This window comes from Halomonas sp. GD1P12, assembly GCF_025725645.1.
In the GTDB taxonomy this organism is placed as follows: domain Bacteria; phylum Pseudomonadota; class Gammaproteobacteria; order Pseudomonadales; family Halomonadaceae; genus Vreelandella.
Map to the genome: position 1 here is coordinate 2,267,594 of NZ_CP107007.1, position 461,373 is coordinate 2,728,966.

375 protein-coding genes and 5 tRNA genes (2 of these 380 only partly in view) are annotated in these 461,373 nt (G+C 61.2%); 134 read left to right on the forward strand and 246 right to left on the reverse strand.

The window, feature by feature from the left end; all coding sequences use genetic code 11:
- From OCT39_RS10585 to OCT39_RS10600, 4 genes are all read right to left on the reverse strand, one after another.
- Window positions 1–287: the start of an HlyD family type I secretion periplasmic adaptor subunit gene (locus OCT39_RS10585; RefSeq protein ID WP_263584438.1), read on the reverse strand. It extends 892 nt beyond the left edge of the window; 287 of the gene's 1,179 nt are visible here — the first part of the coding sequence; it begins with the start codon at window positions 285–287; its stop codon lies beyond the left edge, outside the window.
- The gene (locus OCT39_RS10590) at window positions 277–2,583 is read right to left on the reverse strand and encodes a type I secretion system permease/ATPase (RefSeq protein WP_263584439.1); all 2,307 of its coding nucleotides are present in this window, start codon (window positions 2,581–2,583) and stop codon (window positions 277–279) included. The genes OCT39_RS10585 and OCT39_RS10590 overlap by 11 nt, the downstream gene beginning before the upstream one ends.
- Complete coding sequence (locus OCT39_RS10595) at window positions 2,570–3,877, reverse strand: TolC family protein (protein WP_263584440.1); 1,308 nt, start codon at window positions 3,875–3,877, stop codon at window positions 2,570–2,572. The genes OCT39_RS10590 and OCT39_RS10595 overlap by 14 nt, the downstream gene beginning before the upstream one ends.
- A gap of 89 nt (window positions 3,878–3,966) precedes the next feature.
- Complete coding sequence (locus OCT39_RS10600) at window positions 3,967–15,540, reverse strand: Ig-like domain-containing protein (protein ID WP_412031117.1); 11,574 nt, start codon at window positions 15,538–15,540, stop codon at window positions 3,967–3,969.
- A 457-nt stretch (window positions 15,541–15,997) separates the two neighbouring features.
- Between OCT39_RS10600 and OCT39_RS10605 the strand changes: the two genes are divergently transcribed.
- A complete protein-coding gene (locus OCT39_RS10605; RefSeq protein WP_263584442.1) occupies window positions 15,998–16,483 on the forward strand; it encodes a pyridoxamine 5'-phosphate oxidase family protein in 486 nt (161 codons plus the stop codon).
- 102 nt (window positions 16,484–16,585) lie between these two features.
- On the opposite strand, the gene OCT39_RS10610 is transcribed toward OCT39_RS10605, so the two are convergent.
- The 3 genes from OCT39_RS10610 to OCT39_RS10620 form a co-directional block, all read right to left on the reverse strand.
- Window positions 16,586–16,822: a DUF333 domain-containing protein gene (locus OCT39_RS10610; protein WP_263584443.1), complete on the reverse strand. Its 237-nt coding sequence runs from the start codon at window positions 16,820–16,822 to the stop codon at window positions 16,586–16,588.
- Window positions 16,823–16,905: 83 nt separating this feature from the next.
- Window positions 16,906–17,595, reverse strand: a complete 690-nt coding sequence (locus OCT39_RS10615; protein WP_263584444.1) for a GntR family transcriptional regulator — start codon at window positions 17,593–17,595, stop codon at window positions 16,906–16,908.
- A gap of 58 nt (window positions 17,596–17,653) precedes the next feature.
- Complete coding sequence (locus OCT39_RS10620) at window positions 17,654–19,438, reverse strand: IlvD/Edd family dehydratase (RefSeq protein ID WP_263584445.1); 1,785 nt, start codon at window positions 19,436–19,438, stop codon at window positions 17,654–17,656.
- A gap of 276 nt (window positions 19,439–19,714) precedes the next feature.
- On the opposite strand from OCT39_RS10620, the gene OCT39_RS10625 reads away from it, so the two are divergent.
- The 7 genes from OCT39_RS10625 (at window position 19,715) to OCT39_RS10655 (ending at window position 27,198) form a co-directional block, all read left to right on the forward strand.
- Complete coding sequence (locus tag OCT39_RS10625) at window positions 19,715–20,686, forward strand: tripartite tricarboxylate transporter substrate binding protein (RefSeq protein ID WP_263584446.1); 972 nt, start codon at window positions 19,715–19,717, stop codon at window positions 20,684–20,686.
- 47 nt (window positions 20,687–20,733) lie between these two features.
- Window positions 20,734–21,234 (forward strand): tripartite tricarboxylate transporter TctB family protein, encoded by a 501-nt coding sequence (locus tag OCT39_RS10630; RefSeq protein WP_263584447.1) that lies wholly within the window; start codon window positions 20,734–20,736, stop codon window positions 21,232–21,234.
- A gap of 135 nt (window positions 21,235–21,369) precedes the next feature.
- Entirely contained in the window at window positions 21,370–22,872 is a 1,503-nt protein-coding gene (locus OCT39_RS10635) for a tripartite tricarboxylate transporter permease (RefSeq protein WP_263584448.1), read from the forward strand.
- Window positions 22,873–22,900: 28 nt separating this feature from the next.
- Window positions 22,901–24,022, forward strand: a complete 1,122-nt coding sequence (locus OCT39_RS10640; RefSeq protein ID WP_263584449.1) for a mandelate racemase/muconate lactonizing enzyme family protein — start codon at window positions 22,901–22,903, stop codon at window positions 24,020–24,022.
- A 62-nt stretch (window positions 24,023–24,084) separates the two neighbouring features.
- Window positions 24,085–25,014, forward strand: a complete 930-nt coding sequence (locus tag OCT39_RS10645; protein WP_263584450.1) for a dihydrodipicolinate synthase family protein — start codon at window positions 24,085–24,087, stop codon at window positions 25,012–25,014.
- Complete coding sequence (locus OCT39_RS10650; protein ID WP_263584451.1) at window positions 25,007–26,023, forward strand: 2-hydroxyacid dehydrogenase; 1,017 nt, start codon at window positions 25,007–25,009, stop codon at window positions 26,021–26,023. Before OCT39_RS10645 ends, OCT39_RS10650 begins: the two co-directional genes overlap by 8 nt.
- Window positions 26,023–27,198 carry an alpha-hydroxy acid oxidase gene (locus OCT39_RS10655; RefSeq protein ID WP_263584452.1) on the forward strand — a complete coding sequence of 392 codons (1,176 nt, stop codon included), beginning with the start codon at window positions 26,023–26,025 and terminating at the stop codon, window positions 27,196–27,198. The genes OCT39_RS10650 and OCT39_RS10655 overlap by 1 nt, the downstream gene beginning before the upstream one ends.
- A gap of 84 nt (window positions 27,199–27,282) precedes the next feature.
- Here OCT39_RS10655 and OCT39_RS10660 read toward each other — a convergent pair.
- The 12 genes from OCT39_RS10660 to OCT39_RS10715 form a co-directional block, all read right to left on the reverse strand.
- Window positions 27,283–27,359: transfer RNA gene (locus tag OCT39_RS10660), tRNA-Arg, on the reverse strand.
- 60 nt (window positions 27,360–27,419) lie between these two features.
- Window positions 27,420–28,367 carry an AEC family transporter gene (locus OCT39_RS10665; protein ID WP_263584453.1) on the reverse strand — a complete coding sequence of 316 codons (948 nt, stop codon included), beginning with the start codon at window positions 28,365–28,367 and terminating at the stop codon, window positions 27,420–27,422.
- A gap of 72 nt (window positions 28,368–28,439) precedes the next feature.
- Window positions 28,440–30,425: a diguanylate cyclase domain-containing protein gene (locus OCT39_RS10670; RefSeq protein WP_263587327.1), complete on the reverse strand. Its 1,986-nt coding sequence runs from the start codon at window positions 30,423–30,425 to the stop codon at window positions 28,440–28,442.
- A gap of 587 nt (window positions 30,426–31,012) precedes the next feature.
- Window positions 31,013–31,867 carry a UTP--glucose-1-phosphate uridylyltransferase gene (locus tag OCT39_RS10675; protein WP_263584454.1) on the reverse strand — a complete coding sequence of 285 codons (855 nt, stop codon included), beginning with the start codon at window positions 31,865–31,867 and terminating at the stop codon, window positions 31,013–31,015.
- 109 nt (window positions 31,868–31,976) lie between these two features.
- Window positions 31,977–33,584, reverse strand: a complete 1,608-nt coding sequence (gene pgm / locus OCT39_RS10680) for a phosphoglucomutase (alpha-D-glucose-1,6-bisphosphate-dependent) (RefSeq protein WP_412031118.1) — start codon at window positions 33,582–33,584, stop codon at window positions 31,977–31,979.
- A 216-nt stretch (window positions 33,585–33,800) separates the two neighbouring features.
- A complete protein-coding gene (locus OCT39_RS10685) occupies window positions 33,801–34,826 on the reverse strand; it encodes a porin (protein WP_263584455.1) in 1,026 nt (341 codons plus the stop codon).
- A 218-nt stretch (window positions 34,827–35,044) separates the two neighbouring features.
- A complete protein-coding gene (locus OCT39_RS10690; protein ID WP_263584456.1) occupies window positions 35,045–36,166 on the reverse strand; it encodes a porin in 1,122 nt (373 codons plus the stop codon).
- 261 nt (window positions 36,167–36,427) lie between these two features.
- Window positions 36,428–37,258 (reverse strand): ProQ/FINO family protein, encoded by an 831-nt coding sequence (locus OCT39_RS10695; protein WP_263584457.1) that lies wholly within the window; start codon window positions 37,256–37,258, stop codon window positions 36,428–36,430.
- Window positions 37,259–37,278: 20 nt separating this feature from the next.
- Entirely contained in the window at window positions 37,279–37,815 is a 537-nt protein-coding gene (locus OCT39_RS10700) for a dihydrofolate reductase (protein WP_263584458.1), read from the reverse strand.
- Window positions 37,812–38,588 carry a thymidylate synthase gene (locus OCT39_RS10705; protein ID WP_263587329.1) on the reverse strand — a complete coding sequence of 259 codons (777 nt, stop codon included), beginning with the start codon at window positions 38,586–38,588 and terminating at the stop codon, window positions 37,812–37,814. The genes OCT39_RS10700 and OCT39_RS10705 overlap by 4 nt, the downstream gene beginning before the upstream one ends.
- A gap of 468 nt (window positions 38,589–39,056) precedes the next feature.
- Entirely contained in the window at window positions 39,057–39,848 is a 792-nt protein-coding gene (gene lgt / locus OCT39_RS10710) for a prolipoprotein diacylglyceryl transferase (RefSeq protein ID WP_263584459.1), read from the reverse strand.
- Window positions 39,849–39,899: 51 nt separating this feature from the next.
- Window positions 39,900–40,697, reverse strand: coding sequence for a sulfite exporter TauE/SafE family protein (locus OCT39_RS10715; RefSeq protein WP_263584460.1), 798 nt, complete (start codon window positions 40,695–40,697; stop codon window positions 39,900–39,902).
- Window positions 40,698–40,927: 230 nt separating this feature from the next.
- Between OCT39_RS10715 and OCT39_RS10720 the strand changes: the two genes are divergently transcribed.
- The gene (locus tag OCT39_RS10720) at window positions 40,928–41,698 is read left to right on the forward strand and encodes an NRDE family protein (protein ID WP_263584461.1); all 771 of its coding nucleotides are present in this window, start codon (window positions 40,928–40,930) and stop codon (window positions 41,696–41,698) included.
- 8 nt (window positions 41,699–41,706) lie between these two features.
- Here OCT39_RS10720 and ptsP read toward each other — a convergent pair whose 3' ends face one another.
- Together ptsP and OCT39_RS10730 are read right to left on the reverse strand one after the other, a co-directional pair.
- Window positions 41,707–43,968, reverse strand: a complete 2,262-nt coding sequence (ptsP, locus tag OCT39_RS10725) for a phosphoenolpyruvate--protein phosphotransferase (RefSeq protein WP_263587330.1) — start codon at window positions 43,966–43,968, stop codon at window positions 41,707–41,709.
- A 100-nt stretch (window positions 43,969–44,068) separates the two neighbouring features.
- Window positions 44,069–44,560, reverse strand: coding sequence for an RNA pyrophosphohydrolase (locus OCT39_RS10730; RefSeq protein ID WP_263584462.1), 492 nt, complete (start codon window positions 44,558–44,560; stop codon window positions 44,069–44,071).
- 200 nt (window positions 44,561–44,760) lie between these two features.
- On the opposite strand from OCT39_RS10730, the gene OCT39_RS10735 reads away from it, so the two are divergent.
- The gene (locus OCT39_RS10735; protein WP_263584463.1) at window positions 44,761–45,417 is read left to right on the forward strand and encodes an HAD family hydrolase; all 657 of its coding nucleotides are present in this window, start codon (window positions 44,761–44,763) and stop codon (window positions 45,415–45,417) included.
- Window positions 45,418–45,729: 312 nt separating this feature from the next.
- Here the strand turns inward: OCT39_RS10735 and OCT39_RS10740 are convergent, their stop codons facing one another.
- A complete protein-coding gene (locus tag OCT39_RS10740) occupies window positions 45,730–46,704 on the reverse strand; it encodes a malate dehydrogenase (RefSeq protein ID WP_263584464.1) in 975 nt (324 codons plus the stop codon).
- A 201-nt stretch (window positions 46,705–46,905) separates the two neighbouring features.
- Between OCT39_RS10740 and OCT39_RS10745 the strand changes: the two genes are divergently transcribed.
- Window positions 46,906–48,021 carry an efflux RND transporter periplasmic adaptor subunit gene (locus tag OCT39_RS10745; protein ID WP_263584465.1) on the forward strand — a complete coding sequence of 372 codons (1,116 nt, stop codon included), beginning with the start codon at window positions 46,906–46,908 and terminating at the stop codon, window positions 48,019–48,021.
- Window positions 48,022–51,102, forward strand: coding sequence for an efflux RND transporter permease subunit (locus OCT39_RS10750; RefSeq protein ID WP_263584466.1), 3,081 nt, complete (start codon window positions 48,022–48,024; stop codon window positions 51,100–51,102). It abuts the gene before it with no gap.
- A gap of 92 nt (window positions 51,103–51,194) precedes the next feature.
- Here OCT39_RS10750 and rsd read toward each other — a convergent pair whose 3' ends face one another.
- The 8 genes from rsd to yrfG form a co-directional block, all read right to left on the reverse strand.
- Window positions 51,195–51,671, reverse strand: coding sequence for a sigma D regulator (gene rsd, locus OCT39_RS10755; RefSeq protein ID WP_263584467.1), 477 nt, complete (start codon window positions 51,669–51,671; stop codon window positions 51,195–51,197).
- 129 nt (window positions 51,672–51,800) lie between these two features.
- Window positions 51,801–52,301, reverse strand: a complete 501-nt coding sequence (locus OCT39_RS10760) for a disulfide bond formation protein B (RefSeq protein WP_263584468.1) — start codon at window positions 52,299–52,301, stop codon at window positions 51,801–51,803.
- Window positions 52,298–53,938 carry a glutamate--cysteine ligase gene (gene gshA / locus OCT39_RS10765; protein WP_263584469.1) on the reverse strand — a complete coding sequence of 547 codons (1,641 nt, stop codon included), beginning with the start codon at window positions 53,936–53,938 and terminating at the stop codon, window positions 52,298–52,300. The genes OCT39_RS10760 and gshA overlap by 4 nt, the downstream gene beginning before the upstream one ends.
- A gap of 126 nt (window positions 53,939–54,064) precedes the next feature.
- Window positions 54,065–56,404 (reverse strand): Tex family protein, encoded by a 2,340-nt coding sequence (locus tag OCT39_RS10770; RefSeq protein ID WP_263584470.1) that lies wholly within the window; start codon window positions 56,402–56,404, stop codon window positions 54,065–54,067.
- 168 nt (window positions 56,405–56,572) lie between these two features.
- Entirely contained in the window at window positions 56,573–58,129 is a 1,557-nt protein-coding gene (locus OCT39_RS10775; RefSeq protein ID WP_263584471.1) for a phosphoenolpyruvate carboxykinase, read from the reverse strand.
- A gap of 342 nt (window positions 58,130–58,471) precedes the next feature.
- Window positions 58,472–59,347: an Hsp33 family molecular chaperone HslO gene (hslO, locus tag OCT39_RS10780; RefSeq protein ID WP_263584472.1), complete on the reverse strand. Its 876-nt coding sequence runs from the start codon at window positions 59,345–59,347 to the stop codon at window positions 58,472–58,474.
- Between the two features lie 74 nt (window positions 59,348–59,421).
- Complete coding sequence (locus tag OCT39_RS10785; RefSeq protein WP_263584473.1) at window positions 59,422–59,811, reverse strand: RNA-binding S4 domain-containing protein; 390 nt, start codon at window positions 59,809–59,811, stop codon at window positions 59,422–59,424.
- Window positions 59,811–60,488 carry a GMP/IMP nucleotidase gene (gene yrfG, locus OCT39_RS10790; protein ID WP_263584474.1) on the reverse strand — a complete coding sequence of 226 codons (678 nt, stop codon included), beginning with the start codon at window positions 60,486–60,488 and terminating at the stop codon, window positions 59,811–59,813. Before yrfG ends, OCT39_RS10785 begins: the two co-directional genes overlap by 1 nt.
- An 83-nt stretch (window positions 60,489–60,571) precedes the next feature.
- Between yrfG and nudE the strand changes: the two genes are divergently transcribed.
- Window positions 60,572–61,156, forward strand: coding sequence for an ADP compounds hydrolase NudE (nudE, locus tag OCT39_RS10795; RefSeq protein ID WP_263584475.1), 585 nt, complete (start codon window positions 60,572–60,574; stop codon window positions 61,154–61,156).
- Between the two features lie 603 nt (window positions 61,157–61,759).
- Here nudE and OCT39_RS10800 read toward each other — a convergent pair.
- From OCT39_RS10800 to nrdR, 10 genes are all read right to left on the reverse strand, one after another.
- The gene (locus OCT39_RS10800; RefSeq protein ID WP_263584476.1) at window positions 61,760–63,865 is read right to left on the reverse strand and encodes a PAS domain-containing methyl-accepting chemotaxis protein; all 2,106 of its coding nucleotides are present in this window, start codon (window positions 63,863–63,865) and stop codon (window positions 61,760–61,762) included.
- Between the two features lie 149 nt (window positions 63,866–64,014).
- On the reverse strand, window positions 64,015–66,483 hold the full coding sequence (gene lon / locus OCT39_RS10805; protein ID WP_263584477.1) for an endopeptidase La: 2,469 nt from the start codon (window positions 66,481–66,483) through the stop codon (window positions 64,015–64,017).
- Between the two features lie 139 nt (window positions 66,484–66,622).
- Window positions 66,623–67,879, reverse strand: a complete 1,257-nt coding sequence (locus tag OCT39_RS10810; RefSeq protein ID WP_263584478.1) for a YdgA family protein — start codon at window positions 67,877–67,879, stop codon at window positions 66,623–66,625.
- 245 nt (window positions 67,880–68,124) lie between these two features.
- On the reverse strand, window positions 68,125–68,598 hold the full coding sequence (locus tag OCT39_RS10815) for a phosphatidylglycerophosphatase A (protein WP_263584479.1): 474 nt from the start codon (window positions 68,596–68,598) through the stop codon (window positions 68,125–68,127).
- Window positions 68,595–69,569: a thiamine-phosphate kinase gene (thiL, locus tag OCT39_RS10820; RefSeq protein WP_263584480.1), complete on the reverse strand. Its 975-nt coding sequence runs from the start codon at window positions 69,567–69,569 to the stop codon at window positions 68,595–68,597. The genes OCT39_RS10815 and thiL overlap by 4 nt, the downstream gene beginning before the upstream one ends.
- 33 nt (window positions 69,570–69,602) lie before the next feature.
- The gene (gene nusB / locus OCT39_RS10825) at window positions 69,603–70,106 is read right to left on the reverse strand and encodes a transcription antitermination factor NusB (protein WP_263584481.1); all 504 of its coding nucleotides are present in this window, start codon (window positions 70,104–70,106) and stop codon (window positions 69,603–69,605) included.
- Complete coding sequence (gene ribE / locus OCT39_RS10830) at window positions 70,103–70,588, reverse strand: 6,7-dimethyl-8-ribityllumazine synthase (RefSeq protein WP_252107316.1); 486 nt, start codon at window positions 70,586–70,588, stop codon at window positions 70,103–70,105. Before ribE ends, nusB begins: the two co-directional genes overlap by 4 nt.
- Before the next feature lie 36 nt (window positions 70,589–70,624).
- Window positions 70,625–71,782 carry a bifunctional 3,4-dihydroxy-2-butanone-4-phosphate synthase/GTP cyclohydrolase II gene (ribBA, locus tag OCT39_RS10835; RefSeq protein ID WP_263584482.1) on the reverse strand — a complete coding sequence of 386 codons (1,158 nt, stop codon included), beginning with the start codon at window positions 71,780–71,782 and terminating at the stop codon, window positions 70,625–70,627.
- Window positions 71,783–71,912: 130 nt separating this feature from the next.
- On the reverse strand, window positions 71,913–73,076 hold the full coding sequence (ribD, locus tag OCT39_RS10840; RefSeq protein WP_263584483.1) for a bifunctional diaminohydroxyphosphoribosylaminopyrimidine deaminase/5-amino-6-(5-phosphoribosylamino)uracil reductase RibD: 1,164 nt from the start codon (window positions 73,074–73,076) through the stop codon (window positions 71,913–71,915).
- Window positions 73,076–73,567, reverse strand: coding sequence for a transcriptional regulator NrdR (nrdR, locus tag OCT39_RS10845; protein ID WP_263584484.1), 492 nt, complete (start codon window positions 73,565–73,567; stop codon window positions 73,076–73,078). The genes ribD and nrdR overlap by 1 nt, the downstream gene beginning before the upstream one ends.
- A 273-nt stretch (window positions 73,568–73,840) precedes the next feature.
- Here nrdR and OCT39_RS10850 point away from each other — a divergent pair, with 273 nt between their 5' ends.
- The 3 genes from OCT39_RS10850 to OCT39_RS10860 all read left to right on the forward strand — a co-directional run bounded on the left by OCT39_RS10850 (window position 73,841) and on the right by OCT39_RS10860 (window position 78,205).
- Entirely contained in the window at window positions 73,841–75,649 is a 1,809-nt protein-coding gene (locus tag OCT39_RS10850; protein WP_263584485.1) for a sugar phosphorylase, read from the forward strand.
- Between the two features lie 59 nt (window positions 75,650–75,708).
- Window positions 75,709–76,482: a thiol:disulfide interchange protein DsbG gene (gene dsbG / locus OCT39_RS10855; protein WP_263584486.1), complete on the forward strand. Its 774-nt coding sequence runs from the start codon at window positions 75,709–75,711 to the stop codon at window positions 76,480–76,482.
- Between the two features lie 124 nt (window positions 76,483–76,606).
- The gene (locus tag OCT39_RS10860) at window positions 76,607–78,205 is read left to right on the forward strand and encodes a methyl-accepting chemotaxis protein (protein ID WP_318152964.1); all 1,599 of its coding nucleotides are present in this window, start codon (window positions 76,607–76,609) and stop codon (window positions 78,203–78,205) included.
- Between the two features lie 50 nt (window positions 78,206–78,255).
- Here the strand turns inward: OCT39_RS10860 and OCT39_RS10865 are convergent, their stop codons facing one another.
- The 3 genes from OCT39_RS10865 to OCT39_RS10875 form a co-directional block, all read right to left on the reverse strand.
- A complete protein-coding gene (locus OCT39_RS10865) occupies window positions 78,256–79,476 on the reverse strand; it encodes a glycosyl transferase (protein WP_263584487.1) in 1,221 nt (406 codons plus the stop codon).
- 47 nt (window positions 79,477–79,523) lie between these two features.
- Complete coding sequence (locus tag OCT39_RS10870; protein ID WP_263584488.1) at window positions 79,524–80,459, reverse strand: HAD-IIB family hydrolase; 936 nt, start codon at window positions 80,457–80,459, stop codon at window positions 79,524–79,526.
- Window positions 80,460–81,022: 563 nt separating this feature from the next.
- Window positions 81,023–82,060 carry an OmpA family protein gene (locus OCT39_RS10875; RefSeq protein WP_263584489.1) on the reverse strand — a complete coding sequence of 346 codons (1,038 nt, stop codon included), beginning with the start codon at window positions 82,058–82,060 and terminating at the stop codon, window positions 81,023–81,025.
- 136 nt (window positions 82,061–82,196) lie between these two features.
- Between OCT39_RS10875 and OCT39_RS10880 the strand changes: the two genes are divergently transcribed.
- Both OCT39_RS10880 and OCT39_RS10885 read left to right on the forward strand, forming a co-directional pair.
- The gene (locus tag OCT39_RS10880) at window positions 82,197–82,892 is read left to right on the forward strand and encodes a hypothetical protein (protein ID WP_263584490.1); all 696 of its coding nucleotides are present in this window, start codon (window positions 82,197–82,199) and stop codon (window positions 82,890–82,892) included.
- Between the two features lie 4 nt (window positions 82,893–82,896).
- Window positions 82,897–83,472 carry a FlgO family outer membrane protein gene (locus OCT39_RS10885; protein ID WP_263584491.1) on the forward strand — a complete coding sequence of 192 codons (576 nt, stop codon included), beginning with the start codon at window positions 82,897–82,899 and terminating at the stop codon, window positions 83,470–83,472.
- Window positions 83,473–83,583: 111 nt separating this feature from the next.
- Here OCT39_RS10885 and OCT39_RS10890 read toward each other — a convergent pair whose 3' ends face one another.
- The 8 genes from OCT39_RS10890 to OCT39_RS10925 form a co-directional block, all read right to left on the reverse strand.
- The gene (locus OCT39_RS10890; protein WP_263584492.1) at window positions 83,584–85,092 is read right to left on the reverse strand and encodes a DUF4214 domain-containing protein; all 1,509 of its coding nucleotides are present in this window, start codon (window positions 85,090–85,092) and stop codon (window positions 83,584–83,586) included.
- A 185-nt stretch (window positions 85,093–85,277) separates the two neighbouring features.
- Window positions 85,278–86,558: an O-antigen ligase family protein gene (locus tag OCT39_RS10895; RefSeq protein WP_263584493.1), complete on the reverse strand. Its 1,281-nt coding sequence runs from the start codon at window positions 86,556–86,558 to the stop codon at window positions 85,278–85,280.
- A gap of 125 nt (window positions 86,559–86,683) precedes the next feature.
- Complete coding sequence (locus tag OCT39_RS10900; RefSeq protein WP_263584494.1) at window positions 86,684–88,123, reverse strand: MBL fold metallo-hydrolase; 1,440 nt, start codon at window positions 88,121–88,123, stop codon at window positions 86,684–86,686.
- A 142-nt stretch (window positions 88,124–88,265) separates the two neighbouring features.
- A complete protein-coding gene (gene rfbC, locus OCT39_RS10905; protein WP_263584495.1) occupies window positions 88,266–88,817 on the reverse strand; it encodes a dTDP-4-dehydrorhamnose 3,5-epimerase in 552 nt (183 codons plus the stop codon).
- Window positions 88,817–89,701: a glucose-1-phosphate thymidylyltransferase RfbA gene (gene rfbA / locus OCT39_RS10910; RefSeq protein WP_263584496.1), complete on the reverse strand. Its 885-nt coding sequence runs from the start codon at window positions 89,699–89,701 to the stop codon at window positions 88,817–88,819. Before rfbA ends, rfbC begins: the two co-directional genes overlap by 1 nt.
- A 27-nt stretch (window positions 89,702–89,728) precedes the next feature.
- A complete protein-coding gene (gene rfbD / locus OCT39_RS10915) occupies window positions 89,729–90,625 on the reverse strand; it encodes a dTDP-4-dehydrorhamnose reductase (protein ID WP_263584497.1) in 897 nt (298 codons plus the stop codon).
- A gap of 46 nt (window positions 90,626–90,671) precedes the next feature.
- Window positions 90,672–91,730: a dTDP-glucose 4,6-dehydratase gene (rfbB, locus tag OCT39_RS10920; RefSeq protein ID WP_263584498.1), complete on the reverse strand. Its 1,059-nt coding sequence runs from the start codon at window positions 91,728–91,730 to the stop codon at window positions 90,672–90,674.
- A 135-nt stretch (window positions 91,731–91,865) separates the two neighbouring features.
- Window positions 91,866–93,584: an LTA synthase family protein gene (locus OCT39_RS10925; protein ID WP_263584499.1), complete on the reverse strand. Its 1,719-nt coding sequence runs from the start codon at window positions 93,582–93,584 to the stop codon at window positions 91,866–91,868.
- A gap of 253 nt (window positions 93,585–93,837) precedes the next feature.
- Between OCT39_RS10925 and OCT39_RS10930 the strand changes: the two genes are divergently transcribed.
- Together OCT39_RS10930 and OCT39_RS10935 are read left to right on the forward strand one after the other, a co-directional pair.
- Entirely contained in the window at window positions 93,838–94,593 is a 756-nt protein-coding gene (locus tag OCT39_RS10930; protein ID WP_263584500.1) for a hypothetical protein, read from the forward strand.
- A 220-nt stretch (window positions 94,594–94,813) separates the two neighbouring features.
- Window positions 94,814–95,857 carry an acyltransferase gene (locus tag OCT39_RS10935; RefSeq protein WP_263584501.1) on the forward strand — a complete coding sequence of 348 codons (1,044 nt, stop codon included), beginning with the start codon at window positions 94,814–94,816 and terminating at the stop codon, window positions 95,855–95,857.
- A gap of 19 nt (window positions 95,858–95,876) precedes the next feature.
- Here the strand turns inward: OCT39_RS10935 and OCT39_RS10940 are convergent, their stop codons facing one another.
- Entirely contained in the window at window positions 95,877–96,869 is a 993-nt protein-coding gene (locus OCT39_RS10940; protein WP_263584502.1) for an acyltransferase family protein, read from the reverse strand.
- Window positions 96,870–96,999: 130 nt separating this feature from the next.
- Here OCT39_RS10940 and OCT39_RS10945 point away from each other — a divergent pair, with 130 nt between their 5' ends.
- Window positions 97,000–97,632, forward strand: coding sequence for a hypothetical protein (locus tag OCT39_RS10945; RefSeq protein WP_263584503.1), 633 nt, complete (start codon window positions 97,000–97,002; stop codon window positions 97,630–97,632).
- Between the two features lie 14 nt (window positions 97,633–97,646).
- On the opposite strand, the gene OCT39_RS10950 is transcribed toward OCT39_RS10945, so the two are convergent.
- The 3 genes from OCT39_RS10950 to OCT39_RS10960 form a co-directional block, all read right to left on the reverse strand.
- Window positions 97,647–98,414: a SapC family protein gene (locus OCT39_RS10950; RefSeq protein WP_263584504.1), complete on the reverse strand. Its 768-nt coding sequence runs from the start codon at window positions 98,412–98,414 to the stop codon at window positions 97,647–97,649.
- Between the two features lie 289 nt (window positions 98,415–98,703).
- Window positions 98,704–101,853 carry a cadherin-like domain-containing protein gene (locus OCT39_RS10955; protein WP_263584505.1) on the reverse strand — a complete coding sequence of 1,050 codons (3,150 nt, stop codon included), beginning with the start codon at window positions 101,851–101,853 and terminating at the stop codon, window positions 98,704–98,706.
- 408 nt (window positions 101,854–102,261) lie between these two features.
- Window positions 102,262–104,022, reverse strand: a complete 1,761-nt coding sequence (locus OCT39_RS10960; protein ID WP_263584506.1) for a hypothetical protein — start codon at window positions 104,020–104,022, stop codon at window positions 102,262–102,264.
- 534 nt (window positions 104,023–104,556) lie between these two features.
- On the opposite strand from OCT39_RS10960, the gene OCT39_RS10965 reads away from it, so the two are divergent.
- From OCT39_RS10965 to OCT39_RS10990, 6 genes are all read left to right on the forward strand, one after another.
- Entirely contained in the window at window positions 104,557–105,351 is a 795-nt protein-coding gene (locus OCT39_RS10965; protein WP_263584507.1) for an ABC transporter permease, read from the forward strand.
- Window positions 105,341–106,615 carry an ABC transporter ATP-binding protein gene (locus tag OCT39_RS10970; protein ID WP_263584508.1) on the forward strand — a complete coding sequence of 425 codons (1,275 nt, stop codon included), beginning with the start codon at window positions 105,341–105,343 and terminating at the stop codon, window positions 106,613–106,615. Before OCT39_RS10965 ends, OCT39_RS10970 begins: the two co-directional genes overlap by 11 nt.
- Window positions 106,608–107,579: a GNAT family N-acetyltransferase gene (locus OCT39_RS10975; protein ID WP_263584509.1), complete on the forward strand. Its 972-nt coding sequence runs from the start codon at window positions 106,608–106,610 to the stop codon at window positions 107,577–107,579. Before OCT39_RS10970 ends, OCT39_RS10975 begins: the two co-directional genes overlap by 8 nt.
- A 113-nt stretch (window positions 107,580–107,692) precedes the next feature.
- Complete coding sequence (locus OCT39_RS10980) at window positions 107,693–108,658, forward strand: PIG-L deacetylase family protein (protein WP_263584510.1); 966 nt, start codon at window positions 107,693–107,695, stop codon at window positions 108,656–108,658.
- 23 nt (window positions 108,659–108,681) lie between these two features.
- Window positions 108,682–112,173, forward strand: coding sequence for a glycosyltransferase (locus OCT39_RS10985; RefSeq protein WP_263584511.1), 3,492 nt, complete (start codon window positions 108,682–108,684; stop codon window positions 112,171–112,173).
- A gap of 5 nt (window positions 112,174–112,178) precedes the next feature.
- Window positions 112,179–113,102 (forward strand): glycosyltransferase, encoded by a 924-nt coding sequence (locus tag OCT39_RS10990; protein ID WP_263584512.1) that lies wholly within the window; start codon window positions 112,179–112,181, stop codon window positions 113,100–113,102.
- A 29-nt stretch (window positions 113,103–113,131) separates the two neighbouring features.
- On the opposite strand, the gene OCT39_RS10995 is transcribed toward OCT39_RS10990, so the two are convergent.
- The 5 genes from OCT39_RS10995 to OCT39_RS11015 form a co-directional block, all read right to left on the reverse strand.
- Window positions 113,132–114,052 (reverse strand): NAD-dependent epimerase/dehydratase family protein, encoded by a 921-nt coding sequence (locus tag OCT39_RS10995; protein ID WP_263584513.1) that lies wholly within the window; start codon window positions 114,050–114,052, stop codon window positions 113,132–113,134.
- Between the two features lie 32 nt (window positions 114,053–114,084).
- Window positions 114,085–115,146: a GDP-mannose 4,6-dehydratase gene (gene gmd / locus OCT39_RS11000; protein WP_263584514.1), complete on the reverse strand. Its 1,062-nt coding sequence runs from the start codon at window positions 115,144–115,146 to the stop codon at window positions 114,085–114,087.
- A gap of 73 nt (window positions 115,147–115,219) precedes the next feature.
- Window positions 115,220–118,630, reverse strand: coding sequence for a glycosyltransferase (locus OCT39_RS11005; RefSeq protein ID WP_263584515.1), 3,411 nt, complete (start codon window positions 118,628–118,630; stop codon window positions 115,220–115,222).
- Window positions 118,630–119,883 (reverse strand): ABC transporter ATP-binding protein, encoded by a 1,254-nt coding sequence (locus OCT39_RS11010; RefSeq protein ID WP_263584516.1) that lies wholly within the window; start codon window positions 119,881–119,883, stop codon window positions 118,630–118,632. Before OCT39_RS11010 ends, OCT39_RS11005 begins: the two co-directional genes overlap by 1 nt.
- Window positions 119,880–120,674, reverse strand: coding sequence for an ABC transporter permease (locus tag OCT39_RS11015; protein ID WP_263584517.1), 795 nt, complete (start codon window positions 120,672–120,674; stop codon window positions 119,880–119,882). Before OCT39_RS11015 ends, OCT39_RS11010 begins: the two co-directional genes overlap by 4 nt.
- 184 nt (window positions 120,675–120,858) lie before the next feature.
- On the opposite strand from OCT39_RS11015, the gene OCT39_RS11020 reads away from it, so the two are divergent.
- Complete coding sequence (locus OCT39_RS11020) at window positions 120,859–122,271, forward strand: MBOAT family O-acyltransferase (RefSeq protein ID WP_263584518.1); 1,413 nt, start codon at window positions 120,859–120,861, stop codon at window positions 122,269–122,271.
- A gap of 78 nt (window positions 122,272–122,349) precedes the next feature.
- Entirely contained in the window at window positions 122,350–123,342 is a 993-nt protein-coding gene (locus OCT39_RS11025; RefSeq protein ID WP_263584519.1) for a hypothetical protein, read from the forward strand.
- A 6-nt stretch (window positions 123,343–123,348) separates the two neighbouring features.
- Here the strand turns inward: OCT39_RS11025 and OCT39_RS11030 are convergent, their stop codons facing one another.
- From OCT39_RS11030 to OCT39_RS11060, 7 genes are all read right to left on the reverse strand, one after another.
- Window positions 123,349–124,464 (reverse strand): glycosyltransferase family 4 protein, encoded by a 1,116-nt coding sequence (locus OCT39_RS11030; protein WP_263584520.1) that lies wholly within the window; start codon window positions 124,462–124,464, stop codon window positions 123,349–123,351.
- A gap of 6 nt (window positions 124,465–124,470) precedes the next feature.
- Window positions 124,471–125,919, reverse strand: a complete 1,449-nt coding sequence (locus OCT39_RS11035) for a mannose-1-phosphate guanylyltransferase/mannose-6-phosphate isomerase (protein ID WP_412031119.1) — start codon at window positions 125,917–125,919, stop codon at window positions 124,471–124,473.
- A 52-nt stretch (window positions 125,920–125,971) separates the two neighbouring features.
- Window positions 125,972–127,303 carry an undecaprenyl-phosphate glucose phosphotransferase gene (locus OCT39_RS11040; protein ID WP_263584522.1) on the reverse strand — a complete coding sequence of 444 codons (1,332 nt, stop codon included), beginning with the start codon at window positions 127,301–127,303 and terminating at the stop codon, window positions 125,972–125,974.
- Between the two features lie 57 nt (window positions 127,304–127,360).
- Window positions 127,361–128,878, reverse strand: coding sequence for a TolC family outer membrane protein (locus OCT39_RS11045; RefSeq protein ID WP_263584523.1), 1,518 nt, complete (start codon window positions 128,876–128,878; stop codon window positions 127,361–127,363).
- The gene (locus OCT39_RS11050) at window positions 128,878–130,257 is read right to left on the reverse strand and encodes an HlyD family type I secretion periplasmic adaptor subunit (RefSeq protein ID WP_263584524.1); all 1,380 of its coding nucleotides are present in this window, start codon (window positions 130,255–130,257) and stop codon (window positions 128,878–128,880) included. Before OCT39_RS11050 ends, OCT39_RS11045 begins: the two co-directional genes overlap by 1 nt.
- Window positions 130,258–132,012 carry a type I secretion system permease/ATPase gene (locus OCT39_RS11055; protein ID WP_263584525.1) on the reverse strand — a complete coding sequence of 585 codons (1,755 nt, stop codon included), beginning with the start codon at window positions 132,010–132,012 and terminating at the stop codon, window positions 130,258–130,260. It abuts the gene before it with no gap.
- Window positions 132,013–132,132: 120 nt separating this feature from the next.
- Window positions 132,133–134,469: a DUF4214 domain-containing protein gene (locus tag OCT39_RS11060; protein ID WP_263584526.1), complete on the reverse strand. Its 2,337-nt coding sequence runs from the start codon at window positions 134,467–134,469 to the stop codon at window positions 132,133–132,135.
- 320 nt (window positions 134,470–134,789) lie between these two features.
- Between OCT39_RS11060 and OCT39_RS11065 the strand changes: the two genes are divergently transcribed.
- From OCT39_RS11065 to OCT39_RS11075, 3 genes are all read left to right on the forward strand, one after another.
- Window positions 134,790–139,541 (forward strand): ExeM/NucH family extracellular endonuclease, encoded by a 4,752-nt coding sequence (locus OCT39_RS11065; RefSeq protein ID WP_263584527.1) that lies wholly within the window; start codon window positions 134,790–134,792, stop codon window positions 139,539–139,541.
- Window positions 139,542–139,680: 139 nt separating this feature from the next.
- On the forward strand, window positions 139,681–141,111 hold the full coding sequence (locus tag OCT39_RS11070; protein WP_263584528.1) for a phosphomannomutase: 1,431 nt from the start codon (window positions 139,681–139,683) through the stop codon (window positions 141,109–141,111).
- Window positions 141,112–141,185: 74 nt separating this feature from the next.
- A complete protein-coding gene (locus OCT39_RS11075) occupies window positions 141,186–142,355 on the forward strand; it encodes a nucleotide sugar dehydrogenase (RefSeq protein WP_263584529.1) in 1,170 nt (389 codons plus the stop codon).
- Between the two features lie 89 nt (window positions 142,356–142,444).
- Here the strand turns inward: OCT39_RS11075 and glyA are convergent, their stop codons facing one another.
- From glyA to OCT39_RS11090, 3 genes are all read right to left on the reverse strand, one after another.
- The gene (glyA, locus tag OCT39_RS11080; RefSeq protein WP_263584530.1) at window positions 142,445–143,710 is read right to left on the reverse strand and encodes a serine hydroxymethyltransferase; all 1,266 of its coding nucleotides are present in this window, start codon (window positions 143,708–143,710) and stop codon (window positions 142,445–142,447) included.
- Between the two features lie 118 nt (window positions 143,711–143,828).
- The gene (locus OCT39_RS11085) at window positions 143,829–146,405 is read right to left on the reverse strand and encodes an ABC transporter permease (protein WP_263584531.1); all 2,577 of its coding nucleotides are present in this window, start codon (window positions 146,403–146,405) and stop codon (window positions 143,829–143,831) included.
- Window positions 146,398–147,213: an ABC transporter ATP-binding protein gene (locus tag OCT39_RS11090; RefSeq protein WP_263584532.1), complete on the reverse strand. Its 816-nt coding sequence runs from the start codon at window positions 147,211–147,213 to the stop codon at window positions 146,398–146,400. The genes OCT39_RS11085 and OCT39_RS11090 overlap by 8 nt, the downstream gene beginning before the upstream one ends.
- Here OCT39_RS11090 and OCT39_RS11095 point away from each other — a divergent pair.
- The 3 genes from OCT39_RS11095 (at window position 147,212) to OCT39_RS11105 (ending at window position 150,710) form a co-directional block, all read left to right on the forward strand.
- Entirely contained in the window at window positions 147,212–147,868 is a 657-nt protein-coding gene (locus OCT39_RS11095) for an arylesterase (RefSeq protein ID WP_263584533.1), read from the forward strand. The two genes, OCT39_RS11090 and OCT39_RS11095, sit on opposite strands and share 2 nt — an antisense overlap.
- Window positions 147,869–148,009: 141 nt before the next feature.
- Window positions 148,010–148,714 (forward strand): transglutaminase-like cysteine peptidase, encoded by a 705-nt coding sequence (locus tag OCT39_RS11100; protein ID WP_263584534.1) that lies wholly within the window; start codon window positions 148,010–148,012, stop codon window positions 148,712–148,714.
- Between the two features lie 94 nt (window positions 148,715–148,808).
- Entirely contained in the window at window positions 148,809–150,710 is a 1,902-nt protein-coding gene (locus OCT39_RS11105; RefSeq protein WP_263584535.1) for an EAL domain-containing protein, read from the forward strand.
- Window positions 150,711–150,735: 25 nt separating this feature from the next.
- On the opposite strand, the gene OCT39_RS11110 is transcribed toward OCT39_RS11105, so the two are convergent.
- The 8 genes from OCT39_RS11110 to OCT39_RS11155 form a co-directional block, all read right to left on the reverse strand.
- Window positions 150,736–151,059, reverse strand: a complete 324-nt coding sequence (locus tag OCT39_RS11110; protein ID WP_263584536.1) for a tryptophan synthase subunit beta like protein — start codon at window positions 151,057–151,059, stop codon at window positions 150,736–150,738.
- A 91-nt stretch (window positions 151,060–151,150) separates the two neighbouring features.
- Entirely contained in the window at window positions 151,151–161,038 is a 9,888-nt protein-coding gene (locus tag OCT39_RS17445; protein WP_412031120.1) for a retention module-containing protein, read from the reverse strand.
- Between the two features lie 189 nt (window positions 161,039–161,227).
- Window positions 161,228–161,857 carry a response regulator transcription factor gene (locus tag OCT39_RS11130; RefSeq protein ID WP_263584537.1) on the reverse strand — a complete coding sequence of 210 codons (630 nt, stop codon included), beginning with the start codon at window positions 161,855–161,857 and terminating at the stop codon, window positions 161,228–161,230.
- On the reverse strand, window positions 161,857–163,284 hold the full coding sequence (locus tag OCT39_RS11135; protein WP_263584538.1) for an HlyD family type I secretion periplasmic adaptor subunit: 1,428 nt from the start codon (window positions 163,282–163,284) through the stop codon (window positions 161,857–161,859). The genes OCT39_RS11130 and OCT39_RS11135 overlap by 1 nt, the downstream gene beginning before the upstream one ends.
- Entirely contained in the window at window positions 163,284–165,452 is a 2,169-nt protein-coding gene (locus tag OCT39_RS11140) for a type I secretion system permease/ATPase (protein ID WP_263584539.1), read from the reverse strand. The genes OCT39_RS11135 and OCT39_RS11140 overlap by 1 nt, the downstream gene beginning before the upstream one ends.
- A gap of 326 nt (window positions 165,453–165,778) precedes the next feature.
- On the reverse strand, window positions 165,779–167,335 hold the full coding sequence (locus OCT39_RS11145) for a TolC family outer membrane protein (RefSeq protein ID WP_263584540.1): 1,557 nt from the start codon (window positions 167,333–167,335) through the stop codon (window positions 165,779–165,781).
- A gap of 228 nt (window positions 167,336–167,563) precedes the next feature.
- Complete coding sequence (locus OCT39_RS11150) at window positions 167,564–168,439, reverse strand: DMT family transporter (RefSeq protein ID WP_263584541.1); 876 nt, start codon at window positions 168,437–168,439, stop codon at window positions 167,564–167,566.
- The gene (locus OCT39_RS11155; protein WP_263584542.1) at window positions 168,436–168,705 is read right to left on the reverse strand and encodes a SelT/SelW/SelH family protein; all 270 of its coding nucleotides are present in this window, start codon (window positions 168,703–168,705) and stop codon (window positions 168,436–168,438) included. Before OCT39_RS11155 ends, OCT39_RS11150 begins: the two co-directional genes overlap by 4 nt.
- 81 nt (window positions 168,706–168,786) lie before the next feature.
- Here OCT39_RS11155 and OCT39_RS11160 point away from each other — a divergent pair, with 81 nt between their 5' ends.
- The 4 genes from OCT39_RS11160 (at window position 168,787) to ettA (ending at window position 172,877) form a co-directional block, all read left to right on the forward strand.
- On the forward strand, window positions 168,787–170,100 hold the full coding sequence (locus OCT39_RS11160) for an MFS transporter (protein ID WP_263584543.1): 1,314 nt from the start codon (window positions 168,787–168,789) through the stop codon (window positions 170,098–170,100).
- Between the two features lie 156 nt (window positions 170,101–170,256).
- The gene (locus OCT39_RS11165; RefSeq protein ID WP_263584544.1) at window positions 170,257–170,691 is read left to right on the forward strand and encodes a PAS domain-containing protein; all 435 of its coding nucleotides are present in this window, start codon (window positions 170,257–170,259) and stop codon (window positions 170,689–170,691) included.
- A gap of 148 nt (window positions 170,692–170,839) precedes the next feature.
- Window positions 170,840–171,052: a PA3496 family putative envelope integrity protein gene (locus tag OCT39_RS11170; protein WP_263584545.1), complete on the forward strand. Its 213-nt coding sequence runs from the start codon at window positions 170,840–170,842 to the stop codon at window positions 171,050–171,052.
- A gap of 163 nt (window positions 171,053–171,215) precedes the next feature.
- On the forward strand, window positions 171,216–172,877 hold the full coding sequence (ettA, locus tag OCT39_RS11175) for an energy-dependent translational throttle protein EttA (RefSeq protein WP_263584546.1): 1,662 nt from the start codon (window positions 171,216–171,218) through the stop codon (window positions 172,875–172,877).
- Window positions 172,878–173,005: 128 nt separating this feature from the next.
- On the opposite strand, the gene OCT39_RS11180 is transcribed toward ettA, so the two are convergent.
- From OCT39_RS11180 to phaR, 6 genes are all read right to left on the reverse strand, one after another.
- A complete protein-coding gene (locus OCT39_RS11180) occupies window positions 173,006–173,650 on the reverse strand; it encodes a 3-demethoxyubiquinol 3-hydroxylase (protein WP_263584547.1) in 645 nt (214 codons plus the stop codon).
- 31 nt (window positions 173,651–173,681) lie between these two features.
- Complete coding sequence (locus OCT39_RS11185) at window positions 173,682–174,023, reverse strand: histidine triad nucleotide-binding protein (protein ID WP_263584548.1); 342 nt, start codon at window positions 174,021–174,023, stop codon at window positions 173,682–173,684.
- Between the two features lie 76 nt (window positions 174,024–174,099).
- Window positions 174,100–174,972: a phosphoribulokinase gene (locus tag OCT39_RS11190; RefSeq protein ID WP_263584549.1), complete on the reverse strand. Its 873-nt coding sequence runs from the start codon at window positions 174,970–174,972 to the stop codon at window positions 174,100–174,102.
- Window positions 174,972–175,409 (reverse strand): acyl-CoA thioesterase, encoded by a 438-nt coding sequence (locus OCT39_RS11195; protein WP_263584550.1) that lies wholly within the window; start codon window positions 175,407–175,409, stop codon window positions 174,972–174,974. The genes OCT39_RS11190 and OCT39_RS11195 overlap by 1 nt, the downstream gene beginning before the upstream one ends.
- Window positions 175,410–175,465: 56 nt before the next feature.
- Window positions 175,466–176,758 carry a phosphoribosylamine--glycine ligase gene (purD, locus tag OCT39_RS11200; protein ID WP_263584551.1) on the reverse strand — a complete coding sequence of 431 codons (1,293 nt, stop codon included), beginning with the start codon at window positions 176,756–176,758 and terminating at the stop codon, window positions 175,466–175,468.
- An 85-nt stretch (window positions 176,759–176,843) separates the two neighbouring features.
- Window positions 176,844–177,314 carry a polyhydroxyalkanoate synthesis repressor PhaR gene (gene phaR / locus OCT39_RS11205; RefSeq protein WP_263584552.1) on the reverse strand — a complete coding sequence of 157 codons (471 nt, stop codon included), beginning with the start codon at window positions 177,312–177,314 and terminating at the stop codon, window positions 176,844–176,846.
- Between the two features lie 131 nt (window positions 177,315–177,445).
- Between phaR and OCT39_RS11210 the strand changes: the two genes are divergently transcribed.
- Window positions 177,446–178,159, forward strand: a complete 714-nt coding sequence (locus OCT39_RS11210) for a 16S rRNA (uracil(1498)-N(3))-methyltransferase (RefSeq protein WP_263584553.1) — start codon at window positions 177,446–177,448, stop codon at window positions 178,157–178,159.
- A gap of 57 nt (window positions 178,160–178,216) precedes the next feature.
- Here OCT39_RS11210 and OCT39_RS11215 read toward each other — a convergent pair whose 3' ends face one another.
- The 11 genes from OCT39_RS11215 to hemH form a co-directional block, all read right to left on the reverse strand.
- On the reverse strand, window positions 178,217–178,774 hold the full coding sequence (locus OCT39_RS11215) for an ATP-dependent zinc protease (RefSeq protein ID WP_263584554.1): 558 nt from the start codon (window positions 178,772–178,774) through the stop codon (window positions 178,217–178,219).
- Between the two features lie 52 nt (window positions 178,775–178,826).
- The gene (locus tag OCT39_RS11220; RefSeq protein WP_263584555.1) at window positions 178,827–180,080 is read right to left on the reverse strand and encodes a lytic murein transglycosylase; all 1,254 of its coding nucleotides are present in this window, start codon (window positions 180,078–180,080) and stop codon (window positions 178,827–178,829) included.
- Window positions 180,081–180,180: 100 nt separating this feature from the next.
- A complete protein-coding gene (locus OCT39_RS11225; RefSeq protein WP_263584556.1) occupies window positions 180,181–181,752 on the reverse strand; it encodes a DASH family cryptochrome in 1,572 nt (523 codons plus the stop codon).
- Window positions 181,753–182,126: 374 nt separating this feature from the next.
- Window positions 182,127–182,531 carry a monovalent cation/H(+) antiporter subunit G gene (gene mnhG, locus OCT39_RS11230; protein ID WP_263584557.1) on the reverse strand — a complete coding sequence of 135 codons (405 nt, stop codon included), beginning with the start codon at window positions 182,529–182,531 and terminating at the stop codon, window positions 182,127–182,129.
- A complete protein-coding gene (locus OCT39_RS11235; protein ID WP_263584558.1) occupies window positions 182,524–182,793 on the reverse strand; it encodes a cation:proton antiporter in 270 nt (89 codons plus the stop codon). The genes mnhG and OCT39_RS11235 overlap by 8 nt, the downstream gene beginning before the upstream one ends.
- On the reverse strand, window positions 182,793–183,266 hold the full coding sequence (locus OCT39_RS11240) for a Na+/H+ antiporter subunit E (protein ID WP_263584559.1): 474 nt from the start codon (window positions 183,264–183,266) through the stop codon (window positions 182,793–182,795). Before OCT39_RS11240 ends, OCT39_RS11235 begins: the two co-directional genes overlap by 1 nt.
- The gene (locus OCT39_RS11245; protein WP_263584560.1) at window positions 183,263–184,864 is read right to left on the reverse strand and encodes a Na+/H+ antiporter subunit D; all 1,602 of its coding nucleotides are present in this window, start codon (window positions 184,862–184,864) and stop codon (window positions 183,263–183,265) included. Before OCT39_RS11245 ends, OCT39_RS11240 begins: the two co-directional genes overlap by 4 nt.
- Window positions 184,861–185,208 carry a Na+/H+ antiporter subunit C gene (locus OCT39_RS11250; protein WP_263584561.1) on the reverse strand — a complete coding sequence of 116 codons (348 nt, stop codon included), beginning with the start codon at window positions 185,206–185,208 and terminating at the stop codon, window positions 184,861–184,863. The genes OCT39_RS11245 and OCT39_RS11250 overlap by 4 nt, the downstream gene beginning before the upstream one ends.
- Before the next feature lie 18 nt (window positions 185,209–185,226).
- On the reverse strand, window positions 185,227–185,658 hold the full coding sequence (locus OCT39_RS11255) for a Na+/H+ antiporter subunit B (protein WP_263584562.1): 432 nt from the start codon (window positions 185,656–185,658) through the stop codon (window positions 185,227–185,229).
- Window positions 185,651–187,987: a putative monovalent cation/H+ antiporter subunit A gene (locus OCT39_RS11260; RefSeq protein ID WP_263584563.1), complete on the reverse strand. Its 2,337-nt coding sequence runs from the start codon at window positions 187,985–187,987 to the stop codon at window positions 185,651–185,653. Before OCT39_RS11260 ends, OCT39_RS11255 begins: the two co-directional genes overlap by 8 nt.
- Window positions 187,988–188,193: 206 nt before the next feature.
- On the reverse strand, window positions 188,194–189,276 hold the full coding sequence (gene hemH / locus OCT39_RS11265; protein WP_263584564.1) for a ferrochelatase: 1,083 nt from the start codon (window positions 189,274–189,276) through the stop codon (window positions 188,194–188,196).
- A 103-nt stretch (window positions 189,277–189,379) separates the two neighbouring features.
- Here hemH and OCT39_RS11270 point away from each other — a divergent pair, with 103 nt between their 5' ends.
- On the forward strand, window positions 189,380–190,951 hold the full coding sequence (locus OCT39_RS11270) for a cryptochrome/photolyase family protein (protein WP_263584565.1): 1,572 nt from the start codon (window positions 189,380–189,382) through the stop codon (window positions 190,949–190,951).
- A gap of 1 nt (window position 190,952) precedes the next feature.
- Window positions 190,953–191,360, forward strand: a complete 408-nt coding sequence (locus tag OCT39_RS11275) for a thiol-disulfide oxidoreductase DCC family protein (protein ID WP_263584566.1) — start codon at window positions 190,953–190,955, stop codon at window positions 191,358–191,360.
- 15 nt (window positions 191,361–191,375) lie between these two features.
- Here the strand turns inward: OCT39_RS11275 and OCT39_RS11280 are convergent, their stop codons facing one another.
- The 9 genes from OCT39_RS11280 to rnr all read right to left on the reverse strand — a co-directional run bounded on the left by OCT39_RS11280 (window position 191,376) and on the right by rnr (window position 199,555).
- Window positions 191,376–191,678, reverse strand: coding sequence for a DUF6482 family protein (locus OCT39_RS11280; protein WP_263584567.1), 303 nt, complete (start codon window positions 191,676–191,678; stop codon window positions 191,376–191,378).
- Between the two features lie 180 nt (window positions 191,679–191,858).
- Window positions 191,859–192,155: a hypothetical protein gene (locus OCT39_RS11285; RefSeq protein ID WP_252107667.1), complete on the reverse strand. Its 297-nt coding sequence runs from the start codon at window positions 192,153–192,155 to the stop codon at window positions 191,859–191,861.
- Window positions 192,156–192,308: 153 nt separating this feature from the next.
- Window positions 192,309–193,694: a replicative DNA helicase gene (dnaB, locus tag OCT39_RS11290; RefSeq protein WP_263584568.1), complete on the reverse strand. Its 1,386-nt coding sequence runs from the start codon at window positions 193,692–193,694 to the stop codon at window positions 192,309–192,311.
- Window positions 193,695–194,004: 310 nt separating this feature from the next.
- On the reverse strand, window positions 194,005–194,451 hold the full coding sequence (gene rplI, locus OCT39_RS11295; protein ID WP_263584569.1) for a 50S ribosomal protein L9: 447 nt from the start codon (window positions 194,449–194,451) through the stop codon (window positions 194,005–194,007).
- A gap of 15 nt (window positions 194,452–194,466) precedes the next feature.
- Window positions 194,467–195,318 carry a hypothetical protein gene (locus tag OCT39_RS11300; protein ID WP_263584570.1) on the reverse strand — a complete coding sequence of 284 codons (852 nt, stop codon included), beginning with the start codon at window positions 195,316–195,318 and terminating at the stop codon, window positions 194,467–194,469.
- A 12-nt stretch (window positions 195,319–195,330) separates the two neighbouring features.
- Window positions 195,331–195,558, reverse strand: a complete 228-nt coding sequence (gene rpsR, locus OCT39_RS11305) for a 30S ribosomal protein S18 (RefSeq protein ID WP_009097135.1) — start codon at window positions 195,556–195,558, stop codon at window positions 195,331–195,333.
- 34 nt (window positions 195,559–195,592) lie between these two features.
- The gene (rpsF, locus tag OCT39_RS11310) at window positions 195,593–196,000 is read right to left on the reverse strand and encodes a 30S ribosomal protein S6 (protein WP_263584571.1); all 408 of its coding nucleotides are present in this window, start codon (window positions 195,998–196,000) and stop codon (window positions 195,593–195,595) included.
- A gap of 229 nt (window positions 196,001–196,229) precedes the next feature.
- A complete protein-coding gene (gene rlmB, locus OCT39_RS11315; RefSeq protein ID WP_263584572.1) occupies window positions 196,230–197,042 on the reverse strand; it encodes a 23S rRNA (guanosine(2251)-2'-O)-methyltransferase RlmB in 813 nt (270 codons plus the stop codon).
- Between the two features lie 2 nt (window positions 197,043–197,044).
- On the reverse strand, window positions 197,045–199,555 hold the full coding sequence (gene rnr, locus OCT39_RS11320; RefSeq protein WP_263584573.1) for a ribonuclease R: 2,511 nt from the start codon (window positions 199,553–199,555) through the stop codon (window positions 197,045–197,047).
- A gap of 257 nt (window positions 199,556–199,812) precedes the next feature.
- On the opposite strand from rnr, the gene OCT39_RS11325 reads away from it, so the two are divergent.
- From OCT39_RS11325 to OCT39_RS11335, 3 genes are all read left to right on the forward strand, one after another.
- A tRNA-Leu gene (locus OCT39_RS11325) sits at window positions 199,813–199,899 on the forward strand.
- Between the two features lie 62 nt (window positions 199,900–199,961).
- Window positions 199,962–200,048, forward strand: a tRNA-Leu gene (locus OCT39_RS11330).
- A 22-nt stretch (window positions 200,049–200,070) separates the two neighbouring features.
- Window positions 200,071–200,157, forward strand: a tRNA-Leu gene (locus OCT39_RS11335).
- A gap of 166 nt (window positions 200,158–200,323) precedes the next feature.
- On the opposite strand, the gene OCT39_RS11340 is transcribed toward OCT39_RS11335, so the two are convergent.
- Window positions 200,324–201,187, reverse strand: coding sequence for a DNA/RNA non-specific endonuclease (locus OCT39_RS11340; RefSeq protein ID WP_263584574.1), 864 nt, complete (start codon window positions 201,185–201,187; stop codon window positions 200,324–200,326).
- 100 nt (window positions 201,188–201,287) lie between these two features.
- Window positions 201,288–201,563, reverse strand: a complete 276-nt coding sequence (locus tag OCT39_RS11345) for an Lrp/AsnC family transcriptional regulator (RefSeq protein ID WP_252107234.1) — start codon at window positions 201,561–201,563, stop codon at window positions 201,288–201,290.
- A 273-nt stretch (window positions 201,564–201,836) separates the two neighbouring features.
- Here OCT39_RS11345 and OCT39_RS11350 point away from each other — a divergent pair, with 273 nt between their 5' ends.
- A complete protein-coding gene (locus OCT39_RS11350; protein WP_252107233.1) occupies window positions 201,837–202,151 on the forward strand; it encodes a high-potential iron-sulfur protein in 315 nt (104 codons plus the stop codon).
- 25 nt (window positions 202,152–202,176) lie between these two features.
- On the opposite strand, the gene OCT39_RS11355 is transcribed toward OCT39_RS11350, so the two are convergent.
- Genes OCT39_RS11355 through OCT39_RS11365 form a run of 3 tightly spaced genes read right to left on the reverse strand, consistent with a single transcriptional unit; the run spans window position 202,177 to window position 207,048 of the window.
- The gene (locus OCT39_RS11355) at window positions 202,177–203,757 is read right to left on the reverse strand and encodes a SpoVR family protein (RefSeq protein ID WP_263584575.1); all 1,581 of its coding nucleotides are present in this window, start codon (window positions 203,755–203,757) and stop codon (window positions 202,177–202,179) included.
- Between the two features lie 28 nt (window positions 203,758–203,785).
- Window positions 203,786–205,075, reverse strand: coding sequence for a YeaH/YhbH family protein (locus OCT39_RS11360; RefSeq protein ID WP_263584576.1), 1,290 nt, complete (start codon window positions 205,073–205,075; stop codon window positions 203,786–203,788).
- A 50-nt stretch (window positions 205,076–205,125) separates the two neighbouring features.
- Window positions 205,126–207,048: a PrkA family serine protein kinase gene (locus tag OCT39_RS11365; RefSeq protein ID WP_263584577.1), complete on the reverse strand. Its 1,923-nt coding sequence runs from the start codon at window positions 207,046–207,048 to the stop codon at window positions 205,126–205,128.
- Between the two features lie 357 nt (window positions 207,049–207,405).
- Between OCT39_RS11365 and OCT39_RS11370 the strand changes: the two genes are divergently transcribed.
- Window positions 207,406–207,924 carry an invasion associated locus B family protein gene (locus OCT39_RS11370; protein ID WP_263584578.1) on the forward strand — a complete coding sequence of 173 codons (519 nt, stop codon included), beginning with the start codon at window positions 207,406–207,408 and terminating at the stop codon, window positions 207,922–207,924.
- Between the two features lie 52 nt (window positions 207,925–207,976).
- On the opposite strand, the gene OCT39_RS11375 is transcribed toward OCT39_RS11370, so the two are convergent.
- Together OCT39_RS11375 and OCT39_RS11380 are read right to left on the reverse strand one after the other, a co-directional pair.
- Window positions 207,977–209,026 carry a threonine aldolase family protein gene (locus tag OCT39_RS11375; protein WP_263584579.1) on the reverse strand — a complete coding sequence of 350 codons (1,050 nt, stop codon included), beginning with the start codon at window positions 209,024–209,026 and terminating at the stop codon, window positions 207,977–207,979.
- Window positions 209,027–209,192: 166 nt separating this feature from the next.
- The gene (locus tag OCT39_RS11380) at window positions 209,193–211,214 is read right to left on the reverse strand and encodes an NADPH-dependent 2,4-dienoyl-CoA reductase (RefSeq protein WP_263584580.1); all 2,022 of its coding nucleotides are present in this window, start codon (window positions 211,212–211,214) and stop codon (window positions 209,193–209,195) included.
- A 236-nt stretch (window positions 211,215–211,450) separates the two neighbouring features.
- On the opposite strand from OCT39_RS11380, the gene OCT39_RS11385 reads away from it, so the two are divergent.
- Window positions 211,451–212,365 carry a DMT family transporter gene (locus tag OCT39_RS11385; protein WP_263584581.1) on the forward strand — a complete coding sequence of 305 codons (915 nt, stop codon included), beginning with the start codon at window positions 211,451–211,453 and terminating at the stop codon, window positions 212,363–212,365.
- A 53-nt stretch (window positions 212,366–212,418) separates the two neighbouring features.
- Window positions 212,419–213,987 (forward strand): bifunctional GNAT family N-acetyltransferase/carbon-nitrogen hydrolase family protein, encoded by a 1,569-nt coding sequence (locus OCT39_RS11390; RefSeq protein ID WP_252107225.1) that lies wholly within the window; start codon window positions 212,419–212,421, stop codon window positions 213,985–213,987.
- Between the two features lie 87 nt (window positions 213,988–214,074).
- Here OCT39_RS11390 and OCT39_RS11395 read toward each other — a convergent pair whose 3' ends face one another.
- The 3 genes from OCT39_RS11395 to OCT39_RS11405 form a co-directional block, all read right to left on the reverse strand.
- The gene (locus tag OCT39_RS11395; protein ID WP_263584582.1) at window positions 214,075–214,377 is read right to left on the reverse strand and encodes an MGMT family protein; all 303 of its coding nucleotides are present in this window, start codon (window positions 214,375–214,377) and stop codon (window positions 214,075–214,077) included.
- 27 nt (window positions 214,378–214,404) lie between these two features.
- A complete protein-coding gene (locus OCT39_RS11400) occupies window positions 214,405–215,013 on the reverse strand; it encodes an FMN-dependent NADH-azoreductase (protein WP_263584583.1) in 609 nt (202 codons plus the stop codon).
- Between the two features lie 155 nt (window positions 215,014–215,168).
- Entirely contained in the window at window positions 215,169–216,620 is a 1,452-nt protein-coding gene (locus tag OCT39_RS11405; RefSeq protein ID WP_263584584.1) for an alanine/glycine:cation symporter family protein, read from the reverse strand.
- 258 nt (window positions 216,621–216,878) lie between these two features.
- On the opposite strand from OCT39_RS11405, the gene OCT39_RS11410 reads away from it, so the two are divergent.
- Together OCT39_RS11410 and OCT39_RS11415 are read left to right on the forward strand one after the other, a co-directional pair.
- Window positions 216,879–217,826 carry an ABC transporter substrate-binding protein gene (locus OCT39_RS11410; protein WP_263584585.1) on the forward strand — a complete coding sequence of 316 codons (948 nt, stop codon included), beginning with the start codon at window positions 216,879–216,881 and terminating at the stop codon, window positions 217,824–217,826.
- Between the two features lie 68 nt (window positions 217,827–217,894).
- Window positions 217,895–218,656 (forward strand): TVP38/TMEM64 family protein, encoded by a 762-nt coding sequence (locus OCT39_RS11415; protein ID WP_263584586.1) that lies wholly within the window; start codon window positions 217,895–217,897, stop codon window positions 218,654–218,656.
- Here the strand turns inward: OCT39_RS11415 and OCT39_RS11420 are convergent.
- Window positions 218,638–220,881 carry a glycosyltransferase gene (locus OCT39_RS11420; protein ID WP_263584587.1) on the reverse strand — a complete coding sequence of 748 codons (2,244 nt, stop codon included), beginning with the start codon at window positions 220,879–220,881 and terminating at the stop codon, window positions 218,638–218,640. The genes OCT39_RS11415 and OCT39_RS11420 overlap by 19 nt on opposite strands.
- Window positions 220,882–221,005: 124 nt before the next feature.
- Window positions 221,006–221,425, reverse strand: coding sequence for a secondary thiamine-phosphate synthase enzyme YjbQ (locus OCT39_RS11425; RefSeq protein WP_263584588.1), 420 nt, complete (start codon window positions 221,423–221,425; stop codon window positions 221,006–221,008).
- A 93-nt stretch (window positions 221,426–221,518) separates the two neighbouring features.
- Between OCT39_RS11425 and OCT39_RS11430 the strand changes: the two genes are divergently transcribed.
- On the forward strand, window positions 221,519–222,298 hold the full coding sequence (locus OCT39_RS11430) for a zinc-dependent peptidase (protein ID WP_263584589.1): 780 nt from the start codon (window positions 221,519–221,521) through the stop codon (window positions 222,296–222,298).
- An 11-nt stretch (window positions 222,299–222,309) separates the two neighbouring features.
- On the opposite strand, the gene OCT39_RS11435 is transcribed toward OCT39_RS11430, so the two are convergent.
- Window positions 222,310–223,227 (reverse strand): LysR family transcriptional regulator, encoded by a 918-nt coding sequence (locus OCT39_RS11435; RefSeq protein ID WP_263584590.1) that lies wholly within the window; start codon window positions 223,225–223,227, stop codon window positions 222,310–222,312.
- Between the two features lie 105 nt (window positions 223,228–223,332).
- Here OCT39_RS11435 and OCT39_RS11440 point away from each other — a divergent pair, with 105 nt between their 5' ends.
- Complete coding sequence (locus OCT39_RS11440) at window positions 223,333–224,406, forward strand: tartrate dehydrogenase (protein ID WP_263584591.1); 1,074 nt, start codon at window positions 223,333–223,335, stop codon at window positions 224,404–224,406.
- Here OCT39_RS11440 and OCT39_RS11445 read toward each other — a convergent pair.
- Both OCT39_RS11445 and wrbA read right to left on the reverse strand, forming a co-directional pair.
- Complete coding sequence (locus OCT39_RS11445; protein WP_263584592.1) at window positions 224,403–225,581, reverse strand: alpha-hydroxy acid oxidase; 1,179 nt, start codon at window positions 225,579–225,581, stop codon at window positions 224,403–224,405. The genes OCT39_RS11440 and OCT39_RS11445 overlap by 4 nt on opposite strands.
- 135 nt (window positions 225,582–225,716) lie before the next feature.
- Window positions 225,717–226,316 carry an NAD(P)H:quinone oxidoreductase gene (gene wrbA / locus OCT39_RS11450; RefSeq protein WP_263584593.1) on the reverse strand — a complete coding sequence of 200 codons (600 nt, stop codon included), beginning with the start codon at window positions 226,314–226,316 and terminating at the stop codon, window positions 225,717–225,719.
- Window positions 226,317–226,486: 170 nt separating this feature from the next.
- On the opposite strand from wrbA, the gene OCT39_RS11455 reads away from it, so the two are divergent.
- The 7 genes from OCT39_RS11455 to OCT39_RS11485 all read left to right on the forward strand — a co-directional run bounded on the left by OCT39_RS11455 (window position 226,487) and on the right by OCT39_RS11485 (window position 232,551).
- Entirely contained in the window at window positions 226,487–226,927 is a 441-nt protein-coding gene (locus OCT39_RS11455) for a hemerythrin domain-containing protein (RefSeq protein WP_263584594.1), read from the forward strand.
- A 242-nt stretch (window positions 226,928–227,169) separates the two neighbouring features.
- Window positions 227,170–228,162, forward strand: coding sequence for a succinylglutamate desuccinylase (locus OCT39_RS11460; RefSeq protein ID WP_263584595.1), 993 nt, complete (start codon window positions 227,170–227,172; stop codon window positions 228,160–228,162).
- Between the two features lie 200 nt (window positions 228,163–228,362).
- On the forward strand, window positions 228,363–229,133 hold the full coding sequence (locus OCT39_RS11465; protein WP_263584596.1) for an ABC transporter ATP-binding protein: 771 nt from the start codon (window positions 228,363–228,365) through the stop codon (window positions 229,131–229,133).
- Window positions 229,134–229,147: 14 nt separating this feature from the next.
- Entirely contained in the window at window positions 229,148–229,849 is a 702-nt protein-coding gene (locus OCT39_RS11470) for an ABC transporter permease (protein WP_263584597.1), read from the forward strand.
- A 1-nt stretch (window position 229,850) separates the two neighbouring features.
- Window positions 229,851–230,582, forward strand: a complete 732-nt coding sequence (locus OCT39_RS11475) for an ABC transporter permease (protein WP_263584598.1) — start codon at window positions 229,851–229,853, stop codon at window positions 230,580–230,582.
- 121 nt (window positions 230,583–230,703) lie between these two features.
- Window positions 230,704–231,474 carry a transporter substrate-binding domain-containing protein gene (locus OCT39_RS11480; protein WP_263584599.1) on the forward strand — a complete coding sequence of 257 codons (771 nt, stop codon included), beginning with the start codon at window positions 230,704–230,706 and terminating at the stop codon, window positions 231,472–231,474.
- Between the two features lie 243 nt (window positions 231,475–231,717).
- Window positions 231,718–232,551, forward strand: a complete 834-nt coding sequence (locus OCT39_RS11485; protein ID WP_263584600.1) for a conjugal transfer protein TraX — start codon at window positions 231,718–231,720, stop codon at window positions 232,549–232,551.
- Here OCT39_RS11485 and OCT39_RS11490 read toward each other — a convergent pair.
- The 3 genes from OCT39_RS11490 to purE form a co-directional block, all read right to left on the reverse strand.
- Entirely contained in the window at window positions 232,529–234,139 is a 1,611-nt protein-coding gene (locus tag OCT39_RS11490) for a diguanylate cyclase domain-containing protein (RefSeq protein ID WP_263584601.1), read from the reverse strand. The genes OCT39_RS11485 and OCT39_RS11490 overlap by 23 nt on opposite strands.
- Window positions 234,140–234,306: 167 nt before the next feature.
- Window positions 234,307–235,422: a 5-(carboxyamino)imidazole ribonucleotide synthase gene (locus OCT39_RS11495; RefSeq protein ID WP_263584602.1), complete on the reverse strand. Its 1,116-nt coding sequence runs from the start codon at window positions 235,420–235,422 to the stop codon at window positions 234,307–234,309.
- A gap of 10 nt (window positions 235,423–235,432) precedes the next feature.
- Window positions 235,433–235,945, reverse strand: a complete 513-nt coding sequence (gene purE, locus OCT39_RS11500; protein ID WP_263584603.1) for a 5-(carboxyamino)imidazole ribonucleotide mutase — start codon at window positions 235,943–235,945, stop codon at window positions 235,433–235,435.
- A gap of 204 nt (window positions 235,946–236,149) precedes the next feature.
- Here purE and OCT39_RS17425 point away from each other — a divergent pair, with 204 nt between their 5' ends.
- Entirely contained in the window at window positions 236,150–236,428 is a 279-nt protein-coding gene (locus OCT39_RS17425) for an XRE family transcriptional regulator (RefSeq protein WP_311960455.1), read from the forward strand.
- 111 nt (window positions 236,429–236,539) lie between these two features.
- Here the strand turns inward: OCT39_RS17425 and chrA are convergent, their stop codons facing one another.
- Together chrA and ilvD are read right to left on the reverse strand one after the other, a co-directional pair.
- A complete protein-coding gene (chrA, locus tag OCT39_RS11510; protein ID WP_263584605.1) occupies window positions 236,540–237,721 on the reverse strand; it encodes a chromate efflux transporter in 1,182 nt (393 codons plus the stop codon).
- A gap of 107 nt (window positions 237,722–237,828) precedes the next feature.
- Window positions 237,829–239,562, reverse strand: coding sequence for a dihydroxy-acid dehydratase (gene ilvD / locus OCT39_RS11515; protein ID WP_263584606.1), 1,734 nt, complete (start codon window positions 239,560–239,562; stop codon window positions 237,829–237,831).
- A gap of 195 nt (window positions 239,563–239,757) precedes the next feature.
- Between ilvD and OCT39_RS11520 the strand changes: the two genes are divergently transcribed.
- On the forward strand, window positions 239,758–240,120 hold the full coding sequence (locus tag OCT39_RS11520; protein WP_263584607.1) for a DUF5362 domain-containing protein: 363 nt from the start codon (window positions 239,758–239,760) through the stop codon (window positions 240,118–240,120).
- 29 nt (window positions 240,121–240,149) lie between these two features.
- The gene (gene recC, locus OCT39_RS11525; RefSeq protein WP_263584608.1) at window positions 240,150–243,728 is read left to right on the forward strand and encodes an exodeoxyribonuclease V subunit gamma; all 3,579 of its coding nucleotides are present in this window, start codon (window positions 240,150–240,152) and stop codon (window positions 243,726–243,728) included.
- A gap of 46 nt (window positions 243,729–243,774) precedes the next feature.
- Here recC and pncB read toward each other — a convergent pair whose 3' ends face one another.
- Complete coding sequence (pncB, locus tag OCT39_RS11530; protein ID WP_263584609.1) at window positions 243,775–244,968, reverse strand: nicotinate phosphoribosyltransferase; 1,194 nt, start codon at window positions 244,966–244,968, stop codon at window positions 243,775–243,777.
- Window positions 244,969–245,171: 203 nt separating this feature from the next.
- On the opposite strand from pncB, the gene recB reads away from it, so the two are divergent.
- The 3 genes from recB (at window position 245,172) to OCT39_RS11545 (ending at window position 251,962) form a co-directional block, all read left to right on the forward strand.
- Window positions 245,172–248,828, forward strand: coding sequence for an exodeoxyribonuclease V subunit beta (recB, locus tag OCT39_RS11535; RefSeq protein ID WP_263584610.1), 3,657 nt, complete (start codon window positions 245,172–245,174; stop codon window positions 248,826–248,828).
- Window positions 248,825–251,089 (forward strand): exodeoxyribonuclease V subunit alpha, encoded by a 2,265-nt coding sequence (gene recD, locus OCT39_RS11540; protein WP_263584611.1) that lies wholly within the window; start codon window positions 248,825–248,827, stop codon window positions 251,087–251,089. Before recB ends, recD begins: the two co-directional genes overlap by 4 nt.
- Window positions 251,090–251,206: 117 nt before the next feature.
- A complete protein-coding gene (locus tag OCT39_RS11545; RefSeq protein ID WP_263584612.1) occupies window positions 251,207–251,962 on the forward strand; it encodes a phosphatase PAP2 family protein in 756 nt (251 codons plus the stop codon).
- Window positions 251,963–252,060: 98 nt separating this feature from the next.
- Here the strand turns inward: OCT39_RS11545 and OCT39_RS11550 are convergent, their stop codons facing one another.
- A complete protein-coding gene (locus tag OCT39_RS11550; RefSeq protein WP_263584613.1) occupies window positions 252,061–252,627 on the reverse strand; it encodes a DUF1993 family protein in 567 nt (188 codons plus the stop codon).
- 106 nt (window positions 252,628–252,733) lie between these two features.
- Here OCT39_RS11550 and OCT39_RS11555 point away from each other — a divergent pair, with 106 nt between their 5' ends.
- Window positions 252,734–253,051 carry a phosphatase PAP2 family protein gene (locus OCT39_RS11555; RefSeq protein WP_263587332.1) on the forward strand — a complete coding sequence of 106 codons (318 nt, stop codon included), beginning with the start codon at window positions 252,734–252,736 and terminating at the stop codon, window positions 253,049–253,051.
- A gap of 191 nt (window positions 253,052–253,242) precedes the next feature.
- Here the strand turns inward: OCT39_RS11555 and OCT39_RS11560 are convergent, their stop codons facing one another.
- Together OCT39_RS11560 and OCT39_RS11565 are read right to left on the reverse strand one after the other, a co-directional pair.
- A complete protein-coding gene (locus tag OCT39_RS11560; RefSeq protein ID WP_263584614.1) occupies window positions 253,243–254,601 on the reverse strand; it encodes a biosynthetic peptidoglycan transglycosylase in 1,359 nt (452 codons plus the stop codon).
- Between the two features lie 120 nt (window positions 254,602–254,721).
- A complete protein-coding gene (locus OCT39_RS11565; RefSeq protein WP_263584615.1) occupies window positions 254,722–255,594 on the reverse strand; it encodes a hypothetical protein in 873 nt (290 codons plus the stop codon).
- A gap of 615 nt (window positions 255,595–256,209) precedes the next feature.
- On the opposite strand from OCT39_RS11565, the gene OCT39_RS11570 reads away from it, so the two are divergent.
- Complete coding sequence (locus OCT39_RS11570; protein ID WP_263584616.1) at window positions 256,210–256,704, forward strand: hypothetical protein; 495 nt, start codon at window positions 256,210–256,212, stop codon at window positions 256,702–256,704.
- 63 nt (window positions 256,705–256,767) lie between these two features.
- On the opposite strand, the gene OCT39_RS11575 is transcribed toward OCT39_RS11570, so the two are convergent.
- Window positions 256,768–257,463 (reverse strand): haloacid dehalogenase type II, encoded by a 696-nt coding sequence (locus tag OCT39_RS11575; RefSeq protein WP_263584617.1) that lies wholly within the window; start codon window positions 257,461–257,463, stop codon window positions 256,768–256,770.
- A 428-nt stretch (window positions 257,464–257,891) separates the two neighbouring features.
- On the opposite strand from OCT39_RS11575, the gene OCT39_RS11580 reads away from it, so the two are divergent.
- Entirely contained in the window at window positions 257,892–258,389 is a 498-nt protein-coding gene (locus tag OCT39_RS11580; protein WP_263584618.1) for a hypothetical protein, read from the forward strand.
- A gap of 342 nt (window positions 258,390–258,731) precedes the next feature.
- Here the strand turns inward: OCT39_RS11580 and OCT39_RS11585 are convergent, their stop codons facing one another.
- Together OCT39_RS11585 and OCT39_RS11590 are read right to left on the reverse strand one after the other, a co-directional pair.
- Entirely contained in the window at window positions 258,732–259,256 is a 525-nt protein-coding gene (locus OCT39_RS11585; RefSeq protein WP_263584619.1) for a hypothetical protein, read from the reverse strand.
- A gap of 79 nt (window positions 259,257–259,335) precedes the next feature.
- Complete coding sequence (locus OCT39_RS11590) at window positions 259,336–260,682, reverse strand: carboxylesterase family protein (protein ID WP_263584620.1); 1,347 nt, start codon at window positions 260,680–260,682, stop codon at window positions 259,336–259,338.
- 174 nt (window positions 260,683–260,856) lie between these two features.
- On the opposite strand from OCT39_RS11590, the gene OCT39_RS11595 reads away from it, so the two are divergent.
- A complete protein-coding gene (locus tag OCT39_RS11595) occupies window positions 260,857–261,825 on the forward strand; it encodes a putative zinc-binding metallopeptidase (protein ID WP_263587333.1) in 969 nt (322 codons plus the stop codon).
- A gap of 18 nt (window positions 261,826–261,843) precedes the next feature.
- Here the strand turns inward: OCT39_RS11595 and OCT39_RS11600 are convergent, their stop codons facing one another.
- Genes OCT39_RS11600 through OCT39_RS11610 form a run of 3 tightly spaced genes read right to left on the reverse strand, consistent with a single transcriptional unit; the run spans window position 261,844 to window position 263,011 of the window.
- Window positions 261,844–262,275 carry a GNAT family N-acetyltransferase gene (locus OCT39_RS11600; protein WP_263584621.1) on the reverse strand — a complete coding sequence of 144 codons (432 nt, stop codon included), beginning with the start codon at window positions 262,273–262,275 and terminating at the stop codon, window positions 261,844–261,846.
- Window positions 262,276–262,291: 16 nt separating this feature from the next.
- Entirely contained in the window at window positions 262,292–262,675 is a 384-nt protein-coding gene (locus OCT39_RS11605; RefSeq protein WP_263584622.1) for an NUDIX hydrolase, read from the reverse strand.
- A 21-nt stretch (window positions 262,676–262,696) separates the two neighbouring features.
- A complete protein-coding gene (locus OCT39_RS11610) occupies window positions 262,697–263,011 on the reverse strand; it encodes a hypothetical protein (protein WP_263584623.1) in 315 nt (104 codons plus the stop codon).
- A gap of 147 nt (window positions 263,012–263,158) precedes the next feature.
- Between OCT39_RS11610 and OCT39_RS11615 the strand changes: the two genes are divergently transcribed.
- The 3 genes from OCT39_RS11615 to OCT39_RS11625 all read left to right on the forward strand — a co-directional run bounded on the left by OCT39_RS11615 (window position 263,159) and on the right by OCT39_RS11625 (window position 265,205).
- Window positions 263,159–263,650: a GNAT family N-acetyltransferase gene (locus OCT39_RS11615; RefSeq protein ID WP_263584624.1), complete on the forward strand. Its 492-nt coding sequence runs from the start codon at window positions 263,159–263,161 to the stop codon at window positions 263,648–263,650.
- 88 nt (window positions 263,651–263,738) lie between these two features.
- The gene (locus OCT39_RS11620; protein WP_263584625.1) at window positions 263,739–264,569 is read left to right on the forward strand and encodes an AraC family transcriptional regulator; all 831 of its coding nucleotides are present in this window, start codon (window positions 263,739–263,741) and stop codon (window positions 264,567–264,569) included.
- A gap of 21 nt (window positions 264,570–264,590) precedes the next feature.
- A complete protein-coding gene (locus OCT39_RS11625; protein ID WP_263584626.1) occupies window positions 264,591–265,205 on the forward strand; it encodes a LysE family translocator in 615 nt (204 codons plus the stop codon).
- 10 nt (window positions 265,206–265,215) lie between these two features.
- Here OCT39_RS11625 and OCT39_RS11630 read toward each other — a convergent pair whose 3' ends face one another.
- The 3 genes from OCT39_RS11630 to OCT39_RS11640 form a co-directional block, all read right to left on the reverse strand.
- On the reverse strand, window positions 265,216–265,683 hold the full coding sequence (locus tag OCT39_RS11630) for a 2TM domain-containing protein (protein ID WP_412031121.1): 468 nt from the start codon (window positions 265,681–265,683) through the stop codon (window positions 265,216–265,218).
- Window positions 265,684–265,870: 187 nt separating this feature from the next.
- Window positions 265,871–266,335, reverse strand: coding sequence for a putative molybdenum carrier protein (locus OCT39_RS11635; protein WP_263584627.1), 465 nt, complete (start codon window positions 266,333–266,335; stop codon window positions 265,871–265,873).
- Between the two features lie 120 nt (window positions 266,336–266,455).
- A complete protein-coding gene (locus OCT39_RS11640; protein WP_263584628.1) occupies window positions 266,456–267,349 on the reverse strand; it encodes a LysR family transcriptional regulator in 894 nt (297 codons plus the stop codon).
- Window positions 267,350–267,485: 136 nt separating this feature from the next.
- On the opposite strand from OCT39_RS11640, the gene OCT39_RS11645 reads away from it, so the two are divergent.
- From OCT39_RS11645 to OCT39_RS11660, 4 genes are all read left to right on the forward strand, one after another.
- Window positions 267,486–268,682 (forward strand): M20 aminoacylase family protein, encoded by a 1,197-nt coding sequence (locus OCT39_RS11645; RefSeq protein ID WP_263584629.1) that lies wholly within the window; start codon window positions 267,486–267,488, stop codon window positions 268,680–268,682.
- A 40-nt stretch (window positions 268,683–268,722) separates the two neighbouring features.
- Window positions 268,723–268,947 carry a DUF3311 domain-containing protein gene (locus tag OCT39_RS11650; protein ID WP_263584630.1) on the forward strand — a complete coding sequence of 75 codons (225 nt, stop codon included), beginning with the start codon at window positions 268,723–268,725 and terminating at the stop codon, window positions 268,945–268,947.
- Window positions 268,940–270,412: a sodium:solute symporter family protein gene (locus OCT39_RS11655; protein ID WP_263584631.1), complete on the forward strand. Its 1,473-nt coding sequence runs from the start codon at window positions 268,940–268,942 to the stop codon at window positions 270,410–270,412. The genes OCT39_RS11650 and OCT39_RS11655 overlap by 8 nt, the downstream gene beginning before the upstream one ends.
- A gap of 229 nt (window positions 270,413–270,641) precedes the next feature.
- Window positions 270,642–271,376: an SDR family oxidoreductase gene (locus OCT39_RS11660; RefSeq protein ID WP_263584632.1), complete on the forward strand. Its 735-nt coding sequence runs from the start codon at window positions 270,642–270,644 to the stop codon at window positions 271,374–271,376.
- On the opposite strand, the gene trpA is transcribed toward OCT39_RS11660, so the two are convergent.
- Window positions 271,373–272,224, reverse strand: coding sequence for a tryptophan synthase subunit alpha (trpA, locus tag OCT39_RS11665; protein ID WP_263584633.1), 852 nt, complete (start codon window positions 272,222–272,224; stop codon window positions 271,373–271,375). The genes OCT39_RS11660 and trpA overlap by 4 nt on opposite strands.
- Window positions 272,224–273,450 (reverse strand): tryptophan synthase subunit beta, encoded by a 1,227-nt coding sequence (gene trpB / locus OCT39_RS11670; protein ID WP_263584634.1) that lies wholly within the window; start codon window positions 273,448–273,450, stop codon window positions 272,224–272,226. Before trpB ends, trpA begins: the two co-directional genes overlap by 1 nt.
- Window positions 273,451–273,590: 140 nt before the next feature.
- On the opposite strand from trpB, the gene OCT39_RS11675 reads away from it, so the two are divergent.
- Window positions 273,591–274,490 carry a LysR family transcriptional regulator gene (locus tag OCT39_RS11675; RefSeq protein WP_263584635.1) on the forward strand — a complete coding sequence of 300 codons (900 nt, stop codon included), beginning with the start codon at window positions 273,591–273,593 and terminating at the stop codon, window positions 274,488–274,490.
- On the opposite strand, the gene mmuM is transcribed toward OCT39_RS11675, so the two are convergent.
- From mmuM to OCT39_RS11700, 5 genes are all read right to left on the reverse strand, one after another.
- The gene (gene mmuM, locus OCT39_RS11680; RefSeq protein WP_263584636.1) at window positions 274,482–275,441 is read right to left on the reverse strand and encodes a homocysteine S-methyltransferase; all 960 of its coding nucleotides are present in this window, start codon (window positions 275,439–275,441) and stop codon (window positions 274,482–274,484) included. The two genes, OCT39_RS11675 and mmuM, sit on opposite strands and share 9 nt — an antisense overlap.
- Window positions 275,438–276,883 carry an amino acid permease gene (locus OCT39_RS11685; RefSeq protein ID WP_263584637.1) on the reverse strand — a complete coding sequence of 482 codons (1,446 nt, stop codon included), beginning with the start codon at window positions 276,881–276,883 and terminating at the stop codon, window positions 275,438–275,440. The genes mmuM and OCT39_RS11685 overlap by 4 nt, the downstream gene beginning before the upstream one ends.
- A gap of 199 nt (window positions 276,884–277,082) precedes the next feature.
- Window positions 277,083–278,837, reverse strand: coding sequence for a methyl-accepting chemotaxis protein (locus OCT39_RS11690; RefSeq protein ID WP_263584638.1), 1,755 nt, complete (start codon window positions 278,835–278,837; stop codon window positions 277,083–277,085).
- A gap of 215 nt (window positions 278,838–279,052) precedes the next feature.
- The gene (locus tag OCT39_RS11695; RefSeq protein ID WP_263584639.1) at window positions 279,053–279,682 is read right to left on the reverse strand and encodes a LysE family translocator; all 630 of its coding nucleotides are present in this window, start codon (window positions 279,680–279,682) and stop codon (window positions 279,053–279,055) included.
- Between the two features lie 144 nt (window positions 279,683–279,826).
- Window positions 279,827–280,900, reverse strand: a complete 1,074-nt coding sequence (locus OCT39_RS11700; protein WP_263584640.1) for a zinc-binding dehydrogenase — start codon at window positions 280,898–280,900, stop codon at window positions 279,827–279,829.
- Between the two features lie 174 nt (window positions 280,901–281,074).
- On the opposite strand from OCT39_RS11700, the gene soxR reads away from it, so the two are divergent.
- On the forward strand, window positions 281,075–281,518 hold the full coding sequence (gene soxR / locus OCT39_RS11705) for a redox-sensitive transcriptional activator SoxR (protein WP_263584641.1): 444 nt from the start codon (window positions 281,075–281,077) through the stop codon (window positions 281,516–281,518).
- 101 nt (window positions 281,519–281,619) lie between these two features.
- Window positions 281,620–282,552, forward strand: coding sequence for a glycerophosphodiester phosphodiesterase (locus OCT39_RS11710; RefSeq protein ID WP_263584642.1), 933 nt, complete (start codon window positions 281,620–281,622; stop codon window positions 282,550–282,552).
- A gap of 46 nt (window positions 282,553–282,598) precedes the next feature.
- On the opposite strand, the gene OCT39_RS11715 is transcribed toward OCT39_RS11710, so the two are convergent.
- The 8 genes from OCT39_RS11715 to OCT39_RS11750 form a co-directional block, all read right to left on the reverse strand.
- Window positions 282,599–283,483 carry a dihydrodipicolinate synthase family protein gene (locus OCT39_RS11715; RefSeq protein WP_263584643.1) on the reverse strand — a complete coding sequence of 295 codons (885 nt, stop codon included), beginning with the start codon at window positions 283,481–283,483 and terminating at the stop codon, window positions 282,599–282,601.
- A gap of 96 nt (window positions 283,484–283,579) precedes the next feature.
- A complete protein-coding gene (locus OCT39_RS11720; protein WP_263584644.1) occupies window positions 283,580–284,434 on the reverse strand; it encodes a hypothetical protein in 855 nt (284 codons plus the stop codon).
- 45 nt (window positions 284,435–284,479) lie between these two features.
- Window positions 284,480–285,052: a hypothetical protein gene (locus OCT39_RS11725; RefSeq protein ID WP_263584645.1), complete on the reverse strand. Its 573-nt coding sequence runs from the start codon at window positions 285,050–285,052 to the stop codon at window positions 284,480–284,482.
- Window positions 285,053–285,077: 25 nt separating this feature from the next.
- Window positions 285,078–285,932: a hypothetical protein gene (locus OCT39_RS11730; protein WP_263584646.1), complete on the reverse strand. Its 855-nt coding sequence runs from the start codon at window positions 285,930–285,932 to the stop codon at window positions 285,078–285,080.
- 60 nt (window positions 285,933–285,992) lie between these two features.
- The gene (locus OCT39_RS11735; RefSeq protein ID WP_263584647.1) at window positions 285,993–286,397 is read right to left on the reverse strand and encodes a hypothetical protein; all 405 of its coding nucleotides are present in this window, start codon (window positions 286,395–286,397) and stop codon (window positions 285,993–285,995) included.
- A gap of 71 nt (window positions 286,398–286,468) precedes the next feature.
- Complete coding sequence (locus OCT39_RS11740; RefSeq protein WP_318152965.1) at window positions 286,469–287,524, reverse strand: SDR family oxidoreductase; 1,056 nt, start codon at window positions 287,522–287,524, stop codon at window positions 286,469–286,471.
- A gap of 104 nt (window positions 287,525–287,628) precedes the next feature.
- On the reverse strand, window positions 287,629–289,242 hold the full coding sequence (locus OCT39_RS11745) for a PQQ-dependent sugar dehydrogenase (protein WP_263584648.1): 1,614 nt from the start codon (window positions 289,240–289,242) through the stop codon (window positions 287,629–287,631).
- A 69-nt stretch (window positions 289,243–289,311) separates the two neighbouring features.
- Window positions 289,312–289,578 (reverse strand): DksA/TraR family C4-type zinc finger protein, encoded by a 267-nt coding sequence (locus tag OCT39_RS11750; RefSeq protein ID WP_263584649.1) that lies wholly within the window; start codon window positions 289,576–289,578, stop codon window positions 289,312–289,314.
- 385 nt (window positions 289,579–289,963) lie between these two features.
- Here OCT39_RS11750 and OCT39_RS11755 point away from each other — a divergent pair, with 385 nt between their 5' ends.
- A complete protein-coding gene (locus tag OCT39_RS11755) occupies window positions 289,964–292,834 on the forward strand; it encodes an EAL domain-containing protein (RefSeq protein WP_263584650.1) in 2,871 nt (956 codons plus the stop codon).
- Between the two features lie 10 nt (window positions 292,835–292,844).
- Here OCT39_RS11755 and nfsA read toward each other — a convergent pair whose 3' ends face one another.
- Window positions 292,845–293,582: an oxygen-insensitive NADPH nitroreductase gene (gene nfsA / locus OCT39_RS11760; RefSeq protein WP_263584651.1), complete on the reverse strand. Its 738-nt coding sequence runs from the start codon at window positions 293,580–293,582 to the stop codon at window positions 292,845–292,847.
- Between the two features lie 166 nt (window positions 293,583–293,748).
- On the opposite strand from nfsA, the gene OCT39_RS11765 reads away from it, so the two are divergent.
- Window positions 293,749–294,537: a class I SAM-dependent methyltransferase gene (locus OCT39_RS11765; RefSeq protein WP_263584652.1), complete on the forward strand. Its 789-nt coding sequence runs from the start codon at window positions 293,749–293,751 to the stop codon at window positions 294,535–294,537.
- Window positions 294,538–294,601: 64 nt separating this feature from the next.
- On the opposite strand, the gene OCT39_RS11770 is transcribed toward OCT39_RS11765, so the two are convergent.
- Window positions 294,602–295,663 carry an NAD(P)-dependent alcohol dehydrogenase gene (locus OCT39_RS11770; RefSeq protein ID WP_263584653.1) on the reverse strand — a complete coding sequence of 354 codons (1,062 nt, stop codon included), beginning with the start codon at window positions 295,661–295,663 and terminating at the stop codon, window positions 294,602–294,604.
- Window positions 295,664–295,837: 174 nt separating this feature from the next.
- Here OCT39_RS11770 and OCT39_RS11775 point away from each other — a divergent pair, with 174 nt between their 5' ends.
- Window positions 295,838–296,725 carry an AraC family transcriptional regulator gene (locus tag OCT39_RS11775; protein ID WP_263584654.1) on the forward strand — a complete coding sequence of 296 codons (888 nt, stop codon included), beginning with the start codon at window positions 295,838–295,840 and terminating at the stop codon, window positions 296,723–296,725.
- Between the two features lie 8 nt (window positions 296,726–296,733).
- Here the strand turns inward: OCT39_RS11775 and OCT39_RS11780 are convergent, their stop codons facing one another.
- Window positions 296,734–297,159 (reverse strand): VOC family protein, encoded by a 426-nt coding sequence (locus tag OCT39_RS11780; RefSeq protein WP_263584655.1) that lies wholly within the window; start codon window positions 297,157–297,159, stop codon window positions 296,734–296,736.
- 117 nt (window positions 297,160–297,276) lie between these two features.
- Between OCT39_RS11780 and OCT39_RS11785 the strand changes: the two genes are divergently transcribed.
- On the forward strand, window positions 297,277–298,146 hold the full coding sequence (locus OCT39_RS11785; RefSeq protein ID WP_263584656.1) for a LysR family transcriptional regulator: 870 nt from the start codon (window positions 297,277–297,279) through the stop codon (window positions 298,144–298,146).
- Window positions 298,147–298,200: 54 nt separating this feature from the next.
- Window positions 298,201–298,434 carry a DUF3820 family protein gene (locus OCT39_RS11790; protein ID WP_263584657.1) on the forward strand — a complete coding sequence of 78 codons (234 nt, stop codon included), beginning with the start codon at window positions 298,201–298,203 and terminating at the stop codon, window positions 298,432–298,434.
- On the opposite strand, the gene OCT39_RS11795 is transcribed toward OCT39_RS11790, so the two are convergent.
- From OCT39_RS11795 to OCT39_RS11810, 4 genes are all read right to left on the reverse strand, one after another.
- Entirely contained in the window at window positions 298,431–298,769 is a 339-nt protein-coding gene (locus tag OCT39_RS11795; protein WP_263584658.1) for a hypothetical protein, read from the reverse strand. The two genes, OCT39_RS11790 and OCT39_RS11795, sit on opposite strands and share 4 nt — an antisense overlap.
- A 16-nt stretch (window positions 298,770–298,785) precedes the next feature.
- A complete protein-coding gene (locus tag OCT39_RS11800) occupies window positions 298,786–299,259 on the reverse strand; it encodes a metallophosphoesterase family protein (protein WP_263584659.1) in 474 nt (157 codons plus the stop codon).
- A 6-nt stretch (window positions 299,260–299,265) separates the two neighbouring features.
- Window positions 299,266–299,895 carry an SDR family oxidoreductase gene (locus OCT39_RS11805; protein WP_263584660.1) on the reverse strand — a complete coding sequence of 210 codons (630 nt, stop codon included), beginning with the start codon at window positions 299,893–299,895 and terminating at the stop codon, window positions 299,266–299,268.
- Between the two features lie 88 nt (window positions 299,896–299,983).
- Window positions 299,984–300,598: a flavin reductase family protein gene (locus tag OCT39_RS11810; protein WP_263584661.1), complete on the reverse strand. Its 615-nt coding sequence runs from the start codon at window positions 300,596–300,598 to the stop codon at window positions 299,984–299,986.
- Between the two features lie 193 nt (window positions 300,599–300,791).
- Between OCT39_RS11810 and arfB the strand changes: the two genes are divergently transcribed.
- Complete coding sequence (arfB, locus tag OCT39_RS11815) at window positions 300,792–301,205, forward strand: alternative ribosome rescue aminoacyl-tRNA hydrolase ArfB (protein WP_263584662.1); 414 nt, start codon at window positions 300,792–300,794, stop codon at window positions 301,203–301,205.
- 182 nt (window positions 301,206–301,387) lie between these two features.
- On the opposite strand, the gene OCT39_RS11820 is transcribed toward arfB, so the two are convergent.
- The 3 genes from OCT39_RS11820 to corA all read right to left on the reverse strand — a co-directional run bounded on the left by OCT39_RS11820 (window position 301,388) and on the right by corA (window position 304,762).
- Entirely contained in the window at window positions 301,388–302,434 is a 1,047-nt protein-coding gene (locus tag OCT39_RS11820) for a proline racemase family protein (RefSeq protein ID WP_263584663.1), read from the reverse strand.
- Between the two features lie 92 nt (window positions 302,435–302,526).
- On the reverse strand, window positions 302,527–303,696 hold the full coding sequence (locus OCT39_RS11825; RefSeq protein WP_263584664.1) for an alcohol dehydrogenase catalytic domain-containing protein: 1,170 nt from the start codon (window positions 303,694–303,696) through the stop codon (window positions 302,527–302,529).
- Between the two features lie 97 nt (window positions 303,697–303,793).
- Window positions 303,794–304,762 (reverse strand): magnesium/cobalt transporter CorA, encoded by a 969-nt coding sequence (gene corA / locus OCT39_RS11830; RefSeq protein WP_263584665.1) that lies wholly within the window; start codon window positions 304,760–304,762, stop codon window positions 303,794–303,796.
- Between the two features lie 165 nt (window positions 304,763–304,927).
- On the opposite strand from corA, the gene OCT39_RS11835 reads away from it, so the two are divergent.
- Window positions 304,928–305,608 (forward strand): hypothetical protein, encoded by a 681-nt coding sequence (locus OCT39_RS11835; protein WP_263584666.1) that lies wholly within the window; start codon window positions 304,928–304,930, stop codon window positions 305,606–305,608.
- Between the two features lie 21 nt (window positions 305,609–305,629).
- Here OCT39_RS11835 and OCT39_RS11840 read toward each other — a convergent pair whose 3' ends face one another.
- Window positions 305,630–307,129, reverse strand: a complete 1,500-nt coding sequence (locus OCT39_RS11840; protein WP_263584667.1) for a CoA-acylating methylmalonate-semialdehyde dehydrogenase — start codon at window positions 307,127–307,129, stop codon at window positions 305,630–305,632.
- A 283-nt stretch (window positions 307,130–307,412) separates the two neighbouring features.
- On the opposite strand from OCT39_RS11840, the gene OCT39_RS11845 reads away from it, so the two are divergent.
- Window positions 307,413–308,567, forward strand: coding sequence for a putative zinc-binding metallopeptidase (locus OCT39_RS11845; protein WP_263584668.1), 1,155 nt, complete (start codon window positions 307,413–307,415; stop codon window positions 308,565–308,567).
- Here OCT39_RS11845 and OCT39_RS11850 read toward each other — a convergent pair.
- Window positions 308,564–309,565, reverse strand: coding sequence for an alpha-E domain-containing protein (locus OCT39_RS11850; protein WP_263584669.1), 1,002 nt, complete (start codon window positions 309,563–309,565; stop codon window positions 308,564–308,566). The two genes, OCT39_RS11845 and OCT39_RS11850, sit on opposite strands and share 4 nt — an antisense overlap.
- A 3-nt stretch (window positions 309,566–309,568) precedes the next feature.
- A complete protein-coding gene (locus tag OCT39_RS11855) occupies window positions 309,569–311,053 on the reverse strand; it encodes a circularly permuted type 2 ATP-grasp protein (RefSeq protein ID WP_263584670.1) in 1,485 nt (494 codons plus the stop codon).
- Between the two features lie 258 nt (window positions 311,054–311,311).
- On the opposite strand from OCT39_RS11855, the gene OCT39_RS11860 reads away from it, so the two are divergent.
- Genes OCT39_RS11860 through OCT39_RS11870 form a run of 3 tightly spaced genes read left to right on the forward strand, consistent with a single transcriptional unit; the run spans window position 311,312 to window position 317,969 of the window.
- Window positions 311,312–314,665, forward strand: a complete 3,354-nt coding sequence (locus OCT39_RS11860; RefSeq protein WP_263584671.1) for a DUF2126 domain-containing protein — start codon at window positions 311,312–311,314, stop codon at window positions 314,663–314,665.
- 41 nt (window positions 314,666–314,706) lie between these two features.
- A complete protein-coding gene (locus OCT39_RS11865) occupies window positions 314,707–317,097 on the forward strand; it encodes a circularly permuted type 2 ATP-grasp protein (protein ID WP_263584672.1) in 2,391 nt (796 codons plus the stop codon).
- Entirely contained in the window at window positions 317,094–317,969 is an 876-nt protein-coding gene (locus tag OCT39_RS11870; RefSeq protein WP_263584673.1) for a transglutaminase family protein, read from the forward strand. The genes OCT39_RS11865 and OCT39_RS11870 overlap by 4 nt, the downstream gene beginning before the upstream one ends.
- A gap of 54 nt (window positions 317,970–318,023) precedes the next feature.
- On the opposite strand, the gene OCT39_RS11875 is transcribed toward OCT39_RS11870, so the two are convergent.
- Window positions 318,024–318,731, reverse strand: coding sequence for a DUF3581 domain-containing protein (locus OCT39_RS11875; RefSeq protein WP_263584674.1), 708 nt, complete (start codon window positions 318,729–318,731; stop codon window positions 318,024–318,026).
- 104 nt (window positions 318,732–318,835) lie between these two features.
- On the opposite strand from OCT39_RS11875, the gene OCT39_RS11880 reads away from it, so the two are divergent.
- Window positions 318,836–321,763, forward strand: coding sequence for a hypothetical protein (locus OCT39_RS11880; RefSeq protein ID WP_263584675.1), 2,928 nt, complete (start codon window positions 318,836–318,838; stop codon window positions 321,761–321,763).
- 6 nt (window positions 321,764–321,769) lie between these two features.
- On the opposite strand, the gene OCT39_RS11885 is transcribed toward OCT39_RS11880, so the two are convergent.
- Window positions 321,770–322,480, reverse strand: a complete 711-nt coding sequence (locus OCT39_RS11885; protein ID WP_263584676.1) for a trimeric intracellular cation channel family protein — start codon at window positions 322,478–322,480, stop codon at window positions 321,770–321,772.
- Window positions 322,481–322,621: 141 nt separating this feature from the next.
- On the opposite strand from OCT39_RS11885, the gene OCT39_RS11890 reads away from it, so the two are divergent.
- The 3 genes from OCT39_RS11890 to OCT39_RS11900 all read left to right on the forward strand — a co-directional run bounded on the left by OCT39_RS11890 (window position 322,622) and on the right by OCT39_RS11900 (window position 326,206).
- Window positions 322,622–323,113 (forward strand): NfeD family protein, encoded by a 492-nt coding sequence (locus OCT39_RS11890; RefSeq protein ID WP_263584677.1) that lies wholly within the window; start codon window positions 322,622–322,624, stop codon window positions 323,111–323,113.
- A 2-nt stretch (window positions 323,114–323,115) separates the two neighbouring features.
- Window positions 323,116–324,177, forward strand: coding sequence for an SPFH domain-containing protein (locus tag OCT39_RS11895; protein WP_263584678.1), 1,062 nt, complete (start codon window positions 323,116–323,118; stop codon window positions 324,175–324,177).
- Window positions 324,178–324,418: 241 nt separating this feature from the next.
- Entirely contained in the window at window positions 324,419–326,206 is a 1,788-nt protein-coding gene (locus OCT39_RS11900) for a GGDEF domain-containing protein (protein ID WP_263584679.1), read from the forward strand.
- Window positions 326,207–326,220: 14 nt separating this feature from the next.
- Here the strand turns inward: OCT39_RS11900 and OCT39_RS11905 are convergent, their stop codons facing one another.
- Window positions 326,221–327,525: a DUF2252 domain-containing protein gene (locus tag OCT39_RS11905; RefSeq protein ID WP_263584680.1), complete on the reverse strand. Its 1,305-nt coding sequence runs from the start codon at window positions 327,523–327,525 to the stop codon at window positions 326,221–326,223.
- 411 nt (window positions 327,526–327,936) lie between these two features.
- On the opposite strand from OCT39_RS11905, the gene OCT39_RS11910 reads away from it, so the two are divergent.
- A complete protein-coding gene (locus tag OCT39_RS11910) occupies window positions 327,937–328,872 on the forward strand; it encodes a glycine betaine ABC transporter substrate-binding protein (RefSeq protein WP_263584681.1) in 936 nt (311 codons plus the stop codon).
- Window positions 328,869–329,597, forward strand: coding sequence for a class II aldolase/adducin family protein (locus tag OCT39_RS11915; RefSeq protein ID WP_263584682.1), 729 nt, complete (start codon window positions 328,869–328,871; stop codon window positions 329,595–329,597). The genes OCT39_RS11910 and OCT39_RS11915 overlap by 4 nt, the downstream gene beginning before the upstream one ends.
- Here the strand turns inward: OCT39_RS11915 and OCT39_RS11920 are convergent.
- From OCT39_RS11920 to OCT39_RS11945, 6 genes are all read right to left on the reverse strand, one after another.
- Complete coding sequence (locus OCT39_RS11920) at window positions 329,594–331,093, reverse strand: sodium:solute symporter family protein (RefSeq protein ID WP_263584683.1); 1,500 nt, start codon at window positions 331,091–331,093, stop codon at window positions 329,594–329,596. The genes OCT39_RS11915 and OCT39_RS11920 overlap by 4 nt on opposite strands.
- Complete coding sequence (locus OCT39_RS11925; RefSeq protein ID WP_263584684.1) at window positions 331,086–331,313, reverse strand: hypothetical protein; 228 nt, start codon at window positions 331,311–331,313, stop codon at window positions 331,086–331,088. Before OCT39_RS11925 ends, OCT39_RS11920 begins: the two co-directional genes overlap by 8 nt.
- A 45-nt stretch (window positions 331,314–331,358) precedes the next feature.
- On the reverse strand, window positions 331,359–332,759 hold the full coding sequence (locus OCT39_RS11930) for an amidase (protein ID WP_263584685.1): 1,401 nt from the start codon (window positions 332,757–332,759) through the stop codon (window positions 331,359–331,361).
- A 104-nt stretch (window positions 332,760–332,863) separates the two neighbouring features.
- Complete coding sequence (locus tag OCT39_RS11935; RefSeq protein WP_263584686.1) at window positions 332,864–333,775, reverse strand: LysR family transcriptional regulator; 912 nt, start codon at window positions 333,773–333,775, stop codon at window positions 332,864–332,866.
- Window positions 333,772–334,257, reverse strand: coding sequence for a GNAT family N-acetyltransferase (locus tag OCT39_RS11940; protein ID WP_263584687.1), 486 nt, complete (start codon window positions 334,255–334,257; stop codon window positions 333,772–333,774). Before OCT39_RS11940 ends, OCT39_RS11935 begins: the two co-directional genes overlap by 4 nt.
- 37 nt (window positions 334,258–334,294) lie before the next feature.
- On the reverse strand, window positions 334,295–335,023 hold the full coding sequence (locus OCT39_RS11945) for a YwqG family protein (RefSeq protein ID WP_263584688.1): 729 nt from the start codon (window positions 335,021–335,023) through the stop codon (window positions 334,295–334,297).
- 147 nt (window positions 335,024–335,170) lie between these two features.
- On the opposite strand from OCT39_RS11945, the gene OCT39_RS11950 reads away from it, so the two are divergent.
- Window positions 335,171–336,727 carry a GGDEF domain-containing protein gene (locus OCT39_RS11950; RefSeq protein ID WP_263584689.1) on the forward strand — a complete coding sequence of 519 codons (1,557 nt, stop codon included), beginning with the start codon at window positions 335,171–335,173 and terminating at the stop codon, window positions 336,725–336,727.
- Window positions 336,728–336,787: 60 nt separating this feature from the next.
- On the opposite strand, the gene bluB is transcribed toward OCT39_RS11950, so the two are convergent.
- Entirely contained in the window at window positions 336,788–337,486 is a 699-nt protein-coding gene (gene bluB / locus OCT39_RS11955) for a 5,6-dimethylbenzimidazole synthase (RefSeq protein ID WP_263584690.1), read from the reverse strand.
- On the reverse strand, window positions 337,483–337,935 hold the full coding sequence (locus OCT39_RS11960; protein ID WP_263584691.1) for a GNAT family N-acetyltransferase: 453 nt from the start codon (window positions 337,933–337,935) through the stop codon (window positions 337,483–337,485). Before OCT39_RS11960 ends, bluB begins: the two co-directional genes overlap by 4 nt.
- A gap of 194 nt (window positions 337,936–338,129) precedes the next feature.
- Here OCT39_RS11960 and OCT39_RS11965 point away from each other — a divergent pair, with 194 nt between their 5' ends.
- Window positions 338,130–339,110 (forward strand): alpha/beta hydrolase, encoded by a 981-nt coding sequence (locus OCT39_RS11965; RefSeq protein ID WP_263584692.1) that lies wholly within the window; start codon window positions 338,130–338,132, stop codon window positions 339,108–339,110.
- Window positions 339,111–339,126: 16 nt separating this feature from the next.
- Here the strand turns inward: OCT39_RS11965 and OCT39_RS11970 are convergent, their stop codons facing one another.
- Window positions 339,127–339,468 (reverse strand): GlpM family protein, encoded by a 342-nt coding sequence (locus OCT39_RS11970; protein WP_263584693.1) that lies wholly within the window; start codon window positions 339,466–339,468, stop codon window positions 339,127–339,129.
- Between the two features lie 6 nt (window positions 339,469–339,474).
- On the reverse strand, window positions 339,475–339,981 hold the full coding sequence (locus tag OCT39_RS11975; RefSeq protein WP_263584694.1) for a MarR family winged helix-turn-helix transcriptional regulator: 507 nt from the start codon (window positions 339,979–339,981) through the stop codon (window positions 339,475–339,477).
- A gap of 85 nt (window positions 339,982–340,066) precedes the next feature.
- On the opposite strand from OCT39_RS11975, the gene OCT39_RS11980 reads away from it, so the two are divergent.
- Window positions 340,067–340,996: an EamA family transporter gene (locus OCT39_RS11980; RefSeq protein ID WP_263584695.1), complete on the forward strand. Its 930-nt coding sequence runs from the start codon at window positions 340,067–340,069 to the stop codon at window positions 340,994–340,996.
- 22 nt (window positions 340,997–341,018) lie between these two features.
- Here OCT39_RS11980 and OCT39_RS11985 read toward each other — a convergent pair whose 3' ends face one another.
- Entirely contained in the window at window positions 341,019–341,453 is a 435-nt protein-coding gene (locus OCT39_RS11985) for a GNAT family N-acetyltransferase (RefSeq protein ID WP_263584696.1), read from the reverse strand.
- 126 nt (window positions 341,454–341,579) lie between these two features.
- On the opposite strand from OCT39_RS11985, the gene OCT39_RS11990 reads away from it, so the two are divergent.
- Window positions 341,580–341,744, forward strand: coding sequence for a YhfG family protein (locus OCT39_RS11990; RefSeq protein WP_263584697.1), 165 nt, complete (start codon window positions 341,580–341,582; stop codon window positions 341,742–341,744).
- Window positions 341,744–342,340 (forward strand): putative adenosine monophosphate-protein transferase Fic, encoded by a 597-nt coding sequence (locus OCT39_RS11995; protein ID WP_263584698.1) that lies wholly within the window; start codon window positions 341,744–341,746, stop codon window positions 342,338–342,340. The genes OCT39_RS11990 and OCT39_RS11995 overlap by 1 nt, the downstream gene beginning before the upstream one ends.
- 26 nt (window positions 342,341–342,366) lie before the next feature.
- Here OCT39_RS11995 and astB read toward each other — a convergent pair whose 3' ends face one another.
- From astB to OCT39_RS12020, 5 genes are read right to left on the reverse strand one after another with little or no spacing between them, the layout of a single operon-like run.
- The gene (astB, locus tag OCT39_RS12000; RefSeq protein ID WP_263584699.1) at window positions 342,367–343,719 is read right to left on the reverse strand and encodes an N-succinylarginine dihydrolase; all 1,353 of its coding nucleotides are present in this window, start codon (window positions 343,717–343,719) and stop codon (window positions 342,367–342,369) included.
- A complete protein-coding gene (gene astD / locus OCT39_RS12005) occupies window positions 343,716–345,203 on the reverse strand; it encodes a succinylglutamate-semialdehyde dehydrogenase (RefSeq protein WP_263584700.1) in 1,488 nt (495 codons plus the stop codon). The genes astB and astD overlap by 4 nt, the downstream gene beginning before the upstream one ends.
- Window positions 345,200–346,243: an arginine N-succinyltransferase gene (gene astA / locus OCT39_RS12010; protein WP_263584701.1), complete on the reverse strand. Its 1,044-nt coding sequence runs from the start codon at window positions 346,241–346,243 to the stop codon at window positions 345,200–345,202. The genes astD and astA overlap by 4 nt, the downstream gene beginning before the upstream one ends.
- Window positions 346,243–347,316, reverse strand: coding sequence for an arginine N-succinyltransferase (locus tag OCT39_RS12015; RefSeq protein WP_263584702.1), 1,074 nt, complete (start codon window positions 347,314–347,316; stop codon window positions 346,243–346,245). The genes astA and OCT39_RS12015 overlap by 1 nt, the downstream gene beginning before the upstream one ends.
- 38 nt (window positions 347,317–347,354) lie before the next feature.
- Window positions 347,355–348,569 carry an aspartate aminotransferase family protein gene (locus OCT39_RS12020; RefSeq protein WP_263584703.1) on the reverse strand — a complete coding sequence of 405 codons (1,215 nt, stop codon included), beginning with the start codon at window positions 348,567–348,569 and terminating at the stop codon, window positions 347,355–347,357.
- Between the two features lie 281 nt (window positions 348,570–348,850).
- On the opposite strand from OCT39_RS12020, the gene OCT39_RS12025 reads away from it, so the two are divergent.
- Window positions 348,851–349,645, forward strand: a complete 795-nt coding sequence (locus OCT39_RS12025) for an SDR family NAD(P)-dependent oxidoreductase (RefSeq protein WP_263584704.1) — start codon at window positions 348,851–348,853, stop codon at window positions 349,643–349,645.
- 29 nt (window positions 349,646–349,674) lie between these two features.
- Here the strand turns inward: OCT39_RS12025 and OCT39_RS12030 are convergent, their stop codons facing one another.
- The 4 genes from OCT39_RS12030 to fabV form a co-directional block, all read right to left on the reverse strand.
- A complete protein-coding gene (locus OCT39_RS12030; RefSeq protein WP_263584705.1) occupies window positions 349,675–350,649 on the reverse strand; it encodes a GlxA family transcriptional regulator in 975 nt (324 codons plus the stop codon).
- 159 nt (window positions 350,650–350,808) lie between these two features.
- Window positions 350,809–351,795 carry a PRC-barrel domain-containing protein gene (locus OCT39_RS12035; protein WP_263584706.1) on the reverse strand — a complete coding sequence of 329 codons (987 nt, stop codon included), beginning with the start codon at window positions 351,793–351,795 and terminating at the stop codon, window positions 350,809–350,811.
- 157 nt (window positions 351,796–351,952) lie between these two features.
- Window positions 351,953–352,165 (reverse strand): hypothetical protein, encoded by a 213-nt coding sequence (locus OCT39_RS12040; protein WP_263584707.1) that lies wholly within the window; start codon window positions 352,163–352,165, stop codon window positions 351,953–351,955.
- 74 nt (window positions 352,166–352,239) lie between these two features.
- Window positions 352,240–353,445, reverse strand: a complete 1,206-nt coding sequence (gene fabV / locus OCT39_RS12045; protein ID WP_263584708.1) for an enoyl-ACP reductase FabV — start codon at window positions 353,443–353,445, stop codon at window positions 352,240–352,242.
- Between the two features lie 188 nt (window positions 353,446–353,633).
- Between fabV and OCT39_RS12050 the strand changes: the two genes are divergently transcribed.
- Window positions 353,634–354,026, forward strand: a complete 393-nt coding sequence (locus OCT39_RS12050) for a hypothetical protein (protein ID WP_263584709.1) — start codon at window positions 353,634–353,636, stop codon at window positions 354,024–354,026.
- Here OCT39_RS12050 and OCT39_RS12055 read toward each other — a convergent pair.
- Window positions 354,014–354,502 (reverse strand): glutathione peroxidase, encoded by a 489-nt coding sequence (locus OCT39_RS12055; protein WP_263584710.1) that lies wholly within the window; start codon window positions 354,500–354,502, stop codon window positions 354,014–354,016. The genes OCT39_RS12050 and OCT39_RS12055 overlap by 13 nt on opposite strands.
- A 51-nt stretch (window positions 354,503–354,553) precedes the next feature.
- Window positions 354,554–355,177: a LysE family translocator gene (locus OCT39_RS12060; protein ID WP_263584711.1), complete on the reverse strand. Its 624-nt coding sequence runs from the start codon at window positions 355,175–355,177 to the stop codon at window positions 354,554–354,556.
- Between the two features lie 243 nt (window positions 355,178–355,420).
- Here OCT39_RS12060 and OCT39_RS12065 point away from each other — a divergent pair, with 243 nt between their 5' ends.
- Complete coding sequence (locus OCT39_RS12065; RefSeq protein ID WP_263584712.1) at window positions 355,421–356,152, forward strand: YebC/PmpR family DNA-binding transcriptional regulator; 732 nt, start codon at window positions 355,421–355,423, stop codon at window positions 356,150–356,152.
- A 7-nt stretch (window positions 356,153–356,159) separates the two neighbouring features.
- On the opposite strand, the gene OCT39_RS12070 is transcribed toward OCT39_RS12065, so the two are convergent.
- Together OCT39_RS12070 and OCT39_RS12075 are read right to left on the reverse strand one after the other, a co-directional pair.
- A complete protein-coding gene (locus OCT39_RS12070) occupies window positions 356,160–357,008 on the reverse strand; it encodes a mechanosensitive ion channel family protein (RefSeq protein WP_263584713.1) in 849 nt (282 codons plus the stop codon).
- Window positions 357,009–357,016: 8 nt separating this feature from the next.
- Window positions 357,017–358,165, reverse strand: coding sequence for a hypothetical protein (locus tag OCT39_RS12075; protein ID WP_263584714.1), 1,149 nt, complete (start codon window positions 358,163–358,165; stop codon window positions 357,017–357,019).
- Window positions 358,166–358,375: 210 nt separating this feature from the next.
- Between OCT39_RS12075 and OCT39_RS12080 the strand changes: the two genes are divergently transcribed.
- Window positions 358,376–358,660 carry a hypothetical protein gene (locus OCT39_RS12080; RefSeq protein ID WP_263584715.1) on the forward strand — a complete coding sequence of 95 codons (285 nt, stop codon included), beginning with the start codon at window positions 358,376–358,378 and terminating at the stop codon, window positions 358,658–358,660.
- A gap of 87 nt (window positions 358,661–358,747) precedes the next feature.
- Here the strand turns inward: OCT39_RS12080 and OCT39_RS12085 are convergent, their stop codons facing one another.
- From OCT39_RS12085 to ybaK, 6 genes are all read right to left on the reverse strand, one after another.
- Entirely contained in the window at window positions 358,748–359,761 is a 1,014-nt protein-coding gene (locus OCT39_RS12085) for a zinc-dependent alcohol dehydrogenase family protein (RefSeq protein WP_263584716.1), read from the reverse strand.
- 43 nt (window positions 359,762–359,804) lie between these two features.
- Window positions 359,805–361,703, reverse strand: a complete 1,899-nt coding sequence (locus OCT39_RS12090) for an ABC transporter ATP-binding protein (protein ID WP_263584717.1) — start codon at window positions 361,701–361,703, stop codon at window positions 359,805–359,807.
- A 132-nt stretch (window positions 361,704–361,835) separates the two neighbouring features.
- Window positions 361,836–362,867: an AbrB family transcriptional regulator gene (locus tag OCT39_RS12095; RefSeq protein ID WP_263584718.1), complete on the reverse strand. Its 1,032-nt coding sequence runs from the start codon at window positions 362,865–362,867 to the stop codon at window positions 361,836–361,838.
- 85 nt (window positions 362,868–362,952) lie between these two features.
- The gene (locus OCT39_RS12100) at window positions 362,953–363,822 is read right to left on the reverse strand and encodes a PA4780 family RIO1-like protein kinase (RefSeq protein WP_263584719.1); all 870 of its coding nucleotides are present in this window, start codon (window positions 363,820–363,822) and stop codon (window positions 362,953–362,955) included.
- Window positions 363,823–363,890: 68 nt separating this feature from the next.
- On the reverse strand, window positions 363,891–365,282 hold the full coding sequence (gene dbpA / locus OCT39_RS12105) for an ATP-dependent RNA helicase DbpA (protein WP_263584720.1): 1,392 nt from the start codon (window positions 365,280–365,282) through the stop codon (window positions 363,891–363,893).
- 105 nt (window positions 365,283–365,387) lie between these two features.
- A complete protein-coding gene (gene ybaK, locus OCT39_RS12110; RefSeq protein ID WP_263584721.1) occupies window positions 365,388–365,855 on the reverse strand; it encodes a Cys-tRNA(Pro) deacylase in 468 nt (155 codons plus the stop codon).
- Between the two features lie 131 nt (window positions 365,856–365,986).
- Between ybaK and OCT39_RS12115 the strand changes: the two genes are divergently transcribed.
- A complete protein-coding gene (locus OCT39_RS12115) occupies window positions 365,987–366,172 on the forward strand; it encodes a DUF3008 family protein (protein WP_263584722.1) in 186 nt (61 codons plus the stop codon).
- Between the two features lie 271 nt (window positions 366,173–366,443).
- Here the strand turns inward: OCT39_RS12115 and OCT39_RS12120 are convergent.
- Window positions 366,444–367,564, reverse strand: a protein-coding gene (locus OCT39_RS12120; protein ID WP_263584723.1) for an IS3 family transposase whose coding sequence is annotated in 2 segments (ribosomal slippage) — window positions 366,444–367,306 and window positions 367,306–367,564 — 1,122 coding nt in all. Because the reading frame shifts where the segments join, the coding sequence is not laid out codon by codon here.
- 80 nt (window positions 367,565–367,644) lie between these two features.
- Here OCT39_RS12120 and OCT39_RS12125 point away from each other — a divergent pair.
- The gene (locus tag OCT39_RS12125; protein ID WP_263584724.1) at window positions 367,645–369,330 is read left to right on the forward strand and encodes an AIPR family protein; all 1,686 of its coding nucleotides are present in this window, start codon (window positions 367,645–367,647) and stop codon (window positions 369,328–369,330) included.
- Between the two features lie 550 nt (window positions 369,331–369,880).
- On the opposite strand, the gene OCT39_RS12130 is transcribed toward OCT39_RS12125, so the two are convergent.
- Window positions 369,881–370,150 carry a hypothetical protein gene (locus tag OCT39_RS12130; protein ID WP_263584725.1) on the reverse strand — a complete coding sequence of 90 codons (270 nt, stop codon included), beginning with the start codon at window positions 370,148–370,150 and terminating at the stop codon, window positions 369,881–369,883.
- Between the two features lie 126 nt (window positions 370,151–370,276).
- Window positions 370,277–371,140, reverse strand: a complete 864-nt coding sequence (locus OCT39_RS12135; RefSeq protein ID WP_263584726.1) for a cation diffusion facilitator family transporter — start codon at window positions 371,138–371,140, stop codon at window positions 370,277–370,279.
- A gap of 101 nt (window positions 371,141–371,241) precedes the next feature.
- On the opposite strand from OCT39_RS12135, the gene OCT39_RS12140 reads away from it, so the two are divergent.
- Window positions 371,242–372,111 carry a LysR family transcriptional regulator gene (locus OCT39_RS12140; RefSeq protein WP_263584727.1) on the forward strand — a complete coding sequence of 290 codons (870 nt, stop codon included), beginning with the start codon at window positions 371,242–371,244 and terminating at the stop codon, window positions 372,109–372,111.
- A 174-nt stretch (window positions 372,112–372,285) separates the two neighbouring features.
- Window positions 372,286–373,695, forward strand: a complete 1,410-nt coding sequence (locus OCT39_RS12145; protein ID WP_263584728.1) for a PhoH family protein — start codon at window positions 372,286–372,288, stop codon at window positions 373,693–373,695.
- A 56-nt stretch (window positions 373,696–373,751) separates the two neighbouring features.
- On the opposite strand, the gene OCT39_RS12150 is transcribed toward OCT39_RS12145, so the two are convergent.
- The 7 genes from OCT39_RS12150 to OCT39_RS12180 form a co-directional block, all read right to left on the reverse strand.
- Window positions 373,752–374,759: a YihY/virulence factor BrkB family protein gene (locus OCT39_RS12150; RefSeq protein ID WP_263584729.1), complete on the reverse strand. Its 1,008-nt coding sequence runs from the start codon at window positions 374,757–374,759 to the stop codon at window positions 373,752–373,754.
- Window positions 374,756–376,522, reverse strand: a complete 1,767-nt coding sequence (locus OCT39_RS12155; protein ID WP_263584730.1) for a proton-conducting transporter membrane subunit — start codon at window positions 376,520–376,522, stop codon at window positions 374,756–374,758. Before OCT39_RS12155 ends, OCT39_RS12150 begins: the two co-directional genes overlap by 4 nt.
- Window positions 376,519–378,036, reverse strand: a complete 1,518-nt coding sequence (locus OCT39_RS12160; RefSeq protein ID WP_263584731.1) for a complex I subunit 5 family protein — start codon at window positions 378,034–378,036, stop codon at window positions 376,519–376,521. The genes OCT39_RS12155 and OCT39_RS12160 overlap by 4 nt, the downstream gene beginning before the upstream one ends.
- Window positions 378,033–379,523, reverse strand: coding sequence for a complex I subunit 5 family protein (locus OCT39_RS12165; protein WP_263584732.1), 1,491 nt, complete (start codon window positions 379,521–379,523; stop codon window positions 378,033–378,035). The genes OCT39_RS12160 and OCT39_RS12165 overlap by 4 nt, the downstream gene beginning before the upstream one ends.
- Entirely contained in the window at window positions 379,520–380,215 is a 696-nt protein-coding gene (locus OCT39_RS12170) for a hypothetical protein (RefSeq protein WP_263584733.1), read from the reverse strand. Before OCT39_RS12170 ends, OCT39_RS12165 begins: the two co-directional genes overlap by 4 nt.
- Window positions 380,216–380,333: 118 nt before the next feature.
- Window positions 380,334–380,999: an alpha/beta hydrolase gene (locus OCT39_RS12175; protein ID WP_263584734.1), complete on the reverse strand. Its 666-nt coding sequence runs from the start codon at window positions 380,997–380,999 to the stop codon at window positions 380,334–380,336.
- Window positions 381,000–381,060: 61 nt separating this feature from the next.
- Entirely contained in the window at window positions 381,061–382,830 is a 1,770-nt protein-coding gene (locus OCT39_RS12180) for an SLC13 family permease (RefSeq protein ID WP_263584735.1), read from the reverse strand.
- A 329-nt stretch (window positions 382,831–383,159) separates the two neighbouring features.
- On the opposite strand from OCT39_RS12180, the gene OCT39_RS12185 reads away from it, so the two are divergent.
- Both OCT39_RS12185 and OCT39_RS12190 read left to right on the forward strand, forming a co-directional pair.
- Window positions 383,160–384,461 (forward strand): ATP-grasp domain-containing protein, encoded by a 1,302-nt coding sequence (locus OCT39_RS12185; RefSeq protein ID WP_263584736.1) that lies wholly within the window; start codon window positions 383,160–383,162, stop codon window positions 384,459–384,461.
- Window positions 384,462–384,509: 48 nt separating this feature from the next.
- Complete coding sequence (locus OCT39_RS12190; RefSeq protein ID WP_263584737.1) at window positions 384,510–386,555, forward strand: CocE/NonD family hydrolase; 2,046 nt, start codon at window positions 384,510–384,512, stop codon at window positions 386,553–386,555.
- A 93-nt stretch (window positions 386,556–386,648) separates the two neighbouring features.
- Here OCT39_RS12190 and OCT39_RS12195 read toward each other — a convergent pair whose 3' ends face one another.
- The 3 genes from OCT39_RS12195 to OCT39_RS12205 all read right to left on the reverse strand — a co-directional run bounded on the left by OCT39_RS12195 (window position 386,649) and on the right by OCT39_RS12205 (window position 390,250).
- Entirely contained in the window at window positions 386,649–386,852 is a 204-nt protein-coding gene (locus OCT39_RS12195; RefSeq protein ID WP_009101184.1) for a cold-shock protein, read from the reverse strand.
- A 191-nt stretch (window positions 386,853–387,043) separates the two neighbouring features.
- Window positions 387,044–388,729, reverse strand: a complete 1,686-nt coding sequence (locus OCT39_RS12200) for a GMC family oxidoreductase (protein WP_263584738.1) — start codon at window positions 388,727–388,729, stop codon at window positions 387,044–387,046.
- Window positions 388,730–388,741: 12 nt separating this feature from the next.
- A complete protein-coding gene (locus tag OCT39_RS12205) occupies window positions 388,742–390,250 on the reverse strand; it encodes a CoA-acylating methylmalonate-semialdehyde dehydrogenase (RefSeq protein WP_263584739.1) in 1,509 nt (502 codons plus the stop codon).
- A gap of 170 nt (window positions 390,251–390,420) precedes the next feature.
- On the opposite strand from OCT39_RS12205, the gene OCT39_RS12210 reads away from it, so the two are divergent.
- Entirely contained in the window at window positions 390,421–391,320 is a 900-nt protein-coding gene (locus tag OCT39_RS12210; protein ID WP_263584740.1) for a LysR family transcriptional regulator, read from the forward strand.
- A gap of 266 nt (window positions 391,321–391,586) precedes the next feature.
- Entirely contained in the window at window positions 391,587–392,969 is a 1,383-nt protein-coding gene (locus tag OCT39_RS12215; protein ID WP_263584741.1) for an NAD-dependent succinate-semialdehyde dehydrogenase, read from the forward strand.
- An 82-nt stretch (window positions 392,970–393,051) separates the two neighbouring features.
- Here OCT39_RS12215 and OCT39_RS12220 read toward each other — a convergent pair whose 3' ends face one another.
- The 7 genes from OCT39_RS12220 to OCT39_RS12250 all read right to left on the reverse strand — a co-directional run bounded on the left by OCT39_RS12220 (window position 393,052) and on the right by OCT39_RS12250 (window position 402,090).
- Window positions 393,052–393,534, reverse strand: coding sequence for a phosphatidylglycerophosphatase A (locus OCT39_RS12220; protein WP_263584742.1), 483 nt, complete (start codon window positions 393,532–393,534; stop codon window positions 393,052–393,054).
- Entirely contained in the window at window positions 393,534–394,274 is a 741-nt protein-coding gene (locus OCT39_RS12225) for a tellurite resistance TerB family protein (RefSeq protein WP_263584743.1), read from the reverse strand. The genes OCT39_RS12220 and OCT39_RS12225 overlap by 1 nt, the downstream gene beginning before the upstream one ends.
- A 100-nt stretch (window positions 394,275–394,374) precedes the next feature.
- Complete coding sequence (locus OCT39_RS12230; RefSeq protein WP_263584744.1) at window positions 394,375–395,097, reverse strand: tellurite resistance TerB family protein; 723 nt, start codon at window positions 395,095–395,097, stop codon at window positions 394,375–394,377.
- A gap of 31 nt (window positions 395,098–395,128) precedes the next feature.
- Window positions 395,129–398,194, reverse strand: a complete 3,066-nt coding sequence (locus OCT39_RS12235) for an AAA family ATPase (RefSeq protein ID WP_263584745.1) — start codon at window positions 398,192–398,194, stop codon at window positions 395,129–395,131.
- Entirely contained in the window at window positions 398,191–399,342 is a 1,152-nt protein-coding gene (locus tag OCT39_RS12240) for an exonuclease SbcCD subunit D (protein WP_263584746.1), read from the reverse strand. Before OCT39_RS12240 ends, OCT39_RS12235 begins: the two co-directional genes overlap by 4 nt.
- 81 nt (window positions 399,343–399,423) lie before the next feature.
- On the reverse strand, window positions 399,424–400,248 hold the full coding sequence (gene nadE / locus OCT39_RS12245; protein ID WP_263584747.1) for an ammonia-dependent NAD(+) synthetase: 825 nt from the start codon (window positions 400,246–400,248) through the stop codon (window positions 399,424–399,426).
- Between the two features lie 174 nt (window positions 400,249–400,422).
- On the reverse strand, window positions 400,423–402,090 hold the full coding sequence (locus OCT39_RS12250; protein WP_263584748.1) for an SLC13 family permease: 1,668 nt from the start codon (window positions 402,088–402,090) through the stop codon (window positions 400,423–400,425).
- A 453-nt stretch (window positions 402,091–402,543) separates the two neighbouring features.
- Between OCT39_RS12250 and OCT39_RS12255 the strand changes: the two genes are divergently transcribed.
- The 6 genes from OCT39_RS12255 to OCT39_RS12280 all read left to right on the forward strand — a co-directional run bounded on the left by OCT39_RS12255 (window position 402,544) and on the right by OCT39_RS12280 (window position 406,495).
- Window positions 402,544–402,723, forward strand: coding sequence for a hypothetical protein (locus OCT39_RS12255; RefSeq protein WP_263584749.1), 180 nt, complete (start codon window positions 402,544–402,546; stop codon window positions 402,721–402,723).
- A gap of 183 nt (window positions 402,724–402,906) precedes the next feature.
- Complete coding sequence (locus OCT39_RS12260) at window positions 402,907–403,224, forward strand: hypothetical protein (RefSeq protein WP_263584750.1); 318 nt, start codon at window positions 402,907–402,909, stop codon at window positions 403,222–403,224.
- Window positions 403,225–403,440: 216 nt separating this feature from the next.
- Entirely contained in the window at window positions 403,441–404,661 is a 1,221-nt protein-coding gene (gene sstT / locus OCT39_RS12265) for a serine/threonine transporter SstT (RefSeq protein WP_263584751.1), read from the forward strand.
- Window positions 404,662–404,823: 162 nt separating this feature from the next.
- A complete protein-coding gene (locus OCT39_RS12270; RefSeq protein ID WP_263584752.1) occupies window positions 404,824–405,336 on the forward strand; it encodes a helix-turn-helix domain-containing protein in 513 nt (170 codons plus the stop codon).
- Between the two features lie 83 nt (window positions 405,337–405,419).
- Window positions 405,420–406,154 carry an AzlC family ABC transporter permease gene (locus OCT39_RS12275; protein ID WP_263584753.1) on the forward strand — a complete coding sequence of 245 codons (735 nt, stop codon included), beginning with the start codon at window positions 405,420–405,422 and terminating at the stop codon, window positions 406,152–406,154.
- Window positions 406,151–406,495, forward strand: a complete 345-nt coding sequence (locus OCT39_RS12280) for an AzlD domain-containing protein (RefSeq protein WP_263584754.1) — start codon at window positions 406,151–406,153, stop codon at window positions 406,493–406,495. Before OCT39_RS12275 ends, OCT39_RS12280 begins: the two co-directional genes overlap by 4 nt.
- 44 nt (window positions 406,496–406,539) lie before the next feature.
- On the opposite strand, the gene OCT39_RS12285 is transcribed toward OCT39_RS12280, so the two are convergent.
- Complete coding sequence (locus OCT39_RS12285) at window positions 406,540–407,553, reverse strand: diguanylate cyclase domain-containing protein (protein WP_263584755.1); 1,014 nt, start codon at window positions 407,551–407,553, stop codon at window positions 406,540–406,542.
- Between the two features lie 534 nt (window positions 407,554–408,087).
- Between OCT39_RS12285 and OCT39_RS12290 the strand changes: the two genes are divergently transcribed.
- On the forward strand, window positions 408,088–408,807 hold the full coding sequence (locus OCT39_RS12290) for a Crp/Fnr family transcriptional regulator (RefSeq protein WP_263584756.1): 720 nt from the start codon (window positions 408,088–408,090) through the stop codon (window positions 408,805–408,807).
- A gap of 189 nt (window positions 408,808–408,996) precedes the next feature.
- Window positions 408,997–409,713 carry a Crp/Fnr family transcriptional regulator gene (locus tag OCT39_RS12295; RefSeq protein ID WP_263584757.1) on the forward strand — a complete coding sequence of 239 codons (717 nt, stop codon included), beginning with the start codon at window positions 408,997–408,999 and terminating at the stop codon, window positions 409,711–409,713.
- Here the strand turns inward: OCT39_RS12295 and OCT39_RS12300 are convergent.
- Window positions 409,710–418,310 carry a GH36-type glycosyl hydrolase domain-containing protein gene (locus tag OCT39_RS12300; RefSeq protein ID WP_263584758.1) on the reverse strand — a complete coding sequence of 2,867 codons (8,601 nt, stop codon included), beginning with the start codon at window positions 418,308–418,310 and terminating at the stop codon, window positions 409,710–409,712. The two genes, OCT39_RS12295 and OCT39_RS12300, sit on opposite strands and share 4 nt — an antisense overlap.
- 237 nt (window positions 418,311–418,547) lie before the next feature.
- Between OCT39_RS12300 and OCT39_RS12305 the strand changes: the two genes are divergently transcribed.
- From OCT39_RS12305 to OCT39_RS12315, 3 genes are read left to right on the forward strand one after another with little or no spacing between them, the layout of a single operon-like run.
- Entirely contained in the window at window positions 418,548–419,531 is a 984-nt protein-coding gene (locus OCT39_RS12305) for an ABC transporter substrate-binding protein (protein ID WP_263584759.1), read from the forward strand.
- Window positions 419,525–420,529, forward strand: a complete 1,005-nt coding sequence (locus tag OCT39_RS12310) for a FecCD family ABC transporter permease (protein WP_263584760.1) — start codon at window positions 419,525–419,527, stop codon at window positions 420,527–420,529. Before OCT39_RS12305 ends, OCT39_RS12310 begins: the two co-directional genes overlap by 7 nt.
- Window positions 420,526–421,545: a FecCD family ABC transporter permease gene (locus tag OCT39_RS12315; protein ID WP_263584761.1), complete on the forward strand. Its 1,020-nt coding sequence runs from the start codon at window positions 420,526–420,528 to the stop codon at window positions 421,543–421,545. Before OCT39_RS12310 ends, OCT39_RS12315 begins: the two co-directional genes overlap by 4 nt.
- Window positions 421,546–421,590: 45 nt before the next feature.
- On the opposite strand, the gene OCT39_RS12320 is transcribed toward OCT39_RS12315, so the two are convergent.
- The gene (locus OCT39_RS12320; protein ID WP_263584762.1) at window positions 421,591–423,729 is read right to left on the reverse strand and encodes a TonB-dependent receptor; all 2,139 of its coding nucleotides are present in this window, start codon (window positions 423,727–423,729) and stop codon (window positions 421,591–421,593) included.
- A gap of 305 nt (window positions 423,730–424,034) precedes the next feature.
- Here OCT39_RS12320 and OCT39_RS12325 point away from each other — a divergent pair, with 305 nt between their 5' ends.
- Window positions 424,035–424,880, forward strand: coding sequence for an ABC transporter ATP-binding protein (locus OCT39_RS12325; RefSeq protein ID WP_263584763.1), 846 nt, complete (start codon window positions 424,035–424,037; stop codon window positions 424,878–424,880).
- On the forward strand, window positions 424,877–425,788 hold the full coding sequence (locus tag OCT39_RS12330; RefSeq protein WP_263584764.1) for a sucrase ferredoxin: 912 nt from the start codon (window positions 424,877–424,879) through the stop codon (window positions 425,786–425,788). The genes OCT39_RS12325 and OCT39_RS12330 overlap by 4 nt, the downstream gene beginning before the upstream one ends.
- A 113-nt stretch (window positions 425,789–425,901) precedes the next feature.
- Here OCT39_RS12330 and OCT39_RS12335 read toward each other — a convergent pair whose 3' ends face one another.
- The 4 genes from OCT39_RS12335 to OCT39_RS12350 form a co-directional block, all read right to left on the reverse strand.
- Window positions 425,902–426,582, reverse strand: coding sequence for a GntR family transcriptional regulator (locus OCT39_RS12335; protein ID WP_263584765.1), 681 nt, complete (start codon window positions 426,580–426,582; stop codon window positions 425,902–425,904).
- A gap of 86 nt (window positions 426,583–426,668) precedes the next feature.
- Window positions 426,669–427,985 carry a short-chain fatty acid transporter gene (locus OCT39_RS12340; protein ID WP_263584766.1) on the reverse strand — a complete coding sequence of 439 codons (1,317 nt, stop codon included), beginning with the start codon at window positions 427,983–427,985 and terminating at the stop codon, window positions 426,669–426,671.
- A 106-nt stretch (window positions 427,986–428,091) separates the two neighbouring features.
- Window positions 428,092–429,915, reverse strand: a complete 1,824-nt coding sequence (locus OCT39_RS12345; RefSeq protein WP_263584767.1) for a CocE/NonD family hydrolase — start codon at window positions 429,913–429,915, stop codon at window positions 428,092–428,094.
- A gap of 296 nt (window positions 429,916–430,211) precedes the next feature.
- A complete protein-coding gene (locus tag OCT39_RS12350) occupies window positions 430,212–432,350 on the reverse strand; it encodes a TonB-dependent siderophore receptor (protein ID WP_263584768.1) in 2,139 nt (712 codons plus the stop codon).
- 208 nt (window positions 432,351–432,558) lie between these two features.
- Between OCT39_RS12350 and OCT39_RS12355 the strand changes: the two genes are divergently transcribed.
- Both OCT39_RS12355 and OCT39_RS12360 read left to right on the forward strand, forming a co-directional pair.
- Entirely contained in the window at window positions 432,559–434,016 is a 1,458-nt protein-coding gene (locus tag OCT39_RS12355) for a Na+/H+ antiporter family protein (protein ID WP_318152966.1), read from the forward strand.
- Window positions 434,017–434,050: 34 nt separating this feature from the next.
- Window positions 434,051–434,572 (forward strand): hypothetical protein, encoded by a 522-nt coding sequence (locus OCT39_RS12360; protein WP_263584769.1) that lies wholly within the window; start codon window positions 434,051–434,053, stop codon window positions 434,570–434,572.
- Here OCT39_RS12360 and OCT39_RS12365 read toward each other — a convergent pair.
- Window positions 434,569–435,867, reverse strand: coding sequence for an MFS transporter (locus OCT39_RS12365; protein WP_263584770.1), 1,299 nt, complete (start codon window positions 435,865–435,867; stop codon window positions 434,569–434,571). The genes OCT39_RS12360 and OCT39_RS12365 overlap by 4 nt on opposite strands.
- 186 nt (window positions 435,868–436,053) lie before the next feature.
- Between OCT39_RS12365 and OCT39_RS12370 the strand changes: the two genes are divergently transcribed.
- The 3 genes from OCT39_RS12370 to OCT39_RS12380 all read left to right on the forward strand — a co-directional run bounded on the left by OCT39_RS12370 (window position 436,054) and on the right by OCT39_RS12380 (window position 441,409).
- The gene (locus OCT39_RS12370) at window positions 436,054–437,907 is read left to right on the forward strand and encodes a 3'-5' exonuclease (RefSeq protein ID WP_263584771.1); all 1,854 of its coding nucleotides are present in this window, start codon (window positions 436,054–436,056) and stop codon (window positions 437,905–437,907) included.
- 41 nt (window positions 437,908–437,948) lie between these two features.
- On the forward strand, window positions 437,949–439,058 hold the full coding sequence (locus OCT39_RS12375; protein ID WP_263584772.1) for an endonuclease NucS domain-containing protein: 1,110 nt from the start codon (window positions 437,949–437,951) through the stop codon (window positions 439,056–439,058).
- Between the two features lie 635 nt (window positions 439,059–439,693).
- Complete coding sequence (locus tag OCT39_RS12380) at window positions 439,694–441,409, forward strand: Eco57I restriction-modification methylase domain-containing protein (RefSeq protein WP_263584773.1); 1,716 nt, start codon at window positions 439,694–439,696, stop codon at window positions 441,407–441,409.
- Here OCT39_RS12380 and OCT39_RS12385 read toward each other — a convergent pair.
- The 15 genes from OCT39_RS12385 to OCT39_RS12455 form a co-directional block, all read right to left on the reverse strand.
- A complete protein-coding gene (locus OCT39_RS12385) occupies window positions 441,399–442,511 on the reverse strand; it encodes a hypothetical protein (RefSeq protein WP_263584774.1) in 1,113 nt (370 codons plus the stop codon). The genes OCT39_RS12380 and OCT39_RS12385 overlap by 11 nt on opposite strands.
- Before the next feature lie 7 nt (window positions 442,512–442,518).
- Window positions 442,519–442,749, reverse strand: coding sequence for a helix-turn-helix domain-containing protein (locus OCT39_RS12390; RefSeq protein ID WP_263584775.1), 231 nt, complete (start codon window positions 442,747–442,749; stop codon window positions 442,519–442,521).
- Between the two features lie 229 nt (window positions 442,750–442,978).
- Window positions 442,979–443,197, reverse strand: coding sequence for a hypothetical protein (locus OCT39_RS12395; protein ID WP_263584776.1), 219 nt, complete (start codon window positions 443,195–443,197; stop codon window positions 442,979–442,981).
- 151 nt (window positions 443,198–443,348) lie between these two features.
- Window positions 443,349–443,549 (reverse strand): hypothetical protein, encoded by a 201-nt coding sequence (locus OCT39_RS12400; protein WP_263584777.1) that lies wholly within the window; start codon window positions 443,547–443,549, stop codon window positions 443,349–443,351.
- Between the two features lie 68 nt (window positions 443,550–443,617).
- Complete coding sequence (locus OCT39_RS12405; protein ID WP_263584778.1) at window positions 443,618–443,884, reverse strand: hypothetical protein; 267 nt, start codon at window positions 443,882–443,884, stop codon at window positions 443,618–443,620.
- Window positions 443,885–443,896: 12 nt separating this feature from the next.
- The gene (trbL, locus tag OCT39_RS12410; protein WP_263584779.1) at window positions 443,897–445,393 is read right to left on the reverse strand and encodes a P-type conjugative transfer protein TrbL; all 1,497 of its coding nucleotides are present in this window, start codon (window positions 445,391–445,393) and stop codon (window positions 443,897–443,899) included.
- 13 nt (window positions 445,394–445,406) lie between these two features.
- Window positions 445,407–445,637, reverse strand: coding sequence for an entry exclusion lipoprotein TrbK (gene trbK / locus OCT39_RS12415; protein WP_263584780.1), 231 nt, complete (start codon window positions 445,635–445,637; stop codon window positions 445,407–445,409).
- Window positions 445,638–445,692: 55 nt separating this feature from the next.
- Window positions 445,693–446,415, reverse strand: a complete 723-nt coding sequence (gene trbJ / locus OCT39_RS12420) for a P-type conjugative transfer protein TrbJ (protein ID WP_263584781.1) — start codon at window positions 446,413–446,415, stop codon at window positions 445,693–445,695.
- Window positions 446,416–446,701: 286 nt separating this feature from the next.
- Entirely contained in the window at window positions 446,702–448,483 is a 1,782-nt protein-coding gene (traI, locus tag OCT39_RS12425) for a TraI/MobA(P) family conjugative relaxase (protein ID WP_263584782.1), read from the reverse strand.
- A 33-nt stretch (window positions 448,484–448,516) separates the two neighbouring features.
- The gene (gene traJ, locus OCT39_RS12430; RefSeq protein WP_263584783.1) at window positions 448,517–448,888 is read right to left on the reverse strand and encodes a conjugal transfer transcriptional regulator TraJ; all 372 of its coding nucleotides are present in this window, start codon (window positions 448,886–448,888) and stop codon (window positions 448,517–448,519) included.
- 995 nt (window positions 448,889–449,883) lie between these two features.
- Entirely contained in the window at window positions 449,884–450,096 is a 213-nt protein-coding gene (locus OCT39_RS12435) for a DNA-binding protein (protein WP_263584784.1), read from the reverse strand.
- Between the two features lie 608 nt (window positions 450,097–450,704).
- A complete protein-coding gene (locus tag OCT39_RS12440; RefSeq protein ID WP_263584785.1) occupies window positions 450,705–451,295 on the reverse strand; it encodes a hypothetical protein in 591 nt (196 codons plus the stop codon).
- 166 nt (window positions 451,296–451,461) lie between these two features.
- Window positions 451,462–452,280: an abortive infection family protein gene (locus OCT39_RS12445; protein ID WP_263584786.1), complete on the reverse strand. Its 819-nt coding sequence runs from the start codon at window positions 452,278–452,280 to the stop codon at window positions 451,462–451,464.
- Between the two features lie 143 nt (window positions 452,281–452,423).
- The gene (locus OCT39_RS12450; protein ID WP_263584787.1) at window positions 452,424–453,485 is read right to left on the reverse strand and encodes a site-specific integrase; all 1,062 of its coding nucleotides are present in this window, start codon (window positions 453,483–453,485) and stop codon (window positions 452,424–452,426) included.
- 97 nt (window positions 453,486–453,582) lie between these two features.
- Window positions 453,583–453,659 (reverse strand) — tRNA-Ile (locus OCT39_RS12455).
- A 127-nt stretch (window positions 453,660–453,786) separates the two neighbouring features.
- Between OCT39_RS12455 and OCT39_RS12460 the strand changes: the two genes are divergently transcribed.
- Window positions 453,787–454,362, forward strand: a complete 576-nt coding sequence (locus OCT39_RS12460) for a hypothetical protein (RefSeq protein ID WP_263584788.1) — start codon at window positions 453,787–453,789, stop codon at window positions 454,360–454,362.
- 3 nt (window positions 454,363–454,365) lie between these two features.
- On the opposite strand, the gene OCT39_RS12465 is transcribed toward OCT39_RS12460, so the two are convergent.
- The 4 genes from OCT39_RS12465 to OCT39_RS12480 all read right to left on the reverse strand — a co-directional run bounded on the left by OCT39_RS12465 (window position 454,366) and on the right by OCT39_RS12480 (window position 458,402).
- Window positions 454,366–455,178: an ABC transporter ATP-binding protein gene (locus OCT39_RS12465; RefSeq protein WP_263584789.1), complete on the reverse strand. Its 813-nt coding sequence runs from the start codon at window positions 455,176–455,178 to the stop codon at window positions 454,366–454,368.
- The gene (locus tag OCT39_RS12470) at window positions 455,175–456,290 is read right to left on the reverse strand and encodes a FecCD family ABC transporter permease (protein ID WP_263584790.1); all 1,116 of its coding nucleotides are present in this window, start codon (window positions 456,288–456,290) and stop codon (window positions 455,175–455,177) included. The genes OCT39_RS12465 and OCT39_RS12470 overlap by 4 nt, the downstream gene beginning before the upstream one ends.
- Before the next feature lie 112 nt (window positions 456,291–456,402).
- On the reverse strand, window positions 456,403–457,371 hold the full coding sequence (locus OCT39_RS12475) for a FecCD family ABC transporter permease (protein ID WP_263587337.1): 969 nt from the start codon (window positions 457,369–457,371) through the stop codon (window positions 456,403–456,405).
- A gap of 56 nt (window positions 457,372–457,427) precedes the next feature.
- Entirely contained in the window at window positions 457,428–458,402 is a 975-nt protein-coding gene (locus OCT39_RS12480) for an ABC transporter substrate-binding protein (RefSeq protein WP_412031122.1), read from the reverse strand.
- Between the two features lie 315 nt (window positions 458,403–458,717).
- Between OCT39_RS12480 and OCT39_RS12485 the strand changes: the two genes are divergently transcribed.
- The gene (locus OCT39_RS12485; RefSeq protein ID WP_263584791.1) at window positions 458,718–460,931 is read left to right on the forward strand and encodes a TonB-dependent receptor domain-containing protein; all 2,214 of its coding nucleotides are present in this window, start codon (window positions 458,718–458,720) and stop codon (window positions 460,929–460,931) included.
- 169 nt (window positions 460,932–461,100) lie between these two features.
- On the opposite strand, the gene OCT39_RS12490 is transcribed toward OCT39_RS12485, so the two are convergent.
- Window positions 461,101–461,373, reverse strand: the end of a protein-coding gene (locus OCT39_RS12490) for a ligand-gated channel protein (RefSeq protein ID WP_263584792.1). The gene runs 1,686 nt beyond the window's last position; the window shows 273 of its 1,959 coding nt (coding positions 1,687–1,959); the start codon falls outside the window, past its right edge — the gene reads right to left on this strand; it ends in the stop codon at window positions 461,101–461,103.

Genomic DNA, 461,373 nt, shown 5'->3' on the forward strand with positions numbered 1-461,373 from the left:
GTATCGTCGAGGCGCACCAGAGGTTGGCCGAGCTCCACCCGATCCCCGCGGCCGACCAACAGCTCGGAGACGATACCGCCTTCCAGGCTTTGAATGGTCTGCAGGCGAGTAAAGGGCACGACCTTGCCTTCACCGCGGGTGACTTCGTCGATCGTCGCCCAGCTGGCCCAGCCGATAAAAGCGGCGATGATCAGTACGCTCAGCCACAGGATGGCATGAGCGCGGCGCGGGGCCAGCGACAGACGCGGGTCGTCGAGCTCGCGCCGCGTGGCTTCACTAGGCGTCATGGCGGCGCACTCCCTGAGGCTTTTGAGCAGTGTTGACCTGGTTGCCGCTGACCACGCTCTCGACCGGCCCATCCATGACAAGGCGCCCTTCACGCAGCACCAGCGCGCGCTCGGTCAAGGTGAGAAGCGCCGATTTGTGGGTGGCGAGAATCAGCGTACGCTTTTCAAGCCAGGCGTTCAGCGTTTGGATGACGTGGCGCTCGCTTGACTGGTCAAACGCCGCCGTAGGTTCGTCGAGCAGCACGATACGCGGGTCCTGAAGCAGCAGCCGCGCCAGCCCCACGGCCTGGCGCTGCCCGCCGGAAAGTGCGCGACTGCCCTGCAGCGGCATATCAAGCCCATGCGGGTGACGACCCACGAAGCTTCCAAGCCCTACCGATGCAAGTGCTTCCATCAGCGTCTCGTCGGTGTGGGCCTGGCCGTCCAGCAGCAAATTTTCGCGCAGCGTGCCGTAAAACAGCGCAATGTCCTGGGGCAGATAGCCGATCGCGCGGCGCTTGTCCGCCGGCTCCAGCTGGCTGATCGCCACGCCGTCGAGCAACATCTGCCCGTCGCTGGCATCGCCAAGCCCGGCCAACAGGCGCAGTAGGGTCGATTTCCCCGAGCCGTTGCCGCCCAGCAACGCGACCCGCTCACCGGCGGCGATCTCCAGACGTTCGATGTTCAGCGCCGGCGGCCCTTCCGGCTGATAGGCCAGCTTGACGCCTTCGAGCTCGAAGTGACCGGCAAGCGCTGATTTGTGAATGAAGCTGCGCCCTTCCGGGCGCTCCACCGGCGCTTTCATCACGTCGTCGAGCCCTTCGAGCGCCACCTTGACGTGCTGCCAGCGGGTCAACAGCCCGGCGACCTGGCTCATGGGCGCCACGGTGCGCGAGGCCAGAAGGGTACAGGCGATCAGCGCCCCGACGGTCAGCGCCCCGGCGCTGATCTGATAGACCCCCACGATCACCACGCCGATATAGCAAAGCTGCTGTACGAAAGCTGCGGCAAAACCGAGCGTGGCGCCGAGCGAGCGCATGCGCACCCCGGCATCGGCCAAACTGGCCGATAATGAGTCCCACATGCGCAGGTGGCGCCCTTCGGCGCGGGTGGTCTTGACCGTTTCCAGGTTTTCGAGAGTTTCCAACAGCACGCACTGGCGCACCGCGCCCTCCCTAAGGTTCTGACGCGCAAGCGAGGCGAGCCGTGGCTGGGCGATCAGCCCCGGCAACAGCATCAGCACCACCGCGGCCAGCACCACCCAGGCAACCGGCCCACCGATATAAGCGATCACGCCGATGAACAGCGCCACGAATGGCAGATCGCTAATGGCGCCGATCGTCGAGGAGGTAAAGAACTCGCGCACCGATTCAAACTCGCGCAGCTGGCTGCTGAAGGCGCCGGTGGTGCCGGGCTTGGCCGAGAGACGAAGCTGCATCACCTGCTCGAACAGCCGGGAAGAGAGTCCCAGATCAAGCCGCTTGCCGGTGGCGTCGATGAGCCGGGCGCGCAACACCCGCAGCAAAAACTCGAAGGCGGCGGCCAGCGCCACCCCGCTTGACAGAATCCAGAGTGTATCGAGCGCGTTATTGGGCACCACGCGGTCGTACACCTGCATGGCGAAAATGGCGGTGGCAATCGCCAGCAGGTTGGCCATCAGCGCGGCCACGCCCACTTCGACGTAGGTTTTCCACTGCCGGCGCACCGGACCTTTCAGCCAGTGCTCGGGGCGCTTACGCGCAAAGCGCCCGGCGCGGTCGTCCGCCCGGTACGTTTGGCGCGCCACCACTGCCACGCCGGCGTAGCGCTTGGCCAGGGTCGATAGCGCCAGCCGCTCCTGGCCGCCGCCGCTTTCCGGCACGAGAATCACGGCCTCGTCCCCCTGACACTCGACCAGCACACACACTGCGTCGTTATCGAGCAGTATCAGCGCCGGCAGCAGGCCATCGCACAGGTGCGATAGCGTAAGCTCCACCACCCGGCCGGTCACGCCGATCCGGTTCAAGGCGCGAGGCACCAGCGCCAGCGGCAAACGCTCGTCGGCGAGCGCAAAACCGTCGGTCAGCTCGATGGCGACGGTTGGCCGGCCGAGCTGCCGGCATAACAGCGCCAGCCCTTCGTTGAACTGTGTTTGACGAGACGGTGTTTGGGGAGGCGGTACTTGTTGAGAATGCGCCTGGTAAGACGATGCCTGTTGAGACACTGTTTGATGAAGCTGCGTGTGATCGGGCTGCTCGTGATCGAGGTTTTCCCGATCCGGCGCCTTTCGTTGGAGGCGCTCGTCGTTGGCTCTCGAATCGGCGCTAGGGCGCTGCATGACGGGTCCTTAAGAGATGCGCCATCTCGCGTTCGGTGTGGGTCATCATGGGAGACAAAAGGCCGAGCTGAGCCGCGGCGCGGTACTGCAACCGGCGCTGCTCGGTGGCAAGCTCCACCAGCTGCCGCTCGGCTTCGAAGGCGTCGCGCTGCAGGTTCAAAAGCTCGAACACGTCACGATAGCCCACAGAAAACTGCTCGTCGTAGGCCTCAGCGACGCGCTGGGCGCTGTCGAGCTGGGCTTCGAGCGCCTGGCGGCGCCAAGTCAGCGCCTCGTGGTGCTCGATCAGCGATGTGACCGTGCGCTCGACATCGCGACGGGCGACTTCCACACCCCAGCGCGCCGCTTCAAGGCGCTGGTCGGCGGAGGTGGTACGACGCACGTTGGAAAGTCCCTGAAACGGCTCCATGCGCAGGCGCAGCGCCACCACGATATCGTCCTCCATGGTGCCGCCGATTTCACGGCGTAGCGCTGACCCTTCCAGATTGACGCGCGGCATGAGCGCGGCGCGGGCCTCTTCGCTGCCGGCGCGTGCCTCGGCCACGCGCTCCTCGTTTTGGCGAAACTGCGGCGCGCTGACAACGGCGCTGTCCAGCATGGCCGGGGATTCGCTTAAAAGCTCAGTTAGCGCCAGCGGCTCGGGCAGCGTGACCTGGTCGGGGCTTTCGCCGACCAGTTGGCGAAACTGGCGCACGGCATCGTTCAAGGCGCCCGCCTCCAGCGCGGCCTGTTCGCGCGCCCGCGCTAGTTCGAGCGCGGCACGCTCGGATTCGCTGCGGTCGGTATAACCCACCTCGCTTCGCGAACGGGCAAGCGCTGCTACTCGCTCGAGCGCCTCGATATGTCGGGCCACCGCCGCCTGGCGTTCGCGCGCGCCAATGACGTCCAGATATACCTCAACGATATCCAGCGCCGCCTCTTCGGTCACCAGCGCGCGCTCCTGTTCGACCTGACGCAGTCCGGCCGAGGCCCCCTCTATCTGGTAGTGCACACGGCCCCAATCATAAAGCGTTTGGCTGGCGGTCAGGTCGTAGCCGAAATTGCTCGTGGAAAAGCCTTCCGGCCCGGCGGAGAGCCCGACCTGGGGCCAGTAACCGTCGCGGGCGATATCGACGTTCGTGGCGGCCTCACCGATCTCTTGCTCGACTTGGGCCACCTGCGGGTTGATCTCGAGCCCGCGGCGCACGGCCTGCTCCAGGGTCATGCCCGCCGCCGGTAGCGGCGCCAGGCAAAGAAGCCAGCTCACGGCGTACCCCGCGCGCCGGCTTTTGGCGTTCAAGGCTCTGGCGCTCATGACCTGGCGCCGGTGTTCGAAAAAATGCGAAAGCGCCTGATCAACGCACCCCGCTCGACGATATCCTGCACTTACCGCTACGTTGGAAATCAAGTCACCTCCACCACGTTGATGAACTGCTCGATGTATAAAACGGCGTCCTGGGTGACGTATTCGTTGAACACTACGCCGTCGAGAGTTTGAGCGGCGCCGACACGGTTCCAGCCTCCGCCGGCCAGTGTCACCTGATCCTGGCTGTCACCCGTGATCTGTAGCACGTTCGTCTCGTCGGTCAGCTCGAAGAGCGCGTCACGATCCAGTGTGAGTCGGTTGGTCCCGTTACCGCGGCCCAGCGAAATACGCTCGACGTTGCTGATCGTTCCCTGGTTGGGGTCGGTCAGATTCAGATTGATACCGCTGCCCAGCAAAATCACGTCGAAGCCCTCGCCTCCTTCGATGCTCTTAAACTGCGGAGTGCGCAGTATGACGACATCGTCACCGGAACCGAGGTCGATCGTGTCACGACCGCTGGTGCCGGTGACAACGACATCGTTGCCATCCCCCATGGTAAAGGTCTGATCACGATTGCTGCCTTCAACGATGTCTGCACCTTCACCGCCTTCATAAATGGAGTTGGTCACCGGCAAGGACTTGGTACTTCCAAAAGTGCCTCCCAACACACCCCCCAATGTATTCGTGATAGCGCCTATGGGATCTGCGAAAACCGATTCCGCCGCACCAAAATTGACTATTTCCGTCGTGCTGTGAGTGCCGTTGGCTCTTATAGAGGTGAACCCAACGTTAACCCCCTGGTTGCCTACCAACAGACTAGTAGCATCGTTGAGCAGAGTGCTAAGAACCGTTGTGCCGACAGAGAATGCACCGCTGGTATTAACGTTGATGGTCGTGCTGCGAAGCGAGGTGAAAAGATCATTCTGATAGACATCCAGCCGCACCGACTGGGCTCCCGGGGCGCTCCCCTCGAGATAAGACTTCAACAGTCCGGCCAGCGGCGGTGTGCGAATCTGCAGCCCTGTTGGCGCGAGAACGGCATTGGGCACAGCGACCGTCTCGGTGGCATCACCGCCCACCACCGCTCGTAGCAGGCTGCCTGCTTGCGCAGGCTGATTGAGCACCACGCGCCACTCGCCCTGCTCGTTGACCTGGGTGTTGTAGGTAGCCGCCCCCGCCGTGACGACCACCGTCGCCCCGGCTTCGCCGCCGCCGCTGATGATGTAGCCGGCGCTTTGATTGATGGTGGGCACGAAATCCAGCGTCACGCCCTGATTGATCAAAAGCGTGGTGTCGCCAAGCGTCAACGCCTGATAGCTCACCCCGTCGATGATCTCGACATCGCCGCGCGCCACCGCGCCGCTGATCGTCACGCGGCTTGCGCCCTCGCCCACGATCTGAAGCGCTTGAGCGTCGCCGGCCAGCGCGCTCGCCGCTTGCGCATCCAGGGTAATAGCACTGCCGGTATCGCCCAGGTTGACACGTGAAACGTTGCTCATTCGGGCAAAGTCGTCCGGCGTCAGGGTCAAACGGCTATCCAGCAACAGGGTATTGGTACCCGCGCCACCGTCGATGCGGGTGAACGCGTTCGAGCGCAGGACGATCAGATCATCCCCGCCGCCGGCTTCAACCGACTGATTGGCCCCCACGATCAGCACGTCTGCCTCATCGGTGCCCTTGATAATGCTGTTTTGCACGGGGCCGAAGGTGAGTCCCACCAGCGTACTGCCGTTAAGCGCCACGTCGACCGTGCCGATCTCGCGCTCGAGCACGCCGGTCACGCCATCGGCGGAGGTGTAAGTCAGCGCCAGGGTGACGCCGCTTTCATTCAAAAGCGCCGTTACTCCCGCCGCAAGATTGCCGACACCGCTTAAAAGCCCGGAATTTCTTACGAGATCATTAAGCGCCGTTGCCAGATCGAGCGTTAATGCGCCGCTGCTATTGTTGGATACCCCCACCGTTATATCGCCGAGTCGACCGGCGTCGAGCTTCGCGGTCAGCCTGCCGCCTTCGGGCAATACGATGTTGGTCAGCGCGCTGACCACGCCGGGGCTTCCGGTGACGAGATCGGTCACCGGGGCGAGATCCAGAATCGAAATCGGCGTGGGTAGAAGATCGGCCAGGCTCACCGTGGCCGGTGCAAGGCTCTGGTTACCGCGGGCGTCAGTGGCCACCGCCGTGATCGAGGCGTTTAAAAGCTCGCTTAGATTGAAGTCGAAGCGCGGGTCGGCGAGCAGATCCAGCGAAAAAGCGCCACGTTCGTCGGCGCTTACCGTCACGGTTTGGGTGACGCCGCCCAAGCGCACGCTCAGCGCAATCGAGGCGCCGGGGTCGGTGGTCCCCACCAACGCGCCGGCAAACGACTCGATGGCGACCAGCGGACCCAGTACGTTGAAGTCACTTAGCGTGACGACGTCGCCTTCGTTGCCGGCCGGGTCATACGTGACAAGCTCCAAATTCAGGCTTCGAAGATCGAGCAGCGCGCCAGGGTCGTTTCGAATCAGCTCCTGCAGATCGAGCGCCAGCACGGAAAGATCGATTTCGTACTGGCCGCTGGCGTCTTGCACCAAAAGTCCGGGCGTGGCGCGCCCGTCCAGCACGCGCAGCGTCTCCTGGCCGTTGCCGATACGCAGTAAAAGCCCTTCGCCCTGATTCAAAAGCGTATCAAGCACAATACCGTTGCCCGCGACCTCGACACCCTCTTCGACCGCGCGGCCCGGCGGTACGGTGTCGATGACAAAATCCACGTCTTGCGATATAGCGCTGCCACCGATCTGCACTCGGGCGCTCGCCGGCTGAAACGCATAGGCCTGGCCAACGGCGAGCGGGAACAGCGCGTAGCCTCTGGCCACATCTTGTGCCGTTAGTTGATAGCTCTGGGTAACGATGGCCGCGCCCGCGGTGAGATCACCCCCCTCACGGGCGATTAGCGTCAGCGTGACCAGGTCGTTTTCCGCCACGGGCAGCCCGCCAAAGCCGACCTCGACCTCGGCGCCCTGGCTCTCGAGCCCGGACTCGACTCCGTTGATCCAGCCGTCCGCCGCCGCATCGATGGTCAGCACCGGCTGGAGGATCTCAATGGATAGCGCCGGACTTTTGCCGCCCGTTCCGGCGTTGCCGGCCAGATCGGTGTAGGTGTTGTCAGAAAGCTCGATGGTCGCCTGGAGGGCGCTGCCATCCGGGCGGAAAGTCGCCGTCCAGATGGCGCTGTTGGCACTGGCGGAGAGGTTCAAAAGCCGCCCGCCGATGACACTGAAGTCCTCGATGGAAAGCCCGGTAATCGCCTCGCTAAAGGTGAAAATGACCTCGGTGGTTTGCGCCGAGGTGATCGCCTCGCCAGCGGCGAATTGGATCGACTCGAGCGTGGGAGGGTCGATATCGACCGCAATGTTGTCAAAGCGTGCCGCGGCGCCAGGGTTGCCCGCCGCGTCGGTGTACGCGCCCTGGGCCAGCACGATGCTCGCGCCCCCGGACGTAGCGCCGGGCGTGAGGTCAGCGGTCCAAACGACGCCATCGGCGCTTTGCAGATTGCCAAGCGTGGCGCCGGTCACTTGAAGATCGCCGAGATCAAAATTCTCCACTGCTTCGCTGAAGGTGATCGTCACCTGCGCGCTGTCGCCGACGCCCAGAAGGGGTTGAGAAATCGCGATGCTGGCCGTAGGCGGGGCGATATCGATCGACACCGTGGCTGGTTCGGAGGCGCCGGGGTTGCCAGAGGCGCTTACCGTGCGTGCGATCATCTCGAAAGAGGTGCCGCCGGCATCATTAGTGGCGATCTCCTGCAGGAAACCGCCGGGCACGACCACGCGCCAGGCGCCCTCTTCTACTCGGCCATCAAACGTGGCACCCGCCAGGCTCAACGCCACTGTTGTTCCGTTGGGTACGCCCTCGGCCGTGCCGGTCACGATCAGCCCATCCCCCACGGTTTGCCCATTGAGCACGCCGTCGGTATCGATCGTCACGACCGGAGCGGCCAGGTCGACCGTGAAAGCGTATTCAGTGCTCACTGTGCCCGTATTTCCGGCGGGGTCGGTGGCGAAAAGGCGCAGCGTGACGCTCGGCGGCTCGGCGCTGGCCAGCAAACTACCCAGCACTTCCACGCTGAACACGCCGTTGGCGTCGACGAACGTACGATACTCGCCGCCATTGACCGAGAGCTCCAGAGCGTCGCCCGGGGTGAATTCGCCTACCACGTTACCACTTAGCGTGACCAGGCCCTGGGCCGACGCCTGATTGACAATGCCGCTGCCGTTGATCGGGTCGATACGAAACTGGGTCGTGTCTTCGTTCGGAGCGGTGGTATCCAGTACGAAGCCAATGGCGTTGGAAGGCGCCGACGTGTTGCCGGCGTCATCGCTAATGGCGGCGGTCAAGACGTAGCTGCCGTCTCCTCGCGTGCCTGCCACGGGCAGTTCGATCAGCACCGAACCGGTCTGTATATCCTCTGCGGTAATGGGGTAATCAAACGATAGAGTGCCGCTAGCGTCACGCAACGACACAGTCAGAGTATCGCCGACCTGGGTATCCTCGGTGAGCACGATAACGACATCGATAGCATCGTTGCCCGCCTCGATGGTGGCCTTATTGATAAAACCATTGGTCAGCGCCGGAAGCTCCACGAACGGCGCTTCGAGCCCGCTTTCGCCACCGGGGCTCGTCGTATCGATGGTGACCGGACCAAGACCGCCTACCGCACTTTCGTTACCCGCCGCATCGAACTGGCGGGCCAGCACCTGGCCGTCCACGTAGACGCCGTCCGGCAGCACAAAGCTCGCGCCTGTACCGTTGAGCCATGTACTTCCGCCGTTGATGCTGTACTGCCACCTGGCGCCTTCTTCCAGACCCTCGACGCTGACCGCTCCCTCGTTGACCACATCGCCGTCAAGGACGAGCGAGAGCGCGGGCGCGGCCGGTGCCTGGGTATCGATGGTAATGGGTGCAAGCGCTCCTTCCGGGCTTGGGTTGCCCGCCGCATCAAACTGGCGTACTCGTACGTCGTCTTGTGCGTAAACGCCATCCTCCAGCTCGAAGCTGTCGCCCGCTCCCGGCAACCAGTTCTCACCGCCATCGATGCTGTACTCCCAGGTCGCGCCCGCTTCCAGCCCACGCACATTGATCGTGGCATCGCTGGTGATCGATCGGGGGTCGAACGCTTCGAGAGTCGGCGCCTTTGGCGGCGTGGTGTCGATCGTTACCGGGCCGACCAACGCGTTGGGGCTGACATTACCCGCGCCGTCGGTTTGGCGCACCTGCACTACCTCAGCGCCGTAGCTGCCTTCTGGCAGCGTGAATGTATCGCCCGTGCCCGGCTGCCAGGTTTGGCCGTCATCCAAACTGTACTCCCACGTCGCACCTGGCTGAAGATTGCCGACGGTGGCCGTAGCATCGTTGGTCACTGGAGCGCCCTCCAGCGTAACGCTGGGCGCTTCGGGCCGCGTGGTAACGACGGTAAGGGTGCCATCGCCAGCGCCGACGTTGCCCACAGTGCCCGAAGGACTGACGTTGCCGGCGCCATCGGTCTGGCGCACTTCAATGATGCCCTGCGCGTAGCTTCCCGGCGGTAGCACGAAGCGGTCTCCGCTACCCGTTTGCCAATCCGCTCCGCCGTTAAGCGAAATTTCCCAAAAAGCGCCGGGTTCGAGGTCCGCGATCAAAAGCGTGCCGTTGGCGGTCACACCCGGCTGGCTTCCGGTGTCGGTTTCGAGCGCGACGCTGGGCTCAGTAGGCGCCTTCGTGTCCACAGTTACCGGTCCAAGGGCTCGCGTGGCACCGAGCACATTGTCAGCGCTCGTTTGGCGTGCCAGCACCTGGCCTGCAGTGTAAACGCCTTCAGACAGCGTGAAGCTCGTTCCCGAGCCCGTTTCCCAGTTGGCGCCGGCGTCCACGCTGTACTCCCAAACCGCACCCTCGACGATGTTGTCGACGTTGACCGTGCCGTTTTGCGTGATACCGGGAACCCTGCCAGTGTCCTCGGAAAGTGTCAGCACGAGCGCTGGCGGCGCATCCGGATCACTGGGCAGCTCGATCGTTAGATCGACCGTGACCGGGCCGAACTCACCGCCGCCAATAGCGCTTTCGTTACCCGCCGCATCGAACTGGCGTACCAGCACCTGGCCCTGGGCGTACTTAGCTTCTGGAAGTACGAAGGTGGCACCGCTACCGGGCTGCCAGTTTTCACCGCCATTGAGGCTGTACTCCCAGCGCCCGCCCGATTCCAGCTCGTCTACCCTTACCGTGCCGTCGTCGGTCACCGAACCCGCACTGGCCCCGTTATCAAGCGCAAGCGTGGGGGTTTCAGGCGGCGTGGTATCGACGGTGACAGCACCGATTCGCGCAGCCGGGCTGGTATTGCCCGCCGTATCGGTCTGGCGCACCAGCACGTCGTTGGGTTTGTAGGCACCTTCGCCCAGCACGAAGCCATCGCCGCTACCCACTAGCCAACTCGCGCCACCATCGAGGCTGTACGACCAGGTAGCGCCCTCTTCCAAACCACTTACCTGGACGGTGCCATCGTTGGTGATGAGGCGATCATCGACCAGCGTCGCGATCGGCGCGGCAGGCAGCGTCAGGTCGACCTCCACCTCGCCGAGCACGCCCGGTGCGCTGGTAGTTCCTACCCGGTTGATCTGGCGCACCTGAACCTCGCCTTCAAGATAGCGCCCTTCACCGAGTATGAAGCTGTCGTCCTTGCCTGGCGTCCAGTTAACGCCGCCGTCGAGACTGTACTCCCACCGAGCAAACGCCTCGAGGCCGCCAACGCGTACCACGCCACTGTCGGACAGGGGGGCGCCCACCAGCATGACCTGGGGTGTCGGCGGGATCGATGAGTCGACCGTGATCGCCCCTAACACGCCGTGCTGGCTAACATTGCCTGCGGCGTCCATCTGGCGCAGGTGAATAGTACCGGCGTTGAAATGCCCCTCGGGAAGAATGAAGCGGTCCCCCTCGCCCTGAATCCATTTCATTCCGCCGTCAAGGCTGATCTCCCAGCGGGCTCCGGTTTCCAGGCCGGTAATCTGCAGCGTTCCATCGGCGGTGATGTCGTCGAGAGTGCCGGTATCGTTGAGCAGTGCCGCTCCCGGCGCGGGCGGGGCGGTGGTGTCTACGGTGACCGTTCCAAGCGTCGAGGCCGCGCTGGTCTGACCGCTGGCGTTACTTTGGCGCCCCAGCACCTGCCCGGCGGGGTAGAAGCCTTCAGGCAGCGTAAAGGTATCGCCACTGCCCGGAAACCAGCTCGCGCCGCCGTTCAGGCTGTACTGCCACGTGCCGCCGTCGACCAGCCCAAGCACCTGTACCTGGCCGTTGCTGGTAATACCGTCCACCTCGCCGGTATCGGCGATTAGCGTCAGCGTCGGCACCGCAGGCGCGTCCGGGTCAGGGGAAGGTTCAAGCGTTAAATCCACCGTGACCGGCGTAAGGCTTGCGGCCTGGCTTGGAGTACCGGTGACGCTTAGCTGACGTACCTGAACCTGGCCTTCGGTATAGACCCCCTCTGCCAGCACGAAGGATGCGCCGCCGCCGGGCTGCCAGTTGACACCGCCATCGAAACTGACTTCCCAACGCGCGTTGGGCGCGAGATTGCCCACCAAAACGGTGCCGTCCACGATGACGCCTTCGGCGTTCGGGGTTTCGACAAGCGTGAGCGTGGGGGTGGGAGGAATCGCTGTATCCACGATCAGCGCACCCAGCGCTGCCGGGTCGCCTACGTTGCCTGCCGCATCGATCTGGCGCACCTGCACCTGCTCGGCGCTATATTCGCCCGGCTCGAGCGTGAAAGCGCCGCCTTCACCCTCCTCCCAACGTGTCCCGCCATCGAAGCTAACCTCCCAGCGCGCTCCGGGCTCGAGATCAGTGACCGTGACCTCGCTGTCGCTGGTAATCGAGGAATCACCCGAGAGCGTCAGCGTTGGCGTCGAGGGGGGCGTCAGATCGATCTCGAGGGCATCGAGTTTTGCCGGCGAACCGATATTACCCGCGCCATCGATCTGGCGTACCTGAATCTGCTCCGCGACGTAACGACCCTCGGGGATCTCGAAGCGACCGTTTTCACCGCTTTGCCAGGTAACCCCACCGTTCAGCGAGTATTCCCACGTAGCGTTCGGGGCCAGTCCACCGACCGTTGCAACTGGGTTGTTGGTCAGCGCCCCGCCCACGCTAACGGTGGGAGCTTCCAGTAGCGCCGTGACAATCGTAACGGCGCCCAGTTCGACGCTTTCACTGACATTCCCGGCGGGGTCGGTTTGACGTACGCGTACGGCCCCCAAGCCATATTCCCCTTCGGGCAGAATGAATCGGTCCCCCGCGCCGTTTTGCCAGCTAGCGCCGCCGTCGACCGAGTATTCCCATGTGGCCGTCTCTTCGATATCCAGAACGCGTACCGTACCGTCTGAGGTGATGCCGTCGATCTCGCCGGTATCGTTGTCGAGCAGCGCCCGGGGTGGAACCGGCGCGATCGTATCGATGGTCACGGCGCCTAATGAAAAAACGGGGCTGATGATCCCTTCCTGATTCGTTTGGCGCACCGCAACCATCCCCGCCGCGTAAACCCCTTCTGCCAGAATGAAGGTTTGCTCACCGCCGGGCTGCCAACTTGCGCCACCATTCAGAGTGATTTCCCAGGTCGCGTTCGCCGCCAGGTTATCGATACGCAGCGTGCCATCACGGGTAATGCCATCGACCGCACCGGTATCGTTGACCAGCGTCAGCGTTGGCGCCTCTGGCGCCCCCGGTAAGGGCGGCTGAGATAGCTCGACGGTCAACGGTCCTAATGGTGTCGAGTCGCTAGTATTGCCAGCGCGATCGATCTGACGCGCCAGGATTTGCTCTTGAGCATAGCTACCCGCCGGTACCACGAAGCGGTCGCCGCTACCATCACGCCAACTTTGGCCGCCATCAAGGCTGTACTGCCACCGCGCCTGGGGTTCGAGACCGCCGAGCAGCACGGTACCGTCGAGCGTCACGCCATCGAGCTCGCCGGTGTCGTTGGCCAGTGTCAAAAGCGGCGCCAAAGGCGGCGTGGTATCCACGATCATCGCACCCGGGCTTGCCTCGGCGCCCAGGTTACCGGCGGCGTCGGTTTGGCGTACCCGTATCTGATCAAAGGCGTACTCGCCTTCGTTCAGAGTAAAACGTGTGCCCACACCCAGCGTCCAGGAGGCGCCGCCGTTGAGGGTGTACGCCCAGGTGGCACCCTCTTCGATGCCGGCGACCTCCACGAAAGCCACGTTGGTAATGGCGCCACCGGGCAGCGTCAGCGTTGGCGCCAGGGGCGGGGTCGTATCGATGGTTACCGCACGAAGCGGCGCTTCACCGCTTTGATTGCCGGCGCCGTCGGTTTGGCGAACCAGTACCTGGCCGAGCTCAAAATATCCGTCGGGCAGCACGAACTGCGCTCCGCTACCCGTCGTCCAATTCAAGCCGCTGTCCAGGCTGTACTCCCAAAACGCGCCGGCCTCGAGCCCCCCCACCGTGACCGTGGGGTTATTGATGATGGCGTTCGAACGAGCCAGCGACAGCGTCGGTATCGTGGGGGCGCTCAGGTCGACCACGATCGATAGCGTTGCCGATTCGCTCGTGTTACCGGCCTGATCGATCGAGCGCACCTGAAAAAGAGTCGAGGTGTAATCACCCTCGGCCAGAATCAGCCGATCACCGCTGCCCGTCTGCCAGCGTTGACCGCCATCGAAGCTCACCTGCCAGACGGCATCGGCGGCTATATTGCCGATCAGCACCGTACCGTCGGCCGTTATCCCATCACGGCTTCCGGTATCGTTGGCCAAAGATAGTGTCGGTTGATCCGGGGCGGTGACGTCGACGATCACCCGGCCCATCGTGCCCACCGCGCCCAGCTCGCCATCGGCGGTCGTTTGACGCACCTGCACTTGCCCGGCAGCGTAATCATTTTCAGGCAGAACGAAGCGCTCGCCGATTCCTTGTTGCCACGTCACCCCGCCATTCAAGCTGAACTCCCAGCTCGCCCCCGCAAGGAGACCGTCGACCTGGATCGTCCCATCGAACGTAATGCCGTCGAGTTCTGCCGTGTCGTTGACAAGCGTGAGAAGTGGCGCCAGGTCGGGATTGCCCGGCGACTCGGGCTCGCTACCCACCACGCTCAGCGCGTTCAGGGCTTCTAACTCGCCGACATTACCGGCCCGGTCAATCTGACGGACCTGCACTTGATCCGCCGAATAGGAGCCTTCTGCGAGGATAAAAAAGCGGCCTATCCCCGACTGCCATGTACGCCCGCTATCCAGACTGAATTGCCAGGACGCGTTCTCCTCGAGGTTTCCCACCGTGATGGTGCCATCGGTCGTCTCCCCGGTGACGATATTTCCGGCAATCGATAGGGTGGGTTTTTCCGGCGGAGTCTGATCCACGATGACCGCGCCCAGGTTGCCCTCGGCACTGACGTTTCGCGCTAGATCGATTTGGCGAACCAGCACCTGACGCGTGGCATAAATACCCTCATCCAGCGAGAAAGAGGCGCTATCGCCTCCCTGCTGCCAGGTAGCACCGCCGTTGATGCTGTACCACCAGGTCGCGCCTGTTTCGATATCGCCCACGGTAATGTTGCCGTCGCTCGTGACACCAGCGACGACGCCGGTGTTATTGGCGAGTATCGCACCAGGCGCCGACGGTGGCGTCATATCGACCACAACAGCCGCCATTTGGCCCGCGGGGCCGGTTATCCCCTCGGGGCTGGTTTGGCGTGCCAGTACCTGACCGGCGGCGTATTCGCCTTCGGGCAGGACCAAACGCGTGCCCTGGCCGGTGAGCCATGTCGTGCCGCCATCCAGAGAGTAGGACCAGCGAGCGCCCGCTTGCACGTTACTGATCCGAAGGCTGCCGTCGCTGGTCGTCATGGCCCCTTCGCTGGTGTCATTAACGAGAAACAACCGCAGCGCCAGCGGTACCGCCGGCACGCCGGGATTGATGGGTGGCTCTGGCTGGGGCGCCGGTTCGGGCGCAGGGTTCGGCTCTGGCTCTGGCTCTGGCTCTGGAACAGGTTCTGGCGTCGGTTGTGGCTCGGGTACGGGCGCAGGATCTGGCTCAGGCGCAGGGGTGGGCCCTGGCGTCGGACCGGGCTCGGGCGTGGGTTGTGGCTCTGGCTCCGGTTGAGGATCCTCGTCATTACCCGGTAGGGTCGGCTCTTCGGGGGCACCGGGGATCGCAGGGTCGTCGATATCGCTGCCTGCTCCAGAATCCGAGGACGATGACAGCGCTGAACTGGCGGCTAAACCGGTCGCGCCCAAACCAATGCCGCCGGCCGCGGTAGTAACGGCGCTATTACCTGTAAAGAATGCAAAACCTTCACGCGCCGTTTCGAAGCCCGAGTACTCCCCCGCCGGATACTGCGGAGCGAAGGATACCTCGCCATTGGACAGCACCGTTTTGTCGATCGGCAGGAACTGATCTTCTTCGCCGGTAAGATAGAGCTTGCTTGACACCTCTTCGGCCAGGCTCGAATAGAAATCGGCAATGCGCAGAGTTTCTCCGTTGGTCAACTCGATGACAAGATCGTTGCCGCTTCGCACCATGGAAGCAACTTCATCCGGCGATACCTGCAAAAGTACGCGGCTGGGCTCAGACAACGCCATATCGTTGGCAAACTCGAACGCTTGCGAAGCCTGTACATTGCCATCCAATGGAGAAACTTTTGCTAAAAAGGGCATGGAACCCACCTTTTATTTTAAGCCAAACGGCTTGTAGTAAATCGGCACGAATCCTTGTAGTGATTAACCACCGGCCTGAATGCATCCAACAAACCTGCCTTGTATACAAAGCCCGATAATCAAACGCGCTCGAGCACGTTGCTTTACTGCTCTACTTATTAGAGAAACGCGATTTAAATGAGTAGCTGCCTATTTATTATGACTAGCGTAATGTTTTTGACCTTATTTTCATCACACTATTAGAGGCAATTTATAGCGTCAATTTAAGAGCCGATAGAAACAAAATTATGTTTAATAAGCTTTCTGAATATTTCGAACGATGGCTTTATGTGTATGAATGTAACCCGGTTAACCTCTTTTAAGAGGACGACCGTGCACGACTCTTCTACACTCATTGGAAGCGAAGCGTGATATGACCTTCGCTGGATCGAGAGCCATTCATAAGGAGTATGAAGCGATGTCGAGCCCCGAGCACAAGCAAAAAATCTGGTCAATGATCAAGGATATCAAAGTGGGTATGCTGGTCACTATCGACCACGATATGCCACGCGCACGGCCCATGCACCTGGTACAGGAAGAGTACGATGGCACCCTGTGGTTCTTCACGCGGCGCAGTGCTGAAAAGGTTTTCGAGGCGGAAAAGGATCACGACGTCTGCTTGAGCTTTTCCGACCAGGAGCACGGCACCTACGTATCCCTGTCCGGTACGGCCACTCTGTCCGATGACCGCGACCTGATGGCCAAGTACTGGAGCCCCTTCATCGCCGCCTGGTTCCCGGAAGGCAAGGACGACCCGGATGTAGCGTTACTCGAAATCAAGATTCACATGGGCGAGCACTGGAAGGCCAACGAAAGTAAGGTGTATCAGCTTTACGAAATCGCCAAGGCCAACATCAAAAAGAATGAAACGCCGGATATGGGCGAGAATGAGAAGTTCGGCTAATAAGCGGACATTCACTTCGCGCTGATACCTGTTTTTTACGACCTTTCTTCAAAACGACAACGCCAGCGAATGCTGGCGTTGTCGTTTATACACGTAATTCGATTAATCGATGGTCAGCCCTTCGGCGCGGTAAAGCCGGTTCACCTCGATCACCCGCCCTTCCATCAAGTGGCAGTACTGGCGCATAGTGTCGCTTTCCTGGCGGGTTGCCACTTCCCCGCCCTCGCGTTCGCAGAAATCAACGGCGATTTGCTGTGACTGATCGTCTCCTTCCAAGCCTGGCGAAGTGCAGCCAGACAGCATGATCAGGGAAGCGAGCAATAAGCTGTAGCGAATCATGACTACCTCCCAGGGTTTCACGGCTGACGGTTAATCTGGATAAGCAAAATCGTCTCATGCGTGCGTACGATATTACTCAACGATCAGGCATAAAGTTCCAGATACCGTTTTTTGGAAGGCAGTAAATGTTGACGACATAGATTAGCGAGACGTTCGCGATCTTCATCGCGAATGGCATCGATGATCAATTGATGCTCTTGGCGAGCTTGGGCTAGCGCATCGCGATCGGTGATGGCAATAAAGCGAATACCATGCGCCTTCTGAGCAAACTCGTTGATTGTCGCGTAAAGATAGGCATTTCCGCAGACACCAAATAGCGTGCGGTGAAAAGCGATATTCAGATGAAAAACCTGGCGAAGATCGTGAGCTTGAACGGCTTCGCTATGACGCTTATGAACGTCCTCTAATGCGGCAAGCCATTCAGATGAGCCAGGTAGAGGCAGAGCGTTTACGGCAGCCAGTTCGAGAATTTCACGCATGGCGTAAATCTCCTCGACCTCCTGAGGAGGGAAGCTTCGGACAAAGGCGCCTCTATTCTTGATGCGCTCGGTTAACCCGATGCTGTCGAGCCGAAAAAGCGCCTGACGAACAACGTGCCGCTTGCAGTCAAAACGCTCCATCATGGTTTCTTCGACCAGCCTCTCGCGCGGGTGCAAACGACCGAGCACGATATCCTCTTCTATAGCGGCCACGATGATATCGACAGCGTTTGTGGGAGTAGAGGTCAATGTATCGGCGTCACAAAACGTGAGGGGCTGAACGGTTCGCGTCATGGTCGCTTTCTCAGCATTCATTTAGGTGCACAGGGAAGCGAGTATATCAAAATCGACTTTAGCCTTCATGGCGTCCTGGAATTCGACACGTAGGTTCGGGTCGACAAGCGCGGAAATCGCAGCCTTCTTCAGCTTGAAGAATCTGCTCCATGAACAGGCGACGATAGCCCAATAACGGCGTTTCGCTCTCTTTTGCGTTGAAGGCCTGCTTACGGGCATCGAGCTCAGCCGCATCTACTTCCAGGCTCAACTGATTATTAGCCACATCCAGCGAGATCGTATCGCCATCGCGTACCAGACCCAATGGGCCACCCTCGGCGGATTCCGGAGAGACGTGAAGCACGATGGTACCTGCAGCGGTGCCGCTCATACGCCCATCGGATATACGCACCATATCTTTGACGCCTTGAGCGGCAAGCTTTTTGGGAATTGGAATGTACCCCGCTTCAGGCATGCCCGGCGCGCCCTTGGGTCCGATATTTTGCAGCACGAGCACGTCATCAGCTTGTACATCCAGATCCGGGTCATCAATGCGGTTAGCCAAATCCTCTAACCCGGTAAAAACGACGGCGCGGCCGCGATGGGTCATCAAGTCCGCCGAGGCGGCGGACTGCTTGATAATAGCGCCGGAGGGCGCCAGGTTGCCGCGCAACACGGCTATCCCCCCTTGGGCATAAACCGGGCTGTCCTTGGGCCGAACGACCTTTTGATCAATGATATGGACGGCGGCATCGATATTCTCGCCCAGGGTGTGGCCGTTGATCGTCATGGCATCGAGATGCAATAGTGGTTTTAGTTCACGCAGCAACGTGGGCAGGCCACCCGCCCGGTGTAGATCTTCCATGTAGCCTTCCCCGGAGGGCTTGAGATCCATCAGCACTGGGGTTTCCTGGCTCATGCGATCGAACTGCTCGAGATCGATGTCGATGCCAAGCCGTCCTGCAATGGCGGTCAAATGAATCAAGGCATTGGTAGAGCCTCCCAAGGAGAGCAGTACGCGCAGCGCATTCTCGAAGGCGTCAGGCGTAAGAATTTGCTCTGGCGTAACGCCGGCGCGGGCAAGTGCCACGGCCTGAGCGCCGGACTGTTCAGCAATGCGCTGCCGGTCAGCATAAACGGCTGGCGCGGTGGCGCTATTGGGCAGCATGATGCCAAGCGTCTCAGCCAAACACGCCATGGTGCTTGCGGTGCCCATTACCGAGCAGGTCCCCACGGTGGGAACGAGCTTGTCATTGACTTCGTTAATCTCCGCTTCATCGATATCGTTTCCGCGATATGCGGCCCAATAGCGTCGACAGTCGGTGCAGGCGCCAACACGGGTACCACGGTGCGAGCCCGCAAGCATCGGGCCGGTAACGACTTGCACCGTGGGGACACCCGCGCTTGCGGCCGCCATTAGCTGGGCGGGAACAGTCTTGTCACAACCGCCAATGAGTACCACGGCATCCATCGGCTGAGCGCGAATCATCTCTTCGGTATCCAGCGCCATGAGGTTGCGTAAGTACATGCTGGTGGGGTTGGCGAAGGATTCATGCAGGGTAATGGTGGGAAAATCCACCGGCAGCCCCCCCGCCAGCATAACTCCGCGTTTTACGCTCTCTACTAGCCCCGGCACATTGCCGTGACAGGCATTGTACCCGCTATAGGTATTGGCAATACCCACCACCGGACGCGAAAGCGCATCATCGGTGTAACCCATGCCCTTGATGAACGCCTTGCGCAAAAAAAGTGAAAAATCAGCATCGCCGTAGTTGGTCAAACGGTTAGACATTCCCCGAGGCGAGCCTGACGTGCCGGATTCTTGCTCGCTTGCTTTACCGTTGTTTTTGAAGTTTTGGCTCATCGAGATGTCCTCTATTCATTGACGACTTATTTATTCATGGCTCGTTATTCGCGACCCGATATTCGAGCGTTGTCACAAGGCCTGTCTTGGCGATTTGAGCACTACAAAGCTCAGAAACGCCGGGTTCTTAAACGCAGGCTAGGTGGAATAAATCTGCTTGGCAAGATTATTGATAATATTATTGACAATAATGGAGGTCAGAAACTACGTTTGAACGTGTGTGGTATTTAATGACCCTGTGCAACACAACGACAAACAGCACTTGAGGAATTAGCAATGAAGATATGTAACCTGTACGCCGCTCCCCTTCTGTCAGCGCTGATGCTTTCTGGCGCTGCACAGGCACAATACTCAGCAGCCGACGAAATCAAGGTACTGCAAGGGTTCAAGGCAGGTGGCGGTAGCGACACCCTGGCTCAGCTGACGCAGCCATTTTTACGCGAAACGCTGGGGGTGGAGTTCATTAACGAGTACATGCCAGGCGCCACGGGTGCGATAGCCTGGACCCGGCTGACCCACCAATCACCCAACGATGGTAGCGTTATCAGCATCACCAACACGCCCATGCTAATGACGAACTACATCATGAATGACGCCATCAACTACTCGATCGAGCAGTTGACGCCCATCGCCAACGTCGTCACCGACCCAGGCATTATTGTGGTGCCGGCAAATAGCCCTTATCAAACAGTCGAGGATTTATTCGCCGCGGCCGAAGAACGCCCGGGGCAGATCACCGTGGCGAACTCAGGGGTGGGGGGCGATGACTTTTTCTCCACCATCATGATCGAAAAAGCGACCGGGCTTTCTTTCCAGAAAGTCCCTTTCCAGGGTGACGGTCCCTCGGCCACAGCGGCGCTGGGCAGCAAGGTCGACGCCAGCTTCAACAACCTGGGCAACGTTTTTGGCCACATTCAGTCGGGTAGCTTACGCCCGCTGGCCATATTCACCGAGGAGCGTTTGGATATCCTGCCGGATGTGCCCACGTTGATGGAAAAAGACATCGATGTCGTGGCGGGCTCTTCACGTGGCTATAGTGCCCCGGCGGACATTCCTGATGAGGCGCGTGATGAGCTGATCGCTGCCTTCGAAGCCCTCCGCGATAATGAAGAGTTCCAGGCAACTGCTGAAGAACGTGCCATGGTTCTCGATATCCGCACCGGGGATGACTACGGCCAAATGATCCAGAACATGGAAGCCGAGTTTGAAGAGATCTGGGCAGAGGTCAAGGATGAGGTCAATCAGTAAGCTGTTAAAGGGGCACGGGTATTCGACGATCGTTAATGGGGTGTGAAATGAACATAAGTCGTTTGGTCTTGGGCGTATTTGCCATTGGAGTAGCCGCGGCCTTTTTCATCACTGCGCTGGGCTATCCGGCTAAAGCGGCGAACATGCCCCTTATTTATTCGGTTGTCGTGGCCCTGTTGGGCGCGGCGATGGTAGGCCAAGAGGTGCTGGGTATTCTGCGCCGCCGTCAGGCACCCATTGACGGGGCAGCAACGCCCGGAAGCGATGCCTTTGCGGAAGAAGCAGTCAGCGACGAGGTCACACACCGCAAGCCATGGAAGGCGATGTTGGTTTTCCTGCTGGCCGCGGTTTACCTCTACAGCATTTCGATTATGGGGTACCTGATCGCGACAGTGAGCTTCATGGTCCTGGCATTAACGATGATAGGCCATGTCTCCTGGCGTTTTGCAGCAATAGGTATCGTGCTGCTGGTCGCGGTGGTGTGTGCGGTGTTCATCGGCTTTTTGGGCCTGCCCGTATCGCTACTGCCGCCCCCGTTCTCCTCATAACGACGAAGCTCCTTATAACTACAACGCTTCTCATCATGACAATTAAATAACTTTGATCCCCGCTCTTACTGCCTGGTAACCCATTGCAGCGAGCCGGGGGCAAGTGTCTGACGCAGGCTTTTGGAGTCTAGTCATATGGATAATCTCGTTCTGGTGGGCCTGAGTAATGTCCTCTCGTTCGCCAATATTGGCCTCATACTGGGCGGTACCCTTTTAGGGTTATTCGTCGGGGCCATGCCTGGGCTTTCAGCCACCATGGCGTTGGCGCTGCTGTTACCGCTAACTTTTGGTATGAATCCAGCATCAGGTCTTAGCATGCTGGCCTCACTTTATGTGGGTGCTTCCTACGGTGGCTCTATCGCCGCCATTTTGTTGAAGACCCCCGGCACCCCCTCTGCCGCCGCGACGGTACTCGATGGTTTTCCGCTTTCCCAACAGGGCCAGGCCGGTAAAGCGTTGGGCGTTTCGTTATTTGCATCGTTTATCGGAGGACTGCTAAGCGGCATCGCCCTGCTCACCGCAGCGCCGCTGCTCGGCGTATTGGTGCTCAAATTCGGCCCTATCGAGCTGTTTGCCATTGCCGTATTGGGTATCACCATTATTGGGTCGCTCTCCCAAGGTTCGGTGATCAGTGGCCTGCTTTCAGGTGCGCTGGGGCTTTTGTTGAGCACGGTCGGCATGGACTTGATCACCGGTACGCCAAGAATGACGTTCGATGTGATCAACCTGTTCTCGGGTATCGAGTTCACCGTTGCGCTGATCGGACTTTTCTCGATTCCCCAAGCCTTGATATTGATCGAGAATGCTCATGGTACCCAGAAGACGGCCAGCAAGATCACCGACCGGTTGATTCCGCCGCTCGCCGAAATTCGTCGCTTACTTCCCAATATCTTCCGCTCCAGCGGCATCGGTATCGTTACGGGCCTCATTCCAGGCACCGGGGGCGATACCGCCAGCTGGTTTGCCTACAACGAGGCCAAGCGCTTCGCTAAAGACAAGAGCCGCTTCGGCAAAGGGGATATCTCAGGGGTCGCGGCCCCTGAAGCCGCAAACAATGCGGTGGTTGGTGGCGCCTTGATACCCACCATTGCGCTGGGCATACCCGGCAGTTCCTCGACCGCGATTCTTTTGGGCGCGCTAATGGTACAGGGCATTCTGCCCGGGCCGAACCTGCTAACCGATTACGGGGATGTTACCTACACCCTAATTTGGGCAGTGATTTTCGCCAATATCGGCCTGCTGCTGGTGGGGCTGTTGTTCACTCGGCTTTGCGTCAGCGTAACGCGCGTACCCGATAGTTTTGTCGCCTGCTCCATCATTACGCTTTGCGTGATTGGTGCCTTTGCCATCAATAACAGCTTGTTTGAGGTGGGGTTGATGCTGGGCTTCGGGCTATTTGGTTACTGGATGAATAAGGCCGGCGTATCGCCCGCACCCATGGTCATCGGCCTAATTCTTGGCCCGGTCATGGAAACCAGCTACCAGCAATCGATGCTGATAGGACAAGGCAACATTAGCATATTCTTGACAAGCCCTATCGCCGTGGTGCTGCTCTGTATTGCCTTGCTGTCGGTACTCCAAGCCACCCCTTTCTTTCGTTGGATACGGGCACCGTTTCGCAAGCGTGCTCAGGCTTAAAAAACTAATTTAAATTCGAGGCTTCATTATGACAACGATAACGGACGTGCGTACTCGAACAGTCAGTATACCGCTGGATAACCCCACCAGTTTTTCCAATCGACAGGTCCTCAAGCGCGACTACGTGTTGGTCGAAGTGGTGGGCGATGATGGCTATAAGGGTATTGGCTTTTGCTACGGCGGTAACAATGCGGGCTCTCTCGTCGCCAATGCCGTTAGAGAGCTGCTCGCGCCAGTACTCCTGGGCAAGGACGCCCATGCGACCGAAGCCCTGTGGCAAGCCATGTACCAGGAATCGCTGCTGCATGGTCGCAGCGGTTCGGTCATGCGCGCCATTAGTATTCTGGATACCGCCCTTTGGGATCGTAACGCTCGCGCCGCGAACCTTCCGCTCTATAAGTACCTGGGCGCAAGCGACTCGGTCAGCGTGCCGGCCTACGCCAGCGGTGGCTACTACTTGGAGGGCAAGACACCCGACATGCTCGGCCAGGAAATGGCCGGTTACGTGGCACAAGGTTTTAAAGCCGTGAAGATGAAAGTAGGCCGAGAAGATTTGGCTGGAGAAGAAGCGAGACTGGCGGCCGTACGCGAGGCAGTAGGCCCGGATGTACAGGTGATGATGGATGCCAACAATGCCTGGCAGGACCTACCTTCAGCATTGAACTTCATGCGCATGGCCGAACCCTATACCCCTTTCTGGATCGAGGAGCCGTTCAGCCCGGACGACACCGACAACCATCGCCGCTTGGCAGAGCGTACCCCCGTACCAGTAGCCACAGGTGAAATCGAAGCGGGACGTTGGCGCTTCAAGGAGTTGCTGGAAAAAGAAGCCGCCATGATTTTACAAACCGATGCAGCCGTATGTGGAGGCATTACCGAGTTTCGACGCATTGCCGCCACCGCCGCCAGTTTCGGCGTCGATGTCTATCCCCACTGGTTCCACGACCTGCATGTCCATTTGGTTGCCTCAGCGCCTAACGTCAAAATGGTCGAGTTCTTTGCTGATGACCAGGTTCTTAACTTCAGGCGTTTAGTGGATACGCAGCTGGAATTCGCCGACGGCCAGTTACTGCTACCCACGGCGCCAGGTCTTGGCTTCGACTTCGATCAATCGGCGCTTGAACGCTACGCCATTGAGCCCTGGCGCTAAGTTTTTTATTAAAGATCGCGTTCTATTAAAACGAGCGTTCTACCAATAACAAGGAAAACATCATGCCCCAAGCAAATGGCGACGTTTGGTCACCGGTCATCACCCCTTTCAACGCCGACCTGGCACCGCACACCAAGCGCTTTGTCTCGCATTGCCAGTGGCTTCACTCGAATGGTGTTGGGCTGGCCATTTTCGGCACCAACTCCGAAGCCAACTCCATGTCCGTCGTTGAAAAACAGGCGCTGTTAAAAGCATTGGTGGATGGCGGCGTCGACCCTGCCCGAGTCATGCCGGGCACGGGGGCCTGTTCGATCGATGACTGTGTGGCGCTCACCCAGGATGCTGTTACCCTGGGCTGTGCGGGTGTACTGATGTTACCGCCCTTCTACTATAAAGGCGTCAGCGACGAAGGCTTGTTTCGCTACTTTAGCCAGGTCATCAATCGCATCGATGATTCACGCCTTCGTATCTACCTTTACCATATTCCCCCGGTCACCCAGGTACCGCTCTCTTTTGACCTGATCGAGCGCTTGCGTGAGGCGTTCCCAGGTATCATTGCCGGCATCAAGGATAGCGGTGGCGATTGGGCCCATACCCAGGCGTTAGTCGAGCGCTTTGCTAGCGACGATTTTGCCGTGTATGCGGGCAGCGAACGTTTTCTGTTGGATACGCTACGGGCAGGTGGCGCTGGCTGTATCAGCGCGACGGCAAATGTTAACCCGTCAGCCATCATCGACGTAGCCCAGCACTGGCAACAAGACGATCCCGACGAGCGTCAGCGGCGTCTAAACGTGATCCGCGATTTATTCGAAAAGTATCCGTTGATTCCAGCGATGAAAGCCGCGACTGCGCACTTCTCGGGCATTACCGATTGGCAGCGCGTGCGCCCCCCTTTAGTAGAGCTCGATGATCAAAAAGCCTCTGAGCTCATCACGTTGCTTCATGAAGCAGGGTTTAATATGGAAGGGCTGGATGAGGCGAAACATGGCTGAGAAACCCCAAAAATGGCGTGTCGTTGCCCTGCGGCGACTTAGCGATGCCCAGCTTGCAGCGCTTTCCCAGGTCGCCGAGGTGACCTATTTCGAAGACTTGAACAGCTCAAACCAGGCCGATTTTTTATTGGCGCTTTCAAAGGCTCACGCTTTGATTGGCGGCAAGCTCGAACTCGATGAAGCCATGCTCGAGCAAGCGCCGCAGCTACAAGTAGTTGCTACCATTTCGGTAGGTTATGACCACCTGCCTCTCCACGCACTGAACCAGCGCGGCATTTTAGTATGCAATACGCCCGATGTATTGACCGAAACCACCGCCGACACGGCGTTTGCACTCATTATGGCGGTTCAGCGGCGGCTGGTGGAACTGGCGAACCTGGTTCGCGAGGGTGACTGGCGTGCCCATATCGGTATCGAGCATTTCGGCATTGATGTGCATGGTAAAACCTTAGGCATTGTGGGGGCAGGCCGCATTGGTGCAGCGATTGCCAAGCGCGGGGCGCTGGGTTTTGGTATGCCCATTCTCTATACCTCCGCATCATCCAAACCTGAGCTCGAGCAGCGCCTGGGCGCACAGCGGCGCACCCTCGATGAACTGCTGGCAGAGGCAGATATCGTCTGCCTCTGCGTGCCCTATAACACTGATACACACCATTTTATCGACGCCGACGCCTTGGCGCGCATGAAACCAACGGCCGCTCTCGTCAACGTGGCGAGAGGCAAGGTGGTCGATGAATCGGCGCTGATCGATGCCCTTCGCTACAGCAAAATTCGTGCAGCGGGGCTCGATGTTTTCGCCCAGGAGCCGCTATCCGCCGACTCCCCCTTGAGTACCATGCACAATGTGGTGGCAACGCCCCACATCGGTTCTGCCACCCATGAAACGCGTACCGCTATGGCGCAATTGGCCGTCGATAACCTGTTGAGCGTGCTCACCGGCCACGGCTCACGCAATGGTGTTAATGAAGATACCTGCCAACGCGTTGCCAATGCTGCCAAGGAGACATGATGCCCCGACATCTGGAACGCATCCTGAGCCTCGATGATTTCGAGCGTGAAGCACGGCGCTATTTACCGCGTCCCCTTTTTGGCTATGTGGCAAGCGTGGCCGAAGACGGTCATACGGCCCGCGCGAGCCGTGAAGCCTTCGATGCCTACGCGTTTCTACCTCGGTCGCTGATCAACGTCTCGGGCGTTTCGACGCACACAGAGCTTTTTGGCCATCGCTATGCCTACCCGTTCGGTATAGCCCCCATGGGCATTAGCGCCCTCACCGCTTATAGGGGCGATCAGGTATTGGCCCGAGCGGCATCCAAAGCGAGCATTCCCATGGTTGTCAGCGGCACCTCGCTGATACCCATGGAAGATTTGGCGGGGCCGAACGGCTCGGATTGGTTTCAAGCCTATCTTCCCGGCACGCTGGAGGAAATCGATGCGCTGCTTGCGCGTGTTGAGCACGCCGGGTTCAGCAAACTGGTGATCACTGTCGATTATGCCGTGCCGCCCAATCCCGAGAACCACCGCCGTGCTGGCTTTTCATCGCCATTACGTCCTGGTCCCAGGCTTGCCTGGGACGGGCTGATGCGCCCCCGCTGGCTATTCGGAACGTTTCTGAAAACCTTGTGGCATCACGGCGTACCACACTTCGAGAACAACGCCGCCGTGCGCGGCGTGCCGGTACTGGCTAAAAACGCTAACCGGGATTTCTCGGGCCGTCGACACCTGGATTGGTCGACTCTGGATCAGGTTCGCTCGCGCTGGAAGGGAGCACTTGTGGTCAAAGGGATTTTGCACCCCGAAGACGCACGGCGGGCGGTCAGTGCCGGCGCCGATGGCTTGATTGTTTCCAACCACGGCGGCCGCCAGCTCGATGGTACGGTCGCACCGCTCACCATGTTACCCGAGGTACTGAACGCAGTTCAGGGTGCCGTGCCTGTCATGATCGACGGTAGTTTCCGGCGGGGCAGCCAGGTACTCAAGGCACTGTCATTAGGTGCCCATTTCGTATTCCTCGGCCGCCCTTTTAATTACGCCGCCAGCATCGCTGGTGAAGCCGGAGTAGAGAAAGCTATTACGCTACTGGGAAGTGAACTAGAGCGGAATATGGCACTGCTGGGTGTAAGAGGGATGGATGAATTATCGACGGGGTTGTTACGCTATCATCGGTGTACGGAAAGTGAGTGATAGCCATCAGCGAGGAAACAATGCCCGCGCGTTTTAGAGGACGGTGGCTTCGAGTGCTGTTTAGAAAGCTAGGTCTACGGGATATGGCGTCCCTGGCAGGAGTCGAACCTGCGACCTGCCGCTTAGGAGGCGGCTGCTCTATCCTACTGAGCTACAGGGACGTGGGCGGGTAAAGCGGCGCGTAGTATAGCGCGCCGGTGAAGTGAGGCCAACCAGCCTGCTTAAATCCAGCCTAATAGACGCAGGGCGAAGATGCCGAGTGTGATGGTGAGGCTCGCCATGATGGTAGTGAGCGCGATGATGTTCGCGGCCAAAGTCACATTGCCGCCCATGGCCTTGGCCATGACGAAGCTGGCGGCGGCGGTGGGGCTTGCAAAGAACAGGAATAGAAGGCCCAGCTGCTCGTCTGTAAACCCGCACAGCCAAGCCGCGAACGTCGATACCGCGGGCAGTACGATCATTTTCATTACGCTCGAACTCAGCGCAACGGCCCGACCGTCGCGCAGGCTGGCCGCCGACAGCGTGGCACCGATACAGATCAGCGCCAGCGGCAGTGTCAACGAGGCGAAGTAGTTGCCCGAGGTCATGACCCAGCGGGGAAGCTCGACAGACAGCGCTGTAAATGGAATTGCCAGCAGCACAGAGATGATCAAGGGATTGGTGGCAATTTTTTTGAGCAGGCTGGACCAACGTGTGGTTTGGCCGGACTGATAGGCCGAGAGTACCCACACCGACAGTACGTTATAGAGCACGATGACCAGCCCCAGTAAAAGGCTGCCCGCCGAGAGACCGTAGTTACCGTACATGCCGGCGGCCAATGCCAGCCCCACTACGCCGCCATTGCCTCTAAACGCCCCCTGCACGTAGATGCCTCGCTCTTCATAGGGCACGCGGTAGTATGCCCACAGCCAGCTGGCGAAAAATTGGGCGAGCGTGGCCAGAGCAAAGAACAGCAGCAGCGGTATATCCAGCGCCACGCCCATATCCGCTTTTATGAGGCTTAAAAAAATCAGCGTGGGGAGCGTGGCACGAAACACGAGTGTGGACGCGGTCGACACGAAGGCGCGGTCGATCAACCGGAGGCGTTTCAGCACGATGCCTAAAAACACCATGGCGAAAACCGGCAGGGTTATATCCAGCGTACGTGCGAATAGCTCTATCAGGTTCACGGATTTACTCTAATCCAACGGCGTAGCGGCCCGGTTTTCCTTGGTGCCTGCCGGGCCAGCACGCCAAGGCGATCAAAAAAGCGTCATGGGGTCGAATTCGCTTGGGTTACTGACAACCACGTCGTTGCGCCCACGGCTTTTGGCCTCATAACTGGCGGCATCGGCACGGTTCAGCGCATCCTCGACGGAGTCATCCTCATCGTTGAAGCGTGTCACGCCCATGCTGAGCGTCACAGTGTAGACCTTATCGGCGTGGGTGACCGAGACCTCGCTTACTGCCTGGCGTAGCGACTCGGCAATGCGCTGAGCCTGCGTCAACGTACAGCTGGGCAAGAGGACGCCGAACTCGTCACCGCCCTGGCGCGCCACGTGGTCGCTGCGGCGAACTTCCCAGGCAATGACCTGGGCGATTCGCCGAAGCATTTCATCGCCCAGCGCGTGGCCGCCTTCATCGTTGATCGGCTTGAAGTGGTCGAGGTCGAACAGCAGCAGCGCCGAGGGCGTGCTGGTTTTCTGGAAGTCGGCATAGGCTTCATCCAGGCGGCGTAAAAATCCGCGCCGGTTGAGCAAGCCCGTCAGCGGGTCGTGCTCTGCTTCCCAACGCTGCAGCGCCTCCTGCTGGCGACGTTCGGTGATGTCCTTGACCACGCCAACCAGCCCCAGCGAGTGGCCGCTTTGCGAGAGCATGACCACCCGGGCATGAATATCGAGCCAAAGGATTTCGCTGTCACTTTTGATGAACCGTAGCTGGCGGATGTAATCCTTGCCGCTTTTGAGGCTATGCTGCCAAAGATCGACGGCGCCCTGATAATCGTCCGGGTGAATCTGTTTGAGCCACGCCTCCATGAGCGTCTCTTTGGGGATGTCGAGCATCATCAAGAGCGCGGGGTTCATGTACGTGATCACGCCATCGAAATTGGCCACGAACATGCCTTCCGGGCTCGAGTTGAGCACCGAGTCCAAAAACGCCTCGCGCTCATGGAGGTTGTTCAACAGCTGCTGGCGTTCGTCCTCGACGCGATTAAAGGTGTTCGCCACTTCCTGCAGCTCGTGCATGCTCGTGGCGAGATTCACGTGGGAGCGCTCGGCGCGCCCGACTTCATCGATCTGCGCTTCCAGCCGATTCAACGGCGATAAAATACGCGCCAACAGCCACCAGAGCAGCGGCATCAACAAAAGCGCCAGCGCCAACCAGATCCACCACAGCCGATAGATGAAATCGGAAAGCGGCGCCTGCGCCTGCTCGACCGGCAAATAGAGTCCTACGACCCAGTTCGCGGGCCATACCTGAGAATAGGACTGATAAGCGCTCTGGCCATTGAGAAGATTACCGAGACCGTCGCCCTCCCAGCCATCCAGTGCCGAATCGAGCCACGGGTGATCGTCCAGAGAACTCACGGCGGTGTTCACAAGGGTTTTATCCGGATGAAAAAGAATGCGCCCCGAAGCGGTGAAAATGGCTGAATAGCCATCATCACCCAATCGAATCTTGGCAAGCCGGTTAAACAGCCCGCCGGAATTCAGCCGTACGATACCGCCGACCGTTCCGCGAAATTCACCGTCGCCGTTCAGGCGCGGCACACCGATCACCACCAGCGGTTCATTGCTGACCCGCCCCAGAAAAGGTTCGCTGACGTAAGGGGTGCGTGTACCCCGTAGCATTTTAAAGTTTTCGCTGTCGCCGGTTTCGAGCCCCACCCGGCCAATCACGCTCGGCCAATCGGCGATGATCGTGCCGGCTTCATTGCTGACCACGACGCCATCGAACCAGGAGAGCAGCGAGTCATTTTTGGCCAACTCATACTGAACCCAAGCAGCATCATCAGCGGCACCAATGGCACTGCTGAACCGCTGAAGCGCATCGATGCGGTTTTCGACCTGCTGGGTCAGCTCATCGGCCAGAATGTTGGCCTCGTAGCGCAAGTGAGTCACGTTGGACGCCTGAAGCATGTTCTTGCCCACCTGCCAGGTAAGCCCCAGCATAACGGCAGCCAGTACCAACAGTAAGATGGAAAGCCCCAGCAGCAGGCGGCTTTTTAGTGAGCGAAAGCGGATCATTCTTGTTCGTAACGGGGCTGGCAGCACCGGGAATTCCTGCTCATTGATGTATTTTTTGAACGCCGCCGAGAGAGTTGCTTTACCCATATAAAACGGCGTATTGACACTCACGACCGACATTCGTCAGCACGGCTGACTCTAGTCCCTTCTGACGTCTACCTTAATCACTTACATAGGAAAGGTCACTATCCGAGCAACCGCTCAAGGGATTGTCCTCTCATTGTCATGTATTTTCAGACATTCAAAGAGCCAAACTGCGCAACATTACACCGTTACCGGTGCTTTTCATATTCGGCTGGTACCATTTTATGGCACAACTATAGAGATGACGCGCAAGCCTGAAATATGAAAAAGTGAGCCACATTCTCCTGATAGTCGGTCGCTATTTCTGATATAAAATCAGCGAAGTCGCGCCCAATACTCAGTCAATAAGAGTGAGTTTCCGGGCCGAGTCGCTCACTCGGCCCTTTCAGATACTCGACGCAGATCATTCATGAAGATGTGATGACCTTCATCTTCGCGAAAATTGATGGCTTTTAAAACTGGCCATACCTGTAAAACGCTCGGCACGCCTGTTTCTGAGCGCTTTAGATATCGAAGCCGGCTTCGCGAGCAAGTGTCGTGTTGGCTTGCAGCCAGCCTTCGATATGGCCGCAGTCGAACGTACGTCCATGCATACGAAATGCCTGAACGGTTTGGCCCTCCTGCATGAGCCGGTCGATGGCGTCGGTGAGCTGAATCTCGTTGCCGGCACCTGGGGGTTGGTCGGCCAAAAGCTCCATGATACGGTACGGCAGAACGTAGCGGCCAATGACCGATAGCCGTGACGGCGCTTCCTCCGGCTTGGGCTTTTCGACTACACCACGCATGTTGGCACTCTCCCCCGCATTGGGCTCGTCGCAATCGACGATACCGTAGCGATAGACCTCTTCCTGAGCCACGGCTTCAACCATGATTTGCGAGGCGCTCTGAGCGTTCCAGCGCTCGATCATGCTACCCAAATCGCACTCCTGGCTGCCCACCTGAGGCTTCACTAGAACGTCGGGCAAAATCACCGAGAAGGGCTCGCCTTCATCCAGTAAGTGGGCAGCGCAATGAATGGCATGGCCCAGCCCCTTGGCATTGGCTTGGCGTACGCTGGTAATTCTGAGTTTGGGCGGCGCGATGGCCGAAAGCGTTTCGAGTATCGCGTCCTTGCCTTTACTGGAAAGCGAGTACTCGAGCTCGAAGTGGGCATCGAAGTGGTCTTCGATGGCCGATTTTCCCGTGCGTGTCACCAGAATAATTTCATTGATGCCCGCCGCCAGTGCCTCCTCGACCACATGCTGAATCAACGGGCGGTCGACGACCGGTACCATCTCCTTGGGAATCGCCTTACTGATAGGCAATAGACGCGTCCCGAATCCTGCTACTGGAATGATGGCCTTACGCACCTGAGTCATCTAATCGTCCTTTTGAATACGGTTTTCGAAACGTTAAACCTTCTTTGAGTTGCCAACCTGTACCATGGACGCGCTTTTAATACCAATTGGCATCAATGGACCTGCTGGCTCAACCCTTCAGTACACTTGAGAGTAATGCTTGGACGCTTTGAATCAACTCATCCAGATGCGCTGCGCTTTTGAAGCTTTCAGCGTAAATCTTGTAAAGCGACTCGGTGCCGCTGGGTCGTGCGGCGAACCAGCCGCTTTGCGTGGTCACCTTGATACCACCGATGGTAGCGCCATTACCCGGCGCCTCGAACAGCACCGCCGTAATCGCATCCCCGGCAAGGGTGTCGGCGGTCACGCTGCCCTTGGTCAGCTGCTTGAACGCGGCCTTCTCTTCCGCACTACAGGCGGTATCGAGGCGCTTATAGTGCGGGGTGCCCAAACGCTCGGTAAGTTCCGCATAATAAGCGCTCGGCGTTTTACCCGTCACCGCCAGGATTTCCGCAGCCAGCAGGCAAAGCGCGATGCCATCCTTGTCCGTCGACCAGGGCCGCCCCTCTCGGGTCAACAGGCTCGCACCCGCGCTCTCTTCGCCACCAAACCCCAGATAGCCCTTGTGTAGGCCATCGACGAACCATTTGAATCCCACCGGCACCTCAAAAAGCTCTCGCCCGTGAGACGCCACGACCCGGTCAATCATCGAAGACGACACCAGGGTTTTGCCAATTTTGAGCGCGCCCTCCCCATGACTCGGCCACTGCGGACGATAGCTCAGCAGATAGTCCACACAGACGGCCAAAAAGTGGTTGGGGTTCATCAGCCCGTTGGCATCGACGATACCGTGACGGTCGGCGTCCGGGTCGTTACCAAACGCGATATCGAAGCGGTCCTTGATCTCCAAAAGCTTCGCCATGGCCGCCGTGCTCGAACAGTCCATGCGGATCTTTCCATCATGGTCCGGCGGCATGAAGGAAAAGCTTTCATCCACGGTGGTATTCACTATCTCGAGATCGATAGCGAAGCGCTCGGCAATGACCTGCCACACCGGCAAGGCCGCGCCGCCCATGGGATCGGCACCCAGCTTGAGCCCCGCCTGCTCGATCGCGTCGATGTCGATCACCAGGGGCAGGTTGTCGACGTAAAGCTTTGTGAAATCGTACTCCGTAGCATGATCGAGCGCTTCTTCGAGCGAAACACGGGGTACATCGTCAAGGCGTGTCAGATAGTCGTTGGCACGCGCCTCGATCCAGCCGGTCGCGTCGGTGTCCGCTGGGCCACCGTGGTAGGGGTTGTACTTGATACCGCCATCTTCCGGCGGGTTGTGCGACGGCGTGATGATCAATCCATCCGCCCGGGGCGCATTGGTATCGGCGTTATGGTGCAAAATGGCATGGCTAACCAAGGGTGTAGCCGTGTAGCCCTTCTCTTTTTCTATATAAACAGTGACCTGATTGGCTGCCAACACCTGTAGCACACACTCCCAAGCCGGACGCGATAGCGCGTGAGTGTCGAGACCCAAAAAAAGCGGTCCCTGGTAGCCGGCATCACGCCGATAATCCACCACTGCCTGGGTGATCGCCCAGATATGCGCAGCGTTGAAGGTGCGATCCAAAGCGCGACCACGATGGCCGGAGGTGCCAAACGCTACGCGCTCGGCGGCCACTTTCGCGTCAGGAGTGTGGTTATAAAATGCCTCGACGATGACGTTTATCTGCGCCTTCCCGTTCATTTACTTGTCCATCCCTGAAAATAAAATGGCTCAAGATATTACTATAGAAACAGGCGTAGCTCTTCAAACGCTACACAAAATTCATTGAGGTAGCGTTCAAGACAAGTGATACGGAAGTCCGGAAAGTTAGCATTCAAAGCTACGGCACATGCCGTCTTTAATCGAATACAATTCCGGCCTTGAATCGTAGCTGACGAAAAGCGTTTAAACCGTCATCTAAAAGAGGTAGCGCGCACCGGTGATCCAGTACACGTTGTCGCTCGAGCTTCGAATGGCCGGCGAGTCCGCCTCAGAGACCTCGAGGAAGACATCGAAATTACTCGATAACGTGTAGTAGCTTGCCAGAGTCCAGGCGTTACTATCGTCCTGATTATCGCGCTCGACACGATAGACATCAGCGTTGAAAGCCCAGGCACCGGTAGTGAAGGTACCACCAAGGCCATAGGAGTCGAAGCCACCTCCATACTCACTGCTATCGCTTTGCGTTTCGACGCCCGCACGCGCGGTGAAGTTATCGCGCACGTCGTAAGAGCCGATCAATCCGTAAAGCGTTTCACCGTTGCCCCCCCCACGCACTTCATTTTCAACAGCGCCTAATCCAATAGAGAGCGGGCCTTGGCGAAAGCGTATACCTCCCTGAAAGGCAGTTTCGCTACCTGAAGGATTCTGCTCGGCAACTGTCATACCCCGGTCACCATAGTGTTTCACCTGAACGAAGCTGGTAAAGCCGTTGGTTTCGGGCGTGAAGTAGCCAATGGAATCGCCGCGGGATTGAAGCCCCGATGAGTTGAACAATAGACCTCGGTCGAGATAAACATCGAACGGCACTGAAACGAACTGGTAATAGAGGCTATTAAAATTACCGGCCAGCACCGTGCCAAAACGCTCGCTTTCCAGTCCGATATAGCTTTGACGTGTTTCTCTAAAAGCCTGCCCACGTATGCGCTCGTCACCGGCGAAGCGCCATTCCAGATGGCCAAATGCGGCCAGATCGGGATTAATCTGTTGGCGCATGCGAAAACCAAGGCGGGAATAAATATCCACGAATTCGGGATCGTTGTCGATGAAACGGCCTTGGCTGTCCTGGTCCGGCCCTCCGCCTGCTACCCCGATAGAGATACGTCCATAAACACTTAGCTGAGTGCCCTCTTCGTCATAAATAGTCGTTGTCGCCTGAGCCGCCCCTGCCAGCATAACGCCTGCGCCCATAAGCGCCGCCCTAAATACTGCTTTCACCTTCATTGCCCGCCCTTGCTCTTTTAATTAATAAAGCTCAAATAATGAAATAGCTACCAAAAGATATGTTACAACATAACAATAAAAAAGTAAATAAGATAATGATAACCATTACTAATAAATTCTGCTAAACAAATTAGTACAACCCATAAAAAAACCGGCTCCAAAAGGAGCCGGTTCTATTTGCTGCAGTATTACGTTCTAAATCGAATCTAAACCCGAGCTTAGAAGAAGTAACGTGCGCCTGTCAGCCAGTATACGTCGTCGGTCAGGTCGCCCAGATCGTCAACGAAGTTGTTGCGGTTAACGCGCGGCGCGTCTTCGTTAGCCACTTCAAGGAATACGTCGAAGTTGCTGGAAACGTTGTAGTAAGCGCCAGTCGCCCAGGAACGGCTGGTTTCAGCATCGTCACGATCGATGTTGTAGTAATCGACGTTGAATGCCCAAGGACCGGTAGTGAAAGTACCGCCGATACCAACGCTATCGTAGCCGCCACGGCCGATTGCCGCGTTGACATCTTCGTCACCGTTTTCACGGCCTTCATAACCAAGACGTGCAGAGAAGTTATCGGTAAAGTCGTAGGAACCTACCAGACCGTAAAGCATTTCGTCGTTGCCGCCGTCGCCTTCTACGACGTCATCAACAAAACCAAGACCGATAGTGACCGGGCCCTGAGCGTAGCGAACACCACCTTGAGTGGCGAATTCACTGCTATCACTGCTGGTTTCACGGCCAGCCGGTGCGCCGGTGATCGGGTCAAAGAAGTAATCTTCGTCGATCAGGCCGCGCTCGCTGTAATGCTTGGCTTGCAAGAAAGCAGTGAAGCCTTCGAGATCAGGCGTGTAGTAACCAATGGAGTCGCCACGCGACTGCTTCGGGTGACCAGCGAAGCGGAAACCGCGGTCGATATAAACATCGAACGGCAGTGAAACGAACTGGTTATAGAAGCTGTCGAAGTTACCAGCTTGGAACGTACCGTACTGGTTGCTGGTCACACCCAGGTAAGCTTGACGGGTTTCAGAGAACGCGTCGAAGTCGTTGCCGTTACGTGTACCGGACTCGTCGGCACGGAAACGCCACTCGAGGCGACCGAAAGCAGTCAAGTCACGAGTAATTTCCTGGCTCAGACGGAAACCAAGACGTGAGAATACGTCAACGAATTCAGGATCGTTGTCGATTTTCAGACCAGCACCGTTGTACTCAGGGCCGCCGCCTGCAACGCCAAGCGCGATACGGCCGTACAGATCAACTTTGGTGCCGTCTTCGTCGTACACGGTAGCGGCTTGAGCGGCAGCAGAGGCGCTCAGAGCACCGATGACAGCAGTCGCTAAAAGTGTCTTTTTCATGAGGTAGGTTCCTTTACTAGCTTACTGTTTCGATCGTATCTGCCGGGCTTTTATAAGCCTGCAGGTTGGCCGATGGGTCATGCTCTTTTCTCATACACCGTGTAATTCGGTGGTATGCGGCATGTCCTCACTTGGGCCTTGTTATAGTCCAATGCTCGCAAATCAAACTCTATACCGGGATTCGAGGGAACGCAATAGAAAAAAACAGTGTTCTTTTACTATTTACGCTTTTTTATGGAACCCATGCAGCGTAAGCAGGTCTCAGCGGCCTTCGAATTTCTGCAGCAACCCTTTTATCTTCTCTTCCATGCTGAGCGGTTTCATATCTTCATGTTTTTGAGGCGCATTGTTTGAAGAAGGTGTCTCTTTGTGAGGTTCTTCCGCGCGCTTTACCGACTTTCGCTGTGTCTGATTCGGCCTACTGACGGCTTTATCACGCTCCTCACGGTTTTCCCTTTTTAAGGGCTTTTCACTGACGGGCTCCCGGCGCCGCTCACTTGCGTGTTGCGAGGCTTCCTTGTCCACCAGGCCGGCCGGCCGGCCATCCAGATCGACCCGCTCGGCGCCTTCGCGCATGGACTTCACATAGCGCGGCAGGTTGACGTAGTTGGCCAGCGCCCGGCGAATCAGCTTGCCTGACCAGCGCTCGCGCTCGGCCAAATCGTGATGAATACCTACCTTGAGCGGCTTTGTGTGACCGGTGAAGAAAGCGTTGGGGTAGCGCTCGTACCACTGTTTCAAGAGCGCATGCGGAGAGGGAGGCGTAGGTGCTGCGGCAACCTCTTCGCTCTTTTGATCTCCGAGGTTGGCCGGACTGGTCTGTGCCTGAGCCTTAGCTACCGAAGAGTGAACACCTTCTTCACTTGAATCAGCGCCCAGTGCCGTCGAAGGACGTGGCGCTTGAGCCTCGACCGGCGGGTCTTCAGCGTTTTGCGCTAATGGCTCACTTTGAGAGCTTTCGAGTGACAAGCGCTGTTCACTAATCGTTTGTCTCAGCCGATCGTTCTCCTCGCGCAGCTGCTGGAGTTCGTGTTGGGTACGCGCCAAATGCGCTTCCAGTGATTCGATGAGTTCTTGTACGCTGGCGGCCATGGCGCCCTCCCTGGAGCTAATCAGTCGGCGGTGCGATCAAACACGACGAAATCGTAGTGAGGCTGCCCCTCGTGAGGCGTCCCCGCGACACGCTGTACCTCTTCGAACGTATTGGGCGGAAGCGCTGGAAAGTGGGTGTCACCTTCTACCTCTATATCCACCTCGGTAATATAAAGCCTTTGGGCGTAAGCCATGGCCTGACGATAGATCTCGCCGCCGCCCATCACCATGATCTCTTCTGCCGCCTCGATCGTGGCATGCTGATCGGCCAGCGCCAGCGCGCTTTCAAGATCATGACAAACGCGTACGCCTTCGGCCTCGAAACTTTCGTCCCGGGTCACCACGATATTGAGCCGATTGGGCAATGGCTTTCCAATCGAGGCGAACGTCTTGCGCCCCATGACCAATGGCTTTGCCTGGGTCTTACGTTTAAAGAATTTCAGATCTTCAGGCAAGTACCAGGGTAAATTGCCTTCAACGCCAATGACGCGGTTTTTGGCCATGGCGACGATCATGGCGACGGGTACCAAAGGTTCAACGTCGGTCGACTGGCTCATACGGCTACCTTCGCCTTGATGTGAGGATGGCTGGTGTAATCGTCGATACGGATATCGTCGAAGGTGAAATCAAAAAGGTCGGTGACGCTTGGGTTCAGCCAAAGTGCGGGCGGCGCGTAAGGCGCGCGCGCCAACTGCTCCTGCGCCTGCTCGAAGTGATTACTGTAAAGGTGGGCATCGCCCAGGGTGTGAATGAACTCCCCCGGCACCAACCCCGTTACCTGCGCGACCATACAGGTCAGCAGCGCGTAGCTTGCGATATTGAACGGCACGCCCAAGAAGATATCGGCGCTGCGCTGGTAAAGCTGACACGATAGCCGTCCGTTTGCCACGTAGAACTGAAACAGGCAGTGGCATGGCGGAAGCTTCATCTCATCCACCTGGGCCGGATTCCAGGCCGACACCACCAGCCGGCGAGACTGCGGGTTAGTGCGAATCTGCTCGAGCACATTGGCGATTTGATCGACACTTTCCCGGCCCTTGGGGTCGGGCCAGCTTCGCCACTGGTAGCCGTATACCGGCCCCAGATCGCCGTTTTCGTCGGCCCACTCGTCCCAGATACGTACACCGTGCTCTTTCAAATAGCCAATGTTGGTATCGCCCTTGAGAAACCACAAAAGCTCATGAACGATGGAGCGCAAATGCAGCTTCTTGGTGGTCAGCAGCGGAAATCCCCGCGCCAGATCGAAGCGCATTTGGTGGCCGAACAGCGAACGGGTGCCCACGCCGGTGCGATCGCTTCGATCGCTCCCCTGCTCCAGCACGGTACGCATCAATTTCAGATAGGGCTGTTCCAGCGCGCTAGAAGTGGCTTTCGGGTCGGTCGTTGCAGGCGTTGAAACGGTCACGGCGCATCCAGAGTTGCGGATTAAAAGTGCAGGTCAGTAAAGGCTGTATTCTAGGGCTGCAGCATGCACCTGGCAACGCCGTTACTTTTGCAACACGTTTTAACCCGCTACTGGCCAAAGAGGGGCCGGCCGGTTTTGACTCAAACTCGCTTGTGGTGGCTTAAGCCGGGCGCCTTGTCAGGCGCCTTCGCCCACTGAAGTGGGCTCCTACGGGGGCGACACACTGCCCTCGTTATGCACGGCATTCGGTATTCAAAACCGTAAGAGCAAGCGTTAGCTAGCGACCTATCGATAGAGGCACGTAGTCAGCGTCGCCGAGTTTGGTTCATCGCCCACTGAAATGGGCTCCTACCAGGGGGAAGGTGCCGCTCTCGGCTTTACGCGGTGCAAAAGTCACGCTGCTTTGGTATCTACCGGCTGGGTACGCGACCACGCCATGAACGCCAGGCCCAGCGCAATCATCGGTAGCGTCAAGAGCATGCCCATGGTCACCCAGCCAAAGGCAATGAAGCCGATGTGGGCGTCCGGCATGCGTACGAACTCGACCAGAAAGCGGAACACCCCGTAGCCCAGCAGAAAAAGCCCCGACACGAACCCGCGAGCGCGCGGCTTAGCCGACACCCACCAGAGAATCACGAACAGCACCAACCCTTCCAGCAACGCCTCGTAAAGCGCCGATGGGTGCCGGGGCTCGGGCCCCATGCCGGGAAACGGCATGCCCCAGGGCAGTGAGGTCAGCCGACCGGGCAGCTCGTGGTTGATGAAATTACCGATACGCCCGGCACCCAGCCCGATCGGCACGAGAGGGGCGATAAAATCGGTCAGGGTGAAAAAAGCCAACTGCTTGCGACGGGCGAACAGCCACGCCGCCAGCAGTACGCCGATCAGCCCACCGTGGAAACTCATCCCGCCATCCCAGACGCGAAACACCCACAAGGGGTCGGCGAGCCACTGATCGAGGCCGTAGAACAGCGCGTAACCCAAGCGCCCGCCGGCCACCACACCCACGGCGCAGTAAAACAGCAGATCGCTGATATCATCGTTGGTCAAACCAATACGCGCGGCGCGTTTGCAGCCCAGCCACCAGGCTGCGACAAAGCCCACCACGTACATCAAGCCGTACCAGTGAACCTGCAAGGGCCCAAGTGAAATCGCTACCGGGTCAATCGTGGGATAGTTGATCATCAAACGTCTCTAAGTAAGCAAACCGGAATCACCGAGGTATCGCCTGGTTCGTTACATCAACACGAAACGAAGCCCCACCACGGCCAACAGCAGCGCAAAGGATAACCGTAATACGCGCGCTGACAAGACGTGCGCCAGCTTAACGCCTACGCGGGCAAAAGGAACGCTGGCCACGATAATCCCGAAAAAGGCCGGCCACAGCACAAAGCCGGTGGACCAGGCCGGCAGCAGCGGGTTGCCCCACCCCACCACGATGAACGTGAGCGCTCCCACCAGCGCAATCGGCAGCCCGCAGGCCGCCGAGGTGCCCACAGCCTGGGTCATGGTCGCGCCGCAGCGCGAAAGCCAGGGCACGGTCATCGCCCCACCACCGATCCCGAACAGCGCCGATATTCCACCAACCACGCCGCCCGCAACGACCATGGCGCCTTTACCGGGCGCCACCGATCCGGGTTTGGGTTTGAGCCCAAGCGTCATTTTGGCGGCCAGCATCAGCACGAACACCCCGAACAGCGTGCCCAACACGGTGCCGGAAAGATTGCCGGCAATGAACACGCCACCGATAGCACCGAGCATCAATCCCGGCAGTAGCGTCATGAACCAGGGCCGATGAATGCTGCCCTTGCGGTAGTGGCCCAGCGCCGAGGAAGCGCCGGTCACGACGATCGTGGCAAGCGATGTCCCCACGGCCAGGTGCATGGCGATCTCCTGCGAGACGCCCTGCAGGTTGAACGCAAACACCAGCACGGGAACGATGATGATGCCTCCGCCCACACCGAAAAGCCCGGCCATCGTTCCGGCGGCGGCGCCAAGAGAGAGATACCCCAGTAGCGTGATCGCGATAGTCATATGAAGCGTTCTCAGCGATGGTTAAACGTGCAAACGTGCAAACGTGCAAACGTGCATGAGCGAAAGACGAGGCCCCGGAAACGCTCTGGAGCGCGGCCTCATTGAGGTATCACAGCGCGTCGCCCACGCCCGCCTAATGGTAACATCAAGGATCGTTTTGCGCGGGCGCGGTCAGGCGATGGGCCGGTTGACGAACGCGTCGTTTCTGATTCACACAAGGTATCGACCCCATGTGCCTACTCACCTTCGCCTGGTTTCCGGGCAGCGCTACGCCGTTGAAACTGGCCGGCAACCGCGACGAGTTTCACGCCCGCCCTACGGCACCGCTTCATTACTGGGAAGAGGTGCCCGGCCTTCTGGGCGGGCGCGACCTGAAAGCCGGCGGCACTTGGCTTGCGGCCAATGATCGGGGCGTGGTGGCCGCCCTGACCAACGTGCGCGAACCCGGAGCACCCCTGACTGCACCGGCCCCCAGCCGCGGCGAGCTTATCGCGCGCGCGTTACGTGAAGATGATATCGAGGCCTGGCTTGAACGCCTGGTCAAGAAAGAGGCCACCCGCTTTGCCGGCTTCAACCTGCTGGTCGCCCAAAACCACTCGCTTTGGCATCTGCACCGAAGCGCATCAAGGGTTTACCTCGAGCGCGTGGCCCCGGGCGTACACGGTCTCTCCAACGCAAGCCTCGATACCCCTTGGCCCAAGCTTTGTGCGGCGCGCAAGGCGCTAAAAGAGGCAAATGACGATTGGCAGAGCGCTACGAAACGGGCGCTGCACGACCCAACGCTTGCCCCGGACAGCGCCCTGCCGGATACCGGCATTGCGCTTGAACTGGAGCGCCGGCTTTCGGCGGCGTTCATCGTTGGCGAGGAGTACGGCACGCGCGCCACGAGCTGGCTAAGCCTGGAGGCTTCCGGGCGCGTTCAGATCACCGAGCAGCGCTTTGGCCCGATGGGTCGCTTTGAAGGCGAAACCACGCTCGCTCAGCCTCGCGCGCTAGCCTGACGTTTCGCTCAATCCCGGGGCGGCAGCAGATGACTCAACTGCCACTCGTCCATACGCAGGTTCAGGTGCTGATGCACCTGAGAGGGCGTATCCAGCGCCATGATTTCGCCGAGCAGCGTTTGCGCATCGCTAAACGGCACCCGGCGGATCGCCGCGCGCACTTTCGGCAGGCTCGGGGCGTTCATGGATAAACTCGAAAACCCCATGGCCATGAGCAAAAGCGCGCCGGCCGGGTCGCCTGCAAGCTCTCCACACAGCGAAATCGGCTTGTTCAAGCGCTTCGCGTCCTGGGAGATCTCCTGAAGCGCCCCCAATAGCGCCGGGTGCAGCGCATCGTAAAGGCTCGATACCCGCGGATTGTTGCGATCCACCGCCAACAGGTACTGGGTCAGGTCGTTACTGCCTACCGAAAAGAAATCAACCCGCTTGGCCAGCGCATCCATCTGATAGATGGTCGCGGGTACTTCGATCATTACGCCCACCTTGGGCCGGGTCACCGCGATATCCTCTTCACCGAGCTCGAGGATGGCGCGGTCAAGAATCTTCAGCGCCTCATCGACTTCGTCGACATTGGTGATCATCGGGAACAGCACGTACAGGTTATCGATGCCCTGTGAAGCCTTGAGCATGGCGCGAAGCTGCACCATCAGCACTTCCGGGTGGTCCAGCGTCACCCGCATGCCGCGCCAGCCCAGAAATGGGTTGGCTTCGTCGATAGGGAAATAGGGAAGATCCTTGTCGCCGCCGATATCGAGGGTACGCATGACCACCGGCAGCGGCGCGAAGCCTTCGAGCTGCTCGCGGTACATGCGCATCTGCTCTTTCTCGCCGGGAAAGCGCTCGGCGATCATGAATGGCACTTCGGTGCGGTAAAGCCCGACCCCGCCGATCCGGCTTTTGAGCAGCCCGCTTGCGTCCACCGCCAGCCCCGTATTTACCATCAGCGGCACGTGATGACCGTCCGGTGTTTCGCTGGGCAAATCCTGCTCGTGCTCGAGCAGCTCACTTAGCGCTTGCTCTTCGGCGATCAAATTCGCGTAGCGCGTCTTGAGCTCCGCAGATGGGCGCACGAACATCCGCCCACGATGACCGTCCAGCACCACCGGCGCGCCGTTGAGCCGTGGCAGCGGTAAATCGACCATGCCCAGCACCGTGGGAATTCCCATGGCACGGGCCACGATCGCCACGTGCGACGTGCTCGAACCGCGCACCGATACCAGCCCCTTGAGCTTGCCCCGGGGCACCTCGCCGAGCATCGCCACGCTGATTTCGTCACCGACCAGAATGGCGTTGTCCGGGTAGGTTTCCGGGGTCGAAGGCGTATCCTGCTGTAGGTGAGAAAGCACCCGGCGCCCCAAATCGCGAATGTCAGCAGCCCGCTCGCGCAGATAATCATCGTCGACGCGCTCGAGATACTGCACGTGGCGGCGCACGACATCCGCCAGTGCCCCGGGGGCCCACTGGCCTTCGCGTATGCGCTTCTCGACCTCTTCGGAAAGTGCCGTTTCGCCCAGCATTTGCTGATAAACGTCAAAGAGCGCCAGCTCCTGGGCGGAAATGCGGCTCGCCAAACGCTCGGCGGCGGCGCGAATCTCACGGCGGGTTTGGGCGATCGCCTCCTTTAACCGGGCCACCTCGAAATCCTGGTCGCTGGGGATCAGATCCGGCACGCTGTTCAAGTCCGCCGGCGGACTAATGACCACCGCCTCGCCCATGGAAATGCCGGGCGATGCCGCCACGCCCTTGAACATCGCCTGCCCGCCGGGCAGCGCCGGGCGCGTCAGGTTGCCGGTGGCCAACGCGTGCGCCAGCACCCCCGCCAACTGCGCGGCCATGGTGACCAAAAAGGCTTCGTCTTCGTCGTCGTAACGGCGCTTTTCCGCCTGCTGCACCACCAGCACGCCCAGCATCAAGCGCTGATGGATGATGGGCACCCCCAAAAAGCTCGAGTAGCGCTCCTCGCCGGTGGCCTCGAAATAGCGAAACTGGGCGTGGGCGCGGGCGTCTTCCAGGTTCAGCGGCTCGCTGCGTTTAGCCACCAGCCCCACCAGCCCCTCGCCCAGCGGCAGCACGACCCGCCCCACTGCCTGGGTGCGCAGGCCGATGGTTTCCATCAACACAAGAGACTCAAGATCACGATCGAAAAGATAGAACGAGCAGACATCGGTCTGCATCGCCTTGCGAATACGGCGCACCATGGTAGACAGGGCCGCATCCAGCGTTCGCGCGCCATTCACCTCCTGAATGACGCGCCTCAATACCTCCAGCATGGATGCTTTAGAGTTCACTGTTGTTATCCTCGCTGAGAAGTGGGCAACACGGCGGCTCAGATTTTAAAGCGGGGCGCGATCAATGGCGCCCCAACTCTCGCTAATCGTCGCCCAGGGCCAGGCGCTGAACGCGTGGGGAAAGCTCGCGCAGCGCTCGCCGGTAGACTTCGCGCTTGAACGGCACTACCTGCCCCAAGGGGTACCAGTAGCTGACCCAGCGCCAGCCGTCGAATTCGGGTTTTGGCGTTGCCGTCATACAGATCCGGTTCTCCTGACACCGAATCCTGAGCAAAAACCACTTCTGCTTTTGACCGATACAGACCGGTCGCGAGTGGGTACGAATCATGCGTCGTGGCAGGCGGTAGCGCAGCCACCCCCGGGTGCAGGCGACAATGTCAACATCGTCGGCGGTCAGGCCGATCTCCTCAAACAGTTCACGATAGAGCGCTTGTTGTGGAGTTTCGCTTGCTTTAATGCCTCCCTGAGGGAACTGCCACGCATTTTGTCCTACCCGACGCGCCCAAAGCAGCTGCCCCTGGCCGTTGACAATGATGATGCCAACGTTGGGGCGAAAGCCGTCAGCGTCGATCACGGACTTCACCTTCTTGAATTTTCAGTTGTCCCCATTTTTCCACAAGGCAGACAAGCGTATCAATACAATATAACGCTCGCTGCCAATAACGCCTGCAATCCCGCCCGGGACGGTGGGCAAGGGAGAGGGTCTCTGACATAATTCGCCGCGCTTTACCCAGCCAACACTATTAGCACCACATAAATCACAAGGGGAACGCGGTGAGCCTGGCCATTTTCGATTTGGACAACACATTACTGTCGATTGACAGCGATCATGCCTGGGGCGAGTTCCTGCTGGAACAGGGCGCCGTGGACCCGGTCGCGTACCGCGAGGCCAACGACCGCTTCATGGCCGACTACGAAGCGGGCACACTCGATATGGCGGCATTTCTGGAAGTGGCGCTCAAGCCCTTAGCCGAACACTCCCCGGAGCAGCTAGCGACCTGGCACCAGCAGTTCATGGCCAGCAAGATCGAACCACACATTCTGGCCAAGGGCGAGGAGCTGCTGGCCCGCCACCGCACCCAGGGCGATACGCTGTTGATCATCACCGCCACCAACCGCTTCATCACCGGCCCAATCGCCGAGCGTTTGGGCGTGGATGCGCTGATCGCCGTCGAGCCCGAGAAGATCGACGGGCGCTACACCGGCAAGGTGACCGGCACCCCAAGCTACCGCGAAGGCAAGATCACCCGCCTGGAAGAGTGGTTAGAGACGCAGGATCACACCATGGAAGGCAGCTGGTTCTACAGCGACTCCCACAACGACCTGCCGCTGCTCGAACGCGTCGACAACCCGGTCGCCGTCGACCCGGACGCAACGCTTCGCCGGGTCGCTAGAGAGCGCCAGTGGCGCATCATGAGCCTGCGAGACTAACGCCGGCAGCAAATGCAGGGCACTCACCGCAAAAGCAGGCTTCAGCTAGTAACTTTTAATGTATTGCTGAAATTTGGAAGGGCTGACGCCCTCCTTTCGCCCAATGAATTGGGCTCCTACGAAACGTATCCACCAATCCCGTAGGAGCAGGCGCTAGCCAGCGATCTCTTAACGTTGGCACCACACTCTCGGAAAGGCTCATACCCCTCTTCAATGAAATATCAGAACGCTACTGGAGTGGGCTCCTACGGAGAAATCTAAAAAAAACCCCGCAACCATGTGCGGGGTTTTGCTTAAAGCCGGGCGGTCCGATTAGCCGAGCAGGTGCTCGACGGCGGCGCGCTCTTCGCGCAGCTCTTTTTCGGTCGCCTGGATTTTCTCCTTGCTGAACTCGTCGAGTTCAAAGCCCTGGACGATTTCGTAGTTGCCACCCTTGCAGCGAACCGGGTAGGAGAAGATGATGCCTTCGTCGATGCCGTAGCTGCCGTCAGACGGAATCGCCATGCTGACGATGCCGTCAGTACCCAGCGCCCAGTCGCGCATGTGGTCGATGGCAGAAGACGCCGCAGACGCCGCAGAAGAGGCACCACGCGCCTTGATGATCGCCGCGCCGCGCTGTTGAACGGTCGGGATGAAGTCGTTTTCGTACCAGTCGCGCTCGACCAGATCACTGGCGGCCTTGCCGTCGACGGTGCACTGGGCGATATCCGGGTACTGGGTCGCGCTGTGGTTGCCCCAGATGACCATGTTTTCGATATCGGTCACGTGTTTACCGGTTTTCTGGGCCAGCTGCGTCAGCGCGCGGTTGTGATCCAAACGGGTCATGGCAGTGAACTGACCCTTGTCGAGATTCGGCGCGTTGCAGGAGGCGATCAGCGCGTTGGTGTTGGCCGGGTTACCGACGACCAGCACTTTCACGTTACGGCTGGCGTGGTCATTCAGCGCCTTTCCCTGAACCGAGAAGATCGCGGCGTTGGCTTCGAGCAGGTCCTTACGCTCCATGCCCGGGCCGCGCGGGCGGGCGCCGACGAGCAGGGCGAAGTCCGCGTCCTTGAACGCCACGTTCGGATCGTCAGAGGCGACGATGTCCTGCACCAGCGGGAAAGCGCAGTCGTTGACTTCCATCACCACGCCGTTGAGCGCGTCCATGGCCTGGGGAATTTCCAGTAGCTGGAGAATGACGGGTTGATCCGGTCCCAGCATGTCGCCGGCGGCGATACGGAAAATGAGTGAGTAGCTGATCTGGCCGGCACCGCCGGTAATCGCAATACGTACGGGATCTTTCATCACTGCTCCTTGGTTGATTCGCCTTGGGGTGGGTCGACAGAACTCAAGACGCCAAGATGGTATGCCCAGCGAGACAAAAACTCAATTAGACATGCGCCGCTCGCCCGCCTCTCCGCCTGCCAGCACTCGCTGCCGCGCCGCGAGTACGCTATGGTAAGAGCCAATTCCAACGCCTGTTTGATATCGAGACCGACCCTACCCATGCGACGAATTCCCTTCTCCTACGCGCTGGCGCTTTTATTCGTGCTGGCGCTGACCGTTTGGTTGGCGTTTGGCGATTTTCAGCGCTTTCAAAGTGCCCCGCCGGACGCCGCCGCCGAGCAAGACGTACAGGCGCCGCGGGTGGAAGTCACCCGCCAGCAAAGCACGCCTTACGTTCCGCAGGAAGTATTCCAGGGCCAGCTCGAAGCGCGTCAGGAGGCGCTTTTGCGCGCCAACGTCGCGGGCTACGTGGTGGAGAAACCCGTCGCTCAGGGCGACGCGGTCAGATCGGGTGAGACGCTTTTAGTGTTGGACAACCAGGCCCTGCCGGAGCGCTTGCGCCAGGCCCGCGCCGAGCTCGCCGTGGCCGAGGCCGAGTACGCCGGCGCCCAGGATCTGCGCCAGCGCAATTTCATCTCCCAGCCGGACCTTCTGCGCCTGCAAAGCGGGGTCAGCGCCAATACCGCGCAGGTGGCCCAGCTCGAACGTGAACTGGCCGACACCCGCCCCACCGCACCTTTTGCAGGCGTACTCGATCGCGTACAGGTCGAACTAGGCGATTTGCTCCAGCCGGGCGAAGAGTGGGGCCGGCTGATCGACGACCGCACGCTGACCGGAACGGCCTGGGTCTCCCAGCAGCAGATCAATCGGCTAAGCGTGGGGCTGCCGGTCACTGCGCGGCTATTGAGCGGTGAGTCGCTCGAGGGCGAGGTGGCCTTTATCAGCAGCCGCGCCGAAGAGCAGACCCGTTCGTTCTACATGGAAGTGACGCTGGACAACCCCGAGCGCAAGCGCCTGGCCGGCAGCAGCGCCGAGTTCACCCTGACCCTGCCGCCGCGCCAGGCCCACGCACTGTCGCCGGCTCTTTTGAGCCTGGACGACAACGGCGAACTCTCGGTCAAGCATCTGGGGGAAAACGACACCGTCGTACAGACGCCGGTGACACTGCTCAGTGCCACGCTACAAAGCGCTTTTGTGGCGGGGCTACCCGAGACGCTGGAGCTGATCACGCTGGGCGCCGGGCTGGTCGAGCCGGGCGAAACGGTCACGCCAGTGCGCGTGGAGGATACCGACCAGCGCGCGCCGGCCACCGGCACCATCGCGGCGGGTTCCTGAATGCGCACGCTGATTCATGCCGCGCTCACCCATACCCGCACCACGCTGCTACTGCTGATGGGGCTGCTCCTTGCGGGCGTCACGGCCTGGCAGGTGATTCCCAAGGAAGCGAACCCGGACGTTACCATTCCGCTGATCTACGTCTCGCTGACGCTGGAAGGCGTCAGCCCCGAGGACGGCGAGCGGCTGCTGGTACGCCCCATGGAGCAGGAACTTCGAGGCATCGAAGGGCTGCGCAAGTTCACCGCGCAGTCCAGCGAAGGCCACGCCTCGGTGACGCTGGAGTTCGACCCGGGCTTCGACCCGAATACGGCGCTTTCGGACGTGCGCGAGCGGGTCGATATCGCCCGGGCGGAAATACCGGAGGAAGCTGACGAGCCGCGCGTCATGGAGGTCAACGTTTCCGAGTTTCCGGTGCTCAGCATCGGGCTTTCCGGTCAGCTCGACACCCGTGAGCGTATTGCCATTGCAAGGCGTTTGAAAGAAGAGATCGAAGGTGTGGCCAACGTGCTCGAAGTCGAGATCGCCGGCGAGCAGGAGGATCTACTGGAGATCGTGGTCGACCCGCTGGTGCTGGAGAGCTACGGCATCGATTTCGACGCGCTGTTCAACCAGGTCTCGCGCAATAACCGGCTGGTGGCGGCGGGCAGCCTCGATACAGGCGCCGGACGGCTGGCGCTCAAGGTGCCCGGCGTGATCACCTGGCTCGAAGACGTCATGAACATGCCCGTCAAGATCGACGGCGACCGAGTCGTGACCTTTGGCGACGTCTCCTGGATTCACCCCACGTTCAAGGACCCGACGGGCTTTGCACGCATCGACGGCGAGCCCGCGGTGGTGTTGGAAATTTCCAAGCGCGCCGGCGCCAACATCATCGAAACCATCGATGCGGTGCGCGAGCGCTTCGACCAGGCGAGTGAGTTCTTACCCGAGCAGCTCCACGTGACCACCATTCTGGACGAGTCGGCCACCGTCGCCGACATGCTCTCGGAGCTTTTGAACAACGTCCTGACCGCCGTGGTGCTGGTGTTGATCGTGGTGGTCGCCGTTATGGGGCTGCGCATGGCGCTGCTGGTGGGGCTAACCATTCCCGGGGCGTTTTTGACCGGCATCATGCTGGTGTGGGCGTTCGGGTTCACGCTCAACATCGTGGTGCTGTTTGCGCTGATTCTGGTGGCGGGCATGCTGGTGGATGGCGCCATCGTGGTCAGCGAGCTGGCGGATCGCTACCTGCGCGAAGGCAAGGCGCCGTTCGATGCCTGGCTCGATGCCGCCTCCAGAATGAGCTGGCCGGTCATCGCCTCGACGGCCACCACGCTTGCGGTCTTTCTGCCGCTGCTGTTCTGGCCAGGCGTAGTGGGCCAGTTCATGAAATACTTGCCCGCCACGGTGATCCTTTGCCTGCTGGCATCGCTTGCCATGGCGCTCATCTTTCTCCCCACGCTTGGCCGCCTTTTTACCCGGCAGGTGAGCGACCCGGCCAGCCAAACCGCCGCGCTTGGGCAAACGACCGCGCTTGGCCGCGGCTACCGGCGCGTGCTGTCGAGGCTTCTCGCGCGCCCGGGCTGGGTGCTGGCGCTGGCGCTACTCGTCATCGCGCTTTTATACACCGGCTATGCTCGCTTCAATCATGGCGTCGACTTCTTCCCCAACGTCGAGCCGGACAGCGCTCAGGTACTGGTGCACGCGCGGGGCGACTTCTCGGTGCATGAAGCGGATGCGATTCTTCAGCGCGTGGAAGCGCGCCTTGGCACCATGAGCGAAGTCGAAGCGCTCTACGCGCGCTCGTTCGTGGCCGATGATCAGATGGGCGACGACGTGGTCGGCGTGCTGCAGTTCCAGTTCATCGACTGGTACGCGCGCCGCCCGGCGCGCACCATTTTGAACGAAATGGCCGAGCGCACCCGCGACCTCCCCGGCATTACGCTGGAGTTCCAGGAGCAGGAACAGGGCCCCGGCGGCGGCAAGCCTATCGTGCTCGAGATCAGCGCCGCCGACCCGGATATCGCCGATGCGGGGGTGGACCAGCTACGTGAGCTGATGCAGCGCCTGGGCGGCTTCACCAATATTCAGGATAACCGCAGCCTGCCAGGCGTGGAGTGGCAGATCGACGTGGACCGCGAAGCCGCCGCGCGTATGGGCACCGACATCACCACCATCGGCAGCGCCGTACAGCTATTGACGACCGGCCTTCAGGTCGCAAGCTACCGCCCACCGACGGTCAGCGACGAGGTGGACATTCGCCTGCGCATGCCGGAGCGCTACCGCACACTGGACCAGCTCGGTCGCCTGAGTATCAACACCCAGCGCGGTCAGGTGCCCATCTCGAATTTCGTGACGATTTCCCCGGCGCCGAAGGTCGGCACGCTCAACCGTATCGACGGCCGCCGCGCCATCACGCTGGAGGCGGACCTGGCGCCGGGCTATCTCGCCGACGAGCGCCTGGGCGCGCTGATGAACGAGGCCCAGAATGAGCTGCCGGAGGGCTTGATGGTCAATGTGGCCGGGGAGCAGGAAGACCAGCAGGAGTCGATGCAGTTTCTCGTGAGCGCGTTTCTCGTGGCCATCGGCCTGATGGCGCTGATCATGGTCACCCAGTTCAACAGCTACTACCAGGCCGCGCTGGTGCTCTCCGCGATCGTCTTCTCCACCGCGGGCGTACTGATGGGACTTCTGATCACCGGCCAGGCCTTCGGCATCGTCATGGTCGGCATGGGCGTGATCGCCCTCGCCGGCATCGTGGTGAACAACAATATCGTGTTGATCGATACCTATAACGAGCTGCGCGGTCAGGGCATGGCCCCCGGAGAGGCGGCGCTGGAAGCGGGCTGCTTGCGTCTGCGCCCGGTACTGCTCACGGCGATCACCACGGTACTCGGGCTTTTACCGATGGTGCTGGGCATCAACGTCAACCTTTTCGCCCCGGCACTTGGGTTCAACGCGCCCTCGGCGCAGTGGTGGACACAGATGTCGAGCGCGATCGCCGGCGGGCTCACCTTCGCCACCCTGCTCACCCTGCTCTTGACCCCCTGCATGCTGGTCATCGGCGGCCGGCTGCGCAAGCGGGATCAAAGGGCGTAAGCGGTCAGTGTGATGCGCTTGGACAAAGACTAGAGAGAGCAGGCACTACGGGGCAGCGCCTGTAAACAGAAGGGTCGGGCCGTTAACGGCCCTCAGGCATTTTGCGGGCTGTGGGCGGCGTGCATGCGCGCGATGAGCTGGTCTTCCAGCGCAAAGCGCTCTGCCAGCCCCTTGGCCAAGCGGTCGAGCCAGGCGGGTAGCCGGTTGAGATTCGTCTGGCAGTGCTCGACGGTGGTGAAGTCTTCATCGAATTCCAGCACCATGGCAGTCGACATTTCCAGACGCTCCAGCAGCTTGCTGGCGATCTCCAGGGCGCTATCGTCCTCGAAAGCCTTGGCTTCGCGGGCAAGCTCCGGGTAAATCTCAAAATGCCCGGCACTGATGTAATCCATCAATAGCTCGCTGAACGTGTCGATGCGCGGCTTGCTGACCGCCTCGAGTTCCGAGTCGCACGCTTCCTTTAGCTCGATGAAACTGATCAAAAAGGTTCTGCGCTGCTCCAGCCAACGATCGATCAGGCTGTGCACTCCGCCCCATCGCTCCTGGGCATTCTTGCAATTCTCCAGCATGGCGTTCTCCTTGCCCGTAGCCATTGAGTCAGATCTAGAGACTCACCTTTCCTACAAGGCAAGTCAATCACGCTGCGTAGTAATTTCATCCCCCAGCACCCATCAATAAAATGGTGCTCAAAAGCCATTTTAACGCTTATAGGCCAGCCACAGCATGCGCAGCGGCGCGATAGCGAGGATCAGAAAGCCGATGAGCGTCCAAGCAGGTAGCGATAGCCCCAAAAAGGTGAAGTCGATATTGGCACACTCGCCAGAGCCGGTGAGCACCATGGAGACGACCTCCTGCATTGGCAGAATGTCCATCATGTAGTCGAGCCCCGGCCCGCAGGAGGGCACTTCACTGGGCGGAAGCGTTTGAAGCCAAACGTGGCGCCCGGCGATGAACGCCCCGGTACCCACGGCGGCAAGCCCCAGCACGCCGTACACGCTTTTGCCTACCGCGCCTTTCGGGTTGTGTAGCGCCGCCAGCAGCAGCACTAGCCCCGCGGCGATCACCGCCACCCGCTGAAAAATGCACAGTGGGCAGGGCTCAAGCCCCGCCACGTGCTCCAGCATCAGCGCCACGGTCATCATGAGCACGCAAAAAGCCACACCGGCCCAGGCAGTGGGCCGAATGAAGGTGGGGGTCATTCCAGTTCCTCGGACGTAATGGACGAAAAGCTTCGCATTTCACGGGCTTTGGTGAAGTAGTGATCGATGAAGTCGCTAAAGGGTTCGGTGTCAGCGGCTTCGATATCGCGCTGCTGCTGGTGCGAGGTCTCGATCAACTGATCCAGCAGCGCCTCGCGCGAACGCAGCATGCGGCTCGAATCCAGCGCCTGTTTCTGCTCTTTTGCAAGTGCCAGCAGCGTATCGCTGAGAGAGCCGCTACCCTCTTTCAAGCGCGCTAAAAGCTGGCCTGACGGCGTGAGCTCGGGGTTTTGCAGCCGGGGTGCCAGCGCATCCAGCGCGGCCTGATGCGGGGCGTTTTCCTCCACCGCGTCGAGCAGGCGGGCTACCTCGCCCATCTCGGCGAAAATCTGCTCGCCCCAGGCGGGTAAAGAAATCGCTTCCCCATCGCGCGTCAGCGTTAGCGCCGGGTCGCGGCCGCGCTCGACCACCAGCCGGCGGTTATCGTCAAGGCGGTCGCACTCCTCGTCGGAAATCCAAGGGCTGTCGCTGAGCAAACACCACAGCAGGAACACGTCGACGAAGCGCATCTGGTCTTCGGTCACGCCGAGGGCATCGAAGGGGTTCAAATCCAGACAGCGTACCTCGATGTACTCGACGCCGCGCGCCTCGAGCGCCTGGCTCGGCGTTTCGTTGTGTTTGGCGACCCGCTTGGGGCGGATGTCGCTGTAGTACTCGTTCTCGATCTGCAGGATATTGGCATTGAGCTGGCGCCACTCGCCATCGACGTTCACGCCAAGCTTTTCGTAGTCTGGCCAGGGCGAGGAGATCGCGTGGCGCAGCGTATTGACGTAGTTCGACAGCGAGTTGAAGCAGATCTTGAGTTGCTCCTGCACCTTGTTCTGGTAGCCGAGATCCGACATTCGAAGCGTCGTGGCGTACTCGGCGAAATAGGTATCGTCACCGAGCGGGGCCAGCTTCTCCGGCACCTTGCCCTCCGGCAAAAAGCTCTTGTCGATCGCAGGTGACGCGCCGAACAGGTACAAGAGCAGCCAGCTATGACGGCGGAAGTGGCGGATCATGCCGAAGTAGCGCGTCGAGCGGTAGTCGTTGAACGGAATGTTCGTCGCTTTCTCGAGCTCGCGCAGCGCGTGCCACATGTCCTCGGGCAGCGATACGTTGTAGTGCACACCGGCAATGGCCTGCATGATACGCCCGTAGCGCACGTCCAGCCCCTTGCGATAGACATGCTTCATCGTGCCGACGTTCGAGGTGCCGTAATCGGCAATGGGAACGCTGTCGTTACCCGAGAGCCTGGACGGCATGCTGCCCGGCCAGATCCATTCGTCGTCCAGATGCTGGTAGGTAAAGGTATGCAGATCGGATAAAAACGCCAGCGCCTCACGCGGCTCGGTATAAACCGGCGTGATGTACTCCAGAAGCGATTCGGAGTAGTCGGTGGTGATGTGCGGGTGGGTCAGCTTCGAGCCAAGCCCGGCCGGGTGCGGCGTCTGGGCGATATGACCCGCTTTGTCGACCCGCAGCCCTTCTTTTTCCAGTCCACGCCGCAGCCGCCCCAACCGGCCCAAACGTGCGCTTGGCAGCAGGCGCTCGATCTGGGCGGTCAGCGAGGTAGGCACAGTGAGTGGCTCAGCCAAAACGAACACTCCTTGTCGAAAGGGCCTTGGATCGGGCCCTGGTAAAGTCTACGGGTATTGCCATCAGGCTAGCCCTCAATAGCACCAAGAATATGGCGCGATGCGCGAATTATTCAAGGCGCGCGACTATTTGCCCTGCTTCGCTTTCAAAAGCGCCGCCCCCAGCGCGCCCATCGAGCTCTCAGCGGCGGGCTTATCGCGTTGATTGCGCCCGCCTTTTGGCGCCCTCGAAGCTTTTTTATCGCGCGTCTCGCTCCCAACCCCTTCGCTTTCGATTTCATCGCTTAGCCGCATGGAGAGGCCCACGCGCTTGCGCGGTATATCCACGCTCATCACTTTCACCGTGACGATATCGCCGGCCTTCACGACGGTTCTGGGGTCTTCGACGTACTTATCCGACAGCGCCGAGATATGCACCAGCCCATCCTGGTGCACGCCGATATCCACGAACGCGCCGAAGTGGGTGACGTTGGTGACCGTGCCTTCGAGCACCATGGCAAGGCGCAGGTCGCTGAGTTTCTCGACGCCTTCACGGAACTCCGCGGCCTTGAACTCCGGGCGCGGGTCGCGGCCGGGCTTGTCCAGCTCCTTGAAGATGTCGCTGATCGTCGGCACGCCGAAGCGCTCGTCGGCGAACGTCGCCGGGTTCAGCCCCTTGAGCGTCTGGCTATCGCCGATCAGGCCCTTCACCTCTCGCCCGCTTTCGCGCGCGATGCGCTCGACCACCGGGTAGGCTTCCGGGTGAACGCCGCTTGCATCCAGCGGGTTCTCGGCGTCGTGAATACGCAGAAAGCCGGCGCACTGCTCGAAGGTTTTCGGCCCCAGCCGGCTGACGTCCAGAAGCGCCTTGCGGCTCTTGAACGCCCCGTGCTGATTACGCTGGGCGACGATGTTCTCGGCGATCACCGCCGAGAGCCCCGCCACGCGCGATAAAAGCGCGCTGGAGGCGGTATTGAGATCCACCCCGACCGCGTTCACGCAGTCCTCGATCACGGCCTCCAGGCTTCTGGAAAGCTGAACCTGAGACACGTCGTGCTGGTACTGGCCCACGCCGATCGACTTCGGCTCGATCTTCACCAGCTCCGCGAGCGGGTCCTGCAGGCGCCGGGCGATGGAGACCGCGCCGCGCACGGTGACGTCGAGATCCGGAAGCTCGCGGGAGGCGTACTCGGAGGCCGAATAGACCGAAGCGCCCGCCTCGGACACCATCACCTTGCTCAGGCGCTGCTCCGGGGCCAGGGCTTTCACCAACTCGCCGGCGAGCTTGTCGGTTTCGCGGCTGGCGGTGCCGTTACCCACGGCGATCAGCTCGACGTTATGGCGCTTGATCAGTTTAGTGAGTTCGGAAAGCGACTCATCCCAGCGGTTTTGCGGCGCGTGAGGATAGACGGTGGCCTGGTCGACGAACTGGCCCGTGGCGTCCACCACCGCGACCTTGCAGCCGGTGCGCAGGCCCGGGTCCAGCGCCAGCGTGACCTTCTGGCCCGCCGGGGCGGCCAACAGCAAGTCCTTGAGGTTGGCGGCGAACACGTCGATGGCGGTCTGCTCGGCCTGCTCGCGAAGCCGGCCCAGAAGCTCGGTCTCCAGCGCCGTGTAGAGCTTCACCCGCCAGGTCCAGCGGACTACTTCCATCAGCCACTTGTCCGCCGCGCGCCCTTCGTCACGAACGCCGACCTGTTTGGCGATGGCGACCTGGGCCGGGTGCACCGGCGCCTCCTCCTCACCCGGCAGGCGAATGGCCAGGCTCAGCACGCCTTCGTTGCGCCCGCGAAACATCGCCAGCGCCCGGTGTGAAGGCACTTTTGCCAGTTTTTCGTCGTGCTCGAAGTAATCCGAGAACTTGGCACCTTCGTTGGCCTTGCCGTCCAACATTCGCGCGCTCAGCTCGCCCTCGTCCCAGAGCCGCTCACGCAGCCGGCCGATCAGCTCCGGGTCCTCGGCGAAGCGCTCCATGAGAATCTGCTTGGCGCCGTCGAGTGCGGCCTTGGCGTCTTCGATGGCCGGCGTGTCGCCCTCGGCGGCGCGCAGATAGCCCTGCGCCTCTCGCTCGGGATCGAGGGTCGGGTCGGCCAGCAGCGCGTTTGCCAGCGGCTCGAGCCCGGCTTCGCGGGCGATCTGCGCCTTGGTGCGCCGCTTTTTCTTGAACGGCAGGTACAAGTCTTCCAAGCGCTGCTTGGTGTCAGCGGCGTCGATGCGCGCTTTCAGCGGGCCATCGAGCTTACCCTGCTCATCGATGGCACTGATCACCGCGGCTCGGCGCTCCTCAAGCTCGCGCAGGTAGCGAAGCCGCTCGTCGAGATTTCGAAGCTGGCTGTCGTCCAGCGCCCCGGTGACTTCCTTGCGGTAGCGGGCGATAAAGGGAACCGTCGCGCCTTCGTCCAACAGCGCCACCGTGGCGCTGACCTGCTGCGTTTTCACGCCGAGCTCGTCGGCCAGGCGCGAAATAATCCGTTGATTCACATCCATACGTGCCACTAACTCATGCCGGCTTTTAAATGCCGACACGGTATCACAAAGCCATGGCGCTGGCATGAAATGTCGCGCCGCTGAGCAAGGCTTCTCAAGCGCCCAACGAGAAGGGGCAGCGCCTGCGCGCTGCCCCTTTTCTACCTCAACACCGCTACCTCACATCGATCAGGTCAGCTGCGGGCCGGCCTTGATGATCGCCTCGTCCACGCCTTCGAACTTCTTGAAGTTTTCGACGAACTTGGTGGCGAGTTCCTGCTGGTGGCGATCGAAGGCGCTCTGATCTTCCCAGGTGTCGCGCGGGTTCAGAAGGCTCGAGTCGACGCCGGGAACGGCGGTAGGCACGGCGAGATTCAAGCCGTCGATGTGGCGGGTTTCGATATCGCGCAGCACACCGGACTGAATCGCACTGATGATCGCGCGGGTGGTCGGGATCGAGAAGCGCGAACCGCCCTCGCCATAGGCACCGCCGGTCCAACCGGTGTTGACCAGATAGACCTGAGCGTCCTTCTTCTCGACGCGCTTGATCAGAAGATCGGCGTATTCACGCGCCGGACGCGGGAAGAACGGTGCACCGAAGCAAGTGGAGAACGTCGCGGCCAGGCCCTCAGAGGACCCCATCTCGGTCGAGCCGACCTTGGCGGTGTAGCCGGAAAGGAAGTGGTACGCCGCGGCTTCCTTGGAGAGGACTGATACCGGCGGCAGCACCCCGGACATGTCGCAAGTCAGAAACACGATGGCGCTCGGCTCACCGGCCAGATTCTCCGGCACGCGCTTCTCAACGTGCTCCAGCGGGTAGGCGGCGCGGGAGTTCTGGGTCAGGCTGTCGTCGGCATAGTCAGGCGTGCGGCGGTCATCGAGCACCACGTTTTCGAGCACGGTGCCGAACTTGATGGCGTTCCAGATCACCGGCTCGTTCTTCTCGGAGAGATCGATGCACTTGGCGTAGCAGCCGCCTTCCATGTTGAAGACGATGTCGTCGCCCCAGGCGTGCTCGTCGTCGCCGATCAGGTAGCGGCCCTGGTCGGCGGAGAGCGTGGTCTTGCCGGTACCGGAAAGGCCGAAGAACAGGCACGTCTCGCCATCCTCGCCCACGTTGGCCGAGCAGTGCATCGGCAGCACGTCGGAGGCCGGCAGCAGGAAGTTCTGCACCGAGAACATCGCCTTTTTCATTTCACCGGCGTAGCGCATGCCGGCGATCAGCACCTTCTTCTGGGCGAAATTGATGATCACGGTGCCGTCGGAGTTGGTACCGTCGCGGCTCGGGTCGCACTCGAAGCCTGCGGCGTTGAGAATCGTCCAGGCCTCCTTGCCCGCCGGGTTGTAGGCGGTGGGGCGAACGAACATGGTGCGGCCAAACAGGTTCTGCCAGGCGGTTTCGGTGGTAATGCGTACCGGCAGATAGTGGGTGGTGTCGCTGCCCACGTGAAGCTCGGCGACGAAGTGCTCGTCACCGCCCAGGTACTCTTCCACCCGCGCCCAGAGCGCGTCGAACTTGTCGGCATCGAAGGGACGGTTGACGCTGCCCCAGTCGATGTCATCACGGGTGGTCGGCTCATCGACGATGAAGCGGTCCTTGGGCGAGCGGCCGGTGCGCTCGCCGGTGTTGACGACCAGGGCGCCGTCCGCCGAGAGGCGGCCTTCGCCCCGGGCCACGGCGCGCTCGATCAGTTCGGCGCTGCCAAGGTTGATGTGGGCGTTGGGAGCGGCTTGAGTCGTGGTCATGTCAGTTCCTGGGCCAGGGGCCGATTCTCGGTATGAATGCTCGGCGCGAGTGCTCGATACACAGCCGACGAGGGCTGGGTCGTGCGCTTGGGGAGTCGCGTAGCCGCTCAACGAGCGGGCCGAGCGCTGAAGACCGGCGCATTATGGCAAAAAGAAAGCCCCCGTCAAACGGGGGCTTGGCGCGCCTTTTTTGTAGTTAAACTACTACAATTCGGGCATTTTTCGTGCTGCGCTGCAGTAACTTTTCAAACGCGCGTTCGTCTTTAGTCGTGGATGCCGCTTGTTAGCTGGGCCGCCACCGATCAACCGAGCCAACGCGTTTAAAGCGCGGCGACTACACGATCAGTGAATGACCGGCGCCGAGCTTCCGGGATCGTCGATTAACGCCTCGATTTCTGCCGCAGTGTAGTGATATTTCGTGTGGCAGAAGTGGCACTGCGTCTCGATCGAGCCCTGCTCTTCGAGAATATCCTTGAGCTCCGCCTCGCCCAAGGAGTAAAGCGCATGGCTCATGCGCTCACGCGAGCAGGTGCAGCCAAAGCGCAGAGCCTTGGGGTCGAACACACGCACCGTCTCTTCGTGATAGAGCCGGTAGAGCACCTCGCGCTGCTCGAGCCCTAGAAGCTCTTCTCGCTTGATCGTGTCGGCCAAATATACGCTGCGCTCCCAGGCATCGATATCCTGATTCTGCGAAGCGTCCGGCAGACGCTGGAGTAAAAGCCCGCCTGCGCGTTCGCCGTCGGCGGCGAGCCATAGCCTCGTGGGCAGCTGCTCGGACTGGCTGAAGTAGGCTTCCAGGCACTTTGCCAGCGTGTCGAACTCCAGCGCCACGATGCCCTGGTAACGCTTGCCCTCTTTCGGGTCCAGCGTGATGACGATCTGGCCTTCGCCAACCAGATCACGAAAGCCGGCCGAGTCATCGGGCAGCGCGCCCTCTTCGTTCAAGCGCGCAATGGCGCGCAGCTCGCCGCCGGGGTTGGATTCTGCCATCAAAAGCGACAGATCGCCCTGGCCGCGCACTTCGATACTGAGCGTACCGTCGAGTTTGACCGTATCGGTCAATAGCGCCACGGCGGCCAGAAGCTCGCCGAGCAGCGCGTTGACCGCGTCCGGGTAGGCGTGGCGGCTCAGCACTTCGTGGTAGGTGTCGGCGAGGGTCACGATTTCGCCGCGCACGTTGGTTTGGTCGAACATGAAACGCTGGATCTGATCAGACATATAAGGCCATCGAACGAGTGGAAATGAAGTTAAAGAATAAGGAGGTGAAGCGGGAGGAAAAACGCGGACTCAGGCTACTCGCCCTGGTTACGCTGAAAACGCTGAATCTCGCGGCGCTGTTTCTTGTCCGGACGCTTCAGGGGGTGCTGCATGACCTCGTTGTTGAGGCGGCGCGCTTCGGTCTCCTTGGCGCGTCTGGCCTGGCTCTGCTCGGTTTCGGCGTAAAGCGTTTGCGCCTCTGGGGCGCCGCGGCGCTGATCCGAGAGTTTTACCACCTCGACCTCGTAAATGTCCCAGCCCTGGGGTACGCGAATCAGCGCGCCGACTTCCACGTTCTTGCTGGTTTTCACGCGGTCGCCGTCGTAGTGAACCTTGCCACCTTCGATGGCTTTTTTAGCCAGTGCCCGGGTCTTGAAAAACCGCGCGGCCCAGAGCCACTTGTCCAGGCGAACGCTATCACTCATTAAGGCTCTCCTTGCTGTGCCGGTAAGTCATCGGGAAGCAGTTGGGCGAATCGGTCCAAAGCAACGAACTCCTGAAGCGCTTTTTCGGGGCGCTGGCTGTCGGGCTGTTTGATCCCCATCAGGTACTTGATGCCGAACTCCCGGGCGCTTTCGAGCACGCTCGGGTTGTCGTCGATGAACAGCGTCCGCTGCGGGTCGAACGGCTCGCGCTCTTGAAGCGCGAACCAGAACGCCTGCTCCTCCTTGGCCGCGCCCACGTCTTCCGATGAGATGATGGCGTCGAGGTACTTTTCCAACCCCGTCAGCGGCAGTTTCAGGCTTAAACTGGCCCGGTCGGCATTGGTGGCCAGCACGACCCTGGGGTGCGCGTTCTTGAGCCAGGTCAAAAAATCCAGCGCGTCGCTGCGAAAACCGATCAGATGCTGAATCTCGCGCTTGAGCGCCACGACATCGACATCGAGCTCCCGGCTCCAGTAAGCGAGACTGTACCAGTTGAGCGTGCCCTGCTCGCCGATGATGCGCGCCTTGAGCGTGTCTTGAGTGGCCTGGTCGAGCTTGTGTAGCTCGCCGTAGCGCTTGGGCAGATGCTCGAGCCAGAAGTGGCTGTCAAAGTGCAAGTCCAGCAGCGTGCCGTCCATATCGAGCAGGACGGTGTCGATCTCGCGCCAATCAATCATGGCCACTCCGGTGTTGAAGAGACAGTCGAAACGGTAAGCGTGCTATTGTAGCGCACGGCGTTTTGTCCAGCCATGGAGGCCTCATGTCCCGTCAAGATCCCATCAAACCGCACATTCTGGGCCGCGAAAGCGTGGCAAAAAGCCAGCTCTTTCACGTCGAGGCGCTGGATTTGCGCTTCTCCAACGGTGAACAGCGCCGCTTCGAGCGCCTGAGCGGCAGCGACCGCCCTGCCGTGATGATCGTCGCGATGCCGGACCCGGATCACGTGCTGCTGATTCGCGAATACGCCGCCGGTTTCGAGGAGTACGTGCTGACGCTGCCCAAGGGACTGGTCGACCCGGGCGAGGACATCCTCACCGCCGCCAACCGCGAGCTGATGGAAGAGTGTGGCGTCGGGGCACACCAGCTGGAGCCGCTGGTCGAGCTCTCTTTAGCGCCGAACTACATGCGCCACCGTATCCAGGTGGTGCTGGCCACCGACTTGTATGAAAAGCGCCTGCCCGGCGACGAGCCCGAGCCGCTGATTGTGGAAACGCACGCCCTCGAAGAGCTGCCCGCGCTTTTGCTGCGCGAGGATTTCCACGAAGCCCGCGCCATCGCCGCGCTCTACATCGCCCGCGATAAACTGCGTGACGAAAAGCGCTTTGACAGCACGGAACTGATTTAAACCCCACATTACAATTTTTGCAGGCGGGTTTTGAACATGAGTATGGGTGGAACAGCCACAGTTCGCGCTCTCTCGAACCGAGCATTCGCCCTTAGGCACCCGCTTTACCCAAGGCGCCTGTTGGCGCCATTCGCTCGCTAAAGCGGGCTCCTACAGGGGACGGCAAGCCTTCAAATGTCCCAAAGCACAGTGTTACGAACCTGGTAGGAGCAAGCGCCAGCTAGCGACCTCTCGCATCGGGCACCCAGGCGCTTGCTTCCTGTCTAACCCAAGGCGCCTGTTGGCGCCATTCGCCCGCTGAAGCGGGCTCCTACACGGGACGGCAAGCTTTCAAATGTCCCAAAGCACAGGGTTACGAACCTGGCAGGAGCAAGCGCCAGCTAGCGACCTCTCGCATCGGGCACCCAGGCGCTTGCTTCCTGCCTAACCCAAGGCGCCTGTTGGCGCCATTCGCCCGCTGAAGCGGGCTCCTACACGGGACGGCAAGCCTTCAAAATGTCCCAAAGCACGGGGTTACGAAACCTGGTAGGAGCAAGCGCCAGCTAGCGATCTCTCGAACCGGGCACACACCCTTACTGCCCGGCTCAAACCGGGCACGCCCGTCTAGTAAGCGGGAAGCGCGGGGCTCGATCTTTTCAGCGACTGGTTGACCCGCGCAAGTTTCTCGAGCGAGGCCTGGATGTTCTCCTCCTGAGCGCCCTTCAAACGGAACGCATCGACCACGTTGGCAAGCTCGAATACTTCGACGGTGAGGTTGTCAGCGGAGTCGGCGATCATCTGCACCTTGTGGGCGTTTTGCTGGGTCGTGCTGTCCATTTCCGCGATCGCGCCGTTGATCTGGCTGATCCCGCTACTCTGCTCATCGGAGGCGCTGGTGATGGACGCCATCAGCTCGCTGACCTGACTCACCTGGCGCATGACATTTTCGATCGATTTTTCCGCCTGCTGCACCGCGGTGCGACCACCGTCGACTTCCTCGGTGGCGCTGTCGATCATGCGACGGATTTCCTGGGCGGCGTCGGCGGAGCGTCCGGCAAGACTTCGCACCTCGCTTGCCACCACCGCGAAGCCGCGACCGTGTTCGCCGGCGCGCGCCGCCTCGACGGAGGCGTTGAGCGCGAGAATGTTGGTCTGGAAGGCAATACCGTCGATTACGCCGATCATTTCGGTCATTTTATCGGCGCTGTCGGCGATACGCTGCATGCGCTCGACGAGCTGCTCCATCTGTTTACGCGTGTCGCGGGTGCTGGCGGCGTTCTGCTCGGCAAGGTCGCTTGCCTGACGCGCGTTTTCGGTATTTTGCGCCACGGTCGCCGTCATCTGCACCATGCTGGAGGCAGTCTCCGCCAGCGAACTCGCCTGCTGGCCGGTGCGTTGGGAAAGCACGTCGTTCTCTTCGGCAATCTGCTCGACCGCCGGCGTCACTACAGAAACGCGGCTTTCGACCTCGCCTACCACCGCCGCCAGGCTAAAGCGCATCGTATCCAGCGAGTAGAGCAGATTGCCAAGCTCGTCGCTTCCCTGCTTTTGGGCGCGCGCGGCCAGGTTGCCGGCCGCCACCTGAAAGGTCATGTGGCGGGCGCCTTCCAGCCCCTTGAAGATCGAGCGTAGAATCACGATGCTGAGCCCCACCAGGGCCAAAAGCCCCACGACGATCAGTACCAGCTGGGCAACGAGCATCTGCTCACGGTCGCGGTGCGCCTCCTGGACCAGCGCCTGGGCGTCGGCACGTTCCTGCTCGACGAGCTGATCCGAAAGCTCTCGAAGCGTGCCGGTAGCCGGCAAGGCGGTATCGTTGAACGCCTCAAAAGCGGCAAAATTGCTGCCGGCGCCAAGTGCTGCCATCGTCTGATTCAGCGCGGCGCTCCACTGTCTCAGCGTGCCATCGAAGGCTTGTATGACCGTGTCCGCGGCGTCCTCGGCGGCCAGGTACGCGCTCCACCGGGTGTCGATTTCAACCAGCTGCTGCTGGGCGCTCGCCGTGATGGCCGCAATGTCCGCTCCTCGGGGGTTGCGCACGGCAGGCTCCACCTGCTGCACGGTTTCACTTACCCGCCGCTCGATGCTTTGTAGATTAGCGATCGACTGAAGTCCGCCGTCGTCGAGCCGTGCCAAACGATCGCCGGCGTTGACCAGCCCGTATACCCCAAGCGCCCCGGCAAGCCCCAGCAGCACCATCGCCACGACCACCATGCCGGTCAGTCGCGCTCTAAGGCTTCCAAGCTGAAAGCGGCCAAGCAGGCCCATGATACCCTTGCGCTGTATGGCACCCCCGCTCACGCGGTAGCGTCTCGAGGCGCCCTTTTCGCGAAGCTCCGAATAGACGTTTTCCGCCAGCGCGATGGCCTCAGGCTGCGCCTTGCGCCGCACCGAGGTGTAGCCAACGATACGGTCGCCATCGCGAAGCGCGGCGACCGTGGCGTTCACCCAGTAGTGGTCGCCATTCTTGCGCCGGTTCTTGACGTGGCCCTGCCAGGTGTTGCCTGCCTTGATGGTGTGCCAGAAATCCTTGAACGCCGCCTCGGGCATGTCCGGGTGACGAATCATGTTATGGGGCGAGCCCATCAGCTCGTCACGGGAATAGCCGCTGACCTCGACGAACGCGGCACTGGCGTAGGTGACGTTTCCCTCCAGATCCGAACGGGAAATCAAAACGGTCTCGTCGCCGAGCACGTACTCTTTTTGAGTCACAGGTTGATTGTTTCGCACCTTGGATTCCCGTCAACAATTATTAAAGTTGGGTTTGAGGCATTATCCTGATCCTCCCAAGGTTTAATTCGCCGAATAGGCATAAAAAAAGCCACTCTTTTTAATGAGAGTGGCGTATTAAAGTTATCAGTCTAACGTTTTAGCGCTATTTACTTGAACACGATATTGGCCACGTCCTTGTAGCGGTTGGCGAAGTGAACGGTCATGCCCTCTTTCAGGTAATCCGGCAGCTCATCGTAATCGCGCCGGTTGGGCTCGGGCAGAATCACCTCGAAGATATCGCTGCGCCGCGCGGCGATGACCTTCTCGCGAATGCCGCCCACCGGCAGCACCTGACCGGTCAGCGTGAGCTCGCCGGTCATCGCCAAAGGCCGGTCGATCGCCTTGTTGATCGCCAGCGATAACAGCGCCGTGGTCATGGTCACGCCGGCAGAAGGCCCATCCTTGGGTGTGGCGCCTTCCGGTACGTGCAGGTGCACGAACGCCTTGTCGAAGAACTCGGGGTCGGCGCCGTACTCCTTCAAGTGCCCCAGCGTGTAGCTGTAAGCGATGTTGGCGGACTCCTGCATTACATCGCCAAGCTTTCCGGTCAGCTTGAAGCCGCGGTCCAGCGAATGCACCTTGCCCGCCTCGATCGGAAGCGTCGCCCCGCCCATCGAGGTCCAGGCAAGGCCCGTCACCACGCCCTGGCCCTTGAGCACCTTCTCCTTACGGAACAGCGGCGCGCCGAGGAACTCCTCGAGGTTTTTGACCGAAATTTTCACCGTCTCTTCCGGCGACTCCAGAAGCTTTACCGTCGACTTACGCACGATGCGGTGAAGCTGCTTTTCGAGCTGACGCACCCCGGCTTCGCGGGCGTAACCTTCGATGACCTGCTTGAGCGCGGCGTCGGTCAGGTTGATGCGCTTTTTCGGCAGTTTGTTGCGCTCGAGAAGCTTCGGCCACAGGTGATGCTTGGCAATGTCCATCTTCTCTTCGGCGATATAGCCGGACAGGCGAATCTGCTCCATGCGATCCAGCAGCGGCCCCGGAATCGAGTCCAGCGTATTGGCGGTGCAGACGAACAGCACTTTCGAGAGATCCATACGCACGTCGAGGTAGTGATCGAGAAAATCGACGTTCTGCTCCGGATCGAGCACTTCCAGAAGCGCCGAGGCCGGGTCACCCTGGAAGGACTGGCCGAGCTTGTCGATCTCGTCGAGCATGATCACCGGGTTTTCGACCTCGACCTCCTTGAAGGCTTGGACGAGCTTGCCCGGCATCGCGCCGACGTAGGTGCGCCGGTGGCCCTTGATCTCGGCCTCGTCGCGCATGCCGCCCACCGAGAAGCGGTAGAACTTGCGCCCCAAAGCCTCGGCGATCGAGCGGCCCACGGAGGTCTTGCCCACCCCGGGCGGGCCGACCAGCAGCACGATCGAACCACCGACATCGCCCTTGAAGGTACCTTCGGCGAGAAATTCGACGATGCGCTCCTTCACGTCCCCAAGCCCGTCGTGGTCGCGATCGAGCACCTGGCGGGCGTGGTTCAAGTCCAGCTTGTCTTCACTGGTGATGCCCCAGGGCAGCGACGTCAGCCAGTCGAGGTAGTTACGGGTGGTGCCGTACTCCGGCGAGCCGGTTTCCAGCACGCTGAGCTTTTCGAGCTCGTCATCGATGCGGCCCTGAACGCGCTCGGGCACCTTGAGCGCTTTCAAGCGTTCGCGGAAGGTGTCGACATCGTTTTCCCGGTCGCCCTTGGAAATCCCCAGCTCGCGCTGGATGACCTTGAGCTGCTCACGCAAGAAGAACTCGCGCTGGCGCTCCTGCATCTGCGCGTTGACCTGCTCGCTGATCTCGCTTTGCAGCCTGGCGACATCGATCTCCTTGCGCAAAAGCGGCAGCACCTTGTGCATGCGATCCGCCACTGGCAGGGTCGCCAACGCGTCCTGTAGCTCCGGGCCCTTGGCCGAGGTGATCGCTGCGGCGAAGTCGGTCAGCGGGCCGGGCTGATTGGGGCTAAAGCGGTTGAGATAGTGCTTGAGCTCCTCGCCGTAAAGCGGGTTGATCGGCAACAGCTCCTTGATGCCGTTGATGATCGCCATGGCATACGCGCGGGTCTCTTCGTCCTCGGCGTCGACCGGCTCCTTGGGGTAGCTCACTTCGACCAGATACGGCGGCTCTTTCGAGAGCCAGCGCTGAATCTTGAAGCGGCGCACGCCCTGGGCGATGAACTGAATCTGCTGGTCTTCGCTTTTGAGCTTATGGACCTTGACCGCAGTGCCGATGGCGGGAAAGTCGCCCTCATGAAGTGAATCGATGCCCTGCTCGCCCACGAAGGCGACACCCAACGTGTGGTGCGGGGTATTGCCGACCCGGCGCATGGTCTCTTCCCAGCGATCCTTGTTGATGACCAGCGGCTGTACCTGGGCGGGAAAGAAGGGGCGATTGTGGATCGGGAGCAGGTAGATGCGCTCCGGGAGCATATCGCTGGCCGAGACGAGTGAGTGAACCCGCTCGCCATCGGAGCGATGTTCGTCGGCGCGATGCTCGTCGTCCTGAGCGGTATCGTCATCGCCGACGTCTTCGTCGGTCAACCAAACGGGTGAATCGTTATCGTGTTCATGATCCTGGTCGCTCATGCGCCCTCCATCGACTGAGACTGACGGCCACGCCGTCTGGCATGTTCAATGGAATGTGGGCAGCGCGATGAAACTTCAACCCTTGGGCAGATAACCGTATCGCGCCAGGGGTGCCCCGCACCGGTCAGCGAACAGCGAGTTACTGGGGCAATAGCTCGGGCAGCGGCCGTCCGTTGACCCGCCAGCTGCCGCGAATGACGTCGAACTGCAGCTCCTGGGTGCCCAACGGCAGGCCCAGCCAGAGCGCGGCGACCGTGGGCGCGTCGTACCAGACGAAGTCCCCGTCGAGCCGGTCGCGCCAGCGCCAGCGCGTTTTGGCGTCGTTCAGATCCTCGAGACGGAGCGCATCGAGGCGGCGGCCGTCGAAAAAAAGCGCGCCGTCGGCGGCGACATCGATACCCAGCAGCGGGCTCTCGAGCTGGATGCGGGTCACGTCAAGGCGTGGAGAGTCGCTTAAAAGCTGCAGCACCTCCGGCTCGATGCGCGCCATGACGCCTTCGGCCATCGGCCGCTCCGGGTCGCCCCAGGCGGCTTCCTGGCGCAGGCGGCGAATGATTTGACGCACCGCGTCGGCGTTGAGCCTTGAAAGCTCCGCCTCGATCTCGCCGCTCACAAGCGGCGTATCCGGCGCTTCGCTGGGTACATGCACATCCCCCAGCGCCAGCCGCCCTTTCAGACGCAGCTCGCTTTCATCCAGGACCATCTGGCTTTGCACTTCCGTCGGGGCAACGGTGATCTCGTATCCCGGATAAAAGAGCGTGGTGGATTCGACGGTAAGATGGTCGCGCTGGGCGAAGTGGTAGGCGTCTTCGATATAGGTGTAGCGGCTTTCCAGTACCGTCGGGCCAAAGCGCAGGTAGGCCGGCCCATCGCTCAGCGTGAGCTGGTCGAACAGCGCGCGAAGGCGCCAGTCGCCGAATACGCCCTCCAGGCGCAGGCGCGCGCCGCGCACATCGAGCTCGCGCCCGCTTTGCTGAATGACGAACGGCGCCAGCGCCAGGCGCAGCTCGCTCTTGCCGCTCAGCGTATGGTAGCGCCCCTGCCAGCGCGGCAGCGACAGCGCCGACACCTCGCCCACTGCCTTTTGCAAAGCGCTTCCCAGCCGCGGCACCAGCGTGCCCTGCACGTCGGTACTCAAAAGCCCGTGGCGGGCATCGTAGGTGACTTCCAACTGCCAGGGCCTGCCCAGCAGCGGCGATAGCAAAAGCCGTCCCTGAGACGAGAGCCAGCCGGGGCGACTCTCCGGGCGGCTGACGCGCCACTCGCCGCGCGCTTCCAGATCCTCCAGCGCCTGGCTCAGGCTGCGCTCGAACAGAACGCTCGAGATCAACTGCGCGACGGCCCAAACGAGCGACGCCACGACGATGATCGGGACTATAAGACGTTCCTTGCGCATGCCATCTCCCTGGATAGCCGAAATCAGGCGCCCTCTTCCAACGTGCCGGGCCGCTGCGTGACCGTGCTGCTTTTGTTGCGTATTGCTTGTGTTGCGTATTGCCTGGGTTACGCGCTGCTTTAGCCACGTCTATGGATAATCACCTTATTGCTTTTACACGCTAAGGCCAAACGCATCACCCTGAACACGACGCTTTAAAGCGTAATACCGCCCCGTGACACCGGCATGAAAGACCCGGTTCTGGCCTAGTGCAGCCAGAACCACAGGTGCATGGTGCTCCAGGCATAGATGCCCGCCATGACATCGTCGATCATGATGCCAAAGCCGCCGGCGACCCGCCGGTCGGCCCAGCGGATCGGCCAGGGTTTGAAAACATCGAAGATGCGAAACACGATGAACCCCCAAAGCGCCGCCTCCCAGGAGAACGGTACCGCCGCCATGGTGATCCAGTAGCCGACGAACTCGTCCCAGACGATGCCCGAATGGTCGTGAACGCCCAGATCGTGGGAGGTCTTGTCGCACAGCCACACGCCCACGATGAAGGCGACCAGCACCACGCTCAAATACCAGCCCAGCGGCAGATCCGCCATGATCCAGTAAAACGGAATGGCCGCCAGCGTGCCAAAGGTACCCGGCGCCCAGGGCACCATGCCGCTACCCAGGCCGAAGGCGAAAAAGTGCGTGGGGCGTCGCCAGACGCTTGATGGAGCCTTGATCATGGCCGCCCCCGATGAAAATGCTGCCAGCCTGGCGCCGCGTCCGCCGGCACGCCATAAACGCCCGGCGCCTCGCAGCAGCGCCCGATCACAGAAAGCGCGAGCCCCACAGCCGCCAGCGCCTTTTGGGCCTTTTCAAGCTCACCGGGTGCCAGCGTCACCAGCAGCTCGTAGTCGTCGCCGCCGCCGAGCATGGCGGCCTGCGCCTGCTCCTCGCCCAGCGCCTCGATCAGGCCCTCGGCGGCAGGCAGCGCATCCATATCGAGCTCGGCGCCCACGTTCGACGCCTGGCGCACATGGCCGAGATCGGCCAGCAGCCCATCGGAGATATCAAGCGCGGCACTGGCGATGCCGCGCAGCGCAATGCCCGCCTCGAGCCGGGGCTCGGGCAGCAGGTAGCGCTTTAACAGCGGGTGCGCCAGATCGCGCTCGCCGCGCTGCCAAAGCGCAAGCCCTCCGGCGCCGCCGCCAAGCGCCCCGGTCACGGCGATCAAATCGCTCGGGCGGGCGCCAGCGCGGGTGAGCGCTTGTCCTTTGGGCACCTCGCCCATCACGGTCACGCTGATGCCAAGCGGCCCGCGGGTCACGTCCCCGCCTGCCAGCACCATTTGGTGGCGATCGCAAAGCGCGTGGAACCCCCGGCCAAAGCCTTCGAGCCAGCACGCGGCGGCGGCTTCGTCTTCAAACGCACCGCCAGGCGTTGTCAGCGCCATCAAACACCAGCGCGAACGCGCGCCCATCGCCGCCAGATCGCTCAAGGCCACCGCCAGCGCGCGATGGCCGATGGCCTTTGCGGGGGCATCGGATGGAAAATGAACGTCCGCGTTCGAGGTGTCCACACTTACCGCGAGTTCAAAGCCCGCCTGCGGGATCAAAAGCGCCGCATCGTCGCCGCCGCCCAGCGCCACGCCGCGATCGAGCGCGGCGGGCGCGGGCTTTAGAAACCGTTCAATGAGTTCGAATTCGCCAAACACAATGGCCCCTTAACGCAATTCAAGCGCTGCGCCTTACAGGCGGCGAGCGCTGACCTCGGCACTGCGTAAGCGATTCGCCAGCTTATCGAGGATGCCGTTGACGTACTTGTGGCCATCGGTCGCGCCGAAGGATTTGGCCAGCTCCACGCCTTCGTTGATCGCCACGCGGTAAGGCACTTCCGGGCGCTTGGCAAGCTCATAAGCGCCCAGGCGCAAAATGGCCAGCTCCACCGCGTCGAGATCCTCGAGGCGACGATCCAGAAGCGGCGCGATTTCGCGGTCGAGCTCACTCTTGTGGCGCACGGTTTCGTGCAACAGCGTATGGAACAGTGCCTTGTCGGCAATCTCCATCACCTTGACCCAGTTTTCGTGGTCTTCCAGGTCATCGTCGGCGAGCTGGCTTCTAAATTCCGCCTCGACGGTGGTGGCGGACTTGCCGGTCATGTCCCACTGATAGAGCGCTTGAACGGTCAGTTCGCGCGCGGCGCGACGAGCCTGTTGGGCGGCGCTTTGCTTACGCTCCGGACGCTCGCTCATGAGTCGTCTCCGGGCAGGGCACGCAAGAGCGAGACCATTTCCATGGCGGCCATCGCGGCCTCGGTGCCCTTGTTGCCCGCCTTGGTGCCGGCGCGCTCGATCGCCTGCTCGATGGACTCCACGGTCAATACCCCGTTGGCCACCGGCGTATCGAATTCGAGCTGCAGGTGGTTGATGGCCGTATTGCAGCCGCCGGCCACGTACTCGAAGTGCGGCGTGCCGCCGCGAATCACCGCGCCCAGCGCAATGACCGCCTCGGGCTTCATGGTCTTGAGCACGCGCTTGACCGCCAGCGGAAGCTCCCAAGCGCCGGGCACGTGGACGATATGAATATTGTCGGCATCGACGCCGTGACGCGTCAGGCTATCGACCGCGCCTTCGACGAGGCTATCGACCACGTGATGGTTGAACCGCCCAACGACGATTACGTAGCGCCCGTCGACATCGACGAAGCTGCCTTCAACTTGCATAAGGGATTGCATCTCTTTCATCCTACTCAATAAGCGTATCAGAACGTCTCACACGGACGCTGAATCGGTGCCGTTGTCGGGGCTTACCAGCTCGACCACTTCCAGGTCGAACCCCGACAGCGCTGAAAACTTCCACGGCGAGCTCAAAAGGCGCATTTTGCCCACGCCCAGATGGCGCAGAATCTGCGATCCGGTGCCGATGGTCAAATAGTGGCCGGAGCCGTCGGAGTCGCTGGTGCGCGGCGGCTGCACGCGTCCCAAAAAGATATCCAGCTGATCCTTCAAATCTTGGGCCGGGTGACCCTCATCGATCAGCACCAGCACGCCGGCCTCTGCCGCTGCGATCTCCTCGAGCGCCCGATGGGCGTGCCAGCGCGATGACGCCTCGTGCTTGAGCCCCAGCACGTCTCTGAGCGTGTCCTCCAGGTGAACACGCACCGTCGTCGTGGTGTCCGGCGACGGCCGCCCCTTCACCAGCGCCAGGTGGTGGCCGCCCTGCAGCCGGTCGCGAAACACGTGCAGCGCAAGCGGGCCGTGTGCGGTCGCCACCTGAGTGGTTTCGATCAGATCGACGGTCTGCTCGTTGACCATACGGTAATGAATGAGCTCGGCGATGGTGCCCATCTTGATCCCGTGCGCCCTGGCGAACACCTCGAGTTCCGGGCGGCGCGCCATGCTGCCGTCATCGTTCATGATCTCGCAGATCACCCCGCTCGGGTCGCACCCGGCAAGGGCGGCCAGATCGCAAGCGGCTTCGGTGTGGCCCGCTCGGCGCAGCACGCCGCCGGGCTCGGCCATCAGCGGAAAGATGTGGCCAGGCTGAACGATATCCGCCGCGCGGGCGTTGGGTGCGGCGGCGGCCTGCACGGTGCGCGCGCGGTCGGCGGCCGAGATCCCGGTGGTGACCCCTTCGCGCGCCTCGATCGAGAGCGTGAACTTGGTGCCAAAGCCCGAGCCATTGTTGCCCACCATCAGCGGCAGGTTCAGCCGCTCGCAGCGCTCGCGCGTCATCGGCATGCAGATCAAACCACAGGCGTGGCGTGCCATGAAGTTGATATGCTCGGCCTGAACCTTCTCGGCCGCCATGATGATATCGCCTTCGTTTTCGCGATCCTCATCGTCCATGAGGATCACCATCTTGCCCTGGCGGATATCCTCGACCAGCTCGCTGATCGGGGACAAACCATCAAAAGAGGGTTGCACCATGGAAACTCCCGTAAAGTAGCCGCACCGTCGTGCGATGTTGCGCGCAGGGTACCGTGGCTGGCCCCGCCGCGCCAGATTTAGCGCGCGCAAGGCCTGGCCTGCGCGTGTCACGATCATCGAAAACGTTCTTTCAAGGCGCCACCGCGCGGGGCGTGGCGATAATGCGCCAATCGTTGCCGACGGCACGAATATCCTGAATATCGAGGCGCTTTTGGTCCGCCATTTCGCTCAACCCCTGGAGGGCGAAAAGCGGTCGCGCCTCGCCTCCCAAAAGTGTCGGCGCGACAAATAGCTGCAGCTCGTCGATGAGCCCTGCATCGAGCAGGGAGCCTGCCAGGGTCGCGCCGGTTTCGACCAGCACTTCGTTGACATCATACTCGCTCGATAAAAAGCCGAGCATATCAGAAAGCGACACCCGCCCCGCCTTCACGGCGGGCATGACGTGAATGCGCGCCCCCGCCGCTTCGAGTTTTTGGCGCTTCTCTTCACTATGCGCCTCGGTCGTGATCACCAGCGTCTGGCCCGGCTCCTGCAGGCAGGCCGCGGCCAGCGGCAGGCGAAGCGTGGAGTCCATGATCACGCGAAGCGGCTGGCGGGTCACGACCGTCTCGGCGTTCTCCAGGCCCAGCTGCTCGGCGCGAACCGTCAAGCGAGCGTCGTCCAGAATGATCGACTCGACGCCGCTCAAAATGGCGCTCGAACGCGCGCGCAGTCGCTGTACCTGGCGCCGGGCCTCGGGCCCGGTGATCCACTGCGACTCGCCGGAGCCCATGGCGGTGCGCCCATCCAGGCTCATCGCCATTTTCAGGCGCACGAAGGGCACACCGCGCTGCATGCGTGAGACGAACCCCGGGTTGAGCGCGCGGGCGTCCGCCTCCAAAAGCCCCACATCGACTCGAATGCCCGCGGCTTTCAAGCGCTCGATACCGCGCCCGGCCACTTTCGGGTTGGGGTCGACCATGGCCACGACCACGCGCGCCACGCCGGCCTCGACCAGCGCCTCGGCGCAAGGCCCGGTGCGCCCGGTATGCGAACAGGGCTCGAGCGATACGAACGCCGTTGCGCCGCGCGCGTTGTCGCCGGCGGCGTTAAGCGCGTGCACCTCGGCGTGGGGTTCGCCGGCGCGCTCGTGAAAGCCCTCGCCGACGACGAGGCCGTGCCCGCCCCCTTCACCGTTTTGAACAATCACGCAGCCGACCCGCGGGTTGGGGTCGGTGGTGTAAAGCCCCTTTTTGGCCAGCGTAATGGCGCGGGCCATGTGCACGTGGTCGGCGTTGGAAAACGGCGCGTCCATCAGCTCTCCTCGCGGGGCTTGCCGGCGTCGCTCTTGGGCCCCTGAGGCGCCAGGCGGTCGATCTCGGCGCGAAACTCGTCGAGATCCTGAAATTTGCGATAGACCGAGGCGAAGCGGATATAGGCCACCTGGTCGAGCCCGCTGAGCGCGTTCATGACCGCCTCGCCGATATCGCGGGCGTTGACTTCACGATCACCCCGGGCGCGCAGCTGCTGGCGAATGCGCTCGACCGCCGCCTCGATCGCCTCGGCGCTGACCGGGCGCTTTTCGAGCGCACGCAGCATGCCGGCGCGCAGCTTGACCTCGTCGAAGCTCTCCCGCGAGCCGTCGGACTTCACCACCCGCGGCATGATCAGCTCGGCGGTTTCGTAGGTCGTGAAGCGCTCCTGGCAGCTGGCACACTGGCGGCGCCGGCGCACCTGGTCGCCGTCGGCCACCAGGCGCGAATCGGACACCCGCGTATCGTGAGCACCACAAAAAGGGCAATGCATGGCCGTTCACCTATGGTTGAAGCAGCGGTCGAAGCAGCAGCTATGGTTAAAACAGTAACGGTTAAAGCAGTAAAGAACGCACCTATTAAGGTCAACGCGCATCGAAGCCGGCGCGTCGACACCGATACGTGATTAAAAAAGCGCGCTGCCTGACGCGTTTTTTTAATCACGGGCGCCCTGAAGCCGCGCTGACAGGTGCGGGCATAACCTAGCATTGTAACGATTTGGCACACAAGCTGCAGCGTTTGTGACAGTTTACCCGGAGGAGGCGCCATGACGCTTTTCGAACAGACACTTCACCGCTACCTGACCCACCTGTACGGCCACCGCGCCGGCGAAGTCACGCGGCGCGTCAAGCAGCACCTGGAATACTATCGAAACGCACGTGAGCGCGGCGAAAGCCAGGACGGCACGCCGGTTGCTCGCGTGACCAGCACGCCCGCCGACGCACCACTTTGGAGCGAAAAGGATCAGTGGGTGATCAGCTACGGCGACTCGATCGTTCAAGGCGATACGGCGCCGCTGACCGTGCTGAGCGATTTTCTGCGCGCACGGTTAGGCGACTGCATCAGCGGCGTTCACGTGCTGCCATTTTTTCCCTGGAGTAGCGACGACGGCTTTTCGGTCATCCATTATCGTGAGGTCAACCCGGCGCTAGGCGATTGGTCGCACATTCGCGAGCTTGCCAGCCACTTCGACCTGATGGGGGACCTGGTGCTCAACCATGTCTCTCGCGAGTCGCTCTGGTTCGTCGACTACCTGACCGGCAGCCTTCCCGGGCGCGACTTTTTCATCGAGGTCGACCCGGAAACCGATGTCTCCCAGGTGACCCGCCCGCGTAGCAGTCCGCTGTTGGTGCCCGTGGCCACCCGCCGGGGTACGCGCCATCTATGGGCCACGTTTTCGGATGACCAGATCGACCTTAATTTTGAGAACCCGGACGTGCTGCTCGAATTCGTCGGCATTCTGCTTTTTTACCTGCTGCAGGGCATCCGCATCATTCGCCTCGACGCGGTGGCCTTTTTGTGGAAACGCCTGGGCACGAACTGCATTCACCTTCCCGAAACCCATACGGTCGTGCGGCTATTGCGTGCGATCGTCGACGAAATTGCGCCGGGAACGCTACTCATCACCGAAACCAACGTACCTCACGCCGAAAACATCAGCTACTTCGGCCTCGACCGGCTGGCGCCGGGCGCCCCGGAGCGCGCAAGCGCCGCAGACGAGGCGCACATGGTCTACCAGTTCGCCCTGCCGCCGCTTCTACTTCACACCCTGACCCGCGGCGAAACCGTGACCATGCAGGCCTGGCTTGCGAGTCTGCCGCCGCTGCCCGATAACTGCACCTACCTGAACTTCACCGCCAGCCACGACGGCATCGGCGTGCGACCGCTGGAGGGTTTGCTGCCGGATCACGAGCGCGACGCGCTGTTGGAGCTGATGCACCGCTTTGGCGGCTTCGTCAGTATGCGCAGCAACCCGGACGGCACCGACACCGCCTACGAAATCAACATCACCTGGTTCGAGGCGATGCGCGGCACCCGGCGCGGACCAGACCCCTGGCAGATCGCTCGCTTTCTTTGCAGCCAGGCGATCATGCTCACGCTCCAGGGTATTCCCGCGCTTTACATTCACACGCTGACCGGCTCGCTCAACGATCATGAGGGCGTCGAGCGAAGCGGGCGGCTGCGCTCGATCAACCGCCACCGCTGGTCGCTCGATGAGCTCGATTTGCTGCTCGAAAGCCCGACCACGCCAACCCATGATATATTCTTCGCGCTGCAGGAGTTTCTGCGCCAGCGCCGTGCCGAGCCCTGTTTTAACCCGGCGGCGGCCCAGCAGGTGCTGGCCACCAGCGACAACCTGCTGGCGATCACACGCGGCCCGCTCGAGGATGGCCGCACGCTGCTGGCGCTGTTCAACGTGACCGACCAGCCCGCCCCGCCGGGTGACGGCGGTGCAGAGCTCACGCAAGCGCTCGACGCGAATCAGTGGCGCTTACTGGCCGATGCCACGCCCTGGACGCCGGAAAACGCCCTGCCGCCCTACGCCGTTCGCTGGCTGGTGAGCGACGGCGGTTGAGGTGATATGGATCGAGACGATGAACCCGCCCGCTTTTCCACTCACACAAGAGACTCACCATGGCGACTTTTAGCAAGACCGCCTCAACTGCCGCGCTGATGCTTGCCGTTCTCGCCACCGCCGCCAGCGCCGCGCCGCTGCCTGCCCCGATCGAGGCGCTCAAGGCGCAAGGCATCGCCATTCACGAGCGTATCGACGCCCCTGGCGGACTGACGGGCTTTGGCGCGAGCCGCCAGGGCCAGGAGATGATCGTCTACCTGACGCCGGATGGCGAGCACGCCGTGGTCGGCACGCTTTTCGACTCAAGCGGCGAGAACCTGACCGAGGCGCAGCTCGAGGCCGCGGTTCGGGTGCCGCTGGAGGCGCAGACCTGGCAGCGCCTGGCGCAGAGCCACTGGATTCAGGACGGCGATGTCGACGCGCCGCGCACGCTCTACATGTTCACCGATGCCAACTGCACCTACTGCAAGCGGCTGTGGCGCCAAACGCGCCCCTGGGTCGAGGCCGGTCAGGTGCAGATTCGTCATATTATGGTCGGCATTCTGGCACCCACGAGCCCGGCGCTTGCGGCCACGATACTGGCCGCCGAGGACCCCACCGCCGCACTGACGGCCCACAGCGAAGGCGAGCCGCTCGAACCCGGCGCCCAGGCCATCGAGATCGAGGAGCAGGTCTACGCCAACAACCAGCTCTTCGAAGGGCTGGGCTTGGTCGCCACGCCCACGACCGCCCTTCAGCGCCAAACCGAAGAGGGGCATACACGCCTGGATCGTATCGAGGGCTTGCCGAGCGAGCAGCGTCTGATCGAGATGATGGGTGGTGAGGCGCCCTAAGCCGCCCGATACACTTTCAGGCGCACCGAAGCCGATTCCACTACGACTAAAGAGTACCCACTCGCTTCTAATGCGCCCCTCAAGGAGGCCGATAAAAGACATATCAATAATAAAAGGATCTTCCATGAAGCGTTTAACAACGACACAAAAGCTTTGGGGCACACTGGCGGTGATTTGGGTATCGATGCTGCTTCTCGTGGGGTGGCTGGCCTGGGATAACCGCCAAACGCTCACCGACGAACGACAAGCCAGCATCCGCTATATCGTGATTGGCGTTCAAAGCCAGGTAGAAGCGCTGCAGGCGAGGGCAAGCCAGGGCGAATTCGATCAGCAGGAGGCGCAGCGACGCGCCGTCGAGCTCATCTCGAATCTCCGTTACAACGACGGCGAATACCTGTTCGCCTTCGACGATCAGCTTCGCGTCATTTCACACCCGACGCGAGACACCGGCACCGATATGAGTGGCTACGAAGACGCCAACGGCGTGCGGCTCTACGCGGATCTGCTCGAGGCCGCCCAGAACGGCGGCGGGCACGTTTACTACGCCACCACCCGCCTCGGTGAAGACGAGCAGATTCCCAAGATGAGCTACGTCGCCTACGTCCCCGAATGGGGCTGGGGCATCGCCACCGGCGTCTATATCGATGACATCAACGCGGCGTTCATCGATAGCCTGATCAAGGCCGCGCTGGCACTGCTGCTACTGGGGCTACCCATGACGCTGCTCATGGGCTGGGTGATTCGCGATATCGCCAAACGCTTGGGCGGCGATCCTCGCTACGCCGCCGGCGTCGTTCGCCACATCGCCGATGGTGATCTGACCGTCAGTACCCGGCTTGCCCATACGGACCAGCAAAGCTTGCTATTCGACATCAACCGGATGCGAGAAAGCCTGGCCAACACCATCGGCGAGATTCATCAGGGCGCCGATGAGGTCAACGGCAGCGTCGTGCAAATTGCGGGGGTCAACGAAGAGCTTTCCACGCGCACCGAGCAGCAGGCGGCGTCGCTTGCCGAAACCGCCTCCAGCATGGAAGAGCTGACCGCCACGGTGAAACAAAACGCCGAACACGCCGATCATGCGCGCAAGCTCGCCTCCTCGACCGCGGAAAACGCCCAGCGCGGCAGCAGCGCCATGCTCAGCGTCGTCAGCATGATGGAAGCCATTAGCCAAAGCTCGAGCCAGATGAGCAGCATCGTCAACACCATCGATACCATCGCGTTTCAAACCAATATTCTCGCGCTCAATGCCTCCGTCGAGGCGGCGCGGGCCGGCGAGCAGGGCCGCGGGTTTGCCGTGGTGGCAAGCGAGGTGCGCCAGCTGGCCAGTCGCTCCGCCGCCGCCGCCCAGGAGATCAAACAGCTGATCGAGGACTCCGGCACGAAGGTCGCCGACGGCAGCCAGCAGGTGCGCAGTACAGGCGAGGTCATTGATCGCGTGGTTGGCGACATTCGCGAGCTCAGCACGCTCGTACAGGAGATCGCCGCCGCGACCATCGAGCAGAGTAGCGGGATCGAGCAGGTCAATGACGCCGTGACCCAGATGGATCAAATGACCCAGCAAAACGCCGGGCTGGTGCAGCAGAGTAACCACACCGCCCAGCAGCTTTCCGAGCTCAGCCATCAGCTGCGCCAGGCGGTCGCCAACTTTCGTATCAACGCCAGTGAGCCTTCGCCCACGCCTGCGTCCTTGAGCTCCACCCCCGCCCTCGCCGCTTTCTAACCCGCCGCCCGGTCGATTCGTCGACCGGGCGCGGCGTTTTCAACGCCCGTTCATACCTTGCCCTGGTTATCAAGCTCCACGGCCTCGTGCATGCGCGGGAGCAGATCGGGAATGGCGGCCTGTACGCGGCTCCAGCTGGGAATGAAGGGGCGCTCGCGCGGGTTGTCCAGAAACAGGTTGCCCGCCTCCAGCAGGTTACTGGCGAAAAGCTCGACGGCCTGCTCTTCGCTGTGGCGATCCAAGCTCAGGCCATTCATGGTGGCGTCGTGGTCGTAGGCTTCGATCAGATCCAGCGCCAGCCGGTAGTAGGTCGCCTTCAGGGTGCGAAAATCCTCGCTGCTGAAACTCACGCCCTGGGTGGCGAGCTTGCGATAAAGCGCCTTGGCGATGTCGAGGCTCATGCGGTTGAGCCCGCCGGAGGCGTCCTCTTCGCTGACCGGCTGGTGCTTGTGATCGTAGGTGTCGGCGATATCGACCTGGCAAATCTGGCGCATCGAGTAGTTGCGCTGAAGCTCTGACAACACGCCAATTTCAAGGCCCCAGTCCGCCGGAATACGAATGCCTTCCAGCACTTCGCTGCGCATGGCGAACTCGCCGGAAAGCGGATAGCGAAAGCTGTCCAGATAATCCAGATACGGCAGTGGCCCGCAGACGGTTTTCAGCGCGCGCAAAAGCGGCGTCACCATCAGCCGCGAGACGCGCCCGTTGAGCTTGCCCTCGGCAATACGCGGGTAGTAGCCCTTGCAGAAGCTGTAGTTGAAGCGCGGGTGGGCCAGCGGGTACATCAGGCGCGCCAGAAGCCCCCGATCGTAGGTCAGAATATCGCAGTCGTGCAGCCCCACCACTTTCGAGCGGTTCGACGCCAGCAGGTAGCCCGAACAGTACCAGACGTTACGCCCCTTGCCCGGCTCCACCGCCCCCAGGCCGTGGTCTTCGAGCTCGTCGTGTAGCGCGGTCAAGCGCGGGCCGTCGTTCCAGAGAATGCGGGTATGCTGGGGCAGGCGTGAAAAGAACTCCCGGGCATAGAGAAACTGCTCGCGGTCGGCGCGATCCAGGCCAATCACGATTTCGCCCAAATAAGGTACGTCCTTGAGCTCATCGATGATCGCCGACAGCGCCGGCCCCTCGAGCTCGGAAAACAGCGACGGCAGAATCAATCCCATGGGGCGGCGCTCGGCGAACCGGCAAAGATCCGCCTCCAGCTCCGCGACGGGGCGGCGGGTCAGGTTATGAAAGTCCGTGATCAATCCATTCTGATGAAAATCGCTCATATGCCCTCTCTGGCGTAGCGCCTGCGTTTTAGTTTGTTCGCGTTCGGTCAGGGCGTGTCGGTATCAAGGCTTGGCCGTTCATCCTGGCCGCCCCACCAGTGCGTAAGACCTTCGACCCAACCAGCGGGGCCAAAGGCGTCGGTGCGATAAAGCGCGGCGCTTTGAGGCTCGACCGCCAAGTCGTGGCGCCCCTTGATGACCACCGCCTGATCCACCGCTTCGAGCATGGCGATGTCGTTGGGGCCGTCGCCCAGCCCCAGGGTCAGTGGGCGGCTGCCTCTCAGGGCGCTAAAGCGCTTGACCAGCCACTCCACGGCGCTCCCCTTGTTCGAAGACGCCCCCATCACGTGATAAAACCGTCCGCCCTGGGTCAACGTCAGCCCGTCGCTTTCCAGCGCCAGGCGAAAGGCGTCGAGGGCGATGTCGTTGTCCTCCCACACGAGCGGCTCGCTGCCTTCGCGTTGGCGCGCGGCGAGCGCGCGCGGCTCATCGAGCCCGGTCAGCGCCATCAGCTCCTCGACGGACATCTCCCCCATTCGGATAAAACGAACGCCCAGACGCTCGCGCCACACGTTCAAGCGCGCGCGAATGAAGCGGCTATCCACACCGGTATGTTTGATGACGAGGCTGTCGCGGGCGCTACCGGGGCGGTCAAGGCTCGGGTGACACCAGCCCGGGGGTAAACCGATGACCGCGCCGTTTTCGGCGACGAAGGGCGTTGCGGTGAGATCCAGCGCCTGGCGAAGCGCGATGAGCTCGGCGCGGGTTTTGCTGGTCACAGGGATGACCGGCACGCCGAGCACGCGAAGCCTTGTCAGCGTGGCGCGGGCAGGCGAGAAATCGTAGCTGTCGTGATCGAGCAACGAGCCGTCCAGGTCGGTGACCACCAGGCGCGGCGTTAAAGCGAGCTCCAGCGCCGGCGTGTCTGCCGTTGACGTTTCACGGGAGTGCGTTGGCTTGCTCGAAGAGGCATGTTCCGTCATGGCATTACCTACTTTAGGTCAAACGCTGCTTTAGGTTGAACGGCGCGCAAGCCAACGAGGCGATGGCCTTCAAAAAGCCTTGATCCATCCCGGCGCATTGGCTTGTCTCTCATCCAAGCAGATTGTGTGCCACTCGATAAAACACTTTTTCAATCAGTGCATTGCAAAGTGAATGAACCATATAAAGGCAGAAAGCACTAGAAGAGCGCACCCCCAAAGCTCTATTTTGGTGCAGAAAATGTGCGTTTTTTTGAGCGTGGCGAACGCCACGAAAAGGCAAAGTTGGACAAGCCTTGAATCGGCGTATAAAAAAATTTGAAAAAAACTCTTGGCAGAAGCACGAAAATGTCTATACTCAAATTGTACCTGCTGGCGGCCTTGTACACCCCTCACCTGACGCCAGCAGACTACACCGAGCCAAGCCCTAGCTGACCCGCCCCCCCCCCGGCGGGTCTTTTTTTGGCCATCATTTTATAAACTGCGTTGTACACCGTTTTATAAACTGCTTTATAAACCGTTTCGCAGGCCTTATCGCGACATCCCCACTCTGTTCGACGTGATCACTATTCAATGTGAATCACTACTTCGACGCGGCGATTGCGCGCGCGCCCTTCGACGGTCGAGTTATCCGCCAGCGGGCGCGTCGCGGCGAGCCCCACCGCGCGCAGCCGCGACGCATCGACGCCCGCGGCCTGCAGCGCCTCGACGATGGCGATCGCCCGGGCGCTGGATAGCGCCCAGTTCGAGGAGTACTCCGGCGTGTTGATCGACTGGCTATCCGAGTGACCTTCGACCGACACCTCACCATCGAAGCGCTGAATGGTCTCCAAAAGGCTTCCCACCAGCGAGGCGCCGTCATCGGTCAGCTCTGCCGTGGCGGAAGGAAACAGCAGCCGGTCCTGCACGCGCAGGCTGATGCCTTCGGCCACGCGCGCGACTTCCACCCCGTCAAGACTCGGCAAATAGAGCGACTCGTTCAAACGCTCGGCCACGCTGACCGCGCCGCGTACCGCTTCTTCACTGATGGGCACCGCGTTGACCGGCGGCTCATCGGTCAGAATCACCATGTAGTCGGCAAGCGGCGCCGCGCCTACAGGCCTAAGCGCTTGGCTTGCGCGTTCGGCGAATAGCGGCGCGGGCAGCAGCCACTCGAAGGCGGGCGCCGCGGGCACCTCCTCAAGTTCCACGGGCGCAGGCGTATGAGCCAAAAGCGCAGGCGGCGCCATAGTGGCCGGAGCCGGCGGCACGATCCGGCTACCCGGCAGCCCCACCACGCCCAGCGCGGCGCTGATCGCCATCGGGCTTAGCTCACCCGCGTTCGGGATGGGAAGCGCCGTGGCGGCGCGGGTCAGCGGTGCGGGCAGCGGCACATCGAGGATTGATTCCAGCACGATAGGCCCGTCGAAACTGGAAAGCTCGAGCGGCTCGTCGCTCGAGAAGCCCGGGCGTATATTGGCCGCCGCGATGATGACGACGAACAGCGCGACCAGCAGCGTCATGATATCGAGATAGCTGATCATCCAGCCGCTGTTGCCGTCCTCAGCCGGATACGCGGACAAAAGCGTGTCGTGGCGCGAGCCGCCGCGGTGATCTTCAAGCATGGGCGTGATTACTCATTCAAGTGTTCGAGCGATTGGCCGATAAGTACTCGTATGGAAAGCCAGTTTATCAAAAACCCCTTTTGCGAAGAGAAGGAACTAGCCGTTGTATACCCGTCTTTTAGCTGGAACGACGCGCGTGGCAGGCGCACTCGGCGTGGGGCTTTTGAGTCTTGCTCTGAGCGGCTGCTTCTACGCCAACACCTCCCAGGCCCCGATTGCGACGACCTATCCCTACTCGGAGCAGCAGCGCATGCAGGCTGCGCACCACTGGGAGATACTCGCCCGCCACGAGGCCAGCCAGATCCTCCAGCGCGAGCGGGTGCGCTTTCGCGACCTGCACATCAAAAATCCGCACCCGGACGGCTACGTTCCCTATAGCGGCGGCGAGTTCGACCGCGGCTTTCGCACCTTCTTGACCAGCGAGCTGGTGACCCGTGGCGCCAACGTGACCACCGCCGCCGGGGCCAACAGCGTCGACGTGATCGTGGACGTCGAAATCGTCGAGCACCGCGACCGTGGGTTCATTCGCCCGCCGACCGGCGCGTTCACCGCGCTGACCGCGGGCATCGCCGTGGCGACCATACCCATCAATCATTGGGCCGAGCCGGCGTTGGGACTAATTCCTGCCGGTATCGCCGCGGACGTCTTCAGCGGTAGCTGGACATATACCGGCAACGAAGAGATCATCATCACCACGCAGGTCGTCGATGGCGACCGCATTCTCTACTCGTCGTCGAACATCTACTACATCAACGGCGGCGACCGGCGCCAGTACGCGCCGCAGCGGGTGCACTACCCGGACCCCGCCATTCCGCTCACCGATACCTGGTAAGGCCATGCCCGTACTCACTTCGACCTCACTGCTCATTCATCTGCGTCGCGCCCTGCTCATTCTCGGCGTGTTGATGCTTGCCGGGTGCGCGGGCCTGAACCAGCGCGGCCCTAAACCCGCCCCGCCAGAGCCGGATCTTTCCGAACTCGCCCACGAAGCGGCGGCGCGCATGGTCGCCCACAACCCGGACATGACCCGCTACAGCCCGATGATCGCCGCCACGTTCGTGAGCATCGATAATCTGACCCAGTCCTCCACGTTTGGGCGCATCAGCTCGGAGATCATGGCATCCGCCTTGGCCCAGCAGGGCATGCAGGTGCGCGAGGTCAAGATGCGCGACAGCATGTTCGTCGAGGAGAACGTCGGCGAGCTGATCCTTTCACGCCAGGTACAGCGCCTTGGCGCCCAAAGCAACGCCCGCTCGATTCTGATGGGCACCTATGCCCAGGGGCAGAACTATATCTATGTCAGCACTCGCGTGGTGCGCGCCGGCGACGCCATGGTGCTGGCCACCGCCGACTTCAAACTGCCGATCAATAACAACACGCTGAGTTTGTTGGAAGCCCAGGGCGGCTGGTAGCGTAGCCGGGGTTTAATACCGGCTTTTCTGGGGCCAAAAAAAGCGGCGCGCTACCGGGTAGCGCGCCGCTTTTTCATTGATGTGACAGACCATTCAACCTGATAAAACGTTTCAGGCTACCTGATAATCCGCCATTGAAGTGTCCGCCACGCCGGTCAGCATCAGCGGCGTCACCGGCTCGTTCATTGCCGCCATTGCGGGTGCATCCATACTCGCCACGTCAAACGCCCACTCGATCTCTTCGCCGTAAAGTTCCTCGAACGGCGTGCGTTCGCCGCGCTCGGGAATCTGGAGCGCCAGCGCCGGGTCGAGGCCGGCAAAGCCATCCAGGCCAAGCGCCCGGGCGATACCCAACATGCCCAATACGCCTTCAAGGGTCAGAGCGCTTGCCACCGCGTCGAAATCCAGCGTCAGCCCTTCCAGCGCTTTCAGTTCGAACTCCTCGAGCCCGCGCTGCTCGACCAGCAACACCGGCGTGCCGTCGAGACCGATGCCGTTACGGCCGATATCCGCCGCGTCGCCGCCGGGGAAAAGCGACAGATAGCCATAGTCGAATGCCTCGAGCCCCTGGGCAAGTGCCAGAGCCGCCTGCTGCGCAGTAGCGGTGATACCCGGCGCGACGTTTTCATTGGTCGGCCATAGCACCGACTGGGTTTCCAGCTCGCCGGCAGCATTCAAATAATTATTCTGATTGTGATAATCGAGCAGCATATCGGGCTGGAAGGCGGCCAGCACGGCGCGAATCGCCGCGGTTTCCGGTGCCTGGGTGGCATCCAGCGGCTGGGAGGAGTCCCAGGTACGGTTCAAATCGATATCGGCGGCGTTGCGGCGCGGGTCCAGCGTCGTTTCCGGGTCGAGTTCACCGGCCACCAACTGTTCCCAGCGCGCGAAACCGTCCGGATTGACCCGCGGCATCACGGTCACACTCACCTGCTCACGAAGCGCGATAGCCCCTTCGCTATCGCCACTCAGCCACTCGAGAAAATGCATGGCGGCTTCGGTACCCACCGGCTCGTCGCCGTGCTGCTGGGTAACGATCATCAGCTTGCGCGGCCCGTCACCGACGCTTGCAGCAAAGAGCGGGCGCCCTTCGATCGACTCGCCGGCCTGAGTCAGCGACAGCGTGTCAAAACGCGCATCGAGGGCCTGCAGGTCGTCATAAAGCTCTTCGTTGCTGCGAAAACCGTCCTGCACCAGCGGCTGGTCGGCGTCGTAGTTCTCATTGCTCACGTTTTGGGAATAGAACTGGGCCACCGACGTATAGGCATCGAGCGCCTCCAGATCCGTTTTGCTGGCCGAAGCCAAGATGGATTCGATCAATACCTGATCCGAAACGCCACTATCGGCCTGCGCTCCCCAGTAATCGACCGCCGCCTGCTCGGCATCGCGCGCGAACAGGCGCTGGTAGATCTCGTTGACCCAGCCGTTACCAGGAAGCGCTGAAAGCGCCTGGCGGCCGGCCACGAACTCATCGGACTGCAGCATGTAAAACAGCACATCCTGCGACTCAAGGGCACCGGCGTCCATCTGTTCCTGCCAGTACGCAAGCCCCGCCGGGTCGGCGGCGCGGCCAAAAAGCGCCAGATAGTAGGATTGTATGTATTGAGTCGGTGTCAGCATCGGTCTTGCCTCTCAGCATTATTGTTGCAGCTCGTTTTCCCTGCTTCTTGTCGCGCTCGAGCGGCCAATACGGGCTCTTTGGCCCGCTTTGCGATAACAACGACTCCCTCGCCCGGCCGCCGCCTTTTAGCTATAACGCATCCCGCCACGTTAAGCCAGGCCCGGCTTTTTGATGAGAGCAGCGCTCAGCGTGTGAACGATGCGGCAACGGCGGCTGATTGGCACCGATAAGCGCTATACGCCCCCCACCATACCGCCAGCCAGAAGGCGTAGAACATGGCGCCGCTGTTGTGTGCCATGAACGTTTGCGAGAGACCGAAATCGATATAGGCTACGGGTAGTAGCGTGCCCGCCACCGCCAGCGAACGAACGCGCAAGTCGGCATGCGAAAACCCCGAGACAAACAACCGCATCGGCACGAGATAAAGCGCCAGCAAAATAGCGAGCCCTACCACGCCGCGCTTGGCGGTGGCATCGATGAACTCATTATGGGCGTGGTCGAATCCGGCCGCTGCCGGGTTGATGACCCCGCGCTCGGCCAGGGCCTGCATGGCGTCGACGTAGCCCTGCTCGCCCCACCCCAGCACCGGACGCTCGGCAATCAAAAGCCCGGCGCCGCGCCACATCTGAAAACGAAGCCCGAGCGACGTATCGCGCTCGCCCCCACCGATATACTGAGCTACATCATTGATCCCGGCGTGAACGCGCTGCTGCACCCCGGTTTGCGGCGTGGCGTACATGATCACGACAACGGCCAGCATTAGCGCCACCGCCGCTGCTTTGACCTTTAACGAAAGCCCGCGACCGTAGCCGCGATACAGCACGAACGCGATGAACGGAAGGCCAATCCATCCGCCGCGGCTGCCCGATAACAGCGAGCCCAGCATACCCAGAAACGCCCCCAGCAGCAGAAGCAAAAGCCAAAACGCCCTGCGCCGTTGAGCGAACGCCCAGCCAAGCCCGGCCAAACACAAAACGCCCATCAGCATGCTCAGGTTGCCAAACTGAATCACGTACACGAAGCCGTCGGCGCGCGCCCTATCCAGCGCCAGGTTTTGCCAGAGCGCCCAGCTCCCGGAGCCAATGGCACCAAGCGCCAGCCCGCTCCAGAGCCATGAAAGCCGCGGCGGGCAGCGCAGCACCAGCAAAAGCACCGGTACGGCCAACAGAAACCGTGATGGTCGGTCAAAGCCGCGCGCGCCCAACTCGATGGTCGAAAGTACACCGACCGCCAGGCCATAAAGGCACAGTGCCGCGATGAGCCATCGATCCTGACGCGTAAGCGTTGCCATTCCCACGCGGCGAGAAAGCAGGCAAACGCTTGCCAGAAGCAACAGCGCGGCGCCAATGGAGTAGCCCGAAGGCACCACCAGCGCCAGCGCCCCCATTAGAAATACGCACACGCTCACATAACGCGCTAACGGGCCCGCAGGCAGTGTGGCTTCCCTTGTCGTGCTATTGTCCATGATGCGCCATGCTCCGGCCCTGGTGCCTTTACTCATTGCTACTTTTAAGTGGTTACTTGTAGATGGTTACGTGTAACGCGTAAAAAGCTCGGATAGTAGCACAGCTCGCGCGCAGGCTCGCGGCCTCAATCACACGGCTGATTATCGGGGAGCGTAACCGTCAGCGCTTTGCCCTTTTTTTGCGCCAACGCTTCCAGCGCCGATTTCAGCGCCAGGCGCGCCGTTGAGTCGCCGTGCACCAGGCGCACTTCGCGCGGCCAGCGGCGCATGCCGGCCACGAAGCGCAACAGCCCGCCTTCATCGGCGTGGGCGGAGTAGCCGCTGATCGACGTCACGCCGGCGCGAATGGTGAAACGCTCGCCCTCAAGCTCAACCCAGCCGCCCGCCGGCCCATAGCGCTGAATATCGCGGCCCGGCGTGCCCTCACCCTGATATCCCACGAACAGCACCTGATGGCGGGTATCTTCGAGCATCGCCTTCAAATAGTTGACCACGCGCCCGCCCGCGCACATGCCGCTGGCGGCAATGACGACGGCAGGCCGCCCACTTTGGGCCAAATACGTCACCGTACGCAGATGCGCCTCGTGACTATCCACGGTATAGAGCGATTCAAAATCGAGCGGGTGGCGGCCGGCGCGCACGCGCGTTTGGGCCTCGGCGTCCCAGTAGGGTTTGAGTGTGCGATATACCCGGGTAAAGCGCGCCGCCAGGGGAGAGTCGACGATAATCTCGAGCGCTCCCCACCGCCCTCGGCCCGCCGCCCGGTGAACGATGCCCTCCAGCGCATACAAAAGCTCCTGGGTGCGGCCAATGCTGAACGCGGGAATAATCACGGTCCCCTGGTGGTCGAGCGCAGCGTCGATCGCTTTTTTGAGTGCTTGGGTTCGGCCTTCGCGTCGTTCGTGGCGGCGACCGCCATAGGTGGCCTCCAGCACCAGCACATCGGCCTTGGCCGGCGATGTGGGCGCCGGCAGCAGCGGTGAGTTGGCCGCGCCCAGATCGCCGGAGAACACCACACGCTCGCGCTGGCCGGTTTCAGGCTCGCGTAAACCAACCTCGACGAAGCTCGAGCCCAGAATATGCCCCGCCCGGCGCAGCTTGACGCGCATGACCAGATCCTGGTTATTGACGACCGAGTGCCAGCGGTCGTACTCAAGCGCCACCACCTGCTGCTCCAGCCGCTCCAGAAAGCGCTCGATCAGCGCGCGGTCGCGGGTAAAGCCGATCTTGAGCGCGTCTTCGATCACCAGAGGCAATAGCCGAGCGGAAGGAATCGAGCAGATGACCGGGCCATCGAAGCCCGCCGCCAGCAGGTAGGGCAAGCGGCCCACGTGGTCGATATGCACGTGAGTAATGACCACGGCCTTGATCGAGTCGACGTCGAAATCGACCGTCATTTGATCGAAACGCGCCGGGTCGGCGTCCTGGCCCTGAAACAAGCCGCAGTCGATCAGCAGTGACGGCCCGGCACGAGCATAAAGCTGATGGCAGCTCCCGGTCACCCCATTAGCCCCGCCCCGGTGAACGAGCGTGGAAAGCGCTGGTTTTCCCCCGTGATTTACCATTTCGCCCCCTTTGGATCATCAAGCGGTCGTGGCCACTACCCTACCCCCACTCGCAACCAAAAGTAAAATTAGGCTTCTGCATAAAAAAACGCCCACCTCAGCGTGGCTGCGGTGGGCGCTCATGGCTTTCGATGGGCGGCGCTTAGCGCTCGAACACGTCGGCGGCGGCGAAGTTGCTACCGGCCTGGTCCTTCTCGGAAAGCGCGAACTCGACGGGAAGCGTGGGCCACTCGATACCAAGCTCGGGGTCATCGAAGCGAATGCTGCGCTCGGAGGCCGGGTGATAGTAGTCGGTGGTCTTGTAGAGAAAGTCCGCGGTATCCGACATCACCACAAAACCGTGGCCGAAGCCTTCCGGCACCCAGAGCTGGCGGTTGTTCTCAGCGGAAAGCTCGACGCCCACCCACTGGCCGAAGTGGCTGGAATCGCGGCGAAGGTCGACCGCCACATCGAAGACGCTTCCCTGGGTGACGCGAACGAGTTTGCCCTGGGGCTGCTCGAGCTGGTAGTGAATGCCGCGAAGCACCCCCTGACGCGAGCGCGAGTGGTTGTCCTGCACGAATTCACGTGTACAGCCGGTGGCCTCTTCGAACGCCTTTTGATTGAAGCTTTCCATGAAAAAGCCGCGCTCGTCGCCGAATACTTTGGGTGTCAGAATCACGACGCCCGGCAATGACGTTTGTTCGACCTGCATTAGTGACCTCCCTTGCTATCGAGCCGCGCAAGCAGATACTGGCCGTAACCGGTCTTGGATAGCGCGCTGGCGCTTTCGCGAAGCGCTTCATCGCTCAGCCAGCCCTGGTGCCAGGCGATCTCCTCGAGACACGCCACCTTCAGCCCCTGGCGATGCTCGATGGTTTGCACGTACTGGCTGGCTTCCAACAGGCTGTCATGAGTACCGGTATCCAGCCATGCAAAGCCGCGGCCCAGGCGTTCGACACGCAGGTCGCCGCGCTCCAGGTAAGCATTGTTGATGCTGGTGATCTCGAGCTCACCGCGCTCGGAAGGCTCAACCTTTCTGGCGATCTCGACCACGTCGTTGTCGTAGAAGTAGAGCCCGGTCACTGCGTAGGGCGACTTCGGCTTGGCCGGCTTCTCCTCGATGGAAACGGCGGTGCCGCTTTCGTCGAACGCCACCACGCCAAAGCGCTCCGGGTCCTTCACCAGGTACCCAAACACGGTAGCGCCGCTTGGCTGCTCGCTTGCGCGCTTGAGCTGCTCGGAGAAGTGCTGGCCGTGGAAGATGTTGTCGCCCAGCACCAGGCACACCGGGGATTCGCCGATGAACTCTTCACCGATGATGAACGCCTGGGCCAGACCGTCCGGGCTAGGCTGCACGGCATACTCGAAGCGCACGCCGAAGGCGCTACCATCGCCTAACAGGTTTTCGTACTGCGGCAAATCTTCCGGGGTCGAGATGATCAGAATCTCGCGGATGCCGGCCAGCATCAGCACCGAGATCGGGTAATAGATCATCGGCTTGTCGTAAATGGGCAGCAGCTGCTTGGAGACGCCGCGGGTGATGGGATGCAGGCGCGTGCCGCTGCCCCCGGCCAGAATAATACCTTTACGTTGCATGGTGTCCTTCCTTGCTCAAGGCTCGCTTTAACGCGAGCTTGCGATTTCTTGCACGGTCAACGCGACCTGGCTTTGCCAATCCGGCAGCGTGATTCCCAATGCTTTCTCGAGTTTACCCACATTCAGGCGGGAATTCAGCGGCCGGGTAGCGGGCGTGGGGTAGTCGCTGGTGGGAATGGCGCCCACGCCCTGCTCGGTGATCGAAAGTGGCAGGCCGGCCTTTTTCGCGTGCTCGAAGATTTCGCAGGCAAAGCCGTGCCAGCTGGTGTGCCCGCGCGGTGCCAGGTGATACACCCCGCTTTTGAGATCGCTGCCGTCCGGGCTCAGCCATCTGGTCAGCGCCTGCTGAGTGACCAGCGCGATCAAGCGAGCGGGGGTCGGCGCGCCCACCTGATCGTCGATGATGTTGAGGCTTTCGCGCTCGGCGCCCAAACGCAACATGGTGGCCAAAAAGCTCTTGCCGAAGGCGCTATAAACCCAGCTGGTACGAAAGATCAGATGCCGGCAGCCGCTGTCACACACCGCCTCGTCGCCGGCAAGCTTGGTGTCGCCGTAGACATTACGCGGCCCGACCGGGTCGCTCTCGCGCCAGGGCGTATCGCCGTCACCGGTATAAACGTAGTCCGACGAGTAGTGCACCAGCAGCGCGTTGTTCACCGCGCAGTGAGCGGCAAGCTGAGCGGGCAGCGACGCGTTCAGGCGCGTGGCCGCCGCCTCGTCGGATTCCGCCTGGTCCACCGCCGTATAGGCCGCCGCGTTGACGATGACATCCGGCTGATGCGTGGCAAGATATGCATCCACCGCCTCGCCATCGGCCAAATCCAGCACCTGGCGCGAAGGAGCCAGCAGTTCCCCCAGGGTCGCCAGCTGGCGTTTGAGCTCGAAGCCCACCTGCCCATTACCACCGGTAATCAGGATCTTCATGGTCAAATCCTTTTAAATCAGAATGATCGATGATCGCTTTGCCAAATCATAAGCTCCCTAGCCGCTCGCCCTGGTAGCTGCCGTCCTGCACGCGCTGCCACCACTGCCGATTGTCCAGGTACCACTGCACGGTTTTACGCAGGCCGGTCTCGAAGGTCTCTTCCGGGCGCCAGCCCAGCTCGCGCTCGATCTTGTCGGCGTCGATCGCGTAGCGCACGTCGTGGCCCGGCCGGTCGGCCACGAACGTGATCAGCTCGCGGTAGCTTTTCTCGGCGGGCACCAGCTCCTGAAGCAGATCGCAAAGCGTCTCGACTACTTCCAGATTCGCCTTCTCGTTGTGGCCACCGATATTGTAGGTCTCACCGACCTTGCCCTCGGTCACTACGTTCACCAGCGCCCGGGCGTGGTCTTCGACAAAGAGCCAGTCGCGCACCTGCTGGCCATCGCCGTATACCGGCAGCGCCTTGCCCGCCAGAGCGTTTAAAATCATCAGCGGAATGAGCTTTTCCGGGAAATGATACGGCCCATAGTTGTTCGAGCAGTTGGTCAGCAGCACCGGCAAGCCATAGGTGCGATACCAGGCGCGCACCAGGTGATCGGAACTTGCCTTGCTGGCGGAGTACGGCGAGCTCGGCGCGTAGGGAGTCTCTTCGGTGAACAGATCCTCCGGGCCTTCCAGATCGCCGTACACTTCATCGGTGGAGACGTGATGAAAGCGAAACGCGGCGGCTTTCTCGGGGCGACTCTCTTTGAGACCGTTCCAATACTGGCGGGCGGCTTCCAAAAGCGTGTAGGTCCCGACGATATTGGTCTCAATGAACGCCGCCGGGCCGTCGATCGAGCGGTCCACGTGAGACTCCGCCGCCAGATGCATCACCGCATCCGGCTGGTGGCGCTCGAAAAGCCGGGCCATGTGCGCGGCGTCATTGATGTTGGCGTGCTCGAAGACGTAGCGCTCGTTGCCCTCGACGTCAGCCAGCGACTCCAGGTTACCGGCGTAGGTCAGGGCATCGACGTTGACGACCTCATGGTCGGTGTTGGCGATGAGGTGCCTGACGACTGCCGAGCCGATGAATCCTGCTCCACCCGTGACTAGAAGCTTCATAATGACTGCCTTGTGCATGACCTTGAGATTGTGCAACTGCCGTTTTGAAGGGCCCGAACGTCAGGCCATTGAAAGCAGCGATCCAGCGCACAAGGATAACATGCAAACACCGGCGGGCACCCCCCAACGCACCGGCTACTGGCGCTCGCGAGCCAACCGCTGCAACAGGTCGCGCTTGAGCGGTCTGGAAAGCATCGATGCACGTACAAAGCGGCTATCGTCGCCGTCAACTCGAATCACGCCCTGACCTTGCGGGCAGAAAACATTCACGAGATCGCGCTGATCACCCCGTGCATGAAAGACACATGCAGGCCAGGTGTCGTCCGGGTTCAGCAGGCTACGCGGTGGGCTTTGATGACAGTACGGGGGCTCGCTAACATGCGCCAAAAGCGTTGGCATCAAATCGGCCTGATGATAGAGCCCACTGACCTCGCCCACGCCCTTTTCGCCGGTGAGAATGAACCCGGGAACGTTCGAGGCCGCCGCACGCCCTAAAAGCGCGTGCTCCTCGCGACTCATCATGGTCATCGCACGATGATCACTGACCACCACCAACAGGCCATTGCCGAAAAATCCGTCGCGCTTCAGGGCCTCGATAAAGTCGGCGGCGGTGTCATCCATATAGCGAAAAACCTGTTCTTCGCTTCGCTCGTGCGTATCAGGATGAACGAAAGGATGATGCGTGCTGACGTTCTCGATCACCACGAACTGAGGATGAGGCGAGCGCTGGCGCTGGCGCAGGAACGACAAGGCATGCTCATAAAGTGCGGCGTCCTCCACGGCGTTGAAGTGATGGCGCGCCAAGCCATCGAAGGCGGGGGTGTCGTGACCCTGCAGCGTGTCGAAACCGATATGCGAAAGCCACTCTCCCTTATGGGTAAAAGAGAGGTCGCCCGAGGTAAGAAAGCTACGTTCATAGCCACGCGCAGCTAGCGCGTGCGGCAGCGCCTGCTCTGCACGCCGCCAGGCACCCTCGAAAGCCTCGGTTTGCGTGGGCGGCGTAAACGGCAGTACCAGCTGCCGGCCGGTCAGCAGCGACACTAGCCCATCGTTGGTGGTGGAACCCCCAGCGTGCAAGCGAGAGAACCAGGTGCCCTCACCCGCCAAGCGGTCCAGCCGCGGTGTCCAATCATTGAGCCCTGACCAGCGCTGACTGTGATAAGGCGACCAGGACTCCAGCACCAAAACGACCACATTATCGCGGTGCGCAGGCGTCGATGTGCAGTAATACGGCGCAGGGTCCGTCTGAAGATGCCCAAGGTTTTGCGCACCGTAACGCTCGTCGATGCCGGTTGGCCAGTTGGCGGCCAGAACGTTTTCAAGCGCCCATTGGTGTACGTACCCAGGTGTGGGCAATAAAAGGGCCAACCCGGCGACGCTCAGCATCAGCGCCGCACCGGTCAGTCCGAACCGGCGACTCAACGCGTGCTGGGGTGATATCCGTATCCACCACCACCCGCTGAGCGCGACCAATAACGTACACGCTATCGCGACCGACAAGGGCGCCTGATCCAACACGCTTACCGCCAGCTCGGCGTCGGCCAGGTAGATACGGGCATCGGCAATCATGAAACGAGAGTTGAACTGCACCATGGTGGCGATATCCAGCACATACAGCCAAAACCCCATCACCGCAGGCACCCGCCAAAGCAGCGCCCACCACCGCACAGGCCTCAACGTAGATACCGCAAACAGCAGCGCCAGCGCCACAAGATAAGGCACATCGGCTTTAATGACGGCAGGCGTCGCGCACCAGCGACAGCTCAATACCGCGCTCGACATGTCCTGCAACACCGCCACGCGCACCACCAACGCAGCCACCAGGCAAAGTCCGAAAACCCCCAGTGGCGTCATCCAAAACCGCCACGCGGCGGGCGAGGTCAACGGGTAACACTTTGCATTCATACAGCATACTCAAAAGAAGCCGTTCGCCCGCCAGTGGGGGGCTCGTTTAAAACCATTGACCTATAAAATCAGGTGCTATCCGGGCAAGACGCTACCGGGGCGTGATAGCATTTCGCCGTATTGGCAGAGCAAAGCGTCAGTCACGTAATGCCCTTCCCCACACGGTGCGCTGTTGCGGCACGGATACTACAAGAGATTCGCCATGCTTGCTTTTCGCATCGTACTTTTGGCTGGACTGGCGGCGCTCGCCGGCTGTGGCGACACGGCGACCGATTTGCCGCGAGTCGCCCACGCCGGCGGTGGCGTCAACAACTGGGCCTACACAAACACGTTCGAGGCGCTCGATTTCAACCGCGACCACTTCGAGCTTTTCGAGATCGACCTCTCCTGGACCGCCGACGATCAGCTGGTATGCGTACACGACTGGCAGTACAACGCCGAATATATTTTTCAGCGCCGCTTCGATACCCGCCCCACCCTTGCCGAGTTCGAGCAGCTCGTTAGCGAGAACCCCTACGTTAAAAACTGCACGCTCGATACCCTCGTTGAGTGGCTCAAGGCGCACCCGGGAAAGCGCCTGGTACCGGATATCAAGGAGCGTGAACTGGAAGGGCTTGCGCGCATTGCCGAGCGGTTTGATCAGGTGGACGATCATGTGATAGCGCAGATGTATGACCCCGCTCAGTACGAGCAGATTCGCGCGCTGGGCTATCGCGATATCATTTGGGGGCTCTACAAGGTTTACCTCATGCCGTTGGATGAGGTTATCGATCACGCCAACGACATGGAGCTATTCGCGGTCTCCATGCCGCGCCGAATGGCCGAGCGCGGCGATGGAAAAGCCCTGGGTGAGGCCGGTATTGCGACCTACGTGCATACGGTGAACACCCAGCGCGAACTGGAGTACTACCGGTCGCGGGGCGTGGACGATATTTATACCGACTGGCTGGCGCCTTGAGCATCCATCAGATCAGTGCGCCCACTCAAACCGGTTTACGAATCGACTTACCCATCACCGCGAAGCTCTTTGCTGGTGATACCTTATGGCCCTAACATTCGATTAGCTTTTAAGTACATGATAAAATTTAACTCCTATTTATCCCCCTGACATTGATGACAACTCAATAGTGAACATAAAGGGGGAACGCCGCGACGAGAAAATTAAAAGGCTGGTTTGAATGTCAAAAATCACGAATGGAATGGAATCCAACATATACTGGATCGATCTTTGCCGTGTGATAGCCACCCTGGGGGTCATTGCAATTCACGCCAGTGCTGACAGCTTTTATCAGTTTTCCACGCTTGATACGGGTAACTGGTTATCAGCAAATGCGATCGACTCGATATCTCGCATTTCGGTACCATTGTTCTTTCTTCTGTCCGGATTTCTCATTATTACGCCTCACCGTTCTGCTCCTTCGTTAAAAGGGCTGCTTAGGCGCATACAAAGAATTGCACTACCTCTGATCATATGGAGTACTCTCTTTCTTTTTTATACCTCCTATTATACAAGAGAAAGTATCGACTTTTTTAGCATTCTACAAAGCCCTGCGATGTATCACCTGTGGTTTGTCTATGCGCTATTGGGTGTTTATCTGTTGATCCCCATTTTACAGAAAATAACCGACCTGCTAGTGGAACGAGTCGACTACGCCATATATTTTCTGGTGCTCTTTTTTATCGTCAACTGCCTACCTTTTTATTGGCAAGGAGGTTTGTATGGCCTTGTATTTGACAAAGGGTTGCCAAGCTATGCGGGTTACTTCGTATTTGGAGCATATTTCAAGTCATACCTTGCCACGAAAGGCGTCTCCCGATTTCAGGTCTTTATCGCTTTGGTTGCGTTCATCACGTCATCGCTCATAACTTTTTTATACACGTGGATGTTGTCAGATCGATATGACATGGCCATTCAAACGGCTTACGAGTACTTATCGCCTAACGTGTTTATCGCCTCAATTTCATTCATGGTGCTAATTAGCCAGATCAAAACGCCAAGCTTTTCTACTCAAAAAGCCGTAAGCTTCGTTTCGGAAAAAACGTTCGTTATATATTTCGTCCATGTCGTGGTGTTGGACAAAATATCGAATGCCTTGGCTAGTAATACTGAATTGCCTACAGGGCTTTTTATTATTCTTGCCCTAATAGTCACTTTTTTCATTAGTTTAATTTTGGCTATTGGTGTGCGAATGCTACCGAAATCAAGGCTCGTGTTCGGCTAATGCTAGAAGGCCAAGACCGCTAATAAGGCGCGCTCATCCAGCGCGCAAGGCGTGGCTTGCAAAAGCGAAGCAGCGGCGCCTCGACCAAAACCCAGGACCCCCAAGCCAGCAAAATCGAAAGTATCAGCGCAGCCGCCATCCCCCCTACGCCAGAGACCACGGGGTCAAGCCACATCGGCGGCAGGTTGTGAAAGAGATACACCCCAAAACTGATCGTGCCGAGAAACGCCAAGGGCCGAGACGAGCGGACAGTCAGGTGGCTGTGTAGCACCACCCAGAACAGCAGCCCGAACAGCAGTACCATCACGCCGCGAAAATAAAACCCCGAAAACTCAGAAGTCAGTTCGAGAAATGTCTGGTAAAAGAAGCCGCAGGCAATGATCACGCCCATCAGGGCCAGCGTCAGCCAGCTATAGGTTTTGGAAGGCTTGATCTCACGACGATGGGCCACATGGCCGATTAGCCCCCCCAGCCAAAACGCAAACAGGTGCAACGGAAATACCCATAGTTCGATGTATCCATCGTGCCATTCGATCAGCGGTGTTTTTAACGTCGCCACGGCTACCAGCAACAGCGCCCCTACCTGCCAAGCGCGCGGCGTTACCCGAGGCAAAAATGCCACGAGCGTAAAAAAGGTAAAAAAGACCGGCATCGACCAGAACGGCGGGTTCAGCGCAAAGACCGTGGCCTTATCGGGTACGGTCAAAAGAAACGTTAGGTGGTGAAAAAGCAACGCCGGCCAGCTCGAAACTGGCGGCCACTGTGTGAGCAGGTATGCGACCACGGCCACCAGGTACGCTGGGTATAAACGAAGCAGCCGCTTGACCAGATAATGAAGCCCTCGACTGTGCTCCCAATTCAGCGCGTAATATCCCGCCACAATGAAAAAGCAGCCCGTGCCGTTGCTGTAAAACGAAAACTGATAATAGTGACCGGCATAGTGACAGGCCACTACCAGCAGCGCTCCGAACACCTTGGTCAGGTGCAATGCGTTGAAAAGTGAGGGCGACATGGGGGCAGCACCGCTAGCCATAAAGGGGCAAAACCATACACTATTTGGCCGTTTTTATAAAAAGCGATCAATTTAACATACGGTACGCCGTTGAACGTAATACTTCACTTTGCCAAAAAAGAGCCTGCTCATGCCCCTACAAAACCGCATCGACCCCTACGGCCAGCTTTGCAGCGTCAGTGCTCGCGGCGCGCTAATGGGCAATCGCGGCCTACTGCACGATGACGATAAAACCATCACGCGGCCCTGGGCGCACAAGCAGTGGGTCACCTGCGTGACGCACTTTCCAGGCCATGAACGCCCGGTATTCGAACCCGGGCGCTATTCCCAGCTCTTTTTTCTGGACGAGGCCACCGCGTTTGCCGCCGGGCATCGCCCGTGCGGGTCCTGTCGCCAGCAGCGCTTCAAGGCGTTCAAGCACGCCTGGCTTGCGGCCAACCCGCGGGCGGGCATCGAAAAGCCAAGCCTTGCGGACATCGACAAAACCCTGCATGCCGAGCGCGCCCGGCGTGGCGGCCACAAGGTAACCTTTCAGGCAGCTCTTGAGGGGCTGCCCTTTGGCACCCTGATCGATCTGGGTGGCCAGGCGTATCTGGTCACGCAAGATCACCTGTTCCCTTGGAGTTTCGAGGGTTATGGGCCGGCCACTCCCCTGCCCGCCTCAGGCACGCAAGTGACCGTGCTGACCCCGGCCTCCATCGTGGAGCTGTTTCGGAGTGGCTTTCGCCTGCAGGTGCACGAAAGCGCCGAAGATCAGCGCTAAGCCGCTTCGAGCGATTAGCTGTCGAAATCGAAGCTGAACTCGTCATCGTCGCCGTCGAACAGAGCATCCAGATTTTCCGGGGCGTTGGTATGGCCTGGGTTGATACGTGCAAGGCGCGTCAGCAGGTGCGTTTGGGTCAGCGAGAGATTGAGCGCGAAAGCGATCGGCAGCGCCTGGGCGGCGCGCAGCGCCAAAAACGCCTCGTCCGAAAGATTCGCCAGCGCCCGCTCGTCGATCATGCAAAGACCTTCCAGGCGTACACCCGCTTGCTCTCTGAGCGAATCCGGCCAGGGCGTGACGACCTTTGCGTCGACCAGTGCCTGCACCGCTTTTAGCGTGACCTGGTGGCGCGGAAAGCCCGCTTTCAAGGTATCGACGCGTTTGGAAACCTCGTCGAGCATCTGGTTCTGGTCATCGAAAAAAGGCTCGCCTGCCCCCGCTTCAGCCTCCAGACCGCTATCGCGCTCGAAGGTCACATAGCCCTTGTCGCCCTGGGTGAGCACCTTGAACGGCCAGGTCGAGAGCCACTCGGGGCGGTAGTTCCCCAGCCACCTGCCTTCACGCACGAACAGGTTGTGGCCCTCAGCCAAACCACACACTCCCATCAGTTGCCAAGTGCCGCTCAGATTCACCAGCGCCAACGGCATGGAGGCCGCCGCGCGGGCGAGTTCACGGCCGTGTAGCGGCATCAATGTGGTCGAGGCGGCGAAATCAACGGTGTGGGGCGGATGCCAGGCTTTGCCTTCGCACTCGGTGGGGGTTAGCGTTAGCGGATTGGACATGATGCATCCTTACTCGGTTTGAAGAACACCCGTTTGCCGGGTAAAAGCCCACGAATGACGATGATTATACCATTCAACGCGGAAAACGATCGCGGCCTCGGTGGGACAGACGCGGCGGGGTAAAGTGCCAAAAAGAGTCTCCGGGCGTATCGTGTCGGTGGGCATGACCATCATCACTTCAATGACCGCCCGCGGCGTTAAGCGACGGTTGAATGCATTGATCGGCGCCAAACAAAAACCCCGCCGGTGGGCGGGGTTGCACGTTGATTTATAGCGTTGGCGCCGTGAATCAGCCCCAGAAGCCATCGTCGATCGCGCTGATCAAACGCCCTTCCGCCCGGCCGTACTCGAAGTAGTGACTCAGCACGCCCACGTTGGCGGCGACCACGTCGGCGTTGGCCTCCTTGTAAGCCGCCAGGTCGAACCAGCTCGACGGCGTGCGGCCTTCGCTTTCACCGGCCAGGCGGTAGTGCATGTAGGCACTCTCGAAAAGGCCCTGTTCGATCGCCGCGTCCACATCGACATTCGCCGCCCGGTAGGCGCGCTCGTCGAACAACACGTTCGGGTTGCGCCCCTCCTGCTCGCCAAAGCGCGCGTAGTGCTCGAAGGCGCTGGTGAATACGCCCTGAGCCACCGCCGCCGCCACGTCCAGGTTGTGGGCAAGGTAGAACGCCTCGTCGAAGGCCATGTTGGCGGTGTCGGCATCACTTGCGCTCGAACGCCCTTCGAAAACGCCGAAACGATCGAAGTGCTCGCGCCCGCTGGCGTACTCGCCCCGCACCACGGCCTGGGCGACATCGTCGTTGCGCGAAAGATAGAGCGCCTCGTCGAACAACACGATGTCCGCATCCGCAAGCGTCGGGTCATCGACGAGCACGACCTGATCGTCGAAACGCAACAGCTCAACGTTCACCAGCGTGTTGCGCCCCGCGCCATCCGCGGTGACCACCAGCCGGCCGTCTTCGTCACGCGCAAGCGCCGCGGCCTCGAACGAGCTATCAAAGCGCGCCGTGTCCACGCCGCTGCCACCCACCAACGTGTCGTTGCCGCCCTTGGTGTAGAAGCGGTTGTTGCCTTCGCCACCTTCCAGGTAGTTGGCCGCACTGCCCCCGATCAACACGTCGTCACCGGCGCCGCCGACCACGATGCCCCGGCCCTCGCCCAGCGTGACCTGCACCGGGGCATCGTCGGCAATGATGACGCTGTCGCCGGCGCCGGCAGTAATACGGGCGCCGCCTTTCAGACTGACGAATTCGATGTTCTCAAGATCGATCCGGGCGCCGCCGGGAAGGCCCGTGGTATCGATCACGAACGCCTTGGCGGCGTTCAAAAGCGGGCTGGGTTCACCTGTGAGCTTGATCGACGAGCCAAGCTCAGAGGCCGCGCTGAAGCTCAGCGTGCGCAGATCGATCATCGACGCATCCGCGCGCGACGACAGCCAAAGCGTGGCAAGTTCGGCCTGCAGGCCCTGGTTGGCCGGCGCTTTCTGGCTCAACGCTGCCACCAGATCCACCTGGGCCGCGCCCAGGGTGATGGCGCTGCGCGCGCCTTCGTGTGTCAGCGTCGCGCCGCCGGGAAGCGTGGCGGTCACCACGTTCGCGCTGCCGGAGTTCTCGACCAGCCTGAGCGCCCCGTCCTGCCCCGCACGGTTGACGATCACCTCGCGAAGCGCCGACTCACCCGAGGCGGTATCCGAAAGCGGCTGGCGCGTGATCGGCTCGAGCCAGTTCGAGGCCGGCGGTGTGACCGGCACGGGCGCGGGGGCCGGCCCCGGCGTTACCGGGGCGGCGGCCACGGTGAACGCGAAGGTTTGCCCGGTAATCGGCAGTACGCCATCCTCGCCGCCATCGGCCAGGCTGAACGTCATGGCGTGAACGCCGGGCTTGCTGCCCGCTTCAAAACGCACCTTGCCCGCGTTGATATCGGCCTGGGTAAAGGTGTCGCCCTCTTTCAATACCAGCGCGTCAAGCATCAAGGTGCCATCGAGCGGTGCCAGTTTCAGGGTGTAGGTCAAGCCCTCTGGCGCGTCGTCGACATCGACCGCGCCGAGCATTTTCTCATCGAGCACTACGCTTGTGCCCGCCGCGACACTGGCGCCGGTATTGATGGCCAGCTTGGGCGCATCATTGACCGCCTGCACGCTCAATGATTGGGTCACGGTTTGGCTGACGTTCTGGCCGTCACTGACGCTGAACTCGAAAACCCGCTTGCCGCTGACGAGGCTATGGCTGAGGTTGGAGTACGCCACCGCGCGAAGTGCTTCCTGCCACTGCACCACCGTGGTGGTCACCTCTAACGAGGTCAGCGTCAGTACGCCGGTCTGGGCGTTGAAAGCGGCCTGAATTGTGCCGAACGGAGCCAGCGGGAAGGGCTGCATAAGCAGCATATCGCCTGGCGTAAAACCATTGATGATTTTTATGGTGGCGCTGGCAAGCGTGGGGCTGTCGGTATCGATCAGCATCAGGAAGGGGTCGATGAGCTGAGGGAGACCTTTTTCGATGAACGTGAAGTGCTCGATGCCTGGTAGCAGCACGGGGGGCTGAGCCACACCCTGTACGGCGAAGCTCGTGGTGATATCGAGCGGCGTGAAATTGTGATCCGCCCCATTGTCGGTGATCGATACCAGCGTGATCTCGCGGTTGCCACCGGTCGGGGCATCTCCCGTGTGCTGATAACGAGCACCGGCGACCAGGTTGGAAAGCGCAGATTCATCCATGGTCTGATGATTGAGCTGCACGCTTATCCCGTCTATATCATTCAAAACCTGGTAGTGCCCGGTACCAAATACCCCAAGCGCACCCGGGGTCAAGGGAATGTCGACGCCGGATAGCGTAAGCACTTCCAGGGCCCCATCCTTGACGCCTGCCACGTGAAATTCCAGCTGGGTAAAATACTGGTTGGGGTCGTTGGTCTTTGCCGTCACATCAGAAAACAGAAAGGCGTTATTGTGGGCATCGACATGATGGCGGGGGTTTGCATCGAGCGTCGGCGCGGTATTCATTTGGGTACTGACCACGTTCAAATTGAGCTCGTAATCCAGCACCAGCGTGCCGTTGCCCATCATCAGGCTGTACTGGCCCGGCTTCAACAGCAAAGGGTCATTGAACGAGGTCAGCGGACGCTCGGTCCACCACTGCCCGTCCAGCGTGGAAAGAAAGAAGGTCGAGCCACTGTTGATTTGCACGTTACTGATGCTCAGTGAAATACCCTGAACCTCACGCCCCTGGGGCACTTCGAACACGAAGGCATCGCTGCTGTCGTTTGGCCCGCCGGAGGCAAGCGAGCCGGTCCAGCTGTTGGAGCCCGCGTGGTCGAGGCGCCAGGCCGCCAGCGTGGGCTGGCCGAACGCATCGGTGCGCGCGGCGTAGGCATCGACGTCGCCGCTAGAGGTTTCGTTATAGTGAAAGGCTTGGGGTTGGGTAATGATGAGATCGTTCATTTCTTCTTCTACCTCTACCCGACGCATGTGCGGGCAAAAGACTTATTGTGAGAACCCTTGATGGCCGCTGCGCCCCGCGCTGATCGGCTCGGCCATCATACGACCAAGCATCAAAAAACGCCTTTTTATTTTTCAAAAAAGGGTGAATAAATTAGTCATAAAAGCGGCGAATATAGCGGTATACGTGATTATTCAAGAAAAAGCGCTTGCATCACCGGTGCACGTCGCACCGACTGGTCGAAAGGGCCAACAGCGGGCAATAAAAAACCCCCGACCAAAAGGTCGGGGGTTGGGGTACTGCATCGTTCGGGCAAGCAAACTCTTGTTTGCTGCACCCGGCGGCCTGGGCCGCCGGGTGTCTCACAGCGCGGGCAGGTTACACCACCCTACCCGGTTGCCAGGTCAACCTTAGGCAGCGCTGTTAACGGACAGGAAGCCGTTGGAGAAGTCGACGTCTTGAACGTTCACACCGGTCAGAGTGATTTCGGTGATGTCAGCGGTGGCGGTAGAGTTACCGGCAGTCGCGTCAGCTTCTACATACAGTACCAGGTTGTCACCGTCCTGCTGCCAGAAGATTTCCAGCGCGGAAGAAGAACCAACGCGGTCAGTGATTGCACCGTCACCCAGCGCTACAGCGGTGTAGCCTTCGCCGAAGAAGATGTAATCAGTACCTTCGTCGCCGAAGTTATCGATATCGGTGTCAGTACCGAAGTTGCCAGTAGCATCTTCGAAGATGTACAGGTCATTATCGTTAGTTGCATCACCAAGACCTTCAACAATGTTGAAGTCATAATCTTCGGTGATGACATCTTCAGCGTTGTCGCGAGCTTCAGTCAGAGAAATCAGCTGAGTGTTCAGATCGCGAGCTTCTTGGAAATCGGCGACGGCATCGTTGAGCACTTGACGATCAGTAAGAGCATCGAGATAAGCACTCACGCCGGCGTATGCTTCGATCGCATCACCAGCAGTGTCGTCGAAAGTTACAGAATATGTGCCGTCAGTTGCATCGACGTCTACATAATCACCGTCGTTGTATTCAGAATCTTCCAGCAGTTCAGCTACGTTGGCGACAGCGGCGTTCAAACTGTCTTCTGCTGAAGTAACAGCAACTTCGGCACGACCCTGAACGTTGGCCGCAGACAGAAGGGCATCAAAACCCTGAAGACTATTAATATCTACTGTAGCTTGATTAACAAGGTTAAACGTTCCATCCGGTCCTTGAGTTGCAACAGTAGTGCTGTCGATTTGCAAATCGGTGCCGGTGATGATGGCAGTAGTATATGTGTCGTTAGCTGCAAGGAAAGTGGTAGCTTGTGCGTCAAAAGCAGTTTGAGCATTGCCCAGCGCTTCAACAGCATTATTAGCTGCCGCAACACGTGCCTGTACGTTATTAACAGCAGTAACAACGTTGTCTTCGAGGTCTTCAGCAGCGTCGGCCACTGCAGTGTTCGCTTCTTCTTGCTCTTCAGCGATCAAAGTGTCCTGCGTTGAAGCAGAACGGGTTGCAAACTGTCCATCGCCAGTAGCAGTAGAGAGTACGCCAGCGGTCTCAGTGTAATAGGTATCGATTGCAGTAGCAGTTGCTTCAGCATCGAACTCAGCACCAACCAATCCAAGTGCTTGTACTTCAGAAGCATCTTCCAAGAATTCAACGCGCGCTTCGATGGTAGCCTGCAGCTGCTCGATAGCATCAGCCAGCAGAGCAGTGGTTAGGCCATCAGCCAGCAGCAGTGGCTGGTTGCCTTCATTGCCAGCTTCCAGGTACGCATTAGAGCGCTCGATAGCATCCTGAAGGTTCAGAGAGGCTTGCTCCAGACCACGCGGAATGGTGTCGCCCAGCAGTTTCTCACCGATTTCGGCAACGACCTGGCCAGCCGGAACGCCGGCTTCCAGACGAGCGTTAATGAAATCGTTAGCGCGGTCGTAGCCAACGGTGTCTTCTTCCAGACCCAGACGGCCCAGGATCAGGTCGATCTTGTCTTGAGTGCTGGCGCCGTCTTCGAACTGGCTGTTGAACGCGTCGGTCGCGGCCAGGTTGTTGGCCAGGTCGTAGATGCTGGGGTTGGTCGCCAGAATCTCACGGAAGTTAGCGGCGGAAGCAGTACCTACTGCCTGGCCGAACATCAGAGCGGCGAGGCCCTGTACTGCTTGAGTCTTGGTAATAGCCATCTTGGTGAAACTCCTTGCGTTCTTGACAACGTTGTCAGGCTCATTAAAAGCCGCGCTAGCTACGCTAGCACAGGCTTAAAATTCTAACCAGTTTTTACTACGTGCAAGTTGCTGTTTACACAGTTCTTGCGATATTGCGTTATGGAAATGGCAACGGGTATGCGCGCTACGCGCCGCCATTGCTGCCGAGAAGGCTCCACGCCACTCTTTATAGCCGCGCCAGGGTGGCTTGGCAAGTAACTTCCGGTAACGCATTACTATGCCTTTGTGCCGCGTTGATCGCAAGCCTACTTAAGTTTTCAAGCGCGGCTCGAACGTTTATCACCTTTCAGTGACGGCGGGATGACAGGACCACGTGTCTCGGGCATTTCGGGGTTTTGAAACATCGTTCGCTAAAGCGCTGTTCTCAAACGCGTTGTGACGCTTACGGAAAAAAAAGTGTTTAAAAACGCCACACTGTTCATTTTTCCCCCGGTTGGCACCATGGGAGCGCACGGGTAAGATAGCGGCCTTTCTGTTTACCGGGAGCGCGCCTTGGCTGCTTTACACTTACACCGCCACCTGCATCTATTGTGGCAGTTCACCTGCCGCGATATTACCGGGCGCTACCGGGGGTCGCTGTTGGGCCTTGGCTGGACCCTGCTCTCGCCACTTTTAATGCTGGGTGCCTTTACCCTGGTGTTCTACGGCTTTTTCGATTTGAAGTGGCCGGTCGAGGCCACCGGCACCCCACAGATGGATTTCGCGCTGCAGGTGTTCGTCGGGCTTTTATCCTTTAACTGGTTCGCCGAGGTGGTCAATCGCGGCCCAATACTGGTGACCAGCCAACCCAACCTGGTCACGAAGGTGGTGTTTCCGTTGCCGCTGCTGGCGTTCTCGTCGGTGCTGGCGGCCAGTTTTCAAGCGCTGGTGAGTCTGGTGCTTTTAATGCTGATTACCGCGGTGCTGGTGGGCGTTAACGTCACCTGGCTTGCGCTTCCGCTGGTCATCCTGCCGTTTGCCGGCGTGCTGGTGGGCATTTCGCTGTGGCTTTCGGCGCTGGGGGTTTATCTTCGCGATATCGGCCCGTTCATGGCGCTGTGTACGTCGGTTTTGATGTTTCTCTCGCCGGTGTTCTACCCGCTTTCCAACGTGCCGGAGCAGTGGCAAGGGGTATATTTGATGAATCCGCTGGCGCTGTTGATCACCCAGCTTCGCGACGTAATTTTCATGGGCGCTTGGCCGAGCGTGAAGGTCGTGGTGGGGCTAACCGTGGTGGCCGCCCTGCTGCTTGCAAGCGGTAGCTGGGCCTTCAACAAGCTGCGCGGGGGGTTTGCCGATGTGCTCTGATACGACCGTTACCCGCAGCGACCAGCCCGCTATTGCGCTGACCAACGTCAGCAAGACGTTCTACCGCTACGAGCGCCCGCTCGACCGGCTGCTGCTGCAGTTCAAGGCGCTTAGCAAGCGCGCCCGTTTTGACACCATCAGCGGCCTGAAGGCGATGGACTTGACCGTCAAGCGCGGCGAAGTCGTGGGCCTCGTTGGCCGTAACGGCGCGGGTAAATCGACGCTTTTGCAGCTGGTGTGCAATACGCTCTCCCCCACCACGGGCGAGGTAGTAGTGAACGGCAAGATCGCGGCGCTTTTAGAGCTGGGCTCGGGTTTCAACCCGGAGTTCACCGGGCGTGAGAACGTGTACATGTCGGCGGCGATCGCCGGGCTCAGCCGCGCTCAGGTGAACGAGAAGTTCGACGAGATCCACGCGTTCTCCGGTATTGGCGATTTCATCGACCAGCCGGTGAAAACCTACTCCAGCGGCATGTACGTGCGCCTGGCCTTTGCGGTGGCCACCAGCGTGGAGCCGGACATTCTGGTGGTCGACGAGGCGCTTTCCGTCGGCGACGGCGCCTTTGCGCGCAAGTCGTTCGATCGCATCATGGCGCTTCGCGAACGCGGCGCGACGATTCTGTTCTGCTCGCACTCGCTCTACCAGGTGGAAAACCTGTGCGACCGGGCGCTGTGGGTGGAAGGCGGCGAAGTGCTGGCCGATGACATTCCCTCGATCGTGATCCCGCGCTACGAGCAGTTTTTGCTGGGCGACACCGTGGAAAGCCGGGGGGTGCGCGAAAGCGCGGCCGACGAGCAGCGCCACGTAGCGCCATCGGGCAGCGCGCGGCTGTTGTCGACCACCGTGCTGGTAGACGGCAAAACGCCGGATGCTCGCTACCCGGCGGTCAGCGGTGAAAGTACGCTCGAGATCGAGATTCACTTTGCCAGCGACCCGGCGCTTGCCTGCCCGGGCGTGGCGGTAACGATCTCGACGCCTTCCGGGCAGATCGTCACCAGCTCGGGCAGCTGGGAGGAAGGCGTGGCGCTCACCAGAAGCGAGCGCGGCGAGGGGCGGCTTTCGATTTGCTTTCCTGAACTGGCGCTGCTCAAGGGCGAATACCACGTGGGGGCGTACCTGTTCTGCGAGCGCGGGCTTCACAGCTACGAGTGGGTCGACCCGATCAGCGGCTTCCACGTGACCCAAACGAGCGTGGCCCGCGGCGTGGTGCGCCTGCCCCACCAGTGGCAGCCGCGCACCCCCGGGGGCGCCAGCCATGGCTGACACCGCGCTCAAAAGCGACCAGTGGCAGATTCGCTGGGCCACCGTTGATGACACCCCCGCCCTGCTGCGCCTTTTCGAGCGCAGTTTCGGCGCGACCATGTCCCTGGACGAGTGGCGCTGGAAATACCGCTTTGCCGACAGCCCCGGCGTGGTGTGCGTGGATAACGGTGAGCTCGTGGCGTTCAACGGCGGCATGCCGCGCCCGGTGTTCGTCGACGGCCAGCGCCACAGGGCGGTGCAGATGGGCGATGTGATGGTCGACCCGGCGTATCGGGGCATTCTCACCCGCAAGGGGCCGTTTTATCGCGTGGTGCAGGCCTTCTTTAGCGACAAGGTGGGCGAAACGCTCGACTACCGCTACGCCTTCGGCTTTCCCCACGCCCGCCACGCCCGCCTGGGCCGGGCGCTGTCGCTCTACTGCGAAACCGATGTGATTCGGGCCGCCGAGTGGTCGCCCCAACCCAAACGCCGCCTGCTCACCACCGCCCGGCCACTTACGCCCCAGGACGCCGCCACCGTGGATGCGCTCTGGCAAACCATGCGCGAGGCGCTGCCTGAGGTGGCGATCGGCGAGCGCGACAGCCGCTGGCTCGATCACCGCTACCGCCAGGTGCCGGGGCGCAACTACCTGCAGTGGCTGGTCGTGGAGCGTTTGACCAAGCGCCCGGTGGGCATTTGCGTGCTGCGCCAGCACGAGCGCCAGGTCGAGCTTCTGGACCTGGTCGCCCCGCCGAAGGCGCTGCCCCGGGTCGTCGAAAGCGCTCGCCATCTGACCGCCCGGCTTGGGTGCGATACGCTCACCGCCTGGCTTTCACCGAGCGTGGCAAGTGCGCTTGCGGCGTCCGGCGCGCAGCTGACCGATACCGACGTAGTGGTGCCGGGCAGCCAGGTGAATGGCAAAGCGCTGGGCCTGGAGGTGGAAAACCGCTGGTGGCTGATGGGCGGCGACACGGATTTCCGCTAAGCCGACCTTGCACCTGCGCCCCGGCTGGTGAAGGATAAAACCACCATTATAAAAAGCCGCGGACACAAGCAGCGCCGCGCCGCTTACAAGACCATGGAAAAGGCCGTCATTGCATGAGAGAAGCCTGGTACGTTCCTTACACCCCCACGCCGCTGGAAGGCTCGCGCGTGCTGGTGCTGGCCCCCCACCCGGACGACGAAGTGTTCGGCTGTGGAGGCGCGCTGGCCCAGCTTGCCGCCAGGGGCGCCGAGATTCGCGTGGTGATCGCCACCCAGGGGCCCCAGGCAACCCTGCGTTTGGCGGAATCGACCCGCGCCGCTGCGGTGCTGGGCTACCCCGCTCCGATCAACTGGGCCTTTCCCGACCGGGGGCTGGAGCAGGCCATTGATGCGCTGGCCGACACGCTTTTGGAAGCGCTCGAGGCGTTCACCCCGGATTTACTGCTGGCGCCTTCGAGCTTCGAGATGCACCCGGACCACCGCGCTGCCTGCGACGCCGCGCTCAAGGCCGGCGAGCGCTTCGTTGCCAAGCATAACGCGTCGCTTTCCATCGCGCTTTACGAGATCGGCGTGCCGCTGAGCGCCAACCAGCTCGTGGATATATCCCAAGAGGGCGAGCTAAAAGCCAGGGCCATGCAGTGCTTTGCCTCGCAGCTTGCCGAGCAGCGCTACGCTGATCAGATCGACGGGCTCAATCGCTATAGAAGCTATACGCTGGGGCTTTCGGTCACTCGGGCCGAGGCGTTTCACGTACTGGCGGCCGGCGAGCGCGTTGATATCGAACTGCCTTCGGTGCAGGACCAGGCGCTTTGGCGCTGCGAAGCCGCGCTGGCTCAAACGCAAGCCCAGCTTCAATCGCAGGCCCAAGCCCTGGGTCAAATGCAGGCCGAGCACGTTCACGCGATCGAGGCGTTGAAAAGGGAAAACGCGGCGCTTGTCGATCAAGCCCACGAGGACCGCCAGGCGCTGGCGCAGAGCGAGCAGGCCAAACGCGGCGCCGAACAGGAGCTTCAGGCCATTTACGCCACCCGAGGCTGGCGCTGGCTTTCGCGTCTAAAATCGTTACTAGGGCGCGGTTAAGCGCATTATTCATCAGGAAGTTTATGTCATCGTCTAATTCGAACGTTTTGGTCAACACCGGCTCGAGCACCGCGCGCGTGAGCCTGCTGATCCGCAGCATGGACCGCCCTCATCTTCAGGACGCCCTGGCCGGTATCGCGGCACAGCGTTTTGCGGGCCTGGAAGTTCTGGTCGTCAACGCCAAGGGCGAGCCGCATAGCGCGCTGCCCGCGCTCGACGTGCCCTGCCGGCTGGTCGACTCCGACACGCCCCTTCCCCGCGCCAAGGCGGCCAACAAGGCGCTCGAAGCGGTGCAGACGCCCTACGCGATGTTTCTGGACGACGACGACACGATCGACCCCGATCACATCGCACGCCTGGTCGAAGCGCTGGACGCCCATGATGAGGCGCCGGCAGCCTACGCCGGGGTGCGGCTGGAGAAAACCACCGGTGAGGTGGTTTCTACCATGGACACGCCCTGGGTGGCCGGCGAGCTTTTGCTTCACAATACGCTGCCGATTCACGCGGTGCTGTTTCGCGTAAGCGCTGTGAAAGCGCACGACTGTCGTTTCGATACGCAGTTCGAGCAGCTCGAGGATTGGGATTTCTGGCTCACGCTGGCGCAAACCGGTGCGTTCGTTCACGTACCGGGGCCGAGTGCGACTTACCGGCTGGGGCTGGGCGAGTCTGGCCTTTCGCAGCAGCGCGATATCGACGCCTTCCAAGCGGCCCGCCGCGCGGTATGGCAAAAGTGGCTCCCCCGGGTGGACGAGGCGTTGCTGCAAAACGGCATGGCCGTACTGGTCGACCGGCTGGAGCAGCTGGAGTGGGACACCCGTCAGCTTCACGCAAGCGAGGCGGCGCTTCACCAGCGCGATCATGAGCGCGAAGGCAAGCTTTTGGAGCTTCGTGAGCATTACGAGAAGCTTCAGAGCCTTCACAGCGAGCTTCACCAGGCCCACGGTGGGGTGTGGGAAAAGCTCGATGCGCTGGGCAAGGAGCACGAGCAGGCGCTTTCGCGTATCGACACCCTGCAGCAGGACGCCAACGCGCTCGTAGCGCTGCGCGAGCGCCACGCGGCGCTCGAAGAGCAAAGCACCCACCTGCATGAGCGCCTGGCCGGGGCCGATCACGCGCGTCTCGCGCTCGAGCAAGCCCGTGCCGATGCCGAGCACCGCGCCCATGTGCTCGGTGAAGAGCTTCACGCGCTGCGCCATTCGCGCTCGATGCGCCTGACCGCGCCGCTTCGCTGGCTGACCGAGCAACTCAGAGCGTTGAAAAACGGCTCGTTCAAGGAGCGTTTCGCCTCACCGGACGACGACCTGCCGATCGCCCGCGCCAAACAGAAAACCCCCGTGGGCGCGGTGGATGTCATCGTGCCGGTCTACAAGGGCCTGGACGAGACCCGCGACTGCCTGGAGAGCGTGTGGGCCTCCAACTCGAAGCACGCCTACCGGCTGGTGGTGATCAACGACGCAAGCCCGGAGCCGGCGCTGACCGAGTGGCTTCGCGAGGTGGCGAAGACCCGCCCGATGCTGCTGCTGGAAAACGAGGAGAACCTGGGGTTCGTGGGCACGGTGAACCGCGGCATGGCCCACTCGGAAAGTGCTGACGTGGTGCTGCTCAACAGCGACGCCGAAGTGGTCAACGACTGGCTGGACCGCCTTATAGACGCCGCCTACCGCCCCACGACCCGGCCGGTGGCGAGCGTCACGCCGTTTTCCAACAACGCGACCATCTGCAGCTACCCGCGCTTTTGCGAGGACAACCACCTGCCGGAAGGCTTCACGCTTTCCGAGCTCGACCGGCTGGTAGCGGACACCAACAAAGGCCAGGCGGTGGAAATCCCCACGGGTATTGGCTTTTGCATGTACATTCGCCGCGAAGCGCTCAATGACGTGGGTCTGTTCGATGTCGAGAATTTCGGCAAGGGCTACGGCGAAGAGAACGACTTCTGTATGCGCACGCTAAAAGCCGGCTGGTGCCACCTGCACGCCCTCGACGTCTTCGCCTGGCACAAGGGCAGCGTGAGCTTTGGCGAAAGCCAGCCGGAGCGCGTGACCAAGGCGCTGCAGGTGCTGCACGAGCTGCACCCGGACTACGAATCTCGCGTACACACGTTCATCGGGGTGGACCCGGCCCGCCAGGCGCGGCTGAACATCGACGTGGCGCGGCTTCGAAAAAGCGCCAAACCGCGCGTTTTGATGGTCAATCATCAGCGTGGCGGCGGCACCGAGCGCCACTGCCAAGAGCTGGCGGCCACGCTGAAAGGCGAAGTGGAGTGGTTGATGCTGCGGCCAAGCCCGGTGGGTGGGGCGCGGCTGACCATGCTCGATGAGGCCGAATCCATGGCGCTGGATTACGTGCTGCCGGACGCCTTTGACGAACTGGTCGACATGCTCAAGGCGCTGGGCGTGACTCACGTGCATTTTCATCACGTGCTGGGCTTCGATAAGCGCATTCTCGACCTCGCCGGCGCCCTGGGCGCCACCCAGGACGTGACGCTTCACGACTACTACGCCGTGTGCCCGCAAATTTCACTGACGCCGATCGATCATCGCTACTGCGGTGAGAAAGGCGTCGAGCAGTGCCGGCAGTGCCTTTCCGAGCAGCCGGCGCCGGACGGCAGCACCATTACCCAGTGGCGCGAGCGCCACGCGGCCTGGCTGCTCAAAAGCGACCGGGTAATTTCGCCAAGCCAGGACGCCGCCGAGCGCTTCAAGGGCTACATTCCCGAACTCGAGGTTCAGGTAGCGGTTCACCCGGACCAGGAAGGCGTTCGCTACCCGGCGCCTGCCTGGCAGGCGCCCGTGGAGGGCGAGCCGCTTCGCGTGGCGGTGATCGGCGCGCTTTCGATCATCAAGGGCGCGGACGTGCTCGAAAGTGTGGCCGCGCTTGCCAGCAAAAAAGGGCTGAACATCGAGTTCAAACTGTTTGGATTCGCCTACCGCTCGCTCAAGCCGCTACCCAACCTGAGCGTCACCGGTGCCTACCGCGACGACGAGCTGGCCGCCCTTGTCAGCGCGTGGCAGCCCCATGTTGCCTGGTTCCCGCCGATCTGGCCGGAAACCTACAGCTATACGCTGAGCACCTGTTTACAGCTGGGCCTGCCGGTGGTGGCAAGCAACCTGGGCGCCCTGCCGGAACGCCTTCAGGCGCGGCCCTGTTCCTGGCTGCTGGCCTGGGACAGCACCGCCGAACAGTGGTGTGAATGGTTCGAAGGGCTGCCTGCGCGGGCGGCCAACACCATCGAAACGGCGGCCCCTGGCGATTGGGACAACGGTCAGGCGGATTTCTACGCCAAACGCTACGTGACGCCCATTGCCCCGGCGCGGCCCGAGGCCGAGCTTGCCGCACTCCCCTCGCACTGGCAGGTACACGCGGCACAAAAAGACACCACGACCATGCGCGTGCGCAAGGCGATGGTGTCGACACTTTACTGGCTACGCGCAAGGCCGCTGCTGCGCGGGCTATCGCGGCACGTGCCGGCGGGCTGGCAGCGCAAGGTGAAAAGCCGCTTGCTGCGGGAGTCGTAGCGGGTATGGGGTTGCATACGCCACGTTTCGGAGTTTGCGTGCCGACGCTCAACGCGGGCCCAAGCTGGCTTGAATGGCTGAACCGGGCCGAGCCGGCGCTGGCCGCAGCCCACCGCCGGCTGGTGATCGACTCGAGCTCCAGTGACGCCACCGCTTCGCTGGCCGCGGAGCGCGGTTGGGAAGTACAGCACATTGCGCGCGACGCGTTCGATCACGGCGGCACCCGCCAGCGTGCGCTCGAGCTACTGGCCGACTGCGACGTGGTGGTGTTTCTGACCCAGGACGCGCTGGTGGCCGATGAAAACGCGCTGACAGCGCTGAATGAGGCTTTCAAGGCGCCCCACGTGGGCGCGGTTTTTGGTCGCCAGCTGCCGCACGACGACGCCACGCCCATTGCCGCCCACGCAAGGCTTTTTAACTACCCGGAAGAATCGAGAGTGGTGAACGAAGCCGACATTCCAACGCTTGGCCTCAAAACGGCGTTTTTATCCAACTCGTTTGCCGCTTACCGGCGCGAGGCGCTTTTGGCGGCGGGCGGGTTTCCCACCGGCACCATCCTGAGCGAGGACATGATTGCCGGTGCGCGGCTTTTACAAAACGGCTGGCAGCTCGCCTACTGCGCCAAGGCGTGCGTTCACCATTCGCACAACTACTCGCTGGGCCAGGAGTTCAAGCGCTACTTCGATATCGGCGTGCTGCACCACCGCGAGGGCTGGCTGTTGGCGTGGTTGGGCAAGGCGGAAGGCGAAGGCGGGCGCTTCGTGCGCTCGGAAATCCGCTATTTACTGCGTCACGCCCCCTGGCGCCTGCCCGAGGCCGGGCTCAGAACTTGCCTCAAGTACCTGGGCTACCGGCTGGGCAAGGCGGAAAACCGCCTTCCCGTGAGCCTGAAGCGCCGCCTTTCCATGCACCGCCGGTTTTGGGGCTAGATGTTGGGGCCAATGCGCTACCCTGGCGTTCACTGCTTGCCTCGGGCATCGTTTATCATCTGACTTTCCAGCATCGCCGTCAGGGTTTGCTCGATCGGGGTTCGCTCGAGTCCCGGTACCCAGGCGTTCAAACGCTGGGTACACGCCTTGAGCTTGGGAATCTCGTTGGCGCGCACGAACGCCGGATTGACGCGAATCTCGATGGCGTGACCTGCCAGCCGCTCGAGCGTTTGAATCAGCGCTTTCAGCGATACCGCTTGGCCGCTGCCCACGTTGACCACGCTGGCGCTCCTTGCGCCTTGCGGCCAGTGCGCCAAAAGCCGCGCGTAAATCGCCACGACGTCGCGCACATCCGAGAAGTCGCGGCTGACGTGAGTGTTGCCAAGCTCGATGACCGCCTCGCGGCGCTGAAAGTGAGCGACGATTTTCGGGACCAGAAAGTGCCCCGCCTGGCCGGGGCCGGTGTAGTTGAACGGCCGGGCGATCAACAAGGGGAGCTTTTGGGCGTAGGTAAGCGCAACGTGCTCCATGGCGAGCTTGGAGTGGGCGTAGTGGTTGACCGGCAAGGGGGCCACGCTTTCATCGATAACCGCCTGGCCGTTGGCACCGTAGACGTTGGCGCTGCTGGCGAGCAGCACCCTGGGCGGCGCGGCCAGCCCGCTCAGCGCGGCCAGCAGGTTCTCGGTGCCCAGCACGTTGACGCGATAGAAATCGAGCGGTGTCGGGTGGCCCACAAACGACAGCGCCGCCAAGTGAAACACCTGGTCCGGTGCGCTTTGCTGCACGAGACGAGAAAGGTTCGCGGCATCGCTTAGATCAATGTGATGCGTTTCATCGGCGCCGCAGGGCGTGCTTGCCAAGGCCACTACACGGTGGCCCTGGCGCTTCAAATGGGCGACGAGGTAGCGGCCAGTAAAGCCGCTGGCGCCGGTGACCAGGCTCGTGGTCATGGTGGCTCCCTTACCAAAAGGTGATCGGCGACTCAGACGCTGACGCCTTGTTGCACGCGCAGCAGATCCGCCTCGACCATCATTTTGCACAGCGTCTCCAGCGGGACCACGGGCTTCCAGCCAAGCTCGCGGTGGGCCTTGGCCGGGTCGCCGATCAGAAGCTCGACCTCGGCGGGACGATAAAACTCGGGGTTGATCACCACCCGCGTTTCGCCCGTCGCCGCGTCCTGGGCGATCTCGTTTTCGCCCTCGCCTTCCCAGCGAAGCTCGATGTTCGCTGCCTTGAAGGCGAGCGTCACGAAATCGCGCACGGTTTCGGTGCGGTGGGTGGCCAGCACGAACGTGTCCGGCTCATCGGCCTGCAGCATACGCCACATGCCCTCGACGTACTCGCGGGCAAAGCCCCAATCGCGCTTGGCGTCCAGGTTGCCCAGCGCCAAGTGGGGTTGCAGGCCAAGCTTGATACGCGCCACACCGTCGGTGATCTTGCGCGTGACGAACTCGCGCCCTCGCAGCGGCGATTCATGGTTGAACAGAATGCCGCAGGCGGCAAACAGGCCATAGGATTCGCGGTAGTTGATCGTCATCCAGTGGGCATAGAGCTTGGCCACGCCGTAGGGGCTTCGGGGGTAGAACGGCGTCGATTCGGTTTGCGGCACCTCCTGCACCTTACCAAACATCTCGGAGGTGGAGGCCTGGTAAAAGCGAATGGCGGGGTCGACGATGCGAATGGCTTCCAGCAGATTGACCACGCCAAGCCCGGTGATTTCGGCGGTGGTGATGGGCTGGTCGAACGAGACCCCGACGAAGCTCTGGGCCGCGAGGTTGTAGACTTCCTGCGGCCGGCAGCGCTGCAGCAGGCGAATGCTGGCGGACAGGTCGGTCAGGTCGAACTCGACCAGGTGCAGGTTGGGATGCCCCTGGAGTCCGAGTTCTTCGATACGCCAGAAATTCACCGAGCTGGTGCGCCGAAACGTGCCGTACACGGTGTAGCCCTTCTCCAGCAAAAGCTCGGCCAGATAAGCGCCGTCCTGCCCCGTTATCCCCGTGACGATCGCGGTCAACGCGCCGCTCTTTTTATGCTCGCCCATCATTTTATGCTCGCCTCACTCAAACCGTTGCGCCCGCTGCTGGCGCTTAAAGGTAACAGAGTGTAATCACCGCGTGTTACAGTTTTTGGTCAACGAGCGCGGCGTTCATCAGCGCTTGATAACGCCGGGCAAGCGTGGCCCAACGGCGCTGTTCGAGCCAGTCAGCGCGCGCCTGGCGGTAAACCGCCCGCTCCTGCTCGTTGGCGCTGAGCACGTGAACAACCGCCGAGGCGATCGCCTCGGGCTCGAAGCCGTCAGATTGCCACACCACGCCCGCCACTTCGTCGAAAATGGGCGCTGGGGTGGTCAAAATCATCGGGCACGCCGCCACGGCGGTGCGCACCGCAGCGCTGCTCGACTCCTGGGTGTACTGGTACGGCAGCACCACAAGGCTACATTCGGCCAAGCGGCGCTGCACCTCGTCCAGAGGCATGAAATCGGTGTACCACTCGAGGTAGCGCTCGACACCGAGCCGTTTGGCGGTGCGCTGGCAGCGCGCAAGCTCTTCCTGGGAGGCGGGCTCGTCGCGTACCGAGGTTACCAGGCGTAGCCTGGCGCCTTCGGGCAGCGCTTGGCGTTTTATCAGCGCGGCGAAGGCCTCGATCAACGTATTGACGCCCTTATGGGGCAGCAAAAAGCCGAAACAGCCGATGATCGGCGCGCCGTTGGAGGGAGTGGCTTCAACGGTGGCCTCACAACTCTGGGCCACGCCCTGAGGCATGCGAGTTACGTTGTCGGTCAGGCCGATGCGCTTCAAGTGATTAAGATCGTCCAGGGTGTGGACGAACACGCGGTCGAACTCGGCCAGCGTGGCAGCCGCCGCGCGGCGGCGGGCGGTGTCGAAATCGATCAACGGGCGCGTGGTGTGAAGGGTGATGTAAACCCGCTTGCCCTGCTCGCGACAGCGCACCACTTCCCTCGCCAGGGCGGTGTCGAGCTCGAAAAAGGCAAAGTGGTGCTGCAACCAGACGACGTTGCCCGAGGCCCCAGAAAGCGCGGGACTTGCGCCCTTTTGCCAGCTCTTTTCGGCAACGCGAACGGGATAAGCGGCGCCATCCAGCGGCGCGGTCGGGGCGTGCACGGTGAGCGCGATGGCGTCGTCGTGCGAAAGCGCCTCGAGCAGGTGGTCGCTGTACTGAGCGATGCCGCAGGCTTCGCGCCAGGTGGAAAACAGGCTGACGGAAAGCGCAGGGGCTGCGGTGTTCGTCAGCGCCTTGAGCCGGGCCAGCGCTGCCAGAATCGACGCCACCGCGCCGGGGGCGAAAAAGCGCGCGCGAATGGCCTCGTTCAGCGCCACTGGGGCCGCGTAGGCATGTTTACCGCCCAAACGAAGTGCCTGCACCTGGCGCGTGATTTCGGCCACGGTGCTGTCGACGCCGGGTTCGACCCACAGTGCCTGGTCGTTTTGAAAGTGCGACTGGGCGTGATCGAAGCAGTAGTCGATGAAGCCGGTCGTGTCGGCGCTCAGGAAGTCGGTGTGCGCGCCAAAGCCGGTGACGACCAGCCCGCGGGAGAACTCGCCGGCCTCGATCGCGGGCATGTTAAGGCCCTCGCCACGGGTGGGCAGCACCACGATATCGGCCTTTTGATACAGCGCGGCCATCTGCTCGGCGCTGTAGTCTTCCATGATGAGCGTGAGCCGCGGGCGGTAGGCGCTGCTCACGTACGTTTCGATCAGCGCCTCGACCTGGTTGTGCGGGTTGGGAAAGCTCTTGAGCGTGAGGGTAAGCGCCGAGTCTTCGCCTGCCAGACGCTCGAAGGCCTGCAGCAATACGTCTACACCCTTGCGCGGAAAGGCCGAGGAGACGTGCAGCAGGTGTACCGGGCGCCCCTGGCTTGCCCGCTCCAGATCCAGCGCCTGGCTCTCGGCGGCCAACGGGTTTTCCACCAGCGGCAGAGTAACGACGTGAATGGGCAACCTACAGCCGCTATCCATCAGCACTTTCTTGACGAACCAGGCGGTTACGATCACGCCGTGATAGTGGCGGTTGAGCGTGTCGATCATGTCCGCCGGCACCGCGGACTCCTCCCAGAAAAACAGCGCCACGGCCGTTCCAAAGGCAGGGTCGGGTGTTATGAGCGGGTAGCGGTGATAAAGCGCTATGCGCTCATTGGGGGCTAACGCCTGCCAGGGGTTGGGGTCGAGCAGGCCGTTGAGACGGGCGGCTTCCGCCTCGCCGCCAGGCGTTGAGTTGACGCGCTTTTCCGGCAAGGCCTCGTGGGGGGCAAGCCACAGCGCCGGGGGGTTGTCGCTCTGGGCGAGCCGTGTGAGCAGGTGGCGGTTGACCGCGGCCAGGCTGTAGCTTCCGTTGACGTGCCCTTCCAGGCGCAGGCCGCGAAGGGCCGATACGCTGGCGGTGGTATCGCGCAGTGTCAGCGCCTCAACGCGCACCCGAGCGCGCACGGGCGTGTCCAGATCGACGAAATCCTCCGGGCGAAACTGCCCCTTACGACTAAAAAGCTCGCTGCTCCCGGCCATCTGCTTAAGCACGCGCATTTTCAACGCCGGAAAGCGGTTGAGAACGGCCAGCGCCGGCCGCTTGAGCCAGGGCACTTGCGCGGTTTTGCGTATCAGTCGGCCCTGAGCGCCAGCGAGTTGACGCCGGGTGTGCATGACGCCGCGCAGCGGCTTTGTCAGCCGCCAGGAGCGGCTTCGATAAACGCCCTCCAGCTCCTCACCGAGCTGTTCGACCCGCGCCTGGTAACGCTGGCGCCTGTCGGTTTCATCCGCCAGCGCCTCGGCCTGAGCCTCGATTTTGGCCGCTAGCGTGTCGAGACTGCCCTGCTGCGTTTGGGCTTGGGTTTCCAAGTACTCGAACCAGGGCGCGCTTTCGTCATCGGTGTGTTTATGGGCGATCAGCGCGTAGTCCGGGTAGGCGGAAACGACCCAGTCCAGATAGTCGCGCACCGGGGCGCTATCCTTTGGCGGCGTGGGGCCGTTGAGTCGCCAAATGCGGGCATTGGCAAAGCCCGTATCGGTGGCGAGAAAGTGCAGAAGCGGCGGTGGCAGTGGGCGCTGGTGGGTCGGGTCGAGATGAAAGCTCCAAAGCCCCACGGTGAGGTTTTCCGGGTTGGGCGTTTCCAGTATCAACACGCCACCGGGCAGTAGCACCCGGTGCGCCTGCTGCACCAGCGCCACCAGATCGTCGAACGGCAGATGCTCGGCGATGTGAAAGCCGGTTACCGCCGAGAGGCTGTCGTCCTCCAGGGCCTGAAGCCCGGTCAGGGCGTCACGTGTATCGACTCTCAGCCCGCGTGCGTTGCACTCGCCGGCCATGCTTTCGTTGGTATCGATCCCGCTGGCGGGCCAGCCGTTGTCGCGCATCAGCTCGAGCCACTCACCCCGCCCGGCGCCCAGGTCGACCACCGGCGCGGTGGGATAGCGCGCCAGAACCGGCGCTAGCACGGGCAGGTAAACCTCCAGCCGGGCCTTGATGACGCTTTCATCGCCGCGAAAGTGGTGGGTAAAACGGGTATAGAAATCCATTACGCTGACTCGTTGGAGGCTGGATAGGGCGCGCCGTGACGCTGACACTGGATCACCGGCATGACCCAGCTGCTGCCGAGGAAAAAGTCCTTTTCGGCGTTGATCATTTGAAACACCAGCGCGTGGTCGACCCACTGGTAGTTGTGGCTCAAATGGGTGTCGCCACTGTGAAGTGACAGCGACACCGAGTAGCTGCCTGGGCCAAGGTTGGCGTCAAAACGCAGCCGGTAGATCAAGCGCTCGCCCGCTGCCACGTCTCGCTCGACCTGGTGGGTGTGCCAGGTGTTGGTGCCGAACACGTCCTGGCCGACCCGGTCCTTGAGCTTGTACCCCAGCACAAGCTCGGCAAGCGGTGCGTGAATGCTGACCGCTACCTGCAGCTCGACCGGCTGGCCGACATCGGCCACGTCGATGGCCGCTCCGTTTTCACCGTGCAGGCTGACGCGTTCGATGCGGGCTTCGCCGCTGCCAGAGCGGGTCTGGATCTGGCCGGTCTCGAGCGGTTTGATCTCGACGTTATCGTTTTCTTTTTGCGCGATCAGCGCGTTGTAGTAATCCATGACGTCCTGGGGCGGGCCGTCCTGGAGCACCCGCCCCTTTTCCAGCAGGATGGCACGGTCGCAAAGGCTCTGAATCGCGGCCTTGTCGTGGGAGACGATCAGAAGCGACGTGCCCAACCGCTGGAACTCGCGAATGCGGTCGAAACTTTTGTGCTGAAAGTAGGCGTCGCCGACCGAAAGCGCTTCATCGACGATCAAAATGTCGGGGCGAAAGGCGGTGGCCACCGAAAAGGCGACGCGCATCTGCATACCGCTGGAGTAAACGCGCATGGGCTTGTCGAAATAGTCGCCGATTTCGGCAAAGGCTTCGATGTCGTCCATTGCCGCGCTGATATCGGCTCGGCCAAAGCCCATCAGCCCCGCCGAGTGCAGCACGTTCTGGCGCCCGGTCAGCTCGCCGTTGAAGCCCATGCCGAGCTCCAGAATCGCCGCGATGCGCCCGCGGGTGCGCACATAGCCTTCACTGGGGACGAGCGTGCCGGTGATCATCTTGAGCAGCGTGCTTTTGCCCGCGCCGTTTTGCCCGACGATCCCCACCGCTTCGCCGGCGGCGATGTCGAAGCCGATATCGCGTAGCACCCAGGTTTCGGCGGCGGGCGCGACCGAACTAAACCAGCTCACGATGCGCCACAGCTCGTTGGGAAACCGGCGGTACACCTTGCCAAGCTCGCGTACTTCCAAAAGCGCGCTCATAGGGCGTCCACCATTTCCGGGCTCGCCCGCTCGAATAGCAGCGCGCTAAAGAGCACAAGGCCCAAGCCCAGCGCCGTCAAAGTCGCCAGGGCCACAAGCGAGGGTGCCTGCCCGTAGGCGAGCACGTCGTGGTAGGCGCCTACCAGGTGGTACAAGGGGTTGAAGGCGATCAGCGTTTGCAGCGCCTGGGGGACGATCTCGGCGGGATAGACCACCGGCGTGAACCAGAACAGAAACTGCAGCACGATGGGCATGAGCTGGCCGATATCGCGAAGAAACACGTTGAGTATGCCCAGCGTCATGCCAAGCCCCAGGCCCAGAAGCACCGTGATACCGGTGAGCACCATCACCCAGGCCAGGGTGGCAGCGTTGAAATGGCCAAGCGCTGCGAACACCACCAGCGTGACCAGAAACAGCGCCAGGTTATTGATCAAACACGAACCGGTCACGATCAGCGGCAGCGCCACCTTGGGAAAGACCAGTTTTTTCATCAGATTGGCGTTGTCGATGAAAATCCCCAGACAGCGAGTGAGCAGTTCACTGAAAAGACTCCACCCCAGCATGCCCGCGGTGAGGTAAATGGCGTAGGCGTACTGGCTTTCGATACCGGGCAGTTTCGCCGACAGCACCTTTGATAGCACCAGCGCGTAGATGAGCACCATGGCCAGCGGGTGGATAATCATCCAGGCACCGCCGATGCGGCTTCGGGCAAAGCGCGTCACCAACTCATGGCGAATCGAGGTGGCGATGAACTGGCGATAACGCCAGGCTCCCTTGAGGGATGCAAGCATGGTTTTCCCTTTTTTCCCGTGCTGGTCAGGCGGCATCTGCGCGCAATGTTAAGCCAAGTGCTGTGGTCACACCACTGCTGGCCTAATCACACCGCGCTGTCATATTCGCCGCACATCGCTATGGTATGCTCACGCTCGCGCTGTGCTCTAGCGCTTTGGCCGGTCAACGTTTTGGCGCTCGCGCATGGTTTTTAGCACACCTTCGTTTCTACTGCTGTATCTGCCCACCGTTTGGCTGATCTATCTGCTACTGGCGCGCTGTGCGCTGCCGAGGCTGCTGCTGGCCTGGCTCGGCGTGGCGTCGCTTCTCTTCTACGCGGTGTGGGACATCCGCTTGCTGCCACTTTTGCTGGCAAGCATTGGCGTCAATTACTGGCTGGCCGGGCGAGTCAGGCAGCGTGGGTGGCTTTGGGTAGGGGTCGCTTTCAATCTGGGCCTGCTTGGCTGGTTCAAGTACTCGGTGTTTCTGTTGTCGGCGCTGCATATAGCGCCCCACTCGCTGAGCCCGCTGGTGCTTCCCCTGGGCATTTCGTTTTTTACCTTTCAGCAGATCGCGTACCTGGTGGACGTTCGCCGGGGCCACGCCCGGCGAGAAACCGGCTCGCTGCACGAGGCCTCGCTGTACGGAGTATTCGTGAGTTTTTATCCACAGCTGATCGCCGGGCCGATCGTTCACTATCGTGCCCTGGCGCCGCAGCTTTCCCGCCTTGGCTGCCCTTCGTCTGCTCAGGTGCGCGTGGGCCTGGTACTCCTGGCTTTCGGGCTTTGCAAAAAGCTGATGCTGGCCGACAACCTGGCACCGCTGGTCGAGAGGCTTTTTTCGCTGCCTGCGCAGACCATCGTGGCCGGCGATACGCTGGTGGCGGGCTGGGCCTTTGGGCTGCAGCTCTATTTCGATTTTTCCGGCTATGCGGACATGGCGATGGGGCTTGCGCTCTTGTTTGGCGTTCGACTGCCGCAAAACTTCGCCTCGCCTTACCGCGCCGGTGATATCCAGGCGTTCTGGCGGCGCTGGCACATCACGCTTTCGCGCTTTCTGCGCGACTATCTTTATATTCCTCTGGGCGGCAGCCGGCATGGCCTGCCCCGCCACATTGCGGCGCTGATGGTGACGATGCTGCTGGGCGGGCTTTGGCACGGTGCCGGCTGGCAGTTTTTACTCTGGGGCGGGCTGCACGGGCTAATGCTGACCGCGCTACTGCTGTGGCAACGCTTTACCTGCCTGCGCCTGCCGCGCCCCTTGGGTTGGCTCTTGACGCTTTCACTGGTCATGCTGGCCTGGGTGCCCTTTCGCGCCGAGAGCCTTTCGCATACCGTCGCGCTCTACGCAGGCCTTGGGCAGTGGCAGTGGGGGGCGCTTGGCGATCTTTACCGCGACCTGACCCAGCGCGTTATGGCGCTGGGCACCAGCAGTGCGCTTTTGCTGCTCGGCTCGTTCATCGCCTTTTTCACGCCGCGAAGCGCGGTGTGGGCAAGGTGGCTGGCCAAGCCCACACGTGCCTGGTGGCAAGGCGCGGTAGCCGGCGCTTTTTTCATGGCCGCGGCGAAGGCGATGGTCGATCTGCCAGGCCAGGCCTTTTTGTATTTCAACTTTTGAATGCTGATGACACGACGTTTAGCGATACGCACACAACCAACCACAAAGCGCTTTTGGGCCGGGCTTTTGGCGGGTGCTTTGGGCGCACTGTGCCTTTGGCTTTTGTTGTGGGCGGGCCAGCTGGGGCGCGCTCACCCCAATAACGCGTGGATCGAAGGCGCGCTGAGTTACAAACTGGCCAGGGCCGAGGCACTGCCCTCACCCAAAATCCTGATCGTGGCCGGATCGTCGGCGATGTTCGGTATCGACAGCGGCGCTCTGGAAACCGCCTTCGGGCGCCCCGCCGTCAACCTGGGCGTCAACGCAGGGCTGTCACTACCGGTGATACTGGCAAGCGCCGAGCCGGTCATCGAGGCAGGTGACCTTGTGCTTTTACCGCTCGAGTATTCGCTTTATAACCGCAACGAGGCCGTCTCGGCGTCGCTGGTGCACTGGGCGAACAGCCACCCCGAGGCCCTTTGGGCGCTACCGCTAAAGCGCGCGCTCGGGGTCATTGCGCAGACCTCGCTGCGCCGCCTTCTGGAAGGCTACCGAGGCGTGCCCGAAGGCTTTACGGTCAACGGCGACTACGGTGCACATCATCTGGACCTGCGCGGCGACCAGACCGGCACCGCCCGCGCACAACGCGAGCCGCGCCACTGGCGTTTTTTAAATTCGCTGAACGCCGAAACCTACGGTGAAACGGCGCGCCGCGGCCGCTTCGATGGCCAGACGCTGCGCGCCTTTCGCGACAACGTACTGGCCAGAGGCGCCTGCCCGATATTCCTGCCGGCGCCTTTACTGTACAAGCCGTACTACGCCGACTCCCCTATCGAGGCGAACTTCTATACCAATCTTCCGGCTCAGATACGCCGTGCAGGGCTCAAGTGGGTAGGCAAGCCGGAAGCCGCGATGTACGGGGCGGACGACTTTTTCGATACCAACTATCACCTGGTCGATGAAGCGCGCACGCGACACACGCAGCGCTTGATCGAGTGGCTTGACGACCAGCCCTTCGAGCAGTGTCGGCACTATTACCCAACTGCCGTGCCGCCAGGCGCTGGCGACGTTGGGGAGCACCTGGGGGAGTAATCGGCGCTAGCGGTTCAGATGCTGCTCCACCAGCGAGAAAATCGCGCGGCGAAAGTTGGCCGTGGCGAAGCGCTCGGCGCTTTGCCGGCACGCGGCGGGTGAGAAAGCGTCCGGCTCGGATCGGCGGCGCTGTTCGAACTGATGAATCCGCTCGATCAAGGCAGCGCTGGTTTGCTCGGCGACCCAAAGCCCGGTGGTGTCATCAAGCATGGTCTCGGAAAGCCCTCCTACCCCGTAGCCAATGACCGGTGCGCCGGCGGCCTGGGCTTCCACGGGCAGAATGCCGAAATCCTCCTCGGCCATGAACAAAAACGCACGGGCGCGCTCCAGATAATCCACCAGTACGTCGTCCGGCTGGTAGCCCAGCACGGTCACGTTGGGCCCGGCCATGGCGCTCAGTCGGGCGCGATCCGGGCCGTCGCCAATGACGACCAGGCGTTTATCCGGCAGGCGGTTGAAGGCCTCGATGATCAGGTCGATACGCTTGTACGGCACCATGCGCGAGGCGGTGAGATAAAACTCGTCGCGAGGCTGGTCGTGGCGAAACCGCTCGACCTGTACCGGCGGATAGATCACCTCGGCATCGCGGCGATAACAGCGGGCGATACGCCGCTTGATATAGTGCGAGATCGCAACGAAGTGATCGACTCGCTGCGCGCTGATGAAATCCCATTGCCGAAGTCGGTGAAGCTGCCAGCGCATCAGCCAGCTCGCCACGCCGCGCTCCTTACCGGTTTGTCGAAGATACTGGTGCTGCATGTCCCAGGCGTAGCGCATCGGGCTGTAGCAGTAGCAGATATGTACGGCGCCCGGGTCGCAGAGCACCCCCTTGGCCACGGCGTGGCTGCTCGACAGAATTAGATCGAAGCCTTTTAAATCGAACTGCTCGATGGCCAGCGGCATCAGCGGCAGATAGCGCCGATAGTGCTTTCGCGCGAAGGGAAGGCGCTGAATGACGCTGGTATGGATGGCTCGCCCTTTGAGCACGGGCATATCATCAGAGGCCAGGAAATTGACGGTGGTAAAAATTTCCGCCTGGGGAAAGCAGCTTGCAAGCTCGGCCAACGCTTTCTCGGCGCCGGCCCAGGTGGTCAGCCAGTCGTGGACGATCGCGACCTTCATGGCGCGTCAGGGCTCCTGGTCACGACCGTACTTGTCATCAAAGCGCACGATGTCGTCTTCGCCCAGGTAAGACCCGGTTTGCACTTCGATCAGCTTGAGCGCGATGACGCCGGGGTTTTCCAGCCGGTGTACGGTGCCCAACGGTATGTAGGTGGACTGGTCTTCCGAGAGCAGAAAGCTTCTCAATGTGGCGTCGATGCCGGGCGTTTCACCCTGGGTCACCTTCGCAGTACCTTCGACCACGACCCAGTGCTCGGCACGGTGGTGGTGCATTTGAAGCGACAGCGCCGCCTCGGGTTTAACCACGATCTCCTTGACCTGAAAGCTTTCGGTAATCTCCATGCTACGGTAATGCCCCCAGGGGCGATAGACCGTTCGGTGGAGCTGGCATTCTGGCCGGCCGGCCTCTTTGAGCGCGCTGACGATCTGCTTGGTGTCCTGAGCGTGGTCGCGGTGGGCGACCAGCACGGCGTCGTCGGTTTCCACGACCACTAAATCGCTAACGCCCAGGGTGGCGACCAGCCGCGATTCGCTGTAGACCAGGCTGTTGCGAGTATCGCGAAGCAAAACGTCGCCGCGCACGGCGTTGTGGTGCTCGGGGTCTTTTTCACCACGTAGCGCGTGAAGCGCATCCCAGGCGCCGATATCACTCCAGCCCGGCGACATGGGCACCACCGCCGCCTGACGGGTATGCTCCATTACCGCGTAGTCGATCGATTCGCTGCGACACTGGCCGAAAACGGCCTCGTCGATGCGCAGAAAATCCATATCCTGGGTGCGCGTCTGAAACGCGGCCTGGCAGCTTTCGAGAATATCCGACGCGTGCTGCGCCAGCGCCTGTAAAAAACGCTCGGCCTTGCCCAGGAAGATGCCGCTGTTCCAGACGTAATCGCCGCTTTCCAGATACTGCTGGGCGATCTGCTGGGATGGCTTTTCGACGAAAGCCTCCACGGCAAAGCCCTGCAAAAGCGCCTGGCCGCGCTTGATATAGCCGTAGCCCGTGTGCGCGCTCGAAGGCGTGATGCCAAAGGTCACCAGCTGCCCCTGGTGGCTAAGCTCCAGCCCTTTTTCGATGGCGTCGGCGAACGCTTGGTTATCCTGAATGACGTGATCCGCCGGCATTACCAGAAGGTCGGCGTCAGGATTCTGTTCGCTTGCCAGCAGCGCCGCCAGGGCAAGCGCTGGTGCGGTATTACGCCCACAGGGCTCGAGAAGGATACGGCTTTGTTTGAAGCCCAGCGCCTGCATCTGCTCGGCGACCAGAAAACGATGCTCCTCGTTGCACACGATCAGCGGCGCCTCGCTTGAGGCGAGGCCTTGCGCACGCAGCGCCGTCTCCTGCAGCAGGCTGACATCGTCCTGGTGGAGGTTCAAAAACTGTTTGGGGTAATGCTCGCGGGAAACCGGCCACAGCCTCGAGCCGCTCCCACCAGACAAAATAACCGGTAAAATCATCATTTATCCCGAAAAGCTGTTGGATCTGTTGGCGTTGCAGCGATCCGCCGTATCACGGCTGGCTGTTGGCAAAGCCCCGGGTTAGCGTCATGATCAAGATCTTCAAATCGAGCCCCAGCGACCAGTTATCGATGTAGTAAAGGTCGAACTCGACACGCTTTTGCATCTGCTCCAGGGTATCGGTAGTGCCCCGGTGACCATTGACCTGGGCCCATCCGGTCATGCCGGGCTTGACCCGGTGGCGCTGCATGTAGTTTTGAATGACGCCCTGGTAGTACTGGTTGTGATCCAGCGCATGGGGGCGCGGCCCGACCAGCGACATGCGCCCCTGGAGCACGTTATAAAGCTGTGGCAACTCATCCAGGCTCGTGCGGCGTAAAAACGCGCCGAGCGGTGTGATGCGGGGGTCTTCCCTGGTGGCCGCCACGGTGGTGCGCGCCTGATGCACACTCATGCTGCGAAACTTGTAGATGCGAAAGCGCTTGCCGTCGATGCCGTGGCGGTGCTGCTTGAACAGCACCGGCCCGCCCATTTTCCATTTGACCAGCGCGGCGATCACCAGCATGACGGGTAAAAAGGCGATGAACAGCACACCGCCTATCAAGCGGTCCTCGATATTTTTGACCAGCCGCAGCGGCGTGCTGTCCAGCGGACTGTAGTTGAGTTCGAGCGAGTAGAGCCCAACGACCTGCACCATACGATGATTGAGCAGGCGAATGTCGGAAAGATCGGGAAAGTAGCGAACGCTAATGGGAATGTCGATCAAACTGGTCGAAACCAGCCGCACCTTGTCGCCGTCGCTTAGCGGGTAGCTCAACCAGATTTCGTCGAAATCGCGGTTGAAGGCGCTGTCATCGACCAGCTCCTTGAGCGTTTGATGAAAGCGGTCCGAGTCGTCGTCGACCTTGGCGCTATGCAGCATATAGCCCGCATTGAGCATCGCCAGCAGATGATCCTTGAGGCGCAGCAGGTTCTCTTCGCGGCCGATGATGACGATACGCTTGCAGTTCTTGCCTTGAGCGCGCAGACGCCGCAGATAAATATAGAGCGCGCCTCGCATGACGCTGCCAAACCCCAGCACCGTCAACGACGACACGCCCATCCAAAGCCGGGAGAAGTTTTGGGTCGTTTGAGTGGCGACCAGCAGAAGGCTGATCAATACGATCGTGATGCACCAGCTCAGCGCGTAGGCGCCCAGCATCGAGTAAAGGCTACGGCCGCGCCAGGGCTGATAAAGCCCCAAAAGCTCACCTACGGCAGGCAGCAGCAGGCTGCCGATCACCATGATGAACATATACTCTTCGCCGTGATAGGTGATATTGGGCATCACCCACAGCGCGATCCACGACACGACCAGCGCAATGCCTGCATCGAAGCAGCGCATGGCGCGTCTTAGCCAATCGTTATGCGGAGCTCCCTTCAACCCACTCATGCAACGGCGTTATCCCTGACTGGTGACCGTTAGATCCGTGAAAGACAGCAAGAGCGTCATGATATCGCTCAAATCCTGGCTCGAGAGATCACCGACTGCGGACTGCAGTGCCAAGCTATCGAGCGCGTATTCACCGATGGTGTCGACGTACTGAATGCGCTGATCGTACAAGCTTGCCCGGGCGTCCAGCACGTCGACCAGATCGCGAAGGCCCAACTGCTCGCCGCGCTCGGCGGCGTCGAGAAACAGCTGGCTGGATTCGATGGCTTGGCTGAGGGCCTGAACGCGGCGTACGTGGCCGTTCAATGAGCGAAGGCGTTGGCGAACTTCCTGAACCGCCAGGTTGAGCTGGTTGTCCAGATCGGCCTGGCTTGCATCGATGCGTCGCTCCCCCTGGCGCACGTTGGCCGTGGTATAGCCGCCGCGATAGATGGGCACGCTGACCTCGACGCTTGCCCGGTAGTCCTCGCTTTCGCGCAGCGCGTCGTCGCTTTGGCGATCCGAATAGGAGAGGTTCAGGTTGAGTTCCGGGAAATAGCCCGCTCGCCGGGTGCTGGCATCGGCGGTCGCGATGCGCGCCTGCTCAGCGGCCAGCTGCACATCCAGATTTTGCCCTGCGCGCGCGATCCACGCCTGCGGGTCGCCCCACTCCTGGTTGAGGGTGGCGCTTGAAAGCTCACCCACGCCCAGCGAGCTGAACTCGGGGAAAGTGCCGGTCAAACGTTCGAGCGTACTGAGTGCGTTGTTCAGCTCGTTTTCGGCCTGAACCGCGTCAGAGACGGCCTGGTCGAGGCGCGACTGCGCCTCATAAAGATTGATGCGATCACCAATGCCCAGGTCATAAGCGCGCTGCGCCTGGCGCACCTGAAGCTCGAGAGACTCCTGCTGCGATTTCAAAAGCCCCAGGCGCTGGGTGGCAAGGTACGCCTGAATGTAGGCCTCGGCTACCTGCAGCGCTAAATCGCGCTCGACCACCGCAAGCTGAAGCTCGGCGGCGCTGACCTGTGCCTGAGCGACATTCACGCCGCGCCAGCGTTCGAGGCTGAAAAGCGGCTGCTGGAGCTGAACCCCCCAGACGTTCTCCTCGATTTCACCGGGGCGCTGGGCGGGCTGGTCGAGGCCGAAGTCGTCCGGCGAGGTTTGAATGTTGGTGGAATCCTGCCAAAGATAAGAACCCGACGCCGATACCTGGGGCAGCAGCTGCGAGCGCGCCATGGGCACTTCTTCCTGCGTGGCCGCAAGCTCGAAACGCTGACGGGAAAGATCCGCATCGTGCTCCAAAGCGCTTGCGAACAGCCCCGGCAGCGAAGGCAGCGTCGGGGCCTGACGTGCATCGGTCTGGCCCGGGCGCGCGTCCAGCGCCGCCAGCTCGTCCAGCGCGCTTTGCTCGGCCAAGGGGGCGGCCATCGAATCGCCCGCTGGCCCGCCCTGCTGGGCGTAGACCGACACGCTGGTCATGCCCAACATCAATCCCACCAGTACGCCTTGCCTGCGGGTAATGCTCTTTCGAATCGGCGAAAAACGCATTAGTCCTCCTGCATGGCGCGAGCCAGCATGTCGGTGACAGGCTTGGCGATATAGCTTGCGAACGTGCGCTCGCCGGTGCGCAGCATGACTTCTGCCGGCATGCCGGAAAGAAGCTGCATCTGTTCACTCATCTGTTCGTGGCCGGCTTCGGTGACGCGAACGCGGGCGCGGTAGTAGCGCTGACCGGTCGCCTCGTCTTCGAAGCTGTCGGCGCTGACGTAGATGACCTCACCGTCGATTTCATCGGTCAGGCGCTGGTTGAAGGCGCTAAAGCGGATTTCGGCAAACTGGCCGATGTAGATATTGTCGATATCGCGCGTGGGAATACGTGCTTCCACAACGAAGCCGTCATTGTTGGGCACGATATCCATGATTGCATCGCCCGGGCGAATGACCGCGCCGACGGTGTGAATTTGACGACCTACCACGGTGCCGGAGACAGGCGCCGTGACGACGGTGCGCTCGACCTGATCGCCGAGCGAAATGATCTGCTCTTCGGCCTGGGCGATTTGCGCCTGGGCCTGACGCAGCTGCTCGCCGACTTCCTTTTGAAACTCCTGCTGCTGAATTTCGCGCTGCATGCGATTTTCGCTGATCTGCGAGCGCAGCTGGGCGATATTGGCCTGGAACTCGGCGTTTTCGCCTTCGTATTGAAGAACCTGGCGCTCGAGCTCACGCAAGCGCTGGTTGTCGCCCAACCCTTCCCGGTAGAGCGAGCGGAAATCGTCCGCCTCAGAGCGCAGCGACGAAATACGGCGTGTATTGACACTGGAGCGCTCTCGCAAACCCTCGATCTGCTCCTGCATCTGCACGATCTGCTCATCGAGCGACTGTAGCGTACTTTCCAACGACTGTTTGCGCGCGGCGAACAGGCTCTGCTGAACGGCAATCACTTGCTGAACGCGAGGATTATCTGCATCCTGGATATCTTCAGGAATTTGCATCGTATCGGCGCCTTCCTGCTCGGCGAGCAGACGCGCTTCCATGGCGCGGTTGATCAAAAACTGCGAACGCGCGATTTCGAGCTGCGAACGGGCCTGGGTGTCGCTTAACACCACCAGCGTATCGCCGGCTTCGACGGTATCGCCATCGTCGACGAGAATCTCGCGCACGATGCCACCTTCGAGATGCTGAACGGTGCGCTTGAACGATTCGATCGATACGCTGCCCGGTGCGACCACGGCAATCGCCAGCGACGCCGTGACCGACCATAAAATGAAGCCGCCGAGAGCAAAAATCAAAATGGCATAGCCAAGCTTGCGGTAGCCCTTGTCGCTGGTGGGCAGCTTCTCGGTAGCCTCGCCATCGATGGTAGCGGGGCCCTTGGGGGTGACGTCGATCTCGCCCTGAGAGGTGAGATCGCGCTTATCGTTACTCATTTACGACTCCTCGCCCTGACGCCCGCCGGAAATGGCGGACAAGCGGGCTGAACTCTGCTGACCGACCTGCTTGTTCGGTTTTTTGGCGAATTGCGCCAGCACCTGATCGCGCGGGCCGAACATGCTGACCTGCCCTTCTTTCATCACCAGAAGCTTGTCCATGTTCTTGAGGACGTTGGTGCGGTGGCTGATGACGAACAGCGTCACGCCTTCGCTTTTGAGCAGCGCAATAGTCTGGCCGAGCGCCCGCTCACCGGCGTCGTCCAGGTTGGCGTTGGGTTCGTCCAGCACGACGAAGACCGGGTCGCCATACAGCGCTCGGGCCAGCCCCACGCGCTGGCGCTGGCCGCCGGAGAGCGCGCCGCTGGTAGATGAAATGACGGTATCGTAACCGTTGGGCAGCTCGAGAATCATTTCGTGCACGCCGGCCTTGCGCGCAGCCTCGACGACCTTTTTGGAATCGATGTCGCCAAAGCGGGCGATGTTTTCGCTGATGGTGCCGTCGAAAAGCTCGATGTCCTGGGGCAGATAGCCAATGTAGGGGCCGATCTCGTCGCGGTTGTACTGGGTGATGACCCCGCCATCCAAACGAACGTCGCCCACCTGGGAGGGCCAGATGCCTAACAGCACACGGGCCAGCGTCGATTTACCCGCGGCACTCGGGCCGATGATGCCGATATGCTCGCCGCTGGGCACGCTGAAATTGATCCCACGAATGGTGGCCATGCGCACGCCAGGCGGCGCCGCTGCAACGTTTTCCAGCGCGATATCGCCCTTGGGTGCAGGCAGCGACATCTTGCGCTGCTCGCTGGGAATTTGCGTTAGCAGCTCATTCAAACGCCCGTAGGCGCCGCGGGCGCTGACGAAGCTTTTCCAGCCGCCGATCATTTGGTCGATCGGTGCCAGTGCACGTCCCATCAAAATGGAGCCGGCAATCATCATGCCCGGGCTCATTTCGCCTTCCAGCACCAAAAGTGCCCCTAGCCCCAGAATGAGCGACTGAAACATCAGCCGCATCACTTTCGACACGTTGGTCAAGGCACCGGCGCGGTCGCTGGCCTTGGACTGCTTTGCCAAAAATTCGTGGTGGCGCTTCGACCAGCGACCCATGATACCGGGCAGCATGCCCATGGCGTGAAGCACTTCGGCGTTGCGCAGGTTGGAGTTGGCGAGATTCTGCGCTTGGATATGTTCGCTGTTGGCATCCGCCATCAGCGTTTTGGTGGACTTTTCGTTCGCCACCGCCAGTGCGAGCAAAATGATGCCCGCGCAGGTGGCGAAAATGCCAAGCCACGGGTGAAACAGAAACAGTACGCCCAGGTACACCGGCACCCAGGGAGCATCGAAAAAGGCAAACAGCCCGTTGCCGGTCAGAAACTGGCGCAGGCTGGTCAAGTCGTTCAAGGGCTGCGCGCTTTGGCTGCCCTGGGCAAACAGGCTTCTGCGGAACATGGCGCTGTAGAGGCGCTCGTTGATCGACGTATCCAGCCGGTTACCTACGCGTACCAGCATCCGCGAGCGTACGAGTTCGAGCCCGCCCATGACCATGAAAAGAAACACGACCACCAGGGTGAGCATCAAAAGGGTATCGAAGCTTTGAGTAGTCAAAACACGATCGTATACCTGAAGCATGTACATCGGCGGTACGAGCATCAGCAGGTTGACGAACATGCTGAAAAAACCGACCGACATGAACGAACCCTTGCAGGCTTTCAACGCCCGCTGCAGGTCCGTTGCTTCCTGTTGCTTTGACATGGAAGGATCACCGTAATTTCGAGAAAATCGTGCGAGGCAGAATCGCGAAAGCATAACAGAAGCGCCCCTGCCAGGGGTAGGGGCGCGGGTTCAGCCTGCTGCCTTACTCTGAAGAACACATCATGCCAACAGCATGCTTTCCTGAGACTCCACGAAGCCCAGCATTACAGTTGCCTGATCGACGCCACCGGCCATTTCATCGAGCCAGTACTGCTTGCCCGCCGCATCGGCCTCTCGCTCGAATACGTTGGCGTACATCAAATCGATGAAAGCATCGTTCTGGAGGCTGCCGTTTTGCTGCTGAAACTCTTCTGATGCGAGGAAGCCGTGGGCGATATCGATCAGCTCGAACTCTTCGCTGATATCCAGCCAATAGCCAAGCCCCTGGCCATCGGCATCGCGATCGAAAGCGGCATCGTAAAGACGCAGCAGCGGATCGACGGCGTCAGACAATACGGCGTCGTCGCGCACCGCCAGATTCTGAATGCGCATGTCCTCACTTGCCGGCGTTTCGACCTCGCTAAAGGGCGTTTCGCTGTACGTGGCACCCATGTATTCGGCGAAGGCGTCCTGCTCGGTGCCGTTATCGGCGAAATCGAACTTGCCCTCCAACGTGTAGGCATCCACCAGGTCGACGCGGTCGATATAGACCCCCTCGCCCAGCGGATAGCCGTCGCCGCCGTCGGCCATGAAACCCAGCGTCACGACCTTGATGGTGTCCTCGGCGTTCCCTACCAAACGGCCGTTAGCTACCAGTACATCGTGAATTTCGCCATTTTCCTTGAGAACCGCAGCGCTCTGGATACGCTCGCCGGCAGGCTGGTCCCAATCGAAGCTGTATTGAATACCGCCGACCTGGGCAAACTGGCCCGCCGTGACGTTGGGCGCCGAGGCCGCCACGGCGTGCTCGAGCACCTCCACCAGCGTGCTGCGCGAAACGGTCAAAATAGTCAGATCGTTGTTAAAGCGAAGCGATGACGCGGCGTCGAGCTGCGATACCCCGCCTTCGGGCTTACCGATAACCGGGTTGGCGCCGGGCGGCTGGTAGCTTTGCTCGCTGTCGCCGCCCTGAACGACGACTTCTCCAATCGGCTCGCGAATGCCGCCGCCGTTTTTGAACGAGACCATGACGTCGCTATCGAGCTTTCGCGCATACCAAAGGTTGGCATCGGCGGTAAGATTTCCCAGGTTCGTCTCTTCGGTGCGCACCGAGCCTCGCTCGCCTACCAGATACACATCGGTCAGGCCCAGAATATTGCCATCCTGTTCAGCGACGAATTCACCAACGGCGCCTACCAGTTCCTGAGCGACCTGGCCCTTGGTGCCGTCAGCGAATGCGGCTTCCAGGCTCCCCCACAGCGCTTCGACCTGTGCATCGGTCGAGGCAAAAATGCCGGAAGTCGCCGGGTTGATCGATTCGGGAAGAAGATGGCCGTTCTCGTCGAATTCGACCACGAGCTGCGCCACGTAGCGCCAGCCAGCATCGGTGTTGACGATGGCCACATCACGACCCGAGGCGTCCTTGGTCAAGATGGGGTAGGACTTGTAGGGCTCGGCCGCGCCGGGGAAAAGGCCGCGGTCGATGTCTTCCTGGTCGGCAAGCAGTGAATCCGAGCCGCCGGCGATGACGATATCGACACCGTCGAGCAGCGTGGCAAGCTCTTCCTCGAACTGAATCTGCTGCAGGTGCGAGCTCAGAATGATCTTGTTAACGCCACGGCCTTCGAGTTCGTCGATTACGGGCTGAATGACACCCGCCAGCGCCTGCATATCGTTGCTACCGCCGGTAATGACATCGACATCGCCGGTAGAAGAGATGCTTTCGAGAATCTGGGTGGTGATACCGATAATGCCGATTTGCTCGCCGCCAGCCTCAGCGATGACTGCCGGCGCCAGCTTGGGCTTGTCGGCACCTGCCAGCACGTCCTGCAAGGTGGATTGAAACGCTTCGTTAGAGAAGATTTCCCTGGTGGCCAGACCGCTGAGATTCGAATCGTTCGAGAAATCCAGGTTCGCCGAAAGGTAGGGGAACTGGGCGCCTAGCCATTCAACGTCTGCGGCAGTGTCACCGTTGACCGACGGGGCGATCATGCCGGCGATCAAGCCGGTGCCAAGATCGAACTCATGGTTGCCAAGCGTTATTGCAGCGGCATCAAGCAAATCCATTAGCAGCACTTCAACACGCCCTGAGGCCGCCGTAATGCCGCTCATGGAACCGGCCTCTAAACCGTAGACGTTTTCGACCGCCGCTTGAAAAGCGGATTGTAAACTCGCCTCCGCCGCGGCGTTCAGATACGGACCCGGCAGCACCAAATCGCCAGAGCTTACGAACAGGCTGTTGGCGTACTGATCTTCAAGATAATCGACGATTGAAACGAAGTTTGGCGCGTTGAGCAGGTCGCCTCCGCCCCCTTCCATATCCGAGGCGTGCAGAAGCTGTAGCTGAAAGTTGCTCATGTTCGATCCCTTCAATTTTTAGTAGCGGTTGGCCAAGCGAGCTTACAAAGCGAAGAGATACTAGCGAGCTAACAATGACGAAAAGATGACACTTTCGATAAATCTCACTCGATACGGATCTGACCAATCGAGGAAAAAGACGCCGAAATTCATTTATTTGAAATAAAAGCCCAACCATCACGTCACGGTAACGACACATTTAACCGATACGTTGTTTCACTCATTCGTAACAACCAGAAACCTTAAGCAACAAAAAATGAAATTGTTATTTTCTCTCTATTTTTTATAACTATTGCGTAACTGCTCTTGGGGCTTTCTCGATGGACTACCAAACGATCGTCACTTCGCTTTATCAAACACTTCTGCTACGCCAACCCGATGAAGACGGGTTGAGTTATTGGGTCGAGCAGCTGGAGAACGGCACGCTCGATACCGGCGGTGTCGCGCAGAATTTTATGATGGGCAACGAATTCGATACCGCTATTCAGCCAATCGTCGATCTTTACCAAACGTACTTGCTACGCCCGGCCGATATCGACGGCCTCGCTTACTGGGTCGAAATGCATCGCCAAGGGTTGAGCATCGACGACATTACAGCCAGCCTGCAAAGCTCGGCAGAGTTTGAAGCGATCGCCAATCAGGAGTCGGCGGTCTGGTTGAACCAGGCCTACTCGGCCTTTTTAGGGCGCTCGCCGGATCCCGAAAGCACCGACTTTTGGCTTGCCCAGCTCGCCTCGGGCGTTTCAAGAGCGGACGTTGCGCAGACCTTGGCTCAAAGCTATGAAAGCCAGCAGTTAAAGTCTGTCCAAACGCTTTCTACCTTGAGCAACACCGGCGCCTCTAGCGCTGACTTCGAAGCAGTATTGGGCGATATCACTCGCCGTATCGAAGATGAAGCCACAACGCCCATCGAACAGCCTGACCAACCGGTCGAAGAGCCCGAAGCGCCGGTCGAAGAGCCTGATGAACCAATCGAGGAACCCGAGGAGCCGGTCGAGGAGCCTGAAGCACCGATCGAAGAACCCGATGAGCCTGTTGAAGAACCAGAAGAGCCCATCGAGGAGCCCGAGGAGCCGGTCGAAGAACCAGAAGAGCCCATCGAGGAGCCTGAGGAGCCTGTCGAAGAACCAGAAGAGCCGGTCGAGGAGCCCGAGGAGCCGATCGAAGAACCCGAGCAGACGCCACAGCCCGATTTTCAATTCGGCGAACGCTACTTCAAGGGCGCGTCCGACGCTTCCGCCGCCGTTGCCATTAGCGAGACGCTCATGCTGGTCGCCGACGATGAAGACCAGACGCTGCGCCTTTATGACCGCGAGGACGGCGGCGAGCCGGTCAAATCCTTCGATCTCAACCAGGCACTGGGGCTAAGCGAGGGTCAGGAAGCGGACCTCGAAGCCGTGGCGACTCATGAAGGGGTTCAATACTGGCTGGGCTCGCACCAGAGCGGTCAGCGCTCGATGGTGTTCGCAACAGAGGTCACCGGTAGCGGCGACGATCTCGAGATCAATGTGGTCGGTCAGTTCACGGATCTCAATGAGCAGCTCTTGAGCTGGGACAGAGGTAATGGCCATGGGCTTGGCGAAAGCGCGCTGAAGCTCGAGCTGGGTATCAACGTCGAAGGCGCGGTGTTCATCGACGATGCGCTCTATCTTGGGCTGCGCGCGCCGCTGGATGATGGCTTTGCGCAGCTCATCCCGGTCGAAAACGCCGTCGATCTCGTGAACGGTTCGGCGCGTGAAGCCGACTTCGGCACCCCGCTTCGCCTGGACCTGGACGGCCGCGCGGTGCGTGCCATCGAGCCCGCCGGCGATCAGGGCTACCTGATTCTGGCCGGCCCTGAAGACGACAGTCTGGAAACGGGGTTTGGCCTCTATTTCTGGGACGGCGATCACGCGGTGCGTGAAATCGAAGGCGTCGATCTCAACACCATACCCCAAGCGATTGGCGCCAAGCCCGAATCGATTTTTGATATCGCGATCAGCGATGACGGCGTATCGGCAAGCGTGCTGTTCGATAGCGGCACCGTGGACTGGTTCGAGGACGGCCGCGAATCCAAGGATCTACCGGACGCTCAGCAGCAGTTCATCGGTCTCGACATCGCTTTTGAGGCGCTGCCGGACACAACTCCTCGCCCCGGCGATATCGCTGTGATCGCGGTCAGCGGCAGCGACAAGGAGTTCCAGTTCGTGGCGCTCAAGGGCATCTCGGAAGGCGCCGAGATCACTTTCACCGACTCCGGCTGGCAGGAAGACGGCTTTCGCGCCAACGAAGGCGCCGTGAAATGGACCGCTCCGGAAGGCGGCGTAGCGCCGGGCACGGTAATCTCTTCGGTCAACAACGCCGATCAGTTTATCAATGCCAATAGCCCCGCCGTGGGCAATAACGGCTTTAACCTATCGACCGGTGGTGATCAAGTCATCGCTTTCGTCGGCGAGGATACTGCCCCATCGTTTATCTACGCGGTACAAACCAATAGTGGAGAGTGGCAAGCGACGGCGTCGAGCTCCAACGATTCAGCCCTGCCGCCGGGGCTTGAGGAAGGATTGACGGCGGTTGCGGTAGGTAGCGCCAAAAATGCTGCATTCACCGGTGAAGGTTATGGCACCGTCGATGCACTGTTAAGCGTCATCGCTAACCCCGATAACTGGGAATTCGCCAGTAGCGCCATGCCCGACGGGCTGACCCAGGCTTTTCGCATCGGCACCATGGAGGCGCCCTACGTTCCGGGCGAGGCCGATATCGGGCTTGCGATCACCGAAATCTGGCCCGGCCAGTCTGGCTCGGACATCACCGAAGACTGGTTCGAGATTACCAACCGCTCCGATGAGACGCTGGATTTCACCAGCTCGCCGCTTTACTACGACGACGATAGCGCCTCGCCTCAGGATGCCGTGCGCATCGAAGGGCTGACCACGCTCGCCCCGGGCGAATCTGCCATCGTCATCGTTGACGGTGGTGTCGACGCGGTTGGCGAGTTCCGTGCCGCCTGGAGCAACCTGAGCGGTATCGAGTCGCTCAAGATCGGTTTCGCCGATGACGCCGCAGGCCTTGGCAGCGGTGGCGATGCGGTTACGCTTTGGCAGGGCGACCCGTTGGTGGACGGTAACCGCATCGGGTTCGAAGCCTATCCGGATACCTCTGACCACGACGCGGCGTCTTGGAACGTGGACCGTCAGGCCTTTACGCAGCCGGATGAAGAAGGCGCGCTCGCCTCCAGCGCATTAGGAGGTGACGGCAGCGATGTGCCCGCCCTCGCCTCGCCGGGCGTGGCGGTCGAGCCCGAGGTCGCGCTGACCCTGATCTCGACGGTACAAGGCGAAGGCGGCACCAGCGCGCTGGATGGCGAAAGCGTTACGCTGGAAGCGATCGTCACCATGGTGACACCCGGTCTTGACGGCTTCTTCCTTCAGGAAGAAGACGCAGACAACGACGATAACCCGAATACCTCGGAGGGTATCTTCGTCTACGCCGGTAGCGGCAGTGCCGAGTGGCTGGCCACGCTTTCGGCCGGCGATCAAATTCGTATCGGTGGCACGGTGTCGGAGTATTACGATAAAACCCAGCTGACCGCCGAGCGTTCGAGCCTGAAGATTCTCCAACACGATCAGCCGCTGCCGCAAAGCAAGGTCATCAAGCTGCCGTTCGCCAACAAGCAAGGCTTGGAAGCGTTTGAAGGCATGCGAGTTGCCATCGAAGCGATGGACGGCCAGCCGCTGGTCGTCACCGAGCTTTACGAACTGGGTCGTTATGGCGAGGTAACGCTTTCCGCAGGTGGGCGCCTGGAGCAGTTCACCGAGGTCAATGCGCCGAGTGTCGAGGGCTACCAGGCGTGGCTTGAAGACGCCGAGGCGCGCACCATCAAGCTCGATGACGCCAACTCGTCCCAGAATCCGGACCCGATCATTCATGGGCGTGGCGGAGAAGAGCTTTCCGCCTCCAACCCGCTGCGTGGGGGCGATACGCTCGAGACGCTGGACGGGGTGCTGGACTTCAACTTTGGCGAGTGGAAAGTTCAAAATGTCGAAGGCCTGGACTTCCAGGGTTCTGATCGCCCGACCGCGCCGGACGTTGAGGCTCTGGGCGATGCGACCATCAAGGTAGCCTCGTTCAACGTACTCAACTACTTCAATACGCTGGGCGATAGCGGCCAACCCACACGCACGCTGGATGGCACTACGCATTCACCGCGTGGCGCTGACAACGCCGAAGAGTTCGCCCGCCAGGAAGCCAAGATCGTCGAAGCCATCAATACCAGCGGCGCTGATGTGCTGGGACTGATGGAGATCGAGAACAACGGTTATGGCGAGGACAGCGCGCTGGCAAGCCTGGTCAACGCGCTCAATGCCGACATCGCCGCCAAAGGCATCGAAGGGATCACCTGGGCGTACAGCATTCCGCGTGACGGCGACGGTAATATCGTCAGCGCCGGCGATGATGCCATCACCGTGGGCGTCATTTATAACAGCCAAGCGGTCACCCCCGAAGGCGCCGCCGCGACCACGACCGAGGGCGCGTTTGGTTATGGCAACCGCCCGCCGGTGATGCAGACGTTCAGCGATGAAAACGGTGAACAGTTCTCGGTGGTGGTGAACCACTTCAAATCCAAGGGCAGCGTGATCAACGGCGAGGACGCCATTGGCGACGGCCAGGGCAACAACAACCCGACGCGGGTCGAGGCGGCGAAGGAGCTCATGGCGTGGCTTGAAACCAACCCCACCGGCAGCAGCGATCAGGACGTGCTGATTCTGGGCGACTTGAACGCTTATGCGATGGAAGATCCCATCATGGTGCTGGTCGAGGGCGGGTTCGAGCTGCTCGACGATGACTACAGCTACGTGTTCGATGGTTTCTGGGGCTCGCTCGATCACGCTCTGGCAAGCGAATCTCTCGCCGGCCAGGTCACGGGCACCACTACCTGGCACATCAACGCGGATGAAGCGAGTGCACTGGATTACAACACCGATTTCACCAGCGAGCGCCAGGATGAAAACCTGTACGCGCCGGATGCGTTTAGAAGCTCCGACCACGACCCCATTTTGGTCGGCCTGAATCTGGGCGGCGGCGAGTTCTAACCCCTCATTGACTCCACCATTAGCCCCCGCACCCGCGGGGGCTTTTTCGTGGGTATCCTCTAGCGGTAACCGGTCAAGGTAATGCTAAACTCGCTCGCACACGCAAGGCACCATCCTCTACCTTCCCGGGAGTCCTACATTGACCACGCGCCCCCTCACATCGGACATCATCGCGCAAAGCGGCATTGGCTTCGGTACGAGCGGCGCCCGGGGGCCAGCCGAGCAGTTCACCGATGACGTCTGTGCCGCGTTTACGACGGCCTTCGTTTTCGCCATGCGCCAGTCGTTCACGTTCGAGCGTATCGCCATCGGCATGGACCGCCGACCCAGTAGCCCGGCCATGGCCGCCGCCTGTACGAGTGCGGCCAGGGCAATGGGCCTTGGCGTCGACGACTACGGCATACTGCCAACCCCGGCGTTGGCGCTGCAGGCGATGAAACACGGCGTGCCTTGCCTCATGATTTCCGGCAGCCATATTCCGTTTGATCGCAACGGCATCAAGTTCTATCGCCCGGACGGCGAAATCACCAAGGCCGACGAGGCCGCTATTTTATCGGCGAAGGCTGAACTGCCCTTTTTTTCGGCGCCTGCCCGCGAAGCGTTTTCTGACGCGGCGAACGAAGCCTACGCCGAGCGCTATACCCGCTGGTTCGTCGATCAGCCGCTCAAGGGGTGGCGGGTGGGGCTTTATCAACACTCCGCTGCCGGGCGCGATTTGAGCGCCTATATTCTCGATGCCCTGGGCGCCGATGTGGTCGTACTGGGTCGCACCGATGCGTTCGTGCCGGTCGATACCGAAGCCGTCAGTGCCGATGACCAGGCCAGGGGGCGCGCCTGGACGCAGCGGCACGGCCTCAACGCGCTGCTATCCACCGACGGTGACGCCGACCGCCCGCTTTTGGGCGATGAAACCGGCACCTGGCTTCGAGGCGATATCGTGGGGCTTTTGTGCGCAAGAGCGTTGGGTATCGAGGCGCTGGCGGTACCGATCAGTTGCAATACCGCCATCGAGGCGTGTGGGGCGTTCAAAAAAGTGGTGCGCACGCGCATTGGCTCGCCGTTTGTGCTCGAAGGCATGGCATCGCTTTCGAGCACGTTTTCAAGCGTTGCCGGGTTCGAGGCCAACGGCGGCTTTTTGCTTCACACCCCGCTGCAAAAAGAGGGCCGCACGCTGGCCGCCCTATCCACTCGCGACGCGCTGCTACCGGCGCTTACGCTGATGGTGGAAGCCGCCCGGAAAGGCCAAACACTGTCGGCGCTCAATAAAGCGCTACCCGAGCGCTATACCGCCAGCGACCGGCTCAAGGCGTTTCCCGTGGAAAAAAGCCGGGCGCTATTGGAGCAGTGGTCTGACTCGCCGCAAAAGCTTCAAAGCGCGCTCGGGCTTATAGAGGACATTGCCGCTATAGATACGACCGATGGCTTGAGGGTGACGTTTACAAACGACGAGATCGTCCATTTGCGCCCTTCCGGCAACGCACCGGAGCTTCGCTGCTACGGTGAGGCGGGCTCGGCCGCCCGGGCCGAGCAGTTGGTTCAGCAGAGTTTAAAAGCGCTGGGCACGCTGTAGCGCTCATTAATGGCTTTGCAAGAAACGGCTGTTAAAGTAGCCCCTACCATGGGCAGGGTTCGGGGAGTTTGGGTATGAAAATCGCGGTGGCGGGAACGGGGTATGTCGGGCTATCCAACGCGATGCTGTTGGCTCAGCATCACGCTGTCACGGCGCTCGATATTCGACCCGATAAAGTCGAGCTGTTGAACCAGCGCATCTCCCCGATCGAGGACGCTGATATTACGGCGTTTCTCGCCCGCGATGACCTTCAGTTCAGCGCGACACTGGCGCCGGAAGTCGCCTATCAAGACGCCGACTATGTCATTATCGCCACGCCGACCGACTATGACCCTCACACCAACACCTTCGATACGACGAGCGTCGAGTCCGTGATTCGACAGGTGATCAAGATCAACCCGCACGCGGTGATGGTGATCAAATCGACGGTTCCCGTGGGCTATACCGCCAACGCGCGCGAACGTTTCAACACCGACAACCTGATTTTTTCACCGGAATTTCTGCGTGAAGGCAAGGCGCTTTACGACAACCTTCACCCCTCGCGCATCGTGGTCGGTGAGCGCACCCCCCGCGCCCACGCGTTTGCCGAGCTGCTATCGCAAGGGGCCATCAAGCGGGATATTCCCACGCTTTTCACCAACAGCACCGAAGCCGAAGCGATCAAGCTCTTCGCCAATACCTACCTGGCCATGCGCGTTGCCTATTTCAACGAGCTGGATACCTACGCCGAAACCCACGAGCTCGACACGCGCCAAATCATCGAGGGTGTGGGGCTGGACCCGCGTATCGGCAAGCACTACAACAACCCGAGTTTCGGCTACGGCGGCTACTGCCTGCCCAAGGATACCCAGCAGCTGCTGGCGAACTATCAAAACGTGCCCAGCAACATGATGCAGGCGATCGTGGATGCCAACCGTACCCGCAAGGACTTCATCGCCGAGTGCATCTTCAAGCGAAAGCCCCAGGTCGTGGGCATCTACCGGCTGATCATGAAAGCCGGCTCCGACAACTTTCGCGCCAGCGCCATGCAGGGTGTGATGAAGCGGATCAAGGCCCGAGGCATCAAGGTGGTGGTGTACGAGCCGATTCTGGAGGAAAGCGCCTTTTTCAACTCGGCGGTCATTCGCGACCTGGCGGCCTTTAAATCGCTGTGCGATGTGGTGGTCGCCAACCGCATGACCGAGGAGCTGCGCGACATCGAAGAGAAGGTGTTTACGCGCGACCTTTTCGGCAGCGATTCATGAACGCTTCCTTCCTGTAGGTCTTTTACACTTCACAACAAAATGGGCGCCCGAAGGCGCCCACTGTTTGACCGGTCTGGTGTTGCAGGCGCTTATTTATAAACCGGAAGCTTCGCGCAGACCTTCGCCACTTTCCCGGCGATCTCTTGCTCGACGGCGGTAGTGTCGTCGCCGCTAGCGAGCACGTCGAGCAGATCACAGATCCAGCCGGCAAGCTCGGTGCACTCCTCTTCGCCGAAGCCGCGGGTAGTCACCGCGGGAGTGCCGATGCGCAGGCCCGAGGTAACGAACGGGCTTTGCGGGTCGTTGGGCACGGCGTTCTTGTTGACGGTAATGTGCGCGCGGCCCAGCGCGGCGTCGGCATCCTTGCCGGTCACGCCCTGCTTGACCAGCGAGAGCAGGAACAGGTGATCTTCGGTGCCGCCGGAGACGATATCGAAGCCACGGTCGATGAACACCTTGGCCATGGCCTGGGCGTTCTTGACCACCTGCTGCTGGTAGGTCTTGAACTCCGGCGCCATCGCTTCCTTGAAGCAGATCGCCTTGGCGGCGATGACGTGCATGAGCGGGCCACCCTGACCGCCGGGGAAGACGGCGGACTGCAGCTTCTTCTCGATCTCGGCGTCGTTTTCAGCGGATAGAATCACGCCGCTGCGCGGGCCGCGCAGGGTCTTGTGCGTGGTGGACGTCACCACGTGGGCGTGGGGCAGCGGGCTTGGGTAGACGCCCGCGGCGACCAGGCCAGCCACATGGGCCATATCGACCAGCAAATAGGCGCCCACTTCGTCGGCGATTTCACGGAATTTCGCCCAGTCGATGATCTGCGAGTAGGCGGAGAAACCGGCGATGATCATTTTCGGCTGGTGCTCACGGGCAAGCTCGGCGACCTGATCATAGTCGATCAGGCCTTGGTCGTTCAGGCCGTACTGAACGGCGTTGTAGTGCTTGCCGGAGAAGCTGGGCTTGGCGCCGTGGGTCAGGTGGCCCCCGGCATCCAGGCTCATGCCGAGGATGGTGTCGCCGGGGGTGACCAGCGCCTGAAAGACGGCGCTGTTGGCCTGGGAGCCGGAGTGAGGCTGTACGTTAACGTAGGTGGCGCCGAACAGCTCCTTGGCGTAGTCGATCGCCATGTTTTCCGCGATATCCACGAACTCGCAGCCGCCGTAGTAGCGCTTGCCCGGGTAGCCTTCCGCGTACTTGTTGGTCAACTGGCTGCCCTGGGCCTCGAGCACGCGCGGGCTGGCGTAATTTTCGGAGGCGATCAGTTCGATGTGATCTTCCTGACGCGCCACTTCCTTTTGCATGGCATCAAATAGCGCATCATCGAATCCGGCAATGGTCATATCGCGGCTGAACATGGGGCAAACCTCGTAGGCTAGGGCATCGAAAAAAGCAAGGCGGCCATGATACCTCAGCCGGAGGCGACTTTCATCGCATCCGGCTCAGCCGCACCATGAGCCGGATTCATCAAGCGTGCTAGGCCTCCCCGATCAGCCCCAGACTTGCCGCCGGCGCCTGACGACGCAGGCTGTGCGACAGCGCGTGGCCGATCAGGCCAATCAGGGCGGCACCGCCCAGCGGCAGAACCAGCCACAGCGTCAGGTGCAGCCGCGGGGTCAAATCGAGCCAGAAAAGATAGAGCGCCGCGCTGGCTATCTCGGCCAAAAAGGCGCCCATGAGCCCGCTTGCCAGCCCCAGCAGCGCGTACTCGGCGCCCTGTACGCGGGAAATCATCGCGTTGCCCGCGCCGAACACGCGCAAAAGCCCGCTTTCGTGGGCCCGCACCGGGCGGCTGGCGGTGAGCGCGGCGTACAGCACGCTGACGCCGGCCAGCAGCACCAATAGAAGAATCAGCTCGACCGCGCGGGTGACCTGCCCCAACACTTCGCGCACCTGCCCCAGAATCGCATCGACGTTTAGAAGCGAGACGCCGGGGAAGCCACGCACCAGCTGCGTGATCAGATCCTGCTCGCGCTCAGGAAGATAAAACGCGGTGATGTAGCTGTGGCCAAAGCTCTCCAGCACGCCGGGCGGAAAGATGACGAAGAAGTTGGGCTTGAAGCTATCCCAGTTGAGGCTTCGAAGGCTTTCGATGCGGGTGTCGATCGTCTCGCCGCCAATGGAGAAGGCCAGCGTATCGCCAAGCGTAAGCCCTAGCCGCTCGGCCAAGCCCTGCTCGACGGAAATCGGCACGGCGGTGCCCGGCACGGCGGCGCTGGCTGGCCTGGCGTCCACTTCGTTCATGAATCCCTGGGGTTCGCTTGTTTGGCCGTCGAACCACTGGCCGGCGACTACCTCGTTGCCTTCGGGAAGCGTTGCCTGCCAGGTCAAATTGAGTTCGCGGCGCAGCGCGCCATCGCCGCGGGCCTCGACGGGCACAAACTCCCGTGGGGGAGCGCCGTTGATCGCCGTGATACGCCCGCGCACCATGGGGTAAAGCGCGCTTTGGGTATCCACCCGGGGCGTGATGGCGGCGTCGAAGGCGTCTCGCTCGCTCGGTTGAATGTTGATCGCAAAGTAGTTGGGCGTTTCATCCGGCAGCTGATCCTGCCAGGTCGTGAGCAGGTCGCCACGCACCAGGGCGATCATCGCCATGGCAAAAAACGTGACGGAAAACGCCAGCAGCTGGCCCATGCCCGCCTGTTTACGCCGAGCGAGCTGGCGGCCGCCGAGTCGAAATGCCTGGCTCCAGGGCGTGGCGCCGGAGAGCTTCGCAACTGCTTTCAACACCAGGCTGAGCACCAGGGCGCTGGCCGCCCACAGCGCGCCCAGCAGCGCCCCACCGCCGAGCAGCAACCCGGCCGCCAGCGGCAGACTTCCGGAATAAAGCCACAAAAGCCCGCCAAACACCGCACCGGCCACACCCACCACGAGCCAGGCCGCTGGCGGCAGCGGGTCGAGCTCGCGGCGCAGCACTTTCAGGGCGCTGACCTGCTTGATGCGTAAAAGCGCTGGCCCGGCAAATCCGACCAGCACGGCCAGCGCGGTCAGCACGCCAAGGCCCAGCGGCATCACCCCGGGCGCGGGCAGCGTCAGTGGGAGAAACTGCGCCAGTAGCCACAGAAGCACCGCCTGCCCCAACAGGCCGAGCAGCGCACCGAGCAGTGAGGCGATCAGCGCAAGGCCCACGAGCTGGAGGGCGAAAATGGTGACCAGCTGTGCCTGGCTTGCGCCGAAGCAGCGCAGAAGCGCAGCGGTATCCAGGTGACGCTCGACGTAGCGCCGGGTCGACATGGCGACCGCGACCCCGGCCAACAGCACGGCGACCAGCCCTGCCAGCCCCAGATAGCTTTCTGCCCGAGAGAGCGCGTTGCCCAGCTGCGGGCGGTCGACTCGCACATCGCGTACTTCGACCCCCGCTTCTCGAAGCTCGTCCAGCAGCGGCTGAACGCGTTCGAGCGCGGCGGGCGGGCCTGCGGCCAGCAGTTCGAACTCGATGCGCGAGCCCGGCTGGAGCAGGTTGGTCGCCTCAAGATCCTGGGTGTTGAGCATCAGCCGCGGGTTGAAGCTGCTAAAGCCGGCGGACTGGTCAGCCTCGCGCTCGACGATACCGGTCACGGCAAGCGAAAGCTCACCGACCTGAACACGATCGCCCAATTCAAGCGCGAGCAGCTCAAAGAGCCGCGGGTCGACCCAGGCCTCGCCGGCGGCGGGGCCGGCCGGTACTTCTTCGGTGCCGTTGCCGCGGTCCACCCGCGTGGCGCCGTAGTGCGGGTAGATGTCGTCGACCGCCTTGAGGCTGGCGGGCTGAAACCGCTCCCCCTGGCTGATCATCGATACCAGATCGACCTGATCGCTGAGCGAAAAGCCCGCTCGTTCGAGGGTTTCGCGCAGCGCATCATCGAAGGGTTCGCGCTGCTCGAGCACCAGATCACCGCCCATCATCTGGCCCGCCTGGCGCTCCAGGCCGCGCTCCAGTCGATCCAGGAAAAACGCGATCATGGTGGACGCCGCGACGGCCAGTACCAGCGCGATAAAGAGCGCGCGCACGTCCGAGGCGCGCAGATCGCGTTTGAGACTGCGCGCGGCCAGACGCCAGTTAACGCTACTCATCGCCACCGCCTGACAAGGCCTGCTCGGGCTCGAAAGCCGTCAGCCGCCCGCTTTCCAGGCGCAGGCAGCGGTCGCAGCGCCGCGCCAGGGCGTAATCGTGAGTAACGAGAATCAGCGTGGTATGCGCCTGGCGGTTCAAGCTGAACAGCAGATCGATCACCTGGGCGCCGGTTTCCGGGTCCAGGTTGCCGGTGGGCTCGTCGGCGAAGACCAGCTCCGGGTCGGTGACGAACGCGCGCGCGATGGCCACGCGCTGCTGCTCGCCGCCGGAGAGCTGCTTGGGCAGGTGCGCGACGCGCTCGGTCAGCCCTACCCGCTCAAGCCAAGCGTGCGCTGCCTGGGTTTCTCCGGCGCGAATCGATAGCTCCAGCGGCAGCAGCACGTTTTCAAGGGCGCTGAGCGTGGGCAGAAGCTGAAAGTTTTGAAATACGAAGCCCACGCGCCCGGCGCGAAGCGATGCACGGCCATCCTCGTCCAAACGGCTCAAGGGGTGGCCGAACAGATTCAGTTCGCCGTCGCTGGGCGTGTCGAGCCCGGCCAGGATGCCCAGAAGCGTCGATTTTCCGGCACCGCTTTTACCCAGAATCGCCACCGTTTCGCCCTGTGCCACGCACAGCGAGAGATCCTTTAGAATGGTCAGCGCCCGCTCGCCGCTTTTCACCTGTTTGCAAAGGTTCTCGGCGAGCAGCACCGGCGGCCCCTGATGCGTATCGCGGGCGTGTGCCTTGGCCGTCTCATCGGTTAAGCTTGAACGCTCGACGTCCGGTTGAGCGGCGTTAGTCGAATCCTTGTCAGAGGAGTAGGACATGAAGCGTGGCATCCCTTTTATGTGGCATCGGCTTGCCTGCATGGTAACCGCCGGGCTGGTCGCACTGATAGTGCTCTTTCAATCAGGCCTTGCCAATGCCGAGTCGCGCCCGACGCTGCTGGTGATGGGAGATAGCCTGAGCGCGGCCTACGGCATCGAGCAGGACCAGGGCTGGGTGCGCCTCCTCGAGCGCCGCCTTGACGATCAGGCGCAGGTCGTGAACGCCAGTATTAGCGGTGAGACCACCGGTGGAGGCCTTGAGCGTTTCGAAAGCGTTCTTGATCAGCATGCCCCGGATATCGTGCTGCTGGAACTGGGCGGCAACGACGGCCTGCGCGGGCTTCCCCCGGCGCAGATGCGCGAAAACCTGGCCGGCATGATCGAGCAAAGCCAGTCCGCTGATGCCGAGGTGCTGCTACTGGGCATCGATATTCCGCCCAATTACGGCCAAGCCTATCGCGATGCCTTCACCGGCGTGTATCGCACGCTTGCCGACGAGTACGACGTGGCGCTACTCCCCTTCTTGCTGGAGGGCATTGCGCTGGATCGCGCGTTGATGCAAAGCGACGGCATTCACCCGACCGCCGAGGCCCAGCCGCTCATTCTGGAGAACGTATGGCCAATGGTCGAGCCGCTGCTGGAGCAGGCGCATTAGCAAGCGCCCTAGCGCTTTGGATGTAACCCACCATTCCCTATTAAAAACCTGCCGCTTTTCGTCATTTTTATGATGAGTTATATAGCACTGACGCACGCCAGCTTGTAGTCTTAAGCTTCATTTGGCCATGGCTGGACGTCTATGCCTCGGTGCTCTTCCTCTACCCCTGCGGGTCTCACCCGGCGAACGTTTCTCGCGTCCGCCGGGCTTCTGGCGCTGGGCGCGGGGCTTGGTCTGTACCCCTTTCAGGCATCGGCGTTCGACCCGACGCGGCTGCGTGAGCGCATGAGCTCGATGTACGGCCAGGCAGGGCTCAACGTGCTCGAGGGGTGGTTCGCGCTTTTACAGCGCGCTGCGGGGCAGGATATTCAAACCCAGCTTCGTGAGGTGAACGACTTCTTCAACCGCAACGTTCGCTGGGTCGACGATATCGTCGTGTGGGGGCAGGAGGATTACTGGGCCACGCCGCTCGAGGCCATGGGCAAGGGCCAGGGCGACTGCGAGGACTACGCGATCGCCAAGTACATCACGCTCAAGCAGCTCGGAGTTCCCGGCGAGCGCCTGCGCATGATTTACGTACGCGCCCGCATTGGCCGCAGCAGTATTACCCAAGCGCACATGGTGCTGGGTTACTATGATACCCCGAGCGCCGTGCCGCTGGTGCTCGACAACATGGCGCCCTCGATTTCGCCCGCCTCGCAGCGTACCGATCTCGATCCGGTGTTCAGTTTCAATAGCGAAGGGCTTTGGGCCGGCGGCTCATCGCAGTCGCGCGCGGATCCATTGGCGCGCCTGTCGCGCTGGCGCAGCGTACTGGAACGTATGCAATCTCAAGGCTTTCTCTAGAGACCTCGAAGAAAGGTTTTTACAAGCGCTTTTAATAAAGAGCTTTTAATAAAGAGCTTTTAACAAAAAGTTTTCAACAAAAGGACGTGCCGTTATGTCGCTTATCAAACAGCTTTGGCTGGCCATCATCGGGCTGTTGCTGCTCTCCTTTGTTGGAAGCCTTGTGATCAGCATCACCACCAGTCGCGCTTACATCGAGCAGGAAATCAGCATCAAGAACGAGGATAACGCCACGGCGCTGGCGCTCTCCATGACGCAGCTCGACAAGGACCTGGTCATTCTCGAGCTTTTGATCTCGGCGCAGTTCGACACCGGCTACTATCAGCAGATCGTACTGCGCGACACCGATGGCAGCGTACTGGTCGAGCGCGTGGCGAGTGAGTACCAGGGCCACGTGCCCGGCTGGTTTCGCCACCTGATCGACTTCGACATTCCGCCGGGCACGGCCACCATTCAGGAAGGCTGGCAGCAGTTCGGTACGCTGACCCTTCAGAGTCAGTACAGCTTTGCTTACCGGGCCCTGTGGCGAAGCTTCATGGAGCTGACGGCCTGGTTCATCGCGGCAGGGATCGCAAGCCTCGCGCTGGCAGCGGTGATCGTCAGTACCATCAAGCGCCCGCTCAATCGCGTGGTGGAGCAAGCGCGTAATATCAGCGCGCGGCGCTTTACCACCATCAAGGAGCCGCGCACCCGGGAGCTTCGCGAGGTAGCCCGGGCCATGAACGTGCTCTCTCACAACGTGCGCCAGATGTTGACCCACGAAAGTCAGAAACTCGATGAGCTGCGCCGCGACCTGCAGCATGACGCGTTGACCGGCGCGCTCAATCGCGGTGCCTTCATGACCCGACTGGCGGCGCTTCTGGACAGCGACGATGCACGGGCGACGGGGCTCATGGCGATCGTTCGCGTGGAGGATCTGGTGGGGCTGAACGACCGCCTCGGCCACGACGCCACGGATAACCTGCTGAAGGGGTTGGTGGAGCAGCTGACTACACTCGATACCACCTCGGAAGAGACGCTGATCGGCCGGCTCAACGGCAGCGATTTCATGCTGGTGGTACCGCTTGAAACCGACATCGAGGAGTTCAGCGCTCGCTTGAAACATGCGCTTGCAACGCTCGCCCCGGCGAGCGAGCTGCGACTGCCAACGGCGATTACCAGCTACGCGCCGGGAGATGAGCGCAGCGACCTGATGGCCACGCTCGACACGGCCCTGGCAGAGGCAGAAAGCGCTCAGGGCAGCTTGCCAGTTGTGGTGCGCGAACGCGAGCGTCAGCCGCTTTTTGCCACGCACGCGGCGTGGCGTACGGCGCTGGATACGGCGCTATTGCAGGGCCCGGAGCTTGGGCGTTTCCCGGTACTGAACGCCCAGCAGCACGTTCTACATTACGAAAGCCCGGCCCGGCTGCAGCTGGCCGAGCAGTGGCAAAGCGCGGGAGTTTTCATTCCCTGGCTTGCGCGTTTTAACCTGGAGCCGTCGCTGGATATGGCCGTCATCAAACAGGCGCTGGAGCAGCTTCGCCAAAACCCGAAGCAGTGGCTGGGCATCAACCTGTCGATCGCGGCCATCAGCGACGCCCGTTTCGTCACCGGGCTGCGCACCCTGCTGGAGAAAAACGCCACGCTGGCGTCCAGGCTTTGCTTCGAAATTCCGGCGACCCTCGATTCCCGGGCGCTGGCGAGTATGCGCGGTTTCTGCGCCGCGCTCAGACATCTCGACTGTCAGTTCGGTATCGAGCACGTGGGGGCCGAGTTCAACAAGCTTGCCGAGCTACACGACGTGGGGCTTACCTACCTGAAGGTGGATGCCAGCCTGGTGCGCGACATTCACGCCTCCGCCGAGCAGCAAAGCATACTGCGCGGGCTGACCACGCTCTGCCACTCGCTGGGGCTGTTGGTCATCGCCGAAGGCGTAAAATCCGAAGAGGAGCTGGCCCAGCTGTTCCGCATGGGCATCGACGGCGTGACCGGCCCGGCGATACGCACGCCAAACTGACCCGGCCGCCGCCATGGCGGCGGTATCAGATGATACCGCCGTCCTCGCCAATCAAATTGACGTTGTTCTTGGCGCGCAGCGATTTACGCTGCATCACCTTGTTCTGCGCCGCCTGGGGCAGGTCGGTGAACGAAATCACCCCCTTGTCCAGCAGCACCTCCATCAAGTCTTCCACTACCCGCACGAAAGCCAGATCCGAAGCAAGAAAGTTCGCTTTCGAGCCCGGCTCATTGGCCAGAAACGCCAGCACCTGCGGGTCGTCTGCGCTCACCTGCTCGGAAGATTCGCTGGTCGCCTCCTTACTTAGCGTCACGATGTCGCCGTCGGCATTGCGTTTGATATAGAACATGGCAACCCCCTTCTCTCGTTAAACAGGGTTCAAGGTTAAAAAAGGCCGCCCGGAGGCGGCCTTGGTGTTACACGATGCGTAACGTGATGTCTTACTGGTCGATCTTCAGCTGATGATCCTGCAGCATGCTTTGCAGGAAGTCCGACGAGCTTTCGCCCTGGGGCATGGTGACGTCTTTCAGTACAACCCGCTGATCCGCGTTACTGTTATCTGCCGACAAGCCACCTTCTGACTTGATGTGCAGAATGGTATCGCTGCCTTTCTGTTCGGCGCGGATGTATTGATCGATGGCCTCATCGCTTTCGCCCTTCAAGAGATCGGAGAGATCCAGGCGATCCGCTTGAGCATCCTTGCCATACACCCCCTTGTTGAAGTCCATGACGGTATCCACGGCCGCCTTGGTGCTTGTTCCCTGGTCACCGAACTCCCACTTGAACGTATCGGCACCGCCGCCGCCGTAAAGCGTATCGTTACCCGGACCGCCTATCAGCGTATCGCTACCGGATCCGCCATAGAGAACATCGTCGCCTTTTCCACCGATCAGCACGTCGTCACTGGCACCGCCGATCAGGATATCGTTACCAGCACCGCCGTAAAGGATATCGTTGCCTTCGGTACCGGTGAGCATGTTACTGCCCTTGTCGCCCAGCTCGAAGTGCTTGATATCCGTCGAGACGTTGCCATTGGCATCAACCGCGGTGGCCTTGAGCTCGCCGGTGGAGCTTTCGATACGCTTCAGGGACGTGATCCATTCGCCGTTGGCATCTGCCTTGACGGTATCGACTACCTTACCGCTTGCATCGGTAATGCTCACCTCTGCGTCCGGACCGGCCGAGCCAGCTACCTTCATTTCACGGAAGCCGACGGTGGTCTCAGAGAATTGGTCATTCACGAGATAGTTGGCATTACTGATTCCCTTGCTATCGAGCACCAGAGTCTGCGCCTTACCGTCTACATGACCACTGAAAACCACTATGTCAGTTTCGGTACCGTTAACGCCCGACTTATCCGAACGAGTAACCGTACCCTCCATGGCTTTTTCTTCATACGTAGTGTGCAGGTATTTTCCGATGGGGATGCCATACCACGTTTTCACATAGTATTGGGTCACCGACTCCGTCCAGCTCAGCTTGTACGTATCACCTACCTGGAAGTATGCCGTTTCGTTGCTACCCGCTTGTGAACGAACCGAGAGATTACTCGTGTTACCCACGTTCAGGTGGCTACTCGACACGGTCTGGTTCGTGTCGCTGGTATCGACTCGATTACCGGAGACACCAAAGTTATGACCTCCCAGACTTCCCCATACCTTGGCAAGTACATCCACACCTGCTTCCTGAGCAGTCTCGACGCTATCGATGCTCACAGAGGAAGACTCAGGTTTGACGTCTTCATTATCTGGTGAAGCCGGTGTAGGTACGGTGACCTCAACCGTGCTGGCAAACGCACTGTCTTGCCTATCAGCCTCATCCGTCGCGTTCAGCTCTGTGGCAATGGCTTCCGCCGTTAGTTGGATGCCTTGGCCGGCCAACGAAGCAGGCACTGTCAACGTTAAACCGTCGCTTGCGAACGTATCGCCGGACGCTTCGATCAACCAGCTTCCGTCGCTTTGCAATGCGCCCTGGCTCAAGGTTGCGCCTTCCGGCACCCCGGTCACGCGGATACTGAGCGTCTCGTCACCATCGGTATCGTTGAGTGCGGCGTTTAAATCGACTTCATAGCGATACGCGTCTACTTCGGTAATTTCGATCGCGCCAACGGTGGCCGTTGCGCCATTGACCTTAACGATTTCACTCGTCTCGGTTGTCGATGCACTGAAGTCCAATCTCAGCTTACCGTCATTATCGAGAGTAGTGGTAATCGTTGCCGTATAGTTTTCGTTCAGGTAGTAGTTCGCGGGAGAACCGTAGTCCTTGAACACGAACTCCTTCCCATCGTTGACTTTGACTACCCAGTTATCGTTGTAAACACCATTGCCCGAATTCCAGGTGCCCTGAATCGTGTGAGGCAAGGTAATAGTGACTTCCTGCCCGGCGTGTACCTTACCGAAATCGAACGTTTTGGGGTCAGATTCTGAGTAGTCATACCACCACGAGCCCGAGATATTGCCATCGCCGCGCTTATCGCCCAGCGTAAGCTCAAATGACTTCGTCTGTGCCTCGATCGTTCCCGTCTTGTCGATCGCGGTGGCGTCACCCAGCGAGATACTCACCGTGGGCGTTTGGGCCACGGCGTCGTCGACCGTGGTGCTTTCCAGTGTCAGGCTGACCGGCACCTCGACTTTCTCGAAGTTGCCGTTGACTTCGATTACCTTGGCGTTCAGGTCGCCGCTGCCATCGACATTGACCGTTACAGCTCCTTTTCCGTCGCGGTCTAGAGTGACGGTATGGCGCTCACCATCGATCTCAACAATCGCCGTTGGGAAGTCATCCCCCTGGAAGGTGTATTGAGTAACATCGGGCGGGTTGGACGTTTCGACCACGAACGTGACCTCTGACTCACCGCTGATGGTAGTGGCCCCACCCTTGACCACCTCCTTATAAGCGATGGAGTGGATGAGGTAGTCGTCGTCATTATCTACCGCGGTAAATTCAGCGCTGGTAAACGTCTTGCCAATTTCAGGTTTAAACGTATAGGCCAGATCTACACGATCAGAGCCGCCCTGCACGCTTTCTTGTCGCACTTCTTCATCATTGGCGTTGAAATACGTCACCCGTGCGTTTGAGCCACCGCCTCCCGATATGATGGCATGCCCCACAGGATTGTTATCGGCATCCTTAAAATCGACCCGGGCTTTTTCGCGGTTGTTTCGCCATGCGAACTGGACGTCGAAGCTTTCGATCTCGTTATTAAAGTCGATAACGATTTTTTCGCTGGTACCGTTAGTGCCATAGCCCAACTCGCTGTTTGCCGCGCTACCAGAGGTCTTGCCTACCACACCGAAGCCATCGTGATTGGTACCGGTGACCCGAGAAATCTCTCCGCGCTCACCATCAGTGCCGTACGCCGTTACCGTAAAGCTATCGGATTTATCGACGTTGGTGACGTCTATCATCGACGTCTTGATGACAGAGGCACTCAGGTTGACCGTCGTTACATCGATGGAATCCTCGATGTAATAGGATTCAGCCTCATTCAACAGACTCCAGTTCCAGCTGCCATTATCGCCAATCACTTGCAAGTCAGACGGCGCGCTAATGGTATCGTCATCGACATAGACATCAGAATCGCTGTAGTAATAGCTGCTCGATGCCGTGGTAGCCCCTGCTTCGACCGTGATGCTTTGCACCTCTTCATTCACATCGAATGTAAATGTTGTATCGGTCTCAAGTGCTGAACTCAGCGTGATCGTATAAGTGACCGTCGCACCATCTTCATCGGCCTCCGGCTGGAGCTTGGAAGTCAGCGTAGCGCTGGCGTCAAGATAAACGCTGTAATCCTGGTTAGCCTCTGCGCTGTAATCGTTACCTGCCTCGTCCTTACCAACTACCTCCGCTTTAACGCTGTCGTGGTTGGCCAATACCGAGCCCGGCACATTGATGGCGTAGGTCAGAGCGCCGTTATCGCCCTCGAGCACATCGCCCGAATAGGTTTCGCCACCCACGCTCAGCGTGACGGTGTCACCCGCCTTCGCGTCGCCGCCGACGGTGCCGGTAATGGTCACGTCGCCCTTCGCTTCGTCACCGTTGACCACGCCGTCCCCGGCGATCTCGTCGATGGTGATCGTGGCGCTGGCGTCCAGGTTCACGCCGTAATCGCGGTCGGCGTCGGCGCTGTAGGCGTTGCCGTCCGCGTCGGTGCCGGTCACTTTTGCGGTAATCGCGGTGTGCTCGGCCAGCTCCGATCCGGGCACGTCGATGGCGTAGGTCAGATCCTCACCGACGGTGCCGGTGTGGGTGTTGTCACCCACCGTCAGGGTGACGGTGTCGCCGGCCTTGGCGTCGCCGCCCACGGTACCGGTGATGGTCACGTCGCCCTTCGCTTCCTCGCCGTTGATCACGTCGTCACCGGCGATCTGGTCGATGGTGATCGTGGCGCTGGCGTCCAGGTTCACGCTGTAGTCGCGCTCGGCGTCGGCGCTGTAGCCGTTGCCGTCCGTGTCGGTGCCGGTCACTTTTGCGGTAATCGCGGTGTGCTCGGCCAGCTCCGATCCGGGCACGTCGATGGCGTAGGTCAGATCCTCACCGACGGTGCCGGTGTGAGTGTTGTCGCCCACGCTCAGCGTGACGGTGTCGCCTGCCTTGGCGTCGCCGCCGACGGTACCGGTGATGGTCACGTCGCCCTTCGCTTCCTCGCCGTTGACCACGCCGTCACCGGCGATCACATCGATGGTGATCGTGGCGCTGGCGTCCAGGTTGACCTCGTAACCGCGCTCGGCGTCCTGACGGTAGCTGTTGCCCGCGTCGTCGGTGCCGGTGACTTCGGCCGTGATGCTGTCGTTGTCGGCCAGCATCGCTCCCGGCACGTCGATGGCGTAGGTGAGGTTGCCTTCACCATCGGCCACGACCTCGCCGCCGTAGGTATTCTCGCCCACGGTCAGGGTGACGGTGTCGCCCGCTTTCGCGTCGCCGCCCACGGTGCCGGTCACGGTCACGTCGCCCTTCGCTTCCTCGCCGTTGACCACGTCGTCACCGGCAATGGTGTCGATGGTGATCGTGGCGCTGGCGTCGAGATTGACGGTGTAGGTCTTGTCCGTTTCGCCCGTATAGGCGTTGCCGTCCGCGTCGGTGCCGGTCACGTCGGCACGAATCGTGTCGTTGTCGGCCAGAACCGATCCGGGTACGTCGATGGCGTAGGTGAGGTTGCCTTCACCGTCGGCCACGACCTCGCCGCCGTAGGTATTCTCGCCCACGGTCAGGGTGACTGCGTCGCCGGCCTTGGCGTCGCCGCCCACGGTACCGGTGATGGTCACGTCGCCCTTCGCTTCCTCGCCGTTGACCACGTCGTCACCGGCAATGGTGTCGATGGTGATCGTGGCGCTGGCGTCCAGGTTCACGCTGTAGTCGCGCTCGGCGTCGGCGCTGTAGGCGTTGCCGTCCGTGTCGGTGCCGGTCACTTTTGCGGTAATCGCGGTGTGCTCGGCCAGCTCCGATCCGGGCACGTCGATGGCGTAGGTGAGGTTGCCTTCACCGTCGGCCACGACCTCGCCGCCGTAGGTATTCTCGCCCACGGTCAGGGTGACCGTGTCGCCGGCCTTGGCGTCGCCGCCCACGGTGCCGGTAATTTTGACAGGCCCCTTCGCCTCTTCCCCATTAACAACATTGTCCTTGGTTACGTTATCAATGGTGATCGTGGCTTTTATCTCTTCCTCCTCTTCCTCCTCCTCGGGACCATCGGACTCGTTATCCGAGTCCGGATCGTGATCACCGTCCGAGTCCGAGTCGCTGTCGGAATCAGAGTCACTGTCCGAGTCTGAATCGCTGTCGGAGTCTGAATCGCTGTCGGAATCGGAGTCACTGTCAGAATCTGAATCGCTGTCAGAGTCGGAGTCGCTGTCGGAATCGGAGTCACTGTCGGAGTCGCTATCGGAATCCGAGTCGCTGTCGGAATCTGAATCGCTATCGGAGTCCGAATCGCTATCCGAATCGGAGTCGCTGTCGGAGTCTGAATCCGAATCGCTGTCAGAGTCCGAGTCGCTATCGGAGTCTGAATCACTGTCGGAGTCCGAGTCACTATCGGAATCAGAGTCGCTGTCAGAGTCCGAGTCGCTGTCGGAGTCTGAATCGCTGTCGGAATCGGAGTCACTGTCAGAATCTGAATCGCTGTCAGAGTCGGAGTCGCTGTCGGAATCCGAGTCGCTGTCGGAATCCGAGTCGCTGTCGGAGTCCGAGTCACTATCAGAGTCCGAATCGCTATCAGAGTCCGAATCGCTATCCGAATCGGAGTCGCTGTCGGAATCGGAGTCACTGTCAGAATCCGAATCACTGTCGGAATCGGAGTCGGAGTCCGAGTCACTATCAGAGTCCGAATCGCTGTCAGAGTCGGAGTCGCTATCCGAGTCCGAGTCACTATCGGAATCAGAGTCGCTGTCTGAGTCCGAATCGCTGTCAGAGTCGGAATCACTGTCGGAGTCCGAATCGCTGTCGGAATCGGAGTCACTGTCAGAATCCGAGTCGCTGTCGGAATCTGAATCGCTATCGGAATCCGAGTCGCTGTCGGAATCTGAATCGCTATCGGAGTCTGAATCACTGTCGGAATCCGAATCGCTGTCGGAATCCGAATCGCTGTCAGAGTCCGAATCGCTGTCAGAGTCAGAGTCGCTGTCGGAGTCCGAGTCGCTGTCGGAGTCGCTATCTGAATCCGAGTCGCTGTCGGAATCGGAGTCACTGTCGGAGTCGCTATCTGAATCCGAGTCGCTGTCGGAGTCGGAGTCGCTGTCGGAATCCGAGTCGCTATCGGAATCCGAATCGCTATCAGAGTCGGAGTCGCTATCGGAGTCACTGTCCGAATCGCTATCCGAATCGGAGTCGCTGTCGGAATCGGAGTCACTGTCCGAATCTGAATCGCTATCGGAGTCCGAATCGCTATCAGAGTCTGAATCGCTGTCGGAATCAGAGTCGCTGTCAGAGTCCGAGTCACTATCGGAATCCGAGTCACTATCGGAATCCGAGTCGCTGTCGGAATCCGAGTCGCTATCGGAATCCGAGTCGCTATCGGAATCCGAATCGCTGTCAGAGTCAGAGTCGCTGTCGGAGTCTGAATCGCTGTCGGAATCCGAGTCGCTGTCAGAGTCAGAGTCGCTGTCGGAGTCTGAATCGCTGTCGGAATCTGAGTCGCTATCGGAGTCGGAGTCACTGTCGGAATCCGAATCACTGTCCGAATCGGAGTCGCTGTCTGAGTCAGAGTCGCTGTCAGAGTCCGAATCGCTGTCAGAGTCAGAGTCGCTGTCGGAGTCCGAGTCGCTGTCGGAGTCGCTATCTGAATCCGAGTCGCTGTCGGAATCGGAGTCACTGTCGGAGTCGCTATCTGAATCCGAGTCGCTGTCGGAGTCGGAGTCGCTGTCGGAATCCGAGTCGCTATCGGAATCCGAATCGCTATCAGAGTCGGAGTCGCTATCGGAATCCGAATCACTGTCCGAATCGGAGTCGCTGTCTGAGTCAGAGTCGCTGTCGGAATCCGAATCACTGTCAGAGTCGGAATCACTGTCGGAATCCGAATCGCTATCGGAGTCCGAATCGCTATCAGAGTCGGAGTCGCTATCGGAATCCGAATCACTGTCCGAATCGGAGTCGCTGTCTGAGTCAGAGTCGCTGTCGGAATCCGAATCACTGTCAGAGTCGGAATCACTGTCGGAATCCGAATCGCTATCGGAGTCCGAATCGCTGTCAGAGTCGGAGTCGCTGTCGGAATCGGAGTCACTGTCGGAGTCACTGTCGGAGTCGCTATCGGAGTCGCTATCGGAATCCGAGTCGCTGTCGGAATCTGAATCGCTATCGGAGTCCGAATCGCTATCCGAATCGGAGTCGCTGTCGGAGTCGGAGTCGGAATCCGAATCGCTGTCAGAGTCCGAGTCGCTATCGGAATCTGAATCGCTATCGGAGTCTGAATCACTGTCGGAGTCCGAGTCACTATCGGAATCAGAGTCGCTGTCAGAGTCGGAATCACTGTCCGAATCGCTATCAGAGTCCGAATCGCTGTCGGAGTCGGAGTCGCTATCCGAGTCCGAGTCGCTGTCGGAGTCTGAATCGCTATCGGAGTCCGAGTCACTATCGGAATCCGAATCGCTATCGGAGTCCGAGTCACTATCGGAATCAGAATCGCTGTCAGAGTCGGAATCACTGTCCGAATCGCTATCAGAGTCCGAATCGCTGTCGGAGTCGGAGTCGCTATCCGAGTCCGAGTCGCTATCCGAGTCCGAGTCGCTGTCGGAGTCTGAATCGCTATCGGAGTCCGAGTCACTATCGGAATCCGAATCGCTATCGGAGTCCGAGTCACTATCGGAATCGGAGTCACTATCGGAATCCGAGTCGCTATCAGAGTCCGAATCGCTATCCGAATCGGAGTCGCTGTCGGAATCGGAGTCACTGTCAGAATCCGAGTCACTGTCGGAGTCCGAATCACTGTCGGAGTCCGAATCACTGTCGGAATCGGAGTCACTGTCAGAATCCGAGTCGCTGTCGGAATCCGAATCGCTGTCAGAATCCGAGTCGCTGTCGGAATCCGAATCGCTGTCAGAGTCCGAGTCGCTGTCGGAATCCGAATCGCTGTCAGAGTCGGAATCACTGTCGGAGTCCGAATCGCTGTCGGAATCCGAATCACTGTCGGAATCAGAGTCGCTGTCGGAGTCAGAATCACTGTCAGAGTCGGAGTCACTGTCGGCATCCGAGTCACTGTCAGAGTCAGAGTCGGAATCGCTGTCGGAGTCCGAATCGCTATCCGAATCAGAGTCGCTGTCGGAATCCGAATCACTATCCGAATCAGAGTCACTATCGGAATCAGAGTCGCTGTCAGAGTCGGAATCACTGTCGGAGTCTGAATCGCTGTCGGAATCGGAGTCACTGTCAGAGTCCGAGTCGCTATCGGAATCCGAATCGCTGTCAGAGTCGGAATCACTGTCGGAGTCCGAATCGCTGTCGGAATCCGAATCGCTGTCAGAGTCGGAATCACTGTCGGAATCTGAATCGCTATCGGAGTCCGAGTCACTGTCGGAGTCCGAATCACTGTCCGAATCGGAGTCGCTATCGGAGTCCGAGTCGCTATCGGAGTCCGAATCGCTGTCGGAGTCCGAATCGCTGTCGGAGTCCGAATCGCTGTCGGCGTCTGAATCACTGTCGGAATCGGAGTCGCTATCGGAATCCGAGTCACTGTCCGAGTCTGAATCGCTATCGGAATCCGAGTCGCTGTCGGAATCTGAATCGCTATCGGAGTCTGAATCACTGTCGGAATCCGAATCACTGTCGGAATCCGAATCGCTGTCAGAGTCGGAGTCGCTATCCGAGTCGGAGTCGCTATCGGAATCAGAGTCGCTGTCGGAATCCGAGTCGCTATCGGAATCTGAATCGCTATCGGAGTCCGAATCGCTGTCTGAATCCGAATCGCTGTCGGAGTCCGAATCGCTGTCAGAGTCCGAGTCGCTATCGGAATCCGAGTCACTGTCGGCGTCTGAATCGCTGTCGGAATCGGAGTCACTGTCAGAGTCCGAATCGCTATCCGAATCGGAATCCGAGTCACTATCGGAGTCCGAATCGCTATCGGAATCCGAATCGCTATCAGAGTCCGAATCACTGTCGGCATCCGCATCTGCGTCAGCGTCAGCGTCAGCGTCAGCGTCAGCGTCAGTATCGGCGTCAGCATCTGCATCCGCATCTGCGTCAGCGTCCGTATCGGCGTCAGCATCTGCATCTGCATCTGCATCTGCATCAGCGTCTGCGTCCGCATCGGCGTCAGCATCCGCATCTGCATCTGCATCAGCGTCTGCATCGGCATCACCGTCATCATCGCCGGGGATCAGGGGGTCGTCCGGGCTTAGCGGGATATCGGTATCGGGGGCTGTGTCATCGGGGCCGGGGGGATTTAGCGTAAAAAAGACGGGCGGTGTACCTGCCGTGGGGCCAGCGGTAGTAAAGCTTAGGGGGCTTACCTCTTCGGAGATACGCGCCACGCGAACGAAGCTATTGCCCCCGCCGCCGCCGCCACCGGCACCGCCGGCAGCGGTGGGGTCGAGAAGATCAAGAAGATCGATATCGTCGTCTTCAAGAGCGGCCAACAAGGCATCGATATCGTCATCCAGCACGCTGGCTTCATCGGAAGAGACAACGGTTTCACGATCAAGGTCCGGAGTCAGCTCCATGGACTGCCCGCCTTCCACCACGTCTGCCCCTGCGCCATCGCCAAAATCGAGTTCGACTCGTCCACCGTCCGAGGTAATCAGTGTTTCGCCTTCGATAAGCGTATCGCCGATTTTGACCTCGTGCCGGTTACCCTTTCCATCCGTGACCCAAGCGTCCCCGGTGATAGCGATGACCGTTGCTGTTGCCATTTAGGTAAATCCCCGATGAGTATTAGTGGCCGCCCGCTCACCCGTCGTGCGAGTGAAAAAAACGGCTTATAGCGCAATAGTAAGGGATTCGGCGCCCCCTCCCTATTGTACTGAAGGACAGTAAAGTAATGTAACTTGCTGCCCGCAGAGGGGCATCCATGCTCTGCGGGTAGGCGCTTGGGCGTTAGCTCAAGAAATGCGTTTTTCGGCGTCCGAAGAAAGCTTCAAAATGAGCTGCAGGCGATCGCGTACCGCCAGTTTCTTGAAGATGGCGCTCAAGTGGGCCTTTACCGTGCGCTCGGTAATCGCAAGCTCTCGAGCGACTTCCTTGTTAGCGCCCCCGCGGGCAACGGCTAGCGCTACCGCTCGTTCACGCTCTGTCAGCGTGGCAAGAAACTGCTGGCCCTGATGGGTGATATCGTCACCGGTTCGCTGCTGCAGCGCCTGGACAGAGCCTGTGAGCACACGCGATAAAAGCGACTGGCCCACCCAGACACCCTGATGGGTAACGACCAGCGCGACCTGTTTGAGCACTTCGGGTGCAGAAAGCGTATGGGTATAGCCACGAGCCCCCAGCTCAAGCGCCAGCAGCGCCTCGCGGTCGTTAGGGGCGTAGCTCATGACCACCACGCTTGCGCCCTGGCGGCTAATCGCCGTGGTTTGCGCGCGCCAGTCCTCGACGGTCGTGGTGATCCAAACCACATCCCCAGACTCTGAACGTGTGATCGCCTGGTCAGAGGTAACGGCTATCGCGTCGGGTAGAGCGCCTTGCCAACGCGCCTTGAGACTTCCATCACGTGTGATAAAAACATGTTTCATTAGCGCTCTCCCATTGAGTCACGCCACGCTCTTAAAACGGGCTTCAGCAAAAACTGCATCACCGTTCGTTTACCTGTCACGATATCGACCTGCGCTGTCATGCCTGGAATGACCTGAAGCCCTTCAGTAGCGTTCTCGTCCTGCAGGCTGCGTACGCGTACCAGGTAAAAGGTATTGCCGTCGTCGTCGGTAATCGTATCGGCGCTGATATGCTCAAGCTCCGCCTGCAGGCCACCGTAAATAGCGTAATCGTAGGCGGTGAGCTTGATAGTAGAGGCCTGCCCCGGATGCAGAAAAGCGATGTCCTGGGGCGCAATACGGGCCTCGACCAACAGCTGGTCGTCGCTCGGGATGATCTCGATGACCTCCTGGCCGGGCTGCGCTACCCCGCCGATGGTATTGATATGGATGCGCTGGATGACGCCATCGACCGGCGAGCGAATCTCGGTCAAACGCACCCGATCCTGTAGCCCGGTGCCGGACTGCTGAAGTGCGTTCAAATCACCCACCGCTTGAGCCAGGTCACTGCGCCACTGGCTGCGCCGCTCGGCGCTTTGCTCGCGCAGCTGAGTCTGCGACTCTTCAACGGCGGCTTGCAGACGGGATACCGAGGCATCGGCCTGGTTGCGCTCGCCAGTCGCACGGGACACTTCGCGCTGAAGGCGCAGCACCTCGACCTCGGATACGGCGCCGGACGCCAGCAGCGGTCGAGTCAGATTCAACTCCTGGCTGGCCATACTGGCTTCACGCCCCGCCGTATCGCGACGCGCCTGAGCTTCTCTGAGCTCTTCCTGACGCTGGCGAACGCGATCCTCGAGCACGTTCTCCTGCTCGCGAAGCTCCACAAGACTGCTCTCGTAGGCCTCGCGCTCCTGCATGACGATATGCGGAACTTCCTGGCGAAGCTCTTCCGAGGGTTCGAACTCGGTGCCGGTCGCCAGCGCCCGCAGCCGCTCGGCACGCGCTTCCAGCGCGTAGCGCTGAGCACGGTTTTCGCGGAAATCGGAGACGAAACGCGTGGGGTCGATCTGCATCAGCACTTCGCCCTGGCTTACGACCTGACCCTCGCGCACATTGATCTCTTCGATCACGCCGCCATCGAAGGACTGAATGCGCTGAAGGTGGCTTGCTGGAATCACGCGCCCACTACCGCGAGTCACCTCATCGATGGGTGCGAAATAGGCCCAGACGAGGACGGCAATGAAGGCCAGCAATGTCACGTACAAAAACAGCCGTGCGCGGATGGGCTCCTGCTGCATGCGCGCCCAGTCGGTGTCGCTTGCCCAGTCGCGGTTGAGGTGAGCCGAACTTACCCGGCGCGCAAACAGTCGGTCCATGAACGGGCGAAACGGCTTTTGCCCTTTTTCGGAGAAACGACCAATCGCCTCGAACCCTTTTTGTTCACTGGTGGAGGAGTTCTTCGCCATTACGATGCCCTCCCGATCTGGCCGTTACGCAGCGCTTCAACCACGCTATCACGCGGGCCATCAGCGACAACCTTGCCCGCATCCATAACGATGATGCGATCGACGAGCGACAGAAGTGACGTGCGGTGAGTGACGATCAGCATGGTTTTACCTTCACCAATACGAGTCAGGTTCGCCTTGAATGCCTCTTCGCTGGCGTTATCCATCGCGCTGGTCGGCTCATCGAGCAGCAGTACCTGCGGGTCCTGTACCACCGCCCGAGCAATGGCGACCGCCTGCTTCTGACCACCGGATAGCGCCTGCCCGCGCTCACCTACCTGCAGATCGACTCCCTTGGGATGACTATTCACCAGCGCTTCCAGCCCGGCGATCTTGATCGCTCGCAGCAGCGCGTGGTCATCGACATGGTCGCTTCCACCGCCGGCCACGATATTGTCGCGAAGCGAGCCGGAAAACAGGCTGACCTCCTGAGGCACGTAACCCAAATGGCGTCGCAGTTGAAGCGGATCCAACTGACGAATATCCACGCCGTCGAGCATCACAGCGCCGGCGCTGGGCTGATAAAAACCCAATAGCAGCTTGTTGAGCGAGGATTTGCCACAGCCGACGCGCCCCAATAGCGCGACTTTCTCGCCTTCCTTGATGGCAATGGAGACGTCGCGCAGCGCATCACGCTCCTCATTGGGGTAGCGAAGCGTGACTTTGTCGAGTTCCAAACGGCCGGTCACGCTGGGCTTCTCCACGTAGGCCTTGCCTTCGTGGCGCTCCTCTTTTTTCTCCATGACGCGATTGAGCCCCTCGAGCGCCGTAGAAGACTGGTGATACTGCGCCAGCAGGGCCGCTGCCTGGCTGACCGGCGCCATCGCGCGTGACGAAAGCATATAGCAGGCGATCAGCCCGCCCTGGGTCAGATTGCCCTGAACGATTTGGTAAACGCCCACGATGATGACGCAGACCGCCACGCTGTTTTGCGCCCAGAGTGCAACGCTCGACACCGATGAGCTCACTAACTTGAGCTGTGCGCTGGTACGCGAAAGAAACGCCGTGGCTTTTTCCCAATGGCGCTGAATACGACTCTCCGCACGCAGCGCCTTGACGTTTTCGAGTTGAGAAACCGACTCGACCAGCAGCGCATTACGCTGAGCGCCAACCTCCCAGGTGGTTTCGGAAAGCTCATGCAGCTTGCCCTGGGCGGCGAGTGCGTAGAGCAATACGAAAAGAATCCCCACGATGACCGGCAAAACCAGCCACGGATTGATCAGCGCAATGATACCCGCGAACAGCAGCACGAACGGCAGATCGACGATCCCGATGATGGTGGCCGACCCAATGAAGGCACGCACCGACTCGAAGGATTGCAGCGTCGAGGTGAACGACCCCGTGGAGGCCGGACGCTCTTCCATCCGCATGCCCAGCACCTTGCTCATGATGGAGGACGACAGCTTGACGTCCGCACGGCTGGCGGCGAGGTCCACGAAGCCACTGCGCATCAAACGAAGAACCAGATCGAAACAGAGTACGATGAAAACCCCGGTCGCCATGACCCAGAGCGTTTCGGTCGCCTGGTTGGGCACGACGCGGTCATAAACGTTGAGCACGAACAGTGGCATGGCCAGCGCAAAGATGTTGATCGCAATCGACCCGCTGATGATATCGCGGTAAAGCCGGCGATTCTCCTTGATGACGCCCCAGAACCAGTGCTGACCGCGCTTTTTCTCGACGCCGGGTTCGGAGGTGTTGTCGGCCTGAAACCGGGGGCGAACGTAGATCGCTTCACCGCTATAGCCTCCGTTGAGCTCATCGAGCGCTACGTCGACGGCGGACTCGGAAAGCTCGGGAAAAATGACGCGCGCTTTTTGCTGCCTGGTATCCAGCGCCAGCAGCACGCAGGCTCGCCCCGGTTCCAGTAACAGTACCGCCGGAAAGAGCGACGGATTGAGGCCCAACAGCGGGCTTTTGACGATACGCGCGGTGAGACCTGCACGATGCGCCGCACGGCCAAACACCGACGGGGTCAAGTTGCCCTTTTCAAGCGGCAACCCCGCCTTGAGCGCCTCGGACGACACCTCATGCTGGTGGTAAGAAGCAATCGCTTTTAGGCATTCGAGAAGCTCGTCGTCCGAGCGTTCGCGGGTAGGGGTAGAGACGACCTGTTTATCTTGAGCCACTAAAACCTGATCTCCTGTCCGTCGGCTGCCGCAAGCATCGAAAGCGTTGAATCGTTCGGTGCCGATGGACCCAACCGACCGTTGCAAAACCTTCGCCGCGACGCATTCAAGCCGAAAATTTCGGTATATTTGATACCATCGGCCGCTGGGCAATAAGCTTAATACAGCGGTATAAGATACGTATTTGATTAAACGAAAGGCTGGCCCTCGTAAGCATCGCGCCTGTAAGCGCCGGACCTTTTACCCACGCCCCGCCACCAACAACGGCAGGCGGAGCGAAAGGCACGTACGGGCACTCGAAAAGAGCGCCTAATCCGAGTCCGGGCTCAATACTCGGGAGTGGTCATTGGGTCGTCAGAGATAGCCGGGTCGGGGTAGGCGGCTGCGTCAAGAGAAGCCTCGGGCGCCGGGGGTATCGAGATACCGCGGGTAAAGTCCTCCAGCGTAAATCCACGAGGGCCGTCAAGGGCGCAGGTATCGGCGGAACTCAAGGTAGCACCGTCATAACCCAGCTCGTCCAGACTCGGGATATCTTCTCGCGTTACGTTGAGCGCTGGCATCAGTTGGCCCATGGACGCCAGGGTACGCGCCTGTGCGAGCGTCAGGTCGAACTCGGCATTGGCATAGGCACGGCTCGCCTCGAAGTACTCGTTTTCACTGTCAAGCACGTCCAGCAGGGTGCGCTGACCAATATCGAACTGCTGCTGATAGGCACCGCGTACGCGATCGATGGACTGGCGGTGCTCGTTGAGATAGTTGAGCTGCTCGCGAATGCGCTGGGTATCGTTATAGGCGATTTGGGTGGTCTGGCGCACGTTGGTACAGGCCAGCTCGCGCTGGCTTTGCGCCTGCTCGATACGCGAAGCGGCCGCGTTGAAGCTTGCCAGATCAGAGCCTCCGCGGTACAGATTCATGCTCGCTACAAGCTGAATACTGTGTTCGTCGGTACGTCCGCGTACGACACTATCCTCGTTGTTGGTGCCCGTACGGCCCTGAATATCCAGACGCGGCATGAAACCGGCGCGGGCGCTCTCCTGCTCGGCACGGGCCACGGCGATGTTTTCGATCGCGGCCTGGAAATCCGGGTTGCCTTCGAACGCCATTCTCACGGCCTGAGCAACGTCAGCGGGCACGTTGGCTTCGAGCGACGGCGCAGGCGCCATGTTTTGCGCAGGCAACTGGCCCACGATGCGCTGATAGCGCGCCGTCACATCGTGAAGATTCGATGCCTCGGTCATCAGGTTCGATTCAGCCAAAGCCAGGCGGCCGCTGATTTGTTCGAGATCGACCCCGCGACCGGCGCCGGAAAGCGTGCGCTCTTCGATTTGGCTGAATACGCGCTGATGCTGGGCGTAATTGTCCTGGGCCAAGCGCACCATTTCACGGTAGCGAAGCACGTCGAGGTAGGTACGAAACGCTTCCAGCGCGACTTCTTCACTCGCCCCTAAAAGCTGAAAATAGGCAACCAGACGAGCGCGATCCAAACGCTCGACGTCGCTGCGGGTTGCGAAACCATCGAACACCATTTGACTCAGCGTTAGCTCGGCAAAGTCGGAATCATAGCTTCCCCGACCGTCGTTGCTTTGATCCTGAATCCCCACGCCGGCGCGCACGTCGATGGTGGGCAAATAACCGCCCTGCGCGGCGCGGATGTCGCTTCCCGAGGCCTCGAAATTTGCCCATGCAGCATTGACTTCAGGGTTGGTAATGATGGTTTGCTGAATGGCGCTTGGCAGGTCGGTCGAGCCCGGCGAGTAGAGAGTGGCCGGTAGAGACTGCGCCAAAGCGGAGAGCGGCAGACAGGCCATGGTCGTCATGGTCAAGGGGCGAATCGCCCGCGCAGAGAAGAAATGCTTAAGCTTGTTTGTAACGTTATCTTTCATATCCATGAATCCCCAATGAGCGTTCCACTCGAACGTTGAAACCACGACACCCCTTGCCGCTTGCTTCCCGCACCGGCCGAAACGCTGAGCGCGCTTTTCAAAAGCCAAGTGTCAAGGATTATTTCCCCCACACTACTTAATTTAAGTAAATAAGCGTCAGGCACAAGCCATCAAAACAAAAGTCACAAATATTTACAATTAAGAACTACAAAACCTCTGCAGCTTTTTTCATGCTTTTTTGTGGCTGGTTAGTTGCTGCAGCACCAACCCCGTTAAAATCAACGCGAGCCCAGCGAAGGTAGACACCAAAAGCGGCTCACCCACCACCACATGCAGTAGAAAAAGCGAGACCGGCGGCGATAGAAAAATCAGGTTGGTGACGCGCGCAGTGCGCGATACACGATGGATCGCCAGCTGCCACAAGATGAATGCGATGCCCATCTCGAAGAGTCCGACGTAAACGCCAGCGCCTAGCGCAGCAAGGCCGTGCCCTGTGATCCCCGGCCCTAAAAGTAGTAGTAATGTCAGTATTGGCAAGCCGATGGAGAAATTTTGCCACTGCCCGACCAGCGGCTCGCGCGCATCGCGCGTGTTGAGCAGCCAATAGAGTGCCCAGATAAGCGTCGACCCCAGCGCCAGCGCCACGCCCACTGGATCCTCGAAGGCGACATCGAACACCTGCCCTCGCGTGGCGATCACCCACACGCCAGCGTAGGCGACGCACCCGGCGGCAAAATCAGACATGGACAATCGCTGACCCAGAAGGGGAACGGCAAGCAGCGCCATGGTCAGCCCCCAGGTATAGTTGAGCGCCATGGCTTCCTGACCCGGCAGGCGATCATACGCGGCGAACAGCACGAGATAATACGCCACCGGGTTCATCAGCCCCGCCCAGGCCGCCGTTTTCCACCCGCTTGCCGCCTGACGCAAAAGCCCGCGTTTGATGACCAGCGCGCCCATCAATAGCCAGGAGACCAGCGAGGCGATCCACATAAGCTCCAGCGGGCTCATGAACGAAAGCGCCACCTTGAACGCCGTCGCGACGGTAGACCAGAGCGCCACCGCCCCCAGCCCGCACGTTATGGCCAACCGATCCTGACTCATCGGTCGATATGCCCAAGGTTCTGATCCGGGCTTACGATGTCGCGCACGCGCTTTTTGAGCTCCTTGCTGTCCGGAAAGCCGCCGTCGCGCTTTCGCTCCCAAAGCAGCGTATCGTTGCACCAGATTTCGAACGTGCCGCCGTGCGAAGGCGAAAGCGCGACTTCATCCAGCTGCTCGCCGAAGGTCGACAGCAGCTCCTGGGCATACCAGGCGCTGCGTAAAAGCCACTGACACTGGGTGCAATAACGAATGTGGATGCGAGACATGAAGCTATCCTTTTGAGCTTTGACAAAATGCGATTAACCGCCATTCTGTCACCCTGATTCAACAACTTCCAAGGAATCGAGATGGCCGAGCCGCCCATTTCCCAGACCCGCTTGTTCGAACGGCTGACCGGCGATGACGACAGCCGGATGTGCGAGGACATTCCGGAGCAGGCGTGCAAGGAGCAGCCGCGTAACTTCTTCTTGCATCTGTTTGCCGCGCTGGGCAATAAGCTCGCCGACGAGCTTTCCAGCGCTCGCCTGGTGCTGCCCTGGCTGATGGGGCTGATCGGTGCGCCGGTCTGGATGGTAGGTTTGCTGGTACCGATTCGCGAAGCCGGCGCCCTGCTGCCCCAGATTTTCGTGGCCGGTTTCATTCGCCCCAAACCCCAGCGCAAATGGGTGTGGGTCGCCGGCGCCCTGCTGCAAGCAGTCTGTGCCGGCTGTTTGGCATTGCTCGCACTTTGGGGTGAAAGCACGTTTGGCGGTGCGTTGGTACTGGCGGCCCTTGTGCTGCTTTCGCTTTCGCGGGGCGTCTCTTCCATCGCCACCAAGGACGTGATGGGCAAGACCATCGCCAAGCGCCGCCGCGGAACGCTAATGGGCTACAGCGGCAGCATCGCCGGCGCGGCCACGCTGGTGGCGGGCGGCGTGCTCGTACTGATGGGGAATCGCCCGGGCGAGTGGGCACTGGCGGCGCTTTTAGGCGTGGCCGCGCTCGGCTGGCTGCTCAACGCGTTTTGCGTGGCACGCATCAAGGAAGAACCCGGCGCGGTCGAAGGCGGGGAAAACGCCTGGAGCAGCATCAAGACGGGTGTATCGCTTCTCAAAAGCGATCGCGCCTTTTTACACTTCAACGTGTCGCGCGCACTCCTTCTATCGAGCGCCCTGGCGCTTCCCTACCTTGCGCTACTTGGCCAGCAGCAAAGTGGCGATGATCTGAGCAATCTTGGGCTATTGGTGGTGGTGTCGGGGCTTGCCGCCATGGTCGCAAGCCCGATTTGGGGTAAACTGGCCGACCAGTCCAGCCGCCGCGTCATGTGCTACGCCGCGCTGGGCACCACGGCTTGCTGTGTATTGGGCGCAAGTTTGATCCAGCTTCCCGACCAATGGGCGCAAAGCGTCGTGCCCTACGCTCTGGTGTACGCCCTGTTGACGATCGTTCACCACGGCGTGCGACTTGGTCGCAAGACCTACCTGGTCGATATCGCCACTCAGGACAACCGGGCGCTTTATGTCGCGCTTTCCAACACGCTGACGGGTATCCTGATGCTGGCCGTGGGCGGCGTGGTGGGAGCATTATCGCAGTGGCTGGGCAGCGCCTGGCTTTTGCTGATACTGGCGGTGACGGCATTTTTTGCGCTACTCAGCGCCTATCGGCTGCCTGAAGTAGAGTGACGAGGCGTGCAAGTACGTGGATCGAGCGAGATAATTTGCCAGCGCGTACGTAGCTGCCTATGTTAATGCTGGTTGAAGTGTTTATACACCGTTGTTGTCCGTGCTGATGCACAGCGCCATGGCAACGGATGAGCGACAAGCAACAGGAACCCTTTTATGAAACGATCTCCTCTCATCAACCCCGAGCTCCTCGAACGGATCGTCGACGCCTCGGACGACGGTATCGTCGTCTCCGAACAGGAAGGCGATGAAAACATTCTCATCTACGTCAACAAAGGGTTTGAACGCTTGACCGGCTACACCGCCGACGAAATTCTTTATCGCGACTGCCGTTTTCTCCAAAACGATGATCGCGACCAGGACGCCCTCGATAACATTCGCGAAGCGATCAGTAGCGGCCGCCCCTCCCGCGAAGTGCTCCGCAACTATCGCAAGGACGGCACCATGTTCTGGAACGAGCTCTCCATCACACCGGTCTATGATGAAAGCGATAACCTGATGTACTGCGTTGGCGTACAAAAGGACGTGACCGAACGCGTCGAGGCACAGATCGCCCTTTCTGATCTTCAAAAAAAGCACGAAAGCGCCTGATCGATGTTACCGACATTTAAAGCTTGAACTTCGACCCAAGCGGCGCTATATAGCGCCTAAGCGCAAACGTCGCGCTTGGGCGCTTGGCCGAATGACCAGGCCAAGCCGTTACAATGCCGGTGCGCCGGCTTGGGTTGGAGGGCCTCTCATGAGCCGTGACCCCCTGAATCGCGATTCCTTCGCCGCCTCGACGCTCGAAGTCGATGAGTTCGAAAGCCTCGACGCGGTCAATGACGACGCCTATAGCAAGCAAAAAGCGAGCAAGTCCGACACCCTGCGTGCCCGCCGTCAGGTGGAAGCGTGGCTCGAGGAGCGTAGCCTCAAACGCGCCATCGAGGACGATTGGGACGAAGAAGAGTAACGCTCGACGACGCCTCTCTTGACGCGCCTTGTCACCAGGCTCGGCCCTGGCGGTTCTGCCGCCTCCACTCATCGCCTCGCTTTCTGGCCTTTGCGCGTTCTGGGCACTATCATCTAGGCCCACGTCGCTTCTGACACCACTCTCAACAACCTAACGGATTTCCATGGCGCAATACGTATTCACCATGAATCGGGTTGGCAAGGTCGTGCCGCCCAAAAAGCAAATTCTCAAGGATATTTCCCTGTCGTTCTTCCCCGGCGCCAAGATTGGCGTACTGGGTCTCAACGGCGCGGGTAAATCCACACTGCTGCGCATCATGGCCGGTGTCGATACGGAGTTTGAAGGTGAAGCTCGCCCGATGCCCGGCATCAACGTGGGCTACTTGCCCCAGGAACCGCAGCTGGACGATGAGAAAAACGTTCGCGAGACCGTCGAAGAGGCGCTGGGCGAGCTAAAAGCCGCCCAGGAGAAGCTCGACGCGGTCTACGCCGCCTACGCCGAGCCCGATGCGGATTTCGACGCGCTGGCAAGCGAGCAGGCGCGCCTTGAGAACATCATCGAGGCCGCCGATGCCCACAATATCGAGCGCAAGCTCGAGGTCGCCGCCGACGCGCTGCGCCTGCCGCCCTGGGACGCCCGGGTCGGGCATCTTTCCGGGGGCGAGCGTCGCCGCGTCGCGCTTTGCCGGCTGCTGCTCTCCAACCCGGACATGCTGCTGCTCGACGAACCGACCAACCACCTGGACGCCGAGTCCGTGGCGTGGCTCGAGCGCTTTTTGCACGACTACAGCGGCACCGTGGTGGCGATCACCCACGACCGCTACTTCCTCGACAACGTCGCCGGCTGGATTCTCGAGCTCGACCGCGGCCAGGGAATCCCCTTCGAGGGCAACTACTCGCAGTGGCTCGAGCAAAAAGAGCAGCGCCTGACCCAGGAAGCCAAGCAGGAAGCCTCGCGTCAAAAGGCGATCAAGCAGGAACTCGAGTGGGTACGCAGCAACACCAAGGGCCGCCAGGCCAAGAGCAAGGCGCGCCTCAATCGCTTCGAGGAGATGCAGTCCGGCGATTTCCAAAAGCGCAACGAGACCAACGAGATCTACATTCCGCCGGGGCCGCGCCTGGGCGACAAGGTCATCGAATTCCACAACGTGACCAAGCGCTTCGACGACAAGCTGCTTTATCAGGATCTCTCCTTTAGCGTACCGCCCGGCGCCATCATCGGCATCGTGGGCGGCAACGGTGCGGGTAAGTCGACGCTGTTCAAGCTGATCACAGGCCAGGAGCAGCCGGACGAGGGCGAAGTCGTCACTGGCGACACCGTCGATATCGCCTACGTCGAGCAGCTGCGTGACGCCCTGGACGACAAGCAGACCGTCTGGGAAGCGGTGTCCGGCGGTCAGGACATTCTCAACATCAACGGCTACGAAGTGTCGTCGCGCGCCTACGTGGGCCGCTTCAACTTCAAGGGCAACGACCAGCAGAAACGCCTGGATGAGCTGTCTGGTGGTGAGCGCGGTCGCCTGCAGCTGGCGCAAACGCTCAAACAGGGTGCCAACGTGCTGCTGCTCGATGAGCCGTCGAACGACCTGGATATCGAGACCCTGCGCGCGCTGGAAGAAGCGCTCCTTGCGTTTCCGGGCTGCGCGATCGTGATCTCTCACGACCGCTGGTTTTTGGACCGGATCGCCACCCACATTCTCGCGTTCGAAGGCGAGTCGGAAGTGGTCTTCTTCGATGGTAACTACACCGACTACGAGGAAGATCACAAAAAACGGGTGGGCAACGACACGCCCAAGCGCATGAAGTACAAGCGCATCGACGCTTAAGGCTGAAAATACAAAAGCCCGACGCAAAAAAGCCCCTCGCGAGGGGCTTTTTTATGCGCGGTCGAACAAGATTACCGACCACACCTTTTCATGGTGCGGGCGCAGGCACGAACGCCCAGTAATCGGGTTCAGGTATAGCGCGCCTTTTTCAACGACGCCCCGCCCAGCAGCCCCATCCCCCACTTGATCGGCGCGGGAAAGCGCATGCCGCCCGCTTCCAGCGCCAGCTGCGCGTGGTGCGTATTATCCGATACGACCTGGCGCAGCAGCGTGCGCGAACGCTGGTCATCCGCGGGTAGATAGTTCATCTGCTCACTCACCTGACGCCCGATGAGCTCCTTGGTCGCCGCGACCACGCCCAGCCCGAAGCGGTCGTTGATCAGCCCGGTCACGATGCCAAGCCCTACCCCGGCCCCGTAATAAACCGGCGTGAAGTAGCTGGTGCGGCTTTCGAGCTGCTCCAGGCGCTGCTGGCACCAGGCCAGATGATCGGTGGCTTCGCGCTGGGAGTGGTCGATCTGCTGACGCGCACGGGGCAGCATGACCAGCCCCACCTGCCCCTGGCAAAGCCCCTGCACGCCGGCGGTGGCCACATGCAGCACGCGCAGGGTGCTCGCCGCGTGACGGCGCTCGAGCTCACCGAGCTCGGACTCCGCCATGCTCGCGCTGGGATTGACCCGCTGCGCACCCCGGGTATTGGGGATCAGCGTGCGCAAAGCGCTATCGATGTGCGAAATAAAGCGATCCGAGCGGCTCAAGTGGCGTTCGCGCATCACGGTAACCTCGATTGTCCGACAGTCAGACTCAGCCGGCCGGCCAGGTGAACTGGCGACCGCCCATCAAATGCATGTGGATATGATAGACCGTTTGTCCGCCCATGCCGTTACAGTTCATCACCACGCGATAGCCGTCCTCGGCAAAGCCCTGCTCTTTGGCCAGGCGCGCGGCGGTGTACTGCAGACGGCCGACGACGGCCAGGTGCTCGGGCTCGATATCGTTGAGCGTAGCGATGTGCTGCTTGGGAATGATGAGCTGGTGCGTCGGCGCCTTGGGGTCGATATCGTTGAACGCCAGTACGTGCTCGTCCTCATAAACGATATCGGCGGGAATCTCGCGGTTGATGATCTTGCAGAAAAGACACTCCATGGCAGGCTCCTGTCGGTGAAACGGCGACTCTAAACGGTCAGTGAAAGGCCACGGCGAGCGGCGCTTGGCCTCTACCCTAGCGAAAGCGGCGCTGGGCGAGCAAATGGCGCACCAGCGGCGCCAGAATCAGCTCCATGGCCAGCGAAAGCCTCGCCCCGGGAACGACCAGCGTGTGCGGACGCGTCATGAACGCATCCTTGATCATGGCCAGAAGCCAGGGAAAATCCACCGTGGAGGGGTCGCGAAAGCGAATCACCACGAAAGACTCCGCGTCCGTCGGAATGTCCTGCACCTCGAAGGGGTTGGAGGTATCCACGGTGGGCACGCGCTGAAAGTTGATGTGCGTACGTGAGAACTGCGGCTGAATATAGCGCACGTAGTCGTCCATGCGCCCGAGAATCGTATCGATCACCGCTTCCTGGGAGTAGCCTCGAAGCTTGGTGTCGCGGTCGATCTTTTGAATCCACTCAAGATTCATGGTGGGGGCCACGCCGATCAAAAGATCCGCGTGGCGGGCGATGTCGTACTCCGGCGTTACCAGTCCGCCGTGCAGGCCCTCATAAAAGAGCAGATCCGTGCCGCAGGGCAGCGATTGCCACTCGGTGAAGGTACCCACGCGGTAGCCGGCTTCGATCTTCTGCTTGTCCTCGGCGTGGATATAGTGGCGAAACGTGCCCGAACCGTGCTCGCCGTACTCGGCAAAAAGCCCTTCGAGCCGGTCGAGCAGGTTGGCCTCGACGGCGAAGTGGGAAAGCTCATCCTTGCGCTCCGGTTCTTCACGAAAGATGCGCTGCAGATCCTCGCGGGTATAGCGGTGAAAGGCGTCGCCATCCACGACCGCGGCGTGCACGTCCTCGCGCAGAAACATGCGCTCGAAGCTTCGCCGCACCGTGGTAGTGCCCGCCCCGGAAGAGCCGGTCACGGCAATGATGGGATATTCACGCGACATCAATCACCTCGAGCGGCGTCAAGCGCGCGGGTAAGCTCGGAAGGGATGGCCACGGGCTTGCGCGCCGTCGTATCGATCAATAGCAGCGTGACCCGCGCCGTCGCCACCGGTTCCTGACGGTGGTTCAGTATTCGATGATAAACGACCAGCGCCTTGCCCTCGGGGTCGGGCACCGCGGTCTCGATGACGAGCGCGTCGGGAAAGCGGGCTTCACGCTGAAACGTCACGCTCAAATCCGCGACCACGCTTGGGTAGCCGCCCATGTCCCACTCCGGGCAGGAGAGCGCGACGAAGGCCTGCGCCCGCGCTTCCGCCAGCAGCGTCACCACGGCGTCATGGGCCAGGTGGCGCCCATAGTTCATGTCCGTGATGCGCACCGACAGGGGGTGGCGATGAACGATCATCGCCTCAGGGAATTCCAGCGTTACGCGCTCCATACCCGCCTCCCGGCCAAGCCTTTAATGAACAAACCTGTAATGGAAAAAGCCTTTGGTTAAAGTGACTGCTCGCGCGCAATCGCCCGGTGCGCAATATCGCGCCGGTACTCTGCGCCGGCCCAGCGTATTTTCTCTACGCCCAGATACGCCTGGGCCTGGGCCTCCAACACGCTGTCGCCAAGCGCGGTCACGCACAGCACGCGCCCACCGGCGGTCACGGCATTCCCCTCATCGTCTTGCGCGGTACCGGCGTGAAACACCTTACAGCGCTGCGCTTCGGCTGCCGTCAGGCCCTCGATGGTATCGCCCTTTGCATAGCTACCGGGATAGCCGCCGGCGGCCATGACCACACCGACCGCAGCGCGGGAATCCCACTCGCAGGTAAGGCCGGCAAGCTCGCCCTGGGCGCCGGCCAGGCAGAGCGCGGCGAAATCGGAGGTCAGGCGCATCATGATCGGCTGGGTTTCCGGGTCACCAAAACGACAGTTGTACTCGATCACTTTGGGGTTGCCCGCCTCGTCGATCATCAGCCCCGCGTACAAAAAGCCGGTATAGGCGTTGCCTTCGTCACGCATGCCGCGCACCGTGGGCAGTATCACCTGCTCCATGATCCTGGCATCGACCTCTGGGGTCACTACCGGCGCCGGCGAGTAGGCGCCCATACCGCCGGTATTGGGGCCGGTGTCGCCATCAAAAGCGCGCTTGTGATCCTGGCTGGTCGCCATGGGCACGACATTGTCGCCGTCGACCATGACGATGAAGCTCGCCTCCTCGCCTTCGAGGAACTCCTCGATGACCACCCGCGCCCCGGCATCGCCAAAGGCGTTGGCTTCGAGCATATCGCGAATGGCGGCCTCGGCCTCGGCCTCGCTCATCGCAACGATCACGCCCTTGCCCGCAGCCAGGCCGTCGGCCTTGATCACGATGGGCGCGCCGACCTCGTCCAAATACTCAAGCGCTGCGTTTACCCGAGTGAAGGTCTGATAGGCCGCCGTGGGAATCTGATGGCGGGCAAGAAAATCCTTGGTAAAGGATTTGGAGCCCTCGAGCTGAGCCGCCGCCTGGGTGGGCCCAAAGATGGCAAGCCCCGCCGCCTGAAAGCGGTCGACCACGCCCAGCACCAGCGGCGCCTCGGGGCCAACGACGGTCAGCCCGATGCGCTCGCGCTGGGCAAAGGCTACAAGCGCGTCGATATCGGTGGCATCGATGGCCACGTTTTCAAGCGAAGGCTCAATGGCGGTGCCTGCATTGCCCGGCGCGACGAACACCTTCTCGACCAGACTCGACTGCGCCAACTTCCACGCCAGGGCGTGCTCGCGCCCGCCGCCACCTATCATCAAAACGTTCATGTCTTTCCTTCTCAAACGGGTGCGTTACCTGGGCGCATTATGCCACACCTGTTCACCCGGTGGGCGGACCCGGCAGCGCCTTTGCTCACGAGGGCTTGCTATCGTCGTCTTCTTTTGAGGGCTCGGTCGGGTGGGGCTTGTTGAGCGCGCTTTGCCAAAAACGCATGTTCTCTTCGGCCAGCTCGCGCATCAGCTCCATGGGCGAGTTCTTGAGCGCCTGCTGCCACTGGTTCTGCATACGCTTTTGCTGTTGCAGCATCAGCTGCGTGCCCTGCTCCAGGTAGCGCGCCAGCGGCAGCGGCGACGACATATCGTAGACACGAATGAGCTGAGCCAACAGATCGTTGGAGAACACTTCGGCATCGCTGTCGGCCTGCTCCTGCTCGATGATGATCGACAGCAGGATCGTACGCGTTAAGTCCTCACCGCTTTTGGCATCCTCGACGCGAAAAGGCGCTTCGTCGATAATCAACCGCCGCAGGTCTTCAAGCGTTACATAGCGGCTTTGCTGCGTATCGTACAGCCGCCGGTTGGCATATTTGCGAATCACGCGCACAGCGCATCTCCTTAAACGCGGTAAAGGCTTTGTCGCCGTTGCCCGTATTGTGCCTGCAACGCGCACGCATGCAAGCCGAGTCGGTCAACTCCGCCTCTAGACCTTTCATTGACGAGTATTTAGCGAACCACATGAACCTGATACTACTGGCCCCCGACGAGCTCGACGCCGACCGCCGCGCCACCCTGACCGACGCCAGGCGCCTCGAGCACCTGATCCGCGTTCACCGGGCGAAAGTCGACGATACCTTTACCGTGGGCGTGCTGGGTGAGGGCGTGGGCAGGGCACGCCTGGCCGCGCTGGATGATCAGCGCGCGGTGTTCGAGGTGCCCGTACTGAACCAGCCACCGCCCCCGGCACTTCCCGTGCACCTGGTGCTGGCATTGCCACGCCCGCGTATGCTCGCGCGCACTCTCGAGCACGTGACCGCGCTGGGGGTCAAAGCGCTGACGCTGCTGCATACCAGCCGCGTCGAGAAAAGCTACTGGCAGTCGCCGGAGCTTCACCCGGATAAAATACGCCAACATTTCATTTTGGGGCTGGAGCAAACCCAGGACACGATCCTGCCCGAGATCACTCTCTGCCGGGGGTTCAGGCCCTTTCTGGAAGATCAGCTTCCTGCACTGCTAAAAGACCGGCGCGGGCTGTTGGCCCACCCGGGCATGCCTAACGCCTGCCCGCGCGAGGTCGACGAGCCCACACTTTTACTGGTCGGCCCCGAAGGCGGATTCATTCCCTGGGAAGTGGAAAAGCTGCTGGAGGCGGGCTGCGAGGGCATTCATCTGGGCCCTCGCATTTTACGGGTCGAAACCGCGGTGACGGCGCTGCTATCGAAACTATTTTAACTTCTTCAAGCTATTCTGATCTGCTCAAAGCGCTTTTGATGCGCCGCTACGCGGTTGTTAGTCCTGATCGTCTTCGGGGTCGAAGGCAACGTAGTTGGAATCGTCCGAGCACTCGGGTTCTTGTAAGAAGGTGTTTTCCACGTCGAGCAGGCCCAAATGACTGATGGTGCGCCGACCCAAGAGCATCGGGTAGATCATCTCTTCGCGGTCGCGAAGGCTAAACTGCTCTTCGTAGACCGTGTCGCCCATGCAGACGTCGAGCAGCACGACCGGGCGCTCGTCGCGGCCGCCGGCGCCGCGAACGGTCTGCTCGCGGTGCAACGGGCGCTCGATTTCATCGCTGAAGGTGTCGCCGCTGCCCTGGTCTTCGAGCTGCAGGCGAAAGCGCACCCACTCCTCGCCCTCTTTTTCGAAGGTTTCGATATCGCGGGCGTCGAGCGATGAGGTGAGCGCACCGCTATCGAGCTTCGCCTTCACCATGATATCCCAGTGATCGATCACCGCGTTCTCGACCCAGCCGTAGACCTTGCGCTCGTCAGCCGAAACGGCGCTACTCGCAATGAGTGCCCCGGAAAGCGCGCATAGCCCCAGTACGTGTGAAAAAGCCTTGCTCATTGACAGTCATCCCTGATGAAAAAAACAGTGGCGTTCGTTGATGGATCGAGCGCTAACGAAGGCGCTCGAGCAGCGACTGCGTGGCGAAGCCGTCCGGCGTCAGCCCCTGGTCGCGCTGGAAGGCGCGCAGCCCGCTTTGCGTGTTGGGCCCCATGATACCGTCCGGCGTGCCCACGGCGTAGCCGGCAGCGTTGAGCCGCTGCTGAAGGCTTCTGACATCGTCGCGCGTCAATGGTGCCTCGTCGCGCGGCCAGGCCTGTGAAATGCCCGGTCGTCCGGCGATGGCGTCGCCTAGTGTGCCCACCGCGAGGGCGTAGCTGGTGGCGTTGTTATAACGAAGAATGGAGCGAAAGTTGGGGCCGACCAGAAAGGCGGGCCCCTGGGCGCCGGCGGGCACGATGATCGCTGCGCTATCAAAGTCGGGAAGCTCCCCGCTGACCGCGCGCACGCCCTGGCTTGCCCACTCGCGGGTCGACCGGCGCTCGGTCTGGGCGTAGTCGAAATCATTGGGCAGCATGACTTCACGACCCCAGGGCTGGCCCGGCTGCCAGTTGGCCTTCGCAAGATAGTTGGCGGTAGAGGCCATGACGTCGGGAATACTGCCCCAGATATCGCGGTGGCCGTCGTTGTCGCCATCGACGGCGTAGGCTTCGAAGCTCGAAGGAATGAACTGGGTGTGGCCCATGGCCCCGGCCCAAGAGCCTTTCATACGCTCGGCGGTGATGTCACCTTCATCGATGATTCGAAGCGCGGCCAGAAGCTCGCCTCGGGCGAAATCGCGGCGCCGCCCGTCGAAGGCCAGCGTGGCGAGCGACTCGAGCGTCGAGAAATCGCCGAAGTTACTGCCGTAGTTACTCTCGATCCCCCAGATCGCCACAATGATTTCGGCCGGAACGCCGAAGCGGCTCTGCATCTCGGCGGCGGTTTGACGGTGCGCTGAAAGCTTTTCGCGGCCATTGCTGACACGCGTATCGGATACGGCAGAGTCGAGATACTGCCAGATCGGGCGCACGAACTCCGGCTGATAGCGGTCGAGCTCGATGACGCGCTCGCGATAGCGAACGTTGTCGAACGCCGAGGCCAGCGTCGCTTCGCTGATCCCCTGGCTTCGCGCGTATCGGCGAAACTCATCGCGCCACTGCTCGAAGTTGGCATAGCGAAGCTCTTCGGCGCCGCGGGCGTCCACTTCGCTCATTAGCTCGAGATTGGCGTAGGCGGGGCTGGCGAGCGCCAAGCCCGCCGCAAGACTCAAGGCACCGAGCTGAACGCCCCGATAGCCTGCAAACATACTGGTTTTCAACGACATGGTTTCAATCTCTTGGCTATCCCTGGCAGAGACTGATAATGGCTTGGAAACGCACGGCTTGCCAGCGTGGCCGCTAGATTCCATCAACGCCACTCCGCCGCTACTCTTCGGCCTCTTCGATCTCCTCGATCGATAGACTGGAAGCCTGGCGCGCACTCTCGGATGCCGACACTTTCGAATCGTTGCGCGCAATTTGGCGCTCCAGCGGACTTTTAACCCGAATGGAAGTATCACCCTTATCGGAAGTATCACCCTTATCGGCGCTGCTCGATAATGGCCTATCCATAAGCCAGCGATCCCACTCTTCCGGCTCGACACAAGGCGGGTCGAAGCTTTGCGGATCGCTACGCCAAGGCTGATGACGATCGACACCAAAATCGAGGTTATCGAGCTCGGGAAGCCAGTGAGCTACGTAGAGGCCTTTCGGATCGTACTGTTTGGCCTGCTTCAAAACGTTGAAATAACGGTCCTTTCGCCCATCGCGACCAGTACCGGCAATATGACTCCAGTTACCCCAGTTGTTGGCAGCGTCATAATCGATCAGGCAGTGTTCGAACCACTGAGCCCCGAGGCGCCAGTCGACCCCCAGATCTCTGACCAAAAAACTTGCCACGTTCTGACGCGACCGGCTCGAAATCCAGCCAGTATGGCTAAGCTCGTGCATGGCAGCGTCGACGAACGGCACACCGGTTCTGGCTTCGCGCCAGCGGTCAAAATTTTCACACGGCCTCGATAGCGCTTGTTCCCCGAACAGCTTGGGACCTTCCACTTGGGCATTGCGGTGAAAATAGTCGCGCCACATCAGCTCGAACACGATCCACTTGCTCGACTCACAGGCACCGTTGACCGCCTCCCAGGCCTTGACCTCTTCATAGACCTGTCGCGCGGAAAGACAGCCACAGGCAAGCCAGGGCGAAAACCGCGTTGAAAAGGTGTCACCCAAAAGACCATTGCGGGTCTTTTTGTAGGACCCGGCACCGTTGATATGCCAGAAGTAGTCATGAAGGCGATCACGCGCGGCGGCCTCGCCGCCAATGAAGTTGAACCCCTGGCGGTCATCGGGCTGCCAGAAGGCGCTCTCTTCGCTCACTTTTTTAAGCGGTGGAAAACCACGCGAGGCGTTTTCCGGCCAGCCAGGCAACGTATAGGGAGCGGCGAGCGCTTCGCCAAACGACCACTGCTTTTCGATCCGCTGGCGAAACGCCGAGAAACTACCGGGCATGTCGTCGAGCTCGAATGGAAGCTCCTCACGATTAAAAAGATAGCCGCTTTCGATGCGCTCGAGCGCTGTCTCGTCGGGCAGCGTGTTATCGATTTGGTCGAGCAAGCGAGACTCTTCGACGCCCGCGTGTTCCATCGTCCGCACGCGACGCGCTCTGTATTGATTAGCAAGCTGTACAACTATTTGTGCGGGCTCGCCGATGCGCACCAGCAAATCGCTACCGCGCTGTAGAAGCTCACCACGAAGCGCCATCAGGCTTTGCCATAAAAACCGCAGCCTCGCAGGCCCCAGTCGCGGCGTCGCTTCTCCGGGTAAAGCAGGCTCGAGTAGGCGCTGGTCGAGTACGAAAAGGCAAATAAGCTGATCGGGACGGGAGTCGAATCTCAATAACGGATTGTCTGATACCCTTAGGCTATTGTTTATCAAGACAATATCGGTAGTCGCTTGCATCAAGAGTCTCCTGGCGTACCTTGCTGGCTGGGTGTGCATGGGCGGAGTAACCGCTTTAGCGCTCCACATCAGCTGTGCGTCCATCCTCGATACGATATGAACGCGAGTATAGAACGCGGTCCTCGTAGGCTTTTCACCAACTCCAGGGCGCAGCAGTAACGGGTTTCAAAACGTTTACAGCGTAATTACTGAACAGATTATCTTATACAATACAATTATTGTACATTAAACAACCACCTTTTTTGCAAGCCATTTCAGCTATAAACAAAAAAGCCGCCCTGTTGAAGGCGGCTTATTTAATAACATAGGTTATTAAAATACTGTTTTAAAACCGTTAAAAATCGAGTGGTACAATTTTTGATGGTTGACCCTGACTACTCGGAATCCCCACTCTTTGCCGGTCGTTTGGCGTTCTCTTCGGTTTCAAGGCCGCTTTTGAGCTCGTGAGTCAGCGGGTCGTAATTGGGCTTTAACTCATCCTTGACCGTACCGCTCCAAAGTCTGGACCCAACGAAGTACCCTGCCCGCCCAATGACGTGAGCTGCGACAGGCGCGGTCATGAGAATGAACAGGATGATGGCAAAGGAGCGCGCTACCACGCCCACCTCGGCAAAGTGCATGGCCGAGGCCAGCATGATCAGTATGACGCCAAGCGCGGCGGCCTTGGTGGTAGCGTGCATGCGCGTCAGCAAATCCGGCAGGCGCAAAAGGCCAATGGCGGCCAGCAAAATGAACAGCGAGCCGCTGAGCAGTAGCGCCCCCTTGATGAACTCAATCATCCCGCGGCCCTCCTCGTTCCAAAAACCGGGCAAAGCCGATCGCGGCCAGAAACCCCATCAGTGCGATGACGATGGCAGCGTCCAGAAAGCTGGCGACACCCGACTGCACGGCGTACACCCCGACGAGCCCGACGACGGTGGTGGAAAAAAGCTCCAGCGCCACCACGCGGTCGGGAAGGCTTGGGCCTCTCACCACCCGCACGAACGTCAGCATCAGCGCCAGGCCCATGATGATCTGGCAAATTAAAATGACGGTACTCATTAGCGAAACAGCTCCAGTGCGCGATGCTCCATTTCCTTGAGGTTGCGCCGCAGCTCGTCCTCGTCATCCAGAAACATGGCGTGAATGTAGAGCACCCGGCGATCGTCAGAGACGTCCAGACTCAGCGTCCCCGGCGTCAGCGAGATCAGATTGGCCACCAGTGTGATCTCCATTTCGGTACGCGCCGACAGCGGCATGGCGATGACGCCGGGTTTCATGTGCCAGGGCGGCGTCAGGATGTCGAAAGCAACGCGGAGATTCGCCTGAATCAGCTCCTTGATGAAAAAGCCAAGAAAGCGAAGGATACGCGGAATGCGCGCCGGGTAGCCCTTGAGCGCGTCCACCTGGTGCTCGATCAGTACCAGCGCGATATAGCCAAAGATCATCCCCACCAACAGGTTCAGCCCGGTAAAATCGCCGCTCAATAGCACCCAGGCAAGACCCAGCAGCAGGTTCCAGATAGCACCGGTCATGGCAGCTCCTCCCTGAGGGTGCCGGAAGGCTCGGCGTCAGACTCCAGCGGCTCATTGATGCTCGCCTCGGCGCCGTCAGGACTTCCCAGCACTGCTTCTACGTAGCCCGCCGGGTTGAAAAGCTGCTCGCCAATCAGCGTCATTACGCGCATGATCGGCTCGGCGAACACGCCAATCAAAAGGGTCACCGCCGCCAGCGCCACCACGGGCAGATACATCAGCCAAAGGCCTGGCTTCAAGAGGCGCCCGTCATCGCCCACCGGTGTAGGCGCTTCGGGCACCCGATTGTCCTCGGGCAGCGCCTTCCAGAACACCTCGTTCCAGATTTTCACCATCGAGTAGAGCGTCATCAGCCCGACCGCCAGCGCAATGCCCGTGGCCACGTAGGCCTCGGCCTCGAAACCCGCGCGAATGAGCACGAACTTGGCGAAAAACCCGGACAGCGGCGGCACTCCGGCCAGCGAAAACGCCGAGACGAAAAACGCAATGGCAAGCCCCGGCGACTGGCGATAAAGACCGCCCATCTTCTTGAGCTGATAGGTGCCCTGCAGCCGATGGGTAATACCGCTGATCAAAAAGAGATTCGTCTTCACCACGATGTTATGCACGATCGCCAACACCCCGCCGGCAATCGCCAGCGGAGTGAAGATCGCCAACCCCAGAATCATGTAGCCGATCTGGCTGACGATATGAAACGACAGAATACGGCGAAACTCGTACTGCGCCGCCGCGCCGAGTACGCCGGTTACCATGGTGAACACCGCGCCCCACATCAGGATATCCTGCAGATACCCCATGGTTTGATCGAAAATCAGCGTGAACACGCGGAAAAGCGAATACACCCCCACCTTGGTCAGAAGGCCGGCAAACAGCGCCGAGACCGCCACCGGCGGCGTATGGTAGGAGGCGGGCAGCCAGAAAAAGAGCGGAAACGCGGCGGCCTTGATACCGAAAGCAACCATGAACATCACCGCCAGCACCTCGACCATGCCGGTGTGCTCCATCTGCTCCATACGTACGGCGATATCCGCCATGTTGAGCGTGCCGACGCTGCCGTATAAAAGCCCGATCGCGGTGAGGAAAATTACCGACGCCAGCAGGTTAAGGGTGACGTACTTGATCGCCCCTTCCATCTGCGCGCGTTCGCCGCCCAGAATTAACAGCGCAAAAGAGGCCACCAGCATGACCTCGAACCAGACATACAGATTGAAGATATCGCCGGTCAGAAACGCCCCGGCCACCCCTGCCAGCAGCAGGTGCATGAGCGGGTAGTAGCCGAACTTCTCGTGGCCGTGGCCGGTGGCGGCCAGCGAGTAGATTCCCATAGCCAAACCGATGAGTCCGGTCATGAGGATCATGACCGCGCTCAGCATATCCGCAATCAATGTAATGCCAAACGGCGCCGGCCAGCTGCCCATCTGAATGGTGACGTAGCCATCTTCCAGTACGGACACGAACAGCCACAGGCTGACGAGCAAAAGCGCGGCGTTACCGGCCACGGCCAAAAAGCGCTGCATCGGCCGCGAGCGCCAGAACAGCAGCGAAAGCGCCCCACAGAGCAGCGGCAGCAGAACGGGCAGAGCGACTTCGGGCCTCACGTATCGGTATCCTTCATCTTGTCCAGATCGTCTGCCTTGACGATCTCATAGGCGCGGCGGATCAGCACCACGGCGAAGGCCAGCACGCCAAACGCAATGACGATGGCGGTCAACACCACCGCCTGAGGCAGCGGGTCGGCCACTTCGCCAAGCGGCTGGGACATGCCCTCGGGAATCAGCGGCGGCGCACCGCGGGTCATCCCGGCCGCGGTGAAGATCAAAAGATTTGCGGCATTGGAAAGCAGCAGCAAACCGATGACGAGCTTGACGATCGAGCGTCTAAGCATCATGAAAATGGCGGTGGCGTACAAAAGCCCGATCGCCAGGGCCATTATCGGCTCCATGGGTAACCTCCCTGTCCTTTAGGGTTCATCCTTGTCCACCTCCATCAGCGCCATGACCATACCGATCACCGAGCCCAGCACCGCCAGATACACGCCGATATCGAAGATCAAGGGAGTCGACGCCTTGAACTCGATCACCGGAATGGTCCACCACTGGGCGGTCAAAAAGGGCTGATCCATGAACCAGGCGGGCACCACCGAGATCATGCCGAGCAGAAGTCCAATGCCGATCAGGTCTCGCGGGTCGAGCATGCGCAGCACTTCGCGCGTGGCGCTGACCCCGAAGGCGAAGAGATAAAGCGTAAAGCCGCCCGCCGCCACGAGCCCAGCGATGAAGCCACCACCGGGCTCGTCGTGGCCGCGCAGCAGCAAGAACACCGAGAACATCAGCTGCAGTGGCATCAAAAAGCGCGCCGCGGTATTGAGGATGATCGTGCCGGATTTAACCATCGTAAGGCTCCCTTGGCGCGTCCTTGCGCTTTGCACTGGCGGCGGCGTGGTTGAACTTGAGCATGGCGATCACACCGATCGCGGCCAGCGCCAGCACGAACATTTCGCCCAGCGTATCCAGCGCCCGATAATCGACCAGAATGACGTTGACGATGTTGCGCCCAAACGCCAGCGGCGCGCTGTTTTCCACCATGTAGGCGGAAATCGGTTCGAACTGGTCGATACTCCAGGCCGTCATCACCAGCAAAAAGATCAAAACGCCCATGGCCGCGGCGACGACGCCGTCGCGAAAGCGCTCGAGGCTAGTGGAGAGATTGGAAAAGCGCGGCAGACGAAACAGCACCAAAACGAGCAAAATGACCGTCAGTGTTTCGACCAACAGCTGGGTGATGCCCAAGTCCGGCGCGCTAAAGAGAATGAAGATCAGCGCGATCGAAAACCCCATGATGCCCACTGACACCACCGCCCCCAGCCGCGAGCGCGAGATGGTAGCGAACAGCGCCCCCATCGCCATGGTGGTGACCACGATGATCTCGTGAAAACGCGCATCGAGCTCCAAACGCAACACCGGCGCGTGGCGCACCAAAAGCGAATAGCCCACCAGCGCGATGAGTACCACCAGCATGACGAGAATGTAGTTGCGCATGTAGCCGTTTTGCAAAAGCCGGGTTTGCCACTCTGCGACGCGCACAATGACATTCAGGGCCCCATCGTAGCCCGCTTCCGGCCCGCGGCGCTGAATCGGCGCCAGCACGGAGAGCTTGCCGCGCACGCTGTCCCAGCGTTTGAAGAGTAAAAATCCGAGCGCCAGACTCACAATTGATAAAATCAGCGCGGCGTTGACGCCGTACCAAAGCGACAGCGTCACCTCCAGCGTCTGACCGACGATGGCGCTGGCCGCCGCCGTGAGTAGCGCATCGATGCCGAAAAACGCCGGCGCCAGACCAAAAAACAGCGAGCCAAACGCCAGAAGTCCGGGGCCCACGAGCATGCTGAACGGCGCCTCGTGAGCCTCGGTGGGCGTTTGCCGGCGCTTGCCAAAAAACGGGCGTATGGCCACGATGGCCGCCACCGCAATCGTCAGAATCGCCGAGGCGAAGGCAAGCCCCAATAGCACCGCCTGGAAACCCTCGGCGCCGAGTACCGCCTCGAGCATTAGCTCCTTGCCGATGAAGCCAAACAGCGGCGGCACGCCGGAAAGCGACAGCGCCGTGACGAAAGCGATGACCGCGGTGACCGGCATGACCCGGCGCAGCCCGCCCATTTCGGTCACGTCCTGGGTACCGGTTTCGTGATCGAGAATGCCCGCCACCATGAACAGCGCCCCCTTGTAGAGCGAGTGGGCCAGCATGAAGGTAACGAAGGCGGTCATGGCGTAGTCACTGCCGATGCCCAGCAGCATGGTCAAGGTGCCCAGCGCCATGATGGTGGAGTACGCAAGAAGCTTTTTGATATTGGTGTGATGAATGGCCAAAAAGGCGCCGGTGAACATGGTGGTCGCGCCCACCAGCGACAGTGTCCAGACCCAAAGCTCGGTGCCGCCCAGCTCCGGCTGTAGCCTGGCCATCAGGTAGATGCCCGCCTTGACCATGGTGGCGGAGTGCAGGTAGGCCGACACCGGTGACGGTGCGGCCATGGCGTTGGGGAGCCAGAAGTGAAACGGAAACTGCGCCGACTTGGTGAAGGCGCCGAGCAGCAGGCAGATCACCATCGGTGTGTAGAGCGGATGCTCGCGAAGGTCCTCGCCCCCGGCCAACACCTCGGAAAACGACCAACTACCGCTTGTGATGCCCAGCAGCACCAGCCCCCCCATTAGCGCAAGTCCGCCGGCCACGGTAACGAACAACCCCTGGCGGGCGGAGTTACGCGCTTTTAGATCGGTATGGTTGAAGCCGATGAGCAGATACGAAGTAACGCTGGTGAGCTCCCAAAACACGAACAGCGTCAAAAGCCCATCGGCCATGACCAACCCAAGCATCGACATCATGAAGCCGAGCATGGCGACGTGAAAGCGGGCGATATCCGGGCTGCCTCTCAAATAGCCCCCGGCATAGACCAGTACGAAGGTGCCGATGATGGTGATCAAGAGGCCAAAAAGCAGCGATAGCCCGTCGATCATGAAGCTAAGACTAATGCCAAGGGAGGGAACCCAAGCCCATTCGAGCAGCAAGGGCTCGCCGGCCACCACGGTACCGGCCTGGCTCAGAAGCCAGGCGGCGATAGTGGCGGGAAATAGCGCCAGTATGAAACTCGCCTGCTCACCGAACCAGCGATTGATCAACGGCGCCGAGGCCGCTAGTAGAAAACCCAACAGGATGGCGAGCTGCATCTGACACGATCTCCCTGACTGATAACCGCCCAAGTAATGGGCTCGACGCGGCGACACATCCATGTTCACTGCGTTGAATAACTGTGATTGAGTATGCCTCACCTTATAGCAGCCGCGGCGCCGTTTCCACAAAACCCGCCTGCGAACAGGACCGCTATTTTACTTAGCCTGCTATTTTAGCGATTGAAATCATTCACATTATTTCGTTACTCACGCGTTGAAAGCCAGCCACCCAGCTCGTTTTTGATAATCTCGACCAGCGCCTCCATGTGATCCTCGCGGTCGTTCAAACACGGGATATAGCTAAAGGTTTCACCACCGGCGTGGAGGAAGCTTTCGCGAATCTCCTCCTGAATCTCCTCCAGCGTTTCGACGCAGTCTGCCGAGAACGCCGGCGACATCACGGCGATATGGGTGTGTCCCTGCCGGGCGAGTTCTGCCACGTGGTCGACGGTCGCAGGCCCGACCCACTTCTCCGGACCGAACTGGGATTGAAAGGCGGTATCGATATCGCTTGCATCGAACCCCAGGGTCTCGCGCAGAAGCCGCGTGGTTTTCTGGCAGTGGCAGTGATAGGGGTCGCCTTCGAGCAGATAGCGCTCGGGCACACCGTGATAGCTTGCGACCAGCTTGCTGGGGCGCGTTTCGAACCCGGCGTAAGCCTCCTCGACGGAGTTGGCCAGCGCCCTCAAGTAGCTCGGGTGGTCGAAATAGGCCGGCACGGTGCGAATCGCCGGCTGCCACTTCATCTTCATCAGGCTGCGAAACGCCTGGTCGTTGGCGGTCGCCGTGGTGGGCGAGCCGTACTGCGGGTAGAGCGGAAAAAAGACGATCCGCTCGCAGCCCTTTTGCTGCATCCGCTCGAGCACGCTGGACGTGGAGGGGTTACCGTAGCGCATGCAGTAATCCACTTCCACGTCATCGCCGAACAGCGCTTTCAAGCGGTCAGTGACTTTCTCGGTCTGGGCGCGGGTGATGGTGCGAAGCGGGCTTTCGTCACGCTCGGTGTTCCAGATGCTTTTATACGCCTTGCCCGACGAGAACGGCCGTTTGGTCAGGATGATGGTTTGTAAAAGCGGCTGCCACTTCCAGTCAGCGTAGTCCACGACCCGCTTGTCCGAGAGAAACTCATTGAGATAGCGCCGCATGGACCAGTAGTCGGTATTGTCCGGCGTCCCCAGGTTGGCCAGCACTACGCCGACCCGCTTACGGGCCACCGGCGGGTGCGAGGCCGGCGCGTGGGTCAAGCGTCCTTCGCCGGGTGCATCTTTCGAAACGGTGTCGCTCATGGCCATCTCCTGCAGATTGAGTCGCCAAAGCTTATCACTTTTCAGCAAAGTCGCGGCATGAAGTTATACTATGAACACTATTCGTATAACTATGGATCAATTTATGTCCAAGCCGATGCTGCTGGTCTTTGGCGACCAGCTGTCGCTATCGCTTCCGCTATTGCAAAACGCCCCGGAAAACGCCGTCGTGGCGCTTTGCGAGGTCAAGGAAGAAGCGCGCTACGTCCCCCATCATATTCATAAGATCGGCCTGTTTCTGGCGGCGATGCGCCACTTCGCCAAAGCGCTCGAGGAGAAAGGCTTTCAAGTCGCCTACAGCCATCTCGACGATGAGCAGAATACCCACTCGCTGCTCGAGGAAGCCGAGCGGCTCGCGCGCGCTCACGGCTGCGACGAGATCCACGCCACGCGCCCCGGCGAGTGGCGTCTATGGGAGGCGATGCAGGATCGCCAGAGCGCTAAAATCCCATGGCTTCTCGGTGAGGACACGCGCTTTTTCACCACGCCGGACGAATTCGCCGAGTGGATCCGCGGGCGCAAGCAGCCGCGCATGGAGTACTTCTACCGCGAGCAGCGAAAACTCACCGGGCTTTTGATGAAAGACGGCGAGCCCGCCGGGGGCCAGTGGAATTTCGATCACGACAACCGTGAGCCGTTGAAGGGGCAGAAAAGCTTTCCCACCCTGCCCCATCACCGCCAGGATGAGATCACCCAGGCGGCGCTTGCCGACGCCGAGCGTCACTTCGGTGATCACATGGGCAGCATCGATAACTTCAACCTGCCGGTCACGCGCCGCCAGGCACTGGCGGATCTCAAACACTTCATCGACGAGGCGCTGCCGGATTTCGGCCGCTATCAGGACGCGATCAGCGACAGCGACCCGCTGCTCTACCACTCACGGCTCTCTGCGGCCATGAACATCGGCCTGCTCTCGCCTCTGGAAGTGTGCGAGGCTGCTGAAAAAAGCTACCTCGAGGGCGAGGCGCCAATCAACGCCGTGGAAGGGTTCATCCGCCAGATACTGGGCTGGCGAGAGTACGTGCGCGGGCTCTACTGGACGCAGATGCCAGGCTACAAGCGCGAGAACCGGCTCAACTTTCGCCGCGAGCTGCCGGATTTCTACTGGGATGCGCAAACGGATATGCGCTGCATGAACCGCGCCATTCAAATGACCATCGACAACGCCTATGCCCACCACATTCAGCGGCTAATGGTGACGGGCAACTTCGCGCTTCTGTGCGGGGTCAAACCGGAGGCGCTGTGTGACTGGTACCTGGCGGTTTACGCCGATGCCAGCGAATGGGTGGAGCTTCCCAATACGCTTGGTATGGTGTTGCACGCCGACGGCGGCCTGATGGGCTCCAAACCCTACTGCGCGTCGGGCAAGTATATTGACCGCATGTCGGATCACTGCGCCAACTGCCGCTACTCGCCCAAACAGGTGACCGGCACCCACGCCTGCCCGTTCAACAGCCTCTACTGGCACTTTCTCGAGCAGAACGAGAAACGCCTGAGCCAGAACCCGCGCATGAAGCTGATTTACGGCTCTCTCAATAAAATGGGCGACGACAAGCGCGATGCGATTCGCCAGCAGGCCGAAAGCTTTCTGCGCAAGCTCTCGACCCGCCAGGGCTACGGCCAGAAACATCACACTCAAGGATACAAGAGCCATTAACGTGAACAGCCAACGCTTTGAAAGCCTCGACGCCCGCGCCCCGGTGACGCTCTACTACGACGGCCACTGCCCGTTTTGCTTGAAGGAGGTGGCCTGGCTTGAAAAGCACCCGCGCCGAGCGCGTATCGAACTGGTGGACATTCAGGCCAGCACGTTCGACGCCGTCGCCCTGGGGCGCCCTTTCGAGGATCTGATGGGGAAACTGCACGTCAGGGATCAAAACGGGAAGTGGTACATCGGCATGGAAGCGAGCCGGGCCCTGTATGCGGTGCTGGGCTACCGGCGCATGGTGTGGGTTTCCTGCTTACCGGGCCTGCGCGGGGTGATGAATGCAGGCTACCGTTTGTTTGCCCGCTACCGTGTACGGCTGGGGCGGTGGGTTGAAAGACGTAAGACGCGCTCGCGGTGAAAGACCAGCGCCGCGTTAGAAAACGAGCGGCATGCGCGAGGTCAAGGGTTCGCTGTAGTGCGCGTCGCGGCCGATCATCTCGTCGTGGGGCACGTGCTGGACCAGATACGCCCGGTGGATGTCGGCCCGCTTGAGTTCGAGATAGACGTCGTCGAGCGAGCGAAACAGCATCGGCTTGCCCCGTTGGGTCAGCATATGGCGGCTGCCCTCGACATCCTCGAGCTCGACCTGATAAAAACGGCTGCCCGAGTGGGTAATCACCCGTATTTCGAAATTGCTGGAGCCTTCGACAAAGGTTTTCAGTTCGTTCAAATCCATGAATCTCTCCTGTTATTAGTGGTCATGGGGCACAGCCTGACGCTTCCCCATGACATTTTTATTACCCTATCAGGATAACAGTAGCGCAAATCGTGACGCTTCACTAAGGCGCTCGAGCGCTAACGTAACAAAAGAGTGTTTTATCAGGAACCTGGCTTGCTGAAGAGCCCCAGGGCCTGCTTACTGATACTGGGAGGGGTCGATCGCCTTGCCCAGAGAGTTGCGGTCGATCCAGTTGCCGCCCTTGGTCTCCTTGTAGCGAAACACCACCTTGTCGCCGATTTCCACGGGCAGCTCGCCGTCTTCGGTTTGATAGCTAAAGGCCTCGCCGTTGACCACCAGGTGGTAGCGGTAAAGATCCGGCATGCCCAGCCACTCCTTGAACGGCCCTTCGCGCTCGAGCGATTCGAGTTCACCCCGGCCTTCGAGCTTGGGAAGACGCTTCTTGTTGCCTCGCTTAAAACCACCACCAGCCATGCGCTGCTCCTGTCGATTGAACGTTTGATCGAACGTGGCCACACCGGGATCAATGGATGCCCTGGGTCGTGCTGGCCACGCCGACGTCACTTTACAAAGTCGGTTTTCACTTTAAAGGGGCGGCATTATACGGGCTGCGCCCCGCGGCTCAAGTCATTCGCCAAAGGCCTGGCCGTAGCTGTCCGGGGCCAGATCCTCGAAGCGGGTATATTTGCCGATGAACGCCATGTGGACCGTACCGATCGGACCGTTACGCTGCTTGCCGATGATCAGCTCGGCGAGCCCCTGATTATCAGGGTTGTCCGGATTGTAGACCTCGTCGCGGTAGACGAAGGCGATGACGTCGGCGTCCTGCTCGATGGCGCCGGACTCACGCAGATCCGACATCACCGGGCGCTTGTTGGGGCGCTGCTCCAGCGAGCGGTTGAGCTGGGAAAGCGCGACCACCGGGCAGCCGAACTCTTTTGCCAATCCCTTGAGCGAGCGCGAGATTTCGGAGATCTCGCCGGTGCGGTTTTCCGAAAAGCCGGGGATCTGCATCAGCTGAAGGTAATCGATCATGATCAGCGCCATGTTGCCGTGTTCGCGCACGACGCGACGAATCCGCGAGCGCATCTCGTTGGGCGAAAGCGCGGCAGTGTCATCGATGAAAAGCTGCTTGTCCTTTAGAAGATTCACCGCCGAGGTCAGCCGCGGCCAGTCTTCGTCCTCGAGCTGCCCCGAGCGCACGCGGGTCTGATCGATGCGCCCAAGCGACGACAGCATCCTGAGCATCAGCGACTCCGCGGGCATCTCCATGGAGAACACCATCACCGGCTTGTCGCTCGAGATCACCGCGTGCTCGACCAGGTTCATGGCGAAGGTGGTCTTGCCCATCGACGGGCGCCCGGCGATGATCACAAGGTCCGAAGGCTGCCAGCCCGAGGTCATCTCGTCGAGATCACGAAACCCGGATGAGAGCCCGGTCATCTCGCCTTTCATGTTGAAGAGCTCGTCGATACGGTCGACGGCCTTGGTCAAAAGCTCGCTCATGCCGATCGGACCGCCGGTCTTGGGGCGCTCCTCGGCAATCTGAAATACCAGCCGCTCGGCTTCGTTCAACAGCTCGTCGGCGGGCCGGCCCTGGGGCGAGAAAGCGCCATCGGCGATCTGGTTGGCCGCGCGAATCAGCTTTCTGAGCGTCGCCCGCTCGCGCACGATATCGGCGTAGGCGCGAATATTGCTCGCTGACGGCGTGTTGCGCGCAAGCTCGGCCAGAAACCCGAGCCCGCCAACGCTATCGAGCTGGTCGCGCGCTTCCAGCGCCTCGGAGAGCGTCACCACGTCCAGTGGCTGGCCAGACTCGGCCAGATGAATCATGACGTTGAACACCAGCCGGTGCTCGTAGCGGTAGAAGTCATCCGCAGCCAGGCGCTCGGCGACGTTGTCCCAGGCCTGATTGTCGAGCATCAGCCCGCCAAGCACCGACTGCTCGGCCTCGAGCGAGTGCGGCGGAAGCTTCAGCGCCGCCGTTTCCTGATCCGCTGGGGACTCATCCATCCCGGGCTCCTTTCAATAGCGTCTTACGCGGGCAATCGTACTACGCGTGCAATCGTACTACGCGGAGCCACTGATACGTGGCCCCATGTGACTCATGAGCCCGCCTGAGCGCTTACGCCCGGCGGTGCTGAAAACGATTTTGCAAGGCAAGGCCTTGCAAAATCGACTCCCTTGCGTGCCTTAAGCGGCACAAACACGAGGCTCAATACGAGTCAAAAACACGAATCAAAAACGTTATTCAAAAACAAAGGGCGCGGGATAACCCGCGCCCTTTTCGGCGTCACCGGAGGTGGCAAAGCATCCGTCGGGATTACTCTGCAACCACCACTACGCGTACGGTTGCATCCACTTCGGCATGCAGGTGCAGGGCAATGTCGTATTCGCCGGTTTGACGAATCGGGCCCTCGGGCATGCGAACTTCGCTCTTGGCCACTTCGATGCCGGCAGAGGAGATCGCATCGGCCAGATCGCGCGGACCGATCGAGCCAAACAGCTTGCCTTCGTCGCCCGCTTTGGAGACCAGCGACAGTTCGATGTCGTTGAGCTGCTCGGCGCGCGCTTCGGCTTCTGATTTACGCTCGGCGGCTTGAGCTTCGAGCTCGGCACGCTGCGCTTCGAACGCTTCAACGTTCTCTTTGGTCGCCGGTACGGCCAGGCCGTACGGTACCAGGTAGTTACGACCGTAACCGGGCTTCACAGTGACCTTGTCACCCAGGCCGCCCAGCTTACCAATCTTGTCGAGCAGAATGACTTCCATCTCGTAAACCTCTAGTCAATTGCTGCGGGTAAGGCGTGCGCGAACGTTCGCGAAAGTATCAATCAGCCCCAACAGCAGCACAATGAGAATCGTGGGCAAGGTTGTGATCAGCAGCACATAAAATACCGCCAGCCACAGCCCGTTCATCCCCTTTAGTCCAATAAATCCGTGCACTAACGCAATGCCAGCCACCAACAGCGGCACCCAGCCAACGATCAAAAGCGCCTCGCCGCCCAGCAAAAGCCCCACCACGCCAAGAATCGCCAACAGCGCGAACTCTTTAGGGCTCAAGCGCAGCGCGTGAAACTCTTCACGAAAGCCGCCCGGGTTATAGAGCCCGGCCTGCCAGCTGCGCCCCAGGGCCAGACAGGCGATCGATGCCAGCAGCACGATCAGACCGGTGACCCCACCGACGACCAATGCGGCCAGCGCCTCGGTGTCGTAGCCCTGGCGGGCGAACTCGGTGAGCATGTTGTCCACCTCTACCGAGCTCTGCCTGAGCTGCTCGAGCATCAGCTCCGACCCACCGGGCAGGCTGAAAATCCCGAGCTGGATCATGAAGGCCGACGCCAGCGTGCCGACGATCAGCGCTTCGCTCCAACGCATCCGCTCGCGCAGAATGACGGCCATGAGCGTGACCAGCAACACACTTGCCAGCGGAATCACGTCGCCCTGCACCCACCAAAAACCGGCGGGGATGGCGGCGGCGAGAATCACCGGCAGCGCCGGGGCGAACCCGCGACGCAGTGTCACTAAGGCGGCAATGGCGGCTCCCAACCAAAAAAGCCAAGGCACGAGCGTTGCAAGCGACGCCACGCCAACGGCGTAGGGCGTTTTTTGCATCAGCCATCGTGCTAGTGCCAGCATCACGTCAAGTGCTTACTGGTGGCTATCGGAATAGGGCAGTAGTGCCAGGTAGCGCGAACGCTTGATCGCGGTCGCCAGCTGGCGCTGGTAGCGTGCTTTAGTACCGGTGATACGGCTTGGAACGATCTTGCCGGTTTCGGTGATGTAAGCCTTCAGCGTGTCCAGATCCTTGTAGTCGATCTGCTTGACGCCTTCAGCGGTGAAGCGGCAAAACTTACGGCGACGGAAAAAACGTGCCATGGAGTAGCTCCTTTAATACGTGCGGTGAATAAACTTAGGCAGTTTCTTCGGTTTCTGCTTCGGAGTCGGCATCGACGTCAGAATCGTTGCGCGGCTTGTCTTCGCGACGCGGACGCTTCTCTTCTGCCGGCTTCATCATCGGCGAGGCTTCGGTGACCGCTTCCTTGCAGCGGACCACGAGGCTACGGATGATGGCATCGTTGAAACGGAAGATGTTTTCGATCTCTTCCAGAGTTTCACCGGTGCACTCGACGTTCATCAGCACGTAGTGAGCCTTGTGGATCTTGTTGATCGGGTAAGCCAGGTGACGACGGCCCCAATCTTCAAGGCGATGCACGGTGCCCGAATTTTCGGTCACGATGCTGGTGTAGCGCTCGACCATAGCCGGCACTTGCTCGCTCTGATCCGGGTGGACCATAAACACGATTTCATAATGACGCATGGAATCTCCTTGCGGTTTGACAGCTTCCGGTGCGCGCCGCTCGGGCTTGGCAGGGAAGCAAGGAGTTAACTGAATGCCTTTCGCCAACGCGCTTCTAATATCGTGGGGGCCACGATGAAGCGCCGATTAGTCGCCTGGGCATCAAGCAGAACTTTCATTGGTGTGAGGGAAAAACCCTCAAGGCGCCCGCAACGAATAAACGGGCGAGCGCATTTTAGAAGCGTTGAGGTCAACTTGCAAGCTGGCGCTGGCGAACCGCCTCGAACAGACAAATCCCTGCGGCGACCGAGACGTTCAGGCTGGACACCTGGCCGGCCATGGGCAGTTTCGCCAGATGATCGCAGCCTTCGCGAGTCAGCCTTCGCATGCCCTTGCCTTCGGCGCCCATGACCAGCGCCGTGGGGCCCTTGAAGTCGAGCTCATAAAGCGAAGCGTCGGCCTCCCCGGCGGTGCCGGTGATCCAGACGTTGAACTCCTTGAGCTTTTCAAGCGTGCGGGAAAGATTGGTGACCTGATAGACCGGCACGACCTCCGCCGCGCCGCAGGCAACCTTGCGTACCGTGGCGTTCAGCGGTGCGGCGTTGTCTTTCGCCACGATCACGCCGTGGGCGCCAGCGGCATCGGCGCTACGCAGGCACGCGCCGAAGTTGTGCACGTCAGTCACGCCATCGAGCACGAGCAGAAGCGGTGGCGCGGCCTGATTCCAGGCGCGCAGCTTGAGCCAGAGCGACTCCTCCCCTTCCGCCGTCAGCGGCGCGCAAAACGCCACCACGCCCTGATGAGCGGCGCCGGCAGTGAGCTGGTCGAGAAGCTCTCGCGGCTGCTCCTTGAGCCGAGCGCCCTGGGTACGGGCGCGCTCGATCAAAAGGTTCAAGCGCTTACCCGCGCCCTGCTGAATCCAAAGCTCGCGAGGCGCCTCGCCCCGCTCCAGCAGACTTTCGAGGGCGTGAACACCGTACACCTGGTCGAGGCCTTCCGGCACTGGCACCGGCGGCGCGCTGCGCTGGCCGCCGCGCGTACCGCGCCTAGACGATGACTTCATCCTTATCCCTTATTTAGCGGTGGTTTTTTAGGGGCGCGGCGACTGCGCTGCGGGCCGCTTTTCGTGGCCGTGGTCTCGCCCACCGGCTCAGGCTTGGCATCGGCGTTACTCGAAGAGGCTTGCGAGCGCTCACCGCCTTTAGGCTCGGCCTTTGCTTCCGCGGTCTTACCTTCTGATGCCTTGCCACCGCCGCGTTTGGACGGCGAGCGGCGCGGCTTCTCGGACGCATCACCGCCACCGGGGCGTTTGCGCGGCTGGCGGCGCGGACGCGGCTTTTCGTCGCCGAGCTCGAAGTCGATCTTGCGATCGTCCATGTCGACTCGTGCCACCTGTACCGTCAGGCCATCGCCCAAGCGGTAGGTGGTGCCGGTACGCTCGCCCTTCAAGCGATGCTTCTCGGCCTCGTAATGGTAGTAGTCCGAGGGTAGCGAGGTCACATGCACGAGGCCTTCGACGAAGAAGGTGTCCAGGCGCACGAACAGACCGAACTGCGTGACCGAGGCGATGGTGCCCTCAAACGTTTCGCCGAGCTTATCGGACATGAACTCGCACTTGAGCCAGCTTTCGACGTCGCGGGTCGCTTCGTCGGCGCGGCGCTCGGTCATCGAGCAGTGCTCGCCAAGCTCGACCATCTGCTCGAAGGTGTAGGGGCACCACTTACTCGGCGGCTCGACCGGCGCACCCTCGACGCGCACCACGGTATTGGTCTGGCGCGGCCCGCGAATCACCGAGCGAATCGCGCGATGCACGAGCAAATCCGGATAGCGGCGAATCGGCGAGGTGAAGTGGGCATAGGCCTGGTAGGCCAAGCCGAAGTGACCTTCGTTTTGCGGCGAATAGACCGCCTGGTTCATCGAGCGCAGCATGACCGTTTGGATGATGTCCGCATCCGGGCGGTCGCTGATCGCTTCCCTGAGCGCCTGATAGTCCTGGGGCGTGGGCTCGTCGCCGCCGCCAACGGACAGACCCAGCTCGCTCAAAAACAGACGTAGCTTGTCCAGACGCTCCGGCGTCGGGCGCTCGTGGATGCGGTAAAGCGCCGGCAGGTCGTGTTTGTCCAGAAAGCGTGCGGTCGCCACGTTCGCCGCCAGCATGCACTCTTCGATCATCTTGTGCGCATCGTTGCGACTTCTAGGCACGATCTCCTGGATCTTGCGCTCTTCGTTGAACACGATCGCGGTTTCGGTCGTATCGAAGTCGATCGCCCCGCGCTCCTCACGCGCCTCGCGCAGAAGCTTGTAAAGCGCGTGCAGGTCCTCGATCGGCTTGACGAGCTCCTTGTGCTCTTCGCGAAGCTTTTGTCCCTGCTCACTTTCCGGCTCCAGCATCGCGGCGACCTTGTTGTAGGTCAGTCGCGCGTGGGAGTTCATCACCGCCTCGTAGAACGAGTAACGGCTAATCGCACCGGTTTTGGAGATATTCATCTCGCAGACCATTACGAGGCGGTCGACGTGCGGGTTCAGCGAGCAGAGCCCGTTGGAGAGAAGCTCCGGCAGCATGGGGACGACCTGGCCGGGGAAATAGACCGAGTTGCCGCGGGTGCGCGCCTCGTCGTCGAGCGCAGTGCCCGGACGCACGTAGTGGGACACGTCGGCGATCGCAACGATCAGCTTCCAGCTGCCGGACTTGGTCTTCCAGGCATACACCGCGTCGTCGAAATCCTTGGCGGACTCATCGTCGATGGTGACCAGCGGCATGTCGCGCAGATCCACCCGGTGATTCTTGTCCTCTTCCAGTACTTCGGCGGAAATACCGCTGGTCTGGTCGAGCACTTCCGGCGGAAACTCGGCGGGAATCTCGTAGCTGCGAATGGCGATGTCGATTTCCATGCCCGGGTCCATGCGCTCGCCCAGCACCTCGATCACCTCGCCCATCGGCTGCACGCGGGTCGCAGGTTGCTGAGTGATGCGGGCCGAGATCACCTGGCCATCCTTCGCACCTTCGTTGGCGGTATGCGGAATCAACACTTCCTGGGTGATACGCGGGTTTTCCGGGATCAGAATGCCGAACTCCGGCGTATTGCTGCGATAAACGCCCACCAGGGTTTGGGTGTTGCGCCCGATCACCTCGGCGATGGTGCCCTCGTCGCGCCCGCGCCGGTCGCGCCCGCTGACGCGCACCAGCACGTGATCGCCGTGGAAGACGCGGCGCATCTGTCGCGCGGGCAGCACGATATCCGGCTTTTTGCCGTCGTCGCGCAGCAAGAAGCCGAAGCCGTCGCGGTGGCCCTGCACCTTGCCCTTGATCAAATCGAGCTTGTCGATCAGCGCGTAGGCGCCGCGGCGGTCGCGCAGCACCTGGCCGTCGCGCTCCATGGCCGCCATGCGCCGGCGCACGGCTTCGAGATGATCCTCGTCCTCGATGCCCAGCATCCGGCTCATGTTTTCGTGAGTGATTGGCTTACCGTAGCTTTCGAGCGCGGCCAGCAGATACTCACGGCTGGGCGCGGGGTTGTCGTATTTGTGCGCCTCACGCTCAGCGTGCGGGTCATCACTTAACGTCCAGTACTTCATGCGTTCGTCGTCCCTGATGGCGTGTGCGAAAGGCAGGAAAAAAAGGCCGTGCGAAAGCACGCCTTCGATAAGGAGGCAGGCGCTTTGACTAGGCAAAACGCGCCAAAAATAGTCATGGTGTCTTTGGTCATCGGTGCAGTATAGCGCCGCCGCTTCAATCACCCAACCGTCCGCGCCCGCATTCGATCGATTTTTGATTCAAAAATGCGCCTGAACACTTGCATTTAGGTTTGGGCCTGGTATCATACGCGCCACTTGCCCAGATGGCGGAATTGGTAGACGCGCTAGCTTCAGGTGCTAGTGTCCGTATGGACGTGGAGGTTCAAGTCCTCTTCTGGGCACCAATCGACATCGTGTTATCCCCTTTTCACGATATTGAGCGGTGTAAAACAAGCGGTTCGTATTCGCCCGGGTGGCGGAATTGGTAGACGCGCTAGCTTCAGGTGCTAGTGACTGTATGGTCGTGGAGGTTCAAGTCCTCTCCCGGGCACCAATCGAATACGAGCATATGATGCGCCCAGGTGGCGGAATTGGTAGACGCGCTAGCTTCAGGTGCTAGTGTCCGTATGGACGTGGAGGTTCAAGTCCTCTCCTGGGCACCATCAAGGTGTCGTCCGCATCATGCACTGGCCTTCCCGCTTTTTTGATTCCCCGTATACTTTTTAAAAACTCTCTTCAACTCGCCTGGTCGGTCGCGCTTTTCAAGCCGTATTCGAACCGACGCCGTGTTCTGACGCCCATCGATTCCCACTATTACCTGTCATCCCCCTACTGAAACCGCCCCGGACGTTTCGAAACATCCTCGAGCGCCCAGCCCTGGGTGTTGACCTCGCCTTCCAGTACCGATTCCACCGCTGGCGACAGCCGCGGGAAGAAATTAAGCCCGGTGCGCGCCTCTATTTCGTCGATGGTGACCAGGTAGTCCGCGAGCGGCTCGTTGCCGCGCACGTCCTGGGGCATGATGAAGGCCAGCGCCAGCGGCGCGTCGGCGTGGGGGGCGACGATGATCTTGTAAAACGCCTCCGGCACCTCGACCAGACCCACACGGTTCATGACGTTGTCTGTAAAGCGCTCGGGAAAGATAGGGCCGGTAATCACTTGCAGGACGTCAAAGCGCGGGGCGAAGTGATCCATCACCGACTCCTCGAGCCGCTGCCAGAGCTGGCGGTTCAGGTTGGGCTTCTGAGGGCTCATGTTGCTCATCAGGAAGGTATCGAGCTGGGCGCTTTTGCCGTGAACCGCGGCGATCGCGTAGTTGGGTGCCATGTGGCCGCGGTCATAGCCGCTGCCGGAGTAGCTGTCGGTGCCGATTGGCCAAAGCGTTCGCCAGTCCGGGCGAAAGCCTGGCCGCGAGCCAATGCGGGTATCGTCGGCGACCGCGGCGACCTGGTAGCTGACCCAGAGCGGGTTGACGCGTACGTCCGACCAGCCAACGACGAAGCCATCGTTTCGCAGCACGCGATGAAAGTTGGTGAAGCCAAGCTCGTCCCAGGTCGGCGCGCCCATCCAGACGACGTTTTGCAGCGCGTGGCGCTCCTGATACTCCCAAAGCCCGCCTCCCACCACCACGAACAGCAGCGCAATGCCAAAGCGCCGCCCCTGACGACGCCAGCGCACAAGCGATTTACCCAACGACTCTCTCCCCACGTTCCCTTGTAGCCGCTGCCCGCGCGACGCTGATGGTTCTTTAATTATTCAGTTCTGTCGTTATCCAGTTGTCTACGCGGTGCGGTTACCAGCCCAGCGAAAACATGGTTTCCAGATCGTGGCGCGAGTGCACCTGCATGGCGTTCAGCGTTTCGGTGTCGCTGATGCCTTCCACCGCGTTCAAGCGCTCGGTGACGAGCTCGGCAAGGCTTTCGAAATCCCGAGTGCGAGCGATGGCGACCAGATCGTAGCGCCCACAGGTCGAGTACACCTCACTGATACCCTCGACCTCCGCCAACCGCTCGGCCACGCCTTTTACCTGGCCCTTTTCGGTATTAATCAAAATGACAGCGTTTTGCATGGCGCCCTCGTAGGTCAACGTAATGAAAGTCTGCGTCTTCAAGTCTGCGAGTATACCAGCCCCACTCGGCGGGCCAAACGCCGCGATTGACGCGGTCTATTGCCGCGCAGCCCAAAACCCATTAGAGGCGCCTGTCCTCATGGGTTAAGATGCCTGGTCGGTGAATGTTTTATCATGAGGCGATACTTAGAGCGCTCGAGCGCCTCGCCCGCTACCTACTCGTGACAGCTCGCCCGGATGACGGGCGCTTCGTTTGCAAGATCAGGAGATACCATGGCCGATCAAAGCCGCCGCACGTTCATGCGCAACAGTGTTCTGGGCCTGGCTGCCCTACCGCTGGGCGCCGGCGTTTTATCGAAAACCGCGTTCGCTCAGTCGCTGCCCCGGCTCGACCCGAGCGCCCCCGCCGCCCAGGCACTCAACTACGTGGAAGAGGCGCAAAGCGCCAGCGACCACCCCGCCTTTAGCGAAGGCGAGCTCTGCTCCAACTGCATGTTCTTCACCGAGTCCAACGAAGGCTGCCAGCTTTTCCCGGAAAACAGCGTCGCCCCGAACGGCTGGTGCCAGTCCTGGACTTCGAAGGGGTAAGGCCAGGCCCTACCCCCTTCAAGCGTTACGACGCGCCTTCAGCACTGCCCTCCTCTACCGGCCAGCGATAGCGGTGCGTGACACGCCCCTCGTCCATCGATACCAGATGCACCGGGAAGCCCCACAGCTTTTGCAGGTGGCGCATGACCGGATAGACGCTGCGCTCCAACGGCCGACGACTCTCCTGCACGTGGTGCAGCGTTAGCGACCGGTCGCCGCGAATGGCCGCCTCGAACACCTGGATGTTGGGTTCGCGAAGCGATAGCGCGTACTGGGCGGAGAGCGCGTTGCGCACCCGGCGGTAGCCTTGCTCGTTGTGGATCGCGCCCACGGCCAGGGTATCGCTCTGATCGTCGTCCACCATCACGAACAGCTTGAGATCGCGAATCACCTTCGGCGAAAGAAACTGTTGGATGAACGACTCGTCCTTGAAGTTGCGCATGGCGAACTCGAGTGTCTCCCGCCAGGGCGAGCCCGCGATATCCGGAAACCAGGCGCGGTCCTCGTCCGTCGGCGCAATACAGATGCGCTCGATGTCGCGAAAGATCGCAAAGCCCAGCGCGTAGGGGTTGATACCGCTGTAGTAGGGGCTGTCAAAATCCGGCTGATTGATGACCGCCGCGTGGGATTGCAAGAACTCGAGCATCAGCCCTTCATCCACGTGGCCATCGTCATAGAGCCGGTTCATCAGCGTGTAGTGCCAGAAACAGGCCCACCCCTCGTTCATCACTTGAGTCTGGCGCTGAGGGTAGAAGTACTGGGCGAGCTTGCGCACGATACGCACGATTTCGCGCTGCCAGGGCGCGAGCAGCGGCGCGTTTTTCTCGATGAAGTAGAGCAGGTTCTCCTGAGACTCCGACGGGTAGCGCCCGCCTTCGTGCAGGCCCAGCGGGTCGTCCTCGTCATGAAGCCCGCCCGGTAGCGCCTCGCTCTTCTCGAAAGGTTTTGGGATGGTGCGCCAGAGCATGTTGACCTGGGTTTGCAGGTAGGCCTCACGCTCCTGCTGACGGGCGGCCTCCTGGGCGGCGGAGATTTTCGAGGGGCGTTTGTAGCGGTCCACGCCGTAGTTTTGCAGCGCATGGCAGGCGTCGAGCAGCTGCTCGACGGCGTGGGTACCGTGGCGTTCCTCGCACCGGGCAATGTATTTTCGCGCAAACACCAGGTAATCGACGATGGAGTCGGCCTCGGTCCAGGTACGAAACAGGTAGTTACCCTTGAAAAAGGAGTTATGGCCGTAGCAGGCGTGGGCCATGACCAGCACCTGCATCATCAGCGTATTCTCCTCCATCAGGTACGCGATGCAGGGATCGGAGTTGATGACAAGCTCATAAGCCAGCCCCATCTGGCCGCGCTTGTAGGCCTGCTGTACGGCGAGAAACTGCTTGCCGAACGACCAGTGGTGATAGCCTACCGGCATCCCGACGCTGGCGTAGGCATCCATCATCTGTTCGGTGGTGATCACTTCGATCTGATTGGGGTAGGTATCGAGCCGGTACTCGTCGGCGAGCACCGCCAACACCTCGTCGAAGCGCTCGAGTATGGCGAAATTCCAATCAGAGCCCGTGGCAATGGGGCCCTGAGCGGTAGCATCGGAAGAGACTCGCATCGCGTACTCCTCGAAAAACAGGATCGGGTCAGGGCGACGTGGTCAGCCGGCGTTTAAACAGTTCACGAAACACCGGGTAGATATCGCCGGCTTCGAAAATCTGGCGCATCGCGAAACGCTCGGAAAACCGTTTGGCCACGGTTTCATACTCGTGCCAGAGCGACTGGTGCTCGTGCGGGGTAATCTCCACGTAGGCGAAGTATTGAAGATTCGGCATCAGCTCCTTGATCAAGAGATCGCGGCAGATCGAGGAGTCGTCGTCCCAGTTGTCGCCGTCAGAGGCCTGGGCGACGTAGAGATTCCATTGACTCGCCGGGTAGCGCTTCTCGACGATACCGTGAACGAGTTTCAACGCGCTCGAAACGATCGTACCGCCGGTTTCCCTGGAGTAAAAGAACTCCTCCTCACTGACCTCGCGGGCGGCGGTGTGGTGGCGCACGAAAACGAGCTCCACTTTCTCGTAGTGCTTCTCCAAAAACAGGTACAACAGCAAAAAAAAGCGCTTGGCGATATCCTTGTGGTTCTGGGTCATCGAGCCGGAGACGTCCATGACACAGAAAATCACCGCCTGACTCGAGGGCTGGGGCTCCGGGGCGAGCTGATGATAGCGAAGATCCACGGTATCGATGAACGGCACCGACTCGATGCGCTTTTCGAGACGCTTGATTTCCGCCTCGAGCTCAGCGATGCGCGCCGGGTTTCGCAAAATCGAATCCTTGCCGAGCTCCTCGGCCAGCGCCAGCTGCGCCTCCATCAGCGCGCGCTTGATCGGCGCGCGCATGGCAATGCGCCGGGCGTAAGCCTCACGCATCGAGCGGGTAACGCTCATGCGCGACGGCACGCCGTCACGGGCAAGCCCGGCGCGCACCATTTTAATTTCCTCCATGGTCTTGAGCGGTTTGCGCTGCAGGTGCGGAAGCTCCAGCCCGTCGAACACGAACTCCAGAAACTCCTCGCGGCTCAGGGTAAAGGCGAACTCATCGTCGCCCTGGCCCTGATTGCTCGCCTTGCCTTCACCCGCCCCACCGCCTCCACCGCCGCCGGGCGGACGGCGGATTCGGTCGCCTTCGAGAAACTCCTTGTTGCCGGGCGAGACGATGCTTCGCTTCCCGCCCGGGCCGTGCTGAAAAACCGGCTCGGAAATATCGCGAGTCGGAATGGACACGCTCTCGCCGCGCTGCATGTCGGTGATCGAGCGGCGGTTGACCGCCTCCTCCACCGAGCGCTTGATGTGGTGGCGATAACGCTCGAGAAAACGCTGCCGATTGACCGCGCTTTTGTGCTTCGCGTTGGGCCGGCGATCAATGAAGTAGGTCATGCGACCTCCTTGAACAAGGGCGACTGAAACCCGAGCCAGTAAAACCAGCGCTACTGGGATTTACGTACGCGCAGGTACCACTCCGACAGCAGGCGCACCTGTTTCTCGGTATAGCCGCGTTCGACCATGCGCTCGACGAAGTCCTCGTGCTTTTTCTGATCCGATTTCGACGCCTTGGCGTTGAAGGAGATCACCGGCAAAAGCTCCTCGGTGTTGGCGAACATCTTGTGCTCGATCACGCCTCGAAGCTTTTCGTAGGACTGCCAGCTCGGGTTCATGCCGTTGTTCTGGGCGCGCGCGCGCAGCACGAAGTTGACCACCTCGTGGCGAAAATCCTTTGGGTTGGAGATACCCGCAGGCTTCTCGATCTTTTCGAGCTCCTCGTTGAGCGACTGGCGATTCAAGAGCTCGCCGGTTTCCGGGTCGCGGTACTCCTGGTCCTGAATCCAGAAGTCGGCGTAAGTCACGTAGCGGTCGAAAATGTTCTGGCCGTATTCGCTGTAGGACTCCAGATAAGCGGTCTGGATCTCCTTGCCGATGAACTCGACGTAGCGCGGCGCCAGAAACTCCTTGATGAACCCGATATAGCGCTCGAACACCTCGGCGGGAAGCTGTTCGCGCTCCAGCGCCTGCTCCAGCACGTACAAAAGATGCACCGGGTTGGCGGCGACCTCGGTGCTGTCGAAGTTGAACACTTTCGACAGGATCTTGAAGGCGAAGCGGGTCGAAAGCCCCTGCATGCCCTCGTCCACCCCGGCGGCATCGCGATACTCCTGGATCGACTTCGCCCTTGGGTCGGTATCCTTCAGGTTTTCGCCGTCGTAGACGCGCATCTTGGAGTAGACGCTGGAGTTCTCCGGCACCTTGAGCCGTGAAAGCGTGGTGAACTGCGCCAGCATGCGCAGCGTATCCGGCGCGCAGGGTGCCTGGTTGAGCGAGGACTCCTCGAGAAGTTTTTGATAGATGCTGATCTCTTCGGAAACGCGTAGGCAGTACGGCACCTTGACGATGTAGACGCGGTCGAGAAACGCCTCGTTGTTACGGTTGTTGCGAAATGCCTGCCACTCGGACTCGTTCGAGTGGGCAAGAATCACGCCATCGAAAGGGATCGCGCCCATGCCTTCGGTGGGGTTGTAGTTGCCCTCCTGGGTCGCGGTCAAAAGCGGGTGGAGCACCTTGATCGGCGCCTTGAACATCTCGACGAACTCCATCAGCCCCTGGTTGGCGCGGCAAAGCCCGCCGGAGAAGCTGTAGGCGTCCGGGTCGTCCTGGGAGAAGAGCTCGAGTTTACGAATATCGACCTTGCCCACCAGCGATGAAATGTCCTGGTTGTTCTCGTCGCCCGGTTCGGTCTTGGAGATCGCGATCTGATTGAGTCGCGACGGATACAGGCGCACTACGCGAAATTGCGAGATATCGCCGCCGTTCTCCTTTAACCGTTTGGCCGCCCAGGGCGACATCACGCTTTTTAGATAGCGCCTTGGGATACCGTACTCCTGCTCCAGAAGCTCGCCATCCTCTTCCGGCGAGAAAAGCCCCAGCGGCGACTCCTGCACCGGCGAATCCTTGATCGCGTAAAAGGGAATGCGCTCCATCAAGAGCTTCAAACGCTCGGCAAGCGACGACTTGCCGCCGCCGACCGGGCCCAGCAAATAGAGAATCTGCTTGCGCTCTTCAAGGCCCTGGGCGGCGTGACGGAAGTAGGCCACGATTTGCTCGATGGCATCTTCCATACCGTGAAATTCGGCAAACGCCGGGTAGCGGCGAATCACCTTGTTGGAAAAAATGCGCGAAAGACGCGGGTCCTTGGCGGTATCGATCACCTCGGGCTCGCCGATCGCCTCGAGCATCCGCTCGGCGGCGCTGGCGTAGACCTTCGGGTCGCGTTTACAAAGGGCGAGATACTCCTCGAGGGTCAACTCTTCTTGCTGAATACGGGCGAATCGGTCTTGAACGTGATCAAAGATGCTCATTGAACTCTCCTGTGGCCCAGCCTCAGGTATACCGCTCAACCACCCTGTCAACGCGGTGCACCAAACGAGGTATCGCTCTATTAGCGTAGACAGCATTAATCGAAAAAGAGTGATAAAAACTTCAACGCTAGCGTGAATTTCGGGTTGGAAACAGGATGTTTCGCAAGCCCCTCGAACGCGGTACTGGAACCCAGGGCGCGGCTCATGTTCGAATGGGGAGCACAAACAAAGGATCTGGCGGCAGGCGGCTATTTGAGCGTTGACACGCTTGCTTTCCACCCAGGCTTTTACAACACTGGCTTTCCCAACATCTGCTTTTCCAACACTCACTTTTCCAATACCCGGAGATATGAACGTATGCCGATTCGTCGCGCGCTGATTACCGCTTTACTCCCCCTGATGGCGGTCACCGCCGCTTCAACGGTTCAGGCGCAACAGAGCGCCCCGAACGTCGACACCCAACGCTTTCAGGATTGGGAAGTGCGCTGCCCCGCCGGCAACACCGGCCAGCAAAGCTGCACCATGAACCAGATCGTCAACAATCCGGACAGCAACGAGCCGCTGATGCGCGCCATGGTGGGCTACCCGCCCCAGGCCCAGGGCATGGCGGTCATGGCCTTCGTCATGCCGCTGGGCGTCAACCTGGCGCCGGGCATGCAGCTTCAGGTCGATAGCAACGAGCCGGTGGGCTTTCCCTACCAGTTCTGCCAGGAGCAGGGTTGCCGGGCGGATCTGCCGCTGGAAGCAAGCCTTCTGCAGCAGCTTCGCGGCGGCTCTACCGCGACCGTCAGCGCCATCGCACCGGACGGCCAGCGTCTGGATCTGAATCTGTCGCTCATGGGCTTTACCAGCGCGAGCCAGCAAATCTCGCCCTGATCCCGCCTTGCCTGCACCGCGCGCCGCACTCTCACGTGCGGCGCGCGCGTTTCTAGCGTGAGCCCATTGCCTCACTAACGTCGGCCAGAAGCTGGTCCAGAAGCTCGACGGTGGTATTCCAGGCGCACACAAAGCGCGCCCCGCCGGCGCCGATGAAGGTATAGAACGTCCAGCCGCGGGCTCTTAATGTCTCGACCACGTGGGCGGGAAGCTCGACGAACACGCTGTTGGCCTGGGTGGGAAACATCAACGATACGTCTGGAAGCTGCTGCAAGCCCTCCGAGAGATAGCGCGCCATGGCGTTGGCGTGCTGGGCGTTGGTCAGCCAGGCGCCGCTTTCCAAGAGCCCAAGCCAGGGGGCGGAGACGTAGCGCATCTTGGAGGCGAGCTGGCCGGCCTGCTTGCAGCGATAGGAGAAGTCTTCAGCGAGTTCGCGGTTGAAGAACAAAATCGCCTCGCCGAAGGCCAGCCCGTTTTTGGTGCCGGAAAAGCAGAGCGCGTCCACGCCGACCTGCCAGGTCAGCTCCGCGGGGCTTGCACCCAGGCTTGCACAGGCGTTGGCAAAGCGCGCACCGTCCATGTGCAGGCGAAGATCATACTTGTCCGCTACCGCGCGAATGGCCAACAGCTCCTCGCGCGAATACACCGTACCTACCTCGGTGGCCTGGGTGAGCGAGACGACCTTGGGCTTGGGGTAATGAATATCGGAACGTTTGGTGACCAGCGCCTCGATGCCTTCCGGGGTGAGCTTGCCGTTGGCGCCGGGCGAGGTCAAAAGCTTGGCGCCGTTGGAGAAAAACTCCGGGCCGCCGCACTCGTCGGTTTCGATATGGGCGAGCTCGTGACAGATCACGCTATGGTAGCTGCGCCCCATGGCGGAAAGCGCCAGCGAATTGGCGGCGGTTCCGTTGAACACGAAGAACACGTCGCAGTCGAAATCGAACATTTCGCGAAAGCGGTCCGCCGCGCGCGCGGTCCAGGTGTCGTTGCCGTAGGCCAGATCGTCACTATCGTTGGCCTTCATCAGGTACTGCATCGCTTCCGGGCAGATACCCGAGGTGTTGTCGCTGGCGAGAAACCGGGGGGTGCACTCCGAGGGCATGGCGGTTGGGTCCTTATGCTGACGGACGCGGGGCGAGCTGGGTGCCACTCGCCCCGCGCCGGATGCGTTACGAAAGCGCCCGCAGCGGGGGATATGCGCCGCGGGCAAGAGCGTCTCAGTCTAACGCTAATTCGATACAGGCGTCACACGGGCTCTAAACGCCCGCCTAAAGCGTCGCCGCCAGGCGCATGCCTTGGTCGATCGCCCGCTTGGCATCGAGCTCGGAGGCCTCATCGGCGCCGCCGATCACGTACACCTCGCCCCCGGCGCTTTCAAGCGGTGTGACGAGATCGCGCACCGACTCCTGCCCGGCGCAGACCACGATGCTGTCCACTTTCAGCACCTGTTCTTCGCCGTTTTGGCGAATATGCAGCCCTTCATCGTCGATACGCAGATACTCGCAGCCAACGAGAGTTTTCACCCCACGCGCCTTGAGTGCGGCGCGGTGCACCCAGCCGGTAGTCTTGCCAAGGCCCTTGCCGGGCTTCGAGCGTTTACGCTGAAGCATGGTGATACGCCGGACCGGCACCGGCGGGTTGGGTGCCGTGAGCCCGCCGCGCTCGCCGACCGCCAGGTCCACACCCCACTCCTGGCACCAAACGTCTACATCGAGCGCTGGGTGCCCGACGTGGGACAGAAGCTCGGAGACATCGAAGCCGATGCCGCCGGCGCCAATCACCGCCACCTCGGGCCCGACCAGGTCCGGGTGCTCGATCGCATCGGCGTAGCTCAGCACGCTCGAATGATCTGCGCCGGGAAGCTCCAGCGTGCGCGGCGTCACGCCGGTGGCAATCACCACCACGTCGAAATCGGTAAGCGCCTCGGCGGTGGCCTCGACGTTCAGGCGCACCTCCACGGCGTATTTATCCAGCATGACGTGGAAATAGCGCAGCGTTTCATCGAACTCCTCCTTGCCGGGAATCCTGCGCGCGTAGTTGAACTGCCCGCCAAGCTCGCCCCGGCGCTCGAACAGCGTCACCGCGTGGCCACGGCCGGCCGCCGCCACCGCCGTGGCAAGCCCCGCCGGGCCGCCGCCGACCACCGCCACGCGTCGGGAGGTGTCGGCGGGCGCGAGGCTGAACTCTGTTTCGTGGCACGCCCGCGGGTTGACCAGACACGACGTCAGCTTGCCGGCGAAGGTGTGATCCAGACACGCCTGGTTGCAGGCGATGCAGGTATTGATCTCATCGCTCGCGCCCCGGGCGGCCTTTTGCACCCAAGCCGGGTCGGCGAGAAACGGGCGCGCCATCGAGACCATGTCGGCATGGCCCTCGGCCAGCACGCGCTCGGCCACTTCCGGCATGTTGATGCGGTTGGTGGTGATCAGCGGAATCGAAACCGCCGAGCGGATCCGCCGGGTCACCTCGGTGAAGGCGGCGCGCGGCACGCTGGTGACGATGGTGGGTACGCGCGCCTCATGCCAGCCGATGCCGGTGTTGATCACATCGGCCCCGGCCGCCTCGATCGCCTGGCCAAGTGCGACGACCTCCTCCCAGCTGCTGCCCTCTTCGACCAGGTCGATCATGGAAAGCCGGAAGATGAGTAGAAAGCGCTCGCCCACCGCCTCGCGAATGCGCGTTACGATCTCCACCGGAAAGCGGATGCGCGCCTGAAAATCCCCGCCCCACTCGTCATCGCGCTGATTGGTGCGCCGGCAGATGAACTGATTGATCAGATACCCTTCCGAGCCCATCACCTCGACGCCGTCATAGCCCGCTTGTTGCGCGAGCCGTGCGCAGCGCACGTAGTCGTCGATCTGCTGCTCGACCTCGTGGGTCTCCAGCGCTCTTGGAGCGTGCGGGTTGATCGGCGCCTGCAGCGCCGAGGGCGCGACCAGCGCGGGCGAGTAGGCGTAGCGCCCGGCGTGCAGAATCTGCATGCACAGATGCCCGCCCTCGGCGTGCACGGCCTCTACCACCTGGCGATGCTCAGAAAGCTGCGCCTCGTCGGTCAGAGCACTGGCGCCTTCGAACACCGCACCTTCCGGGTTGGGCGCGATGCCGCCGGTCACGATCAGGCTCACCCCGGCCCTCGCCCGCTCGGCGTAGAACGCCGCCAACCGGGCGAAGCCGCCGCGGATCTCCTCGAGATTGGTGTGCATCGAGCCCATCAGCACGCGGTTGGGTAGCGTCAAGGGGCCAAGCGTTATGGGCGTGAACAGGTGCGGATAGGCGGACGGCTTTGTCATCACGGTCTCTCGGCGTTGCTGGAATCGTTATTGGAATCGTTGCTGACATCGTCGTTGAAATCGTAGCGAGGGATTTTGCTGCGCCTTTCAAGCGATATTCAAACAAGCGTATGACATTGGCCGGCCGCCGTACAGCGCCAGCGCCCGGTGGCGGCGCAAGGGGTTTGGTTTTACACCCCCTTGCCCACACGCTAAAAGCGCGTCACATTAACCGGCTAACGAACAAGGAACCCGCTATGCCGTTGATTTACTTCCTCGCCCCGCTGGCCACGGTGTTGATCTGGTCGGGCAACATGACCATCAACCAGCTCACCGTTGGCACCATCGCGCCGAGCAGCATCGCCTTTTTGCGCTGGTTTCTGGCGCTTTTGGTGATGACGCCGCTGGTGCTACCGGCCACGCTCAAGCACCTGCCGGAAATTCGTCGCCACTGGCCGAAACTGGCAACGCTCGGGCTACTCGGCATGGGGCTTTGGCAGGGCCTTGGCTACGTGGCGGCGGAAACCACCACCGCCACCAACATGGGGATTCTCGCCGCCATGGTGCCGCTTTTGACGGTGCTTTTGAGCGCGCTGATTCTGCGCGAGCCGCCCACGCTTGGCGGGGTGATCGGCGGGCTGTTGGCGTTTGTCGGCGTGAGCATTCTGCTCGGCCAGGGCAACCCGCTGTCGCTTTTGAAGCTCGAGGTCGCCTTTGGCGACGCGCTGATGGTGATCGCCGCGATCTGCTACGCCCTTTACGGGGTGATGCTCAAGCGCTGGCAGATGAACCTGCCCCCCTGGGTGATGCTTTACGCTCAGGTCTGCTTTGCGGTGCTGTTCTTGCTGCCGCCCTATCTTCTGGGGCCGATGACGCCGATCGACGGTCAGAACGTCTGGCTGATTCTCTACGCCGGCATTCCCGCCTCGATCATCACCACCTTTTTATGGATGCGCGCGGTACGCCAGATCGGCGCCAACCAGGCGAGCATCTTCATCAACCTGATGCCGCTTTTCAGCGCGCTGATCGCCATGGCGTTTCTGGGCGAGCGGATTGCAGGCTTTCACCTGTACGGCGGTCTACTGATTCTGGCCGGGGTGATCATGGCGCAGACGCTCACTCGCCCGCTGGTGGGTATGGCCGGCAAAAAGGCCCGCAGCGCGCAGCAGTGATACACTAGTCACACTCTTTTCCACGTCTTTATCAACGGTGGGTACCCACGACTATGTCCCTTGAAGAGCTGCATCTCAATCTTCGCAACCTGACGAGCGACGACTACGACCAGCTGAAAACGCTGATGGACGCGGTTTATCACGATATCGGCGGCGCCTGGCCCAAGCACACCATCGACAAGCTGATCCAGGCCTTCCCCGACGGTCAGATCGCCATCGAGGACGACGGCGTGCTGGTGGGCGTGGCGCTTACCGTTCAGGTAGATTACGACGAATTCTCCAACCCCCACCGCTACGACGATTTGATCGGCCATCGCGAAGTCATCCTCAACGATGAGGAAGGTGACGCGATGTACGGCCTCGACGTGCTGATTCATCCGGATTATCGCGGCTACCGGCTGGGCCGGCGCCTTTACGAGGCGCGCAAGGAGCTCTGCCGCTCGCACAACCTGCGCGCGATTCTCGCCGGCGGGCGCATTCCGGAGTATCACCAGTACGCCGACGAGCTGACGCCGGCTCAGTACATCGACAAGGTCTCGCGCAAGGAGATCTACGACCCGATCCTGTCGTTCCAGCTGGCCAACGACTTTCAGGTCAAGCGGCTTTTGCGTAAGTACCTGCCGGAGGACGCCCAGTCCCGCGGCTACGCGACGCTCTTGGAGTGGAACAACATTCTGTTCGAGCCCGCCGACAGCGTGCTCGATACCCGCCCCACCCAGGTACGCGTCGGCGCGGTGCAGTGGCAGATGCGTGAGTTCTCCTCGGTGGAAGCCGCCCTTCAGCAGATCGAGTACTTCGTCGATGCGCTGTCGGATTACCAGAGCGACTTTGCCGTCTTCCCGGAGCTTTTCAACGCGCCGCTGATGGGCCTACAGGACCGCGCCGCCCAGCAGGATCAGATGGCCGCGGTGCGTTTTCTGGCCGGCTTCACCGAGCGCTTCAAAAGCGAGCTTTCCCGCATGGCGGTGTCTTACAACATCAATATCGTTGGCGGGTCGATGATCGAGGCGGGCGCGGACGACCGTCTCTATAACGTCGCCTACCTTTTCCACCGCGACGGTGAGATCGAAAAGCAGGCGAAGCTGCACATCACCCCGCAAGAGCGCCGCGACTGGGTGATCGAAGGCGGCGATGACCTGCAGGTGTTCGACACCGACGCCGGGCGCGTGGGCATTCTGATCTGCTACGACGTCGAGTTCCCGGAGCTTGGCCGGCTGCTCGCCGATCAGGACATGGACATTCTGTTCGTGCCGTTCTGGACCGATACCAAGAACGGCTACCTGCGCGTGCGTCACTGCGGCCAGGCCCGAGCGATCGAGAACGAATGCTACGTGGTGCTGTGCGGGAGTGTGGGCAACCTGCCATCGATCGAGAATCTCGACATCCAGTACGCCCAGTCAGCGGTGTTCACGCCCTCGGACTTCGCCTTTCCTCACGATGCAGTGCTGGCGGAAACCACGCCCAACACCGAGATGATCTTCTTCTCGGATCTGGATTTGACGCGGCTCACGGTGGTGCGCGCCGAAGGCTCGGTGACCAACCTCAAGGACCGCCGCAAGGATCTGTTCGACCTGCGCTGGCGCGACTGGTCCTGGAAGTCCGGCGCCAATCTGGACGACTGAGGATTGGTCAATAGCGATTCGTGAATGGTGAATGAAAAACGCCGCCCGGTTGGGCGGCGTTTTTTATGGTGCGCTCAAGAGGTGCGATCAAGGATTGTCCGGCCATACCAGATGACGCGGCACCCGCCCCTTTTCATCGAAGGCAACCCCTTCGGCGCGCAGCTTTTCATGCTGGCGGGCCGCACCGCCGTGATCGGCCAAGGCAAGGCTTGCCGAGATCACCCGGTGCCAGGGCAGCTCGTGACCCTCGGGAAGATGGCGCATGGCGGAGCCGACCGAGCGCGCCGTGGCGCCTTCGGTCATTTTCGCAATACGCCCGTAGGTGGTCACTCGCCCTTCGGGAATCTGGGCCACGATGGTGTAGATCTGCTCAAGAAGCGCTGCACGCATGGACCACCCCGTCGTCGGTAAATCGTTTTAAAGCGCGGCCACCTGCTGGTCGATGGCCTGACACGCTTCCTTGAGCGCGCTTTCGCGCCGGTCGTCACCCATGTTGAGCCCTTCGGCGTAGATCGCGTTCACATCCGTGATACCCATCAGCCCCAGCATGCTTTTCAGGTGCGGGGTCTGGCTGTCCATCTCGGTGCCGGCGTACATACCACCGCGGGCGGCCAGAATGATCGCGCGCTTGCCTTCGATGAGCCCTTGAGGGCCGTTTTCCGTGTAGCGGAAGGTTTCGCCGGCGCGCAGTACGCGGTCGAACCACGCCTTGAGCTGGCTTGGCACCCCCAGATTGTACATCGGCACCGCCAGCACGATCACATCGCTTTCACGAAGCTCGAAAAGCATTTTGTCGGAGATGGCCGCCAAGCGCATCTGCTCGTCGCTGCGCTCATTCACCGGGGTCTGCCAGGCACCGAGCTCGTCGAGCGCCAGGTGCGGCAGCGGGTACTTCACCACGTCGCGTACGCTTACCTCGACGCCTTCGCGCGCCTCGGCCTGGTTCTTGAAGTGCTCGGCCAGCGCATTGGACTGGCCATGTTCGCCCAGAATGGAGGAGGTAACGAGTAAAACGCGGGTGCTCATGACAAAGCTCTCTTGTGCGGATGATGAATCGCGCCATTTTAAATCGAATTTCTGCAATGTGAAGCGCATCCTTTCGCGGCACTAAATCGATAAAAACGAATGAAAAAAAACCCCGCCGGTAAGGGCGGGGTTTGCTAATGGCGCTTGACCGGGAATCAGTCGCGGTCCGGCCAGGCGTTGGGGTCGACCTTGTGCGCGAGTCTGGGGAACTCGCGGGGTCTGAACACCGGCTCCACCCCTGCCTTGAGCTGGGTTTCGTAATCGCGAAACAGCGCAAAGGCGATGGGCGAAAGCATCAAAATCGCGATCAGGTTGATGATCGCCATGGTGCCCATGGAGAGATCGGCGAAGTTCCAGATCGCCCCCAGACTCGCGACCGAGCCCACCATGATCATGCCCAGCACCGCCAAACGGTAAATCATGATCGCCAGCGGCGCGCGCCCGCCGGCCAGGTACTCGATGTTCGACTCGCCATAAGAGTAGTTGGCGATCACCGAGGTGAACGCAAACAGGAGAATGCCCACGGCGACGAAGATACTGCCCCAGTCACCCACATGGCTTGAAAGCGCCATCTGGGTCAGCTGGATGCCGTTGGTTTCGCTACCCGAGAGAAGCTCCGGGCCGGACATGATGATGATCGCCGCGGTCGCGGTGCAGATCACCAGCGTATCCAAAAACACCCCGAGCATCTGAATGAAACCCTGAGCTGCCGGATGATCCGGGCGGGTGCTGGCGGTGGCGGCGGCGTTCGGTGCCGAGCCCATGCCCGCTTCGTTGGAGAAGAGCCCGCGCTGAATGCCGTTCATGATCGCCTGGGAGATCGCATAGCCCGCGACACCCCCGGCGGCCTGTTCGAGGCCGAAAGCACCGCGAATGATCGTCATGAACGCCGCCGGAAGCTCGGAAATGTTCAGCGCGATCACCACCAGCGCCAGAATCAGGTAGAGCAGCGCCATCAGCGGCACGACCAGCTCCGCCACCTTCGCGATCGACTTCAAACCGCCAAAGATGATCGGCGCGACGATCACCATCAATACCAGCCCCATGATCCAGGTCGGGATGGCGAAGGCCTGCTCCATGGCCTGGGCGATGGAGTTGGCCTGAACGCTGTTGAAGGCCAGGCCAAAGGCGATAATCAGACAGATCGAGAACAGCACCGCCAGCCAGCGAAGCCCCAGGCCGCGCTCGATGTAGCGCGCCGGGCCGCCGCGAAAGGTGTTGTCGCCGTGATCGACCTTGTAGGCCTGGGCTAGCGTCGACTCGATGAAGCTGGTCGACATGCCGACGATCGCCGTCATCCACATCCAGAAGATCGCACCGGGGCCGCCGTAGTAGATGGCCACCGCCACCCCGGCCAGATTACCGGTGCCGACCCTGGCGGCCAGACTGGTCGAGAGCGCCTGAAACGATGAAATGCCGCCGTTGGCCTGACGCGAGCCGCGCAGCAGTTTGAACATGTGGCCAAAATAGCGCACCTGGATCGCGCCGGTGCGCACGGTGAAGTAGAGCCCGGCACCGATCAGCAGATAGATCAGCACGCTGCCCCACAGTAGGCCGTTGCCACGATCGACCAGGCCGGTCAAAAGTGACGGAAGAGAAAAATCCATAAACCTGTACCCTTGTTATGACGAGATATGACGCAATTAGCCGGCTCATTCTTCACGCCTGCACCAAAATGGCAAGCAGTTTGCGCCTTTTCGCCGATACTGCGCCGCTTTTGACTATTTATCGCGCCGGTTGTGAAACGGCTGGCTCGACCGATTCGGCTTCCCTGTCTATCCTGGAAACGTCACTCACCTTAAGCGCGGCACAGAAATTACGCCAAAATAAAAGCGCTAAATCCTAAAAAAACGACAGGAGACCCCATGAGAAAAAAGTTGCCCAACACTCGCCTGGCCGCCCCGCTACTGATGACAGGCATCGCCTTGAGCACGGCGCCCCAGGCAGTGGCCGATGACGATACGCTCGATTTCGGCGTGCCCGCCTGGCCCGGTATCACGGTCAAAACCGAGATCGCCGAGCAGCTTCTCAACCGACTCGGCTACGACACCCAGGCGCACGAGCTCGGCCTGCAGGTGGTGTATCAGGGTATCGAAAGCGGCGATGTGGACGCGTTTTTGGGCGTGTGGCTGCCCGCCCAGCGCGCCATGTTCACCCCCCGGCGCGATGACGGCACGCTGGTCGATGTCGCCAACAACGTCGACGGCGCGCAGATGACGCTGGCGGTTCCCGAATACACGTATGAGCGCGGCATTCAAAGCTTCAGTGATCTGACCGAGCACCGCGACGCCTTCAACGGCGAAATTCTCGGCTTCGGCGCGGGCTCGGCGGCGAGTGAAATACTGCAGGCGGCGATCGATGACGACGTGAGCGGCTTCGGCGACTGGCGCCTGCGTGATACCAGCGAGGTCGGCATGCTCAGCGCGGCGCAGGATGCGATCGCCCGTGAGCAGGACGTGGTCTGGGTCGGCTGGACGCCGCACTGGATGAATCTCGAGCTTCCGATGCGCTATCTCGACGACCCGAACGACCTCTTCGGCGAGAACAACGGTGAAAGCGAGGTGCTCACAGTGCTGCGCGGCGACTACGCCAATGCTCATCCGAACCTGGTCGGCTTTTTCGAACAGTTCACCTTCAGCGCCGACGAGCAGAGCTGGATGATTCAGGCCTTCGGGCGCGACGAAGGCGAACTCGACGAGGTGGCGCGGCAGTGGATCACCGAGCATCCCGAACGCGTCGAGGCGATGCTGGCCGATGTCACCACCAAAGACGGCGAACCGGCCTGGCCGGTCATTCAGGCCGCTTATCGTTAGCGCCATCTTCAACCCACCGGCCGGCTAGCGTATGCTGGCGCCCTTTGAAACGGCCGGTGGTGAACGGAATGTCACGCACGCTTTTAAAGGGCCTGGGCCTGGTCGCCCTGCTTGTTACGCTCGCCTTCGGTTGGCGCTGGCTGCAGCACTCCGGGTACATGAGCGCCCAGGGGCTCAACGACGCCATCGAGTACGTCAGCCGGTGGCGCGACGCCCCCTGGATGTTCGCCGCGGTGCTGGTGGTATACAACGGAACGCTTCTGGTGATGTTTCCGCTGACGCTTTTGGTGGTGGCCACCGGGCTGTTGTTCGGCCCGGCCTGGGGGCTTTTCTACGCCACGATCGGCACGCTGAGTTTTTCGGTGCTCTCCTACTGGATCGGCCACTGGCTGGGGCGCGACGCGCTGATGGACTACGGCGGGCGCCATCTGCGGGGGCTGTCGGGCTATCTCTCCAAGCGCGGCATTCGCACCATGATCGTGATCAACGTGCTGCCGCTGGCACCGTTTCCGCTGACCAACATGCTGGCCGGCGCTTTTCACCTGCGCTTTCGCGACTACATGATCGGCTCGACGATCGGCATCGTGCCGGGGTTGGCGGCGGTGATTCTGCTGGGCAGCCAGCTCGGGGCGCTCCTGACCGCCGCCAGCCGCCGCGAAGTCGCCTTTGCGCTCGGTGGGCTGGCACTGGGTGCGGCGCTTCTTTACGCCCTGAAGCGCTACGCCGATGCGCGCTCGGCGCGACGCAAGGCGCAGCGTGAGGCGCAGCGCGAAGCCCAAGGTGAAGAAGCGCGTGAACAAACGTGCAAGGATCAGCGCGACGGCGTGTGATGCTGGGCCAGGGTTTGCGCGTAGAAGTGGGTGATGGCGTCGGCGAAGCGCTCGACGTCGTAGTCTTTCGCAAAGGTTCTGGCCTGCTCGCCCAGGGTGTGGCGTAGCGCGGCGTCCCCGCTGATCTCGAGCACTCGTTCGCCCCACACCCGCAGATTTTGCGGCGTCTTGAAGCCGTTATAGCCATCGCGCACCACGTCGTCGATGCCGCTCGAGCGCACCGCCACCACCGGTAGCCCCGCCGCCATCGCCTCCAGAATCACCATGCCCTGGGTCTCCGAGGTCGAGGCGAACACGAACAGATCACCCAGGTGGTAGTAGCTCGCCATTGCCTCCGGCGCGACGGCGCCGGTGAGCGTCACCCGATCCGTCAGCGCAAGCTCGTCGATGCGTGCCTGCAGGCTCTCCCGGTCCGGCCCGTCGCCAATCAGCAAAAGCCGTAGGCGTTCGCCGCCCTGGCCTTGAAGCTGGGCCAGCGCGTCGAGCATGAAGCCGATATTCTTCTCACGGCTCACCCGCGAGACGCTGATCAACACCCGTTCGTTTTCATCGATCTTCCACTGCTTTTTGAGCGCCTCGACCTCCGCGTCGTTCGCTTTCGCGTAGCGGCGGGTATCGATTCCCGTGGGCTGCACCAGCGTCGGCGTTTTCACCCCGATCATACGCAGGTACTCCTCCGCCGAGTAGGTCGGCACGATCACGCCGTCGCAGCGGTTGGAGAAACGCTTGATCAGGTAGTGCGAAATCAGGTTGCGAAACAGCGCCCCGGGCAGCGGCACGAAGTGGGCGTAGTGCTCGAGCCGAGTGTGATAGGTGTAGATCACCGGCACGTTCAAACGCCGCCCCATCCAGAGGCCCATCGACCCCAGCCAGAACGGGTGGTGCACGTGAATCACATCCGGCTGATAGGCGCGAAGGCGCTGGCGAAAGCGGCGGTTGAACGGGTTGGTGAGGCGGAACTCGCGCTTTTCACCGAAGGCGATGAGCGTGGGCAGGCGCTCCACGCCGTCATCGTCCTGGCGCTGCTCGGCGTAGCGCGGCACCAGCAAAGTGACGCTGTGGCCAAGCGCTGCCAGGCTTTTGCGCAGCCGCTCGACGGAGATCGACACGCCGGAAACGAACGGAAAGTAGTTATTCGACACCATCGCCACGCGCAGAGGCTTGCCAAGATACGGGGTCGGGTCGAGATCGAAGTTGGGGTAGTAGTCGCGCTCTTCGAAAATCAGCCGGTAAAGGCGCATCGCCAACAGCGTCAACAGCCCGACGATCAAGAGAAAGCGCGGGTAGCTGACGTAGAAAAACGCGTAGATGGTCGAGGCGATACTGCCAATCAGACGCCACCAGCCGGGCTGATCGACGTTGAGGCGAACCGGGGCGATCTTGACGCCGTCTTCGCCCACCTCGACCACCACGTAGTGGTGAAAGCTGTCCTGAAGGTCCGTCAGGATACCGCCGGCGCCGCCGGTAGTGACGTAATCCACGCCGTTCAAGGTCTGGTGAGAGAACAGCGACAGGTTGGCCGAGAATACCGCGTCCACCTGATAGCGCTCGGCGAGCGTTTGAATGCCTTCGCTCATACGCGGATCGTTCAGGTAATTATCGGCCTCGAACGGTGGCGCTTCGCTGATCACATTGTGAAGCGGCAGCCCAACGAAGACGAAGCGGTGCGTGGCGGTCGAGGCCGAGAGCTCGCGCTCGAGCCAATCGAGCTGCCAGGAGGTCGAGGATTTGCCCGTCCCGTCGAGAAAGATGAAGTGGCTATCACCGGCCACGAAGGCGTAGAAGTGCGGGCCGAAATACTCGTAGAACAGGTAGCTGCCGAAGTCGCTATCTTCGTTGTCGCCGTAGGTGAGCACGAAGGGCATCGTAAGCTTAGAGAGGCTTTCGTAAATCGCCCGGTAGCTCTCCTGCTGACCGCTCGCGACGGCGTTGCCCGCCGAGACCATGAAATCGAGCCCGCTTTCGTTGAGACTCGGCACGATCGTCTTGCCAAACACGTTCACGGAATTATTGATGTTGCCCACCACCGCAAAGCGGTAGCTGTCGCGCCCGGTCAACGCCGTGCGGATCTTCGACACCTCCAGCGTGTGAAGCGATTCGAACTCCGGCTCGCCGGCGTAGAGCCATACCTGGTGGATCACCAGCCCCGCCACCAGCGCCAGGTTGAGCGTAAAGGCAAGGCGCAGCCAGCGCTTGCGAGACAGACGAAGAGAACGTGGGGCCATGGCGCTCGAGATGTTCGACAAGAAAGTGGACGTTGAGAAGCGATCTTTGAGAAACGAAGCGAAAACGGCCAAGCGTAGCACAGCCCCGACGTCTCGCGGGTTCAAACCGCGCTAAAACAGCGGCTCACTCGCCCTGCAGCGTCAGCACCAGCCGGCGGCGCCCGCCGTGGTCGCGATGTTCGCACAGATAGATCCCCTGCCAGGTGCCCAGGTTCAATCGCCCGCAAGTCACCGGCACCTGCACGCTGGCCCCTAAAAGACTCGCCTTGAGGTGGGCGGGCATGTCGTCGCTGCCCTCGAACACGTGCTGATAGTACGGCGCATTCTCCGGCACCGCGCGGTTGAAATGGCTTTCGAAATCCGTACGCACCGTGGGGTCGGCATTTTCGTTGAGCGTGAGCGAGGCCGAGGTGTGCTGAATGAATACGTGCAAAAGCCCCGCCTCGACCGGGGGCATCTCATCGAGCGCGCGGGTGATCTCGTCGGTAATCAGATGGAAGCCGCGCGGGTGCGCCGCCAGGGTGATGTCACGCTGTTGCCACATGGCGAACCTCCTGAGTCAAGTATCTGGCATCGAATTGGTGAAAGCTGGTCGATTCCGCCACAATACGCAAGTTGCACGCCACGATAGAGACCCATGTTCAAACGCTGGTTCACCCGCGACCCCACCTCGCCATCGGCGGATATCTGGCGCAAGGCTCGTCAGCAGACGCCGCTTCTGGCCGCACTTACGCCGACGGAGGCCGATCTTCTGGCTGAGCGTGCTTGGCAGTTTCTTCGCACCAAGCGCCTGACCCGTCACGCCGAGCTTTCAAACGCGCCGTTTGAGGATGCCGAGCGGCTGGCCATCGCAGGCCAGGCGTGCCTGCTCACGCTTGGCTGGAGCGACGCCGAGCACCGCGAGGCTTTCGCCAACGTTCACGAGATCGTGATCCTGCCGGAGAGTTTCACCCGCGAGGTGGAAGAGATGGACGAGTTCGGCGTGGTGCATGAGGGCGTCGACGAGCGTGTCGGCGAAACCTCCTACCAGGGCCCGGTGGTCATCGCCTATGCCGATCTGATCGAAAGTGGCGATTTCATCGGCTTCAACGTACTCATCCACGAGCTCGCCCACAAGCTCGACATGGGCAACTCCATGGATATCGACGGCTTTCCGCCGCTGCCCCGCTCGCTCTCGGCCAAGCGCTGGCACGCGGTATTCTCGAGCGTTTGGGAAGATCTCAACGCCTGTCTCGAAAAGGGCCTCACCCCGCCCATCGACGACTACGCCGCCAGCCACCCGGGCGAGTGCTTCGCGGTGTGCTGCGAGTACTTCTTCACCGCGCCGGATCATCTGGTCAACGCCTACCCGGCACTTTATGAGCTGCTGTGCGACTACTTCAACCAGGCGCCTTTGGGGCGCATCAAAACCGCCTGATTCACGCTAGCTTATGGCAGCGGCGGCACGCGCCCGGCCATTTCGCGGGCCAGTAAATCGATGAAGGCGTGCACCCGGGCACTCGCATGGCGTCTGGCCTGGTACACTGCGTAGAAGTCCGCGCGCACCCCTAACCACTCGGGTAAAAGTGCGACCAGCGCCCCGCTTTCCAGGTGCGCATGTACGTCCCACCAGGAGCGCAGCATGACCCCATGGCCATCCAGCGCGAGTCTTGTGATCACCTCAGCATCATTGCTCGAAAGCCGCCCGCTCACCTTCACCGACTGCGCCGGGCCGCGCCCGCCCCTGGGCTCGAAGCGCCAGAGCGGAAAGTCCGTATCATTCTCCTGCACCACCAGACACGCGTGGCGGGTCAAATCCTGCGGGGTGTCGAGTGCCGGCATGCGCTCGATATAGCCCGGTGCGGCGCACAGCACCCGGCGGCTTTCGAGAATCCGTCGGGCAATCAGCCGTGAATCCGGCGGCTCGCCAACGCGAATGCCGATATCCAGGCCGTGATCCAACAGGCTCAGGGGAAAGTTGGTCAGCTCCAACCAGCCGCTCACGCCAGGGTGAGCGTGGCAGAACGCCGACAGCAGTGGTGCGACGTGGGCGCGGCCAAAGCCGAAAGTGGCGTTGATGCGCAGCGCGCCGCTGAGCGCCTGGCCCTTCTCCTCATTGAGCGTGCCTTCGAGCTCGGCAAGCTCCTCGAGAATCAGCGCGCCGCGCGCAAGGTAGCGCTCGCCTTCCGGCGTCAGCGTCAGCCGCCGCGTGGTGCGCGCGGCAAGGCTCACGCCCAGGCGAGCTTCGAGCTGCTTTAGGCGCTTGCTCACCGCCGACAGCGAAAGCCCGAGCGTGCGCGCCGCGGCGGTCAGGCTGCCGGCGCGGGCCAGGTGCTGGAAAAAGGCAAGATCGTCGAGGGCGGCCACGCATTATCCACTCAAAGGCAACAATACCTTGCAGTATAGCCCGATTATTTCCCGCGCCAAAGCCGCTACACTCGGCTGGATCTTCAACCACTCAAGGAGCGACTCATGGCCCACACCATTGCGGTCATCGCCGGCGACGGCATCGGTACCGAAGTCATGCCCGAAGGTATTCGCGCGCTTGAAGCCGCCGCGAAGCGCTTCAATCTCGACCTGGCGTTCACCACCTTCGAGTTCGGCAGCTGCGACTACTACCTTGAGCATGGCCAGATGCTGCCGGACGACTGGTTCGAGCAGCTCAAGGGCTTCGATGCGCTGTTTTATGGTGCCGTCGGCTGGCCGGCGAAAGTGCCGGACCACATATCGCTGTGGGGCTCGCTTCTGCAGTTTCGCCGCCGGTTCGACCAGTACATCAACCTGCGCCCCTGCAAGCTGATGCCGGGCATCAAGAGCCCGCTGGCCGGCCGTGAGCCCGGCGACATCGATTTCTACGTGGTCCGTGAAAACACCGAAGGCGAGTACTCGAGCATTGGTGGGCGGATGTTCGAAGGCACCGAGCGCGAGGTGGTCATTCAGGAAACCGTGATGAGCCGCACCGGCGTCGACCGCGTGCTGAAATACGCCTTCGATCTCGCCCAGACGCGCCCGCGCAAAAAGCTCACCTCGGCGACCAAATCCAACGGTATCTCGATCACCATGCCCTACTGGGACGAGCGCGTGCTGGAAATGGCCAAACAGTACCCGGAGATCGACGTCGACAAGTTCCACATCGACATCCTGACCGCGAACTTCGTGCTCCACCCGGACTGGTTCGACGTCGTCGTGGGCAGCAACCTGTTCGGCGATATCCTCTCGGATTTGGGCCCGGCCTGTACCGGGACCATCGGCATCGCGCCCTCGGCCAACATCAACCCGGAAGGCCACTTCCCGAGCCTGTTCGAGCCGGTCCACGGTAGCGCCCCGGACATCGCGGGTAAAGGCATCGCCAACCCCATCGGACAGATCTGGTCCGGCGCGATGATGCTCGAACACCTGGGTCACCTGGACGCCGCCAAGGCGATGGTCGATGCCATCGAAGCGGTGCTCGAAGCGGGCGATGAGAAGGTGTTGACGCGGGACGTCGGCGGGCAAGGCACGACCGAGACCCTGGGCCGCGCGATCGCCGAGAAAATCGCGGGCTAAACCGGCTTAAAGGACGCCTCGATGCGCCGGTCGATCAGGTGCTCGCGGCCAAGGTGAGTGATATCGGTCACGCCCATGAGCGCCAAGTCGCGTGCGAGCTCCTCCTTGACGAGGTTCAGGGCGTGGCGCACCCCGGCCTCGCCCGCAACGGCGGCGGCGTAGTTCATCGGCCGGCCGATGAACACGAACGCGGCGCCCAGGGCGAGCGCCTTGATCACGTCGGTGCCGCGGCGAAAGCCGCTGTCGATCATGACCGGGATGTGCTCGACCGCGTCGACCACTCCCGGCAGCGCCTCGAGCGCGGCCGGGCTGTAGTCGAGCTGGCGTCCACCGTGGTTGGAGACGATCACCGCGTCGCCGCCCAGCGCCTCGACCCGTTTTGCATCCGCCGGGTTGAGAATGCCTTTGACGATCAGCTTGCCCGGCCACAGCGCCCTGACCCGCTCGAGATACTCCCACTGCAGGTGGCTGCGCCCGGAGAAGTCGCGATTGACGTTTTTCGACATCACCGCGATGCCGCGCGTGGCGTAGTTGTTCTCGAAGTGCGGCATGCCGTGATGATAGATCGTGCGTAGAAAGGTGCCGAACAGCCAGCGCGGGCGCGTGATGCCATCCAGCGCCAGGCGTAGGCTCGGGCGCAGCGGCGACGAAAATCCGCTCTTGCGGTTGTTGTCGCTGTTGGGCGGCACAGGGTAATCCACGGTGATAACGAGCTTTTTGTACCCCGCACGCTCGACGCGCGCCAGCAGCGCCTCGATCTCCTCGAACGTGCCGGGCAGGTAGGCCTGAAACCAGTCGGTCTCCCCCACCCGCAGCACCTCCTCCAGTGGTATCAGCGAGCTTCCGCTGAGAATCATCGGCACGCCTTCGCGGGCCGCCGCTCGGGCCTGAACGATATCACCGCGGTAAGCGGACAGCGCGCTAATGCCCATCGGCGCAATACCAAAGGGCGCGCGGTAGGTCTCCCCCCAAAGCTCGGTTTGCAGCGAAATGTATGAGACATCCACCAGCGCCTGAGGCATCAGCCCGAATTGATCGAAGCAGCGGCGGTTCGCCGCGTGGGTATGGCCCTCCTCGGCGCTGTTGGCGATATAGCCAAATAGCGGGCGCGGAAGGTAACGGCGCCCCAGCGCTTCGAAGTCGTGCAGATTGCGGGCTTTGTCGAGTCGGCTCACGCGAGATTCCTTTCAGGTGGACGCCCCATTTCAGGTTGATGCCCTAAAACGCGCAAACCCCACGGGCGTGGGGTTTGCGGGGCTAACGGGCACTATAGTAGCGCTTGGCAGCTGCCAAACAATTAGCCCATGGTCTCAGCGGGTGAGCTTCGCGGTAATGCCCGCCACGTGTTTGCCCTGAAAGCGCGCAAGCTTCAGTTCGCGCTCGCTTGGCTGGCGGGAGCCGTCGCCGCCGGCCAGCGTTGCCGCGCCGTAGGGATTGCCGCCGGCGACTTCGGAAATGTCGAACTGCTCTTCGATGCCGTAACCGATCGGCACGATCACCATGCCGTGGTGGGCAAGCGTGGTCCAGGTGGAGGTCACGGTCATCTCCTCGCCGCCGCCGGTGCCGGTGGAGGTGAATACGCTTGCCACCTTGCCGCGCAGCGAGCCGTTGGCCCACAGGCCACCGGTTTGATCAAAGAAGGTGCGCATTTGGCCAGCCATGTTGCCAAAGCGGGTGGGCGTGCCGATGATGATGCCATCGTAGTCGGCGAGTTCGTCGGGTTTGGCTTGTGGCGTTTCGAAGTCCTGCTTGCCGCCGGCGTTCTTGTAGGCCTCCTCGGGCATGGTTTCCGGCACGCGCTTGACCGTGACCTCGACGCCGTCCACTTCCCTGGCACCTTCGGCGACGGCCGCGGCCAGGGTATCCACGTGCCCGTACATGGAATAGTAAAGTACCAGTACCTTGGTCATTGCTCTCTCCGTTTGAGTCGACAGATAAACCGCCTTTTAAGCCTAGCGGAAAATTAACCCAAGTGAAGGTCGCGGTGGCGTCGCTTGAATTGCCGGCGTTTGTATCTTGCGCTTTTGCCCATCCCGCACTAGTTTTCAATGCGACCGTCACAGCAAAAAGGGAGTTTTACATGACGATTTTCGAAGCGCTTCGTAAGGACCACGACATTCAGCGCGACCTGCTGGCCAAACTGGTCGAAACCCACGGTGATAGCAGCGAGCGCGATACGCTCTATCAACAGATCCGCGCCGAGCTCAAGTACCACGCCAACGCCGAAGAGCGCGCGCTGTACATTCCGATGATGGACATCGACCTCACCCAGGAGAAGGCCCGCCACAGCGTCGCCGAGCACCACGAAATCGACGAGCTGATCGAGCTTCTGGACGAAACCGACTACAGCGCCAGCAACTGGCTGGTGCACGCCAAGGAGCTTCAGCACCTGGTGACCCACCACCTGGACGAGGAAGAGCAGGAAGTCTTCCAACTGGCCGGGCGCGGCCTGCCGGAACAGCAGAAAACCTCGCTGGCCGGTGAGTACCAGGACGAGATGCAGCGCCAGCGCGCCGAGTAATTCATGTCGTCCCAAAGCGCCTGACCCGACAGGGCAGGCGCTTTTTTGTGCCGGTTCACTGCGATCCCACTGCCCAAGCGAACGTCGGCTTACACCCACGCCCGCCTCTTTTACAGCCTGGCGACACCGCTTTTTGTTTAACCCGGCCCAACGTGCTACATCTTCTAGTCTCGAAAACGAATAGCTCGAAAGACAGATAGCTCGAACAACAAATATCGCGAAAGCAATAGGGAGAATCGCGCATGCTGAGCCAGTGGCTGGACGGGGCGCTCGATGACAACATGCCCGCCAGGCGTGAGGGCCGCTTCGCCAGCGGCCACTACCGCCTTGGCGCCCCCGGGGTGCTGGAACTCATCCCGAACGCCTCGAACACCAATGCCTACGCCTGCGTCTTTTCCGCCGCGATTCACGGCAATGAAACCGCCCCGGTGGAGCTTCTGGGCCAGTGGCTCTGCGCGCTGGAAGCGGGTAGCGCGCGCTTAAGCGCACCTGTGCTGGTGATACTGGGCAATATTCCCGCCCTCAAGGCGCAAACCCGCTTTGTGGAGACCAACCTGAACCGGCTTTTCGAGCGCGGCCTGACCCAACAAGGCCAAGAGGCCGACCGGGCGCGCGAGCTGATGCGCGAGGTGGATCGTTTCTTCGAGCGCCATGAGGGCCGCCCGCGGCTTCACTACGACCTGCACACCGCGATCCGCCAAAGCCTCTATCCGCGCTTCGTGGTCGAGCCCTTTGGCGAAACGGCCACTAACGCCCGCCAGTGGGCCTGGCTTGCCGGCGCCGATATGCAGGCGGTGCTGCACCAGCACCAGTCGAGCTTCACGTTCTCTCACTACAGCAAGCACTACCATCAGGCCCAGGCGTTTACCTTCGAGCTTGGCCAAAACGCGCCCTTTGGCCAAAACGATCTGGCGCCGCTTGCTCCCATGCTTGAGCTCATCCAGGCGCTCGGCACCGGCGAAACGCCAAAAGAGGGCGCCGAGCTTCCGCGCTTTTTCAGAGTCGAGCACGAGCTGATGCGCCGCTCGCAGGCGTTTACACTCTGCTTTGCCGAGGACGTGGCGAACTTCACCCGTTTCGAACCCCACACCAAACTCGCCCAGGACGAAGAGGCCGGCGACTTCATCGTCGGTGAAACGCCGCTTCATGTGGTGTTCCCCAACGCGCGGGTAGAAATCGGCGCGCGGGCAGCACTTTTGGTCACGCCGGTCGCCAGCCGAGCAGTCAGACCATAAACGCCCTACACTAGGCAAAACCGTTGAACACGATCGAAGGCGGCGCTCACAGGCCGCCAGGATCAGCGCATTAAATCGCATAACAACGAGCGCATCGGGTATAAGGCCTGATAGAATCGCTCCCTTTTTCGCGCCAGCCGCTACGAATATCCGTGTCGACACCGTTCGCTTAAGCGGCAACTCTGCTCTGGAGCCTGGTTATGGCCACTACACCGACCCCTCTTGAAGTGCGCAACATCAAAAAGCGCTTCGGGGATACCGAAGTTCTCAAGGGACTCTCACTCGAAGCCCATAAGGGAGATGTCATCACCCTGATCGGCGCTTCGGGCTCGGGAAAAAGCACGTTTCTTCGCTGCATGAACCTGTTGGAGCAGCCCGACGAAGGCGAGCTGATCGTCCACGGCGACCCCATCCGTTTCAAGAACACGCGCCAGGGGCGCGAACCGGCGGATAAGAAACAGGTCGTTGCCATGCGGGCGAAGCTTTCGATGGTGTTTCAAAGCTTCAACCTCTGGGCGCACATGACGCTTCTGGAGAACATCATCGAAGCCCCCGTGCACGTGCTGGGCCAATCGAAAAAGGAAGCCACCGAACACGCCTACGCCCTTTTGGAGCGCGTGGGCCTGACCGCGCGTGCCAAGGCGTACCCGGCGCAGATGTCCGGCGGCCAGCAGCAGCGCGGCGCGATTGCCCGGGCGCTCGCCATGGACCCGGACGTGATGCTGTTCGACGAGCCGACCTCGGCGCTGGACCCGGAGCTCGTCGGCGACGTGTTGAAAGTGATGCGCGATCTCGCGAAAGAGGGCCGCACCATGATCGTGGTGACCCACGAAATGAACTTTGCCCGCGACGTCTCGAGCCAGGTCATTTATTTGCAGGAGGGGCTGATCGAGGAGTCCGGCACGCCCGGGGAGGTGCTGGACAACCCGCGCTCGCCCCGGCTCAAGCAGTTTCTCACCCCCAACCACTGACCGACGAGGCGACCATGCTGGATTTGCAAGGCTACGGCCCGCGCCTTTTCGAAGGGGCGCTCGTCACCGTCGAGCTCGCCGCGCTTTCGCTCGGGCTTGCGATCATACTGGGGCTGATCACCGCCACGGCGAAAATGTCACGAAGCTGGATTCTTCGGCGCGTGGCCGGCGTCTATACCACGCTGATTCGCGGCGTGCCGGATCTGGTGCTGATGCTGCTGTTGTTCTACGGCGGTCAGATCGGCGTCAACGCCATCAGTGACGTGCTCTACTACAACTACGATATCGATATCTACTTAAGCTTCAACGCCTTTGCCGCCGGCGTGCTGACCATCGGCTTTATCTTCGGCGCCTACATGGGCGAGACCTTTCGCGGCGCCTTCATGGCCGTGGACGCGGGCCAGATCGAGGCAGGCAAGGCCTACGGCATGGGCAGCGCTCTGCTCTTTCGCCGCGTGCGCTTTCCACAAATGATGCGCCACGCCCTGCCCGGCCTCTCCAACAACTGGATGGTGCTGTTGAAAACCACCGCGCTGGTCTCGGTGATCGGGCTGACCGACATGGTGCGCGTCGCCGCCGAGGCCTCGCGCGCAACTCACGAACCCTTCGTCTTCTTGATTCCCGTGGCGGTGGCGTACCTGCTCATCGCAAGCGTCACCGAGTGGATCTTCGCGCGCTTGCAAAAGCGCTACGACATCGGCTTCGGGGAGCACTGACATGTCCGATCTTTCTACCTGGTATCACGACCTGCTCGACGGCAACGCCATCTTCACCCCGGCCACCATGGCCCACTACTGGGAGGGGCTCGTCACCACCACGCAGCTGGTGTTTCTCTCGCTGGTAGTAGGCCTGGTGCTGGCGGTGCCGCTGGCCATCCTGCGAAGCTCCAAACGCAAATGGATCAGCCTTCCCATCTACGCGTACACCTACGTGTTTCGCGGCACGCCGCTTCTGATCCAGCTCTATATCATCTACTACGGCGTGGTGTTTTTCGATGGCATTCAGGAGAGCGTTCTCTGGCCGATCTTTCGGGAAGCCTTCTATCCGGCGCTGATCGCCTTCACGCTCAATACCGCCGCCTATACCACGGAAATCTTTCGCGGCGCGATCAAGGCCACCGCCAAGGGGGAGCTCGAGGCGGCGCGGGCCTACGGCATGTCGGAGTCCTTGATGATGCGGCGCATCGTGATTCCCAGCGCCTTTCGCCGCGCCCTGCCCGCCTACGGTAACGAGGTGATCTTCATGCTCCACGCCAGCGCCATCGCAAGCGTGGTGACGCTGATGGATTTGACCGGCGCGGCGCGCTACGTCTACTCGCGCTTCTACACGCCCTTCGAGCCGTTTCTGTTCGTCGCGCTGATCTATCTCTGCCTGACCTTCGCCATTCTGTTCTTTTTCCGCTTTCTGGAAAAGCGGCTGTTGGCGCACCTGAGCCCGCCGTCGCTGTAAGCGGCGGCTGCGTCAAACGAACGTTGGTTTTTAATGCGTTTTCGACTTTGCGCTCGCCCTCGCTTGGGTTACGTTAAAGAGGATCACTGAATACACCCGTTCACGACAGTGGAGTTTGATGATGAAAAAACTGCTTTCGCTCTCTTTGGTAGGCCTTGCGGTCGCCGCCGCATCCTCGGCCCAGGCGCGCGACTACGATACCGTGCGCATCGGCGTGGACGTTCCCTACGTGCCCATGGAGTACCGCACCCCGGAAGGCGAGCTTACCGGTTTCGATATCGACCTAGGCAACGCGCTGTGTGAAGAAGTCGGCGTGACCTGCGAGTGGATCGAGCAGGAGTGGGACGGCATCATTCCCGGCCTTCTGGCGCGCAACTACGACGCCGTGATGTCGTCGATGACGATCAACGACGAGCGCCGCCAGCAGGTGCTGTTCTCCGAGCCCTATATCACCATGCCGTCGGCCTGGTTCGCGGCAAGCGATCTGGACATCAGTGAAGCCAATGAAGAAACGCTGGACGGCCTGACCATCGGCGTTCAGCGCGGCACGCTGCAGGACAACTACGTCACCGACAAGTACGGCAGTATCGCCGACATCAGCCGCTACTCCACCGCCGATGACATGGTGCTGGACATGGACGCCGAACGTCTGGACATCGTTTTCCTCGACTTCCCGATCGGTCAGTCCACGCTGGTCGAAAGCGACGAAGGCGACTACACCATCGTCGGCGAGCAGATCACCGAACCCAAGGAGTACTTCGGTGATGGTTTTGGCATCGCCTTCCGCCAGCGCGATGAAGACCTGGCCGAACGCTTCAACGAAGCGCTCGCGACGCTGCAGGAAGATGGCACCTACGACGAGATTCACGCGCGCTACTTCGACGGCGAATAACCTCTTTTCGTAAGCGTCGAGTAAGTATGCAAAACCCCGGCAAACGCCGGGGTTTTGCTTTTGGGGCAACGCTTGAGAGCTTTGGGGTATAGTACGTATGGACAGTACGTATGGAGTACGTATAGATCGCACGTATGAATCGTACGCGCCGATACTCCTGAGCGGCGAACGCGCGACCGGGCTTGAACTCGACGCGACCGATCAAGTCTGAAGCCATTCTGGCCATCTCAACACGGAGGTTTTATGGCACACGCTCCCGGCGATACCGCCCCCCCGGCTTCTTCGCCGCGACCCACGGCGGCTGTTGATCGCCCGCTATCACACTGGACGGCCTGGGCGCAGTGGCTGGCGCTTTTGACCATGACCATCGACCACCTGGTGCGCTACGTGCTCCCGGACAGATGGGATTTGAGCTGGGCGGGGTCGTCGATTGGGCGCATCGCCTTTCCGCTGTTCGCGGCCATGGTGGCCTGGCATGGGCTGTTCAATACGCGTAATCCGCTGCGCTACGCCCGGCGGGTACTGGTCATCGGTCTCATCGCCCAGGTGCCGTACATGATGATGCCGCGATCGAGTGATGCCTTCATCCTCAACGTCTGCTTTACACTGGCAAGCGGTTTGGCACTCGGGGCGTTGGCCCGCCAGGGCTGGCAACACTACCGTCAGGAGACGCTCGGGTTTGGCTGGCTGCTACTGGGGGCGGCGGTGGCGGTCACGCTTTGGTATCTGCTCGGCTTTTGGGTCGAGTATGGCCATAACGGCCTGATGCTGATCCCGTTTTTCATGTTCGCCATGTACGCGCTCAACGATAGCGACAATGCGCTGAAATCGAGGCTCTGGGCGGGGCTGGCGGCGTTTCCGGTGCTCTGGATCGCCGGCCAGATGAACGCCTCGGACATGTCCAAGTCGTTCACCGTGGGCACGTGTATCGTCGTTCTCATCCTCGCCGCCGGCGGCGCCCGCTACGTCCCGAAGGTGTTCAAAAACATGCCGCGGCGGCTTTGGCTTGCCTGGTATCCGGGCCACTTCGCGCTCATCGCGCTTTGGGTGGTGCTTAGCGGTCAATTAGCGATGTAACGCGGTCAGGCAGCGCGGCCTTTTTCATGACGTCGCGCATTTCCGGGCGGTAGCGGCAAAGCCGCGCCCGCCCTTGCGCCTTGGCCTGGTACATCGCGACATCGGCCTGCTTGAGGATCTCGGCATGGTCGCACTCGTCGGCATTGAAGCAGGTGTAGCCCATGCTCGGCGTCACCTCTACCTGCTGGCTCTCCAGGTGATAAAACCCGCCCAGCTTGCTTCTCAGCGTTTCCAGGCACGCCTTCGCCATCTCTTCGGCCCGGTCGTCAAAGGGCCAGTCGAACAGTTTGAGCATCACGAACTCATCGCCACTTAGCCGTGCCGCCATGTCGTCGTCGCCCAGGTGAGCCTCGAGACGCTTGGCCACCTGTATGAGCAGATCGTCCCCGGCGGCGTGGCCGAAGGTATCATTGATCATCTTGAAGCGGTCCAGATCCAGAAACATCACTACGCCGGTTCGCTCGCGGTTTGAGGATTCCTTGCAAAGCGACATCAGCCGCTCGATGAACAGACGCCGGTTGGGCAGATCGGTCAGCGAGTCGTAGTAGGCCTGGCGGTAGATGGTCGCCTCGTGCCGGGTGCGCTCGGTGAAATCCTCGACGATCGCCATCCCGCCGATGCGATGGTTATTGTCGCAATTCACGCCGTTGAAAATGGCGCGCAGCGGCGTACCCTTCTCAGCGCCGGGCAGATAGAACGTACCTTCGAAATAGCCCGAGCCCTTCTCGAGGCTGTCGCGTACCCCTTGAGCGACCTGCTGATTCGCCGAGCGGTCGAGCATGCGATAACCCATGAAGCTGTCACGCGTGCCGCCCAGAATTTTGAGCAATTGCTCGTTACAGTCGGTGATCACTCCGTTGCGGTCGAAGTGCAGCACTCCCAGCGGCGAGTGATCGAAGATCGAGCGGTAGCGGTTTTCACACTCCTGCAGCTGCGCCTTGCGCGACTCGACACTCACCTTGAGCGCGATGTTATCGTGAATGATGCGATGAAACCGGATACAGGTGGTTAGCATCAGTGCCAAAAATACCAGCACGATAATGCCCATCAGTATCGATAGCATGGTTGCTCGCAACAAGAAGACGGCGGCCAGCGGCAGTAAAATGAGGCTGATGAAGCCAACCCCAAGCCACTTGACCGGTGAAAGCGTGGTCGTGCCGCCGGCGGCGATACCGCAGGCGATGACCGCCAGCGCCGCGGTTTGAGTCGGATCGGTCGGGGCAAAAAAGAGAACCCCCGCGGCCCCCCAGAGGGCCGCCGAGCCAAGCGAGCCCGCGCTGAAAATGTAGAGCCACCGTTTTTGATGGGCGCTGGCCGTGCCCTGCTCATACCAGCGAGCAAACACCAGCCGCAACAGTGATATGACGCCAAGCGTTAAAAACCAGGCCATGACGGCCACCGGCGAATGCGCCGACCAGAGGATCGCGGCGGTAAAGGCGGCCACGACCAGGCTGCTGACAACGGGCTGCCATAGATTTTCATATAAAAGTGCCACTTTCGCCGCTTCAAGATCGCATAGCGAGAGCGGCTCATCGGCGTCGACGGGGCCATATTGGGCAACCCCGGCGAGTTTAAGCTTCCACAGCATGTCCATTCCCTGTGCTGTTGGATCGCCTAAACAAAGGCAACCCGTCTTCGTTCAATGAAGTCTTGAGCCGTAGTTGTAAACGATTTATCTCGTTAAAGCGAATACCAAAATCGACTTATAAAAAAACCGCCTGATAGCAGGCGGTTAATGAAGCGTTATCGCGCCCCTTACAGGGTGAAACTCCACTTTACCGAAGGGGCCTCCGGCAGCAGCGTCTGGCACCGACGAACTTTCTCCAAAAGCTCTGCGTGCGAGTCGGCGAGAACGTTGATGTGCGCAAGCTTGCGCCCGGCGCGCTCGCCCTTATCGTAGCGATGCAGGTGAGCATGCGGGATTGCCAGAAGCGCGGCGTTGTCGCCTTCGCGGCCGATGACGTTGACCATGCAGGTCGGCGCCATGGCCTCGGTCGAGCCCAGCGGCAGCCCTTGAATCGCCCTCAGATGATTTTCGAACTGACTGGTCGCGGCGCCGTCCATCGTCCAGTGGCCGGAGTTGTGCACACGCGGCGCCATCTCGTTGGCCAACAGGCTTCCATCTTTGGCTTGGAAAAGCTCCAGCGCCAGCACGCCGACGTAGTCGAGCTCGTCGAGCAACTGGCGAATATAGCCATCGGCCAGTGCCTGGACGCTGTCGTCGAGATCCGGTAGCGGTGCCACGGAGTAGCGCAGAATGCCGCCCTCGTGCTGGTTCTCCGCCATCGGGTAGAACACGACCTCGCCGTCGCGACCGCGCACCGCGATGATCGATACTTCGCGCACGAAATCGACGAACGCCTCGACGATCAGCTGGGAATGGCCAATCGACGCCCAGGCATCACCGGCCTGATCGGCGGATGTGAGCACGGCCTGGCCCTTGCCGTCGTAGCCCTCGGTGACCGACTTGGCGACCACCGGGCAGCCAAGCTCCTCGGCGGCCTGGGCCAGCGCCTCGGCGCTCTCCACCACGCGGTAGGCCGGCGTGGGAATAGCAAGCCGGTCGAACAGCGCCTTCTCTTCTACCCGGTTTTGGCACACCGCGATCGCTTTACTGCTGGGATAGACCGGCTTGTGCTGCTCGATCTCGCGCACCAGCTCGACCGGCAAGTGCTCGAACTCGTAGGTCACGACATCGACCTTCTCGAGAAACGTGGCCAGGTGCTCGTTGTGCGGGTCGACGATCACCTCGCCAATGCCCGCACTGGGGCTCCCGGTGGTGTCCAGAAAGGTGAAACGATTGCCCAGCGGGTAGCCTGCCAAGGCGAGCATACGACCGAGCTGGCCGGCACCCAAAACGCCAATGTTCATGGTGGTCTCCTCAGGCCTGATCGGTATCGATGCGGGGGTCCGGGTTATCGAGCACGGCTTGGGTCTGCTCGGCGCGAAACGCCTCGACCGCCTCGCGCACGGCGCTATCCTGAAGCCCCACGATCTGCGCGGCCAGAAGGCCTGCGTTGGTCGCCCCGGCCTTGCCGATGGCTAGCGTTCCCACGGCGATACCGCCGGGCATCTGGGCAATGGAGAGGAGCGAATCGAGCCCCTTGAGCGATTTGGACTCCACCGGCACGCCCAGCACGGGAAGCGGCGTTTGAGAAGCCACCATGCCCGGCAGGTGCGCCGCCCCGCCCGCGCCGGCCACGATCACCTGAAGCCCGCGCTCCGCCGCACCCTTGGCGTAGTCGAACAACAGATCCGGCGTACGGTGCGCCGAGACCACGCGGGTCTCAAAAGCAACGCCCAGGCGCTCGAGCATTTGGGTGGCGTGTTCCATCACGGGCCAGTCGGATTTGGATCCCATAATTACGCCCACTTGGGGTGCGCGGCTGGACATGGATTCGCTCCTCGGCCGAAGGCCATCAATCGGTAAAAGATGAAAAGCCGCAAGGCTTGGCTATAATTTTAAAGGCGCATAGTTTACCAGAGCGGGCCGAATTAGGGGCTTCGATCGGTGGATGAAATTTTAGCCGGATCAGGCATTGAAAAGCGCTTCCGTTAGCGTCATTGTGTAGGTGTCACTTTTGACCCATGGAGTCACATGAGTACGGCAACGTCGACTGCTCACGCAGAAACGCTGGACCCTCCTCGAAGCAGCCCTGACCTCGACGTCAGGGAATTGGAAAAACGCACGCGCTTGATGCGCATCATCACTCGTCTGGTCGCCGTATCGGATCTGGGAAGCCGCGAAATCGCCCGCCGGGCCGGCCTTCCCGTCCAGAAGATCAGCGACCTGCTCGCCGGAAGGCTCGAGCATCTGAATCTGGACGAACTCAACGTCCTGCGCCGCACATTAGAGCTGGAGGCGCCAACGCCATAGCCTCCAGGTGTGAACCGATAAACGCCTCGCCAAACGCGAGGCGTTTTTTTGTGCTCAAAGCACGGCTTGGCCCGTCATGAATAAGCACGTTATGAATAAGCCCGCCATGACTCAGCCCAGCACTATTCCACCCAACAGGACGATGATCACGACCGCCCAGGCGGGCAGGCGCCACACGCTCAGCAGAAGAAAACCGGTGAGCGCCAGCGCGACATCGATAGGCACCAGCACCGCGCTGACCCACACCGGGTCGAAAAGCGCGAGCCCCAGAATGCCCACGACCGCCGCACTGGCGCCACGCAGAAGTGCCTGGGCACGCTCGCCGCGGCGAAAACGGTGCCAGAACGGCAGCACCCCCACCAGCAGTAAAAAGCCGGGGGCGAAAATCGCCACCAACGCCAGCGCCGCCCCGGCCCCGGCATTGACGCCCGGCCACAGCGCGCCAAGGTAAGCGGCGAAGGTGAAAAGCGGCCCCGGAATCGCCTGGGCGGCGCCGTAGCCGGTCATGAACGCATCATTTGAGATAAGACCTAGCTGAACCGTTTCGGCGCTCAGAAGCGGTAGCACCACGTGGCCGCCGCCAAAGACCAGCGCCCCGGCGCGGTAAAAGGCATCGACCATATCGAGCCCAACCGCCATCGGCGCTAGCAGCGGCAGCGCCCCCAACAGCAGCGCGAAAAGCGCAAGCGCGACGGCCCCGGCGCGGCGCGAGACGCCAAAGGAGAATGTATCCACCTCCCCCCGGGGCGACGGCGACCGGCAGAGCCAAAGCCCCGCCGCCGCACCCAGCGCAATGGCGCCGACCTGGCCCGCCGGGCCGCTTGCGAGCGCGGCCACGAACACCGCGCCCAGCGCAATCCCCGCCCGCGCTCTATCCGGGCAAAGGCTTTTCGCCATTCCCCAAACGGCGTGGGCCACCACCGCCACGGCCACAAGTTTGAGGCTATCGATCACGCGCTCGAACAGCGGACCCTCGAGTGCTGTCGCGCCCAGCGCGAACAGTGCCAGCAGTAGCGCCGAAGGCAGCGTAAACGCCACCCACGCCGCGGCAGCCCCCCAGGGGCCGGCGCGCAAGAGCCCGAGCGCAAAGCCCACCTGGCTGCTCGCCGGGCCGGGCAAAAACTGGCAAAGCGCCACCAGTTCCGCATAGGCCGCCTCGGACAACCAGCGACGTCTGACGACGAACTCGGTATGGAAATAGCCCAGATGCGCGACGGGGCCGCCAAAAGAGGTGCAGCCCAGCCACAAAAACGTTCGAAAGACATCGAAAACTCGCCCGTGCCGACTCGCCATCGAAAGGCCTCCTCATGAAACGAAAGCCCCACTCTAGCCCAGCCGTTTGACGCCGACGTGACAAAAAAAGGGCCGCGAGTGCGGCCCTGGGCGTTGGCTAAAAGTGTTCAGTCGTCCTGGTCGGTGACCGCGCCGGTGCTGGCGGAGCTTACGTGGCGCGCGTACTTGGCGAGCACGCCACGGGTATAGCGGGGCTCGGGCTTTTGCCACTGGCTTTGGCGACGGGCCATCTCTTCATCGCTAACGTCGATATCGATGGTGTCCGCCTCGGCATCGATGGTGATGAGATCGCCGTTTTCGACCAGCCCCAGCGGGCCGCCTTCGAAGGCTTCCGGCGACACGTGGCCCACCACGAACCCGTGGCTGCCGCCGGAGAAGCGCCCGTCGGTGATCAGTGCGACGTCGTTACCCAAGCCCCGGCCCATGATGGCGGAGGTCGGCGTCAGCATTTCACGCATGCCCGGCCCACCCTTCGGGCCTTCGTAGCGAATCACGACCACGTCACCGGCGACCACGGTACCGTCGTTGATGCGCGCCTGGGCTTCCTCTTCCGAGCCGAATACCCGGGCAGGTCCTGAAAAACGCGTGCCTTCCTTGCCGGTGATCTTGGCAACCGCCCCTTCCGGCGCCAGGTTGCCGTAGAGAATGCGCAGATGGCTTTGCGCCTTGATCGGCTTATCGAGCGGCGCGATGATCGACTGATCCATCGGGTAGGGCTCGACGCCCGCCAGGTTTTCGGCCAGGGTCTTGCCGGTAACGGTCAGGCAGTCGCCGTGCAAAAGCCCGGCCTCGAGCAGAATCTTCATCAGCGGCTGAATACCGCCAATGGCGACCAGCTCGCTCATCATGTAGTGGCCGCTGGGGCGTAGATCCGCCACCACCGGTACGCGCTTGCCGATCTCAGTGAAGTCCGAAAGCGAGAGCTCAACCCCGATGGTGCGCGCCATGCCGATCAGGTGCAGCACCGCGTTGGTGGAGCCGCCAAGCGCGATGATCACGGTGATCGCGTTCTCGAAGGCCTGGCGGGTCATGATGTCGGAGGGTTTGATGTCGGCTTTCAAAAGCTCGAGTACTGCTTCGCCGGCCGCTTTACAGTCGTCGCGCTTCTCCTGGGAGATGGCGTTTTGCGCGGAGCTTCCCGGCAAGCTCATGCCGAGTGCCTCGATCGCCGAGGCCATCGTGTTGGCGGTGTACATGCCGCCGCAGGAGCCGGGGCCGGGAATCGCGGTCTCTTCGATCTGCTTGAGCTCGATCAGGTCCATGTCGCCGCGCGAATGCGCGCCCATGGCCTCGAACACCGAGACGATATCGGTGTGGCCCTTGCCCGGCATGATGGTGCCGCCGTAGACGAACACGCTGGGGCGGTCCAGGCGCGCAAGGCCCATCACGCAGCCGGGCATGTTCTTGTCACAGCCGCCAATCGCGACCAGCCCATCGAAGCCCTCACAACCGGCCACGGTCTCGATGGAGTCCGCGATGACTTCACGCGAAACCAGCGAGTACTTCATGCCCTCGGTGCCGTTGGCGATGCCGTCGCTGATGGTGATGGTGTTGAACACCACGCCCTTGCCGCCGGCGGCGTCGGCGCCTTCGCGGGCAAGCTCGGCCAGCTCACCGATATGGCTGTTGCACGGCGTCACCATGCTCCAGGTCGAGGCCACGCCCACCTGAGGCTTTTTGAAATCCTCGTCGTTGAAGCCTACTGCGCGCAGCATCGCGCGGCTGGCCGCCTTACCCGGACCGTCGACGACGGGGGCGGAGTGGCGGCGCGAGCCTTGCGCTGCGTCTTGCGATGTGGCGTCTTGTGAAGCGTTCTGAGAAGGGCTAGTCGGCTCGGTCATGGCGGGCTCCTTATGTTTTTCGTGTTCTAAAAAACGTCATAGCTTGGCGATGCGCGGGCCTCACTGCAAGATGCACAGGGCAATTATCCGGCAAAATTCTACCCACGCCGCGAGTAAAGACAAACGTGTCGAAACTCATTAAGATCATGACCTTCCAACAACGTATTGATTTTCAAACGACACCGTGAGGTCACCATGGAGCCGCAAGAGAAAAACGAGCTGTTGAAAAGCGTCGCGGAGCCGCTTTACCGCGGTAAACTCTGGATGCAGCTGATCGGCGTCATGCTTATTCTGGGCGGGGTGTTAACGGCGATTACCGTCGTCGGTATCATCGTCGCCTGGATACCGATCTGGGCGGGCGTCGTGCTCTTCCAGGCGGCCAGTGCCAGTCAGCGCGCCTATCAAAGCGGCGACGAGCGTGAGCTTCGCTTTGCGCTTTCAAAGCTCAAGACCCACTTCACCATTTTCGGCGTGCTGGTGCTGCTCTACCTTCTGCTGTTCGTGGGCATGACCTTTCTTGGCCTGATGGGGATTGGTAACGTCACGCTCTCCTACTGACGAAACGTTCAACCTGCCGGGATGTGTCCATGTCGCGCCTTTCTACGCCCCCACTGACGCCCGGTTTCATGGTGGTACACGCCAACCGGCTCGAGGACCTACGCGCCGTGGCCATCGAGTGGATGCGCCTGCACCCGCTGGGGCCGCTGGAAAACGAAACCATTCTGGTGCAGAGCAACGGCATCGGCCAGTGGCTCAAACTCGCGCTCGCTGAAGACCCCGAAAACGGTGGCGCGGGCATTGCCGCCGCGCTCGACGTGACCCTGCCCGCCCGCTTTCTCTGGCAGGCCTACCGCACCGTGCTGACGCACATAAGCGGCGCGGATGATGCGGTGCCGGAAACCTCGCCGTTCGATAAGTCGCGCCTGGTGTGGCGGCTCTTGCGCCTGCTGCCCGCCCTGGTAGCAGAGCCGGTCTTCGAGCCGCTCGCCCGCTTTCTCGAGTTCGACCGCGACCAGCGTAAGCACTACCAGCTCGCCGAGCGGCTGGCGGATCTGTTCGATCAGTACCAGGTGTACCGGGCGGACTGGCTCGACGCCTGGGCTAAAGAAGACGACGTGCTCATCGGCGCCCGAGGCGAGCGCCGCGCGTTGGAAGAGCACCAGCGCTGGCAGCCCGCGCTCTGGCGCCGTCTTAGAGAGGACGTCGCCGCCACCCAGGGCCCCCGCGGGCTCGAGAGCAGCCGGGCAAGCGTCCATCAGCGCTTTCTCGAGGCCACCGAGCATCTGGAGGGCCAGGCCTGCCCGCCCAAGGTGCCCAGGCGGCTGATCATCTTCGGCATTTCGTCGCTGCCAAGCCAGACCCTCGAGGCGCTGGCCGCGCTTTCGCGCTGCTGCCAGATCGTGCTCTGCGTACATAACCCTTGCCAGTACTACTGGGCGGACATCATCGAGCACAAGGACCTCTTGCGCGCCAGCCGCTACCGCCAGACCCGCAAGGCCGGTATGCCGGAAGCGCTCGACGTACTCGGTACCGGCGACGCCGAGGGCGCGCTGCACCTGCACGCCCAGCCGCTGCTCGCCGCTTGGGGCAAACAGGGCCGCGACTACCTGCGCCTGATCGACGAGCACGACGACACCGGCGATTATCAGAGCCTTTTCGAGCAGCGCGCGCTGCGCATCGACATGTTCGAGCCCTTCTCGCTGGAAGGCGGCGGCACGCTCTTGAGCCAGCTTCAGGACGATATCCGCGAGCTGCGCCCGGTGCCCGAGACCCGCGAGCACTGGCCGGCCCCGATTGATACCGACGACTCGATCGTCTTTCACATCGCCCACGGCCCCCAGCGTGAGGTCGAGATTCTGCACGACCAGCTTTTGGCCGCGTTCAGCCGTGATCCGAACCTGCGCCCGCGGGACATTATCGTCATGGTACCGGACATCGACCGCTACGCGCCGCACATCGAGGCGGTGTTTGGCCAGCTCAATCAGGACGACCCGCGCTTCATCCCGCACACGCTTTCGGACCAAGCCAGCCGCCACCGGCTGCCGCTGATGATCGCGCTGGAAAAACTGCTGCGCCTGCCGGAGCTTCGCCTCTCCACCAGCGACGTGCTCGATCTGCTCGACGTGCCGGCGCTGCGCCAGCGCTTTGGGCTCGAGGAGCGCGACCTGCCCACGCTTGCGCGCTGGATGGAAGGCGCGGGCATTCGCTGGGGGCTAAACGCCCGCGCCCGAGCGCATCTGGAGCTGCCCGGCGGGCTCGCCCAAAACACCTGGGCCTTTGGGCTTCGACGGCTACTGCTTGGCTACAGCGTGGGCGAGGCTGGCGCCTGGCAGGGCATCGAGCCGTTTGACGATATCGGCGGGCTGGAGGCGCGCCTGGCCGGGCCCCTGGCCACACTTCTGGAAAAACTCGAAGCCACTTGGGAGCGCTTTTGCGAGCCGGTGGACGCCGCCACCTGGGTGGCGCGGCTGCGCGAGCTGTTGGAGACCTTCTTTCTCACCGACGACCCGGCCGAGAGCGTCATGCTGGCAAAGCTCGAAAACGGCCTGCAGCAGATGCTCGAGAGTACCCGGGAAGCCGCGCTCAATGAGGCGCTTCCGCTCTCGATGGTGCGCGAGCACTGGCTGTCACAGATCGACGAGCATAGCCTTTCCCAGCGCTTTCTGGCCGGCGCGGTCAACTTCGCCACGCTCATGCCGATGCGCGCCATTCCCTTCAAACGGGTGTGCCTTTTGGGGATGAACGACGGCGAGTATCCGCGCTCCCAGCCGCCGCTGGATTTCGACCTGATGGGCGGCGACTACCGCCCCGGCGACCGTTCACGGCGCGAGGACGACCGCTATCTGTTTCTGGAGGCGCTGCTCTCCGCCCGTGACCAGCTCTACGTGAGCTGGGTGGGCAAAAGCCAGATCGACAACGCCCCGCTCCCGCCGTCGGTGCTGGTCGGCCAACTGCGCGAACACCTGGCCGCCGGCTGGCAGCGCGACGGCGATGATCTTCTGGCGCGGCTCACCACCGAACACCCGCTGCAGCCCTTCAGCCGGCGCTACTTCGGCCAGGACGATGCGCTTTTCACCTACGCCCACGAGTGGCGCGAGGTGCACACCGCGCAGAGCGCCCGCGAATCGGCCCCGCTCACCGCGCCTGCCGAGAGCGAGCCGGCCACGCTCAATCTCGCCCAGCTGGGCAGTTTCCTGCGTGAGCCGGTGAAGAGCTTTTTCAACGCGCGACTGGGCGTCTACTTCGAGCAGGAAGCGATTGCCGAGCTCGACGCCGAACCCTTTGCGCTGGACGGCCTGCAGAACTGGCAGCTTCAGGACCGGCTGATCGCCGCCCAGCGCCGCGCGGTGGACAATAACGAGCCGCGCATCGAGGCGCTCGACGAGCAGCTGTCGCGCTTTCAGGGCCAGGGCGTGCTCGCCATCGGCGCCTTTGGCGAGCGCATGCGCGACGCGCTCGCCGAGCCGATGGAGGCGCTGTTCGAAAAGTACGAGGAAATGCTGGCCGCCTGGCCGCACCAGGCGAGCGCCGCCCAACGGGTATGGCTCGCTTTCGAGCAAGGCCCAACGCTCGAGGACTGGCTGGGCGAGGTGCGTTTGAACGAGGCCGGCGAGCGCTGCCGGGTGCTGCTGTTGAGTTCGAGCCTGGTGAAGCAGAGCAAATATCAGTGGCACCACCTGCTGCGCCACTGGGTCGCGCACCTGGCGGGCAATCTCGATGCCCCCATGACCACCGCGCTGATCTCAAAAGCCGGTAGCGTCACGCTTGAGCCGGTAGCGCCCGACACTGCGAAGGCGCACCTTGCGACCCAGCTCGATGCCTGGCAACAGGGCCAGCAAGGGCCGCTGCCGCTGGCGACGCAGGCCGGGTTCGAGTGGCTTAACAAGCTCGGCACGACCGATAGCGACCGGGACAGCCCCGCGTTTGCCGCCGCCGAAAGTGCCTATGAGGGCGGGCGCTACCAGAGGGGGGATGTCACCCAAAGCGCTTATCTCGCTCACCAGTGGTCGAGCTTCGAGCAGCTGTTCACCGCCCGCACCGCTCAGGGCGAAGGCTTTGCCGAGCTGGTCGAGCGCCTTTATGCACCGCTGTTCAAGGCGGTCAAGGGCGACAAGAAAGGTGACAAAAGAGCTGACAGGAAAAGCGACTCAAAAGGCGGGCGTTAACCGCCCGCCGATTGGCGCTTTAAAGTACGAGCCGCGCCTGGCTCGATCAGGGGCAGGTTTCCGGCGTGGCGTGGCTTAACGACAGAATACGTTTGGCCAGGGCGATCATGTCCGGGTCGCCGGTGTGTTTGTCCGGCACGTCCGAGAGCTTGATGACCGGAAGCCACCCCTGGCCTTCCGGGCGCGCCTTAACCATCTTGATCACCATGTTCATCGGCTCCACACCCACATCGTTGGTGAAGTTGGTACCGATGCCAAAAGCGGTACCGATGCGTCCCTGGCAGAACGCCTGGATACGCTCGACCCGCTCCGGCGTCAGCGCGTCGGAAAAGATGATCGTTTTGGTTTGCGGGTTCACGCCCAGGCGCTTGTAGTGCTCGATGGTCGCCTTGGCGAACTCCACCGGGTCGCCGCTATCGTGGCGCACGCCGTCGAAGAGCTTGGCGAACTTCTTGTCGAAGCTTTCGAAAAACGCCTTGGTGGTGAAGGTATCGGTCAGCGCGATGCCGAGATCGCCGCGATACACGTCCACCCAGTGCTCGAGCGCCAGGCTGTTGGCCATTTTGAAGCCAAAGCGCGCGCCGTGGAACATGAACCACTCGTGGGCGTGGGTGCCGATCGGCTTCACCCCGTGGCGCATGGCCAAAAGCACGTTGCTGGTACCGGTGAAGGTGTCGCCGCCGTAGTGGCGAAGCGCGCCCACGACCCGGTCGTGCACTGCAAACGAAAAGCGCCGCCGCGTGCCGAACTCGGCGATCTTGAGGCCCAGATCGCGGTAGTGTTCGATCTTCTCGCGGGTACGCTCTTCTATCAGCTCCGCCGTGTTGTCCGGGGCGTGTTCGTCGCGCAGCACGTACCAGAGCTCGCTGATCAGCGCCATCAGCGGCACTTCCCACAGGATGGTGCGGTACCAGGGGCCTTCGATGACCACCGACACGTCGCTTCCCTGCTGCTCGACGACCACCTCGGAGGGGTCGTAACGAAACCCGGCGAGAAAATCGAGGTAGGTCGGGTCGAGGTACGGGCAGGTGGTTTCCAGATAACGCTTCTCGTCCTCGCTGAGCGCAAGCGATGCCATCTTGTCCACTTCCCGGCGAAGCGCGGCGCCAAACCCGTCAGGAAAGCGATGCTCTCCCCGGTTGATGAAGGCGTAGTGCGCGTGGGCGTAGGGGAAGCGCTTGATCACGGCGTTTTGCATCGTGATCTTGTAAAAATCGTTATCGAGAAGCGATGTCAGCATGGTGTCTCATCGTCAGCATAAACTTAAAGCCACGACAGCGTATGACGGCTATCCTGGCGTGGCTGGCCGACAAGATTAGCAGGTGACGGGCCTGACTCACAGCCCGGGCAAACGCCGCCCGCCTTTTGATCCCCTCAAACCATCGCGATATAGTGCCAAACCTGCGCCTCCGGGCGCCTTTTCCTGCCGCACCCGGAGACCTCATGAGCCAACCCGCCCCACTCGACCCACTGGGCCTGCCGCTACACGGCAGCCGCTTGATCGAGGCCAGTGCCGGCACCGGCAAGACCTTCACGATCGCGCTTTTGTACGTGCGCCTGGTGCTGGGCGGTCATTCTCAAGAGGACGACACCGCCTACCCGCGCCCGCTCACCCCGCCGGAAATTCTGGTGGTGACGTTCACCAATGCCGCCACCCAGGAGCTTCGCGAGCGTATTCGCGCGCGGCTGGTGGAAGCCGCGGCGGTGTTTCGCGGTGCCCAAAATGACGACCTGCTGTGTGAACTTCGCGCCCAGTACGATGAAGGCGCCTGGCCCGCCTGCGCCCGCCGGCTGGAGTTGGCCGCCGAGTGGATGGACGAGGCGGCGGTGTCCACCATTCACAGCTGGTGCTACCGCATGCTGCGCGAGCACGCCTTCGATAGCGGCAGCCTCTTCTCACTGAACCTGGAAAACGACCAGCGCGAGCTCGAGCAGGAGGTGGTACGCGACTACTGGCGCACCTTCTACTACCCGCTGGATATCGAGGCGCTTGCCCACATCACCCGCTACTGGAAAGCGCCGAAAGAACTGCATGAGACGCTTTCACGGCTGTTAGCGGAGTGCGAGGCGCTTGGCGAGCCGCGCCCGGCCCCACAAACGACCCTGGCCGCGGTGGAGGCGCAAAAGTATGAGGCGCTGGCGGCGCTGAAAGCCCCCTGGCCCCAATGGCTCGACGAGCTGGTGCCGGCACTGGAAGACGCGGCGAAGGCCAAGGCGTTCAAGGGCCAGAGTTTCAACGCCAAAAGCCGCGCCAACTGGCTGGGGGCGCTCAAGGAGTGGGCCCAAAGCGATCAGGAGCGCCCGGCGCTGACCGACTCGGCCTGGAAGCGCCTGACGCCGGAAGGCATGGCGGAGATCTGGATAGAGGGCGAGCCGCCCTGCCCCGAGGCCTGGCAGGCACTGGCCGCGCTCAAGCCCGCGCTCGATAGATTGCCAGAGCCCTACAGTGATCTTCTGATTCACGCCGTGCAGTGGTGCAAGGTGCGCCTGGAGCGCGAGCAGCAGCGCCGCGCCGAAATGGGCCCGACCGAGCTTTTGACCCATCTGGACCGAGCGCTCAAGGGCCCCAACCGCGAGGCGCTGGCGGCTCAGATCCGCCGCCAGTTTCCGGTCGCGCTGATCGACGAGTTCCAGGACACCGACCCGGTGCAGTACCGCATTTTCGATGCGGTCTACCAGGTAGCCACTCAACGCCGCGACAGCGCGATTCTGCTGATCGGCGACCCCAAGCAGGCGATCTACGCCTTTCGCGGCGCGGATATCTTCACCTACCTGCAGGCCCGCCAGGATACCGACGGCCGCCACGTGACGCTGTCGACCAACTTTCGCTCCACCCGCGCCATGGTCGAGGCGGTCAACCACTGCTTTCGCTACGCCGACGCGCATCCGCGCGGCGCATTTTTGTTTCGCGACGAGCACGGCGACAACCCGCTGCCGTTTCTGCCGGTGGAGGCCCGCGGGCGCAACGAGCAGCTGGTACACGAAGGCGCCCCGCTTGCCGCAATGACGCTCTGGCCGCTTTCAAGCGACGAGCCGCTCTCGAAAAGCGCCTACCAGACCGAGATGGCCGAGCGCTGCGCCTCTCACATGGCCGCACTTCTGGAGGCGGGCCGCCGGGGGCAAAGCGGCTTTCAAAGCGAGCAGGGCCTGACGCCGCTGAAGCCTTCCGACATGGCGGTGCTGGTCAACGGCCTGAGCGAGGCCCGCGCAATCCGCCTGGCGCTTTCAAGCCGCGGAGTAAAAAGCGTGTACCTGTCGGATCACGACAAGGTGTTCGCCTCGCCCATGGCCGCCCAGGTGGAGCGGTGGCTTCGCGCCTGCGCCGAGCCGCTGGCAAGCTCGCGCCAGGCCGAGGCGCACCTGAGAGCGGCACTGGCCACACCCGCGCTGGGGCTAAGCCTCGCCGAGCTCGACCACCTGCAGCAAAACGAGCTGGCCTGGGAGGCGCGGGTGGTGCAGTTCGGTCACTACCACCGCCTGTGGCAGCGCCAGGGAGTACTTCCGCTGGTGCGCCGGCTGATGGCGGACTTCGAGATTCCCGCTCGTCTTCTGGCCGAGTTCGAAGACGGTGAGCGCTTACTCACCGATCTTCTGCACCTGGGCGAGCTTCTACAGCAGGCAAGCCAAGAGCTCGACGGCGAGCACGCCCTGATCCGCTTTCTGATGGAAGCCATTGCCGACCCAAACAGTCAGAACGACAGCCACAAGCTGCGCCTGGAGAGCGACGCCGACCTGGTCAAGGTGGTCACCATTCACAAGTCCAAGGGCCTCGAGTACCCGCTGGTGTTTCTGCCCTTCATCCAGAACCACCGCCCAGTGAAGGCGGACGATCTGCCGCTTCGCTGGCACGACGGTGACGGCCAGCTGCGCCTTAGCCTGAACGCCGACGAGGAAATACTCACGATTGCCGAGCGTGAACGCCTGGGTGAGGATTTGCGCAAGCTGTACGTGGCGCTGACCCGCGCCCGCCACGCGACCTGGCTGGGCCTAGCCCCGCTGAAGGAGGGCGAGGCGAGCGCAATGGGCTATCTGTTGAACGCGGGCCAGCCCATCGCCCCCGCCGCGCTCGCCACGGCGCTGGAGGCGCTTGCGAAAGGCAGCGACATCCACGTGGCCGAGCCGCCGGCGCCCACCGCGCTGCGGCTGGCCCCGGCGCTTGATAGCGAGACGCTGGGCCACGCCCGCGTGCCAACGCGGCCGGCCCGCGAGCACTGGTGGATCGCCAGCTATTCGGCGCTGCGCCTTTCCGGCACGCTCACCGCACCTTCGAGCGCGCCGCTGGAGCCCACTACCGCCCAGGAAGCGACCGCGTTCGAGGTGCTTAATGAGCCCCAGGACCTGGCCGAGCCCCAGGCGTTTCACCTGCACAAGTTCCCCCGCGGGCCGGGGCCGGGCACCTTTCTGCACGGCCTGCTCGAGTGGGCGGGCCGCGCCGGCTTTCAGGCCGCACTCGATGATGACGAGGCCTTCGGGGACATGCTCTGGCGCCGGGTGCAGCTTCGCGGCTGGCAGGTGTGGCAGGCGCCGCTTTCCGGCTGGCTAAAGGCGCTTTTAGCCACGCCCCTGCCGCTTGGTGGGGCGCAAAGCGTGGCGCTGACCGAGCTCAGTGATTACCAGGTGGAGCTCGAGTTCTGGCTGGCCGCGAAAGCGGTGGATACCCGCCGGATCGACGCGCTGGTAAGCCGCCACCTGCTACCCGGCCACGCCCGCCCGGCGCTGGACCGCGACACGCTCAACGGCATGCTCAAGGGCTTCATCGACCTGGCCTTCGAGCACGACGGCCGCTTTTACGTGCTCGACTGGAAATCCAACTACCTGGGCCCGACGGATGCCGCCTACGAGCAGGAAGCGCTGCGCCAGGCGCTGCTGGAGAAACGCTACGACCTGCAGGCCGCGCTCTACCTGCTCGCCCTGCACCGGCTTTTGAAAGCGCGCCTGAGTGACTACGACCCGCACCGCCACTTGGGCGGCTCGCTCACCGTGTTCCTGCGCGGCAGTTCGAGCCAGGGCCGGGGCGTGTACGCCGAGCCCGCGCCCATCGCGCTGATCGAGGCGCTGGACGCCCTGTTCACCGGCGCCCAGCAGGAGGCCACCGTATGAGCCGCAAGGACACGCAGACCTTCGATCTTTTCGATGCGCCGGATGAGCCCGCCACGCATGAGCCAAGCGCCCCAGCCGCACCGCACGCCGCGCTTTTTGACCCTCAGGCGCTGCTCGATCTGCTCGAGCGCTGGGTGGCGCGGGGCTGGCTGCGCGACCTGGACCGGGCGCTGGCGCGCTTTCTGCTGACGGAAGCCCCGGACGCCCCGGCGCTGTTGCTGCTGGCGGCGGCGCTTGCCAGCCACCAGCTCGGCCGTGGGCACGTGTGCCTGGAGTTGGCCGCCACGCTGGACGCGCCGGATTTCGCGCTGTCGCTGCCGCCGGAAGGCGACGACCTGATCGAGCCGCCGCTGCTGCCAAGCGCGCTGCTCGAAACGCTAACGCTTGCCCAGTGGCAGGCCGCGCTCGATCACCCGCTGCTGGTAAGCTACGGCCCTGGCAACACGCCACTGGTCGCCAGCGCCACGCGCCTTTATCTGCGCCGTTTTTGGCAGTACGAGCAGACCCTGCACGCGGAAATCGCCACCCGCCTCACCGCAAACGAAGATGTATTTGAGCAGGCTAATACGGGTAGGAGCCCAGTTCACTGGGCGATGGATGACGCCAGTCATCCCGATCACGCCACAGCAACTAACCTTCTTTCCCGGGCCCTAAACACCCTCTTCACTAATACCCAAACCCTGGACTGGCAAAAAACCGCCTGTGCGCTGGCCGCACGGCGCCGCTTCGCCGTGATTACCGGCGGCCCCGGCACGGGCAAGACCACCACCGTGGTGCGCCTGCTCGCGCTGCTGCAAACCCTGCGGTTGTCCCACGCCCCGGCGGAGCCGCTACGCATCCGCCTGGCCGCCCCCACCGGCAAGGCCGCCGCGCGGCTCAATGAGTCCATCGCCGGCCAGGTCAGCGGCTTGCCCACCGCCTCGCTCGAGGCGCTGCTGGGCGAGCACTTTGATGGCGCGCTAGACGGCGCCATCCCTACCGAGGTCACCACCCTTCACCGGCTACTGGGTGCGCGCCCCGACACCCGCCACTTCCGCCACGGCCCGCACAACCCGCTCGCACTCGACGTGCTGGTAATCGACGAAGCCTCGATGGTGGATATCGAAATGATGACCGCCGTGCTCAGCGCCCTGCCCGCAAACGCCCAGCTGGTGCTGCTGGGCGACAAGGATCAGCTCGCCTCGGTCGAGGCCGGCGCGGTGCTCGGCGAGCTGTGCCGCCGCGCCGAGGCCGCCCACTACACCAGGGCGACCGCCGCCTGGCTCGAAGCCGCCACCGGCCAGCCGATACCGGAGGCCTTCATCGACGAGCAGGGCCAACCGCTGGACCAGACGATCACCATGCTGCGGGTCAGCCACCGCTTCAATGAGCAAAGCGGCATCGGCCAGCTCGCCCAGGCGATCAACCAGCCCGGCGACGCCATGAGCGAGCGTGACAAACAGCAGGCGGTGAACCAGCTACTGCGCCAGGGCTACCCGGATGTACAGCACCGCGTGCTGGGCGGCGCGAGCGAAGGCGATGCCGCGCTTGACGCGCTGGTGATCGACGGCAGCCCCGCGGGCTTTGCGCAAAATGGCGAAGGCCGCACCGATCACAAGGGTAACCCCGTGGCCCCGCCCACCGGCTACCGCCACTATTTGAGCGTGCTCAAGGCCCAGCGCCCCGAAGGCGCCTCCTTCGAGGCGGACCCGGGCGCATTCGACGCCTGGGCCGGCCAGGTGCTGACCGCTTACGGGCGCTTTCAGCTTCTGTGCGCGCTGCGCAAGGGCCCCTGGGGCGTGGAAGGGTTGAATCCGCGCATCGCTCATACTCTTCGCCGCAACGGGTGGCTAAGTGCCAACGACGTGACGCTGGAGAAAGGCTGGTACGAGGGCCGCCCGGTGCTGGTCACCCAGAACGACTATGCGCTAAAACTGATGAACGGCGACATCGGCATCACGCTGGCCGTGCCCGCCCCGCGCGCGCCCGGCCAGTCGCTGCTACGCGTTGCGTTTCCAACGAGCGACCCGGCCCACCCCATCCGCTGGGTGCTGCCCTCGCGCCTGCACTCGGTGGAAACCGTGTTCGCGATGACGGTACACAAATCCCAGGGCTCGGAGTTCGTCCACACGGCACTCCTGCTGCCCGCCACGATCAACCCGATTCTAACGCGCGAACTCGTCTATACCGGCATCACCCGCGCCCGCGAGTGGCTGACCGTGGTGGAAGCCAAGCGCGGCATTTTGAATGAGGCGGTGGTGCGGGAAGTCATGCGGGCTTGATCCGTATAGCGGGCAAGGTTAAAACACTTACGGTCGAGCGCACGGGAACGGCGCTTGGCATTAAAAAACCCGCTTTAATCGAGGCGGTACAACGCGATCAACGCAAGGGATTTGCCAATGAAGTATCAAAAACGGATGGGCCACATGGGGCGTCAGGCTTTTTCCCTGCTGTCGCGGCTTGGCCGCCACGAACTGGCCCTGCTGCTGTGCCTGGCGATCATTTCCGGCGGCATTTGGGGCTTCGTCGCGCTGGCGGGTGAAGTCATCGAGGGCGACACCCAGAGCTTCGACGAGCGCCTGCTGCTCGCCCTTCGCAACCCCGCCGACCTGAACGACCCGATCGGCCCGGGCTGGGTCGAGGAGATGGGCCGGGACTTCACCGCGCTCGGCGGCGTGGGCGTGCTGGTAATGCTCACGCTGGGGGCGCTTGGGTATCTGCTACTCGCCAAACACTTTCGCGCCGCACTCTTCGCGCTGGTGGCGGTGCCCGGCGGCATTTTGCTCAGCACCGTGATGAAGCTGGGTTTTGATCGCCCCCGCCCGGATCTTGTGCCCCACGAAGCCATGGTCTACACCGCGAGCTTTCCCAGCGGCCACTCCATGATGTCCGCCGTGACGTATCTCACGCTGGCCGCCCTCCTCATCCGCATCCAGCCCGCGCTGCGCCTGAAAGCGTACCTGTTGATACTGGCGATACTGCTGACCCTGCTGGTGGGCGCAAGCCGCGTTTATCTCGGCGTTCACTGGCCGACCGACGTGCTCGCCGGCTGGACCGCCGGCGCGTGCTGGGCCGCGATTTGCTGGGGCGTGATGCACTGGATGCAGGGCCGCGGGCAGATTGAGAAGGAAGAGAGTGAGGCGAGCAGCGAATAGCCCGACCTTGATGCGGGAACGGGTGTAGACCGACATCACCCGCGCCCACGAACGGCTGCCCCTCAAGAAGCCAAGGGCTACGCCGCCAAACCAGCCGCTTAGCCTTTGGGCAGCGTTTCAGGGCGAATATAGGGAAACAGGTGCGCGACATAATCGGCCTTCCCAAGCTCGACCTTCTCGCTGCGCAAGATGGAATAGGCGGTCATGATGTGGAAGTAGAACTGCCCCAGCGTCCAATCACGGGCATACTGCTCGGCGGTTAAATCGAGAATCATACCGTTGGGCAGCTCGTGCACTAACGGCTTATCCGCCTGGGCATCCAGCGCATCAAAAGCCAGGCCGCTGAGCAAGGCGAGGGTTTCCTCAATACGCGCCTGCGCCTCTGCAAACGTTCCAGGGCTCTCACCGGCATTTCGTCCCTCGTCGAGCATTTCCTTGATAGAAGCCGGTAGCGCCTCACCCTGCAACCGGTGAACGGCCTCTTGCGCCTGCACGCAAGCAAACCGCACCTGCGTCGACAGTGGGAACATATCCGGCGCAAGCCGCGCGGAGAGCAGCGCTTGTGCCTCGTCATCCGGCAGCTGGCTTTGGGCCTTCTTTAACCAGTTGGAAAGCGCGCCCAGCATTTGGGTGTAAGTGGGTACCAGCAGCTGCGTTAGTGACATGGATACTCTTCCTTTGAATCGGTAATCGACGAATGGTCGCAATGGCGAGGGTTCTTTATAAACGTGAGTGATTACGAATGGTAGCCACCAAGCCGATTGCACCGTGATGAAGTTGGGCTTTGGACGCCCCCGCCCGGATCTGGTGCCCCACGAAGCCATGGTCTACACCGCGAACTTTCCCAGCGGCCACTCCATGATGTCCGGCGTGACGTATCTTACGCTGGCTGCCCTGCTTATCTTGGCGATACTGCTGGCGCTGCTGGTGGGCGCAAGCCGCGTTTATCTGGGCGTTCACTGGCCGACCAACATACTCGCCGGCTGGACTGCCGGTGCGAACTGGGCGGCGATCTGCTGGGGCGTGATGCACTGGATGCAGGGGCGTGGGCAGATTGAGAAGGAAGCGCGTGAGGCGAGCAACGAATAACCCGCTTCAAACAAATATAGGGCAACACGGTGTGCATTGCCCTGTATTTGGAAATGTATATTTGGGGTGAGTGTTTTTTCAAGGGGGGTCAGCTTTCGTCCAAATGCAGCCGTTTAAATAGCTCTGGTGTAACGCTCTTTAGTATTTCAGACCGAAAAGGAGTTAATAACCTTACTTTAAAAGGTGTTTCATCAAGCTCCAAGTGAGTCTCGCAATAGCTTTAACTTATCGCTTGATGCTACAATCTTATTGTTTATTACCGCTTGCTCATATAAAATAACTAAGTCGTTTAAATCTTCTTTTTTCATCAACCCTTTATTTTTGGCGGACTTGGCGGTTTCTATAATCTTAAGCACTAATAGTTGTGATCGTACGTTACTAACCCTTTCGATAAGAAAAAATGCTTGAGCATTCGTGGGGTTTTTCTCTACTTTACACCAGAAGTATTCCATCGCCTCTACGATACCGAAGCAGCCTTTTTCAAATCGAACAGCAGAAATATATATATCCAAGATAATATTCTTAGAAAAAACATTCGTTAACCATGGTGCCAAAGAAAGCTCTATAAACTTTCTTCGATAGGTTTTTTGCAAATCTGAAATAAACAGTGTCCTTATTACCTGCTGCACGATAGTTGAGCCTCCGGACCTCGGTTTTATTTTGACTAGACCGAGAATGCTTCGTAAAATTGACTTATAATTAATTCCGTTATGATTATAGAACCTTCTATCCTCAATATGAATAAGAAAATCTTTAATCCTCTTAGTTTTTATTCCTAGTCTTTCCGTTTCATAGAAAGAAAGCTTTGCTCGATAAATTATATATTCAATATTTTCTACGAGAGGTAAACCAATGGCCTTAGCCAAGAGCCTATAAAAAATTAATCTAGACGTTTCATGCACATCTAACAAAGAAGTTCTATAAACTAGCATTGTAGCGACAAACCAAATGATAGCGCAGCAAGCTATAAATGCGCCGGTAGAAATTTGGTTAAAAACATTTTGGTTTTGTTTAACCAGGTTAGCGATCAAAAAAAACACTACCGAGGTGGATATAATTGAGACAATCCAAAACGGGTAAGCAACATAAGTAAACCATCCTGGAAACAGACGGACGGCTAATGGTTGGTCAGCGCCCTCAACTCTCCAATTAGGCAATAGTAGTTGTATCCTACCGTAACTGAGACCAAGCATTCTTCTTAAAACAATGACTTTTCGACCTGAGAAAACTATGGATCTTTGCCGATCAGAAAAATACTTGAGTGTGACAAACGAAAACCCTGATATTATTAATAATAATATAATGGAGATAATATAAGGTGGTATTATACCCTCAAAAACTGACGCTAGTCGGTCTGATGAACCGACTAGCAGCGAGCCCAATGCTGCTGAAGAAACGAGAGACACATTCGAGGCATTAAGAAAAACACGTTCTTCCGACTCTAAATTTTTAGCTGCTACTTTATATTCCTCTAGGGCAATATCGCGATCTTCGAAGTGGTAAGTCGGAAAGTGCTGTCGCCAACCATTTTTATAATCTTCCTCTATCAATCTAATTTCCTTATAAAATTTAAAAATATGTTAAACAGCTCATTATAATTTTATTGCCTTATTAGCATGTTAGCTTGCGGTCGTCAACTGCCTCAGCCGTTCTATCAGCTTATATTACGGTTAAGTGCCATCTGCTATGTCCTTGAATTTCCCTTCAAGACGCCAGATTGTTGATTTGTGATCTTCGAATTTACCACCAATTTCTAATCCGGTCTTACTAATTGCTGCCTTTAATCCAGCATTGACACCGAAATCATCTTCATAGGATACAGATAGAGAAAAATCTTGGAGACCATAACTTTTTCGGCCTTTAGCAATAGACTGCCAAGTTGGTTCATGTTCATACCAAACCAAATCTTTAGGGATTGATGGTGTTACAGCTCCTGATAGCCTCGCCTCAAAAAGTAGTTGTGATCCGGATTTTGATGATGATGCAGCTTCAGCCCCCACCTTACTTTCGGCTTCCCCTAGTGGTACTGAAATACGGCTAGAGAAATCTCTTGACCAACCGCTAACGTGCTCAACGCGAATTGAAGTAGCTCCTAAACTCATAAGTAAATCCGTTGCTTCACAGAATTTGTGTTCAAAAGTGACGCGGTGAAAATCAGCCAGAGTGTAATAAACTTTAGGCAGTGCGGGATGCCCGATGTAAAGAACACCATCTCGAGGATGGCCCGGAGGAAATGAAAGTAATTTTGCAATCGTATTTCCAACCGGTAACACTAAAAGACCATCATCTCGCGCACGCCCCCACGCCTTTATAGCCTCGCGAGTTACTTCCGCTATCGTTCTACCTAGTGAAACAGGAAGAACATCAAAAACAATCGATTCAGTAATTTTCTTCCAGTCAAGGCCATTTTCACGAAGTTGAACAGCTCTTCGTTCCTCTTGTTCCGCAGCTTTAACAATCACATCGTCAGTAACAACAATCAATTGTCTGCTCGAATATGGGAGTTCTAAGAAGCGAGAAAAATTGTTCTCAATGTCATTCATTGGTATGAATTCCTATTGCGCTTAATTAGTAATGGACTTCCTATCTTGTGATTGGATAAACGTACCAGCACGTTTATCCGTTAAATACAGCCTGCGAAATTTTCTCTAAACATTTGAAATAAATAGAAAAAACTAAAATTCAGCTTCATACCTGAAACTTACATTATTGCTGCATTTTTCGGCAATGTTTGCTTTGGGTAGAAAGGTGACATTTTGTTGAAGCGTTGCTCCCTCTAAAACGCCAACATTACCAGTTAACTTAGGTTAGTCCTACCTCAACGACCTAGCTTTTAGTCGATAGTAAAAGCTCTACAACTCGATTGAAGCCCCACTTCATTGCTATCGCTTACCTCACCATAAATCATGCGATGCTACTCATCTGAGCTGTGCCTACTGGTTGATGGCGAAGACACAATAGGTGAGCCGAAATCCGCAGCTTCCTCACATGGCGTTAGCTCGGCTGTCTTCGCGCCATTGAATATATTAGCCCCATCTATATTATGTTCAGGTTTCAGCGAGTCACGATGATGCGAGCCGTTTTACTGCCAGTGCGTTTTGTACGCTGAGCCAACCGCCTCGACCCACCGTCAAAGCCATTTCAAAGGAAACCATACAATGAAACCCATCGTGATAGTGACGGGCCTGCTGGCGTGCTCTACCACTGCCGCCTTTGCGCAGGATCACATGGATAGCGGCCTGGCTTACTTTCAGGACTACTGCCTGAAACCGGGCGGGAAGCTGGAAAAGTCGATAGACCTGTTTTCCAATTCCGACACGTTTGGCAACGAACGCAGCATGGGGTCAGACTTCACCTATGTCAGCTACACCGGCCCAGACGGCATTAATGCCTCGGTGCTGATCGGCGCCTCATTTACGGACGACAAATGCACCATCATCATGACCGGCGTGGACGAGCCGATGGTGCAGAGCGAAGCGCTGGCGGCCACCCTGACGGAGACCGCCGGTGCCGAGTTCATGGAGTGGGAGGCGTTCGAGGATTATGGCAACGGCGGCTTTGGCTATCGCGATGCCCAAGGGGATGTGGTCGTCGCGCCCGTGACCACCGGTATTTCGGATGACATCGTGCATCTGAGCTTCTATCCGAATTGATGGCGTTGCCCGGTGCGATTTAAGCTCTGATAAGAAGTAACCCGTTCAAATCGAACTGGGCATTTATTGCCTTAGCTGCTCACCCAGCGCAATGAAATTCTCCGCCACGAAATCCCACGCTTTCTCAGCTTCCAAATCCTTGCTCTGCTGCGGACCATACTCCGTGGGCCGGGGGATGAACGCCGTTTTCAAGCCTAACGCCCTCGCCGCTCGTAAATCCGCATTATGCGCCGCGCACAGCATCACCTCTTCCGGCGGCAGATTCAGCAGACGGCTCGCGCCGAGATAAACCTCCGCGTCTGGCTTGTAGTGCTCGAAGAGCTCGGCGCAGAAGATCATGTCCCAAGGCAGTTTGGCGTGGCGGGCAACGTCGACCATCAGCGAGACGTTGCCGTTGGTCAGCGTGCCGATGATGTAATTCTCTTTCAGACGCGCAAGGCCTGACTGTACGTCCGGCCAGGGCGTAAGGCGGTGCCAGAAGCGGTTGATGCGCTCGATCGTCGAAGCATCCAGTTTAATGCCGTGTTGATCGAGCAGTTCGACCAGGCTTTCGCGATGCAGGTCATCGAGGTTCGTCCAAGGGCATTCGCCCTTGCGGACCCGGTCCATCGAAGGCACGTAGCGTCCGCGCCACTGGTCGGTCAGCGTCTCTTTTGGCAACTCGATGCCCAGCTCCTGCTCCAGCTTGCCGAACTGCTGGATCAGGCTGGTGCGCCAGTCGACCACGGTACCGAATACGTCGAACAGGATCGCTTTCATTCATGTCTCCTTTTTGGCCTGTTGTTATTTTGAGTCTTGTCAGTACGGGGCTGAATTGCGCCCATCGATGACACGATCAGGCTGGTTGAAATGAAAGATAACGTGGCGCTAGGCGTTTCGCTTATTGCGCCTCGGTGACCTGTCGTCGCGAGCCGAAGCTCTCTCCCATAGAGCATGGTGTGCCTGCGGCTCCTTGAGAGTGTCCTCCAGCTTTTGCGTAGACGCTCATTTTCATCGCGCAGCTTTACGCCCACCCGTTAGTTGCCGATAGCCCCATATTGCTGCCATGCCGGTTGCGCACGCCGTTGAATACATTAGAGTCATCTATATTATTTTCTGGCATCCAGGATCGCGACGATCAGGTGGTCGTGCAGCCGGCACATCAAGCGCTTCGGGCAGACGTTGGAAGCACTCAAGGGAGAGTCACAGTGAAACAGATTTTGATAGCGGCGGGCCTGTTGGCATGCGCGACCTCAACGGTTTACGCGCAAGAGCGCACGGATTCCGCGCTTGCCTATTTTCAGGACTACTGCCTTGAAGCGGGTGGGGATATGCAAAAGTCGATCGCCCTGCTGTCCGCATCCGAGCACTTTGATGCTCCGTTCGACCAAAGCTCAGGCAATTACACCGCGCTGCTGTTCATGGGATTGGACGGTACCCTTGCCACCGTCACCATCGGGGGCGAGGTGGGGTACGATCGCTGCATTATCACGGCAAGCGGCGTGGCCGACCCGATGGCGCAGAGCGAAACCTGGGCCGGTATTTTGGCCGATGAGCAGGGCGCCGACTTCACGCAGTTAGCGCCCTTCGATATGTATGGCAACGGCGGCTTTGGCTATCGCGATGCCCAGGGGAATGTGGTTGTCGCGCCCGTAACCACCGGTATTTCGGATGACATCGTGCATCTGAGCTTCTACCCGAAGTGATTAAGTTGCCCAACTACTCAAGACATGCCATCGAAAGCCGTTTCAGACTGTAATACCCCTCAGTCAAGCCTGGCCAGCGGTTATGGATAGAGGATTTCGCTCGCGGCTGGTCGTCAGCCAAGGCGCCTGAGGGCGCCCTTCGCCCGCTGAAGCGGGCTCCTACAATAAATCCGGCGGCCATGTAGTAGGTACAGACTCATACCGGTGACCGCGTAGGAGTTGAGCACCCAGCTCACGAATCCCTTGAAGAAAAGCGAAGTGTTCAAGTCGCGTTACTTCAAGCCCTTCTGCTATCGAAACACGCTTACCATTACCGCCCGTATTCAAAAAATCAGTGTTGGCTCACTCAGGATGACACAGGCGTTCGAGCTCCTCGGTAAAGCCCGGGTAGGTCAGATGGGCGTTATCGATGACTTCGAACACGCTCTGCTCGCGGGAGTGGGCGTGCTGATGGGCGAAGGCCTGAAAGGCGGCGTTGGGTGTGGCGCTCACGTGGGGGTAATCCAGCGCTTCACGTGGGCCGACCCCGCCGGCTAAAAGCCACAGAAAGTCGTCAAGATCCCGGGCGATCACGCCGCTTTCGCCTTCCGAGCCTAAAAACACGATCGGCTGCTGCTCGATGGGCGTTTGCGGCAGCACCATCCAGAACGCGGCGTAGCCGCCGGTGCCGTCCTGGCCGAAAACGCGAAACTGCGCGCCGGTCGCGTGCGGGTTGCCGCTCCAGGCCTGTAGCCACTGCGCGGTGTCCTCGGCGGTCAAGAATCGCGTGTAGGGTTCAAAGTCATAGCCTTCCTCGATATCGAAACTCAGCTGATGGAGCAATGCCAACCGCTCCGGTAACTCGGTATCCCAGGGGTCAATGCTCATGGTGTACTCCGTTCGATGAGTGATGCTTCGAACCTGCGATAGCACGTGGGTTCAGCATGTGCGATCACGCCCCAAAACGCTAGCGCGCTTTCCACCACGCCAGTATGCCCGGCGCAAGCTCGCCCTTCTCGGCCAGCTGCCCGCCTCTGGCGAAGTCCGCCCAGAGCGTGCGCAGGCGCTGGCCACACTGGTGAAGCTCGCTCTCCTCCACGCCCTTGACGATATCCGCATCGCGCCAGCTAGCCTGCTCGCCCAGTAGTAACGGTAGCTCAAGCGTGTGAGCGGCGCCGTAAGGGGCACGGCCCTTGTTCCAGTCGAAGCGGTAAACGAAGGCGTTTCCACCAGCGCTTACGTGGCGGCGGGCGAAGGCGTGGGCATCATGCCGGTACACCTTGCGCGTGGTGGCGGCGACCATGGCGCCGGTAAGCGGCGCGCCCAGAAGCGGCGTTTGGCGCAGGCGCATCAGCCCCGGCGACATGACCAGAAACAGCGCGGTTTCTTCACAGGTAGTGCCGATGAACACATCGATCTTTTTCGCCGCGCGCTGCCAGGCGGCGGGCGCCTGCTTCTCCTGGGGCAGCGGGTAGTGGCCGTACTGGGTCGAAAACGGCATGGCAGATTTAAGCCCAAAGCCCTGGGCGGTCTTGACGACCTTCGTTTGCAGGGCGAGCACCTCGCCCAGCGGCATGTCATCGGTGGCTGAGGCGGCCTGCTGGAACATTTTGGCGTTCATTTTCGCCCGTCCCCGGCTGATGCCGAGCGGCGCGCTCTGAATGATGGCGCGCTGGAAAAGCCCCTCGGCGCCGTCGGCAATCATCAGGTGCGCCGCCGCGTCGCCGCCGGCGGAGTGGCCGAATAGCGTGACGTTGTCGGGGTCGCCGCCGAACGCGGCGATGTTGGCGTTAATCCAGCGCAGCGCCGAGATCAGATCGAGCAGCCCCAGGTTCGCCGGGCGCCCTTCCCCGCCGAGAAACCCCAACAGCCCCAGCCGGTAGTTCACGCCCACCACGATCACATCGTTTTCAAGTGCCAGCGGGCGGGTGTCGAATACGGGCAGATCCGCCGTGCCGAATACATAGGAGCCGCCGTGGATCCAGACCATGACCGGGCGCGGCGTACTGGCGGGGCTTTCCGGCAGCGTCACGGAAAGGTGCAGCGCCTCTTCCGAGACGACGAACTCGCCCGCACTCACGCCCAAGGCGTGGTTGAGCTCCGGCACGATATTCTGCGGCGCGGCGGGTGACCATTCGGTGGCGTGAATGGGCGCGCTCGAAGGCGGCTCGTCCACCGGCGGGCAAAAGCGCTCAACGCGTGCGTAGCGGATGCCGGTGGCGCGAATCGCGCCGCGATCACGCCAGCCGATGATATCGCCGGCGGGGGCGGTAAAGCGCGGGGTGTCTTGCGGGGCGGGCTCAGCGTGGGTCATGGGCGGTCGCTCGTACAATGGCACATCATCATGAGCCGACGAGCATAGCACGCGTGACCGGCGGTTAGAGGCCACGCGCGCGAGGCGGCGTTGAGATGCCAGCGAAGAAGTCATTGGACGGCTCGGCTTGCCACCACCTAGACTCAAGGCTCCTTCCCCGTGAGTGCCCTGCCCATGCGCGTTTTCTCCAACCCGGTCGGTGCCGGTTCGTTGTGGTTCGATAACCTGGTCACCGCCGACGGCGTGCCGGTCGCCTACGACCCGCAGGCCCGCGCGTTCATCCCCATGCCGCCGTTTTGCGCCAACCGCGAGGTGGTCGGCTGTAACTGGATCGCGCCGAAGGCCGGCGAGCTTTGCCGCGCCTGCGCCATGACCGCCGTCGCACCGGACCCGAGCATTCCCAACGCCACTGCCAACTGGGCGCAAACCGAAGCCGCCAAGCGCTGGGTGATCGACAATCTGGGCCGCTGGAACTGGTTTCGTCCGGAAGACCCAGGCGCCCCGCCGGTGTTCCACCTGCTGGCGGAAGGCAAAAAACCGGTGATGATGGGCCACGTGGATGGCGTGGTGACGATCAGCATCGCCGAGGCCGACCCGGTACTGGTCACCACCCGGCGCGAGGCGCTGGAAGAACCCTACCGCACCATGATCGGCCACATGCGTCACGAGATTGCGCACATGCTGTGGTGGCGGTTAAGCCTGCGCGAGGACTTTCTCGAAGCGTTTCGCGACATGTTCGGCGACGAACGCGCCGATTACGGCGAGGCGCTCAAGCATCACTACAACGAAGGCCCGCCGGAGAACTGGCGCAAGGATTTCGTCTCCACCTACGCCTCGGCCCACCCCCACGAGGATTGGGCGGAAACCGTTTCGCACATTCTGCACCTGACCGACATCACCGACAGCTTCGTGTCATCGGGCATGGATTCGCCGGAGCTGCCCCGCGATCACAAGTGGGATGCCTACGCCGAGCCGGACGCCGAGCGCTTGATTCACATTGCCACCGCGCTGATCGCCGGGGTGAACCACGTCAACCGCGCAATGGGGCTTTCCGACGTTTACCCCTTCATGCTGACCGAAGTCACGCTCAAGAAGATGGCGTTCGTGCATGGGTGGCTACGCCGGGGGGCGCAGGGGCTGTAACCTCCTTGAGCGCAGGCCTCAGGCACTGGGGCTGTCGCTCAACACGAACGAATGCAGCTCGATATCGGTTCGAAACTGCCAGCCCAGGCGTTGCCAGAACCGCTTGCCGGATTCGTTATCCGTAAGCAGCATCAGGTGCGCCTTGTCGATGCCTTCACCCCGCAAGGCGTTCAGGCAGCGCTCGACCAGAGCGGTACCGACGCCCTGCTTACGGTGACGTTCGGCCACCGCCAGGTGCTGGATGAAACCTCGATGGCCGTCGTGGCCCGCCATGATCGTGCCGATGATCTCCCCGTCCTGTTCGGCAATGAAGCTCAACCCCGGGTTACGCGATAGATAGCGCGTGATGCCTTCGAAAGAGTCCGCATCACGCAGGCGCACGCCCGGCGTTTGCTGCCAAAGCGCCACGGCGGCGTGGTAGTCCTCGAGGGTCATGGGGCGGTAGTGCATGAAGAATTCCAGAAAGTCAGTTCGTCAGGGCGTGGAAGGTGTGAATCGAGTGGGCGTAGCCCGGCGGCAGGTTGGCCGGCAGCGCGTCGAGCGCGAAGGTGGCGATGCGCGAATGCTCGTCGCTCACTTCAGGTGCGAAAGGGCCTACCAATTCGCAGCCATAGGTCACGATGAAGACCTGCTTGCCGGGAATTACCTCGAACAGATAGCTGTCGATGATCGATGAGACGCGCACCTCGACATCGAGCTCTTCCTTGAACTCTCGCGCCAGGCACTCAGGCGCGCTCTCGCCAACCTCGATACGCCCGCCGGGCAGCTCCCACTCGTCGCGGTCGTTCAGTGCCAACACCACCTGGCCGTTGGGAAGTCTCAATACGCCCTTGATCGATACTGGAAACACAAGCACCCTTCCCGTTCAATGCTAGAAGTTGAGTCCCAAGCGCAGCGCCTGTAGCCCATCGAGGGTGATCGTGACCTCATCAGAAAACAGCGGATGCCCTTCGACGCCCAGATTCAGCGCCGCCTGGCTGCCGCGGTAGGCCACGTTCAGCGTGATCTCCGTCGAGGTACTGATCGGCGCCCAGAGCCTGTAATCGACGCTTTCCACCGTAACGTTGGAAAGCCCGCGCTCACTCAGCGCCTGCTCCACCTCGCGCTCCACGGCGTGGCCGTAGTAGACATAAACCCCCGCATAGCCCAGCGCCAACACCCCGATCAACGACAACAGCTTACCCATAAAACGCCTCGCATCATCGCCGTTCGATCAACGGCCAAAAGCGGGATAATGCCGGGCATGGGTCGGGGGCACAAGGGGCAGGCATCGCGCCCCATTTTTCTTTATTCTGCTGCCCACGCTTTGCTTTCACCCCTCCGGAGTCTATCCATGACCTCACCTGTTTTGCGACTCGCCACGCCCAACGACACCGACCGCTGCTACGACATCGAGGCTGCCGCCTACGAGGGCGACGAAGGCGCCACGCGAGAGAAAATCGCCACCCGCATCGCCCAGTATCCCGAAGGGTTTCTGGTCATGACGCTCAATGACGAGATCATCGGCTTTATCAACGGCGGCTGCGCGCATGAGGTGATCATGTCCGACGAGGCGTTCAAGGAGCTAATCGGCCACGACCCCGCCGCGCTCAACGTGGTCATCATGTCGGTGGTGATCGACCCCGCCCACCAGGGCAACGGTTACGCCACGACGTTGATGCAAGCCTTCGTCGAGCACATGAAAGCGCTTGGCAAGCAGACCATCCACCTGATGTGCAAGGAGCGCCATGTCCCGCTCTATGAGCGCATGGGCTACCGCTACGTAAAGCCTTCTGACTCCGACCACGGCGGCATGGCGTGGCATGAGATGGTCATGGTGTTGTAGCTTGTCGGCCCGAATGTGAGCAATTCTGTACAAGCATTCGAACGGCCAACTGCCTTAAGCTTACCGGGTGACATGCGAGGAGCGCGGTATGCGAAACGCCAGCCGATTTGAATTTATCAAAAGCCAGCACGTGCCGAGTTTGACCGTGCTGCACGCGGCGATGGAGGATTTCAGCTATGACCGCCACGCCCACGAAGAGTACGCCTTTGGCGTGACCCTGGCCGGGCGGCAGGATTTCTTCAGTGGCGGGCAGTTTCACAAGAGCCCGCCGGGCAACGTCATTCTGTTCAACCCAGAAGAGGTGCACGACGGCCAGCCCGGCGGCGAGGATACGCTGGACTACCTGATGCTCTACGTTCACCCGGAGCAGGTGGCGCCGCTTTACGCCGAAGTGCTGGGCCATGAAAGCAAGACAGCGTTTCACTCGCCCAATACGCTGATTCAGGATGCCCGGTTGAGAGGCGATATCCTTGAGCTGGCGCGACTGATCACCCAGGGGAGGGGAAGCTGCATCGACCAGGAAAGCGCGCTGTACCGGATGGTGGAGCGCACGGTGCAGCTGGGCGGCACTTCAACGCCCCTGCCGCGCCTTACTCGGCCGGAGGCGCTGCTGGTCCGGGCAAAAGCCTACATTCACGCTCACTTGGAGCGGGACATGTCGCTGGATGAAATCAGTCAGGCGGCGCATCTTTCCAAGTACCACTTTCTGCGCCTTTTTCGTCAGCGCTACGGCATCACACCCCACCAGTACGTGATCAACTGCCGCATCAACGCGGCGCGCACGGCGCTGGCCGCGGGGGCTGACACTACCGAGGTGGCGCTGCGCTTCGGGTTTGCCGACGCGAGCCATTTCAACCGCCGTTTCAAGCGTATCTACGGTATGACGCCGAGCCAGTACAGGCGCGACATTTCACGCTAAATCCCCCTCCGAGGTTTTACCATGCTGGGAATCATCCTGTATGGACTGGGCGTCATGTACACGCCCGGGCCCGTGAATCTGCTCGGCCTGAACGTAGGCATTAACGGCCAAGCCAAACGCTCCGTCGGCTTTTGTCTGGGCGTGGGCAGCGCGATGCTGTTCTATCTACTGGTGCTGGGCTTTGCCGGAGCGGCGTGGATCGGCGGCCAGGCACTGGTGGTGCTCAGCGCACTGGGCTGCGGTTATATTCTCTACCTCGCCTACAAGATCGCTCGCGCCAGCGCAGAGCTCGAAACCGATGGCGCGCCCACACGGGTTTTCAACTTTCGCGATGGGCTGGTGATGCAGCTTCTCAATCCCAAAGCGCCGGTAGCAGTGCTGCCCATCGTCACGCTGCAGTTCCCCGCAGCGGATATTCATGGAACGAGCCTGGTCCTCTGGGCAGTTGGCCTTGGCCTGCTCGCCGCTGGTGCCCCGGGCAGCTACATGGCGCTGGGCGGTTTGCTTGGCCAGGGTGTTACGAACCCTGGCTGGGTGAAGCGCTTCAACGTGATAATGGCGCTGCTGCTGACCGGCGTGGCGCTGTCGATCGGCTTTGAACACGTGTGGGTGCCGCTTGCCAGCGCGGCGGATTAGGCCGATCAGATCATAGCTTTCTACCCAGTCGTTTTTCGACCTGCTTTCGCTCCCACTCGGGCCCGAAGAAGTTCAGCACCTCAAAAGCGGTCAGGCCATGACTGATGATGCCGATCCCCCAGCCCATGGCCGGCCACCACGCCCACATGTAGCCCGAGCCGGTCATAAAGTTGATGATAAACAATAGCGAGATGATCAGTGTGTAAGAGATGAGATGCGCATAGAAATCCTTGATCGCTTTGACCTTCTCGATCACGGCCTTCTCATCGTCGGTGATGTTGATGTCGCTGTTCATGTCAGGAGCCCCTTCAAGGTCCGAAACGTCGATTTCGAAGACAGCGGCCAGGGATTTGAGCGACTCAAGGCCAGGCTTTTGACCGCCCTCGATTCGCTGCACGGTTCTCACGCTCAATCCACTGAATTGAGACAGCTGATCCTGCGACCAGCCTCGTTGCAACCTGAGCTTCTTGACGATCATCGTTGACTCCCTCCCCCGCTGTTCCAGACATCATCATTCAGTCCCGACACCGCAAAAATCAACGTCACGAACACGTCAGCAGCCCGACACTTATTTATTTTCAGCAACTTGAGTACGACCAAACCCGACTCCAGTCTCTCACCCTCAGCACCGGAACGTGTCTTGCACGAAAGCAATTCATGCCCCGTTAAACGGCCCGATGCAAAAGCAAACCGAGCGCACGGTTCACTTCATCATAGATGGTGGCGCAGTGACTGGCGCTCGGTCCAGCAACATTCAGGATGGCTAGATCGAACTCACGCACGAAGTCGGCCAGAAGTGCGGCGGCGACATTTGTGCTCACCACGTCGATATCGATCAGCTTGTAGGGCTTGGCCTGGCGAATACAGAACAGCACGGTAGCCTCGGTGCCGCCGCGCGGGTAAGCGCTATAGAAAATGGCGGTGCCGTCGGCGTCCTGCACATTGCGTTTGGTGCGCTGACGATAGCCGCCGCCGATCTCGTCAAGCGTGTAAACAGGGTCAAGCGGCCCATCCTCGGCCACCCGCCCCACCGGGCAGGCGCCGCCGATCGGAAAACCCGCGGCGAGCGCGGCATCGAGGGCTGCCCGGTCGGCGCCGGTCTGGCCGCCGCTGATGATTTTTTGTAACATCTGTCGTGATTTACCTTGAGCCCAATACCGGGACCTAAGTACTCGGCAAACCGGAGGGCTTATCATCGGTTTGTTGTTAAGCAATGTCTTGAAGTAAGACTTTATACTTTTTCGATCATTTCAATTCGCACCCAACAAGCGGCTTTCGGCAATTTCGATCAACTTCTGAACGGCGGATAATCCCGAGTTACGGCGCCAGACCAACATCAATGACAGTTTCATGTCGAGATCGCTGATACGGTGGCTAACCACACCTTCAGGCGCACCTGCCATGGTCATGGCAGGTAAGACCGTGCAGCCCATGCCGGCAGCCACCAAACAAAGCATCGTTGCATTATCAGTGCCCTCTTGCACCACGTGCGGGGTAAAATTGGCGCGTTGAAAGGCATGTATCAACTTGTCGTGGTAAGCCGGTGTTGCACTTCTATCGAACCAGATGAACTCCTCATTATTGAGCTCGCTAAGCTTTTTAGGTGGGTGTTTGGCCAAACGCGAGGTTGCGCTAGTCACGAGCACTAGATGATCCTCGTAAAGACAATAGCTGCATAGATTCTCGTCGTCGGGGGGAAAATAAAGAATCCCCGCATCCAGCTCTTCTCGACGTATCGCCTCAACTTGGGGTGCGGACAGCAGTGAATTGACTTTCAATGAAACTTGGGGATAGCGCTCGCGAAAACAGTTCAATAACCCCGTGATCTGCGGCACCCAGAGATGCATGACCGTCACGCCTAGATGCAACCGTCCTAATTGGCCATCCGCGATTCGCTGCGCATTACGTTTCGCCTGCTCGAACTCGACTAACAGCTTGCGTGTATCGCGATAAAACGCCCGACCAGCCATCGTCAAGCGAACCCCTGTACGCGACCGGGTTAATAATATTGTACCCACCTCGTCTTCCAGCAACTGTAGTTGGCGGGTCAAGGCGGGCTGCGCCAATGGAATACGCTTTGCAGCTGCGGTAATCGACCCTTCTTCCACGACCCATTGAAAATAGCTCAAGCGCTTGAAGTCCATCTCGTCCTCGCTGACATTCTACTTTTTGTTGGTCGGCCATCTAATGACAGCATGGAAAAGCATAAAAAAAACGATTTTCTCTATATGAGTTAACACTTCAAGATAAAAGTGTCATCCACAACAATGCGTATACATCATGACAAACTTCATTGACTCGGCATTTTTTGAAAAGCACCACCTCGAACTCACCCTCCTGCGACAAGAACTTCATCGCTACCCTGAGCTTGGTTTTCAGGAACACGAAACGGCCAAACGTATTGCTGCCGAGCTGGAGCGCCTGGGCTTGCCTTTTGAAAGGGGTATCGGAAAAACGGGCATCGTCGCAACGGTGGCGGGCGCTCAGCCCGACAATGGCCGACGGATTGGATTGCGCGCGGATATCGATGCGCTTCCCATTAAGGAGCTCAATGAGCACGAGTATGTCTCCCAGTCCCCGGGGCGTATGCATGCGTGCGGTCATGATGGACATACCACCATGCTGTTAGGCGTGGCACGTTATCTAGCCGAGCATCGCGATTTTGCCGGCACTCTTTACCTCGTTTTCCAACCCGCCGAAGAGGGCCTGGGCGGCGGTCGAGAGATGGTCAAAGAGGGCTTGTTTGATCGCTTTCCCATGCAGGCTATTTACGCCCTGCACAACTGGCCTACGCTCCCGGTGGGCCAGGTAGCCGTTCGTACGGGGGCAATTATGGCAGCCACTGACCGTCTCGATATCACCGTGCGAGGGAAAGGCGGCCACGGCGGCGTCAACCCGCATTTATCGATCGACCCAGTCCGCACGGCGGCTTCGCTGATCCAAAGCCTGCATTCGGTCGTCTCACGAGAAATCGATCCGCTCTCCCCCGCGGCGGTAAGCCTTTGCGGGCTACAGGGCGGCGATCTGGATGGTTTCGCCGTTATCCCCGATGAAGTGCGTATCAGCGGTACCGCGCGAAGCCTCGATGAGGTGACACATGGCCGGCTCGAGAACGCAGTGCGACGTATCTGTGAAGGCACCGCCGCCACTTATAACTGCGAAATCGAACTCGATTACCAGCGTATTTTTCCTGCCACCATCAACACCGCCGCGGAAGTGCTGCATGTCGAGCAGTGCGTCGTCGATACCTTGGGTGAGCCGGCGCTGATCAGAGATACCGACCCGAGTCTGGGAGGCGAAGATTTTTCCTTCATGCTTGAGAAATGCCCTGGGGCTTATTTCTTTCTAGGCACCTCGAAAGATGGCAACGACTATCCGCTTCATAATGCGCGGTATGACTTCAATGACGCCATTATCCCAACCGGCTGTCGGCTGCTGGTCAACATTGGCTTGAGCGCACTGTCAGCGTCTAACTAAACGCTTTCCTTGATTACAACCCTAAAAAAGAGGATGTCGCATGAACTATCATCCCAAGCTGCCCCCCCGCTGGACACTCATCTACTTCTCTATCTGTACCCTGGCCATGGTCTGGCCAGGCGCTTTAATCGCCAATCGAATCGAGCCGTTCGTGCTGGGTCTGCCGTTTTTTATATTCTGGTATGTGGCTTGGGTGTTTGCGCTCTTCGTGGGATTTGCGCTCGCTTACCAAAGTGACAAGACAGAGGAGACGCACGATGAGTGATCCGCTGATCATCACCGGCATTACTATTGCCTATCTGGCCATCGTTCTGACTGTCGGTCTTCGGGCACGACACAACCAGAGCTCATCGCTGGAAAGCTACGTGACCGGTGGCCGCCATATGGGCTTGCTGGTCCTCTTCTTCATTCTGGGAGCCGAGGTATTCTCCGCCTTTGCCTTTCTCGGTGGTCCCGGATGGGCCTATAGCCGAGGCGCCCCTGCTTTATACATCATTGCCTATATCACGCTCTCCGTCGTCGTATGGTGGTTCATGGCCCCCTACATATCGCGCCTTGGGCGGTCGCATGGCTACCTGACCCAGGCCGAACTACTTTCCGCCTGCTACCCGACCCGCAACAACTTTCTGGGGCTTTTCATTGGCGTCATTAGCGTACTTGCCATGATCCCTTACATGACGATCCAGATCGCTGGCGCCGGCCTGTTATTCGAGGCGGCGACCTCGGGCACCATCCCTTTCTGGCTGGGCAGTCTTCTCGCCTGCGGCGTGGTCACGGCATATGTCTACGCCAGTGGCTTGCAAGGCATCGGCTGGACCAACCTTCTGCAAGGCATCATGATGGTCGCCGTGGCGTGGTTTTTGGGGCTGGCCACCGCCGACCAGCTCTTTGGCGGGATCGGCGAGATGTTCCGCGAGCTTCAGCGCGAAGCCCCGGAATACCTGACGATGCCCGGTGCCACCGGCATGGGCTGGGGGGCGTTTTCTACCGCCATTCTGGTCAGCGCGCTGGGCTGTGTGATGTGGCCACACATCTTCATGAAGTTCTACAGCGCCAAGAGCGAGCGAACGCTGAAACGCGTTTTCGTGCTCTATCCTCTCTATAGCTACCTGCTGATACCGCTGCTGATCATCGGCTTCGCCGGGGTATTGCTGATAGACACACCGCTCGATTCCGCCGACCGCGTTTTGCTGACCATCGTGGTCGAGATCGCGGATTTCCCGGCTTGGCTGGTGGGGCTTGCCCTTTCCGGCGCATTGGCGGCGGCCATGTCGACAGCAGCCAACCTCGCGCATACCTCGGCGACCATATTGGTTCGCGACGTGGGTCAGCATCTTCCTTCACTGCGCGGCATGTCGGATCAAAAGTCACTCAAGCTGACCCGCTACGGCGTCGTGCTGCTCTCTTTTCTGGCTTACCTGCTGGCACTGGCCAATCCAGGGTCGTTGGTGAGCCTGCTGCTGGGGGCTTACGGCATCATCGTTCAACTGCTGCCGATGCTGATAGGCGCGCTTTTCTGGCGACGCGCTTCCAAGGCTGGCGCGCTTGCGGGCTTGGCGGTTGGCGCCTTCATTACCCTGCTGCTCGAATTCGGTATTGACGCGCCCTTCGGCTGGCATGCCGGGTTCTGCGGTCTGCTCGTCAATAGCATCGTATTCATTGCGGCCAGCATGGCCACGGCAAGTACCTCGCAGCACTCGCCCGCTCAAGCGTTGAGCGAGACAAGATAGCTCTACCCACCTCCCAAGGCATTCTCTAATGCCAGACACATCGCAGGCCGGTAGTGAACGCCACTACCGGCCTGCGGCTTCTACTCTCTATGATTTCATAAATTGACTTCTACAGACACGCACCCGGCTTTTGTCGATTCTTTAAAAATTGCCAGAATTTTTCAGGTCATGAAGCAGGAAATTTCCTCTAAGCTGTTTCACGATATGCTCGAACAAGAGGGGAACACACATGAACACACAGAAAGTGGCGCTGATCACTGGCGGCTCGCGCGGTATCGGCGCAAGCATTGCCCAAAAGCTCGCCAATGGCGGCTTCACGGTGATCGTCAATTACGCAAACAGCTTTGATGAAGCGGCGAAGGTGGTCGAGGAGATCGAGCGCCAGGGCGGCAGCGCCAAGGCATTTCAGGCGGATGTGGCTAACGCGGACGCGGTGCGCCAGCTCTTCGACGAGATCGAAGCGCAGTACGGCCGGCTCGACGTGCTGGTCAATAGCGCCGGGATCCTGAAGCTCGCGCCGCTCGTTGAGTGCGACGATGCGCTTATCGACGCCCACATCGATATCAATCTGAAAGGCTCTATCTACACCATGCGCGAGGCGGCCAAACGCCTGCAAAGCGGCGGGCGCATCATTAACCTTTCGACCAGCGTGGTGGGGCTCAAGCTCGAGAACTACAGCGTGTACGCGGCGACCAAAGCGGCGATGGAAACCCTGGGGGCGATTCTCTGCAAGGAGCTTCGCGGACGCGAGATCACCGTCAACAGTGTCGCCCCCGGCCCGACCGCCACGAAGCTCTTTTTCGACGGCAAGTCCGACGAGTTGATCGACAAACTCGCCAAAATGCCGCCGCTGGAACGTCTGGCCGAGCCCGAGGACATCGCAAGCGTGGTGGCGTTTCTCGCCTCGCCCGCCGGCGGCTGGATCAACGGGCAGACGCTGCGCGCCAACGGCGGCATCGTTTAACTCACGGTCTCTTCTTCGCGGCAGCGGCGAACGCTATCTGCCAGCTCGCGCGCCAGCCCATGTACGCCTTCGACGGCTTCGTCACCGGTCGTGGCGTGCTCGATGCGCTCGACCAGCGCCGAACCAACCACCACGGCATCGCTGAAGCGGCCGATAGACGCGGCTTGTTCCGGCGTCCGAATACCAAACCCTACGCCGACCGGGAGCTGCGTATGGCGTTTCAGGTCAACGACCGCGCGCTCGATACTTTCCGGCGTGGCCGCACCGACGCCGGTCACGCCGGCGACCGAGACGTAGTAGATGAACCCGGAGGCGCGCTCGAGCACCTGCGGCAGGCGCCTAGCATCGGTGGTGGGCGTGGCCAGGCGGATGAAGTCGATACCGTGGCGGGCGGCGGGCGTGCAGAGCTCGTCGTCGTGCTCCGGCGGCAGGTCCACCACGATCAGCCCGTCCACGCCGGCCTCACGCGCGTCTTCCAGAAAGCGCTCGACGCCGTAGCAGTAGATCGGGTTGTAGTAGCCCATCAGCACGATCGGCGTGTGCTGATTCTTCTCGCGAAAGCGCTTCACCATCGCCAGCGTTTTGGCCTGGGTCTGGCCCGCGTCCAGCGCGCGCAGCGCCGCTTTCTGAATCGCCGGGCCGTCGGCCATCGGGTCGCTGAAGGGCATGCCCAGCTCGATGATGTCCACGCCCGCGTCGGGCAGCCCGTCGAGCAGGCGTTGCGAGGTCTCCGGGTTCGGGTCGCCGGCAGTCAGAAAGCTTACCAGCGCCGGGCGATTCTGCGCTTTCAGCGCGGCGAAGCAGCGCTCAATACGTTGGGTGCCGACGGTCGAGTTGGCCTGGCTCATTAGAACTTGTCTCCTAGCGTGTCTTTGAGATGGTGAGCAACGCTCATCATGTCCTTGTCGCCGCGCCCGCTCAGATTGACCACCATCAGGTGATCTCGGGGTAACGTGGGCGCGCGCTTGGCGACGTCGGCCAGGGCGTGGGCGGTTTCGAGCGCCGGAATGATGCCCTCTTCGCGACAGCAGATCTGAAACGCCTCGAGCGCCTCGTCGTCGGTGGCCGAGACGTACTCGACGCGGCCCTGCTCGTGAAGCCAGGCGTGCTCGGGGCCGATGCCCGGGTAGTCGAGCCCCGCCGAGATCGAATGAGCGTCGATGATCTGGCCATCCTCGCTTTGCAGCAAGAAAGTGCGGTTGCCGTGGAGCACGCCGGGGGTGCCGCCGTTCAGGCTCGCCGCGTGCTGCCCCGTTGCCACGCCCTTGCCGCCGGCTTCGACGCCGATCATCTGCACGCTTTCATCGGCAAGGAACGGGTGGAAAAGCCCCATGGCGTTGGAACCGCCGCCGATGCAGGCGACGAGCGAATCCGGCAGGCGCCCCTCTTTCTCCTGCATCTGGCGGCGGGTTTCATGGCCAATCACCGCCTGGAAGTCGCGCACCATGGCGGGGTACGGGTGGGGGCCGGCCACGGTGCCGATGATGTAGAAGGTGTCGTCGACATTGGTCACCCAGTCGCGCAGCGCTTCGTTCATGGCGTCCTTGAGCGTGCCGGTGCCCGACGTCACGGGCACCACCTTGGCGCCTAAAAGCTTCATGCGAAACACGTTGGGCTGCTGGCGCTCGATGTCGGTGGTGCCCATGTAGATCACGCATTCGAGGCCGAAGCGCGCCGCCACCGTGGCCGTGGCCACGCCGTGCATGCCCGCGCCGGTTTCGGCAATGATGCGCTTCTTGCCCATCTGCCTGGCGAGCAGCACCTGCCCGATGCAGTTGTTGATCTTGTGCGCGCCGGTGTGATTGAGCTCTTCGCGCTTCAAGTAGATTTTCGCGCCGCCGAAGTGCTCGGTCAGCCGCTCGGCAAAATAGAGCGGGCTTGGCCGACCCACGTAGTCGGTTTGAAAGTAGGCGAGCTTGCGCTGAAACTCGGGGTCCGCCTTGGCCGCGGCGTATTCATCGCGCAGCTCGTTGATCAGCGGCATCAGCGTTTCCGCCACGAAGCGCCCGCCGAAGCGGCCGAACATACCGTTGCCATCGGGCAAGGCGGTCGAAGGAGTAAAAGGCTGGTTCATCGCGACCTCGAAGGGCTGAAAAGACGTTGCCGGCTAAGGCGTTCATTGATGTCTTTACGTTACCCGAGACGCGAGGGTCAAAAAATCGATAAGATAGCGGCTATCTGTGAGTTTTAATCAACTATCGAGAAGCCATCTTCATGCAGAATAGCCTGCCCCCGCTGAGCGCGCTGCGTGCTTTTGAGGCCACCGCGCGGCTTGGCAGCGTAAGCGGCGCCGCCGGTGAGCTCAGCGTGACCCACGGTGCGGTCAGCCGCCAGCTCAAGACGCTGGACGAACATTTTGAGACGGCGCTGTTCGCCAAATCCGGCCGGCGCCTGGTGCTGACCCCGCACGGCGAAACGCTGCAGCGCGGCCTTGGCGAGGCCTTCGCACAGCTGCGCGATAGTTGCGCATCGCTCAAGCGTGAGGTAGAGGGCGCACCCTTTACCCTGGCCTGCCCCGGCAGCCTGTTGGCGCGCTGGTTGATTCCTCGGCTCGAACCGCTGCGCCGGGCGCTGCCCGAGCTCAACCTCCAAGTGGTAGTCAGCGACACCGAACAGCCCGGCGGCCAGCAGAGCGCCAGCGCCACCCTTGCGTTTCTGGAGCCGCCCTGGCCCGTTAGCGGCGAAGTAATCGAGCTGATGGCCGAGGAGATCTGCGCGGTGGCAAGCCCGGCACTTGCCGCGCGTCTTGACGCCAATGTACCGGCGTCGCTGTTCGAACAGACGCTTCTGACGACCGCCTCACGCCCGCAGGCGTGGCCGGCCTGGGCCCACGGCCAGGGGCTCGATGAAAGCGCTCTCGACAAGGCGCTGGAACAAAGCCTGGGGTTCGACCACCTCTACTACCTGATGGAGGCCGCCGTGGCGGGGCTCGGGGTCGCGATCGCGCCCCGGCTGCTGGTGAAGGATGATCTGAAAAGCGGGCGGCTGGTCGCGCCCTGGGGAAGTATCGCCACCCCCGCCCGCCTCTGCCTGTGGCTACCCGACGAGCGCCGCACCGGCGCGGGAGAAAAGCTGGCGGCGTGGCTCGAACGGGCGCTTAAAGCATCAAATTAGCGTTTGGCGGTACTCGGCCAGCGCGGCGATATCCGAAGGCGTGGTGCGACAGCACCCGCCGATACCCGCGGCCCCGGCGGCAAGCCAGGCGGCCGCGCCCTGGACGAGGTTGGGCGGCGCGCCGTTGTGGTCGCACGCCGCCGGGTGCCAGGTTTTGGTGGCGGGTTCGTACTGCTCGCCGGAGTTGGGGTAGACCAGCACCGGCAGATCGCACGACTGTCTGATGGCCTCGATCAGCGGCGCGATATGGGCGAGTGCTGTACAGTTCACGCCGATCGCCGCCACGCCCGGGCGCCCTGCCAGGGCTCGGGCGCATTCGGCAATCGGCGTGCCGTCGCTGATGTGCGCGTCATCCTTTGCCGAGAAGGTAATCCAGGCCTGCGCGCCGGGGTGCTCGGCGAGCAGGTCGCTGATCGCCAGCGCCTCGTCAAGCGACGGCAGCGTCTCCGCCGCCAGCAGGTCCGCCCCGGCCTCCAGCAGCAGCGCAAAGCGCTCGCGGTGAAAATCGACGAGCCCGGCACGATCCAGGTCATAGCCGCCGCGGTACTCGCTGCCGTCGGCCAGGTACGCGCCATAGGGCCCCACAGAAGCTGCCACCAGCGGTTTCGGGCGCGCGCTGTCCGGCTGCCAGGCGGCGTCGCGGGCATCACACGCCAGCGTTACCGAGCGCGTAATCAGCGCGCGGGCCTTTGCCTCGGTAAGCCCTGCCTGCATGAAGCCGGGAATGGTCGCCTGGTAGCTTGCGGTGATCGCACAGTCGGCGCCGGCCTCGAAGTAAGCCTGGTGAACCTGGCGGATCTTCTCCGGCGCCTCGCTTAAGAGCCGCGCCGACCAGAGGCTATCGCCCAGATCACACCCCAACGCCTCGAGTTCGGTGGCCAGCGCCCCGTCGATCACCATGAAAGGAACGTCGCGCAGCAGGGTCTGGATGGGGTTGGCGTGCTGGCTCATGCGGGGGTCTCCTCGGCGGTGCGGGCGCGTTTGGCCGTCTGGCGGCGGTGCAGGTAGTGAATCAGATAGCAGAGTACGATGAACGGCACGCCGAAGTAGAGCGCGATGCGCTGCTGCGGATCGAAGGCAATGCCGATACAGGCGGCCAGGCAGGCGCCGAAGGCGATCAGCGGCACGAACGGGTAGCCCGGCGTGCGGTAAACCAGATCCTCGAGCTGGCCGCCTTCCCGCAGGTACTGGCGGCGAAAGTTGAACTGGCTCAGCGCGATCGCCATCCACACGATCACCACCGCAAGCCCCGAAATGGACACCAGCACCAGATACACCGACTCCGGCGCGTAAACGCTCGAGAACAGCGCCCCGAAGCCGCCGACCATGCTCAAGAGCAGCGCGTTCATGGGAATGCCGCGCTTGTTGAGCCGGCCAAGAGACTTGGGCAGCGTGCCCTGGTCCGAGAGCGTCCAGAGCATGCGCGCCGAGGCGTAGAGACCGGAGTTGGCCGCCGAGAGCAGCGCGGTGATGATCACGAAGTTCATGATGTCCGCCGCTCCCGGCACGCCGATGCGCTGGAAGACCGCGACGAACGGGCTCTGGCTGAGTCCGGCCTCGGTATGAGGCAGGAGCGCGGCGATCACCACCATGGTACCGACGAAGAACAGAATCAGCCGCCAGAGCGTGGCACGAATCGCTTTAGGGACGTTGCGCGCCGGATCCTCGGCTTCGCCGGCGGCGATGCCAATAAGCTCGGTACCGGAGAAGGCGAACATCACCGCCAGAAGCGTCATGCCGATGGTCAAAAGGCTCGGCGGCATCGCGCCCTCGCCCCACAGCGCCGAAAGCCCGGGGGAGGCCACGGTAGCGCCGGTTTCATCCTGCAGCGGCACGAAGCCGATGATCGCCGCCGCGCCGATCAACACGAAGGCGACCACCGCCAGCACCTTGATCAGCGAGAGCCAGAACTCGGATTCGGCGAAAAAACGCGAGGTGAAGGCGTTGACACCAAACACGATGACGGCGAACAGCCCGCTCCAGTACCAGCCGGGCACATCGGGAAACCAGCGGCCCATGAACACCGCCGCCGCGGTGAACTCAGAGCCCAGCGCCACCGTCCAGGTGAGCCAGTACATCCAGGCGACCATGTAGCCGGTGCCGGGGCCGATGTAGCGCGTGGCGTGGGCGCTGAATGCGCCGGAGTCCGGCATGTGCACGGCAAGCTCACCCAGGCACATCATCACAAGCCAGGCAACGATACCGCCCACCAGATACGCCAGCACCGCACCCAGCGGGCCCGCCTGCTGCACGGTGTAGCCCGAGCTCAGAAAGAGCCCCGTGCCGATCACGCCGCCAAGCGACAGCATCACCAGATGTCGCGTCTGCATGCTGCGCTTGAAGTGCGCGCCCTCTTCTCGACGCCTGGAGGGATGACGTGCCTGATCACTCATATAACGACCTTCTCGTTGGCTTATCGCATCGTTGCCGGCCCGTAAGCCGGACCTGAAAAGGAGCGCTATTCTAATTTAGAAAAAAAGAATAAAAAAACTATTTTTTAGTATTTTTTTGAATAATAGCCAACGAAACGCTAGCGCCTTACTTATGTCTTCGACCAACAAAAAAGCGCCCCGGACGGGGCGCTCGAGAAACCTAGAATGAAGTCCATTGCTCGGTATCGTGCTGACTTCCCAGAACCTGAGTCGCCTTGGGCTTGGCGATTCGCGCCGGGCTTTGAAGCGGTCGTGATGGGGTGGGCAGCGCCCCCGTTTTCAGGCCGCTCGACGCGCCCCGGAAAAACGATACCTCTTTGAGCAGCGACGCCGCCTGACGTTGAAGCGAACGGCCCGCCGCGCTGGACTCATCCACCAGGCTGGCGTTCTGCTGAGTGGCGCTATCCATCTGCGAGATAGCCGTATTGACCTGTTCGATACCCTGAGACTGCTCTCGGCTGGCCGTGGCGATCTCGGCCATCAGGGCCGAAACGCGCTGCACGCCGCCCACGATATCCTCAAGCGAACGGCCCGCGCGGTTGACCAGTTCCGAGCCGGAATCCACCTGAACGATACTGTCTTCGACCAGCGTTTTGATATCCTTGGCGGCGTTGGCGCTGCGCCCGGCCAGATTACGCACCTCGCTGGCCACGACCGCGAACCCCCGCCCTTGCTCACCGGCACGGGCGGCTTCGACCGAGGCATTGAGCGCCAGCAAGTTGGTCTGAAAAGCAATTTCATCGATCAACCCGATAATACCGGCAATTCGGCGGCTCGAGGTGTTGATCATCTCCATCGCTTCGACCGCCTGACGAGCGATCTCGCCGCCGGCATTCGCCTGCCGGCTCACGTCGCTTACCAGCTTGTCGGCCTCGGAGGCGTTCTCGGCGTTCTGGCGAACGGTGGAAGTGATTTCATCCATCGAGGCCGCCGTCTCTTCGATGCTCGCCGCCTGCTGCTGGGTACGGCTGCTCAAGTCGTCGGTACCCGCCACTATCTCATCCGCAGCGCCATTGACTGACTCTGCATTGCTACGCACCGACATTACCACCTGCGAGAACTTTATCTCCATCGTCTTCAATGCGCTCAGCATGTCGCCAAATTCATCCTTACAAGTCACGTCGATGGCATTATTGAGATTACCTTTTGCCATGTCGTTGGCGAGCTTCTGGGCCTTGCCAAGCGGCGTCATGATCCCGCGGATCAGCCATATCGCCAGCAGGATACTGATGATGATGGCCACCGCCATCACGATAATGACGAAGTTGCGTGTCCAAACGTAGTCGCGCGAGGATTGCTGATTGGCAGCAGCGGCTTGCGCGCTGTTACCGTCGGTCAACTGCTTCAGGGCCGTCAGCGCCTTGGGATAGGCTTCACGCAGCGTCGTGGTGGCAATCTGACGCGCTTGATCGAACTCGTTATCGATCATCGCCGCCATGATCGTGTCGATACCGGCACGCAGCTCGGCAAGCGAGGTAACGAACGTATTCGCGATGGCGCGCTCAGCCTCTCCAGAGACACGGCTCGGGAAGTAATCCGCCCAGGCAGCATCGATGAGGGCATCGTTGTCGGCAAGCTCTTGCTGGACGGCCAGGGCGGAGACCGGGTCACGGTCGCGCTGTTCGGCAGTTATCTTCACCCGGTTGCTGAGCAGTGCCTGATTGACCTGGCTCAGGTCGGTGAGGGTGAGCACATTGCTTTCATAGATATCGGACATGGCATTGTTGGTCTTGTTGAGGCTATGAAGACTGATTGCCCCAACCACGATCAGAACCAGCGCACACGCCGCCAAACTCACGGCAAGCCGCAGCTTGACGCTTCGATTCAGAAAAAACATAGGAGTAAGAATCTCTTGGGGACCCGGGGCGCACTGCCCTGGGTGGAAGGAAGCCAACGCGTAAACACCAGCGCCCATGGTGAGTGCGCGTTGCTGTCCGCCGCTTCGTTCACCATCCGATGATCTATCGGCGTAGCCGGCAACTAATTAAATCTTTTTGATAAAAAAATAGCCGATCTCTTACAAGCGAATGAGCCAATACATTACTGACTATTGCCGCGCTACCTGAACACTCCTTCCTGCGACCTTTTTACATGCGCCTTTTTACATGAGCTTTTTTACATCGATACGGCTTACTGGTTCGAGGCAATGAGCGTACCGCCGGCGGCCATGAATAGGCCCCCGGTCGCTCGGTTGAACCGCTGGTAGCGGCGCGGACTCTGGAACCAGCGGCTGATACTGGAGCCCAGCCCTGCGTAGGTCGACATCAGGGTGAAATCGATCACCAGCCAGGTCAACGCAAGGATGACGAACTGCTCGAGCTGCGGCTGGCTCACGTCGATGAAGTTGGGAAACAGCGCGGCGAAGAACAGCAGATCCTTGGGGTTGCTGATACCCACGGTAAAGCCGCGGCGAAAGCGCTTTTTCGCCGAGACTTTAGGCCCCGCGGCCGCTCCCGGGCTTGCCATCGGCGGGCTGGCCGTATCGCGCCAGGCCATGATGCCCAGGTAGACCAGATACGCCCCACCGACCATTTTCAGCGCGTAAAAGGCGGTTTCGGAGGTGGCCAGCACGGCGCCCAGCCCGAGCGATGAGATCGTCATCAGCACGAGCGAGGCTGCCACGCCGCCCAGCACCGTGGTGGTCGCCTGCTTGCGGCCGAACTTCAGCCCGTGGCTGGTGCATAAAAGCGCCACCGGTCCCGGGAAGATGATCAGGGCGAAAATGACGCCCATGTAGGTCAGCCACGTCAGCGTATCCACTCGATGCTCCTTTTTAATCGATGGGTCGGTCGGCAGCGATAACGGGCGCTTACGGTAACGCCCATATCGACAATACCGTATTCAAACACACTCGAATGCCCTTCGCTTGCCGGTTGCTTGAATGGATACGCCTGGCACCGCCCTTCAGGGTCGAAGTGATACGAAGTTGAGCCCGGTCGTCTTCGTGGCCGTCTCGATGGCGGCTTTCGGGTCGTCGATGCCGACCTCGACCATGCCCACCTGAGACAGATCGATCAGGCCGGCCTCGATCATGCGCCAGATCGATAGCACCGTTTCAGGCCGGTACATGCGCGAGCCGCGAATCGTCAACCGGCGGCGCAGAATCTCGCCGTAGGGCATCGGAATGTCCATGCGCACGCCGCCCATCATGACCAGGGTACCGCTGTCCCTAAGGGCGGCGAAACCGGCCAGCAGCGGGTTGGCGCTATCGGCGTCGCCCATGGTGTCGATCACGACGTGCGGGGCGCCCGCCACCGCCGTCATGGCCGAGGCGTCCTGATCGACATCGTTGGTCAAGCGAACGGGCACGACGCGCGGGTCGAGCGTGGCCAGCTTTTCGAGCGCGGCTTCGTTGCGGCCCAGCGCAATGACCCGTGAGGCGCCTTTGGCCAACGCGACCAGTACCGCCGCACCGCCCATCTGCCCGGTGGCGCCCAGAATCGCCACGATATCGCCAGGCGTCTGGCCGGACTGCTCCACGCCTTCCCCGGCAATGCCAAGCCAGGTCAGAAACGCGAGCCTCCCCGGGTCGTCGAAGTGCTCCGCTCTGGGTAGTCGTGTGACGGCTTCCTTCGGCAGCCGCGCCTTCTGCGCCATGGTGCCGTCTCGCCACTGCGTGCGCATGGCATCCACCACGTCCGATTCCAGGCCGCGCCCACCTATTTCGCCCAGCCCCATGAGGACGTCTTCCGGGTAGTCGGTATCGCCAGACTCGACCAGACAGTCGAGCGCCACGACATCGCCCACATGGACATTGAACACGTCATCCGCCTTTTCGCGCACCACGCCAACGCCGCCCGCCCCCAGCACCAACGGTACGGGCAGCGGGATGTCGGTGCTGTCGACCATGGCCATCAGGTAGGCAGGCACATGCACCGCTCGCACATCCACGATGACGGATCCGGGCAAACATATCGGGTCAGGGCGCTCGGCGCAGACGAGCGGAGCCTTCAGGGATTCCTTGTACCAGGCTTTCATCAGCCATTACTCCTCGAGGGGGAAAACATGAAATGGGGGTGGCCATGACAGCCACGGCACAAGGCTAATACCTCAACTAAAGATGAGGTCAACAGGTTTATTTTTCTCCTCGATCGCTGTATTAAAGAGAGATGTATTTTAAATGGATCAAGCAAACTCGAGGTTTGAACGTTCATGGCTACCGACCTTTCGGTGGGAGACGTCGCCAAGCGCAGCGGCGTGCGGGTATCGACGCTCCACTTCTACGAGTCCAAGGGGCTGATTCAGTCCTGGCGTACCGGCGGCAACCAGCGCCGCTATCCGCGCAGCGTGCTGCGCCGCATCGCAGTGATTCGCATCGCTCAGCGCGCCGGTATTCCGCTGGCGATGACCAAGGAGCATCTCGACTCGATTCCTTCCGATCGTCAGCTAAGCGCGGCGGACTGGCAGGCGATCACGGCGACCTGGCGCCAGGAGATCGACCGTCGCGTGGAGAGCCTGATGCAGCTTCGCAATCAGATGGATCGCTGCATCGGCTGCGGCTGCCTGTCGCTTGCCGACTGCCCGCTGCGCAACCCGGACGACCACCTGGCCGAGGAAGGCCCGGGGGCCCGGTTACTGGTTTCGTCGACTGACTAGCACGACGCTGAGCGCAGCAGGCTGTCGTTTGGAATGGCGTGAGAAACCGGGTAGGGTCATCGGTCACCCGTTCACGCTCTTCATGAAAAAAGGGAGTTGTCATGAAACGTCACGCAACGCTTGCCGTACGCTTAAGTTTTTTCGCTGTTGCCGTTACCCACACCGCCCAGGCCGATACCCCGGCACTTTCGCAGCAGCTTGAGGATCTTCAGTCGTTCCAGGTCATCGCCCATCGGGGCGCCAGCGGCCACGCGCCGGAAAGCAGCATGGCAGCACTGGAGCTCGCCCACGCCTGGGGAGCGGACTATCTGGAGCTGGACATTCAGATGACTAGCGATGGCGAGCTGGTCGCCTTTCACGACGACACGCTCGAGCGCACCAGCAACGGTGAGGGCCACATCAACGATCACACGCTGGCCGAGCTGAAGGCGCTGGATGCCGGTAGCTGGTTCAATGAGGCCCACCCGGCGCTGGCCAACCCCGCTTATGAGGGCGCCCATATCCTGACGCTGGAAGAGGTGCTCAATCGCTTCGACGAGGACGTCCGTTTTTATCTGGAAACCAAATCCCCCGAGCTCAATCCGGGCGTGGAAGAGGGGCTGGTGCGCCGGCTGGAAGCCTATGACATGATCGAGACCGGCCGAGTACTGATCCAGTCCTTCGATCAGGCGAGTCTTTTGAAGATTCACGACCTGAACCCGGACATCCCGCTGATTCAGCTGGTGTGGTACTCCCCGGCCGAGGAGAGCGAAGGCCGCTTGACGGAGTGGACAGGCGTCACCCCAGGCCCCGGCGAGATCACCGATGAGGATTTCCAGCGCGTGGCGGATTACGCCGTGGGGCTCGGCACCAACTACCTGTATGACGGCGAGCCGGTCATCAGCCAAGCGTTCGTTCAGCAGGCTCAGGAGAACGGCCTGGCGGTGCACGTCTACACGGTCAACGAGGTCGATGAAATGCAGCGGCTCATCGACTGGGGCATGAACGGCCTGTTCACCGACTACCCGGATCGGCTGATCGAGCTGACCGAGTAACACGCCTTCTCGCCCGGCCGCGGCCCAAACGCTCAAGGGCGCATCCTTAGAGCCGCTCGATGACCTGCTCTACCTGCCGGCGCGCCTCCCCCTGCAGGGTTTTGAGCGGCATCGGAAGGCTCGGGCGGCTCACGACCCCCAATACTTCGGCAACGGTGGCGGTGACGCGAAGACTTCCACCGTGCTCACGATAAAGCGCCCAAAACGGTTCGAGCTCGCTTGAAAGCGTGAGCGCCGTTTCACGATCGCCGGACCGAGCGGCGCGAATGATCGCCATCGCCCGCTCTGGAAAGAGCCCGCCGAGTACGGAGTACCACGCCTGACACCCGGCGCATAGCCCGACCGCCGCGACCGGATCGCCACTGATGCCGAGCGTGACCTCTTGCGGAATTAGCGCGCGAAGCCGTTCAATGCGCGCCCGGGCCTCTGCGATATTCCCGGCCACCGGCGGTATCTTGATCGACGCCACTTGAGGCAGTACGGCGATACGCCCATGCAGCTCATCGCTGAAGGAGAAATGCGTGGTGCCCGGGTTGTCGTAGACGCAAAGCGGTACGTCGATCGAGGCGCATACGGTCTGGTAGTGATCGAACACCTCGTCACCGGTAAGCTTCTGATAGGAGACTGGCGCCAGCAGCACACCGCTTGCGCCCGCTTTCTGAGCGTCCTCGGCCAACGCGATTACCTCGCGAGTGGCAAGCGCCCCGATACCGGCCACCACCGGCACGCCTTCGGCGTTTTCCACGGCCAGCTGAATCACGCGAGCGCGCTGCTCGCGGGTCAGATACATGTAGTTGCCGGTCGAGCCCAGCACGCCGATGGAATCCACCCGGGCGGCCGCCAGACGCTTTACCAGACCCACGAATTCGTCATCGCGAACGCCCTGCTCGCCCATGGGCGTCAAGGGGAAGGCGCTGAGGCCGGTGAACATGGGCAATATCCTCAATATGAAAAGTGGGCGCCGCGTATGTCGTCTTGAAACGCTAGCGGGGGACAGGTATCGGATACTCTATCGAACGGCAGCGCTCTACCCCTTTAGCCGCTCTTCGTGGCTTTTAACGTAATCGGGATCGATCAGTTTGCGCAGTTTCACGCACAGGATATAGACCAGCGAGCCGATGGCAAAGGCGATGGCAATGGGCACGAAGATGGCCAACAACCCGGTAAATAACCCGAGCCCGTAAGCATCGGCGAGCGGAACCGAGTAACGGATCATCAGCACCAGGCTCAATAGTATCGAAGGGCCGATGATCAACGCGTGGGCCAGAAAGTAGCGATAGAAATAGCTCCGGCCGTATCGTGTGTAGACGCCGTCGATATCGACCTTGATCTCATTTTCCTCGTCGCTTTCGAGCTTGAGCAGGATGGCCTCGCGCTTTTTCTTCAGCGCCAGCGGTGTCCCCTCAAACGTCTCAAAAGAGAGCTCAACTACGTGCGCCTCGAAGGGCTTGCCGACAAAGGGCATGAAGGTGTATTCCGTATCCAGTGGCCTGATGAATTCAAAGTCGCCAATGCTGTGGAAATACAGCGTGGTTCTGCCGTTATACGTGGCATAGGAGACTGCCTGCTGCTCCATGACGCCCTTGATCATCGTCACTCGATCCGCCGTCTTGAGCCTTCGCTTTGTCCCCTCCCGGATCATCCCCCGCGCGATATATCCCAGAAGCCCTGTCGTTGCCGCCGCGATTAAAACGCCCACGATTTGAAAGCGGATCAAAAGCCCCAGCGTGAGCACTAAAAGCGCAATGCCCATCAGCCCGAACACGGCGCCGACGATGGCCGTTACGTGAAGCCCCATACGCTTGTAAAGCGCCACCTGGTGAACGTGGAACCGCTCGTTGGGCGTCATGGCGCGCTCACCGACCACACTTTCCTTGCCCATCAACTGCTCCCTCGATAATGCGTTACCGCTGCTCGACATGCTTCGTTACCTAGAGCCGCGCTTGTCGATATCGACCTGCCCATCGATGTAGAGCGCGATGGCCTCGGGATCCTGGTACTTATCGATCCACTTGTGTTTCTTTGGGTAGGTATGAATAAAGACCACCTCGGCCTCCATCTCGCGATCTTCGTTTTTCGGAGGAACGAGGTCGACCATAAAGGGGGTTCTAAGCGATACATCGCCGACGAAGTACTCCCTCCAACCACTAGTCTGTGGGCCGCCTGTTCGGCTCACAGAGTGAAAATATCCCGTGATTCGGTGCACCTCCTCCCCCAGCACGACTTTTCGACCGATCTCTACCTTAATGATGTACCAGGCGACGATCACGCCGAACAGCGCGATGCCGAAGAACATCAGTGGTGCGCTAGAGCTCATTTTCATGACGTAGGCGTTTCCCAAAACGACCCACAGCACGCCGGCAACGGTCAGCAGCATTAGTAGGCCGATCAAAATATTCAGGCGCGCTCGCCAGCGTCGAAGCTCGATCACTTGTTCGGCGTAGGCGCGTTCACGGGGCGTCATGGCTCTTGTATCAGCGGTATCCACGTTGCGTGTCATGGCTCTCTCTTCGTATCGTTGAACGTTAGCCCTTCAATAGCTCTTCCGGCGTCAAACTCTGGTAATCAGGGTCCAGCCCCTTTCTCAGTTTCCTGTAGAGAACCTCAAGCAATTCGTACATCAAGCCGCCCGCAATAATGGAGAGCAGCATAATTCCCATGAGCGCCCAGAACGTGAAGAGCTCGAATTTCACGATGAAATAGAACGCGAGCCCAAGGCTCAGGAACATGGGCGGAAGGCTGAGAAGATTGAAGCGCCAGGCTTGGCGCTTGAACACCTTTCGCCCGTACTTCTCGAAGGTGCCGTTAAGGTTGATTCGGTCGCTCGCGTTGTCCCGGTCTTTCAAATTGAAGAGCAGCGCCTCTTCGATCCCCTTATAGCGCTTGCTCAAATTCAGCGGCGGGTACATCCGTAGAAAGAGGGCGTGAACCTCGATGACATGACCATTCAACCTCTCGAGGAGGTCATACGACCCCGGTGGTCCGTGCAGCAGCGCATTGCCAATGTAATATTCGTTGACGTAGCTAACGCCGCCGGCGTTACTGGGTACGCGCTTTTTGCGGATGGTCAAAACGCCGCGAATGATGGCGACACGCGGGTCGATGCGTAGGCGGCGTTTATAGCCCAGCCAGAAGATAAAGGCCCCGCCCAGCATCTGGCCCACCACTAAAAAGACGATCAGCAGCCACGCGACCGTCTCCATCCACGGGTCATCCAGATAAATGACGACGCCAAGCCCCACTCCCGAACACAAAAGCAGTACGCCCACGCCCATTAAAAACCAGAAGAGATAGCGGTGCGTGGCGACCACTTGTTTCGCGTAATGGTACTCGTGCCGGGTGATCAGCCGCTCACCGATGATCGCGCCGTGATAGGTCATTGAAAGCCCCTCGCCGGGCGCTGTATTGAATCGATCAAAGCTTGAAGATGAAAGCCGGGATCAGCTTTTGAAGGGTCGGTGCTTTTCATACAGAAATTCGACGGAGTGCTCAAACAGCTCCGCAATATGCGCCCTGGCGGTCTCGGGTGTCACGAGATAGAAGTGTCGGATCAGCGCCTTGCGGCCCAGCAGATTGAAAACGCCTTTTTTGGCGACGATGGAAAGATCGAGAATGCCCTTGTCCGCCTCGACGGGAATGAAATTGTAGTGCGCGTGCTGGCCCTTGAGATCGCCCAGCAGGAACTCCAAACCTCCCCCGCTGCCCAGCTCCTCGAACATTTCGGCTTCGTGCTGGTAGGGGTACTGGTCGATGATGTCGCTCGCTTTCTCGAAGCGGTCGGTCGTGATCCGACGATGAACGAACTCACGATCAGCGGTATGGTGGGAGTAGGAGATTTGGACCATCGAGCAGCCTGCGGGTGGAAATAATTAAGCGCCTAATTATATACCATCAGCTCCCGCAGGCCGAGCCGGGTTCAGGGCTGGCCGCTGCCGCCGGCGGCGCCGTAGACGTGGCCGGTGGTGAAGCTGGATTCCTGAGAGGCGAGCAGCACGTAGACGCCGGAAAGCTCGACGGGCTGGCCGGGACGGCCGAAGGGCGTATCTTCACCGAAGGTTTCGACGGCGTCATCCGGCTGGCCGCCGCTCGGTTGAAGCGGTGTCCAGAACGGGCCCGGGGCGACGGCGTTCACGCGAATGCCCTTTTCGGCCACCTGTTTGGCCAAGCCCTTGGTGAAGGCGATGATCGCCGCCTTGGTCATCGCGTAATCGAGCAGGATCTTCGGCGGATCATAGGCGACCACCGAGGAGGTGTTGATGATCGCCGCCCCGGCGCCCAGATGCTCCATCGCCGCCTGGGTAATCCAGTACATGGCGTAGAGATTGGTTTTCATGGTGGCGTCGAAGTCCTCATTGGACATATCGGTGATCGACGCTTTCCACTGCTGACGCGCGGCGTTGTTGACCAGAATATCCAGCCCGCCCAAGCGTTCGACGGCAGTTTCGACCAGCTCGCGGCAGAACTGCTCGCTTTGAATGTCGCCGGGGATCGCCACCGCCGTGCGCCCTTCCGCCTCGATCAGTTCGATCACTTCGCGGGCGTCAGACTCTTCCGCTTCCAGGTAGTTGATCGCAACATCCGCCCCTTCACGGGCGTAGGCGATCGCCGCGGCGCGGCCGATGCCGGAGTCGCCGCCGGTGATCAGCGCACGACGGCCGGCCAGCCGGCCGCTGCCCTTATAGCTCTGCTCACCGTGGTCCGGGCGCGGCTCCATCTCGCCGGCCAGACCCGGCCACTGTTGTGGCTGATTGGTAAACGGCGGTGACGGGTACTGGCGGGTCGGGTCCTGCTTGTCGAGCAGCGAACCATCGCCGCCTTCACCGCGCGCGCCGCTTGCGGCGGTGGACGAAGAGCCACTTGCCGAGGATGAGGACTGCGCAAACGCCGGTGTGGCCATGGCTGCCGCCACACCGGTTGCCAAGCCGCCCACGATCTTGCGCCTTGTCGGGTCGAACGAATTGATTGGCTTCATCTTGACCTCCCTGTCATGAGTCGATGCGAAACGTCGATGTAAAAAGTCGATGCTCTTTGACTTTAGTCGCGATCGAACAAATGACCAACCGGCAGACGCCGTGATTAACCGTTGCCGCGTACCACCCGAATGAGCCGCCCTTCCGGGCTGTCGGTGAGCAGATACAAAGCACCGTCGGGGCCGGTGCGCACGTCGCGAATGCGCTCCTCGAGTTCGCCGAAAAGCCCTTCCACGTCCTCGGCCTGAGTGAGGTCATCGTTTAGCGTAACGCGGCGCACTTCGCGATCGACCAGCGAGCCGATCAGCAGATCGCCCTGCCATTCGGGGAAGAGTTCGCCGTCGTAGCGCGTCATGCCCGACGGGGCGATCGACGGCGTCCAGTCCAGAAGCGGCGGCATGGTGCCGGGGTACTCGGTGAACGGCGTGACCCGGGCACCGGTGTAATCGAGGCCGTGAGTGGCGATCGGCCAGCCGTAGTTGGCGCCGGGTTCGATGATATTGATCTCGTCGCCACCGCGCGGGCCGTGTTCGTGAATGATGACGCGGCCCTCACCGTCGACTACAAGGCCCTGAACGTTACGGTGACCAAGGCTGTAGATTTCCGGGCGGGTGCTATCTTCACCCATGAACGGGTTGTCCTGAGGGGCGCTTCCATCGCGGTTCAGGCGCACGATCGTTCCGATGTGGTTATCGTTGTTTTGCGCCTGCTCGCGGTAATCGAACCCGTCGCCCAGGGTCAATATCAAAGTGTCATCGGGTAACCACGCCAGGCGTCCGCCAAAGTGGGCAGCGCCGCGCTTGGCGGGCGCGACGCGAAAGATCTCTTCCACATTCTGCAGGGCGTTATCGACCAGCCGCGCGCGGGCCAGGCACGTATGGTTGGCGGTCAGGTCGCCGCAGGCGTAGCTGAGATACAGCGTTTCATTTTGAGCGAAATCGTTTGAGAGCAGCACGTCGAAAAGCCCGGACTGCTTTGAGGCGAACACCGCCGGAGCGTTGTCGATGGCCACGCTCTCCTCTCCCGGCGTTATCCGCCGAAGCCGTCCGGGCCGCTCGGTGACGAGCATGTCACCGCCGGGCAAAAAGGCGAGCGACCACGGGTGTTCGAGACCCTCGGCCACAATTTCCAGTCGGTAATCAACCGATGCCGGCTCTTCGGCCTGGTCCTGGGCATGGGCCTGAGGCGGAGCCGTTGACGCCATGCCTACCGCCATCAGCGCAACGGCGGCCGTAGTTGCTGACGCCCCGCGGTGCGCGTGGTGCCGGCCGCGGCCGCGCAGCAGCGCAAGCGTCAGACCAGCGGCGCCAGCGCTTGAAAGCATTGCCACGAACCCAAGCGAGGTGCGGGTAGCGGCCACGAGCGTGGGCATCGGGGCGAAGTGGTCGACCAGATGAAAGGTCAGAAACAGCGCGATGATGGCCAGCAGCGGGCAGAGTAGCAGCCGGTAGCGCCCGGCCAGGGCCAGCTGCGATATTAAAAGCGCCGCGCCCTGAGAGACGATGAAGCCTATAGAAAAGAGCAGCGCGTAGATCGGTGAGAAGGTGACCAGATCCCAGAGCGTGGTCATCACGCGGCGAAACGCGGAGACCTCGACGCCCATGGTCGAAAGCGCCGCCAAATTGGCTTGGGTCTGGATGATGCTGCCAAGCACGATGCCGACCAATAGCGCGATCGCGACATGCAGGCTGACGGTAAATCCGGGGGATCTTTTTTGCATGAAAACGCTCTTTCCAACGTGAGGTGCCACACCGAGGGTGGCCGCGAAACGTACCATCGACCAGGGCGCCTAACGCAGCTGGCTATCCTTACTGCCGCGGCGGTTGTAGCCGCTGGCGCGGCTGGCGTGCTTGTCCTGCTCGGTCTGGCAGGCGATACAGAGCCTGACCCCGGGCAACGCCTTACGCCGCGGCTCGGGGATCACCGCCTCGCACTCTTCGCAGTGATGGCGGCTTTCACCGCGGGGTAGCTGGCTGCGCGCCCACTCTACACCCTCTTCGAGCGTGCTTTCGATCTGCTCCTGCTCGGCGCCATCCTTTGCCCATCCACCGGCCATATCGACTCTCCTTGACTGTGTACTGACAGCGCATCAATGCGCCGCGGTTTTCGTGATCCTCCCCATGAGTATAGTGCCGCAGGCGCCTGGCTGCCTTGAACGAAATACCGCCGATGCGCTTTCTTGCGCCGTTTTTCGCCATGCATCGAGATAACGCGGTTTTATCCGCTATTGAAGGTTTTAGCCCCTTCCAAAAGCCGATAAGCTGGCCTTTTAAAGAGCATCTTTTTAACAAACGTGTTTCATTAAAAAGTGTGTGGCGTGCCTGCGCCTGGCCGACACGCGCTAGAGAGACAGGTTTTGACAGGCAAGCGAAAACGGGCACATGCGTTTGTCATCACCTTCACTACGCTTTTAAGCGTTGCTTATCGGGAAACGTCTATTCATGCAGCCTAAGGCACACCGTCAGGCGCCTCGCTGGCTGAGCCTGACCTGGCGGGTACTCGCGCTTAGCAGCCTTTTGCTTTTGGTGCTGGTGGTGCTTTTCGTTTGTCTGGGTCAGTACTATTTGACCCAGCAATTGGAGTCGACCCGCTTCCAGCATCACGAGCGCCAGCAGCGCGAAATTCATTTGGCCATGCAGCGCTCCAGCGACAGTCTGCGCCAACTGGCCGGGCTTGCCACGACCACGCCGGAACTGGGCGCCGCACTTGAAAACGACGACGTGGCGACCCTTCGCGCACTGCTGGGCGCCCAGTGGCCGACGCTGCAGCTCGAAGGCGGGGTGGATAACCTCTTCGCGTTCAACCGCCGGGGCGAGCAGGTCGTGCAGCTGGGCCACGGCGATGAAACGCCGATTTTCCCGGCGCGGCGCTGGATCGACGACGTGCTTAAAACGCAAGCCTCGATGTCGCGGCTGCGCTGCGCGCTGACCTGCCACCAGTTCGTCGCGGTACCAGTGCTGAACGACGGCGTCAACCAGGGGGTGATGATCCTTTCGCGCAACCTCGCCGAGACGATGCGCGAGGTCAAGGCGGTCTCGGGAAGCGAAATCGCCTTGATGGTGACCGGCAGCGACGACCACGATAGCGCTCAACAGGTGAGCATTCCCGAGTGGGAGGGCTACGTCGTCGCGCTGACACGCCCGGAGCAGGTGATGCCGGTTCTGCGTACGACCGCAAAAGACGTTTCGATCCATCAACTGGTCAACGCCCCCTATCGCGTGTCGCGCGACAACCGCCAACTCGAGGTGAGCGCCGTCTACATGCAGGATGACGGCGACTGGCGAAGCGCGGGCTACTTTCTGCTGATGGCCGACACGTCGCTGCAGCTGATCGCCATTGAGTCGGCCACCCGTACGCTAATGCTGGTGGGGGTGACCGGCGGCATACTCGCTGAGCTGTTGCTGCTGCTCATTCTGTTTGGGCCGATGGCACGGCTTCGCCACGTTTCCGAGCTGCTGCCCTCTTTGGCGCGGGGAGAGTTCGACAGCGTGCGGCGTCGGCTCTCTTTTACCCACTCGCCCTGGCGCAACGAAATCGACGTGCTCGAGGAAGCTACCCGCGCTCTGGCGCTGCAGCTCAACACGCTAGAGGACGATGCCAAAGAGCGCAACGCCGAGCTTTCAAGCCGCGTCGAGGAACTCGCCGGCGAGCGCGACTTCGTCAACAGCCTGCTCAATACCGCCCAGGTATTCATCATCGCTCAGGACGCGTTGGGCTACATTCGCCTGGTCAACGGCTACACCTGCAAGGCCCTGGGGCTCGAAAAAGCCGATCTGATCGGCCGTCGGTTCGGCGAGGTGTTCAATCACCCTTACCCGATGATCCTGCCGCTGGTGGAGCGCCTTCGCCCGCTTAGCGGTGAGCCGCTTAGCGTCGAACGGCCCGCCCCGGAGGAGAGCACGTTCGAGACGATCAACAAGCAGCGCTCGACCGTTGCCTGGTATCACGCGCCTCTGAACCAGGCCCACAACGGAGGACTTTCCCGTATTACCGTGGGGCTGGACATTACCGAGCGCAAGATTGCCGAAGCGCGCCTGACCTGGCTTGCCGAGCGCGACACCACCACCGAGCTCTATAACCGCCGCTACTTCCAGGATGCGCTGCAGCTCTCGCTTCAGGATCATGCCGAGGTCGCCGTTTTGCTGCTCGATCTCAACCAGTTCAAGGAGATCAACGAGCTCAGCGGCCATCACGTCGGCGACTCGCTGCTCAAGGAGGTCGCCTTCACGCTCAGCGCCAATCTGGGCCAGCGTAGCACCATCGCCCGCCTGGGCGGCGACGAGTTCGCGCTGCTGATGACCGATATCGGCGGCGACCAGGCCATTGGCGTTGCTCAGTATATCGTTCAGCTGATCAACGCCATCGACTTCAGTGCCGGGGGCCGCAAGCACCACATTGGCGCCAGCGTCGGCATCGCGCTCTACCCGCTGCATGGCAATACGCCGGAGGACTTGCTGGCCAGCGCCGATATCGCAATGTATAAGGCAAAAGAGAGCGGCAGCCCCTACTGGCACTTGCTGTCGATAGTAGACAATGCGAAAAGCGAGCTTCAGGAGCGGGTCTACTGGATCGAGCGGATACGCGCGGCGCTGGAAACCGACGAGTTCGAGATCTGGGTACAGCCGATCATGTGCCTCAAGGATCACTCCGTGAAGCACTACGAGGTGCTTTTACGCCTGAGAAACGCCGATCAGAGCCTGGTGCTTCCGGCACACTTCATTCCCATAGCCGAGCAGAGCGGGCTGATCACCCAGGTGGATCGCTGGGTGATCCATCACAGCCTGCAGGCGTTGACCGTGCTTCAGGAGCGCGGCATTACGCTGGCGCTCAATCTGTCCGGGCAGTCACTGCACGACCACGGCCTGCGCCAGTATCTGACCCAGGCACTTCAAACCCACCGGGTCGACCCGTGCCGTCTGATTCTCGAGGTGACCGAAACCGCCGCGATCACCGACTTTTCGATTGCCCACAACGTGCTGCAAAAACTGCGCGAGCTGGGTTGCCAAACGGCGCTGGACGACTTCGGTGTGGGTTTCAGCAGCTTCCACTACCTGGGCCAGCTGCCGGTGGATTACATCAAGATCGACGGCTCGTTCATCCGCAACCTGCTGACCGACAGCGACAGCCAAACCATCGTCAAGGCGATCGCCGATATTGCTCGCGGGTTCGGCAAGCAGACCATCGCCGAGTTCGTCGACCAGCAGGCGCTGGTGCCGGTGCTACAGTCCCACGGTATTCATTACGCCCAGGGGTATCATTTGGGCAGACCCATGCCGCTGAGTGAGCTGCTCAACGACGTCACTCAGTGGTGATGGCCACCCCCTATTTCATTTCAAAGCCGCGCTCGATGAGAAACTCGCGCATGTGGGCGCGCAGCTTGGTTTCGAATAGCGGGGTCAAATTGTGCGACCAGTCGGTGTCCTTGTTGGCGCTGCTGCGTGCCTGGTAGTAGGCCCGCATGGTCTCATCGAAGGCGGCGACCTGCTCGCGGTCGTCCTGGTAGACGTCCTGCTTGAGAATCGCCTCTACCGGCAAACGCGGCTTCACTTCCGGCAGTTTGTCCGGCTCCGGATAACCCAGGCAAAGCCCGAAAACCGGGTAGACCTGGTCGGGCAGTTCCAGCAGTTCGCTGACCGCTTGAGGGTTATTGCGAATACCCCCGATATAGCAGATCCCCAGGCCTTCGGACTCTGCGGCGACCACGACGTTCTGGGCGACCAGCGCTGCGTCGACGGTAGCGACGAGCAGTTGTTCGGTCATACCGGACACCACCTCGGCCCCGGCGCGCTCGGCCGCCTCGAGCGGGCGCTTCATGTCTGCGCAAAACACCAGAAAGTGGGAGGCGCTGGCGATATAGGGCTGCCCGCCGGCAAGCTCTGCGAGCTTTTCACGCTTTTCCGGTGCTTTCACGTCGATGATGCTGTAGGCCTGCACGTGGCTCGAGGTCGCCGCCGCCTGGCCGGCCTCGATCAGCTCGAGCAAAAGCCCCTGCGGGATGCTCTGATCACGAAACTTACGTACCGAGCGGTGGCTCATCATCTGCTTGATCGTGTCGTTCATGGTGCCTCGAGAAGTGGTCGATTGAGTAAAAACGTCGCGGCCCCTGCGCGCCGGCCGCGGTGGAAAACCCTCAGGATAGCGCTATTTGCCTGTTCATAAAGTCGCGCGTTGCGCACTATACTCATGAGAGTAGCGCGCCGTCTTTTTTCAGCCCCGGAAGCCCACCATGTCCGATACCTTTGAAGACCAGCCCCCGCAAGCCCCAGGACAGCGCTGGGATGCCCGCCAGTACGCCGACCACGCTGACTTCGTACCCAAACTGGGTGGCGACGTGTTCGACCTTCTGGCCGCGCAACCCGGCGAGCGCATTCTCGATCTGGGCTGCGGTGACGGCGCGCTGACCGAGCGCATCGGCAAGGCGGGCGCCGAGGTGGTCGGCGTCGACGCCTCCGAGGAGATGATCGAGGCGGCCCTGGCCCGCGGCGTGGACGCGCGACGCATCGATGCCTACCAACTGCCCTTCGACCAGGAGTTCGACGCGGTGTTCAGCAACGCCGCACTGCACTGGATGCTCGACCCGCAAACGGTGCTGGCCTGTATCAAGCGCGCCTTGAAACCTGGCGGGCGCTTCGTGGCGGAGTTTGGCGGGCACGGCAACGTTGCCGCCATCTGCACCGCGCTGATCGCCTCATTACAGTTTCGCGGCATCAGCGCCAAGCACCGCCATCCCTGGTACTTCCCCACCGTCGAGGAGTACACCCACCTGCTCGAAACCGTTGGCTTCAAGGTCGATAGCATCGAGCTTATCGCTCGGCCGACGAAGCTTCCGACGGGCATGGCCAACTGGCTCGACACCTTCGCCAGCCCGTTTTTCCACGGCCTTGATGACGACATCAAGGAGACGGTGATGGACAACACGCTGAATTTGCTCTCCCACAGCCTGAGCGACGGTCAGGGTCACTGGAGCGCCGACTACGTGCGTCTGCGCGTGACGGCCCACCTGCCCACGGCGTAGCGCTAACGGCAAAAACGCCACCCGCGGCAAGCGGGCGGCGAATATCAAAGCACGATGTACAAACTCAGGTTTGGGCGTTTGTAAGCGTCGCCATGTCGATCACGAAGCGGTAGCGCACGTCGCCTTTCTCCATCCGCTCGAAGCCTTCGTTGATGTCGTTGATATCGAGCATCTCGATATCGCAGCTGATACCCTGCTCAGCGCATAGCGTCAAAAGCTCTTCGGTTTCGGCGATACCACCGATCAGCGAGCCTGCGACCACGCGGCGCTTGAACACCAGATTGAAGGCTTCGATCGCGGGTTCGATCGGCTCCAGCAGACCCACCAGAATGTGCGTGCCGTCATACTTGAGCGAGGCGAGATACGGGTTCAGGTCGTGCTGGACCGGCACGGTGTCGAGCATGAAGTCGAACGTCTCTGTCACCGCGTCCATCTGCGCCTGGTCGCTCGAGACCACGACGTGGTCGGCGCCGTTGCGTTTGGCCTCCTCGACCTTGGCGCTGGAGCGCGTGAACACGGTGACTTCCGCGCCCAAGGCCTTGGCAAGCTTAACGCCCATGTGACCAAGCCCACCCATGCCGATCACGCCGACCTTGTGGCCCTTACCCACGCCGTGATGCTTCAGCGGCGAGTAGGTCGTGATACCCGCGCACAGAATGGGCGCCGCCGAGGCCAGATCGATGCCGTCCGGCATTCTGAGCACGAAATGCTCGCTGACCACGATCGCATTGGAGTAGCCGCCCTGGGTGATCGTGCCGTCCTGGCGGTCGGGGCTGCCGTAAGTCATGGTGAAGCCTTCCAGGCAGTACTGCTCCACGCCATCCTTGCATGCGCTACAGGTGCGACAGGAATCGACCATGCAGCCTACCCCGACCAGATCGCCCTGCTTGAAGCGGCTGACTTTCTCGCCCACCGCCGTCACGCGGCCGACGATCTCGTGACCCGGCACGACCGGATACTGGCTCATGCCCCAGTCGTTGCGGGCGAAGTGCAGATCGCTGTGGCAGACGCCACAGTAAAGAATCTCGATGGCGACGTCGTCGGCGCGCGGTGCACGGCGCTCGAAGCTGAAGGGAGCCAACGGTTTATCGGCGGCAAACGCGGCAAAGGATTGTGTCTGACTCATGAGCACTCCTGATAGGGTCAATCGTGAGTGCTGATTATCGACCCCTGGGCGGCGTTTTACGATGCAGGAAGCTACGTCGTTTTTGCTCGTTTCTCCATAACTGCGTGATCAAGTAACAATAAAGCGGCCAAAAATGGCACAATATTTTGAATATTGCCTGCCTGGAGACCTTTCATGGTCACTCCTTTTCATACCTCGACGCCGCTGTCGGCGCTCGTTGCCGCGCTGATACGCCATGATGGCTTCAACGCCACGCCGCTGGAGCAGGTATCACTTTTATACCTGGGCCGTCATCAGCCGCGCACGCCGCTGATGTACGAGCCCAGCCTGATCGTGATCGCCCAGGGGCGAAAAACAGGCTATCTGGGCGACCGGGAAATCCATTACGACCCGGGCCAGTATCTGGTACAAACGCTGCCACTGCCCTTCGAGTGCGAAACCCACGCAAGCGTCGAAGCGCCACTGCTGGGCGTGTCGATCAAGCTCGACCCGGCGCTTTTGGGCGAACTGACCAACGCCATGGGCCAACCTCCGCCGGTCGAGCCGCCCCCTCAACCCATGGCATCGGTAGCGATGAGCGCGACCATGCAGGGCGCGATTATCAGGCTGGCCGAAACGCTGGGGGATACGGGAACGTGCCGAGCCATGGGCGCGGCGCGCATTCGCGAGGTGGTGTTCGAGGCACTCAAAGGCGAGCAAGGCCCGGCGCTGCGCGCGCTGGTACAAGGCCACGGGCATTACGGGCGCATCGTGCAGGCACTGTCGACGCTGCACGATCATTTCGATCAGGAGATCAGTGTCGAGGCGCTAGCGCGGCGGGTGAACATGTCCGGATCGGCGTTTCATCAGCACTTCAAGCAGATCACCCATACGTCGCCCGGTCAGTACGTCAAACGCCTGCGCTTGCTGAAAGCGCAGGCGCTCTTGGCCGGACAAAGCCATAACGTCAACCAGGCGGCACTAGCGGTGGGCTATCGCAGCGCCGCCCAGTTCAGCCGTGACTACAAGCGCTACTTCGGCCACACGCCGCTGGCGCACCGCCAGCGCGAGCGCCAGGTCTGAACGCGGCTCTATTTGGCGAAAATCTGGCTCTTGTCCTTGAACGCCTTGAACTCGAGGGCATTGCCGCAGGGGTCGAGCAAAAACATGGTGGCCTGCTCGCCGACCTGGCCCTTGAAGCGCACGTAGGGCTCGATGACGAACTCGATACCCTGGCTTTTCAACCGCTCGGCAAGCGCTTCCCACTCGCTCCACTCCAACAGCACGCCGAAGTGCGGCACCGGCACATCGTGACCATCTACCGGGTTGGTGTGGGCACTCTCCTGGCCCGGGGTTTTCGGATGGCCGTGAATGACCAGCTGGTGACCGAAAAAGTTGAAGTCTACCCAGTTGTCGCTGGAGCGGCCCTCTTCGAGACCGAACACGTCGTTGTAGAACGCTCGCGCCAGCGGCACGTCATAAACGGGGATGGCGAGATGAAAGGGAGATAGGCTCATGGCAGGCTCCTCTAAAGGGTAATCAGTGCGTCGGTTGCGCGAAAAATCCATGCTAGGCCGCTTTATGCCAAAATAAAATCAATATTTTTTTGGCCGATTCACAAAAAGGATTGATCAATGATCCGCGAACTCAGAACGCTTTTGGCCGTGGCTCAGGAGGGCACTTTCGCCGGCGCCGCACAAAGGATCGGCCTGACCCAGTCCGGTGTAAGCGCCCAGATCAAGCGGCTCGAGGAGCATTTGGGGGTGGCGCTGTTCGAGCGCCAGGGGCGCAACTCGCAGTTGACCCACCAGGGCCAGGAAGTGCTGAGCCAAGCGCAGGAGCTTATCGCCCTTTACGGCCAGCTTGGCCTTGCCGGCGAGCGGGCCGAGACGCAAACCGTGACCATCGGGGCGATCGCTTCGATGCAGCGGCTGATACTGCCCCAAACGCTCGCCCACTTTCACCAGACCCACCCGGCGTGCAAAACCCGCGTGCTACCCGGGCTTTCCATGGCGCTGCTGGATCAGGTAGATATTGGGGAGCTCGACATGGCGATCATCATTCGCCCGCCTTTCGCACTGCACCGCGGCCTTTGCTGGCACACCCTGGCGCGGGAGCCGTTTCAGCTGCTGGTGCCCGCCGGGATCGAAGGCGATGATTGGCGCGCCCTGCTTACCCGCCACCCGTTCATCCGCTACGAGCGCACGTCGTTTGGCGGGCGCCAGGTGGAGCGCTTTTTGCGCGAGCAGCACTGCCAGGTAGAGGACGTGTGCGAAGTGGACGAGCTCGATGCCATCGTCGCGCTGGTGGCAAGCGGGGTCGGCGTGGCGCTACTGCCCGCCTCGAAAGCGCTAACGCACTGGCCTGATCACGTGCGCGCGATCGAATTGGCTGCGCCGGATTTCTACCGCGAGATTGGCCTGGTGCACCGCGGCGCCGGGCTCTCCACGCCCAGCGCCCGTGCGCTTGCCGAGATGCTGGCCGCCGGCGCCGACACCCAGTAAGCTTTTGCCCATCGATGGCCCTCTCGGCCAACCACGACCCCTTCGGAGCGCACTGTGAACCCGGAACATCTGGAAAAACTCGTTACTCACACCATGCCCTACGGCAAATACCAGGGTTGGCTCATCGCCGACCTGCCGGGGCCTTATTTGAACTGGTTCGCGCGGGAAGGCTTTCCCAGCGGTGAGATCGGCACACTTCTGGCGCTGATGCACGAGATCGACCACAACGGCCTTGGCGAGCTTTTGACACCCCTTCGAAAGCGACCCGCCACGGCGCAGCGCCGCTAGCGGTTAGCCAATGCCTGAGCGAACTCGTTGCGGTACGCGTCTTGCTGTAAAGAAGGATCCAAAGGAAAGCGCTCGAGGGTGCGCGCCAGCTCGAAAAAGCCCTGGCCGGGCATGGCGTCGCGCCGGCTGACCACCAGGGCGGCAATGAACGGCCGGCCGCTGGCCGCGTCTTCATGCATGAGCGCTTCCAGCGCCTGGGTGACCCGGGCAATGGTGCGCGGCGGCTTTAATTCAAGGGCAGTGGCCACCTGTTGATAGGTCAGCGGCAGCGCACTGGCCGGGGTATCTGTCAGCAGGGTTCGCACCGCATCGGTGAGTGAGGCGGATGATGCCATCGGTCTACTCCAGGCGCTAAACGGGCAGGTGAAGAATGGCGTGGCGCAAATGATGCTCACCACACCAGAGCTTCCCAAGCGTGAGCGGAAGCTTGAAGCGGCGCTTGCCCGCCGCGCCCGGGTTGAACAGTAAACGCCCATGGCGCCATGCGTGAAAAGGCTTGTGCGAATGGCCGTGCAGCACCGCATCGCAGTCGGTGGCCTCGTCAAAATCCTCAAGCCGATGCACCAGATGCAGGCGCCAGCCATTGACCTCGATATTTTCCGTCAGCGGCAGTCGCTTGGACCACTGGGCGGTATCGATGTTGCCACGAACCGTGTAGACCGGCGCAAGCGCTTCCAGGCGTTCGAGGATCATGGCGTCCTCGGGTTTATGGCCCACGTCGCCCAGGTGCAGGATCAGCCCACAGCCGTCGAGAAGCGTCATCGCCTCATCGCGCAAGAGCCCGTGGGTATCGCTGATCACCCCGACCGGGGCGTCGAGTTTCATCCATGCCTACCCGAGAAGCTCGTCAATGGAGCGCTCACCGTTCAAGAGCGTCACCGAGCGATTCTCGAACGCCGGGTGCTGGCTAACGTGAACGAGGGCGTAGGCGACATCCGCCCGGGTGATCGAACCGCTCGGGGAGTCCTCCTTTGAGTCGGTAAACCTATGGGTCGGGGCCTCATCGGTGAGCGGGCCGGGCTTCAGGATCACGTAGGACAGCCCGGAATTTTCCAGGTAGCGGTCGGCGGCGAGCTTGGCGACCATGTAGGGGCGCATTTTTTCCGAGGCTTCCAGCGGCTTCTCGGCGCGAATGGCGCTGACCATCAAAAAGCGCTTCAGGCCCTTCTCCCTGGCGATGTCTACGGTGCGCATCGCGCCGTGAAGATCGATCAACAGCGTCTTGTCCGGGCCGGTGTGGGGCCCGGAGCCGGCGGCAAATACCACTTCGCTACAGCCATCGAAGGCGTGGGCCATCTCGCCTTCGAGATCGCCGATGACCACGTCGATGCCGCGCTCGGTAAACCATGTTGCCTGGTCTTCGCGGCGCACCATGGCTCTCACGGCGATGCCGTTACTGTGCGCCTGCTGGCAGTACTGCTTGCCGATCTGGCCGTTCGCGCCGACTACGAGTGTCGTCATGGTGCCTCCCTGGGGGTTGCCTGAAGATGTTGAGTCAAGCGCTAGTGCTTGGCTATGAATGAGTAAATGCCGACGCCGAACGCTGAATTCAACCCGGCCGCTCGATCACGAAGCGGTCGGTAATACGCACGTAGTCGTTGCCCGCCAGCCGCCCGGTGGGCTTGAGCGCTTCCATATCGACGTGGCGGCCGTCCCAAATGTGCTCGTCCACGTAAATACTCTCGATGCGCGCCAGCACCAGCGACCCGGCCAGGGGGCTATCGCCAAAGCGTACGATATCGAAAAGTGTGCAGCCAAACGCCACGGGCGCGGCCTTGATGCGCGGCACGCTAAGCCCCGGCATGTCGGCCTTTTCGAGCCCGGCGTGTTCGAACTCGTCCTCACCGGCCTCGAGGGTGGCGCTGGTGGCGTTGAGCGCCTCGATCAGGTCTTCGCTGCCGACGTGCACCACGCACTCGCCCACCGCGTCGAGATTGTTCACTGTGTCCTTGGCCTTGCCCTCGCCGTCCAGAAGCGGGGAAAACGCCAGCACCGGCGGGTCGATGCTGGCGACGTTGAAAAACGAAAACGGTGCAAGATTGGCCCGGCCCTCGGCGTCGCGGGTGGCGACCCAGGCGATCGGCCGCGGGCAAACGGTGCCGGATAGCAGCCGGTAGATCTTGCCCGCGCTCAGCTCGTTGTCATCGATCGCGTAGTGTGGCATTGCATGCTCCTCGGTAAGACTCCCTGGATGACGCCCGCGCCCCGGCGGCGCAAATCGCATCGCGTGAAACGTTTCAAGATAGCAGGTGATCGCAAGCCGCGAATAATCCGACCCAGCGACTGTGTTTTAATGGACCTGTATCCATGGACCTGTATCAATGGACCCATATCAATGAACGATTCAGGGAGCCTTCATGCTGACGCTTTCCAACAACGTGACGCTTGCGGACTGGGAGATCACCCTTACCCAGATTCGCGCTCAGGGCGCCGGCGGGCAGAATGTCAACAAGGTCGCCTCTGCGGTGCATCTACGCTTCGATATCCAAAGCTCGACCTTGCCGGCGATCTACAAAGAGCGGCTGATGGCGTACTCGGATCAGCGCATCAGCAAGGAGGGCGTGATCATCATCAAGGCCCAAAGCCACCGCACGCTGGAGCTCAACAAGGAAGATGCGCTACACCGGCTCAAGGCATTGATTCTCGAGGCGGTCACGCCGCGCAAGGCGCGCCGCCCCACCAAACCGAGTAAGGGCGCCAAACGCCGCCGGGTGGACAACAAGACGCGCAAGGGCGCGATCAAATCGCTGCGGGGAAAGGTGTCGCACTAACGCGCTTTGGATCTCGAAGGATAGTGGCGCGCCACGACACCGGCGCTCGCAAGTGACCCGGGGCGGGGGTCTTTCGCCAGGGAAGGCGAAAGTAGCGTACAGGGAGGTATTTACAGCGCCCCCGCCCCGGGTGGCTTGCGAGCCCACCCAGGGCGATCACCGCAAAAGGCGATGTGGCCGATTCACTGGCCGCAATGCCGGTCGCTCAGGATGTGATGCAGCTCGCCACAGGCCACCATGGGGTCGTCGCAGTTGATCACGATGCGCGACTCGGCCAGCACGTAGCTGCGCCCGGTGATGGTGTTCTCGACCACCTGATACGCCCCCTCCTGATGCGTGCCGGTAAAGGTGCCGATGAAGCCGGTTTCGCGCAGCGACACCGTCTCGAGCCTGTCGCCCACGTTGAGCCGCCCCTCGTAGTTCATCAGCGCAAGCCTGGCCGACGTGCCGGTGCCGGTGGTGCTTCGGCAAATCACGCCGGGGTGCACGTAGGTCGTCGAGCGCGAGCGGACGTAGTCGTCGGCGACCGGCTCTTCGGGCCCCATGAAGTGAAGAAAGGGTAGCGGCCCCACGTCGCCCAATGTGTAGTGGGAGAAGCCGCGCTTGGCCTTGATCGCCTCGACGATCTTGTAGGCGCAGGCAGCCAGTGCGGCCTCCTCGTCGCGCACCAGTCGAAAGCCGAGCGCCTCGGCGTCGACCAGCGCGTAGAAGCCGCCGCTGTAAGCGATCGAAAACGTCACCTCGCCGATGCCCGGCACGGCAATGGTCTCGCGGTAGGTATCGATATAGCTTGGCAGCCCCTCACAGGTGACCCACTCCACCACACCGTCCCGAACCAGCGCCTCGATCTGAACGAGCCCCGCCGGGGCCTCGAGCTTGAAGCGCTGGATGCCTTCGCGTTTGGGCACCAAACCGCTTTCGAGCACCGCCGTGGCAGTACACAGCGTGTTCGAGCCGGAATAGATGGGGTAGCCCATCACCTCCATGATGATGTAGCCCGCCGCCGCCTCCGGGTGCGTGGCGGGCACGATCAGATCCACCGACATCTCGGGAATGCCGTAGGGTTCACCCAAAAGTAGCCGGCGAAGTCCGTCGGCGTCGTCGCGCAGGTACTCCATCTGCGCGCGTACGGTGTCGCCGGGCAGCGCATCGATGCCGCCGGTAACGATCCGGCTAACGTCGCCGCCGGCGTGGGTGTCCATCAGCTCCAGGGTGTGGCGATTGTTCACGGGCGGCTCCGGTCAGTGAGTAAAGACATGAGAGAGGTGATCGAACGTCGTTGCTTTCGACGTCGTTACCTTCGACGTCGTTACTTTCAAAATCAAAACTCTCGATCGAGCGCGTAGGCCGCCCCGTGGGCGTCCCACTGGGCGTCGGGCACGATCACGACCTTGCCGAGGTAGTCGCTGCCGCGGCTGACGAAGTAGCGCTCGGCGTCGTGAAGCTTCGAGAGTTTGAACGCGGCGTGCAGCACCGGCTTGAGCGCGCCGCTGTCGATCCAGGCCATGAGCTTCGCCGCCTCCTCCCGGGTGCCGTGGGAGACGCCGAAGATCTGCACCTGATAGAGATAGATACGCGTCCACATGATCTCGCTCACGTTACCGCCGCTGGCGCCGGCGATCGAGAGCCTGGGGTAGGTGGTGCGCGTGCTCATGTCCGCGATCATGGTGTCGATGAACCGGTCGGTCATCTCGCCACCGACCAGATCCATCACCGCATCGATCGGCGCACCGCCGGTGGCTTCGAGCACGCGCTCGACGAAAGCGTCGAGACCGCTTCGGTCGATCACCGCCTCGGCGCCGAGCGCCAAAAGCGCCTGCGCCTTGTCCGGCTGGCTAACGGCGAAGGGCACTGCGCCGATGACCCGGCAGAGCTGAATCAGCGCAGTGCCCACGCCGCCGCTGGCGCCGCTGACCAGCACGCGCTCACCCGCGCGCACGCCGGCGGCGGTCATCATGTGATAGGCGGTCTGATAGGAGCACATGCCCATGGCGGCGAGCTCGGCGTCGGCAAGCGCCGGGTTCGAAATGTGATAGAACTGATCGGAAGGGACGGCAACGTACTCGGCAAAGCCGCCGTCGGCGCCGTGGCCGTAGTAGTCCGGCGCCAGGTTGATGTCGGCGCGGGCGTCCGGGTAGAGGTTGAAATCCAAAAGCCCGCGCTCGCCAAGGCGCGCCTCGCTGACACCGTCGCCCACGGCCACCACCCGGCCGGCAACGTCCGCGCCCTGAATGCGCGGAAAGGTCAGCGTCGGCGTCCCGCCCATGGCAAAGGAGGTCACTTCCTCCTTGCCCTTTGTCGGGTAGAGGCCTTCACGCGCCTTGCGGTCGGTGTTGTTCTTGGCCGTGGCGGTAACCTGCACCAGCACCTGGCCGGGGCCCGGGCGCGGGGTCGTGACGCCCTCGCGGTACACGAGCTTTTCGACATCGCCGTGCCCGGTCAAGAGCATCGCGGCCATGGTGCCGGGGACGGTTGAGCGCGCGTTGACCATAAAAGGTCTCCTGTCTCGGTGCTTGCGTGGGTTTGAATGACCATATCAAACTTTCCACCCCGCTCAATCCCCCGGCCGGGCCATTATTTAACGCAGGTCAAAACCACTTCTTGCGTTGGAAATACCACACCAGCATGCCGGCGATGGAGAGCATCAGCGCCCAGACGAAGAAGTAGCCGTAGCGCCAGCCAAGCTCCGGCATGTTCTCGAAGTTCATGCCGTAGATGCCGGCGATAAAGGTCAGCGGCACGAAAATCGCGGTGATCACCGTCAGTATGCGCATGGTGATGTTCAGCTGGTGCGAGGAGATCGAGATATAGCCGTCGACCAGGTCGCCGCAAATGTCGTAGTACATCTGCGTCAGGGTGTAGAGGCGCTCGAAGCGCTCGGCCACGTCGTTGATCGCGTGCAGGGTTTCGCTTTGATCCCGCGGCAGGTGCTCGTAGTCGTAGGCGGTCAGCTCCTGAGTGATGCCCTTGTGGTAGCTGAAGATGCGCCGCATTTTGACCAGCTTTGAGCGGTAGCTGATGATCTTGCGCATCAGCACATCGTTGCCGTCTTCCAAAAGCGCGTCTTCCAGGTCGCTCAGCGCAGTCTCGAACTCCAGCAGGCTGTCGCTGTAATACCCGGCCGAGGTGTACATGACTCTGAGCGCCGCGCGCTCCGGCGACTGCGCCAAAAGCGCATGGCCCTGAGCGTTGAAAAGCCGCTCGATACTCATCGCCTCGCCCGGATGCAGCGTGATCAAGAACCGCTCGCCGATGAAAAACGCGATCTGCTGAGGCACGAAGTTGAGCTCGGCATCGAACGACGAAATGCCGCGGTAGATGATCAGCGTATGGTGCTCGAACTCCTCGATCTTCGGCGGATGGCGATCCTTGTGGGCGTCCTGAATGGCCAGCGGGTGGCACTCAAAGCGCTCCAGCAGTTCGCGCTCGACCTCCTGGGGTTCGCCTTGAAGATCGATCCAGATATGGCTGTCCGGGGTGCTGCGCCACTGCTCGATGAGCTCTTCGCCGCCGACCAAAAGCGCGCTGCCCGGCGTGGTTAACATGGTGCGAATCATCGCGTGGTCTTCCTTAAAACGTTTAAAACCGTGCCGCTGCGGGCGCTAAAGGCTGAATACTTTAGTCTACGTTGAATTAAAGGGTTAACGCGACCGGCAATAATTAATGCCAATCCGGTCAAAAAGCCATACTTTTAGACCAAACGCTCACCGCGAGGAAACGCCATGAATCAGACCGAGGCCAAGGAACATGTACACGGCCGGCTGCACGCCCTGTTTGCCGACCCCTACCGTGCCTTCGACAACGATACGCCCGAACGCGAGCTGCATATCAAGGTCGCGCTCTACGTGCTGCTCGCCAGGCCCATCGCCCGCGGGTTGGTAACGCTTCGAATCGTCCACGGCTGGGAAAACGGCAACGACGACCCGGCAGCGCTCGCCCATATCGACTACCCCCTGGCCTCGCTCGACGATTTTCGCGCGGCGGCGAGCGGCTTTCAGGGAGACCAACCTCCCGCGGCCTCGAACGCCGGCGCCCTGCTGGCCGAGCCGCTGGCCGAGGCGCTGACCCGTGCCCGGCAGCAGGGCGTCACTCTGGAGCCTCACATCGAGCGGGCGCCGGCGCGCTGGACGGCGTTCGAAGGCGGGTTGGCGCTTTATACGCAGTTCAAGATGTACCACCGCCTGGTCTACGGCGAAGACGACAGCTACCGCTGCTCGCTGTGCCAAACGGCGCAGGGCGCGCGTGAGATTCACGAATTTCATCTCGAGGAGGGAGAGTTCGCGCTGCTCGTCCCACCAAAGGATGGGGCGCAGAGCGCTAAAACGCTGCTGGTTCTGCACGAAAGCCAACTCGATCAGATCGAGCGGCTTTTCGAGCTGTGTCTTCCGCTGGCAGACGATTGAGCGTGTCTTGTCCGGTAGACGTTAGCCAAGCGCAATGGTGCTGTTGATACCGCCGGAGACATTTTCCGGCTCGAACCAGCGGGCGGTGACGGTCTTGGTCTGCGTCCAGAACGCGATCGCCTGTTTACCGTTGGGGCCCAGATCGCCGAGTTTCGAGCCCCTGGAGCCGGTGAAGCTAAAGTACGCCACCGGCACCGGAATCGGCACGTTGATGCCGATCTGACCGACGTCGATATCGGTTTCAAAGCGCCGGGCCACCCAACCGGAGCTGGTGAAGATCGAGGTGCCGTTGCCATTGGGGTTGGCGTTGATGAACGCAATCGCCTCCTCCAATGTGGCCACGTTGACCACGCACAGCACCGGCCCAAAAATCTCTTCCTGATAGATACGCATCCTTGCGGTCACGTCCGAAAAGAGCGTCGGCCCGACGAAATTGCCTTCCGGGTAACCTTCCACCGCGTAACCGCGCCCGTCGAGTTTGAGCGCGGCGCCTTCTCGCTCGCCCTGCTCGATCAGCCCTTCGACCCGCGCTTTTGCCTGGGGCGATACCAGTGGGCCAAGATCCGCGTCGCGCTGGGTACCGGGGCCGACGCGCATGTTGCGCGCACCCTCGACGAGCTCGTCGAGCCAGGCCTGGGCCTCGCCTACCAGCACCACCACCGAGTTGGCCATGCAGCGCTGGCCCGCCGCGCCAAAGGCAGAGCCCAATAAGCTATTGATCGCCTGACTCTTGTTGGCGTCGGGCATCACCACGCAGTGATTTTTCGCCCCCATCATCGCTTGCATACGCTTGCCCGCCTTCGCCGCGCGCTCGTACAAAAGCCCGCCCACGTGAGACGAGCCGATGAACGACAGCGCCTTGATGCCCGGATGATCGGCGATCAAATTGGCCACCTCCGGCCCGCCGTGCACCACGTTGAGTACGCCCGGCGGCACGCCGGCCTCATGGGCGAGCTCGACCAGGCGCATGGTAGAGCTCGGGTCCTGTTCGGACGGCTTCAAAACGAAGGTATTGCCGGTGGCGATCGCCAGCGGAAACATGAAGCACGGCAGCATGATCGGAAAGTTGAACGCGGTAATGCCCGCGCCGACCCCGAGCGGCTGGTGCATGGTGTAGACATCCACGTCATTGGCCGCGTTCTCGGCAAGCTCGCCCAGCTGAAGCGAGGTGATCGAACAGGCGTGCTCGACCACCTCGAGCCCGCGACCAACCTCGCCTTCGGCGTCCGGCAGGGTCTTGCCGTGCTCCTCGGTGATCAGCGCGGCAAGCTCACCGGTGTGCTCGCGGATCAGCGCGGCGAGCTTCATCATGATGCGCATGCGCTTGTTCAGCGGCGTTTTACGCCACTCGGGAAAAGCCCGTTGCGCGCTTTCGATGGCGCGCTCGACCTCATCATTAGTGCAAAACGGCACGCGGGCCACGACCTCTTGGGTCGCCGGGTTGACCACGTCGCGCCACTCGCTGCTTTGCGAGGTGACGGCGGCGCCATCGATGTACAGGGGGATATCGCGTAGAGCCACAGCGTCTCTCCTTGGCTTTTATTATTGCTTTATCGAAGGTAAGCGTACCGGCCAAGATATAGCAGCAAGTTGACGTAAACGTCAATCGGCCTTGAGCGTCCGGGTGGGGCCAACTCCACGCCGTAGCGGCTTTACGCGGGCCGGACTATGCTGCGAGGTACTGCTTTGCGAGGCACTAATTGCGAAGTACGCCGTACGCTTTGCAAGCAGTGCTCTGCGCTGTGTAAAAGGACGTCATCCTGGCGCAGGGAAAAGGGTCAAAGGTCGTTACCAGGAGGTACTCATGCAGACCTTTAGCTGTGGCTGTGGTAATCCGCTGTTTTTCGAAAATACGCGCTGTGTGGCCTGCGAATCTGAGGTGGGCTGGTGCCCGTCGTGCCGCGCCATCGTGGCGCTCGACCCGCTCGAGCAGGGCGGCTATCAGTGCACGACCGCCGGCTGCGACGCGCACCTGACCAAGTGCCACAACTACGCCGTCGAGAACGTATGTAATCGCATGGTGGTGACGGCCACGGTAGAGGATGCGCCGATGGATCAGGCATCCGACAACGGCTTCACGAGCCACACTTCAAGCGCCGATACCACCGGTATCGACGTACTCGGCAGCGACCCGCTGTGTGACTGCTGTCGCCACAACGACATGATTCCGGATCTGAGCGTCGAGGGCAGCCGCGAGCGCTGGGCCGCGCTGGAGGCGGCCAAACGGCGGCTTTTCTACACGCTGGATCTATTGAAGCTGCCTCACGGCGCCACGCCCCAGGAGAGCCACGTGCCGCTGCGCTTTTCGTTCATGGCCGACGCCCTGCCCGACCAGGGGCTCTGGCGCTCGGTGGCGGGCCAGCAGAAGGTGTACACCGGCCATACCAACGGGCTGATCACCATCAACGTCAAAGAGGCGGACGCGGTCGAGCGCGAGCGCCTGCGGGTGGACATGAACGAATCCCACCGCACGCTGATCGGCCATTTCCGTCACGAAGTGGGCCACTACTACTGGGATCTACTGGTCAAGGATCAGGACGAGCAGGCGTGCAAGGCGGTCTTTGGCGATCACGACAACCCGACCTACAGTGAAGCGTTGGAGCAGTACTACCAGCAGGGTGCGCCGCAAGACTGGGCCGAGCGCCATATTTCCGCCTACTCCACCATGCATGCCTGGGAGGATTTCGCCGAAAGCTTCGCCTACTACCTGGATATGGTGTCGGTACTCGATACGGCGCTGCACATCGGCCTCTCCCGCGCCGAGTACGACGGTACGCTGGACAGCATGCTGCTGGCCTATCACCAGGTGGGCCAGGCCGTGAACGAACTCAATCGAGACATGGGGCTTTTGGATCTGGCCCCGGCGGTTCTCGCCCCGCCGGTGCGTGAAAAGCTCGACTACCTGCACACGCTGATTGCGCGCGCAGGCACCAAGGAGAGCGCGCCGCTTGACGACTAGTCGTTATCCTGTTCCCCGCTGAAGCTGCTCTGCGACTGGCTTTGCGTGACGCGTGGAACGTCTTCGCTATTGACGAAGTAGGTGGTGCTGAGCGTGTCGTGGATTTTGGCGAAGCCCACCTGCAGCTCGTCGACGAACGCGTGCAGCTTGCTCGGTGAATGGGCGAGCGCCTGGATGTCGGCGTCGACCACGTCCGCGCGCACCAGCGATACCGTCGCCACCACCCGGTCCTGGCGCGGCAGCCACTGAAGCTCGTGGGCCAGAATCTCCAGGCTGCAGGCGATCGCTCGCGGCAAATGGCTATCCTGAAGCAGAAAGCGCAGCACGTCCGGGCCACGCACGCGCAGGCGAACCTGCTGGCGATACATCTGATAGGCGGTCAGGGATTTGAGCACGCTCATCCACTGCAGGTTTTCGAAGGGCAGAAGCTCCTCCGGGTTTTGCGGCAGCAGGCTCGCCGAACGCACGTCGAGAATCCGCGTCGTCATGTCGGCGCGCTCGAGCTGGCGGCCCAGCTGGATGAAGGTGCGCGCCGGGCCGTAGCTCAGCGTGCCTTCGATCAGCCCGGTCAGGGTCTGACAGCTTCGAATCACGTTTTTCAAAAAGGTGTCACGCCGGCGCGGGCTGACGCCGTTTTCGGCGTGATCCGCCACGCTCAGATACAGATGATTCACCTCTTCCCAGATCTCGCGCGGCACCACGTCGCGGGTGGTGCGCAGATTCTCGCGGGCGCTGGCAAGCGCGGCAAGAATGGAGCTTGGGTTTTCGGTATCGGCGCAGAGAAAATGCACCACCGCCTGCTCGTCGAAGTGATCGAAACGCGCGCGGTACTGCTCGAGCGTGCCGGTCATTTCGATCAATGGCGCCCAGCCCAGCGGCAGGTTGCGCGGCAAGTCGAGCATCAGGTGGCTGTTGACGCTCAAAAGCCTCGCGGTATCCTCGGCGCGCTCGATGTAGCGCGCCATCCAGTAAAGATTTTCAGCGACCCGTGACAGCATGGCTCAGTCCCCCTTTTGATCGGCGTGGGCCGGGTCGAGCTCGTCGACCTCGACGATCCAGGTGTCCTTGCTCCCCCCGCCCTGGGAAGAGTTGACCACGAGCGACCCTTCCACCAGCGCGACCCGCGTAAGCCCCCCGGTGGTCACGTGGATGTCCGGGCCGGAAAGAATGAAGGGGCGCAGGTCGACGTGGCGCGGCTGCGGAAGCCCGCCGGCAAGCGTCGGCGTGGTGGACAGTGCAAGCGTTGGCTGCGCCATGTAGTTGCGCGGATTGGCGCGAATCAGCTCGGCGAACTCCTCGCGCGTCTCTTTGGTCGAGCGCGGGCCGATCAGCATGCCGTAGCCGCCGGACTCGTTGGCCGGCTTGACCACCAGCTCGTCCAGATGCTCGAGTACGTAGTCACGGTCCTTGTCGAACATGCACAGATAGCTCGGTACGTTGGGCAGAAGCGGCTCCTCGTCCAGGTAGTAACGAATCAGCTCCGGCACGAAGGCGTAGACTACCTTGTCGTCGGCGACGCCGGCGCCCGGGGCGTTGGCCAGCGCCACGTTACCCGCCCGCCAGGCACGCATCAGTCCGGCCACGCCGAGCGTCGATTCCGGGTTGAAGACCTCCGGGTCGAGGAACTCGTCATCGACTCGACGATAGATCACATCCACTCGGCGACGTCCTTCCACCGTGCGCATGTAGACCACGTCCTTGTCGTCGACCAGCAAGTCGCTGCCCTGAACCAGCTCCACGCCCATCTGCTGGGCGAGGTAGGCGTGCTCGAAGTAGGCGGAGTTGTAGATACCCGGGGTGAGTACGACCACCTGCGGGTCGTCGCCGGGGCGCGGCGACATCGCCGCCAGCATGTCGTAGAGCTGGGCGACGTAGTCATCCACCGGCAGAATCTTGTTCGAGGCGAAAAGCTCCGGCAGCACGCGCTTGGTGACGTTGCGGTTTTCGAGCATGTAGGAGACGCCGGAAGGAATACGCAGGTTATCCTCCAGCACGTAGAGCGTGCCGTCGCCCCCACGCACCAGGTCCGAGCCGCAGATATGGGCCCACACCTTATGGGGCGGATTGATGCCCACACACTGCGGGCGAAAATTGACCGACTGCGCCAGCACCTCCGCCGGCAGCACCTTATCCTTGACCACCTTCTGGTCGTGGTAGAGATCGTCGATGAACAGATTCAACGCCTGCACGCGCTGCTTGAGCCCGGCCTCGGTCTTGCGCCATTCACTGGCCGAAATGATGCGCGGCACGATATCGAAGGGCCAGGCGCGGTCGATCATCGCGCCTTCGGAATACACCGTGAAGGTAATACCCATGGTACGAATGGCGATTTCGGCGGCGGTCTTGCGCTCGGCGAGTTCATCGGCGCTGAAGCGGGCGAGCATGTTGCAAAGCTCGAGCGCCGAGGCGCGGGGTTGGCCCGGGGCGGCGATGAGCTCGTCGAAAAAGTCTCGACAGGGGTAATGATTCCAGTTCACTTGGCTCATGGGCGCTCTCCTGGCGCAGCGAAGGACCACGGGTCCGATAGCTTCAGTTTAGATCCTTCTTTTTTAATCGCACTCTATCGGGTAACGCTCTGTAAACGTTATTCAACTCTAGACAACGTATGAAACATTCAACGCAAATAGTGCTGCAAAAAAAGCGACCCAGGGCGATACTTCACTTCATTCAGCGATGATCCGCCGCGGTGCCGGTGTCAGGGCCTGGGCGACTCCATCGAACTTCGCTTCAACCAAGGGTGGCCCATGACCATTCGCGTTGCCTTGCACCACCGTACCACCTACCGCTTCGATCGCGCGGTGGCGCTTTCACCCCACGTGATTCGCCTGCGTCCGGCACCGCACTGTCGTACCCACATCGAGGCGTATTCGCTGGACATCTCCGGCGACGATCACTTCGTCAACTGGCAGCAGGACCCCTTCGGCAACTTCAACGCGCGGGTCGTGTTTCCCACGCCACGGCGCGAACTCACCATCGCCGTCGAACTCATCGCCCCCATGACGGTGATCAACCCCTTCGACTTCTTTTTGGACGACATCGCGCAAACCGCGCCTTTCGTCTACCCGGATGGGCTCAAGGGCGAGCTTGGCCCCTACCTCGAGGCAGAAGCGCCGGGGCCAAAGCTTGCCCAATGGCTGAGCGAGGTGGATAAAACGCCGATCACCACGGTGGATTTTCTGGTCGCGATCAACCAGCGCTTGCAGCGCGACATCAGCTACCTGGTGCGTATGGAGCCTGGGGTGCAAAGCTGTGAAGAGACGCTGACGCTGGGCAGCGGTTCGTGTCGCGACAGTGCCTGGCTTCTGGTGCAGATCTTTCGCCATCTGGGTCTGGCGGCGCGTTTCGTTTCGGGCTACTTGATCCAGCTGGTGCCGGACGTCAAGGCGCTGGATGACGGGCCCAGCGGCACCGAGGTGGATTTTACCGACCTGCACGCCTGGACCGAGGTCTTTCTGCCCGGTGCGGGCTGGGTCGGACTCGACCCGACCTCGGGCCTGTTCGCCGGCGAAGGTCACATACCGCTGGCGGCCACGCCCACCACCGGAAGCGCAGCGGCGATCACCGGGTTCTCGGAGAAGTGCGAGGTCAGCTTCGACGTCGAGATGCGCGTCGAACGCATTCACGAAGACGCCCGGGTCACCAAGCCCTACAGCGATGCCCAGTGGGCGAACATCGTCGCCCTCGGCGACCAGGTAGACGCCGAGCTGCAAAAACAGGACGTTCGCCTGACCATGGGCGGCGAGCCCACCTTCGTCTCGATCGACGACATGGAGAGTCCGCAGTGGAATATTGATGCGCTGGGCGCTCACAAGCGCGAGCGCGCCGAGGCGCTTTTGACCCGGCTGCAGGCCGCCTACAGCGATGGCGGTGTGGTTCAGCAGCAGCAGGGCAAATGGTACCCGGGCGAGCCACTGCCGCGCTGGGCGCTGGCCTGCTACTGGCGCAAGGACGGCAAGCCCCTGTGGCGCGACCCGAAATGGCTCGCCTGCATGGCGGATGCCCCAAGCGTTCACGCCAACGAGATGCTGGCAAAAAGCTTCACCCACGCGCTGGCCGAACGGCTGGGCCTCGAGCCACGCTTCTGGATTCCGGCCTTTGAAGACGCCTACTACTACCTGTGGAAAGAGCAGACGTTGCCGGTCAACATCGACCCGCGCGAGGCGAACCTGAAAGACGACGCCGAGCGGCGTCGGCTGGCCCGGCTTCTGGAGCGAGGCTTGGGCGCGGTGGTGGGCTACGCCCTGCCCCTTCGCCATTCGGTGAGCCAAAGCCACCGCTGGGAAACCGGGCGCTGGCCGATCAAGCGCGATCACCTTTATCTCACTCCAGGTGATTCGCCCATGGGCCTGCGCCTGCCGCTGTCGGCGCTGCCCTGGGCGGACCCGGACGACCAACCCAAGGCCCAGTCGGTGTTCGCCCCGCGCGCCGAGATCGGCGACATTCACGGCGAAGTGGCGCGGCGTCACGCCGAGCAACACCGCTTTAGCAGCGCCGAGCGTTTCGGCCAGAGCACCCACACGAGCTCGAGCCACCCGGAAGGCGAGTCGGTGCAGCAGCAGCCCAACGCCGAGGAGGACCGCGGCAAGGGCGTGGTGCACACAAGCCTCTGTGTCGAGCCCCGCGACGGGCGCCTTCATATCTTTTTGCCGCCGCTGACGCACTTGGAGCACTACCTGGATCTGCTTGGCAGTATCGAGGAGTGCGCCAAAGAGCTTGGCTGCCCGGTGATGATCGAAGGCTACGCCCCGCCCCGCGACCCGCGGCTGGAGAGTTTCATGATCACCCCGGACCCGGGTGTGATCGAGGTCAACATCATGCCCGCCGCCAGCTGGCAAACCCTGGTGGCGCAAACCGAGCGGCTTTATGAAGAGGCGCGCCTGTCGCGGCTCGGCACCGAAAAATTCATGCTCGACGGCCGCCATACTGGCACCGGCGGCGGCAACCACGTCACCCTCGGCGGCATTACCCCGGACGACTCGCCGTTTCTTCGCCGCCCGGACCTGCTGGCGAGTCTCGTCACCTACTGGCAGCACCACCCGAGTCTTTCGTACCTGTTCTCCGGGCTCTTCATCGGCCCCACCAGCCAGGCCCCGCGGGTGGACGAGGCGCGTCACGAGGCGCTTTACGAGCTCGAGATCGCCCTTTCTCAAATGCCGGTCGGCGAAGTGGTCCAGCCCTGGCTGGTCGACCGACTGCTGCGCCACCTGCTGACCGACTTGACCGGCAACACTCACCGCGCCGAATTCTGCATCGACAAGCTCTACTCGCCAGACAGCGACAGCGGGCGGCTGGGGCTTTTGGAGCTTCGAGGCTTCGAGATGCCGCCCCATGCGCGCATGGGATTAATGCAGATGCTTCTGATCCGCGCGCTGGTCGCTCGTCACTGGAAGGCGCCCTACCGCGCCCGGCCGGTGCGCTGGGGCAGCGCGCTTCAAGACCGCTGGATGCTACCTCACTACCTGTGGGAAGACTTGAGCGACGTGCTGGGCGATCTGCGCCATCACGGCTTCCACTTCGAACTCGACTGGTTCGAGCCGTTTCGGGCGTTTCGCTTTCCCGTCCACGGCCGGCTCACGACGTCGACGCTCGACATCGAGCTACGTCAGGCGATCGAGCCCTGGCACGTGCTCGGCGAAGAGGCCACCGCCGGCGGCACTGCGCGCTACGTCGACTCCTCCGTCGAGCGTCTGGAGGTCAAGGTCAGCGGCATGAGCGATGAGCGCTATATCGTCACCTGCAACGGGCGTCGCGTGCCGCTCAAGGCCACCGGGCGCAGTGGTGAAGCGGTGGCCGGAGTGCGCTACCGTGCCTGGCAGCCACCGTCGGCGCTGCACCCGCACATTCCGATTCACGCGCCGCTGGTGTTCGATGTGATCGACACCTGGAACGAGCGCAGCGTGGCAGGCTGCACCTATCATGTGGTTCACCCTACCGGGCGCAACTTCGAACACTTTCCGGTCAACGCCTTCGAGGCCGAGGCGCGCCGGTTGGGGCGCTTCATTCCTGGCGGCCATACCCACGGCTTCCAGATGCCCGACGCGGAGTTGCCAAGCCACGAACTGCCGCTAACGCTGGATTTACGCCGCCGGCCCAGCTAACGGGTTATCATCCACCCTCACTCGCCGTTTTGGAACACTGTATGACCGCCTCTGTGACGCCCTTGCCCACCGCTATCGGGCTGGTCGAGGGATATATTGAACAGCTAGGCAAGGGAATGCCCGTACCGTTCGACGCCATGGTCGACCGCCACGGCCAGCTACGCCCGGGCTGGCCGGCACTGCTTTCGTGCCTGGACGCACTGGGCGCGCCCGGCCGCTTTCGCCAGCAGGAGGATTTGAAGGGTCTACTGGCTGAAAACGGCGTGATTTTCAACATGCACGACGAGCACCAGGGTCGCTCCTGGCGGCTCGACCCGCTGCCCTGGGTGATCCAGCCCGGCCAGTGGCAGACCCTGGAAGCGGGGCTTGTGCAGCGAAGCCGGCTGTTCAACGCCATCTATCACGACCTTTACGGCCCGCGTACGCTGTTCGATGCGGGGCTTTTGCCCACTCAGGCGCTGCTCGCCTCGACGGATTTTCTGCTGCCGGCCCACGGCGCCCACCCGGCCGATCGCGCGCCGATCAACTATCACGGGGTCGACGTCATTCTTGACCGTGACGGCCGCTGGCGAGTGGTAGGCGACCGGCTCCAGGCGCCGTCGGGCACCGGATTCGCGCTCGAAAACCGCATCCTGATGGCCCGCGCTCTGCCGCAGATGTACCGCAACGCGCCGCTCAAGCGCCTGGCGAGCTTTCTCGACGCCCATCACCGTACCCTCACCGTGCTGGCCTACCAGCATCGCGACAACCCGACCGTGGTGCTTTTAAGCCCGGGGCCACAAAGCCCGCGCTACTTCGAACACGCTTATCTTGCCAACTATCTCAACATCGCGCTGGTCCAGGGGCAGGATCTGGTGGTGCGAGAAAGCCAGCTCTGGCTTCGAACCCTTGGCGGGCTCAAGCCTGTCGACGTGGTGCTGCGCCACTGCCGGGATGCCGAGTGCGACCCGCTGGAGCTCAAAGGCGACTCGGCGATCGGTGTGCCCGGGCTTTTGCAGGCCGCGCGCACCCAAGGGGTAGCGCTCTCCAACGCTTTGGGCGTCGGGGTGCTGGAAAGCGAGGCGCTGACGAGCTATCTGCCCGCGCTTTGCGAGCACCTGCTGGGTGAGCCGCTCAAGCTCACCGCCGCGACCGCCGACACCGCCTCTGCCACCATGCCGGTGTTCGATGAAACCCTCTCCACGCTGAGCCCGGCCACTTTCAACCTGCGCTGCTTCGTGGCGCGCACGCCCAAAAGCGTGACGGCGCCAAAGGCCACCGACGAGGATTACCAGGTACTGCCCGGCGGGCTTGGCTGGCTCGGCGAGCCGGGCTCGCCGTCGCTTCAAAGCCCGGTGGTCAAGGATGTATGGGTCACCGCCGACAGCGCCCAGCCCCACGTCAGTCAGCTCAAGCAGGCGCGCGGCCCGGTCGTGGTCACTCGCGACAGCGAAGATTTGCCCAGCCGCGTAGCGGAGTGCCTCTACTGGCTGGGGCGCTACGGCGAGCGCCTCGATAGCCGCGCCCGGCTCTTGCGCGAGGCGCTGATGCGGCTCATGGAGTACGACCAGGACGATATCGCCGACCAGGTGCTGGACGAGCTTTTGCTGGCGCTCGATCTGTGTGATCCCAAACGCGCCGACGCCGCACCGCCTCAAGGCTTTGGGCCGAAGCGGGCGGCGCTTCTGACCCAGTTCGACGGGCGCGACCCGCGCGCGCTGCAGCCGCTTTTTTCGCAGCTTTTACACAACGCGCGCAGCGTGCGTGACCACCTGGGCGACGACTCCTGGCGGGTCGTTCACCAGCTTCGTCAGCAGTTCGACGCCTTCGATCCAAACATCGATACCAGCGCCGCGCGGCGCGCCTGTGAAGGGGTATTCGCCCAACTCGCCGGCTTTTTCGGGCTGTGCAACGAGACCATGCCGCACCATTTTGGCTGGCGGTTCATGGATATCGGCCGCTTTCTGGATCGGGCGCTGGGGCTTTTGACGCTGTTGAAGCTGACCCTCAATGCCCGCCCGGAGCGGCGTTCGGCGCTATGGGAGGTCGTGCTGGCCACCACCGACAACTTCACCGCCTACCGACGGCGCTACCGAAGCGAGCTTCACCCGGCGGCGATCATCGACCTGCTACTGTTCGACGAAACCAACCCGCGCTCGGTGGGCTACATGCTCAAGCGCCTGCACAAGCAGGTCGAGCGGTTGCCCGGCAGCGCTACGCCTTACCGCAACGCCGAGCGTAGGCTCTTGATTCAGGCCAACGCCGCGCTGCACCTGGCGGATATCGACCGGCTCAGCCACGTCAACGACACCCCGGAAGCTCAGCAGGCGCTCGTCCAGCTGCTCGATGAGCTGCTCGCACCGCTCAACGCGCTGTCCGATGCGATCAGCCACAGCCACTTCAGTCACGTCGAGCGCGCGCGGCTGCTGGTCAGCGTAGAGGTCGCACCGTGAAATACACCCTTCGCCACACCACGCGCTACCACTACGGCGCGCCGGTCACGCTTTGCCATAGCGAGGCGCGGGTGCTGCCGCGCAAGGCGCAGTATCAGCAGTGCGGCGCCTCGACGCTCACCATTACGCCAACGCCGCACTATCAGGCCGAGCGGCGCGACGTGTTCGGCAACCGGGTACTCTATTTTGCGCTGGAAGAGCCGCACCGCACGCTCGACGTGACCGTCACCACACCGATCAACACCTGGGGGATGAGCCCGCTGCCGGCCTCATCGAGCGGCTGGGAGCAGGTCGCGACGCTGCTGGACGCCGACCCGCGCTTCGAGACCCAGCTCTACCGCATGGACTCGCCCTTCGTGCGCAAAAGCGATGCACTCGCCGCCTTCGCCAAACAGTGCTTCACGCCTAATCGGCCGATCATCGAGGCGGCCCAAGCGCTGACCGCCCACGTGCACGCCCATTTCGAGTACGACCCGAGCTTCACCACGCTCGCCACGCCGCTTTCCGAAGTGTTGGCCAGCCGGCGCGGGGTTTGTCAGGATTTCGCCCATCTGATGATCGGCGCGCTGCGCTCGATCGGCCTTTCGGCACGCTACGTCAGCGGCTATCTGGAAACCGAGCCGCCGCCGGGCAAGCCGCGACTGGTGGGCGCCGACGCCTCGCATGCCTGGCTTGCGCTGTGGGTCCCGGAGTGGGGGTGGCTGTCGTTGGACCCGACCAACGGAACGCTGGCCGGCGAGCGCCACCCGGTGCTCGCCTGGGGGCGCGACTATTTCGATGTAGCGCCGCTCAAGGGGGTCATGAACGGCGGTGGAGGGCACCACCTGGAGGTCGAGGTCGACGTGATCCCGTTCAAGCGCAGCGCCGGCTAGAGCGGTCGCGGCGAGGATTCTATCGCCGGGCGGCCAGCGCCGCCTGGCGATATTTCAGGCGGCTTCGTAGGCGGCTTTCAGCCGGTAAAACTCGTCGACGATCGCGGACATCTGATGGTCATCGTAGTCACAAAGCCCACTGACCACGAGCTTTTTGGACCCGACGCCCACCGATTCGCCGGCGGATTCGATAGCGAACTCCAAAAGCGCCTCGGCACGTTTGCCCTGAACGCTCAAGGAAGAGTCGGTCAGCGCCAGATTCGGCGTGAAGCCATCCAGGCGCGTCAGCGAAAAGCCCATACTGTCGTAGATGACCAGCGGACGCTTGGGGTTGAACATCACCCCGTGCTCTTCCATGAGCGGTTTCAGGTAGTGCGGGAAGTTCTTGCCCGAAAAGGCCACATAGCAGCGCGCGAAGTTCTCGATCACGTCCGGCTCGAATGTCGTTTCGCCCGAGCGCGTCACGTGCAGGTAGCACTTGCCGCTTTCATCGCACACGTGGAGCTTGCCGTCGTCTCCTTCGCTGAACTTGAGCGGCGTGTCCGCCGCGACCATATTGGTAAAGCGAAATTCCATGTGGCGCGAAAGCCCGAATTTGGCCAGCACCAGGGTGAACAAAAGATCCCCTGGCACGCAAAAACGCCTCGCGTCCGGATTATGGATGGGGTTGTAGTCACCGGCGACGCCCTTGGCGAAACGGCTTGCCTGCTCCGCGGAGATCACCACGAGATCTCCGCGCTGCGTGTAAAAATCCTTGAACATGGCTTTGCTGCCTGCCTAGCGTTGAAGTCGAAAACCCATATCAGTCCCTTGTCGCGCATAATGCCATAAAACATGCGCCAAAAGGAGCCATTATCAAAAGCCGTATGTTGCCCAAAACCACCCTGTTACCCAGATGGCTACTGCTGGCACTGAGTATAGTCCTGATCCTGGCCATCATACTTTCGATGGCGTGGTGGCTGGTCAATTCCCTGCTTCTCAACAGCCAGTGGATGGCCAATCGGCTATCGAAAATCGACGGCGTCGAGGTGCGCTGGGAGCGCGCTCACAGCCAGCACCCCGGCCGTTGGGAAGTGGACCAACTGACCCTGACCCGTCAGGACACGGCGCTCCCGGTCAGTATCAGCGTCGAACGCGCCACGCTCTCGTTGTCACTTCCCGCGCTGCTACGCGGAACGCTGCATATCCAGGCGCTGGAGGCCGACGGCATCCGCCGCTTTCGCGTGGGCGATATCGCCCTGAACGCCGAGGGCAATCTTCGCCTCGAAGACGCCACGTTCAGCGGCGATACGCTCAGCGCCGCCCGTCTCATGCTAGCAGTCGAGCAGGGCCGACTGGTGCGCGCAAGCGATGGCGCGATACTCGCCCGCGACATCGCCCTCGACGCCCAGGGCACGCTCGCGCCGCTGCTCACCCGTCAGCCGAGCGACGTCTCGCTCACACCTGCGCTTTTAGAGGCGCTCAGCGCGAGAGTCGACGCCTCGGCCCGGGCGGATGCCTGGGACGTTTTCATGCCCTACCTCGACGCCCTTCCCTGGCTGAGCCTTGCCGGTCGCGGCGCGTTGGAGGTGGCTTTGGCCATGGAGAAAGGTACGCTGTCGGAGGCAAGCGAGGTGACGCTGCGCGCCCCACAGCTCGAACTGGGGGTGGATACGGCAGCGCTTTCGAGCGCACCGCAGCCTGTTGGGCTTTCGCGGCACACCGCGACGGGTAGTGGGCAGGTGCGCCTGCACGTCAGTGACAACGCGCTGCACTTCGCCGCTGCGCTCGAGGACGTCGTGCTGGCCGACGCCACCCCCTACGCCGAACAGGCCGCGCTTTCGATGTCCGCCGCGGTTCCCAACCAGCGCCTGGATCGGTTAGCGCCCCCCAGCGGCGCCGAGCTCGAGCTTGACGGCCGCGTCACGCGCCTGGACATGCTCGACCGCTACCTTCGCCCCTCGACGCCGGGGGCCCTTGCGCTGAGTGGCCAGGGGAGGCTGGGCCTGCGCGTAAGCGTTCGCCAAAGCGAGCTCTATAGAGGCCGGCTCGATATCCAGGCCCAGAATCTCGGCGCGGCCTACGACGATTTCACCGCCCAGGGCGACGGTACGCTAAGCGCCGAGCGCGAACCCGGCGCGCCGCTCGACGCCCATCTCGTGTTGAAGGACGCCTCGCTGACCCACCAAAATCGCACGCTGCTGGCCGATGGCGACATCACTCTGGACCTGGAAAGCCCGATCGAGCAACCGAGCATCGAGAACGTCACCGCTCGGCTTGGCTGGCAAAACGCAACGCTTCCCAGCATCGTCGCCCTCACGCCCTACCTGAACGCGGCGCTTCCCACCCCCGGTGCGCTTGAGCTCGTCAGCGGTCGGGCCAGAAGCCAGGGGCAGCTTTCGCTGGACGCGGGCCAACTGGACGGCGAAGTGACGCTTTCCGGCGAGCGCTGGGTCACCCGCTTGCAAAGCGAGCGCCAACCCCAAACGCTTGAAAGCGACGCCCGGCTTACGCTCAACGTTCGGCATGCCACGCTCGACGGCTCGGCGTTTGATCTCGGCGGCTCATCGCTTCGCTGGCAGGTCGCCAGTCGTGAGGCTCGGGCCGAGCGCCTGGAAAGCGTACTGGTGCTCAGACAGGGGCGCTTTCGCCGCCAGAACGGCGTGCTCGGCGGCGAGCTGTCGCTGGAAGGCGAGGTCCAGCGGCTCGGCTTTTTGAACACCTTTTTGCCCGAGGGCCCGGGGCTTTCCGTGGCAGGAAGCGGCGAGCTGTTCCTGGACGCCGTTTTTACCGGGAGCGAGCTTTTACCGCCGACCCGGCTGCGGGTGAACGCCAACGACCTGGAGGCCCGCTTTCTGGATTTCGCCGCGAGCGGCCGGGGGGAGCTTCACGGCGAGCTTTCAAGCCGCGACGAAGCCTCGCTGACGCTCTCGATCCCGCGTTTTGCGCTGACCCGCGCAGGCGACGACCGCCCGGCGCTCGCCGGGCGTCATTTGGCGCTGACCACGCAGACAGCGCGCTTTCGCCAGGCGCGCGAGGCGCCCTTGCCCGAGTACTTCACCACCCGCGTCGAGCTTCCGGTAATCGAGGTGGCGGACATCACCCGCTACAACGACTACCTGCCGAATACCGACGGCGTCACGCTGTTGGGCGGCCAGGCAAGCCTTGAAAGCGAGTGGCGTCTGGAAGGCTACCAGGTGGAAGGCGAAACCACGCTGCGCGCCTTTCAAACGGAGCTTTCGCTTTTGGAGCAGCGCCTGCGCGGCGATATCGAGCTGCATCTGGCGCTGGCCGAAGGCGACTGGCAGACCCGGCGCTTTCGCGCCGACGACTCCTGGATTCGGCTGGAAAACGTGTTTCGCCTGAGCGACGAGGGCCGGCAGGACGCCGGCTGGTGGGTGCGTCTCGAGCTGACCGACGCCGCGCTGACCCTGGGCGAGCCCATCGAGCTTACCAGCACGCTGCGCCTTGGGATGCGCGACACTGGCCTGCTGGCGCGGCTGTTTTTGGCCCGCGCCCGGGAGAGCGACTGGCTGGGGCGGCTTTTGAACGTGCACGGCATCGAAGGCAGCGCCGAGCTCTCCATGAGCGGCGAGCGCCTCGCGCTCAGTGACCTGACGCTTTCTGGCGGGCCACTTTGGCTGTTGTCGGATGTCACGCTCGAAAAGCAACGCGTCAACGGCGCGCTCTACGCACGCCTGGGGGTGCTGGGGCTCGGGGTCGAGCTCGTCGACGGTGAGCCGAGCCTGCGCCTTTTGCAGCCCAAACGCTGGTTCGACCGCTGGCGCCAGGCACAGCGCTACCCGCGCCCGTAAGCGGCGCTAGCGCCGGCGCTGACGGCGAATCATACGCACCCGCTCTTTCGCCTTTTTTGGCGTAGAGAGCGCGCTGTCGCCTTGCTCGACTTTGGGCGCCACCTTCACCCAGGCGAACTGCGGCAGCGCCAGGCGCCAGCGAATTGCGGCCAAACGCAGCCCGAGCGTTGCGCCCAGCGAGATGGCGATGGTCGCGTAGAGCGGCGCGCCCAGAGTGTAGAGTCCGGCGTAGACGATGCCGCCGGCCATTGCCGCGGTGGCGTAGATCTCCTCGCGCAGCACCATCGGTACGCGCCTTGCGAGCACGTCGCGCAGCATGCCGCCGGCCACGCCGGTCATGATCCCCATTACCACCGCCACCACGGCGGAGGTGCCCAGCAGCAGCGCCTTGTGCGTGCCGATCACCACGAATAGCGCAAGCCCGAAGGCATCGGCCACGGGCAAAAACCGGCGCGACAGCCGGTGAATGTAGTGAAACCCTAAAAGTGCCACGCCCACCGTGGCCAGAATCACCCACAGATAGGTGGGGTCGCTGACCCAAAACACCGGGCGAATGCCGAGCACCAGATCGCGCAGCGTGCCGCCACCGATGCCGGTAACCGCAGCGAGTACCAGCATGCCGAATGGGTCCATCCGCGAGCGACACGCCAGCACCACGCCGGACAGCGCAAAGACGATCACCCCGGTCATATCCAGCCAGTACACCACTCCCGACACACGACTCCCCTTTCATTCGATGCATTCGAACGGCGCGCGCGCCCCTTATTGCGGTAAGCTAGCATCAATTCGCGTGATTACATATGGATGGCTGCCGTCGACGCTTGCGTCATGCTGCGGCGTCTTCAGGAGGAACGCCCCATGGAATGGAACCCTGCCTACACCTGGCTCGTGCTGGCGCTGCTTTTGAGCCTGGCCGAGCTGACCTCCGGCGCCATGCTGCTGCTGGCGCTGGGCGTAGCCGCCGCGCTCACGGCGCTGGTCACCGCGCTGGGGCTTGATCTTACGTGGCAGCTGGTGTGCATGGGCGTTTTCTCCGGCGTGTTGGTGCCGGTCGGCATTGGGTACATTCGCCCGCGCTTTTCACCCCGCGGGGTGGCCTATGGCACCACCGGCACCGGCGTGGAGAAAGGCAACCGTTACACCACCATCACGCGCGATTTCGACGGCGCCACCGGTATCAAGGTCAATGGCGACTTTTACCGCCTGCGCGTGCTCGAAAGCAACGACACCGAGCTTCCCGAAGGCAGCGTCGTGCTGTTCGAACGCTTCGAAGGAACGACCGCCCTGGTCACGCGCGATATCGATGCGCCCCCTGCTCCCGTAGAACCCACCGAGTACAAGGAACCCTGAACATGGATCTACCCATTAGCCCCGGTCTGATCATTAGCCTGATCGTCGTCGTCATCGGTATCACGATCATCGCCAAGGGGCTGGTGATCGTGCGCCAGTCCGAGGTCATGGTGGTCGAGCGCCTCGGCTCGTTCCACCGGGTGCTGGAAAGCGGCATCAACGTGATCATCCCCTTCATCGAGCAGCCCCGCGCTATCACCATGCTGCGCTATCGTAAGCTCGGCGACGAGTACCAGGCGATCACCACCGACGAGATCCGCATCGACCGCCGCGAAACGGTCATGGACTTCCCCGGACAGCCAGTGGTCACCACCGACAACGTCACGGTGCGCATCAACGGCGCGCTCTACTTCCAGATCATCGACCCCAAACGCGCGGTGTACGAAGTGGAGAACATGAGCCAGGCCGTCGAGGTACTGGCCAAGACCACGCTGCGCTCGGTGGTGGGCAAGATGGAGCTCGACAAGCTGTTCGAGTCTCGTGCCGAGGTGAACAACGAAATCCAGGCGGCGATGGAGGAGCCCGCCTCCAAGTGGGGCGTGAAGATCTCCAGGGTCGAGGTGCAGGACATCGCCATGCCCGAAGAGGTGGAGTCCGCCATGCGATTGCAGATGGCCGCCGAGCGTAAGCGCCGCGCCACGGTGACCGAGGCCGAGGGCGAGAAGTCCGCGGCGATCGCCATGGCCCAGGGCCAGCGCGAGTCCGCGATTCTCAACGCTCAGGGCGACAAGGAGTCGGCGATTCTGCGCGCCCAGGGCGAGCAGGAATCGATCAAGCTGGTGCTCAACGCCCTCGGTGAAAGCGAAGATGATAAGCGCACCGTGGTTGGCTATCTGCTGGGCCAGAGCTACATCAAGGTGCTGCCCAACATGGCCAAGGACGGTGAGCGGGTGTTCGTGCCTTATGAGTCCTCAGCGCTTCTGGGCTCGATGGGCATGTTCCGTGAAATGGCGGGCTCCCCGGAAGACACCGTGGCAAGTCATCTGCGCCAAAGCGATGCCGGTCGCGGCACGCGCCACAACGCCTTTCAAAGCGGCGTGGTAGGCGGTGCCGCAGGCCAGTAAGCGCCTTTCACTCGCCTCATTTTTCAAACGCCGAGCCGCCGTGCTCGGCGTTTGACGTTGAACGCCTCCCCAAGCCCGATTTAACGCTTTTGTAGCGTCAAGTGGGGTATATTGGCCTCACCGTTTCATTTACTTTTTTTATGTACATTTTCATGTACGTCTTCATGAACTCCTGACGTGGCGCTCAAGGATGGCGAGCCGGCCAAACGCCGGCGTGCTGCGTATCGGTCAAGAGACTCAGATGCGTTCGTTTGCTTTTTTTGCACGCTGCGGCTGGCTTGTGCTCTTACTGCTTGCCCTGCCACAAGTGGCCCAGGCGGCCAGCCCGCCTGCTCCACTCACCCAGTGGGAGTACCGTTATGGCGAGGCGCCCATTGCGCAAAACGGCGTCACCGGTACAGAGAACGATCCTGCGGTTTGGCAGCCGGTCGCCTCTCCCTCCAACCCGCCGGGGCGAGGTGGCCAGCGCTATCTCTGGCTTCGCGCGACGCTGCCTCAGGGCGAGTGGCACGACCCGGTGCTCTATATCACCAGCATCAATCTGGTCGGGCGGGTCTATCTCGATGGCGAATTGATCTACCAGCACGGCGCGCTCGACGCCGAAGGGCGCGGCCGCTTTGCCGGCTGGCCCTGGCACGTGATCACGCTGCCTACTGAAAGCGCTGGCACCACGCTCGTCTTCGCGCTCTACTCCGATTACACCAGCATCGGCCTTTGGGGGCAGGTACAGGTGATGGAGCGCTTCGACGTTTTCCAGCAGGTGCTTCAGGGCTCCGCCCAGGCGCTCGCGGTCAGCGCGCTGCTGCTCGTACTGGCGATTCTGTCCACCCTTTTCATGTTGGTCGGACCGCAGCGCCGCGGCTTTGGTGCCCTTGCGCTGTTCGCCTACGCCGCCGGGCTCATGCTCGTCGCCGAGGCGCCGGCGCGCCAGCTCTTTTTCACCAACGCCCTGGTCTGGGATACGCTGCGCGCCGCCAGCTATTTCACCCTGCCGATTGCGCTGGGCCTTTTGCTCGGCCACTGGCTCGAAGGCCGCACGCGGCATCTCATGGCGTGGGTCTGGCAGCTGCATCTGCTCTACTTGGCCATCTCCATGGCCGCGGTGGCGCTTGGGCTGGTAGCGCTACCGCTGACGTTTCCGCTGTTCGACGCGCTTTTGCTCGTGACACTGCCCCTGATGCTGGCGCTTGCGTACTGGCGCTTTTCGACGCTCGCTCTCGAGCAGCGCCTGTTGATCGTGAGCATTACGCTGTTTGCGTTCTTGTTGGTGCTCGACATGCTGGTCGCTCACGGCTTTATCGGCTGGCGCCTCGTGCCGCTAAGCAGTGGCCTGCTCGCGTTTACGCTCGCTAACGCGGCGATCTTTCTGTGGCACTACCGGCGCACCCAGCGTCAGCTCGCCCGCGCCAACGAAACCCTGGAACAAGAGGTGACCCGGCGCACCGAAGAGCTCGACCGGCTCGTGTCACGATTTCGCGGGCTCTCCTACCAGGACCCGCTCACCACGCTCTACAACCGCCGCCATTTCGATTCGCTGTTCGAACGTGAGTGCCAGCACGCAAAAGCGCTGGACCGGCCACTGACGCTATTGATGATCGACGTCGATCACTTCAAGTCGATCAACGATCGTTTTGGCCACGCCATCGGCGACATGGTGCTCACCGAGATCGCCCGCCACCTCGAGGCGCAGCTGTCCGGTATCGCCACCGTTTGTCGCTTCGGCGGTGAAGAGTTCGTCGCGGTGATGACCGATCTGCCCGCGCGCGAAGGCCAAAGCTACGCTCAGGCGCTGGTGACGTCCATGGCGGCGCGCACGATCAATCGCCACGGACAGCCACCGATTCGGGTCACGCTTTCCTGCGGTGTGGCCAACTACCCGGAAGATGCGGTGGCCCCCTCGGCGCTGCTCCAGCTCGCCGACCAGGCGCTTTACGACGCCAAGCACCGCGGGCGCAACCGCTTCATGCGCGCGGGCGCTTATCACAACGTTGACGTCTCGGCCCAGCCTCATTCCGGCCGGCCAGGGTAGTGCCCTGGCCGGCCCTAGCTTGCGCCGCCCATGAAGTGCTCGGTGAACAGGCGGTAGTCCTGTTCGACGCAGTCGGCGTAGCGCGTTGCAAACGTAGCCACGCTTTCGCAAAACGCCTCTTCACGGCCGTCGATGCGCCGACACACCGCCTCGACAAAGCGCGCGGGCTCCCGGTGGAGCGCCGCCGCTGCCTGCACGTGGTGCTCGGCAAGCAGCCCGCCCCACTGATGTGCCAGCCGCCGGTACGTCTTGGCGCTTTTGAGCTTGTGGGTAGGCAGGCGCTTCTCGAACCCCGCCACCCGGCGCACCGCGAAGACCCGGTCGTTGAGCGTCAACCAGCCAAGATAAGGGTCGGCGTGAGGCGCCAACGCGTGAAACGCCGCGGCGTGACGAAGTGCTTCGTTGGGAAAGAGCTTGCGCCAGCCCTGCTGGTCAGCGCGGCTCAACAGATGAAATGCCGGCGGCGGCGTCTGCTCGACGACCTCGATGATCACGTCATCGTGCTCACCCCGGGCGCCGCCTTCCAACAGCGCGTAGTAGTGCTCCACTCCCAGCGTGTTGAGCCGGCGCGCCGTGTCCTTGACGCGAAAGTGGCCCTCGTCGCCCTCCTTGACCGGTTTGGGCAGGGTTTGCGGGTAGTCGTTTTCGATCAGCCGTTTGAGCCGGCTTGCCACATCCACCGGCAGGTTGGCGAGCTTGTTCGGCTGCGGGACGAACCGTCGCCCCTGCTGCTCGGTGAGTTCGGTCCACTTGTCCAGCGCGCGGCCGGGGTGCTGCTTGTCCGCCACCTTGCCCAAAAACGCCTTGAGCGGGCCCTTGGTGTTTTGGAGCTCGCTGCCTTTTGCCGACTGGCCTTCTCGAAGCGCGTCAAGCCGCTCTCGATAGCCCTGAGCCAGCGCCCACAGCGCGCGGTCGAGCGCTTTTGACGAAAGCTCGCCGTGCTCGCGGATGTTCAGCACAAGGCTTGCGGCCAGGCGCCACAGATCGAGCTGATAGTCGCCGATCAGCGCGCGATCCACGCCGGTCAAACCATAGCGAATTGGCTGGCCCGCATGCCCCACTGCTGCAAAGGAGTGAAGTCTGGCGTCGCCGTGCAGCCAGGTCTGCGTCTCTGGCCAGCCGCCAAACAGCGCGAGGCGCCACTCGGGCCATACATCCTGCCAGTAAAGATGATTCGTGGCGTCGAAAAAGCGCCGCGACGACGCCGCCATGCGCGCAAATCTCGCCTGGCGCTGCGCCGCGGGTAGCGACTCGCTGGCTACGTGAAGTGCTTCGATAACCTGTTGAGGGCGGTTACGCCCGACCAGCCGATGGCTCATTGCGCGGCTCTCCTGAAGGGATGCAAGCCCCTCAGTCTGGCCGCGCTTCGTTAAGGGTTTAAGACAGTGCAAGCCTGGCAATGACACGAGCTGGAGGCCCAGCCCCCTTGGCTCATGATCTGAAAAAATCCATTAAAACCAGATTAATCAGCTAAATAGGCTACAGTTATAAAGAAAGTCAACATTATCGAGGAGTCTTTTCAACGATTTTCACTATTGGCGTTTGGACGCCCCTTCCGGTTCGCAAGCCCCTATTCGTGCCTCGTGGCGGTGATATCGAACGTAATGGCCGCCCCTGCGGATAATGAAAATATCCGTCAGCGATGAGGCCGCGACCGGCTACGCACCCACGCCGCCGCCCACGCCGAAGGTCGTGCTTTCGCGGATTCACTGCTTTTAAAGGATGCTGATATGCAAAGAGTTCTACTGACCACGTTTGCCCTTATCACCACGCTGCCACTCGCCGTACAGGCGGCTCAGGACGAGAGTCGTGAACTTCGCCTGATCACTCCGCCCTGGCCCGGCGTGACGGTCAAAAGTGAAATCCTTTCTCAACTGATCGAACCGCTGGGCTACCGCGCCACGACTCAAGAACTGAGCTCGACGGTGGGGTACAGCACGCTCCAGCAAGGCGACAGCGATGCCTTCCTGGCCGGCTGGCTCCCTGCTCAACAGGAGAGCTACGACGCCGCGATGGCCTCCGGCACGATCGTGGATCTGGGCAACAACGTCGAAGGCGCGCGTATGGGCTTTGCAGTGCCCGGCTACGTCGCCGATGAAGGCATCACCAGCGCCGAGCAGCTGGCCGACCCGGAGGTCGCGGCGCGCTTCGAGCAGCGGATCTACAGCATCGAAAGCGGCTCGACGGTCACCGAGATGATGGAGAGCGCCATCGATCACGATACCTACGGGCTAGCCGGCTGGTCGATCCTCTCCTCCTCCACGCCAGGCATGCTCAGCGAAGTCGCCTCGGCCAACAGCGATGGCCGTTGGATTCTGTTTTACGGCTGGACGCCCCACTGGATGGTGCCGGCGTACGACGTTCGCATTCTCGACGACCCCAACGGCGTCTTCGGCGATCGCAACGGCGACAACGACGTCAAAACCATCGTCGCCAAGGACTATGTCGATGCCAACCCCAACATGACGCGCCTGCTCGATCAGTTCGCCTTCACCGCCGAGGAGCAGAGCGCCTTCATTAGCGCCTACAGCCAACAAGAGCGCGAGCTGGAGGATGTCGCTCGCCAGTGGCTGGCGGATCACCCGGAGCGGGTGGCCACCTTCCTCGAAGGCGTCACGACGTTCGATGGAGAAGACGCCCAAACCATCCTGGAGAGCAGCCAATGAGCGCGAACACCATGAACGAACAGGCCATTCGCGAAGATCTCGCCGCGGCGTACCAGCTCGTTGCGCTGGAGGGCATGGACGACGGTATTGAGACACATATCTCGGCGCGCCTGCCAAACGATCGCTTTCTTCTCAACGCCTACGGGCTGCGCTTCGACGAAATACGCGCCGACAACCTGGTGATCGTCGACGCCGGCGGTGAAGTGCTGGACGACCCGACCGGCCTGGGCATCAATCCAGCGGGCTTCACGATCCACAGCGCCCTGCACGAGGCTCGCCCGGAGGTACACTGCGTGCTGCATACCCATACGGTGGCCGGCGTAGCGCTATCGTGTCTCGAGGAGGGTCTTTTACCGCTCAACCAGTGGGCGCTACAGTTCTTCGATCGGCTGAGCTACCACGATTTCGAAGGTATCGCCCTGGATCTCGAAGAGCGCGAGCGGCTGGCCCGCGATCTGGGCCAGAACTCGGCGATGATCCTGCGCCAACACGGTCTGCTGACCTGTGGGCAAAGCGTTGGCGAGGCCTTTTTGCGCATGCGCGACCTGGAGCGCAGCTGCCGTGCGCAGCTGGCCGCCCAGGGCACCGGCCAGGCCTTGATCACGGCCTCCCGGGAGATGGGCGAGTACGTCGCCCAGCAGTACGAGGTCTGGGCGGCAGGCGAGGCGGGCACCGGCCGCGCCTGGCAGGCCGAGCGCCGCCGACTGAAAAGCCGCGAAGGCTAACGCAGCACCTGCCCAGCGTTTTGGCGTCGGGCAAACCCACGCGGCGCCGAAATACGGAAAAATCGCTCGACCACGCTGGCCTCGACGGCGGGCGTGGCAAGCGACACGGCGACGAACATCGGCAGGTTGATCAAAAGCCCCCAGAAGCCGGCGTGAATGCCGAGCGGATGCGACCACACCGTGGTGAACGCCACGGTCACCGCGAACCCCGAAAGAATCCCCGCCATGACGCCGAGCTTCGAGGCGCGCGGCCAGAAGAACATGCCGATGAACGCCGGCAATACCTGAGAGGCAAACCCCAGCCCCACCAGCAGGATCATCACCAGACTCCCCGGCTCGGCGATCGCCAGCGGCGCGATGATCAGCGCCATCACCGGCAGCAGCAGCCAACGCGCGAGTTTGGCCGTGAACGCATCCGAGAGCTTGAACAACGGCTGCAGCACGTCCTTGGTCGCGGAGAGCGCCACCGAGTGAATGAACGGCTCGCTCGAGGACATCGAAGCCGCCAGCGTACCGGCGCCTAAAAGGCCCACCAGCAGCACCGGCAGGTTCGCCATGGCGTACTCCAGCACCACGGTATCGGCGCGCTCGAGCTCCGGCAGCGAGTAGATACCGATGAACCCGACCACCACCACAGGCAGGATCACCACGTAGTAGGTCGGAAGCCAGGTCGCGCTACGGCGAATGGTGCGCGCCGAGGAGGCACACATCCACTGCGTCCACACCGGCGGCATGAACGAAAACATCGACACGATGATCGAGGTGGTCCAGAAGCTGAAGCTCATGTCACCCTTGGCGCCGGGCAGCGTCAGAAACTCGGCGTGGTCTTGCTGGATGCGCGTGAACACCGCGGACATGTCGAACCCGCCGGTGGCGCTGTGCACCGCCCAGAGCCCCACCGCCCAGGCGACCACCAGCATCAACGCGCCCTGAAAGGCGTTGGTGCGCCCGATCGCCCGCTGGCCGCTGATATAGAGATACACCGCGATACAGGAAAGCACGATGATTACCCCAAGCCATACGGGGATGGCGCCACCGCTCATCACGAACAGAATATAGGCCGACCCCACGGTCTGGAGCACCGCGACGGCGATCGACCCCACCGCCATCACCAGCGATGCCAGCGCGCCGAGTGCCGGGCTCTGGTAGCGATCCGCAATCGCGCTTGCCTGAGTGACGTGGCCAAACTGCGCGCCGAACTGCCACACCTTGGGCCCGAAATACCAGGCCACTAGCGCCAGATAAGCCAGATACACCGCCACGTAGAACACCGCCACGCCCTTTGAGTAGGCCCAGCCCGGCGCGCCCATGAAGGTGTAAGCACTCACACTGCCTGCCGCGATCAGCAGATACAGCGTGACCGGCCCCATGCTTCGCCCGGCCACGCCCCACTGCTCCAGTGTATCCATACGGTGCCCGGCACGAGCCTTGAGCCCAATGATCATGGCAATGGCCACGTACCCTAACGTTATGATGAGCGGCCAGGAACTATTCATGCCCATCCCTCTCGACGAGTCGGTTGCCGACGAGCATTACGCCCACGCAGGAAAAGATGACCACATAGCTCCAGACGATCATCAGCGGCAGACCGAACACCAGTGCTGCCTGGTTGATAAAGCCGATGACCGGCCAGGTGCCGGCCAGCACCAGCACGATAAATGCAGCAAGAAGGCCCCACCCCGCGCGTGAGGTGGGTAATACGAAAAGACGACGCATGGCAATTCTCTTGGGATTGTTGGGAGACAGGTCATTTTTCATGATTCAAGCGGCACGCGTATCCAGCTTCGGCCAACGCACGGGTAACGCCAGCTCGGTTTCCAGTTGGTAGGCCAGTTTCAATACTCCGTGGTCGTTAAACCGGGGGCCGATCAACTGTACGCCGATAGGCATCTCGTCCTCGCTATAGCCCGCATTGAGTGAAAGCGCCGGCTGCTCGCCCATGTTCCAGGGCACGGTGTAGGCGATGTGCTCGAAGGGACGGCGCGGGTCGTCGGTCGGCGAAGCCCACTCGGCGGGAAATGAGACGTTGGGTGTAGTAGGCGAAATCACGAAATCCACCTGTTCGAAGATGGCCTCGCTTTCGCGGCGCATTGCCATTGTCTGCTGAAAGCCACTCACCACATCCAGCGCGCTCGACTCCTTCGCACCACGAGCCCATTCGATAATCGCGGGCAGAACCCGGGCGCGCTCCTCGTCACTCAGTTTTTCGAGCTCGCCTTGCTGGCGCGCCTGCCAGAAGCGATCCAGACCATCGAGCATCTCGCGTGTTAGTACGGGAGCCACGGGCACCAGCGTTGCGCCGCGAGCTTCCAGACGCTGGGCGGCGAAGGTCACCGCCGCCTCGATGTCCGGTTCGAGCGCCAATCCGCAGCCCGCATCCAGCATCACGCCGATACGCAGACCGTTCATATCAAGCGTCAGATCCTGCCAGTCGATGCGCTCCGGCGGCAGGCGCATGGCATCGCGGCGATCGGTCCGGCTCAAGGTTGGCATCACCAGTGCGGCGTCCTCGACACAGCGCACCATGGGACCGGCGCAGCGGCCAACGTAATAAGGGTCGATCGGAATACGACCAAGGGTCGGCTTGAAGCCCACGACCCCACACCAGGCGGCGGGCAGGCGCACCGAGCCACCGATATCAGTGCCGATGTGCACAGGCCCGAATCCGGCCGCTGCTGCCGCACCGGCGCCGGAGCTGGAACCACCGGTATTACAATTCAAATCCCAAGGATTACGGGTAAGGCCGTGAAACGAGGAGAGCCCCGACGAGAGCATGCCAAAATCCGGGCAGGTAGTTTTGCCAAGCAGTACCGCATTGGCTTCGTCCAAGCGCGCGGCGGGAGGCGCGTCCGCCGCCGCCGGGGTCTGGTCACCCAGCCCCGTCCCAACGGGAACGGGCTGGCCTCGAGTGGCCACCAGTTCCTTCAGCGTCACCGGGACGCCATCGAGCGCCCCTAGGCTTTCGCCTTTCGACCAGCGGGCAGTGGAAGCCTTGGCAGCGTCGAGAAAGCGCTCCGGCGAATAGGCGTAAAGCGCGTTAATTTGTCCTTCGTGGCGCTCAATATGAGCAACCAGATCCTTGGCCACCTCGTCGGGGGAGAATGCCTTGTTTCGGTAGCCATCCAGCAGCTGGGTCGCCGTCAATTGATGAAGCTCGAACATGCCGTCGTCCTTTGCGTTGTTATCGACGCTTTTAGAATGGCGTTAGTCAGCGCTACATACTATTTCAATTTTAATGTCAGCGTGTCCACTTTTTGTGTGCACTTTTAACGAGGCGAGCTGTCATGAGCCTGCAAGGCCTTGGCCAGCAGCGAAAGACACGCTTCGACGGCGAAGCTTCGAGTGCGGTGACGAAAGACACAGAGATCCATACGCGCCGGTTCGAGCTCGTCCGGAGCGAGAGGAATGCTCTTGAGTTCACCGTTTCGACACTCACGGGCCACCGCCATGGGCGGGAGAATGAGTACGCCAGCCCCGTTCAGGGCCAGCGCCTTTTGGGTCTCGAGCGACGCGGTATCGAAGGTAGGCATGAGTTTGATGCCCGCCCGATGAGCACTTCGCTCGAACGCCTGACGCGCTCCAAAGGTTTCACCCGGCAAGATGATACGGTGCTCGGCAAGTGCTTCGAGCGTCACCTCGCAAGCGGCGGCCAATGGATGCTCTGGTGCCATGACCGCATGGTGCTCCAGGCGCACACTCTCCAGAACAAGAATATCCTCGTGGCGCGGCATGAAAAATGACAGGCCGATATCCGCAGTACCCAAGCGTAGACTCTCGACCATCTGCCCGGCGCTGGCGATGCCGATATCGAAATTAAGCCTAGGATGACGCGCAGCCATGTCGGCCAGCGCTGGAGCAAGTAGCCCCGCCACCACGCCCTCGGCCACTTGCAAACGCACTCGCCCGGTACGTAAGCCCTTGAGGTCGGCAATATGCTCCTGGACGCGCTCCAGATCGCGCAGTGTGTGCTGTGCCTGGGCGGCCAATAGCTCTCCCGCCGCAGTCAGGCTGATACCGTTGGGCCCTCGCTCCAGTAGCGGCGCGCCCATCTGATGCTCCAGCAGATCGATCTGGCGGCTGATCGCTGTAGGTGCGATGTGCAGCTTGGCCGCCGCCTGGCGTAGCGAGCGACACCGCGCGACGGTATCGAAGTAGTGAAGCGCGCGGCCGCTGATCATTGGACCGTCTCGCTGACGCACTTCGCCATGAGCGTGACCTGCTCGCCGAGATACGTCACCTCCTCGAAGGCGCGCCAACCCAGGCGGTGGTAAAGTGCCTGTTGATCCGGCGTGTAGAGATAGCCGCACTCGAAGCCGTTCGATAAAGCCTCCTGCTCGACCCGTGCGACCAGCCGTGAGGCGATCCCACGGCCACGCTGGTTCGGCAAGACGAACACCGACGCAAGCCAGGGGCCAAGCTCGGGCCGGGTCGACATGTCGTCCGCGATCAAGCTCGCCGTGCCCACCGCCGCCCCCTTTTCCAGCGCCACGAAGATCGACGGCACCCCGCCCTCACCGCACTCTGAACGCACGAACGCGATCTGCTTTTCGAGGGTCTGGCCGGGGTGCAGGTGCCCCCAGGCCTCGAAGGTCCAGGTCGCCACCAACGTGACGTGTGGGCTGTCAGCGCGAAGGCGTTCGATGGTGAAGGTATCCGTCATGGGTCGTCCTGGTGGTGCATGAAAACGGGTTCGCGGTCTAGGTGTTCTGCCGAACGAACTCCACGCTCTGCGGATGCTGCGCGCAGTAAAAGAGGTAGATGAGCCCGACCGCCCCCCAATCCAGGTTCGCCTCGCCTTCAGAGTCGATCTGGGCGAAAAACGTCATGGACGCCTGGCAATGGGGGCAATCGGGCACGTGCTCGCCCTGAAGGTAGAGCGGGTAACCGCCCTGCCAGCTTTTCAAATCATCGATACAGCCTGCCCGCGTCACTGCCTGATCAAAAGCCTGCCAGGGGCTTTCCGGGTCGAGCTCGCAACAAAGCCCTTCGGCTTCAGGGCTTTGGGTATCGAGCCCTTCCCAGCCGGGTAGCGAGCGCACCGTTTGGTGCGTAATCCGACACGGCGTGATGGCGTTGCGATCGGCGCCGGGTGGCGCCAGTCGAATCTGCTTATAGCCTTGCGGCGCGGTGAACCACTGCGCGTGCCAGAGCCCACGGTCGCGTGGGTCGTCGCCCGCGGGCAGGCAGTCAAAGCAGTAGTGAAAGACGAGCAGCGCGCTCGTCGTCTCATCAAAAAGTTGGAAAACGAAGGTGAGCGGTTGGGTGCAAAGCTTGCATACGGGCCACGTCGCCCCCGATTCAAAGTAGGGCAAACCGCCGAACTTGCTGACCGGCAATGGCACCCACGCCTCGGGGTCGGCGTGGGGCGTAAGCAGCATGGCCTCTTTAATCAGCGGGGCAAGCAGCGCGTCGAGTCGGTCTTCCATGAAGCGATTCCTTTATCGATGGGAGGACTCTAACCCAAAACCCGCCAAGCGATAAGCGCCGCTCTACCTTGACACCCTATCCTGAGGCCCTATCGTGACGCCCTCAACGCTCACTCATACTTTCCTACGATCAATGGGTAAGCTCGCTTGCACGCTTGGCGTGCTAGGCTCCCACAAACCGTGATCCGAGAACCCCATCGCATGCCATTTTCCTTCGCGCTCCCGCGTCCTCGGCGATTGCACCGACTGACGCTCGCAACGACTGGCCCACGGGTGTTTGCCTTTCTTCACGCGTTTGGCCTCACGGTGTGGATTGCGCAGGTGGAGGGAACACAGTGGCAGCTGGTACTGCCCGGCGTCGTGCTGCTGATTTGGCCGGGGATCGCCTACTGGCATGCCACACTTGCCAAAAACACCAAACGTGCCGAGTTCAATAACCTGCTTGTCGATACGCTGCTGTTTGGCCTCTGGTGCAGCGTGCTGGATTTCTATGTGCTGGGCACCATCACCATCGGACTAGCCTGCTTGTTGAACAATCTCGTGGTGGGCGGGCCACGCCGCATGCTGCTCTCGGCGCTGGTATTTACCTTTTCAGCGCTGGTCGGCGCGCTGGTCACCGGTCCGGACTTTCGGCCCTACGTCAATGTCCGGGTCGACATCTATCAATGGGCGGGCGCCGTGGGCTATTTCATGGTGATGGGCCGCGTCACCTATCAGCAAAATCGTCAGATAGGTCGCAACATGCGCGCCATCGAGATGCAGAATCGCCTCTTTCAAACCCTGCTCGACTTGACCCTGCTCAGTCATCACACGACGACGATTGACGCCTTGCTCGATCAATTTCTCGATCATTTGCGCACCCATTTCCCGGACTACGGGTTCGCCGTGATCCTTCATGAGCGCGCGCGTCCGGCTACCGATTCGTTCGCGGCCACCGCAAACTTGACGGCCGACGATCGAAAGCAGCTAACGACCCTGACCGAGAACCTTTCGGCAGAAAAAACAGGCCGAGCCATCGTTCGCCAACGCGATGATGGCGCCACGCTCTATCTCACGCCCATGGATCACCGCTCCGGCCTTTACCTGGGCTGGCTCATCGTCAAGGCCCCCGAGGAGAACAGCGGGCTCGAGCAGATTTTGCCGCTGTTCGCCGACCAACTGGCCGGCGCCACCGAAAACAAGCTGCTTCAGCTCGAGCTCACCCGGCTTGCCGAACGCGATGCCCTCACAAACCTCTACAATCGCGGCTTTTTCGATTCGGCACTGCACGCCTGTATCGCCAACAAGGAACGCTTGGCCGGCGCCGACTTTGCCGTGATCGTGATGGATATCGACCGCCTGAAAGAGGCAAACGACCGCTATGGCCACGAGGCAGGCGACGCGCTGATTACCTGCGTTGCCCAGCATCTGCAGGCGTGCACCCGAGAGAGCGACATCCTCGCTCGTTACGGTGGCGATGAGTTCACGTTCTTGCTGCCAGCGACAAACCACGACGCGGCTCAAGCGTTGCTCGAGCGCATTCGCGCTCACCTCGTCGACCAATACTGCGTGATCAACCTTCCCACCGGGCCGCATCGCCTCGCCCTTGGGCTTAGCCTGGGGTGCGCCTGTTCAAGTGAAGCCCCCTCTCAGGAAGTACTGGCGGTGGCCGACGAACGCATGTATGACGATAAGCGCTCGAACCGAGAGCGCCTTGATGATTGATACGCCATCGGTTGGGCACTAGTGACCGCCGGGTTTACGGTGTCAAGAGCGCGACGTGTTTTACTCGTTACCAAAAGGGCCGGCTGAACCGCCAACCGGGCGCTGCCCCCAAAGATCGGCATGCACGAGCGACTCGATCGGCAGCCTGGAGCGCCAGCCCTTCGCCTCCAGCTCCGGCGTTTCCAGAAACTCGCTGACGTAGCCAAGGCAAAGATAGGCCAGCGGATAGACGTGCTCGGGCAGGCACAGTACGCCGCCAAGCTCGATGGGGTCGATGATGCTCACCCAGCCAACGCCAATACCCTCGGCCCGGGCGGCGAGCCACAGGTTCTGCACCGCCAGACAGGTGCTGAACAGATCGGTGTCGATCACGCTATCGCGGCCCAGCACATGGTCACCGCCACGGCGACGATCGCAGGTGATGCACACATTGAGCGGGCTTTCGAGAATGCCCTGCAGCTTCAGGCTGCGATAAAGCGCCTGGCGCTCGCCGGAAAAGCGCTCGGCGCCTGCCGCATTGGCCGCATCGAACAGCGCAAGCACGTTCTCGCGCACCTCACGGCTTTCGATAACGATGAAATCCCAGGGCTGCATGAAGCCCACCGACGGCGCGTGGTGAGCCGCTTCCAATAAGCGTGTGAGCACGGCATCCGGGATCGGGTCGGGCAGAAACTGTGCGCGAACGTCGCGGCGCTCGAAAATGGCGCGGTAGACCCCGGCGCGCTCGGCCTCACTAAAGCGGTGGCGTGAGTCGCTCATGGGGCAGGCTTGAGCATCTCGATATGGGGGATGCCATCCTCGTCGAACGGCTCACTGACCGTTTCGAAACCGAGCGAGGCATAAAAGCCCTCGAGATGCGCCTGGGCGCCGATGCGAATGCCGCGCCCCTGGTAGGTGGCTTCAGTAAAGCGAATCGCTTCCGCCATCAGGGCACGCCCCAGCGCCTGTCCGCGAAAGGCCCGAACCGTCATTACCCGGCCAATGGAAGGCTCATCGAACTTCTCTTCCGGCCCAACCACACGAACGTAGGCCGCAAGCGCGCCATCGACGGTCGCGCGCAGGTGCCAGGCCAACGGGTCGAGCGCGTCCACTTCCTGGTAGGCGCAAGCCTGCTCGACCACGAACACCGCCTCGCGGGCGCGGGCGATCTCGTGGAAATCCCGGGCGCTGAGCTCATCGATGCGTGCCCAGTTGAAGTGTAGCGACATAACGTCTGGTCCTTTCAGTCACGGCGTTCAAAGCCCGGGAGTATAGCGCGAACTCGCTACGCCCCAAACGGCGCTGCCGTCTGGCGCTACTGGCGATCATCGCATGAGCCGCACGTGGTTGCCTCTCCAGCGCTCTGTCAATTAACATCAATTATCATTAACGTTGGTGTCCCTGCCTCAGCCGTGGATGGATCATGTCGAATCGTTTTCTGCTCAAGCGTTTGCGCGCCGTCGCTGCGTTTCTCTTCGTCAGCGTTTTATGGAGTACCGTCACCGTGGCACAGCAGCGCGACCCGGCCCAGACGATCGGGCACACCGTTTTCGACGAGCCCGAAGGTGCCTATCGATTCGAGCGCTTCACGGTCGAGAATACCGACTCCCAAACGCGCTATCGCGTCACCCTGGGCATTCCTGCCGCCAGCGCACCGGCATCAAACTACCCCGCCTTTTGGATGCTCGATGGCAACGCCGCGCTGATGGAGTTCGATGCCGCCCTGCTCGACGCACTCGGTGAGCGCCCGGCGCCGCCAGTGCTGGTGTTCGTGGGTTACGATAACGACCTGCGCATCGACCGCCGACGTGTACACGACTACACCTTCATTGAGGACGGCGACCAGGGCGGCGGCGCCAACGCCCTGCTGGAGGTCATCGAGGAGCGCATTCGCCCGGCCATCGCGCAGTATGCAACGACCGACCCACAGCAGCAGACGCTATGGGGCCACTCCCTGGGCGGGCTTTTCACCCTGACGACGCTGTTCACCCGCCCCGACGCTTTTGACACCTACGCCGCGGGCAGCCCGTCGCTATGGTGGGCCGAAGGCGCGCTTCTCGATGGCCCGGAGCAGGCCTTCATCGCCAATCACGAAGACGCCTCGGCCCGGGTGCTGCTGAGCCTGGGCGGCGACGAGCGCCGCCGCGACACCTCTCACCGCGACATGAACGACCCACGCGTACGCGAGCACCTGCGTCGCGTGACCAGCGTGCCCGCAGATACCGTCGAAACGCTGGCCGAGCGCCTCGACGTTATGTCCGGCGTCACGGCCACCTACCGCGAATTTAACGGCATGAACCACGGCCAGACCTTTCGCGCCTCCCTGATGGATGCGCTGGCCGAAGTAACCGGCGTGCACGATATCGATACCGTTCACGCGTCTGCTCGAGAGCCCTCGCGCTGAGGTGAGAAAGACCGCGCTAGCCGGAATGGAACCGCGTCCAGCCCCAAAGCAGCAGTAGCGCGAAGACGATCCAGACCAGAGTGGCGGCGGTCAGCGTGCCGGTCAGGTCGAATCGGTAGCTGGCGTAGTAGATCGCGGCGAGATAGGCCGCGTAGGGAATCAGCGAGCAGAGCCCGAACAGCGCCGTGGTGCGAAGATCCGCCATGCCGCGCTCGCTACCCACGATGTAGTGCGCGATCAGCGCGAAGGTGGGAAACAGCGGTACCAGCCCGGCAATAAAAAAGCTCCTGGTGCGCGACAAAAGCGCAATGAGCAGCACCGCCAGCGCCCCGAGCAGACATTTCAATAAAAGCGCCATTGCGTGTTACCTCGCGTGTTCTCGGGAGCGCTGATCGAGACTTTCCAGCATCTGCTTGAGCAGCGCATCGAGTTCGGCTCGCTGCGCCTCACTCAGCCCGCTCACCAATGCCTGCTGCGTTTCGACGTGGGCGGTCACGGCGTCGTCGATCAGCGCAAAGCCTGCCTTCGAGAGCGAAATCAGAAAGCCGCGCCCGTCCTCGGGATTTTTCACCCGCTCGATGAGCCCGGCTTTTTCGAGCTGCTGTAGGCGGTGGGTCATGGTGCCGGAGGTCACCATGGTAGAGGCCATCAAGGCGCTTGGCGACAGCGCGAAGGGCGGGCCTTCGCGCCGGAGCGTGGCGAGCACGTCAAAGCTCGACTCGCTCAGCCCAAACGGCTCCCAGGTGTGCTCCATGGCACGCATTAGTACCTGGTTGAGCCGCTTGAGGCGGCCAAGCGTGCCCATCGGCGCCACGTTCAGCTCCGGACGCTGGCGCTGCCACTGCAGAAGTATTTTATCGACATGATCCATGGCGTCGAGCTTACGACTTTTTACCTTGACGTCAAGATAAAAAGCCGAATATCTTGATATCAAGATACTTGAACAGGAAGTCGTCATGCCGCCCGTCCGCCGCGTTTTTAACGATAAGGCCTTCGCCTCAAGGCGTCTCGCCCCGCTTCTCTATCTGCTCGCCGGTGGGGCACTGCTGGGCCTTTCCACCAACCTGGCCAAGCAGGCCGGCGAAATGGCGCTGTCGCCGCTGGCGTTTCTGTTCTGGTCGCTGGCCGAGGCGGCGCTGATTCTGCTGGCGCTGGCCGCCGGGCGGGGCCGGCTGCCGCCGGTCAACGCCCGCACGCTCGAGTACTACACGGTGTCGGCGCTGGTCGGCGTGGCGGGCTCCAACCTGCTGTTCTTCTCGGCCATTGCCCATATCGGTGCCGGTTTCGTGGCGCTAATCATCACCCTGCCGCCGCTTTTGACCTATCTCGGCGCGCTGGCGCTGAAGATCGAGCGTTTTCAGCCAAGCCGCGGCCTGGGCGTGCTCACCGCGCTCGCCGGGGCACTCATTCTCGCCGCGCACAAGATCGCCGCCCCGCAGGCCGACGTTCACTGGATATTGCTTTCACTACTCGGCCCGGTGCTGCTGGCGATTGGCAATCTTTACCGCACGCTGCGCTGGCCGCCAGGCGTTGCCGGCGAAACCCTGGCGCCGGGCATGCTGGTGGCCGCGGTGGTGCTTTTGCTGGGCGTGAGCTTGCTGCCCGACTTTTCGCTTGCGGTGCCCCAGCTTCGCCTCGAATTGATCTCACTGATCGGCCTGCAGGCGGTGGTTTTTGCCGGGCAGTTCCTGCTGCTCTTTTTACTACAGAAAAGCGGCGGCCCGGTGCTTCTGAGCCTGCTGGGGTCGGTAGGGGCACTTTTCGGCGTGCCGGTGGCGATATTCATACAGGGCGAAAGCGCCCCGGAGGGGTTGCTCCTGGGCGGGCTTTTGATCGCCATCGGGATCGCCCTGCTCAACCTGGACAAGGTTCGCCAGAAAACCTGAGGCGTTAATCAGAAGGGCGCATTCAAAACGCCCGGTCGAGCCGCTTTTCCATCGTGTGAGCGCCGGCCTCGGTGGTGACGACGCCAAACCCCAGCCGGCGATAAAGCGCCACCGCCGGATTGAGAGTGAAGACCCGCAATCGCAGCGTAGCACTACCGGCCCGTCGGGCCCGGATTTCGGCAAAGCCGATGGCGGCGGTGCCCAGCCCCTGGCTTCGCCATGCCGAGGCGATTTGCAGCTCACGGATAGTACAGACGTTCGAAGCAGGATCGAGGCACAAAAGCCCTACCGGGGAACCCTCTACCAGAAGCTGATAGCTTTCCATCTCGCGCCACTGACGCGCGAACAGGGCATCATCCCAGTGCATACCCAGTGCATCGAAATAGCCGGCCATGTTGCGCCGAATGAGATCGGCGGCGAACGCTTTGTCGCTGGTTCGTCGAAAGTACGGTGTCATTCCGATATTTCCAAAACGTTTTGTCGACTTCGGTACGCGGCTTTCACGCGGTGATTGGCTACAACAACCTGATGAAACCTCAAGCGCGACTACGTTATAATGAGTGCTACGAATCAAGGAGGCCCCATGCAAACACTCTCCTGGGAAACCAAGCGGCGTTATAACGCTGAAGTCCGGCGCACCAACTATCAGTCCAGCATGGCGCTCGAAGGCATTACGGTCGACCCTCGCACGTCGCGGCTTACCAAAGCCGACGTGATCGCCAAATATACGAAAACTCAAAAACGCTGATGGATAAGTACGGTACCGGTCAGGATCCCTACTGTTACCCTGGTACTGACGTATTAAGAAACAAGTTGAATATCGATGAGGCGGCCACGCTCGAAGAAGCCGAACGCGACCTATCGATGATCAACGCCGCCAGTATTGAGCTCGAACCACCGCCTTTTGACCTCGCCTATCTGCAGCGCCTGCATTCTCGACTTTTTGATGATCTTTATGACTGGGCAGGAGAGCTGAGGTCCATCGATATTGCAAAGGGAGACACGCGCTTCTGTCACGTTCCTTTTATAGCGCCCGAATCCGAAAAACTCTTCAGGAAACTGGCAGCGCAAACGTACTTCACTCAACTGGATAAGAGCGCTCTCGTGGCTACCTGCGCCGAACTGTACGGGGATTTGAATGCCATTCACCCTTTTCGCGAAGGTAACGGACGTACTCAGCGGCTCTTTTTCGAGCATCTGATTATCAACTGTGGTTACCGTATTTCCTGGGCAGGTGTCGAACGAGCGACATGGATAAAGACAAATATCGCAGCCATGGCGTGCGAGTACGAGGCTTTGGCCGCAATATTCGAAAGCTGTATCGGGCCGCCGCTTAAGGATTGATACGCAAGCGTTTTCCTTTACTTCCTCTACCCCAGCTGAAACGGATACACCGACCCCATTTCGAGCAGTTTTGTAAGCTCATCGAGGGCGGCGAGCGACTCGCGAGCAAGCTGCGGGTCGGCCAGATCCTTTGGTGCCAGCCGGTCGCGGTAGTGGCGCTCGACCCAAGCGGTGAGATCCTCGAACAGCGCCGGCGTGAGCAGCGCCCGCGCCTTGATGGCCTCGCGCTCGGCGCTCGTGAGCGCCACCCGCAGGCGCAGGCAGGCGGGGCCGCCGCCGTTTTGCATGCTCTGCTTGACGTCCTTGACGAGCACTTCACTAATCGGGTTGTAGCCCGCGAGAATCAGATCCTGGATCACGCGCCACACCGTGTCGTTCTCCTGACACTCGCCAGGTACCACCAGCGTCATGCTGCCGTCCGGATTGGAAAGAAGCTGCGAGTTGAAGAGATACGAGCCGACGGCGTCGTCAAGACTGATCGCCTCGACCGGCACGCGCACCGGGATCAGGGGCGTGGCCATTTTGGCGCGCAGCGCCTCCAGCGTGCCCTCCTCGTCCAGAAAGGCCAGCTCGTGGTAGAGCAGCACCGGGCCGTTGCCCACGGCGATTACGTCGTTGTGGAACACGCCGGCGTCGATCGCGTCCGGATGCTGCTGGGCGAACACGGTTTGGGCATCGGTAAGCCCGTGCTGACGCGCCACGGCCTGACTCGCCTCCAGCGTTTGCCGGGCCGGATACCGGCGGGGCTCGCGCTCACCGCCAAACGCTTTTCGTCCGTAAACGAACAGGTGCACGCCGGGCTCACCGTGCGCGCCGCAAAGCCGGGTGTGGTTCGCCGCGCCTTCATCAGAAAACGCCGGCGTTGCCGGCAGCGCAGGGTGATGGGCGAAGTGGCGCTCGTCATGAAAAATGGCCTGCAAAACACGGCCGGTGGTGGCGGGCTCGAGAAAGCGATGGAAGCTCGACTGCAGGTTGGCCGGGGTGAACTGCACGCGACCATCCGGCGCATCGAAGCCCGGGGTGACCGTGGCGGCGTTGGCGGTCCACATGCTGGACGCCGAGCACACCGCGCGCAGAAGCTGCGGCGCCTGGTCGGCGGCGCTTGCCAGCACGCGCTCGTCACTGCCGGTAAAGCCGAGCTTTCGCAGTGCGCCGAGGTCCGGGCGCTGCTGGGGGGGAAGCACGCCCTGAGCGTAGCCCGCCTCCATCAGCGATTTCATCTTCAAAAGCCCTTGCAGCGCGCCCTCTTTCGGGTTGGCAGTGAGCCCTCCGTGGCGCTGGGAGGCCAGATTACCGGCGGCCAGGCCCGCGTAGTTGTGCGTCGGGCCGACGAGGCCGTCGAAGTTGACCTCCTGAACGCTTTCATCCACGCGGCTCATAGCGTAATACCCGGCGGCAGCGTTTCCGGCATCTCCAGCGACTCGGCCTCCATCGAGGCGACCGGGTAGGCGCAGTAGTCCGCGGCGTAAAAGGCGCTCGGGCGGTGGTTGCCGCTGTCGCCCACGCCGCCGAAAGGCGCATCGCCCGAGGCACCAGTGGTCTGGCGGTTCCAGTTGACGATGCCGGCGCGAATGCGCAGCAGAAAATCGTCCCAATCGGTTGGGTCGCCGCCGATCAGCCCAGCGGAAAGCCCGTAGCGGGTGTCGTTGGCAAGCGCGAGCGCCTCGTCCCAACTATCAAAGCGGTGAATCTTCAAAAGCGGGCCGAAGTGCTCCTCGTCGGGTACTTTCAGCCCGGTCACGTCGATCAGCGCGGGGCTCACAAGGCTCGTACCCTCTTCAAGGCGCTGCATGCGATTGATCACCCGCCCACCCTGCGCCTCCAGCGCGTCCTGGGCTTTTAGCAGGCCGTCGGCGGCGGCCGGGCTTACGAGCCCGCCATAGAACGGCGCCGGGTTCTCCTCGAACTGCCCGGCCACGTGAAGCGTTTCGATGGCCTTCGAGAGCGCTTCGATCAGCCGGTCGCCGGCCTCGCCGTTGGGCACGATCAGCCGCCGGGCGCAGGTACAGCGCTGGCCGCCGGAGAGAAACGCCGACTGCAAAATGGTCAGCACGGCGGCGCGCTCATCCGACACCTCCTTGACCACCAGCGGGTTGTTGCCGCCAAGCTCGAGCGCAAGGATCTTGTCGAGCTGCCCGGCGAATTGCTGGTGCAGCATCCCCCCGACCTTTGCGCTTCCGGTGAATAGCAGCCCGTCGATGCGCCCATCACCGGCCAGTGCCTGGCCGACCTCGACACCGCCCTGCACCAGGTTGATCACGCCCTCCGGCAGGCCCGCCTCTTGCCAGCACTGCAGCGTTAGATCCGCGGTGAGCGGGGTCTGATCGCTGGGCTTGAAGACCACGGCATTGCCTGCCAGAAGCGCCGGCACGATGTGGCCGTTGGGCAGGTGGCCGGGGAAGTTGTAGGGGCCGAACACGGCCATCACGCCGTGGGGGCGGTGGCGCAGTACGGCCTTCGCACTGCCCACCTCTTTTTCGCGCTGGCCAGTGCGCTCGTCATGCGCCCGGATCGAGAGCGCCACCTTGCCCACCATCGCGCCGGCTTCGGTGCGCGCCTCCCAAAGCGGCTTGCCGGTTTCCGAGGCGATGGCCCAGGCAAGCTCTTCGCTTCTCTGTTTGAGCACCTCGGCGAAGCGCTCGACCAGCGCCAAGCGCTGCTCAAACGGCGTGCGCGCCCAAACGTTGAACGCCGCGCGCGCCGACTCGACGGCCTGGCCGACCTGGGCGGGGCTTGCGGCCTCGCCCTGCCAAAGCGCCTGCCCGCCGACCGGGTCCGTTTTGCTAAAGCGCGCGCCTTCGCCCACACGCCAGCGGCCGTCGATCAGCTGCTGCATCTTTGCGCTTAAGGGTTGTGCGGTCATGACGCCTCCTGAGTGTCGAGTAGTCTGAGCGTGTCGCCGGCGCCGACATCCAGCCGCCGCGCTTCCTCTTCGCTGAGCAAGATCGTGCCGTTATCATCCGGGCCGCGGCCGAGCCAAGCGGCCCGAAACGCGCCGATCGTGGTGGTGGCCGCCAGCCAGCGGCTGACGCTTTGGACGTTTGGGTCGCGCGAGATCTCTACCGAATGGACCTGGGAGGTGCGCACCGCCCGCACATCGTCGATATAGGCCTCCACGGTCGGGCCGCCGTCGAAAATATCGATGTAGCCCTCCCAGCGTAGCCCCTCTTTCTTGAGCATCTCGAGCGCCGGTCGCGTGTCGCGGTGAACCTGGCCGATACAGGCGCGCGCTTTCTCGGACATGAAGGTGGTGTAGATGGGGAATTTCGGCATCAGCTCGCCGATGAAGCTTTTCTGGCCAAGCCCGGTGAGCCGGTCGGCCTCGTTGAAATCCATCGGGAAGAAGTGCTTGCCCAGGCTCTCCCAGAACGGGCTCTGGTGATGTTCGTCGAACACGCCGCGCATCTCCGCCAGCACCTTGTCCGGGAAGCGGTCACGGAACTCGGCGATGAACAGCCAGCGCGCCTTGGAGAGCAGCGCGCCGCAGCGCAAATGCCGGTTGGCCTCGCCGCGGTACTCCGGGCGCACGTAGAGCGAACACACCTCGGCGTCGCCGGTGTGGTCCGAGCTCAAGAAGAGCGTGTCGATGGTGCGGTGCAGATCGAGCTGCACGGACGAATGCGCCAGCGTCCCGAGCCGGTAGTGATAAAACGGCACCTCGCGGCCGACCTGACCTTCGATGGCGCAGCAGCCGGCAAGCTCGCCGGTAGCGTCGTCTTCGAGCACGAAGAAGTAGAGCCGGTCATCGACCGGAGTGCGCTCCTCGAACGCGCTGACGGCGGTCTCGATCTTGCCGGCCAGAAACTCACGATTGTCCGGAAGCGAGGTAAAGCCGACGCCGGTTTGCTGCGCCAGCATCTGGAGACCATCGATATCGCCGCGGGCGATGGGTCGAATGCGCATTACATCTCTCCCTCGTCGAGAACGTCCTGGGCACCAGGTAGTGTCAGCGGCGCCACCAGCACCGCGCGGCCTTCCTCGACGCTAAGCCTTTCGGCGTGCTCGGGGCTGAGCATGAGCTGGCCGGTCGGCGAAAGCGCATAGCGCGCCACCAGGCAGCGAAACGCCGCGCTCTGGTTGGCGATGAGCGCAGGCTCGGCGTCCGGCAGGGTGTGTTCCGGGCGGATACGCACCGGATGCCAGCTGGCCTGGCGAAAGGTTTCCAGCCGCTCGCGCTCGGCCTTGACGATCGGGCCGGCATCGAAGATGTCGACGTGGCGCGAGCGCGCGAAGCCTTCTGCCAGCATCTCCTGCAGCGGGCCTTCGTGGGCCGGGTGCTCGCGGCCGATCGCCGCGCGGGCCTGGGGCGTCAGCAGCGGCAGATACAGCGGAAATTGAGGCATCACCTCGGCGATGAAGCTTTTCGAGCGCAGGCCGGCGATGTGGTTGATCTCCTGGAAGCTGCGCGCGAAGAAATGATTGCCCACGCTCTCCCAGAACGGCGACTGCTGCTGGCTATCGAGATAGCCCGGAAACGCCACCGCCAGAATGTTGGAGAAGCGCTCCGGGTACTGGGCGATGAACAAAAGCCGGGCGCGGCGCAGCAAACTCTCGGCGCTGGTGCCCTGATAGCGCGGGTTCAGCGAGAACGCGCATAGAAGCGTGGCATCCGACACCTCGTGAGAGAGCGCCAGGGTTTGCACTTCACGGCGCACGTTGAGCTGCTGGGAGGCGTGGATCAGCGTCTCCTGGCGATAGGTATAGTAGGCATCCGTCGCCCCGGCCTGGGCGCGAATGGTAGCGGTGCCCAGCACCCGCTCGGCCTCGCGCTCGGCGCCGGTGTCCTCCAGCACGAACATGTAGTGTTCGTCGCCGGGAAACTCTGCCTCACGGGCAAACGCCTCGAGCGAGCGCGCGATACGCTCTTCAAGGCGCGCCCGGTTGGCCGGCAGGTTGGTTAGCCGTGGCACCGCGTTCTCGGCCAGCGCCATCAGCGCGTCGAGATCCGTCATCGCCACCGGGCGCACGATTCGCATACTCAGCCTCCCTGCCGTCAGGGCCTGCTCGGCCCGGTTCATGAATGCGCGACGAGACGTTTGATCGCACGCTCCAACCGCGCCATGGCCTCCTCGATATCCGCCTCGGGAATCACCAGCGACGGCGCCAAACGCAGCACGTTGGGCCCGGCGATCAGCGCCATCAGCCCCTCTTCGATGGCCAGCGGCAGGATGTCCTTGGCACGCCCCTCGAAGGCATCGCTCATCTGCGCGCCCATCAACAGACCCATGCCGCGGATCTCCTTGAACACGCCGTACTTCTCGTTGATCGCCTCCAGGTGCTTGCGAAAGAGCTGGTGACGCGCCTGGACGCCGTCGAGCACTTCCGGGGTATCGATCACTTCGAGAGCGGCGAGTGCGACCGCCGAGCCCAAGGCGTTACCGCCGTAGGTCGAGCCGTGGGTGCCGAAACCCAATGAGGCGCCGATGTTATCGGTGGTCAGCATGGCCGCCATGGGGAAGCCGCCGCCCAGGGATTTGGCGGTGGTCAGAATGTCTGGCGTCACCCCAAAGTGCTGGTAGGCGTAGAGCTTGCCGCTGCGCCCGACGCCGGTTTGCACCTCATCGAAAATCAATAGTGCCTGGTGCTCGTCGCACAGCGCGCGAAGGCCTTCGAGAAACGCCTGGGTGGCGGGAATGATGCCGCCTTCGCCCTGCATCGGCTCGACCATCACCGCACAGGTGTCGTCGTCGATCAGCGCGCGCACGCTCTCCAGGTCGTTGTACTCAGCGTGCTGGATGGCGCCGGGCACCGGGCCGAAGCCTTCGGAGTATTTGGGCTGGCCGCCAACGGTGACGGTGAAGAGCGTGCGGCCGTGAAACGACTGGCGAAAGGAGATGATCTTGTCCTTTTGCTTGCCGAAATGATCGAACGCGTAGCGCCGAGCCAGCTTCAGCGCGGCCTCGTTGGCCTCGCCGCCGGAGGAGCAGAGATAGACCTTCTCGGCGAAGGTGCTGTCGACCAGCTTGCGGGCAAGCGCCAAGGCCGGCTCGTTGGTATAGATGTTGGAGAGGTGCCAGAGCTTTTCACCCTGCTCCTTGAGCGCGCCGACCAGCGCCGGGTGGCAGTGGCCGAGCGCATTGACGGCGATGCCGCCGGCCAGGTCGATGTACTCACGCCCTTCCTGATCCCACAGGCGGCTGCCCTCGCCGCGCACCGGCACCACCTGCTGCGGCGCGTAATTGGGCGTCATGTAGGTGTCGAAATCCTGACGGCTGGGCGTGTGGCTCATGTGACTCTCCGGTTACGGGCAAAAGAGTTCCAGTATACGCAGCCCGTCACGTTTCACACTTTCACGATTGAGACGGTTAATTATGTAAAGCGGCAGTAGCCGGTACGAGACTCACTCACGACGCAACGCTTTTACAAGGGTGCCGGAACGCGTGCAGGAAGGAGTGCCTGAAAGAGCGCCGGCTTGATTTTCCACCCTCAGCGACCATAGTGATTAACGCGATGATTAGCCGGCTAACACGACGGCCCAAGCCGTTTTGACGACCCATCCAGGAGAAACGTATGCAGATCGATTTGAGCGGTAAACGCGCGGTGATCACGGGCTCTACCGGCGGCATTGGCTACGCGATCGCCAGGGGGCTCGCCGCGGCGGGCGCCAGCGTCGTGGTGACCGGGCGCAGCAAGGAGCGGATCGACCAGGCGCTCGAAACGCTCGGGCGCGACGTCGAAAACGCCAACGCCACCGGCGTGGCGGTGGATTTGAGCACCGCGGACGGCTGCCAGAAACTGATCGAGCGCGTGCCGGAGGCCGACATCCTGATCAACAACGTCGGTATCTTCGAAGCCGGCGACTTTTTTGATACCGACGACGACACCTGGCAGCGCTTTTTCGACACCAACGTGATGAGCGCGGTGCGTCTGTCGCGCCACTACGCCCGCGGCATGCGCGAGCGCAACTGGGGCCGGATCCAGTTCATCTCCAGCGAGTCGGCGCTGAACATCCCCACCGAGATGGTCCACTACGGTATGACCAAGGCCGCACTGCAGTCCGTGTCGCGCGGGCTCGCCAAGGTGCTCACCGGCACACGGGTCACGGTGAATGCCATTCTGCCCGGCCCGACCCGCTCGGAAAGCGTCAATGCCATGATCGAAGAGCAGGCGCGCGAGAAAGATATATCGATCGAGGAGGCGGAGGCGCGCTTTATCGACGAAAACCGGCCCTCGTCGATCATTCACCGGCTCGCCGAGACCGACGAAGTCGCGAATCTGTGCGTCTACGTTGCCTCCGAGCAAGCCAGCGCCACCACCGGTGCGGCGCTGCGGGTCGAAGGCGGTATCGTGGATACCATGGCCTAGGCGCTGTACGAGACGTCACGTGGGGCGCGTCAGGTCAATCGCTCTTCCCGGGGCGTCAGGCCGAAGTGGTTGCGGTAGGCGGTCGAGAAGTGCGCCCCGGAAGAAAACCCCACGGCCAGCGCGATCTCACCGATCGGCTGGTCGCTTTCACGCAGCCGCGAGCGCCCGGCCTGCAGGCGCAAATCCAGGTAGTAGCGGCTCGGTACCGCCTGCAGGTATTTCTTGAACAGCCGTTCGAGCTGGCGGCGCGAGACGCCCAGATGCTCGGCGAGCTCCAGCGTCGAAAACGGCTCTTCGATGTTCGCCTCCATCAGCGCCACCGCGTCCACCAGGCTTTGCGGCGCGTGGCCCAGGCGGCTTCGAAGCGGCACGTGCTGGGGCTCGTCGGCGGTACGCACGCGCTCGTAGGCGAACTGCTCGGAAACCCGCTGGGCAAGCTCGGCCCCCAGCTCGCGGCGAATCAGCGTTAGCGTCATATCGAGCGCGGCGGTGCCGCCGGCCGCACTCAGGCGGTCGCGGTCGATCTCGAACAGGGTCTGGGTGAAGGTGACCGCCGGGTAGGCCTGAGAGAGCGCGGCAAAGCGCTGCCAGGGAAGCGTCGCCCGGTAACCGTCCAAAAGCCCACAGCGCGCCAGCACCTCGCTTCCACCGGCAAGCCCCCCCAGCGCCGTTTTTGAAGGGAGCGTGCGCAGCCACCCTACCAGCGCCGCGCCGAGCGGATAGGGCAGCGGCGAAGGCGCGGCGATGAACACGCAATCAAAGGCCTCTGCACCGTCGCCGAGCCCGAACTCGACATCGGCGCTGAGGGCGGCGGCGCTGCGCACGCTGCCTTTTTCAAGGCCGAGCGAGACTACCTGATAGCGGCTCTGGCCGCTGAGCTGATTGGCCAGCAGCAGCGGCTCGACCAGGCAAGCGTGAGAGAGCAGAGAGAAGCCGGGCAGCAGCAGCACGCCGAATCGCTTCGGAGTGGACGAAGGAGCATCGATAGGTGACGCGTGCGCCATGAAAACGACCGGTTGAAAACAAAGGGATATCTTAACCAATAACGCTTGGGGAATCAGTGCGGCTTTGTAAGAAAAGCGGCCAACGCAAACAGGGCAAGGGGGAAGCCCCTTGCCCTGTGCGTTTTAGCGCCCGCGAAAGCTTGCCACGAACGTGGCGCCTTACTGGCCGCGGTTCGGATGGTTGGCGAGCTCGCCCACCTGCATGTCGCCGTCGACCTGGCTGTAGTTGTCCTCGTTGTACTCCTCGGTCGCGGACTCGATTTCGTCGCTACCGTAGGTGGTTTGCATCACCAGCTGGTCGTCTTCGAGATTGATCTCCTGCAGCGCCAGCGCCACATCGGTGGCACCGAAGCCCCAGAAGCCGCCAATGGAGACGACGGCGTAAAGGTCGCCGGAGTCGTTGTGCTCGACCACGTTATCGACCTCGCCGATCTCCTCGCCTTCCTGATTGACTACCGTCATGCCTTCGACATCGCTGATCGTCAGCGACATCAGGCCGCCCTGGGTGTCGTTTTCGGCGAGCGTTTCGTCAGGCTCGAGGTTGTCCGGATCTTCCATGGCGTTCGGGCTACGGCCCTGGTTGCCGTCCATCTGGCCGTCGCTGTCGTCAGCGGCCTCTTCGGTCATGGACTCCTCCGCCGCCATGGCTTCCTCGGTCGTAGCGTCGTCGGAGTTGGTTGAGGGCGGGCTCTCCATCTGGCCGTCGCTTTCGGTATCGTCTACCGCGTCGGCCTGGGCGTCAGCGTCGCTACTCATGTCAGCATCGCTGCCCTGGTCATCGCTCATCTGGCCCTGGCTTTCGTTGTCGGCGCCGGAGGCGCTACCGGTGCCGCTGTCGGTGTCCGCATTGGCGTCGGGCTCGGCCGCCGTCCCCATGTCGGTATCCGCTTCCATGTCGGTATCGGTATCCGTGTCAGTATCGGCGTCCATATCGGTATCGCCGCTTTGCACGTCGCTACCGTCGGTGTCGTCTTCGGTGCTGGTCTGGCTTTGCGCCCCCTGCGCGCCTTGGGCAGCCGCTCCTGACGTCTGTTGCTGCTCGTTGGAACCGCCGGACGCCGCCGGACTCTCTTCTTCGGCCAGGGCGCCAAACGACGTGCCCGCGCAGATCGCGGCGATGGCGACCGCCAGTGCTGTCCGTTTCATGGGGTGACTCCTTGTAGTTGATCGACTCTATTGAAGCTAGTGAGCAAAGCCGCGATACGCAATTTATTTTGCGCCCGCACGGTCAACGGCATCGGGAGACGTTTGGGTCTGGCTGAAAGGGCTGTTTGAAAGAGTCTGGCTGGAACGTCGGTGCGGGTCACTTACCGACCAGTATGCCCGCAATAATGAACAGTGCGAGCGCCACGGCAAGTACGGAAACGACGATGGGCAGGAGTTTATAAAATCCTTTGGGGGAGCGCCTTGCTTCGGGCTGTCGATGAGCGGGCATCTGCGGCGCCCGTTCAGGTTGGCGCTGGCCCATTACGTGCTCTTTCTCTTGTTTGGGCGTTTTACTTTCGCGGGTATCCATGGCCTCGCCTCTTGAGCGGGCGCCCGGGACGGGCGCCCGCCCTCACAGGCTTCGAGCCTTTTTGAAAAGCGCCGTTAAAGCGAGACGACGTCGAAATCGACCTCCGGGTCGACGTCGGCGTCGTAGTCGACGTCCTCACGCTCGAAGCCGAACAGTTTCAGGAATTCGTGCTTGTAACCAGCATAGTCGGTAATCTCGAAAAGGTTGTCGCTGGTGACTTCCGGCCACAGATCCTGACACGCCTTCTGGACGTCGTCGCGTAGCTCCCAGTCGTCCAGACGAAAACGCCCCATCTCGTCGAGCCCCTGGGCACTCTTGTCTTCGGCGTAGAGGCGCTCGCCGAACAGGCGGTTGAGCTGGTCGATGGTGCCTTCGTGCAGGCCCTGCTCTTTCATGATGCGATACACCATGGCGATATAGAGCGGCATGACCGGAATGGCCGCACTCGCCTGTGTCACCACAGACTTAAGCACTGCCACGTTCGCCTGGCCGCCGGTCTCACCCAGCTTGGCGTCGATGGCCGTGGCCGCGCGGTCCAGATCCTCTTTTGCCTTGCCAAGCGCGCCGTGCCAGTAGATCGGCCAGGTGATCTCGGTGCCGATGTAGCTGAACGCCACGCTTTTCGCCCCCGGGGCCAGCACATCGGCATCCGCCAGGGCGTTCATCCAGAGCTCCCAGTCCTCGCCGCCCATCACGGTGATGGTGTCATCGATCTCGGCCTGGGTCGCGGGCTCGACTTCGGCTTCGATGATGGTGTCCTTGTTGGTGTCGATCGCCGTGGCGCGGTAGGTCTCGCCGATCGGCTTAAGGCTGGAGCGCTTGAGCTCGCCGGTATCCGGCAGCTTACGTACGGGTGATGCCAGTGAGTAGACCACCAGATCCACCTGCCCCATGTCCTGCTTGATCAGCTCGATGGCTTTCTCGCGGGCTTCATGAGAGAAGGCATCGCCGTTGATCGCCTTGCTGTAGAGGCCTTCCTGCTTGGCGAACTTGTCGAACGCGGCGCTGTTGTACCAGCCGGCGGTGCCGGGCTTTTTCTCGGTGCCGGGCTTTTCGAAAAACACGCCCAGCGTGTCGGCGCCATAGCCAAAGGCGGCGGTGACGCGCGCCGCCAGGCCGTAACCGCTGGAGGCGCCGATCACGAGCACCTTTTTCGGGCCTTGGCGCTTGTCCAGACCGCGGGCTCTGGTCGCCTCGATCTGTTCACGCACGTTTTGCTCGCAGCCCTTGGGGTGCGTGGTGGTGCAGATAAAGCCGCGTACTTTGGGTTTGATAATCACTGGGATCTCCTTATCGAAAATCGGGGTTCATCGACGGGCAGGCCCGTGGCGTTGGCGCCCATTCTAGCGGGCCGAGGCGACGCTGTCCGCACTTGAGCCTGGCGGGTTTTCGCGTCAGGATACTCAGGTGAACGTATCAGGCCCTGTAAGGGCCGATGCCCGGACGGCCAATTCGCGATGATGAACCAATGAACGCACAGCAGTTAGTGGATGAACGTGGCGACGTTTGGCTCGCCCTCGCCCCGCTCTGGCTCGACCGCGAGCCCGGCGAGCGCGACTACGCGCACATGATCGAGGTGATCCAGGCGCATGGGTTGTCGCTCAAGGAGCTCGAGTGGATGTTTCGCCTGGAGCTCGCGCCGGTGATGGCGCGCCATCAGCTCTCCATTGCCAGTGAATGGCGAGCGTTCGACGATCGTAAGCTGATGCAGCAGCTCGTCTCGCACAACCTGCGCTTGCGCGGCTGGCGGCGCAAGAGCTGGGCGCTGTTTTCGGGATTGACCACGATGATGGTGCGCCACCGCTGGGGCGCGCTGATGCAGCGGCTGATGGTCGCGCGCGGGGACGTTCAGGGCTCCTGATCGAGCGCGGCTTCCACCGCCCGGCGCAGCGTCAGGCCGCGCTCCCTGGGGCCGAAGCGCGCGATCACCCGGCCGTCGCGGCCGACCAGAAACTTGGTGAAGTTCCACTTGATCATGCGGGTGCCTAAAAGTCCCGGCGCGTCGCGTTTGAGCGCGGCGAACAACGGATGCGCCTCGGGCCCGTTGACCCGCACCTTCTCCATTAGCGGAAAATGCACCCCGAAGCGCTGCTCGCCGAATTGGCAAAACGCCTCGGCGCTCTCCGGCGACTGACGGCCGAACTGGTTACAGGGAAAGCCGAGCACGGTGAAGCCGCGGTCGCGATAGCGCTTGTAAAGGCTTTCGAGCTCCTCGAGCTGCGGAGTGAAGCCGCACTGGCTTGCGACGTTCACTACCAGCAGCACCTGCCCTTTCAGCGCGCGCAGGTTGAACGGTTCGCCCTGATGGGTATGGCAGTCCTGCTCGAAAATGGTCATGGCAAAGCCCTTGTCGAAAACCCGTTGAAAACGATGACGTTACCCGGCGCATTACGCCTCGACCAGCGGCCCCATCACCACGCGCAGCGCCAGTAGTAAAAGCAGCACACCGGTCACCCGGTTGACCCAGTGCGAACGGCGCTGAAGCCAGGGCAGCACGGAAGAGTGCGAAAGCCCGAGGGCAACGATCAAATACCATCCACCGTCGATCACGACCGCCGTCATCACGATGATCAGTTTGGCGAAAAGCCCCATGTCCGGCGATACGAACTGACTCAGAAGCGCCACGAAAAAGAGAATCAGCTTGGGGTTGATCAGCGCCACCAAAAGCCCCTCTTTTGCGGCCAGACGCCTCGTCGTTGCCACGTGGGCTGGCGAGAGTACGCCTGAACGGCCGGCGCGCAACGCCTTGACGCCAAGCCAGGCAAGATAGGCGGCCCCAAGCCAGGTCACCCAGCGAAAGAGCTCCGGGTGACTCGCGATCAGCGCGCCAAGCCCCAGCACCGTCAATAGCGCGTAGATCCCTACACCAAGCGCGTGGGCCACCGCCGCGATCATTCCGCTTTGGCGCCCGCCCCCCAAAGTGTGGCGTAACACGAGCGCCAGGCTTGGCCCGGGCGACATCGCGCCCATGGTACAAATGGCGGCCAGCGACAGCCAAAGTGACAGCGGCATGCTTTCTTCCTTCTCGTTTTTATCGTCGCCAAGGGCGGCTTTCAAGCGCGGCGAAACACTCCCCGCCACGCGGTCTTAAATAACGCTGTTAGCATGTTACGCTGTTGGGTAAAATTTTTCCCTTTTGATGAACCATGGCGTTGATCGTCCCGAGCTCCAGGGCTCGCGATGTCGATTTACCATGGCGTTGATGAATATAGCGCCTGGCGTTCAGGCAGCTTTAGGCGATGAAAGGACGTTAACATGGGTAGGGCGTTTCAAAACCGCAAGGAATCGATGGCCAAGACGGCCGCGGCGAAAACCAAGGTGTACAGCAAGTACGGGCGCGAGATTTATGTCGTCGCCAAGTCCGGCGGCACCGACCCCAACGGCAACCTGGCGCTGCGTGGCCTGATGGAGCGCGCCAAGAAGGATCAAGTGCCTTCGCACGTGATCGACAAGGCGTTGGATAAAGCGTCGGGCGCCGGCGGCGAGGACTTCTCTACCGCCCGCTACGAAGGCTTTGGCCCGGGCAACGCCATGGTGATCGTCGAGTGTCTGACCGACAACCCGAACCGCACCTTTGGCGACGTGCGCGGCTGCTTTACCAAGACCAAAAGCAAGATCGGCACGCCCGGAAGCGTGAGCCACATGTTCGACCACTGCGCGATCTTCTCCTTCAAGGGGCAAGACGAGGAAGCGGTGCTCGAGGCGCTGATGGAAGCCGATGTCGACGTCACCGACATCGAGCAGGAAGAGGAGCGCATCACCGTTTTCGCGCCGCACACCGATTACGCCAAGGCCAAGCAGGCGCTGATCGACGCCTTTGGCGAGCTCGATTTCGAAGCCGACGAAATCCAGTTCTTGCCCCAGACCACCACGCCGGTGGAAGGCGACGACGCGGTGATGTTCGAGAAATTCTTCGACATGCTCAACGACCTGGACGACGTGCAAAACGTCTTTCACAGCGCCGAGCTGCCCGAGCAGGAAAGCTAAGCCCGCGCTAGCCGCGCGGTTTGCTCGGCCCCGAGGTCACCTCACCGGCATCGAGCGCGGTGTCCGGCGGCAGATGCGCGGTTTTGATCCCGGCCTGACTGAGCACCTGTTTGGCGCGCACGGTCAGGTCGGTAATGAACAAAAATTGCTGGCGCGGGTCGACCGGGTAGGCGCGAATGCGATAGTGCGTGCCCCAGGGCTTCTCCTCGGCAACGACGATGATTGGCGCATCGAACCTTAAATACGCGCTGGTCAGCGCCACGTCCTTGAGCGCCTGGCGCACCCAGCCCGCAGCGTCATCGACGCAAAGATAGAAGCTCGTCACGCACTGTAGCGACGGCCCACCGTTGTTGGCGTTATAGACCGGCGTATCCCACAGCTTCAGGTGCGGCATGGCGACCAGGTCGTCGTCCGGGGTCTGGATGTGCACGGTGCGCATGCCCACGTGCTTCACCTCACCATAGGCATCCTCGATCTGCACCCAGTCTCCGGGGCGGTAGGGAAGCTCTACCGCCGACACCACCCCCGCAATCAGGCTGCTCACGTAGTCCTTCAGCGCGAAGCCGACCGCCAGCCCCAGCGCGCCGAATAGCGTCACCATGTTGCGAAGCGATGGGTCGATGATCATGGGCACGATCAACACGATCGCCGCAATCAGAATCAGAAGCCTGGTCAGCGGCACCAGCGCGAACACGCGAAAGCGAAGCTGGCCGTGAAGCCGGTTGGCCAGCCAGTTCAATCCGCGCTGGCTCAAAACGATCAGAAGAATCGTCGCCAATAGAATCAGGCCGACGGTGATGACCGTACTGGTATCGATATCGTTGAATAGCTCGGCGTAGCGTTTGCGCTCTTCCATGAAACGTCCTAAAGCGGGTCGATGAGATAGTTACGCGAGGACAAAAGCTCGCGAACGCTGGTATACGCCAGAGGGGCTACCTGCCATCGCCCTTCGTAATGCGTGAGAACCCCCTGCCGGGACAGCACCATCCGCGCGTTGAGCGTCTCGGAGCGGGTGAACGGCACGACCTCGGGCAGTGCCTGGTCGCAAAGCCCGCCGTGGACGAGCAGCGAATGCAGCACGAGCGTGGCGACATCGCCGGTTTCATTGGTCAGCTCCGCTTCGTTTAGCGCATCGAGCAGCCAAAGCTCATCGTCGTGACCACTCTCTTCGATTGGCTCGCGAAGTTGCTCGCGCCAGTAGCTGCGCGCGATGCCGAGCTGGCCGCGACAGTGCACGGCCAGGTACTGCATATCGCTTTCGTGTTTATGCGTTTGCTGGCTCTCGACGGTCAGCGGTTCGCCGGTGCGCGTGCTGTAGACCGTGAGCGCCTGGTGCCCCGACCCCGCGCCGATGAAGTACTCGGCAAGCTGCTCCCCCTCCACGGCCTGCAGGGTCAATGTCGGCACGCTGTCCAGGCCGATGATGTGTTTGAGAAAAGCGTAGCTCCAGCTATCGCAGCCAATCACGCCCTGGCCAAGATGCCCACCGAGCGCGCGCTCCAGAAAGGCACGCACCCCCTGAATGCCGGCGTGATTGCGTAAAAAACAGCGCTCCAGCGCCGGTAGCGCCCAGCGCTGCTGACCGTCGAACGCCATGATCCAGTCGGTATCAGCCGCCAGCAGCGCCTCGACCGAGGGCGACTTAGCAAGCATCACCTGCTGGTCTCTGGCCCACTGGGAAACGATCTGCTGGTGCCCGCCGTAGGGAGGCGTGATGAAAATCACTACCGGCTGCTGATAAAACGTGCGATCGAGCGTCTCCCCCAGGGCAGTGGCCGGTCGGGACCAGTCGATGGGCGGGGCCAGGTGGGCCAGGCGCACTTCGGGAAGCTTTCTCAGCTTCTGCTCTTCGATCGCGTGTCGCTGGGCGGCGCGCTGTCCTGTGAGCCAGGTCTTTAGTGCGCGAACGTAGCGCTGACGGCGGGACTGCTGGGTCTTCTGTGGAGTAGAAAACGCCTCGAGTTCGACGATCTCCCAAAGGGGGGAAGAGGCATCTTCCGAACGCTTTGCCATAGCGCATCTCGTTGGTTGCTAAAGACGTTCAGCTTAGCACGCTGCACCGGAGCCGGTGCTTACGAACTTAACGCGAGTAAAAGGGTCAATAGGGGTAGACCTGACCGCAACAAGAGTCCGTTAAAAGACCTTCGCGCGGCGGTGCCAGGAGAACACTCAAGCATGTAGACCCCGGTGTCATCACCGGTCGTTGCCCAACGGGAGGTCGCAATGAGCGTTGTTCAAGTTAACGAAAGTCAGCTTCACGAAAAGCTGACCAAATGCATGTCAGGTGAGCGGGTGCTGATCGACCACGATGGCAACCGTTTTAGCGCGCGCATTCAACAGGCCGATACGAAAGGCGTCAGGGTCATTCCCGAGGCGCTGATCAAAAGCGCTCAGGGCGCTTCTGACGAGATCGAGGGATTGACGCTCCCCTACCAGGACGTGTGGGAGCTCGAGGTCAAGGGCGTGGTCTACAGCCGCATCGGCGAGCCCACCGAGCGTAGCGCCTGACGCCGTCTTCAAACGACTCTTATAAAACGACTGCACGCCTTCGGGCGTGCAGTCGTCGTTTAAACTACCGAACATGGCTTGAGGCGTTTAAAAGCTCAGACAGATCTTGCCGAAGTGTTGGCCGGACTCCTGGTGGCGAAAGGCATCACCGATCTCTTCAAGGCCGAATTCACGATCGATGATCGGGCGCAAATGCGAGGCTTCGATGGCGCGAATCATCTCGAGCTGATCCCGGCGGCTGCCCACGATCAGCCCCTTGAGCGTGGCCTGCTTGGCCATCAGCTTGGCGGTGGGAATATCGCCTTCGCGTCCGGTCAGAATGCCGATCAGCGCCATGTGACCACCGATTTTCACCGCGTCGATCGACTGAGGCAGCGTTTTCGGCCCGCCCACCTCGACGATGTGATCGACCCCTTCACCGCCGGTGAGCTCCTTGACTTTCTTGCCCCACTCCGGCGTTTTTTGATAGTTGATCACGTGCTCGGCGCCGAGCGCCTTGAGCTTTTCGAGCTTCTCGTCGGACGACGACGTGGCGATGACCCGCGCGCCCATCATTTTGGCGAACTGCAGCGCGAAAATGGACACCCCGCCGGTGCCGAGCACCAGCACGGTGTCGCCGGCCTTGAGGCCGCCATCGACCACCAGCGCCCGCCAGGCGGTCAGCCCTGCGGTGGTTAATGTTGCCGCCTCTGCATGGCTATAGCCTTCGGGCTGATGGGTGAACCAGGTGGCCGGGCGTGTGATCTGCTCACGGGCGTAGCCGTCCACGCCGTCGCCTGGCGTGGTGCGAAAATCGCCCACCCGCGCCGGGCCTTCCAGCCAAGTGGGGAAGAATGTCGACACGACCCGGTCGCCGACCGCGAATTCGGTCACGCCCTCGCCCACCGCCTCGACGACGCCGGCGCCATCGGACATCGGAATACGCCCGTCATCCGTCGGGATCATGCCCGCGACCACCGCGTAGTCGTGAAAGTTGAGCGAGCTTGCGTGAATGCGCACGAGAATTTCACCCGCGCCGGGCGCGTTTGGAGCCTCACGCTCGAAAACGCCGAGCTGGTCGAGCCCGCCGGGCGCCTTCAAGGTAACGGTACGGTTGGACATACACTCCTCCTGATTCATCCATTAATCAACTGGTCTACTGCGCTTACGTCACGTTAGCAGACGAATCCGCATCCGACACGTCCAGCCCCAAAAATCCGCCGGACTGGCGCTGCCAAAGACTCGCGTAGATGCCGCCTTTGGCCAGCAGTTCCTGATGGGTGCCGCTTTCGACCATTTCGCCGCCGTCGACCACGATCAAACGGTCGAGCATGGCGATCGTCGAGAGTCGGTGGGCGATGGCGATCACCGTCTTGCCCTCCATCAGCGCGTCGAGCTGCTCCTGAATCGCCGCCTCCACTTCGGAATCGAGCGCCGAGGTCGCTTCGTCCAGCACCAGAATCGGCGCGTTTTTCAAAAGCACCCGGGCGATGGCGATGCGCTGGCGCTGCCCACCGGAGAGCTTGACCCCGCGCTCGCCCACGTGGGCATCCAGCCCGCGCCGGCCGTGCGGGTCGACCAGCTCCTGCAAGAAGCCGTCGGCGTGCGCCCGGCACACCGCTTGCCAGACGTCTTCGTCGCTGGCATCAGGGCTTCCGTAGCGGATGTTGTCTCGAAGCGAGCGGTGCAGAAGCGACGTATCCTGGGTCACCATACCGATCTGGTGGCGAAGCGAGGTCTGGGTCACGTCGCTAATGTCCTGGCCATCGATCAGGATGCGCCCGCCCTGCAAGTCGTAAAAGCGCAGCAGCAGGTTGGCAAGCGTGGACTTGCCCGCCCCTGAACGGCCGATCAGGCCGATTTTCTCACCGGGCTTGATCGTCAGGTCGAAGCCGTCGAACACGGTGCGGTGCTCGCCTTTGGCCTGGGTGTAGTGGAAGGTGAGCGCATCAAACACGATCTCGCCGCGAGGAACATTGAGCGGCGGCGCACCCGGGGCGTCCTGAATGCTCGGCGCCTGGGCGATGGTGTTCATGCCATCCTGCACGGTGCCGATGTTCTCGAACAGCCCGGCGACTTCCCACAAAATCCAGTCGGACATGAAGCGAATGCGCATCACCAGCGCAATGGCGATCGCCAGCACGCCAAGCGAAATCGCCTCGACGTACCAGGCACTGATCGCCATGCCGGCGATGCCGACCAGCAGCAGCGTATTGAGCAGCGTCAAACAGACGCTCATCACCGTCACCAGGCGCATCTGACGGTGCACCGTGGTGAGAAACCCCTCCATCGCGTCTTTCGCGTAACGCTGCTCACGCAGGGTGTCGGCAAAGAGCTTGATGGTTTGAATGTTGCTGTAGCTATCCACCACGCGCCCGGTCATCTCGGCACGGGCGTCCGCCTGGGCCATGGAGACGTCGCGAAGCCGAGGCACGAAGTAGCGCATGATGCCCAGATACCCAATGAGCCAAAGCCCCAGCGGCAGCAAAAGCCAGGGGTCGGCGCGGCCAAGCAGAAACGCAGCACCGGTGAAATAGACCAGCGCGTAGACCATCAGGTCCATCACCTTGGTGACCGTTTCGCGGATGGCAAGGGCAGTTTGCATCACCTTTTGCGACACGCGCCCGGCGAACTCGTCCTGATAGAACGCCAGGCTTTGGCTCAACATGTGGCGATGCGATAGCCAGCGACCGATCATCGGGTAGTTGCCGAAAATGCTTTGATGGGTGATCAGCGACTGCAGCAGCACCAGAAGCGGCAGCCCGACGACGACCAGAAGCCCCACGCCCATCAGCCAGCTACCGTTTTGCTGCCAGAAGCCCTCGCGTTCGACCTGCCCCAGCCAGTCGACCAGCTCGCCCATGTAGCTAAAAAAGAACACCTCCGCCGCTGACACCGCGCCGGTGACCAGCGACATGGCCAGCAACAGCGGCCAGATCGGTTTGGAGAAGTGCCAGATGAACGGCACTAGTCCCCTGGGCGGCGTGGTCATCTGCGCGTGTGGATAAGGGTTCACGCGGTTCTCAAAAAACTGAAACAGCGATTTCATAGTGCGAGCGAGCATGGAAGGTCCTTGAAACCAAAAGACAGGGGATAACAAAGCATTCAAACGGGTAACGAAAGGCGCGACCAGGGCATGGTTCAAAATCAAAGGTTCAACGCGTGGCCTGAACAGCCTGGCACGAGATCGCAAACGCTACCGGTGCCGGGTGAGATAGCGCGCCCAGAACGGCGCGATGATCATCAGTGTGATCATGCGCAGCAGATGGTGAAAGGCGACGAACACCGGGTCGATGTCGAGCGCCACGGCGAGAATGGCGATTTCGCCGATACCGCCCGGCGCCAGCGCCAGAATCGCGACGTCCCGCCCGACCCCAAGAAACTGATGAATCGCCTCGGCAAAAAGCGCCAGCACCATAAGCGCCAACAGGGTGGCCACGCCGGATTGCCACAGGTAGCGCGAGAGCTGGCGCCCGGTCATGCCCCTGAAGCGTGAGCCGATGGCGCTGCCCAGCACCCAGAGCATCAGGTTCATGCCCCAGCCAGGTAGCGCAAGGCTTGCGATATCGAACCCCGATAGCACTGCGGCCACCAGAAGTGGCGCCAGCAGCGCGGCGCTTGGCAGGCGCAGCCAGCGCCCCAGGGGCAGCACGAGCGGAATCAGCAGCAGCATCCAGCCGCTTTCAAACGCGGTGCCTGGCGGCATGGGGCTTGCGCCCTCGCCGCTCGCGACCCAGAAAAACGCGGGTAGGAAGAGAATCACCAGTACCACGCGAAGCGACTGGGCGACGGCGATGCGCTGCGGGTCGCCGCCGCAGCGGTCGCCCAGTAGAATCATCGCCGTCATCGCCCCAGGGGCGGCGCTGAACCAGGCGCTGGTCGCGTCGAACCCGCAGCGCCGGTACCAGGCGGCCGCGGCGGCGGTGGAGGCCGCCACACCCGCCAGCAAAAGCGCCGCCGAGATCGGCCAATCACCCACGCGGTGGGTAAGCTGCGGCGTGACCTGGCTTCCAAGTACTAGCCCCATCATCGCCAGAAACACGCTGCGCAGGCGCTCGGGCACGGCCACATGCACGTTGTTACAGGAAAGCAGCAGATTCGCCACCAGCGGCCCGAGCATCCAGGCCAGCGGCAAACCGATCAGTTGAAATACCGTGCCGCCGACTGCGCCGGCGCCAAGCGAGGTCAAAAGCCCTCTGGCCGTGCGGTTGGTTGGTATTACCTTCAAACGGATACCCCGGGCGCCTCGCGCCGTTTCTTAACCTGCTAATGAGCTCTGGCGCTTAGCATAGCATCAGAGCAACCAGGCGAGGTTAGTACGGGTAGCCGTCATCATCGTCGTCGTCTCTGAGCCGCGCCTGGCGCTCGGCCTCTTCTTCTTTTGCGTCGTCGATCACGTCCAGAAGTTCGTCGACGTTGGCGCTTCTGGTGTCGAACTCGAAGTGGCCGGTGAGTTTGCTCTCCGGGGTGAGCTTGCCGGCCTCGAAAAGCGCCCACATCTCCTTGCCGTAGTGGGTGGCCAGAAGCGAAGGCGCGTAGCGGCCAAAGTAGGCGCGCATGTTGTTCACGTCACGCTCGAGCATGGCGGCGGCGCTGTTGTTGCCCGCGGCGTCCACCGCCTGGGGCAGGTCGATGATCACCGGGCCGCTTGCGTCGACCAGCACGTTGAACTCGGACAAATCGCCGTGAACGAGCCCGGCGCAGAGCATACGCACTACGTCACCGATCACCTTGTCGTGGTAGGCGAGCGCCTGGGCTTCAGAAAGCGTCACGTCGCCAAGGCGTGGCGCTACGTCGCCTTCGGCGTCCGTGATCATCTCCATCAACAGCACGCCGTCGACGAAGCCGTAGGGGGTGGGCACACGCACGCCGGCGCCCGCCAGCCGGTAGAGCGCGTCGACCTCGGCGGTGAGCCAGGCCTGCTCCTGCTCTTTTTGCCCGTAACGGGTCTTTTTCGCCATGGCCCGGGCCCGGCGGCTGTTGCGCTCCTTGCGCCCCTCCTGATACTGGACGGCCTGTTTGAAACTTCGCTGGCTCGCCTCCTTGAACACCTTGGCGCAGCGCTTTTCACCGCTGGATCGAACGACGTACACCTGCGCTTCCTTGCCGCTCATCAGCTGCATCAACACCTCGTCGACGAGGCCGTCGTCGACCAGTGGCTGTAATCGTTTGGGTATCTTCATGGCCTCTGACGGTCACTCCTGATGGCGAATGCGTGAAGCGGTGAATGCACGTGAAAACGGTACACGGTTCAAATTCGGCGCACGCGAAAGGCGCGGCCCTTGAGCTTGTCGCGCGAAAGCTTACCCAGCGCCTGGTCGACCACGCCCCGCTCGACGGCCACGAACGCGCTTCTCGCCTGCACCTTGATGCTGCCGACCTGGTCGCCGCGAATGCCGCCCTCGCCGGTCAAGGCGCCGAGAATGTCTCCCGGGCGCAGCTTGTCCTTTTTGCCGCCATTTAGCTGAAGCGTGGCCATCGCCGCGGTAAACGGCGTGCGGCGAGCGGGTCTGGGCAGCGGCTCGACCGTGAGCGGCTCATTGAGATAGTCGCTCAAACGCTCCAGCCGGTAGCGCTCCTCCGGGGCGATGAGCGTAGCCGCGACGCCGCTTTCCCCGGCCCGGCCGGTGCGCCCGACGCGGTGAACGTGGGCGCCCTGCTCGCGGGCGAGCTGATAGTTGAACACGGCGTCGAGTTTGGCGATATCGAGCCCGCGCGCCGCCACGTCGGTGGCCACCAGAATGGAAACGCTCTGGTTGGCGAAGGTCACCAACAGCCGGTCGCGCTCCTTTTGCTCCAGATCGCCGTGCAGCGCCACGGCGCTAAAGCCATGCGCCGAAAGGGCCTCGGCGACCTCGTCGGTTTCGCGTTTGGTATTACAAAACACGACGCTGGAGGTCGGCCGGTAGTGCAGCAGCAGATCCTCGAGCCCGGCCAGACGCGCCTGCTCGCTTTGTACGGCGAAAAAGTGCTGCTCGATGGTAGCGGCATCGTGGCCATCTTCGATGGCGACGCTGACGTAGTCCGTCAGCACCCCGCGGGTCATCTCGAAAAGCTCGCCGCCTTCGTTATCGTCCGGGAAGGTCGCGCTGAAGAGAAGCGTTTGGCGCGCTTTCGGGGTTTGACGAATGATCGCGTCGATCGCCGGGCGAAAGCCCATGTCGAGCATGCGATCGGCTTCGTCGAGCACCAGGGTTTCGAGAGCATCGAGGCTTAGCGAGCCCTTTCGCAGGTGCTCGTCGATACGCCCGGGCGTGCCCACCACGATATGGGCACCGTGCTCGAGCGAGCCGATTTGCGGGCCCAGGGGGGCGCCGCCGCAAAGAGTGAGCACCTTGACGTTGGGCAGCGCCCGGGCCAGCTTTCGAATCGACTCGGCGACCTGATCGGCAAGCTCCCGGGTCGGGCAGAGCACCAGCGCCTGAACGTGCGAGCGTTCACGCATGAGCTTGGCCAAAAGCGCCAGCCCGAACGCCGCTGTCTTGCCCGAGCCGGTCTTCGCCTGGCCGAGCACGTCGCGGCCTTCGAGCATGGGCGGAAGGCTCTGAGCCTGAATCGGCGTCATCTCGTGATAGCCAAGTGAGGCGAGATTGTCGGTGAGCGCAGAAGGCAGCGCCAGAGAGGCGAAAGAGGTATCGGCCACGAATATTTCCTGAAAAAAGAGGCGACGGCGCCGGTCACTGCCAAGCGCCGTCGCTGGTGCGCATAACGCGCACGATACCAGAAAGCGGCTCGCTTTGCGCCGACCTCACACCGCCAGCGGCGCAAAGCGCGCCTGGCCCAGCGCGGCCAGCGCCTGGGGCGCCAGCTCGATTTCGAGCCCCCGACGCCCGGCGCTGACGAAAATGGACTCAAACGCGCGGGCGCTTTCATCGACGTACAGCGCCAGGCGCTTTTTCTGCCCCAGCGGGCTCACGCCGCCCAGCACGTAGCCGGTGGCGCGCTCGACGGCGTCGACCTTCGCCATGGCCGCTTTCTTCGCCCCCGCCGCGCGGGCGATCTGCTTGAGCCCCAGCTGGTGGGTGACCGGCACCACGCCCACCGCCAAGGTCTTTCCATCGAGCTCGACGACCAGCGTCTTGAACACCCGCGACGGATCGACGTCGAGCTTTTCGGCGGCTTCCAGCCCGTAGGAGGGGGCGCCGCTTTCGTGGCTGTACTCGTGCACGGTGAAGGCGATACCCGCCCGTTTGGCGGTATTGATGGCTGGCGTCATGACGCTTTCCTTGCATTGTTTCGGCAGGCGTTCGAGAAGTGACTAAACTTTAGCAAAGCGTCATGGAAAAGATAAACGCCTCCCAGTCATCAGCAAACACGCACCAGGAAAACAAGCGTCAGGAGAAAGAGATGCCGGCAAAATCGAAGGCTCAGCAAAAGGCCGCAGGGGCCGCCCTTGCCGCCAAGCGCGGCGAGACCAACGTGAGCGAGCTTACAGGCTCGTCAAAGGAGATGTATGACTCGATGAGCGAGAAGGAGCTCGAGGAGTTCGCCAGTACCCAGCGCAAGGGCAAGCCTGAGAAGAAAGGCGATTGAGAGTGTATTGAACGAAAAGCGCCCGGCTGTGTTACCGTTGGGCGCTTTAGGGTTTCGAGGTAGCATTAGTGCCGCAAGTTTCGGAGTTGGGTCGTCTTAGAGCTCATTCAGAAGTAAGAAAATTTGAGCAAAATTAGCTGAGTCCGAATGTTATGAGCAGAGTCCCTTACACGATGAGAAGTTATCGACCTCAACGCACCCATCCTCTATTATCATGAAATACCGAATCTAAAGACGATCTAGTTAGAACAGCAGCGACGTCACCCCATCTTCAGTAGCACCCGGGTTTAGAGTCTGAAGTTACTTTATCGTGTTTTAACACCAGTTGCTCGGCATAGGCGGAAGGCGTTAACCCTCCAAGCCCTTTCTTCGGTCTTTCTTCGTTGTATTCCCGTCGCCACGCCTCGATGATGATCCTCGCGTGATTCAGGCTGGTGAACCAGTGCTCATTTAGACATTCGTCTCTAAAACGCCCATTGAACGATTCGATGTAGGCGTTTTGATTGGGTTTTCCAGGTTCGATTAAAAACAGGGCGACACCATGCTGATGAGCCCACGTCAGCATGGCGCGTCCGCAGAACTCCTTTCCATTATCCGTACGAATGGCGCTTGGCAGGCCACGTTGTATAGCCAGATGATCTAGAATCCGTGTTAACGACAGGCCGCCAATGGCCCGTTCAGGTACGATCGCCACGGCTTCATGGGTGGCGTCGTCGACAACGGTGAGGTTCTTTATCACGCGTCCTTCTGCCGTACGGTCAAATACAAAATCCATTGACCAGACCTGGTTGGCGGCACAAGGACGGCCAAGGGGCTTTCGCTCAGACGCAGGAACCTTCTTGCGCTTGCGGCGCTTTACCTGCAATCGAGCCGCCGCGTAGAGGCGTTCGACGCGCTTATGATTGACCCGTTCACCGGCTTGACGCAGCTTCAGGTAGATCATGCCAGCGCCATAGCGACGATGCCGATGGGCCAGGGCCGTAATGCGTTCACGCAATGCCCCATTGCGGTCAGGGGCCGATTGATAGCGCAATGCACTGGCACTCATATGGATGATACGGAGCGCTCGGCGTTCACTCAGACCACGTGACACCATAAAGCGCACCACGTCTCGGCGTGCCGGGGCACTCACCACTTTTTTCTCAGCGCCTCCCGAGTGACCTCCATTTCCAGTAGCGACTCCGCGAGCAGCTTTTTCAAGCGCCCATTTTCGGCTTCGAGTTCTTTGAGTCGTTTGGCATCGGGGACGCTCATGCCGCCAAACTTGCTGCGCCATAGATAGTAACTGGCTTCTGAGAAACCGTGCCGACGGCATAGCTCCTTGATGGGCAGTCCTGCTTCGGCTTCGCCCAGAAAACCGATGATCTGTTCTTCGCTGAAACGCTTCTTCATGTCCAATCTCCTTACGCATAGGATCGGACTCTAAAGTGTAGCGCTACTCAATCAGGGGGTGACGTCGGCAGGATACAAAAATGAAAGCAGAAGATCTCAGGCACAGTAATTTTTCTGATATTTTGGAGAAGCACTATTCAGGTCGTGCGTCAGACTTCTCTAAACGTTTTTTAAAGTGGTTTCTTGAAAATATTTTTAGACTTGATGAATTTATGGCAGACGACGCCTGTGTCGACGCTAAGCACGATAAAGGCGTAGATGCAATTTATGTCGACAATATTTCTGAGATTGTTTACGTTATACAAGCCAAAACGAAAACGAGCGACAAAGCTACTCTCGGTGACACTGAGTTGAAAGACTTTTATGGAACACTGGTTCAGTTTAGCAGCCAAGAAAAGATCGAAAGTCTTGCTGAGGAAACAAAAAATGGGCGACTTAAGCAGGCGATAATAAGAAATGAAGTATCTGAAAAGGTCGCCGCCGGTTATGATGTCCAAGGTGTTTTCATAACTAATGTTCCAGCAAACGATGATGCTCACGGCTATATAAAAAAGGCCGAAATTATAGATTTGTATGATTCCGCCGAAATTGCTTCAGACTATGTGGATTTAAATGTAGATGGCGGTATCTCTGAGAAATTTAAATTCGATGTATCCGATAGTGAAGTTATCGAGTATGACGCTGGAAGGGCTTTTGCTCGAATTTTTCTTGCGCCTGCATTAAATCTGACAAAAATGGAAGGTATATCGGACGGCGTTCTTTTTGAGCAGAATGTGCGACTTTCTCTCGGAAACACAAAAGTAAACAAAAGCATTAAATCAAGTATTCGCGAGCAGTCAGAACATGGAAACTTCCCCCTTTACCACAATGGAATTAATGTTCTTTGTCGGGAGATAATTGAAGAAAATGATCAATTTATAACTGTTGAAGATTATGTAGTCGTAAACGGCGCTCAAAGCCTTACTTCACTTCTTTCTGAGAGAGCTAAAATCACTGATGACCTTAAGATCCTTGTTAAGCTAATTGAAGTAAAAGGTGACGTCTCTCTATCTCAAAAAATTACTCGAAACAGTAACAACCAAAACGCGATTAAAGCTCGCGACATGAAATCTAATCATAATTTGCAGCAACGCCTCAAAGCTGAAATTGAGAAGATCAGTGGAGGTAAAATTGCATATGAAATAAAGCAAGGAGAGAACAACAAAGGCAAAGAAGTAATTTCCAATGAAGCGGCAGGTTTGGTGCTGCTAGCTGCGGACCTTGAGCAACCTTGGAGTTGCCACCAAAAATATAAAATCATGGATGATCTTCATTCAGAGATATTTGGACGACCGAGTGTTACAGGCGCTAAAGTTCTTGCACTATGGAAATGTTTTCAAGTGATGCCTGAGTCTTTACGCGAGCTAGAGAATAAACCTTTCGCAAATTACACTCTTACTAAATTCTTTCTATTTTTCGCCGTTATTGCAATAATCAAAGATAGCGCTAAAGGGCTAGATGTTTTAAGTTCTCTTGATAGAATTGCGAAGGAAGATCGACTTGATAAACTTGTCAATGGTTTTTCAATTTTAGCTGATAATGCGGCAATCGACTTGAATGCCGAAGTGGCGCCTGAAGACGACGAATACTTTGACTACAAGAATGATTTGAAAAGTCAAAAATGGTGTAAAGCCATGTCGGCGAAACTGCTCGCTCAGCATAAGAAGGATGTCAAGCGTGACAAAGCTGAATCAGTTGCAGAAGCCTTCGGCGATTTATTTGAATAAGAGAAGATTTTAACTTAATTAACAATATTGCAAATACGGTAGTCTTCATCAAATAATGCAAGCTCTAGCAACAGGCTTTAACACTTAAAATATTGATCTGAACCTCCACATCAAAGTGATATATTGACGGCACAACCATTGCATTATGTACGATTGCACCAAACGTAGGTGAAAGCTTCTCGCGCATATATGCATGGAGCCTTGGCTCATACAGCCTTAAGAATGGATGGCCGAGGAGAGTAAAAAAACAGCCTTCCTCAGCACTCCCTTACACCCGCTGTTGTTCCTTCTTGATTTTTAACAATGTCTTAAGGAATAGCTACTAAAACTTAAAACTTCCTATCACTAGATAGTTTTATCACCACCGTACGCTGTAGCTTTTTTCTTAAGGCAGCCACTGAGGGCCCAGACCATAACGCTGATTTTTTCCGAAAGAGTTTAAAAGCCTAAACCTTTAAACTGTATATAAAATTGAGCTCCGCGCGATTTTTAAATAAAAGCTTAACATCGCCTTTTCTCGTTAATCACACAGAGCTCAACTACACGAAACTTAGTTACACGGCACTACACGCCGCAGCGTATCCTTGGCCCATAGCGTTTGGCCGTCGGGGGTGCGGCCGTGCTCGTTCCAACGCTCGGAGGTTTCGAGGCAGAAAGAGCCGGCGTTTTCGACGACGGTCTCCTTGTTGGCCGGGCGCTCGCCGCCGATCCGCAGGATATCAGGGTGGTCGGAGGTGTAACGCGGTGCAATGGTGTTACTGGCACAACCGGTGACCACAGCGGTCACCATCAGTACGGACAAACAGCGGCGCAAAGGCATGTTGTCGAACCCTCAAGAAACGATGCAAGACCGACACCCGTTGTCGGTAGCGCTAAATATCATTCGCCTGTTGACCGGGTCAATCTTTTTCCTCTCCGCCCCCGTTTTCTCTCAGCTCGCCAGGTGTCAGGTGACCAGGGTAATGCTGGTCACCGGGCGCAGCTGACGATGGCGGCAGTGGCGCGCCACGCTCTCGACGATAGCCTCGGCGTCGTCGATCTGCGCCTTTTCGAGCTGAATGTCGACCATCAAAAAGTTGCCTACCCGCGCCAGGCGAACGTCGCTCTCCTCGACCGCAAAATCCGCCACGCCCACGGCGAGCTCCTCGCGCATGCCCCCGCCGGGCTCGCCGAACATCAGCTCTTTCAGCGCCCCGCGAATCATCCGCACCGGCATGGGCAAGAAGTAGGCGACGATCAGAAGCACCATGGCCGGGTCGGCGAAGCGCGCCCAGGCGGCAAAGGGCGAGAGCGTCAGCAGGTAGGTCGCAAAGAAGCCGATCAGCACCGCCGCGGAGAGCCAGGTATCCATCTGCCACTGTTTGAGTTCGGCGGCCATGAGCGAGGAGTGGCGCCCGCGGGCGTAGTGCGCCAGCCGCCACCAGGTGAACAGACAACCGAGCACGTTGAAGGCGCCGAACCCCAGCGCCAAATCGAGCGTGACGAGCCGCCCGCCCTGATAGAGACTCCAGAGCGCCGACACCAGCGAAAATAGACACACCAGCGCGATCACCACCCCCTTCAACAGCACCGCCAGCGGCTCGACGGTCAGCCGACCGAAGGGGTAGCGCTCGTCGGCCGGCTTTTGCGCGTGGCTGAGCGCGACCAGCGACAGCGTCGCCAGCACCAAACTCAGTAGCGAGTAGCCGCTGTCGAACAGGATGGTGATGGAGCTAGAAGACAAGCCGATGAAGAGCCCGATGAAGGCGAACAGCGAGGCAGAGAGCGCCGAAAACTTGAGCGCGCGGCGCTCGATCGTTGACGATGACACGCAGAAAACATCCGTGGGAAGAGGAAAGGTAGGCCATAATAGGCGCCCAAACCGCTTTCCACCAATCGCTCACCGCCAACTTTTTTGGCGCTGGAGGCCTTGTGCGTATCGAACAGGTTCAGGCGTTCATCGAGGTTGCCGAGCAGCGCTCCTTCGCCGGCGCCGCCCGCCATACCGGTGCCAAGCGCAGCACGCTGAGCGCCATGGTAAGCGCGCTGGAGGATCACTTGGGCGTGGCGCTTTTCGAGCGCTCCGGCAATAGCCTTACGCTCTCCCCGATGGGCGAGAGCATTCTGCCGGATTGCTATCGCCTTTTGACCAGCGCTTCGCGCATCGACAAGTACTGCCAGCAGCATAGCTTGGGTGTGGAGAGTCAGCTCTGCATTGCCCGCGACGACGCCCTGCCCGAGGCGTTCTGGCAGGGCGTGATGCACGACATCAAAACGCGCTTTCCACTCACGGCGATCTCGGTCTATCTCGCCCCGCCCCAGACCCACCAGACGCTGATCGCGCGCCAAACGGTGGATATCGCCTTCGGCCTTTATAGCGTCCAGGCGCTGCCCCACTACGCCAGACGCCTGGCGCCGGTCGACATGCGTTTGGTGGCCGCGCCGCACCACCCCTTGAGCCGGCTGCCCAGCGTGCAGCGCGACGATCTTGCCCAGTACACCCAGATTTGCCTGAGCCACCTTCAGGACGACCGGCTGGTGAGCGAGGCGCTGTTCTCCGCCAACTATCTGGGCGTGACGATGTTCGAGCTGATGCGCGACGCCGTGATCCAGGGCACTGGTTGGGCGCTTCTGCCCGCCCCGCTCATACGTCACGCGCTCGATGCCGGCACGCTTAGCCGCCTGCCCCACGAGCTTGCGCTCGAAAGCTACCACTACCGCTCGCTGGTGAGCGGCCCCCAGGGGCCGGTGGCGAGCGCGCTGCTTGGCCGGCTCACCCGGTTTTTGGCCCACCAGGAGTGAGCGCGGTTTCGTTGAAATGCGTGATTGGCGAAAAGTGGCGTTGCCCACCACGCTATAGAAAACCACAGAGGAGAGCGATGACACTCTAGAGCGTAGAACACGGGCAGTGTCATGCGTGCGTCAAAAAGCCCTGCCAGTGTCGATGTTGCCGTCCACCAAGGAGCGACTTCCACGATGGTCAAACTCGATAAGAAAGCCAAACGGCTTTATGTGCTCGACACCAACGTTCTGATTCACGACCCCGCGGCTCTGTACCATTTCGAAGAGCACGATGTGGTCATCCCCATGACCGTCCTCGAGGAGCTGGACAAGCACAAAAACGGCATTCGCGAAATCGCCCGTACGGCGCGCCAGGTCAGCCGCACGCTGTCGGATCTCACAAGCCAGGTTACCTTCAAGGAAGTTCAGTACGGCGTTCCCATCCCCAGGCTTTCCGGCGAAAGCGGCCGGCTCCATTTTCTCTGCTACAGCGATTTGAAGCTTCTCAACGAAGTCAGCGACACCCCGGACAACCGCATACTGGCCGAGACCTGTAGGCTTCGTGACGAGAACCCGGACGCCTCGGTCATCCTGATCACCAAGGACATCAACCTTCGCATCAAGGCCGCCGCACTCAAGGTGCCGGTGGAGGATTACCACAACGATCGCGCCTTCTCCGACAGCGACGCCATGATCGAGGGCGCCAGCGTCTACCAGCACGCGGCAAGCGAAGGCACCACCCTTTGGGAGACACTCAACGTCGAGGTCGACGTCGAGCGCACCGGCCATCACACCTTCTACCACCTCAAGGGCGACATGCCCGTGGCGTGGCACACCGGCATGCTGGTCAGCGATAGCGAAAACGGCGCCGAGTTCGAGGCGATCGTGCGCGAACTGGGCCCTGAGAGCGCCACGCTCCAGCTTTTGACCAACTACCGCCACCACTCGGGCGTTTGGGGCGTGCACGCCCACGACAGCCGCCAGAACTTCACGCTGAATTTGCTCATGGACCCGGAGATCGACCTGGTCACCATTGCCGGCAACGCCGGCACTGGCAAAACCTACATGACGCTCGCCGCGGCCTTCCAACAAACGCTCGACACCAAGCAGTTCGAGCGCATCGTGTTCACCCGCGCGCCGATCCCCATGGGCGAGGACATTGGCTTTCTACCGGGCACCGAGGAGGAGAAAATGTCGCCCTGGATGGGAGCCTTTCACGACAACATGGACAACCTGTTGCGCAACGACGATGGCGAATCGAGCTGGGACAACGGGGCTACCCGTCAGTTGATCGGCTCGCGGGTTCAGATCCGCTCGCCAGGCTTCATGCGCGGGCGCACCCTCAACGACACCTTCCTGATCATCGACGAGGCGCAGAACTTCACCCCCAAGCAACTCAAGTCGCTGGTGACCCGCGCCGGGCGCAACACCAAGATCGTCTGCCTGGGCAACGTCGGCCAGATCGACACACCGTACCTCACCGCCAATACGTGCGGTCTGGCCGCCGTGGTCGAACGCTTTAGAGACTGGCCCCACGCCGGCCACATCACGCTCAAGGGCGTCGAGCGCTCGCGCCTGGCGCTGGCCGCCGAAGAGCTTTTGTAAGCTCTTCCATCAATCTCTTTCATCACCTCCCACTCGCGCCGCCAACGGCGGCGCGGCTAGCGGGTATCCGGCGCGTTCTCATCCTTGTCTTCGTCACCCATGGGGTTGGGCACGCCTACGGTGTCCGCGGCGAAGGCCTCTCGCTCACCCAGCGGGCGCGAACGCCCGACAGTGGTATCCTTCACGGTCTGGCGCTCCAGCTCGCAGTTGAGCTCGGCGCCGAACAGCACTAAAAACGCCGACATCCAGAACCACATCATCATGGCGACCACCGCCCCCAGCGAGCCGTAGACTTCGCTGAAGGTGGTGAAGTGGCCCACATAGAGCGACAGCGCCGCCGAGCCCAGAAGCCAGGTGAGCGTAGCGAACAGCGTGCCGTAGTTGAGCCACTCCCAGCGCGGCTTTCGCCGATAGGGCGCAAAGCGGTAGAGCAGCGTGATCAGAAAACTGGTGATGATCAAAAGCGCCGGCCAGCGCAGCCAGTTGATGAGGTTGTTCAGCGGCGCGTCGATGGCGAGCGACTCCACCGCCATCGGAATCAGCGCGATGAAGCCAAGCGAAATCAGCGTCATCGCGATCAGTCCGAAGGTGAGCAGGGTCAACAGCACCGTGCGGCGTAGAAAAGGGCGCTTCTCGCTTTCGCCGTAAACGACGTTAAGCCCTACCACCAGCACCGCCACCCCCTTGGAGGCGATGAGCATGGCGATGGCAAGCCCGATCATCGCGGCCATGAAGTTGCCCGCTTCGGTGTTTTCGATCACCTGCTCGGCCTGCTGGTCGATCAAATTCGCCGCGTCCGGCGGCATGAAGCGACTGATCTCGTAAAGCTGCTGGGCTGCTTCCACCGGGTCGAATAGAAGTCCCCAAAGCGAGATGACCGCCGCGATGGTGGGAAACAGCGCCAACAGCGCGTAGAAAGCGGTGCCTGCGGCCAACATGGTCAGGCGGTTGCGCCGCGCCGCGCGCACCACGCGCCAGCACACGTCCAGAAGCCCGGGCGTGGGAATCTCCTCCGGCGTTTTCGCTCGGCGCCCGCGCGAGGTTGTTTGCGATGTCTCGCTCATTGGCTTCCCTCCCAAATCAGTAGCAGCGCCAGCACCACCGCCAGCGCCATCATCAGCCCGCTGCCGTGTCGGCGCATCCATCGCTCCCCTTCAAGCGCATGATTCAAGCGCGCCATCACGAAACGCTCGAGCACCAGCGCGCGGGCAACGCTCGAGCGCTTCACGCGTTTTGCCCGCCGCGCTACCCCCTGGCAAAGCGCGACCAGCCACTTCGCGATCTTTCGATACGGCCACCACAAATCCCCTGCCGGCAGCGTCGGCGCGCTTAAAGCGCTGGCAATCACCACGCCGACGACCACCAAAACGATCCCGGCAGGCAGCGGCCATACCAGGGATGTGAGCGACGACAGCGCCGGCACGTGCACGCTCTGATCCGGCAGTGGCAGCCACCAGGGCGCGGTGAGGGCGGCCAGAATCGCCAGTGACCAGCCGGCGAGCTGCCAGGCGTCGCTGTCGCCGGTGTCGCGGTCCTGCCACTGGCGCCATACACACACGCTGACCAGCGCCGTCGTGCCCACCGCCGCCCACGTCAGCAGGAGCACGATATAGTGATGCCCGCCCTCCTCCAGAACGTGCTTGACGCTGTACTTGCTGATCACCCCTGCGCCGAAGGCACCGGTCAGCGACAGCGCCGGCAGCGCCAGCACACTCCACAAGAGTGCGGTGGGCAGGCGCGGCATGTGCTCGCTCACGCTGGTGCCCAAAAACAGCGCGCCCTTCGCCAGCGCATGGTGGCCGGCAAACAGCGCAATGCCCGGCAGCAGTGCCGGCCAAAGTGTCGGGTCGAGCAGCCCCACCGCCACCAGCGTGGTCATCATGCCCATCTGGCTGATGCTCGAGTAGGCCAGCACCGCCTTCGGGTGGCGCTGGCCCACCCCGTAAAGCGCCGCGCCAAAGGCAGCGGCGAAACCGGCCACCAGCATCACGTTGCCCAGCGTCGAAAACGCCGGCGCCAACCCCTCCATGCCTAGCGGAAGTAGCATCAGCCAGCCCAGAAGCCCGGCCTTGATCATCGCCCCACTCAGCACCGCGCTTGCCGGCGCCGGTGCCACCGGATGGGCCAGCGGCAGCCAGACGTGAAGTCCGATCACCCCGGCCTTGACGCCAAAGCCCAGCCACAGAACAAGCGCCATCCACACGCCCTCGGGGGCGGCGGCGATCGCCTCGCGCACGCCCTCGAGCGTGGTCGCCTCGCCGCTGCCCGCCGCCCATAAAAGCCCGCCGAGGATCAGAGCTTCACCGATCACCGCCAGCACGATATAGGCGTGCGCCCCGCGTTTGGCCGCGTCGCTTTGCTCGTGCAGCACCAGCGCGTAGGCGGCGAAGGTCATCAGCGCAAAGCCGAAATAGAAGCTTGCGATGTCCTGCGAGAGGATCAAAAACGCGTTGCCCAGAAACGTCAGCGGCCAGAACAGCGTGAAGCGCAAAAGCCTATAGTGTTCGCCGTCGTCGCCCAGGCGGGCACGCGCCGCCGCGCGCTTGAAGTAGCCCCGGGCGTGAAGCGCCGCCAGACTCCACAAAAGCGCGGTGAAACCAAGCCAAACGCGGCCGAGCGTGTCGAGTGCCCACTGCCCGCCGAGCAGCCAGGCCTGCCACTCCCACGCTCCTTCGCCAATGAGCGCAAGCAACAGGGAAGGCCAGGCGGCGCTGAGCCACCAAAGCGAAAACAAGTGCCACGCCTTGGGCGGGCGAAACATCTGCCGAACCACGTTCAGCGCCACGCAAAGCGGCCATAAAAACGCGACCAACAGCAGCGCGGTCATGGCAGATACTCCCCGACCGCAACGCGGGTCGCCCAGTCCAGCGGGCTAAAGGGCAGTCCCGCCAAAAGCCCGGCCAGAAGGCTCACCGTCGCGGTAAACACCGCCGGCCACAAGAGCCACCCGTGGGTCTCCAGGCGCCCCAGGCGCTGCTCGCTCGGCCACTCGCCCACCCCGTGAGCCGGCCCCTGGCAGAACCAGAGCCGGTAAACGATCGGCAGGAAGTAGAGCGCGTTGAGCACGCTGCTGAGTACCAGCACCGCCACGACCCAGAGCATCTGCGCCTCGATGGCGCCGATGCCCAGATACCACTTGGTGATGAAGCCGGCGGTCGGCGGCAGGCCCACCATACCGAGTGCGCTCAGGGTGAACGCGATACTGGTCAGCGGCATACGCCGCCCGGCCCCGTTCATCTCGTCGATGCGGTGAATGCCGAGCTCCTCGGCGTAGCTGCCGGCGCAGAAAAAGAGCGTCACCTTCATCAACCCTTGGTGCAGCAGGTGGGCCAGCGCCCCGATGGTGCCGAAAGGCCCGACCAGGCACGCCCCGAGCACGATGTAGGAGACCTGGCTGATGGTCGAAAAGGCAAGCCTTGGCTTGAGTTCGGCCTGGGTGATCGCCCGCAGCGACCCGTACAGGATGGTAAAAGCCGCCAGCGCCGCAAGCCAAGTGGTCACGCCGAGCTCGACGCTAAGCTCGATGCCGTACAAATCATAGATGATGCGCAGAATGCCGAAGGCGCCGGCCTTGACCACGGCGACGGCGTGCAACAGCGCGCTGACCGGCGCCGGCGCGACCATCGCCCGGGGCAGCCAGCCGTGCAGCGGCACGATCGCCGCCTTGACCGCCAGCCCGCCGACCAGCAGCGCGAAAATGAGCATCAAAAGCCCGCGGTGATCGCCCAGGTAGCGATCAAGCCCCTGTTCTGATGCAAACGACTGATCGCCGGTCAGGCTGTAAAGCAGCACCACGCCGAGCAGTACCACCACGCCGGCGCTGAGCGTATAGCGCAGATACACCCGCCCTGCCGCCAGCGCCTTGGGCGTGCCGGCGTGGGCGACCAGCGGGTAGGTCGAGAGCGTGAGCATTTCGTAGAAGATCAGGAAGGTGAACAGATTGCCCGCCAGCGCGATCCCGAGCGTGCTGGTGACACAAAGGCTGAAGAAACCAAAAAAGCGCTTGCGATTCGCCGCGCCCTCGAGATAGCCGATGGCGTAGACGGTGGTACAGAGCCACAGTATTGATGAGAGCCCGGCGAACATGACGCCCAGCGCATCGGCGCGCAGCACGAAGTCGATGCCGCCGATGATCTGAAAACTAAAGGTATCCTCGAAGCCCAGGGAGACCCGCCAGACCATCAGCACTACCAGCGCCACCTTGCACGCCGCCGCGGCGAGGTTGATCACGGTGCGCGCCGACCGCGCAGTTTCCGGCAGCGAAAAGATCGTGATCGCGGCGAAAAGCGATACCAAAAGCGCGGCGAGCGGCAGCCAGGCCATGTCGTTCATTTCGTTCATGCGCCCGCTCCATGCAAAAGCCCCAGGGGAAGATGCGCCAGAAGCCCCAGCGAGAGCGCGGCGAGCGCCAGAATCAGCGCTATCGCATCCATGCCAGGGGCCAATGGGCGGTAGTCGTGGCGCGGTGCGGTTTCATCGAAGGAGTAGCGAAACACGCGAAAGACGTAGGCCGCGGTCAGCAGCGTTCCCGCTAGAAGTGCCGCCGCCGAGGTCCACTGGCTTTCCAGTACCATGGCATGAAGAAGCAGCCACTTGGCGGTGAACCCGGCGCTGGGCGGCAGCCCCATCAGCGTGATCGAGGCGATCCCGAAGGTGAGTAGCGACAGCGGCAGTCGCCGGCTGGTCCCGGCGAGCCCTTTCAGCGAGCTTTCGCCGGTGGCGAGAATCAGGTTGCCTGCCGCCAGAAACATCGCCGCCTTGGCAAGTCCATGGCCGATCAGCATCAGCCAGAACCCCTGCCAGCCAAGCGCCCGGGGAATCGGCGCGACGTCCGGCCCGAGCAGCAGCGGAAAGGCCACCATCAGATAGCCAAGCTGTGCCACCGTCGAGGAGGCGACAAGGGTTTTCAGCGAGTCTGCTCGCCAGGCGATCAGCCCGCCCCAGACGATCGCAAGCGCCCCAAGCCAGGCCACCAGCCGCGGCGCCCAAAAGGTATCCGGGAGCAAGATGCTCCAAAGCATGATGAGAATGTAGAGCGAGCCCTTGATCACCAGCCCCGCGTGCAGCGCGCTTACCGGTGTCCAGGCGCTCTGGTGAACCGGGCTCAACCAGGCGTGCAGCGGAAACAGCGCCGCCTTCAAGGCAAGTCCCGCACCCAGAAGCGCCGCCGCCACCCAGGTAACGAGGCCAGGCTCGACGACCCGGGAAAGCGCAAGCAGCTCAAGCTCGCCCCACTGCCCCAGAATCAGCGCCACCCCCATCAGGTACGTGAGCGAACCGACCAGTGTCAGCATCAGATAGCGCATGCCCGCCTCGAGGGCGTCGGGCTTGCCGGACAAGAGCAGCATGGCCACCGCCGACAGCCCGAGCGTTTCGAGCGCCGCGTAGAGCGTCAAAAGATCCGCCGCGAGCCATAAAAGCGATAGCGCGCTAATCAGAGCCCCCATCAGCGGCCACAGCCAGCGCTCGCCGGCACCCGACTCGGTCAGGCGAAAATGCCCCGGGGCATAAAGCGCCGCCGCCGCGCCCACACACTGGGTGACGAGCAGCAGCAGCGCCCCGAGGCCGTTCATGCGAAGCGACAGCGTCACGCCCACCACCTCGGCCTGCCAGCGCAAAAGCCCCGCCTGCTGAACATCGCGCAAAAGCCAGAGCCCGGCAACCACGACCAGAGCGCTCACCAACAGCACCGGCCAGCCGCGTTTGGGGGGATAAAGTACCGCGGCAAGACCCGCCGCCAGCGGCAGCACCAGCGCGCACAAAAGTGCCCAGTGGCTAAGCGCCAGCGGCGAAAACGTGCTGTCGAACAGTCCAAAGCGCCAGGTCATGAGGGGCTCCCCGCACCGGGGGTATCTTCCTCGCCCGCCTCGTCTTCATGGGAGTGTAGATGGCGAATCAACAAGGCCCCCAACAGCGAGCCGAACCAGGCGATGACAAGCCCAACGCCGACCAGGGCCTGGGCGCCTTCCTCGGTGCCGGCAAGCCCGGTCATCAGCAAAAATACGCCAGAGCCCAGCACGTTGAAGGCGAGCAGCCGGCGCAAGCGGTGGCGGTGAAGCGCAAACGCACCCATGGCGGTGCCGACCATCAGCACCGCCACGATCATCAGCGGGTGCTCGGAAAGCGAGTAGGCCATGCCGGGCACGACAAGGCGAATCACCGCGCCGATCATTACACACCAGGCAAGGGTCAGCGCGGCGCGGGCGAAGCGGTGACTGACTGGCCCCTGAAAGGTATCGACGTGGTGGCTTTCACGCTGAAAAGCGCGCCAGGAAAATCCATGGGTAAAAGCGCCCAGGGCATAAAAAAGCGCCGTACCAGTGAGCAGCACGCCGAGTACAAGTTCCAACAGCGCAAGCCAGGGCGCGCCCAGCCACCACCAGGCCAGCGTCATGGCAAGCGAAAATGCGAGGAACGCGCAGGTAGCGCGCGCCACGTGGCGGTCGAACAGACAAACGAGCGCGGCGAGCGCCAGACACGCAGCCAGCCCCGCTTCCCACAGATCGATGGACGCTAACATAGGCCTCGCTGATTCCCTGCTCGGCTGGAAAAGAACCACTTTGCCTGCGTTTCAAACGCTTGTCGAACGGGGACACGCCGGTTTTTCGCCCGTCACACGGTCGCCGGTCGACGAAGGACTAGCCAAGCCTCGCCTGCAGCCACTTGCCGATATCGTTGACCTGCTGCGGACAGAGCGCGTGGGCCATGGGGTACTGACGATAGTTGACGCTGTAGCCCTTCTCCTTGAGCCGATCAGCGCCGGCGCGGCCGAGGGTTTCCGGCACCACCGGGTCGAAATTGCCGTGGTGCACCTCGACGGGAATGGCGGCGTTGGCCTCGGCAAAGGCAATGCTCTCGCCAGTGGCCAGATAGGTCGACATCGCCAGAAGCCCGCCCAGCGGGGCCTCGAAGGTGAGTGCGGCCTGATAGGCGACCGCCCCGCCCTGGGAGAAACCCGCCACGATGATACGGCGGCTATCCATGCCCTGGTCGATCTGCTCCTGAATCAGCGCCTGAATGCGCTCGGCGGAGCGTTTGAGCTGTGCCTCGTCCACCCGGCGGCCAAGATCCATCGCCAGAATATCGTACCAGGCGGGCATCACCATGCCGCCGTTGACGGTGACGGCCAAGCGCGGCGCGTGGGGCATGATGAAGCGCACGTTCATATCCTTTGATAACCCCATCGCCGGAATCAAGGGCTCGAAGTCGTGACCGTCCGCGCCGAGGCCGTGAATGATGAACACGCAGGCATCCGCCGGCTGGCCATTTTTGGGCTCGATGATCAGTTCACCCGGCTCTGACATAACGCGATCTCCTCGTAAACAAAAGCGACACCCTAGCGCAAAGTGATCGTGACGGCGAGCGCTAGAAAGGCCACACCAGCGGGATCAACGCCACGGCGATCGCCCCGGTCAGCACGTTGAGCCCGCCACCGACCTTGAGAAAGTCGCTGATGCGATAGCCACCGGGCCCATAGACCATGAGATTGGTCTGATAGCCGATCGGGGTCAGAAAGCTCGCCGAGGCGGCGAACATGATGGTCACCACGTAAGGCATCACGTTCACGCCCAGACTTTCAGCGGCGGCGGTCACCACCGGGAAGATGATCACCGCCGCGGCGTTGTTGGTCACAAGCTCGGTGAGAAGCGCCACCACGCAGTAGGTGCCCAGAAGCAGAAGCCAGGGGCTTCCCGCCACCATCGAGAGCACGCCGCCGGCGAGCACGTCCGCCGCCCCGGAGGCCTGAAGCGCCCCGCCCACTCCAAACGAGGCGGCGATGGTCAAAAGCACCTGGGTGTCGAGGCCGCGCTTGGCCCCGGCCACCGAACAGCAGCCGGTCAAAAGTGCCAGTGCGGCGCCGAGCATCGCCGCGTTGAGCATACTCATCACGCCCACGGCGGCCAACAGCACCGCGCCGATCAGGATACCCCAGGCCAGCGGCGCCTTTTCATGCACCGGGCGAGCGGCGCCATTGAGCTCGCTGATAAGAAGAAAATCACGGGATTCGCGGTGGCGCTCGATGAACGGCGGGCGCGCCTCGAGCAGCAGCACGTCCGACGACTGCAGCCGCACCTGACCCAGGTTACCGGTGACCCGCTCGCCGCCGCGGCAAATCGCCAGCACCGCCGCCCCGTAGAGCGTGCGAAAGCGCCCGTCGCGGATGCGCTGGCCGATGAACTGGCACTGGTGTGACACCACTGCCTCGACCAGCCGGCGCTCCTTGAACTCCTTCTCCAGGTTCGAGCCCCGTTCGCTCGACGGCACCAGCCCGCGGATCTGCTGTAATTCGACGGCGGCGTCGCTGGTGCCGGTAAACACCAGCCGGTCGCCGCCCTTGAGCCGCTCGCCGGGGCCGACCACGCTGACCACGTTACCGGCCCGCTCGATCTCGACCAGAAAGAGCTCCTGCAAATGCCGAAGCCCTGCCTCTTCCACGGTGCGATCGACCAGCACGCCGCCGGGGTCGACCTCCATCTCGATAGTGAACTCCCGGGGGTTGGCGAACGCCCGCCCCATCCCTTCGCGGTTGGGCAACAGCCTGGGCGCGACGAAAATCAGGTAGGCAAGCCCTGCCAGCGCCACGGGCAGGCCCACCCAGGCCAGATCGAAAAGGCCCATCGAAAGCTCGGGGTAGCGCTCGGTCAAAAGCCCATAGACCACGAGGTTCGTGCTGGTGCCAAAAAGCGTGACGGTACCGCCGAGAATCGAGGCGAAGCTTAGCGGCATCAACAGCCGCTGCGGCGAGCGGCGAATGCGCCGGCTCCAGCTCATGACCGCGGGAATGTAGGTCGCCATGACCGGGGTGTTGTTCAAGAACGCGCTCAAGGAGGCGACCGGCAACACCAGCCGCGAGAGCGCTCGCCGCTCGGTGGCGGGGGTGCCGAGCACGTGGCGAATGATGAGATCGATGCCACCGGTTTCACGAATGCCCGCCACCAGCACGTACATGAAGGCCACGGTGAAAAGCCCGGAATTGGAGAACCCGCCTAGCGCCTGGCCTGGGTCGATCACGCCCAGGGTGAGCAGCACTACCACCGCGCCCATCAGGATAATATCCGGCCCCAGCCGGGAGAGCGCCATCAACGGAAATACCGTTAGTACGACCCCGATCGCAATCCAAGCATCCAATGACATGACGCGCGCCTTAAAAAAAGAAACGTGCTCATTGTGCCGCCTGCCAGATATTCCAAAAAGCTATTTTTAGGAACACATTTATTCGATAAAAGAATATAAAGAGATCATTCGCGCCGCTTTCTTCATGTAGCTACTCAAAAATGAGAGGTGGCGTGATTACAAAATCGATGAAAAGCGCCGAGCGCCTGGGAGAAAAGCCCGCTAAGCTCCTAAAAGCGGCCGTTACCAAAAATATCAAAGGCTAACCTTTCTTTACATTATAGATAAGCGGTACCTGAATCGTACGTGGTGGTCGGCCGGACTGTTTCGTCATTACGGGAGAAGACCGCATGGAAACGCAGCATATCTTCGTCGTCGGGCTCAACGACTTTAACCACGAGCGCTTGAAGCGCCTGCGAGGCGCCGAGCACTTCGAGTTTCATGGCGTCATCGAGCCCGCCGAGGTCTACGACACCGAGGTGTTTCCGATCGCGTCCATGGTCGAGCGCGCAAGCGAAACGCTTTCGAACTTCGAGCACGATATCGACGCCATCGTTGGCTACATGGATTTTCCCGTCTCGACCATGCTGCCGCTTTTGTGCGACCGCTTTAACACCCGCACCACGAGCCTGGAGAGCCTTTTGAAGTGCGAGCACAAGTATTGGAGCCGGTGCTGTCAGCGTGAGGTGATCGGCAACTTCATCCCCCGTTTTACCGCCTTCGACCCCTTCGACGACCAGGCGCTGTCGGAAATCGGCCGCGCCGGGCTCTATTTTCCGTTCTTCATCAAGCCGATCAAGTCATCCGGCTCCCGACTTGGCTTTCGCATCGACAGCCCGGAAGATTTCGAATCCGCGATCAAGGCGCTCAGACGTGATATCGGGCTGATTTCCGAGCCATTCAACTTCATTCTCGAGCAGGCCGAGATACCCGAGGAGGTGCGCCGGGTCGACGGCGGCTTCTGCATGGCCGAGGAGATCATCGGCGGCTGGCAGTGCACCGTGGAAGGCTACGTGTTCGAGGGCAAGGTGGTGCCCTACGGCATCGTCGATTCGCTTCGCTACCCTCGGGTGCTGAGCTTTCTCTACTACCACTACCCCTCCACCCTGCCGGAGAAGATTCAGGACAAGATGCGCGAGCTGACCACGATGCTGCTGTCGCATATCGGTTACGACAACGCCGCCTTCAACGTGGAGTTTTTCTGGGACGAAGTTCAAAACCGCATCTGGCTTTTGGAGGTCAACACGCGCATTTCGCAGTCTCACTGCGACCTTTTCGAAAAAGTCGACGGCGTCAGCCACCAGCAGGTCACCATCGACCTGGCGCTGGGCCAAACGCCGAACATGCCTCATCGCGAAGGCGCTTATCCGGTAGCCGGCAAGTTCTTCTACCGCGTCTTTTTCGATGACGCCACCGTCGCCCGCGTGCCCTCCAAAGAGGAGATCAAGGCGCTGGAAGAGGCTTACCCGGGCACGCTGATCGATCTGCAGGTGGCGCCTGGCCAGCGGCTCTCAACGCTTCCCGAGCAGGACGCCTACAGCTACGCGCTCGCCTACATCTGGATGGGGGCGCCCACCAGCGAGGTGCTGGAGAAAAACTACCGCAACCTGGCCGAGCGGCTTCACTTCGAATTCAGCGACGTGATCGGCTAAGCGACACGTTCGCTTTCAAGGCCATATTCGCTTTCAAGGAGAGTGCTTATGCAGATCGTGGATGACTTGCCCCGCCGCGTCTTCGAGGAGGAGACCTGGATCGAGATGAGTGACGGCACGCGCCTGGCCGTGCGCATCTGGCGCCCCGTTGACGCCGACACCGACCCGGTACCCGCCATCGTCGAATACCTGCCCTACCGCAAGCGCGATTTGACCGCCCAGCGCGATGCCGGCATGCACCGTTTTTGGGCCGGCCACGGCTATGCCGGCGTGCGGGTAGATATTCGCGGTACCGGCGAGTCCGACGGTGTACTCCATGACGAGTACCTGCCCCAGGAGCTCGATGACGGCGTCGAGATTCTTGCCTGGCTCGGCCGCCAGACCTGGTGTACCGGAAGCGCGGGGATGGTGGGGATTTCCTGGGGCGGCTTCAACGGGCTGCAGATCGCCGCGCGCCAGCCGCCGGAGTTGAAAGCGATCATTACCATCTGCTCCACCGACGACCGCTACGCCGACGATGTCCATCACATGGGCGGCTGCATGCTGGTGGACAACCTTTCCTGGGCCTCGACCATGTTCGACGGCAACGCCTGCCCGCCGGATCCGGCGCTGGTCGGCGAGCGCTGGCGCGAGATGTGGCTCGAGCGCCTGGCCGGAAGCGGGCTGTGGCTCAAGCAGTGGCTCGAGCACCAGCGCCGCGACGACTACTGGAAGCACGGCTCGGTGTGCGAGGATTTTGGCGCCATCACGTGCCCGGTCTACGCCATCAGCGGCTGGGCGGACGGCTACTGCAACGCGGTGTTCAGGCTCATGGAAGGGCTCGACGTGCCGCGCAAGGGGCTCATCGGCCCCTGGTCGCACAAGTACCCGCACCTGGGCGTGCCCGGCCCCGCCATCGGCTTTTTGCAGGATGCGCTGCGCTGGTGGGACTACTGGCTCAAGGGCATCGACAACACCATCATGGACGAACCCATGCTGCGGGTCTGGATGCAGGAGTCGGCGCCGCCTTCCACCCGTTACGACCACCGCCCGGGGCGCTGGGTCGCCGAGCCCGGCTGGCCCTCGCGCAATATCGTCCCCCAACACTTCAGGCTCACCGCCGGCCACGACCTGCTGGCCGAAGACGACGAATCAAACGGCAGCGCAAGCGGCGCGGCCGAGGCGCCAATGACACTGCGCTCGTCACTCTCGGTCGGGCTTCACGCCGGCAAGTGGTGCTCCTACAACGCGCCGCCGGATCTCCCCCACGACCAGCGCGACGAGGACGGCGGCTCGCTGATCTTTCAGACCGCGCGGCTGGACGCCCCACTCGAGATCTGCGGCCAGCCGGTGCTCGAGCTCGAACTCTCTTCTGACCAGCCGGTGGCGATGGTCGCGGTGCGCCTGAGCGACATTCACCTGGACGACAAGGCCACCCGCGTCTCTTTTGGGCTTCTCAACCTGACCCACCGCGACAGCGACGAGTTTCCCGAGTCTCTGGAGCCCGGCAAGCGCTACCGCGTGCGGGTCGCGCTCAAGCACATCGCTCAGCAATTCATGGCAGGCCACGCCGTTCGCGTGTCGATCTCGACGAGCTACTGGCCGATCGCCTGGCCGGCGCCGGAGCCGGTTCGCCTGACCTTCCACCCCGAGGCGTGCCGGCTGACGTTGCCCACCCGCGAGCCGCGACCACAGGAGGAAGCGGCGCTGCCCGCGTTCGAGCCGCCGGTATCGGCGCCGGGGCTTGCCACCACGGTCATCGAGACCGGCAGCGAGGTGTGGCGGGTGATTCGCGATTTGGCTACCGACGTCAACGAGGTGCTGGTGGTCAACGACGAAGGTGCCTACCGCTTCGACGACATCGATCTCGAGATCGCCGGCAAGGTGACCGAGCGCTACCGCTACGCCTATGGCGATTATCGCAGCATCGAAGGGATCACCGACTGGGAGCGCACCTTCCGCCGCGGCGACTGGATGGTGCGCACGCTGACCCACACGCGGCTCACGGCAAGCGCCGACGCCTTTCGCATTCAGGCAACCCTGGACGCCTGGGAAGGCGACACGCGGGTCTACTCGCAAAGCTGGGACGAGTCGATCCCTCGCGATCTGGTTTAGGTGGCCAAACGCCAGCCAATAAAAAACCCCGCGATAAGCGGGGTTTTTCTAGCCCGATTGCGTTAGCAAGCGGGAAACATCAGCGATTCGAAATTACAGAACCTTGATGTTGGAAGCCTGAAGGCCTTTTTTACCCTGGGTGACGTCGAAGGAAACCTTCTGGCCGTCCTGCAGAGTTTTGAAGCCGTCAGCCTGAATTTCGGAGAAGTGCGCGAACAGGTCGTCGCCATTGTCGTCCGGAGAGATGAAGCCGAAACCTTTAGTGTCGTTGAACCACTTAACGGTACCAGTTGCCATGATCGAAATCCTCGATGTAGCTTAATGAAAAGCCGGGTAATACCCGAGTTACAGTGGGTAGAACAAGAAACTTTCACCAGACTCAACGCTTGAGCGTTTCGATGCTGCTGACAACGTTCGACTTGCTAACCTACTGCTTCGAAGCATGCGCCTATGCAGCACACACGTCAACACCATGCCTTAAAAAAATGTCAATGCGATGACGCTGCATCCAAAATCCACTTAGCGGCTTTTTCGGCGATCATCAGGGTGGGTGAATTGGTGTTCCCGCTGGTGATGGTGGGCATGATACCGGCGTCTGCCACCCGGAGTCCGGCCACGCCCAGCACTCTCAATCGGGCATCCACCACCGCCATCGGATCCTCCGCTTTTCCCATGCGCGTGGTGCCCACCGGGTGGAAGATCGTGGTACCGATATCGCCGGCCAGGCGTGCCAGTTCCTCGTCGCTTTGGTACTGCGCGCCGGGCTTGACCTCTTCGGGTTCGTACCTTGCAAACGCCGGCTGCGCAGCGATACGCCGGGTCACGCGCAGCGAGTCCGCGGCGACCCGCCGGTCCTCCTCGGTGCTCAGGTAGTTCGGGCGAATCGACGGCGGCACCGCCGGGTCGCGGCTTTTGATACGTACCGTGCCGCGACTGGTCGGATTCAGATTGCACACGCTTGCGGTGATCGCTGGGTACGGGTGAAGCGGCTGGCCGAAGGCCTCGAGGCTCAGCGGCTGCACGTGGTACTGGATGTTGGGGTGGGCGTAATCACTGGAGCTTCGCGTAAACGCGCCCAGCTGCGACGGCGCCATGCTCATCGGCCCGGTGCGCTTGGTCAGATACTCCCAGCCGATGCCCGCCTTGCCCAAAAGCGTCGAGGCGATGGCATTGAGCGTTCTGGCGTTGCTGACACGATACACCGAGCGGATCTGGAGGTGATCCTGCAGGTTCTCGCCTACCCCGGGCAGCTCCTTCACCACCTCGATGCCGAGCTCTTCCAGGTGAGCTCGCGCACCGATTCCGGAACGCTGTAAAAGCGCCGGCGAGCCAACGGCACCGGCGCAGAGCACCACTTCCCTTGAGGCGCTCACCTGCTCGAGGCGCCCCTGGCGCTCGAGCTCGACGCCGGTACAGCGCGGCCCGCTCTCGCCTTGCTCGAAGCAGAGCGCGTTGACCTGGCTTGTGTGCCAGAGCGTCAGGTTCGCCCGCTTCAATGCCGGGCGCAGAAACGCCTTGGACGTGTTCCAGCGCCAGCCGGCGCGCTGGTTGACATCGAAGTAGGCCACGCCTTCGTTGTCGCCGCGGTTGAAATCGTCGGTACGCGGGATGCCCGCCTCGACGGCGGCGCGGGCGAAGTCGTCGAGCACCGGCCACTTGAGCCGCTGCTTCTCTACCCGCCACTCGCCCTCCTTCCCGTGAAAGCGCCGGTGCGCCTCGTCGGCGTCGCCGCCGTCGTCCATCCGGTAGTGGCTTTCGTGGCGCATGAAATCCGCAAGGCAGCTTTGCCAGCTCCAGTCCGGGTCGTCGACCACCTGCGCCCAGTGGTCATAGTCGCGGGCCTGGCCGCGCATGTAGATCATGCCGTTGATGCTCGAACAGCCCCCCAGGGTCTTGCCGCGCGGGTAGATCAGCGAGCGGCCGTTCAAGCCCTCGTCCGGCTCGGTTTTGTAGAGCCAGTCTGTGCGCGGGTTGTTGATACAGTAAAGATACCCCACCGGCACGTGAATCCAGTGGTAGTTGTCGCGCCCGCCCGCCTCGATCAGCAGCACGCGATTATTCGGGTCGGCACTGAGCCGATTGGCCATCAAACAGCCCGCGGTGCCGGCGCCGATCACGATATAGTCGAAGGTGTCGCCGGCGCCTTGATGTGCGTTGTTAGTGCGCGCTGCCATGAAACCTCCTGACTATTTGGCCGTGGGCATCATGAAATCGGCGCCGTCGTCGATGGAGTCGGACCAGCGCTGCATGATCGACTTCTGTTTGGTGTAGAAACGCACGCCCTCTTCGCCGTAGGCGTGGGTGTCGCCAAACAGCGAGCGCTTCCAGCCGCCGAAGCCGTGCCAGGCCATGGGTACCGGAATCGGCACGTTGATGCCCACCATACCGACCTGAATACGCCGGCCGAACTCTCGCGCCGCACTGCCGCTTTCGGTGAAAAGGCTTACGCCGTTGCCGAACTCGTGGGCGTTGATCAGCTCGATGGCGCTCTTGATATCCGGCACGCGTACGCAGGCAAGCACCGGGCCGAAGATCTCCTCTTTATAGATCGTCATCTCCGGGGTGACGTGATCGAACAGCGTGCCGCCCATCCAGAAGCCGTCGGTGTTGCCTTCGCCCGCCTGGCTCGACTCAAACGCGCGCCCGTCGACCACCAGCTCAGCGCCTTCTGCCGCGCCCTTTTCGATATAGCCGGTGATGCGCGCGTGGGCCTCTCTGGTGACGATCGGCCCCATTTCGGCGTCTGGCTGCATGCCGTCCTTCACCTTGAGCGTGCGGGCGCGCTCGGCAAGGCGTGCCACCACCTCATCGGCAATGTCATCGACCAGCACCGCCACGCTGATCGCCATGCAGCGCTCGCCGGCGGAGCCGAACGCCGCACCGACCAGCGCATCCACTGCCTTGTCCAGATGCGCGTCGGGCATCACCACCATGTGATTCTTCGCCCCGCCCAGCGCCTGCACCCGCTTGCCGTGGCCGGCGGCGCGCTGATAGATCGCGTTGGCGATCGGCGTGGAACCCACGAACGACAGCGCCTGCACGTCCGGGTGATCGATCAGCGCTTCGACCGCCTCCTTGCCGCCCTGCACCACGTTGAACACGCCGTCGGGCAGGCCCGCCTGCTTTAGAAGATCCGCGATCAGTAGCGAGGCGCTCGGGTCCAGCGGGCTTGGCTTCAGGATGAAGGTGTTGCCGGTGGCCAGCGCCACCGGGAACATCCACATGGGCACCATGGCAGGGAAGTTGAACGGCGTAATGCCTGCCACCACGCCCAGCGGCTGGCGCAGCGTCCAGTTGTCGATGCCGGTGCTCACCTGGTCGGTGTAGTCGCCCTTGAGTAGCTGCGGCACGCCGCAGGCAAATTCGACGATATCGATCCCGCGGGCCACCTCACCCTGGGCGTCAGAGAAGACCTTGCCGTGCTCTTTGGTAATCGCCTCGGCAAGCTCGTCCTTGTGCGCGTTCAAAAGCTCCAAAAACTTGAACAGCACCCGGGCGCGGCGAATCGGCGGCGTCTCCGCCCAGGCGGGAAACGCCTGGCTTGCGGCCTCGACGGCGCGGTTCACATCGGTCTGGTTCGCCAGCGCCACCTGACCGGTGACTTGGCCAGTGGCGGGGTTGGTGACGGGCTGGCGCTCGGCGGCGTCGCCGTCTACGCGCTGGCCGTTGATGTAGTGCTGGATCGCGGTGGACATAAGCTGCCTTCTGATCGGTGATCATGGATACGGCTCGCCCGCCTGATCGACGGTGCGGCCTGAAACTATCGCTCGCTCGAGCTTACCCCGCGCCGGGCCGCGATCAATTGAGTAATTCTTAAGCGCGATATAAGCTTTTCTGATAACAAAACCGACCCACAGGAGCTTTCATGCAGGAGTACGCCGCCCTGCGGGCGTTCGTGGCCGTTGCCCAAAGCGGCAGCGTCTCGAAAGCCGCCGCCACGCTGCACCTGACCCAGCCCGCCGTCAGCCTAAAGTTGAAGCAGCTGCAGGCGCATTTGGGCCTCACCCTCTTTATCCGCCGCCCCCAGGGCCTTGCGTTGACCAGCGATGGCTATGCGCTGTTGCCCGCCGCGCGCCAGGCGCTGGCCAGCGCCCAGGCCTTCGAGCAGAGCGCCCATGCCCTGCAGCAGACGCTTCGCGGCAAGCTCAGGGTCGGCACCATCGTCGACCCTGAGTTCATCCGCCTGGGCCACTTCTTGAGCCGGCTGATGGCCCGCGCGCCGCAGCTCGAAACCGAGCTCGCCCACGGCATGAGCGGAAGTGTCATCACCCACATCGAGCGGGGCGAACTCGACGTGGGTTTCATCCTCGCCCCGCCCGGCGAGGGCCCCGGCGTCGATACGCTCGGGTTTCGCGAGCTGACCCACTTTCACTACCACGTGGTGGCCCCGCCGGGCTGGGAGAACCGGCTGTTGGATACCCGCTGGGAAGCGCTGGCGCGGCTTCCCTGGATCGTCACGCCAAGGGACTCCGCCCACCACCGGCTATTGAGTCGCGCCCTAAGCGAGTGCGGCGTAGCACCCAATCGTGTGGCCCAGGTCGACCAGGAGGCGTGCATGCTGGATCTGGTGCGCGCCGGCGTGGGGCTTTGTCTTGCCCGCGACGCCCAGGCCATGGCCGAGCGCCAGCAAAACGGACTGGCGGTGGTCGATGATGTGCGCCTGCCCTGCGCGCTCAGCCTGGCCTGGCGACAGGATCGTGAAGCCGAGCCGCCGATTCGCGCGGCGCTCGACACTCTGGATAGCGTTTGGCTCCATCGACTTTGAGCCGGCATCGCCGCTCGCAACCCGACGCGAAGCTTTTGGAACCCTCTCGTCGGTCAGGTGATCAAAACGAGCTACGCTGAATAGGCCGCGCCTTTGGTAGGGCCCAGTCAAGGCCGATCGATATTCATGTTTGGCCAGCGCGGCGTTTGTCTACTAGGGTTAAGAGCGAACCAAATAGACCAGTCGGCTAATGGGTGATTCACCCAAGGACTGGACGCGGGCTTCGGGCCCGCACTCAACGCGTTGATTAAAAGACAGGAGGTCTTATGAGCAACAGCATCACGACGGTCAATCCGGCCACCGGCAAAAACCTCGAAAGCTACACGCTGATGGACGAGAGCCAGGCGCTCAAGGTCGTCGAGCAGACCCACGAGGCTTTTTTACAGTGGCGGCTCACGTCGCTGGACGCGCGGGCGAAGGTCATCAAGGCGATCGGCAAGGCGCTTGCCGATAACAAGGAAGCCTTCGCCACGCTCATGGTCGATGAAATGGGCAAGCCGCCGGAAGAGGCGCGCCAGGAGATCGACCTGTGCGTCGGCATCTGCGACTACACCGCCGAGCACGGGCCAACCAAGCTCGCCGACGAGCAGCGCAAGCCCGGCAACGGCGAGCGCGGCATCGTGACCTACTCGCCGATGGGCGTGATCTACGGCATTCAGCCCTGGAACTTCCCTGCCTATCAGGCGGTGCGCTACTCGATCGCCAACCTGATGGCGGGTAACGGGGTGCTGTTGAAGCACGCCGAAAACGTCACCGGCAGCGGCCTGTTCCTCGAGAAGCTCTACCGTGATGCGGGCCTGCCGGAAAACGTCTTCCGCACGCTGGTCATCTCCCACGATGTATCGGACAAGATCATCGAGCACAAGTTTGTTCGCGGTGTGACCCTGACCGGCAGCGACACCGCCGGGCGCAAGGTCGCCGCCAAGGCCGCCGAGAACCTGAAAAAGACCGTGCTGGAGCTGGGTTCCAACGACGCCTACCTGGTGCTCGACGACGCCGACCTGGATCTGGCGGTGGATACCTGCGTCACCGGGCGCGTGTTCAACGGCGGCCAGACCTGCGTGGCGGCGAAGCGTTTCGTGGTGACCGAGAAGAACTATGAAGCCTTCAAGGAGCGTTTCGTCGAGAAGATGAAAGCGCTCAAGGTCGGCGACCCGAAAGAGAGCGGCACCGACGTCGGCCCGATGGCCCGCGTTGACCTGCGCGACGACCTTCACGACCAGGTCGAGAAAAGCGTGCAAAACGGCGCCAAAATCCTCTGCGGTGGCGAGAAGCCATCGGGTGCCGGCGCGTTCTACCCGGTCACGGTGCTGGACAACGTCACCCCCGGCCAGCCGGCTTACGATGACGAGCTGTTCGGCCCGGTCGCCGCGCTGATTCGCGCAAAAGACGACGAAGACGCCATGCGCATCGCCAACGACAGCCGCTATGGCCTCGGCGGCGGCATCATTTCGAAGGATGTGAAGCGCGCCACCGAGCTTGCGAGCAAACACTTCGATACCGGCATGGTGTTCATCAACGGCTTCGGCGTGGCCACCCCGGAAATGCCCTTTGGCGGCGTGAAGGACTCCGGCTACGGCCGTGAGCACGGCGGCTTCGGCATGCACGAATTCGTCAATGCCAAGGCGGTCATCATCGTTCAGGAGTAAGGGGACGGTGTCGGCCTGAAAGGCCTTTACTAGCAAAACTGATTGACGCCGCAAGCGCTGCTTGCGGCGTTTTTTGTGCGCGTCAGATGGAGCGCGTGGTGTAGGCCCGGCGGCGAAACAACAGCAACGCGGCCATCACAAGCCAGGTCAACAGCGCCGCGATGGCGTCGTCCAGCACCACGCCGAGCCCGCCGGGGGCGAACTCGGCCAGGTGGATGGGCGGCGGCTTGAGCGCATCGAGTAGCCGATAAACGATGAACGCGGCTGCCATTACCCAACGCGTTCGCGCCGCCTTGAGGCCAATCACCGCCAGCGGAAAGGCGACGATTTCATCGAACACGATGCTGCCGTAATCGAGCCCGCCGTAGTAGCGCGAGGCGTAGTGACAAACGAGCACGCCCAGGCCCAGCATCAGCGCGCTGATCGCCACTTGATGGCTAACGCGATGGCTCAGTAGCCACCAGGCCAGCGCTACGCCCCAAAGCGTGCCCACGGTGCCTGGGGCGAGCGGCGCAAACCCCACCCCCAGCCCCGAGGCCAACGCAATATTGAGCGTTTCGAGCATCAGCCCGCCTGGGCGGCTTTACGCTTGAGCCGGATCACCGTTTCGCGATCGAGCCCCAGGGCGTCGACGAGCTGCTCAATCCAGTCGCTTTCCATCACGTGGCGCTCACCGGCCACCGCCAGGCTGACCAGCAGAATTTCGCGAGCCGCCTGGGGTGAATCCGCCTGCTCGGCCAGTACGCTGGCCTCCAGCGGCGCGCTGAGCTGCTTTTCTACCCAAGCGTAGAGCTCGTCATCGGCGCCCAGGTCACTCATTTTCTGGGTGACTCGGGTGCGCGTCTGCTCCTCGCTTTGGCCGGTGGCGCGCGCGGTCAGAATCATCGCCTGCAGCAGTGTGCGGCTGCGCTGCTCCTGGTGCTCGCTGCTGAGCGAATCGATGTGCTCGTCGCTGGCGGTGCGGGCCTGGTCGCGGTCCCACTCGGCATCGGCACCGGCGCTCGGTCCGTTACGTAGTTCGGAGCTTTGCCACGCGTTCCAGGCATACATACCGATACTTGCCACGATTCCATACTTGAGCGCCTTGCCGGTCAGCTTACGACCAGGTCTTGATCCCATCAGCAGCGCCATGGCGCCGCCGCCCAGCGCGCTTCGGGTATCGAAGCCTGCGCGCGGCCGGGGCGACTGAGTGCGGTTTGGGCGCGGGCCGCGCGGACCCGGCGTCGGTTCGTCCAGCACGCCCTTGAGGCCCAACTCGCCGCTGCCTTGCTCCATCAACTGCTTGAAAATACTGCTTGCGTTCATCCGTGGACTCCTTGATTCAATGGAGTGGCAAGCCGCCACCCTACCAGCAGGTTAGACGGTTTCGCTCCCTTTGACCTCTACCCAACGCCGTCGGCGCCCATTACCCGGCCTGAGCCGCCTGACGCTCGAGCTCGGCAACCATCGGCGCATCCAGGTCGAGCTCCAGCGCGAGCTGGTCGAGCCAGGCTTTTTCCATCGGGTTCTGCTCGTCACTCACCGCCAGGCTGATCAGGTACATCTCCCGCGCTGCCTGAGGCGAATCCGCCTGAGAGGCGAGCGCTTTGGCATCGAGCGGGGCGTTGAGCTGCTGCTCGACCCAGGCGTGCAGCTCATCGTCGGCGCCGAGGCCATCGATTTGCTCGCTGATCAACGCACGCTCCTCGGCGTCGATATGGCCATCGGCGCGCGCGGCCATGATCATCGCCTGCAAAAGCTCCAGGCTTCGCCGCTCCTGGATTTCGCCTTCGAGCACGTCGACCCGCTCGCCCTCTTCGCGACCGGGCGCATCATTCTGGCTGCCCTTGGCCTGGTGGCTTTGCCACGCCTTCCAGGCGAGCATACCGACGCCGGCAATCGCGCCGTACTTGAGCGCCTTGCCGCCGAGTTTGCGCCCGCGTTTGGAACCCACCAGCATCCCCATGGCGCCGCCGCCGAGCAGGCTTTTGACGTCAAAGCCGCTGCCACCGCCGCCCTTTTTGGCCTCGTCACCGCCGCCAAACTGGCGCGAGAGGCCGTCGAGCATGCCCTTGACGTCCACCCCGCCGCTCTGGCCCTTGCCGCCGGCCTGCTTCATCAGCTGTTGTAAAATGTTGCTCGCGTTCATTGATGGCTCCTTGTCGTTGTGACGTCAACGTTCAATGGACCGCGCCCTTGATCGAGGTCGTACTGCCCAAGCGGTGCGCGGCTACTTCGATACGAACCGGCATCTGCTCCTTGAGTTCACTAACGTGAGAAATAATGCCGATCATGCGCCCGCTGGATTGCAGCTCGCAGAGCACCTCGATCGCCTGATCCAGCGCGTCCTGATCCAAACTGCCAAAGCCCTCATCGATGAACAGCGTATCGAGCTTGATGCCGCCGGCGTAGGCCTGGACCACATCCGATAGCCCCAGTGCAAGCGAAAGCGCCGCCATGAAGGACTCGCCGCCGGACAGGGTCGCCACCGGGCGCTGCTTGCCGGTGTAGGTGTCCGCCACATCGAGCTCCAGGCCCGAGGCGCTATTGCCTTTCGAAGGGTCCTCCCGGCGCACGAGCTGATAGCGCCCGCGGCTCATGCGGGTGAGCCGCTCGGAAGCCTGGATCAGTACGTCGTCGAGCAGCACGCCGAGCACGAAGCGCTGCAAACTGATGCGGTTGCCCGTGCGCCCGTTGGCCACGTCGCTGAGCGTCCCCCAAAGCCTGTACTCCGCCTCGAGTTCCTGCTGAGCCTCATGGGCGGCCTGGAGCTTCTGACGCACGCCGTTCAAGGCGTTCTGGCGCTCGCTCAGCCCGCGCCACGCCTCTAAACGCGTTTCTTCGCGGGCCTGGCTCGCTTCGACGTCGGCCGTAAGTGCCGCCATGTCCGGTTCGGGCTGATCATCGAGCCTGGCCTCGGCGCTGGCGATGGCGCCAACGAGTTCGTCCAGGCGCCGCTGGTAGGCCTCGACGCGCTGGGCCGCCGCCTGACGCTCGGGGTCGTCGAGCCGGGCGGCCTCAAAGGCGCGGGTGTCCTCGAAGGGGCTGGCCGCCAGCGCTTTCTGCCATTCGGCGCGGGCACTTTCCAATGCCTGCTCGGCCTGCTCACACCGCGTTTTGGCGCCGCTTGCGCGCTCCTCGGCGCGCGCCTGCAGGGCCACGCTTTCGTCGTACGCCCGGCGGGCGCTGGCGTGGGCCGTTTCGATCTCGCTGATGTCAGCGGTAAGCGTCTGAATGCTGGCTCGAAGCGCCTGCGGGTCGCGGGCATCCGCGGGCAGCGACTCGCTGAGCTGGTCGCGCTGGCTTGTCAGGCGAAGCGCCTGCTCCTTCGCCGCGTCCCGCTCGGTCTGAGACGCTTTCACCCTTTGATCCTGGGCGCTCCAATCGCGACGCAGCGTTTCGCGTTGCGTTGACAGCGCGTCGATCTCGCGCTCGACGCTTTCGCGCCGCGCCGCGCTGGCCTCGAACGTTGAGACGGCGCGCTCGAGCTCCAATAGCGGCGCACCGGCCCACTCGCCAAGCGCCTGACGCAGGCGGCTTCGCTGCTCGGCGTGCTGGCGGGCATCGAAGCGCGTCGCCTGCAGTGCACGCTCGGCGGCCTGCTGCGCCTGGCGGGCGGTGGCCGCCTGCGTTCTGGCCTGCTCCACCTGCTCTTTGGTGACGATGTCGCCGGCAGGCTTTGCGGGCGCGGGGTGGGCGTGACTTCCACACACCGGGCAAGGCGCGTCCGCCTGGAGGGTTTGCGCCAAAAGGGCCGCCTGGCCCTGGTGCCAGCGCATCTCGCACTCGGTAGCGTCGTGCTCGGCGCGGCGGGTCTCTGCCTGGCAGCGCTCGAGCGTTTGCGCCGCGCGCCGTTCGGCCGCCTGGGTCTGGCGCTCCGTGTCTGCCAGCGCTTCGAGCTCGCGGCGCGCCGTTAGAAGCGCCTGGTGACGATTGAGCTCCGCCGGCGCGCCGGCCAGGCGTTGATACTCCGCCTGAAGCACCTCAACACGCTGGCTGGCCGCCTCCCCCTGTCGGCGAATCTCCTCCAGGCGCTGCGTTTGTTGCTGGAAGGTGGAGTGGGCCTGCTGATGCGCCTGTTCGGCCTGGCGGGCTCGCGCGGCGAGCTCCTCGAGCGCTTGGCCCTTTTCGAGGTATTCGCCCAGCGCCCGGCGGCGCTCGGTGCGCTCATCAAGCCGCTCGAAACGTGTTGCCGCCTCGGCCAGCGACGCTTGCGCTTTTGCCGTGCGCTCGCGCTGATCATCGAGCCCCGCCAGCGCCTGGCGCCACTCTTCCTGGGCCGCCTCCAACGCCCTGCGCACCTGGACCTCGGCCTCGAAAGGCGCGCGCAGAGCCTGGGCGCGCTCGTTTTGCGCCAGGCGGTGGCGTTCGCCTTCGATGGCATCAGCGCTTTTCAGATGCGCACTTTTTTCACCTATCAGCGCGTCGCGCGCCTGGCGCTGGCGCAGGGTTTCCTCGCCTGCGTTGCGGCGCTGCTCCGCCTGACGGCGTTCGTGCCTGGCGGCCTCGAACCCGGCGGTGGCCTCCTCGACCCGGGGCGAAAGTGCGGCAAGCTCTTCCTCGAGCGCGGCTTCGCTTTCGAGCTCGCCGCCGGCCAGCAGGCCGCTGATATGCTCACGGTGGCTTTTGACCCGGGCGACGATGCCTTTCGAGCGCTCCAGCAGCTCATCCTCGATGCGCTTGAAGATCTGCGTTTGAAACAGCCGGGCAAAGATCTTTTCACGCTCGCTGGACGGCGCGACCAGCAGCTCGCGAAACTTGCCCTGAGGCAGCACCATCACCTGGCGAAACTGTTTGATGTCCAGGCCGAGCAACGCCTGAACCTGGGCGGTGGCCTCCCCCACGTTTTTGGCCACCAGGCACGTCTGCTCCTCGAGGGCCTCGTTGAGCTGCCAGAGCTGGGCTTCGGTGTTTTGCGTGGTGGTGCCCTCGCCGCGCGCCTTGGGGCGCTCCTGCTGGGGCACACGGCGGATGCGATAAAAGCGCTCCTGCAGGCGAAATTCCAGCGTCACCTCGGTGAGCAGCGCCGGGTTTGCGCTGTCGCAGCGCATCTGCGTACCGGTGCGATCTTCGCCGGTGGTCTGGCCGTAAAGCGCAAAGCAGATGGCGTCGAGAATCGAGCTCTTGCCGGCGCCGGTGGGGCCGTTGATCAGAAACAGCGGATGGCGGCCCAGGGCGGTGAAATCGAGTCGCTCGACCCCGGCAAAGGGGCCGAAGGCCTGCATGGTGAGCACGAGTGGGGTCACGGGCCGCCCTCCGCCTTGTTCAGCTCTGCAATCAGCGCTCGCACGACCGCTTGCTGGTCGTCGTCGAGCGCTTCGCCGCTGGTCTGCTCGAAGAAGTCGCTGAACATCTCCAGCGCACTGAAGTGGAGCTTTTCGCGGTCGAGCTGCTGGGCGCCGCGCGCCTCGAGCATGCCTGGCTTCTCCAGATGGAGCACGTTGGGGTAGAGCGCGCGCAGCTTGCTCATCGGGTCGAGAATGGCGTGGCGATCAGTCAGGCGTACCAGCAGGTAGTCCTCGCGGCGCTCAGACGCCTCGTTTTGTGCCTGCGCCAGCAGGCTTTCCAGCTCGCCTTCGAGCACGCGCACCTCGCGTTTGGGGGTGAGCGTGCGCCACTCGAACGCGAGCTGGCCGTCCGTATCGATATCGACCAGCGTCACGCCCTTTCGCTGGCGCGCTTCGGAAAAGCTGTATTTTAGTAGCGAGCCGCTGTAGCGGATGTGCTCGCCGCCGCGATACTGCGGCCCGTGCAGGTGGCCAAGGGCCACGTAGTCGAAACGCTGCATCGGCTCCCAGGCCACGCTCTCCGCCCCACCGAGATTGAGCGGGCGCTCGGAGTCCGAGGCGGCACCACCGTCGACGAAGCAATGGCTCATCAACAGCGCCGGGCGGCCTGGTTGGCGAACGGCCTCGATACGTTCGAGCAAAAAGCGGTGGGCGCTGTCGAAATCGCGTACCTCGCACTTGAAGGCGCTGCGCACGTGCTCCGGGTCGGCGTAGGGAATGCCGAAGACATCCACCGTCACGCCGCCGGCCTCGAGAGTGACCGGCGCGTCGGCCCGGTCGAGCTCGGAGAGAATATGAAGCCCGGCCTTCTTGAGGTGGCGGGCACCAAAGCGCAGCCGCTCGGCGCTGTCGTGGTTGCCGGAGATCATCACGACCGGCAGGCCGCGCTTATCGCAGAGCTCATAAAGCACGTCGTCGAGCAGCGTCACGGCGCCGGCGGGGGGAATGGCGCGATCGAAAATGTCGCCGGCGACCAGCACCGCATCGACGGCGTCACGATCGACGATCTCGATGAGCTGGTCGAGTACAAAGCGCTGGTCATCGAGCAGCGATACGTTGTGAAAAAGCCGCCCCAGGTGCCAGTCGGCCGTGTGCAGTAGTCGCATGGCATCGCCTTAATGAGAGTGCCCGCATCTTATCATCGACCTTCACCCCGGGGCACTGGCACTGCGACGCCTCTGAACGCTTCAGGGCGCGATGGGCAGGTCGCGTTTATGCTGGGTACGCTCGAAGGTCTGCACGATGGTCCTGCGCGCCACGTCGTCGACCTCCTCGCCGGTCAGAAAGGCATCGATCTCGGCGTAGGTCACGCCCAGGGCGTCCTCGTCGGCAAGCTGCGGCTTGAGGGTTTCGAGATCCGCGGTGGGCGCTTTTTTCACCAGTGACGCCGGCGCGCCGAGCTCGGCGCCCAAGCGGCGCACCTGGTCCTTGGTGAGCCCGGCGAGTGGCACCACGTCGCAGGCGCCGTCGCCAAACTTGGTGAAAAAGCCCATCAGCGCCTCGGCGGCGTGGTCGGTGCCGACCACCAGCCCCGCGTGGGCGCCGGCCACCGCGTACTGCGCCACCATGCGCTGGCGCGCCTTGATGTTACCCAGCACGAAATCGCGCTGGTGCTCGTCGCGAAACACAAGGCCGCCCTCCTCGAGCGCCTTGAGGGCGGCGTCGCTGGCGGGCTTGACGTTCACCGTGAGCAGATGATCGGCCCGGATGAAGTCGAGCGCCTGCTGGGCGTCGTTTTCATCGGCCTGCACGGCGTAGGGCAGGCGCATGGCGTAGAACTCGGCCTTGCGGCCCTCGGCGCGGGCTCGCTCTACCGCGAGCTGGCAAAGGCGCCCGGTCACGGTGGAGTCGACGCCGCCGCTGATGCCGAGCACCAGCGCACGCAGGCCGGTGCCCTTGAGGCGCTGATAAAGAAACGCCACGCGCCGCTCGATCTCCTCTTTCACATCGATCGACGCCTTGACGCCAAGGGCCTGGCGGATACGGGTTTGCGAGTCGCCTTGCGAGTCCATGCGGTTCTCCTTTTCAAGATTCGTGGCGCCAGGAGTTTGTGCGTGAGAAATTTCTGGCGCTAAAGCTCATTGCCGTGAGCGTTTCATCCAGCGTAGCGAGGCGGCGCTCATCTGCCAACGAAAAGCCCCCGCATCGAACGGGGGCTTTGGGCCTGGTGACTAAACGCGAGCGGCTTAGTTGCGAAACGCGTCCGGATAGACCGTCAGATCCACGCTCCAAAGTGCCGGGAGCAGGAAGTAGGTCGCGGCCACGATCAGAATCAGCGCGATGATGTTGAGCCAGAAGCCGTTGCGCACCATTTCGGCGATGGTGATCTTGCCGGTGGCGAAGATGATCGCGTTGGGCGGCGTGCCCACCGGCAGCATGAAGGCACAGTTGGCCGCCATGGCCGCCGGCACCATCAGCACGAACGGGTGCACGTTCAGCGCCAGCGCCAAAGACGCCAGTACCGGCAGGATCATGGTCGCGGTCGCGGTGTTGGAGGTGATCTCGGTGAGATAGAGCACCATGGCCGCGGAGAGCAGAATCACCATCAGGAAGTTGACGCCTTCCAGCACGCTCATTTGATCGCCCATCCAGGCGGCCAGGCCTGACGAGTTGAAGCCGGCGGCGATCGCCAGACCGCCCCCGAAGAGCAGCAAAATACCCCAGGGCACGTCACGGGCGATTTCCCAGTCCAGCAGGCAGCCGCCCTTGGTGCGAGAGGGAATCAAAAACAGAGCCACCGCCGCGGTGATCGCGATCATGGTGTCGTTGATGCCGGGGATATTGATGATCTGGCCCTGCCATAAAAACGAGCGGGTGATCCAGAAAAACGCCGCCAACAGGAACACGGCCAGCACCGCTTTCTCCTCGAAGCTGGTGCGCCCAAGCGCCTCCATCTCCTTTTTGATCAACTCCTTGCCGCCGGGCAGATGGCCCAGGTTCATCGGGTAGATAAAGCGCGTGAGCATGAGCCAGCCGATGAACAGCAGTAATACCACGACCGGGAAGGCGAACATCAGCCAGCTGGCGAACGAGATTTCATAGCCGAACAGCTCGCTGACTACGGCGGCCAGAATGATGTTGGGGGGCGTGCCGATCAGCGTGCCGAGACCACCGATGGTACCGCCGTAGCCGACACCGAAAATCAACGCCTTGCTGAACTTGTCGATTTCACCGCTGTGGTCGCCGTCGCTCTTGGCAAGCTCCTGGGTGACCTGATAGACGATCGCGGTGGCGATCGGCAGCATCATCATCACCGAGGCGGTGTTGGACACCCACATCGAAAGAAAGCCCGTGGCGGCCATGAAGCCGAACACGATGCTGTTGATACTGGTGCCGAGCACGGAAATGATGGTCAGCGCGATACGCTTGTGCAGATCCCATTTCTCCATTGCCAGCGCGATCAAAAAACCGCCCAAAAACAGAAAGACGATCGGATTACCGTAAGCGGCGGTGACAGCACTGCCCTCGAGCGCTCCGGTAATGGGCAGCAGTATGATCGGTAGCAGTGAGGTCGCCGGAATCGGAATGGCCTCGGTGATCCACCAGATGGCGACCCAAAGCGTGGTCGCCAGCACCATGCGGCCTTCGAAGCTCAAATCCGCCGGCTCGAAGAACATCACCGTCAGCGCGAACATCAGCGGCCCGAGCACGAGCCCGATGGACTGCGCACGATTGTACGCCGGCGGGCGCGGCGAGGGGGTGTTATCGGGAGGCGTCGGCGTACCTGAACCGCCCTGCGCACCGGTAGCGCCAGGGGCACCGGAGGTCGGCAGTGCGCACAGAAGAAGGTGTTTGGCCTGATAATGATAGTGCCAAAGCTGGTCCCAGACCGATAGGGTGGCCGTTTTGAACATGGGGCAGTACCGCTTGGTATTGAGTGAGCAGTAAAGACGCTTCGCGACAGCGCCTTGAGATGGCTAAAACAGCGTCGCCGATTTTAGAGGGCCCTTTATTCCCTGCAAGCGGCTATTAGTCCAGTGAATTAGCCCCGATTACTACCAAAGTCTAACAACTTTAGTTGAATAAACCGCCCTTACCGTTTACATGCATGGTTTCTTATAGAATATCGATGCATCGGCCTCCCCGAGGACATCGCCTTTGAGATTAACCGGTTAGCAAACGAACGTTTCCTGTGTGCCGTTTTGATGACCTTCAGGTTAACTTTTTGTACAACTTTCATGAACGTCGCACCCGGTACATGGTCTATACTTTCGCCATGACCCAGAGAATGTCTGTACAAGCATCGGGCTGGTCACGAAACACGTACGAGGGGATTTACTCAAATCGTTTACGCTCAAGGAGTTAAGATGATACGCCAACATCTTTTCAATGGGGCTCAACCAGGAAGCCCAGAGCATCTGGAAAAATATCTAAGCGAACAGAAGCTTAGGAGAGAAAAGGAGAGTAACGCGGAGTTTTTATGGTTGACCGCCGCCGCCTTTCTCGCCGGAAGCCTTGCAACGCTCGCTTTCGTAGTACCGCTTTAAGACCCCGTATTCACAGCGAAAACCCTGCCACCGTCGGCGGGGTTTTTTTATACGCATCAATTTTTTCGATAGGGCCAAAATTGGTGATTGCTTCTGCTGATGAGGTGTATTACTGTGAGTTGGTACAAGACGCGTATAAATAAATACTTTATTCAAGTATCAGCATTCACAAGGAGTGGTGGCATGCACAGATTACAACTGGAAAACATCTCGGAAGCCGGCCTTCAGCTGGCGATCAAGGAAATCCGCAGCGAAATGTTCGACACGCCGCATACGGACTTCACCATCGCCAAAATGTTGAGCCATTGCGGCCATTTTACGACCGCTGAGCTTTATCTCGATGAGATGCTGTTGAAGTGGGGCTCTTCGCCGGACGTGGTCGAGCTGATCAACAAGGGCTACGCCATGGTCGATGCCATGAGTGCGACCGCCAAGTCCAGGACCGTTAGCCCGGTCGCTGCACATAAAGCTGGCGTCGAGACTGAAGCCGCCGTGGCGTGATGATTTAACGGCCAAGCTTAATAAAAACGGCTTGCTTTCCGGATGAAAGCAAGCCGTTTTTTTGTGTCCGCTCATTAACAACGCCGGCGTTGCTATGGGTCTGACGTTTTTTTCTCGCAACGCCCCTGCCCTGTACCTTCACTGCTAGAATACCCGCCTTTCGCGAGCGTCGAACAGCGCGTCGACGCCTTGTCCTGACTGACCAAGAGCTTTGCAATGATTGCGACTGCCCAAGCGGCGTTTCGGCCTCTATTACGGCTGGGCCTGATTTCTCAAATTCTCATCGGTATCACCGCCGGCGTTGCGCTGGCGCTACTTTCGCCGGCGGTGGCCACCCGCGTGGCGCTGCTTGGTCAGCTATTCATCAGCGCGCTGCAAGCGGTCGCACCCATTCTGGTGTTCGTACTGGTAATGGCGGCGATCGCGGCTCACCAGAAGGGCCGGCCCACTCAGATTCGCTCGGTGCTGGTGCTTTATGTCATCGGCACGCTGATTGCGGCGTTGATCGCCGTGAGCGCGAGTTTCCTGCTGCCCACCGAGCTTGCGCTGGACGCGCCCCAAGCCGACGGCAACCCGCCGGGCGACATCGTTGGCGTACTGCGGGATCTGCTGCTCAATGCCATTTCCAACCCGGTCAGCGCGCTGATGGAGGCCAACTTCGTGGCCATTCTGGTCTGGGCGGTGGGTTTGGGGCTGGCACTGCGCCAGGCAAGCGACACGACTCGCCAGGCGCTTTCGGATCTGTCCGGGGCGGTCACCCGGCTCGTTACGCTGGTGATTCGCTTGGCGCCGCTGGGCATCTTCGGCCTGGTGGCGGGCACGCTGGCGGAGTCCGGCGCCTCGGCGCTGCTCAGGTACGCCCAGCTTTTAGGTATCATCGTGGGCTGCATGGGCGTCGTCGCGCTCATCACCAACCCGCTGCTGGTCTACGTCGTGACACGGCGAAACCCCTACCCGCTGGTCTGGACCTGCCTGCGAGAGAGCGCCATTACCGCCTTTTTCACCCGCAGCTCCGCGGCCAATATTCCGGTGAATCTGGAGCTTTGCCGCAAACTCGAGCTCGACGCCGATACCTACTCGATCTCGATACCGCTGGGCGCGACCATCAACATGTGCGGCGCGGCGATCACCATCACCGTGATCACGCTGGCCATGACCCACACTCTTGGCATCAGCGTCGATTTTCCGACCGCGCTGCTGCTGTGTGTGGTCTCGGCGCTGGCCGCCTGTGGGGTCTCGGGTGTGGCCGGGGGCTCCTTGATGCTGATTCCCATGGCGGCCAGCCTGTTCGGCATCTCGACGGAAGTGGCGATGCAGGCCGTGGCGATCGGTTTCGTGATCAGCGTGGTGCAGGACGCCACCGAGACCGCGCTGAACTCCTCGACCGACGTGCTCTTTACCGCCGCTGCCTGTCGCGCGAAAAAAGCAGACGCCTGATTTTTCAGCCCACGCCTTCTCTTTATCTCCCCTCTCATCGTTTTATTCACCACGCCGGGTTGACGACCCGGCGTTCTTTTTATAAAACGTTTCTTATATAAAGCGTTCTCTAAAAAGAACACCTTAAAAATAGCACCTCGCTGGATAAGCGAACGGTCCATCATGAAAGAAGAGACGCTACGCACGCTGGGCGCGCACCTTCAGCGTTTGCGCCTGGCGCGCGGGCTGTCGCTGAGCCAGCTGGCAAGCGCGGCGGGCATGGCCAAATCCAACCTGAGCCGGCTCGAGCAAGGTAGCGGCAACCCGACGCTGGATACGATCTGGCGCCTGGCGGTGCAGCTCGGGGTGCCCTTTGGGGCGCTGATTGCGCCGGTCGACGAGGCGCTTTGCGACGACGATGTAAAGCTCACCCTGATCGAGCAGGGCCAAGGGGAGCCCCAGGTCGACGCTTACTGGATGGGGTTCGCACCCAATACCGAGCGCCAGGCCGAAGGGCACACTCCAGGCACCGTCGAGACGCTGTTCGTCATTAGCGGACGCATCGAGGCGGGTGAACTCGGCGCGCTGCGATGGCTGGCTCCCGGTGACAGTGCCCAATTCAACGCCGACCGACCGCACCTTTATCGCACCGGTCTTGATCGCGCCACGCTGCTGGTGACCATTACTTACCACTAGCTACCTGCATCGATCGCTATCACGTACCACTCGCCATCTCGTGTTACGCACCAACATTGACAGCTCAAAGGCATCGAGGTCCCATGCGCGCGTCCACCGAATCCAGTGCCGGCCCCCACTTTGTTTGGCACGCCGCCCTTCAGGGCGCACGCGAGGGCATTCCGCTGCTGGGCGGCTACATACCGGTATCGCTGTCGTTCGGGCTGGTGGCGACTCAGGCCGGCTTTACGACGTTCGAGGCGGCGGCGATTTCGCTTTTGATCTACGCCGGCGCCTCGCAGTTTCTGTTCGTGGGCATGATCGCCACGGGCGCACCGCTTTGGCTGGTCGTTGCGTTGACCCTTTTAATCAACGCCCGCCACCTGGTATATGGCCCCAACCTGGCCGCGCTACTGCCCCGAAGTCGACACTGGCTCTGGCTCATGCACGGGCTGACCGATCAGGTCTTCGCCCTGGCGCTGACGAGACTCCCAGCGCTCGCCCCCGCGCGGCGCTTCGGCTGGTTTCTGGGCTGTGCGCTGATGGCCTGGGCGGTTTGGGTGATAGGCACCGTGATTGGCGCGGTGGCCGGCGAGGCGGTGACCGCGTATTGGCCGCTTCTGGGTGAGATCATGCCCTTTGCCCTGCCGGCGCTGTTTCTCGCCATGACCGCGCCGCGTTTTGTCGACCTGCGCTGGTCGCTGGCGCTCATCGTCACTATCGTTGCCGCGCTGGCTTTGACGCTGACCGGCGCCAGCAACGTTGCGATTCCACTGGGGGCGGCGTGCGGGGCGCTGTGCTTTTACGCGGTGCGGTTTTCCGCCAGGGGGCGCGCATGAGTGTCGAGCTCTGGATCGCCGTGGCGATGTCGGCGCTGGGCACGCTGTTGATTCGCGTGGCGCCGTTTCTCTGGATGCAGCGGCGCCTCGACCAGCGCGATGGCCCGAGCCCGTTGCCGGGGTGGCTGGCCACGCTGGGGCCCTTGATGATCGCCGCGGTGCTGGGAGTGTCGATCGTGCCGGTCAACCCAGGCACCACCTCCTGGGTCGCGACCGCCCTTGGCCTGCTGACCACTTGTTTGGTGTGGCGACGTACGCGTTCACTGGGCTGGCCCGTGGCCGCGGGCGTCACGGTGTTTGGCGTCGTAGTGATTTTGGCGGCGCTGGCCCTGCCGGGCTGATCGTGCTCGGGCGTTTGTTACCCGTTTTTCATTGGCGCCCACCGTCAGGATTGACGCTCTTCCATTTCGGCCAGATACAGCCGGCACTGCTGCCGGCCGTTTTGCTTGGCGCAGTACATCGCAAGATCGGCGTAGTGAAGCAACGCCTGCTCGTCGGTCGAGTGATCCGGATAGATGCTCACCCCGATACTGGCACTGAAGGTGTGTTCATGGCCGGCCAGTTGGCAGGGCGTGGCCAATGCGGTCAGGATCTTCGATGCCACGTTTAGCGCGCTCTTTACGCTTTCGATTTCGCTCAATAGCACCACGAACTCATCCCCACCCTGGCGGCAGACGGTATCGGTGGTACGGATACAGCCGCTCAGACGCTCAGCCACGATCTGCAGGTAGCGATCGCCCAGGGCGTGCCCGAACGTGTCGTTGATGGCCTTGAAATGATCCATGTCGAGGTAGATAAGCGCCATCTTGTGCTGGTGGCGCTTTGCCAGGCCCACCGCCCGCGCCAATCTATCGGCAAAGAGAAAGCGATTGGGAAGGGAGGTAAGCGGATCGTGCTGCGCCTGATAGGCGAATTGGGCCGAGCGGATATGCGACTGGCAGGCATCATGAAAGACGACGACGGCCCCGACGATCATGCCCGAAAGATTGTGAACCGGGACCGCGGAGCTTTCTATCTCGCGCTGGCTGCCGTCCCGGTGGATCAGAACGGCGCCGAGAACGAAGCCTTGAGCGCGATCCTCGATCATGGCGCGGATCGCTGGATTGACCATCGTTTGATAGGTATGGCTATCGACCATCGACAGGATGTCCTCGACGGGCTTGCCAGCGGCTTCCACCCTCGACCAGCCAATCAGCGCTTCCGCCACGCGGTTCAGGTAGGTGACCCGGCCGTGCATGTCCGTGGTCAACACCGCGTCGGTAATGGAGTTCAGCGTAACGTGAGCCCAGCTCTTCTCGGCAACCCAGGCGGCCTCCCCTCCCTGCGAGTCCGCGTCGGGCGCCAGTTTTTTGAAAGCCTTTGTCTCTCTGGGACGATTATTGCCATCTCCGTATAGCATGCCATTTTCCCCATGTGTAATTGCATCCGGGATGATGCTTTATGATCGACCGATGCCTGCCCTGCTTTTTTACGGCTTTTTTCAGCCGGTATTTTTTAAGCCTCTCGCCCCAAGCAGTGGCGGCGTTTTGAACGTGATCAGACGTATCGCTATCTCAATGCGGCGCGATACATATCCCCCATCGAAAGCCCGGGCATTGGGGTTACAAGGCACCCCCTTTCCCCCTTCTTCCCAGGATATACGTTGAAGACCATAGTCAACCTTCTGGTCGTCTACTGTACGTTGGCGAACATGGGAAAGGCGTTTTCAACGCTATTTGAGTGTTTTTTTTACATAGCGTTACAGTAAGCACGCTATCGATCACACGGCTATGTTCGACAGCGTACAGAATTATTGTCCAGGGTCTCTATACTCAAAAAAGGCTTGTCTGACGAAAAGCATTTACTTCAAAAATTATAAATTGCTGATAAATAGAAAAAATTAACTCTACTCAAGCACCACGCCGTTTTATGTGAACCAAGGGGGGATTACTTAATGCTCAAGCTACGCCCATTTAGTCAAAATGGTTTGCTTGGCTTACTCAATGAAGAAGAGCTTGCTCACCTGACACCGCACCTCGAGGAAGTCACCCTGGCGCTGGGCCAGTCGCTGCATGAGTCGGGCCGAACGTTGACTCACGTGTACTTTCCCATCGACGCCATCGTGTCGCTGTTGTGCGTCATCGAAAACGGCGCCTCTACCGAGATCGCGGTGGTCGGCCGCGAAGGAATGATCGGTGTTTCGCTGTTCATGGGTGGCGAAACCACTCCCAGCCGCGCCATCGTGCAAAGTTCGGGGCGTGCGTACCGCCTCAAGGGGGCGTTGGTCAAACGCGAGTTCGATCGCGCCGGTGGCCTGCAGCGCCTGCTGCTGCGCTACACCCAAGCGCTGCTGACCCAGATGGCACAAACGGCGGTCTGCAATCGCCACCACAGCGTCGACCAGCAGCTTTGCCGCTGGCTGTTGCTGAGCCTCGACCGGCTACCGGGCAACGAACTGGTGATGACGCAGGAGCTGATTGCCAACATGCTGGGCGTTCGTCGTGAGGGCGTTACCGAGTCCGCAGGAAAACTGCAAAAGGCCGGCCTCATTGCCTATAACCGTGGCCGCATTACCGTACGTGACCGGGCCGGGCTGGAAGCCCGCGTGTGCGAATGCTACGCGGTGGTGAAAAACGAGTACGACCGCCTACTCAAGCACGCGGATGTGACGTAACACCGGCACTAACGGTTTCGTTTATTTCTGTACGTCGGCCCTGCTATGTACGCTTGCGTGCCGACGCCGCCGTTATCAAGTGGTACTGTAGATGTACATCACCAGAACATGCACTCACTGCAGTCGACATTGAAACGATAGCGCCGTTTTAACGTGCCGTTTGCCTGGTTTACTTCATCAGAGGGGCACATGACGCCCATTCATCGCTTGCTCAGTGCCAACCAACTGCTCGCGGATTTGCCCGGCGTGGAACGGGATCGTTTTTCAGGCGTGTGCGAGTCGGTGCCCCTGATCTTTGGGGAGATTCTCCAGCGCCCCACCCAGCTCCAGCGCCACGTCTATTTCCCGACCGACGGCTTTATTTCACAAATGACGGTGCTCGATACCGATAGCCGGCTCGAAGTCGCCATGGCAGGCCATGAAGGCATGCTGGGCGTGGCCACACTTTTGGGTGTCGACCACCCCACCCTGATGGGAATCGTGCAGGGCGCTGGCAGCGCGTTACGTATCGAGGCCGATGCCTTTCGCCTGCTGGTCGCCAACAGCCCCGAGCTACATCGCCGGCTCATGCGCTACCTCTACGTGGTAATGAATCAGTTCGCCGGCGCGGCAGGGTGTATCCACTTTCACCGTATCGAGGAGCGCCTCGCTCGCTGGCTGTTGATGACTCAGGACCGTGCACGCTCGAACCACCTACAGCTGACCCACGAGTTTCTGGCCATCATGTTGGGCGTTCGCCGTGCAGGTATTACCCTTTCCGCCATTACGCTGCAAACGAGTGGGCTCATCGACTACCACCGCGGTGAGATCATTATTCTCGACCGGCCGGGGCTGATCGCGGTGGCTTGCTCGTGTTACGAGACGGACTGCGCGCTGTACGTCCGCACCATGGCCCCTGGCGCTTAAATCCGGCTTAGCCCCTTTTTACCTCCATCCAGCCCTGCATCGCCTTGCGCCAGCGTGAGCGTTAGCCGGTGATCGCCGCCGTCCAGCGGCAGAATAAGCGGCCCGTCAACATCGGGAAGCGCTGAGTCGTCGAGCACGGCCCGGTCAGAAGCCTCTTCTGTCACCTGATCAACCCGGATAGCGTAGCGAGTAGCATCGACACACACCTGGACCTCGAACCCCCACCAGGAGGTAGGCAGACAGGGCGCGATGACAAGCGTCTGCCCGCGGCGGCGAAGCCCCAGGATGCCCTCGATGCCCGCACGGTACATCCAGGCCGCAGAGCCGGTGTACCAGGTCCAGCCACCACGCCCTTCATGGGGCGCCACCGAGTAGACATCCGCGGCGACGACATAGGGTTCGACCTTGTAGCGCTGCGTGGCGTCCGGCGTGCGTGCATGGTTGATGGGATTGAGCAGCCCGAAAAGTGACACCGCTTCGTCCGCCTCATCAAGCTCGGTAAACGCCAGAATTCCCCACATCGCTGCATGGCTGTACTGGCCACCGTTTTCGCGAAGCCCCGGCGGGTAGCCGCGAATATAGCCCGGGTCCTTGGGTATCTTGTCAAAAGGCGGCCAGAACAGCAGTGCCATCCCCCTCTCGTCTCGCACCAGTTCGCGCTTGAACGACCGCATGGCACACGCGGCTTTTTCGGGATCGGCGCCGCCGGAGAGCACCGCCCAGGTCTGCGCGATGGCATCGATGCGACACTCCTCGGCGCCCTCTGCCCCCAGCCAGCTGCCATCGTCAAAACAGGCGCGCCGGTACCACTGGCCGTCCCAGGCGACGCTATCGAGCGCTTCACGAAGCCCCTTCGCGTGGGCGCGCCAGCGCTCGGCGCGAGGCGGGTCGTAACGCTCGGCGTAGGGGGCGAACAGCCCAAGGGTACGCAGCAAAAGCCAGCCCAGCCACACGCTTTCGCCCTTGCCCGCCACCCCCACCCGGTTCATGCCATCGTTCCAGTCGCCGCCACCGATCAAGGGCAGGTCGTTTTCGCCGGTCAAGGCCAGGCTCTGATCGAGCCCTCGGGCGCAGTGCTCGAACAGCGTGCCCGTCTCGACGGCGGTTTCGGGCTGGAAGAAAGCATCGTGCTCGTCGTCCTTCAGTGCTGGCCCTTCGAGAAAGGAAACACGTTGCTCAAGAATCGAAGCCTCACCGGAGGTCTCGATATACAGGGCGCAGGCGTAGGCCAGCCAGACCCGGTCGTCGGAAATCCGCGTGCGCACCCCCTGCCCCTCTTGCGGTAACCACCAATGCTGTACATCGCCTTCGACGAACTGGCGCGAGGCGGCGGTGAGCAGATGCGCTCGCGTGATCGCGGGGCAGGCGAAACTCAGCGCCATGCCGTCCTGTAGCTGGTCGCGAAACCCGTAAGCCCCGCTGGCCTGATAGAAGGCGGACCGCGCCGTGATTCGACACGCCAGCGTTTGATAGAGCAGCCAGCCGTTGAGCATGATATCCATGGCGCGATCCGGCGTTTTCACCTGCACGGCATTCAGCCGCGCCTGCCAGTGCGCCTCGACAGCCGCCAGCTCCGCGTCCAGATCCGCCGCCCGATAGCGCGCGATGAGCGATCGCACTTCGTCAAGCGAGCGGCCCTGCCCCACCAGAGCGATCACCTCGACCCGAGCACCGGGGGCAATTTCCACCTCGCACTGCAGCGCCGAACACGGGTCAAGCCCCGCCCCGCAGGCGCCGGACAGCGGCGTGTCACCGGTCAGCGCGGCCGGGGCGCCAAGCGTGCCCCGCTCCCCCAGAAATTCGCGGCGATCCGCCGTCCATGCGCTTTGCTGCCCGCCCAGATCGGTAAACGCGATACGCTCGGAAAAACCGATACTCCACGGCCGCCTGGCCAACATCGCCCCGCTCGTCTCGTCCATTTCGGTGACGATGAAAGGGGCGGACTCGCTTCGCGAAGTGCCCAGCACCCACTCGAGATACGCCGTCACCGACACGCGACGCACCCGACCGGAGCGGTTCTCGAGCGTCATTCGGGAAACCCGGACCGGTGCATCGAGCACCACGAAATGCAAGAGATCGGTCGCGATGCCGTGCGCCTGGTGTTCGAAACGGCTATAGCCGAACCCGTGGCGGGCCAGGTAGCGGCCGGCATCGCGTATGGGAAGCGCCGTCGGCGTCCAGAGTGCGCCGCCTTGTTCATCGCGCAGGTAGAAGGCCTCACCGGGCGCATCGGTGACCGGGTCGTTGGACCAGGGGGTCAGTTGATTGTCGCGGCTGTTCTCGGCCCACAGGTAGCCGCTGCCTTCGGCAGAGACCTGGTAGCCGAACCCGGCATTGGCCATGACGTTGATCCAGGGTGCCGGCGTTGTGTGCCCTTGTGTCAGCACCGTCACGTACTCGCGCCCGTGCCGATCGAAGCCGCCCAGGCCGTTGAAGAACTCGAGTGCCGGCACGTCCGCGTGCTTGACGCTGTCCACCCACTCCTTGCGCGGCGATGGAAGTATCTTGTCCGGTGCGCGCTCGGCGGGCTTGCCGGCGGGTTCGATGTGCTCAAGCTGGCTCGACAGCGGGCCGCGGTGGGCCTGCAGCACCACGTGGGCCACCGAGCGCAGCAGCGCCTGAGAGGCCTGGCTCATCAAGTCGGCGCGCAGTGTGGTCACCGTACCCTGAACGAACCCGTCACGAAGTCGGGGGCGTGCCTGGCTGCTGAGCACGGCGGTTTCGATGGCATTTTGCAGATCCTGAACGTAGGAAGAGGCGCGTTCGTTGACGATCACCACGTCGACCCCCAGGCGTTTCATGCGCCAGTATTCGTGGGCGCGCAGCAGTTGACGCACCAGCGCCAGGTCATCGAGTGAATCGATACGCAGCAGCACGATGGGTAAATCGCCGGAGATGGCGTGGGGCCAGAGCCCTGATTGGGGGCCGGCGCCGCGCAGGATCGCCTCGGCGGGCGCCCGAAACCGCGCATCCGGGTAAAGCAGCGGCGCTGCCAGACGTTGAAAATCCGCCGCCTCGTCGGTCTTGATGCCCAAGTGACGAAGCTGGACCTGCGCCTGGGTCCAGGCCAGAGTTTGGGCGCGGTCGAAGGCACTGCGGTCGTGATGCTTGTCGATCAGATCGACAAGCGCCTGACGCGAGGCGGCGACCACGGTCCAGAATGCCACCCGCACGCCACTGCCCGGCGGCACGCGAACGCGACAGCGCAGTGAAAATACCGGATCGAGCACTGTGCCCACGGTGTTCGACAGTGCCTGGCCCTTGGCCAGGCTTGCGGCGGTTGGCAGCGAGCGACCGCGCCCGATGAACCGCGCGCGGTCGGTCTCGTACTCGAGCTCGCCCAGCACATGGCCTTCCACCACCGCGAAATGGGCCGCCCACACCGGTGGCTCGTCCGGGGTCCGCGGTCGGCGGGTGGCTATCAGCGCGCCCAGTTCGGGCAAATACTCGGTCACCACGAACAGCTTGGCAAAGGCCGGGTGGGCGTTATCCGTGGCCGGCGTGGTCAACACCAGCTCCGCGTAGCTTGTGACCTCGATATCCCGTGCGCTACGCCCGGTGTTGGTCAGCGATACCCGGCGCACTTCGCCGTTATCCTCGCCGGAAACCAGCACTTCGAGCAGGCTGGACAAGGGGCCGTGGCGGCGGCTGTAGCTGGCGTGGTCCTCGGCGAAGACCACTTCCTGACGATCCTTTTGCGATGCATCGGGGGTGCTTGCCAGCGGGCCGGTGGCGGACCACGCCACCTCGTCCTGGAGATCGCGCAGAAAGATGAAGCTGCCCCAGGCGTCGCAGGTGGCGTCCGAGCGCCAACGGGTGACCGCCACGCTTTGCCAGCGGCTGTAGCCACCGCCGCCGGCGGTGAGCATGACTGCGTAATGGCCGTTCGAGAGCAGATGCGTGACCGGGGGCGCCGCGTTCGCCATGGTGAAGCGGCGAACCGTCGGCGCCTCGCCGGGCAGCGTCTGGGGGGCCGCCTTGACCTCCTCCGCACGCGGATAGGCAATGGCGATATCGTGGGGCACTCGCTCCTGAAGCAGCAGCTCGCAGGCCTTGATCATCGGTTCACGGTGAAAGCGCGCACGCATCAGCCCCTGATGCTCGGCGTTGGCCAGCGACACGATGGTCATGCCCTGGTGGTGTGCCATGAAGCTTCGCACGATGGCAACCTGCTCGCCCACCGGTAGCCGCGTGCGCGTGAAATCCAGCGCCTCGTAAAAACCGTAGCGCCCCAGCGCGCCCATGGCCTTGAGCCGGGCAAAGTTCTGGTGCGCCGCGAGCGGGTCGACCATGGCCGCAAGCCCGGTGGCGTAGGGGGCGATCACCACATCCGCGGAAAGCCAGCGCTTGAGGCCCAGCCCCGGTACGCCGAAGTTGGAGTATTGGTAGGTGAACTCCAGATCCCGCGCGTTATAGGCGGATTCGGAAAGCCCCCAGGGCACGCCCAATGACTGACCGTAGGCCCGCTGGCGCTTGACCACGCGGCGGTTGGTCTGGGCCAGCAGGCTGCCATCCGGGGCGCGCATCAAAAGCGATGGCATCAGATACTCGAACATGGAACCTGACCAGGAGATCAGGGCCGAAGCGCCGCCCAGAGGCGTTGCCGTACGGCCCAGGCGAAACCAGTGGCGCGTCGGCACATCGCCCTTGGCGATCGCGAAAAGACTCGCCAGACGCGCCTCGGAGGCGAGCAGGTCGTAGCAACTTTCATCCAGACGATTCTGGACCACGGCGTAGCCGATCGACAGCAGCCGACGCTCATCATTGAGCAAGAAGGTAAAGTCCATCGCCATCGCCATCTGGCGTGCCTCTGTCGCCAGCGCTTGCAGGCGCGAGGCGATGGCCGGCGCGCCGAGCCGCTCGGTATCCTGAACATGCTCGCCCAGCATCCTTTCAAGTGCCGCGACCCAGAAAAGCGCCTCGTCGGCCGGCTCGCTGACGCCGGGCGTCAGACGATCACGCACCGCACGGGCCAGCGTTTCGCTCAGTAGCGTGAGGCGGGGTAGCGCCAGCTCGGTCGGTGACGCCATGAGCAGCGCAGCGATCGCCTCGCCTTGCGCGGTCAGTCCCTGGCGCTGATCCTCCGGTAGGTCGAGCCTCCCCAGAGCCTCTTGCGCCAGATGCAGCGTGTCGCCCAGACCCGGGCGCAGATCGGCCAGCGCCCGGGCGGGAAGCCAGGTCTCGCAGGCGTTGGCAAGGGCGATAAGGTGCCCCGCCAGATTGCCGCTATCCACCGATGAGATATAGATGGGTTCGAGCGGGCGAAGATCGCGCGTTGCATACCAGTTGTAGAAATGTCCGTTGTAGCGCGGCAAGCGACGCATGGTGGCCAGGGTGCGCTCCAGGCGCTCCAGGGTGGCCAGCGTCCCCGCCCAGCCGAAATCCCGCGCGGCCACGGTGGAAAGCAGGTAAAGCCCGAGGTTGGTGGGCGACGTGCGCGGCGCCACGACCGGCTGCGGATCTTCCTGGAAGTTGTCCGGAGGAAGGTCGTTCTCAAGCGGTGTGACGAATGTCTCGAAAAAGCGCCAGGTTCGCCGCGCGATCAGACGAAGCTCGATCCGCTCTTGCGGCTTCAGCGGGCGCCGGGGTGTTTCCACCGGCGCCCGGCTCAGATAGGCGGCCAGCGCCGGGGCGCACAGCCATAAAAGAGCGATGGGCACGACAACCGGCCCGACGCGGGGGTCATGCAGCACCGCCGCCGCCGCGACAACAAGCCCCGCCGCCAGGCCCAAAGCCATGGCGCGATAAAAGCCCCGGGGAGTGAGATGCGGGCTGAGCGCGCTTTGCGCCGCCGTCGTCCATTCGAGCAGGTGCCGGCGGGAAACGCCGAGGCGAAACAGCGTGCGGCCGATTGCATCGAGCATGCGCCCGGCCTGATCAGGCAGAAAAGCCAGAAGCATCAGCGTCTGCATCAGCGCAATCCGTGACAGCAGACGCAGCCGAGCGACGTGCGGACGAAGCTCGAGCCCCGGGCGGGCAGGCACAATGGCGGCCAGCAGCGGCAGAAGCGGCGGCACGGCGATCACCCCGACCAGCAGCAGTGTGCCCAGAGCCGCGGCGGGCAACGGCAGCCACCAGCACAACGCAAGGCTTGCCAGGGTGGCCGGTATCAACAGCGAACGGCGCAGGTTATCCAGCATCTTCCAGCGCGCCAGCAGTGAAAGCCTCTGCGCCCTTGCGCTGATACCCGAGTGCGCCATGCCGACGATCCAAGGTAAAAGCTGCCAATCGCCGCGCGTCCAGCGGTGCTGGCGCTTGGCGGCCACGTCGTAGCGCGCGGGAAAGTCCTCGACGACTTCCACATCCGACACCAGCCCCGCGCGCACGAAAAGCCCCTCGAAAAGATCGTGGCTGAGCAGTGTGTTGTCCTGCACCCGGCCTTCCATGGCCGCCATGAAGGCATCGATATCGTAGATCCCTTTACCCGCGAAGGAGCCCTCCCCGAAGAGATCCTGATACACGTCGGACACCGCGCCGGCGTAAGGGTCGATGCCCCCCGGGGCGGAAAAGAGCCGCTGGAACCGCGAGCCTTCCGCGCCCACCGGAAGCGCCGGGGAACTGCGCGGCTGCAGCACGCCGTAGCCTTCCACCACCCGGCGGTCGGTTTCACTGAAACGCGGACGATTCAGCGGGTGCGCCATCTTGCCGATCAGCCGGATCGCCGCTTCTCGGGGAAGCCGAGTATCTGCATCCAGGGTGATCACGTAGCGTACGTTGGCCGGAGCGGCCGGCGCGTCGATAAAGGCGGTATCCGTGGCCCCGCGCAGCCACCGGTTGAGCTCGTGCAGTTTGCCGCGCTTGCGCTCCCAGCCCATCCAGCACTTTTCCACGGCGTTGAAGGCGCGCCCCCGGTAGAGCAGCATGAAGCGCTCGCTCGACTCCCCCTTCACGCCCCCATGACGCTGATTGAGCCGCTGGATCGACCGGCGCGCTGCCGCCAGCAGCGGCGCATCCGATGCCAGCACCTGCTGCTCGGCATCGACGCCATCCACCAACAGGGCATAAAGAAGCGCTCCCTCGCCGCTTGCCAGGTGATGCACTTCCAGCCGTTCGATTTGATCGTCAAGCTCCGCTTCGCTGGTGAGCAGCGTGGGTACGACCACCAGGGTGCGCATCGACGCCGGCACGCCCGCGGCCAGATCAAGGCTCGGGAGTGAAAGCGGCCCGACCCGACGAGTGATTGCCAGGTTGACCAGCGCCGTGGCAACGTCGCTGGCAGGCAGCCACCCGACAAGCGCCAGCGCGACCAGCAGCCCCGCGCCGTCGCTCGACCAGCCGTTCGGCATCACGGCCGTCAGCGCCCAGAGCGCCAGGCCCAGCAGCCCCATTGTGAAGACACCGATCGCGCCCAGATAGCCGGTAATACCCAGCCCGCGCACCCCGCGCCCCAGGCGCCGGCCCAGCGTGGGCCGGTAGCCGATGGCGTTTTCCAGCGCCCGCCGCCCCGCGCCGATCAGATGATAGCCCGGGTCGCCCACCCGCGCCGCCTCGATGAATTCCGCCTCGCTTGCGCGGGCCTGCTGGGCGGCGGCCAGAGCGTGTTCCACCACGTCCAGCTCGGCGCACGTCGCGCCTCGAGCCAGGCGCTCGATGGCGTTCCGGTAACGGTTGCGGGTCGGAAAATCCATGGCGGCAAATCCGCTGGCAGCCCCCAGCCTTGCATCCACCAGGCTTGCGCGCTCGACCATATCCGGCCAGTCGATGCTCGACACCAGCCGCATGCTGTTGATGATATTGCGCATGGTGACGTTGGCCGCGCCCTGGCGCTGCTGAACACGGTGAACCACCTCGTCGATGCTGTCGCCCTGGCGCGCCAACTGATGCTCGAGCCAGCCCAGCACCGGCATGGTGCGCGGGTCCTGATCGCGCAGGCGCTTGGCCAGCTGCGCGGCAAAGGCCTCGGACAAGCCTTGTTGATCGCGCGACAGTTCATCGAGCACCGGCACCGAACGATCACCATCGGGTACCAGCAGCCGCCGAGCCAGCTCGTCGGCCTCGATGCGCGCACCCTGCTCCTCGGTGATCTGGTCGGCCAGCCGACGCAGGTTCTCGATCAGCACCATACGCAGCGTGATGGCCACCGCCCAAAGCTCTCCGATGGTCAGCGGCTGCACGCGCTGATAGGCCGCCAGAAAGCTTTGCAGCACGTCGGGATCGAAGTAGCTGTCGGTATGCGCCACGAATGCCCAGGCCAGCCCCAGCACTCGCGGGTAGCCCGCAAAGGGGCCGTCGGCCAGCTTGGGAAGCTGCCGGTAGTAGCCCGGCGGAAGATCGGCGCGGACTTCCTTGATCTGTGCTTCCACCAGATGGTAGTTGTCCAGCAGCCAGGCCGCGGCGGGCATGATATCCCGCCCGTCGGCCAGCGCTTTCGCACTGGTCTGATAGGCATCGAGCAGCGCGGCGGTATTGCCCTGAAGGCGCCGCTGTAACGAAAACACCCGAGGCGGCGACGCACTCACGCGCTGGGCGGCGGCCAGGCTGACGGCGTGCTGTTCAAGTCGTTCGACGCTGAAGAGTTCTTCCCGGATCGGCGCAAGAGAGTGCCAGGGCGACGCCGCAGCGCGACGACGATGAAGCCAACCAGACAATAAGGGCATAGACGGTACCTGGGCGCCACGGCACCACGGCGTAGGCCAGCAGGGCGCTATTTGAGCATAGGAAACCGGTCCAGGCGCGTCTGTTCTCTAGCGCACCAAAGAGGGCTGAAGCGAGCGCATTGCGTCGTTCCCGACAAGGCAGGGTTAACACCCGCTAACCTCACGTAATTGATAACGCTTTGCATTCTCTTTTTTTGCATGACATTATCCGGCATTTATCCAGAGCCGAGCAGGCGTATGCCAACACTACACTGCTACCGCAGCGTGAGCGCCAAGGGTGGGTTGCTCACCCAGTGCGTGCTACTGCTTGCCGCCATGCTGGTCGTGACAACGGCTCGCGCCAGCGCGCCTGCCCCTCGTATCGTCACGCTCTACCAGGGAGCGACCGATAGCGCCGTAGCGCTGGGGATAACGCCCGTGGGCGTCGTCGATGCCTGGCTCGAGCCGCCCATGTACCGCTACCTGCGAGACGATCTGGCCGGAGTGGCGCACGTGGGCCTGGAAACCCAGCCCAATCTCGAGAAAATCGCCTGGCTTTCCCCCGAGCTGATCGTTGCCAGCGACTTTCGTCACGCCCGGGTCGCCCCGCTTCTGCGCGCCATCGCGCCGACGCTTTCCATGCCTACGGTGTTCGATTTCAAGACCACGCTGAGCCAAATGGCCGAGGCCACCGGGCGCGAGGCGCGCGCCGAGGCGTTGCTTGCGCGCTGGGATGCACGAGTCGCCGACTTTCGCCGCCAGATCATTGAACGATTCGGCAGCGAATGGCCACAAAAGGTGGCGGTGGTCCGCTTCAAGAGCGATCACCTGCGCATCTATACCAGCGGCTTCGCCGGCTCGATTCTCAGTGAGCTGGGCTTTGCACAGCCGCAGACGCTCACCGCCCAGAGCTGGGGCATGAAGCTGACAAGTCCGGAGAACATTCCGGTGCTGGACGCCGACGTGATGTTCGTGCTGCTCGAGCCCGATGACCCGGCCATTGCCGACAACTACCGCCGCTGGTCGGCGCATCCGCTGTGGCAGCGGCTGACGGCGGTCGAGCGCAACCGGGTATTCGAGGTCGAGCCGGTCAGCTGGATGATGGGCGGCGGCATTTTGGCCGCCAACGCCATGCTCGATGACCTTTACCGTCACTATCAGCTTCGCCCTGCCGCGCTTGCCGACGTATCCGCGTTTGACCAAAGCGCCTGCGCGGCCGTTAGGGAAAACGCCTCATGCTGAGCCGCACATCGAGCCGGGCGCTGGGGCTTTTGGCGGGGGCGCTTGCGCTACTGGCGGCATTCATGACGAGCGTGATGCTGGGCACCACGCCGATCGCCTTGAGCGCCCTGCCCCGGGCACTGCTTCACCACGACCCGGCCCGGGTGGATCAGATCATCCTGCTCACCGAGCGCATTCCCCGGGCCTGCGTGGCCGCGCTGGTCGGCGCGAGCCTTGCCGTGGCGGGTGCTTTGATGCAGACCGTGACCCGCAACCCGCTCGCCTCTCCCGGGATTCTGGGCATCAACGCCGGCGCGATGTTTTTCGTGGTAGTGGCGGTGTCGCTACTGCCGCTGAGCACGCCGGGGCAAATCGTCTGGGCGGCGCTTTTGGGGGCACTTTCCGCGGCCGGCCTGGTGGTGGCGCTGGCTCGCGGCCGCCAGGGGGAGTTTTCACCGCTACGCGTAGTGCTGGCCGGCGTCGCGGTCACGGCGCTGTTCGTGTCGTTCAGCCAAGGGCTTCTGGTGATCGACCAGCAGAGTTTCGAGAGCGTGCTCTACTGGCTGGCGGGCTCGGTGTCTGGACGCGAGCTTCATCGGGTGGCGCCACTACTGCCGCTGTTTCTGGTGGGCTTCGCGCTGAGCGCGCTACTCGCCGGGCGCGCCAACGCGCTGCTGCTGGGCGACGATCTGGTCACTGGCCTTGGCATGTCGGCGACGACCACCAAGCTGCTGCTGGGCGCGGCGGTCATCGTGCTGGCGGGAAGCTCCGTGGCGCTGGCAGGCATGATCGGCTTCGTGGGCTTGATCGTGCCGCACATGGCGCGCGGGCTCTTCGGCATCGACCACCGCTGGTTGCTGCCCGCCTGCGCGCTGCTCGGCGGGGCGCTGCTGCTGTTGGCGGATGTCGCCGCGCGCTTCGTGATGCCGCCCCAAGAGGTGCCCGTGGGCGTGATGACCGCGCTGGTCGGCACCCCCTTCTTCATTTACCTGGCAAGGCGCAGGCTGGCCGCCCAATGAACTCGAACGCTTCTTCGCGCGCGGCTCCCGCCGCGCTCGCCTCCTTCCGCGCCACGCTGCTATCGCTTTTTCTACTATTGATGACCAGTGCGACGCTGTCGCTGTGCCTGGGCAGTTTTCCGACTTCGCCGGTTCGGGTGGCCGAGGCGTTAATTGCGCCGTCAAAAAGCGATATTGCTTTCATCGTCTGGGAGCTTCGTCTGCCGCGCATCGCCCTGGCCGTGCTGGTCGGCGCGGCGCTGGCCGTGGCCGGGTCGCTGTTGCAGGCGATCGTGCGCAACCCGTTGGCCTCGCCGGACGTGATCGGTATCACCAGCGGCGCCGCCTTCGCCGCGGTGGCGTTTCTGGCACTGCTGGGGTCGACCTTGAGCATCCACTGGCTACCCGTGGCGGCGATGCTCGGCGCGCTGGCCGCAGCCCTGGCGGTGATCGGGCTGAGCTGGCAGCGGGGGCTTCGCCCGACGCGCATGGTCCTGGTGGGGATTGGCCTGGCGGCGGCGCTGAGCGCGGGTACGACGATGATGATCGTGATCGGCGACGACGCGGCGGCCATGGCGGCCTACGTCTGGCTCACCGGCAGCCTTTACGGCGCGCAGTGGGGCGATGTGCTGGGGCTACTGCCCTGGCTTTTGGTGACGCTACCGGTGTGTTTGATGCTTGCCCGCCACGCCGACGCCATGGCGCTGGGCGACGACGTGGCGCTGGGACTGGGGGTGGCCATCACGCGCAGCCGGTTGGCGCTTTTAACCTGCAGCGTGGTGCTGGCGGGCGCGGCGGTGGCCTTTGCCGGGGGATTGAGCTTCGTTGGGCTGATGGCGCCGCATCTCGCGGCGAGGTTGACCGGTCGCCATCTGGCACGGCTTCTGCCCGCCGCCGCGCTGGTCGGCGCGCTCATCGTGCTCTGCGCCGACCTGCTGGGGCGGGTCGCCTTTCTGCCCAAGGACCTGCCGGCGGGCATCTTCGTGGCCGGCATCGGCGCGCCTTTTTTCGTCTACCTGCTGTATAGAACGCGTTAGACAGGGAGCGCTCGATCTTAACACCGCCTCCCGATCCTGTGGGCGTTAGAAATCCAGACGATAGCCCAGCGTCAACGTGCGCCCGCGACCGGCAAAGTAGCGCTCGTCGTTGACCAGCGCGCTCTGGGAGTAGTAGGTCACGTACTGCTCATCGAGCAGGTTGGACACCCCCACGTTGACCTGACCCACCGGCAGTTGGTAACCCACCGCCGCATCCATCAGCAGATAGCCGTCGAACTCGCGGTTCGCCTCATCGAAGGTTTCATCGAAGGCGTAGTTGGCCTGCACGAAGGTGGAGAGGTTATCCGTCCAGTTCGCCGACCAGCTGGCGGTCAGACGATCCGGCGAGACATCGAGCCCCGAGAGCTTGGCATCCAGGCGTCCGTCCTCGTTGCTGTCATAACGCCCGTCCATGCGCGAGTAGGCCACCCGGCCCGAGTGGCGGTCGTTGAACTGGTAGTCCAGCGCGGCCTCGACGCCCTTGATCTTGGTCTCCTGGCGCTGCATGTAGAAGACGTCGTCGATCTCGGTCAGGCGGCTGCCGAAATCCGACGAGGATTCGTAGTAGCTGAGCTGTGCCGCCAGGCGGCCGTTCTCGAAGCGCAATCCGGTTTCGATGTTGTCGGTGACGATTGGGGCGAGGTTGTCGATGCTATCGACAGACTGATTCGGCGTGCTGATGCCGCGAAGCGCGCGCCCCACGTCCGGAATCGAAAAGCCTTCGGAGTAGTTGGCGAACAGGCTCCAGTGCGCGACCGGGCTCCAGACCGCGCCCAGGTTATAGAGCGTTTCGTTGAAGCTGGGGTCACCGCCCTCCACCGCCACGCCGTTGTTGGCCGCCACGGTGCGGTAGCTGTCGATGTCGAGCTTGGCGTACTCGTAGCGCGCCCCCGCGGAAAACAACAGCGAATCGACCGGGCGCAGGTCGGCCTGCACAAACGGCGAGAGATCGGTGTAGTCGGTGGGCGGCACGTAGGTGCGATCGCTGGTGTACAGGTACTGCTCGGTTTCATCGAACAGCGTATCGAAACCCAGAGTTACTTTCAGGCGCTCGTCCCACAGATCATCTCGGGTCAACGAGACCTTGGTGCCGAACTTGGTGGTCGCCGCCAGGGTCTGGTCGAAGTAAGTGCCCACCGGCGCCAGCGCCGGGTCCTGGAAAGTCGCCGAGTCGGTCGCGCCGAACAGCGCCTCGTAGTCCTGGTAGAACGCTTGGGCACTGAGCTGCATGCCGGCCAGATCGAAATGGTCGTAGCCAAGCCCGGTCGTCCACACCCGGTTGTAGGGCGCATCGCCTTCGGGGGTGCCGCGCCGCGAGGTCGTGACCATGCCGCTGGCGCGGTCGCCGGTGACGCTTAAGTAGTCGTTGTGGCCTTCGATATCGTAGTGATTGAGCGTGAACTGCAGCCGCTGGTCGTCGTCGATCCAGTAGGCAAGCTTGCCCAGCAGATCGAACGAGCGCGAATCCATCAAATCGCCCTGGGTGTTGTCCACCCCGACCGCGTCGCCGTTGCCGTCCAGAAACAGCCCCTGGTCCTCAACGCTTGCCGAGAACAGGTAATCCACATCGCCGCTGTTGCCGCTCACGCCGTAGCCCGCCTTGTAGCTTAGCGTTTCGCTATCGAGCTCACGGGTGGGCGTGGTGACCTGACCCTCCACGTACTGGTTGAAGGAGCCGGCTTCCGGGCGCTTGGTGATCAGGTTGATCACCCCGCCCGCCGCGCCCACGCCGTTGGTGGCGTTGGCGCCCTGAATCACCTCGATCTGCTCGACCATCGAGAAATCGATGGCGTGCGCTTCGCGCCCGGTGGGGCGCAGCGGGTTGGATTGGGGAATACCGTCGATCAGGATCAGCGGCGTGCGGCCTCTTAGCGTCTCGCCGCTGCCGCTCATCTTCTGGCGGCTGGGGGAATAGGACGGCAGCAGGTTGCTGAGGATCTGCGATGAGTCGCTGGTCATCTGGCGCTGCTGAGTGATCTCCTCCTCGCTGATGATGCGCACCGTCTGCGGCGAGTCCTCGACGGTTGCATTGGTGCGCGAGGCGGTGACCACCATGGTCGGCTCAGCGCTGCCGCGCTCAACGGGTTCATTGAGCGCCGCTTGTTGAGCAAAGCCCTGAGTCGCCGCGACCAGCCCGACGAGCGTGACCGTTGGCCAGACGGCCATGCGTTTATCGATATTCACCTTGTCCTACCCCTTTTTTAAAAGCTTTTTTAACCGCTTTTTAAACCGCTTTTGAATAAGCCTTGCGGTGGTGCGCAGAGAGGCTCGCAGTACAAACGAGCATCTAAATGATAATGATTGTATTGCGCATATTAGACGCTTATTTTCTATAAAATGAAACACCGCGTTCGATACATTCGTGCGCTCATGCTCTTTTATGGGTCGCGATATTTCGTACCGGACGAGGAAGTTAAAACGGGAAATATTGAAAATGAGAATGTTTTATCCTAGGGTTTGCCCCGTTCGCCGACTGCACGAGCCCGCTCATGACGCTCTCTTCGCCCCCGCTTTCTCGCCTGACCGGCGCTGGCCTTCGCGCCGGCTATGACATCGAGCCCGTGCTGAAAGGTGTGGATATCGCCATCGAGCAGCGCCGGCTTACCGTGCTTTTAGGCCCCAACGGCTGCGGCAAGTCGACCCTGCTCAAGACCCTGGCGCGCACGCTCGCCCCCAGCGCCGGGCAGGTCTACCTGGACGGTAAGGACATTCACCAGCGCCCCACCCGCGAGGTCGCCAAGCGCCTGGGGATTCTGCCCCAGGGCCCGGTGGCACCAGAAGGCTTGAGCGTTCGCCAGTTGGTCGGCATGGGCCGCTTTCCCCACCAGGGGCTATGGCAGAAAAACAGCCGCCAGGACGATGAGGCCGTGCGCGAGGCGATGGCCTACACCGACGTTGGCGCCTTCGCCGAGCGCGGCGTCGATGCGCTTTCCGGCGGCCAGCGCCAGCGCTGCTGGATCGCCATGGTGCTGGCCCAGCAGACCGACTTGATCCTGCTCGATGAGCCCACCACCTTTCTGGACTTGAAAGTGCAGGTGGATCTTCTGGAGCTTTTGTCGCGGCTCGCCCACGAGAAAAACCGCACGCTGCTATTGGTACTGCACGATCTGAACCTGGCCGCCGCCTACGCCGACTGTCTGGTGCTGATGCGCGACGGGCGCATCGTGACTCAGGGCGCGCCTGGCGAAGTCTTCACCGCCGAGAACCTTGCGCGCGTGTTCGAACTCGACGCCCAGGTACTCAAGGACCCGGAAAGCGGCCGCCCGATCTGCGTGCCGCGAAAGCGCGCCCCTGAGCGCCCGCCCGGCAGCTTTGCGCAGCGAAAAGCCTCATGACCCACACCTTCTGCGCCGAGCTGAGCCAGCAGCAAAACGACCCGCTGGCGGGCAGCGCTGCCCACGCCGAGCACAACCTGCTGATCAGCTGGCCCCGGGCCAAGTGGCAGCGTAACCTGCGCCACGCAAGCGACATGGCAGATTCGCTGAAAACACAGTTGGATGAGATCGCCGCCACCGGCCGACGAGTCAACCTGATTCACCGCCGGTCGCAGGACGCCACCTGCCATCAGATCTTTCTGATGCCGGAACGGCGCCGCTTCGACGTGGCGCGCGACGAGCTTTCCCACTTTCTCGACCGATGGCGCCAGGCCCACTCGCTTGCCCGGTGGGAGCAGGCACCGCCGGAAGCCGACCTGATTCTGTGCTGCACGCACGGCAAGAAGGACAAGTGCTGCGCGAAATACGGCTACCGCACCTACAAGGCGCTGGCCGCCGCCGTTTTGGAGCACGCCCTGCCTTTCGATGTATGGGAGAGCAGCCACCTGGGCGGGTGCCGCTTGGCCGCCAGCCTCGTCGTGCTGCCCCGCGTGCGTAAGTACGGTCGCCTTCGCCCCGAGCAGGTGCTGCCCTTTCTGCGCACTGAGGCCAGCGGCCGGCGGTTTCTGCCCGGCTACCGCGGCGACTCGCGGCTCACCCCGGCCCAGCAGTGCGCCGAGGTGGCACTGCTCGAACGCCTTGAGTTTGAGGCACCCTTTTCCCAGCTGACGCTGACCGACGACCAGGGCGACGAGCAGCAGCGCACGCTTCGCTGGCAGTGCGAGCAGGCCGGCCATACCACCACGTTCGAGGTGCAGTGCCAGAGCATGGCGCTTTTACGCGTCGACACCTGCGCCGATCTCGACCAGGGCCCTACGGAAAGCCTTGTCTGGCAGGCTACTCGTATCGAGGCCGTGCAAAATAAATGACCTCGCCTACCAGCGCCTACTTTAAAGCCCGGATTGAGCCGAGCTTTATAACCAAAGAAAAAGAGTGATGAGTAACCATTGCAGATGTCGATCGCGATGCGTGATACGCCTACCTAGCCGATAGCGGTTTCCAGCAAATCGGGCAGTTCCAGCACGGCCTGCATGATCGCTTTTTCGCCACGCTTCAAGTGTTCGTCCATTAGCCGGGCGGCGGTGTCGCCTTGGCCCTTTTCGAGTGCGCGGACAAGCTCGGCGTGCTCTTCACTCCAATGGCCGTCGCTTTGACCGTACACCATGCTGACGTAGGCAATGCGCATATGATCTTCCGATAACTCTTCGATGAGCCGCGTCAAGCGCTGATTGCCAGCGGCGCGCGCGATCAGGCAGTGAAAACGGTGATTGGCGTAGGAGTAATCGATCATCTCAGAAGTGCTGTGGCGGTCGTAGGTTGCTTGGCTGCACTCCTGAAGAGCGCTGAGTGTTTCACTATCCAGCCTGCCTGCCGCTAATCGGCAGAGTTCGGGCTCGAGCAGGCGCCTGGCTTGGTAGCTTTCGCGAATACCCTTGAGCGTGATCGGTGCGACGGTATAGCCAAGGCGGCCGTGATTGACGGCTAATCCTTGCTGGGTTAGTCGCGTCAAGGCATGGCGAATCGCCGCCTTCCCGAACGCGTAATGCTCGGTCAGCCACACCTCGGTGATGGTCGTCCCCGGCCTCAAACGGCAGGCGATAATGTCGCGTTTGATGATCTCGAAGGCTTGCGCATTCAGGCTGACTTTCTTCTTGGGGGCCATGAAACGTTCCATGTTAAAAGCAAGGCGGCGCCCGGAAATCCCAGACACCGCCCTAGTTTATCATCTAGCCTGGTTTTCGAAACGATTCAAAGTAGCGACAGCACCACGAAGACCGACATGATGGTGGCGCCGCAGATCAAAGTCCACATGACGCAGTAGCCCATGATGTCGCGCGCGGAAAGCCCGGCCACGCCCAAAAGCGGAAGTGCCCAGAAAGGCTGCATCTGGTTGGTCCAGGCATCGCCCCACGTGAACGCCATAATCGTTTGCGGGATATCGGCGCCTAGTTGCTGCGCAGCTTCCAGCATGATGGGCCCTTGGATGGCCCACTGGCCGCCGCCGGAAGGAATGAAGATATTCACGATGCCCGCGGAGATGAAAGTAACGATCGGGAAGGTATGTACGTTGGCGATTTCAACGAACCAGCTCGCCATGCTGTCTGCCAGTCCCGACACCTGCACCATGCCAGCGATCCCAGCATAGAGCGGAAACTGAATGATGATACCGCGACAGGCCAGAATTCCTTCTTTCACCGCGGCTCCCAGGCTCGCCGGGCTAGGCTGTAAAATGAGCCCCACCGCCAAGAAAATCAGAATGACCAGGTTCAGGCTTAGCGTGAATCCGAGTTCCTGAAAGTTGATGACCAGGTAGCCGATAGGCAGCAGCGCCATTACCAGGTTGGGCAGGCGGTAATGCTCGAGCTTTTCGGCCCAAGGCATTTGACTGGTATCGACCTTCTTCACTGTGTTGTCCAACGGCTCGCCTTGATACTGCACGATTTCATCAGCTTCGGGTTTGATGCGCGAGAACACGAAATACAGCAGAAAGAGAAGGATTACCGAGAGGCCCACGTTCCACCAAGCGTAGAGCGTTTCGGTAATAGGGATCACGCCTACCACGTCCTGCATGAAATTGCCTTCCGAGGCCATCAGCAGCGGAATGGAGGCCGTGGTGCCACGAATGATCTCACCGGAATAAGCGGCGGCCACGGCCAAGGGAAAATGCAAACCCGGTACACGCCTGGCCATCTCACGCGCTAAAAACGCGCCCACGATCATCCCGAAGCCCCAGTTGACGTAGAACGTGACCATGGACACTACGGCCACGACCCCGGCAGCCTGGCCGGGGGAGGTTGGCATGGAAGCAAGGCGGTCGATCATTTTGGCAACGACCGGTGTCTTGGCGATGACGAATCCGGTCAGCAGAATCAGCGACATCTGCATCGCGAAGCGATAGAGGTTGGAGAAGCCATCGCCCCACCCGTTGAGCATGGTAACGGCGCTTTGGCCTTCCAGCAGCACGCCCATCATGAACACGACCACGCTGAGCGCCATGGCCAGTAGTAGTGCATTAGGTAGGCAGGTCTGCACGAATTTCAGACAGTACCGCGTTAGCGTTTGCATCGTTGAGTACCCTGTTGGTTTGTTTTAAAGCTTTTGTGACTGGGTGTTTTTGCAGTCGTCGATTATCGTGCCCCGTCGAGGCGGGGCGTTTTGTTGTAGGGGCGCGTTACTGGCGGGGCATGAGCGGAAGCTCGATGGCCGAGGCGCGATGCCGGCTGCGGCCGACGTTGATCGTGGGCACCACGCCATCGGGAATACGCGAGAAGTGGTCGCTATCGGCCAAGGCAATGGCGACGCGTAGTCGGTGGCCCGCTTTGAAAAGCCAGGAAGTGGGCAACAAATCGAAAGCTACTTCGCTGTATTCCCTTGGAATGAGATAACGCGCATCGCGTTCGCTGAAGCTGTGTTCCGGCCCCAGCGGAGGCAGGTGGGGATGCGCTGGGGCAATACGGCGGTGAAGCGTACGAAACACACCTTCGGTCACGTAACTTGCCTTACCCTGCTCATCGATATCCTCGATATAGACAAATAGCGCGCAGTCCTGGGTATCGCTTTCGATATATAGCCGCACGACCGGATGGCCGGTCAGCTCCATGTCGGCGTCCAGTGCTTCGGTGGTGTAGCACAACATGGCTTGGTCACGCCCGTGCCAATCGGCGTAATACTCATCCACGTTCTGCGCGTACAAGCGGTTGTAGCGTGACTTATTGCCCGTTCCGCAGCGATAGTCGCCGGTGTAGCGGTCCGCAACGTCCGCCGCTTGCGGTTTTTCGCCCGCAAGGCCGCCGTCGGATTGGAAGTAGAGCGTATGCCACTGGATGTCACGGGGCGGCCACTCAGAGGCGGCTTTCCAGCGCTCTTCGCCAACCGTGTAATAGTGAACCGGCGGTTCGTCTTCAAGGCCTGTTGCAAGCCCCATAAGATGCTCGTCGAAAAAACGCAGCGTTTCGGCCAAGGGTTTGGCTTGCGGCTGCGGGTCGTGGCGATAGGGGCTTGCGCCGGTGCGTGCTCCATGATCCCAAGCCCCCAGAAGCAGACGCTTGTTCGGATTTTGCTGCCACCGGTAGCGCAGCGCAGCACCCTTGGCGTAGTGGCCGTCCATCCAGCCCGAAATGGTATACACCGCGGTCTGGCTATCTGCTTCGCGGTTGGCGTAGTAGTAAGGACTGATGATCGCCGAACTGAAATCCGGGTCGGTATGCAACGCTCGATCGCGAAAGGTCAGTTGGTGAACGAAGTCGGCCATGTCGAAATTGGCTTTGTGCGCCTCGAGCGCCTCGGCCAGCAAGGTGCCGTCGGTATCTTCATCGACGGGTGCTGGGCCATCGTAGTGATCGCCCTTGAAGTAGGGAAATTTGTCCCGATCTTCGGCGGCGTCATCATCCAACGCATCCATCAGGTTGCCATACTCCTTGACCAGCCGACGGCACATGACCCCGCCCGGATAGAGCTGGTTGGACCAAGTATCCCATACCGCCGAGTGCGGCACGATCGCCTTGACTGCAGGGTGCGCCCAAGACGCGGTGAAATCCGCCGCCGCCCCCAGATACGAGATACCCGTAACGCCAATCGCCCCACTACACCACGCCTGAGCATTGATCCACTCGACGATTTCCAGATAGTCCGTGCGCTCCTTAGGCGAACGAAGCCCGGTCCTAACGCCAAATGATGCACCACTGCCACGCACGTCAACAGCCACCAGCGCGTACCCACGCGCCAGCAGCAGCGAACGAAACACGCTGATATTGGGGCAATCCTCTAAACCCTGCGGCGCATCGGACAACAGCTTCATGCGCCGGTAGTAAGGCGTAAAGAAGGCGACCACGGGAAAGCGTTCGTCGGTCTCTTCATTACCTGGCAGATGCACGTCGATAGCGATCCGCGTGCCGTCATGCATCATCAAATAGCGAGAAGAAAGGCGCTGGCCCTGAAAACGTGGCGCACGATGCTCGACCCACGCTTCCGGGCGGAACAGAAAACTATCACTCATGAAATATACCTTCAGGATGTTGTGTTTTTTAGAAGGTTGAATTTATTATTTTAACATGTCAAATAATTTTAAAGACATGTCATATTGAAGGTATCCTGGTTTCATCGCAGCTTTAAGCCTTGGTTGACGCGTTGAAGCGTAAAAACGGTGTGAAAATAACACCCTGCATAAAAGGCAGGACTTGAAAGGACAATACCGGGAAGAGGCTAAAAGTGAACAGCATCCACACTGTGCGACACGATGGTCCATAAAAAAAACCCGGCCTGAGCCGGGTTTATTGAGCACGAGCAAAAATCCTACCAGCGGTAGCTAATACTGCCGATCACGCTGCGCGAGGCGCCGTAGTAGCAGTAGAAGTCACAGCCGCTGACATACTCCTTGTCGGTCAGGTTGTTGACGTTCACCTGGGCGGTCCAGTTCGGGTTGAAATCGTAGCTGGCTACGGCGTCGAAGACGGTGGCCGAGGACACGCTGCCCTCGACGCTGCTGCCCGGGCTTGGCTCGCTTTCGCCCACGTAGCGCACGCCGGCACCGACGGAGACGCCGGGCACGAACTGGCTGGCATCGTAATCGAGCCGCGCGGAGGCGGAGTGGCGCGGTACCAGCGGCACGCGCTCATCCTGCTGAGCGTCGCTGACGTCATAGCGCGCATCGGTGTAGGTATAGGCGGCGGTTAGCTGCAGTGCATCGGTCAAGTAGCCCACCCCCTCCACTTCCAGGCCTTGCGAGCGGCGCTCACCGGCCTGCTCCTGCACCGGTGCGCCGGTGGAGATCAGGGTATTGTCCTCCTCCACATCAAAGGCGGCGACGGTGACATAACCGTCGATGTCGAACGGCGCGATCTTGACTCCGGCTTCGAGCTGGCGACCTTCCAGCGGCCGGTAGCTTTCGCCGCTCGGGCCGCTGCCCGCCACTGGCGTGAAGGATTCACTGTAGCTTACGTAGGGCGATATGCCGTTATCGCCCAGGTACATGGCGCCGGCGGTCAACGATACCTGCTCGTCGTCGTAGCCCTGATCAGAGCGGCCGGTGGTATCGCTCAAATCCTCGGAGCTTTTGACGTTGTCGTAGCGGGCGCCGGCCAGAAAGATCCACTTGTCTGCGACGCGCAGCTGATCCTGCACGTAGAAGCCGAACTGGCGCTGGCTCAGGTCGTGCCGGGTGGGGTCGCCGGTGTCAGGTTCACTGAAGGCCGCGTAGTCCGGCTGGTAGAGATCGACGGTGTCGATATTGGCGAAGAAGCTCGAGCCGTCGCCCAGGGTGCGGAAGCTGTCCCGGTTGACGTAGTTCAAGTCGAGCTTCTGATAGCCCGCGCCGAGCAGTAGCGTGTTCTCGGTGTTGTCGGTATAGGTGCGCGCAATCAGGCGGTTGTCGAGGGTGTAGGCGTCATAATCACCGTCGCGGTCGATCACCCCACGGGAAATGCTGCGCGGCGGCGTAACGAAAGAGTTGGGGTAGACGTTCTTGAGTTCGAGATCGAGATGCGCGTAGCGGGCGTTTTGCTGAAACTCCCAGGTGTCGTTGATCTGGTGTTCGAGCTCGTAGCCCAGCGAGGTCTGGCGCTGATCCAGGGTATCGAAATCCGGCTGGCCGTAGTTGGTTTGCGGGTCGATCCGGCCAAGCGGCGTGGCGTTTGCGGTGCCCATGGCCGGGAAGAAACCGGAGGTCGGCGTGCCGCGGTCCTTCTGGACGCTGGCCAGAAAGGTCACCGTGGTGTCGTCACTAAAATCGACCGCCAGGCTCGGTGCAAAGTAGTAGCGCTCGCTGCCGGTACCGTCGAGTTCCCCGTCCCGGTCGCGGTAGAGCCCGACCATGCGATAGCGCACATCCTCGTTTTCACCCACCGGGCCGGCGGTATCGATGGCGACCTGGCGGTGGTCGTGGTTGCCCGCCTGAAGCTCTATGGTGCCCTGAGGTTCACGCGTCGGGCGCTTGCTGATCGCGTTGATCACTCCGCCCGGAGGCGCCTCGCCGTAAAGGATCGACGCCGGGCCCTTGAGAAGATCGACCCGCTCGAGGCCGAAGGTTTCGGTGAGCCACCAGAAGTAGCCGCCGGTACGAAACAGGCGCAGGCCGTCCTGGTAGGTTGCGCTTTCGGCGCTGAAACCACGCAGCAGGAACCAGTCCGCGTTGTTGTCGTCGCCGTAGGGCTGCGAGGTGACACCGGAGCGGTACTGGAACGCTTCATCGAAGGTGCGCACGCCCTGGGTGTCGAGCGCATCACTGCTGACGGTGGAGATCGAGCGTGGCGTTTCGATATCCGGCGTGTCGACCTTGAGCGCCGTGGCGGTCACCGTGGTGGTGCCCAACGTCACCGTTTGTTCCTGAGCCAGTGCGGCCAGCGGCACAACGCCCAGCGCCCCGGTTAGAGAAAGAAGTATCGAGCGGCGAACGGCCAACGATAAAGGCGCAACGGCGAAGGGCTTGGAATACATGTAGTCGGTCTCGTTAAAGAGCAAGGGGACGATCAAGTAAAGCGAATGATAGATATTTTTATTCACGACCACAAATCGCAGCGCTCAACACGCGTTGAAAGGGCCTTACCAGGCACCTTTTTCGTCAATGGCGCTAAGCCTCTACGCGATCTGCTATCATCCCGCGCCGCCGCCCCGGCCAGCCTACGATGATACAAAAGGAAAGTGCATGAACTCTTCGCCTTCACGCCCTCACCCTGAGCATGATGCGTTTCTTAAACGGCGCGTGCTGCCCACGCTTGGGCTTTTCGTCCTGATCTACGGGGCGGCGCTGGCGCTTGATTACCACATCAACACCGCCGTGCTCACCATCACACTGATGGTGACGCTTTGTCTCTTGAAGATGCCGGTGGCGATCGCGCTGATCGGCGCCGCCCTGCTCGGCGCGCTTCACGGCGGGCTTACGATGAATGAGGCGATCGCGACCTTCAACGAGAACCTGTTGACCGGCGCTCAGGTCGGCATGACCTACGTGATGGTCGGCGCCTTTGCCGTGGCCATCGCGCGAAGTGGGCTTCTGGATATGCTGGCCCGCCGCATCGCCTCGAAGCTCGACTGGCAGGAAGGCGCAACCAACCAGGGCGTGAAGTGGAGCCTCTTTCTTACGCTGATGGTCGCCTCGATCATGTCGCAAAACGTCGTGCCGGTGCATATTGCCTTCATCCCCGTTCTGATTCCGCCGCTGCTGGGCGTGATGAACCGCTTGAAGATCGACCGCCGCGCGGTGGCCTGCATACTCGGCTGCTTCATCAGCGCAAGCTACCTGCTGCTGCCCACGGGATTCGGGGCGATCTATCTCAACGAGATTCTGCTGAGCAATGTCAACGACATCGGCCAGCCACTGGGCCTTTCGGTCACCGCCGCCATGGTGCCCCAGGCCATGTTTCTGCCGGTGATGGGGCTTTTAGTCGGCGCGGTGGTTTGCATCTTCGTAAGCTACCGACAACCCCGCGAGTACCAGAGCGTACCGGCCACCGAGCTTGCCACCGACGCCCCGCGCCGCCGAGCCAACGCTGGCCAGTTACTGGCGACGGTGCTGGCCATTGGCGCGGCGCTGTTGTGTCAGTTGCTGGTCGATTCGCTGCTGGTAGGGGCACTGGTGGGCTTCGTGATTCTGGGAATGAGCGGCGTCTTTCGCTGGCAGGAACAGGACGACGTCTTCACCGAAGGCATGCGCATGATGGCCCAGATCGCGGTCATCATCACCCTCGCCTCGGGGTTTTCCGGCGTGCTCGGCGCCACCGACGAGATCGGCTCGCTGGTGGCGGCCACCGCCGAGCTGCTCGACGGCAACATGATGCTCGGCGCGGCGCTCATGCTGGTCGTGGGGCTGTTCATCACCATCGGCTTCGGCGACTCGTTTGCCAGCGTGCCGATCCTCGCGCCCATCTATATTCCGCTGGCGCTGGCGCTCGGGTTTTCGCCCATGGCCACGGTGGCGCTGTTGGGCGCCTCCGCCGCACTCGGCGACGCGGGCTCGCCGGCCTCCACCATTACCCTGGGCGCCACGGCAGGCCTCAACGCCGACGGCCAGCACGATCATATTCGCGACAGCGTGATCCCGATGTTCCTGCACGCCAATCTCGGCATGTTGCTGTTTGCCTGGGTGGCGGCGGTGATGCTTTGATAAGCACACTCGAATAGACCCGCGGAGCCCTGCCGTGCCACGCCATCGGACGCTACTCATCATCGCCGCCCTCTGCCTGCCGGTTTGGCTAGCCGCCTGGGGGCTGGCCTATACGCCCTACAGTTGCTCCGATGTTCTGTGGGGCGCTCATCGCCCGGCGGATGAGGCCGTAAAACTGGCCTGCGACCCGCGCATGAACATGACCTTCGTGTTCGTCGAGGACTCCCTGCATAACTGGCTGGCGGTGGTGGGCTGGGTGGTGCCCTATGCACTTTTGGTATGGGTGGCGATTCGCACCCTGCTGCGCTGCTCCCGGCACGTGGGCGCGATGCTCTTCACCGCCGTGGCCGGCATAGCGCTGTGGATCGGGCTGGTCGTCTCGCTGGAGCGCCAGCCCTATAACTGCGCCTTCGGGTTCGGAGGCTTTGGCTGTACCAGCGCGCTGGGCACGGCCAACGTCAACGCCCTCTTCGGCGGCTGGATGATACCCCTTGGTATGCTGATCGTGGTGGGCCTGGTGATTGCAACATCGAATCACAAGCGGCCACCGGGCTAACCCTCGCGAAGTACCGTCGCCAGCCGTTCGCACTCCTGCGCCTCGTAAAAGCTCGGATCGTCAAAGAGATCAGGCTGAACGTCGTCGAACATCATGCTCAGCACCTCGGCGCTACTTTGCACCATCGGCTCGAAGTGGGCGGTGTGGGTCTTCAGCGCCCGCACCCGCTGGCGGCGGTAGAGGGCATAGAGCCCCAACAGCAGAAACACGCTGGCGATATACAGCGGCAACCCCTGATCCCCAACCACGTGCATCAGCGTGCCCGCCGCTAGCGGGGCCAGCGCGCAGCCGGCGCCGTGCATCACCAGCATGTCTGCCGAGCCTGCCACGATCTCGTCCGGGTGGAGCTGATCGATCAGCTGCGCTACCGCCAGCGGGTAGAGCGAAAACGCGAGCCCGCCCCACAGAAAATAGAGCGCCAGCAGCGCGCCCTGGTTCGGCGCGAAAGGCATCATCAGCGCCACCAACGCCGCGCCGAGCACCACCCAGGTCAGCACAACCGGCCGGTCGTGCTTGTCGGAAAAGCGCCCGATGGGAATCTGTAAAAGCGCCCCGCCAACGATGGCCGTACTCATCACCAGCCCCACCCCGGCAAGATCGAACCCCATGTGGTCGGCGTAGATCGGCGTCATCGACCAGAACGCGCCCATGGCAAGCCCGGAAAGCGCCGCCGACGCCACCGCCAGCGGCGCAAAGCCTACAAGCGCGCGCAGGCTGCTTTTCGGGCGCTCGCTCACTTTCGGCTGCACCCGCCGGGTAAGCGTGATGGGCAGCACCGCCCAGCTGATCAACATCGCGATAATGACGAACAGCAGATACCCCTCGATGGAGGAGATCCGCAAAAACTGCTGCGCGATGGCCAGCGCTCCCAGATTGATCACCATGTAGACGGCAAAGAGACGCCCACGCTCGTGGCTGGCCGCCTGGCTATTGAGCCAGCTTTCGATCACCGTGATCAGCGTGATGAACGAGAGCCCGTAGACCACCCGCAGCGGCAGCCATACCCAGGGCGTGACGAACACCAGGTGCAACAGCGCCACAGTGGCGCATAGCGAGGCGCAAAAGCCGAAGGTGCGAATGTGCCCCATCCGCCGAATCAGCCGCCGGCTCACCCAAGTACCGCAGATGAACCCGACGAAATAGCCGGACATCACCAGTCCCAGCAGCACGGTGGAAAACCCCTCGCTCACCCCGCGCAGGCTCAAGAGCGTATTGAGCAGCCCGTTGCCTAAAAGCAGCAGCGCCACGCTATAGAGAATCGATTTCACCGGCCTGAGCATTGCCAATGAGCGCATGGGAAGCCTCCTTGCCGGGCGGGCGCCGGTCATCTCAAGGGAATCGGTTGGAGCCTGACAAAACACCATGCATAAAGAGGGCCACCCGCGAGCGCAATTGCGGGTGGCAGGCACGGCGGATAGAATCAAACAACCAAATAAAACTTCACCCTTGGGTCAATGGCCCGACTGCGGAGCCTTCACGCCATGGCCACGTTCATTCCCGCGCTTTCGACCATTCCCCGTGCCCGCATGACGCCCGGCGAGCGCCGTGTGGCCCAACGCCTGGATAGCCTGCTCGAGGACGACTACATCGTCTGGTACGACATCCCGCTCGGGCGCCAGCGCCGCTACCCGGACTTCATCGTGCTGCACCCCGCGCGAGGGCTTTTGTTTCTCGAAGTGAAGGATTGGAAGCTCGATACCCTGCACTCGATCACACCGGAAAGCGCGGTCATCGACACCCCCAAGGGGCGCAAGACGGTGAGCAATCCGCTGATACAGGCGCGCCAGTATGCCTTTACCGCTCTTGACCAGCTGGAGCGTGACCCGCAGCTCACCCAAAGCGATGGCCGCTACCAGGGCAAGCTCTGCTTTCCCTACGGCTTCGGCGTGATTTTTCCCAATATCACCCGACGCCAATGGGACGAGGCCATGAGCGAGGAAGCCCAGGAGCGAGTGCTGCCCGGTCATCGTTTGATCTGCCAGGACGAGATGCTCACCACCGCCGACCCGGAGGCGTTTCAGGAACGGCTGTGGGCCATGTTCGACTACCGCTTCGGCGAGAAGCTCACCCTGCCCCAGCTCGATCGCATTCGCTGGCAGCTCTTTCCGGAAGTGCGCATCGACGCCCCCACCGGCGATCTGTTCGGCGACGAAGAGCAGAGTGAGGCGCCGGCCACGAACGCGGTGCCGGATATCGTGCGCGTGATGGACCTGCAGCAGGAGCTACTGGCGCGCAGCATGGGCGACGGCCACCGGGTGATCCACGGCGTGGCCGGCTCCGGCAAGACGTTGATCCTGGGCTATCGCTGCCTGCACCTGGCGCAGGCCACCACCAAGCCGATTCTGGTGCTCTGTTTCAACATCACGCTGGCTGCCAGGCTTCGCTGCTTCATCGCCGAAAAAGGCCTGACCGAAAAGGTGAAGGTGCACCATTTTCACGAATGGTGCGGGCAACAACTCAAGACGTACCACGTCGATTTGCTGCCCGGCAGCCGCCCGGTGTACGAGCGCCAGGTGGAGAGCGTGATTCACGCCGTCGACCAGGGGCAGATTCCCCGCGCCCAGTACGCCGCCGTGATGATCGACGAGGGCCACGATTTCGAACAGGCCTGGCTCAAGCTGGTGGTGCAGATGATCGACCCCGATACCAACTCGCTTTTGCTGCTCTACGACGACGCCCAGTCGATCTACCAGAAAGGCGCGCTGAAATTCCCGCTCTCCTCCGCCGGTATTCAGGCGCGCGGGCGCACCACCATCCTCAAGCTCAACTACCGCAACACCCGCGAGATATTGAGCTTCGCCTACGAGTTCGCCCAGGACTTCCTCACGGCGCACGATGGTGACGACGACCACGTACCGCTCATCGCCCCGGAAGTAGCCGGCGTCAGCGGCCCTAAACCCGCGTTTCGAGCCTTCAAAAGCGACGACGCCGAGGCCCACTACCTGGTGCGCTGTATTCAGACCTGGCAGGAACACGGAACCGAGCTGAACAGCATCGCAGTGGTCTATACCAGCAACGCTCAGGGAAAGCGCTTCCACGAGGCGCTTCAAAGCGCCGGCATTCCCAGCCGCTGCCTGCAGCAATCCTTCGATAAACGCAGCTACGACCCGCAAGCCCAGGAAGTGGTCCTGCTCAGCCGCCAGAGCAGCAAGGGCCTGGAGTTCGACACGGTACTGCTCAGCGGCCTCGGCGCGCTCGACTCCGCCGAGGAGAAGCAGGCCCAGGAAGCGCGGCTTCTGTATGTGGGCATGACCCGAGCGCGAAGACGGTTGATGGTGACCGGGAGCAAGGTGAACTGGTATACCGAGCGGCTGAGCGAGCTGGCCTCGGCCTGAGAAGCAGCGTCTTTGAATAACACCTACACGGGAGACGCCGAATGGCGATCGAGCAAGGCATCTGGAAACTGGCAAGCGGTGCCAGCGAAGCCCCGCAAAAACTGCGCCCCATGGGGCTTGCCGATGAAGGTAAGCTTGAAGAGCAGATCATGCAGGACGTCTCGATCCTCAACCGGGACTGGCTCTTGATCGGCCGCCAGGTACGCACCGGCTTCGATAAGCTGATCGACCTGCTCGCACTCGATGCCAACGGCAACGTGATTATCATCGAATTGAAACGTGATAAAACACCCCGGGACGTGGTGGCCCAGGCCATCGACTACGCCAGCTGGGTAGTCACGCTGGCCGACTACCAGTTGATCGATATCTATCAGGCCTTTGCCGAGCGCTACCACCGCCCTTACCCCACTCTGGAAGACGCATTCGACGCCAAGTTCGGCGTACCGCTCGATGACGTGACGCTCAACGATAGCCACCAGATGGTGGTGGTCGCCACCCGGCTCGACGCCAGCAGCGAGCGGATCATTAACTACCTGAACGACCACGCGCAGCTGTCCATCAATGCGATGTTCTTTTCGGCGTTTGAAGACGGTGGCAACCACTACCTGAGCCGCGCCTGGATGATCGACCCGGACGAGCCGCCCCAGCCAGCCACGCGCAAAGCGCAGAAAGCCCCCTGGAACGGTGAGTTCTACGCCTCCTTCGGCGACGACCGCCCCTGGGAGCTGGCCCGGCGTTTTGGTTTCATCGCCGGTGGCGGCGCCCACTGGTACTCCAAGACGCTCAACCTGCTTTCTGAAAGCGACCGGGTGTGGGTGAACATTCCCAGGATCGGTTATGTGGGCGTGGCCGAAGTCACCGGCGAGCGGGTACGGGCGGATGAGTTCATGGTCGAAACGGCGGACGGGCTACAACGTTTGAAAGAGGTGAGCACACCTGTCGAGTACCCTCACCTGTACAAAGCCAGTTCAATGGATGACGAAGAGACGCTGGAGTACATCGTGCCGGTACGCTGGATCAAAAGCGTTCCTGTCACTGAGGCTTTTCGTGAGGTAGGGCTTTTTGGAAATCAAAATACGGTATGCAAACCGACCACGCCGAAATGGGAGCATACGGTGGAGCGGTTAAAGCAGACCTGGAGTGTTGTTTAAGCGCTTGGATCAAGCAATGCGGATGAATTGGCTGTAAAGAAATGGTGGGCTCAGTAGGACTTGAACCTACGACCAAGGGATTATGAGTTCGATTTTAAATCAATATGTTACTGATACCCAAGGGAAAGTGACCGAAATCTAGCGAAAGGTACAGTTCCTTGGAATCAGTAGGTTAGCGAAAGGTGAGGATAGCACAGGAAGCGGGTTTGTGTACTGCTAGTGTACCGATGAGAGTTACCTTCAGTACATCTAGAAGCTGTCACAGAGCCAACTGTCAAGAATGACTTGACAGTTGGGATCTTCTCAAAACTGCTGTTTAGTTAGCAGAGCGTAACACAAGACGTGCGGATCGCGAGCGGTTGCAGGGAATGAAACATCAGCGCGATCTCTCCTTCTCTAAGCTCCTGAACGCCGAGAGGCACATTCTTGAACTGACGGCGCTTGCGCTCTCTGACCCTCGGCTCTGTGGCTCCTCTCCGCCCTGCGGATCGTGGCAAGGCCGCGGGTGAGAAGCCAAAGGCCAGCCACTTCAAGCCGCCCGAACAGAGCCCTCGTGAATGAGGCGGGTTGACTGAATAACTCCGAATGAATACTATAAGTATCATTTACTTGATTTTCGTCGGGAACCAGTGCCAATGACTCCAGATAGATACAGCCACGTTGAATCAAGGAAGAAAGAGGGAGCACACTATACTCCTGAAATAATCGCAGATTTTATATCCCAGCGCATTCTGGATGGTGTTGAGTTAGGAGAAAAAGTGCAGGTTGCTGATCCTGCGGTTGGAGATGGTGAGTTACTGATTAGCTTACTCTCCGCGTTAAAACGACGATCAATTAACCACATCGAAGTGCATGCGTTTGATACGAATGAGAGGTCTCTTAATATCACAAGAGAGCGTCTAGAGCATCTGCACAGTGATGTTTCCATTGAGACTCACCACAAAGATTTCTTACAAGTTTGCTTGGACCGAGAAACCTTTCTTGGAGAAACGGATTCCTCAATACCTTACTTTGATATTTTAATAGCCAACCCTCCTTATATTAGAACTCAAGTTCTTGGAGCCGATCAAGCTAAAATACTAAGCCAGAATTTTGGCTTGAAAGGACGACTGGATGCGTACCAAGCGTTCTTGGTAGCAATGAAATCTGTCATGAAATCAAATGGTGTCGCCGGCGTTATAGTTTCGAACCGTTTCATGACAACAAAGGGAGCCGGTGAGTTTCGTAAAACACTCTATGATGAGTATTCTATAAAAGGAATATGGGACTTCGGTGACACAAAAGTTTTCGACGCTGCTGTTTTGCCTGCTGTGATGGTTATGGGAGCAAATAGAACGTCTAGTAACGATTCTGTTCCTTTTTCGTCGGTATATCTATATGGAAACAAACTAAGTAAGACAAATTTACCGCATGTAGGTGATCAGATTGAAGCGCTTTCATATTCAGGTCTTGTTAAGAACTCGAAGTCCGCCTATGTGGTTAAACATGGCCATCTAACTTATGACTCGAAATCGTCTGACGTCTGGCGCCTCCAAGATGAAGAGTCTGAAAAATGGCTGAGGAAAGTAGATGCTAAAACTTGGTGTAGATTTAAAGACATAGGAAAGGTTAGGGTTGGCGTAAAGACCACAGCGGATAATATTTTTATTCATGCTGACTGGGAAAAGGAGGTTGGATACGTTCCTGAACTTGTCGAGCCTCTGGTGACCCATCATGTCGCCGCGAGATTTAAATGCAATGACAATGAAAAAAAGTCTATCCTCTACACTCATCATTTGGTTGATGGGAAGCGGTCTGTGTATGATATTGAAAAGTTCCCAATAACCAAAAAATATCTTGAAGCCAATAAAGAGCAACTTTCTTCCAGAAAATATGTTGCTAAAGCAAAGCGTATTTGGTATGAAATTTGGGTTCCTCAGAATCCCGCGTTATGGAGTGAGCCTAAAGTTATTTTTCGCGATATAACTGAGCAACCAACTTTTTGGATGGATCTAGATGGTTCCATCGTAAATGGGGACTGCTATTGGATGATTCGAGAAAATGAAGGCATGCCTGAGGACATTTTATGGCTACTCTTGGCGGTTGCCAATTCAGAATTTGTAGAAGAATTCTACGATTTGAAGTTTCAAAACAAGCTCTATTCAAACAAGCGAAGGTTTATCACCCAGTATGTTGAGCAGTTCCCTGTGCCAGATCCTAGCCGATTAGAATCAAAGGAAATAGTTAAACTAGCCAAGGAACGTTATCGTGAAAATGATAGAAGCAAACATGCGGGGTTGGAAAAAAATATTGACCACTTGATATGGTCAATATTCGATGTTCCACATATTGACGAGATCATCAAGGATTAAACACTGAACTTCCTTTGTGCCTTTCAAAAAAATTCATAGGCATTGACCTTTGGCATTTAAAGCTTTGCTCCGGAACGTATGTGAAATGCAAACCCAAACGACTGCCGGGGCAGAGCACGATGCCATCTATACAATATGTATCAGGATTTGTGAGCACTATTAGGTAGCGAATATTTTGGGTAGTGAAGTTTCCACAACCTTTAATCGGCTCTTCGAACTCGGGACTGTAGAGCCCAAGGTCAACCGTCGGAGAATCTTGAAGTTTCACCTCTAGCGCCTGATTTTTAATATCAGGTAGGCCTCCCGCTAAAAGATCACCATGGCTAACACTGTAACCCAGTGCCCGAGCAACCATTCCCTCAAGAGTTTGTCCTCGAGTTTTCGTTGAAGCTGGCGGTATATGTTGTCCAATAAGTTTATGTAAAACAATCTCTTTTATAGTTGAAAGCGGAAGCAGAGACTCAGGATCTGGATCTTGATGGATGTTGTATTGAGAAAGGTTTTTTTGATTATCTGATGAGCCTATTTGAACGTCATCATCATAGAAAAGTATAGAATTTGGTTGAGACAAAACTGCTTGACGCGCCGTTGCAGAGATGATCATCTGGCTTTTGACTGTAGGTTTTCCAAATTTCCCGTATTTCTCAACGATATAGTCTGGCGTCAGCACTGCAACGCCGGATACCACATTTTGATTTGGATCTACTTTCACGAACACGAATCGAACTTGGTTGGCTAAAAGCTTGCTTCCATCATTATATTGGACCTGAACGGACTCAATGTTCGGGTTTCGGTTCCAAACTTGCAAGTTATATGAAGAGCCGGTTGTGACAATATAAGTATCTAGATATTCGAGCAAAATCTTTGGAACGCCCTTACCCTTCGGGGGCATTATACCGTAGGAGCCCACTGGAGCACCTGGCGGCAAAGTGCCGTTCGCAAGGGTCTTTGCAACCAACTTCCTAATGTTGGATCCATCGGTTCTAGACTTATAAGTCAACTTGAAAGGATATCCGATTAAACAGCTCAGCCGGTTTGCAATTTCTTCAGGGGGCGTTAAAAAATCCTTTGATTTCGGCGGCAGTTTGAATCTTTTATCCATGAAACATCTACTCCAGTGGCTTGCTTAGAAGGGTTGGAACATCAACACCTAAAGCTGAAGCAATCACTTCCAATGAACTCAAAGAGACATTACGTTCCCCACGCTCTACAGCGCCGATGTACGTTCGATGCAACCCGGACTTGTCAGCCAGCTGTTCCTGCGACAATCCATGTTTGCTACGCAAGCGCCTAATGTTTTCGGAAAGGGTGGCAGTGATGTCTTCGCTAGGCTTTCGCATTGATATTCCAAAGAAAACTTCTACGCGATTACAACTCGATGATGCCTATAGATCTACAGACTATAAGTAGCAAAGACCTCGCATTTTTGCTGATCGGCATAACGCCGAGCAATCCGCATTACATCGGGATGACAGGAGTGGAGTCGAGGCTTACGTTGGAGCGAGGCTTGAGGAATGAGAAGTTCAGTAGGCCGGGATGGAGGCAGCAGGTTAGTTTCTGTACGAAAAGTCAGCTCGTAGGCAGCGGCATGCTGAGCTTTTCGTGGTCATTGAGACCGTCGAGTACGGCGTCGGTGACCTTCTTCGGGAAGAGCCCGTGCATCACCTGCCCCTCGCTGTGACTGCGTACCTGGGCCATCACCGCTTCGTCACGCTCAAAGCGGTCGGTGATGACGTTGGCTCGTACATCGTCGATAAACTGCTGCTTGGTGGCGTTGTATACCAGCATACCCTCAAAAGCTCCCTTTTTGGTCAGTTAGTTATAGATTGTTAGCATGAATGCATTTGACAATTATGCACACTAGCGGCTGCAACAGCATAGATCAGAACTAAAAGGCTGAGAGGGCTTGGGTCTGTGCATACGGGCTTCGGTGCCCAGCCTAACTATCTGCTTTTCGCCGTTTCAGCTCAGCCCGCGCCCAAGCGGATGCTTCTTTCATATCTCGCCGCAGTTCGTCGAGCTCTTCGGAAGTCAGCCACCGAACCGCTGGCTCCCTGCTTTCTGGGTGCGCTTCGCCGGCCTGCTCGTCGATTTTGGTTTCCAGCTCTTTTCGCCGTTGTCGGCGTATCTGTTCGTCCATGCGCTCCTCCTGGCGGAAAGGCGGCCGTTGGCCGCCTGAGCTATCGCTGGTCAATGGCTCCCATAATGTCAGAAGCCAGTATCGGAAAATCCCGCCGCTTCTGAAAACGGGGTTCTTCCGGTTCCAGCTCCTACATCGCTGCTAGTGTGCGTGCTGCGTGGTGCCTCCTCGCGGCCCGAGTGGGCCGGACGGTTCACGAAAGCGGCAATCTCTGCCCCAAGGTTCCTCTCTCCCTCGACCGATAGCTCGACAGCAGGCACAAAAACGGCTTCTGTGTAGGCCTCCCGCCCTTCGTCGAGCATATCCAGGGCTACCATAAAATGGCGTTGTTTCATCGTGAGGTCTCCTTAGGTGTCCTGCTGGCCACGGTTCACAAAGCAAGCAATCTCGTCGCTACGGTCCTGCTGACTTTCACTACCGCTCAGGCTGTCGCTGTCGCTGTCGAACGATGGGGCAGAATCGTCCGCTCCTGTGGCATCACTACCACCTTCAGGTTTCATGCCCTCGCGGAGCGAGGACGCCAAGCGGCCACCAGCGGTGTGATCAACCTTGTCCTGGAACTTCCCGGCCATCTTCGCCCCAACCCCTTTAGCCAGCTCGCCAGCCGTTCCAGCTCCCAAGGATGCCGCCCGCTTGAATCCGCTGCCGCCGCCAGAGCGGGAGCCAGAACCAGAGAAGCCAGCCGCCTGCGCAAATGGGGTGTCACCGGTGCCAGCTTCATCTCCGGTAGAGCTGCTTCCACTCCCGCCCCCGCTGCCGTCACCTCCAGTGCCAAAGCTTGGCATGTCAGCCCCCGACATATTGGACTGAGCCTTCTCAAAGGCGGCCTTGATGGCTGACCCGCCACCTACTGCATTCGCCGCACCGCCCAACATTGCGCTCCCAGCCATCTTGCCCGCCGTGAGGGCCATACCTGCCGCTGTCATGGCTGCTCCTACCGCAGCACCGGCACCAAATGACCCGATGCCCATTGCTCCCACACTGCCACTCGACACGAGGCCGGAAATCATCGGTGGAATCTTATTAACCAGAAATAGCAGGATCACCGAAACGACCAGCATCACGACCAACTCCTGGGACGCCATGTTCTCGCTCATCTGTGAGTAGTAGTGAGTAATGAACTCCCTACCGATGGCGACGAGGAGCACCATTGCCATCAGCTGAGCCGCTATTCCGAGAATGGCCTTGTAATAGTTGATTGCCATGTCTGATGTCCAGCGGGAGCCACCAAACCCCAGGAAAAATACTCCCGCATAGAGCAGTATCCAACTCGCGGCTAGCAGCAGGAGCAGGTTGACGGAGATAATCGCCAACACCAGCAATACGGCCAAGGCCATACCTTCCATCACCAACGCAGTGGCAAACTGTTTCCAGCTCAACTCTGACGTAGCCTTCACCGTCTGGTCGTACAGTTCAAAACCGATATCAAGGATGCTGGACGGCCCCAAGCTGCCGTTGGAGAGGCCACCGGCTTGTGCCCCCAGGGCTTGCAATGACTGTACGATGGTTCCCGCGATGTTCATTCCCTGAGTAGCGTTCGTCAGCAACCACCAGAAAAAGCCTGTAAAGATGGTGAAACGAACAAGCTCGGCAAAGAACTCACCAATGTCGGCCTTACGCAGCGCCATCATGCCGAACGTCCAGACCATCGAGATCACTACCAGGGTCCAGAACAACCGACTGGCGGCCGTTTCTATGGCAGGCCCCCACGTTGATGCCGCGGAATGAAAGCGATCCAACACATCATCCATGATGTTGCTGCTGGATAGCTCCTGAGCCATTGCGGTATCGGACAGCATGACGACGGCCATCACGCCCAAACCACCAAAAACGAATCGTTTCATGCGACGCCCTCCTTCAATATCTGTCGGGGGAGCTGGTTTCGAATTCCCATTCCCGCATGCGCTGGGCCTTCTCGAACGACCGGCAGGCTTCAGTAAAGACTTTTCGATTCGATTCCCTGCTCAGCTCACGCATAACCTGCTGATAGGCAACTGGCGCGCACGTGATCGCATTCGCCTCTGGAACCGTTTCCTGCTCACAACCTACCAAGGCAACAGATGCCAAAAGTGGGATGATCTTCTTCATCGCAGCCTCCTTAGTAGCGATCTGCTGCGCTAGGTTGATAATTCCAGGTACGCATTTACCGCTCCCGCGCTTCCCCTCTGGCGTTAGCATCCAGTTCGGCGGCGAGACGGGCGGCTTCAGCGTTTTGCTGAGCAATCAACAAGCTACGGATTTGCAGAAGTTGGTTGGCCTGGTTGCTGGCGAGTTGGTTGGCGTAACCAATGGCGGCCAGTTGGCCATCCGCGCCCTGAGCAGCGGATTGCAAACGCTCAAGCTGTCGAGCATCAGACGCCAGGTTATCCTGTTGCTGATCCAGCCCCCGGAAGAGCGCATCGTTGGCCGCTTTTTGCGATTCAGACGCCAGGCGACGGTTTTCATCCATCGCTGCACGTTCGGCATCCGTGCAACCGCCGCCATTGAAGCAGGGGGAACTCCGGTAATACGCTACGTCCTGGAATTTGCCCAGGTAGGCATCAAGGCTGCCGAGCTGGTTCTGATAATGCTGAAGCGTATTGGTGGCTTGGATCAGATCATTAATCGTGGATTGTGCCCTGTCCCAGATATAGGCCGCTGGAGCCATGGTGTTTTGCAACTGGTTTTCATACTGCTGCAACTGCGTCTGGTACTGCTCGATCTGCTTGAGAGACTGTGAGACGGACTCCATCGCCGTCATAACGTTTTGTTGAAGGTTGGTGCCATCGACGACAGGGATGCCCGCTTGGGCAGGCATGGATGCGGTTAACGCCAAGGAAATGACCGCGACAGGAATTTTAGCCGCTAAAATTCGTTCTCTTCTCATGATTGAGTGCTCTTAGCTTCATCGTGACTAAGTTGCACTCACCAACCTGTAGCGGCTCGCTCATGAAGATTGCGAGCCACTACCCCTGCCGGAGAACCCAGCGGTGAAGTGTGGACCTCTACAGGGATAGCTCGTCACTTACTATCCCGGCGTCCGACCTGCGCGACACCGTCAGAACGCGCGGCCAATGGTTGTTGAACATCGGTGTCATTGTCCTGGGGAACGGTTAGGCTTCCCAAGGGTTAATCGCATCTACTGTTTGTTGCCGCCTTCCAAAGGGAAAGCACTATAGTGAACGTCCCTTTTGCTGTCTTTTTGCCCTCTTGGCGTCCATCTCTGCCCGTAACTTGGCTTTGCGGCGCTCTTGCTCGCTCGGCCCCCGTGGGGGCGGTGTCGGCGTCTTGCCCGCTTGTCCCTCAAGGTGAAGCACATCGGCCTGGGACGGCGATTGCAGCCGGTTCCGGCGCACCGGGGGTGGCGGCTGACCGATGGGCGGCACTCCCGCCCGTTTGCTTCGGGTCTTGGCCGGGGCGGTGCCCCCGCCGTTCGCCAGGGCTTGGCGGCGACGTTCCAGCCCGGCGTCCGCAAACCGGATAGGCAACTGTCCATCCGCTGCCGCCTTGATCACCCGCGCTTTGAACTCCGGCGAACCGTTCACGGTGATGCGCTCGCCGTAGCGTTCCATCGCCATCCTTAGCGCGTTCTGGATGCCTGCCTGGTCGGACTCCCTGGATACCTGTAGCCGGTCGCCATCGTCGCGCACGGCGCTGGCTCCGGCCCGGTAAATGATGGTGCCCTTCTTGGTGATGCTGTCGATCACCGGCGCATGGCCGGGCTTCGCCTGTCCCTCCCCCTTCAAGGTGTTGCCCTTGAGGCCCTGGGCAGCCTCTCTGGCTCGCAACGCGGCCAGGGCCTCGATATCGCCCTGCAAGGCTTCTCGTTTGAGCCAGTCGGCCCATGTGCGGCGCCCGTGGGTTTCATGAATCGCCTGGCGTTCCGCGCGGTACTGCTTCTGGATCGCGTCAATGTCGGCTTTAAGGGCGCTGCTGGCCTGCGCATACAACACCTTCTTGGTTAGACTGCCGCTGGTGAGCTTGATGGCCGCCCGCCGGGCCTTGCCCTTCTTCTTGGCGTTCTCAATCCGGCGGTCTTTCTGCCGCCGGACTTTGTCCAGGGCCGCCGTCTTGTTGGCTGCCGCGCTCTGCTGTTCTGATTTGAACCGGGCGTAAAGCTCGGTGATATTCACGCGCAGCCGTATCGGGTCTTTGCGGTACTGGCGGCGGGGCCTGCCCTGTTGCGCCTGGTCAGGCTCGAACGGGCCGAAACGGGCCTCCAGCTTCGGTTTGGAGAATTCCCGCCCCAAGGTGCTCGCCTTGACCGCCGCGTCATCACCGGCAACGACAACCAGCCCATTCCCCCGCGCCCGGAGTTCCAGGCCATTGTCACGCATGACCTGGTGCAGTTCAGCCCAGGACTGCGCGGTTCTGATGTTGTCCAAGCACTCGCGCTTGATCCAACCGATCAGGCTTTCAATACCGGCATGACGTTCCATGTCGGTGGCTCGCGACTCGGCGCCGCGTCGGCGCGGAATGTGGTTATCCTGCTGCAACCCGTAATCCCGTTCCATGACCTCGCATAACTCAGCCAGGGTCTGGTGTGGGTAGTAGGGTTCGTGGATGATGTTGCGCATGGGGTGGATCTTGTTGACGGCGATATGGATGTGCAGGTTTTCGGTATCGTTGTGGACGGCGCTAATGCGCTGATGCTCTCCAAAGCCCAGCCCCTTACAAATACGGTCCTCGATGGCCACCAGGGTATCGGCCTCAACCTGTTCCCCAGCCCGGAAGCTGACAATCAAGTGATAGGTCTTGTCGCTCTTCGCTCGGGTATTACCGAACTGGGTCGCTAGTACCTCGCTGACGGCATCCTGGACCGAATACGCCACACAGTTGGTCAGCCGTACCGCGCCAAGACGGTGCTCCTTGCTTTGCTCGTCGGTGATGTAGTTCACCAGACCAGCAAAGTCTGACTTGCCCAGGGAGCGTATGGGGACGTGTTTGGCGATCATGAGTGCCAGCCTCACATTTTAGCGGCTAAAAAATTACGACCTGGCCCTCGGCTGCACCACGGATTTCAATACCTGACTCATTTCCTCCTGAGTGGATTCGATCCTTCCGAGCAGGCTTAGGATGGTAGCCGCCCCGAAGTGAGCCGTTCTCACATCATCTGTCAGCCACAGCTTGAGCAAGCCTCCCAAACGCCCCAAGTCTCCATTTACACGAACCAGCTCACGGACATACTCGTAGTCCATAACGCCATTAACCTGATAACCCTGCCCCACTTCCCGCAGATAACAAGCAACGCTTAGCCCTGCCTGCCTGGCGTTGGACTCAATCAGTTCCCTCTCTTCCGGAAGGCAGTACACCTTGAGCGGAGTGCTGTTCTTCCGTGTCACTCTTTGCTTCACACTCATGCCAACTCCTATCTCAGATGCCATGCCTTACAGAGCAGAATTTCCGTTGAGCACCGCAGGTGCGAATAAGGACTAGTGAAGAGGAACACCACGCTTGCGGGGTGGGACTACTTCACACATCCTGCCCGCACTTCAGCGTTGATTTTTGTAGCTACGCCATGTGCAAAGCATCGCTATTTCTCAGCATTTCGTTGCACGGATCTGTTTTTCCTGTGCATCCGTGACAAACGGTCTCGCCCCCTGATGAAGTAGACATTTACGGCGATAGTGCTGCGCTCTAGAAGCGGTAAAGCAGCGATCTAACAGCGATTTCCCCATAGCGGTGTCCTTGCGCTTTCCACATTTAAATACACAGCTTTCCTCGCGGTTTCCGCAATGCCCCTCAAATGTCAATGAACCCGAAGCGCTGCCCCTCAAGTGTCAACACAGCTACCGAGCGAACCAGCTACTCAATCTCATTAGCTCACCATGGGGCATTTGATGTAACTGGCCTTTTCCTTCTTGGAGTAGAAACACGGCGAATGCCGATCATATATTTATTGAAATAGGTATTTACTAAGCTCATTACTTACTAGCTTCTTTATTTAGTAGCATCGGATCCTCCTCTTACGATTTTCCCGAAGACGGGTCGACCGTATTCGGAAAATCCGAACCTGGTGGATCAACGTCAAAGTCACCTGGCCGGTCAGTGACTAACCATGAGGTGCGTACGAACTTTCCGCATTCACCACGCTCCCGTTGAATGCACAGATATCCCGCCTGCTCTAGTTCCCTTAGCCCCGCTCTCGTAGCATCTCGACCAGAACCGACCTCCTTCTCTTTCGAAAGATGCGATAACCTGAGCTTCCAGTTATCCGGCAGAGAGAGCACAAATACCAAAATTCCCAAGGATTTCCATGAGATTCGCTGATCTCGAATCAACTCATTGTTGAGCGTAGTGAAGTTTGATCGCACTCGGCGTCGAATGATTGCAGTATCGTCCACGGCCCTGCCCCTCAAGCCTCGTCAATCAGTCCAGCAACATCAGTTGCACGAAAATAGACACGTCTTCCAACCTTCCTCTTGGCGGCATTCCATTTCACGGAAAACTCTGACTGGCTTTGCAACGATATTCGTAGCCCATCGGGACTGCGCTTCAACAATTCCGATAAATCGGTTAAAGATAGCAAAGGACCATAGCGTTCTAGCAACTGCTCTTCGGTTGTCATAACCATCTCCAGATAACGCAATTAAAGGCTTCGCTTTAAATATTTACGTTATCTTTAAAAAACTTTCAACACTTTATTATTATTTTTAAAGTATAGCTAAACACCAAGTTAAAAGTTTACCTATACTTTATCAAATCATCTTAACCAAGAAGTAAAAACTCATGTAAAAAACAAATAATCCCGTTTAATCAAGCGCTAAAAAACGGCTTGAGCGAGCTTTCTTAAATACAAGATTTAGTCACTGCAATTTTCATTGACACTTGGGGGAGGGGGGGGGGGGCGATGTTTATAACCAAAAAAACTCAAGCGAATGAGCATTTGTAAAAGTGTTACTAGCATGAGAACCGCTACGAAAGAGAAGATGATAACGGGTATTCGTACCACTGAGAGCACATCAGAAAGGCAGAAGAAACTTTAGCCGCTAAATTTTTCCTATCCGTTGCTGAAGGAATGATTACCTTTCAACAAATGTAGTATGTTGTATATTACTACATACTACATACTACCAATAACTCAAAGCTTTAATATCGACCAGAAGCTAATTTTTAGTCGCCTTTTATATAACGCCACCAATACGCACTAATCGCGTGCTTAGCATTATTATGTTTCTACTCTATTTTATGCTGAACTCTAGAAATAAAATGCACAACCATATTAACGTCCTGAGCGTTCTCCGCATGCCGATACCGCTCACTTTCCGAGAGGTCATCCCAGCCACTCAACATTGAAGGATCAATTCCCTTTCCAAGCAAGACTTCCTCGGGTGATAATTCAACAATGCTATACCCTAAACCTTTTATCTCTTTGTCTACATTAATACTAAAATCGACTGAAAGCCTCGATACTGCAGCCTTTAGCATTATATTAAAGATAACCTTGGATATTCTCTGATATAGCAATCGGCAGTTTTCGTTTTCAGTTAACGGATAGATAAGTTCATCGCCACTAAATTTTATATTGAACTTTGACAAGTTGGCATGCGCAAAAACATTCCGCAGCTTCCTCACACCAGAAGTCTTGTTATTCAAAAAATCATGTTCTACCTGATTTATCAGACCAGAGACATAAGACGTTTTGACTACCCCTTGGAATGAATCCCCAAAGTCATCAGCGCAAGCCTTTAGTATATTCTCGAGCATCCAGAACAAATAAGCCAAAGAGGCGCTTCCGTTATTTTCTATATTTTCCAAAAAGACCAATTGGTTTCCGTAATAACGTGAGTATAGCCATATGTAATCAATACACTTAGATTTACTATACATAGCTTGGCTTCCAATGCTCCTTTAAACATAACGCCTGTAGCACGCGCGGATTTGTGCTGAAGGCGCAGCCGCAACGAAAAAGCCGTCGACGTGTCTGCGATTGTCAGGCTTTCCTGGCATGTAGCACCTCCATGATAAAAACTACCAGTGTATGTGCAACATTTACAACAAGCCGAGCCTCAGCAACCACGATGCTTGGCGGGCTAGAGCCACGCCCATGAGCTGAGCCTATGTGTGACCTGAAAGCGCCTACACCATCAATAATTGAGGAAATTCCTTTCAGCACCTTGTGCTGGTCTGCGGCCAAGGTTTCATCAGCGTTCAAACTTAGATGAGGCTGGACCACTGCCCACAATGGCATAACGTTTAATTTACTCGGCGCCTCTAAGTTGAAACGCTCTATGTAAAACTTGAGAGCCGACTCAATGATCGAGCAGGCCGCAGTGACCGATGCGTGTGGGTCATTTTGAATATGCTCTACCGCTCTCTCAAACTCTTTTTCAATAGACGAAAAATTGCCCGACTTCAGATAGTCTTCTAATGTTTTAGAGATGGGAGTTGAACCGGCTTGAGCAATGTAGCCATTCAGTCGGTATGAAAGCTGATTTTTTGCTAAAGCCGATTTAATTCTCTCCTGTCCCTCTTTGATTCTTGAAGGCGAATCATCAAAGAACGATGACGGCGGCTCTTGGTCCATGTAGTTCTGAATAATTCTGCCAAGCACCTCAAGGGCGTCAACCTCTGGGTCATTATTGCAACGCTTTAGCCACTCACTGCATTTTCTTTCGCAATTCCCTTCCGGTGCATCACCGGGAGCACCGCTTTCCATAAACAGCGTTTCTAGCTTCGAGTGGCTATAGTAATGGCCTGCAATTACCGAGGCGACAGCCCCTATTACAGAATTTGGAATATTACCACTCAATCTCGGATCTCCATGAGCCTAACATATATTATTGTGCCGGCTGCATAACTCGGCTGAACCAGCATGCCGCTTTCGTCACGGTATCCGGCTTGGGTCTGAAGCCGCCTGATCGCTCTGCCTAGTTTTCTCTAGCTATTAATGTATTAGACCTCTCTCAGTCTATCCAGCTTCACGACCAAATCCTCGGCTCTCAAGTGCGTATACCGCCTTAACATCTGCATGGACTTGTGACCGCTGATCGCGGCGACCTCCTGGTCAGATAGTCCTGCTTCTACTAATCGGCTGACTGCCTCATGTCTCAAGTCGTGGAAGCGAAAATCATCAAGTCCAGCCTTCTTTTTCGCCTGATTCCAGAGCTTCGTGTAGGCGTAGGGGCCGCGCTTTCCGTCCCTGCCAAGCTTACCGAAGAACACCAAGTCACAGTCAAGCGGGCGTACCGGGTTGCTCAGCGCCTGCTTGAACACCTCGGTGGCCGCTTGGGTCAGCGGCACCAATCGGGCCTCGTTGTTCTTGGTGTCCGTGAGACGCACCACGCGGCGTTTCACGTCGACTTGCGAGCGAGTGAGGTTCAGGATCTCCGACGAGCGCATGCCCGTCTCTAGGGCGATTCTGGCGATCCAGGCCAGCATGGGGTTGCTTTGCTGCCGTAGCACGGCGAACAAGCGCTTCTCCTCGTCGGGGCTAAGGCGCCTATCGCGGCCTTCTCCAGGGCTGGGTTTGCGGATGTTCTGGACGGGGTTATAGGTCAGGCCGAGGCCCCATTCCTGGATGGCCACGGTGTAGAGGTGTCCAAGTAGAGCAAGCTCCAGGCGCACGGTACTGGGGCTGATTAACTCCCCTCGGCGTCCCAAAGTGTTTAAACGCTTGTCACGGTAGTTAGCGACTAGCTCAGGCGTCAGCGCTGCGAGGGAGTATTTGCCCAAGTGCTCGATCAGCGTGTTGGCCTTGTGGCATTCGCTCTTTTGGGTACTGGGTTTCTTGGTAGGGGTAACGTCGGCGAGGTAGCGCTTGAGGGCGGCTTCGAGCGTCATGCGCTCCGAGGCACTGCGCTGGATATAGACACCACGTACCATTTCGTCTTCAGTGCGGCGTGCCCAATCCTGAGCATCACGTTTGGTACGGAAAGTCTTTGCAGTGGTTGGCCAACCCGATTTGCGGATGACGGCTTTCCAGGTTGCAGAGGGGGTCTTGACAATGGTGGCCATGAAAATCTCCAGGGGGCTGAAGAATCGGTACTGTACCGAAAATGTACCCTTGGACTATGGGACTCACCAGAGATAATTCGTAAGATGCTGATTTTAATGGTGGGCCCAGTAGGACTTGAACCTACGACCAAGGGATTATGAGTCCCCTGCTCTAACCAACTGAGCTATAGGCCCGAAAAGCGTGCATATCATAGCGAATGTGGCGGGGCGAGGCTACCCTTGGGGCGCTATCTTGCGATGACCACGGCACTTTTACCCGAGGGGCGAGTCTGCTGTGGAGTCCTTACTGTGGAGACATGCCATGAAAGCCTTGTTTGCTCTTGTACCGCTGATGCTGGCGGCTCCTGCCTTTGCGGATTGGCAGCTGGATTCGAGCCAGTCCCAGGTGCAGGCGAGTATCACGCAGCTCGACGGCCCTTCGCCGCAAACCCATCATCATCAGGTGCGCAACCTTCAGGGCACCATCTCGCCGGACGGTACCCTGACCTTGCCGCTCAGGCTCAACCAAACCGACCTGCTCTCACGCTTTGGGGATCTGCCGGTGTGGGCGCGGCTGTTGGCCGACTCCACTCTGGTAACGCTGACCGCCCAGATGCCGCCGGAGCGCCTAGACGCGCTGGATATCGGTGAGTCGATGGTCGAGACGCTCACCTTTCGCGTACAAAACGAAGGCATCAACCGCCAGGAACAGGTGCCGCTTCGCTTTACCCGCGAGGGCCTGAACCAGGTGCGGGTGACTCACGCCGAACCGATGGAACTGGATGGCAGCACGCTGATGGCGAATAACACGGTGCGCAGCGTCATGTCGCTGCTGGGCTACCAGCAGATCGCCGACCACGTGCCGGTCACTTTGGACGCGGTGTTGATCAACCGCTAGCCATCAGGCACTCACCGCCCGGCGCACGTTGGCGATCAGCGGGCTGCCGGTATCCGGGTCGGTGAGCAGCGTGCAGTCGACTTGGTAGAGCGTGCGTACCAAAGCCGGCGTGACGACTTGTGAGGGCGCGCCTTCGGCGACGATGCGCCCATCACACATGGCGATGAGGTGGTCGGCGTAGCGGCAGGCGCTGGCCAGGTCGTGCAGTACCATCACCACGGTGCGGCCTTCACTGGCCAGCTTTTGCACCAGTTCGAACACCTCGATCTGGTGGCCGAGATCCAGCGCCGAGGTGGGCTCGTCGAGCAGTAACAGCGGCGTTTGCTGGGCGATAGTCATGGCGATCCAGGCGCGCTGACGCTGCCCGCCGGAGAGCGCCTCGAGCGGGCGGTCGGCCAACGCCTCGAGCCCGGCGGCGGTGAGCGCGTACTGCACGATCTTTTGATCTTCCGGCGACCATTGGCGCAGCCACCCCTGGTGGGGCTGGCGGCCAAAGCGGATCAGCTCGGTCACGGTCAGCCCTTCCGGGGCGATCGCCTCCTGGGGCAGCAGCGCAAGCTGTTTGGCCAGGGTTTTGGCGGGAAGCGTCTGAATATCGGCGCCGTCGAGCAGCACCGCGCCGCTTTCCGGCTTGTGCAGCCGGGAAAGCCCGGCGAGCAGCGTGGATTTACCGCAGCCGTTGGGCCCAACGATCGCGGTCACCTTGCCGCTCGGCAGGTCAAGCGCCAGCTCACGGATCACCCGGCGGGCGCCGTAGCTCATGTCCAGCGCCTGGGTCGAAAGTGTGGGCGCCGGCGTGTCGTGGGACGTGCTCATGGGCGGCTCCTTTGTGGGCGCATCAGTATCCATAAAAGCCAGGGGCCCCCGACCACGGCGGTCACGATGCCCACGGGAATCTCGATCGGCGCGAGCAGCGTGCGCCCGGCCAGATCCGCCAGCACCATGACCAGGGCGCCGGCGAGCGCGGCGGCCAGCACCGGCACGTGGCGCGAACTTGAAAGCGAGCGGGCAATTTCCGGGCCGATCAGCGCCACCATGCCCACGGGGCCGGCCACCGCCACGGCCAAGCCCGTGAGCACCACGGAAAGGGCAAGCACCTGAATCCGGCAGGCTTTCACCTTCACGCCCAGGCCGCTGGCGACGGCGTCTCTAAAGCGCAGAATCGACAGCGACCGCGCCAGCCCCATCGCCAGCACCACGCCGACAGAAAGCCCCGCGGCCAGCAGCCATACAGCGCCCGGCGAGCGGGCGTTGAGCGTGCCGACGGTCCAGGGGTAGGCGGCGTTGGCGGTGTCGATCGGCACGCGGGCAAGATAGAACTGGGTGAGCGCGCCGAAGACCGCGCCCACGCCGATACCGGCGACGATGAAACGATACCCTTGGGTGCCGCTGCCGGCGGAAAGCCCGAAGGTGATGGCGGCGGCGGTGGCCGCCCCGGCCAGCGCCATGGCCGGCGGGGCGATGGTCACGCCTACGCCGATGACCGAGGCAATGGCGAAGGCCGTGGCGCCGTTGTCGATGCCGATGATGCCCGGCGTTGCCAGCCGGTTGCCCGCCAGGGTCTGCATCAGCACGCCCGCCAGCGCAAAGGCGGCGCCGGTCAGGCAGGCCGCGGCCAGCCTTGGCAGACGAAGCTCCGACACCATGAAGGTGGCCATCATGTCGCCTCGGCCGACCAGCGCCGGGATGACCTCGCTCACGGACAGCGGCACGCTGCCAAAGCTCAAATACGCCACCCCGGCGATCAACAGGGCAAGCAAAAGCCCCAGATTGACCGCCACGGCGCGGCGCTCGAGCAGCACGCTATAGATATTCTCCCTGCCCTGCCAGGCCAGGCACCAGTAGCCCGGCGGCGCGTCATTCACGGCGCGCGGTTGAGAGGTGGCCCCCGAGAGGTACTCGGAGGTGGCGGTCGTTTTGGAAGCCATGGTCACTGATGGAGTCGTCACTGGATAAATCGCCGGCAAATAAAAGAGCGTTATGGCTAAACACAGGTATCTCTAAAAACGGGTATCGAGGCGCGGCGGCTAAGCGCGAGCATTAAAGCATGGGCAAACGCCGCGCGCGAACCACGGCGATCAGCACCGGCGCGCCGCATAGCGCGGTCAACACCCCTAACGGAAGCTCCGAGGGCGCCACCACCACCCGTGAGATGATATCGGCACTCACCACGATCAACGGCCCAATGGGAAGGCAGAACCAGAGCGTACGGCGAATGTCTGGCCCCGCCAGGGCGCGGGCGACGAACGGCACCACCAGGCCGACGAAGGCGATCGGCCCGGCAATCGCCGTGGCCGCGCCGACCAACAGCGCAACGCTGCCAATCACGATCCAGCGGATCAAGCCGGGGCGATGGCCAAGCCCGGAGGCGGCGCGCTCACCGAGCGCCAGCGCCGCCAGGGGCCGCGCGGTCACCGCAACCGCGACTGCGGCCACGGCTAGACTCGGCAGCACGCTGACCAGGTCATCCAAACGCCGCCCGGCTAGGCTGCCGACCACCCAGAAGCGAATCTCGTCCGCCGCGCGCTGATCATACAAAAGCAGCAGCGAGGTCAGCGAGCCCAAAAGCCCGGAAAACGCGGCCCCCGCCAGCACCAGCCGCACCGGGTCGTTGCCCACGCCCCGAAACCGCGCCACGCTCATCACGCAGATACAGCCGGCCAGCGCACCGAGCTGGGCCACGGAAATGCGCAGCGTCGCAGCACTCGCCCCCAGCACCAGCGCCAGCGCCACGGCAAAGGCGGCGCCGGCGCTCACGCCCAGAAGTCCGGGCTCCGCCAGCGGATTACGCGACACCGCCTGCAACAGCGCCCCGGCCACGCCCAGCGCCATGCCCACCACGATGCCAATCAGCGTGCGCGGCGCACGAAGCTCCCACATCACAAAGCGCACCTCATCGTCGGCGCTACCCTGCAAAAACGCCAGAATGCGCGTCGGGCCAACGCTGCCCGCGCCGATCAACAGGCTCAACGCGCTCACCGCCACGAGGGCGGTGAGCAGAGCCAGCATCAAATGGCGTGGCGAGCGGCGCGCGAGAGAGCCGCTCACCGCACTGGCAAGGCTGGTCACGGCAGCAGTGCGTCTTCGATATCATCGAGAATGGCCAGCGCCGCCAGCGGGCCGCTGGCGCTGCTCCAGAGCTGGCCATCGACGGGCACGACGTGCTCCTGCTGCGCGACGTTCAGGCGCGAGAAGGCGGCGCTTTCACGCGCGGCATCCAGCGCCTGCTGGCCCTCTTCATTGAGGGTGGCCAGAAACAGCCAGTCGCCATCGACCATGGAGAGGTTTTCAAGGCTCAGCACGTCGCTGTGAGCGCTGCCCTCTTCGATCAGACCGGCGTCGCTGACGTTCACGCCCACGCGGTTGAGAAGCCCGGTAGCGATCAGGTTTTCGGACATCACCATGGCGCCGCTCGGCATCCAGCGCACCACATAAGCGCTTTCGTCCGGGTGGTTTTCTGCAATACGCGTGGAAAGCGCGTCGACACGCTCGTCGACGGCGGTGATCGCCTCTTCGACGGCGCTTTGGCGGTTGAGCGCTTCACCGAACAGGCGCGCTTCTCTCTCCCAGTTGTCCGGCTTGAACCCATTGCCCGGGGGCACCACGGTCGGCGCGATGCGCGAGAGCAGCTGGTACTGCTCTTCGGGCAGCTGCGGTGCGGCCAGAATCAGGTCCGGCTGCTGGGCAAGCACCGCTTCGATGTTGATTTCACGCACCACGCCCACGACTTCCGGACGCTCGCCGTCGAACGCTTGAGTAAAGTAGTCGGTGATATAGTCGGCGACATCGGTGCCGCCGCGGGTGGTCACCGCGCCCAGCGGCACGATACCGGCGGCGATGGAGGCGTCGAGTGCGCCTTCGTACACCGTGACGACCCGCTCCGGGGTGCCGTCCACCTCGACCTCGCCATAGGCGGTGTCGAGCGTACGCGCCTGGGCCTGGCTCGTCAGTAACGCGCCCATCAGTGCCCCGGCCAGCCCCACACGCCACGCCGCGTTGAACGTCGTTGCCTTCATCGTACCGCGCGCTTTACCCGCCATTTGACTCTCCTGAGAACGCCTGCCATTTATCGATGGCGATGATAATAACGATTCTCAAAAGCGATTGCATTACCATCCTGCCGAATGGCTCGTTCCACTTTTAGCAATTCGCTCACAATGGCAGCGCCGTGCGTAAGGCCATATCGATAACGTGCTAAAAGTTCCCTTTTTTGCAACGCATCGTTCCTTATTTTTATCTCGATATTGGGAACTCTTGTTTTTAGACTCTCGATCGCATTTGATAACAAATATCATTCAAACCAAAACATCGATCGCATCGGTCTTCAAGATCGTTCTTCAAGTAAGGGTTGTTTCATGGCTCGTTTTACTCGCACCGCCCTCGCCAGCGCCATTGCGCTGGGAACCACCGCCGGCGCCGCACACGCCCAGCAAAGCGCGACCCACCTGGACAGCATGGTCGTGACCGCCGCCGGCTACGAGCAAACGCTCAACAACGCCCCGGCGAGCATCTCGGTCGTGACGCGTCAGGAGCTGGAGCAGAACCAGTTCTCCAGCATCGCCGAGGCGATTCGTGACGTACCGGGCGTGGACGTACGGGCGGGCACGGGCAAAACCGGCGGTCAGAGCATTTCGATTCGCGGTATGCCCAGCGACTATACGCTGATCCTGATCGACGGCCGCCGCCAGAACACCTCCGGGGACGTGACGCCGAACGGCTTTGGCTCGACCGCCACCAGCTTCATGCCGCCGCTTTCCGCTATCGAGCGTATCGAGGTCATTCGCGGGCCGATGTCCACGCTTTACGGCTCTGACGCCCTCGGCGGGGTAGTCAACATCATCACTCGCCGCGTCGGCACCGACTGGGCGGGCTCGGTCACCGTCGGAAACACCTTCCAGGAGGACCGCGACGCGGGCAACAGCTCGACGCTGAATCTTTACGCCACCGGCCCACTCATCGAGGATACCCTTGGCGTGCAGCTGCGTGGGCGCGTGTTCGATCGCGACAGCTCCGAGCGGCTGGTAGAAGAGAGCGTCGGCCGTGACCCGCGCCCGTCCGAGGCGCGTATCTACTCCATCGGCGGCCGGCTCAGCTTCACGCCCAACGACACCCACGAGATCTGGCTCGACGCCGAGCGCGCCCGCCAGGTCTACGACAATACCGACTGCCGGCTGGGTAGCCGCGACGGCCTGCGCCGCAACGACTGCGAAACGCCCGCCCCCACCGAGTTCTTTGGCTACGAGGACGAGCTTCGCTTCCATCGCGACCAGATCGCGCTGGGCCACTCCGCGCGCCTTGCCGCAGGGACCTGGGACACCAGCATCACGCGCAACGAAACCGAATCGCTTGGCCGCACGCTGCCCGCCGGCAACGCGCCGGACTACGGCTACTTCGCCCTGGGCGGCGAGCCGCGCACGCTGGAAAACCGCGACGTCGTCGTCGATACCAAATTCGTCGCACCGCTTGACGCGCACATGCTCACGGTGGGCGGCCAATACATCGACGCCGACCTACGTGATGCCACCGCTGGCAACGAGGAGTTCAGCCAGTCGAGCTGGGCGCTATTCGTCGAGGACGAGTGGTTCTTGCGTGATGATCTGGCGCTGACGCTGGGTGGGCGCTACGAGCATCACGACGCCTTCGGCGGCCACTTCAGCCCGCGGGGGTATCTGGTGTGGAACACCACCGACGAGTGGACGCTCAAGGGCGGTATCAGCCAGGGCTACAAAACGCCGACGCTCAATCAGCTTCACGACGGCGTGAACGGCTTTGGCAACCAGGGCAAGTCCGCGAGCCTGGGGTCGCCAAATCTCGAACCGGAAAAAAGCACCAACTACGAAATCGGCGCGATTTACGACAATCTCGACGGCTTCTCCGCCGGCGCCACGGTGTTCTTCACCCAGTTCCGCGACCGCATCTCAAGCGGCGACGACATTCCCAACTGCCAGTTCATCGACAGCGACGGCAACCGGCCCTTCGCGAACGCGGCCAACTGCATCAGCGTGGGCGATTTCGTCAGTCAGGACAGCTTCAACCGCTCCGTCAACGTCGACCGCGCCGAAACCCGCGGCGTCGAGTTGATCTCGAGCTACCAGTTCGACCCGGCCTGGCGCGTGAGCGGTGGCTACACCTTCACCGATACCGAAGTGACCTCCGGCGATAACGAAGGACAAAAGCTGACCAACGCGCCCAAACACAAGCTGACTGCGGACCTTTCCTGGGCGATCACCCCGCAGTGGAGCACGACTCTTGAGGGCGAGTACTACTCTTCCCGCGAGCGCTTCTCCGGCAACGTGTCGGGTAACTCCGCCGCGCTGGTCGAGCAGCTGGGCAACAAGCTCGACGGCTACGAGCTTTTCAACCTGCGCTCGACCTACCGTTTCACCGATAGCCTGCGTCTGACCGGCACGGTGTATAACCTGTTCGACAAGGACTTCGCCGGCTACGACACCTACGACTTCGACGGCGAAACGTATATCGCCTACGACTATACCCAGACCGGTCGCGCCACCGACGGCGTGGCACTCGATGGTCGCAGCTACTGGCTCTCCGCGACCTACGAGTTCTAGGCAGCGCTGCGCTCGCAAGCAGCTCGCTTGATCTCGCTTGTTGATTCAGCCCCGGCCCTGGCCGGGGCTTTTTCGTGCGCACGAAAAAACGGCTACCCGAAGGTAGCCGTTTGAGATGAAGCGCCAAGGATTTTAAAAGCAAGCTTTAAAAGAGCGCTTCGAAAGAGCCTTAAAAGTCGACGTTCAGGCCCAGCCAGAAGCGGCGGCCGTCTTCGGCGTAGCTGTAGTCGTCGGGGCGGATCGTCTTGTCGAACAGGTTGTAGATACCGGCACTCACCGTGGTGGTGTCGTTCAAATCATAGCCAAAACCGGTATCGACGAGGGTATAGGACGGCGCGACCAGCGAGCCCGAGGAGCGACCGCCGGTGGGCTGGCTCTCTTCGCCGCGGTAGGTGACCCGCGTCCAATGGCTCAGTTGGCTGTCGATCTGCCAGTCGAGCGA

Coding starts and splice junctions, on each gene's coding strand:
- OCT39_RS10590 (WP_263584439.1), bottom strand. CDS start 2,583: ATGCAGCGCCCTAGCGCCGATTCGAGAGCCAACGACGAGCGCCTCCAA.
- OCT39_RS10595 (WP_263584440.1), bottom strand. CDS start 3,877: ATGAGCGCCAGAGCCTTGAACGCCAAAAGCCGGCGCGCGGGGTACGCC.
- OCT39_RS10600 (WP_412031117.1), bottom strand. CDS start 15,540: ATGCCCTTTTTAGCAAAAGTTTCTCCATTGGATGGCAATGTACAGGCT.
- OCT39_RS10605 (WP_263584442.1), top strand. CDS start 15,998: ATGTCGAGCCCCGAGCACAAGCAAAAAATCTGGTCAATGATCAAGGAT.
- OCT39_RS10610 (WP_263584443.1), bottom strand. CDS start 16,822: ATGATTCGCTACAGCTTATTGCTCGCTTCCCTGATCATGCTGTCTGGC.
- OCT39_RS10615 (WP_263584444.1), bottom strand. CDS start 17,595: ATGACGCGAACCGTTCAGCCCCTCACGTTTTGTGACGCCGATACATTG.
- OCT39_RS10620 (WP_263584445.1), bottom strand. CDS start 19,438: ATGAGCCAAAACTTCAAAAACAACGGTAAAGCAAGCGAGCAAGAATCC.
- OCT39_RS10625 (WP_263584446.1), top strand. CDS start 19,715: ATGAAGATATGTAACCTGTACGCCGCTCCCCTTCTGTCAGCGCTGATG.
- OCT39_RS10630 (WP_263584447.1), top strand. CDS start 20,734: ATGAACATAAGTCGTTTGGTCTTGGGCGTATTTGCCATTGGAGTAGCC.
- OCT39_RS10635 (WP_263584448.1), top strand. CDS start 21,370: ATGGATAATCTCGTTCTGGTGGGCCTGAGTAATGTCCTCTCGTTCGCC.
- OCT39_RS10640 (WP_263584449.1), top strand. CDS start 22,901: ATGACAACGATAACGGACGTGCGTACTCGAACAGTCAGTATACCGCTG.
- OCT39_RS10645 (WP_263584450.1), top strand. CDS start 24,085: ATGCCCCAAGCAAATGGCGACGTTTGGTCACCGGTCATCACCCCTTTC.
- OCT39_RS10650 (WP_263584451.1), top strand. CDS start 25,007: ATGGCTGAGAAACCCCAAAAATGGCGTGTCGTTGCCCTGCGGCGACTT.
- OCT39_RS10655 (WP_263584452.1), top strand. CDS start 26,023: ATGCCCCGACATCTGGAACGCATCCTGAGCCTCGATGATTTCGAGCGT.
- OCT39_RS10670 (WP_263587327.1), bottom strand. CDS start 30,425: ATGATCCGCTTTCGCTCACTAAAAAGCCGCCTGCTGCTGGGGCTTTCC.
- OCT39_RS10675 (WP_263584454.1), bottom strand. CDS start 31,867: ATGACTCAGGTGCGTAAGGCCATCATTCCAGTAGCAGGATTCGGGACG.
- pgm (WP_412031118.1), bottom strand. CDS start 33,584: ATGAACGGGAAGGCGCAGATAAACGTCATCGTCGAGGCATTTTATAAC.
- OCT39_RS10685 (WP_263584455.1), bottom strand. CDS start 34,826: ATGAAGGTGAAAGCAGTATTTAGGGCGGCGCTTATGGGCGCAGGCGTT.
- OCT39_RS10690 (WP_263584456.1), bottom strand. CDS start 36,166: ATGAAAAAGACACTTTTAGCGACTGCTGTCATCGGTGCTCTGAGCGCC.
- OCT39_RS10695 (WP_263584457.1), bottom strand. CDS start 37,258: ATGGCCGCCAGCGTACAAGAACTCATCGAATCACTGGAAGCGCATTTG.
- OCT39_RS10700 (WP_263584458.1), bottom strand. CDS start 37,815: ATGAGCCAGTCGACCGACGTTGAACCTTTGGTACCCGTCGCCATGATC.
- OCT39_RS10705 (WP_263587329.1), bottom strand. CDS start 38,588: ATGCGTACCGTGCTGGAGCAGGGGAGCGATCGAAGCGATCGCACCGGC.
- lgt (WP_263584459.1), bottom strand. CDS start 39,848: ATGATCAACTATCCCACGATTGACCCGGTAGCGATTTCACTTGGGCCC.
- OCT39_RS10715 (WP_263584460.1), bottom strand. CDS start 40,697: ATGACTATCGCGATCACGCTACTGGGGTATCTCTCTCTTGGCGCCGCC.
- OCT39_RS10720 (WP_263584461.1), top strand. CDS start 40,928: ATGTGCCTACTCACCTTCGCCTGGTTTCCGGGCAGCGCTACGCCGTTG.
- ptsP (WP_263587330.1), bottom strand. CDS start 43,968: ATGCTGGAGGTATTGAGGCGCGTCATTCAGGAGGTGAATGGCGCGCGA.
- OCT39_RS10740 (WP_263584464.1), bottom strand. CDS start 46,704: ATGAAAGATCCCGTACGTATTGCGATTACCGGCGGTGCCGGCCAGATC.
- OCT39_RS10745 (WP_263584465.1), top strand. CDS start 46,906: ATGCGACGAATTCCCTTCTCCTACGCGCTGGCGCTTTTATTCGTGCTG.
- OCT39_RS10750 (WP_263584466.1), top strand. CDS start 48,022: ATGCGCACGCTGATTCATGCCGCGCTCACCCATACCCGCACCACGCTG.
- rsd (WP_263584467.1), bottom strand. CDS start 51,671: ATGCTGGAGAATTGCAAGAATGCCCAGGAGCGATGGGGCGGAGTGCAC.
- OCT39_RS10760 (WP_263584468.1), bottom strand. CDS start 52,301: ATGACCCCCACCTTCATTCGGCCCACTGCCTGGGCCGGTGTGGCTTTT.
- OCT39_RS10770 (WP_263584470.1), bottom strand. CDS start 56,404: ATGGATGTGAATCAACGGATTATTTCGCGCCTGGCCGACGAGCTCGGC.
- OCT39_RS10775 (WP_263584471.1), bottom strand. CDS start 58,129: ATGACCACGACTCAAGCCGCTCCCAACGCCCACATCAACCTTGGCAGC.
- hslO (WP_263584472.1), bottom strand. CDS start 59,347: ATGTCTGATCAGATCCAGCGTTTCATGTTCGACCAAACCAACGTGCGC.
- OCT39_RS10785 (WP_263584473.1), bottom strand. CDS start 59,811: ATGAGTGATAGCGTTCGCCTGGACAAGTGGCTCTGGGCCGCGCGGTTT.
- yrfG (WP_263584474.1), bottom strand. CDS start 60,488: ATGATTGATTGGCGCGAGATCGACACCGTCCTGCTCGATATGGACGGC.
- nudE (WP_263584475.1), top strand. CDS start 60,572: ATGTCCCGTCAAGATCCCATCAAACCGCACATTCTGGGCCGCGAAAGC.
- lon (WP_263584477.1), bottom strand. CDS start 66,483: ATGAGCGACCAGGATCATGAACACGATAACGATTCACCCGTTTGGTTG.
- OCT39_RS10810 (WP_263584478.1), bottom strand. CDS start 67,879: ATGCGCAAGGAACGTCTTATAGTCCCGATCATCGTCGTGGCGTCGCTC.
- OCT39_RS10815 (WP_263584479.1), bottom strand. CDS start 68,598: ATGATCAAGGCTCCATCAAGCGTCTGGCGACGCCCCACGCACTTTTTC.
- nusB (WP_263584481.1), bottom strand. CDS start 70,106: ATGAGCGAGCGTCCGGAGCGTAAGCAAAGCGCCGCCCAACAGGCTCGT.
- ribE (WP_252107316.1), bottom strand. CDS start 70,588: ATGCAATCCCTTATGCAAGTTGAAGGCAGCTTCGTCGATGTCGACGGG.
- ribBA (WP_263584482.1), bottom strand. CDS start 71,782: ATGGTGCAACCCTCTTTTGATGGTTTGTCCCCGATCAGCGAGCTGGTC.
- ribD (WP_263584483.1), bottom strand. CDS start 73,076: ATGGACGCGCCGTTTTCCAACGCCGACCACGTGCACATGGCCCGCGCC.
- nrdR (WP_263584484.1), bottom strand. CDS start 73,567: ATGCATTGCCCTTTTTGTGGTGCTCACGATACGCGGGTGTCCGATTCG.
- OCT39_RS10850 (WP_263584485.1), top strand. CDS start 73,841: ATGACGCTTTTCGAACAGACACTTCACCGCTACCTGACCCACCTGTAC.
- dsbG (WP_263584486.1), top strand. CDS start 75,709: ATGGCGACTTTTAGCAAGACCGCCTCAACTGCCGCGCTGATGCTTGCC.
- OCT39_RS10860 (WP_318152964.1), top strand. CDS start 76,607: ATGAAGCGTTTAACAACGACACAAAAGCTTTGGGGCACACTGGCGGTG.
- OCT39_RS10865 (WP_263584487.1), bottom strand. CDS start 79,476: ATGAGCGATTTTCATCAGAATGGATTGATCACGGACTTTCATAACCTG.
- OCT39_RS10870 (WP_263584488.1), bottom strand. CDS start 80,459: ATGACGGAACATGCCTCTTCGAGCAAGCCAACGCACTCCCGTGAAACG.
- OCT39_RS10875 (WP_263584489.1), bottom strand. CDS start 82,060: ATGCTTGAAGATCACCGCGGCGGCTCGCGCCACGACACGCTTTTGTCC.
- OCT39_RS10885 (WP_263584491.1), top strand. CDS start 82,897: ATGCCCGTACTCACTTCGACCTCACTGCTCATTCATCTGCGTCGCGCC.
- OCT39_RS10890 (WP_263584492.1), bottom strand. CDS start 85,092: ATGCTGACACCGACTCAATACATACAATCCTACTATCTGGCGCTTTTT.
- OCT39_RS10895 (WP_263584493.1), bottom strand. CDS start 86,558: ATGGACAATAGCACGACAAGGGAAGCCACACTGCCTGCGGGCCCGTTA.
- OCT39_RS10900 (WP_263584494.1), bottom strand. CDS start 88,123: ATGGTAAATCACGGGGGAAAACCAGCGCTTTCCACGCTCGTTCACCGG.
- rfbC (WP_263584495.1), bottom strand. CDS start 88,817: ATGCAGGTCGAACAAACGTCATTGCCGGGCGTCGTGATTCTGACACCC.
- rfbA (WP_263584496.1), bottom strand. CDS start 89,701: ATGCAACGTAAAGGTATTATTCTGGCCGGGGGCAGCGGCACGCGCCTG.
- rfbD (WP_263584497.1), bottom strand. CDS start 90,625: ATGAAGATCCTGATTACCGGTGGTAATGGGCAGGTGGGCTTCGAGCTC.
- rfbB (WP_263584498.1), bottom strand. CDS start 91,730: ATGAAGCTTCTAGTCACGGGTGGAGCAGGATTCATCGGCTCGGCAGTC.
- OCT39_RS10925 (WP_263584499.1), bottom strand. CDS start 93,584: ATGACGCCACTGGGGGTTTTCGGACTTTGCCTGGTGGCTGCGTTGGTG.
- OCT39_RS10930 (WP_263584500.1), top strand. CDS start 93,838: ATGCTTGCTTTTCGCATCGTACTTTTGGCTGGACTGGCGGCGCTCGCC.
- OCT39_RS10935 (WP_263584501.1), top strand. CDS start 94,814: ATGTCAAAAATCACGAATGGAATGGAATCCAACATATACTGGATCGAT.
- OCT39_RS10940 (WP_263584502.1), bottom strand. CDS start 96,869: ATGTCGCCCTCACTTTTCAACGCATTGCACCTGACCAAGGTGTTCGGA.
- OCT39_RS10945 (WP_263584503.1), top strand. CDS start 97,000: ATGCCCCTACAAAACCGCATCGACCCCTACGGCCAGCTTTGCAGCGTC.
- OCT39_RS10950 (WP_263584504.1), bottom strand. CDS start 98,414: ATGTCCAATCCGCTAACGCTAACCCCCACCGAGTGCGAAGGCAAAGCC.
- OCT39_RS10955 (WP_263584505.1), bottom strand. CDS start 101,853: ATGAACGATCTCATCATTACCCAACCCCAAGCCTTTCACTATAACGAA.
- OCT39_RS10960 (WP_263584506.1), bottom strand. CDS start 104,022: ATGGCTATTACCAAGACTCAAGCAGTACAGGGCCTCGCCGCTCTGATG.
- OCT39_RS10970 (WP_263584508.1), top strand. CDS start 105,341: ATGTGCTCTGATACGACCGTTACCCGCAGCGACCAGCCCGCTATTGCG.
- OCT39_RS10975 (WP_263584509.1), top strand. CDS start 106,608: ATGGCTGACACCGCGCTCAAAAGCGACCAGTGGCAGATTCGCTGGGCC.
- OCT39_RS10980 (WP_263584510.1), top strand. CDS start 107,693: ATGAGAGAAGCCTGGTACGTTCCTTACACCCCCACGCCGCTGGAAGGC.
- OCT39_RS10985 (WP_263584511.1), top strand. CDS start 108,682: ATGTCATCGTCTAATTCGAACGTTTTGGTCAACACCGGCTCGAGCACC.
- OCT39_RS10990 (WP_263584512.1), top strand. CDS start 112,179: ATGGGGTTGCATACGCCACGTTTCGGAGTTTGCGTGCCGACGCTCAAC.
- OCT39_RS10995 (WP_263584513.1), bottom strand. CDS start 114,052: ATGACCACGAGCCTGGTCACCGGCGCCAGCGGCTTTACTGGCCGCTAC.
- gmd (WP_263584514.1), bottom strand. CDS start 115,146: ATGATGGGCGAGCATAAAAAGAGCGGCGCGTTGACCGCGATCGTCACG.
- OCT39_RS11005 (WP_263584515.1), bottom strand. CDS start 118,630: ATGGATTTCTATACCCGTTTTACCCACCACTTTCGCGGCGATGAAAGC.
- OCT39_RS11010 (WP_263584516.1), bottom strand. CDS start 119,883: ATGAGCGCGCTTTTGGAAGTACGCGAGCTTGGCAAGGTGTACCGCCGG.
- OCT39_RS11015 (WP_263584517.1), bottom strand. CDS start 120,674: ATGCTTGCATCCCTCAAGGGAGCCTGGCGTTATCGCCAGTTCATCGCC.
- OCT39_RS11020 (WP_263584518.1), top strand. CDS start 120,859: ATGGTTTTTAGCACACCTTCGTTTCTACTGCTGTATCTGCCCACCGTT.
- OCT39_RS11030 (WP_263584520.1), bottom strand. CDS start 124,464: ATGAAGGTCGCGATCGTCCACGACTGGCTGACCACCTGGGCCGGCGCC.
- OCT39_RS11035 (WP_412031119.1), bottom strand. CDS start 125,919: ATGATTTTACCGGTTATTTTGTCTGGTGGGAGCGGCTCGAGGCTGTGG.
- OCT39_RS11040 (WP_263584522.1), bottom strand. CDS start 127,303: ATGCGCTGCTTCGATGCAGGCATTGCGCTGGTCGTGTCGTGGATCGCG.
- OCT39_RS11045 (WP_263584523.1), bottom strand. CDS start 128,878: ATGCGTTTTTCGCCGATTCGAAAGAGCATTACCCGCAGGCAAGGCGTA.
- OCT39_RS11050 (WP_263584524.1), bottom strand. CDS start 130,257: ATGAGTAACGATAAGCGCGATCTCACCTCTCAGGGCGAGATCGACGTC.
- OCT39_RS11055 (WP_263584525.1), bottom strand. CDS start 132,012: ATGTCAAAGCAACAGGAAGCAACGGACCTGCAGCGGGCGTTGAAAGCC.
- OCT39_RS11060 (WP_263584526.1), bottom strand. CDS start 134,469: ATGAGCAACTTTCAGCTACAGCTTCTGCACGCCTCGGATATGGAAGGG.
- OCT39_RS11065 (WP_263584527.1), top strand. CDS start 134,790: ATGGACTACCAAACGATCGTCACTTCGCTTTATCAAACACTTCTGCTA.
- OCT39_RS11075 (WP_263584529.1), top strand. CDS start 141,186: ATGAAAATCGCGGTGGCGGGAACGGGGTATGTCGGGCTATCCAACGCG.
- glyA (WP_263584530.1), bottom strand. CDS start 143,710: ATGTTCAGCCGCGATATGACCATTGCCGGATTCGATGATGCGCTATTT.
- OCT39_RS11085 (WP_263584531.1), bottom strand. CDS start 146,405: ATGAGTAGCGTTAACTGGCGTCTGGCCGCGCGCAGTCTCAAACGCGAT.
- OCT39_RS11095 (WP_263584533.1), top strand. CDS start 147,212: ATGAAGCGTGGCATCCCTTTTATGTGGCATCGGCTTGCCTGCATGGTA.
- OCT39_RS11090 (WP_263584532.1), bottom strand. CDS start 147,213: ATGTCCTACTCCTCTGACAAGGATTCGACTAACGCCGCTCAACCGGAC.
- OCT39_RS11100 (WP_263584534.1), top strand. CDS start 148,010: ATGCCTCGGTGCTCTTCCTCTACCCCTGCGGGTCTCACCCGGCGAACG.
- OCT39_RS11105 (WP_263584535.1), top strand. CDS start 148,809: ATGTCGCTTATCAAACAGCTTTGGCTGGCCATCATCGGGCTGTTGCTG.
- OCT39_RS11110 (WP_263584536.1), bottom strand. CDS start 151,059: ATGTTCTATATCAAACGCAATGCCGACGGCGACATCGTGACGCTAAGT.
- OCT39_RS17445 (WP_412031120.1), bottom strand. CDS start 161,038: ATGGCAACAGCAACGGTCATCGCTATCACCGGGGACGCTTGGGTCACG.
- OCT39_RS11130 (WP_263584537.1), bottom strand. CDS start 161,857: ATGAAACATGTTTTTATCACACGTGATGGAAGTCTCAAGGCGCGTTGG.
- OCT39_RS11135 (WP_263584538.1), bottom strand. CDS start 163,284: ATGGCGAAGAACTCCTCCACCAGTGAACAAAAAGGGTTCGAGGCGATT.
- OCT39_RS11145 (WP_263584540.1), bottom strand. CDS start 167,335: ATGAAAGATAACGTTACAAACAAGCTTAAGCATTTCTTCTCTGCGCGG.
- OCT39_RS11150 (WP_263584541.1), bottom strand. CDS start 168,439: ATGAGTCAGGATCGGTTGGCCATAACGTGCGGGCTGGGGGCGGTGGCG.
- OCT39_RS11155 (WP_263584542.1), bottom strand. CDS start 168,705: ATGTCTCGCATCCACATTCGTTATTGCACCCAGTGTCAGTGGCTTTTA.
- OCT39_RS11160 (WP_263584543.1), top strand. CDS start 168,787: ATGGCCGAGCCGCCCATTTCCCAGACCCGCTTGTTCGAACGGCTGACC.
- OCT39_RS11165 (WP_263584544.1), top strand. CDS start 170,257: ATGAAACGATCTCCTCTCATCAACCCCGAGCTCCTCGAACGGATCGTC.
- OCT39_RS11170 (WP_263584545.1), top strand. CDS start 170,840: ATGAGCCGTGACCCCCTGAATCGCGATTCCTTCGCCGCCTCGACGCTC.
- ettA (WP_263584546.1), top strand. CDS start 171,216: ATGGCGCAATACGTATTCACCATGAATCGGGTTGGCAAGGTCGTGCCG.
- OCT39_RS11180 (WP_263584547.1), bottom strand. CDS start 173,650: ATGCGCGAACGCCACTTGAGCCGCTCGGATCGCTTTATTTCGCACATC.
- OCT39_RS11185 (WP_263584548.1), bottom strand. CDS start 174,023: ATGGAGTGTCTTTTCTGCAAGATCATCAACCGCGAGATTCCCGCCGAT.
- OCT39_RS11190 (WP_263584549.1), bottom strand. CDS start 174,972: ATGTCGCGTGAATATCCCATCATTGCCGTGACCGGCTCTTCCGGGGCG.
- OCT39_RS11195 (WP_263584550.1), bottom strand. CDS start 175,409: ATGGAGCGCGTAACGCTGGAATTCCCTGAGGCGATGATCGTTCATCGC.
- purD (WP_263584551.1), bottom strand. CDS start 176,758: ATGAACGTTTTGATGATAGGTGGCGGCGGGCGCGAGCACGCCCTGGCG.
- OCT39_RS11210 (WP_263584553.1), top strand. CDS start 177,446: ATGAACCTGATACTACTGGCCCCCGACGAGCTCGACGCCGACCGCCGC.
- OCT39_RS11215 (WP_263584554.1), bottom strand. CDS start 178,774: ATGAGCAAGGCTTTTTCACACGTACTGGGGCTATGCGCGCTTTCCGGG.
- OCT39_RS11220 (WP_263584555.1), bottom strand. CDS start 180,080: ATGTCGTTGAAAACCAGTATGTTTGCAGGCTATCGGGGCGTTCAGCTC.
- OCT39_RS11225 (WP_263584556.1), bottom strand. CDS start 181,752: ATGCAAGCGACTACCGATATTGTCTTGATAAACAATAGCCTAAGGGTA.
- mnhG (WP_263584557.1), bottom strand. CDS start 182,531: ATGATTGAGTTCATCAAGGGGGCGCTACTGCTCAGCGGCTCGCTGTTC.
- OCT39_RS11235 (WP_263584558.1), bottom strand. CDS start 182,793: ATGAGTACCGTCATTTTAATTTGCCAGATCATCATGGGCCTGGCGCTG.
- OCT39_RS11240 (WP_263584559.1), bottom strand. CDS start 183,266: ATGACCGGTGCTATCTGGAACCTGCTGCTGGGTCTTGCCTGGGTGCTA.
- OCT39_RS11250 (WP_263584561.1), bottom strand. CDS start 185,208: ATGGAGCCGATAATGGCCCTGGCGATCGGGCTTTTGTACGCCACCGCC.
- OCT39_RS11255 (WP_263584562.1), bottom strand. CDS start 185,658: ATGGTTAAATCCGGCACGATCATCCTCAATACCGCGGCGCGCTTTTTG.
- OCT39_RS11260 (WP_263584563.1), bottom strand. CDS start 187,987: ATGCAGCTCGCCATCCTGTTGGGTTTTCTACTAGCGGCCTCGGCGCCG.
- hemH (WP_263584564.1), bottom strand. CDS start 189,276: ATGAGCGACACCGTTTCGAAAGATGCACCCGGCGAAGGACGCTTGACC.
- OCT39_RS11270 (WP_263584565.1), top strand. CDS start 189,380: ATGTCCAAGCCGATGCTGCTGGTCTTTGGCGACCAGCTGTCGCTATCG.
- OCT39_RS11280 (WP_263584567.1), bottom strand. CDS start 191,678: ATGGATTTGAACGAACTGAAAACCTTTGTCGAAGGCTCCAGCAATTTC.
- OCT39_RS11285 (WP_252107667.1), bottom strand. CDS start 192,155: ATGGCTGGTGGTGGTTTTAAGCGAGGCAACAAGAAGCGTCTTCCCAAG.
- dnaB (WP_263584568.1), bottom strand. CDS start 193,694: ATGGATGAGTCCCCAGCGGATCAGGAAACGGCGGCGCTGAAGCTTCCG.
- rplI (WP_263584569.1), bottom strand. CDS start 194,451: ATGGAAGTCATTCTGCTCGACAAGATTGGTAAGCTGGGCGGCCTGGGT.
- OCT39_RS11300 (WP_263584570.1), bottom strand. CDS start 195,318: ATGCTGGCACTAGCACGATGGCTGATGCAAAAAACGCCCTACGCCGTT.
- rpsR (WP_009097135.1), bottom strand. CDS start 195,558: ATGGCACGTTTTTTCCGTCGCCGTAAGTTTTGCCGCTTCACCGCTGAA.
- rpsF (WP_263584571.1), bottom strand. CDS start 196,000: ATGCGTCATTATGAAATCGTGTTTATGGTCCACCCGGATCAGAGCGAG.
- rlmB (WP_263584572.1), bottom strand. CDS start 197,042: ATGAAGTCATCGTCTAGGCGCGGTACGCGCGGCGGCCAGCGCAGCGCG.
- rnr (WP_263584573.1), bottom strand. CDS start 199,555: ATGAAGTACTGGACGTTAAGTGATGACCCGCACGCTGAGCGTGAGGCG.
- OCT39_RS11345 (WP_252107234.1), bottom strand. CDS start 201,563: ATGCAAAACGCTGTCATTTTGATTAATACCGAAAAGGGCCAGGTAAAA.
- OCT39_RS11350 (WP_252107233.1), top strand. CDS start 201,837: ATGGCCGATCAAAGCCGCCGCACGTTCATGCGCAACAGTGTTCTGGGC.
- OCT39_RS11355 (WP_263584575.1), bottom strand. CDS start 203,757: ATGCGAGTCTCTTCCGATGCTACCGCTCAGGGCCCCATTGCCACGGGC.
- OCT39_RS11360 (WP_263584576.1), bottom strand. CDS start 205,075: ATGACCTACTTCATTGATCGCCGGCCCAACGCGAAGCACAAAAGCGCG.
- OCT39_RS11365 (WP_263584577.1), bottom strand. CDS start 207,048: ATGAGCATCTTTGATCACGTTCAAGACCGATTCGCCCGTATTCAGCAA.
- OCT39_RS11370 (WP_263584578.1), top strand. CDS start 207,406: ATGCCGATTCGTCGCGCGCTGATTACCGCTTTACTCCCCCTGATGGCG.
- OCT39_RS11375 (WP_263584579.1), bottom strand. CDS start 209,026: ATGCCCTCGGAGTGCACCCCCCGGTTTCTCGCCAGCGACAACACCTCG.
- OCT39_RS11380 (WP_263584580.1), bottom strand. CDS start 211,214: ATGACAAAGCCGTCCGCCTATCCGCACCTGTTCACGCCCATAACGCTT.
- OCT39_RS11385 (WP_263584581.1), top strand. CDS start 211,451: ATGCCGTTGATTTACTTCCTCGCCCCGCTGGCCACGGTGTTGATCTGG.
- OCT39_RS11390 (WP_252107225.1), top strand. CDS start 212,419: ATGTCCCTTGAAGAGCTGCATCTCAATCTTCGCAACCTGACGAGCGAC.
- OCT39_RS11395 (WP_263584582.1), bottom strand. CDS start 214,377: ATGCGTGCAGCGCTTCTTGAGCAGATCTACACCATCGTGGCCCAGATT.
- OCT39_RS11400 (WP_263584583.1), bottom strand. CDS start 215,013: ATGAGCACCCGCGTTTTACTCGTTACCTCCTCCATTCTGGGCGAACAT.
- OCT39_RS11405 (WP_263584584.1), bottom strand. CDS start 216,620: ATGGATTTTTCTCTTCCGTCACTTTTGACCGGCCTGGTCGATCGTGGC.
- OCT39_RS11410 (WP_263584585.1), top strand. CDS start 216,879: ATGAGAAAAAAGTTGCCCAACACTCGCCTGGCCGCCCCGCTACTGATG.
- OCT39_RS11415 (WP_263584586.1), top strand. CDS start 217,895: ATGTCACGCACGCTTTTAAAGGGCCTGGGCCTGGTCGCCCTGCTTGTT.
- OCT39_RS11420 (WP_263584587.1), bottom strand. CDS start 220,881: ATGGCCCCACGTTCTCTTCGTCTGTCTCGCAAGCGCTGGCTGCGCCTT.
- OCT39_RS11425 (WP_263584588.1), bottom strand. CDS start 221,425: ATGTGGCAACAGCGTGACATCACCCTGGCGGCGCACCCGCGCGGCTTC.
- OCT39_RS11430 (WP_263584589.1), top strand. CDS start 221,519: ATGTTCAAACGCTGGTTCACCCGCGACCCCACCTCGCCATCGGCGGAT.
- OCT39_RS11440 (WP_263584591.1), top strand. CDS start 223,333: ATGGCCCACACCATTGCGGTCATCGCCGGCGACGGCATCGGTACCGAA.
- wrbA (WP_263584593.1), bottom strand. CDS start 226,316: ATGACCAAGGTACTGGTACTTTACTATTCCATGTACGGGCACGTGGAT.
- OCT39_RS11455 (WP_263584594.1), top strand. CDS start 226,487: ATGACGATTTTCGAAGCGCTTCGTAAGGACCACGACATTCAGCGCGAC.
- OCT39_RS11460 (WP_263584595.1), top strand. CDS start 227,170: ATGCTGAGCCAGTGGCTGGACGGGGCGCTCGATGACAACATGCCCGCC.
- OCT39_RS11465 (WP_263584596.1), top strand. CDS start 228,363: ATGGCCACTACACCGACCCCTCTTGAAGTGCGCAACATCAAAAAGCGC.
- OCT39_RS11470 (WP_263584597.1), top strand. CDS start 229,148: ATGCTGGATTTGCAAGGCTACGGCCCGCGCCTTTTCGAAGGGGCGCTC.
- OCT39_RS11475 (WP_263584598.1), top strand. CDS start 229,851: ATGTCCGATCTTTCTACCTGGTATCACGACCTGCTCGACGGCAACGCC.
- OCT39_RS11480 (WP_263584599.1), top strand. CDS start 230,704: ATGAAAAAACTGCTTTCGCTCTCTTTGGTAGGCCTTGCGGTCGCCGCC.
- OCT39_RS11485 (WP_263584600.1), top strand. CDS start 231,718: ATGGCACACGCTCCCGGCGATACCGCCCCCCCGGCTTCTTCGCCGCGA.
- OCT39_RS11490 (WP_263584601.1), bottom strand. CDS start 234,139: ATGCTGTGGAAGCTTAAACTCGCCGGGGTTGCCCAATATGGCCCCGTC.
- OCT39_RS11495 (WP_263584602.1), bottom strand. CDS start 235,422: ATGAACATTGGCGTTTTGGGTGCCGGCCAGCTCGGTCGTATGCTCGCC.
- purE (WP_263584603.1), bottom strand. CDS start 235,945: ATGTCCAGCCGCGCACCCCAAGTGGGCGTAATTATGGGATCCAAATCC.
- OCT39_RS17425 (WP_311960455.1), top strand. CDS start 236,150: ATGAGTACGGCAACGTCGACTGCTCACGCAGAAACGCTGGACCCTCCT.
- chrA (WP_263584605.1), bottom strand. CDS start 237,721: ATGGCGAGTCGGCACGGGCGAGTTTTCGATGTCTTTCGAACGTTTTTG.
- ilvD (WP_263584606.1), bottom strand. CDS start 239,562: ATGACCGAGCCGACTAGCCCTTCTCAGAACGCTTCACAAGACGCCACA.
- OCT39_RS11520 (WP_263584607.1), top strand. CDS start 239,758: ATGGAGCCGCAAGAGAAAAACGAGCTGTTGAAAAGCGTCGCGGAGCCG.
- recC (WP_263584608.1), top strand. CDS start 240,150: ATGTCGCGCCTTTCTACGCCCCCACTGACGCCCGGTTTCATGGTGGTA.
- pncB (WP_263584609.1), bottom strand. CDS start 244,968: ATGCTGACATCGCTTCTCGATAACGATTTTTACAAGATCACGATGCAA.
- recB (WP_263584610.1), top strand. CDS start 245,172: ATGAGCCAACCCGCCCCACTCGACCCACTGGGCCTGCCGCTACACGGC.
- recD (WP_263584611.1), top strand. CDS start 248,825: ATGAGCCGCAAGGACACGCAGACCTTCGATCTTTTCGATGCGCCGGAT.
- OCT39_RS11545 (WP_263584612.1), top strand. CDS start 251,207: ATGAAGTATCAAAAACGGATGGGCCACATGGGGCGTCAGGCTTTTTCC.
- OCT39_RS11550 (WP_263584613.1), bottom strand. CDS start 252,627: ATGTCACTAACGCAGCTGCTGGTACCCACTTACACCCAAATGCTGGGC.
- OCT39_RS11555 (WP_263587332.1), top strand. CDS start 252,734: ATGAAGTTGGGCTTTGGACGCCCCCGCCCGGATCTGGTGCCCCACGAA.
- OCT39_RS11565 (WP_263584615.1), bottom strand. CDS start 255,594: ATGAATGACATTGAGAACAATTTTTCTCGCTTCTTAGAACTCCCATAT.
- OCT39_RS11570 (WP_263584616.1), top strand. CDS start 256,210: ATGAAACCCATCGTGATAGTGACGGGCCTGCTGGCGTGCTCTACCACT.
- OCT39_RS11575 (WP_263584617.1), bottom strand. CDS start 257,463: ATGAAAGCGATCCTGTTCGACGTATTCGGTACCGTGGTCGACTGGCGC.
- OCT39_RS11585 (WP_263584619.1), bottom strand. CDS start 259,256: ATGAGCATTGACCCCTGGGATACCGAGTTACCGGAGCGGTTGGCATTG.
- OCT39_RS11590 (WP_263584620.1), bottom strand. CDS start 260,682: ATGACCCACGCTGAGCCCGCCCCGCAAGACACCCCGCGCTTTACCGCC.
- OCT39_RS11595 (WP_263587333.1), top strand. CDS start 260,857: ATGCGCGTTTTCTCCAACCCGGTCGGTGCCGGTTCGTTGTGGTTCGAT.
- OCT39_RS11600 (WP_263584621.1), bottom strand. CDS start 262,275: ATGCACTACCGCCCCATGACCCTCGAGGACTACCACGCCGCCGTGGCG.
- OCT39_RS11610 (WP_263584623.1), bottom strand. CDS start 263,011: ATGGGTAAGCTGTTGTCGTTGATCGGGGTGTTGGCGCTGGGCTATGCG.
- OCT39_RS11615 (WP_263584624.1), top strand. CDS start 263,159: ATGACCTCACCTGTTTTGCGACTCGCCACGCCCAACGACACCGACCGC.
- OCT39_RS11620 (WP_263584625.1), top strand. CDS start 263,739: ATGCGAAACGCCAGCCGATTTGAATTTATCAAAAGCCAGCACGTGCCG.
- OCT39_RS11625 (WP_263584626.1), top strand. CDS start 264,591: ATGCTGGGAATCATCCTGTATGGACTGGGCGTCATGTACACGCCCGGG.
- OCT39_RS11630 (WP_412031121.1), bottom strand. CDS start 265,683: ATGATCGTCAAGAAGCTCAGGTTGCAACGAGGCTGGTCGCAGGATCAG.
- OCT39_RS11635 (WP_263584627.1), bottom strand. CDS start 266,335: ATGTTACAAAAAATCATCAGCGGCGGCCAGACCGGCGCCGACCGGGCA.
- OCT39_RS11640 (WP_263584628.1), bottom strand. CDS start 267,349: ATGGACTTCAAGCGCTTGAGCTATTTTCAATGGGTCGTGGAAGAAGGG.
- OCT39_RS11645 (WP_263584629.1), top strand. CDS start 267,486: ATGACAAACTTCATTGACTCGGCATTTTTTGAAAAGCACCACCTCGAA.
- OCT39_RS11650 (WP_263584630.1), top strand. CDS start 268,723: ATGAACTATCATCCCAAGCTGCCCCCCCGCTGGACACTCATCTACTTC.
- OCT39_RS11655 (WP_263584631.1), top strand. CDS start 268,940: ATGAGTGATCCGCTGATCATCACCGGCATTACTATTGCCTATCTGGCC.
- OCT39_RS11660 (WP_263584632.1), top strand. CDS start 270,642: ATGAACACACAGAAAGTGGCGCTGATCACTGGCGGCTCGCGCGGTATC.
- trpA (WP_263584633.1), bottom strand. CDS start 272,224: ATGAGCCAGGCCAACTCGACCGTCGGCACCCAACGTATTGAGCGCTGC.
- trpB (WP_263584634.1), bottom strand. CDS start 273,450: ATGAACCAGCCTTTTACTCCTTCGACCGCCTTGCCCGATGGCAACGGT.
- OCT39_RS11675 (WP_263584635.1), top strand. CDS start 273,591: ATGCAGAATAGCCTGCCCCCGCTGAGCGCGCTGCGTGCTTTTGAGGCC.
- mmuM (WP_263584636.1), bottom strand. CDS start 275,441: ATGAGCCAGCACGCCAACCCCATCCAGACCCTGCTGCGCGACGTTCCT.
- OCT39_RS11685 (WP_263584637.1), bottom strand. CDS start 276,883: ATGAGTGATCAGGCACGTCATCCCTCCAGGCGTCGAGAAGAGGGCGCG.
- OCT39_RS11690 (WP_263584638.1), bottom strand. CDS start 278,837: ATGGGCGCTGGTGTTTACGCGTTGGCTTCCTTCCACCCAGGGCAGTGC.
- OCT39_RS11700 (WP_263584640.1), bottom strand. CDS start 280,900: ATGAAAGCCTGGTACAAGGAATCCCTGAAGGCTCCGCTCGTCTGCGCC.
- soxR (WP_263584641.1), top strand. CDS start 281,075: ATGGCTACCGACCTTTCGGTGGGAGACGTCGCCAAGCGCAGCGGCGTG.
- OCT39_RS11710 (WP_263584642.1), top strand. CDS start 281,620: ATGAAACGTCACGCAACGCTTGCCGTACGCTTAAGTTTTTTCGCTGTT.
- OCT39_RS11715 (WP_263584643.1), bottom strand. CDS start 283,483: ATGTTCACCGGCCTCAGCGCCTTCCCCTTGACGCCCATGGGCGAGCAG.
- OCT39_RS11720 (WP_263584644.1), bottom strand. CDS start 284,434: ATGGGCAAGGAAAGTGTGGTCGGTGAGCGCGCCATGACGCCCAACGAG.
- OCT39_RS11725 (WP_263584645.1), bottom strand. CDS start 285,052: ATGACACGCAACGTGGATACCGCTGATACAAGAGCCATGACGCCCCGT.
- OCT39_RS11730 (WP_263584646.1), bottom strand. CDS start 285,932: ATGACCTATCACGGCGCGATCATCGGTGAGCGGCTGATCACCCGGCAC.
- OCT39_RS11735 (WP_263584647.1), bottom strand. CDS start 286,397: ATGGTCCAAATCTCCTACTCCCACCATACCGCTGATCGTGAGTTCGTT.
- OCT39_RS11740 (WP_318152965.1), bottom strand. CDS start 287,524: ATGAAGCCAATCAATTCGTTCGACCCGACAAGGCGCAAGATCGTGGGC.
- OCT39_RS11745 (WP_263584648.1), bottom strand. CDS start 289,242: ATGCAAAAAAGATCCCCCGGATTTACCGTCAGCCTGCATGTCGCGATC.
- OCT39_RS11750 (WP_263584649.1), bottom strand. CDS start 289,578: ATGGCCGGTGGATGGGCAAAGGATGGCGCCGAGCAGGAGCAGATCGAA.
- OCT39_RS11755 (WP_263584650.1), top strand. CDS start 289,964: ATGCAGCCTAAGGCACACCGTCAGGCGCCTCGCTGGCTGAGCCTGACC.
- nfsA (WP_263584651.1), bottom strand. CDS start 293,582: ATGAACGACACGATCAAGCAGATGATGAGCCACCGCTCGGTACGTAAG.
- OCT39_RS11765 (WP_263584652.1), top strand. CDS start 293,749: ATGTCCGATACCTTTGAAGACCAGCCCCCGCAAGCCCCAGGACAGCGC.
- OCT39_RS11770 (WP_263584653.1), bottom strand. CDS start 295,663: ATGAGTCAGACACAATCCTTTGCCGCGTTTGCCGCCGATAAACCGTTG.
- OCT39_RS11775 (WP_263584654.1), top strand. CDS start 295,838: ATGGTCACTCCTTTTCATACCTCGACGCCGCTGTCGGCGCTCGTTGCC.
- OCT39_RS11780 (WP_263584655.1), bottom strand. CDS start 297,159: ATGAGCCTATCTCCCTTTCATCTCGCCATCCCCGTTTATGACGTGCCG.
- OCT39_RS11785 (WP_263584656.1), top strand. CDS start 297,277: ATGATCCGCGAACTCAGAACGCTTTTGGCCGTGGCTCAGGAGGGCACT.
- OCT39_RS11795 (WP_263584658.1), bottom strand. CDS start 298,769: ATGGCATCATCCGCCTCACTCACCGATGCGGTGCGAACCCTGCTGACA.
- OCT39_RS11800 (WP_263584659.1), bottom strand. CDS start 299,259: ATGAAACTCGACGCCCCGGTCGGGGTGATCAGCGATACCCACGGGCTC.
- OCT39_RS11805 (WP_263584660.1), bottom strand. CDS start 299,895: ATGACGACACTCGTAGTCGGCGCGAACGGCCAGATCGGCAAGCAGTAC.
- OCT39_RS11810 (WP_263584661.1), bottom strand. CDS start 300,598: ATGCCACACTACGCGATCGATGACAACGAGCTGAGCGCGGGCAAGATC.
- arfB (WP_263584662.1), top strand. CDS start 300,792: ATGCTGACGCTTTCCAACAACGTGACGCTTGCGGACTGGGAGATCACC.
- OCT39_RS11825 (WP_263584664.1), bottom strand. CDS start 303,696: ATGGTCAACGCGCGCTCAACCGTCCCCGGCACCATGGCCGCGATGCTC.
- corA (WP_263584665.1), bottom strand. CDS start 304,762: ATGATTCGCACCATGTTAACCACGCCGGGCAGCGCGCTTTTGGTCGGC.
- OCT39_RS11835 (WP_263584666.1), top strand. CDS start 304,928: ATGAATCAGACCGAGGCCAAGGAACATGTACACGGCCGGCTGCACGCC.
- OCT39_RS11845 (WP_263584668.1), top strand. CDS start 307,413: ATGCAGACCTTTAGCTGTGGCTGTGGTAATCCGCTGTTTTTCGAAAAT.
- OCT39_RS11850 (WP_263584669.1), bottom strand. CDS start 309,565: ATGCTGTCACGGGTCGCTGAAAATCTTTACTGGATGGCGCGCTACATC.
- OCT39_RS11855 (WP_263584670.1), bottom strand. CDS start 311,053: ATGAGCCAAGTGAACTGGAATCATTACCCCTGTCGAGACTTTTTCGAC.
- OCT39_RS11860 (WP_263584671.1), top strand. CDS start 311,312: ATGACCATTCGCGTTGCCTTGCACCACCGTACCACCTACCGCTTCGAT.
- OCT39_RS11865 (WP_263584672.1), top strand. CDS start 314,707: ATGACCGCCTCTGTGACGCCCTTGCCCACCGCTATCGGGCTGGTCGAG.
- OCT39_RS11875 (WP_263584674.1), bottom strand. CDS start 318,731: ATGTTCAAGGATTTTTACACGCAGCGCGGAGATCTCGTGGTGATCTCC.
- OCT39_RS11880 (WP_263584675.1), top strand. CDS start 318,836: ATGTTGCCCAAAACCACCCTGTTACCCAGATGGCTACTGCTGGCACTG.
- OCT39_RS11890 (WP_263584677.1), top strand. CDS start 322,622: ATGGAATGGAACCCTGCCTACACCTGGCTCGTGCTGGCGCTGCTTTTG.
- OCT39_RS11895 (WP_263584678.1), top strand. CDS start 323,116: ATGGATCTACCCATTAGCCCCGGTCTGATCATTAGCCTGATCGTCGTC.
- OCT39_RS11900 (WP_263584679.1), top strand. CDS start 324,419: ATGCGTTCGTTTGCTTTTTTTGCACGCTGCGGCTGGCTTGTGCTCTTA.
- OCT39_RS11905 (WP_263584680.1), bottom strand. CDS start 327,525: ATGAGCCATCGGCTGGTCGGGCGTAACCGCCCTCAACAGGTTATCGAA.
- OCT39_RS11910 (WP_263584681.1), top strand. CDS start 327,937: ATGCAAAGAGTTCTACTGACCACGTTTGCCCTTATCACCACGCTGCCA.
- OCT39_RS11915 (WP_263584682.1), top strand. CDS start 328,869: ATGAGCGCGAACACCATGAACGAACAGGCCATTCGCGAAGATCTCGCC.
- OCT39_RS11920 (WP_263584683.1), bottom strand. CDS start 331,093: ATGAATAGTTCCTGGCCGCTCATCATAACGTTAGGGTACGTGGCCATT.
- OCT39_RS11925 (WP_263584684.1), bottom strand. CDS start 331,313: ATGCGTCGTCTTTTCGTATTACCCACCTCACGCGCGGGGTGGGGCCTT.
- OCT39_RS11930 (WP_263584685.1), bottom strand. CDS start 332,759: ATGTTCGAGCTTCATCAATTGACGGCGACCCAGCTGCTGGATGGCTAC.
- OCT39_RS11935 (WP_263584686.1), bottom strand. CDS start 333,775: ATGATCAGCGGCCGCGCGCTTCACTACTTCGATACCGTCGCGCGGTGT.
- OCT39_RS11940 (WP_263584687.1), bottom strand. CDS start 334,257: ATGACGGATACCTTCACCATCGAACGCCTTCGCGCTGACAGCCCACAC.
- OCT39_RS11945 (WP_263584688.1), bottom strand. CDS start 335,023: ATGGAAGACCGACTCGACGCGCTGCTTGCCCCGCTGATTAAAGAGGCC.
- bluB (WP_263584690.1), bottom strand. CDS start 337,486: ATGAGCGACTCACGCCACCGCTTTAGTGAGGCCGAGCGCGCCGGGGTC.
- OCT39_RS11960 (WP_263584691.1), bottom strand. CDS start 337,935: ATGTCGCTACACTTCAACTGGGCACGCATCGATGAGCTCAGCGCCCGG.
- OCT39_RS11965 (WP_263584692.1), top strand. CDS start 338,130: ATGTCGAATCGTTTTCTGCTCAAGCGTTTGCGCGCCGTCGCTGCGTTT.
- OCT39_RS11970 (WP_263584693.1), bottom strand. CDS start 339,468: ATGGCGCTTTTATTGAAATGTCTGCTCGGGGCGCTGGCGGTGCTGCTC.
- OCT39_RS11975 (WP_263584694.1), bottom strand. CDS start 339,981: ATGGATCATGTCGATAAAATACTTCTGCAGTGGCAGCGCCAGCGTCCG.
- OCT39_RS11980 (WP_263584695.1), top strand. CDS start 340,067: ATGCCGCCCGTCCGCCGCGTTTTTAACGATAAGGCCTTCGCCTCAAGG.
- OCT39_RS11985 (WP_263584696.1), bottom strand. CDS start 341,453: ATGACACCGTACTTTCGACGAACCAGCGACAAAGCGTTCGCCGCCGAT.
- OCT39_RS11990 (WP_263584697.1), top strand. CDS start 341,580: ATGCAAACACTCTCCTGGGAAACCAAGCGGCGTTATAACGCTGAAGTC.
- OCT39_RS11995 (WP_263584698.1), top strand. CDS start 341,744: ATGGATAAGTACGGTACCGGTCAGGATCCCTACTGTTACCCTGGTACT.
- astB (WP_263584699.1), bottom strand. CDS start 343,719: ATGAGCCGCGTGGATGAAAGCGTTCAGGAGGTCAACTTCGACGGCCTC.
- astD (WP_263584700.1), bottom strand. CDS start 345,203: ATGACCGCACAACCCTTAAGCGCAAAGATGCAGCAGCTGATCGACGGC.
- astA (WP_263584701.1), bottom strand. CDS start 346,243: ATGCGCATTCGACCCATCGCCCGCGGCGATATCGATGGTCTCCAGATG.
- OCT39_RS12015 (WP_263584702.1), bottom strand. CDS start 347,316: ATGCGAATCGTGCGCCCGGTGGCGATGACGGATCTCGACGCGCTGATG.
- OCT39_RS12020 (WP_263584703.1), bottom strand. CDS start 348,569: ATGAGCCACACGCCCAGCCGTCAGGATTTCGACACCTACATGACGCCC.
- OCT39_RS12025 (WP_263584704.1), top strand. CDS start 348,851: ATGCAGATCGATTTGAGCGGTAAACGCGCGGTGATCACGGGCTCTACC.
- OCT39_RS12030 (WP_263584705.1), bottom strand. CDS start 350,649: ATGGCGCACGCGTCACCTATCGATGCTCCTTCGTCCACTCCGAAGCGA.
- OCT39_RS12035 (WP_263584706.1), bottom strand. CDS start 351,795: ATGAAACGGACAGCACTGGCGGTCGCCATCGCCGCGATCTGCGCGGGC.
- OCT39_RS12040 (WP_263584707.1), bottom strand. CDS start 352,165: ATGGATACCCGCGAAAGTAAAACGCCCAAACAAGAGAAAGAGCACGTA.
- OCT39_RS12050 (WP_263584709.1), top strand. CDS start 353,634: ATGAACGCACAGCAGTTAGTGGATGAACGTGGCGACGTTTGGCTCGCC.
- OCT39_RS12055 (WP_263584710.1), bottom strand. CDS start 354,502: ATGACCATTTTCGAGCAGGACTGCCATACCCATCAGGGCGAACCGTTC.
- OCT39_RS12060 (WP_263584711.1), bottom strand. CDS start 355,177: ATGCCGCTGTCACTTTGGCTGTCGCTGGCCGCCATTTGTACCATGGGC.
- OCT39_RS12065 (WP_263584712.1), top strand. CDS start 355,421: ATGGGTAGGGCGTTTCAAAACCGCAAGGAATCGATGGCCAAGACGGCC.
- OCT39_RS12070 (WP_263584713.1), bottom strand. CDS start 357,008: ATGGAAGAGCGCAAACGCTACGCCGAGCTATTCAACGATATCGATACC.
- OCT39_RS12075 (WP_263584714.1), bottom strand. CDS start 358,165: ATGGCAAAGCGTTCGGAAGATGCCTCTTCCCCCCTTTGGGAGATCGTC.
- OCT39_RS12080 (WP_263584715.1), top strand. CDS start 358,376: ATGAGCGTTGTTCAAGTTAACGAAAGTCAGCTTCACGAAAAGCTGACC.
- OCT39_RS12085 (WP_263584716.1), bottom strand. CDS start 359,761: ATGTCCAACCGTACCGTTACCTTGAAGGCGCCCGGCGGGCTCGACCAG.
- OCT39_RS12090 (WP_263584717.1), bottom strand. CDS start 361,703: ATGCTCGCTCGCACTATGAAATCGCTGTTTCAGTTTTTTGAGAACCGC.
- OCT39_RS12100 (WP_263584719.1), bottom strand. CDS start 363,822: ATGAAGATACCCAAACGATTACAGCCACTGGTCGACGACGGCCTCGTC.
- ybaK (WP_263584721.1), bottom strand. CDS start 365,855: ATGACGCCAGCCATCAATACCGCCAAACGGGCGGGTATCGCCTTCACC.
- OCT39_RS12115 (WP_263584722.1), top strand. CDS start 365,987: ATGCCGGCAAAATCGAAGGCTCAGCAAAAGGCCGCAGGGGCCGCCCTT.
- OCT39_RS12125 (WP_263584724.1), top strand. CDS start 367,645: ATGAAAGCAGAAGATCTCAGGCACAGTAATTTTTCTGATATTTTGGAG.
- OCT39_RS12130 (WP_263584725.1), bottom strand. CDS start 370,150: ATGCCTTTGCGCCGCTGTTTGTCCGTACTGATGGTGACCGCTGTGGTC.
- OCT39_RS12145 (WP_263584728.1), top strand. CDS start 372,286: ATGGTCAAACTCGATAAGAAAGCCAAACGGCTTTATGTGCTCGACACC.
- OCT39_RS12150 (WP_263584729.1), bottom strand. CDS start 374,759: ATGAGCGAGACATCGCAAACAACCTCGCGCGGGCGCCGAGCGAAAACG.
- OCT39_RS12155 (WP_263584730.1), bottom strand. CDS start 376,522: ATGACCGCGCTGCTGTTGGTCGCGTTTTTATGGCCGCTTTGCGTGGCG.
- OCT39_RS12160 (WP_263584731.1), bottom strand. CDS start 378,036: ATGAACGAAATGAACGACATGGCCTGGCTGCCGCTCGCCGCGCTTTTG.
- OCT39_RS12165 (WP_263584732.1), bottom strand. CDS start 379,523: ATGACCTGGCGCTTTGGACTGTTCGACAGCACGTTTTCGCCGCTGGCG.
- OCT39_RS12170 (WP_263584733.1), bottom strand. CDS start 380,215: ATGTTAGCGTCCATCGATCTGTGGGAAGCGGGGCTGGCTGCGTGTCTG.
- OCT39_RS12175 (WP_263584734.1), bottom strand. CDS start 380,999: ATGTCAGAGCCGGGTGAACTGATCATCGAGCCCAAAAATGGCCAGCCG.
- OCT39_RS12180 (WP_263584735.1), bottom strand. CDS start 382,830: ATGTCATTGGATGCTTGGATTGCGATCGGGGTCGTACTAACGGTATTT.
- OCT39_RS12185 (WP_263584736.1), top strand. CDS start 383,160: ATGGAAACGCAGCATATCTTCGTCGTCGGGCTCAACGACTTTAACCAC.
- OCT39_RS12190 (WP_263584737.1), top strand. CDS start 384,510: ATGCAGATCGTGGATGACTTGCCCCGCCGCGTCTTCGAGGAGGAGACC.
- OCT39_RS12195 (WP_009101184.1), bottom strand. CDS start 386,852: ATGGCAACTGGTACCGTTAAGTGGTTCAACGACACTAAAGGTTTCGGC.
- OCT39_RS12200 (WP_263584738.1), bottom strand. CDS start 388,729: ATGGCAGCGCGCACTAACAACGCACATCAAGGCGCCGGCGACACCTTC.
- OCT39_RS12205 (WP_263584739.1), bottom strand. CDS start 390,250: ATGTCCACCGCGATCCAGCACTACATCAACGGCCAGCGCGTAGACGGC.
- OCT39_RS12210 (WP_263584740.1), top strand. CDS start 390,421: ATGCAGGAGTACGCCGCCCTGCGGGCGTTCGTGGCCGTTGCCCAAAGC.
- OCT39_RS12215 (WP_263584741.1), top strand. CDS start 391,587: ATGAGCAACAGCATCACGACGGTCAATCCGGCCACCGGCAAAAACCTC.
- OCT39_RS12220 (WP_263584742.1), bottom strand. CDS start 393,534: ATGCTCGAAACGCTCAATATTGCGTTGGCCTCGGGGCTGGGGGTGGGG.
- OCT39_RS12225 (WP_263584743.1), bottom strand. CDS start 394,274: ATGAACGCAAGCAGTATTTTCAAGCAGTTGATGGAGCAAGGCAGCGGC.
- OCT39_RS12230 (WP_263584744.1), bottom strand. CDS start 395,097: ATGAACGCGAGCAACATTTTACAACAGCTGATGAAGCAGGCCGGCGGC.
- OCT39_RS12240 (WP_263584746.1), bottom strand. CDS start 399,342: ATGCGACTACTGCACACGGCCGACTGGCACCTGGGGCGGCTTTTTCAC.
- nadE (WP_263584747.1), bottom strand. CDS start 400,248: ATGGACTCGCAAGGCGACTCGCAAACCCGTATCCGCCAGGCCCTTGGC.
- OCT39_RS12250 (WP_263584748.1), bottom strand. CDS start 402,090: ATGTTCAAAACGGCCACCCTATCGGTCTGGGACCAGCTTTGGCACTAT.
- OCT39_RS12255 (WP_263584749.1), top strand. CDS start 402,544: ATGATACGCCAACATCTTTTCAATGGGGCTCAACCAGGAAGCCCAGAG.
- OCT39_RS12260 (WP_263584750.1), top strand. CDS start 402,907: ATGCACAGATTACAACTGGAAAACATCTCGGAAGCCGGCCTTCAGCTG.
- sstT (WP_263584751.1), top strand. CDS start 403,441: ATGATTGCGACTGCCCAAGCGGCGTTTCGGCCTCTATTACGGCTGGGC.
- OCT39_RS12270 (WP_263584752.1), top strand. CDS start 404,824: ATGAAAGAAGAGACGCTACGCACGCTGGGCGCGCACCTTCAGCGTTTG.
- OCT39_RS12275 (WP_263584753.1), top strand. CDS start 405,420: ATGCGCGCGTCCACCGAATCCAGTGCCGGCCCCCACTTTGTTTGGCAC.
- OCT39_RS12280 (WP_263584754.1), top strand. CDS start 406,151: ATGAGTGTCGAGCTCTGGATCGCCGTGGCGATGTCGGCGCTGGGCACG.
- OCT39_RS12285 (WP_263584755.1), bottom strand. CDS start 407,553: ATGCTATACGGAGATGGCAATAATCGTCCCAGAGAGACAAAGGCTTTC.
- OCT39_RS12290 (WP_263584756.1), top strand. CDS start 408,088: ATGCTCAAGCTACGCCCATTTAGTCAAAATGGTTTGCTTGGCTTACTC.
- OCT39_RS12295 (WP_263584757.1), top strand. CDS start 408,997: ATGACGCCCATTCATCGCTTGCTCAGTGCCAACCAACTGCTCGCGGAT.
- OCT39_RS12300 (WP_263584758.1), bottom strand. CDS start 418,310: ATGCCCTTATTGTCTGGTTGGCTTCATCGTCGTCGCGCTGCGGCGTCG.
- OCT39_RS12305 (WP_263584759.1), top strand. CDS start 418,548: ATGCCAACACTACACTGCTACCGCAGCGTGAGCGCCAAGGGTGGGTTG.
- OCT39_RS12310 (WP_263584760.1), top strand. CDS start 419,525: ATGCTGAGCCGCACATCGAGCCGGGCGCTGGGGCTTTTGGCGGGGGCG.
- OCT39_RS12315 (WP_263584761.1), top strand. CDS start 420,526: ATGAACTCGAACGCTTCTTCGCGCGCGGCTCCCGCCGCGCTCGCCTCC.
- OCT39_RS12325 (WP_263584763.1), top strand. CDS start 424,035: ATGACGCTCTCTTCGCCCCCGCTTTCTCGCCTGACCGGCGCTGGCCTT.
- OCT39_RS12330 (WP_263584764.1), top strand. CDS start 424,877: ATGACCCACACCTTCTGCGCCGAGCTGAGCCAGCAGCAAAACGACCCG.
- OCT39_RS12335 (WP_263584765.1), bottom strand. CDS start 426,582: ATGGCCCCCAAGAAGAAAGTCAGCCTGAATGCGCAAGCCTTCGAGATC.
- OCT39_RS12340 (WP_263584766.1), bottom strand. CDS start 427,985: ATGCAAACGCTAACGCGGTACTGTCTGAAATTCGTGCAGACCTGCCTA.
- OCT39_RS12345 (WP_263584767.1), bottom strand. CDS start 429,915: ATGAGTGATAGTTTTCTGTTCCGCCCGGAAGCGTGGGTCGAGCATCGT.
- OCT39_RS12350 (WP_263584768.1), bottom strand. CDS start 432,350: ATGTATTCCAAGCCCTTCGCCGTTGCGCCTTTATCGTTGGCCGTTCGC.
- OCT39_RS12355 (WP_318152966.1), top strand. CDS start 432,559: ATGAACTCTTCGCCTTCACGCCCTCACCCTGAGCATGATGCGTTTCTT.
- OCT39_RS12365 (WP_263584770.1), bottom strand. CDS start 435,867: ATGCGCTCATTGGCAATGCTCAGGCCGGTGAAATCGATTCTCTATAGC.
- OCT39_RS12370 (WP_263584771.1), top strand. CDS start 436,054: ATGGCCACGTTCATTCCCGCGCTTTCGACCATTCCCCGTGCCCGCATG.
- OCT39_RS12375 (WP_263584772.1), top strand. CDS start 437,949: ATGGCGATCGAGCAAGGCATCTGGAAACTGGCAAGCGGTGCCAGCGAA.
- OCT39_RS12380 (WP_263584773.1), top strand. CDS start 439,694: ATGACTCCAGATAGATACAGCCACGTTGAATCAAGGAAGAAAGAGGGA.
- OCT39_RS12385 (WP_263584774.1), bottom strand. CDS start 442,511: ATGGATAAAAGATTCAAACTGCCGCCGAAATCAAAGGATTTTTTAACG.
- OCT39_RS12390 (WP_263584775.1), bottom strand. CDS start 442,749: ATGCGAAAGCCTAGCGAAGACATCACTGCCACCCTTTCCGAAAACATT.
- OCT39_RS12395 (WP_263584776.1), bottom strand. CDS start 443,197: ATGCTGGTATACAACGCCACCAAGCAGCAGTTTATCGACGATGTACGA.
- OCT39_RS12400 (WP_263584777.1), bottom strand. CDS start 443,549: ATGGACGAACAGATACGCCGACAACGGCGAAAAGAGCTGGAAACCAAA.
- OCT39_RS12405 (WP_263584778.1), bottom strand. CDS start 443,884: ATGAAACAACGCCATTTTATGGTAGCCCTGGATATGCTCGACGAAGGG.
- trbL (WP_263584779.1), bottom strand. CDS start 445,393: ATGAAACGATTCGTTTTTGGTGGTTTGGGCGTGATGGCCGTCGTCATG.
- trbK (WP_263584780.1), bottom strand. CDS start 445,637: ATGAAGAAGATCATCCCACTTTTGGCATCTGTTGCCTTGGTAGGTTGT.
- trbJ (WP_263584781.1), bottom strand. CDS start 446,415: ATGAGAAGAGAACGAATTTTAGCGGCTAAAATTCCTGTCGCGGTCATT.
- traI (WP_263584782.1), bottom strand. CDS start 448,483: ATGATCGCCAAACACGTCCCCATACGCTCCCTGGGCAAGTCAGACTTT.
- traJ (WP_263584783.1), bottom strand. CDS start 448,888: ATGAGTGTGAAGCAAAGAGTGACACGGAAGAACAGCACTCCGCTCAAG.
- OCT39_RS12435 (WP_263584784.1), bottom strand. CDS start 450,096: ATGACAACCGAAGAGCAGTTGCTAGAACGCTATGGTCCTTTGCTATCT.
- OCT39_RS12450 (WP_263584787.1), bottom strand. CDS start 453,485: ATGGCCACCATTGTCAAGACCCCCTCTGCAACCTGGAAAGCCGTCATC.
- OCT39_RS12460 (WP_263584788.1), top strand. CDS start 453,787: ATGAAAGCCTTGTTTGCTCTTGTACCGCTGATGCTGGCGGCTCCTGCC.
- OCT39_RS12465 (WP_263584789.1), bottom strand. CDS start 455,178: ATGAGCACGTCCCACGACACGCCGGCGCCCACACTTTCGACCCAGGCG.
- OCT39_RS12470 (WP_263584790.1), bottom strand. CDS start 456,290: ATGGCTTCCAAAACGACCGCCACCTCCGAGTACCTCTCGGGGGCCACC.
- OCT39_RS12475 (WP_263587337.1), bottom strand. CDS start 457,371: ATGCTGGCTCTGCTCACCGCCCTCGTGGCGGTGAGCGCGTTGAGCCTG.
- OCT39_RS12480 (WP_412031122.1), bottom strand. CDS start 458,402: ATGGCGGGTAAAGCGCGCGGTACGATGAAGGCAACGACGTTCAACGCG.
- OCT39_RS12485 (WP_263584791.1), top strand. CDS start 458,718: ATGGCTCGTTTTACTCGCACCGCCCTCGCCAGCGCCATTGCGCTGGGA.